The 461,373-nt window shown below is 40.6% G+C and carries 458 protein-coding genes, 1 other RNA gene, 4 pseudogenes, 1 CRISPR repeat array and 4 riboswitches (2 of these 468 running past the window's edge); of the genes and pseudogenes, 198 read left to right on the top strand and 265 right to left on the bottom strand.

Annotation, left to right across the window (positions count from 1 at the left end):
• Together AC3IPL_RS06240 and AC3IPL_RS06235 are read left to right on the top strand one after the other, a co-directional pair.
• On the top strand, positions 1-407 hold the 3' portion of the coding sequence (locus AC3IPL_RS06240) for a metal ABC transporter permease (RefSeq protein ID WP_489239860.1). It extends 439 nt beyond the left edge of the window; the window shows 407 of its 846 coding nt (coding positions 440-846); the start codon falls outside the window, past its left edge; the stop codon is at positions 405-407.
• Positions 397-804 (top strand): Fur family transcriptional regulator, encoded by a 408-nt coding sequence (locus tag AC3IPL_RS06235; protein WP_489239858.1) that lies wholly within the window; start codon positions 397-399, stop codon positions 802-804. Before AC3IPL_RS06240 ends, AC3IPL_RS06235 begins: the two co-directional genes overlap by 11 nt.
• A 25-nt stretch (positions 805-829) precedes the next feature.
• Here the strand turns inward: AC3IPL_RS06235 and AC3IPL_RS06230 are convergent, their stop codons facing one another.
• From AC3IPL_RS06230 to AC3IPL_RS06220, 3 genes are read right to left on the bottom strand one after another with little or no spacing between them, the layout of a single operon-like run.
• The gene (locus AC3IPL_RS06230) at positions 830-1,396 is read right to left on the bottom strand and encodes an LNS2 domain-containing protein (RefSeq protein ID WP_489239856.1); all 567 of its coding nucleotides are present in this window, start codon (positions 1,394-1,396) and stop codon (positions 830-832) included.
• Positions 1,383-2,510, bottom strand: a complete 1,128-nt coding sequence (gene ispG, locus AC3IPL_RS06225; RefSeq protein ID WP_489242296.1) for a flavodoxin-dependent (E)-4-hydroxy-3-methylbut-2-enyl-diphosphate synthase — start codon at positions 2,508-2,510, stop codon at positions 1,383-1,385. The genes AC3IPL_RS06230 and ispG overlap by 14 nt, the downstream gene beginning before the upstream one ends.
• 34 nt (positions 2,511-2,544) lie before the next feature.
• A complete protein-coding gene (locus tag AC3IPL_RS06220) occupies positions 2,545-3,279 on the bottom strand; it encodes a DUF1189 family protein (RefSeq protein ID WP_489239854.1) in 735 nt (244 codons plus the stop codon).
• 141 nt (positions 3,280-3,420) lie between these two features.
• On the opposite strand from AC3IPL_RS06220, the gene AC3IPL_RS06215 reads away from it, so the two are divergent.
• The 13 genes and pseudogenes from AC3IPL_RS06215 to AC3IPL_RS06155 all read left to right on the top strand — a co-directional run bounded on the left by AC3IPL_RS06215 (position 3,421) and on the right by AC3IPL_RS06155 (position 14,509).
• On the top strand, positions 3,421-4,023 hold the full coding sequence (locus AC3IPL_RS06215) for a superoxide dismutase (protein ID WP_489239852.1): 603 nt from the start codon (positions 3,421-3,423) through the stop codon (positions 4,021-4,023).
• A gap of 115 nt (positions 4,024-4,138) precedes the next feature.
• Positions 4,139-6,184, top strand: coding sequence for a peptidoglycan D,D-transpeptidase FtsI family protein (locus AC3IPL_RS06210; protein WP_489239850.1), 2,046 nt, complete (start codon positions 4,139-4,141; stop codon positions 6,182-6,184).
• 184 nt (positions 6,185-6,368) lie between these two features.
• Positions 6,369-7,340: a phosphate ABC transporter substrate-binding protein PstS family protein gene (locus AC3IPL_RS06205; RefSeq protein WP_489239848.1), complete on the top strand. Its 972-nt coding sequence runs from the start codon at positions 6,369-6,371 to the stop codon at positions 7,338-7,340.
• 91 nt (positions 7,341-7,431) lie between these two features.
• The gene (pstC, locus tag AC3IPL_RS06200) at positions 7,432-8,334 is read left to right on the top strand and encodes a phosphate ABC transporter permease subunit PstC (protein ID WP_489242294.1); all 903 of its coding nucleotides are present in this window, start codon (positions 7,432-7,434) and stop codon (positions 8,332-8,334) included.
• 1 nt (position 8,335) lies between these two features.
• Complete coding sequence (pstA, locus tag AC3IPL_RS06195; RefSeq protein ID WP_489239846.1) at positions 8,336-9,229, top strand: phosphate ABC transporter permease PstA; 894 nt, start codon at positions 8,336-8,338, stop codon at positions 9,227-9,229.
• 114 nt (positions 9,230-9,343) lie between these two features.
• Positions 9,344-10,108: pseudogene (pstB, locus tag AC3IPL_RS06190) on the top strand (phosphate ABC transporter ATP-binding protein PstB); the annotation flags it as partial.
• Positions 10,101-10,751 carry a phosphate signaling complex protein PhoU gene (gene phoU / locus AC3IPL_RS06185; protein WP_489239845.1) on the top strand — a complete coding sequence of 217 codons (651 nt, stop codon included), beginning with the start codon at positions 10,101-10,103 and terminating at the stop codon, positions 10,749-10,751. The pseudogene pstB and the gene phoU, both read left to right, overlap by 8 nt.
• Positions 10,752-10,823: 72 nt before the next feature.
• A complete protein-coding gene (gene rpmG / locus AC3IPL_RS06180) occupies positions 10,824-10,973 on the top strand; it encodes a 50S ribosomal protein L33 (RefSeq protein ID WP_133428994.1) in 150 nt (49 codons plus the stop codon).
• An 89-nt stretch (positions 10,974-11,062) separates the two neighbouring features.
• A complete protein-coding gene (locus AC3IPL_RS06175; protein WP_489239842.1) occupies positions 11,063-11,611 on the top strand; it encodes a 5-formyltetrahydrofolate cyclo-ligase in 549 nt (182 codons plus the stop codon).
• Positions 11,608-13,038, top strand: coding sequence for a rhomboid family intramembrane serine protease (locus tag AC3IPL_RS06170; RefSeq protein ID WP_489239840.1), 1,431 nt, complete (start codon positions 11,608-11,610; stop codon positions 13,036-13,038). Before AC3IPL_RS06175 ends, AC3IPL_RS06170 begins: the two co-directional genes overlap by 4 nt.
• Positions 13,028-13,231 carry a YqgQ family protein gene (locus tag AC3IPL_RS06165; RefSeq protein ID WP_489239838.1) on the top strand — a complete coding sequence of 68 codons (204 nt, stop codon included), beginning with the start codon at positions 13,028-13,030 and terminating at the stop codon, positions 13,229-13,231. The genes AC3IPL_RS06170 and AC3IPL_RS06165 overlap by 11 nt, the downstream gene beginning before the upstream one ends.
• Complete coding sequence (locus tag AC3IPL_RS06160; RefSeq protein ID WP_489239836.1) at positions 13,228-14,187, top strand: ROK family glucokinase; 960 nt, start codon at positions 13,228-13,230, stop codon at positions 14,185-14,187. The genes AC3IPL_RS06165 and AC3IPL_RS06160 overlap by 4 nt, the downstream gene beginning before the upstream one ends.
• Positions 14,188-14,197: 10 nt before the next feature.
• Positions 14,198-14,509 (top strand): MTH1187 family thiamine-binding protein, encoded by a 312-nt coding sequence (locus tag AC3IPL_RS06155; RefSeq protein ID WP_489239835.1) that lies wholly within the window; start codon positions 14,198-14,200, stop codon positions 14,507-14,509.
• A 25-nt stretch (positions 14,510-14,534) separates the two neighbouring features.
• Here AC3IPL_RS06155 and AC3IPL_RS06150 read toward each other — a convergent pair whose 3' ends face one another.
• Complete coding sequence (locus AC3IPL_RS06150) at positions 14,535-14,774, bottom strand: DUF2759 domain-containing protein (protein WP_489239833.1); 240 nt, start codon at positions 14,772-14,774, stop codon at positions 14,535-14,537.
• A gap of 94 nt (positions 14,775-14,868) precedes the next feature.
• Between AC3IPL_RS06150 and AC3IPL_RS06145 the strand changes: the two genes are divergently transcribed.
• Complete coding sequence (locus AC3IPL_RS06145; RefSeq protein WP_489239832.1) at positions 14,869-15,498, top strand: MBL fold metallo-hydrolase; 630 nt, start codon at positions 14,869-14,871, stop codon at positions 15,496-15,498.
• A gap of 45 nt (positions 15,499-15,543) precedes the next feature.
• Here the strand turns inward: AC3IPL_RS06145 and AC3IPL_RS06140 are convergent, their stop codons facing one another.
• From AC3IPL_RS06140 to AC3IPL_RS06130, 3 genes are read right to left on the bottom strand one after another with little or no spacing between them, the layout of a single operon-like run.
• A complete protein-coding gene (locus AC3IPL_RS06140; protein ID WP_489242292.1) occupies positions 15,544-16,407 on the bottom strand; it encodes an IS3 family transposase in 864 nt (287 codons plus the stop codon).
• 11 nt (positions 16,408-16,418) lie between these two features.
• Complete coding sequence (locus AC3IPL_RS06135) at positions 16,419-16,946, bottom strand: helix-turn-helix domain-containing protein (RefSeq protein ID WP_101042853.1); 528 nt, start codon at positions 16,944-16,946, stop codon at positions 16,419-16,421.
• Positions 16,947-17,006: 60 nt separating this feature from the next.
• Positions 17,007-17,258, bottom strand: a complete 252-nt coding sequence (locus tag AC3IPL_RS06130; protein WP_489239829.1) for a DUF2626 domain-containing protein — start codon at positions 17,256-17,258, stop codon at positions 17,007-17,009.
• A 198-nt stretch (positions 17,259-17,456) separates the two neighbouring features.
• Between AC3IPL_RS06130 and comGA the strand changes: the two genes are divergently transcribed.
• The 11 genes from comGA to gcvPB all read left to right on the top strand — a co-directional run bounded on the left by comGA (position 17,457) and on the right by gcvPB (position 25,563).
• Positions 17,457-18,434 carry a competence type IV pilus ATPase ComGA gene (gene comGA, locus AC3IPL_RS06125; protein WP_489239827.1) on the top strand — a complete coding sequence of 326 codons (978 nt, stop codon included), beginning with the start codon at positions 17,457-17,459 and terminating at the stop codon, positions 18,432-18,434.
• Positions 18,418-19,452, top strand: a complete 1,035-nt coding sequence (gene comGB / locus AC3IPL_RS06120; RefSeq protein ID WP_489239825.1) for a competence type IV pilus assembly protein ComGB — start codon at positions 18,418-18,420, stop codon at positions 19,450-19,452. The genes comGA and comGB overlap by 17 nt, the downstream gene beginning before the upstream one ends.
• Positions 19,453-19,468: 16 nt before the next feature.
• Positions 19,469-19,804: a competence type IV pilus major pilin ComGC gene (gene comGC / locus AC3IPL_RS06115; RefSeq protein WP_489239823.1), complete on the top strand. Its 336-nt coding sequence runs from the start codon at positions 19,469-19,471 to the stop codon at positions 19,802-19,804.
• The gene (locus AC3IPL_RS06110) at positions 19,755-20,225 is read left to right on the top strand and encodes a hypothetical protein (RefSeq protein ID WP_489239821.1); all 471 of its coding nucleotides are present in this window, start codon (positions 19,755-19,757) and stop codon (positions 20,223-20,225) included. The genes comGC and AC3IPL_RS06110 overlap by 50 nt, the downstream gene beginning before the upstream one ends.
• Positions 20,212-20,454 (top strand): hypothetical protein, encoded by a 243-nt coding sequence (locus AC3IPL_RS06105; protein WP_489239820.1) that lies wholly within the window; start codon positions 20,212-20,214, stop codon positions 20,452-20,454. The genes AC3IPL_RS06110 and AC3IPL_RS06105 overlap by 14 nt, the downstream gene beginning before the upstream one ends.
• Complete coding sequence (gene comGF / locus AC3IPL_RS06100) at positions 20,393-20,860, top strand: competence type IV pilus minor pilin ComGF (protein ID WP_489239818.1); 468 nt, start codon at positions 20,393-20,395, stop codon at positions 20,858-20,860. Before AC3IPL_RS06105 ends, comGF begins: the two co-directional genes overlap by 62 nt.
• Positions 20,838-21,014 (top strand): hypothetical protein, encoded by a 177-nt coding sequence (locus AC3IPL_RS06095; RefSeq protein ID WP_489239816.1) that lies wholly within the window; start codon positions 20,838-20,840, stop codon positions 21,012-21,014. Before comGF ends, AC3IPL_RS06095 begins: the two co-directional genes overlap by 23 nt.
• 1 nt (position 21,015) lies before the next feature.
• Complete coding sequence (locus tag AC3IPL_RS06090) at positions 21,016-21,516, top strand: shikimate kinase (protein ID WP_489239814.1); 501 nt, start codon at positions 21,016-21,018, stop codon at positions 21,514-21,516.
• Positions 21,509-21,596: riboswitch (glycine riboswitch) on the top strand. It overlaps the preceding gene by 8 nt.
• A 64-nt stretch (positions 21,597-21,660) precedes the next feature.
• Positions 21,661-22,746: a glycine cleavage system aminomethyltransferase GcvT gene (gene gcvT, locus AC3IPL_RS06085; RefSeq protein ID WP_489239812.1), complete on the top strand. Its 1,086-nt coding sequence runs from the start codon at positions 21,661-21,663 to the stop codon at positions 22,744-22,746.
• A gap of 11 nt (positions 22,747-22,757) precedes the next feature.
• Entirely contained in the window at positions 22,758-24,101 is a 1,344-nt protein-coding gene (gcvPA, locus tag AC3IPL_RS06080) for an aminomethyl-transferring glycine dehydrogenase subunit GcvPA (RefSeq protein WP_489239811.1), read from the top strand.
• Positions 24,094-25,563: an aminomethyl-transferring glycine dehydrogenase subunit GcvPB gene (gcvPB, locus tag AC3IPL_RS06075; RefSeq protein ID WP_489239810.1), complete on the top strand. Its 1,470-nt coding sequence runs from the start codon at positions 24,094-24,096 to the stop codon at positions 25,561-25,563. The genes gcvPA and gcvPB overlap by 8 nt, the downstream gene beginning before the upstream one ends.
• Before the next feature lie 39 nt (positions 25,564-25,602).
• On the opposite strand, the gene AC3IPL_RS06070 is transcribed toward gcvPB, so the two are convergent.
• Positions 25,603-25,986: a rhodanese-like domain-containing protein gene (locus tag AC3IPL_RS06070; protein WP_489239809.1), complete on the bottom strand. Its 384-nt coding sequence runs from the start codon at positions 25,984-25,986 to the stop codon at positions 25,603-25,605.
• 96 nt (positions 25,987-26,082) lie between these two features.
• On the opposite strand from AC3IPL_RS06070, the gene AC3IPL_RS06065 reads away from it, so the two are divergent.
• Positions 26,083-26,913, top strand: coding sequence for a lipoate--protein ligase family protein (locus tag AC3IPL_RS06065; protein WP_489239808.1), 831 nt, complete (start codon positions 26,083-26,085; stop codon positions 26,911-26,913).
• 54 nt (positions 26,914-26,967) lie between these two features.
• Here the strand turns inward: AC3IPL_RS06065 and AC3IPL_RS06060 are convergent, their stop codons facing one another.
• Positions 26,968-27,555: a hypothetical protein gene (locus AC3IPL_RS06060; RefSeq protein ID WP_489239806.1), complete on the bottom strand. Its 588-nt coding sequence runs from the start codon at positions 27,553-27,555 to the stop codon at positions 26,968-26,970.
• A gap of 83 nt (positions 27,556-27,638) precedes the next feature.
• On the opposite strand from AC3IPL_RS06060, the gene AC3IPL_RS06055 reads away from it, so the two are divergent.
• The 15 genes from AC3IPL_RS06055 to AC3IPL_RS05985 all read left to right on the top strand — a co-directional run bounded on the left by AC3IPL_RS06055 (position 27,639) and on the right by AC3IPL_RS05985 (position 40,905).
• Positions 27,639-28,691 carry a M24 family metallopeptidase gene (locus AC3IPL_RS06055; protein WP_489239805.1) on the top strand — a complete coding sequence of 351 codons (1,053 nt, stop codon included), beginning with the start codon at positions 27,639-27,641 and terminating at the stop codon, positions 28,689-28,691.
• 25 nt (positions 28,692-28,716) lie between these two features.
• Positions 28,717-29,274, top strand: a complete 558-nt coding sequence (gene efp / locus AC3IPL_RS06050; RefSeq protein ID WP_489239804.1) for an elongation factor P — start codon at positions 28,717-28,719, stop codon at positions 29,272-29,274.
• A 109-nt stretch (positions 29,275-29,383) separates the two neighbouring features.
• The gene (gene accB / locus AC3IPL_RS06045) at positions 29,384-29,806 is read left to right on the top strand and encodes an acetyl-CoA carboxylase biotin carboxyl carrier protein (protein WP_489239802.1); all 423 of its coding nucleotides are present in this window, start codon (positions 29,384-29,386) and stop codon (positions 29,804-29,806) included.
• A complete protein-coding gene (accC, locus tag AC3IPL_RS06040) occupies positions 29,806-31,155 on the top strand; it encodes an acetyl-CoA carboxylase biotin carboxylase subunit (RefSeq protein ID WP_489239800.1) in 1,350 nt (449 codons plus the stop codon). The genes accB and accC overlap by 1 nt, the downstream gene beginning before the upstream one ends.
• 195 nt (positions 31,156-31,350) lie before the next feature.
• Entirely contained in the window at positions 31,351-31,698 is a 348-nt protein-coding gene (locus AC3IPL_RS06035; protein ID WP_489239799.1) for an Asp23/Gls24 family envelope stress response protein, read from the top strand.
• Positions 31,699-31,739: 41 nt separating this feature from the next.
• Entirely contained in the window at positions 31,740-32,132 is a 393-nt protein-coding gene (nusB, locus tag AC3IPL_RS06030; protein WP_489239797.1) for a transcription antitermination factor NusB, read from the top strand.
• Positions 32,129-33,469 (top strand): exodeoxyribonuclease VII large subunit, encoded by a 1,341-nt coding sequence (gene xseA / locus AC3IPL_RS06025; protein WP_489239795.1) that lies wholly within the window; start codon positions 32,129-32,131, stop codon positions 33,467-33,469. Before nusB ends, xseA begins: the two co-directional genes overlap by 4 nt.
• Entirely contained in the window at positions 33,462-33,659 is a 198-nt protein-coding gene (gene xseB, locus AC3IPL_RS06020; protein ID WP_489239793.1) for an exodeoxyribonuclease VII small subunit, read from the top strand. Before xseA ends, xseB begins: the two co-directional genes overlap by 8 nt.
• Positions 33,649-34,509, top strand: coding sequence for a polyprenyl synthetase family protein (locus AC3IPL_RS06015; RefSeq protein WP_489239791.1), 861 nt, complete (start codon positions 33,649-33,651; stop codon positions 34,507-34,509). The genes xseB and AC3IPL_RS06015 overlap by 11 nt, the downstream gene beginning before the upstream one ends.
• Before the next feature lie 103 nt (positions 34,510-34,612).
• Entirely contained in the window at positions 34,613-36,505 is a 1,893-nt protein-coding gene (gene dxs, locus AC3IPL_RS06010) for a 1-deoxy-D-xylulose-5-phosphate synthase (protein WP_489239789.1), read from the top strand.
• A complete protein-coding gene (locus AC3IPL_RS06005) occupies positions 36,486-37,274 on the top strand; it encodes a TlyA family RNA methyltransferase (RefSeq protein ID WP_489239787.1) in 789 nt (262 codons plus the stop codon). Before dxs ends, AC3IPL_RS06005 begins: the two co-directional genes overlap by 20 nt.
• Positions 37,275-37,379: 105 nt before the next feature.
• Positions 37,380-37,832: a transcriptional regulator AhrC/ArgR gene (gene ahrC / locus AC3IPL_RS06000; protein WP_489239784.1), complete on the top strand. Its 453-nt coding sequence runs from the start codon at positions 37,380-37,382 to the stop codon at positions 37,830-37,832.
• A 13-nt stretch (positions 37,833-37,845) separates the two neighbouring features.
• Positions 37,846-39,516 carry a DNA repair protein RecN gene (recN, locus tag AC3IPL_RS05995; protein ID WP_489239782.1) on the top strand — a complete coding sequence of 557 codons (1,671 nt, stop codon included), beginning with the start codon at positions 37,846-37,848 and terminating at the stop codon, positions 39,514-39,516.
• Positions 39,517-39,531: 15 nt separating this feature from the next.
• On the top strand, positions 39,532-40,191 hold the full coding sequence (locus AC3IPL_RS05990) for a response regulator (RefSeq protein ID WP_489239780.1): 660 nt from the start codon (positions 39,532-39,534) through the stop codon (positions 40,189-40,191).
• Between the two features lie 3 nt (positions 40,192-40,194).
• The gene (locus AC3IPL_RS05985; RefSeq protein ID WP_489239778.1) at positions 40,195-40,905 is read left to right on the top strand and encodes a glycerophosphodiester phosphodiesterase; all 711 of its coding nucleotides are present in this window, start codon (positions 40,195-40,197) and stop codon (positions 40,903-40,905) included.
• Positions 40,906-40,911: 6 nt separating this feature from the next.
• Here AC3IPL_RS05985 and AC3IPL_RS05980 read toward each other — a convergent pair whose 3' ends face one another.
• On the bottom strand, positions 40,912-41,166 hold the full coding sequence (locus tag AC3IPL_RS05980) for a DUF2627 domain-containing protein (protein ID WP_489239777.1): 255 nt from the start codon (positions 41,164-41,166) through the stop codon (positions 40,912-40,914).
• A gap of 93 nt (positions 41,167-41,259) precedes the next feature.
• Between AC3IPL_RS05980 and AC3IPL_RS05975 the strand changes: the two genes are divergently transcribed.
• From AC3IPL_RS05975 to AC3IPL_RS05935, 9 genes are all read left to right on the top strand, one after another.
• Positions 41,260-42,150, top strand: a complete 891-nt coding sequence (locus tag AC3IPL_RS05975) for a bifunctional enoyl-CoA hydratase/phosphate acetyltransferase (protein WP_489239775.1) — start codon at positions 41,260-41,262, stop codon at positions 42,148-42,150.
• 237 nt (positions 42,151-42,387) lie between these two features.
• Positions 42,388-43,488 carry a Glu/Leu/Phe/Val dehydrogenase dimerization domain-containing protein gene (locus tag AC3IPL_RS05970; RefSeq protein ID WP_489239774.1) on the top strand — a complete coding sequence of 367 codons (1,101 nt, stop codon included), beginning with the start codon at positions 42,388-42,390 and terminating at the stop codon, positions 43,486-43,488.
• A complete protein-coding gene (buk, locus tag AC3IPL_RS05965; RefSeq protein WP_489239772.1) occupies positions 43,488-44,543 on the top strand; it encodes a butyrate kinase in 1,056 nt (351 codons plus the stop codon). Before AC3IPL_RS05970 ends, buk begins: the two co-directional genes overlap by 1 nt.
• Before the next feature lie 11 nt (positions 44,544-44,554).
• Positions 44,555-45,961 carry a dihydrolipoyl dehydrogenase gene (lpdA, locus tag AC3IPL_RS05960; protein ID WP_489239770.1) on the top strand — a complete coding sequence of 469 codons (1,407 nt, stop codon included), beginning with the start codon at positions 44,555-44,557 and terminating at the stop codon, positions 45,959-45,961.
• 11 nt (positions 45,962-45,972) lie between these two features.
• Positions 45,973-46,953, top strand: a complete 981-nt coding sequence (locus AC3IPL_RS05955; RefSeq protein ID WP_489239768.1) for a thiamine pyrophosphate-dependent dehydrogenase E1 component subunit alpha — start codon at positions 45,973-45,975, stop codon at positions 46,951-46,953.
• A gap of 2 nt (positions 46,954-46,955) precedes the next feature.
• Complete coding sequence (locus tag AC3IPL_RS05950) at positions 46,956-47,939, top strand: alpha-ketoacid dehydrogenase subunit beta (RefSeq protein WP_489239765.1); 984 nt, start codon at positions 46,956-46,958, stop codon at positions 47,937-47,939.
• A gap of 12 nt (positions 47,940-47,951) precedes the next feature.
• Positions 47,952-49,220 carry a dihydrolipoamide acetyltransferase family protein gene (locus AC3IPL_RS05945; protein WP_489239763.1) on the top strand — a complete coding sequence of 423 codons (1,269 nt, stop codon included), beginning with the start codon at positions 47,952-47,954 and terminating at the stop codon, positions 49,218-49,220.
• 73 nt (positions 49,221-49,293) lie between these two features.
• The gene (locus AC3IPL_RS05940; protein WP_489239762.1) at positions 49,294-49,731 is read left to right on the top strand and encodes a BrxA/BrxB family bacilliredoxin; all 438 of its coding nucleotides are present in this window, start codon (positions 49,294-49,296) and stop codon (positions 49,729-49,731) included.
• A gap of 33 nt (positions 49,732-49,764) precedes the next feature.
• On the top strand, positions 49,765-50,742 hold the full coding sequence (locus AC3IPL_RS05935; protein ID WP_489239760.1) for an aromatic acid exporter family protein: 978 nt from the start codon (positions 49,765-49,767) through the stop codon (positions 50,740-50,742).
• A 23-nt stretch (positions 50,743-50,765) separates the two neighbouring features.
• Here AC3IPL_RS05935 and prli42 read toward each other — a convergent pair whose 3' ends face one another.
• Complete coding sequence (gene prli42, locus AC3IPL_RS05930; protein ID WP_149458611.1) at positions 50,766-50,867, bottom strand: stressosome-associated protein Prli42; 102 nt, start codon at positions 50,865-50,867, stop codon at positions 50,766-50,768.
• A gap of 65 nt (positions 50,868-50,932) precedes the next feature.
• Between prli42 and AC3IPL_RS05925 the strand changes: the two genes are divergently transcribed.
• Together AC3IPL_RS05925 and gndA are read left to right on the top strand one after the other, a co-directional pair.
• The gene (locus AC3IPL_RS05925) at positions 50,933-52,042 is read left to right on the top strand and encodes a M20/M25/M40 family metallo-hydrolase (protein ID WP_489239757.1); all 1,110 of its coding nucleotides are present in this window, start codon (positions 50,933-50,935) and stop codon (positions 52,040-52,042) included.
• Positions 52,043-52,179: 137 nt separating this feature from the next.
• Positions 52,180-53,583 carry an NADP-dependent phosphogluconate dehydrogenase gene (gene gndA / locus AC3IPL_RS05920; protein ID WP_489239755.1) on the top strand — a complete coding sequence of 468 codons (1,404 nt, stop codon included), beginning with the start codon at positions 52,180-52,182 and terminating at the stop codon, positions 53,581-53,583.
• Between the two features lie 84 nt (positions 53,584-53,667).
• On the opposite strand, the gene AC3IPL_RS05915 is transcribed toward gndA, so the two are convergent.
• From AC3IPL_RS05915 to zwf, 3 genes are read right to left on the bottom strand one after another with little or no spacing between them, the layout of a single operon-like run.
• Positions 53,668-54,504 carry a helix-turn-helix domain-containing protein gene (locus tag AC3IPL_RS05915; RefSeq protein WP_489239753.1) on the bottom strand — a complete coding sequence of 279 codons (837 nt, stop codon included), beginning with the start codon at positions 54,502-54,504 and terminating at the stop codon, positions 53,668-53,670.
• 26 nt (positions 54,505-54,530) lie between these two features.
• Positions 54,531-55,124 (bottom strand): hypothetical protein, encoded by a 594-nt coding sequence (locus AC3IPL_RS05910; RefSeq protein ID WP_489239752.1) that lies wholly within the window; start codon positions 55,122-55,124, stop codon positions 54,531-54,533.
• 47 nt (positions 55,125-55,171) lie between these two features.
• Entirely contained in the window at positions 55,172-56,650 is a 1,479-nt protein-coding gene (gene zwf / locus AC3IPL_RS05905; protein WP_489239750.1) for a glucose-6-phosphate dehydrogenase, read from the bottom strand.
• Positions 56,651-56,757: 107 nt separating this feature from the next.
• Between zwf and rnz the strand changes: the two genes are divergently transcribed.
• Entirely contained in the window at positions 56,758-57,681 is a 924-nt protein-coding gene (gene rnz, locus AC3IPL_RS05900; protein ID WP_489239748.1) for a ribonuclease Z, read from the top strand.
• A gap of 43 nt (positions 57,682-57,724) precedes the next feature.
• On the opposite strand, the gene proC is transcribed toward rnz, so the two are convergent.
• On the bottom strand, positions 57,725-58,528 hold the full coding sequence (gene proC / locus AC3IPL_RS05895; RefSeq protein WP_489239746.1) for a pyrroline-5-carboxylate reductase: 804 nt from the start codon (positions 58,526-58,528) through the stop codon (positions 57,725-57,727).
• A gap of 76 nt (positions 58,529-58,604) precedes the next feature.
• Here proC and AC3IPL_RS05890 point away from each other — a divergent pair, with 76 nt between their 5' ends.
• Positions 58,605-59,378, top strand: a complete 774-nt coding sequence (locus tag AC3IPL_RS05890; protein ID WP_489239745.1) for an SDR family NAD(P)-dependent oxidoreductase — start codon at positions 58,605-58,607, stop codon at positions 59,376-59,378.
• A 40-nt stretch (positions 59,379-59,418) separates the two neighbouring features.
• On the opposite strand, the gene AC3IPL_RS05885 is transcribed toward AC3IPL_RS05890, so the two are convergent.
• Together AC3IPL_RS05885 and AC3IPL_RS05880 are read right to left on the bottom strand one after the other, a co-directional pair.
• The gene (locus AC3IPL_RS05885; RefSeq protein WP_489239742.1) at positions 59,419-60,345 is read right to left on the bottom strand and encodes an alpha/beta hydrolase; all 927 of its coding nucleotides are present in this window, start codon (positions 60,343-60,345) and stop codon (positions 59,419-59,421) included.
• The gene (locus AC3IPL_RS05880; RefSeq protein ID WP_489239741.1) at positions 60,342-61,241 is read right to left on the bottom strand and encodes an aldo/keto reductase; all 900 of its coding nucleotides are present in this window, start codon (positions 61,239-61,241) and stop codon (positions 60,342-60,344) included. The genes AC3IPL_RS05885 and AC3IPL_RS05880 overlap by 4 nt, the downstream gene beginning before the upstream one ends.
• A gap of 63 nt (positions 61,242-61,304) precedes the next feature.
• Between AC3IPL_RS05880 and AC3IPL_RS05875 the strand changes: the two genes are divergently transcribed.
• The 3 genes from AC3IPL_RS05875 to xerD all read left to right on the top strand — a co-directional run bounded on the left by AC3IPL_RS05875 (position 61,305) and on the right by xerD (position 63,324).
• Entirely contained in the window at positions 61,305-61,847 is a 543-nt protein-coding gene (locus AC3IPL_RS05875) for an NUDIX hydrolase (protein ID WP_489239739.1), read from the top strand.
• 78 nt (positions 61,848-61,925) lie between these two features.
• On the top strand, positions 61,926-62,363 hold the full coding sequence (gene fur, locus AC3IPL_RS05870) for a ferric iron uptake transcriptional regulator (protein ID WP_489239738.1): 438 nt from the start codon (positions 61,926-61,928) through the stop codon (positions 62,361-62,363).
• 73 nt (positions 62,364-62,436) lie between these two features.
• The gene (gene xerD / locus AC3IPL_RS05865; RefSeq protein WP_489239736.1) at positions 62,437-63,324 is read left to right on the top strand and encodes a site-specific tyrosine recombinase XerD; all 888 of its coding nucleotides are present in this window, start codon (positions 62,437-62,439) and stop codon (positions 63,322-63,324) included.
• Between the two features lie 37 nt (positions 63,325-63,361).
• Here the strand turns inward: xerD and AC3IPL_RS05860 are convergent, their stop codons facing one another.
• On the bottom strand, positions 63,362-63,892 hold the full coding sequence (locus AC3IPL_RS05860) for a DUF309 domain-containing protein (RefSeq protein ID WP_489239734.1): 531 nt from the start codon (positions 63,890-63,892) through the stop codon (positions 63,362-63,364).
• 30 nt (positions 63,893-63,922) lie between these two features.
• Between AC3IPL_RS05860 and AC3IPL_RS05855 the strand changes: the two genes are divergently transcribed.
• The 11 genes and pseudogenes from AC3IPL_RS05855 (at position 63,923) to AC3IPL_RS05805 (ending at position 74,061) form a co-directional block, all read left to right on the top strand.
• Positions 63,923-64,633 carry a segregation and condensation protein A gene (locus AC3IPL_RS05855; RefSeq protein ID WP_489239731.1) on the top strand — a complete coding sequence of 237 codons (711 nt, stop codon included), beginning with the start codon at positions 63,923-63,925 and terminating at the stop codon, positions 64,631-64,633.
• Positions 64,627-65,163: an SMC-Scp complex subunit ScpB gene (scpB, locus tag AC3IPL_RS05850; protein WP_489239729.1), complete on the top strand. Its 537-nt coding sequence runs from the start codon at positions 64,627-64,629 to the stop codon at positions 65,161-65,163. The genes AC3IPL_RS05855 and scpB overlap by 7 nt, the downstream gene beginning before the upstream one ends.
• A 1-nt stretch (position 65,164) precedes the next feature.
• A complete protein-coding gene (locus AC3IPL_RS05845) occupies positions 65,165-65,902 on the top strand; it encodes a pseudouridine synthase (RefSeq protein ID WP_489239727.1) in 738 nt (245 codons plus the stop codon).
• Between the two features lie 74 nt (positions 65,903-65,976).
• A complete protein-coding gene (gene resA / locus AC3IPL_RS05840) occupies positions 65,977-66,510 on the top strand; it encodes a thiol-disulfide oxidoreductase ResA (RefSeq protein WP_489239725.1) in 534 nt (177 codons plus the stop codon).
• Positions 66,511-66,524: 14 nt separating this feature from the next.
• A complete protein-coding gene (resB, locus tag AC3IPL_RS05835) occupies positions 66,525-68,156 on the top strand; it encodes a cytochrome c biogenesis protein ResB (protein ID WP_489239723.1) in 1,632 nt (543 codons plus the stop codon).
• Positions 68,153-69,355 (top strand): c-type cytochrome biogenesis protein CcsB, encoded by a 1,203-nt coding sequence (ccsB, locus tag AC3IPL_RS05830; RefSeq protein WP_489239721.1) that lies wholly within the window; start codon positions 68,153-68,155, stop codon positions 69,353-69,355. Before resB ends, ccsB begins: the two co-directional genes overlap by 4 nt.
• Positions 69,356-69,370: 15 nt before the next feature.
• Positions 69,371-70,094 (top strand): annotated as a pseudogene (locus AC3IPL_RS05825) (response regulator transcription factor).
• On the top strand, positions 70,078-71,802 hold the full coding sequence (locus tag AC3IPL_RS05820) for an ATP-binding protein (RefSeq protein ID WP_489239719.1): 1,725 nt from the start codon (positions 70,078-70,080) through the stop codon (positions 71,800-71,802). Before AC3IPL_RS05825 ends, AC3IPL_RS05820 begins: the two are co-directional and overlap by 17 nt.
• A 53-nt stretch (positions 71,803-71,855) precedes the next feature.
• Positions 71,856-71,984, top strand: a riboswitch (FMN riboswitch).
• A 73-nt stretch (positions 71,985-72,057) separates the two neighbouring features.
• Positions 72,058-72,612 (top strand): ECF transporter S component, encoded by a 555-nt coding sequence (locus AC3IPL_RS05815; protein WP_489239717.1) that lies wholly within the window; start codon positions 72,058-72,060, stop codon positions 72,610-72,612.
• Positions 72,613-72,753: 141 nt separating this feature from the next.
• Positions 72,754-73,818 (top strand): YeeE/YedE family protein, encoded by a 1,065-nt coding sequence (locus tag AC3IPL_RS05810; RefSeq protein WP_489239715.1) that lies wholly within the window; start codon positions 72,754-72,756, stop codon positions 73,816-73,818.
• Between the two features lie 18 nt (positions 73,819-73,836).
• Positions 73,837-74,061: a sulfurtransferase TusA family protein gene (locus tag AC3IPL_RS05805; RefSeq protein WP_489239713.1), complete on the top strand. Its 225-nt coding sequence runs from the start codon at positions 73,837-73,839 to the stop codon at positions 74,059-74,061.
• Between the two features lie 59 nt (positions 74,062-74,120).
• Here AC3IPL_RS05805 and AC3IPL_RS05800 read toward each other — a convergent pair whose 3' ends face one another.
• A complete protein-coding gene (locus AC3IPL_RS05800) occupies positions 74,121-74,345 on the bottom strand; it encodes a ferredoxin (RefSeq protein WP_133442917.1) in 225 nt (74 codons plus the stop codon).
• A gap of 125 nt (positions 74,346-74,470) precedes the next feature.
• Between AC3IPL_RS05800 and AC3IPL_RS05795 the strand changes: the two genes are divergently transcribed.
• From AC3IPL_RS05795 to AC3IPL_RS05775, 5 genes and pseudogenes are all read left to right on the top strand, one after another.
• Positions 74,471-75,397 (top strand): helix-turn-helix domain-containing protein, encoded by a 927-nt coding sequence (locus AC3IPL_RS05795; protein WP_489239711.1) that lies wholly within the window; start codon positions 74,471-74,473, stop codon positions 75,395-75,397.
• On the top strand, positions 75,384-76,748 hold the full coding sequence (locus tag AC3IPL_RS05790) for a RecQ family ATP-dependent DNA helicase (protein ID WP_489239709.1): 1,365 nt from the start codon (positions 75,384-75,386) through the stop codon (positions 76,746-76,748). The genes AC3IPL_RS05795 and AC3IPL_RS05790 overlap by 14 nt, the downstream gene beginning before the upstream one ends.
• Positions 76,749-77,662: 914 nt before the next feature.
• Positions 77,663-77,806: pseudogene (locus AC3IPL_RS05785) on the top strand (LysM peptidoglycan-binding domain-containing protein); the annotation flags it as partial.
• Positions 77,807-77,838: 32 nt separating this feature from the next.
• A complete protein-coding gene (locus AC3IPL_RS05780; RefSeq protein WP_489239707.1) occupies positions 77,839-78,477 on the top strand; it encodes a CBS domain-containing protein in 639 nt (212 codons plus the stop codon).
• 42 nt (positions 78,478-78,519) lie between these two features.
• On the top strand, positions 78,520-79,500 hold the full coding sequence (locus AC3IPL_RS05775) for a YpdA family putative bacillithiol disulfide reductase (RefSeq protein WP_489239705.1): 981 nt from the start codon (positions 78,520-78,522) through the stop codon (positions 79,498-79,500).
• Between the two features lie 26 nt (positions 79,501-79,526).
• Here AC3IPL_RS05775 and AC3IPL_RS05770 read toward each other — a convergent pair whose 3' ends face one another.
• Positions 79,527-80,492: an asparaginase gene (locus tag AC3IPL_RS05770; RefSeq protein ID WP_489239703.1), complete on the bottom strand. Its 966-nt coding sequence runs from the start codon at positions 80,490-80,492 to the stop codon at positions 79,527-79,529.
• A gap of 74 nt (positions 80,493-80,566) precedes the next feature.
• Between AC3IPL_RS05770 and cmk the strand changes: the two genes are divergently transcribed.
• The 22 genes from cmk (at position 80,567) to AC3IPL_RS05660 (ending at position 98,169) form a co-directional block, all read left to right on the top strand.
• On the top strand, positions 80,567-81,220 hold the full coding sequence (gene cmk / locus AC3IPL_RS05765; protein ID WP_489239701.1) for a (d)CMP kinase: 654 nt from the start codon (positions 80,567-80,569) through the stop codon (positions 81,218-81,220).
• Positions 81,221-81,295: 75 nt separating this feature from the next.
• Positions 81,296-82,453 carry a 30S ribosomal protein S1 gene (gene rpsA / locus AC3IPL_RS05760; RefSeq protein ID WP_489239699.1) on the top strand — a complete coding sequence of 386 codons (1,158 nt, stop codon included), beginning with the start codon at positions 81,296-81,298 and terminating at the stop codon, positions 82,451-82,453.
• Between the two features lie 106 nt (positions 82,454-82,559).
• Positions 82,560-83,870 carry a ribosome biogenesis GTPase Der gene (gene der / locus AC3IPL_RS05755; protein ID WP_489239697.1) on the top strand — a complete coding sequence of 437 codons (1,311 nt, stop codon included), beginning with the start codon at positions 82,560-82,562 and terminating at the stop codon, positions 83,868-83,870.
• Positions 83,871-83,883: 13 nt separating this feature from the next.
• Positions 83,884-84,882 (top strand): NAD(P)H-dependent glycerol-3-phosphate dehydrogenase, encoded by a 999-nt coding sequence (locus AC3IPL_RS05750; protein WP_489239695.1) that lies wholly within the window; start codon positions 83,884-83,886, stop codon positions 84,880-84,882.
• Positions 84,883-84,891: 9 nt separating this feature from the next.
• Positions 84,892-85,098: a DUF2768 domain-containing protein gene (locus tag AC3IPL_RS05745; protein ID WP_489239693.1), complete on the top strand. Its 207-nt coding sequence runs from the start codon at positions 84,892-84,894 to the stop codon at positions 85,096-85,098.
• The gene (locus AC3IPL_RS05740; protein WP_489239691.1) at positions 85,091-85,807 is read left to right on the top strand and encodes a hypothetical protein; all 717 of its coding nucleotides are present in this window, start codon (positions 85,091-85,093) and stop codon (positions 85,805-85,807) included. The genes AC3IPL_RS05745 and AC3IPL_RS05740 overlap by 8 nt, the downstream gene beginning before the upstream one ends.
• A 111-nt stretch (positions 85,808-85,918) precedes the next feature.
• Positions 85,919-86,191 carry an HU family DNA-binding protein gene (locus AC3IPL_RS05735; RefSeq protein WP_489239690.1) on the top strand — a complete coding sequence of 91 codons (273 nt, stop codon included), beginning with the start codon at positions 85,919-85,921 and terminating at the stop codon, positions 86,189-86,191.
• Between the two features lie 108 nt (positions 86,192-86,299).
• Positions 86,300-86,770, top strand: a complete 471-nt coding sequence (locus AC3IPL_RS05730) for a hypothetical protein (RefSeq protein ID WP_489239688.1) — start codon at positions 86,300-86,302, stop codon at positions 86,768-86,770.
• Positions 86,771-86,777: 7 nt separating this feature from the next.
• On the top strand, positions 86,778-87,488 hold the full coding sequence (locus tag AC3IPL_RS05725) for a demethylmenaquinone methyltransferase (protein ID WP_489242290.1): 711 nt from the start codon (positions 86,778-86,780) through the stop codon (positions 87,486-87,488).
• Between the two features lie 11 nt (positions 87,489-87,499).
• The gene (hexs-b, locus tag AC3IPL_RS05720) at positions 87,500-88,435 is read left to right on the top strand and encodes a hexaprenyl-diphosphate synthase large subunit (RefSeq protein WP_489239686.1); all 936 of its coding nucleotides are present in this window, start codon (positions 87,500-87,502) and stop codon (positions 88,433-88,435) included.
• A 69-nt stretch (positions 88,436-88,504) separates the two neighbouring features.
• Positions 88,505-88,951, top strand: coding sequence for a nucleoside-diphosphate kinase (gene ndk / locus AC3IPL_RS05715; protein ID WP_489242288.1), 447 nt, complete (start codon positions 88,505-88,507; stop codon positions 88,949-88,951).
• 85 nt (positions 88,952-89,036) lie between these two features.
• Complete coding sequence (aroC, locus tag AC3IPL_RS05710; RefSeq protein WP_489239684.1) at positions 89,037-90,203, top strand: chorismate synthase; 1,167 nt, start codon at positions 89,037-89,039, stop codon at positions 90,201-90,203.
• Complete coding sequence (locus AC3IPL_RS05705; RefSeq protein WP_489239683.1) at positions 90,203-91,246, top strand: 3-dehydroquinate synthase; 1,044 nt, start codon at positions 90,203-90,205, stop codon at positions 91,244-91,246. The genes aroC and AC3IPL_RS05705 overlap by 1 nt, the downstream gene beginning before the upstream one ends.
• Positions 91,233-92,522 (top strand): 3-phosphoshikimate 1-carboxyvinyltransferase, encoded by a 1,290-nt coding sequence (aroA, locus tag AC3IPL_RS05700; RefSeq protein WP_489239682.1) that lies wholly within the window; start codon positions 91,233-91,235, stop codon positions 92,520-92,522. Before AC3IPL_RS05705 ends, aroA begins: the two co-directional genes overlap by 14 nt.
• On the top strand, positions 92,519-93,733 hold the full coding sequence (locus AC3IPL_RS05695; RefSeq protein ID WP_489242286.1) for a tetratricopeptide repeat protein: 1,215 nt from the start codon (positions 92,519-92,521) through the stop codon (positions 93,731-93,733). The genes aroA and AC3IPL_RS05695 overlap by 4 nt, the downstream gene beginning before the upstream one ends.
• A complete protein-coding gene (locus AC3IPL_RS05690) occupies positions 93,723-94,235 on the top strand; it encodes a YpiB family protein (RefSeq protein WP_489239680.1) in 513 nt (170 codons plus the stop codon). Before AC3IPL_RS05695 ends, AC3IPL_RS05690 begins: the two co-directional genes overlap by 11 nt.
• Before the next feature lie 4 nt (positions 94,236-94,239).
• On the top strand, positions 94,240-94,668 hold the full coding sequence (locus AC3IPL_RS05685) for a DUF2487 family protein (RefSeq protein WP_489239678.1): 429 nt from the start codon (positions 94,240-94,242) through the stop codon (positions 94,666-94,668).
• A 116-nt stretch (positions 94,669-94,784) separates the two neighbouring features.
• Positions 94,785-95,288 carry a QcrA and Rieske domain-containing protein gene (locus tag AC3IPL_RS05680; protein WP_489239677.1) on the top strand — a complete coding sequence of 168 codons (504 nt, stop codon included), beginning with the start codon at positions 94,785-94,787 and terminating at the stop codon, positions 95,286-95,288.
• Between the two features lie 12 nt (positions 95,289-95,300).
• On the top strand, positions 95,301-95,975 hold the full coding sequence (gene qcrB / locus AC3IPL_RS05675; RefSeq protein WP_133442826.1) for a menaquinol-cytochrome c reductase cytochrome b subunit: 675 nt from the start codon (positions 95,301-95,303) through the stop codon (positions 95,973-95,975).
• A gap of 32 nt (positions 95,976-96,007) precedes the next feature.
• On the top strand, positions 96,008-96,796 hold the full coding sequence (locus tag AC3IPL_RS05670; RefSeq protein WP_489239676.1) for a c-type cytochrome: 789 nt from the start codon (positions 96,008-96,010) through the stop codon (positions 96,794-96,796).
• A gap of 50 nt (positions 96,797-96,846) precedes the next feature.
• A complete protein-coding gene (locus tag AC3IPL_RS05665) occupies positions 96,847-97,416 on the top strand; it encodes a DUF1405 domain-containing protein (RefSeq protein WP_489239675.1) in 570 nt (189 codons plus the stop codon).
• Positions 97,417-97,473: 57 nt separating this feature from the next.
• Positions 97,474-98,169 (top strand): zinc metallopeptidase, encoded by a 696-nt coding sequence (locus tag AC3IPL_RS05660; protein WP_489239674.1) that lies wholly within the window; start codon positions 97,474-97,476, stop codon positions 98,167-98,169.
• Between the two features lie 39 nt (positions 98,170-98,208).
• On the opposite strand, the gene AC3IPL_RS05655 is transcribed toward AC3IPL_RS05660, so the two are convergent.
• Positions 98,209-99,084, bottom strand: a complete 876-nt coding sequence (locus AC3IPL_RS05655) for a YitT family protein (protein WP_489239673.1) — start codon at positions 99,082-99,084, stop codon at positions 98,209-98,211.
• Between the two features lie 64 nt (positions 99,085-99,148).
• Here AC3IPL_RS05655 and AC3IPL_RS05650 point away from each other — a divergent pair, with 64 nt between their 5' ends.
• The 11 genes from AC3IPL_RS05650 to AC3IPL_RS05600 are packed head-to-tail and all read left to right on the top strand — an operon-like array spanning position 99,149 to position 109,934.
• Positions 99,149-99,472 (top strand): nucleotide pyrophosphohydrolase, encoded by a 324-nt coding sequence (locus tag AC3IPL_RS05650; protein ID WP_489239671.1) that lies wholly within the window; start codon positions 99,149-99,151, stop codon positions 99,470-99,472.
• Positions 99,469-99,843, top strand: a complete 375-nt coding sequence (gene mgsA, locus AC3IPL_RS05645; protein ID WP_489239670.1) for a methylglyoxal synthase — start codon at positions 99,469-99,471, stop codon at positions 99,841-99,843. The genes AC3IPL_RS05650 and mgsA overlap by 4 nt, the downstream gene beginning before the upstream one ends.
• A 1-nt stretch (position 99,844) precedes the next feature.
• Positions 99,845-100,975: an N-acetyl-alpha-D-glucosaminyl L-malate synthase BshA gene (gene bshA, locus AC3IPL_RS05640; RefSeq protein WP_489239668.1), complete on the top strand. Its 1,131-nt coding sequence runs from the start codon at positions 99,845-99,847 to the stop codon at positions 100,973-100,975.
• Entirely contained in the window at positions 100,959-102,131 is a 1,173-nt protein-coding gene (locus tag AC3IPL_RS05635) for a CCA tRNA nucleotidyltransferase (protein ID WP_489239666.1), read from the top strand. The genes bshA and AC3IPL_RS05635 overlap by 17 nt, the downstream gene beginning before the upstream one ends.
• Positions 102,118-103,098, top strand: coding sequence for a biotin--[acetyl-CoA-carboxylase] ligase (locus AC3IPL_RS05630; protein ID WP_489239664.1), 981 nt, complete (start codon positions 102,118-102,120; stop codon positions 103,096-103,098). Before AC3IPL_RS05635 ends, AC3IPL_RS05630 begins: the two co-directional genes overlap by 14 nt.
• A 1-nt stretch (position 103,099) precedes the next feature.
• Positions 103,100-105,697: a helicase C-terminal domain-containing protein gene (locus AC3IPL_RS05625; RefSeq protein ID WP_489239662.1), complete on the top strand. Its 2,598-nt coding sequence runs from the start codon at positions 103,100-103,102 to the stop codon at positions 105,695-105,697.
• A gap of 60 nt (positions 105,698-105,757) precedes the next feature.
• Positions 105,758-106,945: a pyridoxal phosphate-dependent aminotransferase gene (locus AC3IPL_RS05620; RefSeq protein WP_489239660.1), complete on the top strand. Its 1,188-nt coding sequence runs from the start codon at positions 105,758-105,760 to the stop codon at positions 106,943-106,945.
• Positions 106,942-108,234, top strand: coding sequence for an asparagine--tRNA ligase (gene asnS / locus AC3IPL_RS05615; RefSeq protein WP_489239658.1), 1,293 nt, complete (start codon positions 106,942-106,944; stop codon positions 108,232-108,234). The genes AC3IPL_RS05620 and asnS overlap by 4 nt, the downstream gene beginning before the upstream one ends.
• Before the next feature lie 54 nt (positions 108,235-108,288).
• Positions 108,289-108,966, top strand: coding sequence for a DnaD domain-containing protein (locus tag AC3IPL_RS05610; protein WP_489239656.1), 678 nt, complete (start codon positions 108,289-108,291; stop codon positions 108,964-108,966).
• On the top strand, positions 108,956-109,615 hold the full coding sequence (nth, locus tag AC3IPL_RS05605; RefSeq protein WP_489239654.1) for an endonuclease III: 660 nt from the start codon (positions 108,956-108,958) through the stop codon (positions 109,613-109,615). The genes AC3IPL_RS05610 and nth overlap by 11 nt, the downstream gene beginning before the upstream one ends.
• Positions 109,605-109,934 carry a YpoC family protein gene (locus tag AC3IPL_RS05600; protein WP_489239652.1) on the top strand — a complete coding sequence of 110 codons (330 nt, stop codon included), beginning with the start codon at positions 109,605-109,607 and terminating at the stop codon, positions 109,932-109,934. Before nth ends, AC3IPL_RS05600 begins: the two co-directional genes overlap by 11 nt.
• Positions 109,935-109,974: 40 nt before the next feature.
• On the opposite strand, the gene AC3IPL_RS05595 is transcribed toward AC3IPL_RS05600, so the two are convergent.
• Positions 109,975-112,410 carry a transglycosylase domain-containing protein gene (locus AC3IPL_RS05595; RefSeq protein ID WP_489239650.1) on the bottom strand — a complete coding sequence of 812 codons (2,436 nt, stop codon included), beginning with the start codon at positions 112,408-112,410 and terminating at the stop codon, positions 109,975-109,977.
• 3 nt (positions 112,411-112,413) lie between these two features.
• The gene (gene recU, locus AC3IPL_RS05590; RefSeq protein ID WP_489239648.1) at positions 112,414-113,022 is read right to left on the bottom strand and encodes a Holliday junction resolvase RecU; all 609 of its coding nucleotides are present in this window, start codon (positions 113,020-113,022) and stop codon (positions 112,414-112,416) included.
• Positions 113,023-113,096: 74 nt separating this feature from the next.
• Here recU and AC3IPL_RS05585 point away from each other — a divergent pair, with 74 nt between their 5' ends.
• The 8 genes from AC3IPL_RS05585 (at position 113,097) to AC3IPL_RS05550 (ending at position 121,056) form a co-directional block, all read left to right on the top strand.
• Positions 113,097-113,432 (top strand): DUF1798 family protein, encoded by a 336-nt coding sequence (locus AC3IPL_RS05585; RefSeq protein ID WP_489239646.1) that lies wholly within the window; start codon positions 113,097-113,099, stop codon positions 113,430-113,432.
• Complete coding sequence (locus AC3IPL_RS05580; protein ID WP_489239644.1) at positions 113,429-113,986, top strand: SLOG family protein; 558 nt, start codon at positions 113,429-113,431, stop codon at positions 113,984-113,986. Before AC3IPL_RS05585 ends, AC3IPL_RS05580 begins: the two co-directional genes overlap by 4 nt.
• 9 nt (positions 113,987-113,995) lie before the next feature.
• Complete coding sequence (locus AC3IPL_RS05575; RefSeq protein ID WP_489239643.1) at positions 113,996-114,307, top strand: DivIVA domain-containing protein; 312 nt, start codon at positions 113,996-113,998, stop codon at positions 114,305-114,307.
• 44 nt (positions 114,308-114,351) lie between these two features.
• An RNA gene (gene rnpB, locus AC3IPL_RS05570) (RNase P RNA component class B) lies at positions 114,352-114,725 on the top strand.
• 147 nt (positions 114,726-114,872) lie between these two features.
• Entirely contained in the window at positions 114,873-115,991 is a 1,119-nt protein-coding gene (locus AC3IPL_RS05565; RefSeq protein ID WP_489239641.1) for a THUMP domain-containing class I SAM-dependent RNA methyltransferase, read from the top strand.
• Positions 115,992-116,012: 21 nt separating this feature from the next.
• The gene (locus AC3IPL_RS05560; RefSeq protein WP_489239639.1) at positions 116,013-119,384 is read left to right on the top strand and encodes a dynamin family protein; all 3,372 of its coding nucleotides are present in this window, start codon (positions 116,013-116,015) and stop codon (positions 119,382-119,384) included.
• 4 nt (positions 119,385-119,388) lie between these two features.
• Complete coding sequence (locus AC3IPL_RS05555; protein ID WP_489239637.1) at positions 119,389-120,180, top strand: sulfurtransferase; 792 nt, start codon at positions 119,389-119,391, stop codon at positions 120,178-120,180.
• A gap of 3 nt (positions 120,181-120,183) precedes the next feature.
• Complete coding sequence (locus tag AC3IPL_RS05550; RefSeq protein WP_489239636.1) at positions 120,184-121,056, top strand: 5'-3' exonuclease; 873 nt, start codon at positions 120,184-120,186, stop codon at positions 121,054-121,056.
• Between the two features lie 36 nt (positions 121,057-121,092).
• Here the strand turns inward: AC3IPL_RS05550 and AC3IPL_RS05545 are convergent, their stop codons facing one another.
• Positions 121,093-121,476, bottom strand: coding sequence for a ribonuclease HI family protein (locus AC3IPL_RS05545; protein WP_489239634.1), 384 nt, complete (start codon positions 121,474-121,476; stop codon positions 121,093-121,095).
• Positions 121,457-122,158: a queuosine precursor transporter gene (locus AC3IPL_RS05540; protein WP_489239632.1), complete on the bottom strand. Its 702-nt coding sequence runs from the start codon at positions 122,156-122,158 to the stop codon at positions 121,457-121,459. The genes AC3IPL_RS05545 and AC3IPL_RS05540 overlap by 20 nt, the downstream gene beginning before the upstream one ends.
• 113 nt (positions 122,159-122,271) lie before the next feature.
• Between AC3IPL_RS05540 and AC3IPL_RS05535 the strand changes: the two genes are divergently transcribed.
• From AC3IPL_RS05535 to brnQ, 23 genes are all read left to right on the top strand, one after another.
• Positions 122,272-122,448: a zinc-finger domain-containing protein gene (locus AC3IPL_RS05535; RefSeq protein WP_489239630.1), complete on the top strand. Its 177-nt coding sequence runs from the start codon at positions 122,272-122,274 to the stop codon at positions 122,446-122,448.
• Between the two features lie 11 nt (positions 122,449-122,459).
• Entirely contained in the window at positions 122,460-123,569 is a 1,110-nt protein-coding gene (locus AC3IPL_RS05530; RefSeq protein ID WP_489239628.1) for a conserved virulence factor C family protein, read from the top strand.
• 4 nt (positions 123,570-123,573) lie between these two features.
• Positions 123,574-124,011 (top strand): BrxA/BrxB family bacilliredoxin, encoded by a 438-nt coding sequence (locus tag AC3IPL_RS05525; RefSeq protein WP_489239626.1) that lies wholly within the window; start codon positions 123,574-123,576, stop codon positions 124,009-124,011.
• Positions 123,995-124,783, top strand: a complete 789-nt coding sequence (locus AC3IPL_RS05520) for a class I SAM-dependent methyltransferase (RefSeq protein ID WP_489239625.1) — start codon at positions 123,995-123,997, stop codon at positions 124,781-124,783. Before AC3IPL_RS05525 ends, AC3IPL_RS05520 begins: the two co-directional genes overlap by 17 nt.
• Positions 124,784-125,010: 227 nt before the next feature.
• Positions 125,011-125,961: a thymidylate synthase gene (locus tag AC3IPL_RS05515; protein WP_489239623.1), complete on the top strand. Its 951-nt coding sequence runs from the start codon at positions 125,011-125,013 to the stop codon at positions 125,959-125,961.
• 11 nt (positions 125,962-125,972) lie between these two features.
• Positions 125,973-126,452 carry a dihydrofolate reductase gene (locus AC3IPL_RS05510; protein WP_489239621.1) on the top strand — a complete coding sequence of 160 codons (480 nt, stop codon included), beginning with the start codon at positions 125,973-125,975 and terminating at the stop codon, positions 126,450-126,452.
• Positions 126,445-127,176: a lysophospholipid acyltransferase family protein gene (locus AC3IPL_RS05505; protein ID WP_489239619.1), complete on the top strand. Its 732-nt coding sequence runs from the start codon at positions 126,445-126,447 to the stop codon at positions 127,174-127,176. The genes AC3IPL_RS05510 and AC3IPL_RS05505 overlap by 8 nt, the downstream gene beginning before the upstream one ends.
• Positions 127,160-127,714, top strand: coding sequence for a DUF2140 family protein (locus AC3IPL_RS05500; protein ID WP_489239617.1), 555 nt, complete (start codon positions 127,160-127,162; stop codon positions 127,712-127,714). The genes AC3IPL_RS05505 and AC3IPL_RS05500 overlap by 17 nt, the downstream gene beginning before the upstream one ends.
• Positions 127,715-127,719: 5 nt before the next feature.
• On the top strand, positions 127,720-128,247 hold the full coding sequence (msrA, locus tag AC3IPL_RS05495) for a peptide-methionine (S)-S-oxide reductase MsrA (protein WP_489239615.1): 528 nt from the start codon (positions 127,720-127,722) through the stop codon (positions 128,245-128,247).
• The gene (gene msrB / locus AC3IPL_RS05490; protein WP_489239613.1) at positions 128,240-128,668 is read left to right on the top strand and encodes a peptide-methionine (R)-S-oxide reductase MsrB; all 429 of its coding nucleotides are present in this window, start codon (positions 128,240-128,242) and stop codon (positions 128,666-128,668) included. Before msrA (AC3IPL_RS05495) ends, msrB begins: the two co-directional genes overlap by 8 nt.
• Positions 128,669-128,693: 25 nt before the next feature.
• Positions 128,694-129,194, top strand: a complete 501-nt coding sequence (locus AC3IPL_RS05485) for a PTS sugar transporter subunit IIA (protein ID WP_489239611.1) — start codon at positions 128,694-128,696, stop codon at positions 129,192-129,194.
• Complete coding sequence (locus AC3IPL_RS05480; protein WP_489239609.1) at positions 129,194-129,418, top strand: YozE family protein; 225 nt, start codon at positions 129,194-129,196, stop codon at positions 129,416-129,418. Before AC3IPL_RS05485 ends, AC3IPL_RS05480 begins: the two co-directional genes overlap by 1 nt.
• A gap of 126 nt (positions 129,419-129,544) precedes the next feature.
• Entirely contained in the window at positions 129,545-131,008 is a 1,464-nt protein-coding gene (locus tag AC3IPL_RS05475) for a S41 family peptidase (protein WP_489239608.1), read from the top strand.
• 13 nt (positions 131,009-131,021) lie between these two features.
• Entirely contained in the window at positions 131,022-132,086 is a 1,065-nt protein-coding gene (murG, locus tag AC3IPL_RS05470) for an undecaprenyldiphospho-muramoylpentapeptide beta-N-acetylglucosaminyltransferase (RefSeq protein WP_489239606.1), read from the top strand.
• Between the two features lie 11 nt (positions 132,087-132,097).
• Positions 132,098-132,721 carry a phosphatase PAP2 family protein gene (locus AC3IPL_RS05465; protein ID WP_489239604.1) on the top strand — a complete coding sequence of 208 codons (624 nt, stop codon included), beginning with the start codon at positions 132,098-132,100 and terminating at the stop codon, positions 132,719-132,721.
• 174 nt (positions 132,722-132,895) lie between these two features.
• The gene (locus AC3IPL_RS05460) at positions 132,896-133,558 is read left to right on the top strand and encodes a response regulator transcription factor (RefSeq protein WP_489242284.1); all 663 of its coding nucleotides are present in this window, start codon (positions 132,896-132,898) and stop codon (positions 133,556-133,558) included.
• The gene (locus tag AC3IPL_RS05455; protein WP_489239602.1) at positions 133,555-134,922 is read left to right on the top strand and encodes a HAMP domain-containing sensor histidine kinase; all 1,368 of its coding nucleotides are present in this window, start codon (positions 133,555-133,557) and stop codon (positions 134,920-134,922) included. Before AC3IPL_RS05460 ends, AC3IPL_RS05455 begins: the two co-directional genes overlap by 4 nt.
• 103 nt (positions 134,923-135,025) lie before the next feature.
• A complete protein-coding gene (locus AC3IPL_RS05450; RefSeq protein ID WP_489239600.1) occupies positions 135,026-137,785 on the top strand; it encodes a 2-oxoglutarate dehydrogenase E1 component in 2,760 nt (919 codons plus the stop codon).
• Between the two features lie 13 nt (positions 137,786-137,798).
• A complete protein-coding gene (odhB, locus tag AC3IPL_RS05445; protein WP_489239598.1) occupies positions 137,799-139,037 on the top strand; it encodes a 2-oxoglutarate dehydrogenase complex dihydrolipoyllysine-residue succinyltransferase in 1,239 nt (412 codons plus the stop codon).
• 138 nt (positions 139,038-139,175) lie between these two features.
• Entirely contained in the window at positions 139,176-139,379 is a 204-nt protein-coding gene (locus AC3IPL_RS05440) for a DUF6501 family protein (protein ID WP_489239596.1), read from the top strand.
• Positions 139,380-139,420: 41 nt separating this feature from the next.
• Positions 139,421-140,203 (top strand): AAA family ATPase, encoded by a 783-nt coding sequence (locus tag AC3IPL_RS05435; RefSeq protein ID WP_489239594.1) that lies wholly within the window; start codon positions 139,421-139,423, stop codon positions 140,201-140,203.
• Positions 140,203-142,041, top strand: coding sequence for a vWA domain-containing protein (locus AC3IPL_RS05430; RefSeq protein WP_489239592.1), 1,839 nt, complete (start codon positions 140,203-140,205; stop codon positions 142,039-142,041). Before AC3IPL_RS05435 ends, AC3IPL_RS05430 begins: the two co-directional genes overlap by 1 nt.
• Positions 142,042-142,149: 108 nt before the next feature.
• Positions 142,150-143,481, top strand: a complete 1,332-nt coding sequence (gene brnQ, locus AC3IPL_RS05425) for a branched-chain amino acid transport system II carrier protein (RefSeq protein WP_489239590.1) — start codon at positions 142,150-142,152, stop codon at positions 143,479-143,481.
• A gap of 14 nt (positions 143,482-143,495) precedes the next feature.
• On the opposite strand, the gene AC3IPL_RS05420 is transcribed toward brnQ, so the two are convergent.
• From AC3IPL_RS05420 to AC3IPL_RS05410, 3 genes are read right to left on the bottom strand one after another with little or no spacing between them, the layout of a single operon-like run.
• A complete protein-coding gene (locus tag AC3IPL_RS05420; protein WP_489239588.1) occupies positions 143,496-144,662 on the bottom strand; it encodes a toxic anion resistance protein in 1,167 nt (388 codons plus the stop codon).
• Between the two features lie 2 nt (positions 144,663-144,664).
• Entirely contained in the window at positions 144,665-145,351 is a 687-nt protein-coding gene (locus tag AC3IPL_RS05415; RefSeq protein ID WP_489239587.1) for a 5-bromo-4-chloroindolyl phosphate hydrolysis family protein, read from the bottom strand.
• A gap of 33 nt (positions 145,352-145,384) precedes the next feature.
• Positions 145,385-145,651: an acylphosphatase gene (locus tag AC3IPL_RS05410; RefSeq protein ID WP_489239585.1), complete on the bottom strand. Its 267-nt coding sequence runs from the start codon at positions 145,649-145,651 to the stop codon at positions 145,385-145,387.
• Positions 145,652-145,785: 134 nt separating this feature from the next.
• Here AC3IPL_RS05410 and AC3IPL_RS05405 point away from each other — a divergent pair, with 134 nt between their 5' ends.
• On the top strand, positions 145,786-146,103 hold the full coding sequence (locus AC3IPL_RS05405; RefSeq protein ID WP_489239583.1) for a DUF1033 family protein: 318 nt from the start codon (positions 145,786-145,788) through the stop codon (positions 146,101-146,103).
• A gap of 151 nt (positions 146,104-146,254) precedes the next feature.
• Positions 146,255-146,455, top strand: a complete 201-nt coding sequence (gene cspA, locus AC3IPL_RS05400) for a cold shock protein CspA (protein ID WP_016912585.1) — start codon at positions 146,255-146,257, stop codon at positions 146,453-146,455.
• A 169-nt stretch (positions 146,456-146,624) separates the two neighbouring features.
• Here cspA and lysA read toward each other — a convergent pair whose 3' ends face one another.
• The 9 genes from lysA to AC3IPL_RS05355 form a co-directional block, all read right to left on the bottom strand.
• Positions 146,625-147,890 carry a diaminopimelate decarboxylase gene (gene lysA / locus AC3IPL_RS05395; RefSeq protein ID WP_489239576.1) on the bottom strand — a complete coding sequence of 422 codons (1,266 nt, stop codon included), beginning with the start codon at positions 147,888-147,890 and terminating at the stop codon, positions 146,625-146,627.
• Entirely contained in the window at positions 147,887-148,954 is a 1,068-nt protein-coding gene (locus AC3IPL_RS05390; RefSeq protein ID WP_489239574.1) for an alanine racemase, read from the bottom strand. Before AC3IPL_RS05390 ends, lysA begins: the two co-directional genes overlap by 4 nt.
• A complete protein-coding gene (locus AC3IPL_RS05385) occupies positions 148,951-150,096 on the bottom strand; it encodes a M20 metallopeptidase family protein (RefSeq protein WP_489242282.1) in 1,146 nt (381 codons plus the stop codon). Before AC3IPL_RS05385 ends, AC3IPL_RS05390 begins: the two co-directional genes overlap by 4 nt.
• 60 nt (positions 150,097-150,156) lie before the next feature.
• Complete coding sequence (gene dapD, locus AC3IPL_RS05380) at positions 150,157-150,870, bottom strand: 2,3,4,5-tetrahydropyridine-2,6-dicarboxylate N-acetyltransferase (protein ID WP_489239572.1); 714 nt, start codon at positions 150,868-150,870, stop codon at positions 150,157-150,159.
• A 19-nt stretch (positions 150,871-150,889) separates the two neighbouring features.
• Positions 150,890-151,606: a 4-hydroxy-tetrahydrodipicolinate reductase gene (dapB, locus tag AC3IPL_RS05375; protein WP_489239570.1), complete on the bottom strand. Its 717-nt coding sequence runs from the start codon at positions 151,604-151,606 to the stop codon at positions 150,890-150,892.
• Positions 151,603-152,487, bottom strand: a complete 885-nt coding sequence (gene dapA / locus AC3IPL_RS05370; protein ID WP_489239568.1) for a 4-hydroxy-tetrahydrodipicolinate synthase — start codon at positions 152,485-152,487, stop codon at positions 151,603-151,605. Before dapA ends, dapB begins: the two co-directional genes overlap by 4 nt.
• Positions 152,480-153,475 (bottom strand): aspartate-semialdehyde dehydrogenase, encoded by a 996-nt coding sequence (locus tag AC3IPL_RS05365; protein ID WP_489239566.1) that lies wholly within the window; start codon positions 153,473-153,475, stop codon positions 152,480-152,482. The genes dapA and AC3IPL_RS05365 overlap by 8 nt, the downstream gene beginning before the upstream one ends.
• Before the next feature lie 11 nt (positions 153,476-153,486).
• Complete coding sequence (locus AC3IPL_RS05360; RefSeq protein WP_489242281.1) at positions 153,487-154,689, bottom strand: aspartate kinase; 1,203 nt, start codon at positions 154,687-154,689, stop codon at positions 153,487-153,489.
• Between the two features lie 72 nt (positions 154,690-154,761).
• A riboswitch (Lysine riboswitch) is annotated at positions 154,762-154,937 on the bottom strand.
• An 87-nt stretch (positions 154,938-155,024) separates the two neighbouring features.
• Positions 155,025-156,626 carry an ABC-F family ATP-binding cassette domain-containing protein gene (locus AC3IPL_RS05355; protein ID WP_489239564.1) on the bottom strand — a complete coding sequence of 534 codons (1,602 nt, stop codon included), beginning with the start codon at positions 156,624-156,626 and terminating at the stop codon, positions 155,025-155,027.
• Positions 156,627-156,741: 115 nt separating this feature from the next.
• Between AC3IPL_RS05355 and AC3IPL_RS05350 the strand changes: the two genes are divergently transcribed.
• The 10 genes from AC3IPL_RS05350 (at position 156,742) to AC3IPL_RS05305 (ending at position 166,406) form a co-directional block, all read left to right on the top strand.
• Entirely contained in the window at positions 156,742-157,611 is an 870-nt protein-coding gene (locus AC3IPL_RS05350; RefSeq protein ID WP_489239562.1) for a CvfB family protein, read from the top strand.
• A 138-nt stretch (positions 157,612-157,749) separates the two neighbouring features.
• The gene (locus AC3IPL_RS05345; RefSeq protein ID WP_489239560.1) at positions 157,750-158,328 is read left to right on the top strand and encodes a TetR/AcrR family transcriptional regulator; all 579 of its coding nucleotides are present in this window, start codon (positions 157,750-157,752) and stop codon (positions 158,326-158,328) included.
• Positions 158,329-158,402: 74 nt separating this feature from the next.
• Positions 158,403-159,545: an acyl-CoA dehydrogenase family protein gene (locus tag AC3IPL_RS05340; RefSeq protein WP_489239558.1), complete on the top strand. Its 1,143-nt coding sequence runs from the start codon at positions 158,403-158,405 to the stop codon at positions 159,543-159,545.
• Positions 159,546-159,563: 18 nt separating this feature from the next.
• Entirely contained in the window at positions 159,564-161,207 is a 1,644-nt protein-coding gene (locus AC3IPL_RS05335) for an AMP-binding protein (RefSeq protein WP_489242280.1), read from the top strand.
• Between the two features lies 1 nt (position 161,208).
• Positions 161,209-162,564, top strand: coding sequence for an acetyl-CoA carboxylase biotin carboxylase subunit (locus tag AC3IPL_RS05330; protein ID WP_489239556.1), 1,356 nt, complete (start codon positions 161,209-161,211; stop codon positions 162,562-162,564).
• Positions 162,565-162,622: 58 nt separating this feature from the next.
• Complete coding sequence (locus AC3IPL_RS05325; protein ID WP_489239554.1) at positions 162,623-162,832, top strand: acetyl-CoA carboxylase biotin carboxyl carrier protein subunit; 210 nt, start codon at positions 162,623-162,625, stop codon at positions 162,830-162,832.
• Between the two features lie 11 nt (positions 162,833-162,843).
• A complete protein-coding gene (locus AC3IPL_RS05320; protein WP_489239552.1) occupies positions 162,844-163,737 on the top strand; it encodes a hydroxymethylglutaryl-CoA lyase in 894 nt (297 codons plus the stop codon).
• Positions 163,734-164,492 (top strand): enoyl-CoA hydratase-related protein, encoded by a 759-nt coding sequence (locus AC3IPL_RS05315; RefSeq protein ID WP_489239550.1) that lies wholly within the window; start codon positions 163,734-163,736, stop codon positions 164,490-164,492. Before AC3IPL_RS05320 ends, AC3IPL_RS05315 begins: the two co-directional genes overlap by 4 nt.
• On the top strand, positions 164,479-166,017 hold the full coding sequence (locus tag AC3IPL_RS05310; RefSeq protein WP_489242279.1) for an acyl-CoA carboxylase subunit beta: 1,539 nt from the start codon (positions 164,479-164,481) through the stop codon (positions 166,015-166,017). Before AC3IPL_RS05315 ends, AC3IPL_RS05310 begins: the two co-directional genes overlap by 14 nt.
• Before the next feature lie 155 nt (positions 166,018-166,172).
• Positions 166,173-166,406 (top strand): hypothetical protein, encoded by a 234-nt coding sequence (locus AC3IPL_RS05305; RefSeq protein WP_489239549.1) that lies wholly within the window; start codon positions 166,173-166,175, stop codon positions 166,404-166,406.
• A gap of 36 nt (positions 166,407-166,442) precedes the next feature.
• Here the strand turns inward: AC3IPL_RS05305 and pepF are convergent, their stop codons facing one another.
• Positions 166,443-168,251, bottom strand: a complete 1,809-nt coding sequence (gene pepF / locus AC3IPL_RS05300) for an oligoendopeptidase F (RefSeq protein WP_489239547.1) — start codon at positions 168,249-168,251, stop codon at positions 166,443-166,445.
• 172 nt (positions 168,252-168,423) lie between these two features.
• Between pepF and AC3IPL_RS05295 the strand changes: the two genes are divergently transcribed.
• Together AC3IPL_RS05295 and AC3IPL_RS05290 are read left to right on the top strand one after the other, a co-directional pair.
• Positions 168,424-168,795, top strand: coding sequence for a DUF2651 family protein (locus AC3IPL_RS05295; RefSeq protein ID WP_489239545.1), 372 nt, complete (start codon positions 168,424-168,426; stop codon positions 168,793-168,795).
• Positions 168,796-168,940: 145 nt separating this feature from the next.
• Entirely contained in the window at positions 168,941-170,548 is a 1,608-nt protein-coding gene (locus AC3IPL_RS05290; RefSeq protein ID WP_489239543.1) for a choice-of-anchor I family protein, read from the top strand.
• A 167-nt stretch (positions 170,549-170,715) separates the two neighbouring features.
• Here AC3IPL_RS05290 and AC3IPL_RS05285 read toward each other — a convergent pair whose 3' ends face one another.
• Together AC3IPL_RS05285 and AC3IPL_RS05280 are read right to left on the bottom strand one after the other, a co-directional pair.
• Positions 170,716-171,996: an aminoacyltransferase gene (locus tag AC3IPL_RS05285; protein ID WP_489239541.1), complete on the bottom strand. Its 1,281-nt coding sequence runs from the start codon at positions 171,994-171,996 to the stop codon at positions 170,716-170,718.
• A 26-nt stretch (positions 171,997-172,022) separates the two neighbouring features.
• Entirely contained in the window at positions 172,023-173,273 is a 1,251-nt protein-coding gene (locus tag AC3IPL_RS05280) for an aminoacyltransferase (RefSeq protein ID WP_489239540.1), read from the bottom strand.
• A 160-nt stretch (positions 173,274-173,433) separates the two neighbouring features.
• Here AC3IPL_RS05280 and AC3IPL_RS05275 point away from each other — a divergent pair, with 160 nt between their 5' ends.
• On the top strand, positions 173,434-174,105 hold the full coding sequence (locus AC3IPL_RS05275; RefSeq protein ID WP_489239538.1) for a hypothetical protein: 672 nt from the start codon (positions 173,434-173,436) through the stop codon (positions 174,103-174,105).
• Entirely contained in the window at positions 174,102-174,470 is a 369-nt protein-coding gene (locus tag AC3IPL_RS05270) for a hypothetical protein (RefSeq protein WP_489239536.1), read from the top strand. The genes AC3IPL_RS05275 and AC3IPL_RS05270 overlap by 4 nt, the downstream gene beginning before the upstream one ends.
• Positions 174,471-174,506: 36 nt before the next feature.
• On the opposite strand, the gene AC3IPL_RS05265 is transcribed toward AC3IPL_RS05270, so the two are convergent.
• Positions 174,507-175,547: a M42 family metallopeptidase gene (locus tag AC3IPL_RS05265; protein ID WP_489239534.1), complete on the bottom strand. Its 1,041-nt coding sequence runs from the start codon at positions 175,545-175,547 to the stop codon at positions 174,507-174,509.
• 158 nt (positions 175,548-175,705) lie between these two features.
• The gene (locus AC3IPL_RS05260) at positions 175,706-176,083 is read right to left on the bottom strand and encodes a sporulation protein (protein ID WP_489239532.1); all 378 of its coding nucleotides are present in this window, start codon (positions 176,081-176,083) and stop codon (positions 175,706-175,708) included.
• An 88-nt stretch (positions 176,084-176,171) separates the two neighbouring features.
• Between AC3IPL_RS05260 and AC3IPL_RS05255 the strand changes: the two genes are divergently transcribed.
• Together AC3IPL_RS05255 and thmT are read left to right on the top strand one after the other, a co-directional pair.
• Entirely contained in the window at positions 176,172-177,185 is a 1,014-nt protein-coding gene (locus AC3IPL_RS05255; RefSeq protein WP_489239530.1) for a cation diffusion facilitator family transporter, read from the top strand.
• Positions 177,186-177,187: 2 nt separating this feature from the next.
• Entirely contained in the window at positions 177,188-177,343 is a 156-nt protein-coding gene (thmT, locus tag AC3IPL_RS05250) for a 2-hydroxymuconate tautomerase (protein WP_489239528.1), read from the top strand.
• Positions 177,344-177,388: 45 nt separating this feature from the next.
• On the opposite strand, the gene AC3IPL_RS05245 is transcribed toward thmT, so the two are convergent.
• Positions 177,389-178,330, bottom strand: a complete 942-nt coding sequence (locus AC3IPL_RS05245; protein ID WP_489239526.1) for an LCP family protein — start codon at positions 178,328-178,330, stop codon at positions 177,389-177,391.
• A gap of 132 nt (positions 178,331-178,462) precedes the next feature.
• Here AC3IPL_RS05245 and msrA (AC3IPL_RS05240) point away from each other — a divergent pair, with 132 nt between their 5' ends.
• The gene (gene msrA, locus AC3IPL_RS05240) at positions 178,463-178,972 is read left to right on the top strand and encodes a peptide-methionine (S)-S-oxide reductase MsrA (protein ID WP_489239524.1); all 510 of its coding nucleotides are present in this window, start codon (positions 178,463-178,465) and stop codon (positions 178,970-178,972) included.
• A 139-nt stretch (positions 178,973-179,111) separates the two neighbouring features.
• On the opposite strand, the gene ptsG is transcribed toward msrA (AC3IPL_RS05240), so the two are convergent.
• Together ptsG and glcT are read right to left on the bottom strand one after the other, a co-directional pair.
• Positions 179,112-181,205, bottom strand: a complete 2,094-nt coding sequence (ptsG, locus tag AC3IPL_RS05235; protein WP_489239522.1) for a glucose-specific PTS transporter subunit IIBC — start codon at positions 181,203-181,205, stop codon at positions 179,112-179,114.
• Positions 181,206-181,305: 100 nt separating this feature from the next.
• A complete protein-coding gene (gene glcT, locus AC3IPL_RS05230; protein WP_489239520.1) occupies positions 181,306-182,151 on the bottom strand; it encodes a glucose PTS transporter transcription antiterminator GlcT in 846 nt (281 codons plus the stop codon).
• Positions 182,152-182,271: 120 nt separating this feature from the next.
• On the opposite strand from glcT, the gene AC3IPL_RS05225 reads away from it, so the two are divergent.
• Complete coding sequence (locus AC3IPL_RS05225; protein ID WP_489239518.1) at positions 182,272-183,261, top strand: DUF1002 domain-containing protein; 990 nt, start codon at positions 182,272-182,274, stop codon at positions 183,259-183,261.
• 30 nt (positions 183,262-183,291) lie between these two features.
• On the opposite strand, the gene alsT is transcribed toward AC3IPL_RS05225, so the two are convergent.
• The 5 genes from alsT to AC3IPL_RS05200 form a co-directional block, all read right to left on the bottom strand.
• Complete coding sequence (gene alsT / locus AC3IPL_RS05220) at positions 183,292-184,770, bottom strand: glutamine transporter AlsT (protein WP_489239516.1); 1,479 nt, start codon at positions 184,768-184,770, stop codon at positions 183,292-183,294.
• A gap of 79 nt (positions 184,771-184,849) precedes the next feature.
• Positions 184,850-187,258: a DNA topoisomerase IV subunit A gene (parC, locus tag AC3IPL_RS05215; protein WP_489239515.1), complete on the bottom strand. Its 2,409-nt coding sequence runs from the start codon at positions 187,256-187,258 to the stop codon at positions 184,850-184,852.
• Complete coding sequence (parE, locus tag AC3IPL_RS05210; RefSeq protein WP_489239513.1) at positions 187,258-189,273, bottom strand: DNA topoisomerase IV subunit B; 2,016 nt, start codon at positions 189,271-189,273, stop codon at positions 187,258-187,260. Before parE ends, parC begins: the two co-directional genes overlap by 1 nt.
• Before the next feature lie 168 nt (positions 189,274-189,441).
• Positions 189,442-190,077, bottom strand: coding sequence for a 3-oxoacid CoA-transferase subunit B (locus tag AC3IPL_RS05205; RefSeq protein WP_489239511.1), 636 nt, complete (start codon positions 190,075-190,077; stop codon positions 189,442-189,444).
• Complete coding sequence (locus AC3IPL_RS05200; RefSeq protein WP_489239509.1) at positions 190,077-190,775, bottom strand: CoA transferase subunit A; 699 nt, start codon at positions 190,773-190,775, stop codon at positions 190,077-190,079. The genes AC3IPL_RS05205 and AC3IPL_RS05200 overlap by 1 nt, the downstream gene beginning before the upstream one ends.
• A gap of 190 nt (positions 190,776-190,965) precedes the next feature.
• Here AC3IPL_RS05200 and plsY point away from each other — a divergent pair, with 190 nt between their 5' ends.
• Both plsY and AC3IPL_RS05190 read left to right on the top strand, forming a co-directional pair.
• Positions 190,966-191,547 (top strand): glycerol-3-phosphate 1-O-acyltransferase PlsY, encoded by a 582-nt coding sequence (plsY, locus tag AC3IPL_RS05195; protein ID WP_489239507.1) that lies wholly within the window; start codon positions 190,966-190,968, stop codon positions 191,545-191,547.
• 8 nt (positions 191,548-191,555) lie between these two features.
• Complete coding sequence (locus AC3IPL_RS05190; protein WP_489239505.1) at positions 191,556-191,840, top strand: HesB/YadR/YfhF family protein; 285 nt, start codon at positions 191,556-191,558, stop codon at positions 191,838-191,840.
• Positions 191,841-191,873: 33 nt separating this feature from the next.
• Here the strand turns inward: AC3IPL_RS05190 and AC3IPL_RS05185 are convergent, their stop codons facing one another.
• From AC3IPL_RS05185 to AC3IPL_RS05170, 4 genes are all read right to left on the bottom strand, one after another.
• Complete coding sequence (locus AC3IPL_RS05185; protein ID WP_489239503.1) at positions 191,874-192,290, bottom strand: acyl-CoA thioesterase; 417 nt, start codon at positions 192,288-192,290, stop codon at positions 191,874-191,876.
• Positions 192,291-192,366: 76 nt separating this feature from the next.
• On the bottom strand, positions 192,367-195,075 hold the full coding sequence (gene acnA, locus AC3IPL_RS05180) for an aconitate hydratase AcnA (RefSeq protein ID WP_489242214.1): 2,709 nt from the start codon (positions 195,073-195,075) through the stop codon (positions 192,367-192,369).
• Positions 195,076-195,207: 132 nt separating this feature from the next.
• Entirely contained in the window at positions 195,208-196,524 is a 1,317-nt protein-coding gene (locus AC3IPL_RS05175) for a TrkH family potassium uptake protein (protein WP_489242278.1), read from the bottom strand.
• Between the two features lie 90 nt (positions 196,525-196,614).
• Positions 196,615-198,156: a glycine betaine uptake BCCT transporter gene (locus tag AC3IPL_RS05170; protein WP_489242212.1), complete on the bottom strand. Its 1,542-nt coding sequence runs from the start codon at positions 198,154-198,156 to the stop codon at positions 196,615-196,617.
• A 182-nt stretch (positions 198,157-198,338) separates the two neighbouring features.
• Between AC3IPL_RS05170 and mscL the strand changes: the two genes are divergently transcribed.
• Entirely contained in the window at positions 198,339-198,704 is a 366-nt protein-coding gene (gene mscL / locus AC3IPL_RS05165; protein ID WP_489242210.1) for a large conductance mechanosensitive channel protein MscL, read from the top strand.
• Positions 198,705-198,741: 37 nt separating this feature from the next.
• Here mscL and AC3IPL_RS05160 read toward each other — a convergent pair whose 3' ends face one another.
• From AC3IPL_RS05160 to AC3IPL_RS05140, 5 genes are all read right to left on the bottom strand, one after another.
• Positions 198,742-199,353 (bottom strand): SCO family protein, encoded by a 612-nt coding sequence (locus tag AC3IPL_RS05160; RefSeq protein ID WP_489242209.1) that lies wholly within the window; start codon positions 199,351-199,353, stop codon positions 198,742-198,744.
• Positions 199,354-199,442: 89 nt separating this feature from the next.
• Positions 199,443-202,352: an AAA family ATPase gene (locus AC3IPL_RS05155; protein WP_489242208.1), complete on the bottom strand. Its 2,910-nt coding sequence runs from the start codon at positions 202,350-202,352 to the stop codon at positions 199,443-199,445.
• On the bottom strand, positions 202,339-203,451 hold the full coding sequence (locus tag AC3IPL_RS05150; RefSeq protein ID WP_489242277.1) for an exonuclease SbcCD subunit D: 1,113 nt from the start codon (positions 203,449-203,451) through the stop codon (positions 202,339-202,341). Before AC3IPL_RS05150 ends, AC3IPL_RS05155 begins: the two co-directional genes overlap by 14 nt.
• A 109-nt stretch (positions 203,452-203,560) precedes the next feature.
• Positions 203,561-203,776, bottom strand: a complete 216-nt coding sequence (locus AC3IPL_RS05145) for a DUF2922 domain-containing protein (RefSeq protein ID WP_489242207.1) — start codon at positions 203,774-203,776, stop codon at positions 203,561-203,563.
• 30 nt (positions 203,777-203,806) lie between these two features.
• Complete coding sequence (locus AC3IPL_RS05140; RefSeq protein WP_489242205.1) at positions 203,807-204,007, bottom strand: DUF1659 domain-containing protein; 201 nt, start codon at positions 204,005-204,007, stop codon at positions 203,807-203,809.
• A 94-nt stretch (positions 204,008-204,101) separates the two neighbouring features.
• Here AC3IPL_RS05140 and AC3IPL_RS05135 point away from each other — a divergent pair, with 94 nt between their 5' ends.
• Positions 204,102-204,599: a DUF2621 family protein gene (locus AC3IPL_RS05135; RefSeq protein ID WP_489242204.1), complete on the top strand. Its 498-nt coding sequence runs from the start codon at positions 204,102-204,104 to the stop codon at positions 204,597-204,599.
• A 21-nt stretch (positions 204,600-204,620) separates the two neighbouring features.
• Here the strand turns inward: AC3IPL_RS05135 and AC3IPL_RS05130 are convergent, their stop codons facing one another.
• Together AC3IPL_RS05130 and AC3IPL_RS05125 are read right to left on the bottom strand one after the other, a co-directional pair.
• The gene (locus AC3IPL_RS05130; RefSeq protein WP_489242203.1) at positions 204,621-205,091 is read right to left on the bottom strand and encodes a CcdC family protein; all 471 of its coding nucleotides are present in this window, start codon (positions 205,089-205,091) and stop codon (positions 204,621-204,623) included.
• Between the two features lies 1 nt (position 205,092).
• Positions 205,093-205,776 carry a cytochrome c biogenesis CcdA family protein gene (locus AC3IPL_RS05125; protein ID WP_489242201.1) on the bottom strand — a complete coding sequence of 228 codons (684 nt, stop codon included), beginning with the start codon at positions 205,774-205,776 and terminating at the stop codon, positions 205,093-205,095.
• Between the two features lie 152 nt (positions 205,777-205,928).
• Here AC3IPL_RS05125 and AC3IPL_RS05120 point away from each other — a divergent pair, with 152 nt between their 5' ends.
• Positions 205,929-206,531 (top strand): hypothetical protein, encoded by a 603-nt coding sequence (locus AC3IPL_RS05120; RefSeq protein ID WP_489242200.1) that lies wholly within the window; start codon positions 205,929-205,931, stop codon positions 206,529-206,531.
• A 25-nt stretch (positions 206,532-206,556) separates the two neighbouring features.
• Here AC3IPL_RS05120 and AC3IPL_RS05115 read toward each other — a convergent pair whose 3' ends face one another.
• The 4 genes from AC3IPL_RS05115 to AC3IPL_RS05100 form a co-directional block, all read right to left on the bottom strand.
• A complete protein-coding gene (locus AC3IPL_RS05115) occupies positions 206,557-206,787 on the bottom strand; it encodes a YneF family protein (protein ID WP_489242199.1) in 231 nt (76 codons plus the stop codon).
• Positions 206,788-206,926: 139 nt separating this feature from the next.
• Positions 206,927-208,915 carry a transketolase gene (gene tkt, locus AC3IPL_RS05110; protein WP_489242198.1) on the bottom strand — a complete coding sequence of 663 codons (1,989 nt, stop codon included), beginning with the start codon at positions 208,913-208,915 and terminating at the stop codon, positions 206,927-206,929.
• Between the two features lie 62 nt (positions 208,916-208,977).
• Positions 208,978-209,214 (bottom strand): DUF896 domain-containing protein, encoded by a 237-nt coding sequence (locus AC3IPL_RS05105; RefSeq protein ID WP_489242197.1) that lies wholly within the window; start codon positions 209,212-209,214, stop codon positions 208,978-208,980.
• A 103-nt stretch (positions 209,215-209,317) separates the two neighbouring features.
• A complete protein-coding gene (locus AC3IPL_RS05100; RefSeq protein ID WP_489242195.1) occupies positions 209,318-209,548 on the bottom strand; it encodes a hypothetical protein in 231 nt (76 codons plus the stop codon).
• Between the two features lie 143 nt (positions 209,549-209,691).
• On the opposite strand from AC3IPL_RS05100, the gene lexA reads away from it, so the two are divergent.
• Together lexA and AC3IPL_RS05090 are read left to right on the top strand one after the other, a co-directional pair.
• Positions 209,692-210,312: a transcriptional repressor LexA gene (gene lexA / locus AC3IPL_RS05095; protein ID WP_489242194.1), complete on the top strand. Its 621-nt coding sequence runs from the start codon at positions 209,692-209,694 to the stop codon at positions 210,310-210,312.
• 333 nt (positions 210,313-210,645) lie between these two features.
• Positions 210,646-211,101 carry a hypothetical protein gene (locus AC3IPL_RS05090; RefSeq protein WP_489242192.1) on the top strand — a complete coding sequence of 152 codons (456 nt, stop codon included), beginning with the start codon at positions 210,646-210,648 and terminating at the stop codon, positions 211,099-211,101.
• 110 nt (positions 211,102-211,211) lie between these two features.
• On the opposite strand, the gene AC3IPL_RS05085 is transcribed toward AC3IPL_RS05090, so the two are convergent.
• The 6 genes from AC3IPL_RS05085 to AC3IPL_RS05060 all read right to left on the bottom strand — a co-directional run bounded on the left by AC3IPL_RS05085 (position 211,212) and on the right by AC3IPL_RS05060 (position 216,724).
• Positions 211,212-211,634 (bottom strand): hypothetical protein, encoded by a 423-nt coding sequence (locus AC3IPL_RS05085; RefSeq protein WP_489242191.1) that lies wholly within the window; start codon positions 211,632-211,634, stop codon positions 211,212-211,214.
• Positions 211,635-211,643: 9 nt separating this feature from the next.
• Positions 211,644-212,651: a CAP domain-containing protein gene (locus tag AC3IPL_RS05080; RefSeq protein WP_489242190.1), complete on the bottom strand. Its 1,008-nt coding sequence runs from the start codon at positions 212,649-212,651 to the stop codon at positions 211,644-211,646.
• Between the two features lie 128 nt (positions 212,652-212,779).
• Positions 212,780-213,763 (bottom strand): GMP reductase, encoded by a 984-nt coding sequence (guaC, locus tag AC3IPL_RS05075; protein WP_489242189.1) that lies wholly within the window; start codon positions 213,761-213,763, stop codon positions 212,780-212,782.
• 133 nt (positions 213,764-213,896) lie between these two features.
• Positions 213,897-214,166: a 30S ribosomal protein S14 gene (rpsN, locus tag AC3IPL_RS05070; RefSeq protein WP_489242187.1), complete on the bottom strand. Its 270-nt coding sequence runs from the start codon at positions 214,164-214,166 to the stop codon at positions 213,897-213,899.
• A 2-nt stretch (positions 214,167-214,168) separates the two neighbouring features.
• Positions 214,169-215,107, bottom strand: coding sequence for a metal ABC transporter solute-binding protein, Zn/Mn family (locus tag AC3IPL_RS05065; protein WP_489242185.1), 939 nt, complete (start codon positions 215,105-215,107; stop codon positions 214,169-214,171).
• A 135-nt stretch (positions 215,108-215,242) separates the two neighbouring features.
• Entirely contained in the window at positions 215,243-216,724 is a 1,482-nt protein-coding gene (locus tag AC3IPL_RS05060; protein WP_489242184.1) for a catalase, read from the bottom strand.
• Positions 216,725-216,954: 230 nt separating this feature from the next.
• Here AC3IPL_RS05060 and AC3IPL_RS05055 point away from each other — a divergent pair, with 230 nt between their 5' ends.
• Both AC3IPL_RS05055 and AC3IPL_RS05050 read left to right on the top strand, forming a co-directional pair.
• Positions 216,955-218,397 (top strand): amino acid permease, encoded by a 1,443-nt coding sequence (locus tag AC3IPL_RS05055; protein ID WP_489242183.1) that lies wholly within the window; start codon positions 216,955-216,957, stop codon positions 218,395-218,397.
• 77 nt (positions 218,398-218,474) lie between these two features.
• Complete coding sequence (locus tag AC3IPL_RS05050) at positions 218,475-218,795, top strand: hypothetical protein (RefSeq protein WP_489242181.1); 321 nt, start codon at positions 218,475-218,477, stop codon at positions 218,793-218,795.
• A gap of 59 nt (positions 218,796-218,854) precedes the next feature.
• Here AC3IPL_RS05050 and panD read toward each other — a convergent pair whose 3' ends face one another.
• From panD to panB, 3 genes are read right to left on the bottom strand one after another with little or no spacing between them, the layout of a single operon-like run.
• Positions 218,855-219,235 (bottom strand): aspartate 1-decarboxylase, encoded by a 381-nt coding sequence (panD, locus tag AC3IPL_RS05045; RefSeq protein ID WP_489242276.1) that lies wholly within the window; start codon positions 219,233-219,235, stop codon positions 218,855-218,857.
• Entirely contained in the window at positions 219,235-220,083 is an 849-nt protein-coding gene (gene panC, locus AC3IPL_RS05040) for a pantoate--beta-alanine ligase (protein WP_489242180.1), read from the bottom strand. The genes panD and panC overlap by 1 nt, the downstream gene beginning before the upstream one ends.
• Positions 220,076-220,891: a 3-methyl-2-oxobutanoate hydroxymethyltransferase gene (panB, locus tag AC3IPL_RS05035; RefSeq protein ID WP_489242178.1), complete on the bottom strand. Its 816-nt coding sequence runs from the start codon at positions 220,889-220,891 to the stop codon at positions 220,076-220,078. The genes panC and panB overlap by 8 nt, the downstream gene beginning before the upstream one ends.
• 83 nt (positions 220,892-220,974) lie before the next feature.
• On the opposite strand from panB, the gene AC3IPL_RS05030 reads away from it, so the two are divergent.
• Positions 220,975-221,829, top strand: coding sequence for an oxidoreductase (locus AC3IPL_RS05030; protein WP_489242177.1), 855 nt, complete (start codon positions 220,975-220,977; stop codon positions 221,827-221,829).
• 21 nt (positions 221,830-221,850) lie between these two features.
• Here AC3IPL_RS05030 and AC3IPL_RS05025 read toward each other — a convergent pair whose 3' ends face one another.
• From AC3IPL_RS05025 to AC3IPL_RS04915, 23 genes are all read right to left on the bottom strand, one after another.
• Complete coding sequence (locus tag AC3IPL_RS05025; protein WP_489242175.1) at positions 221,851-222,666, bottom strand: Cof-type HAD-IIB family hydrolase; 816 nt, start codon at positions 222,664-222,666, stop codon at positions 221,851-221,853.
• A 106-nt stretch (positions 222,667-222,772) separates the two neighbouring features.
• Positions 222,773-223,804 carry a DUF2332 family protein gene (locus AC3IPL_RS05020; RefSeq protein WP_489242173.1) on the bottom strand — a complete coding sequence of 344 codons (1,032 nt, stop codon included), beginning with the start codon at positions 223,802-223,804 and terminating at the stop codon, positions 222,773-222,775.
• Between the two features lie 89 nt (positions 223,805-223,893).
• Positions 223,894-224,316: a MarR family winged helix-turn-helix transcriptional regulator gene (locus tag AC3IPL_RS05015; RefSeq protein WP_489242172.1), complete on the bottom strand. Its 423-nt coding sequence runs from the start codon at positions 224,314-224,316 to the stop codon at positions 223,894-223,896.
• 150 nt (positions 224,317-224,466) lie between these two features.
• Positions 224,467-225,495, bottom strand: a complete 1,029-nt coding sequence (locus tag AC3IPL_RS05010) for a S66 family peptidase (protein ID WP_489242171.1) — start codon at positions 225,493-225,495, stop codon at positions 224,467-224,469.
• 75 nt (positions 225,496-225,570) lie between these two features.
• Positions 225,571-226,530: a family 20 glycosylhydrolase gene (locus AC3IPL_RS05005; protein ID WP_489242170.1), complete on the bottom strand. Its 960-nt coding sequence runs from the start codon at positions 226,528-226,530 to the stop codon at positions 225,571-225,573.
• Positions 226,531-226,937: 407 nt separating this feature from the next.
• The gene (gene glnA, locus AC3IPL_RS05000; RefSeq protein WP_489242169.1) at positions 226,938-228,275 is read right to left on the bottom strand and encodes a type I glutamate--ammonia ligase; all 1,338 of its coding nucleotides are present in this window, start codon (positions 228,273-228,275) and stop codon (positions 226,938-226,940) included.
• A 16-nt stretch (positions 228,276-228,291) separates the two neighbouring features.
• Entirely contained in the window at positions 228,292-228,657 is a 366-nt protein-coding gene (locus tag AC3IPL_RS04995) for a MerR family transcriptional regulator (RefSeq protein ID WP_489242167.1), read from the bottom strand.
• Positions 228,658-228,735: 78 nt separating this feature from the next.
• On the bottom strand, positions 228,736-229,995 hold the full coding sequence (locus AC3IPL_RS04990; RefSeq protein WP_489242165.1) for a methionine gamma-lyase family protein: 1,260 nt from the start codon (positions 229,993-229,995) through the stop codon (positions 228,736-228,738).
• Positions 229,988-231,268 (bottom strand): GTPase HflX, encoded by a 1,281-nt coding sequence (gene hflX, locus AC3IPL_RS04985; protein ID WP_489242163.1) that lies wholly within the window; start codon positions 231,266-231,268, stop codon positions 229,988-229,990. The genes AC3IPL_RS04990 and hflX overlap by 8 nt, the downstream gene beginning before the upstream one ends.
• Positions 231,269-231,363: 95 nt before the next feature.
• Positions 231,364-231,561 carry an RNA chaperone Hfq gene (gene hfq / locus AC3IPL_RS04980; protein WP_489242162.1) on the bottom strand — a complete coding sequence of 66 codons (198 nt, stop codon included), beginning with the start codon at positions 231,559-231,561 and terminating at the stop codon, positions 231,364-231,366.
• Positions 231,558-232,487, bottom strand: coding sequence for a tRNA (adenosine(37)-N6)-dimethylallyltransferase MiaA (miaA, locus tag AC3IPL_RS04975; protein WP_489242161.1), 930 nt, complete (start codon positions 232,485-232,487; stop codon positions 231,558-231,560). The genes hfq and miaA overlap by 4 nt, the downstream gene beginning before the upstream one ends.
• On the bottom strand, positions 232,477-233,382 hold the full coding sequence (locus AC3IPL_RS04970) for an alpha/beta fold hydrolase (protein WP_489242159.1): 906 nt from the start codon (positions 233,380-233,382) through the stop codon (positions 232,477-232,479). Before AC3IPL_RS04970 ends, miaA begins: the two co-directional genes overlap by 11 nt.
• An 84-nt stretch (positions 233,383-233,466) precedes the next feature.
• A complete protein-coding gene (locus tag AC3IPL_RS04965; protein WP_489242157.1) occupies positions 233,467-235,143 on the bottom strand; it encodes a glycerol-3-phosphate dehydrogenase/oxidase in 1,677 nt (558 codons plus the stop codon).
• A gap of 115 nt (positions 235,144-235,258) precedes the next feature.
• Positions 235,259-236,764: a glycerol kinase GlpK gene (gene glpK / locus AC3IPL_RS04960; RefSeq protein WP_489242156.1), complete on the bottom strand. Its 1,506-nt coding sequence runs from the start codon at positions 236,762-236,764 to the stop codon at positions 235,259-235,261.
• Between the two features lie 17 nt (positions 236,765-236,781).
• On the bottom strand, positions 236,782-237,600 hold the full coding sequence (locus AC3IPL_RS04955) for an MIP/aquaporin family protein (RefSeq protein ID WP_489242155.1): 819 nt from the start codon (positions 237,598-237,600) through the stop codon (positions 236,782-236,784).
• A gap of 136 nt (positions 237,601-237,736) precedes the next feature.
• Positions 237,737-238,291, bottom strand: a complete 555-nt coding sequence (locus AC3IPL_RS04950; protein WP_489242154.1) for a glycerol-3-phosphate responsive antiterminator — start codon at positions 238,289-238,291, stop codon at positions 237,737-237,739.
• Positions 238,291-240,111 carry a DNA mismatch repair endonuclease MutL gene (gene mutL / locus AC3IPL_RS04945; RefSeq protein WP_489242153.1) on the bottom strand — a complete coding sequence of 607 codons (1,821 nt, stop codon included), beginning with the start codon at positions 240,109-240,111 and terminating at the stop codon, positions 238,291-238,293. The genes AC3IPL_RS04950 and mutL overlap by 1 nt, the downstream gene beginning before the upstream one ends.
• Positions 240,112-240,120: 9 nt before the next feature.
• Positions 240,121-242,613, bottom strand: coding sequence for a DNA mismatch repair protein MutS (mutS, locus tag AC3IPL_RS04940; protein ID WP_489242152.1), 2,493 nt, complete (start codon positions 242,611-242,613; stop codon positions 240,121-240,123).
• A 16-nt stretch (positions 242,614-242,629) separates the two neighbouring features.
• A complete protein-coding gene (gene thiW / locus AC3IPL_RS04935) occupies positions 242,630-243,118 on the bottom strand; it encodes an energy coupling factor transporter S component ThiW (RefSeq protein ID WP_489242150.1) in 489 nt (162 codons plus the stop codon).
• Between the two features lie 51 nt (positions 243,119-243,169).
• Positions 243,170-243,595 (bottom strand): YlbF/YmcA family competence regulator, encoded by a 426-nt coding sequence (locus AC3IPL_RS04930; RefSeq protein WP_489242149.1) that lies wholly within the window; start codon positions 243,593-243,595, stop codon positions 243,170-243,172.
• Positions 243,595-245,130: a tRNA (N6-isopentenyl adenosine(37)-C2)-methylthiotransferase MiaB gene (gene miaB, locus AC3IPL_RS04925; RefSeq protein ID WP_489242147.1), complete on the bottom strand. Its 1,536-nt coding sequence runs from the start codon at positions 245,128-245,130 to the stop codon at positions 243,595-243,597. The genes AC3IPL_RS04930 and miaB overlap by 1 nt, the downstream gene beginning before the upstream one ends.
• A 75-nt stretch (positions 245,131-245,205) precedes the next feature.
• Positions 245,206-247,044 carry an ABC transporter ATP-binding protein gene (locus tag AC3IPL_RS04920; protein WP_489242146.1) on the bottom strand — a complete coding sequence of 613 codons (1,839 nt, stop codon included), beginning with the start codon at positions 247,042-247,044 and terminating at the stop codon, positions 245,206-245,208.
• Positions 247,037-248,806: an ABC transporter ATP-binding protein gene (locus AC3IPL_RS04915; RefSeq protein WP_489242145.1), complete on the bottom strand. Its 1,770-nt coding sequence runs from the start codon at positions 248,804-248,806 to the stop codon at positions 247,037-247,039. The genes AC3IPL_RS04920 and AC3IPL_RS04915 overlap by 8 nt, the downstream gene beginning before the upstream one ends.
• Before the next feature lie 94 nt (positions 248,807-248,900).
• Between AC3IPL_RS04915 and AC3IPL_RS04910 the strand changes: the two genes are divergently transcribed.
• A complete protein-coding gene (locus AC3IPL_RS04910; RefSeq protein WP_489242143.1) occupies positions 248,901-249,551 on the top strand; it encodes a VTT domain-containing protein in 651 nt (216 codons plus the stop codon).
• Between the two features lie 31 nt (positions 249,552-249,582).
• Here the strand turns inward: AC3IPL_RS04910 and AC3IPL_RS04905 are convergent, their stop codons facing one another.
• The 12 genes from AC3IPL_RS04905 to terL form a co-directional block, all read right to left on the bottom strand.
• Positions 249,583-250,287, bottom strand: coding sequence for an ABC transporter ATP-binding protein (locus AC3IPL_RS04905; RefSeq protein ID WP_489242141.1), 705 nt, complete (start codon positions 250,285-250,287; stop codon positions 249,583-249,585).
• Complete coding sequence (locus AC3IPL_RS04900; protein WP_489242139.1) at positions 250,280-251,020, bottom strand: ABC transporter permease; 741 nt, start codon at positions 251,018-251,020, stop codon at positions 250,280-250,282. Before AC3IPL_RS04900 ends, AC3IPL_RS04905 begins: the two co-directional genes overlap by 8 nt.
• Positions 251,017-251,304: a thiamine-binding protein gene (locus tag AC3IPL_RS04895; protein ID WP_489242137.1), complete on the bottom strand. Its 288-nt coding sequence runs from the start codon at positions 251,302-251,304 to the stop codon at positions 251,017-251,019. The genes AC3IPL_RS04900 and AC3IPL_RS04895 overlap by 4 nt, the downstream gene beginning before the upstream one ends.
• Before the next feature lies 1 nt (position 251,305).
• Positions 251,306-252,307, bottom strand: a complete 1,002-nt coding sequence (locus AC3IPL_RS04890) for an ABC transporter substrate-binding protein (RefSeq protein ID WP_489242135.1) — start codon at positions 252,305-252,307, stop codon at positions 251,306-251,308.
• 40 nt (positions 252,308-252,347) lie between these two features.
• Positions 252,348-252,451: riboswitch (TPP riboswitch) on the bottom strand.
• A gap of 20 nt (positions 252,452-252,471) precedes the next feature.
• A complete protein-coding gene (locus tag AC3IPL_RS04885) occupies positions 252,472-253,335 on the bottom strand; it encodes a 2-oxoacid:ferredoxin oxidoreductase subunit beta (RefSeq protein WP_489242133.1) in 864 nt (287 codons plus the stop codon).
• Positions 253,336-255,078 (bottom strand): 2-oxoacid:acceptor oxidoreductase subunit alpha, encoded by a 1,743-nt coding sequence (locus AC3IPL_RS04880; protein WP_489242131.1) that lies wholly within the window; start codon positions 255,076-255,078, stop codon positions 253,336-253,338.
• A 90-nt stretch (positions 255,079-255,168) separates the two neighbouring features.
• Entirely contained in the window at positions 255,169-255,966 is a 798-nt protein-coding gene (locus AC3IPL_RS04875; protein WP_489242130.1) for a TIGR00282 family metallophosphoesterase, read from the bottom strand.
• Positions 255,967-255,977: 11 nt separating this feature from the next.
• Entirely contained in the window at positions 255,978-256,301 is a 324-nt protein-coding gene (locus AC3IPL_RS04870; protein WP_489242129.1) for a DUF3139 domain-containing protein, read from the bottom strand.
• A gap of 378 nt (positions 256,302-256,679) precedes the next feature.
• Complete coding sequence (locus AC3IPL_RS04865) at positions 256,680-257,528, bottom strand: hypothetical protein (RefSeq protein WP_489242128.1); 849 nt, start codon at positions 257,526-257,528, stop codon at positions 256,680-256,682.
• Positions 257,529-257,599: 71 nt separating this feature from the next.
• Positions 257,600-257,800 carry a hypothetical protein gene (locus tag AC3IPL_RS04860; protein WP_489242127.1) on the bottom strand — a complete coding sequence of 67 codons (201 nt, stop codon included), beginning with the start codon at positions 257,798-257,800 and terminating at the stop codon, positions 257,600-257,602.
• A 147-nt stretch (positions 257,801-257,947) separates the two neighbouring features.
• Positions 257,948-258,781, bottom strand: coding sequence for a hypothetical protein (locus AC3IPL_RS04855; RefSeq protein ID WP_489242125.1), 834 nt, complete (start codon positions 258,779-258,781; stop codon positions 257,948-257,950).
• 117 nt (positions 258,782-258,898) lie between these two features.
• Entirely contained in the window at positions 258,899-260,230 is a 1,332-nt protein-coding gene (terL, locus tag AC3IPL_RS04850) for a phage terminase large subunit (RefSeq protein WP_489242124.1), read from the bottom strand.
• Between the two features lie 327 nt (positions 260,231-260,557).
• Between terL and AC3IPL_RS04845 the strand changes: the two genes are divergently transcribed.
• Positions 260,558-261,094, top strand: a complete 537-nt coding sequence (locus tag AC3IPL_RS04845; RefSeq protein WP_489242123.1) for a site-specific integrase — start codon at positions 260,558-260,560, stop codon at positions 261,092-261,094.
• Positions 261,016-261,324, top strand: coding sequence for a tyrosine-type recombinase/integrase (locus AC3IPL_RS04840; protein WP_489242122.1), 309 nt, complete (start codon positions 261,016-261,018; stop codon positions 261,322-261,324). The genes AC3IPL_RS04845 and AC3IPL_RS04840 overlap by 79 nt, the downstream gene beginning before the upstream one ends.
• Positions 261,325-261,461: 137 nt before the next feature.
• Here the strand turns inward: AC3IPL_RS04840 and rny are convergent, their stop codons facing one another.
• The 19 genes from rny to rbfA all read right to left on the bottom strand — a co-directional run bounded on the left by rny (position 261,462) and on the right by rbfA (position 281,804).
• Positions 261,462-263,015, bottom strand: a complete 1,554-nt coding sequence (rny, locus tag AC3IPL_RS04835; RefSeq protein ID WP_489242121.1) for a ribonuclease Y — start codon at positions 263,013-263,015, stop codon at positions 261,462-261,464.
• 177 nt (positions 263,016-263,192) lie between these two features.
• Entirely contained in the window at positions 263,193-264,221 is a 1,029-nt protein-coding gene (gene recA / locus AC3IPL_RS04830) for a recombinase RecA (protein ID WP_489242275.1), read from the bottom strand.
• 328 nt (positions 264,222-264,549) lie between these two features.
• Entirely contained in the window at positions 264,550-265,131 is a 582-nt protein-coding gene (gene pgsA, locus AC3IPL_RS04825; protein ID WP_489242120.1) for a CDP-diacylglycerol--glycerol-3-phosphate 3-phosphatidyltransferase, read from the bottom strand.
• A gap of 20 nt (positions 265,132-265,151) precedes the next feature.
• Entirely contained in the window at positions 265,152-266,012 is an 861-nt protein-coding gene (locus AC3IPL_RS04820) for a RodZ domain-containing protein (RefSeq protein ID WP_489242118.1), read from the bottom strand.
• Between the two features lie 12 nt (positions 266,013-266,024).
• Entirely contained in the window at positions 266,025-266,810 is a 786-nt protein-coding gene (locus tag AC3IPL_RS04815; protein WP_489242116.1) for a YmfK family protein, read from the bottom strand.
• A gap of 11 nt (positions 266,811-266,821) precedes the next feature.
• On the bottom strand, positions 266,822-267,523 hold the full coding sequence (ymfI, locus tag AC3IPL_RS04810; RefSeq protein ID WP_489242114.1) for an elongation factor P 5-aminopentanone reductase: 702 nt from the start codon (positions 267,521-267,523) through the stop codon (positions 266,822-266,824).
• Complete coding sequence (gene yfmH / locus AC3IPL_RS04805) at positions 267,516-268,784, bottom strand: EF-P 5-aminopentanol modification-associated protein YfmH (RefSeq protein ID WP_489242112.1); 1,269 nt, start codon at positions 268,782-268,784, stop codon at positions 267,516-267,518. The genes ymfI and yfmH overlap by 8 nt, the downstream gene beginning before the upstream one ends.
• Positions 268,781-270,019 carry an EF-P 5-aminopentanol modification-associated protein YfmF gene (yfmF, locus tag AC3IPL_RS04800; RefSeq protein WP_489242111.1) on the bottom strand — a complete coding sequence of 413 codons (1,239 nt, stop codon included), beginning with the start codon at positions 270,017-270,019 and terminating at the stop codon, positions 268,781-268,783. The genes yfmH and yfmF overlap by 4 nt, the downstream gene beginning before the upstream one ends.
• Before the next feature lie 4 nt (positions 270,020-270,023).
• Complete coding sequence (locus AC3IPL_RS04795; protein ID WP_489242110.1) at positions 270,024-270,740, bottom strand: GntR family transcriptional regulator; 717 nt, start codon at positions 270,738-270,740, stop codon at positions 270,024-270,026.
• Positions 270,741-270,751: 11 nt separating this feature from the next.
• Entirely contained in the window at positions 270,752-272,941 is a 2,190-nt protein-coding gene (locus AC3IPL_RS04790) for an FtsK/SpoIIIE family DNA translocase (RefSeq protein ID WP_489242274.1), read from the bottom strand.
• Positions 272,942-273,012: 71 nt separating this feature from the next.
• A complete protein-coding gene (gene rnjB, locus AC3IPL_RS04785) occupies positions 273,013-274,686 on the bottom strand; it encodes a ribonuclease J2 (protein ID WP_489242109.1) in 1,674 nt (557 codons plus the stop codon).
• Positions 274,687-274,866: 180 nt separating this feature from the next.
• Positions 274,867-275,139, bottom strand: coding sequence for a hypothetical protein (locus AC3IPL_RS04780; protein ID WP_489242107.1), 273 nt, complete (start codon positions 275,137-275,139; stop codon positions 274,867-274,869).
• A 50-nt stretch (positions 275,140-275,189) separates the two neighbouring features.
• Entirely contained in the window at positions 275,190-276,374 is a 1,185-nt protein-coding gene (locus tag AC3IPL_RS04775; RefSeq protein WP_489242106.1) for a M16 family metallopeptidase, read from the bottom strand.
• A 58-nt stretch (positions 276,375-276,432) separates the two neighbouring features.
• Positions 276,433-278,541 (bottom strand): polyribonucleotide nucleotidyltransferase, encoded by a 2,109-nt coding sequence (gene pnp, locus AC3IPL_RS04770; RefSeq protein ID WP_489242105.1) that lies wholly within the window; start codon positions 278,539-278,541, stop codon positions 276,433-276,435.
• A gap of 116 nt (positions 278,542-278,657) precedes the next feature.
• On the bottom strand, positions 278,658-278,927 hold the full coding sequence (gene rpsO, locus AC3IPL_RS04765) for a 30S ribosomal protein S15 (RefSeq protein WP_149459756.1): 270 nt from the start codon (positions 278,925-278,927) through the stop codon (positions 278,658-278,660).
• 108 nt (positions 278,928-279,035) lie between these two features.
• On the bottom strand, positions 279,036-279,989 hold the full coding sequence (ribF, locus tag AC3IPL_RS04760) for a riboflavin biosynthesis protein RibF (protein ID WP_489242272.1): 954 nt from the start codon (positions 279,987-279,989) through the stop codon (positions 279,036-279,038).
• A 105-nt stretch (positions 279,990-280,094) separates the two neighbouring features.
• Positions 280,095-280,400: a DUF3243 domain-containing protein gene (locus AC3IPL_RS04755; RefSeq protein WP_489242103.1), complete on the bottom strand. Its 306-nt coding sequence runs from the start codon at positions 280,398-280,400 to the stop codon at positions 280,095-280,097.
• Positions 280,401-280,526: 126 nt separating this feature from the next.
• Positions 280,527-281,420, bottom strand: coding sequence for a tRNA pseudouridine(55) synthase TruB (gene truB, locus AC3IPL_RS04750; protein ID WP_489242271.1), 894 nt, complete (start codon positions 281,418-281,420; stop codon positions 280,527-280,529).
• A gap of 42 nt (positions 281,421-281,462) precedes the next feature.
• Positions 281,463-281,804 (bottom strand): 30S ribosome-binding factor RbfA, encoded by a 342-nt coding sequence (gene rbfA / locus AC3IPL_RS04745; RefSeq protein WP_489242102.1) that lies wholly within the window; start codon positions 281,802-281,804, stop codon positions 281,463-281,465.
• A gap of 275 nt (positions 281,805-282,079) precedes the next feature.
• On the opposite strand from rbfA, the gene AC3IPL_RS04740 reads away from it, so the two are divergent.
• The 3 genes from AC3IPL_RS04740 to AC3IPL_RS04730 all read left to right on the top strand — a co-directional run bounded on the left by AC3IPL_RS04740 (position 282,080) and on the right by AC3IPL_RS04730 (position 283,904).
• Positions 282,080-282,607: a DUF421 domain-containing protein gene (locus tag AC3IPL_RS04740; protein WP_489242101.1), complete on the top strand. Its 528-nt coding sequence runs from the start codon at positions 282,080-282,082 to the stop codon at positions 282,605-282,607.
• Between the two features lie 36 nt (positions 282,608-282,643).
• Entirely contained in the window at positions 282,644-283,372 is a 729-nt protein-coding gene (locus AC3IPL_RS04735) for a multicopper oxidase family protein (RefSeq protein ID WP_489242100.1), read from the top strand.
• Between the two features lie 205 nt (positions 283,373-283,577).
• Positions 283,578-283,904: a four-helix bundle copper-binding protein gene (locus tag AC3IPL_RS04730; RefSeq protein WP_489242099.1), complete on the top strand. Its 327-nt coding sequence runs from the start codon at positions 283,578-283,580 to the stop codon at positions 283,902-283,904.
• Between the two features lie 495 nt (positions 283,905-284,399).
• Here the strand turns inward: AC3IPL_RS04730 and AC3IPL_RS04725 are convergent, their stop codons facing one another.
• Both AC3IPL_RS04725 and AC3IPL_RS04720 read right to left on the bottom strand, forming a co-directional pair.
• Complete coding sequence (locus AC3IPL_RS04725) at positions 284,400-285,071, bottom strand: response regulator transcription factor (RefSeq protein WP_489242098.1); 672 nt, start codon at positions 285,069-285,071, stop codon at positions 284,400-284,402.
• Positions 285,064-286,452, bottom strand: coding sequence for a sensor histidine kinase (locus tag AC3IPL_RS04720; RefSeq protein WP_489242097.1), 1,389 nt, complete (start codon positions 286,450-286,452; stop codon positions 285,064-285,066). The genes AC3IPL_RS04725 and AC3IPL_RS04720 overlap by 8 nt, the downstream gene beginning before the upstream one ends.
• Before the next feature lie 711 nt (positions 286,453-287,163).
• Between AC3IPL_RS04720 and AC3IPL_RS04715 the strand changes: the two genes are divergently transcribed.
• The gene (locus AC3IPL_RS04715; protein WP_489242096.1) at positions 287,164-287,781 is read left to right on the top strand and encodes a YdhK family protein; all 618 of its coding nucleotides are present in this window, start codon (positions 287,164-287,166) and stop codon (positions 287,779-287,781) included.
• 179 nt (positions 287,782-287,960) lie between these two features.
• Here AC3IPL_RS04715 and AC3IPL_RS04710 read toward each other — a convergent pair whose 3' ends face one another.
• From AC3IPL_RS04710 to ylqF, 36 genes are all read right to left on the bottom strand, one after another.
• On the bottom strand, positions 287,961-288,212 hold the full coding sequence (locus AC3IPL_RS04710; RefSeq protein WP_051239034.1) for a copper ion binding protein: 252 nt from the start codon (positions 288,210-288,212) through the stop codon (positions 287,961-287,963).
• 138 nt (positions 288,213-288,350) lie between these two features.
• Positions 288,351-288,782 carry a CopY/TcrY family copper transport repressor gene (locus AC3IPL_RS04705; protein ID WP_099482772.1) on the bottom strand — a complete coding sequence of 144 codons (432 nt, stop codon included), beginning with the start codon at positions 288,780-288,782 and terminating at the stop codon, positions 288,351-288,353.
• A gap of 108 nt (positions 288,783-288,890) precedes the next feature.
• Positions 288,891-290,939, bottom strand: a complete 2,049-nt coding sequence (locus tag AC3IPL_RS04700; RefSeq protein WP_489242094.1) for a copper-translocating P-type ATPase — start codon at positions 290,937-290,939, stop codon at positions 288,891-288,893.
• A 255-nt stretch (positions 290,940-291,194) separates the two neighbouring features.
• Complete coding sequence (locus AC3IPL_RS04695; protein WP_489242093.1) at positions 291,195-291,701, bottom strand: CueP family metal-binding protein; 507 nt, start codon at positions 291,699-291,701, stop codon at positions 291,195-291,197.
• Positions 291,702-291,898: 197 nt separating this feature from the next.
• On the bottom strand, positions 291,899-292,276 hold the full coding sequence (locus AC3IPL_RS04690; RefSeq protein WP_489242092.1) for a cytochrome c biogenesis CcdA family protein: 378 nt from the start codon (positions 292,274-292,276) through the stop codon (positions 291,899-291,901).
• The gene (locus AC3IPL_RS04685) at positions 292,273-292,788 is read right to left on the bottom strand and encodes a hypothetical protein (RefSeq protein ID WP_489242091.1); all 516 of its coding nucleotides are present in this window, start codon (positions 292,786-292,788) and stop codon (positions 292,273-292,275) included. Before AC3IPL_RS04685 ends, AC3IPL_RS04690 begins: the two co-directional genes overlap by 4 nt.
• A gap of 205 nt (positions 292,789-292,993) precedes the next feature.
• A complete protein-coding gene (locus AC3IPL_RS04680; protein WP_489242090.1) occupies positions 292,994-293,395 on the bottom strand; it encodes a hypothetical protein in 402 nt (133 codons plus the stop codon).
• Positions 293,370-293,639 (bottom strand): transposase, encoded by a 270-nt coding sequence (locus AC3IPL_RS04675; RefSeq protein WP_489242089.1) that lies wholly within the window; start codon positions 293,637-293,639, stop codon positions 293,370-293,372. The genes AC3IPL_RS04680 and AC3IPL_RS04675 overlap by 26 nt, the downstream gene beginning before the upstream one ends.
• A gap of 41 nt (positions 293,640-293,680) precedes the next feature.
• Positions 293,681-294,061, bottom strand: a complete 381-nt coding sequence (locus AC3IPL_RS04670) for a tyrosine-type recombinase/integrase (RefSeq protein WP_489242270.1) — start codon at positions 294,059-294,061, stop codon at positions 293,681-293,683.
• Between the two features lie 190 nt (positions 294,062-294,251).
• Entirely contained in the window at positions 294,252-294,476 is a 225-nt protein-coding gene (locus AC3IPL_RS04665) for a hypothetical protein (RefSeq protein ID WP_489242088.1), read from the bottom strand.
• A 201-nt stretch (positions 294,477-294,677) separates the two neighbouring features.
• Positions 294,678-296,912, bottom strand: coding sequence for a translation initiation factor IF-2 (gene infB, locus AC3IPL_RS04660; protein ID WP_489242086.1), 2,235 nt, complete (start codon positions 296,910-296,912; stop codon positions 294,678-294,680).
• The gene (locus AC3IPL_RS04655; RefSeq protein ID WP_489242085.1) at positions 296,905-297,234 is read right to left on the bottom strand and encodes a YlxQ family RNA-binding protein; all 330 of its coding nucleotides are present in this window, start codon (positions 297,232-297,234) and stop codon (positions 296,905-296,907) included. The genes infB and AC3IPL_RS04655 overlap by 8 nt, the downstream gene beginning before the upstream one ends.
• Complete coding sequence (rnpM, locus tag AC3IPL_RS04650; protein WP_489242084.1) at positions 297,231-297,518, bottom strand: RNase P modulator RnpM; 288 nt, start codon at positions 297,516-297,518, stop codon at positions 297,231-297,233. The genes AC3IPL_RS04655 and rnpM overlap by 4 nt, the downstream gene beginning before the upstream one ends.
• Positions 297,519-297,529: 11 nt before the next feature.
• Positions 297,530-298,591: a transcription termination factor NusA gene (gene nusA, locus AC3IPL_RS04645; RefSeq protein WP_489242083.1), complete on the bottom strand. Its 1,062-nt coding sequence runs from the start codon at positions 298,589-298,591 to the stop codon at positions 297,530-297,532.
• A 16-nt stretch (positions 298,592-298,607) separates the two neighbouring features.
• Positions 298,608-299,075, bottom strand: a complete 468-nt coding sequence (gene rimP / locus AC3IPL_RS04640) for a ribosome maturation factor RimP (protein ID WP_489242082.1) — start codon at positions 299,073-299,075, stop codon at positions 298,608-298,610.
• A 154-nt stretch (positions 299,076-299,229) separates the two neighbouring features.
• Positions 299,230-303,534 carry a PolC-type DNA polymerase III gene (locus tag AC3IPL_RS04635; RefSeq protein ID WP_489242081.1) on the bottom strand — a complete coding sequence of 1,435 codons (4,305 nt, stop codon included), beginning with the start codon at positions 303,532-303,534 and terminating at the stop codon, positions 299,230-299,232.
• Positions 303,535-303,613: 79 nt separating this feature from the next.
• Positions 303,614-305,317 (bottom strand): proline--tRNA ligase, encoded by a 1,704-nt coding sequence (locus tag AC3IPL_RS04630; RefSeq protein WP_489242079.1) that lies wholly within the window; start codon positions 305,315-305,317, stop codon positions 303,614-303,616.
• 19 nt (positions 305,318-305,336) lie between these two features.
• The gene (gene rseP / locus AC3IPL_RS04625) at positions 305,337-306,620 is read right to left on the bottom strand and encodes an RIP metalloprotease RseP (protein WP_489242078.1); all 1,284 of its coding nucleotides are present in this window, start codon (positions 306,618-306,620) and stop codon (positions 305,337-305,339) included.
• Position 306,621: 1 nt separating this feature from the next.
• Positions 306,622-307,752 carry a 1-deoxy-D-xylulose-5-phosphate reductoisomerase gene (gene dxr / locus AC3IPL_RS04620; protein ID WP_489242076.1) on the bottom strand — a complete coding sequence of 377 codons (1,131 nt, stop codon included), beginning with the start codon at positions 307,750-307,752 and terminating at the stop codon, positions 306,622-306,624.
• Between the two features lie 8 nt (positions 307,753-307,760).
• Positions 307,761-308,552, bottom strand: a complete 792-nt coding sequence (locus tag AC3IPL_RS04615; RefSeq protein WP_489242075.1) for a phosphatidate cytidylyltransferase — start codon at positions 308,550-308,552, stop codon at positions 307,761-307,763.
• Positions 308,553-308,563: 11 nt separating this feature from the next.
• The gene (uppS, locus tag AC3IPL_RS04610; RefSeq protein WP_489242074.1) at positions 308,564-309,310 is read right to left on the bottom strand and encodes an undecaprenyl pyrophosphate synthase; all 747 of its coding nucleotides are present in this window, start codon (positions 309,308-309,310) and stop codon (positions 308,564-308,566) included.
• Positions 309,311-309,476: 166 nt separating this feature from the next.
• Positions 309,477-310,034: a ribosome recycling factor gene (gene frr / locus AC3IPL_RS04605; RefSeq protein ID WP_489242073.1), complete on the bottom strand. Its 558-nt coding sequence runs from the start codon at positions 310,032-310,034 to the stop codon at positions 309,477-309,479.
• Between the two features lie 16 nt (positions 310,035-310,050).
• Entirely contained in the window at positions 310,051-310,773 is a 723-nt protein-coding gene (gene pyrH, locus AC3IPL_RS04600) for a UMP kinase (protein WP_489242072.1), read from the bottom strand.
• Between the two features lie 164 nt (positions 310,774-310,937).
• A complete protein-coding gene (tsf, locus tag AC3IPL_RS04595) occupies positions 310,938-311,822 on the bottom strand; it encodes a translation elongation factor Ts (RefSeq protein WP_489242071.1) in 885 nt (294 codons plus the stop codon).
• A gap of 137 nt (positions 311,823-311,959) precedes the next feature.
• Positions 311,960-312,730, bottom strand: a complete 771-nt coding sequence (gene rpsB / locus AC3IPL_RS04590; RefSeq protein ID WP_489242070.1) for a 30S ribosomal protein S2 — start codon at positions 312,728-312,730, stop codon at positions 311,960-311,962.
• Between the two features lie 166 nt (positions 312,731-312,896).
• Positions 312,897-313,670, bottom strand: a complete 774-nt coding sequence (gene codY / locus AC3IPL_RS04585) for a GTP-sensing pleiotropic transcriptional regulator CodY (RefSeq protein WP_489242069.1) — start codon at positions 313,668-313,670, stop codon at positions 312,897-312,899.
• 14 nt (positions 313,671-313,684) lie between these two features.
• On the bottom strand, positions 313,685-315,064 hold the full coding sequence (hslU, locus tag AC3IPL_RS04580; protein WP_489242068.1) for an ATP-dependent protease ATPase subunit HslU: 1,380 nt from the start codon (positions 315,062-315,064) through the stop codon (positions 313,685-313,687).
• A gap of 9 nt (positions 315,065-315,073) precedes the next feature.
• Positions 315,074-315,604, bottom strand: coding sequence for an ATP-dependent protease subunit HslV (gene hslV / locus AC3IPL_RS04575; RefSeq protein WP_489242269.1), 531 nt, complete (start codon positions 315,602-315,604; stop codon positions 315,074-315,076).
• Between the two features lie 20 nt (positions 315,605-315,624).
• Complete coding sequence (xerA, locus tag AC3IPL_RS04570; protein ID WP_489242066.1) at positions 315,625-316,497, bottom strand: site-specific tyrosine recombinase/integron integrase; 873 nt, start codon at positions 316,495-316,497, stop codon at positions 315,625-315,627.
• 58 nt (positions 316,498-316,555) lie between these two features.
• Positions 316,556-317,857 (bottom strand): FADH(2)-oxidizing methylenetetrahydrofolate--tRNA-(uracil(54)-C(5))-methyltransferase TrmFO, encoded by a 1,302-nt coding sequence (gene trmFO, locus AC3IPL_RS04565; RefSeq protein WP_489242065.1) that lies wholly within the window; start codon positions 317,855-317,857, stop codon positions 316,556-316,558.
• Between the two features lie 131 nt (positions 317,858-317,988).
• Positions 317,989-320,064: a type I DNA topoisomerase gene (gene topA / locus AC3IPL_RS04560; RefSeq protein ID WP_489242267.1), complete on the bottom strand. Its 2,076-nt coding sequence runs from the start codon at positions 320,062-320,064 to the stop codon at positions 317,989-317,991.
• A 90-nt stretch (positions 320,065-320,154) separates the two neighbouring features.
• On the bottom strand, positions 320,155-321,015 hold the full coding sequence (gene dprA / locus AC3IPL_RS04555; RefSeq protein ID WP_489242064.1) for a DNA-processing protein DprA: 861 nt from the start codon (positions 321,013-321,015) through the stop codon (positions 320,155-320,157).
• 206 nt (positions 321,016-321,221) lie between these two features.
• A complete protein-coding gene (sucD, locus tag AC3IPL_RS04550) occupies positions 321,222-322,133 on the bottom strand; it encodes a succinate--CoA ligase subunit alpha (RefSeq protein ID WP_489242063.1) in 912 nt (303 codons plus the stop codon).
• Between the two features lie 17 nt (positions 322,134-322,150).
• The gene (gene sucC, locus AC3IPL_RS04545) at positions 322,151-323,320 is read right to left on the bottom strand and encodes an ADP-forming succinate--CoA ligase subunit beta (RefSeq protein WP_489242061.1); all 1,170 of its coding nucleotides are present in this window, start codon (positions 323,318-323,320) and stop codon (positions 322,151-322,153) included.
• A 98-nt stretch (positions 323,321-323,418) separates the two neighbouring features.
• Positions 323,419-324,174: a ribonuclease HII gene (gene rnhB / locus AC3IPL_RS04540; RefSeq protein WP_489242060.1), complete on the bottom strand. Its 756-nt coding sequence runs from the start codon at positions 324,172-324,174 to the stop codon at positions 323,419-323,421.
• A complete protein-coding gene (ylqF, locus tag AC3IPL_RS04535; protein ID WP_489242059.1) occupies positions 324,164-325,048 on the bottom strand; it encodes a ribosome biogenesis GTPase YlqF in 885 nt (294 codons plus the stop codon). The genes rnhB and ylqF overlap by 11 nt, the downstream gene beginning before the upstream one ends.
• A 106-nt stretch (positions 325,049-325,154) precedes the next feature.
• On the opposite strand from ylqF, the gene AC3IPL_RS04530 reads away from it, so the two are divergent.
• The 4 genes from AC3IPL_RS04530 to AC3IPL_RS04515 are packed head-to-tail and all read left to right on the top strand — an operon-like array spanning position 325,155 to position 331,717.
• The gene (locus AC3IPL_RS04530; RefSeq protein WP_489242057.1) at positions 325,155-326,087 is read left to right on the top strand and encodes a glycosyltransferase family 2 protein; all 933 of its coding nucleotides are present in this window, start codon (positions 325,155-325,157) and stop codon (positions 326,085-326,087) included.
• Positions 326,084-326,458: a GtrA family protein gene (locus AC3IPL_RS04525; protein WP_489242055.1), complete on the top strand. Its 375-nt coding sequence runs from the start codon at positions 326,084-326,086 to the stop codon at positions 326,456-326,458. The genes AC3IPL_RS04530 and AC3IPL_RS04525 overlap by 4 nt, the downstream gene beginning before the upstream one ends.
• Positions 326,455-329,067 (top strand): YfhO family protein, encoded by a 2,613-nt coding sequence (locus tag AC3IPL_RS04520; protein WP_489242053.1) that lies wholly within the window; start codon positions 326,455-326,457, stop codon positions 329,065-329,067. The genes AC3IPL_RS04525 and AC3IPL_RS04520 overlap by 4 nt, the downstream gene beginning before the upstream one ends.
• Positions 329,051-331,717 (top strand): YfhO family protein, encoded by a 2,667-nt coding sequence (locus AC3IPL_RS04515; RefSeq protein WP_489242052.1) that lies wholly within the window; start codon positions 329,051-329,053, stop codon positions 331,715-331,717. The genes AC3IPL_RS04520 and AC3IPL_RS04515 overlap by 17 nt, the downstream gene beginning before the upstream one ends.
• An 88-nt stretch (positions 331,718-331,805) precedes the next feature.
• Here AC3IPL_RS04515 and rplS read toward each other — a convergent pair whose 3' ends face one another.
• From rplS to rpsP, 5 genes are all read right to left on the bottom strand, one after another.
• Positions 331,806-332,153 carry a 50S ribosomal protein L19 gene (gene rplS / locus AC3IPL_RS04510; protein WP_149459724.1) on the bottom strand — a complete coding sequence of 116 codons (348 nt, stop codon included), beginning with the start codon at positions 332,151-332,153 and terminating at the stop codon, positions 331,806-331,808.
• Between the two features lie 119 nt (positions 332,154-332,272).
• Positions 332,273-333,001, bottom strand: coding sequence for a tRNA (guanosine(37)-N1)-methyltransferase TrmD (gene trmD, locus AC3IPL_RS04505; RefSeq protein WP_489242050.1), 729 nt, complete (start codon positions 332,999-333,001; stop codon positions 332,273-332,275).
• The gene (gene rimM / locus AC3IPL_RS04500) at positions 332,998-333,498 is read right to left on the bottom strand and encodes a ribosome maturation factor RimM (protein WP_489242048.1); all 501 of its coding nucleotides are present in this window, start codon (positions 333,496-333,498) and stop codon (positions 332,998-333,000) included. Before rimM ends, trmD begins: the two co-directional genes overlap by 4 nt.
• A gap of 42 nt (positions 333,499-333,540) precedes the next feature.
• Positions 333,541-333,765, bottom strand: a complete 225-nt coding sequence (locus AC3IPL_RS04495) for a KH domain-containing protein (protein ID WP_489242046.1) — start codon at positions 333,763-333,765, stop codon at positions 333,541-333,543.
• 2 nt (positions 333,766-333,767) lie between these two features.
• Entirely contained in the window at positions 333,768-334,043 is a 276-nt protein-coding gene (gene rpsP, locus AC3IPL_RS04490; RefSeq protein WP_489242044.1) for a 30S ribosomal protein S16, read from the bottom strand.
• Between the two features lie 222 nt (positions 334,044-334,265).
• Here rpsP and AC3IPL_RS04485 point away from each other — a divergent pair, with 222 nt between their 5' ends.
• The gene (locus tag AC3IPL_RS04485) at positions 334,266-335,210 is read left to right on the top strand and encodes an alpha/beta hydrolase (protein WP_489242042.1); all 945 of its coding nucleotides are present in this window, start codon (positions 334,266-334,268) and stop codon (positions 335,208-335,210) included.
• 92 nt (positions 335,211-335,302) lie between these two features.
• Here AC3IPL_RS04485 and AC3IPL_RS04480 read toward each other — a convergent pair whose 3' ends face one another.
• From AC3IPL_RS04480 to AC3IPL_RS04460, 5 genes are all read right to left on the bottom strand, one after another.
• Positions 335,303-335,671: a YbaN family protein gene (locus AC3IPL_RS04480; protein ID WP_489242040.1), complete on the bottom strand. Its 369-nt coding sequence runs from the start codon at positions 335,669-335,671 to the stop codon at positions 335,303-335,305.
• 91 nt (positions 335,672-335,762) lie between these two features.
• Positions 335,763-336,812, bottom strand: coding sequence for an LLM class flavin-dependent oxidoreductase (locus tag AC3IPL_RS04475; protein ID WP_489242038.1), 1,050 nt, complete (start codon positions 336,810-336,812; stop codon positions 335,763-335,765).
• 257 nt (positions 336,813-337,069) lie between these two features.
• Positions 337,070-337,264, bottom strand: coding sequence for a hypothetical protein (locus tag AC3IPL_RS04470; RefSeq protein ID WP_489242036.1), 195 nt, complete (start codon positions 337,262-337,264; stop codon positions 337,070-337,072).
• Between the two features lie 864 nt (positions 337,265-338,128).
• The gene (locus AC3IPL_RS04465; protein WP_489242034.1) at positions 338,129-338,530 is read right to left on the bottom strand and encodes a hypothetical protein; all 402 of its coding nucleotides are present in this window, start codon (positions 338,528-338,530) and stop codon (positions 338,129-338,131) included.
• A complete protein-coding gene (locus AC3IPL_RS04460; RefSeq protein WP_489242032.1) occupies positions 338,527-345,540 on the bottom strand; it encodes a DNRLRE domain-containing protein in 7,014 nt (2,337 codons plus the stop codon). Before AC3IPL_RS04460 ends, AC3IPL_RS04465 begins: the two co-directional genes overlap by 4 nt.
• A gap of 161 nt (positions 345,541-345,701) precedes the next feature.
• Here AC3IPL_RS04460 and AC3IPL_RS04455 point away from each other — a divergent pair, with 161 nt between their 5' ends.
• A complete protein-coding gene (locus tag AC3IPL_RS04455) occupies positions 345,702-346,961 on the top strand; it encodes a Y-family DNA polymerase (RefSeq protein ID WP_489242030.1) in 1,260 nt (419 codons plus the stop codon).
• A 376-nt stretch (positions 346,962-347,337) separates the two neighbouring features.
• On the opposite strand, the gene AC3IPL_RS04450 is transcribed toward AC3IPL_RS04455, so the two are convergent.
• The 21 genes from AC3IPL_RS04450 to AC3IPL_RS04350 all read right to left on the bottom strand — a co-directional run bounded on the left by AC3IPL_RS04450 (position 347,338) and on the right by AC3IPL_RS04350 (position 375,530).
• Positions 347,338-348,482 (bottom strand): IS3 family transposase gene (locus AC3IPL_RS04450; protein WP_489242028.1). Its coding sequence is split into 2 segments (ribosomal slippage): positions 347,338-348,236 and positions 348,236-348,482, totalling 1,146 coding nucleotides; the frame shifts between segments, so codons are not numbered across the junction.
• A 100-nt stretch (positions 348,483-348,582) separates the two neighbouring features.
• Positions 348,583-352,437: a CRISPR direct-repeat array (repeat unit 36 nt; unit sequence ATCTCACTTATACCTAAAACTACAGAGTACTAAAAC).
• 25 nt (positions 352,438-352,462) lie between these two features.
• Positions 352,463-353,446: a hypothetical protein gene (locus AC3IPL_RS04445; RefSeq protein ID WP_489242026.1), complete on the bottom strand. Its 984-nt coding sequence runs from the start codon at positions 353,444-353,446 to the stop codon at positions 352,463-352,465.
• Positions 353,447-353,457: 11 nt separating this feature from the next.
• Positions 353,458-353,766, bottom strand: a complete 309-nt coding sequence (gene cas2, locus AC3IPL_RS04440; RefSeq protein WP_489242024.1) for a CRISPR-associated endonuclease Cas2 — start codon at positions 353,764-353,766, stop codon at positions 353,458-353,460.
• 4 nt (positions 353,767-353,770) lie between these two features.
• On the bottom strand, positions 353,771-354,673 hold the full coding sequence (gene cas1, locus AC3IPL_RS04435) for a type II CRISPR-associated endonuclease Cas1 (protein ID WP_489242022.1): 903 nt from the start codon (positions 354,671-354,673) through the stop codon (positions 353,771-353,773).
• A 5-nt stretch (positions 354,674-354,678) separates the two neighbouring features.
• Positions 354,679-357,834: a type II CRISPR RNA-guided endonuclease Cas9 gene (gene cas9 / locus AC3IPL_RS04430; RefSeq protein WP_489242021.1), complete on the bottom strand. Its 3,156-nt coding sequence runs from the start codon at positions 357,832-357,834 to the stop codon at positions 354,679-354,681.
• 308 nt (positions 357,835-358,142) lie between these two features.
• Entirely contained in the window at positions 358,143-359,495 is a 1,353-nt protein-coding gene (ffh, locus tag AC3IPL_RS04425; RefSeq protein WP_489242020.1) for a signal recognition particle protein, read from the bottom strand.
• A gap of 11 nt (positions 359,496-359,506) precedes the next feature.
• A complete protein-coding gene (locus AC3IPL_RS04420) occupies positions 359,507-359,839 on the bottom strand; it encodes a putative DNA-binding protein (protein ID WP_489242018.1) in 333 nt (110 codons plus the stop codon).
• The gene (ftsY, locus tag AC3IPL_RS04415) at positions 359,829-361,037 is read right to left on the bottom strand and encodes a signal recognition particle-docking protein FtsY (RefSeq protein WP_489242017.1); all 1,209 of its coding nucleotides are present in this window, start codon (positions 361,035-361,037) and stop codon (positions 359,829-359,831) included. Before ftsY ends, AC3IPL_RS04420 begins: the two co-directional genes overlap by 11 nt.
• Positions 361,034-364,585: a chromosome segregation protein SMC gene (gene smc, locus AC3IPL_RS04410; protein ID WP_489242015.1), complete on the bottom strand. Its 3,552-nt coding sequence runs from the start codon at positions 364,583-364,585 to the stop codon at positions 361,034-361,036. The genes ftsY and smc overlap by 4 nt, the downstream gene beginning before the upstream one ends.
• 1 nt (position 364,586) lies before the next feature.
• Positions 364,587-365,312 (bottom strand): ribonuclease III, encoded by a 726-nt coding sequence (gene rnc, locus AC3IPL_RS04405; RefSeq protein WP_489242013.1) that lies wholly within the window; start codon positions 365,310-365,312, stop codon positions 364,587-364,589.
• 166 nt (positions 365,313-365,478) lie between these two features.
• Entirely contained in the window at positions 365,479-365,712 is a 234-nt protein-coding gene (locus tag AC3IPL_RS04400) for an acyl carrier protein (protein WP_133444454.1), read from the bottom strand.
• 32 nt (positions 365,713-365,744) lie between these two features.
• Complete coding sequence (gene fabG / locus AC3IPL_RS04395) at positions 365,745-366,479, bottom strand: 3-oxoacyl-[acyl-carrier-protein] reductase (protein ID WP_489242012.1); 735 nt, start codon at positions 366,477-366,479, stop codon at positions 365,745-365,747.
• Complete coding sequence (fabD, locus tag AC3IPL_RS04390) at positions 366,476-367,393, bottom strand: ACP S-malonyltransferase (protein ID WP_489242011.1); 918 nt, start codon at positions 367,391-367,393, stop codon at positions 366,476-366,478. Before fabD ends, fabG begins: the two co-directional genes overlap by 4 nt.
• Entirely contained in the window at positions 367,386-368,369 is a 984-nt protein-coding gene (gene plsX / locus AC3IPL_RS04385; protein WP_489242010.1) for a phosphate acyltransferase PlsX, read from the bottom strand. Before plsX ends, fabD begins: the two co-directional genes overlap by 8 nt.
• A complete protein-coding gene (gene fapR / locus AC3IPL_RS04380) occupies positions 368,362-368,934 on the bottom strand; it encodes a transcription factor FapR (protein WP_489242008.1) in 573 nt (190 codons plus the stop codon). The genes plsX and fapR overlap by 8 nt, the downstream gene beginning before the upstream one ends.
• Before the next feature lie 126 nt (positions 368,935-369,060).
• Positions 369,061-369,690 carry a class A sortase gene (locus AC3IPL_RS04375; protein ID WP_489242007.1) on the bottom strand — a complete coding sequence of 210 codons (630 nt, stop codon included), beginning with the start codon at positions 369,688-369,690 and terminating at the stop codon, positions 369,061-369,063.
• Between the two features lie 50 nt (positions 369,691-369,740).
• Entirely contained in the window at positions 369,741-371,783 is a 2,043-nt protein-coding gene (gene recG, locus AC3IPL_RS04370; RefSeq protein WP_489242006.1) for an ATP-dependent DNA helicase RecG, read from the bottom strand.
• Entirely contained in the window at positions 371,761-372,651 is an 891-nt protein-coding gene (sdaAA, locus tag AC3IPL_RS04365) for an L-serine ammonia-lyase, iron-sulfur-dependent, subunit alpha (protein WP_489242005.1), read from the bottom strand. The genes recG and sdaAA overlap by 23 nt, the downstream gene beginning before the upstream one ends.
• 10 nt (positions 372,652-372,661) lie before the next feature.
• A complete protein-coding gene (gene sdaAB, locus AC3IPL_RS04360) occupies positions 372,662-373,327 on the bottom strand; it encodes an L-serine ammonia-lyase, iron-sulfur-dependent subunit beta (protein ID WP_489242004.1) in 666 nt (221 codons plus the stop codon).
• Positions 373,328-373,503: 176 nt separating this feature from the next.
• Complete coding sequence (locus tag AC3IPL_RS04355) at positions 373,504-375,141, bottom strand: DAK2 domain-containing protein (protein ID WP_489242003.1); 1,638 nt, start codon at positions 375,139-375,141, stop codon at positions 373,504-373,506.
• A 14-nt stretch (positions 375,142-375,155) separates the two neighbouring features.
• Positions 375,156-375,530, bottom strand: a complete 375-nt coding sequence (locus AC3IPL_RS04350; protein WP_489242002.1) for an Asp23/Gls24 family envelope stress response protein — start codon at positions 375,528-375,530, stop codon at positions 375,156-375,158.
• Between the two features lie 223 nt (positions 375,531-375,753).
• On the opposite strand from AC3IPL_RS04350, the gene AC3IPL_RS04345 reads away from it, so the two are divergent.
• The 4 genes from AC3IPL_RS04345 (at position 375,754) to rpmB (ending at position 379,071) form a co-directional block, all read left to right on the top strand.
• Entirely contained in the window at positions 375,754-376,665 is a 912-nt protein-coding gene (locus tag AC3IPL_RS04345; RefSeq protein ID WP_489242001.1) for an AAA family ATPase, read from the top strand.
• Positions 376,649-377,773 (top strand): DUF58 domain-containing protein, encoded by a 1,125-nt coding sequence (locus AC3IPL_RS04340; RefSeq protein ID WP_489242000.1) that lies wholly within the window; start codon positions 376,649-376,651, stop codon positions 377,771-377,773. Before AC3IPL_RS04345 ends, AC3IPL_RS04340 begins: the two co-directional genes overlap by 17 nt.
• Positions 377,770-378,795 carry a hypothetical protein gene (locus tag AC3IPL_RS04335; RefSeq protein WP_489241998.1) on the top strand — a complete coding sequence of 342 codons (1,026 nt, stop codon included), beginning with the start codon at positions 377,770-377,772 and terminating at the stop codon, positions 378,793-378,795. Before AC3IPL_RS04340 ends, AC3IPL_RS04335 begins: the two co-directional genes overlap by 4 nt.
• Before the next feature lie 87 nt (positions 378,796-378,882).
• Positions 378,883-379,071 carry a 50S ribosomal protein L28 gene (gene rpmB, locus AC3IPL_RS04330; protein ID WP_133444440.1) on the top strand — a complete coding sequence of 63 codons (189 nt, stop codon included), beginning with the start codon at positions 378,883-378,885 and terminating at the stop codon, positions 379,069-379,071.
• 56 nt (positions 379,072-379,127) lie between these two features.
• Here rpmB and AC3IPL_RS04325 read toward each other — a convergent pair whose 3' ends face one another.
• The 5 genes from AC3IPL_RS04325 to AC3IPL_RS04305 are packed head-to-tail and all read right to left on the bottom strand — an operon-like array spanning position 379,128 to position 383,377.
• A complete protein-coding gene (locus tag AC3IPL_RS04325) occupies positions 379,128-379,772 on the bottom strand; it encodes a thiamine diphosphokinase (RefSeq protein WP_489241997.1) in 645 nt (214 codons plus the stop codon).
• Between the two features lies 1 nt (position 379,773).
• The gene (rpe, locus tag AC3IPL_RS04320; protein ID WP_489241996.1) at positions 379,774-380,421 is read right to left on the bottom strand and encodes a ribulose-phosphate 3-epimerase; all 648 of its coding nucleotides are present in this window, start codon (positions 380,419-380,421) and stop codon (positions 379,774-379,776) included.
• A complete protein-coding gene (gene rsgA, locus AC3IPL_RS04315; RefSeq protein ID WP_489241995.1) occupies positions 380,421-381,296 on the bottom strand; it encodes a ribosome small subunit-dependent GTPase A in 876 nt (291 codons plus the stop codon). The genes rpe and rsgA overlap by 1 nt, the downstream gene beginning before the upstream one ends.
• Positions 381,297-381,351: 55 nt before the next feature.
• Entirely contained in the window at positions 381,352-382,719 is a 1,368-nt protein-coding gene (locus tag AC3IPL_RS04310) for a HAMP domain-containing sensor histidine kinase (RefSeq protein WP_489241994.1), read from the bottom strand.
• The gene (locus tag AC3IPL_RS04305; protein ID WP_489241993.1) at positions 382,712-383,377 is read right to left on the bottom strand and encodes a response regulator transcription factor; all 666 of its coding nucleotides are present in this window, start codon (positions 383,375-383,377) and stop codon (positions 382,712-382,714) included. Before AC3IPL_RS04305 ends, AC3IPL_RS04310 begins: the two co-directional genes overlap by 8 nt.
• 77 nt (positions 383,378-383,454) lie before the next feature.
• Between AC3IPL_RS04305 and AC3IPL_RS04300 the strand changes: the two genes are divergently transcribed.
• A complete protein-coding gene (locus AC3IPL_RS04300) occupies positions 383,455-384,504 on the top strand; it encodes an ABC transporter permease (protein ID WP_489241992.1) in 1,050 nt (349 codons plus the stop codon).
• A gap of 1 nt (position 384,505) precedes the next feature.
• Positions 384,506-385,183 (top strand): ABC transporter ATP-binding protein, encoded by a 678-nt coding sequence (locus AC3IPL_RS04295; RefSeq protein WP_489241991.1) that lies wholly within the window; start codon positions 384,506-384,508, stop codon positions 385,181-385,183.
• Positions 385,184-385,227: 44 nt separating this feature from the next.
• Here the strand turns inward: AC3IPL_RS04295 and AC3IPL_RS04290 are convergent, their stop codons facing one another.
• The 4 genes from AC3IPL_RS04290 to AC3IPL_RS04275 all read right to left on the bottom strand — a co-directional run bounded on the left by AC3IPL_RS04290 (position 385,228) and on the right by AC3IPL_RS04275 (position 388,683).
• A complete protein-coding gene (locus AC3IPL_RS04290) occupies positions 385,228-385,476 on the bottom strand; it encodes an IS3 family transposase (RefSeq protein ID WP_219503253.1) in 249 nt (82 codons plus the stop codon).
• Between the two features lie 36 nt (positions 385,477-385,512).
• Positions 385,513-386,091, bottom strand: a complete 579-nt coding sequence (locus AC3IPL_RS04285; RefSeq protein ID WP_489242266.1) for an IS3 family transposase — start codon at positions 386,089-386,091, stop codon at positions 385,513-385,515.
• Positions 386,092-386,102: 11 nt separating this feature from the next.
• Positions 386,103-386,630, bottom strand: coding sequence for a helix-turn-helix domain-containing protein (locus AC3IPL_RS04280; RefSeq protein ID WP_101042853.1), 528 nt, complete (start codon positions 386,628-386,630; stop codon positions 386,103-386,105).
• Positions 386,631-386,694: 64 nt separating this feature from the next.
• Positions 386,695-388,683 carry a KUP/HAK/KT family potassium transporter gene (locus tag AC3IPL_RS04275; RefSeq protein ID WP_489241990.1) on the bottom strand — a complete coding sequence of 663 codons (1,989 nt, stop codon included), beginning with the start codon at positions 388,681-388,683 and terminating at the stop codon, positions 386,695-386,697.
• Positions 388,684-388,840: 157 nt separating this feature from the next.
• On the opposite strand from AC3IPL_RS04275, the gene AC3IPL_RS04270 reads away from it, so the two are divergent.
• Positions 388,841-389,146 carry a rhodanese-like domain-containing protein gene (locus tag AC3IPL_RS04270; RefSeq protein WP_489241989.1) on the top strand — a complete coding sequence of 102 codons (306 nt, stop codon included), beginning with the start codon at positions 388,841-388,843 and terminating at the stop codon, positions 389,144-389,146.
• A gap of 34 nt (positions 389,147-389,180) precedes the next feature.
• Here AC3IPL_RS04270 and AC3IPL_RS04265 read toward each other — a convergent pair whose 3' ends face one another.
• The 13 genes from AC3IPL_RS04265 to gmk all read right to left on the bottom strand — a co-directional run bounded on the left by AC3IPL_RS04265 (position 389,181) and on the right by gmk (position 404,279).
• Positions 389,181-390,458, bottom strand: a complete 1,278-nt coding sequence (locus AC3IPL_RS04265) for a cytochrome P450 (protein WP_489241988.1) — start codon at positions 390,456-390,458, stop codon at positions 389,181-389,183.
• A 45-nt stretch (positions 390,459-390,503) separates the two neighbouring features.
• Positions 390,504-391,427 (bottom strand): hypothetical protein, encoded by a 924-nt coding sequence (locus AC3IPL_RS04260; protein ID WP_489241987.1) that lies wholly within the window; start codon positions 391,425-391,427, stop codon positions 390,504-390,506.
• A gap of 102 nt (positions 391,428-391,529) precedes the next feature.
• On the bottom strand, positions 391,530-392,870 hold the full coding sequence (gene sdrM / locus AC3IPL_RS04255) for a multidrug efflux MFS transporter SdrM (RefSeq protein ID WP_489241986.1): 1,341 nt from the start codon (positions 392,868-392,870) through the stop codon (positions 391,530-391,532).
• 87 nt (positions 392,871-392,957) lie between these two features.
• Positions 392,958-394,991, bottom strand: coding sequence for a Stk1 family PASTA domain-containing Ser/Thr kinase (gene pknB, locus AC3IPL_RS04250; RefSeq protein WP_489241984.1), 2,034 nt, complete (start codon positions 394,989-394,991; stop codon positions 392,958-392,960).
• Positions 394,991-395,731, bottom strand: a complete 741-nt coding sequence (locus AC3IPL_RS04245; RefSeq protein WP_489242264.1) for a Stp1/IreP family PP2C-type Ser/Thr phosphatase — start codon at positions 395,729-395,731, stop codon at positions 394,991-394,993. Before AC3IPL_RS04245 ends, pknB begins: the two co-directional genes overlap by 1 nt.
• A gap of 3 nt (positions 395,732-395,734) precedes the next feature.
• Positions 395,735-396,826 carry a dual-specificity RNA methyltransferase RlmN gene (gene rlmN, locus AC3IPL_RS04240; protein WP_489241983.1) on the bottom strand — a complete coding sequence of 364 codons (1,092 nt, stop codon included), beginning with the start codon at positions 396,824-396,826 and terminating at the stop codon, positions 395,735-395,737.
• On the bottom strand, positions 396,826-398,133 hold the full coding sequence (gene rsmB / locus AC3IPL_RS04235; RefSeq protein WP_489241982.1) for a 16S rRNA (cytosine(967)-C(5))-methyltransferase RsmB: 1,308 nt from the start codon (positions 398,131-398,133) through the stop codon (positions 396,826-396,828). Before rsmB ends, rlmN begins: the two co-directional genes overlap by 1 nt.
• The gene (gene fmt / locus AC3IPL_RS04230; protein WP_489241981.1) at positions 398,126-399,055 is read right to left on the bottom strand and encodes a methionyl-tRNA formyltransferase; all 930 of its coding nucleotides are present in this window, start codon (positions 399,053-399,055) and stop codon (positions 398,126-398,128) included. Before fmt ends, rsmB begins: the two co-directional genes overlap by 8 nt.
• A complete protein-coding gene (def, locus tag AC3IPL_RS04225) occupies positions 399,024-399,536 on the bottom strand; it encodes a peptide deformylase (RefSeq protein WP_489241980.1) in 513 nt (170 codons plus the stop codon). Before def ends, fmt begins: the two co-directional genes overlap by 32 nt.
• A 168-nt stretch (positions 399,537-399,704) precedes the next feature.
• Positions 399,705-402,083: a primosomal protein N' gene (gene priA / locus AC3IPL_RS04220; protein WP_489241979.1), complete on the bottom strand. Its 2,379-nt coding sequence runs from the start codon at positions 402,081-402,083 to the stop codon at positions 399,705-399,707.
• Positions 402,073-403,269, bottom strand: a complete 1,197-nt coding sequence (gene coaBC, locus AC3IPL_RS04215) for a bifunctional phosphopantothenoylcysteine decarboxylase/phosphopantothenate--cysteine ligase CoaBC (protein ID WP_489241978.1) — start codon at positions 403,267-403,269, stop codon at positions 402,073-402,075. Before coaBC ends, priA begins: the two co-directional genes overlap by 11 nt.
• A 189-nt stretch (positions 403,270-403,458) precedes the next feature.
• Positions 403,459-403,656, bottom strand: coding sequence for a DNA-directed RNA polymerase subunit omega (gene rpoZ, locus AC3IPL_RS04210; RefSeq protein ID WP_489241977.1), 198 nt, complete (start codon positions 403,654-403,656; stop codon positions 403,459-403,461).
• Complete coding sequence (gene gmk, locus AC3IPL_RS04205) at positions 403,656-404,279, bottom strand: guanylate kinase (RefSeq protein ID WP_489241975.1); 624 nt, start codon at positions 404,277-404,279, stop codon at positions 403,656-403,658. Before gmk ends, rpoZ begins: the two co-directional genes overlap by 1 nt.
• A 148-nt stretch (positions 404,280-404,427) precedes the next feature.
• Here gmk and AC3IPL_RS04200 point away from each other — a divergent pair, with 148 nt between their 5' ends.
• The gene (locus tag AC3IPL_RS04200; protein ID WP_489241974.1) at positions 404,428-406,098 is read left to right on the top strand and encodes an Rqc2 family fibronectin-binding protein; all 1,671 of its coding nucleotides are present in this window, start codon (positions 404,428-404,430) and stop codon (positions 406,096-406,098) included.
• 69 nt (positions 406,099-406,167) lie between these two features.
• On the opposite strand, the gene AC3IPL_RS04195 is transcribed toward AC3IPL_RS04200, so the two are convergent.
• From AC3IPL_RS04195 to glgB, 5 genes are read right to left on the bottom strand one after another with little or no spacing between them, the layout of a single operon-like run.
• Positions 406,168-408,546 (bottom strand): glycogen/starch/alpha-glucan phosphorylase, encoded by a 2,379-nt coding sequence (locus AC3IPL_RS04195; RefSeq protein ID WP_489241973.1) that lies wholly within the window; start codon positions 408,544-408,546, stop codon positions 406,168-406,170.
• A 12-nt stretch (positions 408,547-408,558) separates the two neighbouring features.
• Positions 408,559-409,959 (bottom strand): glycogen synthase, encoded by a 1,401-nt coding sequence (locus tag AC3IPL_RS04190; protein ID WP_489241972.1) that lies wholly within the window; start codon positions 409,957-409,959, stop codon positions 408,559-408,561.
• 16 nt (positions 409,960-409,975) lie between these two features.
• Complete coding sequence (glgD, locus tag AC3IPL_RS04185; protein WP_489241970.1) at positions 409,976-411,079, bottom strand: glucose-1-phosphate adenylyltransferase subunit GlgD; 1,104 nt, start codon at positions 411,077-411,079, stop codon at positions 409,976-409,978.
• Positions 411,079-412,230 (bottom strand): glucose-1-phosphate adenylyltransferase, encoded by a 1,152-nt coding sequence (locus AC3IPL_RS04180; RefSeq protein ID WP_489241969.1) that lies wholly within the window; start codon positions 412,228-412,230, stop codon positions 411,079-411,081. The genes glgD and AC3IPL_RS04180 overlap by 1 nt, the downstream gene beginning before the upstream one ends.
• A gap of 18 nt (positions 412,231-412,248) precedes the next feature.
• Positions 412,249-414,180: a 1,4-alpha-glucan branching protein GlgB gene (gene glgB / locus AC3IPL_RS04175; RefSeq protein WP_489241968.1), complete on the bottom strand. Its 1,932-nt coding sequence runs from the start codon at positions 414,178-414,180 to the stop codon at positions 412,249-412,251.
• Between the two features lie 235 nt (positions 414,181-414,415).
• Between glgB and pulA the strand changes: the two genes are divergently transcribed.
• Both pulA and AC3IPL_RS04165 read left to right on the top strand, forming a co-directional pair.
• Positions 414,416-416,482, top strand: a complete 2,067-nt coding sequence (pulA, locus tag AC3IPL_RS04170) for a type I pullulanase (RefSeq protein WP_489241967.1) — start codon at positions 414,416-414,418, stop codon at positions 416,480-416,482.
• A gap of 17 nt (positions 416,483-416,499) precedes the next feature.
• Positions 416,500-418,146 carry a phospho-sugar mutase gene (locus AC3IPL_RS04165; RefSeq protein WP_489241966.1) on the top strand — a complete coding sequence of 549 codons (1,647 nt, stop codon included), beginning with the start codon at positions 416,500-416,502 and terminating at the stop codon, positions 418,144-418,146.
• Positions 418,147-418,183: 37 nt separating this feature from the next.
• On the opposite strand, the gene AC3IPL_RS04160 is transcribed toward AC3IPL_RS04165, so the two are convergent.
• The 32 genes and pseudogenes from AC3IPL_RS04160 to AC3IPL_RS04005 form a co-directional block, all read right to left on the bottom strand.
• The gene (locus AC3IPL_RS04160; RefSeq protein WP_489241965.1) at positions 418,184-418,906 is read right to left on the bottom strand and encodes a hypothetical protein; all 723 of its coding nucleotides are present in this window, start codon (positions 418,904-418,906) and stop codon (positions 418,184-418,186) included.
• Positions 418,907-418,965: 59 nt separating this feature from the next.
• Positions 418,966-419,577, bottom strand: a complete 612-nt coding sequence (gene pyrE, locus AC3IPL_RS04155; RefSeq protein WP_489241964.1) for an orotate phosphoribosyltransferase — start codon at positions 419,575-419,577, stop codon at positions 418,966-418,968.
• Positions 419,571-420,266 carry an orotidine-5'-phosphate decarboxylase gene (gene pyrF, locus AC3IPL_RS04150; protein ID WP_489241962.1) on the bottom strand — a complete coding sequence of 232 codons (696 nt, stop codon included), beginning with the start codon at positions 420,264-420,266 and terminating at the stop codon, positions 419,571-419,573. The genes pyrE and pyrF overlap by 7 nt, the downstream gene beginning before the upstream one ends.
• Complete coding sequence (locus AC3IPL_RS04145) at positions 420,263-421,186, bottom strand: dihydroorotate dehydrogenase (RefSeq protein WP_489241960.1); 924 nt, start codon at positions 421,184-421,186, stop codon at positions 420,263-420,265. Before AC3IPL_RS04145 ends, pyrF begins: the two co-directional genes overlap by 4 nt.
• Positions 421,183-421,941 (bottom strand): dihydroorotate dehydrogenase electron transfer subunit, encoded by a 759-nt coding sequence (locus AC3IPL_RS04140; protein ID WP_489241958.1) that lies wholly within the window; start codon positions 421,939-421,941, stop codon positions 421,183-421,185. Before AC3IPL_RS04140 ends, AC3IPL_RS04145 begins: the two co-directional genes overlap by 4 nt.
• 11 nt (positions 421,942-421,952) lie before the next feature.
• A complete protein-coding gene (carB, locus tag AC3IPL_RS04135) occupies positions 421,953-425,126 on the bottom strand; it encodes a carbamoyl-phosphate synthase large subunit (RefSeq protein ID WP_489241957.1) in 3,174 nt (1,057 codons plus the stop codon).
• Positions 425,119-426,213, bottom strand: a complete 1,095-nt coding sequence (locus tag AC3IPL_RS04130) for a carbamoyl phosphate synthase small subunit (RefSeq protein WP_489241956.1) — start codon at positions 426,211-426,213, stop codon at positions 425,119-425,121. The genes carB and AC3IPL_RS04130 overlap by 8 nt, the downstream gene beginning before the upstream one ends.
• A complete protein-coding gene (gene pyrC / locus AC3IPL_RS04125; protein ID WP_489241954.1) occupies positions 426,206-427,486 on the bottom strand; it encodes a dihydroorotase in 1,281 nt (426 codons plus the stop codon). The genes AC3IPL_RS04130 and pyrC overlap by 8 nt, the downstream gene beginning before the upstream one ends.
• A 12-nt stretch (positions 427,487-427,498) precedes the next feature.
• Positions 427,499-428,368, bottom strand: coding sequence for an aspartate carbamoyltransferase catalytic subunit (locus AC3IPL_RS04120; RefSeq protein WP_489241952.1), 870 nt, complete (start codon positions 428,366-428,368; stop codon positions 427,499-427,501).
• Positions 428,369-428,378: 10 nt separating this feature from the next.
• Positions 428,379-429,686 (bottom strand): uracil-xanthine permease family protein, encoded by a 1,308-nt coding sequence (locus AC3IPL_RS04115; protein WP_489241951.1) that lies wholly within the window; start codon positions 429,684-429,686, stop codon positions 428,379-428,381.
• Positions 429,687-429,791: 105 nt separating this feature from the next.
• Positions 429,792-430,316, bottom strand: coding sequence for a bifunctional pyr operon transcriptional regulator/uracil phosphoribosyltransferase PyrR (gene pyrR / locus AC3IPL_RS04110; RefSeq protein ID WP_489242263.1), 525 nt, complete (start codon positions 430,314-430,316; stop codon positions 429,792-429,794).
• 147 nt (positions 430,317-430,463) lie between these two features.
• The gene (locus AC3IPL_RS04105) at positions 430,464-431,369 is read right to left on the bottom strand and encodes an RluA family pseudouridine synthase (RefSeq protein WP_489241949.1); all 906 of its coding nucleotides are present in this window, start codon (positions 431,367-431,369) and stop codon (positions 430,464-430,466) included.
• On the bottom strand, positions 431,350-431,847 hold the full coding sequence (lspA, locus tag AC3IPL_RS04100; RefSeq protein WP_489241948.1) for a signal peptidase II: 498 nt from the start codon (positions 431,845-431,847) through the stop codon (positions 431,350-431,352). The genes AC3IPL_RS04105 and lspA overlap by 20 nt, the downstream gene beginning before the upstream one ends.
• 137 nt (positions 431,848-431,984) lie before the next feature.
• Positions 431,985-434,714 carry an isoleucine--tRNA ligase gene (gene ileS / locus AC3IPL_RS04095; RefSeq protein WP_489241946.1) on the bottom strand — a complete coding sequence of 910 codons (2,730 nt, stop codon included), beginning with the start codon at positions 434,712-434,714 and terminating at the stop codon, positions 431,985-431,987.
• A gap of 224 nt (positions 434,715-434,938) precedes the next feature.
• Positions 434,939-435,457 (bottom strand): DivIVA domain-containing protein, encoded by a 519-nt coding sequence (locus AC3IPL_RS04090; RefSeq protein ID WP_489241944.1) that lies wholly within the window; start codon positions 435,455-435,457, stop codon positions 434,939-434,941.
• A 12-nt stretch (positions 435,458-435,469) separates the two neighbouring features.
• A complete protein-coding gene (locus AC3IPL_RS04085; RefSeq protein WP_489241942.1) occupies positions 435,470-436,243 on the bottom strand; it encodes a YlmH family RNA-binding protein in 774 nt (257 codons plus the stop codon).
• Between the two features lie 69 nt (positions 436,244-436,312).
• On the bottom strand, positions 436,313-436,606 hold the full coding sequence (locus AC3IPL_RS04080) for a YggT family protein (RefSeq protein WP_489241941.1): 294 nt from the start codon (positions 436,604-436,606) through the stop codon (positions 436,313-436,315).
• Positions 436,607-436,614: 8 nt separating this feature from the next.
• Positions 436,615-437,124, bottom strand: coding sequence for a cell division protein SepF (locus tag AC3IPL_RS04075; protein WP_489241940.1), 510 nt, complete (start codon positions 437,122-437,124; stop codon positions 436,615-436,617).
• Between the two features lie 9 nt (positions 437,125-437,133).
• Positions 437,134-437,790 carry a YggS family pyridoxal phosphate-dependent enzyme gene (locus AC3IPL_RS04070; protein ID WP_489241939.1) on the bottom strand — a complete coding sequence of 219 codons (657 nt, stop codon included), beginning with the start codon at positions 437,788-437,790 and terminating at the stop codon, positions 437,134-437,136.
• Positions 437,780-438,565 (bottom strand): peptidoglycan editing factor PgeF, encoded by a 786-nt coding sequence (gene pgeF / locus AC3IPL_RS04065; protein WP_489241937.1) that lies wholly within the window; start codon positions 438,563-438,565, stop codon positions 437,780-437,782. The genes AC3IPL_RS04070 and pgeF overlap by 11 nt, the downstream gene beginning before the upstream one ends.
• Before the next feature lie 93 nt (positions 438,566-438,658).
• On the bottom strand, positions 438,659-439,795 hold the full coding sequence (ftsZ, locus tag AC3IPL_RS04060; RefSeq protein ID WP_489241936.1) for a cell division protein FtsZ: 1,137 nt from the start codon (positions 439,793-439,795) through the stop codon (positions 438,659-438,661).
• A 251-nt stretch (positions 439,796-440,046) separates the two neighbouring features.
• Positions 440,047-441,192: pseudogene (gene ftsA, locus AC3IPL_RS04055) on the bottom strand (cell division protein FtsA); the annotation flags it as partial.
• A gap of 138 nt (positions 441,193-441,330) precedes the next feature.
• A complete protein-coding gene (locus AC3IPL_RS04050; RefSeq protein ID WP_489241934.1) occupies positions 441,331-442,227 on the bottom strand; it encodes a cell division protein FtsQ/DivIB in 897 nt (298 codons plus the stop codon).
• Positions 442,228-442,235: 8 nt separating this feature from the next.
• Positions 442,236-443,576 (bottom strand): UDP-N-acetylmuramoyl-L-alanine--D-glutamate ligase, encoded by a 1,341-nt coding sequence (gene murD, locus AC3IPL_RS04045; protein WP_489241932.1) that lies wholly within the window; start codon positions 443,574-443,576, stop codon positions 442,236-442,238.
• Between the two features lies 1 nt (position 443,577).
• A complete protein-coding gene (gene mraY / locus AC3IPL_RS04040; RefSeq protein ID WP_489242261.1) occupies positions 443,578-444,540 on the bottom strand; it encodes a phospho-N-acetylmuramoyl-pentapeptide-transferase in 963 nt (320 codons plus the stop codon).
• Between the two features lie 41 nt (positions 444,541-444,581).
• A complete protein-coding gene (locus AC3IPL_RS04035) occupies positions 444,582-446,822 on the bottom strand; it encodes a penicillin-binding transpeptidase domain-containing protein (RefSeq protein WP_489241931.1) in 2,241 nt (746 codons plus the stop codon).
• The gene (gene ftsL, locus AC3IPL_RS04030) at positions 446,809-447,183 is read right to left on the bottom strand and encodes a cell division protein FtsL (RefSeq protein ID WP_489241930.1); all 375 of its coding nucleotides are present in this window, start codon (positions 447,181-447,183) and stop codon (positions 446,809-446,811) included. The genes AC3IPL_RS04035 and ftsL overlap by 14 nt, the downstream gene beginning before the upstream one ends.
• A 12-nt stretch (positions 447,184-447,195) precedes the next feature.
• A complete protein-coding gene (gene rsmH / locus AC3IPL_RS04025) occupies positions 447,196-448,131 on the bottom strand; it encodes a 16S rRNA (cytosine(1402)-N(4))-methyltransferase RsmH (RefSeq protein ID WP_489241929.1) in 936 nt (311 codons plus the stop codon).
• A gap of 10 nt (positions 448,132-448,141) precedes the next feature.
• Entirely contained in the window at positions 448,142-448,573 is a 432-nt protein-coding gene (gene mraZ / locus AC3IPL_RS04020; RefSeq protein WP_489241927.1) for a division/cell wall cluster transcriptional repressor MraZ, read from the bottom strand.
• Between the two features lie 158 nt (positions 448,574-448,731).
• Positions 448,732-450,279: a bacillithiol biosynthesis cysteine-adding enzyme BshC gene (bshC, locus tag AC3IPL_RS04015; protein ID WP_489241926.1), complete on the bottom strand. Its 1,548-nt coding sequence runs from the start codon at positions 450,277-450,279 to the stop codon at positions 448,732-448,734.
• Between the two features lie 179 nt (positions 450,280-450,458).
• A complete protein-coding gene (rpmF, locus tag AC3IPL_RS04010; protein WP_149458253.1) occupies positions 450,459-450,632 on the bottom strand; it encodes a 50S ribosomal protein L32 in 174 nt (57 codons plus the stop codon).
• Between the two features lie 31 nt (positions 450,633-450,663).
• The gene (locus AC3IPL_RS04005; RefSeq protein ID WP_489241925.1) at positions 450,664-451,176 is read right to left on the bottom strand and encodes a YceD family protein; all 513 of its coding nucleotides are present in this window, start codon (positions 451,174-451,176) and stop codon (positions 450,664-450,666) included.
• Between the two features lie 123 nt (positions 451,177-451,299).
• Here AC3IPL_RS04005 and AC3IPL_RS04000 point away from each other — a divergent pair, with 123 nt between their 5' ends.
• Positions 451,300-452,394 (top strand): tRNA(Met) cytidine acetate ligase, encoded by a 1,095-nt coding sequence (locus AC3IPL_RS04000; protein WP_489241923.1) that lies wholly within the window; start codon positions 451,300-451,302, stop codon positions 452,392-452,394.
• Here AC3IPL_RS04000 and coaD read toward each other — a convergent pair.
• Both coaD and rsmD read right to left on the bottom strand, forming a co-directional pair.
• Positions 452,375-452,863: a pantetheine-phosphate adenylyltransferase gene (gene coaD, locus AC3IPL_RS03995; RefSeq protein WP_489241922.1), complete on the bottom strand. Its 489-nt coding sequence runs from the start codon at positions 452,861-452,863 to the stop codon at positions 452,375-452,377. The genes AC3IPL_RS04000 and coaD overlap by 20 nt on opposite strands.
• Positions 452,853-453,398, bottom strand: coding sequence for a 16S rRNA (guanine(966)-N(2))-methyltransferase RsmD (rsmD, locus tag AC3IPL_RS03990; protein WP_489241921.1), 546 nt, complete (start codon positions 453,396-453,398; stop codon positions 452,853-452,855). The genes coaD and rsmD overlap by 11 nt, the downstream gene beginning before the upstream one ends.
• 38 nt (positions 453,399-453,436) lie before the next feature.
• Here rsmD and AC3IPL_RS03985 point away from each other — a divergent pair, with 38 nt between their 5' ends.
• The gene (locus tag AC3IPL_RS03985) at positions 453,437-453,826 is read left to right on the top strand and encodes a DUF7147 family protein (protein WP_489241920.1); all 390 of its coding nucleotides are present in this window, start codon (positions 453,437-453,439) and stop codon (positions 453,824-453,826) included.
• Here the strand turns inward: AC3IPL_RS03985 and AC3IPL_RS03980 are convergent.
• Positions 453,809-454,054: a DUF2129 domain-containing protein gene (locus AC3IPL_RS03980; protein WP_489241918.1), complete on the bottom strand. Its 246-nt coding sequence runs from the start codon at positions 454,052-454,054 to the stop codon at positions 453,809-453,811. The genes AC3IPL_RS03985 and AC3IPL_RS03980 overlap by 18 nt on opposite strands.
• Positions 454,055-454,139: 85 nt before the next feature.
• Here AC3IPL_RS03980 and AC3IPL_RS03975 point away from each other — a divergent pair, with 85 nt between their 5' ends.
• The gene (locus AC3IPL_RS03975; RefSeq protein WP_489241917.1) at positions 454,140-455,057 is read left to right on the top strand and encodes a glycerophosphodiester phosphodiesterase family protein; all 918 of its coding nucleotides are present in this window, start codon (positions 454,140-454,142) and stop codon (positions 455,055-455,057) included.
• Positions 455,058-455,112: 55 nt separating this feature from the next.
• On the opposite strand, the gene AC3IPL_RS03970 is transcribed toward AC3IPL_RS03975, so the two are convergent.
• Positions 455,113-455,541 carry a YlbF/YmcA family competence regulator gene (locus tag AC3IPL_RS03970; RefSeq protein ID WP_489241915.1) on the bottom strand — a complete coding sequence of 143 codons (429 nt, stop codon included), beginning with the start codon at positions 455,539-455,541 and terminating at the stop codon, positions 455,113-455,115.
• Between the two features lie 58 nt (positions 455,542-455,599).
• Between AC3IPL_RS03970 and AC3IPL_RS03965 the strand changes: the two genes are divergently transcribed.
• Positions 455,600-456,091, top strand: a complete 492-nt coding sequence (locus tag AC3IPL_RS03965) for a PaaI family thioesterase (RefSeq protein ID WP_489241914.1) — start codon at positions 455,600-455,602, stop codon at positions 456,089-456,091.
• Here the strand turns inward: AC3IPL_RS03965 and AC3IPL_RS03960 are convergent.
• A complete protein-coding gene (locus AC3IPL_RS03960; protein WP_489241913.1) occupies positions 456,069-457,130 on the bottom strand; it encodes a CAP-associated domain-containing protein in 1,062 nt (353 codons plus the stop codon). The genes AC3IPL_RS03965 and AC3IPL_RS03960 overlap by 23 nt on opposite strands.
• Before the next feature lie 123 nt (positions 457,131-457,253).
• Here AC3IPL_RS03960 and AC3IPL_RS03955 point away from each other — a divergent pair, with 123 nt between their 5' ends.
• Complete coding sequence (locus tag AC3IPL_RS03955; RefSeq protein WP_489241911.1) at positions 457,254-457,613, top strand: YugN family protein; 360 nt, start codon at positions 457,254-457,256, stop codon at positions 457,611-457,613.
• A 45-nt stretch (positions 457,614-457,658) separates the two neighbouring features.
• Positions 457,659-458,708 (top strand): sporulation integral membrane protein YtvI, encoded by a 1,050-nt coding sequence (gene ytvI, locus AC3IPL_RS03950; RefSeq protein ID WP_489241910.1) that lies wholly within the window; start codon positions 457,659-457,661, stop codon positions 458,706-458,708.
• Positions 458,709-458,753: 45 nt separating this feature from the next.
• Here ytvI and AC3IPL_RS03945 read toward each other — a convergent pair whose 3' ends face one another.
• The 4 genes from AC3IPL_RS03945 to AC3IPL_RS03930 all read right to left on the bottom strand — a co-directional run.
• On the bottom strand, positions 458,754-459,215 hold the full coding sequence (locus AC3IPL_RS03945; RefSeq protein ID WP_489241909.1) for a DUF420 domain-containing protein: 462 nt from the start codon (positions 459,213-459,215) through the stop codon (positions 458,754-458,756).
• A gap of 9 nt (positions 459,216-459,224) precedes the next feature.
• Entirely contained in the window at positions 459,225-460,181 is a 957-nt protein-coding gene (gene ctaG / locus AC3IPL_RS03940; RefSeq protein WP_489241908.1) for a cytochrome c oxidase assembly factor CtaG, read from the bottom strand.
• A 122-nt stretch (positions 460,182-460,303) separates the two neighbouring features.
• Positions 460,304-460,747 (bottom strand): cytochrome C oxidase subunit IV family protein, encoded by a 444-nt coding sequence (locus AC3IPL_RS03935; RefSeq protein ID WP_489241907.1) that lies wholly within the window; start codon positions 460,745-460,747, stop codon positions 460,304-460,306.
• Positions 460,747-461,373: the 3' portion of a cytochrome (ubi)quinol oxidase subunit III gene (locus tag AC3IPL_RS03930; RefSeq protein ID WP_489241906.1), read on the bottom strand. The gene runs 3 nt beyond the window's last position; the window shows 627 of its 630 coding nt (coding positions 4-630); its start codon lies beyond the right edge, outside the window — the gene reads right to left on this strand; its stop codon occupies positions 460,747-460,749. Before AC3IPL_RS03930 ends, AC3IPL_RS03935 begins: the two co-directional genes overlap by 1 nt.

Below are 461,373 nucleotides of genomic sequence, written 5' to 3'. Positions count from 1 at the left end.
TTGTAATTGTCATAGCATTTGTTACTTTGCTGTATAAGGAACTATTTGTGCTGTCCTTTGATGAAGAATATGCAGGCATTATCGGTGTACCGAAGCTGCTGCATATTTTATTCATGCTTGTCGTTGCGCTTGTTATTTCTGCGTCAATGCGTGTAGTCGGCATTCTGCTGGTCAGCAGCTTGATTACGCTGCCGGTTGCCAGTGCGATGCGTTTTGCAAAAGGCTATAAATCATTGATGCTCTGGAGTGTCATTTTTGGAGAAGCGGCAGTGATAGCTGGGCTGATACTTGCATTTTATTTGAATATCTCACCGGGCGGCATCATTGTTCTGCTGCTGATTATCATATTACTCGGCAGTATTTATTATCAGCGAAGACAGGAAGGAGGGTTACTGAATGAAGATTGACGAAGCGATACAAGTTCTAAAAGATCAAGGGTATAAATATACTGATAAACGGAAAGCAATGGTTACGATTCTTAAGAAGGAAGAGAAATATTTAAGTGCTAAGCAGATTCAACTGGCGATGAATGAACAATATCCAGGTATTTCGTTTGATACAGTTTATCGTAACTTAAATACATTTCGGCAGTTAAACATTATAGAAACAACGGAATTTGACGGTGAAAAGAAATTTCGTCTCTCCTGTACGAATCACCATCACCATCACTTCATCTGTGAATCATGCGGTGATACGAAAGTCATCGAGCATTGTCCGATGGCAGTCTTTCAGGAAGAACTGCCTGATGTTGAAATTAACGGTCATAAAATTGAATTGTACGGCCTATGTGAAAAGTGCAAATAAAAACCCGGAGGAAATCCTCCGGGTTTTATGCTAGCTGCTGATTGAGAATAGCATCGACTTCCAGCCACGACTTTACTCGAAAGATACCATCCGGCAGTTCTGCCTGGTTATAAGGGGTATCAAATAAAATGACTGGAATATTGAGTTCATGATTTAATTCAAGCGCATTGTCAAGCTTGTCCTCTAGAAACATATTGACTTCGAGCTTTCTAGCGGCAGCTATTTTATCATGACTGCCAGTAAGCTCAATATGATGGAAAGGGATATTATGTTCAACAAACCATTGTTCAGTAATCTTGTCTAAATAATTGAAGCGGGCGCTAATGTAGTAGAGTTCATGCTGCTCTGACCAGCGTCTTAATACGTCAGCTGCTCCTTTTGCAATGGGAGAGTTGATATATATTTCTTCTTGGTGTTTGATGAACCACTGTTTCATCTCTTCCGGTGATCTGCCGAGAACTATCCCTAGATCATATGCCGTAATATCTTCATAGCGCAAATCTTTGTTGAATGACTGCTGTAAGTAGGGGACTAATGCTGTCGGACATGTGACGGTCCCATCAATATCAATCCCAAGTCTATAACGAGCCACTTTTAACCTCATCTGCTTGTGATTCAAGTTTCAATGCTTCCTGATTACGGAAATATTCTTCGGCAAGTTTATCGATTTCAATTTTTAATTCATCGACCATTGTTTCTTCAGGGACTTTTCGTACAGTTTTACCTTTCATGAACAAGAGCCCTTCACCACGAGCACCAGCGATACCGATATCGGCTTCTCGAGCTTCACCCGGTCCATTGACTGCACATCCTAAGACAGCGACTTTGAGCGGTGCTTTGATGGTTGAAATATACTCTTCAACTTCATTGGCAATCGATATTAAATCAATTTCAATTCGACCGCAAGTCGGGCAGGAAATAAGAGTGGCAGCATTGCTTGAAAGACCGAATGTTTTCAGTAGTTCACGCGCGACTTTTACTTCTTCAACCGGATCCGCTGACAATGAAATACGGAGCGTATTACCGATGCCAAGACTCATGATAGCACCAAGACCCGCCGCTGATTTCACCGTCCCCGCAAATAAAGTCCCGCTTTCAGTGATGCCGAGATGAAGCGGATAATCGAACGCTTGAGCCGCTTTTGTATATGCTTCTATAGCAAGATTGACGTCACTAGCTTTCATTGACACGATGATATCATGGAAATCAAGTTCTTCTAGAATTTTAATATGATGAAGTGCACTTTCGACCATGCCGTCAGCTGTTGGATAGCCATATTTTTTGATGATATGCTTCTCCAATGAACCTGCATTGACTCCGATTCGAATAGGAATACCTTTTGCTTTACAAGCTTTAACAACTTCTTCAACTTTTTCACGGCGGCCGATGTTCCCTGGATTAATCCGTATTTTATCTGCACCGCCTTCGATTGCAAGAAGGGCAAGTTTATAGTCGAAGTGAATATCTACTACTAACGGAATATTGATGCGTTTTTTGATTTCTGGAATTGCCAGTGCATCTTCTTCTTTCGGACAAGCAACACGAACCACTTGACAGCCCGCTTCTTCCAGTCTGAGAATCTCTGCAACCGTCGCTTCGACATCATGCGTTTTTGTCGTCGTCATACTCTGGATGATTAGTTCGTTACTACCTCCAATAGTCAAGTTTCCGACTTTTACCGGACGAGTTTTACTTCTATGTGTAATTTCTGGCATGAAATGATGGCTCCTTCTAAAGTAATTATTTGGCAGCCTTACGTAAAGGCATATACCAGCCTGCAGCACCTGCGAGTAAAATCATTATACACCAAGACAAAGGATTGAAGAAAGAATTCGGAACTAAAAGGTTGATATACTGTATGAATGTCGGTAATGTCAACAGAAAAGATATCATCTTGAACCAATTCATAAAACGCGATTTTCTATTGAATAATAAAGCAGTCCAATGGGCGATCAAACTGATGAAAGATGCCTTCAGCAGAATGATAGTAAATTGGAACAGGACAAGGACGAAAACAATGAGCATAAAGTAGAAATAAGATGACTGTGTATAGACCTTGACGAGTTCCAGCATGGATGCTTTATCCTCGAACATATTGAGATTGTGATAATCCACGGGATTCATCTGATTGATCAATAGCTGGTCTTTTGTGAAAGTCAGTATATCTGTCGGTTTACCATGAACGTCTTCAGTGAATGTTACCGTTCCATTATTCAACGCAATGGTTGTCTCCTCGTGACGTTGAAGATTGAGCTGTCCTTGATTAATTGTGAATTCAGGAATCTCGCTTTCTTTTTCTTCTATTAATTGTGTGAATGTTGCAATCGACTGATAGATGTGAGTGATTCCAGGTGAAGACATGATCAGCGCCAATAACAATATATGCAGGAAAACATATCTTAATGGCGTAATTCTATATAATGGATATTTTTTTGGTTTAAGCAACCGGCTTAACGCTGTGCGATATCTGTTCATTTTTTTCCCTCCATGAAGCACTTTATCATAATTCAATGGTGCTATCTATTTTTTAAATGATATAAAAGCAAAGTAGTTGAGTGACAGACAAAAGGTTGATAAGATAATGATGTAAACCAATTCAGAGGAGGATGAACAATTATGGCATTTGAATTACCAGAGTTACCATATGCTTATGATGCTTTAGAACCACATATTGACAAAGAAACGATGGAAATCCATCATACGAAGCATCATAATACTTACGTCACTAACTTGAACGCAGCAGTAGCTGGAACAGAATTTGAAAATCAATCAGTCGAAGAACTGATGACGAACATCAATTCAGTTCCTGAGGACAAACAGACTGCGGTACGTAATAATGGTGGTGGACACTACAACCACTCATTATTCTGGCAGCTGTTATCAAAAGACGGCGGTCAGCCGACTGGTGAAGTCGCTGAAGCGATTAACGCTAAATTCGGTTCTTTTGAAGCATTCCAGGAAGCTTTTGCTGAAGCAGCAACAAAACGTTTCGGTTCTGGCTGGGCATGGTTAGTCGTGAATAATGGTGAATTAGAAGTTGTATCTACTCCAAATCAGGACAACCCATTAATGGAAGGTAAAACACCTGTTTTAGGACTTGACGTCTGGGAACATGCTTATTACTTAAACTATCAGAACAAACGTCCTGACTACATTAAAGCATTCTGGAATGTAGTGAACTGGGAAAAAGTAAACGAATTATATCAAGCAGCAAAATAATTCTTTTTAAGAGGCTTCGGCCTCTTTTTTTTGTGTCTGTCAAAATACTCGTTCTAGAAATTACCGGTCTTTTCATATATGATAAAACAATAACAAGTGAAAAGAGGTTCAACGGTTGAGACGATTGAAACAGGAAACTAACGAACTGAAACAGAAACGGCTGACAGATCGCAGAATCAATGTTATTTTTATTGCTGTTATGGCACTGCTGACCGTTCTTGTATTAAGACTCGGATATCTACAGATTGCTAAAGGCGAATCCTACAAAAAAGCTGTAGACAGCAATGAAAACATTGAAGTCAATGAATCTGTACCACGCGGACGAATTTATGATAGAAACGGAAAGCTGTTGGTAGATAATACTTCTAAAAAATCCATTACCTATACACGTGGCAGAATGACAACAACAACTGAAATATCAGAGACAGCCGCTCAGCTTGCTAAATATATCAAGATGCCGACGGATGCTCTGACAAAACGTGATCAACAGGATTACTTTATATTGACCCATAACAACCAAGTTAAAAAGCTGATGGCTAAAGAATATGAGCTGTTTGAACAGGGACTGCTGACTCAGGAACAGTACGATGAAGCACTGTACAAAAAAATCTCTAAAAAATATACCGATCAGCTGAGTGCTGAACAACTTGAAATTGCGGCTATTTATAGAGAGATGTCTTCAGGGAGTCAGCTGAATCCTCAGACCATCAAAAATGATGCTGTGACAGAGCAGGAATATGCGCTAGTGTCACAAAATTTATCTAAATTACCAGGCGTAGATACATCGATGGACTGGGATAGGAAATATCTATATGGAAAGACATTAAAAACAATGTTCGGTAAAGTATCATCAAAAGAAGAAGGACTGCCAAAAGACTTAGCTGATTATTATCTTGCTAAAGGATACTCAAGAAATGATAGAGTGGGGCAGAGTTACCTGGAATATCAATATGAAAATGTATTGCGCGGTCAAAAGAAGAAGATGCGCTATATTACTGACAAATCAGGCAAAATTATTGATACTGAAGTGCTGGACGAAGGGTCAAGAGGCAATGATTTAATACTGACAATAGATATTGATCTGCAGAAAAAAGTGGAGTCATACGTGGATAAGCATATCGGTATCCTGCGATCTGAAGGTGCCAAAGATATGGACAAAGTACTTGTCGTAGTACAAGATCCTAATAACGGTGATATTCTCGCCCTTGCCGGCAGACAGATTGATAAGAATGGCAAAATCACAGATTATCATTATGGGACTTTTACTTCACAGTATGCTGTCGGCTCAACTGTAAAAGGAGCAACCTTGCTGACGGGTTATAGTAACAATGCGATTTCAGTAGGAGAAGAGATGATTGATGAACCACTGAAGTTTGAAGGTGGACTGACAAAGCGCTCTTACTTCAACCAGGACGGTAAAGTGGAAATTTCCGATAAAGAAGCGCTGATGCATTCTTCAAACGTCTATATGTTTAAGACGGCATTGAAAATGGCTGGAACAAATTACACGAATAATATGTCGCTGCCTGCTGATATTACTGAGGCAGGGTTAAAGATGAGAAAAGGGTTTAATCAGTTTGGATTAGGTGTGAAGACTGGAATTGATCTGCCGAATGAAGTCACAGGACAAACTGGTGTCCTTAAAAACAATCCAGGTAATTATCTCGATCTTGCTATCGGACAGTACGATACATACACACCGCTTCAGCTGTCACAATATATTTCTACGATTGCAAACGATGGCTATAGAATACAAACTCATCTTGTCAAAGAAATTAGAGAGCCTTCCAAAACAGACAGACTCGGACCAGTTAAAAAAGTGTTTACAGGAAAAGTGCTGAATCGGATTAATAATTCACAGACAGAAATCGATCAGGTCAAGGATGGATTTGACATGGTATTTAATCGTATTGAAGGAACCGGTTATTCCAGCTTCAATAAGACCAAAGTCAAATCGGCAGGTAAAACAGGAACTGCTGAGGTCATACAGGACGGAAAACCGCGAGTTAACTCGACCTATATCGGCTATGCTCCAGAAAAAAATCCAGAGCTGAGTTTCTCTATTATCTATACCAATCAGCCTGTGCCGCCGCCGTGGCTGCCCGGTGGTGATCTTGGACGGGATATTATCAATGCATATTTTGATGAAAAAGGCAGATAAGATCAAGTAGTGCGGGACTATCAAGAATCATTAAAATTCAAAGACGACTGATGATTAAGTCGTCTTTTTCTTTACGAAAAATTTACATTACATTCATTTGCAATTAACAATACTACTGTAAAGTAGGCAATGTAAGAAAACAAAGTCTTATATTTTCTGTCTACATACGGGAGGAAACTTGATAATGAAAAAATGGCAATTAGTAGGTTCAACAACTGTTTTAGGTACTGCATTATTTTTAGGTGCATGTGGTGGCGCTGCTCAAAATAATAATTCTGAAGATAAATCAGCAGACAAAGGTGATACATCTACTGAAACTAAAGACGTGTCAGGTGAAGTAAATGGTGATGGTTCAACAACCGTTGCACCGATCATTGAAAAGATCAACGAAGAATTCAATGCTAAATACCCAGATGTGACAGTATCAGTTGGTACTTCAGGTACTGGCGGCGGTTTTGAAAAATTCATTGCTGGTGAAACAGATTTCTCTAATGCATCACGTGATATTAAAGATGAAGAAAAAGACGCTCTTGAAAAAGAAGGCATCGATTATACAGAATTTAAACTTGCTTCTGATGGTTTGACAGTAGCGGTTAACAAAGATAATGATTTTGTAGATTACTTAACATTCGAAGAACTCGCTAAAATCTACAGTGGAGAAGCTAAAACATGGAAAGACGTTCGCAGTGATTTCCCTGATGAAGAGATCAAAGCGTTCTCTCCTGACCAGTCTCACGGCACTTACGACTTCTTCAGTGAAGAAGTATTAGACGAAGGTGAAATCAAAGCAGAGAAAAATGCAGATACTAACGTCATTGTTTCATCTGTTAAAGACAACAAAAATGGTGTCGGCTTCTTCGGATACAACTTCTATCAAGAGAACGAAGACAGCTTAAAAGCAGTTAAGATTCAAGAAGAAGGCGAAGGTGAAGGGGTAGAAGCGACTGCTGATACAGTTAAAGATGGTTCTTATCCATTAAGCCGTCCATTATACGTCTACGCAAAAAATGAATCTATTAAAGACAATGAAGCATTTCAGGAATTCATGAAGTTCACTTTAGAAAATGCGCCTGAAGCGGCTACTGATTCTGGTTATGTTCCACTAGAAGACGCTGACTATGAAGAAGATCTAAAGAAACTTGAAGAAGCAAAATAATTATTCATTAGATAATGAGGGGCGAAATCGTTCGTCCCTTTTTTAAAATGAAGGAGTCTAAATGATGAAAGACAAAATTTCAGTCCAACAAATGATTAAACAAAACCAAAGCAGTAATTCCAGAGGCTTTATTGAAAAGTTAATTCCAACTATTTTACTCATTATTGCATCTGTATCTATTTTAACGACTATCGGTATTTTGATAACGTTACTGACTGAGACTATCACATTCTTCTCTCGTGTTTCTTTTTCAGAATTCTTTTTAGAGAAAGAATGGAATGCGTTCGGTAAAGACCCTAAATTCGGGATATACTCTTTAATTTTAGGAACGTTGAAGGTGACGTTTATTGCTACATTATTTGCAGTACCAGTCGGATTAGGTGCAGCCCTTTATTTAAGTGAATATGCAAGTGACCGTACAAGAAGGATTGTAAAACCGATTCTTGAAATATTGGCCGGTATTCCGACTATCGTCTATGGTTTCTTCGCATTGACGTTTGTGACACCTATTCTTAGAACCGTATGGCCGGATCTGGGCAGCTTCAACTCAATCAGTCCAGGACTTGTTATAGGAATCATGGTCATTCCTATGATTGCAAGTTTAAGTGAAGATGCGATGAGTGCTGTTCCTCAGGCTATTAGAGAAGGAGCACTGGGCCTTGGATCAACTAAGCTTGAAGTCGCATTGAAGATTGTCTTCCCTGCAGCATTGTCTGGTATTCTGGCATCTATCGTTCTTGCGATATCTCGTGCGATTGGGGAAACAATGATTGTAGCATTAGCAGCAGGCAGCTCACCTGATTCAACATTAAGTTTAACGAGCTCAATTCAAACGATGACTGGATTTATCGTGCAAGTAGCGACCGGTGATGCGACTTACGGCACAGATATTTACTATAGTATTTATGCTGTTGGGTTTACTTTATTTGTATTCACACTCATTATGAACTTTATTTCTCAATGGGTAACACGCCGCTTCAGAGAGGAGTATTAATATGCAATTGATAGATCAGAAAAAAATTGAATCTCATCTCTCTGGCAGATTGACTAAGAACTCAATTATTAAAGGGATTTTCTTTATTTGTACGATGATCGGTCTGATTGTCCTGGCAATACTTCTGTTCGATATTATTCGCAAAGGAGCAGGCTGGCTGACACCTGCTTTCTTCCAGAATTTTTCATCGACTACTCCTGAAAAAGCTGGTATAAAAGGCGCTTTAATAGGAACATTGTGGTTGATGATGACAATAGCACCAATAGCTGTTGTATTAGGTGTAGGAACTGCACTTTACATGGAGGAGTATTCTAAAGATAACTGGTTCACAAGATTTGTCAGAATCAATATTTCTAACCTGGCTGGTGTACCATCAGTTGTATTTGGATTACTCGGTTTGACATTATTTGTCCGCGGGGCGGGTATCGAATCATTATCACTAGGTAAGTCAGTTATTGCCGCAGCCTTGACGATGTCATTAATGATTCTTCCAGTAATCATCGTATCAAGTCAAGAAGCGATCAGAGCTGTTCCTGGTTCTATTCGTGAAGCAAGTCTTGGTCTTGGTGGAACGAAGTGGCAGACTATAACGAATGTGGTTCTTCCAGCATCTATTCCTGGTATTTTAACAGGGACGATTCTTGCTTTATCACGTGCCATCGGCGAGACAGCACCACTGGTCGTTATTGGTATTCCAACTATCTTTATGAAAACGCCGGATGATATTATGGATAGATTTCAGGCGCTGCCGATGCAGATTTATACGTGGGCAAAACTTCCTAAAGAAGAATTCCAATATCTTTCATCAGCAGCTATTATCGTGCTGTTAATATTGCTTATTGCTATGAACTCTATTGCTATTTATATCCGAAATAAATATCAGAAAAAATATTAATCTCATTTTGAGAGGGGTCTTATTATGAACGAAACAATTGCTACAAAACGAAATCCGGAAGTCACAGTCACATCATCAGCGAAAGAAGGATTACAGCATACTGATCGTGCGGTTAATGATGATAAAAAGTTAGTCTATCAAACGAAAAATCTAGATTTATGGTATGGTGAAAATCATGCACTGCAAAATATTAATCTGGATATTATCGAAAATGAAGTGACAGCTATTATCGGACCATCAGGTTGTGGTAAATCAACATACATCAAAACTTTAAACCGTATGATTGAACTTGTGCCAGGAGTTAAAACATCAGGAGAAATTTTATACCGTGGTGATAACATCTTTGATCGCAACTACAAAGTAGAACATTTAAGAACACGTGTCGGAATGGTCTTCCAAAAGCCTAATCCATTTCCTAAATCTATTTATGACAATATTACTTACGGACCAAGAATTCATGGCATCACTGATAAGAAAATTCTCGATGAAATCGTCGAAAAATCATTACGAGGCGCAGCTATCTGGGAAGAAACTAAAGATCGTTTGAACCAGAACGCCTATGGTCTTTCAGGTGGACAACAGCAGCGTATTTGTATCGCGAGATGTCTGGCGATTGAACCAGACGTTATTCTTATGGATGAGCCGACTTCAGCACTAGATCCAATCTCCACATTAAAGGTCGAAGAACTTGTTCAAGAGATTAAAAAAGATTATTCAATTATTATCGTCACACATAATATGCAGCAGGCAGCTCGTATCTCTGATAAAACAGCATTCTTCCTGAATGGTTATGTCAATGAGTTCGATACTACTGATAAAATCTTCTCAAACCCAGCTGATGAACAGACAGAACGTTATATCTCTGGAAGATTTGGTTGATATGAGAGAAAAATACGAAGAGTCTTTAAATGAATTAATTGATTCTGTCATTAAGATGGCTGATGAAGTATATCATGTGATTGAACGGTCAATTGACGTATTAAGTAGTGAAGATGTTCAGGAAGCAAGAGAACTAATAAAACATGACAATGTCATTAATGATTTAGAGAATGAAATCAATGAACAGGTAATAAGTCTGATCACGAAACAGCAGCCTATTGCCACTGATTTAAGAATTATTATGGCAAGTATTAAAATAGCATCTGAATTGGAACGGATGGGTGACAATGCGGGTAATCTTGCGAAGATTCGCCGCCGTGTAAGATTTGAAGATACTGTGATTTTATCTAGATTAAAAACAATGGGTAAGTTGAGCATGTTAATGCTCTATGACTTAAAAGATGCTTACCGGAAGAAAGATGTTAACTTGACTAAGGAAATTATCGATAGAGATGAAGATATTGATGACCTTTACAAAGAAATTGTCAACACATCATATTTAATCGATAATGATCCATTTATTTCTGGGCAGGCTCACTTAGCAGCACGATATCTTGAGCGAATTGGTGATCATATTACTAATATTGCTGAGAATATTTATTACTTCATTACAGGTGACCGTTACGATAAATTTCTTAAATAACGCTGGAAATTGTCATCATTTGGTGTTATTATTAAAAGGTCGTATGGAAACAATGAGTAAGGAGGGAATAAAATGCGCGTTAATGTAACTTTAGCATGTACAGAATGTGGTGAAAGAAACTACATCACTAAGAAAAATAAACGTAATAACCCAGAACGTATTGAAATGAACAAATTCTGTTCACGTGATAACAAAAAAACTTTACACAGAGAAACAAAATAATGGATTAAGCAGACGCGTATGTGTCTGTTTTTTTTTTATTCTTTAAGCATTCCAGCGAAATAAGGTATAATATGACTGAGGTGATTAATGTGAATAAAAAGTTAATTAGACAGCAAAAAGTCGCCTTCTTAAAAGGTCATCGTAAATATCGTGATGAAGTTTTACTGTTAAGACAACTCTTCAAGTGTGAGGACTGGAAAAATGCATCGAGTGTCGGCATTACATTAAGTATGGCACATGAAATCAATACATTTGATATCATTAAATATGCTTTAATTGAAGGGAAATCAGTCTATGTGCCTCACTGTGATTATAGCAGTAAGCGTATGGACTTCGTGAAGTTTCAATCACCAGATGAATTAATTGAAGATGCAAAAGGGATATTGGCGGTTCAAGAGCCTCATGAAATTAACAATCATCTCGATTTGTTAATTGTACCCGGAGTCGCTTTTGATGAAAGAGGATACCGCATTGGTTACGGCGGTGGATTTTATGACAGATTTCTTGCCTGTTTTACCGGTAAGGCAGTGAGTCTTGCACTAGAAGGGCAGATAACAGCATTAGAACCGGAACCCTTTGATGAACCAGTTCATTTAGTGATTACGGAAGAACGACTATTGACAGGAGTACGCACATGATCAGTAATAAACAGTTATGGCAGTCAATTTATCATATTATCAAGTACTCAGATTATGAGCTTGCATATATTAATGAAGATGAAACGGATATCATTTTACAGAACAAATCCAAAAAAGAACTGATACGATTTGTCAGCGAGAAACAAAGCGTCCAGTCTCTCAATTTTCTGATTGATAAGATGAAAGATAACATGGATGTATTCAATCAGCAGCTGAACTATACACCGCAGAGAATACGGCTGCTGCTTGTCAATCAGGAAACGCATGGAGAGTTACATGATGAATTAGTGAAAGTGAACAGTATAGAGCGCAAAAAAGATTTAGATCAGCTGCCAATCTCCTTTCCTTACAAGATAGCGGCAGACCGTTTGAAACCAAAAGCAGAAAATACTTATCGTAACAAAGTCATTAAAAACAATTTTATCGATCGTGCGATGATAAAATTTGCACCGGCTACATTCACGTTAATTATTATGAATATCATTGTTTACTTAGTGACTATGCTATCAGGACATGGGGTCAGCGGCAGCCGGTTAGTGGATCAGGGAGGATTAACGCATTTTAATTTCATTCATGGCGATTACTTCAGGTTGGTCACGTCGATGTTTCTTCATTTTGATTTTTCTCACCTGCTGTTTAATATGATGGCACTTTATATATTCGGTAAAATCATCGAATATTTATATGGTTCATTCCGCTATTTGATCATCTATCTATCAGCAGGATTATTAGGTAATTTAATTTCGTTATCATTTGATACAACTTCATTGTCAGCAGGAGCGAGCGGTGCTATCAGTGGTTTGTTAGGGGCATTGATTGCCTACTTTATTTTCAGCGGCAAATTTGACCGGAAGTTCATTATACAATCTGTGCTGGGAATGATTATTTTTCTGTTGATCAGCAATGTATTTGCGCAAGTTAATAATTTGGCTCATTTCGGCGGTTTATTTGGTGGATTTTTAGCCGCTTTATTAACGTACAGTTATCAAATCAAAAGAAAGTACTTTTATCTGCTGCTGATCGGTACCGGCCTCATCCTCGTACTGTTACTGATGAATATTTTTTCTGTTGAGGAAAATCATATTTACAACAATCAGGCTGAACAGTCCATGGCCCAAGGTGACTTCAATGAGGCTGAAAACATATTAAAAAGTACGCTCGAGCACGGTTACGAAAATGATGAAACATATATTCTTTACGGTTTAGTAAAGGCGCATGACAGCAGTGTGTCGGATGCGATGGATATATGGAAGAAAGGGTTAAAGCAATTTCCTGAATCAGCACCACTGAATTATCAGATGGCTTTAGCAATGCGTGCAGCAGACAATTATAACAAGGCAGCGAGCTATCTTGACAAAGCGATGGCAATAGATGCCAGACCAGCGTATAAAAAGCTCCGTACAGAAATAGAGGTGTTTGAAAAGTAAGATGAATTCATTTTATGATGTCCAGCAGTTACTCAAGAAATTCGGACTGATTGTCTATTTCAAAGACGAACAGAACTCGATAGAGATGATGAGTCAGGAACTGAAAGCATTACATGATTCAATGCTGATCAGTAATGAGGAATATATTCAGGCAAGATTAATATTAAATCAGAGGAAGATGGGGAAACTATGATAATTTTAGCAGCGGATATCGGCGGTACCACTTGTAAACTTGGCGTGATGGATGAGGAACTTGAAATCCTTCACAAATGGGAGATTCCTACTAACAAAGATGACAATGGCAGCCAGATTTTACGCAATATCCATGAATCATTTGAGAAAAATGCGCATTTAAAAGGCTATGATATAGAAGATGTGAAGGGGATAGGACTTGGCGTACCAGGGCCGATTGATTTTGAAAATGGAATTGTCAACGGTGCTATCAATTTGAACTGGCACGGCAAAAAGAACATCCGGGAAGAATATGAACAGCTGAGTGGTAGACCTGTGTATGTTGATAATGATGCGAATGTGGCATCGCTCGGAGAGAAATTCAAAGGTGCAGGACGCGATGCAAGAGACGTTGTATGCATCACACTCGGTACTGGAGTGGGTGGCGGTATCATCAGTAACAATGAGCTTGTGCATGGTCATAACGGCTCAGGCGGTGAACTCGGACACTTCAAAGTAGATTTTAAAGAAAGATTTCAGTGTAACTGTGGTCACAAAGGATGCCTTGAAACAGTGGCGAGTGCCACAGGTGTGGTGAACCTGGCTTATCATTATTATCAGGAACTTCATTTCAGTACGGTAATTCAAGATGAGATTGAAAGTCAGTCACTGCAGGCGAAACAAGTGTTTGATGCCGCAAAAGCAGGAGATGAATTTGCACTGTATGTGATAGGTAAAGTATCTAACTATATTGCATATGCTTTGAGTGTAGTGAGCGTGATGTCCAATCCGGAGTATATTATTGTCGGCGGCGGTGTGTCTAAAGCAGGAGACTTCCTGATTGATCATATAGATGAAAAATTCAGGGAAATCACTTTTTCACCTGCTGTTGAAGGAACTAAAATTGTTACAGCGCAGCTCGGAAATGATGCAGGAATGATCGGTGCAGCAGGCTTAATCAAACAATATGTGAAATGAGGAATGAGCTATGGCGATAGTCGATGTAGTTGTTATACCGCTTGACGGGAAGTCTATCAGTGTCAGTACGTATATCGCGGATATTCAAAAGATTTTACAGGAGAAACAGCAGCAAGGCTTGATCGATTTTCAGCTGACACCAATGAGTACATTGATTGAAGGAGAACTGTCAGTGCTGCTTGAGGTGATCGGGGAAATACACGAGGCACCGTTTAACAAAGGCGTCCAGAGAGTATGTACTAACATTAGAATTGATGACAGAAGAGATAAATCACGTCAAATGATGGATAAAATAGAAGCAGTGAATCGACATCTAAAATAAAAAAAGACGATATTTATCGTCTTTTTTAATGGTGTAAAATAGGATAGCCGTAAGTGAAGATTGTCGCTAAAGCAAAGAATCCAAACGCTAAAGTTGCAAGTAATCCAAAAATCATACCTAGAATATTTTTTTCTTTGATAGCACCAATTAAACCCATAACGGATAATACAGCAACTGCCAGCATGAGAAGTGCAAAGATATTGACACCGATATGAATTTTAGTTCCGAATATTTCGAATAGTTCGCCAGTATTAATAAATGGCATAGTATAACCCCCAAGTTAGTACTTTTATTATCACTGATTATTGTATAATTAATAGAGACATTTGTCGAGGGTAATTTTATGAGGAGGACTGTAATTGAAAGTACATACAATGAGTTTAGGAATGCTTGAAACAAATTGCTATATCGTTGAGAATGACAGAGCAGTGCTTGTCATTGATCCTGGAGCAGAACCAGAACGTGTTATCGATCAAATCAGAGCAATCAATAAGCCAGTGACTGCGATATTATTGACCCATACGCATTTTGATCATATAGGCGCTGTTGATGAACTATGTCGTCAGTTTGACGTTCCCTTATATGCAGCTGATAAGGAGAAGTACTGGCTGACGAATTCAGAATTTAATGGTTCTCAAAAATACAGTGCCTATGGAATGCCGGAAATCATTGTGAGACAAATCCCAAAAGTGTTAGTAAAGGGTAGTCGAACTATAGGTACTTTTCAGTTTGATGTCTATGAGACTCCGGGTCATTCACCGGGCAGCTTAAGCTTTGTGTTTGATGACTTCGCTGTTGTCGGTGATACCTTATTCAAAGAAGGAATCGGTAGAACCGATCTGAAAGAAGGCAACCTGCAGTCACTGATGCATTCAATTACTGAAGTGTTGTTCCGACTAGATGAACAAATGATCATATACCCGGGCCATGGTCCAAAAACAACGATTGGCTATGAAATGAATCATAATCCATTTATTAACGGCTATTAAAAAACCTTCCTCAAATGTAGTGAACCCAAAAAGTTGAACTTTTTATTAAGCTACTTTCATTAAAGCAAGATTTCTGTATTCTACAGGAGTCTTGCTTTTTAATTTTCTCTTCTTTCTGACTAAATTATAATACTCCATATAGTCAATAATCTCCTCTTCTAGTTCATCATAAGAATCAAATGTTTCTCCATAAAACATTTCTTGTTTTAAAATACCAAAGAAATTCTCCATCGGAGAATTATCAAGACAATTACCTTTTCTAGACATGCTTTGAATAATTCTATTCTTTTTCAAAGATTGTACCCAAGATTTATGCTGATATTGCCACCCTTGATCGGAATGGATTGTAGTTCTATAGGGAAGGTCTGGAATTACATTAATTGCTTTTAACAATGATTCCACAACGAATTCCAATGTTGGACGCTTACTAATTGAATAAGAAATAATCTCTTTCGAACATACATCAAAAATTGTTGACAGATATAGCTTAGTTCCATTTTTAATGTTGAATTGTGTTACATCAGTAAGTAATTTTTGATATGGGCGATTAGTTACGAATCTACGATTCAATTTATTCTTAGCTGTTTTGCCAACTTTCCCTTTGTACGACTTATATGTTCTATTTCTATGCTTAAACTTTGTACAAAGTAAATTATTTTCTCTCATTATTCTAAGAACTTTTTTATGGTTAACTACAAAACCTAACTCTCTTAGTTCGTCGGTTACTGTACGATAACCTATCCTATTTTTATGTTTGTTAATGATTTCTTTAATCAAAGTAATTAAATAATTGTCTTTATGTTTAGTGACACTAAGTCGTAATTTCCAATAATGGTATACACTTTTCGCTATCATAGCTACTGATAATATTTCTTTTAACTTATAGTTAGATTCATTCCTTAACTCGATAATAGCAGCTACTATTTCTTTGTTTGATTTTTTCGAGCTAAGGATTGTAACTTTTTTTCGAGAGCAATTGCGATTTCTAATCTCCTGTTTTCCTCACGTAAGCGTATTAATTCTTGTCGTTCACTTTCGTTTAAACTAGTGTTATCAACCTTTTTATTTTTCATAGTTTTAGACGCACGACCCTTCGGTTTTGATTCTAAACCTAGGATACCATATTGATTGTATTTCATCTGCCACTGAGCTATTAAAGTAGGATTAGTAATCTCAAAGATTCTAGCAGTTTCTTTATATGAAAGTTGATTAGTAATTCTATACTGAATGATTCTTAATTTTTCATCTGTTGAATATTTCTTTCTGGTCATACTGGATATAAGGCCGTCAATACCGAAGGTATCAAATTGGTAAGTCCATGTTTTTAGTTGTGAAGGATCGATATCATATTTGTTACTTAATGAATCATAACCAATATTTCCTTCTTTATATTCTTTGATTAGTTTTAATTTAAAATCAAGATCATGCTTTTTATTCAAAATAAACACCCCTAAAGTTGAATTTTAAGGTTCAACTTTAGGGGTGCACTTCAAAATGAGGAAGGTTTTTTATTTGTGGTGTGCGCCGAAAGAAGGTTCTAATAAAAATGTTGAATAATAAGTAAAACCGACGAAACATACAACGAGATATGCTGCAAAAATGTACATGTACATTCTTTCAGTAAGGTTCATGTATCCTAATAGAACGAAGAAACCTGTTTGAGCTATAAACACAAATGCCATCATTTCCATATGGCCGACATAGAACATAACTGCAAAGATGGCAGTCCAGAATCCTAACGTTTTGTAGACTTTATCCATTTGATGTTCTCCTCTCCGAAAACTCTTAATATCAACTATTATTATAAAGATTCATCATAAAGATGTAAACCTAATTTTTATATCCAGTAATTTCAAATAACCTCGTTAAATACGAATAAATTATATTACTTTGATAGTTTTAGCACCGAAAAAAATAAAGACCCATAATTAGACGATTATATAAGTGAGGAGGGATATATGGAACAAATCGTCAATCAGCTGATTAAAGACAGCATCAATAAAAATGCATCTGATATTCATTTTATTCCATGTCGTAATCAAGTGCAATTAAAGCTGCGTGTTGATGGAGACATGCATTCGGTGGATTCATTGACTCATGATCATTATGAACGCATACTCGCATATTTAAAATTTGTTTCACGGCTGGACATTGCGGACAAAAAGAAAGCGCAAAGCGGTGTTGTTGTCATTGACCATGAAGCACATCTCTATCATATAAGAGTTTCAACTTTGCCGCAGTCAACCGGTACGGAGGCAGCAGTATTACGGATATTAAAAGCACAGTTTACAAGCCGTTTCATAGAAAATACAGAACTGCTCTATGACACGATGAAGTTGTCCCATGGTTTGGTGCTCATTACGGGTCCAACTGGCAGCGGGAAAAGTACGTTGATGTATAATCTGTTATCATATGCCCGTCAGACACTGAACAGACAGATTATAACGATTGAGGATCCTGTCGAACAAGTACTTGAAGATACTATTCAGATCAGTGTCAATGAGAAGGCTGATATCACTTATCAAAATTCATTCAAAGCGATTATGAGATGTGATCCCGATATCGTGATGATAGGTGAAATCAGAGATGAGCTGACTGCCAAGCAGGTTATCAATGCGAGTCTGAGCGGTCATCTCGTGTTGTCTACATTGCATGCAAGTGATACACCTGGTGCCGTCGAACGATTGCTTGAGATGGGGATTAAAGAATCCGAATTAAAGCAGGCGGTGATGCTGATTACGAGTCAACGTTTGATCAAATCGAAAAATGGCCGGCGACTGGTCATTGAGACATTGACTAGTTCGCAAATAAAAGAACTTCTTGCAGGCAAACAGTTATCTGCGTTTAACCCGTTCATAGAACAGATTAAAGCCATGTATGAACACGATCTTATTTCAACAGAAGAACTGGAGAAGTTCCATGTGGCCAAAAAATAAGCTGAAAGGATATCAGGAAGATTTCTTGATACGTATTGCAGAACTTACGAGAAGCGGCTTCACACAATACGAAGCGATAGAATTTCTGTTCAGTCAGTATGACGGCATACAGACTCAGATTAAAACAGAATGTCTTGAGTCCTTGAAACAAGGACATTCATTAAGTGATATTGTTACAACACTTCATTATCCACCGAATATCATTCTGCAAATTTATTTTGGAGAAAGATATGGCAATTTAGATGAGACATTGATGCAGTGTCATCAGTTCAGTGTATCAAAACGGCAGAGTCTGAAACACTTCATGAAAACCATTCAGTACCCTTCAATACTCCTCGCTATATTTTTTACATTGATTATCGTCGTGAACCAGACAGTACTCCCACAGTTCCAGAATATGTATGACTCGATGGGAATACAAATTTCTGCGGAGCTAAAATTCCTCACCTATCTGCTGTTCTTAATGCCTAGAATGCTGATGATACTCGCAGTGCTGTTCATGTTAACTGCTATCTTCTATTTCGTTCTCTTCAAACGTGCAGATATCAAGAGAAAGTTATGGTTGATTACAAAGGTACCGGTAGTCAATAGTCTATATCGAAAATATATTACCTACCGTGTCAGTGTTGAACTCTCTTTTTTTCTCGGTAACGGTATTTCAATGATTAAAATCATTGAAATTTTCAGAGAACAGGATAAAGATTTAGTGATGCAGTACATCGGCAGTCAAATTAATGAGTCACTGATGAGTGGACAATCTTTGCCGGAAGCCATTAGCAGTGTCGGTCTATTTGAACAGTCAATGATCAATTTTATCAGACACGGTGAAAAGAATTCTAAGCTGGATGTTGAACTTAAATATTATGCTGACTATATTTTCAAGAAGTTTGAAGCCCAGATTTTAAAATATATAAAGTGGATACAACCGATTATCTTTTCAGCTCTAGGGTTATTGATTATCACACTTTATCTCGTAATCATACTACCTATGCTGCAGATGATGAGCGGTATACAATAATAAGGAGATGAAACCATTGAAGAAAACATTGAAAAACGGATGGAAGAAAGTATTCAGAACAGACGAAGGATTTACGCTGATTGAAATGCTGCTCGTTCTGCTTGTAATCTCAGTGCTTATTATCATCATTATCCCTAATATAGCTAAACAGTCAGATAACGTCCAGAGTACCGGATGTACTGCTCAAGTGAAGATGGTCCAGGGACAAATCGAAGCTTACAAACTTCAAAACGGCACGGCACCGACCACTGTTCAGGATTTAGTTCCTGATTTTCTTAAGGAAAATCAAACGAAATGTAAAAATGGAAAAGGAATTAACATTATCGGCGGCGAAGCCATTGCTGAGACATAATCAGGCATTCAGCTATATAGAAACATTACTGGTCATTGCTATGATGCTCATCATGATTCATATGATGAGCTATCATACGTTTGACTATGAGCAGGCAGACATCGCTGAAGTGAATAATGAGCTGCTTGCCGTTGTCACTTACTACCAGACGCTTGCAATGGCTACAGGACAATCTGTGACTATCCAATTTTTTCCCGGCAGTCATGAAATTAAGATTTATTCATCAAAGCTAGCCATTAAGACTTCTTATCAATTGAGGAACGGCTCTATCTACACCGGCATTTCGAAAAATGCAACAGAAATTATATTCAGCGGCGATAGCATCAATCACGGAGCTACAGTCACCTACTTTATCAACGGCAAACGGTTTGAGTTGATTTTTCAGCTGGTCAGGGGGAGAGTAAGAATTGAAGAAGGATAGTGGTTTTCTACTGGTTGATGCCATGCTCAGTTTATCTATTATTGTATTGATCTGTACCGCTCTTATTCCTATGCTCCACCAGATGAATAAAACATATAGAGAGTCGCTTGACGATGTTGCAGAATACCGCTCGTTCTATGTCTATGTGAAGACAGGAGGGACTGTGATTGAACAAGACGGAATGCTGTGCAAGGCAGGTTCAGATCACTACTGTATTAAGAAGAGATAATGGATTTACCCTTATTGAGATGCTGTTGAACTTCAGTATAGCTGTTGTCATATTGACATTGTTCCCGCTGATCATTCAAAATATCATGGTGTTTAAATCGGTGTCATCAGATAACTACGATATTAATTATGAGCTCTGCTTAAGGGATATATTGAGTGAAATTAAAGGTAAGGAACTCAGTGTGTCAAATGGACAACTTCTTGCTAAAGATTCTAAATCCGGCAAAACGTACAGCTACTTGTACAATCAATCAAGAATCGTCAGGAAAGTGGACGGCTCAGGTTATGTGATTTTGCAGGAAAAAGTGAGACAGGCAGTGTTCACTAAAAATATAAATGGAATATTTTTAGATATCACCTGGCAGGATTCGAGGAGAGTACGACATGAAATTGTTCAGATCGACTGAAGCAATGATGGTTCCCTTTGCATTAATCTTATTGATGATTGTTATTTTTTACATCAGTAGTTATAGTGTAAGGTATATGATTAAAATTAATTCCATGGATAATATCAAAGATTATTATTATGTTCAGATTACTAATGAACTGAAGGAGCGTTAATGTGGCAGTAGTTTTGATTGGTTTTATGGGCGCAGGAAAATCTACTTTAGGCAAAAGACTGGCAGATGAATGCCATCTGCCTTTTGTTGACCTGGATATATACATAGAAGAACAAGAGCAGATGAGAATCAGTGACATATTTGCGGAGAAAGGAGAACGATACTTTAGGGCCCTTGAACATCAAGCATTAAATCAATTCATGAAACAGAATGTTGTCATTGCGACTGGCGGAGGAATTGTAGAAAATACGAACAATATTGATATTATAAATAAAAATAAATTAAATATTTGGGTAGATACGAATATTGATACAATATATAATAGAATTGTTGGCGATAAGTCGAGGCCGAATGCAGTTGACCGTTCATTTGATGATATTAAAGAGTTGTACAATTCACGCTGTTCACGATATAATGAAATCGCATACATTAAAGTAGACAGTGAAAACTCTGTTGAAGATTGTATTGATTATGTGATGAACATCTTAATAGCGGAAGAATAGTGATAGAGAGAATGATAACTATCATCGCCGAAGGGGCAAACTAACGTGAAACTCTCAGGCAAAAGGATGTCACTAGGACGCTTACCTGAAGAAATCGACAGGATAGTTAACAGCTATCCTGTTTTTTATATTGATATGGAGGTAATGATGATGGATTTAAAGAAAACACCGTTATATGAAACATATGTGGAAGCCGGAGCAAAAGTCATTGATTTTTCTGGCTGGGCATTACCTGTTCAGTTCTCATCCATTAAAGAAGAACATAAGGCAGTGAGAGAAAAAGTCGGCATGTTTGATGTCAGTCACATGGGTGAAATTATCGTTGAAGGTGAGCAGGCAGCGGAATTTCTTCAACAAGTGCTGACTAATGATATTAGTAAGCTCACTGAGGTCAAAGCACAGTACACAATGCTATGTAATGAAAACGGAGGAGTCATCGATGATCTTGTCGTTTATATGCTTGAGCAGAACAAGTATTTACTAGTCGTGAATGCAGGCAATACAGATATTGATTTTGACTGGCTGAAACAGCACGAAATAGAGGCGGTTAAAGTCACGAATGTCTCTCAAAATTATGGCCAGATTGCTATACAAGGGCCGGACGCTGAACGTATGATCTCGTCCCTCGTTTCAGAAGATGTCAGCGGACTTAAATTGTTTGAATTCAAACAGAATGTAGAAATATTCGGTGAAAAAGTCATTCTGTCACAGTCGGGTTATACTGGTGAGCACGGCTATGAAATTTATTGTGATGCAGCAGTAACAGAAAAAATCTGGAAAGGTCTGCTTGATGCTGGAGTGGCCCCTTGTGGATTAGGAGCGAGAGACACGCTGCGTCTTGAAGCAGCGCTGCCACTTCACGGGCAGGATTTATCAACTCAAATTTCACCTTACGAAGCAAAAATGGGATTCAGTGTCAAACTTGATAAAGGAGAATTCATTGGCAGGGAGGCACTTGCAGCACAAAAAGAACAAGGTGTTACAAGAAGATCTACTGGTCTTGAATTACAGGAACGCGGCATCGCCCGTACAGATTACGAAGTATTCAATAGTAACGATGAAAAAATTGGTTATGTGACGAGCGGCACACAATCGCCATCAACGGGTCGTTCAATCGCTCTGGCATTGCTGGACATCAATGAAACAGAAATCGGGAACGAAGTATACGTCCAAGTCAGAAAAAATAAAGTACCTGCTAAAGTCGTAAAAACACCATTCCATAAAAACTAAGGAGAGAGATTATGAGCCATCGTTATATTCCATTAACAGAAACTGATAAGAAGGAAATGCTGGAGACAATTGGCATTCAGTCAATCGACGAATTGTTTGCAGATATTCCTGAAAAAGTTCGTTTTGATCGTCCGCTTGATATCAAAGAGAGAAGATCGGAGACTGCTCTATTAAGAGAATTGTCTGCCCTTGCCAACAAAAATAAGACGAGTGAAACACATGCTTCATTCCTGGGCGCTGGTGTTTATGATCATTATATGCCGATTGTTGTTGACCATGTGATTTCTCGTTCAGAGTTCTATACAGCCTATACTCCTTACCAGCCAGAGATCTCTCAAGGTGAATTACAAGCCATCTTTGAATTCCAGACTATGATTGCTGAGCTGACAGGTATGGACGTAGCAAACTCTTCGATGTATGATGGCGGAACTTCTTTCGCTGAAGCGGCGATGCTTGCCTGCGGTCATACGCGTAAAAAGAAAATTGTTGTTTCTAAAGCGGTGAATGATGAGTCACGTGCTGTCCTTCAGACGTACGCTAAAGGTCAGAATTTGGAAGTTGTGGAAATCGACGTCAAAGATACGGTGACAGATTTAGACGCGCTTAAATCAGCTATCGATGAAGATACAGCATGTGTCATGGTTCAATATCCTAATTTCTTCGGCAGTATCGAGGATTTAGAGATCATTAAGTCCTACACAGAAGGCACTAAAGCGTTATTTATAGTATCTAGTAATCCTTTAGCACTTGGTTTATTAACCCCTCCAGGTGAATTTGGTGCTGATATCGTTGTCGGTGATGCACAGGTGTTCGGTATCCCTGCACAGTTAGGTGGACCTCACTGTGGTTACTTCGCTGCAACGAAAGCGTTAACTCGTAAAATGCCGGGACGTCTAGTCGGTCAGACGCATGATGACGAGGGTCAACGTGGTTTCGTTTTAACACTGCAGGCTCGTGAGCAACATATCCGCCGTGATAAAGCAACTTCCAATATCTGTTCTAACCAAGCACTGAATGCCCTGGCAGCTTCTGTAGCAATGAGTGCGTTAGGTAAAAATGGTGTCGTTGAAATGGCTGAACAGAACCTTTACAAAGCGAACTATATGAAAGACAGAATGATTGAAGCTGGATTCAATGTATTACCAGGTACTTCATTCAATGAGTTCGTCGTTAAATTCAATAAGCCGGTTCCTGAAATCAATGCCGAGCTCCTTGAAGAAGGATTTATCGGTGGTTATGATTTAGGTCGTATTGATGATAAATACGAAGGACACATGTTGATTGCTGTTACAGAGCTACGTACGAAAGAAGAAATCGATACATTCATTGAGAAAGTAGGTGCCTATAATGCTTAAGGGAGCAACTCCATTAATTTTCGAACGTTCTAAAGAAAATCGTTTCGCCTATTCATTACCCCCTCTTGAAGTAGAAGGAAAAAAAGTTGAAGATATACTGGACAGCAAGTTTATCCGTAAAGAAAAAGCGATGTTACCAGAAATTGCTGAACTTGACTTAATGCGCCACTACACAGAGCTTTCCAACAAGAACCACGGGGTTGATACAGGTTTTTATCCACTGGGTTCTTGTACAATGAAATACAATCCAAAAATCAACGAGCGTGTGGCTCGTATGGCTGGGTTCGCTCAGGCGCATCCTTTACAGGACGAAAAAACGATTCAAGGTTCCCTTGAAGTGATCTATGACTTACAGGAACACTTAAAAGAAATCACCGGGATGGATGAAGTGACACTGCAACCCGCTGCAGGTGCTCATGGTGAGTGGACAGCCCTGATGATGATCAGAGCTTATCACGAGGCAAATGGCGACCACGTACGGACAAAAGTCATCGTACCTGACTCTGCTCACGGTACCAATCCCGCTTCTGCTACAGTTGCAGGATTTGAGACAGTGACTGTTCAATCTAATGAACAAGGCTTAGTGGATATCGAAGACTTAAAACGCGTGGTAGGGCCTGATACAGCAGCTATTATGTTGACAAATCCGAACACATTAGGTCTTTTTGAAGAAGATATTCTAGAAATCCGTGAAATCGTACATGCGGCCGGCGGTAAATTATACTATGATGGTGCGAACTTAAATGCCATCATGAGTAAAGTACGTCCTGGTGATATGGGCTTTGATGCTGTACATTTAAACTTACACAAAACATTCACGGGTCCACACGGTGGCGGCGGCCCTGGTTCTGGTCCTGTCGGTGTAAAAGCAGATCTGATTCCATTCCTGCCGAAGCCACATATCGTTAAAGAAAATGATACATTTAAATTTGATTATGACCGTCCGCAATCTATCGGACGTGTTAAACCATTCTACGGTAACTTCGGTATCTACTTACGCGCCTACACTTATATCCGTACAATGGGCCCGGACGGCTTAAAAGAAGTATCAGAGACTGCTGTACTGAACGCAAACTACATGATGCGTCGCCTTCAGCCTTATTTCGAACTGCCGTATGACAGACATTGTAAACATGAATTCGTCATCAGCGGTGTCAGACAGAAGAAACTGGGCGTACGTACATTAGACATGGCGAAGAGACTGCTTGACTTTAACTTCCATCCACCAACCATTTACTTCCCACTTAACGTTGAGGAATGTATGATGATTGAACCGACTGAAACAGAATCTAAAGAAACACTCGATAAATTCTGTGACACAATGATTCAGATCGCTAAAGAAGCGGAAGAGAATCCGGATATCGTTTTAGAGGCGCCGCATCATACAGTTATCGGCCGCTTAGATGAAACGACAGCTGCTCGTAAGCCAATTCTTCGCTTTGAAGGAACAATCGAGAAGTAACAAAAAACTTCAATCCCTGAACCAGGGATTGAAGTTTTTTTAGTTCTTTGATTTAATTCGGCCGTTCCATTCTTTGTATCCGCCTTTTAGCATGAATAGATTGTTATAGCCCTTCTTTTTCAGCAATCTTGCTGCGCGGTAACATTGGATGCCGTTTTTATCAACGAAGTATATCGGTTGATCTTTACGCAGTCCAAGCATTCGTGTTCTGAAAATACTCATCGGGATGTTTCTTGCACCAACGATATGACCGTAGTCGTAGTCAGCTTTCTCTCTTAAATCAATCACTTGAGCACGTCGAAGTCCTGCTTGAAAGTCGTCTTGACTTAATTCAGTGACGGCTTTACGATTGATAGAGTAATTGACTGCGATGTAGACAATCAGCGCAAGAAGGATGAGACCAATGATAATCCAAGTATTCATTAACAATTCCTCCTATATTACATATTATTCATTATAAAGATTAAAAGTGTTGAATTCAAAGTAATTTTACCGAAACAACGCAGAAGGATGGTTGAAATGACAGAACAATGGTTATTTATAAACACTAAAAAGCAGAATCCGTACTTTAATATGGCACTCGATGAAGCTTTAATGAACTGGGTTTCCAGAGGAGAAATGAAACCGGTTGTCCGCTTTTATGGCTGGAGCCCTAAAACGTTATCAATCGGTTATTTTCAGAAGCTTGAAAAAGAGATTGATATTGATAAAGTGAAAGCCTCACATATTGGTCTTGTTCGCAGGGCTACTGGTGGGCGAGGGGTTTTGCATGATCATGAACTGACGTATTCAGTTATAGTGCCCGAGAGTCATCCCGCTATGCCGCAAACAGTCACTGAAGCGTATCGCGTGATTTCCACTGGGCTGCTGGAAGGATTTAAAAATTTAGGACTTGACGCTTATTTTGCAGTGCCGCGAACTGAGGAGCAGCGGGCAAAATTGAAAGACCCGAGAAGTTCAGTCTGTTTCGATGCACCTAGCTGGTATGAACTGGTCGTCGAAGGTCGTAAAATTGCAGGGAGCGCACAGACAAGGCAAAAAGGGGTGATATTGCAGCATGGCTCTATTCTACAGAAAATTGACGTAGATGAGTTGTTTGAATTGTTTAAGTACAAAAACGAACGGTTGATGATCAAGATGAAGCAGGCATTTCATGAAAAAGCAGTAGCGATCAATGATCTGACGGATCAAGAAGTGACAATTGAAGAGATGGAAGAAGCGTTTTACGAAGGGTTTCAGCAAGGATTAAACATCGAACTTCTTCCTTATGAATTGACGGATGAACAGTTGCAGGAAGTGCATGATATTTCGCAGAAGTATATGAGTGATGAGTGGACCTATCGAAGATAATTGATTGAAGATAGAACAAAACCGGGAACACGTCCCGGTAGTTCATTTGATCGGTCACTGGAATTGAATATGATCGATTTTATTGATGCCTTCATTTAATTCAGCACTACCTTCGTCAAATAATGGCTGGTCAGATTGAGTGTAAGCTTTGACGACTTTATTCATGCCAGATACAAATTCTTTGTCAGCAGAAGTGATTTGACTATGAATGTCCGAATATGATTGCGGAATAGTTTTGTCTTTCAGTTGTTCGTTAAATGTCTCTGAAGCATCTGTTACTTTCGTCTGTATCGCTTTCAGCTGTTCTTCAGTGACGGGATCTTCTTTGAGTTCTGCTGCCTTAGTGTCTATCGCTGAATATTCACTGAAAGCATCAGTCATAGCTTGAGTATAGGTATTGAAGTAATCAGCATAATTTTCGTTTGATACTGACGAGCTGTTACCATTATTCATCTCCAGTTCTTTATTTAATGCCGACAGTGTATTGTTGTTGGAGATGTTCTTCGTTTTTTCATCGCTGATTTTTTCATTGATTGTTTTGATTTCAGTCTGCAATTCTTTTTTCTGCTGCTGCAACTGCCCAGTTTCGTTGCTGCAGGCAGCGAGCAGCATTGTACTTATGATTAGTATTTTTTTGCACATAGGGGATCTCCTTATTCCGTATTTCTAAATCTATGGTAACATGAGTTTAAAGGAATTTAAAATACCAGGAAAAGAGGATTACAATGAAATTCGAAAAAGTCAAACAATTATTAGAAGATAAGAAACTTGATGCAGTGGTGATACTTTCACCTTACAATCGACGCTATTTATCTTTATTCACTGGATCAAGCGGTGCTCTTGTGTTGACGAAGGACCGCAGATTTCTTGTCACTGACTTCAGGTACACAGTCCAGGCAGGTGAACAGGCTGTGGATTTCGAAGTAGTGAAGCAGCAGGGGGCATTGCTGGATAGTATTGCTGAGTTAACAAATGAACTGGATATCAAGACGATTGGCTTTGAAGGGGATCTCATTACATATCAGCAGTATGCAGCGCTTTGCAGCATGATGGAACTTGTGGATATCAGCGGAGAAATCGAGAAGATCCGCATGATTAAAGAACCATTCGAATTGGAGCTGATTCAAAAAGCAGCTGACATTGCAGACCAGGCTTATGATCACATTCTTAAGTTTATCAGACCAGGCATGTCAGAGATGGAAGTGAACAATGAACTTGAAATGTTCATGAGAAAGAATGGTGCATCAGGCTCATCATTTGATACTATTGTTGCTTCTGGTCACCGCGGTGCTCTGCCCCATGGTGTTGCTTCTGAGAAAATCATCAATAAGGGTGAGATGGTGACTCTTGATTATGGTGCCATTTATCAAGGTTATATCTCAGATATCACACGTACATTTGCAGTTGGAGAACCGGTTGAAGAAATGAAAAGGATATATGATATTGTCTTGAAAGCACAAGTGACGGCCCTGGAAACAGTTAAGTCGGGGATGACCGGTGCACAAGCTGACGCCATCGCACGTGATATCATTGTGGACGCAGGATATGGAGACAACTTTGGCCATTCACTGGGACATGGTATCGGCCTTGAAGTTCATGAAGGTCCTGGGCTGTCCATGAAATCAGATATCACACTTGAAAAAAATATGTGTGTCACGCTTGAACCTGGTATCTATGTTGACGGTCTTGGCGGTGTGCGTATTGAAGATGATGTATTAGTCACTGAAGCAGGTCTAAAGCGCTTTACACATTCTACAAAAGACCTTATTATTTTATAGACAGCAAAATTAGGAGGATTATTAAATGATCTCAGTTAACGATTTTAAAACAGGATTGACTATTGAAGTGGATAATGGCATCTGGCGTGTCATCGAGTTCCAACATGTTAAACCGGGTAAAGGTGCAGCATTCGTCCGTTCAAAATTAAGAAACTTAAGAACAGGTGCTATCCAGGAAAAAACATTCCGTGCGGGTGAAAAAGTAGGACGCGCACAGATTGATAACCGTAAAATGCAGTATTTATATGCGAGCGGTGACGCTCACGTGTTTATGGACACTGAGACATATGATCAGACTGAAATTTCAGAATCAGCATTGACCCATGAATTGAAGTTCCTGAAAGAAAACATGGAAGTTCATATTCAGAGCTATGAAGGTGAAACACTTGGTGTTGAACTACCTAACACAGTAACGCTCGAAGTAACGGAAACAGAACCAGGAATCAAAGGAGATACAGCCCAAGGTGCGACTAAACAGGCGACAGTTGAGACTGGTTATTCATTGAACGTCCCATTGTTTGTCAACATCGGCGACAAACTGATCATCAATACAACAGATGGGTCCTATGTATCACGTGGATAATTTAAGACATGCTCAGAGCATGTCTTTTTTTTATACTTGAATTGGTCTGACCACTCAAGTAAAATGGGTTAAGTAGCTAGTACTAATATGAAGTATAAAGGAGAACATCATGAATTTTGAAGAACTAAAAGAAATGATAGCACTGCTCGATAATTCATCTTTGACGATGATTGAACTGGAAGAAGACAACCTTAAAATAAAACTTAAAAAAGAAACGATTGTTCAGAATACACCACCAGCACCACAAACTTCTGTTATACAGGAAGTACAGTCTCAAAAAGTAGAAGACGTTCCTGTGGGACGGACAATCAACGCGCCGATGGTAGGGACTTTTTATAAGTCACCGACTCCTGAAAGTGATGCCTACGTCAAAATAGGAGATAAAGTCACCGCTGAATCAATCGTATGTATTCTGGAAGCGATGAAGCTCTTCAACGAAATTCAGGCTGAACTCTCAGGAGAAATTGTTGAGATTCTTGTTGAAGATGGTCAAATGGTGGAATATGGTCAGCCTCTATTCCGGGTGAAGTAATGAAAAAAGTATTAATTGCTAATCGCGGTGAAATTGCTGTCCGTATCATTAGAGCATTAAAGGAATTAAATATCCATTCTGTAGCCATCTATTCAGAAGCAGACAAGGAGGCGCTTCATACTCAGCTTGCTGATGAAGCATATTGTGTCGGGCCGAAATATTCAAAGGATTCCTATTTGAACATTCCTAATATATTAGCGATAGCAAGTGCAACTGGCTGCGACGGCATACACCCGGGCTATGGTTTTCTTGCTGAGAATGCTGACTTCGCAGAAATGTGCGAAGCATGCAATATTAAATTTATCGGACCAAGTCATGAGTCCATTACAAAGATGGGCATTAAGGATTTAGCTAAGAAGGAAATGATTCAAGCCAATGTCCCGGTTGTTCCAGGAAGTGACGGACTTGTCGAAACGATAGAGATCGCTAAACAGGAAGCCGAAAAAATCGGCTACCCGATTATCATCAAAGCAACTGCAGGCGGTGGCGGCAAGGGGATTCGCATTGCTCGTAATGAAGAAGAGCTGATCAATGGTTACCGTATGACCGAGCAGGAAGCAGAAGTGGCATTCGGAAATAAAGGGCTCTATATCGAGAAGTTCATAGAGAATTTCCGGCATATAGAAATTCAAGTGCTGGCAGATGCCTATGGTCATGTCATTCATCTTGGTGAACGAGACTGTACCATTCAACGGCGTATGCAGAAACTAGTTGAAGAATCACCGAGCCCTGTGATCAGCGCAGAAACCCGAGAAGCGATGGGTCAGGCAGCTGTAAGAGCAGCTGAGACGGTGGATTATGAAGGCGCAGGGACTATTGAATTTATTTACGACCTGAATGAAGACCGCTATTACTTCATGGAAATGAATACGCGTATTCAAGTAGAGCATCCTGTCACTGAAATGGTAACGGGCATCGATCTGGTGAAATGGCAGATTCGCATTGCTTCAGGCGAAAAACTCGATATTCAGCAGGAGGATGTTGATTTTAAAGGACACGCGATGGAACTTAGAATCAATGCTGAAAATCCACTGAAGAACTTTATGCCGTCAGCTGGTCAGATCACTCAATATTTAGTTCCGGGCGGCTACGGGGTAAGAGTGGACTCTGCGTGTTATAATCAGTATACGATTCCTCCTTACTATGACTCGATGGTCGCGAAACTGATTGTCTTCCAGCCGACTCGTGAAGAAGCGATCAGCTGTGCCTTACGAGCGCTGGATGAATATATCATTCACGGTATCGATACAACGATTCCATTCCATCAGGCGCTGCTCAAGCATCCTGTATTTCTAAGTAAAGACTACAGTACTAATTTTCTTGAAGAGAATGAACTTCAATACGATTGATGTTGATAAAATAGGTTATATCAGCAGATAAAACGGAGATCCAGAAAAATCTGGATCTCCGTTTTTTATATGGCAGAATCCACTATCCATGAGATTTATAGATTTGTTATTTGATTCATCAATTCTATTCAATCTAGTTAATATTACAGCGGATTAATGGTATGATAGATGTACTATACGATGGGAGGCAATATCATGGTTGAAACGATGTCTAAACAGAACTTAGGTACAGTAGAAATTTCGCCTAACGTTATTGAAGTGATCGCTAACATCGCTGTCAGCGAAGTCAAAGGTGTAACACTGTTACAAAAAAATAAATCCCTCGATAAATTAGGTGTTAAAAATGCCCGAGGTGTCAATGTTGAAATAAAAGATGAAGATATCTATATAGATGCTTACTGTACGTTTGATTATGGAACTACTATATCAGCGACAGCAAAGCAGGTGCAGCAGAACATTAAGTATGCACTTGAAAACATGACTGCATTGAATCCAAAACAAATCAATGTCCATATCATCAATATTAAATTTAAAGACAACTAAGAGGATGCATGCATCCTCTCAATTTTTGAAGGAGAACAATTATGAGTCGTAGCGAATCAAGAGAACTAGCATTAAAAGTATTATTTCAGATGGAAACAAAAGAACCTATTACATTAACAGAGGCAAAATCATTTGTCCTGGAACCGAATGAACGTGATTCCTTTATGGAGAGTATTGCTGAAGGTGTGAAAGAGCATCAGCAAGCACTTGACGATGCGATTAGACCGCACTTGAAGCAGTGGACGTTAGAGCGTCTCAGCAAAGTTGACCGACTGATTCTTCGCATGTCAGTATTTGAAGTGCTCTACACGGATGTGCCTGAAAAAGTGGCAGTCAATGAAGCGGTCAATCTTGCCAAAACTTACGGGGATGATGACAGCTATAAATTCATCAATGGTGTATTAAGCGAAGTCATCAAACAGAAGTTGCAATGACCGAATATTTATCCATCAGTGCGCTCACTAAGTACATCAAGGCAAAATTTGACCGGGATCCTTATTTGGAGCATGTGTTTATCAAAGGTGAACTATCTAACGTCAAGCATCATTCAAGCGGCCATCTTTATTTCGCTCTGAAAGATGGTGGAGCCGTGATGAATGGCATGATGTTCAAAAGAGATGCCGCTAAAATCAGCTTCACGCCAAAAGAGGGAGACCAAGTTCTGATTACAGGTCGAGTCTCTGTATATGAAGGGCGGGGCAGCTATCAGCTCTACGTCAATGATATGTCGCTTGATGGGGTCGGTCAGCTCTACGAAAGGTTCGAGGCATTGAAAAAGGAACTTGAATCAAAAGGGTACTTTAACCCGGCGCATAAGAAAAAACTGCCTAAGTATCCCGCAAGTATTGCGGTTCTTACGGCTTCTACAGGTGCCGCTATACGCGATATAGAATCTACACTCAATAGACGGTACCCACTGGCAGACGTCCATTATATTTCAACGTTGGTGCAGGGTGCAGGCGCCGTTGACAACATCGTCAAAAACATCAAGCAGGCAGATTCAATGAATGTTGATGTCATTATTGTCGGTCGTGGTGGTGGCTCGATAGAAGATCTATGGGCATTTAATGAACGTGACGTCGTACAGGCCATCTACGAAGCGGACACTCCGATTATTTCAGCGGTCGGCCATGAAACGGATACGACGTTGAGTGATTTTGCTGCTGATTTAAGAGCCCCTACGCCTACAGGTGCTGCAGTCATGGCGGTCCCGGACCAGTTTGAGCTGATGAATCAGCTCAAATCGACTGATGTTTTTCTAAGGCAGCAGTTGACGCAGCGACTGAAATATGAAAATCAACGACTGCAGCGGCTCAGCGGGCATCCGATCTTCCGGAATCCGAATCTGCTGATTGAGCAGCAGGTGCAGCGTAAAGATGAAATTGAACAGAGAATGTTCTATTTACTTAAAGACAAGTTTGCTGAAAGCAGTGCGCGTTTTGTTCGTCTTGACAGCAGACTGTCTAAAGAACGACTTGCTTCGCAAATTGAAATGAACAGCCGGCGTTTGTCACAGCTTAACGTGCAGCTGGAACGCGCTGTTCATAGACAGCTGCAAAGCTTAACTCAGTCTCTTGAATTCCAGCATAAGCTGCTTGCAAGTCTCAATCCAGTGGGGATACTGGAGAGAGGCTATAGTATCGTCAGAACAGCCGAGGGAATTGTTAGTAGTATAGACGACGTGAAGCTTTCAGACGCAATAGAAATTCAAGTTTCCGATGGTCAAATTAGTGCCGTTGTGGAAGCATTGAAGGAGGATCGAAATGGCTAAAAACTTTGAATCAATGATGACAGAGCTTGAAGAAATTGTTAACAAGCTGGATAATGATAAAGTTTCTCTTGAGGAATCGATCAAACTGTACGAAGAAGGCATTAAGTTGTCCAAAGCATGTCAGACACAGTTGACTGAAGCTGAAAAGAAAATCAATCAAGTCAGTTCAGAGGTAAAAGATGAATCTTAAATTAATAGAGCTGGTCGATAACTATTTAAAGCAGATATATAACGAGCCACTGGACCATGTACTCGATGAATCCATACAGTATTCGTTGATGGCAGGCGGCAAGCGTATACGTCCCGTGCTTCTTCTGACCACGCTTGAAATGTTTGGACAAGAGACGCGGACTGGGCTGTCAACAGCGGCAGCTATAGAGATGATTCATACTTACTCATTGATTCACGATGACCTGCCGGCAATGGATGATGATGATTACCGGAGAGGTCAGCTGACGAATCACAAAGTATATGGTGAAGCAACAGCCATTCTTGCCGGTGACGGCTTACTGACTGACAGTTTCTTACAGCTGACGAATGATGATACGTTATCAGCTGATACTATAGTGCAGCTTGTTCGATTGATTGCAGAAGCAGCGGGCAGCCGTGGTATGGTCGGCGGGCAGATGCTCGATATGTCAGCAGAAAACAAGCAGTTATCTCTTGCTGAAATGGAAACCGTTCATGCGCATAAAACCGGCGACCTGATCAGATGCTGCTTTTTAAGCGCGGGAATCATTGCCGGACTTCATGCTGATGCCATGAAGAAACTGGATTCATTAGGCAGCAAGGTTGGATTACTGTTTCAGATCAAAGATGATATTCTCGATGTAGAAGGTAATCTCGAAGAAATGGGTAAAAGTGCAGGAAGTGATGCGCTGAACGATAAATCGACTTATGTCACTTTACTTGGGCTGGATGTGGCTAAACAGACGATGAATGAGGTTTACGAGCAGTCTGTCCGACTGGTTGACGAACTGACAGACAATGGTGCTGCTATGAAACAACTTCTTGATTATATTGTTACACGGACGAAGTAAATGGACGATGGATCAAAAAGCCCTAGTGGCTTTTTTTGTTCATATAGACGTGTAATGCTATAATGAAAATTAATTAATTATTTAGACTGTAGGTGGAACTCAAATGGATGTTTCGAAAATTAAAAATCCATCAGAAATTCAAAATCTCTCAGAACACGAACTTGTTCAGTTAAGTGAAGACATTAGAACGTTCTTAATTGAAAAGTGTGCAGTAACTGGTGGACATATCGGTGCCAACTTAGGAGTCGTTGAACTGACGATTGCGCTTCATAAACATTTTAACAGCCCTGAAGACAAATTGATTTTTGATGTCGGTCATCAGGCGTATATTCATAAGATTTTGACTGGCAGAGGAGAACAGTTCGATCAGCTGCGTCAACATAATGGTTTAAGTGGTTTTCCTAAAAGATCGGAAAGTGAGCATGACGTCTGGGAGGCGGGACATAGTTCGACGTCGTTGTCTGCAGCTATGGGGATGGCTAAAGCGCGGGATATTATGGGAGAACATTATCATGTAGTCCCTGTCATTGGTGACGGGGCATTGACAGGCGGTATGGCACTTGAAGCATTAAATCATATCGGACATGACCGCACGAATATGACGATTATTCTAAATGACAATGAAATGAGTATTGCGCCGAACGTTGGGGCGATGCATAATATGTTCGGTCGACTGCGGACGAATCAAAACTATAACCGCGCTAAAGTAGATATCGATGGCTTCTTAAGCAAACTACCGGGCGGACTGAAATTGAGAGATTCAGCAGATAGAATTAAAGACAGCTTGAAATATCTAGTGGTCTCAGGTGTATTTTTTGAGGAGCTCGGCATCAAATATGTCGGTCCCGTTGATGGTCATAACTTCAAAGAACTGGATGAAGCTATCGAAACATCTAAAAGAATCAACGGTCCGGTCATCATTCATGTCATCACTAAAAAAGGAAAAGGTTACAGGCCGGCAGAGAACGACAAAATTGGGACATGGCACGGTCTTGGACCTTATAAACTCGATACAGGTGAACAGCTTGGCGGTAAAGCAGCAGCACCTTCATGGAGTCAATTGATGAGTGACGCAGTGCTCGAACTTGCGAAACATGACAAACGCATCGTTGCCATCACGCCGGCGATGCCTGTCGGTAGTAAACTGACGAAGTTTCAGCAGCAACTTCCGCAGCAGTTCTTTGATGTCGGGATTGCTGAACAGCATGCTGTAACCATGGCAGGAGGACTTGCTGCCAATGGAATGAAGCCTTATGTGGCAATTTATTCTACGTTCTTACAGCGTGCGTATGACCAGTTGCTGCATGATATTGACCGTCAAAATCTTGATGTCGTATTTGGTATCGACCGTTCCGGCTTAGTCGGAGCTGACGGCGAAACCCATCAAGGGGTGTTTGATATTTCATTTCTGAGCCATCTGCCGAATATGACTGTGATGATGCCAAAAGATGAAGACGAGGCAGGTAAAATGGTCTATAGTGCCTTTCATTCATATTCTGGGCCGATTGCGATACGTTATCCAAGAGGAAACGGGGTCGGTGTAGAGGTTACGGACCCAACTGCCGGCATTCCTTACGGCAAATGGGAAGTACTGCGCGAAGGCAAGGATGCTGTTGTTCTGTCATTCGGACCGACACTACAGATGCTGCTGGAAGCTCAGGAGACACTTCTTAAAGAAGGCATTAATCTAGAAGTGGTCAATGCAAGATTTATCAAACCTATGGATACAGACTATCTCGATTCACTAGCAAAGAGAAATATTCCTGTTCTGACCGTAGAGGAGTCGATGCTTACTGGGGGATTCGGTTCAATGGTGGTCAGTTATTTTAACGATCACCAGCAATCCGTTGATGTCAAACGACTGGGTATCGACAACGAATATATCGAGCAGGGTGACGTCGATATGCTGTTGCAGGATATCGGATTGACTACCGCTCATATTGTAGATGAAGTGAAACAGCTGATAGGTAAAACGGATGAAGAAACAGCGAATTGACGAGTGGCTGGTCGATCATGAATATTTTGAAACGACAGACGAAGCGAAACGTTATATCATGGCGGGAAAAGTATTCAATGAACATGAACGCCTTCATTCGGCTGCTGAAAAAATTAATCCTGAGACCGTTAAAATTAGAGTCAAAGGGTTAAATAAGAAATATGTCAGCCGTGGAGGGTATAAGCTTGAAAAAGCGCTTCAGACGTTCGACCTCAATATAACCGGCAGCATCCATGTTGACATTGGTTCTTCTACTGGAGGATTCACTGATTGTGCACTGCAAAATGGTGCGGTGAAAAGTTATGCCATCGATGTAGGAACCAATCAACTGGCCTATGAACTACGAATTGATCCACGAGTGACTGTGATGGAGCAGACGAATTTCAGATATGTGACGATAGAGCAATTTAATCCACAGCCTGATTTTGCTACGATTGATGTCAGTTTCATCTCACTTGCGCTGATTTTTCCGACATTAAAAACAATCTTACGTGAACAGTCGAGAATTGTGGCATTAATTAAGCCGCAGTTTGAGGCAGAGCGCCATGAAGTAGGTGACAAAGGGATTGTCACGGACACTCATGTCCATCACAAAGTCATCCGAAAAGTCATTCATTACGCTCAGCAGCAGCAGTTGTCGCCGCTTGGTTTGACGACATCTCCCATCAAAGGGGCGACCGGTAATACGGAGTATTTAATTTATTTAACGAATGACGCAGCAGCTTCATCAATCAGTGATGATATGATTGCGCAAGTCGTTGCAGAATAAACAGTAGAAAGACCGTTTGATTGATCAATTAAACGGTTTTTTTGTTAGGCAAATATTTGTTTTTATGCTACGATTATTGTATAAATATACAATTGGGGGATGAACATGGCGAATAAGACGATGAGGCAGATCAAAATTCGAGAAATTATATCTAGCCAGCAGATTGAGACTCAGGAAGAACTGGTTGAAAAATTAAATGAATTTAATCTCAATGTGACTCAGGCGACGATTTCCAGAGACATTAAGGAACTGCAGTTGATAAAAGTACCAACGCCGAGCGGTCAATACATCTATAGTCTGCCGAGAGACCGAAAATATCATCCACTTGATAAGCTCGGCCGCTATTTAATGGATTCTTTCGTAAAGCTTGAAGGAACAGGGAATCTGCTTGTCTTAAAGACGCTCCCAGGAAATGCACAATCCATCGGTGCTATACTTGATCAGCTCGAATGGGAAGAGATTTTAGGGACCATCTGCGGCGACGATACTTGTCTGATCATTTGTAAAGATGAAGATTCAGGTAAATTGGTGACGGAACGCTTATTCAATATGCTTTAACTGGAGGCAGAATATGTTACAGACATTGTCAATAAGACAGTTTGCAATTATTGACCAGCTTGATATTGAACTGAAAGAAGGATTGACGGTTCTTTCCGGTGAGACAGGGGCAGGGAAATCGATTATCATAGATGCCATTTCGCAGCTGATCGGTGCACGTGCGAGTCAGAATCTTGTAAGACACGGGGAAGATAAAGCGATCGTCGAAGGTGTATTCGATATAGACAATAATCCCGCAGTTCAGCAGATGCTGGAAGATAAAGGAATTGAGCTTGATGACTTCATGATCGTCAAACGTGAAATCATGAAGACAGGTAAAAGTTTATGCCGCATCAATAATCAGACTGTGACGCTCAATGAATTAAGAACAATGATGCAGGAACTGCTGGATATTCATGGACAGCATGAAACTCAGCATTTATTAAAACCTAAATATCATTTAGCACTGCTCGATGATTATTCCAAAGGCCGTTACTCGAATATTAAGCAGAAATATGAAACATTATACCAGGAATACAAAGAGAAGCAGGATGAACTGAAAAAGCTTGAGCAAAAAGATGAATCACTGCTGCAGCGACTGGATCTGATTAAATTTCAGCATAACGAATTGTCAAAAGCAAAGCTGGTCAATGGTGAAAAGGACTCAATGACAGAAGATATCAATCGTTTAAGAAACTTTGAAAAGCTGAATTTTGAATTGACTAAAGCAGTCGGTTATCTTTCGGAAGAGGATAATATACTCGATAAGCTGTTTGATTTTACAGAGTCACTAAAAGAAATTGATGATATTCTGCCGGGGCAGTATACACAGCTCGTTGAAGAGACACAAAACACGTTCTATCTGCTGGAAGATGCAAAACATCGACTTCATGATGAAATGACGGGGAATGACTACGACGAACAGACATTGAATGAACTGGAAGAACGCATGAACTTAATTCAGCAGCTGGAACGTAAATATGGAATGGATCATAGTGAACTGATTCAGCATATTGAAAAACTTGAAACAGAAATCAATCAGATTGAAAATCTTGAAGAAAGTACGTCCCAGTTGAGAGCAGAAATCGATCAGCTTTACAAGCAGGTCATTAAAGTAGGGAATGACTTATCAAAAGAAAGAAGAAAAGATGCGCTTCAGTTACGTAATGACATACTTGATGAGATTCATCATTTAGAGATGAAAAGTGCCAACTTTGAATTTGCATTCACGAAAACGGAACCGACTGCAGATGGATTGGAAACAATGGAGTTCATGATCAGTCCCAACAAAGGTGAACCTTTAAAATCACTTTATAAGATTGCTTCTGGTGGAGAACTGTCAAGAATTATGCTGGCACTGAAAAGTATTTTTGCTGAGAATAAAGGACAGACAGCTATTTTATTTGATGAAGTCGATACCGGCGTTTCAGGACGGGTTGCACAGAAAATGGCTGAAAAGATGAAGATGATCGCTGAGCATATGCAGGTCATCTGTATCTCTCACTTGCCGCAAGTAGCTGCCATCAGCGATCATCATCTCTATATCGAGAAAAATGAACGCGATGAGCGTACTGTAACATCTGTCACTGAACTGACAGGTGATGCTAAAATCAATGAAGTAGCGCGTATGATTTCAGGTGTAGAAGTGACTCCGTTAACTCTGGAACATGCTGCTGAACTCATTGCCCAGAATAAAGCAAAATAATAAGGGGATGACTTGATGGCTGTGAAGGTTGCTATCGTCGAGGACTCAGAAGAACTAGCAATGACAGTTAAACAACATCTGTCTGGTCAAGGGATGATCATAACAGGCGTTGCGAACAATGGTATGGATGGCCGCAGACTCATTGAAGAAGCCAATTTTGATGTACTGCTGCTGGATTTGATTCTGCCAAATATCGATGGATTGACACTCGTCAAAAACTACATGCCGTTGGATAGAACATACAAGGTCATCTGTTTTTCAGCGTTCGGCAAAGAATCAGTGCTTGCAGAGGCGACGGCTCTTGGTGTAGATTATTTCTTGATTAAACCAGTGAATCTGGAAGTCATCCAGCAGACTATAGAACGATTATGTCAACCTGCATCATCAGCTGAGCCGATGATTGCTGAATGGTTTTCTACTAAACTTAAAGGAACTCATTATATTTATGATGCGTTGGTTATTCTCAATAAAGAGCCGGACAAAATTGAACATTTGACTGGAACACTTTATCCTGAAATAGCGGAAATTAACAGAGTTAATACGGCGAGTGTGGAACGCGCTATTCGTCATTCAATAGACAAAGCATGGAAACAAGGATTTGAGCAGAAATGGCAGTCAGAAGGGCGATATACTAAGCCGACTGTTGGAGAACTGCTTGAATTTCTCATGAGGTGACGTATGGTCAAAGTATTCGCGCATCGCGGCTATAAGAAAAAGTTTCCGGAGAATACGATGCTGGCGTTTCAAAAAGCAATTGAATACGGAGCAGATGGTATTGAGCTTGATGTGCATCTGTCAAAAGATCATCATCTTGTGGTCATTCATGATGAGACGCTTGACCGGACGACTCATCGGTCAGGTGTGGTAAGTCAATTAACACTGGCAGAAATCCGTCAGGCGAAAATCAGAGCGGGCTTTATGAAATATGAGCGCGTACCGCTTCTAAAAGAAGTGCTCGAGCTCATAAAGGATACAGCAGTTGAACTCAACATAGAAATTAAAGGTCGAACAGATGGGATTCTTGAAGCACAGTTGATGGCGCTGTTATCACAGTTTGACTTGAATGACCGTGTCATCATATCAAGCTTTGAACTCACATCTATTCAGAAGGTCAAACAGTTAAGTCCGGCGATAGAGACCGCTTATCTCTATTCAAAGTATAAAGATCAACCATGGCTGTTGACCGCTGACTATTTATTCGACGGTATACATACGAACACATACTACATCTCAAAGGATTTCACAAGTAAAATTGCTGCAGAAGGGCTGAATGTCCGCATGTATACGATCAATCGTGAGAACGATATTAAGTACTGGCTTGATTCTGGTATTGACGCCATTATTACAGACGATGTTGAACTGGCTTTAAAAACAAAAAAATTCATCTGACAGAGCTTATTTTCTGCTCTTGTCGATGAATTTTTTTTGTACACGTTCTGTTCGCTTTTCCATATGCAGGATATAACCACCAACGAACGCAATTCCGGCGACTGCCAGAATTAATCCAATTACGAACTGCAGCCAGATAAACTGTAGTTCAGGCACTAGGACGCCGAACACAGCATCTCTCATCCATTTGATTCCAAGTCCCGCTAAATAGATCGGGATGACTAATATAAGTAGAGCTATTATTTTTTGCAAGTTAATCACCTTGAATCATTATAGCCCAATCCGTAGTTTCTTTACAAATTAAATTGATAACTTGTACAAATTAGTTACAATATAAGAGAAAGGGTGAGATAAATGCAGTTTAACGATATTTTAAGGACAGGTAAGACAGTCAACAAAGTCGTTTCTGTCTGTCAGGCGGCAGATGTTGATGTCATAAAAGCCGTATGCAGAGCATTAGCAGAAACTGAAGCTACCTTTAGATTATACGGAGATGAAACACAGATTAGAGCACTGCTGGAACAGGAGCATCAAGTGATTGATCATCGAATTGATATTCGGCATACGCTGTCTGAACAGCAATCAGTTGAACGTTCTGTCAGATCTGTCGCACAGGGTGAAGCACATGTGTTAATGAAAGGTCTCGTAGCAACACCCGTGATCTTAAAAGAAGTGCTCAAAAAAGACTACCGGTTGACGACTGGAAGAAAACTCAGTCATCTTGCTTTCTTTAATATTCCGGCCTATCACAAAATGCTGATGGTTACGGATGCGGGTATGAATATCAGTCCAACACTTGATGAGAAGATAGATATCATCAATAATGCATTAATCACAGCTGCTCAACTCGGTTATGACCAGCCGAAAGTGGCATTGATTTCTGCCATCGAGCTCATCAACCCTAAAATGCAGTCGACTGTTGATGCAGCTTTGATTTCACACATGAATCAGAGAAAGCAGATTACTGGAGGTATCATTGATGGTCCGTTCGCTCTTGACAATGCAATCAACAAAGAAGCAGCCTTACATAAAGGGCTGACGTCAGAAGTAGCAGGTGACGCCGATATATTGATGATGCCTCAGATTGAAGCGGGAAATGTCTTGTATAAGTCACTGACTTATCTCGCTGGAGCAGACGTGGCGAGTATGGTAGTAGGTGCTAAAATTCCAATTATATTATCTTCCAGAGCAGATAAATCGAGCGATAAGTACCATTCAATAGCCCTTGCTTTGAGTACATTATAATTATTATTATAATATAATTTATATCATCTTAGAGAATAATATATTTTTTATGAGAATCAGTATTGAAAGCGCTTTATCGGTTAAAAGTGATAAAATATCACTTGATTATTAATAGTAATTTAACAATTAATTAATACATTTGACGTGCTTTAGTTGAATTTATATTTGATTAGTAAAGTTTTTAATGTAAAATCAGAAGAGTAATGCGTTAATATAATCATGAAAAGGGGAATATAAATGATTTTCGAAAGACTAGAACAATATGATTATGAGCAGGTAGTATTTTGTCATGACAAAGCCAGTGGGTTGAAAGCTATTATTGCGATTCACGATACGACGCTTGGACCGGCTCTCGGTGGCTGCAGAATGTGGCCGTATGCATCTGAAGAAGAAGCTATTGATGATGCACTGCGCCTGGCTCGCGGAATGACTTATAAAAATGCTGCTGCAGGCTTAAATCTCGGCGGCGGAAAAACTGTTATTATCGGTGATCCGAAAACCGATAAATCTGAAGCATTGTTTAGAGCGTTAGGACGCTATGTACAAAGTTTAAATGGTCGTTATATTACAGCTGAAGATGTCGGAACAACTGTTGCTGATATGGATACCATTCACGAGGAAACAGATTTCGTCGTCGGCTTATCGGAAAGCTTCGGCTCATCAGGCAATCCTAGTCCGATGACTGCTGTTGGTGTTTATAAAGCGATGAAACGGACAGCGAAAGAAGCATTCGGTTCTGATTCACTTGAAGGAAAAACAGTATCTGTTCAAGGCGTAGGTAACGTTTCATACAGCTTATGTGAATACCTGCATGAAGAAGGAGCGCATCTCATCGTCACAGATATCAACCAGGAATCCATTGACCGTGCAGTAAAAGCTTTTGACGCAAAAGCCGTTGCACCGGATGAAATTTATTCAGTGGAAGCGGACATCTTTGCACCTTGTGCACTGGGCGGCATATTAAATGATGATACAATCCCTCAGTTAAAAGTGAAAGCCGTGTGCGGTAGTTCTAATAACCAGTTGAGAGAAACTGAAAAACATGCGAGTATGCTTGCTGACAGAGGAATTATTTACGCTCCTGACTTCGTCGTCAATTCCGGCGGTGTGATCAATGTAGCTGACGAACTGCATGGTTATAACGAAGGCCGTGCTACTAAGAAAGTTGAAGAGATCTATGACCAGATGGATCAAGTATTTGAAATTGCTAAGAGAGATAATATTTCAACTGCACTGGCGGCAGACCGTATGGCTGAAGAAAGAATCGATCAAATGATGAGAGTCAGAAGTACGTTCAGTATAAATGAACATTCATTGATCTCAAGAAGAAATAAATAATGGCACGGATATTAACAATCAATCTTGGTAGTACTTCTTCCAAAATAGCTTTATTTGACAACGAGTCATGCATGATTTCAGAGATTTTGAGACATTCGGTTGGTGAGGTGAGTGGGACTGTAGATGAACAGACTGCATTTCGACTGCAGGTTGTCATTAACTTTCTTCAAAAACATGATATCTCATCTTTTGACGCCATCGCGGCACGCGGCGGACTGTTAAAACCTATCGCCGGTGGTACATATAGGATCAATGACGCTATGATTGCTGATTTAAGAGCATCCAAATACGGCAGTCATGCTTCAAATATCAGTACATTGCTCGGTGCTCAGCTCGCGAAGGAATATGGTAAACCTGCCTATATCGTTGATCCGGTAGTCGTTGATGAGATGGATCCTATCGCGAAAATGACAGGATTAAAGCAGTTGGAACGTAGAAGTATCTTCCATGCATTGAATCAGAAAGCTGTCGCTAGAAACTATGCTGAACAGATCGATCGATCATATGAGACATTGAATTTAATCGTTGCACATCTCGGAGGCGGTATATCAGTCGGCACACACTATAAAGGACGCGTCGTTGATGTCAATGATGGGCTGTCAGGTGAGGGACCATTCAGTCCTGAACGTGCTGGATCGCTGCCTGCCAATCAGATAGCCCGTTATGTCATTGAAGAACAGTTGACAATTGATGAGGTAGCAGCATTATTGTCGAAACAAGGTGGTTTCGTTTCACATTTCGGAACGACTGATGCTGTAGCAATTGAGCAGCGCGCTGAGGCAGGGGATGCCGAGGCATTACTTGCCTATCAAGCAATGGCTTATCAGATTGCTAAATCTATCGCTTCAGCAAGCATCTATTTCAACGGTCAAGTCGATCAAATCCTCATCACGGGTGGACTGGCTTATAGTGAGCTGCTGATTAATATGATCAGTGAACGCGTCAAGTTTATTTCAGGTATAACAGTGATGCCCGGAGAAAAAGAAATGGAAGCACTGGCTGCAGGCGTACGTCGTGTGTTGAATCAAGAAGAACAGTCAAAAGTATATGAATAAGGGAGAGAATTATGGCCAATGAATATGACTTAGTCGTACTTGGTGGAGGAACAGCAGGCTATGTGTCTGCTATTCGTGCCTCTCAATTAGGTATGAAAGTTGCAGTTGTCGAGAAGGAGAAGTTAGGCGGTACGTGTCTTCATAGAGGATGTATTCCGACTAAAAGTTTACTCAAGTCTGCTGAAGTCTACTCTTATATTAGACACGCTGAGCAGTATGGCATTCAGGCAGCGAGTGCCAGCTATGATTTCAAAGATATCAGAGCGCGGAAAGATGCCGTTGTGGCTCAAATGTATGGCGGCGTTCAGCATTTAATGAAAGCTAACAACATTGATATATATAACGGCACAGGTAGAATCCTTGGTCCTTCAATCTTTTCACCTCAAGCAGGAACTATATCTGTAGAGAATAATAACGGTGACTCTGAACTGCTGGTCAACAAACATGTGCTTATTTGTACAGGGAGTAAACCACGGGAACTTCCGTTTCTACCGTTCAATCATGAGACAGTATTATCAAGTGATGATATGATGACGCTTGAAACATTGCCGTCTTCGATGGTGATTATAGGTGGTGGTGTCATTGGGCTTGAGTTTGCTTCATTACTGGCTGATCTGGAAGTGAAAGTGACGGTCATTGAAGCAGGGACATCCATTATCCCAGCTGAAGAGAAGAAAATCAGCAGGGTTCTGCAGAAAGAACTGGAGAAAAAAGGGATTAATTTCTATATCGGAGAAAGCCTGTCAGCTGATAATATCGTTCATGACGATCAAGGAATCACGTTTAATTTGTCAGAAACGATACATGCTGAAAAAACACTCGTTGCAATCGGCAGACAACCGAACAGTGAGGATATCGGATTGAATAATACAAAAATTAAATTAAACAATGACTTTATTGAAGTCAATGAATATTATCAGACGAATGATTCCCATATTTATGCGGTAGGTGATGTCATCGGTAATCTGCAGCTCGCTCATGTAGCGACTAAAGAAGGGACGATAGCCGTTGAACATATGAACGATGCTGCACCGATTACGCTTGATTACAATACAGTCCCTAAATGTATCTATACCAGTCCGGAAGTCGCAAGTATCGGCATGACCGAAGCAGTCGCTAAAGAGGCGGGATATGACACGCTGACTAAAGCTGTTCCGTTTGCCGCAATCGGCAAAGCGGTGATCAGTGGAGACAGCAGTGGGCAGGCGGTACTCATAAAAGATAAAGAGACGGATGAAATACTAGGGTTATCGATGATTGGTCCGAATGTTACTGAAATCATCAATGAAGTAGCTCTGGCAAAATTCATGAATGCATCGACACTTGAACTCGGCTTGACGGTTCATGCACATCCATCAGTGTCAGAAATTCTGATGGAAATCGGGCTGGCAAGTGAAGATCGGGCCATTCATATATAGGAGGAATAGTTATGATGGATTATAAAGCGGCGGGGTTGACGACGGATGACTTAAAAGCTATGTACCGTTCGATGCTGCTCGGTAGAAAACTTGATGAACGGATGTGGTTGTTGAACCGTGCAGGAAAGCTGCCGTTCGTTATCAGCTGTCAAGGACAGGAAGCCACACAAGTTGGCGCTGCCTACGCACTCGAACAAGGAGATATCACTTCTCCGTACTACCGTGACCTTGCGCTCGTCACACATATGGGGATGACACCTGAAGAAACGATGCTGTCTGCTTTTGCAAAATCCGGTGATATTTCAAGCGGTGGCAAGCAGATGCCGTCACATTTCAGTAAAAAATCATGCGGCATTTTATCGCAGGGTTCATGTGTAGCCACACAAGTGCTGCATGCAGTCGGCGCAGCGCTTGCATTTAAAATGGATGATAAGAAGAAGGTTGCACTGACAACGCTTGGAGAAGGATCAAGTAACCAAGGTGATTTTCATGAAGGATTAAACTTTGCAGGGGTACATGATCTTCCTTTCATCTGTATCATTGAAAACAATAAATATGCAATCAGTGTGCCGCATACACTGCAATATGGTGCGGATAAATTATCGGACCGTGCACTCGGTTACGGCATGCACGGTGAACATATTGATGGGAATGATCCAGTAGCTGTCTACAAAGCTGTCAAAGAGGCAAGAGAACGTGCACTGAACGGTGAAGGTGCGACGTTGATCGAAGCGATGTCAACACGACTGACTGCGCATTCTTCTGACGACGATGACAGTTACCGTTCTAAAGAAGAGCGGGCGTCCAATAAAGAATTGGATTGTAACATCAGATTTAAAGCCTATATGATGGAACATAAGGCAGCTGACGAGGCGTGGTTTGAAGACATTGACAAAGAACTCACAGCAATCGTCAACGATGCAACGAAAAAAGCAGAGCAGGCCCCTTATCCGGCACCGGAAGAAGCACTGCTTCATGTTTATGGAGGTTAATCATGGCTAAAATATCTTATTTAGAAGCGATTCATCAGGCGATGGCTGAAGAAATGGAACGCGACAGCAATGTATTTGTCATCGGCGAAGATGTCGGTAAAAAAGGCGGTGTCTTCGGCGTTACGAAAGGACTCCAGGAGAAATACGGCGAGTATAGAAGCATTGACGCACCATTAGCAGAATCAAATATTGTCGGAGCATCTATCGGCGCTGCTATGGTGGGTAAGCGGCCTGTTGCAGAGATACAGTTTGCAGAATATATTTTACCAGCTACCAATCAGATTCTGAATGAGGCAGCAAAAATCAGATATCGTTCTAACAATGACTGGAATTGTCCACTCACGATTCGCGCACCTTTTGGCGGCGGTATTCACGGAGCGCTGTATCACTCACAGTCCATCGAGACGATTTTTGCATCAACACCAGGACTTAAAGTGGTGATTCCGTCCACTCCTTATGATGCAAAAGGACTATTAAAAGCTGCTATACGAGATGATGATCCTGTACTTTATTTTGAACACAAAAAAGCATATCGGTTATTGAAGCAGGAAATTCCTGAAGAAGATTACATCGTACCGATCGGCAAGGCAGACTCTAAACGTGAAGGTGATGACATCACAGTCATCACTTACGGTCTGTGCGTCAATTATGCACTACAGGCAGCTGAAAAGCTGGCAGCTGAAGGTATAGAAACTGAAGTGGTTGATTTGAGAACCGTCTATCCGATCGATAAAGAATATGTCATCAATGCCGCTAAGAAAACAGGAAAAGTGCTGCTCGTCACAGAAGATAATCTGGAAGGCAGCATTATGAGTGAAGTGTCAGCAATCATCGCTGAGAACTGTCTGTTTGACTTGGACGCGCCGATCAAACGACTGGCAGGTCCGGATGTACCAGCCATGCCTTATTCACCACCGATGGAAGATTTTTTCATGGTGAATCCTGAGAAAATAGAGACTGCAATGCGCGAGCTTGCAAACTTTTAATGGAGGTTAATCATGGATATTACAATGCCTAAATTAGGTGAAAGTGTACATGAAGGAACGATTGAAAACTGGCTCGTTAAAGTGGGCGATACAATCAATGAATATGAACCGCTTTGTGAAGTCATTACAGATAAAGTGACTGCTGAAGTGCCCTCTGTAGTGACTGGTACCATCAGTGAGATAGTTGTTGAAGCAGGAGAGACTGTCGATATCGGGACAGTCATCTGCCGTATTGCGACCGATGAGGAAGCGTCCGGCAGTGAAGCGCCGGCATCGGCTGAAACGAAAGCATCAACAGAAGTGAAAGAGTCAGTGAAGCCTGCCGCACAGCCTGCTGGGCAGAAGAACAACGGCAAGTTTTCGCCGGTCGTCTTCAAGCTTGCCAGTGAACATGGTATCGATCTTGCGCAAGTCACTGGAACAGGATTTGAAGGGCGCGTCACAAAGAAAGATATCATGAATGCGATAGAGAACAGTATGCCTGAAGCACCGATATCAAGTGAACAAAGCAAGGCGCCTGAACAAGCGGCAGCTGCTGTTTCTGCATCCTCATCCGTACCGGCTGCAAAACCGGCACCTACTGCAGGCGAAACCATTCCTGTCAACGGTGTGAGACGTGCGATTGCGAATAAAATGGTGCAAAGTGTCACAGAAATTCCTCATGCCTGGATGATGATTGAAGTCGATGTCACTGAGCTCGTTAAAACGCGCAACAAGCATAAAAACCAGTTCAAGCAGCAGGAAGGTTACAATCTGACATTCTTCAGCTTCTTCGCCAAGGCAGTGGCAGAAGCATTAAAAGAATTTCCGATGCTGAACAGTTCATGGCAAGATGATCAAATAGTTATCAATCAAGATATTAATTTATCGATTGCTGTCGCAAGTGACGATAAACTGTATGTTCCAGTCATTCATCATGCCGATGATCTGTCCATTAAAGGAATCGCGAAGCGGATCAGCGAACTCGCTGACAAAGGACGCAGCCATCAGCTCAGCAGTGCCGATATGCAGGGCGGAACATTCACACTGAACAATACCGGTTCTTTCGGTTCTGTTCAGTCAATGGGAATTATCAATCATCCACAGGCTGCTATCCTTCAAGTTGAGACCATTGTCAAACGTCCGGTCATCATTGACGGCATGATTGCGGTTCGTGATATGTGTAATCTCTGTCTGTCGATCGATCATAGAATTCTGGACGGGCTTGTGGCAGGGCAATTTCTGCAGCGCGTCAAAGCTAATCTTGAACAGATGACGGTTGACCATACTTCTATCTATTAATCAAACAACTCTCTAGATTATTCATGTTGAATTATGTAATATGATAATATGACTATATGAAGAGGTGTTAGTAATGGAAATGGATTTTAATCTGTATATGAATCAAGTTGTAGATACGGCACGTCAAGAAATCGAAAGTGCAGGATATCAACAGCTTCGTACAGCTGAAGAAGTAGAAGCAACGCTTGAACAGCCAGGAACAACGTTTGTCATGGTCAACTCGGTATGCGGGTGTGCCGGTGGTATTGCACGCCCTGCAGCGGCTCATGCATTGCATTATGATAAATTACCAGACCGCCTGGTCACTGTATTTGCAGGACAGGACAAAGAAGCAACGGCGAAAGCACGAGATTACTTTGAAGGTTATCCACCATCAAGTCCGTCGTTTGCTTTAGTCAAAGACGGCAAGATTGTGACAATGATTGAACGTCACGAAATCGAAGGACACGACCCGATGAGTGTGATAACTAATATCCAAGCCCTATTTGAAGAATACGGGGAGGAGAGATAAGCCTGGGGATTTCCCCCGGCTTTATTTTCATTTATGCTGAATTTTTCTTTAAAAACTTATCGCATCGGCTACAGAACGATAAAGACGGCAGTTGGAATGGCACTTGGTGTGTTGATTGCAAAGCTGCTTGGTCTTGAAAATTTTTCATCTGCAGCGATTATTGTTGTACTGTGTGTCAAAAATACAAAGATTAAATCCATGGAAGCCGCGATGTCGCGTGTTGTTTCATGTATGATTGCTATCTTGTTCTCATATGTCTTTTTCGAGTATCTTGGATATAACGCTGTGGTCCTTGGACTACTTGTACTGTTCTTTATTCCGGTCACGGTCATGATCGGCACACAAGAAGGTGTAGTGACCGCATGCGTCATTATGCTGCACTGCTTTAACTCAGGCCATGTAACGCCTGCTTTGATGCTGAACGAAATGATCTTGTTAGTAATCGGTGTCGGTATTGCTCTGCTGCTGAACAGTTATATGCCGAACCGGGAACAGGAGCTTGAACAGTACAAAAAAAGGATTGAAGGCGATTTTCAGCAAATACTCGGTCAATTCAGTGACGCGATTAAATATATCGATATTAAACTAGAACCAGACGTCCTTGATCTGTTGAACGAGACGATTGAAAAAGCTAAATCCATCGCCTTTATGGATGTAGAAAATCACTTTGTACGAAATGAAAATTCCTATTATCATTATTTTGATATGAGAGGTGAGCAGGTTGAACTGCTCTATCGTATGGCTGAATTGATCAATGAAATGAATCAGGCGGATAAAATCCATAATCGATGCAGTGATATACTAGCAGCTATGAGTCGCGGCGTTTCAAGCAATGACTATACAGCTATACGTCTCCATGATTTATATGAAATCAGTCTGGATATGGAAAATCACGATCTGCCTAGTAATTATGAACAGCTTAAGTCTAGAGCAGCAGCGATGCAGCTCATCAAGGAAATAGAATCATATTTGAACGTCAAATCCAAGTTTGGTTCTTTGAAAAAGTATTAAAAAAAGTCTACGATGAAGTAGACTTAGTTTGCGAGTAATGGGATTAAACTTGAGAGAATCAATGATGCGACAATAGCAATCAACATCAAATAGATAAATATTTGTCTGAAACGTTTGTTATTCAAGTCATGTCATCCTTTCTTGTTTTGTTACATTATAGCAAATTCAAATATAATTGAGGAGTGAACACATGATTAACCAGCAGCGATTAGTAGATACTTTTGTCGAACTTGTTAAGATTGATAGTGAAACCGGTCATGAAAGAGCCATTGCAGACCACTTAAAAGGATTATTTTCAGGTCTTGGACTTGAAGTGATAGAAGATGACAGTCAAGAGAAGACAGGATTCGGTGCAGGTAACTTGATTATCAATATGACAGGTAATATGGAGCAGACACCTATTTATTTCTCCTGCCATATGGATACAGTGACTCCAGGTCAGAACATTCAGCCTGTCATTAAAGACGGAATCATTTCAAGTGACGGGACAACTATTTTAGGGGCGGATGATAAAGCGGGTATAGCGACAATGATCGAAGCAATCCGGGTCATTCAAGAAGACGAATTATCACATGGTAATCTTCAATTTGTCATTTCCGTAGGTGAGGAAAGTCAGCTCGTCGGAGCTAAAGCATTCGACAAGAAATACTTAACGTCAGAATTCGGTTATGCGCTTGATTCAGGCAATACAGTGGGAACTATTGTCACTGCTGCACCCTCTCAGGCAAAAGTCGAAACAGTCATCAGCGGTGTCACTGCACACGCCGGGGTTGCTCCTGAAAAAGGAATCAGCGCGATCAATATTGCAGCAAAAGCTGTAAGTCGTATGACACTAGGTCGTATTGATGAAGAAACGACTGCCAATATTGGACGTTTTGAAGGTGGCACGGTCACTAACATCGTAGCGGATAGCTGCTATCTGCTTAGTGAAGCAAGAAGTATCAATCAGGAAAAGCTGGATAAGCAAGTGGCGCATATGAAGGAAACATTTGAACGGACAGCAGAAGAAATGGGCGGGAAAGCTGATGTCAATATCATTCCTGCTTATCCTTGTTTTAATGCTGCTGAAGATTCCAAAGTAGTACAAATTGCAAAACAGGCTGCTGAGAATATCGGAATTACACCTGAACTGATCCATAGTGGCGGGGGCAGTGATGCTAATATTTTCAATGGTCTAGGAGTGCCGACAATCGTCCTTGCTGTTGGCTACGAGGAAATTCATACTAAAAATGAAAGAATGCCGATTGACCAGCTTGAAAAACTGACTTCTCAAGTGCTGGAAATCATCAAGCTCGTTTAATGATCTGCTTTAAGAAGAATGGATGAACAGCCATTCTTTTTTTATTCAACAAAGGGTGCAGGCAGTCTTTCTTTTTAGTGACCGCCCTTCTACTATGTTATAATGATTGAGTAAATTACTAGGAAAGAGGTATGTACATGACTAAACAGCAAATCGGTGTCGTCGGTCTTGCCGTAATGGGTAAGAATCTGGCTTGGAATATTGAATCAAGAGGATATTCAGTAGCAGTTTTCAACCGTTCTCCTCAAAAAACAGATGAAATGGTTCAGGAATCTGAAGGTAAAAACATCTTCCCGACATATTCTCTTGAAGAGTTTGTAACGAGCCTCGAAGTGCCGAGAAGAATTTTGATGATGGTCAAAGCAGGTGAAGCAACTGATCATACGATTGAAAGCTTGATCCCACTTCTTGATGAAGGAGACATCTTAATCGACGGGGGTAATACGAATTACCTTGATACGATCCGTCGTAACAAATACTTGTCTGAAAAAGGTCTGAACTTCATCGGTACTGGTGTTTCTGGTGGTGAAGAAGGTGCTTTGCATGGTCCATCCATTATGCCTGGCGGGCAGAAGGAAGCTTATGAATTAGTGAAGCCGATATTAGAAGACATTTCAGCTAAAGCAACTGACGGTAAACCATGTGTGACTTATATTGGTCCTGATGGTGCGGGTCACTATGTAAAAATGGTCCATAACGGTATTGAGTATGCGGACATGCAGTTGATTGCAGAGAGCTATGACTTAATGAAAAATGTCCTTAAAATGGATCATCATGAAATTGCTGATACATTCGATGAATGGAATCAAGGGGAACTTGACTCTTACTTGATCGAGATTACAGCAGATATCTTCCGCAAGCTAGATGATGACGGTACACCGCTTGTTGAGAAAGTGATGGACAAAGCCGGTCAAAAAGGCACAGGAAAGTGGACATCTATCAATGCCCTTGAATTAGGTATTCCACTTACAATCATTACTGAATCAGTATTTGCACGTTTTATTTCAGCTCAAAAAGATGAACGTCAAATCGCTGCAAAAGAATTTGTTGGTCATGAATATTCGTTTCAAGGTGATAAAACAGAGTTTCTTGAGCAGATTCGTCAGGCATTATATATGAGTAAAATCTGCAGTTATGCACAAGGATTCAGTCAGATGAAAGTGGCGAGTGAGTCTAACAACTGGAATCTCCAGTTAGGTGATCTCGCTATGATCTGGCGTGAAGGCTGTATCATCCGTGCACAGTTCCTGCAAAAAATTAAAGATGCTTACGACAACAATGCTGACCTGCAGAACTTGCTGCTTGACCCTTACTTTAAAGACATCGTCTCTAAATACAACGGGTCTTTACGTAAAGTGACTGGGACTGCAATCGAAGCAGGATTCCCAGTTCCATCGTTTGCAGCTGCCATCTCTTACTTCGATAGCTATCGCGCTGAAGACCTGCCTGCTAACTTAATTCAAGCGCAGCGTGATTACTTCGGTGCCCATACTTATGAACGAAAAGATAAAGAAGGTATCTTCCATACTGATTGGAAGTAAAAAGAATTTTTAAAATTTTATCTATCAAACAAAAGGACTTAAATCACTCTGATTTAAGTCCTTTTGTCATGATGAAATTCATTGTCACTGAATAGGCAGCACAAAGGTCATCTTAGTATAATCACTGTCAAAATCAAGATTCAGCGGTAATAGGGAAAGGTAATAGTCATTTTTCTTATAATCCAGTGTCACAGCAATCTGCTGTTCAATGGACTGCCATACTTGATTATAGAGGAAATCAATGTGCCCTTGTTCGCGGAATACAGCTGCTTTTGAAGCCTTAATGTATTCAATCTCAAGCGTTGTACTCCCGTCAAAAGGAACGCCGTAAAATACTTCAATACCTTCATTCGATGGATGGACAGAAACATAGAACAGGTGAGCTGTAGTCAGTTTCTTCAGTTCATCCAACTGGCCTGTTTGGTCAGCATCATATAACAGGTCAGCGATTAAGAAATGGTTATAAAGTGCTTCATTAGGAATGAATACTCGGTAGCCGGCCAGTCTGGCTTCATGGAAATCCTGGATGCTGAATGACAGCGGCGGCTGATCTGTGACACCATATTTGACATATAGTCTGTTAAAGAGTTTCAAAGAATCTTTGCTGGTTCTTGCAAGTACGGGTGATATCCCATGATAATCACTGAAGTCAGCAGAAAAGCTATGGGCATCTTTGTAGCCGTAATCACTCGCTACATCAAGCAGTCTACGTTCACCATGTATAAGATCAAGCGCCGCTTCAGATAATCTTCTTCGGTGCACATATTCAGTCGTGTTCATGCCGCAGATCATAGTGAATGTCTGATTAAGATGATAGGCGGTGACACCGATATAATCTGCCATCTCATCTAAGTTAACTGTGTCCAGCAGATGGTCTTCAAGATAGACGATGACCTGCTGGACCATTTTTAATGCTTCCATTAAATCACACTTCCGTTAGTTATTCTTCATCCGAGCTGATAAATGATGATCATATCATTCTCATCATCTGGATACTGTGCTAGTGGTATCCGCTTAATTTCATTGAAGATATTCAGCTGATGGATGGCATCAATATATTCCACCTTTGCATAATATAATATCACTAAAACCCTATGTTTGTAAGAAGTGTGGGTAAGGAATTGATAGAGCACTGATTTGAATATATCAGCTGAAAAAGGATTGAAGAAAAAGAGTATCGATTCGCTGCCAGTGAACTGATAATCAGTGACATTGATATTTAATGACCGGATATCGTAATGACTTTGATGGTGCTGCTGATAGGATTCAACGTTTTTCATGCCGTCCATATACAACGCTTTGTTCAGTTCAATTCCAAGTGTATGGATAGGAAGCAGATAATTCATAAAAATAGGGACACGCATTAACCCGGAACCGAAATCGACGAGCTGTTCATTATGGTGAAGTAGCGGTCTGATGGCTTCAGCCAGCATCACAAGGTCGTTATAGGCTGTCGGTTCATATCTATGGTAATGCGTAATGACAGGAAATTGGTGATGCTCTTCTTCAGTACTGATATGCAGCAAATCATCATAATTCATAGCAATTCTCCTATAAAAAACCTCTTCCACTGTGGAAGAGGTTCATACTAAAAATCCCACCAGTGAAGGTTATCCTGGCTGAGTAACAGCTGGCTTTTGATAGGACCGTTTGAACCCGCTGGATAATTAGGGAACGGTGCAGGATTATCATTCCAATACTTATCCACTGTATCAACATAACTCCAAGTTGCTTTCAATTCTTCCCAGTGGGTGAAGTTAGTTGAATCGCCTCTTAAACAGTCGTAGATAAGACCTTCATAGGCATCTACTGTGTTCATTTTATCTTGAGTCGTCAGTGCATACGATAGCTTCACAGGTTCTGTATCGATACCTTCAATGTATTTTCTTGCATTCAGATGAAGTTCCAGACCTTCATTCGGTTGAATGTTGATGATGAGCAGGTTTGAATCCAGATGCTGGTCTTTCTTGTAGTAGAGGTTCATCGGTACTTCTTTGAATTCCACTACGACGCGGATTTCTTTTTCTTTCATCCGTTTACCCGTTCTAATGTAGAAAGGAACACCTGCCCAGCGGAAATTATCAATCATCACTTTAGCAGCAACGAATGTCGGTGTATTCGACATCGGGTTGACATGATCTTCATCACGATATTTCGGAACTTCTTCACCGTTAATGACACCTGTGTCATACTGGCCGCGGACAAAGTAATCTTTGACTTCCGATTCAGAGACGTGCCGGATGGAACGAAGTGCTTTAACTTTTTCATTCCGAATATCTTCAGATTGTAGAGAAATCGGTGGTTCCATCGCAAGTAATGATACGATTTGCAGCATGTGGTTTTGCACCATATCCTTTAAAGCGCCGGAGTTATCATAATAACCGCCGCGGTCTTCGACACCAAGAGTCTCTGAAGATGTAATCTGTATATTTGAGATGTACTTATTGTTCCAGAGAGGTTCGAACATCGCATTACTGAACCGGATGATTTCAATGTTCTGCACCATATCTTTGCCGAGATAATGGTCGATACGGAAAATTTCTTCTTCCTTGAAGGATTTCGTGATCTGCTTGTTCAAAGCTTCAGCAGTCTTTAAATCTGTACCGAACGGTTTTTCGATAATAAGTCGCTTGAATCCTTTAGTTTTGGTCAGACCACTTGATTTCAATGAATCTGTGACTATCCCGAAAAATTCAGGTGCCATAGCCAAGTAGAAGAGACGATTACCTTCCAGTGAGAATTTCTTGTCAAGTTCGTCAGACAGCGTGACGAGTTCATCATAACTTGCCAGATCATTGACATCATTAGATTGGTAGAAGACATGCGTCAAAAAGTCCTCGATGCGTGATGTATCTTTGACATGTTCAGTGATAGATGCCTGAATTTCGCTGCGGAACTTTTCATTTGTCCAGTCGCGGCGGCCGACACCGATAATTGCGACATGTTCATTAAGATTATTCTGTTGATAAAGATGGAACAGCGATGGAAACAGTTTCCTATGGCTCAAGTCACCTGTTGCACCAAAGATTGTGATTAAACATGGTATGTTTTGTATTTCAATATCCAACTGAGTAACCTCGATTCGTTAAAAGTCTTTTTCATTTTTTCATAGAATCTCTGAAAATACAAATAAAACATGCTATAATGACTTGATTAATTGAGCAGGTGAATGAAATGAAAATTACTTTTTTAGGAACAAGTGCAGGTCTGCCGACAAAAGAAAGAAATACACAGACGACTGTTCTTGACTTAAATCCCTTATATAATGAATACTGGTTGTTTGATGCAGGAGAAGCGGCGCAGCATCGAATTCTTAATACTTCTATCAAACTTGGAAAATTAACGACGATATTTATCACGCATCTCCACGGAGATCATATTTTCGGCTTGCCGGGATTATTAACATCACGCAGCTTTCAAGGGGGAGAAGGCAAACCGCTGATAGTCATTGGACCGAAGGGTATCAAACTATTTATTGAGACAACGCTGACAGTATCAGCATCTCATTTGAATTATCCTCTTGATGTGATAGAGATTGATGGTGATGACCAGTTGTCTGTCCATGATGTAACGATAACAGCCGGTGCTCTGAATCATGGTATCCCGTCTTTTGGTTATCGTCTACAGTTTCCCGATAAGGAAGGAAGTCTGTTGCAGCACAAACTGATAGCACTTGGCATTGAGCCGGGACCTATCTATAAGCAGTTTAAAGCAGCGGAGATCGTCGAATACGGTGGTCAGAAACTGCAGACGTCTCACTTCAAAGGGCCGTCTGAACCCGGCAAAGTTGTGACATTTTTTGGTGACACTATGCCTGCCTTCAATGAAAATGTACTTGCCCAGGACGCAGATGTGATCATCCATGAATCTACTTATCTTGATGGCGATCATGACTTAAGCCACAAATACTTTCACAGTCATATCGATGATCTGATTCAGCTTGCGGAATCAAGCGCCGTCAAAATGACTCTCATCAATCATGTCAGTAATCGATACACGAAAGAACAAATCGAAGTACTTACCGCAAAGATACGGAGTGAGCATCCGGACTTTAACTTTCAAATTACTGAAGATTATATGACTTATGATATCGAATAAGCAAAAACAGTAGACACGGCGTCGTGTCTACTGTTTTTGTGTATTAATTGGATAGTTCTTTACTTCGTTTCAATGCCTGCTGCAGGCAGTCCACAAAAATATCTTCGATAGGATGCTGTCTTAAAGCGTCAAGACCTGCTTTTGTAGTGCCACCTTTTGAGGTGACATTCTCACGTAGTTCTGCCATCGTTAAATCACTTTGTTCAAGCATCTGTCCAGTGCCTATAATTAAGTGTCGGACCGCTTCATCAACATCTTTTTCAGAAAGTCCGACCTTTTTTGCAGCACTTAAATACTGTTCATATACGTAGTATAGAAATGCCGGGCCACTGCCTGTGACTGCTGTGACCTGATGCTGCATCTCTTCTTCAACTTCCAGCGCGGAACCGAACGAATTCAGTATGTTATAGATTTCTTCTTTGTTCGCGTCATCAAAAGAATCGGAGAATGTAATGCCGGTCACTGAATGTTGCACTTGGGCGTTGGTATTCGGCATGATTCTGGCAATAGGATTTGATGTTTGAAGGATGGTCTTGATTTCATGGATAGACAGTCCTGCCATAATGGAGATCAGATGATTTTCAGGTCTGATTTTGCCTTTGATGCGATCTGCAAGAGCCGGAAAATCATACGGCTTCGTTGCAAGAAAGACGTAATCCGCCCCTTGTAATAGGTCATCATCATCATAACTATAGTTAACATTGTATTTTTCCTGATAGTATTTCAACAGTGATTCACTAGAATGGTTGGTCAGATAGATGTCATGACTGTGTAGCACGCTGCTCTCAATCAGGCCGGTAAAAATCGCACTCGCCATATGACCTGCGCCGTAAAATACAATTTTCATTCATTTACACCTCTGTCATTTTATTATTGTCTATACTAGTGTAACATAACCATATATCAGCATTGGAGATGAAATCATGATAGGAAAAAGGTATTTATTGACCGGCGGCACAAGTGGGCTGGGTGAAGCAATGGTTTTGGAACTGGTCAGCCGTGGTGCTTTTGTGACGGTCATCGGCCGAAGCGAGGAGAAACTAGCAGCATTACGGGCAGCTTATCCTGAACGACTCGATGTTATCAAAGCAGATTTGAATGAACCGCATGAAGTTGAGCGTATCCGGCACCTGCTGACAGTCAATCAACCGATATTTGATGGACTGATCAATAATGCGGGCTTCGGTTACTTTAAATCGTTCATGTCTCATACGCCTGAAGACATACACGATATTATCAATGTTAATTTGACACAGACACTGCAGCTCACACATATGGTCATTCCTTATTTGCGTGAGAATAGTTCAATCGTCAATATTTCCTCGCAGGCTGCGAGAGTGACAACGCCGTATAGTGCTATCTATGCTGCTTCAAAAGCAGGCTTATCGTCATTCAGCAACGCACTTCGTATGGAGCATCCTGATCTGCATGTGATGACAGTACAGACGGGACCTATTGCGACATCATTCTTTAGTCGTGCAGATGAGAGCGGTACATACGAAGGATTGACGAAAAAGCTTCAAATCGATAGGTATCAGTTAGCACAAGAGATCATCGATGGTATATTGACTAAGACATTAGAAATCAACCGGCCCCGATGGATGCATATGAGTTTGACGCTTTATAATCTCTTTCCAAGACTGATTGAACAGCAGCTTGAACGTGCTTTTATGTCGAAGAGCTTTGACTCTGAATGATGGAACGTGTCCGCTAAGGCTTTAGGCGGACACGATGCTGTTATTTGACAGGCAGCAGCTGATACGTATCCAGGAATTCAATGACTTTCTTGCGATACGTCACAGGATTGACATTGTAGCTTGCTGCATGACTTCCGTACTCAGGATACCATTTCATCTTCGGACCTTTTTTCTTATTGTAGAGATCAACCGAATGCGTGTAAGGAATGAATGTATCAGGCTTAGAATGAATAAACAGTACCGGTTGTTCAATGTTCTCAACGATTTTAATCGGTGAGACAGCATAGAGAGAGAACTTAGAGCGCAGTCTGAGGAAGATGTTGACGATTTTCAGCAGAAAGCCCGAACCGATTTTGAGCTTCATTCCAATAATATGAGTGAGCTCTTTTTCAAACGATGAGAACGAACAGTCGGAGATGTAAAACTGCGCTTCATTCGCAAGTTCTCCGGCATAGAGCAGCATCGTAGCAGCACCCATCGATTCTCCGTGTACCCCGAATTCTATATCAAACCCGTAATTCTCCTTTAAATGAAGAATGACTGCTTCAAGGTCATATTTCTCGTAATAACCATAAGTAGAATATACACCGCCGCTTGCACCGTGTCTTCTATGATCAAAAATAATCGTATTAAAACCGAGACTAAGAAATAGATTCATATATTTTATTGAGGAAATCTTATTTTCAGTGACACCATGACAGAAAATCATCCATTTTTTATGGGGATATTTTTTTACGACTTCAGCGTCAAGAAGATAGCCGTTTGTTGAAGCAATACTGACTTTCTTGGGATTTAACGCTTGATATGCCTGCTCGTCGAGACGCTTTGCCTTGATTTCTCTCTGTCTGATGACTTCTACATCCCGCAGTCTAAAATTCAGTATATGATGACTTGCGAGAATACCTGTCACTGCAAGAAGAGAAGAAGTGGCAGCAGCGGTTATTGTTACTGCTGTCTGCCATTTCATGATAGATGGTCCTCATAATTCATATCTTTAAAGAAATGTCGGGTAGTGGGACCGGCATTTTTAACAGCTTCATAATGCGCAAGATTGGTTTCGAGTTGTTCAGTGCGGCTGGCACCACAGATGATGGATGCCACGGGCTGGTCAAGCAGATAACGCATAGAGCTCTCAGTCAGTGGTGCATCTTTTGCGGCTTTAGCCAATGTTTCAGTTAATTCCTGCTTGCTGTAATCCATAATCCCATCGTTGAATTTCTTGTCTGCGACTTCAGAATATTTATCTGTCAGCAGTCCTTTCATGATTGGGCCGCGTGCCAGAATCTTGACATCATGCGCAGCGATTTTGTCCGTCAGCATTTCAGGACGATTATCAATCATATTGAACTGCATCATGATGACATCGATATCACTGTGTGTTAAGTAATAATCGATGACATTAGGACGGATGGAACTGATACCATAGGCTCTGATCAGACCGTCATGCTTTAAAGTATTGAATGCATCGATGGTTTCCTCCATATTATCTTCAATTGTTCCCCCGTGCAGCATATATAGATCGAGATAATCCACATTTAATCTTGTCAAACTATCTTTGACGCTTTTTAATATATGAGCTCTTGATGGATTCCATTTGACATCATCATCTTCATAATTGAATTCATTTCCGACTTTTGAGCCGATTAACACGTCGTCACGTCTACCTTCTTCTTTAAGAAATCTACCGATTAATTCTTCGTTTTTGCCTTTTTGATACAAGTCAGCGGTATCGAAGTAATTGATGCCCTGCTCAATCGCCGTAGTCATGATCTTTGATGCCGATGAGTAATCGTGAGGCAGATTCATGCAGCCAAGACCTATCTCAGAAAGTTTCAGTCCGCTTTTTGTCTGTCTAAAATTCACAAGCAATCCCTCCTAGTGGTATGATAGTTATAGTTTAACATGTAGTGAAAAGAGGACAAAACAATGACATTTGAAGAACGAACAATAAGCATGGAAGAAATTTATAACGGCAGAATCATCACTGTGCAAAAACATAACGTCACGCTGCCGAACGGACATACAACAACGCGGGAAGTCGTCAAACACCCTGGAGCAGTGGCGATACTTGCTATCCATGAGGACAAAGTACTGCTGATCAGACAGTTCCGAAAAGCAATGGAAGAAGTACTGATTGAAATTCCTGCAGGTAAAGTCGAACCTGGTGAACGACGTGATGACACTGCGCGCCGTGAATTAGAGGAAGAAACAGGTTATACAAGTGACCATTTGACTCATGTTTATGATTTCTATGTATCTCCTGGTTTCTGTGATGAGTTGATTTCACTCTACGTGACGGACCAGTTGATTCCATCAACTGAACTGACAGCAGATGAAGATGAATTTGTTGAAGAAATGTGGGTTCCTGTCGATGAAGTCAACCACCTGCTGCTTTCCGGTCAGGCGAAGGATGCGAAAACGATACTTGCCTTGCAGTACTTGCTGCTTAATTATAATAATTCTAAATAGATAATCATTAGTAGTTGCAAAGTGAGCTGTTTATTGCTATTTTATTAATATATATTAGGGTGCTAGGGAAGGTGACTCATGCAGGAACGAATTCAAAAAATTAAAGACCAGCTGCACGCAGCTTCCTACAAATTGACTCCACAAAGAGAAGCAACAGTAAGGGTACTGCTTGAAAATGAATCAGACCATCTCAGTGCTGAAGATGTCTATTTAAAAGTCAAGGAAAAATCTCCTGAAATCGGGCTTGCAACTGTATACCGGACATTAGAGCTTCTTGCTGAACTCAAAGTAGTCGACAAGATTAACTTCGGAGATGGTGTTGCTCGGTTTGACTTGAGAAAAGAAGGAGCAGTGCACTTCCATCATCATCTTGTATGTATGGAATGCGGTGCAGTAGATGAGATTGAAGAAGATCTTTTAGATGAAGTTGAACAAAAAGTTGAACGAGATTACAACTTTAAAATAATGGACCATCGTCTGACATTCCACGGAATATGTCATCGATGCCATCGTTAACCGCAGTCAACAGGCATGCGGTTTTTTCTTTGCTTATAAAAAGATTATGGTAAACTTAAGAAGAGGTGAGTATATGCGTGATATAGTAGAGGAATTTTTACATTTTATTATGATAGAAAAAGGTTTGAGTGAGAATACCATTGCCGCCTACAGACGAGATTTGACAGGTTATATTGAATTCCTTGAAAAAGAGAAAATAGGCCATCTCGATAATGTAGATAGATTTACCATTACATTGTATTTGGGACAATTGAAAGAGGAGAATAAATCTCAGAAGACGATTGCCCGCAATACTGCTTCTATTAGAGGATTCCATCAATTTGCATTACGAGAGAAATACGCAGTTAAAGATCCTACAGTGATGCTCGAACCCCCAAAAGTTGCTAAACATCTACCGGATGTGTTATCCATTGAAGAAGTGGATATTTTTCTGGATGCTCCTGATACATCTAAGCTGTTCGGTAGAAGGGATCAGGCGATGCTGGAACTCCTCTACGCAACAGGCATGAGGGTGAGTGAGCTGATCAATCTGAACCTTGATGACATCAACCTCATTATGGGATACGTCCGAGTCTTCGGTAAAGGCAGTAAAGAACGGATTATTCCGCTTGGTACAAAGTCTATGACTGTTCTTGATGATTATATTAAGAATACCCGTCCGAAAATGCTGAAAAAAGAAGTGACGAATAGTCTATTTCTGAACTTTCACGGTCGGCGGATGACAAGACAGGGCTTCTGGAAAATCATCAAGCAGCTGAAAGAAGAAGCAGGGATCAAAAAGAAATTGACACCCCATACGCTCCGGCATTCTTTTGCCACACATCTGCTTGAAAATGGCGCAGATTTACGCGCCGTTCAGGAAATGCTCGGCCATGCAGATATCAGCACAACACAGCTATACACACACATTTCGAAAAAACAAATTCGTGACGTCTATAAAAAGACGCACCCAAGGGCGTAAGGAGATTATGATGAACCAGAACAGTAAATATATCACATTAATCACATTGCTGATCGCCGCACTTTTGTGGGGGATCATCTACTGGGTCTTTATTGCTCATTAGCCGCTTGGTTCGTGCTGCAATAATATCAGAGCGGTCACGCGTCCGGTGAAAATCAATCCATTCACGGTTTGCTTCATTGAAACTATTAAACCCCGGGTAAGTCATCGTCAGCTGATTAAGGCACTGAGAGGTAAGAGGCAGCTGAAGCGGTAAGTAAGGTTCATGAATTTGATTGAAGCGCTGTTTGAGTAGCGGGATGATTGTCGTTTCGACCCCGTAATCATTCAATTGACTGTGATGACGTATGAACCCGTCTATTGCTTTTGTTAAACAGCGTGCGGCACCTGAAATATTACCGCGGCGCTGATGATATTGACTGGTCGCAAGCATGATAAATGCTACTTCAATATCCTGCTTAGTGAACAGCGGCTGAGCCTTCCAGGCATCTTCCAGCAGTTCATGACATTCAAAATAATGCCGTTCATGTAAAAACTGATAATAGTAATCAATCATGATTGCTTTCATTAAAAAAACTCCTGACTGTGAGGTAGATTTATGTACGAAGTAAAATTAGATGCTTTTCAAGGCCCACTTGATCTGCTGCTGCATCTGATTAAAAAATTTGAAATAGATATATATGATATTTCAATGAAGCATCTAACTGAACAATATTTTAATTATATCAATTCCATGGAAGAGTTGGATATCAATGTGCAAAGTGAATATTTAGTCATGGCATCAGAACTGCTCCGAATAAAGAGCAGAATGCTGCTTCCTGTACAACAGGAAGATTTTGATGAGGATCCACGTGAAGAGCTTGTGACGCAGTTGATAGAATATCAGAACTATAAATATTATGCTGAACTGCTCGATGAAAAAAGGCGGGAACGGGAACAGTTTTTTGTCAAAGCTCCTGCTGACTTGTCTCATTATGAGCGGTCGTCCAATATTGACATTGAACTGTCGGTGGTCGACTTAATGGCAGCCTACCAAAAAGCGAAATCAAGAAAAAAAATTCAAGTGCCGGAAGTAACCTATCAGAGGGAATCTTATACGATTCAGCAAGGTACAGATTTAATCAGAAATAAACTGACTGAAAAGTCATCCATTCACTTTACGGACCTGTTTGATTTCAATGAATCTAAACAGCGTCTCGTCACTATTTTCATGGCCATGCTGGAACTGATGAAGCATGGTGAAATCATAGTGATGCAAGAGCGGTTGTTCGGTGAAATTCAAATCAGACGAGGTAAGGCACTATGTTAACTAACCAGGATATTATGACAGGTCTACTCTATACAGTCGGCGACGAAGGGATAGAAGCAGAGACCTTATGTGAACTTTTGAATATGACGAAGAAAGAATTAGCTGAACTGGTGCAAACTTTTGAATCAGACGTGATGCGTATCAATCAATATGGCAGCCGTTACTTTTTAGGCGTCGTTGCTGAGCTTAATCCATATATCGAGCAGCTGGTCACTCATGAAGTCGGCCGTAAACTGACCCAGGCTTCTATGGAAACACTGGCAATCATCGCTTATAATCAACCCGTAACACGGAGTGATATAGAGGCAATCAGAGGTGTCAATTCAGATGGTCCTGTCAAAACTCTCGTCGAAAAAGGGCTGATTTTGACGAAACAGGAAGACTCCCGCAGCCAGCAGCTCTATACATCTGACTACTTTCTTCAAGTCTTCGGAATTGAATCGCTGGATGAACTTCCAGCTGACAGTACTTTAGATCAGGCGGATGAAATGGAACAGTTTTTCAAATCAATGAACGATAAAGGAGAATAACATGAACGAACAATATGAGAGATTACAAAAAGTCATTGCACAGAGCGGTGTTACTTCGCGCCGAAAAGCAGAAGTTCTAATTACTGAAGGTAAAGTGACAGTAAACGGTGAAGTGGTCAAAGTTCTAGGGACAAAAGTAAAACCTTCAGACAAAATCGAAGTAGAAGGAATTCCTTTAGAGAATCCGGATAAGCTCTATATTTTATTTCATAAACCGACGAAGGTCATCACCAGTGTATCTGATGACAAAGGGAGAACGGTGGTCACTGATTTCTTTCCACAGTTAAAAGAACGTATTTTCCCTGTCGGTAGATTGGATTATGAAACATCAGGCTTACTGCTGTTGACGAATGACGGAGAATTTGCGAACCATATGACGCATCCAAGATACAAAATCAAGAAAAAATATGTTGCTAAACTTAAAGGATATCTGCTGAGAGAAGAAGTTAAACAGCTTGAAAAAGGAATCATGCTGGAAGACGGTAAAACTGCACCGGCCATAGTCAAAGTAAAATCTCAGGATCGCGAGAAGAATACAACGCTTGTGGAAATCACCATATCAGAAGGTAGAAATCGTCAAGTCCGAAGAATGTTCAGCCATTTTGGTCATGAAGTAGTGAAATTATCTCGTATTGAATATGGTCATTTAACTTTGAAAAGTTTGAACGCTGGAGATGCTCGGGAACTCTCCCCGCATGAAGTCAAAATGCTGCGTCAAATGGCACAGTTCAAAGATTAAAATTCACATTGTTGCCACTCAATCAAAATGATGGAGTGCTATAATAGATGTAATCATGTTTAAAGGAGTATGTTATGTCGAAACAAGCAAAGAAAATCACTCAATATGTAGTGCTGCTGCTTATTATCGCTGCAATCGGTTTTATTGTCTTTGTCACTGTGACTAAGGATAAGAATGCCGGAGCGGAAGTAGGAAGCAAAGCGCCTGACTTCCAGCTGCAGACAACAGATGGCAGGACAGTCAGCCTGGATGATTACAAAGGCAAAGGATTAATTCTGAATTTCTGGGGGACTTGGTGTGAACCATGTCGTAAAGAGATGCCTGCATTAAGTGAAAATTATGATAAATACAAACAGCAGAATGTAGAAGTGCTCGGTATTCATATTAAGAATACACCGCAGCAGGTTGAGCAGTTCTTCAAAGGATTGAAAGACGAGGTCCATATTCCTATTGCGTTTGATAACAATAATGAAGTGACAGATGCATTCGGAATAGATCCTCTGCCTACTACTGTCGTCATTGATAAAGACGGTAAAATCACTGCCATTCACGAAGGCGAAATGACCAGTGAGATGATTGAAAATTATATGAAAAGTATTAAACCGTAAGTGAGGGACTATCAATGAAAGAACAAAAAATAGTCTGTATATGCGGCCACGTCAATCCTCCGGGAACGCAGCTGTGTCAAAAGTGCGGACGATTAATCAATGATGATTATGACAAGAAGAAAACGACAGATGTCATGCGTTACGATGGCTCTGCTGTACGCAGTAAAACGAAAAATAAAACATGGATCGATAAAATCTGGATTTTCTTCAGTTCGGTCAAGACGGGTGTCGTGCTGCTTGTTTTAACAGTTATCGGAGCAGCAATGGGCTCTCTGCTACCTCAGCGCTACTTTATTCCGTTAAATGCTGATCCGGAAACGTTCTATCAGGAGAAATACGGGTCTATCGGTTATCTGTATTATAAACTTGGATTTGATAATTTATATACATCTTGGTGGTTTTTAATTCTGCTGGTACTGGTGGCATTCTCTATCATTGCTGCAAGTATTGACCGCGGTGTGCCGCTCTACAAATCATTGAAAAATCAGTCTATCAAAAAACATCCGACATTTCTTAAGCGTCAACGACTGACGTTGACAGATGAATCGACACAGAACCTCGATGCCATCAAATCTTCTCTTGAGCAAAAACGCTATAAAGTGAAAATGGATGGCAATTCACTGCTGGCAGAAAAAGGACGTATTAGTCGGTATGGTCCTTATATCAACCATTTAGGTCTTATTATTTTACTGGCAGGTAGTATGCTTCGCTTCATTCCATCATTTTATTATGATGGTTCCGTCGCTGTGAAAGAAGGAGATACTAAAAGTATTCCGGGTACCGATAAGCAGTACTATATTAGAAATGATAAGTTTATCTTTGAGCAGTATGATGAAAAAGCACAGTTTAACACTGAATCGAAGAAAGCTGATGCTCCCAAAAATATGATCGCCAAAAATTATGAAACGCAGTTGACATTGTTTGAAAATAACAATGAAAATATACCTGGTGCTGAGGCAGATCTGACTGAGCTGAAAAAGGGAAGCATTCGGGTGAATCATCCATTCAAGTTTGATCATTTTGAGCTGTATCAGAACAGTTTTGACCAAAGTCAATTAAAGGATATGACCTTTAAAGTGATTGATAACGACACAGGTAAAGAAACAGGCAGGCAGTTTACCGTTAACCTTGATGCGCCTGACCCTGAATTCAAAATCAATGACAAGCTCAAGGTTCACTTAAGAAATTATGCACCGGATTTTGATAAGGTTGAAGCGAATGGTACACTGTCAACGAAGACACCTAACACCATTAATCCAGCATTTGTATTTGAAGTGGATCAGTCTGGGGAACAGCCTGAGTATAGTCTGCTCAAAATACGCTCATCGCAGGATATCACTGAAGGCAATGACTATTCCATTAAGTTTGTCAGCGCAACCAATCAGGTGATGACCTTCTTGACAGTGAAAAAAGATTTAACGCTGCCCATCCTGTTTACTGGTTTTACGATATTCCTGATTGGATTATTCCTAGGATCTTATATCAATCATCGTAGAATATGGATTAATCAAGATGAGATTTTCAAACTGGCAGCACATACCAACAAAAATTATTTCGGTCTTAAAAAGGAAATCAACGCTATGTTAAACACCTATCACTTACCGGAAGTAAAAGATAAAAATGATGAATCGGAGGCACAGTCATGAATCATGATACTTTATTGAATATAAGCAGTACGGCGTTATACGCTGCTTTTATTTTGTATTTAATAGCGATTCTTCCTTTCTCAGCAAGTATTAAAGCAAAGAGAAAAGGAAGTGAGCGAGTTGGTGTCACATTGACCGCTATTGGTTTTGTTATGCAGCTTGTATATTTCGTTACGCGGTGGATGGCAGCGGGTCATGCTCCTGTCAGTAATATGTATGAATTTTTAACGATGTTCGGTATTATGATGGTCGGAGGATTTCTTATCATTAATGCCATCTATCATACACCGATTCTTGCGTTATTCTCGCTGCCTATTGCAATGCTTGTCATTGTCTATGCCAGCATGTTCTCAAGAGATGTCTCGCCGCTGATTCCAGCTCTTCAAAGTAACTGGCTGGCTATTCATGTAATCACTGTGACATTATCATATGGAATATTATCAGTCAGTGCTGTCGCAGGGCTCATCTATTTGCTGCGTTATGTGGATAGTAATGAAAAATCAATAGATGCGTTCTGGCTTGAAGTTGTCATGTATTTCATTGTATTAGTGGTTGCTTTTATCATGACGACAATCGTGATGAAAAATATCGTTCACTATGAAGATAATTTTTTCTATATTGATAAGAATGGCAATGAAGCAGTAGCAACTTATCACCTGCCTGCATTGATTACATTTGAAGATTCTGTTCCAGTCGACCATAATGGTAATAACGAATGGAAAGAATCCGATCACTTTATGACAGGTATTGAAGTACCGCCAGTACTCAATGCACAAAAATTGACGACAGTTGTCTGGTCAATTATTATCGGCTCCATTCTCTTTGTCATCATCAGATTGATTGCAAGGAGAACTATCTTCTCGATGGTTAAGCCATTGACAAACAAAGTCTCTCTTCCACTGATGGATGAAATCGGCTATCGTTCTGTCATCATTGGATTCCCATTGTTTGCACTCGGCGGACTATTGTTTGCAAGTATTTGGGCACAGATTGCCTGGAGTAGATTCTGGGGCTGGGATCCAAAAGAAGTATGGGCACTGGTGACATTCCTGTTCTATGCGATCTTCCTGCATTTAAGACTGGGAAAAGGCTGGGAAGGAAAGAAATCTGCTTGGCTCGCTGTTGTAGGTATGGGCATCATCTTGTTTAATGTCATCGCTGTCAATCTCCTTATTGCTGGATTACATTCATACGCTTAGAAAAGGATGTGTCATATGAAAGAAAGAATACTCATAGTTGATGATGAAGATAGAATCAGAAAACTTGCCAAGATGTACCTTGAACGTGAAGGTTTTGAAACGGTTGAAGCAGCGGACGGAGAACAAGCACTCGATTTGGCACTCGGCAGTAACTTCCACTGCATTCTCCTGGATATTATGCTTCCCGGAATGGACGGCTTGACGGTCTGCCGCAAGATCCGTGAAAAAAAATCAACACCGATTATTATGTTGACTGCGAAAGGTGAAGAAAATAATCGGGTGGAAGGCTTTGAAATAGGGGCTGATGATTATATTGTCAAACCCTTCTCGCCAAGAGAAGTAGTTCTCCGAGTGAAAGCTATTTTAAGACGTTCACAAAGCACGCTGTTCTTTCAGCATGAAAATCATACAAAAGACTTGATTGTCTTCGATTCACTGGTCATTGACAATGACGCCCACCGTGTCAGTGCAGATAACAAAGAAGTGAACTTAACGCCGAAAGAATATGAGTTGCTGTTATTTCTGGCTAAATCTCCGGATAAAGTATTTGACCGTGAGCAGCTGCTGAAAGAAGTATGGCACTATGAATTTTACGGCGATCTTCGCACTGTTGATACACATGTTAAGCGGCTCCGTGAGAAGCTCAACAAAGTCTCTCCGCGTACGGCAGAGATGATTCATACGGTCTGGGGCGTCGGCTATAAGTTTGAGGTAAAAGAACAATGAACCAATTAAATAGTGTCGTCATTAAACTGTGGTTAACTATCATTTTGATAGTGACTACAGTTTTAATTATATTATCTATTGCGCTTGTCAGTTTTTTTAATTCTTATTTCATCGCCGAAACAGGCAAAAATTTGTATCAGAATGCTACTAAAATCGAAGAAGTGCTCATGAGTCATCATAACCAGAAGGATTCACTCAACTATGCAAAGGCGTTAATTGAAAACCCTGCCGGCCTGATGATAGTGAAAAGTGAAGATGAACTGAAGACGAGCCATGAAGATCCACTGAAGCAGATCATGGTGGATGAAGTAAGAACGAATCGGGATTACCGGCCTGTATTTGACCAGGACAAACACGTCACTAAAACGATAACGGTCGAGTATCAAGACACTCTTCACCGCTATATATTACTTGGATTTCCTTCCCAGGCATTTGACACGAATGGCGCTATCATATTGTATCAGGACATCAATTCAATTGTTGACACCATTCAATATATCTGTCTCATCATTTCAGGGGTAACACTACTGCTTATCCTTCTGACTACTATCTTTGCTTTCTTCCTGTCCACAAAAATTACTAAGCCGCTACTGCTGCTGAAAGATTCAGCTTTCAAAGTCGCTCGAGGTGAACAGACGGGAAGACTTGTCACGCACTCGAGAGACGAAATCGGAGAACTTACAGTGGCTTTTAACAAGATGGAGAAAGAAATACGTCATAACATCAGCTCTATAGAAGCAGAGCGTAATGTCAGAGACAAGCTGATTGATGCCATGGCTGATGGTGTACTGAGCTTTCAGCTGGATATTGAACATCAGCTGAGTAATCCGATGGCTGAAAAATTTCTGTCATTGATCAATGATCAGGAAAAGCAGGAAGTGATTTCAGTATTCAAATCAGTGACTGAACTAGAAGAGACCCAAACGATGACTCTTTCTCCTGAAAATCATCATTTTGTCGTGATCATTTCGCCGGTTAAGACTAACGGAAAAATAGGGGCGGTTGCGCTGATCCGTGATATGACGGAAGAATTTCAAAATGATGAAATGAAAAAGAGGTTTATCGCCAATGTCTCTCATGAACTGAGAACACCTATTCAGATGCTGCAAGGCTATACTGAGGCACTGCTTGATGGCATCGGAGAAACAAAAGAAGAGCGGGATGAATTTCTGTATATTATATTAGATGAGAGCAGACGTTTAAATCGAATGGTCAATGAACTGCTGAATATTGCAAGATATGACGCAGGTACGAATGACCTGGCTCTTGAACCTGTGCCTATTGAATCATTGTTCCAGAAAGTATCAAATAATTTCAAGCAGAGTATGTTTGATAACCGTATTGCACTGGACTATGATGCACCGCCGCAGTTGGACTGGCTTCTTGACTACGACAAGATGATTCAAGTATTGACGAACCTGATTGACAATGCCATCCGTTATACCGATGAAGGTGATTCTATTACACTCAGCGCACATGTTGTTGAGGAAGGTCTAGAACTGAAGGTGAGTGATACAGGCGTTGGAATTTCAGAGAAACATCTTCCGCATATCTTTGATAGATTTTATAAGGTGGATGCTGCGAGAACGAGAGGAAATCATGGCACAGGACTCGGGTTGTTCATCGTTCAGACCATCGTTCAGTCGCATGGTGGAACGATTGATGTAGAGAGTAAAATAGGAGAAGGCACGACGTTCATCATTGTAATACCAAATCATTGATTTTTGATTGATTTTTGTTATGATTAATGGTGGACTTAGTCCAAAATTTAATAATTCATCTTCGGGGACGGTGCAATTCCGTACCGGCGGTCATAGTCCGCGACCTGTCATTGTATGTTGATGATGGCTGATCTGGTGTAATTCCAGAACCGACAGTAAAGTCTGGATGGGAGAAGATGGAGGGAACACATGAATATGGTCATGTTTATTTGTGCTGTCACCTCCTCATTCTCGGATGAATGTAAGGAGTTTATCATGGCAAATATTCATAAGACGAAACGGCTGATATTAATCAGTCTATTAAGCGCGATTAGTTTTGTGCTGATGTTCATCAAGTTTCCGTTACCATTTTTACCACCTTATTTAACGATTGATTTCAGTGATCTGCCTGCCTTGCTTGCGTTATTTACAATAGGGCCGGTCGGTGCGATAGCAGTTGAAGTCATCAAAAATCTACTTAATTTTGTGGTCAATCCGGCTGATCCTATCGGTCCTGCTGCAAACTTGATGGCAGGTGTGTCCTTCTTAATAACGATTTATTTCATTTCAGGGAGACAGCTTAAATATCATCTCATCCCTGCTTTTGCTGCAGCGATTTTAGTAATGACAGTAGTCATGAGTATATTGAATTACTTCGTTCTGCTGCCGCTGTATGGCATGATTATGAATCTTGAAGATATTGCAGCTAATTTAAAAGTCATCGTGTCTGCAGGAATCATTCCCTTTAATATGATAAAAGGGCTGTTATTATCATTTGTATTTATGCTGATTGCACGCCCACTGCTACCGATACTCAATAATAGATTTTAATATAACCCCTTAACATGACATGAGATAGAGCCGATTGAATGCGGCTCTATCTTTTTTTGAATAAAGGGTTGCAATCACTTCACAGATTGATTAAAATAAATATCTTAGTAAATATATCGGAATAGTAGGAGGAAGAAGTTTTTGGTCTGGACAATTTTTAGTGGTTTAATAGTAGGATTATTACTTGGATTCGTTATGCAGCGTACACGTTTCTGTTTGACAGGTGGATTCCGGGATATGTACATACAAAAAAATAACAAAATGTTTTATGCGTTGTTAATTGCAATTACGATTCAAAGTATTGGACTTTTAATATTATCAGTAACCGGTGTTTATCAACTGAGTTACGAAGCATTTCCGATTGTGGGTACGATTGTTGGTTCATTTGTCTTCGGTATAGGGATTATTCTCGCTGGAGGTTGCGCGACAGGGACTTGGTATAGAGCAGGTGAAGGACTGATCGGCAGCTGGGCAGCGTTACTCATGTATGCCATCAGTGCCGCAGCAATGAAATTCGGTTTCTTGAAATCTTTGACTGAAGGTATTAACAGTAAAACATTAGCTAACTCGAACATGATGGAAACGACAGGTATTCCTTACTGGATGTTAGTACTGGTGCTCACTGCTGTGACATTATATTTGGTCAATAAAACATTACGCAAAAAGAAACCGATGGCAGTTCCTCAGCTTAAACAGCGTTATACAGGTATCAGACACTATTTGTTTGAAAAACGATATCACACTTTCGCTGCTGCTGTCGTGATCGGTTTGATTGCACTGCTCGCCTGGCCGATGAGTGTATCAACAGGAAGAGATGGCGGCCTTGGTATTACAACGCCATCAGCAAAATTAGTACAGTTTGTTACAACGGGTGATATGACGTTGCTTGACTGGAGCGTATTCCTTGTACTGGGTATTTTCTTTGGTTCATATATCGCTGCCAAAGGTTCCCGGGAATTCAAATGGAGACTACCGGACATCAAAACGATGCGTAACAGTGTTATCGGAGGCCTATGTATGGGATTCGGTGCATCTCTTGCGGGAGGATGTTCAATTGGTAACGGTCTTGTAGCTACAGCTACGATGTCATGGCAAGGTTGGATTTCATTGTTATTTATGATTTTGGGTGTCTGGTTTATGAGCTACTTTGTATTCATAAAACCGATACAGCAGTATAAGAAAGCAGCAGTTGTGCAGACTGCCTGATAATAGGAGGAATTAAATATGGTACATGAATTAGGAACCGTTGGAATGGTCTGTCCATTCCCATTGATTGAAGCACAGAAAAAAATGGACACGCTTGCTGTAGGCGAAGAACTTAAAATAGACTTTGACTGCACACAGGCAACAGAAGCCATTCCGAACTGGGCAGCGGATAATAATTATCCGGTGACTAATTACGAACAACTAGACGACGCATCATGGACAATTACAGTCCAAAAGGCTTAATTGCAGCGCGTCAAATCATAAAAAAGCAGCTGGAAATTATTTTTCCAGCTGCTTTTTTATTATTCGAATTTCAATGCGTCTCCATCGAAAGATTCATCGGCCACTTTAATTGAATCTGTTGGACATCCTTCAAATGCATCGATCATATCTTCTTCAAGTTCTTCCGGGACTTCCTGGATACCTTTGTTATCATCTAGAATTACGAATGCAATACCTTCGTCATCATAGTCATATATATCCGGCGCAGCGGCACCACAAGCGCCACATGCGATACATGTATCCATATCGACAATCGTATATTTACCTGCCAATTTATTCGCCTCCTTACATAAAAGTGCTACAATATCAGTACATACTTATTTTAGAGATTCATTTCTTATTTTTCAACCTATATTATTTGGAGGAACAGATGAATTCAATATTAGCGCTGGCAAGAAAACGGAAGTTCCAGGCTAAAACTGAAAAAAGTTTTACCAATATACTGACAGGATACAAATCACATCAAACGTATTTTGATGCCTTGATGCAGAATATGCTGCCGTTTTATAACAGTTTTAAGGCGGACTTTCAGTTCCCGGAACACGTTGATATATCTCAGGCAGATGATCCTTATTTTTATCCTTATTTTTATGATTCTTCTATGATGACTTTTCAGGCACTGAGGCTGGTGACTCAGTCGTTATCTGCTAAGTCGACGGGGCGCGCTACCTTTTATCCGGTAACGAATCATTTATACGTTCAGCAGCAGGCGAAATACTGTTACTCATTATTCAATGCATCACCGGATGATTTTCAGCAGAAACTACTCGCACTGTATAGGGCGGTTCATGAGCAGCTGCAATTCTGCTGCAGTTATCTGCTGCTGCCGAATGGAAGCGGCAGTCACTTTAGTAGAGAAGAGATCGGCAGGCAATTTCATCTGCAGCCGGATGAACTCGATACTGTTCTACTAAAAGAAATCAACTTCATCACTGAATGGGTGAGAAGAGATCCCGCACTTTCTATGCTTTATATTAGAATCCCGCTGCACAGCGCTACGGAAAAAACAGCCCAGTTATTAAAACAGCAGTTATCAATCGAACAGATAGCCGCCATGCGCCAAGTGAAACACCATACCATTGAAGATCATTTGATTGAAATGATGATAAAAGATTACGCACTCGACTGGCAGCAGTTTGTCTCTGAAGACGAAGTAGCTGAAATTAGAACGTTGTATCACGACTATTCATTTGAGAGATTAAAACCCTTCTATGAGCACTCAAGTATTGATGACTACTTTAAAGTGAAGCTGGCATTATGCGTTGTTATCAAGGAGGTTCATCATGGAGCAGAATAAACTATTAAGTGAGCTATATGGATTCACACAGCTGCGTAACGGTCAGCGGGAGATTATTGAAGCAGCCGACCGGGGGGAAGATATTCTTGCGCTGCTGCCGACCGGCGGAGGGAAATCGTTGTGTTACCAGTTACCTGTACTGATGAAAGGCGGCAGGGCACTGGTCATTACACCACTCGTGTCATTGATGGAAGATCAAGTGGCAGAACTGAAAAGACTCAAGATTAAAGCTGTCTGTATTCATAGTTTTTTAGACAGTCAGGAAAAGCGTATCATCTTTAATCAGCTCAATCAGTTTCAATTTATATTTTGTTCTCCCGAATGGCTCAGAACACCAAGAGCGAGAACATTCATTGCCAGCATGTCATTTTCTCATATTGTGATTGACGAAGCTCATTGTATATCAGAATGGGGCTATGATTTCAGACCGCATTATCTGCTGTTGAATGAGCTGATTGAATACTTTTCCAGTGCACAAGTCATGGCACTGACGGCTACAGCGAATGAAAAGACGATTGATGATATTCAGCGTCTTCTGAACCGGAAACTAAACGTCATTGATTATAGGACGATAAGAGAAAATATATTTCTCAAAGTTCTTCCAGCCGCTGAATCCAATAAAATGGAACTGCTTCAGCACATTCTTCCAGGTGCAGGACCAACCATCATTTATTTCTCATCGAAACGGCTATGTGATGATATTCATATTGAACTCATGGCTTCCGGTTTTAAAGGGATGACGTATCATTCTGATATGAATTATGAAGACCGGATGACTGTGCAGCTATCCTTTCACAATGATGCGATACAGTATGTCTGTGCGACAAGTGCCTTTGGAATGGGAATCAATAAAAAGAATATACGGACGGTCATCCATTACCATGTACCAAAATCTAAATTTCAATATGTGCAGGAAATAGGGCGTGCCGGCCGTGACGGTGCACCATCACAGGCTGTTCTTCTGTATCATCCTGACGATTTAAATATCGCCTATCATTTTTTGGAAGATAGCCGCTTGACTGAAAGAGAGCTGCAGTTTTATCTTGATGGAATACAGCTGGACGAGGAAAAACATGAATTACTGGCTATTTTAACAAGACGTTTCTCAGTCAATGAACTAAAGCGTATATTAAATGAAGAAAAGTACACCAAGTACGCGGCAATTGAAGAGATGAAGAACTATGGCAGCCGGATGACCTGTCTAACCGGACTGCTATATGATGTTAAAGGACCATGTCAACACTGCAGTGTTTGTATGGGGGACCAAACATTCGATTTTCAAACCTCAGTAAAGTTATTGCCGCAACAGGATTACAAAGATTATATTAATTCTTTGTTTATGTCTTCGTAGTGCTTTACTAATCAGCATTTCATTGTCTATAATAAATGATATATCCGAATAAATTAGAAGCAGGTGATGACATGTCAAAAGATGATTTTAGAGATGAATTTGAAAAGAGCAAGCAACCCATCGAAAGACAGGAGGATACAACTGAAGAAATTCCTGTAACAAACGATGAGGAAAGAACTGAAAATTTACAGGCAGAAGACAATCAGGAATTCCCGCCGCGTGGAGTATCCAGAAGAACCCGGTCAGCAGAGAGACGTCGTCGTTCTGAAGACCACGAAGAATCAGCTGATGTTGAAGAAGCGTCGTCTGACAAACGGCGTAAACGGTCAGTGACCGCTACAGCAGGTACTGGCGCTGCAGTTAACAGCGGACGACCACAAGACGATGACAAAGTCAGTCGTAAGACATTTGTTGCAGGTACCGGCGCAGCTGGCGCTGGAGCAGTGTCGAATGAAGCAGAGGCTGAATCAGTTGATAGAGAAGTTGAAGAAGAAGATCATAAATCAGGGAATAAATTAATTCCATTGCTTGCTGCACTTCTTGTTTTAATCCCAATTATTCTGTTGATTGGAATGTACATCAACAATCAAATCAATGGTCCTGACAAAAATAATGATGTTGTTGTCACTGCTGACAAAAAAGAGACTTCAACTGAAGAAAAAACAACAGAAAAAGCTGCTAAAGATAAAGACGATAAAGACAGTAAAACTGCTGCAGCTGATAAATCTACGGAAGAAGCGGCTGCAGAAGAAGCTGTTACAGAAGAAACAACAACAGAAGAAGTGACTACAGAAGAAGCTGTTACAGAAGAAACGACTACAGAAGAAACAACAACAGAACAGGCAACTACTGAAACGCCGTCTACAGAAGAAGCTGATGAAGACAGCAGTAATACAGTAGGAACAACTCATGTCGTCGGTTCTAATGAAAACTTATACCGTATCGCTATAAAATATTATGGTAGTGGATCGGCAGAAAACGTCGAAAAGATCAGAAGAGCAAATGGTCTGTCTGGTAACGAAATCGGTGCAGGTCAAACGTTAGTAATACCTAAATAGTTTTATTATATTGTTATTAAAGGGGGATGGTTATGTATTTAAAGACAATTATGATTCCAAAGGGCAAATGTTATGTTGCCAGTCCGGATGATTCTGTAAAATCTGTTATTGATAAATTAGAACATTACGGAATAGACGGGATGCCGGTTGTAGGTGCTGGAACTTATTACGGCACTGCTACTCAATTTGATATTTTCAGACATTTCTTCTTCATGAAGGAACGCAAAGAAAAAGAAGATTTTCTTGAAAATACAAAAATAAAAGATATCTTAACATTGGATAAGTATAGTGTGAAAGACGACTTCTTATTCGAAGAATCATTTCTATCACTGCAGGATTTTCCGATCTTGAGCATCATCAATGAGCGTAATGAGTTTTTAGGAATAGTAACACGTTTTGATGTAATGGAACAGTTCAAAAGTGCATTCGGTATGAATCGTCCGGGTGTTCGTATTGCCATCACTTCTATTGATGCTGAAGGTCGAATTAAACGTCTGGCACAAGCGATGCAGAAATTTAAACTGAATGCCATTTCATTTGTGACGTTTGATGAAACTGATAAAATGCATCGCCGAATGATCATCAAAGTAGAAAATGATAAAAATATCAAGAAATTTACAAAGTATTTAACAAATCATGGATTTAAGATTTTAGATATTCAAGAAAATTAAGGGGCTCGTTTTGAGCTTCTTTTTTTTAGGAAGGTGTAATCATTGAAAGTTATTGAAAGTATCGTTGTTGGTGCAGGACCGTGTGGACTCTCTGCAGCGATTGAACAGAAGAAGCTGGGAATTGACACATTGATTATTGAAAAAGGGAACGTGGTACAGGCCATCTATAACTATCCGACGCATCAGACGTTCTTTTCATCGAGCGAAAAACTAGGTATCGGCGATATTCCTTTTATCGTTGAAGAGCACAAACCGAGAAGAAATCAAGCACTGGTTTACTACCGTTCAGTTGTAAAACATTATCAATTGAACATTAATACAGATGAAACAGTACTTGAAGTGAAGTCTACAGCAGAGGGATTTGAACTTACGACGACAAAAGATAGCTATCGCTGCCGCTATTTGACGATTGCGACTGGTTATTACGGCCAACCGAATGTTCTGGATACAGTCGGAGCAGAGCTGCCGAAAGTGCATCATTATTTCAAGGAAGCGCATCCGTACTTCAATAAAAAAGTATTGATTATCGGTGGTAAGAATTCAGCAGTAGATGCGGCAATTGAACTTGAGAAGGCGGGAGCAGACGTTACGATGATTTATCGGGGTGACGTCTATTCTAAAAGTATAAAACCATGGATACTGCCCGTATTTGATTCGCTTGTCAGAAATGAGAAGGTCGATATGTACTTCAATGCTGTGGTTGATGAGATTACTGATGAGACTGTCACATTCACGACAGACGAAACAACGCATACTATAGATAATGACCATGTCTTTGCGATGATCGGTTATCATCCGGATTATGAATTTCTTGAAGCAGCTGGAATTCAGCTTGTCACTAATGATTACGGAACAGCGCCTTATTATAACAAAGAAACGATGGAAACTAATGTTCCTAATTTGTTTATTGCAGGAGTTATCGCAGCAGGCAATGATGCTAATACGATTTTTATTGAAAATGGAAAGTTTCATGGGGGGATGATTGCTGAAGCAATTAAACAACGAAAAGCAAGCAATCAATAAATCACGGCTATTTTGCCGTGATTTATTTATATACTGAAATATTGAGTCAGTGCATCACCTGTCAGACCGTTACTTAATGCTACGATAAGTTTGAGCCTTGCCTTTTGGCCATTCAGTCCATTGGAGAAAATAACTCCTTGCTGGTGAAGTTCATAGCCGCCGCCTTCATATTGATAATTGCTGCTTACAATACCATTGAAACAGCGGGAGACTAAAACAACAGGAATATCATTGGTCAACAACTGATGTAAGCCTGGCAGAGCGCTGGGCGGAAGGTTCCCTTGTCCTAATGCTTCAATAATGACACCGTTATAGTGAGCTTCATTGAAGAAATTAAGAAGTTCGGCATCTAAATCTGAATGAGCCTTGACTAAACCGACCTTAACAGCTTCATCGATTTTGACAAGTGGTTGATTGATGATCGGTAGATGATGGAAATAAATATGGTTTTTAGTGATGATACCCAGCGGTCCATAGTTCGGGCTTTGGAATGTACTTGTATTTGATGTATGTGTCTTTGTGACATTTTTTGCGCTGTGAATCTCATCGTTAAATACGACCAGTACGCCTTTACCTTTCGCATGGTCATCACAGGCCGTACGAATCGCAGCGATGTAATTATAGAGACCATCTGAACCGATTTCATTGGACGAACGCATAGCGCCCGTTAAAATGATCGGAATTGAGACATTCAACGTCAGGTCAAGAAAATAAGCTGTTTCTTCAAGCGTATCTGTGCCATGTGTAATGACGACCCCATGATAGTTGTCTTCATTGACATGTCTCACAATCGTTTTTCTTAGTTCGTTCATATGATGCAGTGACATGTGCGGTGAAGGAACCTGAAAAGGATTGATTTCCGTAATGTCTGCGAGGGCATGGACGCTGCCAATATCTGATACAGGGTTCTCTGTATTGGTTGTGACATAGCCTTCCTTGTTTTCCGACATACTGATGGTGCCACCTGTGTGGAGCACTAATAATTTCTTCATACCTGCCTCCTTATTACATTGCGTTTATTTCTATGATAAAATAAATAAGATTAAACAACAAGGTAGGTTACGTTATGAAAAAGATAAATATCGCAATAGATGGTCCGGCAGCAGCAGGTAAAAGTACAATCGCTAAGCGGGTAGCTGCTGAACTGAACATGGTATATGTTGATACCGGCGCTATGTATAGAGCCATCACACTGGCGCACTTGACTGAACAGAACATCCCTTTTAGTGAACTGGTCAATCAGCTGGAGATCAAATTGATCAATGATAACGGTCAGCGCGTCCTGTTAAATGGGGAGGACATCACGGAAAGAATACGGGAAAACGATGTCACTGAACAAGTTTCATTTGTAGCCAGTCAAGCAGAAGTTCGGGCCTATTTAGTGAAACTTCAACAGATGATGACGCTTGACAAAGGTGTCGTGATGGACGGACGGGATATCGGGACGACTGTTATACCGGATGCTGAACTGAAAATCTACATGGTCGCATCAGTTGACGAGCGGGCGAATAGACGTCTACTAGACAACAATGCACGAGGAATTGGCAGTTCTTTTGAACAGCTTAAGGCAGATATTGCTCATCGTGATCACCTTGATATGACACGGGACATTTCTCCGTTGACTAAAGCATTCGATGCAGTCGAAATAGATACAACAGGACTGTCGATTGAAGATGTCACGAATAGAATTATGACACTTGCTAAGGAACGTCTCCAGTAAAGGCGTATTCCTTGACTTTTGGCCCATATTATAAGAAGTTTAATATGGAAGATTTATTATTAGGAGGACGAAACGATGACTGAAGAATTTAATGAAAACATGATAAGTGAGATCAATGAAGGCGATAAAGTAAAAGGTACTGTTCAAAAAATCGAAGATAAGCACGTTGTAGTGCATATCGATGGTGCAAAATATGACGGTATCATTCCAATCAGCCAATTAACAAGTCTGCACATCGACAAAGCAGAGGAAGCAGTTTCTGAAGGAGACGAAATCGAAGCATTTGTCACTAAAATTGAAGATAAAGAAGAAGATGGCCATTATATTCTATCTAAACGTAAATTAGATGAAGTACAGTCATTTGACTCATTACGTGAGAAATTTGAGAATAATGAAACAATCGAAGCAGAAGTTAAAGAAGTAGTCAAAGGCGGCTTAGTTGTAGATGTCGGCTTACGTGGCTTCATTCCAGCATCTTTAATTTCAACTGAGTATATTGAAGATTTCTCTGATTATCAAGGCCGTCAATTGACACTTAAGATTGAAGAGCTTGATCAAGAGAAGAACCGTGTGATTTTAAATCACAGAGCGATTGAAGAAGAAGAGAACAAAGCAAAACGTACTGAATCATTGAAATCTCTTGAAACAGGTTCAATGGTCAAAGGTAAAGTCGCACGTATCACTAATTTTGGTGCATTTGTCAATATTGGTGATGTGGACGGCCTGGTTCACATTTCACAAATCACTCATGACCGTCTTGAAAAAGTAGAAGACGCACTTGAAATCGGTCAGGAAGTTCAAGTGAAAATTCTTAACGTGGATGAAGATTCTGAGCGTATTTCATTATCGATCAAAGATGCTTTACCTGGACCTTTTGAAACAATTGATGAGCAGTTCAAAGTGGGCGATATCGTCGATGGTAAAGTGATGAGACTTGCTGCGTTTGGCGCATTTGTTGAAATCGCAAAAGGTCTTCAAGGACTTGTGCATATTTCACAGATCAGCCATGACCACATTGCTAACCCATCAGATGTCCTTGAAGTCGGCCAGACAGTTCGAGTGAAAATTCTTGATATCAACAAGGAAGATCAGAGAATCGGCCTATCCATTAAAGCAACTGAAGAGCAGTCTGACGATTATGATACATCATATTTGAATGACAGTCGTCAAGACGATGATGCACCGACTTTAGGTGATATGTTCGGCGACAAATTCAAAGATTTAAAATTATAATAAGATCCATTATTAAAGTAACGTTTCGGCGTTACTTTTTTTAATTATGATAACAATTCAAGATATGATAAAATAGATGGGATATTAATTGAGAGGAAGAACAAGATTGACTAAACCAACAATAGCAATAGTCGGCCGTCCGAACGTCGGGAAATCAACTATATTTAACCGAATCATCGGCGAACGTGTCTCAATCGTCGAAGATACGCCAGGAGTGACACGTGACCGTATATATTCAAGCGGCGACTGGCTGACACACGAATTTAATATAATAGATACAGGAGGCATCGAGCTTGGAGATGAGCCGTTTCAAGAACAGATTCGTGCACAGGCTGAGATCGCAATAGATGAAGCAGATGTCATCATATTCATGACGAATGGTCGTGATGGTGTGACACGTGATGATGAATTCGTGGCTCAGCTGCTGTATAAATCCAGTAAACCTGTAGTCCTTGCCGTCAATAAAGTCGATAATCCTGAAATGAGAGCGGATATTTATGACTTTTATTCTTTAGGTTTTGGTGAGCCGTTTCCGATTTCCGGTTCTCATGGGCTTGGGCTCGGTGACCTGCTCGATGAAGCAAGTAAACATTTTCCTGAAGACAGCGATATTGAATATGATGATGATGTCATTAAATTCAGTTTGATTGGCCGTCCGAATGTCGGTAAATCGAGTATGATCAACAGCATTCTTGGTGAGGAGCGTGTCATTGTCTCTCCAATTGCGGGCACAACACGTGATGCCATCGATACGGTCTATACGTATGAAGATCAGGAATATGTGATGATCGATACGGCAGGAATGCGTAAAAAGGGAAAAGTCTATGAAGCAACAGAACGCTACTCTGTGCTGCGGGCACTCCGTGCCATTGAACGATCCAATGTAGTTCTTGTAGTCATTGATGCTGAAGAAGGTATCATTGAACAGGATAAAAAGATCGCAGGTTATGCTCATGAGGCAGGTAAAGCAGTTATCATCGTCGTCAATAAGTGGGATACCGTAGACAAAGATTCCAAAACAATGAAAAAATTTGAGGATAACATTCGAGCGCATTTTCAGTTTCTCGACTATGCACCGATCGCCTTTGTTTCAGCACTTCAAAGAAAGCGTTTGACTACTTTGTTCCCGCTGATCAACATGGCAAGTGAAAACCATAAAAAACGCGTCCAGAGCAGCACGCTTAACGAAGTGATTACAGATGCAGTGGCCATGAATCCGACGCCGACGGATAACGGCAGCAGACTGAACATCTTCTACAGTACGCAGGTCGCTATTGAGCCGCCGACATTTGTTATCTTTGTCAATGATGTAGAAATGATGCACTTCTCATATCAGCGCTTCTTAGAGAACAGAATTCGTGATGCCTTTGGATTTGAAGGGACACCGATTCATTTAATCGCAAGGAAACGTAATTAGGAGGAAATTTGATATGACAGCAATAACAGTACTTGGAACAGGAAGTTGGGGCACAGCACTGGCTAATGTTCTATTGGATAACGGACATGAAGTAATGATGTGGGGTAAAACTGAGCAGACTGTCGCTGAGTTAAATGATTCTCGTACCAATCACAAATATTTACCCGGTATCACGTTGAACGACGGTATGCGTGCTACTGCTGATTTGAAAGCAGCGATGGATTTTAGTGACATGATCATTGTAGCAGTTCCAACGAAGGCCATCAGAGGAGTATGTCAGCAGATTAATCAGCAGGCAGACCGACCAAAGCTATTCGTTCATGTGTCAAAAGGTATAGAACCTCATACATTCAGACGTATTTCAGAAATGATAGAAGAAGAAATAAGTCCTGAGTGGTTCGGCGGTGTGGGGGTACTCAGTGGACCTAGTCATGCTGAAGAAGTGGCTTTGAAACAACCGACAACGGTTGCTGTCGCATCAAATGATCAGGCCATTCGAACAGAAGTACAGGATTTATTCATGTGTGATTATTTCAGAGTATATACTAATGATGATCTGATTGGTGTAGAAATAGGGGGTGCCCTTAAAAATATTATTGCACTAGCGGCTGGAATTACTGATGGGCTGGGATATGGTGATAATGCGAAAGCGGCTCTAATGACAAGAGGGCTCGCGGAAATCACACGACTCGGTACAAAGATGGGTGCCGATCCTATGACTTTCCTAGGGCTTGCAGGCATCGGTGATTTGATTGTCACGTGTACATCTGTCCATTCTCGAAACTGGAAATGCGGCAACATGCTTGGCAGAGGAATATCGTTAGAGGATGCTTTAACTGAAATGGGCATGGTCGTTGAAGGTGTGCGTACGACGGAAGCGGCTTATGAACTGGCTCGTTCATACGATGTCGAGATGCCGATTACGGAATCTTTATACGGTGTGCTATTCAATGATGAACCATTGGAAGCCAATGTCAAAACTTTAATGAATCGCGAAAAAACAAATGAATAGGTGACTGTCATGTTTAATATTTCTAGAATGGATTTAATGTGGGTGTCTTTCTACTCATTAGGTTTAATGTTGTTAGCGATGACACTGATTTATTTAGCAAGGTTCAAGGTCAAGAACAAAGTGCTGTCAACTGTGTTCACCATTAGTGCTTATTTAAGTCTGATTATCAGCGGGTTGTTAATGGTTGTTGTATTAGGTGGTTCCAACCATGCTTAAACGTATAATGCTTCTTATTTTGCCTGTATTGTTATTGTCCGGCTGTCTCTACCCTGAAGAGCAGCGGGTTGAAAATCAAGTGGCACCGTCAGACCAGCTGAACATGGTTCAGACTGCTGTCGATCAGTATCAAAAGGATAATGATGGACTGCTTCCTATTAAAGACCGCGATGACAGTTACGACTTATATGTCAAACATCCGATTGATTTTGAGAAACTGTCACCGAAATATTTGTCTCAACTGCCAGGTTCTTCATTTGAAAAAGGGGGTTATTTCCAATATGTTCTGATGGATGTTGAAGATGATCCGACTGTAAAACTGGTTGATCTTCGTACGTCAGAAGTATTGAAAGATTTAAGAATACGCCTTAATGTTAAAAACAATGAGCTTCCTCTTAAAAAGAAAGTCGGACCGAATGTCTATGAAATCGATTATAAAAAATATGGACTTGATGAATATCCTACTGTCAACAGTCCTTACAGCGGAGAAGCATTACCGGTCTATATCAATGGCGGCAATGACTTCATCATCGATTACAAAGTTGATCTTGGTAAAAAAATAAAGGAAGACCATTTAAAACTGAAACAGGGATCAGACATCCGCCATATCCTTTACGATGATTCGGCAATATTGCCTGCCTATAGCGTGCCCTATACAGTGGACGATAAAAACGAACCTATTTTTAAATCGCATGCAATAACTAATTAAAAGTACGATTAAACTGACAATAAACGTTGCAGTGTCAACGTTTGTTATGTTAAAGTCATAACATAATGATAAACATTTATCATTACATAACCTTTGGGGAGGTGAATTGACGTGAATAAAACAGATTTAATCAATGCAGTTTCTGAAAATGCTAATTTAACTAAAAAAGAAGCAGGCTTAGCTGTAGATGCTGTTTTTGAATCAATTCAAAAATCATTAGCTAATGGTGAGAAGGTTCAATTAATCGGTTTTGGTAACTTTGAAGTTCGTGAGCGTGCTGCTCGTAAAGGGCGTAACCCACAAACTGGTAAAGAAATCGAAATTCCAGCAAGCAAAGTTCCAGGTTTTAAAGCTGGTAAAGCTTTGAAAGACGCAGTTAAATAATTGTGACTTTTAAAAAAGCCCGTTTACGGGCTTTTTTATTTTGAGTTTTTTTGTTTAACTATCTTATATTTAAGTTATAATATACAAGTAATGACTGGAGGAATAACGATGGATTTCATTGCACAATACAAACATGATAATCAATTGCTGGAACAGCGGTACTCATCATATACGTGCCCTGAAATCAATCCTTACATAGCAGCAATCGTTGAACGACTGGAAATCAGCAGTAATGTCAAAAAGGCAGTGATAGCAATTGATTCCAGTATGCGTTTTGCAGATTTAATCACCCATGACAATAAAGCGACCGCTTTACTGACGACCGATCTGTTAAGTGCATTATTTTACCGCTATATGGCTGAGCAGTTCAATCCTGAGCAATTTAAGCGATTAACTCAGACAGTAAAAGATCAGAATGTCTGGAAGTCACAGTACAAGGAGAGCGGCGATATAAATTTGATTGAAAAAATCGAAACCGCTTTTGTTGCTCCGTTCACCACATTGAGTCATGATGAGATTAATGCATTGCTGAATGAATCAACATATAATAAAAATAAAAGTAGGTGCAATATTGAGTAGACAGGAAATGCCGAAAACACAGGAAGAAAAGACAGAACTCGTTCACGGAGTGTTTGAGAATATCTCTACACGATATGATCGCTTGAATGATATCATCAGTTTTAATCAACATAAAAGCTGGCGTAAAAAAGTAATGAAACGCATGCAGGTAAAACGAGGTGCTAAAGCACTGGATGTCTGTTGCGGAACAGGAGACTGGACACTTCAATTATCTAAAGCAGTCGGTGACAAAGGTCATGTTACAGGACTTGACTTCAGTGCAAATATGCTGAAAGTTGCTGAAGAAAAATGTGCATTGATCAACAACATCGATTTAGTACAAGGCAATGCGATGGAACTTCCGTTTGACGATCATCAGTTTGACTATGTGACGATTGGATTTGGTCTCAGAAATGTACCTGATTATCTGCAGGCACTGAAAGAAATGTACCGTGTCGTCAAGCCCGGCGGTATGGTTGTCTGTCTTGAAACAAGCCAGCCGACGATGCCGTTATTCAAGCAGGGTTATCAAGTTTATTTCAAATTCATTATGCCGCTATTCGGTAAAGTTTTTGCTAAGTCTGAAAATGAATACAACTGGCTGCAGCAGTCGGCTTTCGAATTCCCCGGCAAGTTCGAACTGGCAAAATTATTCGCTGAATCAGGATTCGTCAATATTGAGTTCAAAGGATTTACTGGTGGCGTGAGCGCTATGCATATCGGTTACAAACCACATTAAGGATGGTCACTATGAACGAAAGTATCAAAGAAGTTGAATCTTTATTAAATGATGTCATCAATGATGACTATTCATTATTGAATGAGGCAGGGAAACATATACTGACATCAGGCGGTAAAAGAATTCGCCCTTATTTTGTACTGCTGTCAGGTACGTTTGGGAGTACTAATGACCAAACACTGATAAAAACAGCGACTGCGCTTGAGATCATACATATGGCAAGCCTTGTCCATGACGATTATATCGATAACAGTGCTAAGCGCCGGGGCGTGAATGCTGTTCATGAGGAATGGGATGCGCCTGTTGCGATTCAGACAGGGCATTATTTTCTGGCGGCTGCATTGAATTTAATTGCTGATATTGACAATGAACGCTATCACCAGTATTTTGCTGATGTCATTCTCGAAGTGAGCTATGGTGAATTCGCTCAGCTGGAAGACCAGTATCAAACTAACGTCACTTTCAGAAAATACTTGCGGCGAATCAACAGAAAGACGGCTATCCTACTTGAAGCAAGCTGTAAACTTGGTGGCATGAGTACCGGGGCTTCTGACAAACATATCTATCATTTAGGTAGATTCGGTCATTTTGTTGGAATGAGTTTTCAGATTATCGATGATGTGCTCGATTACACCAGCACAGAAGAGCAGCTTGGGAAACCCGTTGGCAGTGATATTAGAAATGGGCATGTGACCCTTCCACTGATGGTTGCTCTCAGTCATGATGCCCATTTAAAACAACTGATGACAGAGCTTCATCCCGATCAGACAGACCAGTATTTTGATCAGGTCATCCAGTCTGTCCGTCAGTACGGTATCAAAGAATCACTCGAAATCAGTGCCACTTATTCTCGTAAGGCTCATGAACATTTACTGCAGCTTCCAGAAACACCTGCCCGTGCAAAAATGATGAAACTTCTGACTAGGTTGACACAGCGGACTCATTAGACGTTGTAAGAAATCGTTTTCAATGGTAAACTATTTTTGGATTTATATTAAACAAAGGTAGGGATAATGATGGAAAGAACTTTTTTAATGATCAAACCCGACGGTGTCGGCCGCAATTTAATCGGTGAAATCGTCAAACGTATTGAAAATAAAGGCCTTAAAATTGTAGGCGCTAAACTGATGACAGTATCAGAAGAGTTAGCTGAAACACATTATGGTGAACATAGTGAACGACCATTCTTCGGAGAACTTGTTGACTTCATTACTTCGGGGCCAGTCTTTGCGATGGTACTTGAAGGAGATAATGTTGTTCAAGTGGGCCGTACATTAGTAGGTGTTACGAATCCTTCTGAGTCGCTGCCAGGCACAATTCGCGGTGACTTCGGTCTGACAGTAGGAAAAAATATCATTCATGGTTCTGATTCAGTGGAATCTGCCAATAAAGAAATTGCTTTATGGTTCAAAGAAGAAGAGTTAGTAGACTACAATTTAGTCAATGCCACTTGGGTATACTAATTAATATTTAATGTCGTGCTGAGGCACGACTTTTTTATTTTATGGTAAACTATGAGTACTTAAAAGTGTGAGAGGATGAGTAAATGTGAGATTTTTAACAGCGGGCGAATCACATGGCCCACAATTAACCGTCATCATTGAAGGAATTCCAGCTAATCTTCAGCTGACAGCAGAAGAAATTACTGAAGAACTCCTCAAGAGGCAGGGAGGCTATGGTCGCGGCCGACGCATGCAGATTGAAAAGGATACTGTTGAAATCATGTCTGGTGTCAGAAATGGTTATACACTAGGAAGTCCTATTACACTTGTTGTTACGAATGATGACCATAAACACTGGCTGAAAATTATGGGAACAGCGCCGATTGATGAATCAGCACAAGAGCAGATGAAGCGGGTCATCACAAAACCACGACCTGGCCATGCAGATTTGGTTGGCGGGATGAAATACAACCATCGTGATCTGAGAAATGTTCTTGAACGTTCAAGCGCCCGTGAAACAGCTGCAAGGGTTGCTGTCGGTGCGGTGTCGAAGATATTGCTTAAACAGCTGGATATTCAGATCATCAGTCGTGTCAAAGAAATTGGCGGCATTAAAGATGACGGACAGTATACTTGGGCCGAAATAGCAGCAGGAAATGATAGCAATGATGTCAGATGCTTGGATGCAGCTGTAGCGGAACAGATGCGGGAACGAATTGATGCCGCAAAAAAAGCGGGTGATTCAATTGGGGGAGAAGTGGAAGTCACTGTGATCAATTGTCCACCTGGACTCGGGAGCTATGTCCATTACGACCGGAAGCTTGACGGCCGCATTGCACAGAGTGTCGTCAGCATCAATGCATTCAAGGGCGTATCTTTTGGAGAAGGCTTCAAGTTGAGCAGTCTCCCTGGCAGTGAGGTCCAAGATCCTATTGCCTATGATGAGAGCGAAGGGTATTACCGCTTAAGTAATCATCTTGGTGGATTTGAAGGCGGAATGACTAATGGTATGCCTATTACAGTAAATGCTGTCATGAAACCCATCCCAACGCTGTATAAGCCGCTTCCATCTGTCGATATCGCTACGAAAGAAACCTATCAGGCAAGTATTGAACGGTCAGACAGCTGTGCTGTGCCTGCCGCTTCCATTGTTTGTGAACATGCCGTTGCCTTTGAAATTGCACGTGCAGTGCTCGAAGAGTTCCAGTCTAATCATATGGAACAGCTGATAGCGCAAGTGAATCGCTACCGAGATGAAGTGAGGGAGTTTTAATGGAACTGACGACCACTTATTCTGATCGCAATTATCCGATTGTCATCGGAGATATGGCGTTAGCAAAACTTAGTGAAATCAATCATTACCAGCATTATATATATATTATCGACAAACAAGTGAGTCATTATCACCACGAAAAAATTAAAAAATTGATTAAAGAGCCGGACCTTGTCTTTGAAGTAGATGGAGGAGAACGTCTGAAGACTATCGAGGAATATTCAGCTGTTATTGAGGCTATCCTTGCATCAGGTGTGTCTCGTCAATCGGTTGTTATTGCAGTTGGCGGTGGAAGCGTAGGAGACTTCGCAGGATTTATTGCAGCGACGTTACTGCGAGGTGTTGATTTTATACAAGTACCGACGACCATTCTCGCGCATGACTCGAGTGTCGGCGGAAAGACCGGAATCAACAGTCATGCAGGAAAGAACTTGATAGGTGCGTTTAAACGCCCGGCTGGTGTTTATTACGATCTGTCATTTTTGACCTCATTATCCTACAACGAAAAATTAAGCGGCTTTGCTGAAGTCATTAAACATGCGATGCTTGAATCTGAAGAAGTAAGACAGCAGCTTGAGCATGACATCCCGACTTCATTCGAACTCAATCAGCTCAATCGGATGGAACATTGGATAATGGCGGGCATTAAGAAGAAGCTCGATATAGTAGTGGCAGATGAATATGAACATGGAATGAGAAGCTATTTAAATTTAGGGCATACATTCGGCCATGCAGTAGAGTTTAAGCATAAGATTGCTCATGGTCATGCTGTGATGATCGGGCTTCTCTACATGGAGATACTGTCTGGGAGGCATCCATTGCAGCTGCTGAAGTGGTTTCACGCATTGCACCTCCCTCTACCGCGTTTTGATGATTTCTCCTGTTATTATGATTTGATGAAAAAAGATAAAAAAAATAAAGATGAATATATTCAATTTGTACTGCTTGAAGATAGGCCGTATATGAAAAGCTTCGGTTATCATGAGCTGTTGCTGGCCTTTCAGCAGTTAACGTCATTATTAGGAGGATATGATGACCATTAAATTAACTGGCCCATTACAAGGATCTACTTCTGTTCCGGGCGACAAATCAATCACACACCGCGCGATTATACTGAGTTCTCTAGCGCAAGGGACTTCTGCCATCAGACGGCCGCTGCTCGGTGAAGACTGTCTGTCGACTATTGATGTCTTCAGAAGGCTGGGTGTGGCTATTACAGTAAGCGATGAGCAGGTCACAGTGACGTCTGAAGGATTTAAGAATTTCAAAGAACCCGTCCAAGTGCTGTATACAGGTAATTCGGGTACGACTACCCGCCTGCTTGCAGGAGTCATGAGCGGCATGCCTTTTAGAACGATATTAGCTGGAGATGCATCTATCGGCAGACGTCCGATGGAACGTATCATTGATCCGCTGACGGCTATGGGTGTCAGAATAACAGGCAGCCACAATAACAGCAGAACACCGTTGCTGATTGAACCTTCTGTAGTCAGCGGGATTCATTATGAGATGCCTGTTGACAGCGCTCAAGTGAAATCTGCTATTCTATTTGCTGGATTATATGCCAAGCAGCCTGTCATCATTACTGAGCGGGTTAAAACACGAAATCATACAGAAACCATGTTTCCAGTCTATGGGATTGACATCTCAGTAGACGATCATACCATAACTCTGCCGCCTGGGGCTGTCGAACAGCTGAAGGCTGGTGATTTTACTGTGCCGGGTGATATATCGTCTGCCGCCTTTTTAATGGCAGCTGCTCTGATAACACCAGGTAGTGATGTGGTGCTTAACCATGTTGGCATCAATACCACGAGAGATGGAATGATAGACGTCATCAAAAGGATGGGGGGGTATATAGAAGTCACTGACGTCACATCTACCGGTGAACCGACAGCGACCATCAGAGTTCGTTATACTGAACATTTGCTTCCTATTACTATCGAAGGCGATCTAATACCAAGATTGATTGATGAACTGCCGATTATTGCATTATTGATGACACAGGCAGACGGCACGAGTATGATAAAGGATGCAGAAGAACTGAAAGTCAAAGAAACGAACCGAATTGATGCAGTTGTCGAAGAGCTTAGGAAGTTAGGATTTAAGTTGACTGCTACTCATGATGGTATGATAATTGAACCCGGTCGAACGGCTCGACAAGACGTGACGGACAGCCGGGGCGATCATAGAATCGGCATGATGCTTGCAACAGCCAGTCTGTTACTTGATGAACCCGTTACAATTAAAGGATTTGAAAGTATCGCAGTATCGTTTCCCGACTTTATGGAGACAATGAATAAGTTAGGAGCACAATAATGGATGTCTATCAGATTATAGATAAAGTACATTTACAGCACATTGAGTCCATTGATGAAGAGGTAAATGAAGTTTTAACCTCCGATGATCATGAAGGACTGTTTATTCTAGGAGAAACATTGTATCAATATGGTCTAGTGCCTCAAGGAATGAAGATTTTTGATGTCCTCTACCATCAATTTCCTGACGAAATTGAACTGTTGGTCTATTATATCGAAGGACTCATCGATGAAAACCAAGTTGACAAGGCACTAGAAGTACTTCATCATGCACCGCCTACAACAGAACGGTACTTACTGGAAGCGGATGTCTACCAGCAGCAAGGAATGGTAGAAGTAGCACTTGATAAGTTGAGGACTGCAGAAGAGATGGCACCGGATGAACTGATCATTACATTCGCACTTGCAGAACTGTTCTATTATGACGGTGAATATTTACAGGCAGCAAGAAGATATGAAACTTTGCTGAATCATGGTGAATCGGTCATTAACCAGGTCAATATCAACAGCCGCCTTGCTGATGCGATGCTGCAGAGCGGTAACTACGAAGAAGCTGAGCAGTACTACAGCAAGCTGGAAGAGAAAGAGATGACGAGTGATGATTTCTTTAAAAAGGCCATCGCTTTAGAAAAGAATGATCATCTGCCGGATGCCATCCAAGTTTTAACAACATTACTGGATAAAGACCCTGACTATATGCAGGCGTATTTACTGCTCGTCAATTTGTATGAAGCAGAGCGATTGTACGATGAAGCCATCATCGTCGGTAAACAAGGACTTGCACTGAATGAATTCTTCAAAGAGCTGCTCGTGGATACAGCGCGTGTAATGCTGCATGTAAAAAATCAGGAAGCTGAACCATATTTAATTCAAGCACTCACTATCGATCCCTCTTATACGGAGGCTGCGCTTCTTTTATCTGACTACTACAAAGAAAACGAGATGTTCGAAGAATCCGTAAGACTGTTTTCATTGATTGATGAGGATGATGTCGACCCTATCGTCAAATGGAATCTTGCTTATAGTTATCAGCAGCTTGAACGCGATACAGAAGCCAGACATTTTTATGAACAGGCTTACAGTGATCTGAATGAAAATATTGATTTTCTTCATGACTACTACAATTACCTGCTGGAAATCGGCCAGGACGCATCTCCTATCAGTGAGCAGCTTGTTAAATTAGACCCAGGTTTTGATCCTTATGACAGATAATTCTATGCTCAACGTCGTTGAACGGCGTCGAGGACTTCTGAAGTATGCACTCTATCATTACTTGATTGATCAGAAAGAAACCGTATGGGTGCTTAACTTTCTTAAGGATCACAGAGTGCTTGAGCACTTTGTATTTGTCAGTCCTGCAGGCGAACTGTCAGAAGGACTGACATTGACGCATTCACATCAGCTGTTGTTTCATTACAAAGGTAGAATTATTACAGAGGCCGATGTTATTTTTCATCTGTTAAATGAAATTGAAGGAGAGTTCTATTTTTATTTTGCTTTCCATGAACCTAAATTCAATGAATTGCAGTATTATGAACGATTGGTTGCGCTGATCGATAGACGACAGATGCCGGACAGCTTTGCGTATTTAAACCCATTAGAACGGCAGCGGCTGGCTGAGATAATCAGCGAAAAAGTAGATATGTCACTGTTACTTCATGATAAAGATGATTTTGACTATTTCAGTACTATTATTAAAAAACTAAAGGACTGACACGATGTTATTTAATTACAGAGATCTAAAAGAAATCAAACATCAGCTGGAATACATCGACACAGCGATTATTCCAGTTATCGATGTGGACTATAGAGGTCAGTTGATGACGATAGTCGACCAGTTCGAAATCATTCAATTGATGACGATGCAGGTTGAAAATCAATTCAAAGGTCGCGTGCTGCTGATTCCACCGGTACAAGTGCAGGAAGATTATACATTGACAACGGTCATCGCTGAACAGTTGAAAAGCTACGGCTTGAAAAATATTATGTTTGTTACAGCAATGTCCAGTAAACTGCAGACTACTGAACATCATTTTAAAGTTAATATATTCCCGCTGGAAACGATGCACGATGAATTCAAGGAAGACATGATAGATAATCAAGTGAAAGATCTGATGCGTGAAATTATTAAGATGTGGAATAAGTAACGTTATTTAATCGACTTATTTCCGCCATTATATTGACCATCATTAGTTATTAGGCTAAAATTGATATGTCCTAGTATATTTTTAAGAAAAAGAAGCGTTAGAGGGGGGAAATCTAAATGAGCCAACGTGTCACAAGACGCCAATTTTTAAACTATTCCCTGATGGGAGTTGGGTCATTTATGGCAGCAGGTATCGTTTTGCCGATGGGTCGATTTGCATTGGATCCAGTCTTCAAATCAGGTTCTGCAGGCGGTATGATAACAACAAGCGTCAAAATATCAGAACTTAAAGAAGAACCTACTAAAGTAGATTTTAAGTTCGAACAAAAAGACGCATGGTATACAAGCGAAGTGACTGCGTTTGCATGGGTTTACAAAGACGGCGATAACGTAGTCGCACTTTCACCGACATGTAAGCACTTGGGCTGTACAGTCAACTGGAACGGTGACAAAGAGAATCCGAATCAATTCTTCTGCCCATGTCATAATGGTCGTTACGAGAAGAATGGCAAAAACATTCCTGGTACACCACCACTTGCACCGCTTGACCAGTATGAAACTGGCGAAAAAGGCGGCATGCTGACAATCGGTAAAAAGCATCCAAATGAGTTAGCAAAATAAGGAGGGTAAATAATGATCGAGAAAATCTATGATTGGGTCGATGATAGACTTGATGTAACACCAATCTGGCGTGATATCGCGGATCATGAAGTGCCTGAGCATGTCAACCCTGCTTATCACTTTTCTGCTTTCGTCTATTGTTTTGGTGGTTTAACATTTTTCATTACTGTGATCCAAGTGCTGTCAGGAATGTTCCTGACTATGTACTATGTTCCTGATATTGTGAATGCATGGAAATCAGTTTATTACTTGCAGCATGATGTTGCAGCTGGTGTCATTGTCCGCGGTATGCACCACTGGGGTGCGAGTTTAGTTGTCGTGATGATGTTCCTGCATACACTTCGTGTGTTCTTTACAGGATCATACAAACAACCTCGTGAATTGAACTGGGTTGTCGGTGTGTTAATTTTCTTCGTGATGCTTGGTTTAAGTTTCACAGGGTACTTGTTACCATGGGATATGAAAGCATTGTTTGGAACAAAGGTAGGTCTGCAGATTGCAGAAGCCGTTCCATTCATTGGTGGATGGGTGAAAACATTGCTTGCTGGTGACCCGGAAATCGTCGGTGCTCAAACATTGACACGTTTCTTCGCTATCCACGTCTTCTTCCTGCCGGCATGTTTATTCGCGTTATTAGCGGCGCATTTTATCATGATCAGAAAACAAGGTATTTCAGGCCCACTATAAGACCGAATATACTATAAAGGAGGTAATGAGGAATGCATAAAGGTAAAGGTATGACATTTGTTGGTGACTCTCGTATTAAACAATACAAGAAAGCCAAATTAAATAGAGATTATTCAGAATTTCCTGGTAAAACCGAAAGTTTCTGGCCCGATTTCTTACTGAAGGAATGGATGACTGGTGCAGTATTCTTAGTGGCATTTCTATGCTTGACTGTAGCTCATCCTTCACCGTTGGAACGTGTAGCTGACGCTTCAGATACTGGTTATACACCACTTCCAGACTGGTACTTCCTGTTCTTGTACCAAATTCTGAAGTATACTTACGCATCTGGTCCATTCAATACATTCGGTGCTATCGTGCTGCCGGGTATTGCCTTTGGTGCTTTACTGCTTGCACCATGGTTAGACCGTGGTCGTGAACGTAAATGGTACAAACGTCCTATCGCTTCTGGATTAATGCTATCAGCAGTTGCTATTATTTTCTATACAACATGGGAATCTTCTGCTTACCATGACTGGGAGAAGCAGGAAGCGCAAGGTGCGATTTCATTTACGAACTTAGATAAAACGGATCCAACTTATGAAAACATCATTAAATCGAACTGTACAAGCTGTCATGGTGGTGAATTGACAGGCGGGGCTGGTCCAAACTTAGTTGAATCAAAACTTCCAGCAGCAGGTGTCAAAGGATTTGTAGAAAATGGTGCTGGTGCAATGCCATCATTCAAAGATACATTGACTGATAAACAAATTGACGAGGTTGCTAAATTCATCGAAGGTCTTCACGAAACAGATAAAGATGGCAATGAAATCAAAAAATAATTCATTAGGAGTCATCTGATAAGATGGCTCTTTTTTTATAGGGAGGCCACATGAAACAGCAGTATTACTTTTGGTTGATGAACAAATATTTCCTCATATTTTTAATGATTTGCAACCTTCTTGGAACTTTATACGGCTATTACTGGTACGGCGGACAGCTGTCACGGACAGAATGGTATTTCATGCCGTTTGTACCTGACAGCCCGACTGCTTCTTTATTTCTAGTGATTGCACTGACACTGATCGTATTAGGTAGACATTCAGGTCTTATGGAATCACTTGCCTTTGTGACACTCATTAAATATGGGGTCTGGGCTGTGGTTATGAATCTATTTACTTTTATTGAACTTGGCGAGGTGACTAGTATGGGATTGATGCTGTGTGTGTCCCATAGCATCATGGCAATAGAAGCGTTCATATTTCTGCCATTTTTCAAAATTAAGAAGTGGCATATACTTGCAACAATCATCTGGGTCTTTCATAATGATGTCATAGATTATGTCTATATGCAGTATCCAGTTTACAGCATGCTGGAACAATATATTCGTCATATCGGTTACTTTGCATTCTGGCTGTCGGTGATTCCTATAGTGATACTATGGAGAAAATTAATCAGATAATATCATTTGACTTAATCTGACCATCTTTATAAAATAACATTAAAGGAGAGTGTATGAATGGGTTATATTATATATTTTGTATTGATTATGTTAGTACCTATGTATTTTCAGGCTCGAGTAAAATCCACCTATAATAAGTACTCTAAGGTAAGATCAACTTCAGGTAAATCAGGTAAGCAGGTGGCAGAAGAAATACTTGCTGCTAATGGGATTCACGATGTAGAAGTTATTGAAGGTCAAGGCTTTTTGTCTGACCATTATGATCCAAGAAGCAAACGTGTCGTCTTAAGTCCATCTAACTTCAGACAACCAAGTGTGGCAGGCACTGCTATTGCTGCTCACGAAGTAGGGCATGCCATTCAGCACGCTACGGGCTATGGTTTCTTGAAATTCAGAACAAGCTTATTGCCGCTTGCTAACTTAGGAACATCTTTCAGTTATTTACTGATTATGATCGGTGCGGTATTAACAAGTATTTCAAGCACTGGTGGTGGTATCGGTTCAATGGCAATCTGGGCGGGTGTCGCATTGATGGCATTTGCAGTATTGTTCTCTATCGTAACGTTACCGGTTGAATTCGATGCAAGTAAACGTGCGATGAATCAAATTCAACAGCTTCAAATGGTCGATGCACAGGAATATCGTCATGCGAAGTCAGTCTTATCTGCCGCTGCGATGACTTATGTGGCAGCAACTGCTATTGCTGTTGCAGAGTTTGTCAGAATGTTTATGCTGGCAAGAAGCAGCGACTAATAACTAAAAAAGAACTCAACGATTACGTTGAGTTCTTTTTTAGTTTTGTTCGAGTAACTGTTTGTTCTCATCCAGCGTGAATCCTTCACCAAGGACGTCATGGACTTCAAGCAGTGAGACAAAAGCATGGGGATCAATCACATGAACCAGTTGTTTCAGTCGAGTGATTTCATTTTTAGGCACTACACAGTATAACATCGGACGGTTTGCTTTAGAATAATGTCCCTGCGCTGAAATTTGAGTGACCCCCCGTTCCAGCTGCTTATTGATTTCGTCTCCGAGCTGTTCATAATGTTCAGAAATGATTAACGCACCTCGAGCTGAATAGCCGGCATCTTGTATCGCATCGATGACTCTGGAACCGACGAAGACACAGACAAGTGTATATAACGTCAGTTTGTAATCACCGATTGTCAGTAACGTCAGAAGGATGACAAAACAATCAAAGATGAACATCGTTTTGCCCATAGCAACATCAAAATATTTCTTCATGAGACGTGCAACAATGTCTACGCCGCCAGTTGTCCCTCCAAAGCGGAAAATAATTCCGAGGCCGATACCAATCAGCACACCGCCGCATAATGCAACGAGCATCAAGTCATCCTTAAGATTGATATGAGCAGGAAACTGTCCGCACAAATAGAGGAAGACTGATACACTCAGAGTGCCGATCAGCGTGTAGATGAATGACGTCTTACCGAGCAGACGATAACCGACAAAGAACAACGGAATATTGAAAATTAGATTCAGTACAGCAGGACTCCAGTCAAATAAATGATATAATATAAGAGCGATACCAGTGAAGCCACCTTCAGTTAAATGGTGTGCCATATTAAAGTTGACAATGCCGAAACTAAAGATAAAACTTCCAAGTAGTATCATCAAAATGTTCAACGGCTTAATAGTAAAACGCAAATAGATACCCCCTTTACCATTTAATAATAAACGTGAACGGTATAGATAGGCAATAGGAGGATGTATGAAAAGTTTAGCAGACATGCAGCATGAAGTCGATCAGTATATCAATCAGTTTAAAGCAGGTTATTTTTCTCCGATGGAAAACATGGTACGGTTAACAGAAGAAGTCGGTGAATTAGCTCGCGAAATCAACCATGTCTATGGACCCAAACAAAAGAAACTATCTGAACAGGAAAAAGACATTGGCATGGAACTCGCCGATAATTTATTTGTTCTGATCTGCCTGGCTAACTCCATGGACATTGATTTGACGGATTACTTTCAACGCACAATGGATAAAGTCAATACAAGGGACAAAAACCGTTTTGAAAGGAGAACAGAATGAAATTTGCGATTATTGCACACGACCAGAAAAAAGAGGCGCTCGTCAATTTTATACTGCAGCATCTGGATGAATTTAAAAAACATGAGTTATTTGCGACCGGAACGACTGGTCAGCGTGTCTCTGACCAGACAGGATTGAATGTCCATCGTTTTAAATCAGGTCCGCTCGGAGGAGACCAGGAGATTGGAGCACTTGTCGCTAATCAGGACATTGATGCGATATTTTTCTTCAGAGATCCCCTCACTGCACAGCCGCATGAACCTGATGTCTCTGCACTGTTGCGATTGTCAGATGTCTATGATGTTCCGTTAGCAACGAATGAAGGCAGCGCCAGTGCGATTATTAGTTACTACGAAAGTTTAGGTGAATAGTATGAAGATAGGAATTACATGTTATCCAACGATGGGTGGATCAGGCATCATTGCAACAGAACTGGGATTAAAGATGGCTGAACGAGGCCACGATGTTCATTTTATTACATCGAATACTCCTTTTAGAATCCAGTTTCAGCGGCCTAATATTACGCTGCACCAAGTAGATGTCAACCAATATGCCGTCTTTCAATATCCGCCGTATGACATCACACTGGCAACAAAAATCGCTGAAGTCATCAATGCCTATGATCTTGATGTGCTCCATATGCACTATGCAGTCCCTCATGCCATCTGTGGTATACTGGCGCGTCAAATTGCCAGAAAAGATGTCAAAATCGTCACCACACTGCACGGGACGGATATCACAGTTCTTGGATATGATTCCACTCTGCGTGAAGCCATTAAGTACGGTATTGAAGAAAGTGATGTCGTGACGAGTGTCAGTCATGCATTGATTGAGGAAACAATGCAAGTCATCAATCCTGACAAAAATATTGTCACTGTGTACAACTTCATCAACGAAAAAGATTTTACAGTGAACACGAATGCCGAATTAAAACGAAATTATGCGATTCCTGATGATTATAAAGTCATCACACATGTCTCGAACTTCCGTAAAGTGAAACGAATTCAGGATATTATCCAAACCTTCAAAAAAGTACGAAGTCAACTCAAAGTGAAGTTGTTGCTGATCGGGGACGGTCCGGAACTGTCAAAAATGCGCCAGCTTGCGAAACGACTGGGTATAGCGGATGATGTGCTGTTCATCGGAAAACAGGAACAGGTAGCGCCGTTCTACCAATTGTCTGACTTATTCCTGCTGATGTCAGAAAAGGAAAGCTTCGGTCTTGTTCTTCTTGAAGCCATGTACTGTGGTGTCGTTTGTATCGGCACACGAGCTGGCGGCATCGGCGAAGTCATCCAGCATGACAAGACAGGTTTACTTGTAGACGTCGGAGACACAGAGGCAGCGAGCCGTTATGCGGTTAAATTACTGACAGATGATGTGTATTACAGAAAATTACAGGAAGAGATGCTGGTTGATATCAATGAACGATTTGCCTCTGACCATATTACCAATCAGTATGAGCAGCTATACCAGGAGTTAATCAATGGACAATCTCGCTAAATTGCAGACAGCAGTGCCGCTGATCGAACAGCTGGAAAGACATGGCCACCGTGCTTTCATTGTCGGTGGTGCAGTCAGAAATCACCTGCTCAATATACCCATCAATGATGTGGATATAGCAACGAGCGCCACTCCGGAAGAGGTTGAACATATTTTCAGCCGCACTATACCAGTAGGCAAGGAGCATGGCACGATGATGGTGCTTTACGAAGGTGACTCTTACGAAGTGACGACCTTTAGAGTGGAAGGTAGTTATGATGATTACAGGCGGCCGGACAACGTGTTTTTTGTGACTGAACTTAAGGATGATCTGTTGAGACGGGATTTCACCATCAATGCGATGGCTCTTGACAGGCAGTTTCAAGTGGTTGATTATGTCGGCGGTCAACAGGATCTTCAAAATAAATATATTCGTGCAGTGGGAAATGCTTATGACCGCTTTTCTGAGGATGCTCTTCGTATGCTTAGAGCCTGCCGCTTTCAAAGTGCTTTAGACTTTGCCATTGAACCACAAACGAAACAAGCAATGGTGACGCACAGTGCGCTGATGCGTCACGTGTCCATTGAACGTATCATCGTGGAAGTCAAGAAGCTGTTAGCAGGATTAAATCCTGCTTCAGCGATGACAACGATGGAACATACATATTTATACCAGTCCATACCAGTCTTCAGTCAGATGAAACAGCTGTACAAGCCGGTTCGTGCAGTGACTTTTGAATCCTATATGGGCTATTGCCTATACAAGGACATGATTGCTTGTCATGATATATCGCAGCTGAAGTTATCGAATCATGAAGTGAAGCGAATAAAAGCAGCGCGTGCTATTTATACAGAACTGTCGGAGAATCATCCACTGCCGCTTACGGTCTACCATTACGGCACATTGACGGGAGATTGTTTGAACATGCTTGCTGCACTAGGTGAACAAGTAAACGTGACTGTTGATGATGTGAATGCTATTTTAGTTCAACTCCCCATCAAGGAACGGTCAGATATGATGATTGATGGCCATGACTTGATGACACATCTCAATAGAAGAGGCGGAAGCTGGCTGAAAGAAATACTTCTTGAAATAGAAGAATTGATAGTGCTCGGCAGACTGCCGAATTGTCAGAAAGATATACTAAAGTGGGTAGATAACCATGTCAAAATATAAATATAAGATTCTGTCCTATCTCTATGACCATAAAGACAACTATGTGTCTGGTCAGAAGGCAGCCGAACAACTGAATATCAGCAGGACTGCTGTATGGAAAACTATCGAGAGTTTAAAACAGGAAGGATTTGTCATTGGATCTGTTCAGAACAAAGGGTATAAGCTCGTCTCTTTCCCTGACGTCTGGGACAATAATCTGATGAAACTGATGATCAGGACATCGACTGATTTTAACGCTATTCATGTTTATCAAGAAGTGACTTCCACACAGAAAATTGCACAGGAAAAATTGCTTGAAACTGATGAGCCGTTCATTGTCATCAGTGAAATACAGACAGAAGGCCGTGGTAGATTCAATCGCGTCTGGGATTCTCAAGGAAAGAAAGGACTATGGATGAGCGTCGTGTTCCATCCACAGATCTCATTTCAGAAGATCACGACCTTCAATTTGTTTATATCTCTTGCTATTGCAGAGACAATCCGCAGTGAATACGGGGTAAAAGCAGAGGTCAAATGGCCGAATGATATTTATATTCATGATCGAAAAGTATGTGGGTTTTTAACAGAGATCAATGGTGATTCAACAAGTGTGAAGCATATTATCTGCGGCATAGGCATCAACCTTAATCACGAGGCGAGTGATTTTCAGGATGATTTAACAGACAGGGCGACAAGTATTGCACTCGAGAGTGGCGCAGCAGTCAATCGCTATCAGTTTTTCGAGTCTTTATGTAGACGGCTTGCACATTACTATCAATTATTTCTCACTCATGACTTTAATGAAATTAAAGACCAGTACAAAAGCTATTCGAATATTTGGGGCAGGGTGCTCCGATACACTGAAGGGAATAAGCAGATAATGGGTGAAGCGATTGATATAATGGATGACGGGCGACTCATTGTTGTCGATGATACTGGTCATAGACATCAATTTATCAGCGCTGATATAGAAATGCAGGTGGATTAACATGCAGCTTGCAGTAGTAGATATTGAAACGACTGGTAATAATGCAGCAGTAGATGAAATTATTCAGATTGGCATTGTCATTGTGGACAATCATCAAATCATCCAGAAGTTTGACAGCTATATCTATACAGATGAAACGATTTCACCATTTATCGAATCACTGACAGGCATCAACAATGACATGGTGAGAGATGCCCCGTCATTTGATCAGATTGCCCCGCGCATTTTGGAGCTGCTGCAAAATAGAGTGTTTGTAGCACATAATATTAACTTTGATTTAAATTTTCTGATGCAGCTGTTCAATAAATATGAGATGCATTTTGATCCTAAATATACGATTGATACGGTAGATCTCTTCAAAATATTTTATCCAGACCAGTCGAGTTATCAGCTGGGTGTAATAGCAGCGGCGCTCGATGTCACGCTCGATGATGCACATTCCGCGATAGCTGATGCTCAGGCAACTGCTGAATTGTTGATCAAGTGTCTCGGCAAAGCGGCTTCACTTCCAAAGAAGACCCTTATTCAGCTCTATCATCTATCAAAGAAACTTAAAAATGATATCGATCATCTGCTCTTTCCGATCATTGAAAATCATCGAGGTCAGGATGTTCTGCCTGAAGCTTCAGGGTTGAAATATGTCGCTTCATCTAGAAATTACGTCCATTCTACACTGGACATGACACTGGCTCAGTTTTACCGGAAGATCATTAAAGATAACGGTTTGAACGACCGGAAGGAACAGCTCTATTTGACTGAGTTGATCTATGACAATATGGTGAATAACAAAGTAAAATTGATTGAAGCGGAAGTCGGCAGCGGCAAGACGCTTGCTTATTTAACAGCCGCTGTTTACTACGTTCTTACACATGAGGAAAACATACTGCTGTCGACTGCTACAAAAGCACTGCAGCAGCAATTGATTCATGCTGATGCCTTGAAGATTGAACAGACGCTGCAGAGTGAACTACCACTCGTACTGCTGAAAAGTAAACGCAATTATATTTCGGTTGAATTCGTCAAATTTATTGTTGAAGATAAAAAAGAAAATCATGATATTCTGCTTCTTAAAATGCAGCTCCTGGTGTTTTTATTGGAGGGCAGTGACGGTGATATCGAACGCATCAACTTGAATGGTGGAAGAAAAATCTACTTTGATTTAATGAGAAATTTATATAAAGCTAGACAGGACACTTATTTATATCAAGATGTCAAAACCATCAATGTACCGATGCTCGGCATTACCAACCATTCACATCTACTTCATTCCGGACATGAAGGGTTTCCTAAATATTTTAATCATCTGGTCATTGATGAAGGGCATCAATTGCAGGAAGTAGCTATCAATCATACGTATACGGAATGGAGTTATCAGATTGTCAAATACAACTTGTCACAGCTGTCAAAAGAAGACGGACTATTGTTCACTGAATATAACACGATGTCATATGATAAGATGACGATTGATTCGATAGGGACGTCTTATATTGAACTGAAAGATCAGCTCATGGAGATTGAACAATTGAATGATCAGTTTTTTGATGATTTAAGCAAGCAGGCGGAACCACATCATTTTCAGCGTCTGTCAGAAACTAGTCAGCTGCTGAGTCAACTGGTGGAGTGTCTGAAGTCATTTAATGAGACGATCGAACATCTCCCGTTCAGCCGCCTGGTCAAAAAACAGTCGAGGTATGTCTATCAAATCTTTCAGCAGATGAAAAGCGCTGTAGACAAGCAGAAGCTGGTTTTTTATTCAACGACTAATGCAAATAAAGCTACTTTATGCATCTATGTGAAAGATCGTAAAATTGATGACATCTTCAATCAGCAGTTGATCCAGCATTTTCATTCCTTGACATTATTGTCAGGGTCGCTGCTGCTGGATCAATCCGTCAAGCATTTAAATCCGCTGTTCGGTCAGCACGACAAAGATATCATCGCTTTTAATCCAGCGCATCGGAATCAAAAAGTAACGTTTTTTATTCCTGATGATGTGCCGCTATTTAATTTTCGATCAACTGATGCATTTATTCAGCAGGTCGTCCTCTACATTACTTCTTATTTGGCAACAGGCCATAAAAAGATGCTTGTCCTGTTCAATAACTATCAGCTGATTCAGGAAGTTGAACAGTACTTGGAGTCAGTGACAAGTCATGTCATGCTGGTGCAGACACCGCAGTCAAACCCGCATAAACTGCTGACTCAGTTCAACCAGCTGGATAGTGGTGTACTACTAGGGACACAGTCATTTTATGAAGGACTTGACTATCAGTCCACAGAATTTAAATGCGTCATGATTGTCAGTCTGCCGTTCATCCATCCGAATGATAAGCGTGTCATGCTCATGCAGGATGAAACAGCAGACAGTTTTGACAATTATCAGCTGCCCTATGCGGCGACAAAGGTGAGACAAGCAGCCGGGCGGTTGATCCGTCATGAAGATGATGACGGCATCATCATCTGTATGGACCGGAGAATAGTTGAAGCACATTATCACAAAGTGTTTGACAGTGTGCTGAAACAATATCAAATTGAACGAGGCAATCTTTCAGAGTTCATCTGCTGGATTGAGAAAAATAAGCCTGCTGTAAATAAATGATTTAAAGAATAGCGCTAACTTTGGTAAAATAAAACTATCATATGGTTAAGGAGCTGACCCATGGAACTATCTAACAGAGTCAAACAATTAACACCGTCATCGACATTAGCCATTACAGCCAAAGCTAATGAACTGAAGGCTAATGGTGAACCTGTCATCGGTCTTGCTGCAGGAGAGCCGGACTTTAATACCCCGGATCATATAATCGATGCTGCATTTAAGGCCGTTCAGGATGGTCAGACAAAATATACGCCGGCGGGGGGATTACCGGTATTAAAGAAAGCCATCCAGCAGAAACTGGCAAAAAATCATCTTGACTATGAGTTAAATGAAATCATGGTAGCATCGGGTGCTAAGCATGCCCTTTATAACTTGTTTCAGTCTATCTTGAATGAAGGTGATGAAGTCATTATTCCTATCCCGTATTGGGTGAGTTATCCTGAACAGGTCATTCTTGCCGGCGGTAAACCCGTCTACGTGTTTACTGATGAAACGACAGATTACAAAGTAACGAAAGAGATGCTTGAATCAATAGTGACGCCGCGGACAAAGGCGGTGATTGTGAATACTCCAAATAACCCATCCGGTGTCGTCTATGACCGGAAAGAACTTGAAGCTGTCGCTGAGTTTGCAGTGAAGAACAACATCATTGTTGTATCAGATGAGATCTATGAAACATTGATCTATGATGGCAGCCATGTGAGCATTGCAAGTTTAAACGATGATATCAAGCGGCTCACGGTCGTCATCAACGGTGTGTCAAAAAGTCATTCGATGACCGGCTGGCGTATTGGATATGCGGCAGGAGATGCTGCATTGATCAAAGCGATGACAGATCTTGCAAGCCATTCGACCAGTAATCCGACGACACCTTCTCAGTGGGCTGCGGTCGAGGCATATAATGGTGACGAGACATTCATCAATGAGATGAACAGTATCTTTAAAGAGCGACTGGAGACTATCTATCCGAAACTGATGGAAATACCAGGAATTCGATGTATTAAACCTAAAGGTGCATTCTACTTGTATCCGAACGTCAAAGAGACCGTTCGATTATGTGGCTATCAGTCAGCAGATGAATTTGTTGAACAGCTGCTCGAACAGGCCCTTGTAGCGGTAGTTCCAGGTTCAAGCTTCGGTTCACCTGACAATATTCGTCTGTCCTATGCGACAGATTTAGATTCAATGCTGGAAGCCATCAAAAGAACGAAACAATTTGTAGAGAAAAGAATGGAGAACAACTCATGAAAATAACGATTCATCAAGCCGGCAGTCATGTCGGTGATACAGTTACTATCGGTGCATGGATTTTGAACAAACGCTCGAGCGGCAAAATTGCATTCCTGCAGTTAAGAGACGGAACAGGATTTATGCAGGCTGTCGTCGTCAAGGAAAATATCGGTGAAGAACTATTCAAAACTGCAAAAGGTATCACGCAGGAGACCTCTTTGTATATTACAGGTGTCATTAAAGAAGACGACCGTTCTGATTTTGGTTATGAGATGGAAGTCACTGACCTTGAAGTGATTCATGAGGCAGTCGATTATCCTATCACACCGAAAGCACATGGTCCAGAATTCCTGCTCGATCACCGTCACTTATGGCTGCGTTCTAAACGCCAGCATGCGGTTATGAAAATCAGAAATGAAGTGATTCGTGCGACTTATGAATTCTTCAATCGTGAAGGTTTCACTAAAATCGATCCACCGATTTTAACAGGCAGTGCACCTGAAGGAACAAGTGAACTGTTCCATACGAAATACTTCGAGGAAGATGCCTTTCTATCACAAAGCGGACAGTTATATATGGAAGCGGCAGCGATGGCTCATGGTAAAGTCTTCTCATTCGGTCCGACATTCCGTGCTGAGAAATCTAAAACGAGACGTCATTTAATTGAATTCTGGATGATTGAGCCTGAGATGGCATTTTGTGACCATGAAGAGAGCCTGGTAGTACAAGAAAACTATGTCAGCTTTGTTGTGCAGTCCGTCCTTAAAAATTGTGAGCTCGATCTTAAAATTCTTGGTCGCGATACTGAAAAACTTTCAAAAGTGACGGCGCCATTCCCAAGAATCACCTATACAGAAGCTATCAAGCTGCTGAAAGAATGGAATTTTGATGATATTGAATGGGGAGACGACTTCGGTGCACCACACGAAACAGCTATCGCCAATCATTTTGATCTGCCGGTCTTCATCGTCAACTACCCGACGAAAATCAAGCCGTTCTACATGCAGCCGAACCCTGAGGAAGAAGGCACAGTGAAGTGTGCTGACTTGATTGCACCGGAAGGTTACGGTGAGATCATCGGAGGCTCTGAACGTATTAATGATCTGGAGCTCCTTGAGGCACGTATAAATGAGCATGGGCTTGATCCGGCTGCTTATACGTATTATACGGACCTTCGTAAATACGGCAGCGTGCCGCATTCAGGCTTCGGTCTTGGTCTAGAACGTACGGTTGCCTGGCTGTCCGGAGTAGAACATGTCAGAGAGACCAGCCCGTTCCCAAGATTACTGAACAGATTGTATCCATAATAATTCAAAGAGGCTGAGACGTAAGTCTCGACCTCTTTCTTGTAGGTGAAGACTATGCTCCAATTTATTAATCAGCAGCTGGCAGTACCAAAGAGTCTCATTAAAGATTATACAAAGTTGAATATCAATGAAACAGAACTTGTGATACTGCTCAAGCTGGTGCTGATCAGCAGTGAGACAAGTGAGATGCCTTCATTTGAAGCTATCGCACAAGAGACATCACTTGATGAAAATCAGGTTGCAGCTCTGATACAAGGGTTGATTCAAAAGGATATTTTGACAGTTACAGTCGGTCATTCAGACCAGCAGTACAGTGAGCATTTTTCGCTGACACCACTGGACGAACAACTATCAGAATTAGCGGACAAGATGTCTAATAACGACTCAATAGAGAAGCAGATGAATTTCACGCAGTTATTTGAACGTTTTGAAGTGCAGTTCGGCCGGCCGTTGACTCCGATTGAAATGCAGACATTGACCCACTGGATAGATACGGATCACCACTCAGTAGAATTGATTCATGCAGCAATGGACGAAGCAGTTGTTCATGATAAGATCAGTTTCAAATATATTGACCGAATTTTACTGAACTGGAAAAAACGAAATGTCAAAACAGTGGATGACTCTAGAACTGTCAGAAAAGATTATCAGCAGACAAAACAATTTACAAAAACAGTGGAAAACTTTCCGGTTTTCGACTGGGTGAATGGAGAAAATCCATATGATAAGTAAGAAGAAGGTCATGGAAATGCTGGATGTCATTGATGATATGTTCCCTGACGCAGAATGTGAACTCATTCATGACAATCCGTTTGAACTGACGATTGCTGTATTGATGTCAGCGCAGTGTACAGATGCAGCGGTCAATCGAGTGACCCGAACGTTATTTCAGAAATATAAGACGCCGGAAGATTATCTGGCTGTACCGGTTGAAGAGTTGATGGATGATATCCGCTCAATCGGACTATACCGCAACAAAGCAAAGAACATTCAGGCATTATGCCGGATGCTGATCGATCATTATGACGGCGAAATTCCAAGAGCGCATAGTGAACTCGTCAAACTACCGGGAGTAGGGAGAAAGACTGCGAATGTCGTTGTCTCTGTTGCATTCGGAACGCCAGCATTAGCTGTCGACACTCACGTTGAACGTGTTTCTAAACGACTTGGTATTTGTAAGTGGAAAGATAATGTGACTGAAGTTGAAGAGACGTTGTGCAGCAAGATTCCTCGCGAACGATGGAATAAGACACATCACCAGCTGATTTTCTTCGGTCGTTATCATTGCACGGCACGGCAGCCAAAGTGTCTCGAATGTCCATTACTTGAAGACTGCCGCGAAGGGCGTAAGCGGAAGAAGGTGATTACTGATGCAGAGTGAAGCATGGTTTTCAGCTAAGGAAAATAGGTTGGACGAGTTAGCGGAAATCAAGCAGCTTCATCATGATGAAGGTCTACAGCTGATATCAGACTACCGTTCAGCACTGCTTGACATGATGTTTGAAATCAACGACCGTGACAGAGTGGAGCTGTCCGAGCTTGAAGCGCTTGAATATAAACCATTGAATGTCGTGGAGCGGGTTGATTATTTCTCCCAGGATAAGTTTCATTTTATGAGATATCAGCAGATGAAGACGATGCGACAAGAACTGAAAAAACTCAAGGCAGTCATGGAAATAAGAAAAAATAGAAACAAATAAAAGAAAGCACATCGATTCGATGTGCTTTCTTTGTTTTCAGCTACTGTCCATTAGCCGCTTTTTCAGCTGCGGCCTTCAGCTCTGCCGCTGCTTTTTCATTGGCTGCCTTGAGTTCAGCTGCTGCTTTATCGCTCGCCGCTTTTAAATCTTTTGCTGCTTGTTCACTAGGAGTCAACTCGCTTGAAGCTGTCTCTGTCGTTGGTTTCTCTGTCGTTGGTTTCTCTGTCGTTGCTTTTTCGGTCGTCGGCTGTTCGGTCGTCGGTTTCTCTGTCGTTGCTTTTTCGGTCGTCGGTTTCTCTGTGGTTGCTTTCTCTGTGGTTGCTTTTTCCGTCGTCGGCTGTTCCGTTGTTGCTTTCTCTGTCGTCACTGGCTCATTTGCAGAAGAGGCTGCACGTTCATTGGTTGATCGTGCAGCTTCTGTCGTTGGTGTCGGATATTCAGTTGATGATTTATCTGTATCAGTTGTAATAGTGTTAGCAGGATTTGTTCCTGTTACTTTTAATTCTGAACCTACATCTGTCACGGAAGCAGGTTTCTCGAAATCTGTGCCGTCAATCGGGCTGATAGCAGTCATGACATTTTTGTATAGAATTTGCGGTAGTACTTGTTCATTATGGCCGATAAATGAATTTTCCCCGTTCTCAGCGAGCTTAGTGAAGCCCATCCAGACGGACATTGTATATTGTGGGGTATAGCCCGTAATCCAGACATCTTTTGCAGCATCTGTCGGCAGATTATATTCTTTATAAGTTTCATCGGCATAAGTTGAAGTACCTGTTTTAGCAGCCATATTGAGTCCTGGAATGCCAGTTCCATAAGCAGTGCCATAAGGCTCAAAAACATCTTTCAGCATATCAGTGATCATGTATGCGGTATAATCTTCCATTACTTTTTCAGACCGATGTGAAAATTTAATTGTTTCATCATCCTGTGTCACAATTTTTCTGATCGCATGAGCTTCATTGTACTGCCCACCGTTGCCAAAAGCAGAGAAGGCAGCCGCCATTTGTTTCGTTGAAAATTCTGATGCACCGCCGCCCAGTGCTTCAGCAGGGCCCAGTGTTTTAGAAGGGTACTTAAGACCGAGATCTTTCGCAAAGTTATAAGGCGCGTCACTGCCAGCTTCGTTTTTAGCTACTTCAAATGCTTTTAAGGCCGGGATATTATAACTTTTTCTCAGTGCATCACGCATCGTCACAATACCATGATTCTGTGTATCGTAGTTTTTGAACGTATTGCCGTTAATATCGTATTCACTCTCATCTTCGATTTTATGGTCAGTCGGCCATTGTTCTTTTTCAATGATAGGACCGTAGCTTAATATCGGTTTGATGGTTGAACCGACTGCGTGAGGATCGGTTGCCTGATTGCGGTCAACCACATCCTGATAATTACGTCCGCCGGAAATTGCGGCAAGACCACCGGTTTTTGTATCTAGAATAGTGACACCTGTTTGATTGTATTTATTTTTGTAGGCAGTCAAATTATCAACGTTATTCTGCAGCGTCTGCTGTGCATTCATATCCATATTGGTATAGATATCCAGTCCGCTCGTTAATATGTCATTGATTGACTCACCTTTGAATTCTTTATTGTTCTTAATTTCTTCTTTGATGATATTGACGTAAGATGCATACTGAGGGTCGTTCTGCTCAATATTTTGGCGATCAGCCGTCGTTCGTTCTACTAAATTAGCAGACAAATCTTCACTTTGTGCTTTTTCCATTTCTTCTTTTGTAATGCGGTTATGACGGTTCATCAAATAGAGAACCGTGTCTTTTCTTTTTTCAGCAGCTTCTGGATGATCGTAAATATTATAGCTGTTAGGAATCTGAGGAAGACCAGCTAAATAGGCTGATTCTGCAAGAGTCAAATCACTCAGATCTTTGTTGAAATAATACTGAGCTGCTGTTTTGACACCATAAATTCCGTCAGAATAATAAATTTTGTTCATGTACATTTCAAAAATATCATTCTTGCTGTATTCCTGCTCTAAGCGATAGGATAAGTATGCTTCCTGTGCTTTACGTTCGATGGACTTCTTATCCGTCAGAAATGACCGTTTAACCACTTGTTGCGTCAAAGTAGAAGCCCCTTGGGAGCCGAATCCTTTAGTGACGTTTTTAAATACAGCACCTGTCAGACGTTTGAAATCAAGTGCACCGTGTTCGTAGAAACGATTATCTTCAGTCGCCAGAACAGCGTCGCGCATCTCATCAGGGATATCTGCGAACTTGACACTTTCGCGTTTCTGACCCATATAGAGCACAGTCGCCAAGTTATCATTTTTATCATAGATTTTAGTAGGCAGCTGGTCTCTTAAACTGCTTTCGTTGAAGGAAGGGGCTTTCCACGCATAATAGATGAACATGCCGAGCCCAAGCATCAACATGAGGGCAGCTGCTATGACTAATCCTCCTATGATTTGAAGGATCAGCTTCTTTGTATTTCTTTTCTTCTTTTTGTTAGTTGCCATTAATTAATCCTCACTCTCACGTTTCAAGTTCAAGGCTGCCAAATAATCGAGCCTAGGTAGATACTCATACGGTATCAATATACCATCGTTCTTAATTTCAGTTAAAGTAATTGATTTTCTACCGCCTTTCATATAACGGTCCCAGTACACCATCAGCTGATTGAAAGGGAGTAGATAGACATCATCCCAATGAGAAAAATGAATCAGTAGGAAACAAATGCCTCCTTGAGCAGCCACTTGATTCATATGGTCAATTTGATGCGGATGCAGATTCTGAAGTGGAAAACTTGTCTTATTATGTGTTTCCTTTGCTTCAAAATCAATATGGTGACCGCTATAGATGCCATTATAGTCAGTAGTGGAAGGCGTTTTAAAGTAAGCTTCCTTTATCACTGCTTTGCTGCGCATCGGGTAATCGACTTTAACAATCTGTACAGGTGTCGGCTTCTTATGGATGACTGCGATTTGGTGAGTGATATAATATTGATTCGTTTTATCTATCGCTTCTTCAAACGACATACCGCGTTTACCATATTCAATCTTACTATTTTTCTGACGTGTTGTAACTAAGTCTTTAGTTGTATGTTTTTTTCCGTTCGGATAGTTTACCATTCCATATCATCCCGATTTTCTAGTATTATAGACATATAGTCGATTCTACCATATCTTAAGAGAGGTGACGCCTAATGTTACATGAATGTATTGTTTTTTTAATTAAAGATCTGGAAGAGATAGAGGAAGTATTTGTATCAGCAAAACAAGGGCAGTCATTTAATTTTGTTATTGATATTCAGCCGTTCACAGAACGGATCGATGCACATATTAACGATGTTCTGAAATATAAAGACGATATCATTGACATGAAGCTGATGAATCCTCTGAAGCTGGATTTAATGATATCTCACTTAAGAGAGTTGTCCGTCTCCTGTTTCTTCGAGAAGACGAGTAAAAAAGTATTTATTGATCAGTTCAAAGCAGTGCAGCATGATCTTCACTATATCGAAAGGCAGTCGGCTGGATGAAGACGCTCTATGTCACGGGCTATAAGCCCTTTGAGCTCAATATCTACAACAATGCACAGCCGGAAGTCAAATATTTAAAATTATTTCTTCAAGAAAGACTGAGGCAGTATGCTGAAGAAGGTCTAGAATGGGTTATTATCAGCGGTCAGTTAGGGATGGAACTGTGGGCCGGTGAAGCGGCGATCCGCTTAAAGAAGAACTACGGTTTGAAACTTGCAGTTATCACTCCGTTTTTAGACCATACATCTAAATGGAATGAAGACAATCAACGATACTATGATAAAATCATGAGTGGTGCTGACTTTGTTTCAACTGTATTCGAACAACCGTATCAAGGCGGCTATATGTTTAAGGCTGCTACAGATTTTATCTTGAATAACACGGAAGGTGCTGTGATTATTTATGATGATGACAGAGAGGGCAGCCCAAAGTATACGGTGAGAGCCGTCGTTGATTTTGCGGATGAAAATGACTATACTATGGATATCATTTCGCTTGATGATATTTCAGTGTTCATCAACGATTATTTAAGTAATCAATGGGAGAATGGATGAGGTGTAATTATGGATGATTTAACATTGAAATTATCTGCTAAAGATATTTACGAAAAAGAATTTGAAAGAACGATGATTCGTGGATTCAAACCTGAAGATGTCGACAGTTTTCTTGATGATATCATTGCAGACTATCAAAAAATGGGAGATTTAAACAACCAGTTGATCAAAGTGATGGACGAAAACAAAAAATTAAAACGAGAAGTAGAAGATTTGAGAGTACGAGTGGCTACTGGTAGACAGGATAGTGGGGGTCAACAGAACAACTATGATCTGCTGAAAAGAATTTCTAATCTTGAAAAAGCAGTCTTCGGGAAATAGTATTTTTTTAAATGTTGTGCTATAATAAGAAATAATTGTGAAGATATCTCGGATAATCGCTATATACGTTGTATATAGAGGAAAGTCCATGCTCACACAGACCTGAGATGGCTGTAGTGATCGTGCCTGGCGAAATCATAAGCCAGGGCATTAATTTGACGGCAACGAACAGACCTAAGTCTTTGGATATGGTTTAAGTAGTTTGAAAGTGCCACAGTGACGTAGCTTTTTTAGAAATAAAAAAGGTGGAACGCGGTAAACCCCTCGAGTGAGCAATCCAAATTTGGTAGGAGCACTTTTCTAGCGGAAATGAACGTATAGAAGAGGTATGGTTACATACAGACAGATGATTATCACCGGCGTACGAGAGTGACTAGACTCGCTAGCAGTACTAAGGAACAGAACATGGCTTACAGAGATATCTTTCTAGTAGCTCTCCCGTTAAGGAGAGCTTTTTTATTTGTCATCAGAATGGTCAAAAAATGATATGATGTAAAAGAATTATTTTTTTGATTTTATAATTATGATAATAATATTATGTAAACTTATAATAAAGGAGAAAATTATGTACCAATTATTAGCGACAACGCCGATGGGAATTGAATCAGTGGTTGCAAAAGAAGTTCAGGCACTCGGCTTTGACACAGAGACCGAGAACGGCCGTGTGTTATATCAAGGTGATGCGAGAGCAATCGTGCAGTCTAATTTATGGTTGAGAAGTGCAGATCGCGTGAAGATAGTGGTCGGACGGTTCAAGGCGACAACGTTTGATCAGTTGTTTGAAGGAACGCGTAAACTGCCGTGGGAAGATATTATTTCTGACAGCGGGAGCTTCCCGGTTTCAGGGAAAAGTGTGAAGTCAGTCCTGCACAGTGTGCCGGACTGTCAGGCGATTGTTAAAAAAGCGATTGTCGAACGTCTGAAAAAAGCTTATCACAAACAAGGCTGGCTTGATGAGAACGGCGCACTCTATAAAGTAGAAGTTTCCATATTGAAAGACGAAGTGCTGCTGACTATCGATACTTCGGGAGCTGGCCTGCATAAACGGGGCTATCGTCTTGCACAAGGTGAAGCGCCGATGAAAGAAACTCTTGCAGCAGCTTTAGTGCTGTTATCTAACTGGAAAGGGGATACGCCATTTATCGATCCGTTCTGCGGCTCAGGTACGATTGCTATTGAGGCGGCGATGATCGCGCAGAATATTGCACCGGGCTTCAATCGGGATTTCGCTAGTGAATCATGGGATATCATTCCTGATGGGATGTACGAGGAAGAACGGATCAAAGCTGAAAATGCAGCAGATTACGATAAAGAAATTTCAGTGCAGGCAAGTGACATTGATCCTAAAATGATTGAAATTGCCAAGAATAATGCAGCAGAAGTAGGGTTTGCAGATATTATCAACTTTAAGCAGTTGAATGTGCATGATTTAACTTTAGCTGCTGAAAAAGGTGTGATTGTCGGGAACCCGCCGTATGGTGAGCGTATCGGAGAACGTCATGAAGTAGAAGCGATGTATCGCTATTTAGGGGAACTTATCAAGCGCCATGACAAATGGTCATTGTATATCATGACCAGCTACAAAGACTTTGAAGTGCTCATCGGACAGAAAGCGACGAAACGACGAAAACTATTCAATGGGTATCTTGAATGTACTTATTATCAGTACTGGGGTAAAAGATAACAACAAAGTTAGGGGATTGACATGGACGTTAAACAGAAAATTGATTTACTCTACAAGCTCAAAAAAGAAGTGGAAAAATCAAGCAACGCGCTGCTCGTTGCTCAAATCAATGAAATCATTAAGAAAGTCTATGAAGATAAAAAAATCATCAGTTTTGTCGGACATTTCTCCTCTGGCAAATCGTCACTGATTAATAAATTACTCGATGAAGATATTCTGCCGAGTTCACCTGTTCCAACGACAAGTAACTCAGCGCAAATTACCATCAGTGAGGAAGAAGCAATTATTGTTAACCTCGAAAACCATGAATACGCGGTTGTCAGTGACTACGATACTGTCAAGAAAATCAATACCGTAAACCAGCGCATTGAATCTGTCGAAATCAAACATCGTGCACCGCAGCTCGTCAATGGATTGACGTTACAAGATACACCGGGAATCGATGCAACATATAGTAATCATGAAGAAAATACGATGAAGTATTTGTTGACGAGTGATCTCATTATCTACACGGTTGAATATAATCATGTGGAATCAGAGAAAAACTTCAAAGAAATGAAGCGATTGAATACGCTCGGAGTTCCGTTGATTCTAGTGGTCAATCAAATCGACAAGCACGATGAACAGGAAGTGACGATGGACCAGTTTAAGTCGGCCATTCGCTCCAATATTGAATTATGGAACATTCAGCTGGAAGCGCTCTATTTGACTTCAATATATGAACATCCACTGAATCAATTCGACCGGCTGAAACAGGAGCTCATGAACAATCAGACACTATTGGATAGAAGTGCAGCCGAGTTCTTTGAACGTATTGTTTCATATATTACGTCAGAGCAGCTGCGTTTTCTGCAATCTCAGCAACAAGATCTGCTGGAGCAATTTGATATTGAGGCAGACGCATATGACGCTTACAAAGCGAGAATGATTGAACAATCTCAGTTAAGTGCAGAGCAGGCCATATTTAAAGATGACGACTCGACGCGTCAAGCAATTGTTGAACAGATCAGAGAGATTTTAAAGAATGCCTATATCATTCCTTTCGAAATCAGAGAACTGATTCGTGGGCTGCTGGAAGTCTATGCACCAGATTATAAGGTGAGCGGATTATTCGGCAAAGAAAAAAAGAGAGAGCAGCTGAAACATGACAAAATGACTGCCGTGTTAACGGCGCTCAATGAGTCCATTGAAAAACAGGTGAACTTTCATATACGAACGTTGTATCAAAATTATGCTAAGTACACAAAAAACAGTGACTGGATCAACACATACAAAGGTTATACGTATCAAATCACTGAAGAAACTGTAATAGGACAGATGAAATCTCAAGCACTTGTGACTAATGATTATGTCCAGAATTATACTGACCAGCTGAAGAAATTCATTGAGCAGGATGTCATCCGTCGTAATAAATCCGTCATCGATGATTTCATCAGCCAGCTCGATGATACACGCATCCATTCATCTGATGATAGCGGTGAACTTCATCTGATTGACCAATACGAAAAGAATATTGATCTGATCGATTCATTGACGACTGAAAATTACCGTCATTATTATATTCATACTGATGAATCCATTGACCAGCTCATCGACCGGCATTTAGTCGAACTAACGCTGGATAGTCAGCCGGCGGCAGAGCAACAAACACTGCAGCACAAAGTGTCTCATCAAATCGCAATAGATGACTCGGTAGAGGTATTGAAGCAGTTTGAATCGATTGATTACTTCAAAGATACATATACCCGGCTGATGCAACAGCTCTCCCGTATTCATAATGATGTCACTCGTATCGTCGTGTTCGGTGCGTTCAGTGCCGGCAAGAGTTCATTGATCAATGCACTGCTTGGAGAAAAGAAACTTGTCTCATCTCCTAATCCAACAACTGCAGCGATTACAGAAATCAGCTATGGCCATCAGCATACCATGAAGTTCAAAACAGTTGATATGCTGCTTGGTGAACTCAACAAAATCGGTCGTACGGTGGGGATTTATGAAGAGACGATTGCAGGCTGGCTTAAAATATATGACAACGAACAGCCGGTTCTCGATCATCAATACAAAAAATTTATTCACGCACTGAAAGAAAATTATAATCAGTATTCACAGTATGTGATGACCGGTGATGTGATTGACATCAATGAAGACGACGTCGTGAAATTTACAGCTGTTGATGCGCATTCGGCATTTGTCGACAGAATATATCTGCAGTATGATAATGAGTTTCTCCGTGATAAGATCATCATTGACTCTCCAGGTATCGGTTCAACGAACATGCGTCATACGAATGAGACAACAGAAATTATTGCTGATAGCGATCTGCTGATTTATGTATCGTATTTCAATCATGTTTTTACGGAAAGTGATAAAGCATTTATTTCATATTTGAATGAACTTCAGATTTTGAGTGAGGATAGTGAGACGTTCTATGTCGTCAATGCTATTGACCTTGCCAGAAATGAACAGGAAATCGACCAAGTCGTCAATTATTTTAAGACGGAACTTGTGCAGCTGAATGTGCCGGCAACTTTATTCCAGCTGTCCAGCAGGCAGGCTTTAGAACAATCCGACCATCAGTTCTCACTATTCAAGCAGGCCGTGGATCGTTTTTCACAAGTCGACAGTAAGACACAGAAAATCGTTCAGTTTGAGCGCGGTGTCAGCAAGCTTCAAGCGCATGCGACATTTATCGTCGACAATTTTGAAAAGGCAAAAGCAGAAGAAGCAAATGATAAAGCTTACTACAAACAGCTTGAGCAGCAGCTGCCTTATCAAGTTGACGTCATCCATACGAGTATTGATCAAGTGAAGCAGGAGCTTTTGGAACAGCTTACTTATTTAATGGATCGTTTTAAAATTCAGCTGTATGATCTAATTAAAACTTATTACAACAGACGAACGATAGCTGATACTACGGGATATTTGAATCAGTTGTCCAACCAACTGGAAGAAGAGCTCTCAATGATCTCCCCACGACTCAATCATGCATTTCACCAGGCAGTGATGAATCATTCAAGCATGATAAGACAAAACTTGCTGGAACATCATTTGATTAGTGATATAGCTGAGATGAAGCTGATTCAACTCAATGAATCCTTCGTCGATGTCCGACTCGGCGTGATGAATATAAAAGCCAGTTCAAGAAATTACCGGACGAAAGAGGCAGCGAATGACCTCTATGAACAAATTCACGAGGCATCTCTTAAGCTATTATCGCGTAAATTATCAGAGTATCGTCTGGCAATGACTGATTACTTAATAGAGAGACAGCAGGAACTAGCTGTCGTCTGGACAGGCAATAATGAACAAGTTCTTGCAGATATCGCAAAACGACAATCACAGCAGCTGGATGATCGCGTTGTGACACAAATTCGTGCTGCGATACAGGGGTGATTCTATGGAAGTCTGGCTAAATAGTGAACATTATGACTGCAAGGAACACCAGTTGTTTGACTGCAGAAATGTGATGGACAATGTCGAGGACAGTCTTTATTTGTTTAACAAATCACATATAAGACATGCTGTATTTGTTTCTGGCTATCCACTCCTCTATGACAAAGATAGACCGGAAGAAGGCAGGCATCCATTACCTGACCTGACTCAGTTTTATAGCTTTGTTACAGAACAGAGTGAGGGAAAAACAGCGGTCTGTTATGATGACCATGAAGGATTTATGGCGGCCCGGTTTTTCTTTCTCTGTACACTTGTCGGTTTACCTTGTCTTATCATCAGAGAAGGATATGAACAGATGACCCTGCCAAAAGAGACAAGTTGTCTGAGTGCAGAGGACTATTTCTCAGCAATAGAGATGCTTGAGCACATTGAGCCTGAATCTATCAGATCAGAACTCATTGCGTCTCGAGCGGAAGTCAGAGAGGCGACTGGCATACTGATCGATGCGCGTGAAGAACAGAGGTATCTTGGTGAAATAGAGCCGATTGATCGTATTCCAGGGAGAATACCTGGAGCAGTGAACATCCATTATAAGAAGGTATTTCATTCTGAAGACGGCTTAGAAGAACTGGACAAAACAGTGCAAGGACACACAGCCATCGTCTACTGCGGCTCTGGATTGTCAGCATCACCGCTGTTTGCTGCACTGACATCACTCGGCCATCCGGTCAAGTTATATCCAGGGAGCTATTCAGAATGGATATTCCATCATGCTGATGACATTGAAAGAGGGTAAACTATGGAAAATTTATTAATTGTTGATGGCATGGCATTGTTGTTCCGACATTATTTTGCAACTGCAATGAATCATCATTTTATGCGAAATTCAGAAGACATTCCGACTAACGGTGTACAAGGATTCATCAGACATGTTGCCAGTGCCATTAAAGATACCGAGGCAGATCATGTCATCATCACGTGGGACATGGGGGCGACGACTTTTAGGAATGACATTGCAGCGCAGTACAAAGCACATCGACCTGCGCCTCCTGTTGAACTGAATCCACAGTTTGATATGGTTCAACGATTATCAGCAGAGCTCGGCTTCTTTAATATCGGTGTCAAAAATTATGAGGCTGATGATGTCATCGGTACGATAGCGAAACAGCTGAACGGACAGTTCAAAGTGACCGTAATCAGCGGGGACCGTGACCTGCTGCAGCTGCTGGATGATCATATTGATATATGGCTCATCAAAAAAGGATTCACAGAATATAATAAATATACAGCTGACCGCTTCCGTGAAGAATATGGGATTGAACCACCGCAGCTGATTGATGTCAAAGCCTTTATGGGAGACACCTCTGACGGCTATCCCGGCGTTAAGGGAATCGGTGAGAAGACCGCGCTTAAATTTATTCAGACATATGGTTCTGTTGAACAAACTATTGTGCATAAGGGACAGCTGCCAAAAGGACAGCAGAATAAAATCGATACATTTTATGAAGATCTGCTGATTAGTCAGCAACTGGCAGCAATACATACAGAAGTCCCGCTCGATCTTACACATATTATTGCTTCTATGCCCTATACGATGGACATCGATCAAATGTGTTCGATATGTGAGCAGTATGAATTAAAGGTGGCAGCTAACTTCCTCAGTAAGCTGTAGAATAAAACGAGGTACTATCTATGATAGTACCTCGTTTTATTGATTCAAATAGTAGCGTGCGATATGGTCTGCGTGCTTATTCTGCTCACGTGGAATCCAGTCAATCAGTATGAGCTCAAAGTGCTGCTCCAGTTGTTTGAACTGATCAAGATATGGTTTGAATTTTGGATTTTTAGTATATGACTTATTGACTGAATCGACAACCACTTTCGCATCACTTTTAATGATCAATGTCTGAATACGTAGCAGTTGGGCCTGCTTAATCCCTTCAATCAAACTTGTCCATTCTGCTTCGTGATTATCAACAGCCCCCAAATAACGACCGAATTCGAGAACTTGAGTGTCATCTTTAATCACGAAACCGATACTACTTTCGAACGGATTCTGCTTTGTGGCTGCATCAATGAAGAGTTGAGCCATGATCGTCGACATCTTTCGCGATAGATTTGGCCATATAACCAAATGGTACGTTACAGATGGTAGTGATTAATTTAAAGAGATAAGTCGTCAAAAATATTTCAAACAGAACAGCATTCGGCATCAAGCCATAAAAAGCAATCAATGTAAAAAGTGCTGTATCTATAATCGAACTGATAGCTGTACTCCCGTAGGCACGGACAATAAATGTTCTATCACTTGAAAAATACTTCTTGATGAAGTTGAAAATATAGACGTCAAAATACTGACCGATAATATAGGCAATAATAGAACCGAGCGCAATTCTTGGCACGACAGCAAATAATGTTTCCATGCTTTGTTGAGCAATATCCGATTCAGCAGGTTTGAACATCACTGAGATAGACATTAACAGCACCATGACGATGACAGAGACGAATCCCAGCCATACTGCTCGTTTCGCTGTCTTTCTTCCGTAAATATCATTCAAAATGTCTGTCGCGAGATAAATTGAGGCAAACAATATATTGCCGAGTGTGGCTGTTATACCGAATATTTCTATAGTTTTAGTCACTTGAATGTTTGCGATGACAGTACCGATGGCTACCCATACAAATAAACCACTTTTTCCAAAGAATCGATACATGATAATCAAGCTGATGAATGTTGCAAAAAACGCGAGTACTGCGATTAACTCATTGGACAAATGGATCCCTCCTTTTATAATTCAACTTTTCAATTATAGGGGAGCTTTTCAATTTAAGCAAGGTCAATTACAGTCCGGATGTTATCTGCTATAATCATGAGTGAGGTGGTCAAGTGAAAACGACAGCTGAGACTGTAAAAAAAATCAATCAACTTGAAGATCACTACTGCCATCACTGTTTAATCAAGAAAACGCTGCGCAAAGAAAGTAAGACGGCAGCTCATGCATATTGTATTTCTAAATGCTCTGTCGGCCTCCAGATTAAGCAGTGGGGCAATAATCTTCAATAAGGAGTTACAACATGAAAATATTAAAAATAGAACCTACACCAAGTCCCAATACATTAAAAATTGTTCTGGATTATCAGCGGGACGATAATAAAAGCAGAACATATCGAACAGTAGACGGCAGTAATCCTGCTTTCATCAATGAACTGCTGGCTATTGAAGACATTCAGTCCGTCTTTCATGTGATGGACTTCATTTCAGTAGATAAGGCTCCAAAAGCAAATTGGGAGCAGCTGCTGCCGCAGATCAAACAGCTCTTTGATGAAGAACTTTCAGTCGACCCTGAACTACAGATGGATACAGGGGAACATACAGTCGAACTGCTTACATTTAAGGATATTCCATACCAACTGAAAGTGACAAACGTCGAAGGTGAAAAGCGGAAACAGCTTGATCTGCGTTTCATTGATGCGATGCTTGAGTCACAGCTGGATGATGACAACGTTGTTTTCCTGAGAAAATGGGTTCATTTTGGCATACGTTACGGCAATGTTGATGAAATCATTCAGTCTGTAATAGAGGAAATCGACGCCTTGTTTCCTGAAGAGCGTCTGAGACAATTAGTTGAAGCAGCACAACACAAAGAGTATGTCATTAAAGAGAAAGAACTTAAAAGAACAGCCGTTGAAGATTATTTGAATGAACCTGACTGGCAGGAAAGATACCGGATGCTGGATCATTTCTCTGAACCGGATCCATCAGATATTCCGTTTCTAGAAGTCGTCATGCAGGATGACAAACCACAATTGCGCAGATTAGGGATTGTATTCCTCGGACTTATCGGCGGGGAAGCTGTGCTGCCGTTATTACACAAGGCTATGACGGACAAGAATTTGACCATCCGTCGTACGGCGGGTGACACGCTCAGCGATCTTGGATTTAAAGAGAGTCTGCCATTGATGCATGAGGCGCTGGATGACAAACATCCGACGGTAAGATGGCGTGCTGCAATGTTCATCTATGATGAGGGAGATGAATCAAGTCTGCCTTATCTTGAAAAACATCTGGATGATCCTGCGTTTGAAGTGAGACTGCAGTCACGAATGGCGGCGGAACGAATTAGCAAGGGTGAGGAAGCGGTCGGATCCGTATGGAAGCAGATGGCGAACAGAGAGAAGGAGTAATGAAATGAATGCATATGAAGAATATATGAAACAACTGGCAATGCCGATGAGAAGTGAACTGACGAATCAAGGGTTTCAATCACTTGAAACAGAGGAAGAAGTCGCTGCTTACTTCAACACATTAAGCGATGATACGACGACATTTGTTGTCGTCAATTCAGTATGTGGCTGTGCAGCGGGACTTGCACGACCCGCTGCAGTCACTGTAGCACAGCAGAATGACCATAAACCAGATGCGGCTGTCACTGTCTTTGCAGGACAGGATAGAGAAGCAACAGAGCTAATGCGTCAATATATCGGTCAAGTGCCATCAAGTCCGTCAATGGCATTATTCAAAGGTAAGGAACTGAAATATTTTATGCCGCGTGAGCATATTGAAGGACGACCGATTGAAGAAATCTGTATGGATATCAAGGACGCTTTCGATGAGCACTGTCAATAAAGTGAGGATCACATCACCGGTTAAGACCGATGATGTGATTTTTTTGAAGATGGAGGAGGCAGCAGCAGAACTCAGGATGCTGGAGTCTGAACTGTCGATAGAACTAGTCGAACGACGCAAAATGACGATTAAGGATTTTTTTAAAAACGACGATTCTCCTGTTATCGTTATAGGTCAAAAGCTTCCAGTGCTCTATTTTTCAGCAGATGACAAAATTGTCTATCATGAGAATACGATGAACTTCAAGCTGAAACGTTTTAATAAGTATCGTGAAGTGCCTCCGCTTATAGACATCATGCCGGTTTCACTCAATGAGCAGGCTGTGATTGTCGATGCAACGATGGGCATGGGTAATGATCTCATGCTCATGGTTCAGCTGATGAAACAAGCAGAATTTCATGCTTATGAAATCAATCCTTTGATTTATTTCGTCATTAAGCATGGGATACAACAATATTATGATATTGACTTAACAAAACGTATTCATTTTCATTACGGTTCAGCAGCGGATGAAGTCATCGCTAGTGCAGATGTAGTATATGTGGATCCGATGTTTGAGACGACAGTCAGTCAGCAGTCAGGAATGCAGGTATTAAGCAGATATACCGCTCGTCATGATCATGATCATTTAATGGATATTGTTCAACGTGCCCGGTGTGTCGTGTTAAAGGCCCATTTCAGAAGTCCTCTGTTCAAGCGATATGGATTTCAAGTCACTGTCAGAAGAAGTTCGAAAAGTCATTTTGGAATTTTAGTCAATAAAAAAATGTGAAGCCATCTGACGGCTACACATTTTTCAGTAGAGCGTTGAACTATTCAGTGATCATCATGCTGATCATGTATGCGAGTAATAAGAATAAACCTGATACAACCATAACTTCTTCCATTTGTTCTGCCTCCAATATAACGACAAACTTATAGGTGTAAATTTATCGTTTATTTATGATTCATCTAAATGTATTATAAAGTATAGTACAAAATTATGAAAGAGGTGGACGTATGAATTCATTTGATAAAGTGTATCATGAACTTTGTGAAGAGATACTGGCGACTGGTCGCGAAAAAGAGGACCGGACACAGACCGGGACATTATCAAAATTCGGTCATCAGATGCGTTTTGATCTGGCACAAGGATTTCCGCTGTTGACGACTAAGAAAGTTTCGTTCAAACTGATCGCTACTGAACTCATCTGGTTCATCAAAGGAGATACCAACATCCGTTATTTGCTGCAGTATAACAATAATATATGGAACGAATGGGCATTTAAAAAATGGGTGGAGAGTGACGATTACAAAGGTCCTGATATGACCGATTTCGGACATCGGTCACTTCAAGATCAAGCATTTAATGAACAGTATCAGCAGCAGCTTGAACAGTTCAAGCAGTTAATACTGACGGATGATGATTTTATGAAGACGTATGGAGATCTTGGCAACGTCTACGGCAAACAATGGCGTCATTTTGAAACGAAAGACCGGATGACTGACCAGCTGAAGGATGTCGTTGACAATATCAAATCCAATCCGTCATCAAGGCGGCATATTGTTTCTGCCTGGAATCCTGGTGAAATCGATACGATGGCTTTACCGCCCTGCCATACTTTGTTTCAATTTTATGTGCAGGACGGTAAACTGAGTTGTCAGCTTTATCAGCGCAGTGCTGATGTCTTTCTTGGTGTACCGTTCAATATCGCAAGTTACAGTCTGCTGACACACTTAGTGGCAAAAGAATGTCATCTTGAGGTCGGAGAATTTGTCCATACGATGGGCGACGCTCATATATACAGCAATCATATCGCAGCGGTTAGAGAGCAGCTGTCCCGCGAGTCATTTGCACCGCCGCAGCTCGAAATACTCTCTGATAAATCACTGTTCGATCTGGAATATGAAGATTTGTCAGTTAAAAATTACAAAGCACATCCCTCAATCAAGGCACCTATCGCCGTATAAAGGAGATCCATATGTTATCAACTATTGTATGTCACGACCAGAATTTAGTGATCGGCTATGACAACAAAATGCCATGGCACCTCCCCGACGACTTGAAACGAGTCAAACAGTTAACGACAAATCACACAATCGTCATGGGGCGACATACTTATCTTTCCCTCGGTAAACCATTACCTAATCGTCGTAATGTTGTACTGACCAGGGATCAATCGTTTAATGCCCCAGGAATTGAAGTCATTCATTCCCTTGATGACATTGCTGAACTTGAAGGTCACGTCTTCATATTTGGTGGGCAGAATCTATACGAACAGACCATGGATATGGTGGATGATATGTATATCACGGTAATTGAAGAAAAATATATGGGAGATGCGTTCTTTCCTCAGTATTCATTTAATGACTGGAATGTTCAGTCTATTGAAGAAGGATCGGTTGACAATAATCAGCCACCGCACAAATTCATGCATCTCGTTAGGAGAAATAATGTTTAGAATGATCAAAACCCTTGGTGTGATTGTCGGTTATGCGGCACTCGCAACTACTAAAGTCAATGAAATGGAACGCAATCAACAATTGCTGACTACCGTCAATGAAAAAGACCGCTATACAGCATTGATGGCTAAAAACTGGGCACGCCGTGTACTGAATAGTGCAGGAGTTACTGTGACAGTGACCGGCAATAATGTGGATAATGGTCAACCTGTGCTATTTGTCAGCAACCACGAAGGAAACTTTGACATTCCTGTACTGATTCATGCGATTGACAAGCCTTTTGGTTTTGTCTCAAAAATTGAAGTCAAAAAAATCCCGTTTCTTCATCGCTGGATGATGCTGCTTAACTGTATTTATCTTGACCGGTCAAATCGCCGGTCGTCACTGCAGATGATTAAAGACGGCGTTGCTTCGCTCAAGGAAGGACACAGCGTTATGATCTTCCCGGAAGGTAGTCGAAGTAAAGGCAACGGATTAGGCGAATTCAAATCAGGTTCGTTCAAGCTCGCAAAATCGGCACACGTTCCGATCATCCCAGTGGCGATCAGCGGTACGTCAAAGATAATGGAGCAGTACGACAGTAAACGCATGGTCCCTGGCCACGTCAATATTAATATATTTGAGCCGTTGTCACCTGACATTTTCAAAGAAAAATCGCTGCAGCAAGTCGCTGATGACGTCAAAAAACAAATTCAGGACTATTTGGATGACACAGCTGTTTAAGTTCAACCTATGGATGATACTATTTGCGGGCCTTCTGTTGTTCAATATCATTACCGGACTGTGGTTGAATCAGCTGTTGACTGAAACTCCTGAATCATTTCAAGTAGAAGAAGAGCGACCGCTTGAAAGTAGCAATACGGTGACGCTGAAGCCTGAGATAATCAATCACTTCATACAGCAGCAGAACACAACAACAACACAGCAGATCCTGTCGGGTGATCAGCTGAAAATCATACAGAACAGTGAATTTCTTGGACAACCGGTAAAAACAAATATTTTGACGACACCTGTTGTCATTGGTCATAATAAACTTAGACTGGATATAGACAAAGTCAAAGTAGCCAAGCTGCCATTGTCCAAAAAACAGACATTAAATGTCATTAAGCAGTTTGGTGATCTGCCGGATAATGTTTCATTAGATGTTAAAAATGAATGTTTTTATTATGAAATGCCACCTATTGAATTTCAGGCTGCTAGTTTGGAGCTTACTCATATTAATCAGGCAGGCTGGCACTTTAACATAACAATAAAGGAGTGATATTTATGGCAGTAGCAACATTAGCAGGAGGCTGTTTCTGGTGTCTTGTCAAACCGTTTCATCAGTATGACGGAGTAGAATCAGTAATCTCAGGTTACAGCGGAGGACATGTTGAGAATCCGACATACAAGGAAGTGTGCTCCAATACGACCGGTCACCGTGAAGCGGTGCAGATTACTTTTGATGAGACGGTCATCTCATATAAAGAAGTACTGGAAGTATTCTTCAAGACGTTTGATCCGACCGATGCGGCCGGACAATTCTATGACCGCGGGGAAAGCTATGAGCCCGCTATTTTCTATCATGACAGCGTGCAGCAGGAGACAGCCCATGCACTGATTGAAGAGCTGGATGCAAAACATATTTTCAGCAGTCCGATTGTGACACCGGTCATTCCTTACAAAAATTTCTATCCAGCAGAAGATTACCATCAGGATTACTACCAGAAAGATCCTGGCCATTATCAGAACTATCAGGAACGCTCTGGCAGAAAAGCGTTCATACAACAGCACTGGGGGAATTCAAATGCTTAAGAAGAATATAGATGACTTGAATGAACTGGAATATATCGTCACTCAGCAGAACGGCACAGAACCGCCTTTTCAAAACGAATATTGGAATCATTTTGAAAAAGGGATCTATGTTGATAAAATTAGTGGAAAGCCATTGTTTACTTCTGAAGAAAAATTTGAATCCAACTGCGGCTGGCCCAGCTTCTCCAAAGCCTTGTCAGATGATGAGATAATTGAACTCGTTGATAAATCCCATGGGATGGTGAGAACTGAAGTCAGAAGTGATTCAGCAAATAGTCACTTAGGTCATGTGTTCAATGATGGTCCTAAAGAAACCGGTGGACTACGCTACTGTATTAATTCAGCAGCCGTTCAGTTTATTCCGTACGATAAACTTGAAGAATTAGGGTATAGTGACCTTATAGGACATTTCAAATCATAACTATCATGTGAAGGAGACCTGGCATATGTTCAAAAAATTATTTGGTAAAGGTGAAGAAGCTCCAAAAACCATTGAAGTTAAAGCACCGATTTCTGGCAACTACGTTAAACTAGCAGATATTCCAGATCCAGTGTTTGCCCAAGAAATGATGGGTAAAGGATTTGGTATCGATCCTGCGGAAGGTAAATTAGTAGCACCGATTGAAGGTGAAGTCGTCAATGTCTTCCCGACAAAACATGCCATCGGACTAAAAGCAGCGAATGGACTTGAGTTGCTGCTGCATATCGGACTTGAAACTGTCGCCATGAATGGTGAAGGATTCACAACTAAAGTCAAAGCGGGAGATAAAGTCTCTGTCGGTGATGAACTTGTGGAATTTGATATTGAGCTGATCAAGCAGAAAGCTTCATCAGCTATTTCACCTGTTATTATCACGAACAGTGATGTGATCAAACAAATTGACATTGTTGATACTGCCCAGCTGATCAAAGGCACATCCACTGTCCTTAAAATAGAAGTCAACTAATGAGCAAATCATTTTCCTTTTATCAGTATATTCTTACGCTGAGAGGCGCTAAAGGGTCAAAAGGTGATTTTGCTGATGAAGTATTCAACGATTTGATGTTCCCTAAGGACGAAGCAGACTATCACAGTCTGTCAGATTACATTGAGACTTATGGCTCGGCTCAGATGCAGCTGTCGGTTTTTGATGACCTTTATGAACAGTACGAGGAATGGCGCAAGTTTTAACAGCTCATTTAAGACACTTCAAATGAATGGAAATTCCATTATTGAAGTGTCTTTTTATGTAGAAAACTTTCGTTTTAATCGTTATATTGATAAAATGACTTATAAATTAATTTGGATGTGAAAAATTTGAATAATGAGCATAAAGAGCATGAGGTAGAAGGCAAGGAAAAAAAAGTAACCATCAGTCTTTTCAGATTTATAATGCTGCTGTTGACAGCTATCATTGTCACTGCAGCTGTGACAGCTTTCGCAATGCTGGGCGGTATCGATAATGTATATAATCAACAGTCTCCAAAACGGGCGGAATTTATCAAGTTGTACCAGGTATACGATACGCTGAACTCTCAGTATTACAAAGAAGTGGACAAAGAAAAGTTAGTAGATAGTGCGATTAAGGGAATGGTTAATGGTCTTGATGATCCATACAGTGAATATATGACCAAATCCGAGCAGGAGGAATTTAGTGATTCCATGAGCGGCGATTTCCAAGGTATCGGTGCTGAAATGGGTGAAGAAGGTGATAAGATCATTATTACCAGCCCAATTAAAGGGGCACCGGCTGACAAGGCAGGTATTCAGGCTAACGATGAGATTGTGGAAATCAATGGTAAGAGCACTAAAGGTATGTCAAGTGTCGATGTCGTCAAAAAAATTCGTGGCAAAGAAGGAACGACAGTGACATTGACAATCAAGCGTGGAACAGATGATCCATTCGATGTCAAAATCAAAAGAGATACCATCCATTTGAATAGTGTTGAAACTAAAATGCTGAAAAATAAAGTGGCGCTTATTACCGTGACTAAATTCCAGGAAGGAACTGCGGCAGAATTCAACAAAGCACTGAAGAAAATGGATCAGGAAGGCATGAAGAAACTGATTCTTGATTTTCGTAATAATCCTGGCGGCTATCTTGAGGAAGCCAGTAAAATGGCCAATGAGTTCATCGACAAAGGAGATGTCCTCTTCTATACAGAGGCTAACGACAAGAAAGCGAAGTCATATGTAGCTGAGAATCCAGTAAATCCAATCACTGAAGATCTACCAACTGTCATCATTATGAATGAAGGATCTGCAAGTGCCTCTGAAGTATTTGCTGCTGCCTTAAATGATCACGACAAAGCAGATATCGTCGGTACAAAATCATTCGGCAAAGGGATTGTTCAAACAGCTGCGCCGTTTAAAGATGACTCTATGCTGAAGTATACTCAAATGAAATGGCTGACACCTGACAAAACGTGGATTCATAAAAAAGGAATAGCACCTGACAAGAAAATAGAACTGCCGGCATACGCCAACATCCATATTCTTGATCCTGAAGAAGTATACGTTGAAGGCGAATCTAACTCTCAAATTAAATCTCTCGAAACTGGCTTAAAAGCTCTAGGTTATGATCCTGGTAAGGTCGATAAGACGTTTGATGAGGAGACAACACTCAGCATCCAGCAGTTCCAGATAGATGAGGGATTAGCTGTGACGGGACAAATGACGGGAGATGCTACTGTCAAATTTACTGAATTATTAAGGGATGAGTTAAATGACAATGATACTCAGCTGAATGGCGCAGTGAAGTATATAAAAACAATGAAATAATTGAGGTGAAACTGTGAAGATTGCTTTTACAGGCGGAGGAACTATTGGCCATGTTGCTGTCAACATGGCTCTAATTCCGGAAGCTGTTGGACAACAAATTGACTGTATTTATATCGGTTCTAAAACAGGCATTGAAAAAGAAATGATAACGTCACAATTTCCAGAGGTTAAGTATTATGGGATATCCAGCGGCAAACTGCGCCGTTACTTTTCAGTGGAGAATGCTAAAGACATCATCAAAGTGCAAAAAGGTGTCGTTGATGCCTACAGAATACTACGCAAAGAAAAACCTGATATTGTTTTTTCAAAAGGTGGATTTGTCACGGTACCAGTCGTCATTGCTGCAAAGATGCTGAAGATCAAGACGATTATTCATGAATCAGACGTTACGCCTGGACTTGCCAATAAAATTTCTCTAAAATTTGCGACAAAATGCTATACAACATTCATAGAAACATTGAAGTATGTTCCAGAAGATAAATCGGATTATGTGGGCGGAATAGTCAGAAAAGAAATTTTTACCGGTAATAAGGATGAAGGATACAGGCTGACAGGTTTCAATGACGAAAAAAAAGTTCTTCTTGTAATGGGTGGATCACTTGGTTCTAAGCATATCAATGAGACCATTAGAACTCATTTAGCTGTACTGCTTGACTGTTATCAAATCATACATATCACAGGTAATGGATTGGAAGACAGCGCACTTAATCAACCTGGCTATAAGCAGTTTATGTTTGTCAAAGAAGAATTACCGCATTTATTTGCTGTCACGGATACCATTGTCTCTAGAGCAGGATCCAATGCTATCTTTGAATTTTTAAGTCTCCGAATACCGATGCTGCTTATTCCGCTTGGTCTTGATCAGAGCCGGGGGGATCAGATTGATAATGCGAAACTGTTTGAGCAGCAAGGTTATGCACGCGTCTTACAGGAAAGTGAGCTGACCAGTGAATCACTTATTGCTGAGCTGAATCAATTGGAAGAAGACCGATCAGCTGTCATTGCTGCGATGAACGAAGCTCAGATGACGTACACACCTGAAGAGCTGCTGCAAAAAATATTGGATGATGCCAGATAAGGAGTACGATTATGTCTAGAGTACAAAGGATTACTTTAATCATCATATTCACGATGATCTTCGGAATGATCGCATTTTTCCATGAATCCCGTCTAGGAAAATGGATTGATAAAGAAGTATACGAATTTATCTATTCTTCTGCGAGCTTTATCACGACATCCATTATGCTCGGGTTTACCAAAATTGGGGAAGTCTGGGCGATGGTGGTGATGTCTCTTATGGTGATCTGTTATTTAATGCTGAAACGGATGAAAATAGATGCCTTATTCTTTGCTCTAGCAATGATTATTTCAGGGACGCTTAATCCGCTGCTAAAAAATATTTTCGATAGAGAGAGACCAACGCTGCTGCGATTGATTGATATTACTGGATTTAGTTTTCCGAGTGGTCATGCGATGGGTTCGACGGCATTTTTCGGCAGTATTATCTACTTGCTGAATAAACATCACACAGGACCATTGAAACCCTATCTTATCGGCCTCTCGGTACTCTGTATTATGATGATTTCATCTTCAAGAGTTTATTTAGGTGTTCATTATCCGACAGATATCATTGCCGGAATTATCGGAGGAGTAATCAGTATATTATTGGCGCAAACTTTTTTACATAATTTAATTGACAATGATTCTCAATAAGATATAATTTAATTGACAATGATTCTCAATTAAAAGAGTTCCCCCTCTAATCGGGAGTCATTTTCTAGTAACCCCCTTTATGCCCATCAACCTGACGGTAACGTCAGGTTTTTTTGTTTTATTTAAAAAAATTTATTGTTATGATTTGATTAATAATTGAAGGAGAGACGGATGATGAAAAAGATATTGATAGTTGAAGATGAACAAAATTTAGCGCGGTTCATTGAATTAGAACTGATCCATGAAAATTACAAGGTTGATATCGTCAATGATGGAAATTCTGGTCTACAGAGTGCTCTGAATCAAGACTATGACTGCATATTACTTGATCTGATGCTGCCTGGTATGAATGGTCTTGAAGTATGCCGACGAGTCCGTAACGTTAAAAAAACACCGATTATCATGATCACAGCAAAAGGAGATACTTATGACAAAGTCATCGGTCTCGACTACGGAGCGGACGATTATATTGTCAAACCGTTTGATATCGAAGAATTGCTGGCACGGTTACGCGTCATTATGCGTCGTAATGAGTCGCATGAATCTAAGATTACTATCGACCGGCTGATGATCAATCTCGATGCATTCACTGTCAGTGTTGATGATGAGACGATTGAATTAACTAAGACAGAATTCGAACTGCTGAAACTGCTGGCAGAAAATCAGAAGCATGTACTGACACGCGAGCAGATATTATCACATGTATGGGGATATGACAGTGAAGTAGAAACGAACGTCGTGGATGTCTATATCCGTTATTTGAGAAACAAACTTAAACCTTATCATATGCAGTCCATCATTGAAACCGTTAGAGGGGTAGGCTATGTCATTCGATGAATAAATCTACATCACTGAAGACGAAGTGGACGCTGATTACAACAAGCATCACATTTATTATCTTCATGCTGTTCAGTTTCTTTATTATTTATTTCATCAGCATTTATTTGAAAGAACAGGAATTTGACAGTGCACGACGAAGTACGGTCGATGTCGGCAAACTTCTGGTGACTGGAAATCCAGGAGAAGTATCGACGGTTGATATTAGGGCGGCTATCACTGATCATCAGAAAGTGATCTTCTATGATACGGCAGGACAACCTTATACGAGTGTGTCAAGTGATCAATCCATCACCTTGACTCCCGCTTTTAAGCCAGTAACACGTGTTGAATTCTCAGAGGAACATCATCAGGATGAGGATTTTATCATCGTCAGGTCACCGATCAATACCGCACAGTCTTCTGGATTTGTCACTATTGTCCATCCGCTGTCTGTCTATCATTCAATCATTCAGTATATGTTTGTGCTCGCCAGTGTTTTTGGACTGACTGCATTATTCATTACAGCCATTATCAGCTACTTCTTCTCCAATCAAATCACGAAGCCGATTCGGAAGCTTTCGGAACAGATGAAGCAGATTCAGCGGGATGGTTTTCAGAACAAACTGACACTGCCTAAAAGCTATTATGAGACAGATGATATGATTGAAACATTCAACAATATGATGGCGCAGCTTGAAACATCATTCAATCAGCAGAAACAGTTTGTCGAAGATGCTTCGCATGAGTTAAGGACTCCGCTGCAGATTATTCAAGGTCATCTGAATCTTATTAACCGCTGGGGTAAAAATAAACCTGAGATTATGGACGAATCACTTGAGATCTCACTCGATGAAATGAACCGGATTACAAAGCTTGTGGAGGAGCTTCTGCTGCTCACTAAAGATAACCAAGGACAGTATAATAGAGAGCTGGACACGATTCTTATCAATGACGACATACAGTCCAGATTGAAGTCTCTCGCACAGTTGAATCCGGACTACCGCTTTGAATTCCATTCCACCCATAAATCTATTAAGCTGAAAATCAATCGACATCAGTTTGAACAGATGATGCTGATTTTCCTTGATAATGCGATGAAGTACGATAAAGAAGACCAGCATATCATTGTCCGTACTTCATTGAAAAATAAGATGGTCCAGCTGGAAATCATCGATCACGGCACAGGCATTCCTGAAGAAGACATTCCCTATATATTTGATAGATTTTACCGGGTTGATAAATCTCGTTCCAGAGAAATGGGTGGAAACGGTCTTGGACTGTCCATCGCGAAAAAAATTATTGAAAGCTACGGAGGAAACGTCAAAATCGACAGCGAGCTCAATCGATATACAAAAGTTATTATCCAATTACCTGAACAGTAGACATATTTTCATAAAAAAACAGAACAGCCTTTAAAATCAATATTTAGAGTGCTAAAATAGGGTATGTAAACGTTTTATATCAATTGTGGAGGGTGGAACTAAAATGAAAGGGAAAAACCTCGAAGAAGCGCCTGCTAGGTTCGGTGCGAATTTAGGTTATCTACTAGAGATGTTCGATCAATATGCTCAAGATCCAGCATCTGTGACAGGGGAACTACAAGAATTATTTTCAACGATATCAACTGGTCAAGTGGTCAGTGGCATCGATTCAGAAAAAGTAAAATCGGTGATGAGACTGGTTGATAATATTAGGCAGTACGGGCATCTTACGGCTGATATTTATCCACTCTATAAACCTAAACGTGAAAATCTGCCGAAATTAACTATAGAAGATTTTAACTTGACACAACAGGACCTTGAAAAGTTGCCGGCAAGTTTAGTGTCCGCTCATTTTGACGGGCAGGCTGCTCATGCCTATGAGGCAGTGACACAGCTGTCTGAAATTTATCAAGGAACAATCGCTTATGAAGTAAGCCATATCAACAACACCGAAGAACGTGACTGGCTGAAAAAAACGATCGAGTCAAACAATAAAAATTCATACACCAAAGAAGAAAAAATCACATTGCTCAAAAGTCTTGCTCAAGTTGAAGGGTTTGAAAAATATATTCATAAAAACTTCGTCGGAGCAAAACGCTTTTCAATTGAAGGGGTCGATGCTTTAGTGCCGATGCTTCAAAAAGTGCTGGCTATTTCGAGCGATAATAACATCAAGAATATCCAGATTGGTATGGCTCACCGCGGTCGCCTCAATGTATTGACACACATTCTTGAAAAACCATATGAAATGATGCTGTCTGAATTCATGCATACAGACCCGATGAAATTCCTGCCGGAAGACGGTAGTCTTCAAGTCACTAAAGGCTGGACCGGGGACGTTAAGTATCATTTAGGCGGCGTTAAAAAGACCACACGTTACGGCACTGAACAAATGATCACACTTGCCAATAATCCGAGTCATCTAGAGATTGTTGCTCCTGTCGTGTTAGGTAAGACGCGTGCTAATCAGGAAGAGACTACAGGTGTCACGAAGCCGGAAGTCGATTTCAATAAAGCACTTGCGATTTTAATTCACGGTGATGCTGCATTCCCGGGTCAAGGTATCAATTTTGAAAGCATGAACTTGAGCAATCTTCAAGGATATTCTACAGGCGGTTCACTCCATATCATCACGAACAACCGCGTCGGTTTCACTACTGAAAGCTATGATTCACGTTCTACAGTCTATGCGACTGATGTAGCGAAAGGCTATGACATACCGATCGTTCATGTCAATGCAGATGATGTAGAGGCATGTATTGACTCGGTGATTCTAGCGATGCAGTTCCGTCAGCAGTTCAACAAAGACTTTGTGATTGACTTAGTCGGCTACAGACGCTACGGCCATAACGAGATGGATGAGCCGTCAGTGACTAATCCGATGCTCTACAAAGAAGTGAAAGGCCACCCGAGCATTGAGATTAAATACGGCAAGGAACTTGTTGCTGAAGGAACGATCACTGAAGATGAAATGAATGAGATCTTCCGTCAGACAGAAGAAGCGATTCGCTCTGCGCATAATGCCATCGATAAGAACGAAAAAGTGCTTGATGCTGAGATGGCGATGCCGGAAGCTGTCAGCACAGGTCAACAGACCGTTGAAACAGGTGTCACTAAAGACAGACTGACAAAACTGAACGAAGAGATGCTGACTTATCCGGAAGGCTTTACACTGTTCGGCAAGCTTTCAAAAATACTAGACAGACGTCATGAGCCGTTCACTAAAGATGGATTGATTGACTGGGGGCATGCAGAACTGCTTGCATTCGGCACAATCATTGAAGACGGCCATCCAGTCCGTCTGACGGGCCAGGATTCTGAACGGGGAACATTCGCACAGCGTCATGCTGTATTGAGTGATGAGAACACAGGCGCTAAATATACACCACTTCAGCACATCACTGACAGTCAGGCATCGTTTGATATTCATAACTCACCGTTGTCAGAGGCGGCGGTTGTCGGATTTGAATACGGCTATAACGTGGAGAACAAAGAAGCGATGACGGTCTGGGAGGCCCAGTACGGCGACTTCTCAAACATGTCACAGATGATGTTTGATAACTTTATTTCCAGCGCGAACGCGAAATGGGGCGAAACGACAGGTCTGACATTGCTGCTGCCACATGCCTACGAAGGTCAAGGGCCGGAACATTCATCAGCTCGTCTAGAAAGATATTTACAGCTGGGCGCTGAAAATAACTGGACTGTAGCAAATTTAACAAGTACAGCTAATTACTTCCACTTACTTCGCAAACAGGCACATTTCTTGAACACTGACAAGATGAGACCATTAGTAGTCATGACGCCGAAGAGTCTGCTGCGCAACAACTTTGTATCTGACAAAGTAGACGCATTCACAACAGGTTCATTCAGACCGATTATTGTGGACAACTTCAAAAAGACAAAAGTGAAGAAATTACTGATTGCGAGCGGTAAAGTGGCGATTGATCTGTACACTGAACTGCAGAAATCACCGAACGAGGAGATTCTGCTAGTCAGACTTGAACAGCTGTATCCGCTGCCTGCTGAAGAAATCAAAGCAGTGATCAATGAGCTTAAAGGCATCAAGGAGATCGGTTTCGTTCAGGAAGAACCTAAAAACCAGGGCTCATGGAATTACATTTATCCTCAGCTGGAAGCATTAGCAGGCAATATCGCTGTCAACTACTACGGTAGAATCGAGCGTTCAAGCCCATCAGAAGGCGACAATGAAATTCATAAGCTTGTGCAGTCTCAAATTATTCAGAACGCGTTAACTATTTAAGGGGGAAATTAAAGTGGCAGAAATCAGAGTTCCAGAATTAGCAGAATCAATTACGGAAGGTACGATCTCAACATGGTTTAAGCAAGTGGGCGACCGTGTTGAGAAGGGTGAAAATATCGTTGAACTTGAAACCGATAAAGTCAACGTTGAAGTGATTTCTGAAGAAGCAGGAATTGTCACTGAATTGAAGGCTGCAGAGGGCGACACAGTCGAAGTAGGGTCAGTCATTGCAATCGTTGATGAAAACGGAAGTAATGCACAACCTGCGGAACAGAAATCAGAAGCACCAGCACCTGATAATAATAGAAATGCTGAAAAAACACCGACTGTCGAACAAGCAGTTGAAGATACAAACAAAGTAGAACGAATTGTGGCAACACCTTCTGCACGTAAACTAGCGCGTGAAAAAGGCATTGATTTAAGTGAAATCAATGCGAAAGACCCACGTGGTTTAATCCGGAGCCATGATGTTGAGAACAGCACGAAGCAGGAAGCACCGAGAGCAGCTGCACCTGCTGAGAAAGCGGCACCGAAAGAAAACCCTAATAAACCGGTCATCCGTGAGAAGATGTCACGCCGCCGTAAAACAATTGCTAATAAATTACTGGAAGTATCTCAAAATACAGCAATGCTGACGACATTCAACGAAGTGGATATGACGAATGTGATGGAACTTCGTAAACGTAAAAAAGACAAGTTCCAGGAAGATCATAATGGAACTCGTCTCGGTTTCATGTCGTTCTTCACGAAAGCAGTTGTAGCTGCACTGAAAAAATATCCTGCGGTTAACGCTGAAATCGACGGTGATGATTTAGTATTAAAACAGTTCTATGATATCGGTGTTGCAGTATCAACAGAAGAAGGGCTTGTTGTTCCAGTTGTACGTGATTGTGATAAAAAGAACTTTGCTGAAATTGAGGGCAGTATTTACGATCTTGCAGTGAAAGCACGCGACAAAAAACTTGGGCTGGACGATATGATGAATGGTTCATTCACCATTACTAATGGCGGCGTGTTCGGTTCATTGATGTCGACACCGATTATCAATGGAACGCAGGCAGCGATTCTAGGAATGCACTCAATTGTCACGCGCCCTATTGCTATTGATAAAGAGCGTATGGAAAATCGTCCGATGATGTACATCGCATTAAGCTATGACCATAGAATTATTGATGGTAAAGAAGCAGTCGGCTTCCTTAAAACAGTTAAAGAATTGATTGAAAATCCAGAAGATCTATTACTTGAAAGCTGATTTACAACAACGTCCTGACATATCATTAAGTCAGGACGTTGTTTTGCTGGTCATCATAAATTTTCATTAAATCTCTTTATTTCATAGTCAAAAGTAGTGTATTATTTGTTATAGTAATTGAATTTACGGAGGATTGTTATGTTACATGAAGAATGGCTGATTAAAGAGCCGATTAAACAAGTGAAAGTCGTACAGACTCAAGCAAAAAAATACAAAGTAAGTGATATGCTGACGATAGGCGAGACATATGATGTTGTCAATGAAACGGAAGAGTACTATCATATAAGAGATAACAGCGGTAAAGTCGGCGGTTACTACAAGGAATATTTTGAAGAAATCTAAAGGGCGAAAGCCCTTTTTATTATTGAAGGAGACGGTTCGTGATGAATTTATATCAAAATGAAGATACTACGATATTAAACGATGCCATAAACATGATTAAGCTCAAAAAAAATATTTTGCTGAAAGGGCCGACGGGATCAGGCAAGACTAAACTTGCTGAAACATTGAAGCTGCAGTTAAAACAAGAGATGAATAGTATTAATTGTTCTGTTGATCTCGATGCGGAAAGTCTGCTCGGTTTTAAGACGATTGAAGTAGTGAACGGTGAAACTCAAATTACGTTTGTCGAAGGACCCGTGATTCAGGCGATGAAAGAAGGACGGCTGCTCTACATCGATGAAATCAATATGGCGAAGCCTGAGACACTGCCGATTTTAAATGGTGTGCTGGACTTCAGACGTACGATCACCAATCCATTTACTGGAGAAGTAGTGACTGCTCATGATGATTTTGCAGTCATTGCTGCAATCAATGTCGGTTACATTGGTACATTACCGATGAATGAAGCATTGAAAAATCGTTTTGTCGTCATTGATATGCATTATATTTCAGGAGAAATATTAAAGCAGGTTATCATGGAACAGACTCAACTGACAGATGAGAGATTAATCGGTCAACTGATTCAGTTCAACAAAGATTTAGTGATGATGGCTGAGCAGGGACAGATCAGCGAAGAAGCAAGCTCTATTAGGGCACTTCTTGATTTATGTGATCTGACAACTATTATGCCGGTTGAACGGGCAATCAAAAGAGCTGTCATTGACAAACTGGAAGATGAAAGAGAACAGCAGGCAATTATCAATGCGATGGAACTGACATTTTAATGGCAGATAAATTTATACTGTTCAATGATGAAAAGATTGATCCGTCACAGTTGATGATGCTCACTGATCTAGCACAGCTTGTCATGGAAGATAATGAAGTGAAAGTCGGCTATCAAAAATTCGGCTACTACAATCCGCTTGAGAAACAGCTCAATGTTAGTTTTAAATGGCGGCATCGTGAGGCGCATGATGAAATATATGCTTTGAAAAGCGACTGTCTGCTATATGGGATGGGCTATAGTGCTCAAGATCAGGACGTTATTCTTACGATGCTTGAAGAAGATTTTCTCTACAGAAAGTTTTTCATGCAGCTCTTTGTCATGCTGGAAGAACAGCGCTTAACACAGTTCATCATTAAAAAACGCCCTGCTGCAAAAAAATATTTTACTACAAGACGATTATTAAAACGTCAGGATAATGCCAGTCAGCTGACAGTCTATCGTACGAAAAAGATGCCGACCGACCTACTGTTTCTTCAAATTGAGGAGGCAGTATTGACCGATAATATTTTGGGCCTTGAAACCGCCTATGATGAAACAATCAATGGACGACTGCGTGAGCTGCTGAGCCGTTTATTTACATTGAATTCTACTGAAGACAGCGCTGATCTTGCTGTTGCGATGATGTATATCATCGATGAACTGCTGACCCGTGATATGTTAAATGATTATTATTATCTGCCTGTTAAATTGCTCGAAGATATTAAAAGATTCAAAGAAATCAAAGGAGTTGAACTTGCCGGAAACGATTCAACAGAAGGTGATATTGACACTGAAGAAGTGATGGCTAAGAGCCGTTCAGCTGAAGGACAGTCTGACAGCTATCTTCAAACAGAAGTGTCTGAAGGACAGAACAGTGGTGCGAAAACAGCGGAAGGCAGAGAAGGACATTCCTCCGATGAACCTACTGAGATCATGGCAGGTCGAGGTAAAAGTGAATCAAAAAAAGACGGTGAAGGCGTTGATATTTCTGAGCAGCTGGGTGAAGAAAACAGCAACGTCATGATTGAATGGAAAACACCCGTCATTACTGGAGAAACAGTACAAAATTATTCCTTAATTCAGAAAGAAGTTCTGCCTGAAGTAAGAAAACTCACTTCGATTATTCAGAAGACGATTGCACATCGCAATGAAAATTCAAGAACGCATCTGACAAAAGGGCGGCTTGATAAAAAACTTGTCAATTGGTTTTTGGACGATCAAAAACGATTATTTTACAAAAACGATATGCAGTCAAAAGAACTGGATGCCACATTCACTCTCTTGGTTGATGCTTCATACAGTATGGAAGATAAAATCGAAGAAACTAAAAAAGGGATTACACTGTTTCATGAAACGTTAAAGAAGCTGTCCATCCGCCACGAGATCATGGCATTCAATGAAGACACATTTAGCTCGGACGAGCAGTCTCAGCGTAATATTTTTGATTATCTTGTCAACTATCAGGAATCACTGAACGTTTACGCGGGTCATGGTATTGCAACCATTAAGGCACAAGATGATAATAGAGACGGACTTGCCATTAGAGTGGCAGGGGAGATGATCAGTAGACGCAGCGAACTGCAGAAATTCATCATTGTTTTCTCTGACGGGGAACCGTCGGCATTCGGCTATGAATCAAATGGAATCATTGATACTCATGAAGCAGTGATGAATTTGAGACGACGTGGAATATATGTAATCAACGTATTTTTAAGTCAGTCGCCTATTGAAGCCCATGTAGAATCAACTATTAAAAATATCTATAATGATTACTGTGTATTTGTGGAAGGTGTAGAAAATTTACCGTTTGTCATTTCACCACTCCTAAAAAAGTTACTGTTGCAATCTATACATTAGTCGTTTAATATTTAATTATATTTTTTAAATATTCAGAAAGTGTTGGACTTCAACGCGGCACAGTGTTATGATTTTTCTGTTATCATTTTATTGTTTAGGAGGAGTTTTATGAAAAAAAATACTTGGGTTATTGGTTTTATGCTATTTGCCATCTTCTTCGGAGCTGGTAATTTGATTTTTCCACCTAAACTTGGTTTTGCAAGTGGTGAATTTTTCTGGCCTGCTATTTTAGGATTTATTTTTACAGGCGTAGGGCTGCCGCTTTTAGGAATTATTGTCGGCTCTCTTGATGAGGGCGGGTACAAAGCAGCACTTCGTAAAATCAATCCAATATTTGGTGTCATTTTCTTAATGGCTATTTACTTAACGATTGGTCCATTGTTTGCCATTCCGCGTACAGGTGCAACATCATACGAAATGGCTATTGTACCATTTCTCAATTCACCTTCGGCTTTGTCTTTATTTATTTTCACACTCATCTATTTTGGCATTTCTTTCTTTTTGGCAGTTAATCCTTCTAAAATGGTAGATAGAGTGGGTTCTGTGTTAACACCCGTCTTACTTGTATCTATTGTCTTACTAGTGATCCGAGGGATATATATTTTATTCAACGAACCTGCAACACCGTCTGACACTGAATCCTATGTATCTGGAGGAAGTAGTTTCTTCAAAGGATTCACTGAAGGTTACTTAACGATGGATGCAATTGCGGCAATTGCATTCTCAGTTATTGTGCTCAATGCTATTAAAGCGAAAGGTATCACTAAGGAAACAGGGCTGTTCAAACAGACTGTACTAGCAGGAACAATTGCTGCAGTTGCTTTAGGATTTATCTACTTGACTCTCGGCTGGATCGGGAATCATTACAGCATTTCCGCAGCTGAAATGGCAAAGATTGATAAAAATCAACTGGATCTGGGTACTTATATTTTGACACATGTAGCAGATGATACGTTTGGTAGTTTTGGTAAGCTGCTGATCGGTATTATTGTCACATTAGCTTGTTTGACGACTTCTGTTGGATTGATTGTTGCTGTCAGTGAGTATTTCCATGAAATTTTCCCGAAAGTTTCATACAAAGTCTATGTCATCATTTTTACTTTGTTCAGTTTCATCCTTGCAAACCAGGGGCTGTCCGCAGTTATTTCAAAATCAGTGCCAGTATTGCTTGTGTTGTATCCTATTGCGATGACACTTGTTCTAGTGATGCTGCTTGCTAAATTTATTCCGACACCACCGCTTGCACAGCAGGTTGCTCTAGGATTAGTGACGGTTGTATCGCTGTTATCAGTGATGCATGCTTATCAAGTAATCAACTTGTCGTTTATCGACAACCTGCCTTTAAAAGCGGAGTCTATGGAATGGTTGCTGTTTGCAGTTGTCGGATATATCATCGGTTATCTGCTTGGTGCACGCCAGGAAAAAATTCAATACAACTAAAAAAATCAATCGAACTAATAGTTCGATTGATTTTTTTCATTTTGCAGCTGCAGCAGCTGATTTTTAAGATCGTTTTCCATTTTGGAGAGTTCTGCTTCAGCAGCACGACGTCTTGAAGCACCTTCCTGCTGAATAGTAAGTGTTTCGCGAATAGTTTCAACAATGTTATTCTGTGTTGTTTTCAATGTTTCAATTTCCACAATACCTCGTTCATTTTCTTGAGCGGTCAATATTGTATTGGTTTTCAGCATTTCAGAATTTTTAAGTAGTAGTTCATTCGTTGTATTCGTCACCTGCTGCTGCGCTTTAGATGCTTTTTGTTGATGCAGCAGTGACAACGCAATCGCCATTTGATTTTTCCATAATGGAATACTCGTCAATATGGAACTCTGTATTTTCTCAGCCAGCGTCTGGTTGACATCTTGAATCATCCGAATTTGTGGAGCTGACTGCAATGTAATCTGACGGGATAATTTTAAATCATAGACACGTTTATCGAGTCTGTTGATATAATGACGCATATCATTGACTTCCTGTACCATCAACTGATCATTTGAAGCTGCTGCTTTTTGTTGAAGCATCGGAAGTTCAGCATTCAATTCATCTCGTTTTTCCTCTGCAGCCATAATGAACATATCCAGTGCTTCAAAATAAGAACGGTTCTCTTCATAGAGTCGATCGAGAAGTGCAACATCCTTCATCAACACATCTTTAGAATGAGATAGTTCAACAGAGATACGGTCAATCTGCCCTGAAACAGACTGGTATCTCGACAGCAGTTCGTTAATGCTCGAAGAGACCTTTTTAAACAGTCGTTTAAATCGGGAACGTTCCTGCTGATTGAGTTCGTCCGGATCGATTTCTTTGAGCTTGTTCATCAAATGATCTAAATTGTCACCAATGGGACCGATATCTTTTCGTTGTACTTCATCTAGAATTTGATGAGAGAACTGTGACAGTTTCATCTGAGCATTCGCACCGTACATCAATAGATTTTCATTGTCCAGCGGTTTAATCTGGTTTTTAATCTGGTTGATTTTTTCTCTCTTTTCAGGGGAGAGTTCAGCAGTCTGCGTCGTAATATCCGGTCGGATAACGGGTTGAGCTTGTAATTCAGCTTGTAATTCAGTTGAAGCAAATGGATTTGCAGTCAAGTCATCTAACAATTCATCTTTTGGCATAATTAGCGTTCAATCCTTTCTTTTTGCTGCGAACGTTTTAGTACAGGAACTTCTACTTGTTCTTGATGTTCAAGAGATTTTGGCTGATTGATTTTGGCAAGATCCACTTCAACAGACATCTGCTGATAATCTTCAGCATTTAACGCTCTTAAATCAGCCTGTAATGTCCGCTTTAATTCTTCTAATGTAATTTTAGCTGCATTGAGCTGTTTCATTTCATCGTCATTTTTGTGAGGCATTCTTGCTAAGTAAACGTATTGATTAATTAAATTGACAGTGTTATCAAGATGTGAAAAAAAGAAACTATCTACTTTAAAAAATTTCTTAGGATTTTTTTGAACGGTTTTGTAGATGGTTCTTACGATCCGGTTAATTTCATTGATCGTCTTAAAATCTGTATAGCTGCGGATTTTTGTGTATTGACTGAGCAATGTTTTGACTTTAGGGTTAGCCTCAGTCAAATGCTTTCTCACATATTTGTATTCCCGGCGAGATAAACCCATTTCATTCAAGTATTGATTAGACGTTGTCATTTGAATAGGGATGTATGCTCCGATATAGCTGCCGATCATAAGCAGCCAATCTATCCATTGATCAACAACAAAGAAGTTGATACTGATGAAACCGACAATCAACGCCACTGGAACGGCTAATATGGCACCAATAAAATGTGAGACACTATACTTCATAAGTCATCATTTCCTTTTTGTAAATAACTGAGGTTAAATTTGCTTGAATTGATTATAATCTTGATAAGGAACTTCCTGAACTTCATAAGATTTCACTCTAGAAAAAGAGGCAGGGCCTTTAATCACTTTTTCAGAAAACCGTTGAACTTCATTCCGTTCGCCTGACACATAGACTTCGACGTAATCATCGACATTTTGAACGGTACCCGTCACATCGAATTTTTTTGCCAGGGTTATAGTTGCATTTCTGAAACCGACGCCTTGTACGCGACCATAGACTTTAATTTGTTGAGTTATCATGGGTTTCACCTCTTAACATAATTATATGGATTTTTACATGAAATTCCTAATAAATAGCATTATCAAGTGTATTACTTGAAATCTGATCATATAGCTTACATAATATAGATTGGATTGGAAAGAAGGCGAATCATATGTTTCAAATAAAAATCATGAGGGCTGACTATGAAGGCTGGTGGTTGTTTGATGGCTGGCAGGAAAAAGTCATCACGAGCAGTTCATATCAGACAGAAGAAGCATTTAAAGAAGGATATAAAGCACAGCTGGAAGAAATGAGAAAGCAATACCCTAATGAAATTATCGGCAAACATCATATACATGCATTTTATCGAAATTGTGAATTAGAATTTTGTGAAGAGTGCGATGAAGATGTACAGATTTACCATAGTGTGATACCGCTTAGAGATGATGTTGTATTACAGGATGGTAAACTATGTAAATGTATAAATTAACACAAAATAGTATTGATTATTATACCTCCTTATTTTATAATAAATACAAGCAATAAGCGTTATTCCATATTACAAAGTGAATAACAAACGTATTTATTTTGTAATATGTGAATAATTGCATATTGAATTTTTAGTCTTGGAGGTTTCAAACATGAAACAAGGTACAGTAAAATGGTTTAACGCAGAAAAAGGTTTCGGATTCATCGAAATCGAAGGAGAAAATGACGTATTCGTTCATTTTTCAGCAATTAACCAAGAAGGTTACAAATCTTTAGAAGAAGGCCAAGCAGTGGAATTCGAAGTCGTTGAAGGCGATCGTGGACCGCAGGCGGCTAACGTTGTTAAATTATAATTTATAATTATACTGTAACGTTAATAAGGCACCCTAACATAATTGGTTAGGGTGCCTTATTTTATATCTATAAAAAATTTTATCATTTTATAAATTATAATTATGTTATGTAAACTTAATAATACGATTATAAAAAAAATAACAATAAAAAACTCCTAAAGATAGGAGTTTAATCTAACACTTCATTTTGAATCAATTGTTCAAGTGTTTGACGACGGATGACTTCACGGACACCTGATTCACTGACAAATACAACAGCAGGTTTTAACATTTGATTATAATTTGAACTCATGCTGTAATGGTAGGCACCTGTGGACAAGACAGCTAAATAATCTCCGGACTGGATGCTTGATGGTAATTTGATATCACGGCGAATGATATCACCTGACTCACATAACTTTCCGGCAATCGTCATCAATTTGTCGTGTGGTTCATCGCGATTCACAAGCTTCAGTTCGTACTGAGCATCGTACAGTGCTGTTCTGATATGATCGCTCATGCCACCATCAATAGAGACATAATAATTGACGTCAGGAATTTCTTTGATTGTACCGACTTCATATAAGGTAATACCAGCAGCTCCAACAATCGAACGGCCAGGTTCCAGTGAAATCTCTGGGAGCGGATAATCTTTTCTCTGACAAGCATCTTTGAGAGCATCAGTAATAGCCTGAATGCCTTCTTCAATAGGGTAGCTGACATCATCGTCAGTATATTTGATGCTGAATCCGCCGCCGATATTCAGTACTTCAATCGGAATATTATTTTCGGATAACCAGTCAATCACTAAATGGATGGTTGCGATTGTTCCTGTTGATTCAAATATTTGTGACCCTATATGAAAATGGACTCCCATGAATTCAATATGACTTGATGACTGAATTTTTTTAATGCCTTCGAGGGCAAGTCCTTTTTTGATACTGAGTCCGAATTTACTGTTCTCTTGACCGGTTTGAATGAATTCATGAGTATGAGCTTCAACACCTGGATTAATTCTCAGTACAGCTTTGACAGGACGGTCTGCTAATGCATCTAGACGGTCGATTTCGCTTAAACTATCAATCACAAAATAGTCTACCCCTGATGTTATAGCATATTTAATTTCCTGGTTAGTTTTGTTGTTGCCATGGAAATGAATCCGGTTCTCTGGCACTGTTGACTGCAGTGCCGTAAATAATTCACCTTCACTGACGACATCAAGACCCATGTTTTCTTCAGCCATCAAATTGAACAGCTGGATAGATGAGAATGCTTTTGAAGCGTAAGAAATCGTATAGTTCAGTTCAGATTTTGTGAGTGCTTGATGGAATCTTCTGCACTGCTCACGGATCAATGTCTCATCATACACAAAGAGAGGGGTACCATATTTTTTGGCAATATCACTTAGTCGATGTCCGTGCAATGTAAGTTCATTTTGAACATATTGTAATGTCATAATTTAATCTCCTTTAATAATGAATGGTGGTTGAGCGCACTCAACTGTTCAGAATTAGCACCGACACCTTTAAATGTATATTCATCGATACGAATGTCATTACTATAGAGTATGACTTCATCTCCTGCGGCAACATTGCTGTCAACCTCGACAAACATATGGCTCATCATCAATGCCTTGATCGGATAGCGGCGACCATTGATCAAGCATTCATGTTTGCTTCGGGTCCTTAAAATTCCATCACCATAACCTAGATCGACAACTGCGAGACGTGTCGAATGCTCTGCAGTAAAAGCAAAACTGTAGCCGGCTGATTGACCTTTCTCAAGCTGGCGTACTTGTATGACATTTGCACTAATGGTCAGTGACTGGCGTGTGAGCGATTCGGGTAATGATGAATAAGGACGAGAGCCATATAAAATGATACCGAGCCTCGCATGACTATGTCCTGTGAACAAACCATCCCGGACAAAACTCGCACTGTTCTGAGCATGTATGAATTCAAAGTCATGATAGGTCTTTATCTTCTCTAGACCAGTTAACCATGCCTGCTTTTCGTCCAAATACTCGTCACCATCAAACTCATCCGCGTATCCGAAGTGAGTCCATATGCCGACGATCGACATCTGTTCACTTTTCGGCAGCTCACGATTCGTCTGTATGACTGGAATCATGTCGTCAAACGTTCTGAAGCCTGAACGGTGGAGAAAGTTCTCGTATTCTAGATGCACATTAATACCCGCCAGGTCACTTTGATGCTGATGATAAAATTCGGGCGAAGGAAGTGTCATATGAATACGCTGCTCTCTTATAATATGGAATTCTGTGCTGGGGTTCATCAGGAAGATAACTGCCTCTGGCGCAAGTTCTCTGATTCTCACTGCTTCTCTTAAAACAGTAGTACTGAAAGTTGTAATGCCTTGTTTTAAAAATGCATTCACCGCAAAATCAAGACCATAATGATAGGCATTATTTTTCATTACAGCCATCACAGGCTGGTTTTGAATGACATGGGCAACATTATCATGAAATAGTTGAGCATCCAGTGTCCATCTTGCCGTCATATAGTAGCCTCATAGCGCTGTAGAATAGCCTCAAAGACATCGATGCCCTTAACGAGTACTGATTCATCAAAATTAAATGTCGACGTATGAAGTCCTGTTGTATAGCCTTTATCCTCATTACGGCAGCCAAGAAAAGCAAAGGCTGTAGGCGCAATAGTGCTGTAAAAAGCAAAGTCTTCTCCGAATAAATAAGGATCAACCTTTTCAATCCAGACAAGATCAGTGGTTGCTGCTGCCTGACGCATGACTTCATAGCAATCGTCATCTACTATCGTGGGAGGGTAGCCCTCAGCAAATTTCAATTCAACGGATACAGTTGAAATCACTTCACAAGCCTTTCGGATTTGTTCCATCTGCTGTTTCACAGCTGCCAGATCATCCATATTGAACGTGCGTATAGTACCTTCCAGATAACCGGTAGAAGGGACAGTATTAATTGCTTCGCCTGCGTGGAATTTGCCGATATGAACGATATTCTGTCTTAAACCGGGAAGGTGATAATGCTGAAGCTGACTCAGTTGAGAAAGGATGAATGTCAGAGCTTCACCTGCAGAATGTCCTTGTTCTTTGTTGGCTACATGAGCAGAAGTACCGTTAATAAAAAAACGGTATTCCGTAGCACTTGCTGTCAATGGTCCTGGTTTCGATAAAATAATCCCTTCATCATTATCGGGCATTAAATGAAGGCCGTATATTCCTTTAAGTTGACTGAATGGATAGGCTTGTATCAATTGATTGGCGCCGGCCATTGTTTCTTCAGATGGCTGAAAGATAAAATAGACAGTTGTTTTTAATTGGCCGCTATCTGCCAGTCTCTTAACACGTCTGACGAATCCTAACAGCATCGTTGTATGACCATCATGACCGCATGCATGCATGACATTATCAACCGTTGACCTGAATGAACAATCATTGTCCTCATGTATCGGAAGTGCATCAATATCTGCTCTAAAACCAACAGCCTGCTGACTGCTGCCAATGATTTTTGCGATGACACCCGTCTGAAGAGGCGACTCGTAGCTGACGCCCATATCATCCAGCTGTTCTTTGATAAATGCTGTCGTCTGATATTCCTCCATACTGAGTTCAGGATGCTGATGAAGATGACGTCTTGTTTCAGTTAAATAATGTAGTTCCATTATCATTCTCCTAATAAGAATAAAGCGAGACCGATAATCAGCCCCGTCCTTATTCATAATGTATTATTTTAAATGACGTAAAGCCTGGACAATCTCTATTTTAGAGCCTTCTACCTCAGACACTTGCTTAATCACACGGGCAGGGGTCCCAGCAACAACAGTTCCAGCAGCCACATCTTCAGTGACGATGGCGCCGGCAGCTACTACAGCACCTTTGCCGACACGTACACCTTCTAATACGACAGCGTTTGCACCGATCAAAACATCATCTTCAATTACAACAGGCTGCGCACTTGGCGGCTCAATGACACCAGCTAAGACAGCGCCGGCACCTACATGGACATTTTTACCTGTTGTAGCACGACCACCTAAAGTCGCATTCATATCAATCATAGTACCTTCACCGACAATCGCACCGATATTAATTGTAGCGCCCATCATAATGACCGCATTGTCTCCAATCACTGCATGTTCACGAATAAAGGCACCCGGTTCAATGCGTGCGTTGATACGTGTCTGATCAATCAGCGGAATAGCAGAATTTCTGCGGTCATATTCCACTTCAAATTCAGCGATAATTGATGCATTCTCTTCATAGAATGCGGACCAGTCACTGTAATCCGTAAAAATAGTTTTTGATGACTCTGAACCAAATACTTTGAAGCTATCTGGAAAAGTCACACTATCAAAATTCCCGTTGACATAGACCTTCACTGGTGTTTGTTTCTTAGACTCACTGATGTACTGGATGATTTCCTGTGCTGTAAATTCTTTCATTTGTATTCCTCTTTTCATTTTATAATGTTTCAAAAGTATAAAAACCGGGTTCTTTATCAATCAATCGTTCAGCGACATCGATGCTGCCATTCGCAAAGATATCCTTACTTTGCGCCCGGTGGATGATTTGTATCGTCTCGTCATGGCCGGCAAACAGAACTTCGTGTTCGCCGACAATCGTACCACCGCGCACAACGTTGATTCCGATTTCTTCAGTTGTACGAGGGGAATGACTGTCGCTGCGATCGTATACCGGTACTGATTGCGCCCGTTGTTCTTTAATCGCATCATAGAGTTTGACTAACGTACCACTCGGGGCATCGATTTTTTTGCGGTGATGTTTTTCAGTCAGTTCAATATCAAAATCTTTGAGCAGGGGAACACTGTACTTAATGATCTCTGTCAATATGTGGACGCCATAGCTCATATTCGCACTGAAGAATACAGGAAGTTCTGAACATCTTTGTTCAAGTGACTGAATAATCGCTTCCTTCTGACCAGTCGTCGCCATGACGATAGGAATTTTTGATTGAGCGATTAACGGCAGTGACAGCTCTGGATGAGAGAAGTCGATGATAACATCTGCTTTCGGCCAGTCACTATCCAACGAGAAGCTCAGATAAGGATAATCGCCTTGTCGGTTCGTCAATATCCCTTCTATGGAATGACCGCGTTCTTCAGCAAACTTTGCGACACGTTTGTTCATGGCACCGTAACCAGCGAGTAGAATTTTCATAGTATCCCGTCCTTGATCTGTTCATAGACATGGATAATTGCTTTTGTTTCGTGTGGTGTCAGAGGGACAAGCGGCAATCTTAAGCTCCCATCTGCAAAACCTAAGTAAGTGATCAAAGCTTTGATTGGCATCGGGTTGATATCTACACTTAATGCTTCAATCAATGGACTGACTTCAGCAAATAAATCGCCTGCATCATCAGGATTAGATTGATAAGCCGTATAGATTTCCTGAAATTCTTTTGGAATGGCATTTGCAATGACTGAGATGACACCATCACCTCCGTGATTTAAAAACTCGATGAATGAATCGTCATTGCCGCTGTACAGGCCGAAATGTTCAGGAACTAAAGATTTGACCGCTTCCAAATACTGCATATCGCCTGTTGCATCTTTCAGAGCAACGATATAAGGATTGTCAGACAGTATTTTGACAGTCTCAGGTTCAATCGTTACATTTGTTCTTGAAGGGACGTTGTAGAGAATAACCGGTAATTCTACGGCATCAGCAATGGCATTGAAGTGAGCAATTAAGCCGCGCTGATTGGTTTTGTTGTAATAAGGCGTAATCAGCATGATCCCGTCTGCGCCGGCTTTCTTTACGTTAAGAGAGTGCTGGATGGATGCTGCCGTATCGTTTGTCCCGCTGCCTGCATAGACAGGGACGCGTTTGTCTGCGATTCTGACAGCTGTTTCTACTAGTTTGATTTGTTCATCCTTTGTCAACGTAGAGCCTTCACCTGTCGTACCATTGACGAATAGTGACTGGATTTGATTGCTGATAAGAAATTCAATATGCTGTTCAAATGTTTCATAGTCTACAGCTCCGTCTTTAAATGGGGTCGTTATTGCTACACCTGTCCCTTGAAATAACTTAGTCATGTGACTCACTCCTTGTATGATGAATTTGTTCCAATATTTGCACAGCATTCAATGCTGCCCCTTTTAACAAGTTATCAGCTGTACACCAAATATGGAAAGATTGAGGCATTGATTCATCGACACGAATACGGCCGACAAACACTTCATCCTTATTTGTTGACTGGATGGCCATCGGATACTTGTTTTGTGTGACATCATCTACGACAACGATGCCCGGTGCCTTGTCAAGTACAGCTCGAATGTCGTCTGCAGTCGCTGGTGTAGTCAACGTCACATTGATGGCAACGCTGTGGCTGTCCTGTACCGGTACTCTGACGCATGTAGCTGTGACACGTAATTCCGGCAGTTCTAGAATCTTTCTCGTTTCATCAATCATTTTCTGTTCTTCTTTAGTATAGCCGTCGTCTTGAAAGACATCGATATGAGGAAGGACATTGTTATAAATAGGGTGAGGATAGTTCGTTGGCGGTAGTCCTTGTTCACCATTTTTAAGATCGTTTTTTCCGGCTATTCCTGATCCTGATACTGCCTGGTAAGTTGTGTAGCTGACCCGTTCCAGACCAAAGCGGTCAGCTAATGGTTTTAACGGGACAACTGACTGGATTGTGGAGCAGTTCGGATTAGCAATGATAGTTCGGTTAGATTTAGGACTGTTCACTTCTGGCACAATTAAATCAATATCTTCATCCATTCTGAAAGCACTGGAATTATCAATGACTATTGCACCGCTCTGTTCGAATAGAGGGGAGAACTTAAGCGAAGTACTACCACCTGCACTCATCAAGACGAAGTCAAAATGTTCTTCTGCTGCATCTTCTGTCAATTCACGAACCACATAAGTCTGCCCTTTAAACTCTATTTCGTTACCTGCAGATTTCTTTGAAGAAAATAAGATAAGGTCATCAACAGGTATATTCTTTCTAGCTAATACTTCGAGCATCTTAGATCCGACAAGTCCTGTCGCACCAACTACGGCTATACGGTACATGGGATTTCCTCCTATAAGTTGAATGTGCTGCATAAGTGTTCTACTGCAGGTTGTCCGTTGTCACGGTCAACTACATATGAAATGCTGATTTCAGATGTAGTGACCTGATAGAAATTGATATCATTTTTCAGCAGCGTCATAAATACTTTGGAAGCGACACCTGACATATCTCTCATACCAGAACCGATAACAGACACTTTGACATAATTTTCTTCCACGTTGTAGACAAGAGAAGGGAACGTTGAAATTAATGTGCTGAAGATTTCATTGATTTGATGAACATCTGTATCCTTCATCGTGAAGGACAGCTGAAGACTTTCGCTGTTGACTGTCTGAGAGATCATATCTACATTGATCTCTTCACGTTCGAACAATTGAAACAACTGCTCTAATAAATTTTTATCATACATCGGATAGCTGAGTGTTACATAGTTCATGTCTTTGTCCAGTGCAACTCCAGTGACTGCTTTTTTCTCAAGAATATCTTCTTTGTCCATAATCCAAGTTCCTTTCTCATCTGATAACGTTTTTCCTAGATAAATAGGGATGTTATAGTTTTTAGCGATTTCTACACTTCTTGTTTCAAGGACGCCCGCTCCAAGAGCACTCATCTCCATCATTTCTTCGAAGCTCACCACGTCAAGCCGCTTCGCCGTCGGATAAAGCCGCGGGTCTGTGCTATAGACGCCGGAAACATCAGTATAAATTTCACATGGTGCGTTGATGGCTGAGGCAATGGCCACTGCTGTTGTATCACTGCCGCCGCGCCCAAGCGTTGTAATCTCACCAAATTCATTGATCCCTTGGAAGCCGGCTACAACTAAGACATCATTGGATTCAAAGTTTTTATCAATAACAGCAGCTTCAATATCTTGAATCTTACTCTTCATATGATGACCCATTGTCTTAATACCTGCCTGAAATCCTGTCAGTGCCTTTACTTTGACATCCAGCTCATGCAGTACAATGGCAAGATATGATATGGTCTGCTGTTCACCTGTAGTGAGCAGCAGGGCAAGGTTCTCTTCATTGGGTCTCGATGACAGCTGGTTGACATTTTCAATCAATGCATCTGTTGTCTTACCCATAGCTGAGACAACAACGACTAATTGTTCACCTTGAACAATGCGATTTTTAAGATAATTCCCGATATTTTTGATCTTTTCGAAATCAGCGACTGACGTACCGCCGAATTTCAATACACTGCGTTTTATTACCACAAGTTTGCCTCCTATGGCATCTATAAATAAAAAAACAAGTCCGCGTGCGGACTTGTTTTATCTATTTACAAGTGATGCACTCCATTATTATCAAATAATGACAGATTCCTAGCTCTTAACCTGTGAATCCAACCGGAGCACTGCTGCAACAACGACTCCGATTTCGGCATCTCACCCTTTCAATAAAGTACTTGCAGATCTACACTTTATTTACTAATGATTGATGCGCCTCATCTCTACCTATTCAATTGATGGTTCTCATTATATCGAAACATACTTTATTTGTATAGTACATTTATCATAATTATTAAATTAATCAGTCAATATTACTATTTCAATACACCTTGTTCTTTTAAATACTCTTCATAGGTGATTTCTTTTGATAACGCACCAGGTACATTCAAATCAATGACCCGGTTTGCGATAGTGTTGATGAATTCAAAGTCATAAGATGTGAAGATAATCGATCCTTTGAATGCCTTTAAACCATCATTGACAGCTGTGATACTTTCGAGATCCAAGTGGTTAGTCGGCTCATCTAACAGCAGGACGTTAGCAGAAGATAACATCATTTTGCTTAACATACAGCGAACTTTTTCTCCACCGGATAAAACTTTTGCTTTTTTACGTACTTCTTCACCTGAGAACAGCATACGTCCTAAAAATCCGCGCAGGAATGTTTCAGTCTGTTCTTCCGGCGGGGCATATTGACGCAGCCACTCAACAAGATCGATATTTTTACCTTCAAAGAATTCGGAATTATCTTTTGGCAGGTAAGACTGAGAAGTAGTGACTCCCCATTTATAGCTGCCTTCATCCGGCTCCATTTCACCTGCAAGGATTTTAAGGAGCGTGGATTTCGCGATCTCTGAATCACCGACAAGAACTGCTTTGTCGTTCGGGTTCATAGTGAATGACAAGTTATCAAGAACTTTCACACCATCAATGGATTTAGACAGTCCTTGAACCTGCAGCAGTTCATTACCGATTTCACGCTCTGGCTTAAAGTTGACGAATGGATACTTACGTGAAGACGGTTGAATATCATCCAGTTCAATTTTTTCAAGCATCTTTTTACGACTTGTGGCCTGTTTTGATTTGGATGCATTCGCAGAGAAGCGGGCAACGAAATCTTGAAGTTCTTTAATTTTCTCTTCTTTTTTCTTGTTTGAATCCTGCAGCATCTGCTGGGCTAGTTGGCTGGATTGATACCAGAAATCGTAGTTGCCGACATAAATTTTGATTTTGCCGTAATCAAGGTCAGCGATATGAGTACAGACATTATTCAAGAAGTGACGGTCATGAGAAACGACGATGACTGTGTTATTGAAATTGATCAGAAAATCTTCAAGCCAGCTGATTGCCGGGATATCAAGACCATTGGTAGGCTCATCCAGCAATAACACGTCAGGTTCACCGAACAGTGCTTGTGCAAGAAGGACTTTGATTTTTTGATTGTTCTCAAGTTCTGACATGGTTTTATCATGAAATTCATCTTTAATCCCAACACCTGAGAGCAACACTTGCGCATCACTTTCAGCAGTCCATCCACCCATTTCACCGAACTCACCTTCAAGTTCTGCAGCACGCATCCCATCTTCGTCATTGAAGTCAGGTTTCATGTAGATGGCATCTTTCTCCTGCATGACTGACCATAATTTTTCATTGCCACGTAGAACAACATCTAGTACGCGCTCATCTTCATAAGCGAAGTGGTCCTGTTTTAATACTGATAGTCGTTCATCTTTCCCTAACGACACATGACCTGTCTGTGAATCAAGTTCACCGGATAGGATTTTCAGAAAAGTCGATTTTCCAGCGCCGTTCGCTCCGATTAAGCCATAACAGTTGCCGGGTGTAAATTTAATATTAACGTCTTCAAATAATTTGCGGTCACCGAAACGAAGACTGACATTAGATACTTGTAACATAACATTCTCCTTAATATTTGTTTTCCGCTCAAAATTATAACATATTTCATCATACGCTTATACTTTAATTATACTGAGGTGTTATAATATGAAAAAAGGCAATAAAGGAGTACGTATGGAAAATAACGAAAAACGCTTGTCAGGAAGTATCGATTTCTTGAAGGTCATCGGACTAGAAGGGTCTACATACCAACTGGCAGGACCCAATAACGAAAGTGTCAAATTGAATGCATCAGAGATAGAAGAGGGCGATGAGCTTGAAATTGGAGAAGATTACAGTTTCTTCGTCTATCCAGGGCGGACCGGTGAGTTGTTCGCTACGCAAAATATGCCGGTCATTACGACCAATAAATATGACTGGGTCAAAGTCATCAAAAAAGACCGTGATGGGGTTACGGTAGATGCCGGCTTGCCGAGAGAGATCATCATTCCATGGGAAGACCTGCCGAAAGTGAAAGAGGTCTGGCCGGAGAATGGCGATGAGTTGTTCTGTACGCTGCGCGTTGACAAAAATGATCAAATCTATGCACGCCTCGCAAGTGAAACGATTGTAACAAGCCTCTATACACCTGCTGAGGAATCAGTGCTTCATTCGACCATTGAAGCTTATCCTTATCGTCTCTTGAGAATCGGGACATTTCTATTATCAAAAGAAGGCTATAAAATATTCGTCCATGAGTCTGAAAGGAAAGAAGAGCCGAGACTTGGTGAGTGTGTATCAGTACGCATTATCGGTCATAAAGATAACGGTGAGTTGAATGGGTCCTTCTTACCTCTGGCACATGTTCGAATGGATGATGACAGCGAACTGATATTGAGCATGCTGGATGAGTACGGCGGCGAGCTGCCATTCTCGGATAAATCTGATCCTGATGCTATAAGGGAAGTCTTCAAGATGAGTAAAGGCAGCTTCAAACGAGCTCTAGGCAAATTGTACAAAGAAAAGAAAATTGTCATTGAGCAGGACAAAATCAAGAAATTATAATCACAACGGAACCATCAAGTTGATGGTTCCGTCTTTATGTTGAAATCGATTACAAAAAATGAATCGCTATTCAATTTTTGTTTGAATTTTCTAATTTCTTTGATATGATTAATTTATAAAGGTAATGAGGTGTTCAATGTGCAAGATGATTTACAGAGCAGACTTGTCCAATCTGCATTGATTTTGTTTGAGGAAAACGGCTTTAAGAATACTACAGTCAACAGCATTGTGATCCATAGCGGTTCTTCCAAAGGAGGATTCTATCATCACTTCAAGTCTAAGGATGAATTACTTTATCGTATTCACGAGAGTTTTATCAATCATGTGAATCGTTTAGTCGATGAACTCGAGGATAAGGATTTGACTCCGGCTGACAAACTTGACTATGTGTTAACACATTTTATTTTCGTTTATGACCGCTATAAAGCTCATATCACTGTATTCAATGATGAAAACAAGTACCTTGCTGATGAGTATAAGTCTGAGATTGTCGCTTCGAGGCGCAAGTTCAAGTCAGCAGTAGAAGCTATCATTATTGAAGGGCAGCAGGATGGTTCATTTACAGATGATATCAACCCGACAGTCATTACAATGTCTATCCTCGGTATGGTCAATTGGATGTACACCTGGTACAAGCCTGATGGCAGGAAGTCATTGCAGGAAATTGCTGAAGATATGAAGCGGTTCGTATTTAACGCTTTAAGAAGTCATTCTTAAAGTTTTTCCTTGCGGCATTAAAGACCGAATGGTCGGTTTTTAATAGATAACAATCATTTAAGGGGTGCTAGACAATGAATTTTGATTTATCAAAAGAACAGCAGATGATTAAGAAAATGACGAGAGATTTCGCAGAAGAAGTGATTCGCCCGCGCGCAGTTGAAATCGATCAAACCGCACAGATGGATCTGGAAATTTTCAAGCAGATGGGCGAGCTTGGATTGTTTGGTATTCCATTCTCTGAAGAATACGGGGGCTCAGACGGTGGAACATTGAGTTATTGTCTGGCAGTCGAAGAAATTGGACGTGTCTGCGGGGGTACGGGATTAAGTTATGCTGCGAATGTCAGCCTTGGCGCGACACCTATTTACCAATTCGGAACTGAAGAACAGAAGCAGAAGTTTCTAGTGCCTATTATTGAAGGCAAGGCATTCGGGTCATTCGGTTTAACAGAGCCTAACGCCGGCAGTGACGCAGGTGGAACGCGCACCACTGCTAAAGAAGTCGATGGCAATTTTGTCATTAACGGTGAGAAATGCTGGATTACAAATGCACAGTACGCAAACGTTATTACGACGACTGCTGTTACAGGAAAGCGTGAAGATGGCAGGAATATTATTTCAGCAGTATTAGTACCGACCGATTCAGCCGGATTAAAAATCACGTCTCCTTATGAAAAGATGGGTGTACGAGGCTCAAATACATGTGAAATAGTCTATGATGATGTGACAGTGCCGACTGAAAATCTGTTGGGTGATCCTGAAGCAGGTTTCAAACAATTCTTGAAGACACTTGACGGTGGCCGTATATCCATCGGCGCACTTGCAGTCGGAATTGCACAGGGAGCACTTGAAAAAGCAGTTAACTACTCCAAGCAGCGCAAACAATTCGGGCAATCTATTTCAAATTTCCAGGCCATTCAATTTAAATTAGCAGACATGGCTATGGAAGTAGAACTGGCACGGACGATGGTTCATAAGGCAGCGTGGCTGAAAGATAACGGTAGACCCTTTACGAAAGAAGCGGCAATGGCAAAACTTTACGCATCTGAAACGGCGTTCCGAACAGCGAATCAGGCCATTCAAATACACGGCGGCTACGGCTACATGCGTGAATATGAGGTGGAACGCTATTTAAGAGATGCCAAGCTGCTAGAAATCGGTGAAGGTACTTCTGAAATCCAGCGCATGGTGATTTCGCGTCAAGTGTTGAAATAGGGGGAACAACAAATGGAGATGGGACTTAAGGAACAAACAATCGGCCAGCTGTTGACAGAAAAAGCAGAGCTTCATCCCGCACACACTGCATATATTTATCCTGAACGTCAAGTGACGAAATCTTATCAAATGTTCGATGAAGAGACGGATCAGCTCGGTAGGTCACTGATGGCCTATGGGCTGGAAAAAGGGGATCATGTTGCTGTATGGAGTGATAATAAAGAGGAATGGCTGCAGTTGATGTTTGCACTGGCCAAAATAGGTGCAGTCCTTGTGACGATCAATACGAGTTACCAGAAGTCAGAGCTTGAATATATTCTCAGCCAATCAGATGCAAAAATGCTGATTTTGACTGAACAAGTGTCGAGAACAAATTACAGAGATATTGTCATTAATTTGATTCCGGAACTCGCTGACGGCAATGGTCATGATATCCAATCAAGCATGCTGCCAAGATTGAAGACCGTTGTATCGATGCGTGATTTTGAAGATGACCGCTTCGTCAGCTGGAATCAGTTACTTGAAAGAAGTCATGAGGTGACAGACGATGCATTTCAGCAGAGAATGGCGCAGATAGACTTCAATGATGTCATCAACATTCAATATACTTCAGGGACGACTGGATTTCCGAAAGGTGTCATGCTGACGCATTATAATATCGTCAACAATGGAAATATCATCGGGGGAAGAATGGATTATACAAGTGAAGATGTGGTCTGCATACCAGTCCCTTTCTTCCATTGTTTTGGCTGTGTTCTCGGTGTGCTTGCTGCAGTCAACCACGGGTCATCCATGGTTATCATTGAGAGTTTTAAGCCGGATACTGTACTACAGGCGATCCAGGACTATCGATGTACGAGCCTGCTCGGCGTTCCGACCATGTTCATTGCAGAACTGAATTCACCGAACTTCGGTCGCTATAACACTCAGACATTGCGAACAGGTATTATGGCGGGCTCTATCTGTCCAATTGAAGTGATGAAGAAAGTGATGTCTGAAATGGGTGCTAATGAAATTACCATCTGCTATGGTCAGACGGAATCATCACCAGTCATCACACAAACAACGACAGACGATCCTATTGAACTCAAAGTCTCATCAGTTGGAAAAGTTCATCCGAACGTTGAAGCTAAAGTCATTAATCCGGAAACAGGTGAGGAAGTGCCGGCGAATACACCTGGGGAACTGGTGACACGAGGCTATCTTGTTATGAAGGGGTATTATAAGAATCCTGAAGCAACTGCTATTGCTATCGACGAGGACGGCTGGCTTCATACGGGTGATATTGCTGTCATGGATGACAATGGATACTTCTCTATTACGGGTCGTATTAAAGATATGGTCATCCGAGGCGGAGAAAATATTTATCCGCGTGAGATTGAAGAGTATCTATATGAGCATCCCGCCATTCAAGATGCTCAAGTAGTCGGCGTTCCTGATGAAACGTATGGAGAAGAACTTGTCGCATACATTATTCTGAAAGATAATCATGAATTAACTGTTGAAGATGTCAAAGCTTATTACAAAGGGAAAATCGCTCATTACAAAATACCGAGATATATTCATTTTGTTCCCGAGTACCCTATGACCGCTTCCGGCAAGATTCAGAAGTTCAAATTAAGAGAACTGGCACAAGAAGATGTTCACAAAGGAGATGAGTAATGTGTTCAAAACGGTATTGATTGCAAACAGAGGAGAAATTGCCCGGCGAATCATCAGAGGCTGCAAAGATCAGAATATCAAGACTGTTGCCATATATACAGAAGCTGATGAGCAGATGCCTTTTGTCAAAGAAGCAGATGCTGCTGAACTTATTGGTAAGGATCAAGTAAAAGACAGCTACTTAAATATCAATAAAGTCATAGAAGCTGCAAAAAAACATGGGGTTGATGCCATTCATCCTGGATATGGACTGCTGAGCGAGAATACCGCGTTTGTCACTGCCTGCCAGGAACAGGGGATTGTTTTTATCGGTCCAAATGCATCAGCCATTGAGCAGATGGGAGATAAGATAGCTTCCCGTCAACTGATGGCACAGCATGGTATTCCGCTCGTTCCCGGTAAGAATGATATTGAAGATGCCGAAGCGGCGAAGCAATTTGCTGAAGAAATCGGCTATCCGATCATGCTAAAAGCAAGTGCTGGCGGCGGGGGTATCGGTATGCAGCGAATTGATGACCCTTCTAAACTTGAAAAAGCATTTGAAAGCAACAAACGACGTGCTGAAAACTTTTTTGGCAATGGCACGATGTTCATCGAAAAATTCATAGAAGAGCCGAGACATATTGAGATTCAAGTGCTTGCAGATCAGCATGGCCATACGATTCACCTTTATGAACGTGAATGCTCCGTTCAACGACGCCATCAAAAAGTCATCGAAGAATCTCCAAGCGCCAATCTCTCCCAAGAAACACGAGAAGAGATGGGCAGAACAGCAGTGAAGATTGCAGAGGCAATCGGTTACTCCAATGCCGGAACAGTGGAATTTTTAGTTGATAAAGATGAAAATTTTTATTTTCTTGAGATGAATACGCGGCTGCAGGTTGAGCATCCTGTAACTGAGGAGACCACTGGCATAGACCTTGTCTACTGGCAGCTGAAAATTGCGAACGATGAACCACTAGAGATTAAGCAGCAGGATGTCAAACAGCGCGGTCACTCCATTGAAGTGAGGTTATATGCAGAAGACCCGAAAACGTTCTTCCCGTCACCCGGCGATATTACACATGTCAATTGGCCGCAGTCACATATTAGATTAGACGCAGCCATTGATGGTCCAATTAAGATTACACCGTTTTACGATCCGATGATTGCCAAGATTATCAGTCATCAAGACACGCGTGATGAAGCGATACATTCATTACTTGATTATCTTGAAGCCGTTGAAATTGAAGGAATTAAAACGAATCGGACGATGCTAATCGAATGCTTGAATAATGATGTATTCCGTTTAGGCAAATACACTACGAACTTTGTAGATGAACAAATTGCTCAAAAAAAGGCTGGTCAGCCTAAGTAAACTATTTCATAATCAACTGTAAGCGCTTCACTCAATTTATAGGAAAAGGATGATTTCAATGGAAGTATTAGCAACGATGTCAGGAAGCGTATGGAAAATTGTCAAAGCGGTCGGTGATAACGTAGAGATGGATGAAGATATTATGATTCTTGAATCTATGAAGATGGAAATCCCGATTATGGCTGAAGATGAAGGGACCATCAAAGAAATCAAAGTAGCAGAAGGCGATTTCGTCAATGAAGGAGATATTGTCGCGATTATTGAATAAGGGGGAGTCTTATGTTACCAGCTGAAGTGGTTATTAAGGAAGTCGGTCCACGAGACGGACTTCAAAATGAAACCCAGAAGGTACCTACAGAAATCAAACTGAAATTAATCGAGATGTTAGAAGCAAGTGGCCTATCTTATATAGAAGCCACTTCTTTTGTACATCCGAAATGGATTCCGCAGCTGAGTGATGCAGACGAACTGCTCAAGCAGCTGTCAGGGTCAGCGCAATATAGTGCGTTAGTACCTAATATAAAAGGGTTGGAACGTGCTGCTCAGACGAACCTCAATGAAATTGCGGTGTTTATCTCCGCTTCTGAAGTTCACAATCAGAAAAATTTGAACAAATCTGTACAACAAGCAATGGCTGATATTAAGCATGTTATTGAGAACAGTTGTGACCGCTACAACATCAGGGCATATATTTCAATGGTCTTTGGATCGCCTTTTGGAGATAAGATTGAATTGGAGCAGGTGAAGCAGCTGATGACTGAGCTCTATGCTCTAGGTGTGTACGAAATCTCGCTGGGCGATACGACCGGGATGGCTGATCCCCGCCAAGTAGATGAAGTGCTGACAGAACTGCTCACTGATTTTGATGCATCTAAGATTGCTCTGCATTTTCATGATACCAATGGTTTAGCGCTCGCCAATATTTATGTCAGTCTTCAACATGGTATCTCTGTTTTTGACACATCCGTCGGTGGATTAGGAGGGTGTCCTTATGCTGAAGGTGCATCAGGCAATGTAGCAACAGAAGACGTCGTCTACTTAATGGATCAGCTCAACATAACGACTGGAATTGATAGCGGGCAACTGCTTAAGACAGCAGATTTTATTACAACTACATTAAATATCACACCAGTCAGCAGTCAGCTGAGAAAATATAAGGGGGGCAGTCGATGACACTATTAACCGTGGAGCATTATAACGATAGTATTGTAATAGTGAGACTGAACCGTCCGGATAGTAAAAATGCACTTAATAGAGCACTGCTTAACGAGCTTCAGGAAGCTCTTGATAAACTGTCAACACGTGTTCTGATTATCACAGGTAATGGAAATGTATTCTGTGCGGGAGCAGATTTAAAGGAACGACACGGTATGACGCCTGAAGAAGCTAACGAGACGAGTCTTAACATCGGTTCAAAAATTAAATTACTGGAAGATGTGCCTTTTGTGACGATTGCAGCAATGAACGGCGGAGCTTATGGTGGAGGACTGGAACTTGCGCTAGCATGCGATTTCAGAATGGCAGTCCCTTCTGCTAAGATCGGTCTGACAGAGACGTCGCTCGGTATTATACCGGGTGCAGGAGGAACGCAGCGCCTCACACGGTTGATCGGTCCGGCAAAAGCAAAACAGCTGATTTTCACAGCAGAACCTATTTCAGCAGAAGAAGCACTGAAGCTTGGAATCATTGAAGAGGTGGCAGCTGATGTCTTATCAGCAGCTATTCAATTGGCTCTACGGATGGCCAAAAACGCGCCACTTGCATTAAAGGCGGCTAAACAGGCAGTTAATAAAGCGGTAGACTTATCGATTGATGAAGGGTTGATTTATGAACGTGAATGCTATAATATCGTCCTCAATTCAGAGGACCGCATTGAAGGACTTCAGGCATTCAAAGAGAAACGGCAACCAAACTATAAGGGGAAGTAGGGATAACGTGAAATTAAACGAAAGAATCGAAAAGATATATGCAGGTGGAAAAGAGAAATATCATGAAGCAAATCGTGCGAAAGGCAAGTTGTTTGTCAGAAAAAGACTGGGATTATTATTTGATGAAGCAGAATTCATAGAAGACGCGCGCTTTGCCAATCATATGGCTGAAGACCTGCCGGCTGATGGAGTGGTCACAGGAATCGGTAAAATTCATGGTCGTCCAGTTGCTTTTCTGGCAAATGATTCAACTATTAAGGCAGGTTCATGGGGGAAACGTACCGTTGAGAAGATGATTCGTATCCAGGAGAAAGCGATGACATTAAATATTCCGATGCTATATCTGGTAGATTCCGCTGGTGCAAGAATTACTGATCAGATTGAAATGTTTCCAGGCCGTCGCGGTGCGGGACGCATTTTCTATAATCAGATCGAGATGAGCGGCAAAGTACCACAACTTTGTCTGTTGTTTGGACCGTCAGCAGCCGGTGGAGCATACATACCCGCTTTTTGTGACGTTGTAGTCATGGTTGAAGGGAATGCATCGATGTATTTAGGTTCACCGCGTATGGCAGAGAAAGTCATCGGCGAGAAAGTGACACTGGAAGAAATGGGTGGCGCTAAAATGCACTGTTCAGTCTCAGGATGTGGTGATGTACTCGTGAAATCTGAAGAAGAGGCATTGCAGTTTGCAAGAGATTATATGGCTTTTTTCCCGCAGAACTTCAATGAGCTGCCTGCCACTGTCGAATCAAAGGCTGTTAAAGCGGCTGACAAGACACTCGCTTCCCTTATTCCGGACAATCAGAATGCACCGCTTAACATGATGGATGTCATCAACCAGCTGATTGACGAAGGCTCATTTCTGGAAATCAAGAAGCTGTTTGCCCGCGAATTGATCACCGGGCTTGCAAGAATTGACGGTAAACCAGTCGGCATCATTGCCAATCAGCCGCGAATGAAAGGCGGCGTCCTGTTCCCGGATTCAGCGGATAAGGCGGCGAAGTTCATCAATCTGTGCGATGCATTTAATATTCCGCTGTTATTCCTGATGGATATCCCGGGCTTTATGATCGGCACACAAGTAGAACGTGCAGGAATCATCAGGCACGGCGCGAAGATGCTTTTTGCGATGAGCAGCGCAACTGTTCCGAAAATATCTGTTGTTATCCGTAAAGCATACGGTGCAGGGCTCTATGCGATGGCAGGACCGGCTTTTGAGCCGGATTACAGCATCGCACTGCCGACTGCGTCCATCGCCGTCATGGGACCGGAAGCAGCGGTAAATGCGGTATATGCCAACAAGATTGCTGAGCTGTCTGAAGAAGAGCGTCCGGCGTTCATCAAGCAGAAGCAGGATGAGTACAAGGATGATATTGATATTTACCGGCTGGCAAGTGAGATGGTGATTGACGACATCGTTGATCCTGATCATCTGAGGGAAACATTGATTGACCAGTATGCATCACTCGACAGTAAATTCCAGAAGACAGCCCGTAAAAAACATGGGGTCTATCCAGTATAATATAATCGCCCGACTCAATCATTTAACTATAAATGGATAATTCGGGCTCATTATATTTAACGATTATCTCAGGTTTTAAAGTATGATAATAAACGGAATATATTAATAATTTTAAGTATTTATATTATAAGTATTTATACTAAAAGGAGGATGTAATGAAGCAGGATGACAAGATTTTCGTTCTTTTTCTCAGTTTAATGTGGATGCTGTTCTTTTTTCTGCTCGTGCGTTTTAACGGGCTGATGAATTCTCCTGATTTAATAGGGCTGCCTTTATTAGGGGTCTGTGCATTACTCATTTTCTATGTCTTCAGAAGACAGACTGCGATTGGCAGAGAAGAAGATGCAAAACGGCTTAAGGCTGAAGAAGAACTGAAGAAGAAGGACTAAAAAAATCCCTCCATCACTGATGATGGAGGGATTCAACTATTCTGCTGCTTCGATTTCATCTGTCAGTCGTTCAAGTTCATCGATGAGAGAACCGATGTAGGCAATAGTTTCTTTTAACGGCTGGTCAGTTGATAAGTCTATGCCGACCATTTTTGCTAATTCTACCGGCGGTTTGCTGCCGCCTGCCTTCAGTACTTCAATCCATTCATTGACTGCAGGTTCGCCTTCTTCAAGAATACGCTTCGCCATCAGTGTAGAGATTGTGAGACCAGCTGAATACGTATAAGGATATAATCCCATATAGTAATGCGGCTGTCTCATCCATGTCAGTTCAGCACCTTCAGTGATTTCAACGGCATCCCCCCAAAATTGAGAGATCACTTCTTTTTTTATGCCATTTAACTCAGGTGCTGTCATACTTTCGCCAGCATCGACACGGTTGTATACTTCCTGTTGATAGGCCGCTTCCAGCAGGTGAGTGACAAAGTTGTGATAATACGTTCTAGAGATAATAGTCGAAATAACCCAGCGCTTAAATTTAGGGTCATCTGATTCGCTTAATAGATAATTTGCCATCAGCATTTCATTCGCTGTACTCGGAGCTTCAACGAAATACATAGAGCTGCTTGCATCAAAGACATTCTGATGTTTGTTAGCTAAGTTGAAATGACCTGCATGACCCAGTTCATGTGCCAGCACAAATACTTCAGTCATTTTAGATGTCCATGATATAAGAATGAACGGGTTAGTTGAGTAAGGACTTGCGCAAAATGCGCCTGTTGATTTACCTTTGTTCTGTGCAAAGTCTATATAACGATTATCATAAGCCGCTTCAACAAGTTTCATATAATCTTCGCCCATGACTGAGAGACCTTTTCTAATATAATCTCTAGATTCTTCGACCGTGATTTCAGGTTCATAACTTTCATCCAGTGAAATCTTCAAGTCTTCGAATCTCATTTCTTCAAGCCCATTGGTACGCTGTAATAGTTTTGCATAGCGCTGCATATGGGGGGAAAGATCAGTAGTAATGAGATCGATTTGACGGTTATACAAATCGCGGGAAACTTCCTGTCTCTGAAGCAGGAAGTCAATCACTGATTCAAAACCGCGAAGTTTGGATTCAGTTTTTTCCTGCTGAATCGCCATATCATATGTTTTAGCAGTGGTATTTTCATATTTTTTCAGTGTATCTGAGAATTTTCTGAAGGCATTTCTTCTCACTTCCGTGTCAGAATCGACTTCCAGCTCTCCTTCAAAAGAAACATAACTGAGTGGGATGTCTTTTCCGTGAGCTTCAAAAGTACCGAAATCAATATCCAGCAGCTTTGTTGTATCATAGAGATTATAGGGTGCATTAAATGTAGATGAAAATGCAGCGAGCACTTTTTCTACTTCGGGATGAAGTTGATAAGGTTTCTTCTGTAGGAGTTTTTCGATGTATCGCTCATAGGACTGAGTCGTATTTTTTACTTCCTCAAGCAATAATTCATCGAGTTGAAGCAGTTCCGAATCAACAAACGACAGCAGACTGGCGATTTCTCCGAATGAAGAATCAAACTTGCTGTAGAGCTTCTGTGCATCTGCATTGGATTGATCTGTACTTAAATTTAGAGAAGCATAATTTCCTAACCGGTCGATGTTAACTTCGATATCTACTAGTTGATCGAGCATCTCTTCAATGACCTGTGCATCAGTCAGTTTTCCTTGATAATCAGCATTGAAGGCTCTGACTGATTCAATGGTATGATTCAAACTACGATAGAACTCATCCTCACTGCTGTACAGGGGACTTAAATCCCATGTTTCTTCAACATTTACATCTTGCCTAGATGGTAAACTCATTTATACCTCTCCTCTCTTATATAATCCAATTATACCTATCGGATTCCGATAAATCATTAGAAAAATGGCTGAAACCTCAGAATTATCTTAACATTTAATGATTGTTATATTTATTACAACATTTTAGGGTACAATAATGAGGAATCAATTTTTGAGAAAGGAGGCTGTAAAGATGTTTCTTCTAGGGGATATCAGTTATACAGAGATACCTAACTTTTTACTGATCTCTATTATTGGCATGCTGCTTTTATCTTTAGTATTCGGATTATTTATGAACAAGTTTATAATCGCACCACTCTTAACGTTTTTAATTCTTGCAGTATGTGCGTTCATCTTACCGAATTTCTTTGACATCAAATATCCGGCATTGCTCGGGTATGCCATATTCCTGACGGTCATTTCGCTTATTTTAAGCGCGATTTTCTGGTATGTCACGAAAGATAGCCGTGAACGTAAGAAAAGAGAACGACGAACGGCTCATGAAAAACAGGAATTTGAAGACAAAGCGAATAGAGAGCGTTATGACGATCATAATGAGCGTTAAGGAAGAATGCCGCTTAAGGCGTTCTTTTTTATTTAAAAATAATGATTATGAAACAGAGAATTCACCTGCCATTTACAATGTTCATTGTTAATTTACATCAGTCTTCTACAATCAAAGTATCATGCAATACGGAGGAGATTGTCAAATGAATAAAGCAGTTAAATGGTTAACAGCAGCTTCTTTATCAACGCTCTTATTATCACCTGTCGCAGAAGCTGCTTCTGTGTCGTCTTATGGTTCGAATAGCCACGTAAAAGTATCACAGTTAGCCCGTTATGATTCTCAGGCAAAATTCGGAGAAAGTGGGACAGAAATAGTTGCTTATGACAAGAAATTCAAGCGTGCATACTCTGTAAACGGTGAAGCGAATGCGCTGGATATTTTAGATCTTTCTCATTTGAAATCTGGAAAATTCCCGTTGTATAAGCGCGTGCTTCTGAAAGACTTAAAAGCAGAAGGTTCGGATATTACAAGTGTTGCTGTTCATCCAAAACATCGTTATATAGCGGTTACTGTACCTGCTGCTAACAAAACTGATAATGGTCATGTCGTCTTCATGTCCATGGAAGGTGAATTTTTAAGCCAGGTTGAAGTAGGGGCGCTGCCGGATATGCTGACGTTTACGACTGACGGCAGACAATTGGTAGTGGCGAACGAAGGTGAACCTAATGATGACTATACAGTCAACCCTGAAGGTTCAGTATCAATCATCAAAACAAATAAAACAGGTCTGATCAAACAAAAACATGCCGACACACGTTATTTTAATCGTCAAATGGTGCCTAAGAATATTCGAGCATTAGGTAGAACTTCTGAAGAAAGCTTTTTGAATATTGAACCTGAATATGTCACAATCGATAGCAAAAATGAATATGCATATGTATCTATTCAAGAGCGTAATGCCATCGCTAAGGTAGATCTTCAAAGCAAAGCCATTGTATCAGTCAAAGGACTGGGATATAAGAGTTATCATCATAAAGCAGCAATGGATGCCTCGGACAAGGATAAGAAAATCAACCTCAAAAATTATCCAGTGTACGGTATGCTTCAACCAGATGGCATCAGTCATGTCGATTACAAAGGTAAAACTTATTTACTGACAGCTAATGAAGGGGATACACAGGATTATAAGGGATTTAGTGAAGAGACACGTGTCGGTGATATTGCGGCTCAATACAATACGTCATCTGCTTATTTTAAGGGATTTAAATCAAGCATTCTGAAAGATAAAAATGCATTAGGACGTCTAAAAACATCTATCAACAATCCTTTGACGGGCAAAGACGGCCTGTATAACGCCGTTGTTACATTCGGAGGGCGTTCATTCTCTGTCTTTGAAGCGGCTTCTATGAAACGCGTTTATGACAGCAGAGATGATTTTGAAACCATTACAGCAAACGCATGGCCGGATGCATTTAACAGCAGCCAGGAAGAACCCGGTCAAATTGAATTTGATTCAAGAAGTGATGACAAAGGACCTGAACCTGAATCAGTGACCGTAGGAAAAATTGACGGTCATCAATATGCATTTATTGGTCTGGAACGAACTAACGGCATTATAGTGTATAATATCGATAATCCGACAAAACCAAAATTCGAGGCTTATTTTAAAGCAGCTGATAATGGTGATGTGTCGCCGGAAGGTTTAACGTTTATCCCTAAAGAAGATTCACCGGTCCATCGACCTTTGTTGTTAGCAAGCCATGAGATGTCAGGAACTATTGCTGCTTATGAACTAAGCTATATTAAATAATATTTGATTGAAGTTAAGAGAGGTAATATCATCAGCAGTTTACTTCTCTTATACATATCTTCCTATAATATATATTATGTAAACTAGAATATCGAAAAAACTAGGCTGCTCATATCATTCACTGACACAGCAAAATCCGGACACATTTATGTGGTCCGGATTTTATGTTATTTACGGATGATTTTTCGGCCGATGGTCTTAACACCGCGGCCAGCTTTGCCAGCTGTCTGATACAAAGTATATTTAGGTTTGTTGATCACTTTAGTGAAATCTCCGACAAGTTCTTCGATCTGAGCATTAAAACCACGTTTAAACCGGTAGACACCATAATCTTCGCCGGTTTCAGAGAAATCTCCAGAAATACCATAAAAATTATATCTGCTGTATCCATGTTCAAAACAATAATTGATCATATACCAATGCATGGCATATGGTCCCATGAACTGACTATATTTATTGCTTGAACCACCAGAGAAATAATTGATTTCAAAGTGATTTTCGAAATACATGCCTGCAGCAAGATTCAGTATTCGTCCATCTGTTTTTTTCAGTTCATTGGCATCCAGTAAGTTTTGCTGCAGCTGATTAATTTGTTTGTCTAAATCCGCTATTTTTTTTATGAGCTTATCGCTTTTATTATCGTGCGTCATCATCTGATCACGCTTCGTTTCAGCGGTATTTAGTTCTTCTGTTAAGCTGCCGATATGTTCATCAAGGTCGATATATGCAAGCGGCATAATGACTTTATTGTCATAGTTTTCAGCAAACTGACGGAAATAATCATCGTCACGACCAAGCATTCCCGTACGTTCTTCTGTTTCCTTATAGAGTTCCAGGAATACATTCAGCTCTTCTGGTGCCAGCATTCTGATTTTGACACCATATTTTTGTGATTTTTTCACATTCCTTTTACGTTGACTGTCAAACTGCTTCATAATCATCGCAGGTGTTTGATTATCCAAATACAGAACACTCATCCATCTTACTTGTGTATCCGTCGTATAACCTCTCGTAAAACCACCATGACTGTAGCCTAACGATTCCAGCAGGTCGACGATTGCTTGGTTAGTACCGTTCTCAGCCTTATAATTAACATCTTTATCATATGTTTTATAAATCCAATACGGGTCCACTTTGACCAATAGACATTGGTTACGTTTCAAGTATTGATCCAAGGATTTAAAGTAGTAAGTGACGAGTTCTTTGTTATGAAAATCAAGGACAGGACCTCTATTGGAATAATACATGTAGCTGCCGAACATCGGTATTTTTGAGAACAGACTGGCTGCGATGACCTCGTTCCCCTGCTTTACGCCGAGCAGCACAACAGTTGATTCCTCTTGTTCTCTATTTTTAATGTTCTCTTTGACCTGGAAATAATGACTCATCAATGGAGTTGTTGACATAAAGGTGCTGTATTCCTTAACGGTCAGTTCTGTAAATTGCATGTTCATACCTCTCTTTCTAGCTTTAACTATCCTTTGATGCGTTTGAGTGCGCTGTAAGCTCGATAGACCGGCTTATTAATAGGTGCTACAAAATCACCGATATATTCTATTACGTCTGCCCCGAAGCCTTTTTTGAATTTAATAACCCCTGCATCTTCTGCCTCGTCGCTGAAATCACCACTGATACCGTAAAAATTATAGCGATTGATGCCGTGTTCCAGCGCATAGTTGATCATTTTCCACTGGATGGCGTAAGAGCCTGCAAAATGGCGGAATTCATTAGATGATCCTCCTGCCAGATAGACCACTTCATACGGATTGATCAGAAAATAAGAGGCTGCTATCGGCAGTGTTTCACCATGGATAGCTTGAAGTTCTTCTGCCTCCTTCAGCTTTTCTGCTACAGAAGTCATCTGCTGTTCGGCTGCTGATTTTTTATTCAATGCTTTTTTATTATCTGGTTTTTTAATGAGATCCTGTTCGGCTTTAGTGATTTCTTTGTCCAATTTATCACGTTCAGCTTCCAGTTCAGGAATATAAGTATTGAAATCAATATATGCCAGTGGTACGAGTACTCTATCACCAAAGTATTTCATCCGGTCACTATAAAATTGATCATCTCTATCGAGAAATGCTTTTTTTCCACTTGTATCTTTCATGAACTGACGGAAAAGATGTATTTCATCTTCTTTAAGGAATCTGACTTTAACTCCATTTTTTAAAACTTTTTTAGTGTTTCTTTTACGAAGACTGTCCATATTCTGTAGTACATCTTTGTCATCTTTGTCTGTTAAGTCGAGAATAGAATGCCAGCGTATTTGGTGTATCGGATCAAATCCGGTCGTAAATCCTTGATGTTGATAGCCGAGTTTCGGCATTGTTTCAAGCAGTGAAGCGGCAGGATACGTTCCCAGCTTGTCGCCATCGTGATTCCAGCGTTGATAAGGTACGTACGGATCGACTCTGACCATAAGTGCTCTATGATTTTTCGCGTAGCGTTTCAGCTCAGTGAAAAAGAATTGAACGAGCTTTGTATCGCTGTAATCCATGACCGGTCCTCTATTGGAATAGAAGTATTTGAAAACTTTCAGCACAGGAACTGCAGTCAGCAAACAAGCAGCGATGAGTTTGTCACCTTCTGTTACACCCACTAAATGAGTTTCTGTTCCTTCAGAGGATTTTAAATCGTAATTGACTGCCATCTGTGTGAAGTGGCTGTACGGCTGTTGATCACAAAACTCGCCGAATTGTGCTCTTGTTAAAGTTGTAAATTTCATTGTTAACTCCTTGTTAGTCGGTTGATTTAATTAATTATACACGAGTGTCTCACCATATATTAACCTATTACTTCGCTCTTACTATAAAACATGCTATAATTCGTTTATATAGAGGAATTTCTGATAATTCGCTTATTTAAACGAATATAGGAGGGGTATAATGCTTGGAATTTTCATTATGGATGTAACGCATAGCACGTCTTATCATAACACCGAAGAAATCAGTGATTTTCTCATCAAACTCGAAAAGAATATTACAGAATGGACAGCTGTTCTTCCCCGCTCCTATGTAAATTTCCGCATGGGTGATGAACTATTCTTTGTGAGCGATTCACCTAGCAGCACACTTGTACTTGCTTATTATATCAAATTATTATGGCCTTTTAACAATCAACCGATAAAATTCGGAATAGCTATCGGAGATGCCGTGATGCCGGACAATCAATTTGAACATTGGAACGATCCGCTTATCAAACGGGCAAGAGTTGCACTTGACGATATCAAGACCCATGACCAAGTGGATTTCAAACTGGTGGCACCTGACGACAGTTCACTCTATAATCATATCCTCTTTTATTATTTGACTGATATTATGCAGATGCAGACTGACATTCAACGACAAGTGTATCTACACAGTCTGACGACAAGCACTCAAAAAGAACTGGCCCGACTGTGCAGTAAAAGTGTGTCTACTATCTCTACACATTTAAAGAAAGGACGCTCTCGTCAGCTTATGCTGATTCAGCAGTCACTGAAAGATTATGATGAGACCTTTGAACCACGTATGGAGCAGTTAATTCATCATTACATTAAGCAGGAGGCGAGCCTATGAATTCAATGAATTTGACTCTGTACAGTCTGTGCCTCATTTTGTTTATATACAGTGGTCCGTTGATTAAGTGGGTGCTCATAAAGATGAGTGCCACCCGGTTTCCTAAGTCTGATCATGTCGGGCTGTTAATCGGTTACTTGGAGCGTCTGTTGATCATTATTTTTATTCTGCTGAAAGAATACACGGCTATCGGTCTGATTATTGCCAGTAAATCTATATTGCGCTTCAATGATATGAAGGAGGATCATGCGGATGATATACCCGAAAAGGTCGATAAGCGGTCAGAGTATATTCTATTAGGGACGATGCTGTCACTTACAGCAGGCATACTCATCGGTCTTCTCGCTTCCATTGATTTCAGCTGATATAGAAGACGAAAAAACACGGACTCAATGTCCGTGTTAAAACATCTCACTGAGTACATAGGCATAGATCAGCCGTTCAGTGTGATTGATAGACTCTTTGTGCGTCCGTTCCATCGCATGAGACGACTCGATGCCTGCACCGAATAGTCCGTGGCGGACATCGTGTCCTGCATGCATAGCCGCACTTGCATCTGAACTATAATAAGGATAGACATCTATTTTATAGTTGATGTTATTTGACTGGCATAGTTTGACCAGCTGTTGACGCAGTTCATAATGATAAGGTCCTGAGCCGTCTTTTGCGCAGATAGACACTGTATATTCATCTGAAGACTGACCATCTCCGAGCGCCCCCATATCTACCGCAATATATTCGATCACTTCATCCGGGATATTTGAATTACCGCCGTAGCCGATTTCTTCGTTGTTAGAGAAGTAGAAGTGCGTGGTATTCGGCAGTTGGACTTGTTCCTGCTTTAGATGGCGTAATAACTCCAGTAGCATAGCTGCACTTGCTTTGTCATCTAGATGTCGTGATTTCACAAAACCACTGTCTGTCACTTGGAATCTCGGATTGAAAGTAATAAAGTCTCCAACATTGATACCTAATGCAGATGTTTCTTCAGCAGAAGTCGTCTTTTCATCAATTCTGACCTCCATATGCTGATCATCTCGTTTAATGTCGGTTGCCCCTCTATAAACATGTACACTCGTTTCGTGCATGCAGATAGTGCCAGTAAATACTTTATCCGTACTATGAATTTCACAGTACTCCCCTTCTACTGCATTCCAGTTGAATCCTCCAATCATCGTCATACGAAGGCGGCCGTCCGGTAATATTTGTTTGACCATTGCCCCTAACGTATCGACATGAGCCGTCATGAAGCGGTGTCGCTCGTTATCTTTCCCTTCTACAGTTACCCGGATGCCCCCTTTGTTCGTATCCATAACAGTATAGCCGAATGACTGCAGTAATTCTCTGCAGTAGTTGATTGTCTGGTGGGCAAATCCTGATGGTCCTGGAATATTGACGAGCTGTTCAATCTGTCTTATTGTTGCCTCTACATCTGGGTACATTCTATCCCTGCTTTCTCATAATGTCTGCCTGTTAATAGTATCTAATTTACAGATTAGTGACAAGTCTATGTCTTACGTCCTGCCGTAAGATTGCTGCGTTTCAGTTTTAATTTTGATTGATTTATATTTTAAACCGAAAAAAAGATGGCTGACATGCCTTAAACGAATTGAATGTAATCCTCATCGTGGGCATCGATGGAACCTTCAATAAAGGCTTGAGTCACAATAACAAACTGATGATCGAGAGATTTAATGTGATCAGGAACAGAAAATTTAAAAGGAATGCGGTCACTGCCATCATCAGTGAGAATAACTTTTTCAAGAATGTGATCAAAGGTTGCGAAATCACTTGAATCGTCATCATTAGCAATTCTCTCAATCAGTGTCAGTTCGATGCGATTCACACGATGATCATCTCGTTTAAGATGAATCACTCCTTCAATCGGCTCATTTCTATCATATTGAGTGCGGTTAACCAGTGTATCGACAGTCATTCCATCGATTCCGATAGATGATAATAAGTGTTTGAACATCATTAACCTCCAAAAAAAATTTTATTTATGACTATTTTCGCATATAATAGGGAACAGAACAAACAAATCTAATATATAAAGGAGTTATGGTATGAAGAAATTATTTAACTTGTTAAAAAAAGGGAGTAAATCATCTCTTATAGCAGCAATCGTCAATTTCTTATTAGGAAGTTTGAAATTTTTAGCGTATTTATTTACAGGTAACGTTGCTATGTTCGCAGAAATGATGCACTCATTCGGCGATGCTGCCAATCAGCTCTTTGTCTGGGTAGGTTCCGCGGTCTCAAGAAAAGCACCGAATGAAAAATTCCCGTTCGGTTATGGACGACTTGTCAATATTGTCTGTTTGTTTGCTGTTATCATTGTTGCTATTTTAGCATATGAGACCATTCTAGAAGGTATCCATCACATTCAGCACCCTTCCAGCGGCGATCAGAACTTCAATCATTTCTTGATTAATGCTGGTGTGTTATTGATAGGTATCATCATGGAAACCTTCGTACTTTACAAAGCAGGTAAAGAAGTACTCGAAGAAGCACATCTTCCGACAACAGGCCTTCATCCATTAACAACAAGCTTTGCAAATATGAACAAAGCAAAGCCTGCAACAAAACTTGTATTCCTCGAAGATACAGTAGCTACATCAGGGGGCGTGATTGCACTAATAGCAATCATTATCTCACGATTGACAGGATTTGGTCAGATTGAAGGGATTGTCTCTGTCATTATCGGTTTGATGATGTTCTATGTCGTTGCACGCGTATTCCTTGAGAATGCCGCTGGTGCCATTGGTGTATCTGATGATGAAATGGAATTAAAAGCTTCACGTATCATTCTTGAAAATCAATATATTTCTGATATTAAACGTTTGATTGTCGTTAAAGAAGGTGTGGATCTTCATTTAGAAGCAATCGTTGAAACGCCGCACCATGATTACTCGTTAAGACAATTGGCAGAAATCAAGAAAGACATTGCGACTCGTCTCCTTCAGGAACCACATGTCGTCGATGTTAACATCGAATTTATGGAAGAAGACACTACGCAGGACTGGGTAGACGGAAAAGGTTCATCAATCTACAAACCATATGATACTAAAGGAGTATAAACATGCCATTTATAACTATCGAATTATTAGAAGGTCGCTCACAGGAACAGCTTAAATCTATGGTTCAAGAAGTGACAGAAGTTATCAGCGTATTCATCGAAGAGTTAAAGAAAGATCGATATGCGGTCGGCGGGACATTGAAGTCTGACGAAAACTAAAAAAAGAATCATACGGAATGAAACACTTTCCGTATGATTCTTTTTTTAATCTTTTAGGAAGTCCTGTATGGCTTTTTTATTCATCTCTTTGTCAATATCCAGTACACTTCCTGCACCATATATATCAACCATCTGATAGCTGTCTTTCACTGGGACAATCATTGTCTGGATATCCTTATCACCTCTGATCATAAACGAGGCACCTGTTTTAAAGATATCAGCATCGGTCATATTAGTATCAACATAACCTCTTGCTATACCTGCAAGTTTCGGTGCTTTGACTACAGCAGACATAGAGACCATTTCTTTCTCAAGTGCTTTGATGACCTGCTGCTGACGTCTCACTCGGCCGAAGTCCCCTTCTTCATCATTACGGAAGCGCGCATAACCGAGTACTTCTTTACCGGACAAATGCTGCTGCCCTTTTTTTAATGATACTCCAATCTTTGCTGACATATCTTTTTCGACGTTAATCGGTAAACCATCAGGAGACAGTTCATCTACCATCTGTTCAAATCCTTTGAAATCAATGATGGCATAGTATTCCAGATCAATTCCTAAATTGTGCTTAATAGTCTTTCTCAGCAGTTCTGGTCCACCAAGTGTATAGGCAGTATTAATTTTATAGTTTTGATAACCACCAGGTATTTCAGCGTAAATATCACGCATAATCGAAATAACTTTCATCTTCTTATTCAAATAATCGTATTGAGCGACCATGATGGAATCAGTACGAGCAGCTCCGTCCACTACTCTATCTTGACCGAGAATCAGGACATTACTCTTTGCATCTTTAGTGATTGGACCATTAAATGTGTAGTCCTTCTGTGATTTACCATGCTCTTTAGCAAGCTGTAGTCCTGAATCATAGCTCCACTTCATCCAGACAAATATAACAACGACTAATAATAATAAGACAAGAATGACAATCGGTAATTTTTTTAGACGATGTTTTTTTCTACGTACGTACCGTTGATCAGCTGACATACAAACCCTCTTTCATATATATGCAATAATATAATTAACTTATACAAATTAATATTAAAAATCAAGCGATTCCTGTCATAATGACTGAAAGAATGTAGTAAAATAAAAATATTAAAGAAGAAGGTGATAAATTTGAAAATTAATAAAGCTTATTTTGCAGGCGGCTGTTTTTGGTGTATGGTCAAACCGTTTGATCAATATGAAGGTATTGAGAGCGTCATCAGTGGTTACATGGGTGGACATGTAGAAAATCCTACTTACGAACAAGTTAAAACTGGAACATCTGGACATTACGAAGCAGTGGAAATTGAATATGATCAGGCACTGTTTCCATACGATAAGTTGCTTGATATATTCTTTAAGTTGATTGACCCAACTGACGCTGAAGGACAGTTTCATGACCGCGGACAGCAATACCGTACGGCCATCTTCTATGTCAATGAAGCTCAAAAAGAAGCAGCAGAGAATTATATAGCAGCTATTCAACCGGCATTTGACAAGCCTATTGTTACTGAAATACTACCTTACCAAACATTTTATGCTGCTGAAGACTATCATCAGGATTATTACAAGAAAGATCCTGAGAATTATGCTAAAGAACAGCTGTTAAGACAGCAATATATCGATAAAACATCACAATAAGTGGTGTTTTTTTCTGCTCTTGTATTCTCTTTTTCTTACTAAGATTTTTTATTAATATAAATATATTAGTTTACATAACAAAATTATATTGTTTTATTGTTAAAAAAAGAAACAGCCTCGATGATTCGAGGCTGCATCATTATTTAACTTCTGTAATTTTATCGCCTTGCTTGACATGGCCGTAATGTGTTCCTACTAATGACTGATTGTTCAAATTAGTAAATACAATCGGCGTAATATCGCTCTTAGCATTCGCTCTAATGTAGGCAAGATCTACACGTAACAAAGGCTGTCCAATCACAATTGTATCGCCTGGTTTAACGAGAACTTCAAACCCTTGCCCTTTTAATGCGACTGTTTCTAGTCCGAAGTGAATTAAAATCTCAACACCTTCTTCAGATTCTAATCCTAGTGCATGTTTTGTCGGGAAATCCATTTTAACGACTCCATCAAATGGAGATACTACTTCTCCGCTTTCAGGGATAATAGCAAATCCCTCACCCATCATTTTGCCTGCAAATACTTCATCAGGTACTTTAGTGATATCGACTACTTCTCCTGTAATAGGGGCAAAGATTTCAGTGACTCCTGCCGTCGCTCCATTATCACGTCGTGCAGCTGCTGTCTGCTCGATTATCACATCGTCGTTATCATCGGATGTGATGGTTTGATCAGGACGTGTAATTTCACCGGACATGATACGCGCCATATCATGTTTAATCTGGTCTGATTTAGGTCCAAAGATAGCCTGCATATTGTTACCGACTTCCATTACACCGGCTGCGCCTAATGCTTTCAGTTCATTAGTGTCTACTTTGGATTTGTCTCTCACTTCCACACGAAGTCGTGTAATACAAGCATCCAGATGTTTGATGTTGTCCTGCCCACCCATAGCGTCTAACACTGCAAATGGAAGCTCTCCCGCAGTTGAAGCCTTAGTCGTTGTTTCTTCATCTTCACGACCCGGTGTTTTCAAGTTGAATTTCTTGATGGCAAATGAGAATAAGAAGTAATAAACAACTGCGTAAACAAGTCCTACAGGAATCACTAATAATGCATTCGAACGATCCCAGTTCAATAGACCGAACAATGTATAGTCGATGAATCCACCTGAGAACGTCATACCGATCTTCACATCAAGTAAATGCATAACCAAGAATGATGTTCCCGCTAAAAATACGTGAATGACATAAAGAATTGGAGCTACAAATAAGAATGAGAACTCTAAAGGTTCAGTGATACCTGTCAGGAATGACGTTAAGGCTGCTGACAACATCAAACCTCCGACGACTTTCTTACGTTCAGGACGCGCCTGACGGTATATAGCAAATGCTGCTGCCGGAAGACCAAACATCATGAATGGATATTTACCTGTTGTAAACATCCCTGCAGTGAATGGCACACCGTCTTTCATCTGTGACATCCAGATTTTTTGGTCACCACGCACTAAGTTGCCTGCAGCATCAGTGTACTGGCCAAATTCAAACCAGAACGGTGCATAGAAAATATGGTGAAGACCGAAAGGAATCAAGGCACGTTCAATAATACCAAAAATAAATGTCGTCAATACTAAGTTTTTATTCAATAGAAATTCAGAAAGACCATTCAGTCCACCCTGAATTGTCGGCCAGATCAAAGCAAGGGCGAAACCTGCGATGATTGCCATTAACGATGTAATGATAGGTACAAATCGTTTTCCTGCAAAGAATCCTAAAAACGCAGGTAATGTAATGTTATAAAACTTATTGTAGCACCAGGCAGCAATGGCCCCCATGATGATACCACCGAAGACACCAGTCTGCAACGTAGGAATACCAAGCACTAAAGCATTCCCTGGATCTTTAGCGGCTTGACCAAGAGTATCAGCACCATCTGCATAGCTGAAGATGTCATCAATAGTGATTCCTAAGAACTTACCCATTGTGGCATTCATAATTAAGTAACCGACTAATGCTGCAAGTCCTGCAACACCATCTCCTCCGGCTAGACCAAGCGCAGTCCCTATCGCAAATAACAACGGCAGATTGTCAAATATGACTTGCCCGGCTGACTCCATAATACCTGACAACATGACAAAGAATTGACTATCTAACCACGGTGCATACTGCATTAACTGCTCATTATGCATCGCATTACCAAATGCCAGCAGAATACCTGCGGCTGGCAGAATCGCTACTGGAAGCATCAATGCTTTACCAATACGCTGCAACTGCCCGAATGATGATTTTAACATATGTATTCCTCCTTTTTTGTTTAAGTGAAAAATGATACAAAAAAAGCATGAGTATAGACTGGTCCCTTGTACCAGTCGTCAACTCATGCCTGCATATCAGTTACACGTCTTCGACTTCAGTATTAAACTGCTGTATATGCATCGTTAAATAAACAAGTTCTGATTCATAGACCGGTCTATTCAACTGCTGCTGCATCATTTTTACTATCTTAACAGCAATATTGTAACATGCAGGATATTGAAGTTTCAATAGTTTTTCTAAATTTCTTTGCTCAGGGGCACGGTCATTGACCATGACCCGCTGGACAGCAAAACTGATATGGCGGACAAAACGGGCATAAATCAGTGAATCTTTGTCGACCTGAATTTTCAGATCGTGTTCGATAATTTGAACGGCCTTAGCAATAACCTCTGTCATCATATTCATTTCCCGCATCGTATGGTTGTTGATCGAAGAATGAATATGAAGTGCTATAAATCCAATTTCTGTGTGTGGAAAATGCACATCAAGTTTTTCGTTAAGCATATCAACAGCTTTTGAAGCGATGTCAAATTCCTGAGGATATAACGCTTCGGTCTCCTTGATAAAAGGATTGGAAATAACAATTCCATCTTCCAATCGTTTCAGCGCAAATATAATATGATCAGTCAACGATAATAATATGGAATCACTGACTTCACCATATGCTCTTTCTTTTATAGTATCTACAATTTCAATGACTGTTTTAATGACCCTGTCATCAGTCATTTCAATCAGTGTTTTATAGCGCTCTTGTTCATGATAACCTTTGAGCTCATAAATTTTTTCAATTTTGTCTGTTTCGATCAGCTGACCATGTTTTTTTCCGAAACCAATACCTTTGCCGATCAATATCACTTCTTCATCGTAATAATTGGCGATGAGAACATTATTGTTCAATGCTTTCTCGATAATATATTCTCCCATACATTCCCTCATTCTTAAGCCCTATGTCAGATTTCTGAGTGCATGATATAATCTAATTAAGACTTATATTTAATATAAATATATCAAATATAAGCAATTAAACAAGAAAGGAATGTTCGAATGAATATTATAAAATATGGATTACTCACGTTCATCACAGTGATCGTAACGGCTCTGCTGTTCGCTCGACCAGTCAGTGCTGTCACAGAGGAAGCATGGGAAGAAGCAGTCACAGTTTACGGGGCAGCTCTTGAATCAAATGCCGAGCTGCAAAATACAACGATGCAGCTGCTCGGCACAAAAGCGTCAGATAAAACGACTTATGTATATGCTGAAGATTTAAACAAGTACTTAAATCTTCAATCTTCAAACGACGTATTAAAATCAAGCATCCGTATTAAGAAATTAAGCAAAGGATCTGGATTAACGCTCACCATTGATGAGTCTAAAGGACAAATTACAAAAATCAGCGAAGATACTTATAAAAATGCACTGCTGACAGCTGGTGTAACAGATGCTGATGTTAAAATCGCCGCAGCCGAAGATGTGACTGGCGAAAGCGCACTGGCAGGCGTATACAAAGCGTTTGAAGCACAAGGCGAGCCGATAGACCAGAAACAGACGCAAGCAGCACAGGAAGAACTGGATACTATCACAACCATTAACGAAGAAAATGAGAATAAAGATGATTATTCACAAGAACAATTAAATAAAGCTGTGGCAGAAGCTAAAGCAGAAGTTGCACAGCAGGACGGCAAACTGTCAACAGACGAGATTAGAAATGTTGTCATTGAAAAAATCAATAACAATGGATTAAACAGCGTACTCAACAACAATCAGATCAATCTCATTGTTAACTTCATCAACAATGCACAAAATCAAGGAGTATTCACTGGTACGAATGCTGATAAATTTGTCGACAGCGCCACTCAGTACGTAAACGACATTAAAAATTCAGATGCTTTTAAAAAGGCAGCTGATAAAGCTAAAGATGCAGGAAAAAATTTAAAGGACTCTCTTGAAGAACAAGGCGTATGGGAAAAATTCACCTCAGCTGTTCAGTCCTTCTTCAATGCTATTGTCAATTTCTTTAAATCATTGACCGCATAATAGAAAACGGAAATCCATAAAGGATTTCCGTTATTTTTTTACATATGGTGTACTTTGGAACTCATCATCCCACGTCTCGACATTAGATAAATCTGTGGTGATGTTCGATTTTCTGAATACAGGATTTAAGCCACGTTTTCTTTGAGCAGCATAATCTTTGGCTACTTCAAAGACTACATGTGCCAGCCCGATAATAGCAGTAATATTCAGGATTGCCATCAGACCCATAAATAAATCCGCTGTTGCCCATACGGTCTCTACTTTAATGACGGCTCCTAAAAATACCATGATGACAACAAGTGCTCTAAAAATGGTCATAACGACTTTGTTTTTAGTCAAATATTCGACATTGGATTGACCGTAGTAATAGTTACCAATGACAGAAGAATAAGCAAACAAAAAGACAGCAATCGTCAAGAATATACCGCCGAAGGAACCGACGTGATTATTCAATGCAGCCTGTGTCACTGCGACACCCTGTACTTTGTCTTCGCCGAACTCAAGACCTGAGTATAGAAGAATCATAATCGCTGTTGCTGTACAGACAAGCATTGTGTCGAAGAATACTCCCAGTGACTGAATCAAACCTTGTTTGACCGGATGTGTCACAGCAGCAGTAGCTGCAGCGTTCGGTGCTGACCCCATACCTGCCTCATTTGAGAACAGACCCCGTTTAATCCCCTGCATAATTGTGAAGCCTAATGCACCGCCAAATGCTGGTTCAAGACCGAACGCGCCTTTGAAGATACTAACAATCATCGGAATGACATCTCCGATATGCATCACTAAAACAAATAATACGATTAAAATATAGAAAATCGCCATAATCGGTACTATAGCAGAAGAAACATTAGCAATCCAGCGCACGCCACCGAAAATAACAATCGCTGTAATGACCGCAAGAATCAGACCAGTCAACCATGAAGGAGTTTCATACTGTGTATTTAAACTCTCCGCAATCGTGTTTGACTGCACTGTGTTGAATACAAAGGCAAATGTCACAGTAATCAACACAGCAAATGTTGTGCCCAGCCACTTCTGTCCTAGTCCCTGCTCCATATAATAAGCAGGGCCGCCGCGGAAGCCGCCTTGTTCATCCTTTACTTTATAGACTTGCGCTAATGTTGCTTCGAAAAAGGCACTGGCCGCACCAAAAAAGGCAATGACCCACATCCAGAACACCGCTCCTGGACCGCCGAGGACGATAGCAGTTGCTACGCCGGCAATGTTACCTGTTCCTACACGGCTGGCCGCACTAATAGCAAATGCCTGGAAAGAAGAAATTCCTTTCTTACCATCTTCTAACGTTTCCGGCTGCTCACCAATCACTCGGAACATCTCAGGCAGCCATCTCAGCTGAACAAATCTAGAACTTAAGCTGAAAAATAATCCTGCTAATAACAGTAACCCGATTAAAAACTGGGTCCAGATAAGATCATTACCTGTTGAAACTACTGTTTTGAACCATTCAGGTATTAAAGCATCAAAGTTAATATCATCGAAATTCAAATAAAAATCCTCCCGTGTAAAAAAATACTTACTTCAGTATTTTATCATACAAGGGAGGATAAAGATTCATATTTTTTTATTATGACTCTACAACTAACAGCGCTTCAGGCGTTCCGAAATCAGCTGTATCAACGACAAAACTGCCATTCGTATACCGTTCAGTCCATCTGATGCTCTTCACTGTCCCTCTTTCAACTGCCCCTGTTTCAGACAGCAGGACATAATGTTTATCATTATCAGTGACTGCTGCACCAATAACTCGATGTGGGTTTGATTTAATATCTTTCAGTACAACCACACCTCGGTTCGCACGTTTACTTATTTCCACTGTCTCGAGCTTCATGCGCTTCAATGATCCACGCTGTGTTGCAATGACAATGCTGTTATCGGGATAAAGTAATTGTGTCGTCACAACTGTATCATCAGCTTTCAGATTAATGGATTTCACCCCAGCCGCTTTAATACCTGTATCAGAAACTTCTGTCAAGGCGTAGCGAAGCGCCATCCCTTGAGTTGTAATCACTAGAACCTCTTCATCACCTGTCACAGCAACTACTTGGATGACTTCATCATCTGCTTTCAGCTTCATAGACACGATCGGTCTTGAGAACCGCTTCGTATTAAATTCAGCAAGCTTTGTCTTCTTGATCATACCGTTTTTAGTCGCTGTCATAATTGACATATCCTGCTTAAAATCAGCTACTGAAATCAACTGGACGACGCGCTCGTTTTCTTTAAGGGGCACCAGCTGAGAAATATGAATACCCAGCTCCTTCCACTTGTAATCCGGCAGATTGACAACTGGTATATATAAGTAGTTGCCAAGTGATGTGAAGACAAGAGCGACATGCTGTAAATTTGTAGTCACATGTTCAAGCAGGAAGTCACCTTCCTTCAGTCCGATTTCATCGAGTCCGCTCGCCCCAAAGCTGCGAGGTGAAGTACGTTTAATATAACCTTCCCGCGTCAAGCTGACGATCGCTTCTTCACTCGGTACAATAATATCTTTAGATATTTTAATTTCAGAAACTTCTTCTTCAATTTTGCTGAGGCGGTCATTAGCGTATGCTTTTTTGACGTCTTTCAGTTCCTTTTTGATCACCTGCATTAACTTTTTAGGATTATCAAGGATCTCATTAAGTTGTTTGAGCTTATTGCTCAGTTCCTGATGTTCTTCTTCAAGCGCGACAATATCAGTGTTCGTCAGACGGTACAACTGCAGCATTACAATAGCTTCAGCCTGTTCGTTCGTGAAATCAAAACGAGCAACTAGATTTTCTTTGGCATCCTGCTTGTTTTTGGACGCGCGTATCGTCTCGATGACTTCTTCCATAATGGACAAAGCCTTGATCAAACCTTCGACGATATGCATGCGTTTCTTCGCCTGCCGAAGTTCGTACGCGCTGCGTCGCGTAACCACTTCCTGTTGATGGCTGATATAGCTGGAAAGTATCTCTTTGATTCCTAATAATTTCGGTCTTCTATCACTTATAGCAACCATATTGAAGTTATAAGTAATCTGTAGATCTGTATTCTTGTACAGGAAATTCAAAATACCTTCTGCATTCGCATCCTTTTTAAGTTCAATGGCAATCCGGAGACCATCTCTATCTGTTTCATCACGAACTTCGATGATTCCCTCAACTTTTTTATCAGCTCTCAGCTCATCTATTCGTTTCACTAAAGTACTTTTGTTAACTTCGTACGGGATCTCAGTAATCACAATCTCAGTTCTGCCGCCGCGCAATTTTTCAAAATCCACTTTACCTCGAACGACTGCTTTCCCTTTACCCGTCTCATACGCCTGTTTAATACCGGCACGCCCTTGAATAATACCACCTGTCGGAAAATCTGGTCCGGGCATCAAAGTCATCAGTTCATCTACAGAGATAGAGGGTTTATCGATGACTGCAAGTGCTGCATCAATCACTTCACCTAGATTGTGCGTCGGTATATCTGTTGCATACCCTGCCGATATACCTGTAGAGCCATTGACCAGAAGATTCGGATATTTAGCAGGAAGCACCATTGGTTCCATCACTGTATCATCAAAGTTCTGGATAAAATCAACGGTATCATGCTGAATATCCTCAAGCAGAACACTGGCGAGCTTCGACAACTTGGCTTCTGTATAACGCATTGCAGCCGGTGGATCATTGTCGATACTCCCGTTGTTACCATGCATTTCAATTAACACATGACGCAGCTTCCAGTCCTGGCTCATCCGCACCATAGCATCGTATACAGAAGTATCGCCGTGAGGATGATAATTACCGATCACATTACCGACTGTTTTAGCACTCTTTCTGAAATTCCGGTCAAATATATTACCGTCCTGATGCATCGCAAATAATATACGGCGCTGTACGGGCTTCAATCCATCTCGAACATCAGGCAGTGCTCTATCTTGAATAATATACTTACTATAACGGCCGAAACGATCGCCTATGACATCTTCTAGAGGTAGTGTCTGTATTTGTTCTGCCATTATGCTTCATCTCCAATCGTCACATCATGAATTTCTTCTACATCAGGTTGTTCCTCAAGCAGTGCCACTTCATCATTTTCTAGAATACTTGCATCTTCATGCATACCGAACTCTACATGGCGTTCAATCCAGTCACGTCTAGGTTCTACTTTGTCACCCATCAATGTCGTGACGCGCTTAGCACTGCGTAATTCATCATCTATTTGGACACGAATTAACGTCCTAGTCTCCGGATTCATCGTTGTGTCCCATAATTGATCGGCATTCATTTCACCGAGACCTTTATAGCGCTGCAGTGTAAATCCTTTGCCGACTTTCTTCTGAACATCTTTTAGTTCTTCATCTGTCCATGCATATTCAATCACTTCGTTCTTACCTCTACCTTTAGATACTTTGTAGAGCGGAGGTAACGCAATATACACTCTACCGTCCTCAAGCAGAGGTCTCATATATTTAAAGAAGAATGTCAAGAGCAGCACTTGAATATGAGCACCATCTGTATCTGCATCTGTCATAATGATAACTTTCTTATAGTTGCTGTCTTTCAATATGAAATCATTACCGACCCCTGCTCCGATCGTATGAATAATCGTATTGATTTCTTCATTTTTGAAAATGTCCTCAAGCTTCGCTTTTTCAGTATTGATGACCTTTCCGCGCAGTGGTAATATCGCCTGAAATTTACGGTCACGCCCAAGTTTTGCAGAACCGCCGGCAGAATCACCCTCCACTAAATACAGTTCGTTCTTCTCTGTGTTCTTGCTCTGTGCTGGTGTCAGCTTGCCGGACAGCAGTGTTTCCTTCCGTTTGTTCTTTTTGCCGTTACGTGCTTCCTCCCGCGCTTTACGGGCTGCTTCACGGGCCTGTGATGCTTTGACAGCTTTTTTCACTAATGTTTGAGAAAGCTGCCCATTTTCTCCAAGGAAGTAAGGCAGCTGCTCACTGATAATGTTATCTACAGCACTTCTCGCTTCACTTGTTCCCAGTTTGGATTTCGTCTGACCTTCAAACTGCAGCAGTTCTTCAGGAATTTTAACAGAAATGATTGCGGTCATTCCTTCTCGGATATCGTTTCCATCTAAATTTTTATCTTTCTGCTTCAGTTCATTGATTTTTCTCGCATATTCATTGAACACACGTGTCACTGCTGTTTTCATACCTACTTCATGTGTGCCGCCGTCTTTCGTACGAACGTTATTGACGAATGACAAGATGGTTTCTGAATACTGATCATTATATTGAAAGGCAATTTCTGCCTCTATGCCATTGGACTGCCCTGAAAATAATGCCACTTCGTGCAGCACATCTTTTCCTTCATTAACAAAAGACACAAATGCCTTTAAGCCTTCCTCGAAATGAAAGACTTCTTCTACAGCAGGATCTGCACGTTTGTCAGTCAATGTAATCTTCAGATCTTTAAGCAGGAAAGCAGATTCTCTCAGCCGTTCAGCAAGTGTATTATAATTATAAGTCGTTGTCGTCTTAAAGATTTTTGGATCGGGCTTAAAGGTCACAGTCGTACCTGTGCGCTTCGTACTGCCTTTTTCGATAAGTGTTGTAACAGGAACACCCCCATCTTCAAAACGCTGTTCAAAGATTTTTCCGTTGTTATAAATCGTAACTTCAAGCCACTCACTGAGTGCATTGACAACCGAAGCACCTACGCCGTGCAGCCCGCCACTCGTTTTGTAGCCGCCCTGACCAAATTTTCCACCAGCGTGCAGTACAGTAAAGATAACTTCCGGTGTTGGTTTTCCTGTCTTATGCAACCCAGTCGGCATCCCGCGTCCATTATCCTGTACAGTTACACTGCCATCTTTATTTAACACCACATGAATCTCTGAACCATGTCCATTCAATGCTTCATCGATAGAATTATCGAGAATCTCATAGACTAAATGGTGCAGCCCGCGGCTATCTGTTGAACCGATATACATACCAGGACGTTTTCTTACGGCTTCTAAACCTTCTAATACCTGGATGGATTCGTCATTATACTGTGTCGTTTTAGCCAAATTACTTCCTCCCGCAAACATATGTTCGTCATTTTATTCACAATACTTATTTTTATATACTTTAGTGAAAAAATCAAGTAAATTATAGTTTACATAATATGATTATAAAATTTTAAGGCTAACCCTCTATGCTGAGAGTTAGCCTTAAAATTTTATTGCCCTTCATAATTAGAGTGCTGATTCAAAAGCAGCTTCTGTCTTCTCGGTTACTTCTTCCAGCGTCGCATCACCTAGAAGCTCTATTAACGTCATTTTCCCATGATTAAATTCAAAGACAGCAAGATCTGTAATCAATTTGTTAACAACGCCTCGACCTGTGAGTGGCAGTGAACATTCTTCCTTGATTTTAGACTCGCCATGTTTATTGACATGTTCCATAATGACTATGACTTCTTTAGCTCCATTGACTAAATCCATTGCACCACCCATGCCTTTGACCATTTTACCGGGTATCATCCAGTTCGCAAGGTCGCCTTTACTCGATACTTCCATACCTCCAAGAATAGCTAGATCAATATGCCCTCCTCTAATCATTCCAAAACTTTCGGCAGAATCAAAGAATGCTGCACCTTTAGCAGCAGTCACTGTTTCTTTGCCGGCATTGATCAAATCTGCATCCACTTCATCTGACGTAGGATATGCGCCGATGCCCAGCAGACCATTTTCAGATTGATAGAACACATTTTCCACTTCATCGTTGGCTTCATTAGCAACAAGAGTGGGAAGGCCGATACCTAGATTGATATACATGTTGCTTTTTATTTCCTTAGCGGCTCTCATAATAATCAGTTGACGGTCTGCCATTATTTGTCCTCCTTCAGCACGCGACGCTCTATGCGTTTTTCGTAATCTTCACCGAGATAGACATGTTGTACATAAATGCCTGGTGTATGAATTTCATCAGGATCCAGTTCCCCTACCTCTACAATTTCTTCAACTTCAGCAATGGTCACTTTTCCTGCGGCCGCACAAAGCGGATTAAAGTTTCGTGCTGTTTTACGGTAGACCAGATTGCCAAGCTTGTCTGCTTTCCATGCTTTGACCAATCCATAATCGCCAGTAATCCCGTGCTCAAGTATATAATCAGTACCATCAAAAGACTTGACTTCCTTACCTTCTGCTATAGGCGTCCCTACACCAGTTCTTGTGTAAAATCCAGGAATACCGGCACCACCAGCACGCAGCCGTTCTGCAAGAGTTCCTTGAGGCACGAGCTCAACTTCAAGCTCGCCGCTTAAATATTGACGCTCAAATGTTTTATTTTCTCCTACATAGGAACTGATCATTTTTTTGACTTGACGTTCTTGTAACAAGATTCCGAGACCAAAGTCATCTACGCCGCAGTTATTACTCACTACCGTTAAATCAGCTGTCCCTTTTTCTTTAATCACTTCAATGGCTTTCTCTGGTATACCACACAGCCCGAATCCTCCGACTACTATAGTCATACCGTCTTCAAGAGCAGCGAGCACTTCATTCAGATCCGATGTTACTTTAGACATATTATTCCCCCTTAAAAATGAATCACTATTCATTAACATTATGACATATTATCTGAATATTTAAAACATAATTAATAAAGCGTTTTCAATTAATATTTGAGATGATTTGGTGTATACTCATTAAGATTTCTTTCGTAAATGTTTTTATGGTAAACTATTAGTACCAGCTATTAAAGGAGTGCAAGGCTATATGACAATCATTTTAATGTTCCTGCTTGCTTATTTGATCGGTTGTTTTCCTTCAGGTCTCATTATCGGAAAAGTATTTTACAATAAAGATATTAGAAAGTATGGCAGCGGAAACCTTGGAACAACTAACACGTTTCGTATTTTAGGTAAAAAAGCTGGAATTATAGTGATGATACTGGATATTTTAAAAGGCTTTATAGTTGTCTTTTTACCCATCTATTTTAATATCGATATTCATGGGGTTATTATTGGTCTTTTCGCCATTTTAGGACATGTCTATCCCGTATTCTTGAAATTTAAAGGTGGAAAAGCAGTAGCAACATCTGCCGGAGTCATTATGGGAGTCAACCCGCTGCTCTTCATCGCTGTTACCATTACCTTTTTCCTCATCCTCTATCTGTTCAAATATGTATCTCTTGCAAGCATCATTGCAAGTATCGTTAACTTTGTTTTATCGATTGTTTTCATTGACTGGATTCTCATTGTCATATCTTTTGTCATCATGCTGATTGTTATTATTAGACATTGGTCAAATATCATACGTATAATCAATAAGGAAGAGCCTAAAATTTCCTGGATGTGAGGTGTACAATGAAAATTACTTTAGATGACAAAGCAGTTGCATGGTTCAAAGAAGAACTGGATATTCCGCACGATAAGGCGCTGAGATTTTATGTGCGTTATGGCGGGGATGTCGAACTTAAACAAGGTTTCAGCCCAGCTTTTACAGTCGATACAGTAGACCTTGAAGGTTACTCTGAAACCCAGGACGGCTTGACTTACTATGTCGATGAAAAAGATTTATGGTATTTTGAAGACCATGAACTCACTGTGACTGCTGAGAACGACGAGATTATTTATTCCATCAGCAAGTAAAAAGAAGCATAACCGTTAAGGTTATGCTTCTTTTTAGTTATACAGTGCTAAGTAGCGTTCATGCCATTCCGGAAAATGCCGATCAAGTCTAATAGGTCTTGTTGACCCGCGTTTCATTAAAATGTGAGTCGTCGTTCCTGTTGCTGCAATTGAACCGTCTTCTTTTACGACTTTATAGGCATATACAGTTTTCAATTTTGAGTACGATTCTATCCAAGTCACTATAGTCACTTTTTCTGGATAAGTCACAGAATTTTTATAAGATAACTGCACATCAATTACTGGAGAAATAATTCCTGCTTCTTCCATTTCAGCATAGCTGAAGCCTGCTTGTTCAATAAAATCTGTTCTAGCCACTTCAAACCAGATTAAATAATTGGCATGATATACCACACCCATTTTATCTGTTTCTGCATATCTGACTGGAATTTCAATTTCTGTTGTATACATAGTCACACTCCTTATAGTCATTATATCAGACACAATAAAAACCGACTACATATGTAATCGGTTTCAATACGTATGATTATTGAGCTAATTTGTCACGCAATACCATACGTAGAATACCACCGTGACGGTAGTAATCAATCTCAACTTCTGAATCGAAACGCGCAAGTGCTTCAAACTGAACCGTTGAACCGTCTTCTTTTACTGCAGTGACTTTGACATTATCACGCGGTTTAACACCTTCAGCAATATCCACTGAGAATGTTTCTTTACCTGTCAGTCCAAGAGATTCAGCTGAATCTCCTTTCAGGAATTGAAGCGGTAAAACACCCATCATTACTAAGTTAGAACGGTGAATACGTTCATAGCTCTGAGCGATAACAGTTTTAACACCTAAAAGGTTTGTTCCTTTAGCAGCCCAGTCACGAGACGAACCCATACCATAATCGTTGCCGGCAAGTACTACTAGTCCTGTGCCATCTTGTTGATATTTCATACATGCATCAAAGATCGGCATTACTTCTCCGGTCGGCCAGTACGTTGTGAAACCGCCTTCTGTTCCAGGAGCAATCTGGTTTTTAATACGGATGTTAGCGAATGTACCACGCATCATGACTTCGTGATTACCACGACGTGATCCATATGAGTTGAAATCTCGGATTTCTACGCCATTATCGATCAAGTATTTACCTGCTGGAGTATCTTTACCGATAGCACCTGCTGGTGAAATATGGTCAGTTGTTACGGAATCTCCGAATTTACCCATAACACGTAGACCGTTTAATCCTTCAATTTTACCTGGTTCAGGAGTCAGTCCTTCAAAGAACGTCGGATTCTGAATGTAAGTAGAAGAAGAATCAAAGTCATACAGTGGTTGGTCAGTTGATTCAATTTGATTCCATAATTCGTTTGAATCGAATACTGATTCGTATTCTTTACGGAATAAGTCAGGAGTGACAACAGATTTAACTACCTCTTTAACTTCTTCAATAGATGGCCAGATATCTTTCAAGTAGACGTCCTGACCGTCAGCACCTTTACCTAGTGAATCTTTTTGTAAGTCAATGTTGACTGTACCTGCTAACGCATAAGCAACGACCAGCTGAGGAGATGCTAAGTAGTTGGCTTTAACAAGTGGATGAATACGTCCTTCAAAGTTACGGTTACCAGATAATACTGATGTGACAAGCAGATCATCGCGTGAGATAGCCTCCTCGATTTCAGGTAACAATGGACCTGAGTTACCGATACATGTCGTACAGCCGTATCCAACAAGATTAAATCCTAATTGATCCAAATATTGTTGTAAGCCCGCCTGCTCAAGATAGCCTGTGACAACTTTTGAACCTGGAGCCAGTGATGTCTTAACGAACTCTGGTACTTTCAAACCTAATTTAACAGCATTTCTTGCGACAAGTCCTGCCCCGAGCATCACATATGGATTTGATGTATTTGTACAAGAAGTGATCGCCGCAATAGCGATGTCTCCTGTAGACATTAAACCGTTATGACCATCATTGAAGTTAATCACTGATTTTTTATCAAACTCAGATTTATCTAGTCCGTGCCCTTGGTTACCAGCAGGTGCAGTAACAGATTTAACAAATTCTTTCTGCATTTTGCTGAGTGGAATTAGATCCTGTGGACGTTTAGGACCCGCAAGAGATGCTTCAACTGTAGATAAATCAAGCTTAACGATATCAGTATAAGTAGGTTCAGGTTGGTCAACAGTGAAGAACATGTTGTTGTTCACTAAGTATTCTTTGACTACTTGAATATGTTCTTCATCACGACCTGTTAAGCGCATATAATCAAGCGCTTCTTCGTCTACTGGGAAGAAACCACAAGTCGCACCGTATTCAGGAGCCATGTTAGCTATTGTCGCACGGTCAGCAAGCGGTAAATTAACAACACCTGGTCCGAAGAATTCGACAAATTTACCGACTACCCCTTTTTTGCGAAGCTCCTGCGTGACACGCAGTGCTAAGTCAGTCGCAGTAGCACCTTCAGGTAATTCATTCGTCAGTTTAACTCCGACAACTTCTGGAATCGGGAAGTAAGATGGCTGTCCAAGCATACCTGCTTCGGCTTCGATACCACCGACTCCCCAGCCAAGAACACCAATACCATTGATCATTGTTGTATGTGAGTCTGTACCCACTAGAGTATCAGGGAATGCAACGTTTTCGCCGTCAAATTCTCTTACATGAACAACGTTTGCTAAATACTCAAGGTTGACCTGGTGGACGATACCTGTTGCAGGTGGGACTGCCCGGTAATTGTCAAAGGCTTTCGTTGCCCAGTTTAAGAACTGGTAGCGCTCTTTATTCCTTGCAAATTCAAGTTCAACGTTGCGCTGTAACGCTGTTTCGTTACCGTAAGCATCAACTTGTACTGAGTGATCAATGACTAAGTCCACTGGCACTTCAGGGTTAATTTTTGTCACGTCGCCGCCGACATCATCCATTGCTTTACGCAGTGAAGCTAAGTCTACAACAGCTGGTACCCCAGTGAAATCCTGCAGGATAACTCGAGATGGTTTAAAAGGAACTTCAGCGTTAGCATCGTTCTTTTTGCCCCATTTCACAAGATGTTTAATGTGTTCCTCTGTGATGATACGGCCATCAAATTGTCTTAATACAGATTCAAGCAGTACGCGGATTGAATACGGTAATTTGCTGATTTCACCTAAGCCAGCTTCTTCTAAAGATTTCAAGCTGTAAAAAGTGTATGTTTTACCATTCAATTCGAATGTCTGCTTAGAAGCATTCTGAAGATTTGAATTCATTCTCGTTCCCCCTATTTAATTAGTCCTTTACTTCTTTATTTTAATCAAATTGAAACGAGAAGTAAATGTTATCAAATTTCAAAATTCAAATACTTTGTCATAAGTTTAACTTATCACATACTCTACCATTGGTTATCCAGTCAAAATATCTTCTTTCGGATAATAATAAACTTGCTTTCTCGGTCTTGAGAAAGTAAATACAATTGTCAAAACACCGATTTTGCCAATCATCATCATCACTATAATTAATAACTTACCGGCAATAGATAAATCATCTGTAATTCCCATGGTCAATCCTACTGTTCCAAAAGCAGATACCGTCTCAAAAAATAGCTGTAAAAAAGGAATTTTCGGCTCTACAAGTACTAATAGAAATGTGATTAAGAAAATAAACGTAGAACTTAATACAACTATAGCAAAGCTGCGCAGCAAAAACTTGAAATCAACGGCCCGTTTGAATATATTGATTTGTTCTTGTTGTTTGATAAAACTAATGGTTCCGAACAAGATGACAGCTGCAGTAGTCAGCTTAATTCCTCCAGCAGTAGATGTAGAACCACCGCCTATAAACATCATTAACATTATCACTAATATGGAACTGGTGTTCATTGATCCTATATCAATCGTATTAAATCCAGCAGTCCTTGTCGTAACAGTCTGAAAGTAAGCCATTTGAAGCTGTTCATACCAGGCATATGAACCTAACGTTAAAGGATTGTCCATCTCCAATAGAAATATAACGACTGTCCCCACCATATTAATCATTATTGTTCCAATCAGCATCAACTTTGTATGTACGCGTAATCTATGAAAAGCATTCTTATTATAAAGATCCAGCAAAACCGTAAATCCAATTCCTCCTAATAGAATCAATGTCGTAATGACGAAATTGATAACAGGATTAGTCCGATAACCTATTAAGTTATCACTATGAAGAGCAAATCCAGCATTATTAAATGCACTTACAGCGGTAAAGAAACTGCGGTACAATCCATTAATGATGCCAAATTCCGGTATCCATTCCATGGCAAGAAATAAAGTACCACATAATTCAATAGTGAGACTGACGAATAATAAATACATGACGAGACGCAAAATACCGCCCATGCTTCCTTGATTTAATGCCTCACTTGCAAGAAATCTATTTTTGATACCAACTTTTTTGCCAATCATAATAAAGATGATCATTGCTAAAGTGACTAGTCCTAAACCACCTATTTGAATTAGAATCAGTAATATGGTCAAACCAAAGTAATTAAACTGCTCTGTAATATCTACCGGAGAAAGCCCTGTCACAGTGAATGCACTCGTGGCAAGAAAGAAGCAATCAATAAAACTAGTCGGCTTAAGCTGTGACACAGGTAAATAGAGCATCATTGTCCCGCACAGTAAAACTATTAGAAATGAAGATAAAATAATGAAGTATGGGTTTGATTTTCTACGTTTTATTATAATCCCCCTAGCTTTCTATATTTTACAACTATCATGTTATAATGCAATACAAAAAAAGCCGCAGACATCTTGTCTACGGCTTTCAAATTAATCTTGTTTATGTTGTACCGGCTTTCTGAATCGTTTATCTGGTTTTAATGTCAGGCCGATTCGCATCCGTTCTCTATTACCCTCTTTATACAATGAAAACATCATCATGATGAGGACCAATGAAAATGGAAATGCAACGATGATAGCGGCACTTTGTAATGCATTCAATCCACCTGCATAAATCAGAACAAGTGCAATCAATGATTGTGCAATACCCCAGATGATTTTGATTCTGTTTGAAGGTTCTAATGAGCCGTGTGTAGACAACATCCCTAATACAAAGGTAGCAGAGTCAGCTGAAGTGATGAAGAATGTTGCAATCAATGCCAGAGCAATTAATGATAACCCGAATCCCATCGGCATTTCCTGGAAGACAGCAAACAACTTTAGTTCTACTGCTAAATCACCGATAACCGGTACTTTCTTAAATATTTCAATGGCTGTTGTACCAAAGACGCTGAACCAGAAGAAACTGACCATCGCGGGCACAAGTAATACACCCATTAAAAACTCACGAATGGTACGTCCTTTAGAAACGCGGGCAATAAAGACTCCAACGAATGGACTCCAGCTAATCCACCAGCCCCAGTAATAAAGCGTCCATGAAGACATCCATTCTTTTTTCTGTTCATTGAGTGGTGCTACCTCAAAACTAGAAGAAAGAAAAGTTTGAAGCAGGGTGCCGATAGAAGTTGAGAACATATTTAAAATCAACACTGTCGGACCTAAGAACAATACTCCAAACAGTAATATCGCAGCAATGACAATATTTGCATTACTTAAATATTGAATCCCTTTTGATAAACCGGTCCATGCACTCATCAGGAATAATATGGTCACAACGATAACGATAATCACTTTAACCCAGAATGTGTTTGGTACATCGAAAAGATAATGCAACCCACCATTGATCTGCTGAGCACCCATCCCTAAGGATACTGCAACCCCTACTACAGTCGCAAATACTGCAAGTACATCAATGATAATTCCGAACCAACCTTCTACTTTGTTACCAAAAATCGGTCTTAGTGTACGTGACAATAATCCTGGTTCACCTTTTCTAAATTGAAAATAAGCTAATGCTAGTGCGACAACCCCATAGATTGCCCATGCATGAAAACCCCAGTGGAAAAATGTTGAACGCATCGCTTCTTTGAAAGCTGCATTTGTTTCGGGTTCAGCTGTCGGCGGTGACATAAAATGGCTGAGGGGTTCTGCAGCTCCCCAGAATACGAGCCCGATACCCATACCTGCACTAAATAACATAGCGAACCACGAAATGGTATTGAACTCAGGCTTATCTCCCGGCTTACCCAGCTTTAATTTTCCGATGGGACTTACAATTAAAAACAAACAGAAGAAAACCATGACAGTGGACAAAATGACATAATACCAGCCAAAATCAGCAGTGATCCATGCATTTATATTTCCTGTGATCTCTTCAAATCCTTCAGGGAAAAATGCGCCGAGCAATACCGTCAGCATCACAATGACTAAGGAAATGTAAAATACATTTGTAACTTTTGATTCATTTTTCATCAAAAAACTCCTTTCAAAATTTTATAAAAAACAGTTTCTACTATAACGTATATCCTCTTTAATAGCAAACGAACCATTTTATCACCCCCATTCAAAACTATTAAAAAAGTGAAAAAAGTTAAAAACCCCCTTTTATAAAATTGATTTTTATTGTAAGCTATATAAACGGGAGGTGACTATACATGTCATTATGGCAAGAATTTAAAGAGTTCGCTATTAAAGGTAACGTCCTTGAACTAGCAGTAGCAGTCGTTATCGGTGCTGCATTTGGTAAAATTGTCTCAGCTTTAGTTGAAAGTGTGATTATGCCTTTAATCGCATTGATTTTCGGCAATACAGATTTCGCTTCTGAGTGGGCTTACAAAGGAGTTAAATATGGTGTCTTCATTCAATCAATCATCGACTTCTTAATCGTTGCCGGAGCCATCTTCTTATTCGTCAAATTACTTAACAAATTGACTAAAGCACAGCCAACAGAGGAAACAGTCGAAGAAAATACAGCATTACTTACTGAAATTCGTGACTTACTTCGCAGTAAAAATATTTAAAAAAATTCATCCCATGATTAATATGGGATGAATTTTTTTATTTTTCATAGGGTCCTTCTTTGACCAGCTTTTTAACATCTTTAACAATGTCCTCTTTTGGAAACTTCTGATCGCCTGTATCTTTACCAATATAATCTTTGATCACCGTTCCATTTTGGTCAATCAAATAAAAAGAAGTACCATGTGTCGCTTGATCATTCGTTTTTGTCGGCGGTACTACAATGGTTTTAAAACTTTCTTCAGCAAATTGACGAATGAACGTTTCATCATAGTTTGTAACCAGCTTCCAGTGGGAGGTATCAGAATCATATTTTTCAACGTACTGTTTCATAATCTCTGGTTGATCACGCTTCGGATCGACACTGAAACTAAGAATGCCATAATCTTTGATGTTCTGCTTCTCGAGTTCATCTACGACTGTACTCATATTATAAGTCATCGGTGGACAGACCGTTTTACAGTTCGTAAACATAAAGTCTGCAACCCAGACTTTCCCTTTTAAATCTTTATTAGTGAATGGCTTACCCTCTTCATCCGTTGCTTCAAACTCTCCAACTGTATTGCCGTAACTGCTTTTTGGTTCGATACCTTGATGGCCGCAGGCAGTGAGTATCCAGGTTAACATAAGTAAAACAATATATTTCTTCATAATTCCCTCCTGTTTATGATTTAAATATATCAAATCAACGAGTCAGGATAAATACAAATGACGCATAATATTTGACTAAACTATTACAATTATTTGATCACAAATCTTGTATGGCTCTTATAACCGGTGCTTTCGACTAACAACAATGCTGTTATTCTATTTTTAAGTTCCTGAACATGTGAAATCAATCCTACCACTTTTCCGCTCTGTTCAAGCTCCACTAATGACTCTATCGCTGTTTCAAGTGTCTCGCTGTCCAATGTTCCAAATCCTTCATCGATAAAGACCGATTCTAGATTGATCCCGCCAGAAACTTGTGTCACATAATCGCTCAAGCCAAGTGCTAGAGCGAGAGACGCCAGAAAGGTTTCTCCGCCTGATAATGTAGAGATGTCTCTCACTCTATTGCTGTAATTATCGACTACTTCGATTTCAAGGCCGCTATAGCCTTGAGTGACTTGAGTTTTACGTTGAAATTGATAGCGATAGTTTGTCATTTGATTGAGCCGTTTGTTAGATAACTTTAAAGTCTGCTCCAAATAGTAAGTGAGCACATAGTTTTCCAATGTCAATTTCTGTGGATTGCGACCGCCGAACAACTGTGCAAGTGTCATAATTTCCTGATGTCTGCCGATGGTCTCTTTATAGCTCTGATTTAACAGTGACAGCCGTTCCATCAACTGGCTGTTATGCTCAAAATTATATTTATTTTTTGTATATTGTTCTTCATGCTGTTGATATACCGCCCTACTTCTTTCCACTTCTTTTTGCAGCGGCGTTAACTCTACAACGACTTGCTCTCCAATCAGATGATTGAATTCATCAATCTGGTGCTTCAGAGTCATTTCCTGCTCTTTATAATTCTGTATCCATCCCGCCAGTTCTTCAATGACATGATGATCATACTCATCCGGCAGCTGCTCCTCTGTCAGATGGTGGTGACTTAACAGGTCGCGGTACTGAGTAACGGTCTGGCGGAGCAGCTGCTCCCAGTCCTGCAGTTCGACCGTTATTCTATCACGCAGTTGTTGTTGATAGTTAATCTGCTGATTTAACTGTATGAGCTCGGTACGTGCCGTTTCCATCTGCTGATGATGCTGTGCTATTTGTTGTTGTTTCAACTGATAACTGTTATAAAAATCATCGTAAGATTCAAATTGTGTCTGCTCATGGAAATCACGTTTAGCTTTTAACTGATGATTGATGGTTACTTTGAGCTCAGTTAATTCCTTCTGTGCATTGTCGTAGTTCATCTGTGCAGCTTGAGTCAGTTGACTGATCGATTCCATTTCTTCTGACAAAGTAGCTTGTTCTGCCATGCGTTCAGTCATGTTCTGTTCCAGTGCTGATAGAAGATTCTGTAATTCGCTGTTATCCACCGCTTCAACATGCTGCAGCAATTCGAGTTTGGCATTCAATTTGATTTGTTGTTCTTTTAACGTTTTATAAGCATAATGTTGACTGATGATCTGTTCATCCGCATCAGGCAGATGAGTGACCTGCTGTTCACAGACAGTACAACGGCTGCCTTCATGCAGATGCTGTCTCATTAAGTTCATAGCAACGTCCAGTTCATTGTCAGACATTTGCTCAAGCTGCTGCTGGATGTTTCTTTCATCAGTCATCAAAGCTAATTTATGTTCATATTCCTTGTTTATACGTGTTGTTTCAGTTAATTGAGCAGCATATTCATACTGCTGCGTCTTGTATTGCTGCCATTCATTACTATTTGCATTGTATCGTTCAGTTAATTGAGCAGCCTTCTCAGACAGCTTAGTTAACTGTTTGGATAATGTACTAACAGTGCCTTCAATTTTTTGCTGGCGTGTTAAGTTATCAGCAAGCTGCCTATCTAATTGATGGTAGTCATGGTGATTGTAATAGAAGTGCTGGACTTGAGTCAGCTCCTGACCTATGGCAGTGACATGCTCAGTTTCTTTATTATAACGGCTCATCGCCTCTTCCAAGGTGTTCAGTTGTTTCATTAACTGATTCATATTCTGATCCTGCTCATCAACCTCTAACTGCAGCCCATTGATTTTATTCTGCTGCTTATCCATCTGAGCCTGTATTTCAGCAATTTGTTCCATCGCCTGCATGATCTGATACTGCTGTTCTTTGTCATGCAGGACCGGTAACTGCTGCTCCAGCTCTAAAAGGCGTTCAGCCAATGTCTGTTTTTCTGAAATAGCCTGATTGATGGAAGCTGCCTGATTCAGTCGTTCTACAGCTGTCTGTTTCGATTCCTCATCAATGGTCAGCTGCTGCTTCATCTGCTCAATCTGCTCTTCCTGTTCTGACAGCTCAGCTTGACGACTGATGATTAACTGTTCAACGGACCCTTCTATGTCACTGTTTGACTTAAACTGGCTGAGCAGCACTTCCATTTCTTGTTCTGTCTGCTGAACCTGCTGCTGCAGTTCTTTAGTTTCATCCATGAGCTGCATTTCGAGATGCTTAAACCGAGTCGAATTAAAGAGCGTTCTTAATACTTTTTGTTTGTCACTGCTGCCTGCTATAAGAAATTTTTTGAATTCCCCCTGCGGTAGAATTAAGATCTGCCGGAATTGATTGGCATCCATTTTAATCAGTTCTTTAATTTTCTGATTGCCATCTTTAACACTTTTAGCGATCAATTTTTTTTCATCACTTAATAATTCTATGACTTCAAGCTTTGGGAGTGTCTTTGTTTTATTCCCAGGTTTAACAAAGGGGAGAGAACGAGAAATTTCATATATCCGCTGATTCAGTGCAAACTTAAATCTGACCGACGTTGGTTGTACAGCTTCGGCAAAATGACTGCGCAGTTCAGATTCATCTCTTGCCGCAGTAGATGCCTCACCATACAATGCATACGTCATCGCATCAAACAGCATGGTTTTTCCGGCACCTGTTTTACCACTAATTAAAAATAAATGATTGTCTCCCAGTTCAGTGAAATCAATCGTTTCATTGATGAAAGGGCCAAAGTTACGCATTTCAAGTTCAATCGGTCTCACTGAAGTCCCCTCCTTGATGTAATCGGTCTATCGTTGTTACTTGAACGTCAGACAACTCTTCACCTGTTAGTTCGACGGCAAACATATTCATAATATCCATATCACTCTGCTCGATAATTTGAGCTGCTGATGTTTCATCAACTGCAATATCATCCAGATGTCTTAGTTCAAGCAAGTTCGGATAAATCTGTTTCAGCTTCGTCATGGGATCGTTGATGGGTCGCATGTCAGACAGAATCATCTTTAAATAGTCATCTTTAAATTCAATCGCACTGTTCTCCTCATAGACGTCACTAAACGTCCCTTCAATGACTTTGACATCTCGTGCTGGAATCAGCGGTATAAATGTATTTTTTATACATTCACTGACTTCGATGAGACGATAACCCTTTGGCTGATTGACTTCAGAGAATGAATATTTGAGGGGGCTGCCGCTATAGCTGATATGGTCAGACTTAATAGCAAATGGATGATGAAGATGGCCGAGAGCAACGTAGTCAAATGACTGAAATAAAGCTGGCGGGACATATTCTACTGCACCGAGCGATAGCAGACGTTCTGAATCGCTTTCGTCTCCTCCCTGGATAAATAGATGACTGACGACGATATTCTTCTTCCTTCGGTCTAACTGTGGTTCAATGTGATTGATAATAGCTTCGTACGCTGCTGCATGGCTGTTAATACTGTCATCTTTGAAATAAAATCTTGCATCAATGGGTTCAATGTATGGAATTAAATAAAAATGAATATCATGGTAAACAATCGGTTGAAAACTGTCTTCAATGGAAGTACTGATATGAAAATCATGCGTTTTGAACCAGTCCTTACCATAGCCCAGCCGTTCAGCGCCATCATGATTGCCACTGACCGCAAGAACGGGTATTTTTCTTTCTATATTTACGGCTTTTATAAACTGTTCAAATAGCTGCACTGCTTCTTTTGACGGCAGAGACCGATCATAAATGTCACCTGCAATAATCAATAGATCGATATGCTGTTTATCTATTTGGTCGATCAACTGATCAAGCATCAGCTGCTGGTCTTCATGCAGACTATGCTGATTAATGGTTCTGCCGATGTGCAGGTCAGCAATATGCATTAATTTCAAATGAATCACCTCTATTGCATTATACACAAAAAGGCATGCCTGATTAATCGGACATACCTTTTGCGATAAATAATTTATAATGAAAGCACCTGATGAGTACTTATAATTTAAATAATGGTGTTTCGATACGTTCAACCACTTTTGCTTCTTTCACGGCAACGGGACGTCCACTTGTCGATTCAAGGTAATTTCCTGCAACAATCGATTCCATGACATCGCGAACTTCCTCTGATGTCAGCTGTTCTTTTGGATTGGTAAGGTTGAACTGATAGCTCTTACCGAAATCCGTTGCAAAGATCATCTGTAAAGTTTTCATTGGATCACCTCCTTCGTTAAATGTATTCGATTACACTGCTTTTGTATCAATTTTCTCAACTGAAACATAATCTTCACCAGTCAATGAAGCGATTAAATCTTTGAAACGATTAGCTTCTACATCTGTCAAATCAAGTCTGACTTGATTGAAGCGGCGTGTTTTACGAATATCTTTTCCGCTGTCAGATATACCGCTAATGTATGCAAGACTTACTACAACTTCTTTCAACATGTCATCACCTCCTTTACGCTCTATATATCGAACGAAGAACGAGGAATAGACACATTGAATTTTTTTTCTTATAATGAGCAATGAGGTGACCATATTGAACGATATATTTATCACACTGATTTTCATCTGGACTGTTGTTTTTATGGGGCTGTTGACCATCGGCGGTTATTTTATGTTCCGCAAATTTTTAAAGAGAATGCCAAAGGAAGATGGTAAAAGTGAGTTGGATTGGCAGGATTTTTATATCAATAAAGCACTTCCACTCTGGCATGAAGATAGTAGATCTCTGCTTAATGAGCTGGTGTCTCCAGTACCAGAGTTATTTAGAAATGTCGCAAAAGAACGAATTGCAGGAAGAATCTCCAAAATTGCGCTTGATGAAGGTGCACAGAAAATTGAACTTGATCATATTATGCGCGGCTATATCATTGCGACACCGAAACGTGACCACGGATTTATGAAGAAGAAATTAACAGAACTTGGCATTGACTATACACCGTACAACGAATATTTTAAATATGCGGACGATGAAAAGAACAAATTTTCTATTTTTGATCATTCAGAACTCATCGCTAAAGAAGCACAAAAATAAAGCGCAGCGTGCAGCTGCGCTTTATTCTTTTATATGAAGAGATTCAGCAAGTCTTCTATATTTATAGTACATCGCAATCCTCCAAGGTACGATCATACAGAATGCCAGCAGAAAAAACATACCTGCCAGTTCACCTGGATGAAGTGAGCTGCTTAAATAGAATTTCAGCACTGAGCGAATGATCAGCAGTGATATTAAAATCACTGGAAATAATTTTGAACGCTTCATGTAAATCTGACCGTCTATCACTTGAAAATTAGAGGTGAAGATTAAGAACAACGAAAAAAACATACCTACAAGCAGTGCTTCCAATATCTCCATTGGGGTCAATCTGAAATAAGGGATGACATACATCAATGCTCCAGTGGCCATAAAGAATGGCGGCAAAATAATTTTCTTTGCGTTCGTCGGATATTTTTGTGCTTTCATACGAACGGCGATAACAATCATTCCCATACATACTGCAACAATCATCGAAAGAATGACATACATGCTAAATCCCCCAGCTGAATAATCTTGTGATTTCTGTCAGTAAATCAAAGAATAACAGTAATCCCATAACAATCATAATCAGACCGCCGACTTTCATCAGCAGCTGACTATATCTTCGTATCCATTTAAGCTTCGTCAAGAAGAACGTCAATAAAAAGAATGGAATACAAAAACCTAGTACATAAAGAATCATATAAAATAACGCCAATGATTGGTTCGTCAGTGCCAGAGAAATAATAGTGCCGACAATCGGCCCCATGCATGGTGTCCATCCTGCTGCAAAAGCAATACCGATGATGAGTGAGCCGAAATAACCACCAGGTTTGTTCTTGAAGTTGAACTTCTTATCAGACATTAAAAATTGAGGTGTAAAAATACCGAGAGTCATCAGTCCAAATATCATCATCAACAGACCGCCTACCATGCGAATGGTATCGTCATAATGATTCAAAAAATCACTGACGAAGCCGATACCGATACCGAAAGATATATAGACGAGTGAAAAACCTATCAAAAACAAAAGTGTATGAAGAATAGCTTTTGTATTAAGCTGACCTTCACTTAAGTCATTGAATGATATTCCTGTAATGTATGATAAAAAGGCCGGGTAGATCGGCAGAACACATGGCGATATGAAACTTAGTAGACCTGCACCAAAGGCAAGTGCCATTGTTACATCTCCCATATTAATCACTCCATTCCAAACTATTTTACCAAAACTATAGGACAAATCATCATTCTTTTTTGAAAAATTCGTGACAACACGATGCCGCTGAATTACCGTCGTATACTCATGATCCTTGAAAAATGATATATTATTGATAAGGAGGTCATGTAATGAAACATATATTCGTATTAATATCGTGCCTTTTCATATTAAGCGGCTGCTCTGAAAAGAAGCAAACGGATGCAGAGAACAGTGCTGACCCTAAAGTAGACGAGTCAGAGAACGTAGAAGCCGCTAAAAAGGATAATAGCAAGACCAAGTCCTCAAAAGAGGCACTAAAAAAAATTAAAGCAGCAAAACAACGGGCAGAAGCTAAGAAATCTACTGCCGTACCTGAACCGGAAGAACGTGTTAACAGCACTGAATCAACGACTGAGACCCCTACAACTGTAGAAAGAGAGGTCGACAACAGTACAGAGACAAACATTGACCTGCCATCATTCGAAGCCGCTGCTCCAATGGATCAACCTATCGACAATGCTCAGGAAATATATCCGCTTGAGGAACCTGCACAGCCAACAGCTGAGCAGGTTCCTCAAGAGGATCTTAACCAGACCGTCCCAACTACTGAAGTACCAGCCACTGAAATTCCTGAGACTGAAAGACCGGCCACTAGCGAAACACCTTCCACGACAACAGAGCTGCCAGAAACAGAATTTCTCATTGACACTGAATCACCCGCTCTACCTGTTGATGAATCAGTGACAGAATAAAAAAAGGATGCCGCAGCATCCTTTTTTACTTGACGTTTTGATTCATATTTTTATTCATCATCGCCATCATTTGATTAATTTTCTTTTGTGATGGTTTCTGACCCATCTGCATCATCATCATTCTTAACATATCTTCATTGATGGGTGGGTTCTTTTTCAAGTAATCCATCATATATTTACGTGCCAAGTAGAACCCAAGTGCTGCACCTGCCACTGCTGCTAAAATAATCAGTAAAATCCATATCCATGTCTCCATTATTTCACCCACTTTCTCATTCTTATAAATTTTACTAAATAACTCCTCGTTTTTCAACAATTATTAAATCAAAAAGCCCTTACCGGTAGTATGACAAAGCAACTTCCAGTAAGGACTGAATCATATGCAAGATGACAGCTTATGATAATTCTAATGCTGTTTTAACGACATTTTCTTTAGTGAATCCGTATTTCTCCATAACGATTTCGCCTGGCGCACTTGCACCGAAACGATCGATTCCGATGACAGCCCCATTTAATCCAACATACTTATACCAGCCATCTGTAGCACCCATTTCAATGGCAACACGTTTTGTCACAGATGATGGCAGTACTGCCTCTTTGTAACTTGAATCCTGCTGATCGAATAATTTCAAGTTAGGAAGTGATACTACTTGTACCCCTTTCCCTTGCGCCTCAAGCTGTTTACCTGCTTCGACTGCGAGTGACACTTCTGAGCCAGTTGCAATCAGTAAATATTCAGGATTTTCAGTTTGATATACAACATATCCGCCGCGTCGAACACCTTCTTCTACCGCTTCTTCACTGACATCGAGTGCCGGAAGATCTTGACGTGTCAGTACTAAAGCGGTTGGATCTTTTTTAGATTCCATCGCCACTTTCCATGCAACACGTGTTTCGTTTCCGTCTGCCGGTCGGAACAAGTTCAAGTAAGGCATCGCACGAAGACCCGCCAGCTGTTCAATCGGCTCATGAGTCGGACCATCTTCACCCACTGCAATCGAATCATGGGTAAATACATAAGTTGATGGAACACCCATTAATGCTGCAAGACGTAATGCTGGTTTCAAATAATCACTGAAAACGAAGAATGTAGCACCATAAGGCTTAACACCGCCATGGGCTGCCATACCATTGATCATAGCACCCATTGCAAATTCACGGACGCCAAACCAAATATTACGGCCTTCTGGTGTTTCAACAGAGAAATCAGCTGCTTTTTTGACATTTGATTTGTTGGAAGATGCTAAGTCAGCTGAACCACCGAATAACTGAGGAACAGATTCAGATAACGCTTGAATCATTTCACCTGAAGTCGCACGTGTTGCTGCTGCACTGCCTACTTCATATTTTGGTAATTGATCAGCGTAGTCGTCAGCAAGTGTATTATCAATCGCTGCCTGAAGATTTCTGCCGAGTTCCGGATACTTCGCTTTATAAGCTTCAAGTTGTTGATGCCACGCCTCTTCTTTGTCATTTCCACGTTTCAGCATAGTCGTCTGGAAAATCTCATAGACTTCTTCTGGTACATTGAATTTAAGTTCTGGATCAAGACCATAGCTTTCAAGTGCCAGCTTGCGTTCCTCTGCACCTAACGGCGAACCGTGAACACCATTTGTTCCTTGTTTATTCGGTGAACCGTAGCCTATGACTGTTTTGACTTCAATCATCGTCGGACGGTCAGATTGTTTCGCTCTTTCAATCGCTTCATTGATAGCTTCCATATCATTGCCATCTTTGACCAGAATGTGCTGCCAGCCATATGACTCAAAGCGGCCTTTGACATTTTCTGAGAAGGCTTTGTCCAGGTCACCATCCAGTGAAATGTCATTTGAATCATACAATGCAATCAATTTATTTAATTTCAGATGGCCGGCAAATGATGCCGCTTCATGTGAAATACCTTCCATTAAATCACCATCTGACACTAATACATAAGTAAAGTGATCAATAATGTTTGAATCATCTTGATTGTATGTCGCTGCTAGATGTCTTTCAGCAGCAGCCATGCCGACACTCATCGCGAACCCTTGACCTAGTGGTCCTGTTGTAATATCAATTCCATCTGTATGATTAAATTCAGGATGACCCGGCGTTTTAGAACCCCATTGACGGAATTTTTTCAGCTCATCCATTTCCAATGCTCCCGATACATGAAGCAATGAATATAGAAGTGCTGAACCATGACCTGCAGATAATACAAAGCGGTCGCGGTCAAAGAAATACTTTGAGCTCGGATTAAATCTCAAATGTCTTGTCCATAATGTATAAGCCATTGGCGCTGCCCCCATCGGTAAACCTGGATGGCCGGAATTCGCCTGTTCGATCTGATCGATACTCAAGGCACGGATCGTGTCTACTGCTAATTGATCTTTCTCATTAAACATTATAAAAATCTCCTTTATAATAAAAGTATTGATTCCATCATAGTATAGCTTAAAATAAACTATCAATCCCGAATGTTGTTCTGACGCTGAATTTCTTTAATTTTCTCCGGGGTCACATCTGTTCCTTCCGGGTCAATCACTTTCGTATTTTCAATAGTTTTTTTGAAGCTCGTTCTGAAACTTTGAAGATACTCTGAACGGAGCTTACTTTGCTCGCGTCCTTCTTCTTCTGTTAATCCTTTTGACTTTTTTTTGTTTGCTAAATGATTAATACGGTTCATTTTGTGTTCCTCTAGCATCTTCATCATTCCTTTCATAATAAAGATAGCAAAAAAGTGTCTGAAAACCAACTCGAGTGTATCTCCAACCAAAAAAAGCCTGCTTAAATCAGCAGACTAAAAATTATTTTACGATACCAAGGACTTCGCCGTTTTGAGTAGATTGATGGGTGGTCGGATTTTCAGAACGAATGTTCGTTCCTTTGCTCGGATGATTTACTTGTTCTTCAGTTGCGATGGTCTGTTTTTCTTCATAGATTGCCTTAGATTGAGCCATATATAGAGATCCGAATGTCGTTATCATCAGAAAAAAGATAGAATACATTAAAAAACCTTTAGAAATTCTGATTGTCATAATTAATTCCCTCCAGAACATTTGTTTGTATCTCTACAATAACAGAACGTCTGTTCTCTGTCAATAAAAATACGAACAAATGTTTGTTCGACCCGAACAGATATGTTATAATGGCGTTAGAACAAACACTAAGGAGTGTTCGCATGAAAGAATTAACTAAAAGACAACAAGAAATATATGAATATTTAAAACAAGTCGTGTCAGCAAAAGGATATCCACCGAGTGTCAGAGAGATCGGCGAAGCAGTTGGACTTGCATCAAGTTCGACAGTTCACGGTCACTTATCTCGTCTTGAGGAGAAAGGTTACATCAAACGTGATCCTACGAAACCAAGAGCTATTGAGATTGTCTCAGATACATCACAAGCAGCCTTTCACGAGGAAACGATACATGTTCCTGTCATCGGTAAAGTCACAGCTGGTCTTCCTATTACAGCGGTTGAAAATGTGGAAGAATACTTCCCTTTACCTGCCCATTTCACATCCAGCCACAATAGCGATATCTTCATTCTGGAAGTCGTCGGTGAAAGTATGATAGAAGCAGGTATTTTAGATGGTGACAAAGTGATTGTCAGACGTCAGTCTATTGCAGAAAATGGTGATATCATTGTTGCGATGACAGAAGAAGATGAAGCGACAGTCAAACGCTTCTACAAAGAAAACAACCGTTACAGACTACAGCCAGAAAATAGCACCATGGAACCGATTTACCTCGATAAAGTAACTGTTCTTGGTAAAGTAGTCGGATTGTTCCGGGAATTTTAGCACCGCTTCTTAATATGAAGTGGTGTTTTTTTATCCAAATAAATACCGGCTCAGCGGCCGGTACGAGTTATTGTGGAATTTTATCGTGCGATTATCTGGAATTTCGATTATTTACGACCAAGTATCTCTTTCACTTGTTCAAGAATGTCTTTTTCTTTTGGTTTATTTATCTTCATCTTTCTATCCCCTTAATATCTAAGTACAAAATATATGTACCCGGATAATTATTTCACAAACACAGAATTGAAATATTATAACTTTTCTACTTTATTGAGTATGATTTGTGCGTGAGGGTATAGTTAATCATCAATCTAATTCAAAGGAGAATGAGATATGGCGAATGAATACCAATGGGTAAAAGGTGAAAGAGAACAACTACTCGCGAAACTTCAGTATTTAAGTGACTCTGAGTTGAATTATAATTTTGGGTTTGGACATGGCACTATTAAAGCAACATTACTTGCTGTCGCCAATGAATACCATGAATCATTTGGACGTAATGACAATCATAACTTACACGATTCCAGCTTGAGTGACTATCAAAATCATTTGAGTACATTGAATTTTAATGATGTTGTCCAATACTTTAAACATGTTGATTCTCTGGCAGAGAATCAACAGACTCACTATGAAGACATGCAAAAGTGTATCAGCAATGAGTTTCGTCATATCGGACAGATCGATATGATGCTTCACCTCATCGAGAATTCTGATCGTCCCCTTGCCGAACGAACAGGCATACGTGAAAAAGTGACAGAACGTCAGAACATGAGAATTACAAGATTATAATCTTTGTGGACCACCTGTTATTTCACAGGTGGTTTTTATTATGGATCATTCGACAGATGTCACTGACATTTAATCAAAAAAACCGGAGCTGATTAGGCTCCGGGCCAAAATTATTCTTTGTTTAAGTTGATGAGCGGCACACTTGATTTAATGACTTGATTAGAAACTATCAATTGCTTCAACTCATCAGCAATATCCAGCTGATTTAAATATTCAAATGGGAGCCAGTAATAAGGACGTTTTACTTTAAATTCTTCTTTGTTACGCACATTAAACACAAATGATGTCTCGTTCGCTATAGTATTAAAGAAAAATCCTTGATGCTCAGCTCTCTCTTCTACGACGAATAAAATCCCGCCGACTTTGAGCTCTTTTTTCAGTCTGCCGGCAAATTCCTGAGCACTTTGCTGAATAGATTGATTCCCTTTTTTAACGATATAAGGAAGCTTCATTTTTTTATGACCGATATCCTGAACGAGTATTTTCTCCTCGGTAGTGATTAAAAGTGATGATACGACAATTTCTTTAGCCATGATATTCTCCTAATTCTCTGTTATATAGTTTTCTGTATAGTAAGGTATATTTTCAGGGTTAAAGGCAACCCCGATTCCCACCTGTTCAAAGTCTTTATTCAAAATATTTTTGCGATGGCCCAGTGAATTCATCAATCCGTGATGTGCTTCTATCGGAGATATTTGTCCGTAAGCTAGATTTTCGCCCGCCAGTCGATAATGAAGAGCATCTCGCTGCATCCTATCGAATGGATCAAGACCTTCCAAATTAATATGATTGAAAAAATCATGGTCCGCCATATCCTGTGAATGTTTCAGAGCAGTATTACTTATTTTATCATGATATCTGAGTGGCGGTAAACCGTGCTTCACTCTATCGGCGTTGATCAAATAATAATCCAATGTTTCATAAGCGGTTTTCAGTTCATTGGAAGGGTTGGCATACAGTCTTGTTTTTTTATTTTCGAGTGCCTCTGTTACTACCTTCATACCAACCAGCTGATGGTCTTCATGCTGATCAAAGTAATAAGTATAATATATACCATCGATAAGATAGAATAAGGCATGCGGTTCATCAATCCTTAAATGATACGCCGGACCACTAAAGATTTCCAGCGGCTCTCCCAGCTGTTGTTGAACTTGAGACTTGGTCATGCCATACTTTACATTTTCTATTGAATGAAATGGGCTTGCAACTATGTATATACCATTAACCGTTGACTCTATATAATCGACAAGGATGAAGTTTCTGTATTGATGATGATAAACATACCACGTATCGTTGTATTGATTAATTAACTGGTCTTTAGGTTTGCCGAGCAGCTGATCGACACGCTCTTTTGACATCCCAAGCTTGATATCATTGATGTAGCTTGTCGGTACTTCTTGAGTCACCGCACTGTCGTTCTGCTGACCGTCAATATAGTCACGAGCATTATCTTTAACATACAATGTCCATTCATCGGGCAGCGACAATAGACGCAGCGGAAATATGAACATTCCTGCGAGCAGTAACAAAAAAATTAATAATTTCTTCATAGTTCTCCTTCTCAGCTTAATTAGGAGTATATTATATCAGAAACTAATGAAACTATACATGAGAGACTATAACACAGTAAAAAACATACTAGATTACTTTGAAGTAATTTTAGTATGTTTTTTATTGACTAACGGTCCATATCACCGTTAAATATTGAGTTTTTAACCACTACATAGTCAACTTTGCGAATAGACTCTAAATCATTACCACCGGCATATGAAATCGATGACTGCAAGTCCTGCTGCATTTCAATCAATGTATCATGAAGACTGCCTTTATGTTCAACAAACATTTTCTTGCCTTCTACATTTTTCTTCTCACCCTTTTGGAACTCTGAAGCACTACCGAAATATTCTTTATACAGCTTGCCGTCAAGTTCAACAGTCTCGCCCGGGGATTCTTCGTGAGCCGCAAATAGTGAACCGATCATGACCATGTCAGCGCCGAAACGAATGGATTTCGCGATATCTCCATGTGTCCGAATACCGCCATCAGCTATGATAGGTTTACGCGCTGCTTTTGCGCACAGTTTAATGGCTGCCAGCTGCCAGCCGCCTGTGCCAAAACCTGTCTTAATTTTTGTAATGCACACTCGGCCTGGTCCGATACCCACTTTTGTTGCATCCGCACCAGCATTTTCAAGTTCTCTGACAGCTTCGGGTGTTCCTACATTCCCTGCAATCAGAAATGTTTCAGGAAGATGATGCTTAATATGTTTGATCATATTGATGACTTGATCAGAATGTCCATGAGCAATGTCAATCGTCATATATTCTGGAACTACATTTTTATTTTTAAGTTCTTCAACAAATTCATATTCATTATCTTTTACACCGACAGATATTGAAGCAAATAAACCTTTGTCTTGCATCTTCTTAATGAAAGGCAGTCTCGCCGCTTCATCGAAACGGTGCATAATATAGAAATAATCGTTCGCTGCAAACCATTCTGCTAATTCCTCGTTCATTACAGTCTGCATATTCGCTGGTACAACAGGAATTTTGAATGTTCTTGGTCCAAATTGAATGGAAGTATCACATTCACTTCTACTTTTAACGATACATTTATTCGGGACTAACTGAATATCTTCATAATCGAATACATCTAACATATTTATACCACCCTTAAATACGAACTATTTTTATAACAAACAATTAATTATTCGTCCATAGGGTAATTTACAGGTTTTTTTTGGATTTGTAAAGAGAAAACTCAGTTTTTTTCTAAAAAGTCCGTTTATTTCATTACCAGCTGGCTTTTTTTACTCCTGGTATTTGCCCGGCATGTGCGAGTTCACGAAATGTGATACGCGACAGTTCAAACTGACGGATGACCCCTCGAGGACGACCAGTGACCTGACAGCGATTCGTCAGACGCACAGGAGATGAATCACGCGGGAGTTTTGCAAGTGCCCGGTAATCACCTTGTGCTTTTAACAGACGTCGTTTTTCAGCATAGCGTTCTACTAGCTGATCCCGCTGTCTCTCTTTTGCGATTTTTGATTGTTTTGCCATTTTTAGTCCTCCTTATCGTTTAATGCTTTGTCCAATGTTTCAATGTTCTGTTTCATCATCGATTGATAGGTGGCAGACTTATCTTCATCAGTCAGAACAGCCATATTATGAAATTTCAAAGACTCCACGTTAGTATCTTCAGCAATAATATCAGTAATTTTAGAAGAAACATTCTGCTCGTATATGATATAAGGTGTATTTGAATCATTGATATCATTGATCATCCCGACAATTTCACTTTGTGACGGTTCATTATTATTCATGCCGGAGACCCCTACTTCTTTAAAATGATATCTATCAGCGAGGTAACCAAGAGACTCATGTGAAATGTAGACAGTGTCCCTTTTAGGCTGAGCTGTAATGTCTCTCAGCTGCTGATCAATTGCTTTAATGTCCTTTACTAGCTGACGATAGTTTTCGTTGTAGTCTTTCTTGTGTTCCGGATCTTTAGCAATCAATTCATCTTTGATTTGCTCTGCAAAAGATTCATTGAGCACTGGATCGAGCCAGACATGGGGATCTAATGATGATTCATGGTCGTGCTCATGGTCATGGTCGTGAACTTCCCCTGAGTCATTATGGTGATCAAGCAGCTGGCTGTCATTGATATCCTCCGCCACAGCAAGAAGCTTTTGTTCATCTTTTACTACCGATGCTATTTTGCCTGCTACTGGGTCCAGTTCATCACTTGAATAGACAAATAAATCTCCTTTAGCAATTTTGAGCGTATCTTTCTGTGTTGGTTCATAAGTATGAATGTCAGTGCCGTTAGGATAAATACTTTGAACTTGAACATGATCTCCGCCGATTTGTTCCATAAAAGATTTAAATGGGAACACGGTAGTGTAGACATTGAGCCTGCCATTAGATTCTTCCTCTGCCTGCCCACAGCCGGATATTACAAGAAGTACTGCTATCAATAAAAATATAATGCGTGTCATCGTTCCATCTCCTAATCGTAATCATTTCGATATAAATTCTATTACGAATGATTATCAAAAGCAAGAACTTTTTTGTAAATCGTAATAATAATTATTTACAAAATAAAAACCAGCCACTGTGTGGCTGGTTTTACATTAGTCCTGTTCTAAATTGACTGTATCGATATCGATGTTCAATGCAGTGGCAATTCCTTGTCCATAAGCTGGATCAGCAAGATAGCAGTTTCTAATATGACGATGTTTTACTTCATCAGTAACACTATGCATTTCATTAGCTGTATTGATAAACAGACGGTGCTGTTCTTCAGATGACAATAGATTGAATAATTTCCCAGGCTGCTCATAATAGTTTGTGTCATCTTCACGGAAATCATGCTCATAAACACTGCCCTGTAGAGGTAATGCCGGTTTTTTATATTGCGGCTGATCCATGTTATGACCGTAGCTGTTTGGATAATAATTCGTCTGAGATCCTAAGTTACCATCGACACGCATTTGACCGTCACGTGAAAACGGACATAAATTAGCAACTGCTCTTGGATAGTTGACTGGAATCTGCCAGTGATTGACACCAAGACGGTAACGCTGAGTATCGCCATATGAGAACAAACGACCTTGCAGCATTTTGTCAGGTGAGAAATCAAGTCCTGGTATAATGTTAGTAGGTGCAAAAGCAGCCTGTTCGACATCAGCAAAATAGTTTTCAGGATTACGGTTCAATTCAAATTCACCGACAGGAATTAATGGATAATCGCCTTTGTACCAAACTTTTGTTAAATCAAATGGATTATCTTTATGATTTCTTGCTTGTTCTTCAGTCATGACTTGAATATACATTTTCCATTTAGGGAAATTGCCTTCTTCAATTGCATTAAATAAATCCCGTTGACTTGATTCACGGTCATTTGCGATAATGCTATTTGCTTCTTGGCTCGTTAAATTCTCAATTCCCTGTTGTGTTCTAAAGTGGAATTTCACCCACACACGCTCACCTTCCGCATTATACATGCTGTATGTATGAGAACCAAAGCCATGCATATGACGGAAACCATTAGGTATCCCACGGTCACTCATCAAAATAGTCACTTGATGAAGTGCTTCCGGTAAACTCGTCCAGAAATCCCAGTTGGATTGTGGATTGTGCATATTTGTTTTAGGGTCACGTTTAACTACGTGGTTTAAACTTGCGAATAATTTTGGGTCTCGGAAAAAGAAGACAGGGGTATTATTACCGACTAAATCCCAGTTTCCTTCTTCAGTATAAAATTTTAAAGCAAATCCGCGAATATCACGTTCGGCATCAGCTGCCCCGCGCTCACCTGCTACAGTTGAGAATCGCGCGAACATTTCTGTTTGTTTACCGATCTCTGAAAAGATTTTTGCTGAAGTATATTGTGTGATGTCATGTGTTACAGTAAAAGTACCAAATGCTCCTGAACCTTTAGCATGCATCCGACGTTCCGGGATCACTTCACGGTCAAAGTGTGCCATCTGTTCGATGAAGAAGATGTCCTGCATCACTACCGGCCCTCTTGGACCTGCAGTCATCGTATTCTCACGGTCACTTACAGGAGCTCCGAACAAACCTGTTAACTTCTGTTTATTATTTTCACTCATTTAATTACCTCCATTTTATCTGTCAGTTGTTGAAGTGTTTCTTATTTATAATCATTATTATATCACATTCATTCTAATCTGAATATGAAAATTATGTTTTATGCCGATATTTTTTTGCATCCACTGACTTTAACACTTTAAAGGTTTTATGCATTAAAACTTTTTCTTGCTTATTTATTACTTTAATTCTACAATAAATGACATCAATAATTTAAGGTAAGGTGAATGAAATGACAAACAATCAGATGGATAGAGATTTAAAGACACGACATATTTCGATGATAGCGATCGGCGGCTCTATAGGTACCGGCTTATTTATGGCTAGTGGAGCTGTCATCAATCAGGCCGGTCCAGGGGGTGCTATCATTGCTTACGCTTTGATTGGTATTATGGTCTACTTTCTTATGACAGCACTTGGAGAACTGGCCACATTTTATCCGGTGTCAGGTTCTTTCAGCGCTTATGCCTATCGCTTTATTGATCCTGCAGCTGGCTTTATGGTCGGTTGGTTATACTGGGTGATCTGGTCACTCGTAGCAAGTGTCGATATTATAACCGCAGCAAAAGTGTTATCCTACTGGGATACTTTCAATGGAATTAATTCATTTGTCTGGTGTCTTATTTTCTTAGCGTTATTATTTATATTGAATGCATTCTCAGTTAAATCATTTGGAGAAGCGGAATATTGGTTTTCATTTATCAAAGTAGGAACTATCATTATTTTCCTAGTCATGGGTCTATTAATGATATTCGGGATTCTTGGCGATCAAGGACCTGTCGGCATTAAAAATTTCACTGTCGGTGACGCGCCGTTTGTCAATGGTTTCTTAGGTTTACTCGGGGTGCTTATTGTAGCAGGATTCTCATTCGGCGGGACTGAAGTTGTTGCCGTGACAGCGGGAGAATCAGAAGATCCGAAAGAATCAATGCCAAAAGCTATCAAACAAGTGTTTTGGCGAATCTTACTGTTCTATATCGGCTCCATTTTTGTGATTGCTGCATTGATTCCGTACACTGATTCGAGACTACTCAATGAAAATTCAGATGTAGCGATGAGCCCATTCACTATCATTTTCGATAATCTTGGTATTTTATTTGCTGCGTCTATTATGAATACAGTGATATTGACAGCTGTATTATCCGCTGGTAATTCAGGATTATATGCTACCAGTCGTCTCCTCTATTCACTTAGCAACGACCGACAGGCACCTCAGTTTCTCGGACGACTCAACAAACGCAATATGCCTTTCAATGCTTTAATCACGACAACTGTACTGATCATCTTGAGTATTATTTATGCGCACTTGAATATGGGTGGTTACGGAAAACTATTAAATATGCTTGGAACGTTAGTATTGATCGTCTGGTTCATCAGTATCATTAGTCATTACCGCCTGCGACGCGCCATAAAAGTTCAGAACTTAGATGAAGACGAACTGCTAACCTATAAAGCACCGTTCTTCCCTATAGGTGTCTTCTTAGTAAGCGGCGCGATTCTTTTTCTACTGATCGGTCAGTCATTTGCAGATATTACTTCATTGAACTGGTCATCATTGACTGACTCTATTCTACCGATCATACTGGCACTCGCTGCCTATTTCGGCTATAAAGGGGTCAAGAAAACAAAAGTCGTCAAGCTTCAAGATATTGATTTAACTAAACATGAACTATAATCAGAGATTTGCATACGCAAATCTCTTTTTTTATGTATAATATAATTTATAAAGCGGTTGCATAAGGAGGCAGACAGATGTCAAACGGACAGTTCAATATATTCGATGATGTACTGAAGACAGACGAGAAGTTCGTCATTGTAGTACAAGGTGTCTACAATAAGAATGGCAGTCTTATCAAGAAAATTTTAAGAGAATATCCAAGTCTGGATCAGCAGGCGATGCAGCGCTTGTTTGTTCATCTTAAAGATGTTTATTTAGCTGAACCATTTGACCGTGATATGGCATTTTATGATATTACTGTTTACACTAACGAGGATTATGCAGCTGACAATATTTATGCACACACAAAAAGACATCGCCATCCAGGTGATCAGTGGACGGCGACGAGCAAGTAAGATTGAGTGGCTGACATATAATGAACCCCCGTGTAAAATGAATCTACACGGGGGTTTCATTATATAATCGTAGCTTCTGTTTCTGTAATAAGCTGAACGATTTGATTATGTTCATCCATCACTGCAACTTTCGGTGAATGTATCAATGCTTCTTCATTCGTCAGCTGTACATAGTTCATAATAATGACAATATCATCTACTTGTACAAGTCTAGCGGCTGCTCCGTTCAAACAGATAACGCCTGACCCACGTTCACCTGCAATGACATAAGTCTCTAGTCGCGCGCCATTGTTATTGTTCACGATAGCCACTTTTTCATCAGGCAGAATATCGACAGCATCTAGAATATCCTGGTCAATAGTAATGCTGCCGACATAATTTAAATTAGCTTCTGTTACTCTCGCACGGTGAATTTTTCCGTGCATCATTGTTCTTATCATCATAGTCCTCCAATAATCATATTGTCGATGAGCCGTGCTTTTGAAAACTTCACTGCAAGAGAAATAAAGCACTGGCCTTCGAGCTTGTCTACTTTAATCAATTCTGGATATTGATAGATAGCAACCTCATCAACAGTCCCAGATGAATAAGACGTAATGTATCGTATTATCTCTTCTTCAATGACTGCTGTCTGTGTCTCTCCGCCGTCTATCAACTCTTTGGCGAGCAGCAGACTGTTATATAGCGCTACTGCTTCCAGGCGTTCCTCATCAGTCAGATAGACATTTCTCGAGCTCTTAGCAAGCCCATCTTCTTCGCGAACAATATCAATCCCTATAATTTCTATATCATGATTGAAATCATCGACCATAGCCTCGATAATGGCAAGTTGCTGCGCATCTTTTTTACCAAAGTAGGCACGGTCCGGTTTGATGATATTAAAGAGTTTGTTAACAACGGTCACTACACCATCAAAATGACCAGGACGCTTCGCACCTTCCAGCACTGCTGCAAGTCTGCCGACAGTAAGAGTGATATCCTGCTTCGGATACATTTCTTCAGAAGTCGGATGGAACAAGTAATCAATATCGATACGAGCTACAAGTGATTGATCGGCATCTATATCTCTTGGATATGCATCGAAATCCTCATCAGGTCCAAATTGTAATGGATTAACAAACACACTTACGACTGTAATATCATTTTCTTTTTTTGCCTCTCTAAGAAGCATCATGTGACCGTCATGAAGTGCCCCCATTGTCGGAACAAAGCCGATAGACTGTCCTGCTGCTCTATGCTCATTAATGATTGTCGTCATTTCTGAAATGGTCGTGATTCGTCTAGTCATGATTTACCTCATTCATAATTCTTGCTTTATAAGTATAGTCTTCCGTTGGAAATTCACCATTTTTAACTTCGTGATGATAGCGGCTGAGCGCTTCCACTCCTGTAGAAAAATCTCCATATTGTTTGACAAACTTCGGCTTGCGATCAGTCGCATAGTTAAGGACATCGTGATACACAAGCACTTGACCGTCAGTCTTTTGACCGGCACCAATTCCAATGACTGGTATAGCCAGTAACTCAGTAATATGAGCTGCTAAATCGCTCGGCACCGCTTCTAATACAAGCATGACGGCACCCGCCGCTGCTGCTGCTTGTGCATCAGCAATCAACTGCTCAGCTTCATTTTTAGTCCTGGCTTGAACTGAATAGCCTGTAATGGCTGCACTTTGAGGCGTTAAACCTAGATGAGCAACGATTGGAATTCCCATTTGAGTACAGCGGGAAATAAACGATGTCAAATGTCCACCTTCCGCTTTGACGGCATGTGCACCGGATTCCTGGAAAAGTCTTATCGCCTGATTCACATCAACTTCGTCACTCACCCCTGCAGTACCAAAAGGCATATCGATGATAGTAAACGTCTCTGGTGCCCCGCGTCTTACCGCTTTCGTATGATGAATCATATCCTCTATTGTGACATAAATAGTACTATCATAACCCAGCACTGTCATCCCTAAACTGTCTCCGACTAAAATCATATCGATACCAGCCGCTTCAACTTGTTTGGCACTTGGATAATCATAAGCAGTCATCATTGTCAGTTTCACTTGATCTCTTTTCATCTGATGGAGGTCTTTTAGTAATTTCATCTTTACACTTCCTTGTTTATCAATGAATACATTATAATAGACACATTCCCATGTGTATAGAAATAAATTCGAAGGAGGCGCCTATGACTAAATACGCCGTTATCGGCCCAGGTGCAGTAGGTACAGTGATTGCTCATGAAATCAGTCGTGTTCATGACGTTACTTTGTTCGGCCGTCAAGAGCAGCAGGTGCTGTTACAGACAGTAGATGGTGAATACAAGATGAATGTATCTTCATTAGTACTGAATGATGCAACATTCGATGTCATCTTTGTCGCTGTCAAAGCAACAAAGCTTAAGTCGATTTTGCCGGCACTACAGAACATGTGCCATTCAAAGAGTCAAGTGATCCTCTGTCAGAACGGTATCGGGCAGCTGGAATTGATGGATGGTTTCAATGCCGTGCAGGCAGTGGTCTATATCAGCGGTCAGAAAACAGCAGATCGTGTCCGACATTTTCAGGATAAGAAGCTGATCGTTCCGAATACTACAGCCATGCACCAAATGAGGAGCGATCTCCACATGACTGAGCTGGAGCTGATACCAGACACTGACTATGACAGACAATTATGGTTTAAACTGCTCGTAAACTTAGGAATTAACAGCGTCACTGCTCTGACAAAAAATACTGCTCAAGTTGTTGAATTGCCGGTTGTCAAATCACTCACTGAACAATTGCTCGTTGAAGGGATTGCAGTTGCAGAAGCGGCTGGACATTCTTTCAACTCCGACACAGTCAATGATATTATGGCTATCTATTCAACGTATGATCCACTGATGGGAACCAGCATGTATTATGACACACTAGCCGGCGTTCCTATAGAATATGACTTTATTCAGGGCACAGTTAAGCAAATAGCAGTACGGCACCATGTCCAAACACCAGTTCTTGATGTCTGCTGTGCCCTTTTGGAAGGTTATCAGTACGAGCGACTCTGAGCTGCACAAAAAAAGAAGCAGTTACGACTGCTTCTTTAATATAAATTGTTCAAGTATGTCCGCAATCCCATCACTGTTATGATCACCGGTAATCATATCTGCGGCATTTTTTATGTTGTCGTTGGCATTACCCATGGCTACACCAAGGCCGGCATACTCAATCATATCTTTATCATTATTGCTGTCGCCGAACGCGATAATCGCCTCTCTACTAATGCCGAGTTCTGTCACCAGTTCATGCAGTGCACGCCCTTTTGACACCCCTTCAGCCATGAATTCCAGGAAAAACGGCTTAGATGTGGTGACATGAATATCTTGTCCGTAATTACCACCCAGCTCGTTGTTGGCTTCTGAGATTTTCTCTTCAAAATCTACTCCCATCAATTTAGGGACATTCCCTTGAACATAGTCTTTCAATGATTCCACCTGTTTCATCGGCAGTCCTGTCAGTTCATGTTCAACGTTCATATAAGGGTGATCACCTTCGTAAACAATAGTCTCATCAATATAAGTTAATACAAAAAATCCTTTTGATTTACAGTAGTCATAACATAAATCAAACTGTTCTTTTGTCAGAGATGTCTCTTTGACCATTGATAAATCGCTCATTTCAAAAATGCGTGCACCATTATAACTCAATATATGTGAGTGATGCTTATCAAGTTCAAGTTCACGCGCGGTGTTAACCATACCGTTAGTTGGACGACCGGAAGCAAGTATGACACTTACACCTTGTTTCTGTACTGCGAGCAATGCCTCTTTTGTCCGTTCAGACATGACGTTCTCACTGGTCATCAATGTATCATCCATATCTAGTACTACTAATTTGTAATCCATGTTTTCACTCCATCGTTTGTTAGTCACTTTACTATATCATAGACTAGATAAAATCTGCTCAATAAACGATGACTATCCCACTTTAAATGTTCCACATGAAATCACGTTAAATTTTAAGCGGCTGATTAACCAGCCATTCTAATTTAAGTTTATCCAAATCAAAATTCACTAGTTTCTCACGTTTTAAATAACCTTCGTTGAAGTGATCAACGAATATATCTGGACCGAATAACTGATGATGTACATGATAGATCACTTTATCGGCTGCTTTTCTGCTGATTAAATTTAAAAAAGCACTTTTTTTGTCATCAGACCAGTTCTTCGCATGGTGAACATGGAAAATAATGATCGGCTCATCTGCTGGAAGGCCATCTATCACTTGTTCCAGCAGTTTAAGCTCATCACCTTCCAGCATCGTCACCGGATGCTCTTGAAAGATGCGGCGTGCTTTGTATAGATTCTTACGGCGTTTAACTTCCTCAGGGTAAAGCAGACTCAACATCCAGTGAAAATCATGATCATCCTCAATATGAGTCACTGCTTCTGAAATACCGAATTTCCGAAGCGGATGTTTAATCGGTGTTAACAAAGAATGATTATACCCTTTGATTTTTACTTTGATATTAATATCATCAACGTTACCCACAGTAACAGATTTATTATAAGTGTAACCATACCAATCATAATTTAATAACAGTCCTGCTTTAGACCCTATTTCTATGACATTGAATGAATCAGTTGATGACTGCTGTAAAATTTTATGAAATATTGGGACAAGTAAAGATGATCGTTCAACGATATTCTTCTTTAAGTCACCATGATGAATATAATATAGAATGGAATCCTGATGACGTGATACAAATGCTTTGAATCGTTCGAAACCATCATCATCAAGTGGTTTTGCATAGTCATTAAAATTAAGATAATAATTGCGTAGTTCATCATCGTCATTATATAAATGAAAGAGGACACTGCTCATCAATAAAGGAACTGATTGAGCGGTGATGATCATCGGACTGAGAAGTGCCTTCAGCTCTTTGTCATCGGCCATATGTTTCGCCAATTGACTATATAATGGACTTCTGTCGAGTACAGCTGCACTATAGGACAGCATTACATTTCGATATTTAACTGACATTTAATCGCTCCTAGACTCATTACAGTCGGTCTTTTAAGACGCTTAATATACTACACATAGCTGACCATGTATAGCCTTGTTACATAAACTTAACATTCATCCTCAAGGGTCAACACTCTCAGCAGCTCATCACCGTTTTCATGCATTTCGCAGAAGAACATTTCTGCAGCTGTTTCCATAGATGGTGTGATTTCTTCCATTAAGGATAACCCAATAGCAGTAATATAAACATTTTTGGCGCGTGTGTCTGATCGAGATTCCATCCGTTGAATCAACTTTCTCGCTTCGAGATTTCTAATGATTGTTGATAACGTCATCGCATCTATACCGATCCGTTCACTTAAATGAGACTGTGATATCCTTTTGTTGTCATTGTTTGCATCAACCAAACCTTTTAATACTCGAAACTGAGGGTATGTTATATCATAAGCTTTTAAAAATCGTCGTGCAGAACTTTGCCATAGTTGATGTAATTTTAGAAGTTTTTCTGTGGCATATATATAATCATTCATTATCAATCTCCTCTATATACTATTAATACTTATATTATAAATACTTATCTTATATGAGTAAATAACTAATTTATCAATGTTTATATCAAGTTTCATCTTGAAGAGAGTAAAGAAGGAATTCACTTAAAAGCAGTTAATTCCTTCTTTACATTATATAGTGGCACTTTCTAAAATAGTGAATGTTTTTTCGTCAGCATTAATCTCAGCCTGGACACCATAAGGCATAACAAACTTAGGTTCATTGTGCCCAAAACTTGCATTGTATAGAATCGGTAAGTCCTCACAGTGATATTCTTTCATGATCATGCGGTAGACTTCCTTGTATTCTTCATAATAAACACCCTTCTGTGGTCTTCCAACGATTATTCCGTTAATTCTATTCATAATGCCCATCACTGCAAAAGCTCTCAAATAAGATTCAAGTGTAATCGTCGGGATATATTCTTCACATGTTTCTAAGAACAATATAGCACCGTCAAAGTGATGCAGGTCCGGAAATAATGATGTCCCTCTTAAATCAGACAACGATTCAAGACAGCCTCCGATGAGATGTCCCTGCACCGTTCCTCGTCCATTAATCACTTCATAACCGCTGTTATCCAGCTGATTTCTCGCCGTCTGCTGATTGCTTTTGTCCCAAGTTAATCCGACTTCACGCACGGTGTCAGACGTTTTAATTTCTCCGATTATGTCATTTGAGAACCATGTCTTTTCGATACTCGCTATCGTATAGTCATCCATGTCGATATTCTCCGCGAAATCTGTCAGCAACGCAGGGCCATAACTTGAAGAAACACCGTTCAAATAGAACATCAAGTGACCAACAGTACTATCTGAATAACCGGTGAAAATCTTTGGATTGGATTGAATGGCCCGATTATCGACAAACGGCAATGTCCGAATTGAATCATTACCACCGATGGCACAAATAATCCCCCTAACTTCAGGATCCTTTAATGCTTGATTCAGGTCCTCAGCCCGCTTTTCAGGATGTTCATAGATGTAATCAGAGCCTTTTAATGCGTGCGGCATCACTTTCACTTTTAATCCAAACACATCTTCCAGACGCTTAATCCCTTGTTCAGTTCTCCAGATCATATCCTGATCACCGGCAATTCCACTGGATAATGAAACAATCGCAACTGTATCTCCACGCTTTAACTTTTCAGGTTTAATCATCTCTTTTCCCCCTATGTTTACTTAATGCTCTCCTTTAATCATACAATACTATAAGGTTAAATCAACCACTGCACCCTACTCACTGAAAAATGCACGTACTAACGGCAGCACTTGTTTGAGCCATGCTTCATCTGTTAAAGAAGCTGCTTCTTCATTCCAGAATGTCATCGCATCTCCTATTATTTCTGTCGTGATGATTTTCGTATATGGGTTATTGTGATAGCAGAACACATCTAATTGATGATGTGTTGTCATATACGCTGTCTGTTCTTTAATAGCGTCATCATCATAGCCATAACGCGGAAGAAATGTTGCGGTATAGAAATTATAGTTATAGACAGCTCTTCCTCGCTTAGTAAATGCCTCAACTTCTATTCCACCTTCCGGCTGCTGCCAGTACAATATATCAATACTATCATTCAACATGTCAATCCCTTCACTTGTAACCCCATCATTCCAGATAGCGGGCCGGAATCCTTGACGTTGAACATAGTCTGCCGTTCGGTTGATGAAACTAATATACGCTTCTTGATTTGTCCTGCTCCCAGGGACTTCATCTGCTCCGATGACCATTCTCTGTTTGAATTGAGGCTGCCTAAAGAATGATGCAATCTCATCAATCATTTGCTGAACGGCCTGTCCAGCAGACTCACTGCCGAAGTAATCGACGACAGTCTCATCAAAATCTGTTTGAATCGTCTCTTCTGGATAGCATTGCTGATACCGCTCTATCCAGTATTTAGAATGCGCCGGAACATCAAAGTCCGGTATCACTTGGATCATTCTGTCAGACGCATAATCTATGAGCTCTCTTAATTCATGACGTGTTAAGTAAGATACATTCGGTTCATCTTCAGTTAATCCAATCACTTGAGAAGCAATCCCATATCCTTCGTTATCAGAAAAATGCAGCTGCAAAAAATTGCCTGAATGGTGCGGTATTTCATCTATAACGGCTTTCAATGACGATAGCGAACAGTAACGTCTCGCACAGTCAATCACGATGCCCCGTTGAATTTGATTAATAGTCATCATTTCACTTCCTTTTCTTAAACTATACACGTTATTGAATCAAACAAACAAATGAAGCGGAAAACCGCTTCTTAATTGTTTTGTTGCTGATTGATAATGCTGAAATATATTCGTGACGTCAAAAGATACAGATGATTTACCCTCTTGGCAATAGTGTCAGTAATATAATTCAAATCTTTATTAGTTGACATAACATTATTAAAATATTCTGTCATGTCCGATTCATCCATCTGCTTCATTCACAGACAAATTCCTTGCTATATTTTCATCGTCTTCAATAATTAACAGTCTTATTACAGCATCTCGTAACACAAGTCTGTTGTTAAAATGTAAAAAAAGAGTTAAAAAAATCTGCTAAAAAACGACATAATAAAAACCCCGAAACATTGTAGTTACGGGGTTATACTATATTAATACTGCTTCATGTACTGATCCCGCTCCCATTCAGACACTTGGGTGCGGTACATATCCCACTCAATCGATTTAGAGTTGATGAACTGGCGATAAATATGTTCACCTAATGCATCTTTCATAATTGGGTTTTCGCGCATTGCTTTAATGGCAGTATAGAGCGTTGACGGTAAGTCTTGAACTCCTACTGATTCACGTTGCTCGCGGTTCATTTCATAAATATTCTCATTAACTGGTGCCGGCACTTCTAGTTTATTTTTAATGCCGTCCAATCCTGCTTGAAGAATGGTTGCAAGTGCCATGTAAGGGTTCGCTGCTGGATCTACTGAACGCACTTCAACACGAGTTGATAACCCACGTGATGCCGGAATACGGACTAACGGCGAACGGTTTTGACCACTCCATGCCACATAACATGGTGCTTCGTAACCAGGTACGAGTCGCTTATAAGAATTGACTAATGGATTACATACAGCAGTAAATCCACGCGCATTTTTCACGATACCCGCAATAAAATGACGCGCATCATCAGACAGCTGCATGTCACCATCTGCATCAAAAAATGCATTTTCTTTTGGCCCTTTGAATAACGATACGTTAAAGTGCATCCCTGAGCCATTGACACCGAACAATGGTTTCGGCATAAATGTTGCATGCAGATTGTGCTTACGAGCAATGGTTTTAACGACTAATTTGAATGTCTGAATGTTATCACACGCTGTCACTGCATCAGCATATTTAAAATCGATTTCGTGTTGTCCTGGTGCTACTTCATGGTGGGAAGCTTCAATTTCAAAGCCCATGTCTTCAAGTTCAAGTACGATATCACGACGACAGTTTTCACCTAAATCAGTCGGTGCTAAGTCAAAGTAACCGCCGTTATCATTTAATTCCAGTGTCGGCTCACCGTGCTGATCCAATTTGAACAAGAAGAATTCCGGCTCCGGTCCTAAGTTGAAATCAGTGAATCCTAGTTCTCTCATTTCAGCAAGGACACGTTTTAAGTTCGCACGCGGATCTCCGTCAAATGGTGTTCCGTCTGGTTTGTATATGTCACAGATTAAGCGTGCCACTTTACCTTTGTCAGATGTCCAAGGGAAGATGACCCATGTATCTAGATCGGGATATAGTTTCATATCTGATTCTTCAATTCGTACAAATCCTTCGATTGATGAACCATCAAACATCATTTCATTGTCCAAAGCTTTATTAAGCTGGCTGATTGGAATTTCGACGTTCTTAATCGTTCCTAAAATATCTGTGAACTGTAAACGTAAATAGCGTACATTCTCTTCCTCTGCAAATCTGACAATATCTTCTCTCGTAAATTTAGCCATGTGAGCCTCCAAAGTTTTATTTATAGAATCTTGATAAATCTCCACGGTTTAATGGGACGTCTGTCGTGTTCGGTTTGATGATGATGTCTTTGTACAACCGTTCTCTGAGGCGTTGTTCCTCCGACGACTGATTGGCCTGCTTGTCTGAAGTGAACTGCTTGATTCCTTTAATTGTGAATCCTTTTTCAAGCATCACTTTAATTTCAAGAAGCAGATCCAGATCATTCATTGAAAACAGCCGTTGATTTCCGGCTGTCCGCTCCGGCGCAATCAGCTGCTGTTCTTCATAGTAGCGAATTTGTCTGGCTGACAGCTCAGTCAACTTCATTACCACACTCATCGGAAATACGGGCATATTGCGCCTTACCGCGTCTGACGTCATATGACCATCTCCTCTACTAAGAACTTAGTGATAATTTATCATAGTTTTTTCAATAAAACAAATCCATGTAAGGAAACCTTACATGGATTTACTTAGTTGAACAACATCTTTTGCAATCATCGTTTCAACCGCTTGGATAATGGCCAATTTAACATGCTCATACGTCAATCCACCTTGGACATACGCCTCGTATGGTGCACGCAGCGGTCCATCTGCAGTCAATTCAATGGAGGCCCCTTGTATAAATGTTCCTGCCGCCATGATGACATCGTCTTCGTAGCCCGGCATATAGGCAGGCATCGGCGCAAACTGTGAATTGATAGGTGATGCCGCTTGAATAGCCTGACAGAAAGTAATCATGGCCTCAGCATCGTTAAAGGTCACCGCCTGAATTAAGTCAGTTCGTTCAGCATCGAATGCAGGTGTCGTCTGCATTCCTAGCCGCTCCAGCAGTCCAGCTGTAAAAACAGCTCCTTTTAAACTCTGGCTAACGACATGAGGACTCAAGAAAAATCCTTGATACATTTCATGCAGACTGTAAAGTGATGCTCCCGCTTCTTTGCCGATACCTGGTGCAGTCAGGCGGTAGCCGATCCGTTCAATCAATTCTCTCCTTCCTGCAATATAGCCGCCGATTTTACAAATTCCACCGCCGGGATTTTTGATGAGTGAACCTGCAATTAAATCAGCCCCTGCTTCAATCGGTTCACGCGTTTCAACGAATTCTCCGTAACAGTTATCAACAAAAATAATCTTATCCGGGAATTGTTTTTTTATCACTCGGCATACCTTTTCTATTTCAGCAATCATCAATGATGGTCGACTGGCATATCCTTTTGAGCGCTGTATTGCTATCACTTTAGTTTCCTGCTTAATGCTCGACAACACTGTCTGAATATCTATTGCTCCGTCTACTAGTGGTACATTGCGATAGCTGACTCCGTTATCCATCAATGACCCTACTCCGTTACCGTTAACACCAATGACCTCAAGCAATGTGTCATAAGGTTCACCTGTAATGTAAAGCAGCTCATCACCATGCTTTAAGTGACTGGACAACGCGAGTGTAATGGCGTGCGTCCCTGAGATGACCTGCGGCCGGACGATAGCATCTTCTGCTTTGAATACTTTAGCATACAGTGCCTCCAGCTGATCGCGACCTGTATCATCATAACCATAGCCAAAAGTACCAACTAAATCGCTTTCTGAGATTCGTTGTTCACGAAAAGCATCCAGTACTTTTTTTTGGTTCAATAACGCTGTTCTTTCAATCTGAGCATGAATCGGTCTGATCTGCTCATCTGTTGCTGCAATTAATTGCTCTAATTGTTCATTCATCAGTTTGTTCGCTCTTTTCTATCTTTAATATTCTGTTTACAGTGCCACTCTCCGGTCGTTCGACACCAACTATGTGATACAAGTCCTGTTCCTCGTCATATTCGATACTAGTTACCATTGTATCTTCTCTCAATCGATTGATGATCCGACCTTCATGCGGCTGAACATCAATATGATAAGGAGTCATCAGAGTTTCCACAAACCCGGCAATTAACGTCTTCACCCGTTGCACATCGTCGTGATCTCTTGAAGAAACAACTAGTGTGTTATGTGAATCTTCCTGAATTGAATCTATAAGGTCACTTTTATTAAGCAGTGTGAGAGTCGGAATGCTTCCCATTTGAAGTGACTCGAGCAGCTCATTGACTGTTTGCATATGACTATCGTAATTCGGATGACTCCGGTCAACGACATGTATCAAGACATCCGCATATTTCGCTTCTTCAAGTGTCGAACTGAATGCTTCGATTAAATGTGTCGGCAGGTGTTGAATGAATCCGACAGTATCTGACACGATTACTTTGAATCCCTCATTAATCTGCATCACTTTTGATTTCGGATCGAGCGTGGCAAATAACAGATCCTGTTCGAACGTTTCGCTTTGTGTCAGCTGGTTAAACCATGAGGATTTGCCTGCATTCGTATAACCCACCAGTGCGATTTGGAAAATCTGACTTTTTTTCCGCTGTTCCCGGTAGCGTTTTCGGTGCGCTTTGATTTCTTCCAGCTGCACTTTGATATCATGGATTCTTGAACGGATGTGACGTCGATTCGTCTCAAGCTTAGTTTCACCAGGTCCTCTAGTGCCAATACCACCACCGAGCCTTGATAAGCTGATTCCATGTCCTGATAGTCTGGGCAGCATGTATTCATTTTGTGCCAGTTCTACCTGCAGCTGACCTTCTCGTGACTTAGCCCGCTGTGCAAATATATCCAGAATCAACTGCGTTCTATCGATAATCTTGACGGCAAAAATATCAGCCAGGTGTCTCGACTGGCTCGTGGTCAATTCATCATTGACAATGATGACGTCAAATGAGATATCTTCACGTGACACTTCCTCTGTAATCTCTTCTATGCGACCTTTGCCGAGGTAAGTCTTTGTATCAGCACGTTCTCTGTTCTGCATGTATTGACCTACTACATCAAGACCTGCTGTTTCACATAATGACTGCGTTTCATTCAATGTTTCCTGGAATTGAAAGTCATCCTGTGATTTCTGATGAACAGCAAAAATGACCACTCGTTCCTTTTCTCTTTTTGTCTCATTCATGACATTCACGTCCTTTGTATCAGTTTAACGGATAACGCACAAAAAAAACAGATGCAGCTGCATCTGTCTTTTTTATATCAATGTCACATCATCACTTATTCAACAAACGTACTAATCGCATGTTTGTAGATCAAGTTTTGTTTATCCCCGACTTTGATGAGTATGACATACTTATCAAAATCAAGAACAATACCTTTCATCTGAAATCCATTAAGCAAAAAAACAGTCAGCTCTGTACCTTCATTCTTGTATTTGTCTAAGAATGCATCCTGCAGATTGTGTTGTTGTGTCATAATGATTCCCCTTTTAATTTAGTCGTCAATATGTCAACCATGTCAGCCATGGATATTGCCGTCAAATCATACCAATCTAATGACATCTGGTTTCTAAACCAAGTCAACTGCCGTTTGGCGAATCGTCTGGAATTCTGCTTCAACTGTGTTACTGCCTCTTCTTCTGTTAGTTCACCTTCAATATAAGGCATAAGCTCCTTATACCCAATCGCCCGCATGCTCCGGGCATCGCTGTAACCTGCCGTCATTAATGCTTTCACTTCATCGACAAGATCGCTCGACATCATCATGTCTACCCGGCGATTAATCCGTTCGTAAAGCAGTTCACGGGGCATATTCAATCCTATCAACAACGTATCATATTTGCTGCTGATTGTCTGATTTTTCGATTGAGTTGTAATCGATTGATTATGTAATTGCTTAAATATTAAAGCACGCAGTAACCGTTGTCTATTATTACGATGAATCGTCTGACTGGCAGCCGCATCCACCCTTTCCAGCTCATGAAAGAGTACATCTGTCGACAGTTGCTCATAATGATTCAAAAGACGCCGACTTTCGTCACTATCTTCATCTTGATACTGATAATCATAGAGGACTGACTGAATATATAGTCCGGTACCACCGACAATCATCGGAACACGGCCCCGTGAATGAATCTGTTCGATAAGCGGTACTGCCATCTCCTTGAAGTGCGCAGCTGAATACTGTTCATCCGGATTCATTATATCTATTAAGTGATGAGGAACCCCGTCCATTTCTTCGTGTGTAATTTTAGCGGAACCTATATCCATTCCACGATATACTTGGACGGCATCACCACTAATAATCTCTCCGCCAACAGCCTTTGCGAGCTCAATACTAAGCGCTGTCTTACCTACTGCTGTCGGACCGGCAATAACAATGAGTTTAATCTTATCTGTCATGTTTGACAATTCCTTTTAACCAAATTAACAGTCTATCAAGCACTTCTTCTTGATTGGATTCAAACAATACCTCATGCCGTGAATGTTTGTAGAGCTGCACTCTCACATGTGTCATCCCGGCCTGTTTATAGGCACGGCCCAGTTTTTCAATGCCTTTACCATAATTTGAAAAGGCATCTTCCTGTCCAGAAACAAGTAGAATAGGCATATCCGGATTCATTTTTTTAATTTCCTGCTTCTTCTGGGTGTGCTTCATCGCCCGTAATATTTCAGCCAGTGCATTGAGCGACATATCAAATCCAGAATATGGATCATCAATAAAGCTTCTCACATTATCTTCATTTCTGCTCAGCCAGTCACTTTCAGTTTTAAGAGGCTTAATCTTTTTGTTGAATTGTTTAATGACCGCTTGATTAACTGAATGCAATTTAGCTTTTTTGCCGAAAACAAGCATCAGAGAATTCAATGTCTGCAATGAGAGTCTATGACTTCCTTCATAGAAACTTGTACCGCTTAAGATTAACGCGTCGAATCGATCCGGGAACATAATGACGTATTGTCTTGCTATTATAGAGCCCATTGAGTGGCCGATGAGAATCACGGGTTTATCTTTTATGACAAATGACTCTAGAACTTCTTCAGCTTGACGTGCCAATGTCTCAATCTGATCGAAATGCCCTCTATCATCATCTGATCCAGATTTACCATGCCCCATATGATTATTCATGACCACTTTATAGCCGAGTGATTCAAAATATTCCCCGATTTTGTAATAACGTCCCATATGCTCTGCCATACCATGCAGCACTTGAATGGTACCAATCGGATTTTCTGGTTCAAAGACGGCTACTTCTACTTGGTGATTGTCGTGTAATGTCATTGTCAGTTCTTTCATGCTGATCCCCATCCTTTACTCGATTATACTACAAAAAAACACCTCAAACATCCAAATCAATGGAAGTTTGAGACGCTGTTATTATTAATTTTCAACTGATACTTGAACAGATGGTTCAACTGCTTCTTTGATCAGTTGATCGAGTTCATGTGTATATTGTTCTTTCTCAGCATCAGAGTAATTGAGTAGTTTAGCCATCGCATCAATTACAGCCTCTTTATAGTTATATACCGTTGCGATATCAAAGTACAATGCACCGGTTCTACGGACGAAGAAGTCAGCTGGTTTGTAAACCATTTCGTTTTGAATGCTGTAGACGAGTTCACTGTATAACGCCAGAGGAAGACCTTTAATTTCTTCATCTAGACTTGCATGAGCAATGCTTAACACCTGTGGTGCATTTGAGCCATAGCGGTTAATGATCGCAAGCTGTTCATCGACTGACAAACCGATAGCCGGGTTATTGTTCATCATATCTGCTTTGTATTCTTCAAAGCCTTTAGAACCACCGACATCTCCACCAGAAATTGGTGTTGATTTTGTTTTTGATGCAGGGAATTTCAGGCCGTACTGCTCTTTAAGGCGTTTAGCTACTAAATCAACAATCCCTTCAGCCATATGACGATATCCAGTCAATTTACCACCGGCAATGGTCAACAAGCCTGAGTCGCTTTCCCAGATTTCATCTTTACGAGAAATTTCAGAAGGATCTTTACCTTCTTCAAGAATTAATGGACGTACCCCTGCCCATGTTGATTCGATATCTTTGTCTGTGACATCGACTGTCGGGAACATGTAGTTGATTGCATCGATAATGTAATCTCTATCTTCCTGTGTGACTTTCGGTGATGATTTTTCATTATTGTAGAACGTATCAGTCGTACCGACATAAGTTTTACCGTCACGTGGTATCGCAAAGATCATTCGTTTGTCTTGTTCTGTATCGAAGTATACTGCTTGTTTCAACGGGAATACACTGTTGTCGAATACTAAGTGAATCCCTTTAGTCAAACGCAGTTGCTTATTGTTTTTAGAGTAGTCACCACCGCGGACTTCATCTACCCATGGTCCAGAAGCATTGACCACTTTTTTAGCTAAAACTTCGAATTTGTTGCCATCAATTAAGTCGTCAGCATTAATACCGATGACTTGTTCGTTAGTATCATAGACAAATCCTGATGCTTTTGTATAGTTGATAATATCTGCACCGAACTCTGCAGCACGTTTCATGACTTCAATAGTCATACGTGCATCATCTGTGCGATATTCAACATAATAACCGCCGCCGCGTAGTCCGCTTTGTTTAACAAGTGGTTCACGGTTAATCGTTTCATCGACAGATAACATTTTTCTTGTTTCTTCTTTTTTGACTCCTGCTAAAAAATCGTAAACTTTCAAGGCAATAGATGTTGTGAAAGGACCAAAAGTACCGCCTTTATGCATAGGCAGCAACATAAATTCAGGTGTCGTCACGTGGGGGCCGTTTTCATAGACAATGGCACGTTCTTTACCAGTTTCTGCAACCACCCCTACTTGAAGCTGTTTTAAATACCGTAATCCGCCGTGTACCAGTTTCGTAGAGCGTGAGCTTGTTCCTGATGCGAAATCCTGCATTTCTACTAACGCCACTTTCATACCGCGCTGGGCAGCATCCAATGCAATACCAGCACCAGTGATTCCGCCGCCGATAACTACTAAATCATATTCTGTACGGTTCATTTTTGAAATAATCTGTTGACGATTTAAACTAGAAAACAACATGAACGATTCCTCCTAAAAAAATTGAGACTCCTCCTACATAAATGTATTCAAAGTCTCGATTCTCTGCTTATTATTAACTTATCTATACTGTATCATAATGACATGGTACATTCTATTATTTTGCCTGATTCGGTTTAAATACTTGAGTCGCTTGGACAGCCTGCTGCCATCCTGCATATAAACCATCACGATCTTCTTCAGACATATTCGGTGTAAATTCCTGTTCAAGTTTCCAGCGGTTCTCGATTTCGTCTTTTGATTCCCAGAACCCTACAGCAAGACCTGCAAGGTAAGCTGCTCCAAGAGCAGTTGTTTCATTGACCACTGGACGTTCAACTGGCACATTTAGAATATCAGATTGGAACTGCATTAAGAAGTTGTTTTTAACAGCTCCGCCGTCCACTCTTAAGTTCTGCAGCTGAATACCTGAATCTTTTTCCATCGCATCCAGTACATCTCTTGTCTGATAAGCAAGTGATTCAAGAGTCGCACGAACAAAATGTTCTTTTTCAGTACCACGAGTTAAGCCGAATACTGCACCACGAGCTTCTGAATCCCAGTAAGGCGTTCCAAGACCAACGAACGCTGGTACGACATAGACACCCTCTGTTGAATCGACGCGTGAAGCATATTCTTCAGATTTAGCAGAATCATTGAACATTCTCATACCGTCACGCAGCCATTGAATCGCACTACCTGCGACAAAGATTGAGCCTTCTAGAGCATAGAATACTTTGCCGTCAATCCCACACGCAAGAGTCGTCAATAGACCACTTTCGGATTTAACCGCTTGTTCACCTGTATGCATCAGCATAAAGCAGCCTGTACCATAAGTATTCTTAGCTTGGCCTTCCTCAAAACATGCTTGACCGAATAATGCTGCCTGCTGGTCACCAGCGATACCGGCAACAGGAACTTCCTGACCGAAGAAATGATGCTGCACAGTTGTGCCATATACTTCACTTGAAGGTTTAACTTCAGGCAGCATTGACGCTGGGACAGTTAAATAGTCAAGCAGCTGTTCGTCCCATTTAAGGTCATAAATATTATACATCAATGTACGGCTCGCATTCGTATAGTCAGTAACGTGCACTGAACCACCTGTTAATTTCCAAACTAACCAGGAGTCAATCGTACCGAATAATAAATCTCCGTTTTCAGCTTTTTCTCTCGCTCCTTCTACATTGTCTAAAATCCATTTGACTTTAGTACCTGAGAAATAAGGGTCGAGTAATAATCCTGTTTTATCACGGAATTCTTGTTCAAGACCTTGTTCTTTTAAGTCGTTACAAATTTCTTGAGTTTGACGGGACTGCCAGACAATCGCGTTATACACTGGACGATCTGTTGTTTTATCCCAGACGACAGCAGTTTCACGCTGATTGGTAATTCCGATACTTGCAATTTGGCTGGCACTGATATTAGCTTCAGTCAACACTGAAGCCATTACAGCGAGTGTAGTAGACCAGATTTCATTCGCATCATGCTCAACCCAGCCGGATTGAGGAAAGTACTGTTTAAATTCACGTTGTGACACGCCGACCACTTGTCCATCTTTGTCAAAAATCATCGCACGTGTACTTGTTGTCCCCTGGTCAATCGATAAAATATATTTCTCCATCAAATATCTCCTCTTTCCTACATTAATTTAGCTTCTTCACCTTTAAGAACTGATTTGTTCATAACGACGCCTAGTACTAACGTCAGAACGACGACTAATAATGAAACCCAGCCGATCATATTGATTTGGCCTTTGAAAAATAGATGGTATAGCGTCGCACCAAGCATACCGCCGGCAATCGGTCCTAAAACAGGGACGATCGCATATTTCCAGTTTGAACCACCTTTATTTGGAATCGGCAGGAACGCATGCGCAATACGCGGACCAAGGTCACGTGCCGGATTAATCGCATAACCTGTTGTACCACCTAAACTTAAACCAATCGCAATAATCAATGCACCAACAATGATAGGATTCAGTCCATCAGTAAATTTGTTGGCACCAATAAATAATAACCCCATCACTAAAATCATTGTACCAATAATCTCAGAGATAAAGTTAGCCACAAAGTTTGGATAGACAGGACCAGTTGCAAATACGCCTAACTTAGCTCCTTGATCTTCTTCATCAGCAAAATGCGGCATGTAATGAATCCATACTAAAACAGCACCAACTATTGCACCAATCATTTGTGCAAGGATATACATTGGTACTTTCGCCCAGTCAAATGAACCATCGACAGCAAGTCCAATAGTCACCGCTGGATTTAAATGCGCTCCTGTAATCTGGCCTACTGCGTAGACACCCATTACTACTGCCAGCCCCCAGCCAACAGCTACAACGATCCAGTCACTGCCTTTACCTAGAGCCCCTTTTAAACTGACGTTTGCTACAACGCCGCCACCAAACAAAATAAGAATGGCTGTACCGATTAACTCAGCTAAAAACTCACTCACATAATCCACTCCTCTTTAAAATTGTGCCAATAAACAGGAAAAACCATTATTAATAATCACATGATTAAAAATAATGGTCTCAAATCTCGTCCGATTTATTAACTTAATAATATGTTAACCGTTATTGTAAACGCTGTCAAATAAATTTTTTGGATTGCTCGTAATGTTTCCATAAATCCTTATTACTTGTCGTAATAAGCTCAGCTCCGTGCGCTATCGCTGCCTCTACTTCTGCTACGGTTTCAATCAATCCGCCAGCAATAATCGGCTTATGAGAGTTGGCTTTCACTTCATTGATGACTTTTGAGGCAATACCTGGCAGAACTTCAACATAGTCGGGATCTGCCTGCTGAATTAAAGTGAAGCTGCGTTTAAGTGCCATTGTATCTAATATAAAGACACGTAGAATGGTCTTAACTCCTAGCTGACTGCCTCTTTTTATCAGTTTCGGCTTAGTGGAGACGATGCCTTCTGGTTTGTACTTCTGAACGATGAATTCTACTGCTGCTTCATCACCTGATAATCCTTTAATCAGATCAATATGAATATAAGCTTTTTTCCCCGATGCCTTTAATAAATCAAGAATATTCGTCAAGTGTCCGATATGTGTATCAAGCACTACACATGTCGAATAATCGAGTTTATTAAAACGTTCAATATCTTTGAATTCGCGTATGGCCGGTAAAATCATTACATCACCCGCTTAAATAGTTTTTCTAGATCATAGCTGGTCAGTTGAATGGTAATCGGTCTGCCATGTGGACATGTATAAGGTTCAGACGTCTGACTTAATTCTTTAATAAGTCGTGTCATATCTTCATGTCTTAAATAATGATTGGCTTTAATAGACTTTTTGCAGCTCATCATGATCGCTGTTTCTTCTCTGAATTTATTCAAATCAATGGATTGATGGGTCAAACAGTAATTAATAATATCTTTAATTGTTTCTTCTGCATCTTTTGGAAACCATGTAGGAACTTCCTGAACGATATAATCATTGCCTCCAAAGTTTTCCAACGTGAGACCGACTGCATTCAGTTCATCGAGATGACGATTAATGCGCAGCACTTCATCATTAGTGAAGCTCAAAGTCAATGGAAACAATAAGGGCTGATTATCATGTGAGACGTTTCCAATCCGCTTCTTGAAAAATTCATATTTAATGCGTTCCTGAGCCGCATGCTGATCAATCATAAACATGCCTTCTTCATTTTGAGCCACAATATAAGTACCGTGTACTTGTCCGACTACTTCCATATAGGGCAGACGTTCAATGGTCTCTGTCTCAACTCTACTCTCTGTCGTTAATGAATCAGATTGCGCTGAATAATGAGCAGTATCCTGTAACAGCTCATCCAGTGGTACTTCCCTTATAACAGGAGGGATGTCTTTTTGTCCGTCGCTTACTCTGTCTGGCACCGAGTGGTCATCGATCGCGGAAGTTAACTGCTGCTGGTCATAATTAAATTTCTGCTGTTCGAATGTTTCAAGTACTTTACTTTTCTTCGTTTCAATCTTCGGAATTAACGACTCTCCTAGCAGGGCCTGCTTAATCAACTGTTCAATCAATGCCATTAAGTCAGCCTCTTTGGATAATCTGACTTCCTGCTTCGTCGGATGTACATTGACGTCAACTAGTGCAGGATCCATGGTCATATGGATGGCCGCTATTGGATAGCGCCCGATAGGAAGCAGCGTATGATAAGCAGCCATCACCGCTTTTGTCAGCATGAAATTACGGATATAGCGCCCGTTGATAAAAAGTGACATGTAATGACGATTGGCTCTTGTATGTTCTGGTTTTGCGACGAGACCTGTCACTTCATAATCGCCGGTTTGACCTGCTATTTGAACGAGATCCTTTGCGATTTTCATACCGTACACTGATGCCATCACTTCAGCCAATCTTCCACTCCCGGTGGTCTGCAACAGCATCTTGTCATCAGAATAGAGCGAAAATCTAATATGAGGATGGCTCAAGGCAAAGCGGTTCATAATATCGATGATTTTCCCTAATTCTGTATGAAGGCTTTTGACATACTTCAGCCGGGCTGGAGTATTATAAAATAGTTCGCTGACCGTAATTTCTGTGCCTTGTCTTGCCCGGGTCAACGTTTGCTCCATTTGACTACCTTCAACAGTCAGCATATGTCCTATTACGCCGTCTGCACATGTTTTCAGTATCACTTTGCTGACTGCAGCAATACTTGCTAGAGCTTCACCGCGAAAGCCAAGCGTTCGAATATGAAACAAATCATGATGGTCCTTGATTTTACTTGTCGCATGTCTGCCGAATGCCAGCGGCAGATCATCTTCCACTATACCTGTGCCGTTATCTGTCACCGTAATGCTTTGAAGTCCTGCTTCTATCACTTTCACAGTAATCTGACTGCTGTCAGCGTCTATTGCATTTTCTACCAGTTCTTTGACAACTGATGCCGGCCGCTCCACCACTTCACCTGCCGCGATTTTGTTAGCCAGTTGAATATCAAGTTCCTGTATTACACCCATTTAATTCACCTACTTCACTTGATTCTGTAATTCCTGCAATTTAACGATGGCTTCAATCGGTGTCATCTGAGCAATATCGAGCTTTTTAAGTTGTTCTTCAACAGCCGAACCAAACAAATTAAAAGAGGTCTGTTCATAAGCTGGTGCCGAGTCGTTCAGAATCGGTTGATGTTCCGCCTGTTCGAACGCGTGAAGAATATCGCGAGCTCGGTCAATCACTGTGACCGGCAGCTCTGCCAGTTGAGCGACATGAATACCATAGCTGTTTTCTACGGCACCGTTCATCACTTTGTGAAGGAAAATAAGTTCACCGTTATATTCTTTTGCTGCTACATGAATATTATTCAGCCCTGACAATGTCTGATCAAGCTGCACCAGTTCATGGTAATGCGTTGAAAACAATGTTTTCGCTTGAATGTGATCATGGACGTATTCGATCATCGCCTGTGCAAGACTTAATCCGTCATAAGTTGAAGTGCCCCGCCCAATCTCATCAAATATAATCAAGCTGTTGTTCGTCGCGTGATTCAGTGCATTTTTTGCTTCCAGCATTTCCACCATAAACGTACTCTGACCAGACACTAAATCATCCGCTGCTCCGATACGTGTAAAGATTTGATCGAATATTGGTAGTTCTGCTCTACTGCAAGGTACAAATGATCCCATCTGAGCCATGATACTGATTAATGCCACTTGACGCATATATGTACTCTTCCCTGACATATTCGGCCCGGTAATCAAATAAATAAATGCATCATCATTCAGTGCACAGTCATTAGGAACATAGTCTTCTCTGTTCATGACCTGTTCAACGACAGGATGTCTTGCATCGCTTAAGTCAAGGACGCGGTCATCTGAGAATATCGGCTGGACATAATCATTTTTTTGAGCCACTTGGCTAAAATTCTGCAGTACATCCAAAACAGCGATCCGCTTTGCTGCAGACTTAAGTACTGCTAAATAAGATTTCAACGTATCACGTAATGCTAAAAATAAGTCATATTCAAGGTCGATCGCTTTTTCTTCTGCTCCTAAAATCAGCGCTTCTTTCTCTTTCAATGGTTCAGTGATAAATCGTTCAGCATTAGATAATGTCTGTTTTCTTGTATAACCAAACTGTTCAGCATCAAACTGATGAAGATTAGCCTTTGAAATTTCAATGTAGTAGCCGAATACTTTGTTATAAGCCACTTTCAGTGACCGTATGCCGGTTCTTGTCCGTTCCTGCTGCTGCAGATCATTCAGCCAGAGCTTGCCATCCTTCGTCGCGGCACGGTATTGATCTAGTTCTTCGTTGAAACCTGTTTTGAAGATATGCCCTTCTTTGATGGATTGCGGTGGTTCATCATTCAATCCATCAAGCAACTCAACAAGGTGACACAATTCTTCATCTGGTATCGGCATGATATCAATGCTTGTCAATATTTGGTTAAGTACCGGCAGCTGCTCCAATGAATATTTCAACTGTACTAAGTCTTTTGCGTTCGCATTACCAAAACTGATACGACCCACAAGCCGCTCAATATCGTACACTTCATTAAGTGCCTGACGCAGCTCATCCCGTTCTATAAAATGGTCATTAAACAAAGCGACGTGAGACAACCGTTGTTCAATCTCCCACTTGTTGATCAGCGGACGTTCTATCCATTCTTTTAACAGCCGGTGGCCCATCGGTGTTTTTGTTTCATTGAATATAGATAATAATGTTCCTTTTCGTGTTTTCAGACGGATGCTTTCAGTTAATTCCAGATTGCGCTTCGCGTACAAATCAAGTCGCATAAAATCCACAGCATTATAATAAAGTGCTGTTTCAATATGTGATAAATCACGCTTTTGAGTCTCTGTCACATAATTGAATAACAACTGCACTGCCGGCTGCAGCTCCTGGGCCAGCAACACCGCCTGTTCAGGCAGATCATTATGCGGCATATCATGAACTGATAAGACAGGAACAATGGTCTTAATTTTTGTTTCCAGTTGATGACTGAATGCTTCTGAAGTAATCATTTCACTAGGTTTGATGGATGCCAGTTCATTGATGAATGTTTCTTCGTCACATAACGTTACTTTGAGTTCACCTGTTGAGATATCACAGTATGCGAGATTGAACTGCTCGGTCTTATGAACAGCCATTAAATAATTATTGCTGCTTTCATCTAGTGATGTGTCCATGACAGTACCCGGTGTAATGATTTGGACAACTTCGCGTTTCACCATACCTTTTACTTCTTTTGGATTTTCCATCTGCTCACAGATGGCGACTTTGTACCCTTTATCGATCAATCGTTCAATATAGCCTCTGGCAGAATGATGTGGCACACCACACATCGGTATCGGATTTTTCTTGTCACGCCGCGTCAATGTAATCTCAAGTTCGCGTGCAGCGGTGACCGCATCATCATAAAACATCTCATAAAAATCGCCAAGTCTAAAAAATAAAATACTGTCCTGATGCTGTTCTTTCATTGATAAATATTGAGCCATCATCGGCGTTGGTTTCATACACTTCAATCCTTTATCACTTAATAATACCTCGCTTTGAAATGACTATCATTAGAACACCGGCAATGATACTTCCTGTTACACTGCTCACAATAAATGCCGGCATGGTAACTTTAAGCACAGCAATGTCAAGATTCATCATCCATATGAGTGGTAGACACATCAAACTCCCCACTAAACCTGTACCAACTGCCTCGCCGATTACTGCAAGGCTAATTTTTTTATAACGTTGATATAATAATCCTGCAAGCAATGCACCTATTATGCTACCTGGAAATGCAAAAAGCGTACCTGTGCCTGCCATGTTGCGAATCAATGAACTCATTAAAGCTTGAACAAAACTAAACCAAGGCCCCACAATTACAGCACAGATGACATTAATCAAATGCTGTATTGGAAAAGCTTTGACTGGACCAAGCGGAATGTAAATCAATTGACTAAGTAAAACATTCATTGCAGTCAAAATAGCAGTGAGTGTCATCTTTCTCGTATGAACTCTATCCATATGCCCTCCTGATGTAAAAAATAGCCGATTCATTAAGAACCGGCTAATGATTTAATTTTCGCAACCTGGAGCTGAATGGGCACGTTGTGCTCCTGTTTCTCCAGCAAGATAGTCTCCACCAGTTGAAATAACAATTTCATCTGTGACTGTCTGACTGATGGCGTGAGACACCATTTGCAGCAGTGAATTCACTTCTCCCTGTGCATCTTTGAACTGATCGACAAGCGGCATTTCGTCTAATTCTTTTTCAACATTCTCGATTTTTGTTTCTACCATAGCTAATGCTTTTTCTTTGCCGTAGTTTTCAAAGTTGACAGCTTGTTTCTGTAATGACTTCAGTGATGCCATCTTTTCTCTCACTGTTTGATTTTCATGAATTTGTGCTTCTGCTCGCTTGAAGAATTCAACTGCTTCTGTATTTGCCATCATATGGCCAAGTTCTTTAGCTTTCGCTAATATTTCATCATTAGTATACATTAATTTGCCACCTCTATTGGTTGTAATATTTCAAGTAATTCACCGTTCATTGAATAGCGTTTTGTTTCTGTTACGCGCACTCTGACAATTTTGCCGATTGCTTCAGCAGGCCCAGCAAAGTTAATCAGCTTACTCTTGTCAGTGTAGCCTGCAAGAATCTCTTCATTCTTTTTGGAAGGCCCTTCACAGAGTACAAGAACTTCCTGGCCTAAATAACCCGCTAATTTGTGCTCAGTATGGTGTTCTACCACTTTGTTCAACCGCTGAAGCCGGTCTTTCTTATCACGCATCGGTACATTGTCCTGCATTTTGGCCGCTGGTGTTCCTTCGCGCGGAGAATACAAATACGTATAAGCATGTTCAAAGCCCACTCGCTCATACAAATCGATAGTATCTAAAAACTGTTCTTCGGTTTCGTTCGGATATCCGACAATGATATCAGTCGTTAGTGCGACATCTGGAATGGCCTGACGGATATCATCGACCAGTTGAAGATAGCTTTCACGCGTATATTTACGTCCCATAATTTTTAATACATCATTATTTCCGGACTGTACCGGCAGATGAATATGCGGCATAATATTGCCCCCGCGGGCAATCACTTCAATCAATCGTGCATCAAAGTCCCACGGGTGACTTGTCATAAATCTTACGCGGGGAATATCGATCTTCTGTATGTCTGCAAGCAGGTCACCAAGACCATAATCGAGGCCTTCAATATCTTTGCCGTAAGCATTGACATTCTGTCCGAGCAGTGTAATTTCCTGATAGCCTTGACGTGCCAGATCTCTCACTTCGTTGATAATTTCCTGCGGCATTCTACTGCGTTCTTTTCCGCGGGTAAACGGCACAATGCAGTATGTACAGAATTTGTCACAACCATACATAATATTAACCCAGGCTTTAATTTGTCCGTGACGAACTTTTGGCAGGTTTTCGATGACGTCGCCTTCTTTAGACCATACTTCGACAACCATCGCTTTAGACATATAGGCTTCTTCAAGAATGGCAGGTAGTCGGTGAATGTTATGTGTACCGAAGATCATATCGACATTTTGGTACGACTTCATTATTTTATTGACGACAGATTCTTCCTGACTCATACAGCCGCATACACCAATGAGTACATCCGGTCTTTCAAGCTTCAAATGTTTCAAATGCCCGATTTCACCGAACACTTTGTTCTCTGCATTTTCACGGATAGCACACGTATTGAGGAGAATGACATCTGCTTCATTGACATCATTTGTCGCCGTGTATTCAAGTGCCTCGAGTATCCCAGCCATCACTTCTGTATCGTGTTCGTTCATCTGACAGCCGTATGTTCTGATAAAGAATTTACGTCCTCTTCCGAGTCCTTGATACTTTTCTTCTATTGTAAAGTCATGATGATACTGTATATTTTCCTTACCACGCTTTTTTGCTTCTTTTAAGTTTGGTGGCTGATAGACATGTTCAAAATATTTACTGTAATCTTTTTCCGGTTGTTTTTGCGCTGTGACTTTTGCCCCGTCTAATCTACTTTCTTCATTCATTGTAAACCCTCATTCCGCTTGTTAATCATCTCTATAGTATAGTATGAAATATAGCATTTATCAAAGGTTTTCGGACTAATCGAGCAGTTCATCAAAGTCAGCATGTGAACTGTTGACCATTTTATAATAAATGCCTCGCTGCTCAAGCAGTTCATCTTGATAACCTTGCTCAATTATTTCACCTTGCTGCAGGACGATGACTTTATCGGCTTTTTTCACTGTATTCAGTCGGTGAGCAATGACGATACTTGTCCGACCTTCCATCAGACGGTCAATGGCTTCTTGCAACTTCATTTCAGTGACAGTATCAATCGAACTCGTTGCCTCGTCAAGTAATAAAATAGCAGGATCGAGCACTAAAGCCCGTGCAATCGCAAGCAGTTGTTTTTCTCCTTGAGATAGACTTGAATCTTCACCTGAAATAATCGTGTCAAATCCATCGTCAAGACGCATTATAAAATCATAAGCATTGGCATCTTTAGCTGCTTGAATCACTTCGTCATCTGTCGCATCGAGCTTACCATATTTAATGTTCTCAGTTATACTGCCGTCAAACAAAAAAGGGTCCTGCAGGACGTATGCAATTTGACCACGCAGTGTTTTCCGCGGAATATCACGTACTGAAACATCGTCAATCCATATATCGCCACCGTTAATATCATAAAAGCGATTGAGCAGCTGAACAATTGTTGTCTTACCTGCTCCTGTCGCACCGACCAGTGCCACTGTTTCGCCTGGTTGGACGTCAAATGTCACATGATTGATAATATTTTTCTGCTGTTCCTCCGTATATTTGAAGGTCACATCCCGGAAATTGATCTTCCCTTGAATCTTCATATCACGGTGATCATTATCAATATCGGGTTCACTGTCTTCATCAATAATTGAGAAGACTCGTTCTGCCCCTGCCAGTGCAGACAATACTTCATTGAATTGGTTCGCAAGATCAGATAATGGTCTTGTGAATTGTCTTGCATATTCAGCAAATATGACGATAGTGCCGACAGTGACGCCGTAACCATTCAATGCTAATAATCCACCGATACCCGCAACAATCGCAAATGAAATATTATTCAACATATTCATCACTTTAGGAATGGATCCAGAATAAGTCAATGACCAGAAACTATTTTCTCTGACACTTCGATTCTTTTCTTCAAAACCATTGATCACTGTCTCTTCCTGAGAGAAGACTTTGACGACCTGCTGACCTGAGACAATCTCTTCTATATAGGCGTTCATTTCCCCAAGAGCATGCTGCCGCTTCTTATAGAGAGGTCCAGTCCGCTTAGTCAGCCAGCGCGTCGCCATAAACATCAATGGAATAATCAACATAGTCAATAAGGTCAGCAATGGGCTCAGCATCAGCATGACAATGACTGTCCCCACAAGAGTAACGATACTTGATGTAAATTGAATAAATGATGAATTCAATACTTTTGATATATTTTCAATATCATTGGTCATTCGACTCATGAGGTCACCGTGCTGACGTTTATCAAAGAACGGAATGCCAAGTGACTGCATATGGCTGAATAAATTCATTCTTAATCGATAGATGGCTTTTTGAGCGATATCAACCATAAAATAAGCTGCAATATAAGTGAATACTGATAACGCAGCATAGACAGTGATTAATAATAACAGTTGATTCAATAAGCCATCAAAATCTTTAGGAATAATTTTCTGGTCGATGATTTGACCGATAACAAAAGGGCCGACAAGTCCTAGTAACGACGTCAGAATTACTAAGGAAATAACGAGCACTAACAGCCATTTACGGTCTTCCATCAGTTCCCATAATCTTAATAATGTCTGCTTCCAGTCTTCAGCACGCTTCACTTCTTTTTTTGGTTTCCGTTTTAAATCTGCTTTAGTCAGTATACGCTCATGTGAGAAAACATCTTTAATCATGGTCCGCCCCCTCCTGACTTTCTACAATTTCCTGATAGAGCCTGGACTGCTGAAGCAGCTCTTCATGCGTGCCAAGTCCTTGAATTTCACCGTGATCCAGCAGCAGTATTTGATCGGCGGTCTTAGCGGTATGTATTTTCTGAGTGACAATAATTCGCGTCATCTCAAGTTCTTTGAGTGCATCGAACAATTGGTTTTCCGTATGAATATCTAATGCTGATGTACTGTCATCGAGTATCAATATACCCGGCTTTCTAATAAGCGCGCGGGCAATCGCAAGCCGCTGCTTCTGACCCCCAGATAAATTGACCCCCTGCTGGCCGACGCGTGTTTCGTACTGCTTATCAAAATTCATGATGGACTCATGAATTTGTGCCAGCTGAGCGGCATTGGCGATTTCTTCGGTTGATGCATCGTTATCCCCCCAGCGCACGTTGTCATTGACACTTCCTGTGAATAACACTGTCTTCTGAGGCACGTAACCGATATAATCACGTAACGTATTGATGTTCCAATCCGAGACATTCTTTCCTGCGACAATGACTTCGCCTGACGTGGCCTGATACATTTTTGGAATCAGACTGAGTAATGCTGATTTACCTGACCCTGTCTGACCCATAATGACAAATTTCTCACCGGCATCCACCGTAAAAGAAATATTCTTCAGGACGTAATCATTGGAAGATGGGTATCTGAAGGAAACATTGTCAAAAATCACACTTCCTGCTGTCTGTTCTTCATTGCTTTTGATATCTTCAAACATTTCATCAGCAGGAGTATTCAATATTTCACCCATCCGGTCAGCACTTGCTTTTGCACGTGAATAGCTGATAATGATAAACGCAAACATTGAGAAACCACTCTGCATTCTTAGCGCGTAGTTGATGATTGCAACTAAATTACCGACTTCAATCTCATTTGCACTAATGGCATCAGCACCGAACCAGATAACTGCCAGTAGTGACAAGTTCATAACGATTAACAAAACGGGCATAATACTTTCCATGAGACGCATCGCTTTGATGGTATCTTTTTTTAGAGGTGTAGCAATGTCATCGAATTTTTCAGTTTCGTACGGTCCGTTCAAACTTGATTTAATGAGACGGACACCTTCCAGATTTTGCTGAATAAAGCGGTTCATTCCGTCCATACGCTGCTGTATACGCATAAAAATTTTCATCCCTGCTCGTGCAGTGACAAACAAAAATAATGCAAGCAGTGGTGTACCGATTACTAAATAAATCGCAATGTCAGGTGCAACAATATAACTCATGATAATACTACCGATAACAGTTAAAGGTGCTTTCAACATAATCCTTAGACTCATGAACAAGACCATTTCAGTAGCAATGACATCACTTGTCAACCGTGTGATGATACTTGATGTTCTAAAGCGATTCAAAGTTTTAATGGAGAAGTTCTGAATTCTTCTGAAGATAGCATTCCGCAGATCATATGAGAACATCTGACTGACATGTGCCGCGATAAATGAATTAAAAATTCCTGACACAAAGGCAAATAAACTGATACCGATCATAATCATCAAATATTTGACGACATACGCTGTGTCATTCTTTAAAATCCCGTTATCAATGATGTTACTCATCAACACCGGTGCGTACAAATCGACCGCCAGTTCAATAAACATCAGCAGTAACGCTAATACGATCAGCCCCACATAAGGTTTTGTGAACTTCAGTATTACTTTCATTCCATCACCATTCTTTCGTTTTCCGATATATTTATAAATATTATGCCACAATCTTGCCTTCTGTGGTAATGATAAATCTGTTGATTAAGAAATCACTCATCATTATAATGAGATAGACTGAAATAATTCGAAACGGAGCCGTTATATGAACCTTCTTGCTACTTTAATTGATTTTATTCTTCATATTGATGAACATCTTATCAATATCGTCAAAGATTACGGAACGGCCACTTATGCGATATTGTTTTTAATTATTTTTGTTGAGACAGGTCTCGTCATCATGCCATTTCTGCCGGGAGATTCCCTGCTCTTTGCTGCTGGGGCACTCGCGCCTCAAGGTGCACTGAACATTTGGCTGCTCTTTATAGTCTGTGCGGTCGCTGCAGTGATCGGTGATACAGTGAACTATCATATTGGTAAAGTGACGGGTCTCGGTGTGACCAATCATCAAACATTCGGCCGTTTGATAAAAACAGAACATCTGGCTAAAGCGACTGATTTTTTTAATCAGTACGGCGGAAAAACAATTGTTTTTGCACGTTTCATGCCATTTATTCGAACGTTTATTCCTTTTGTCGCAGGTGCCAGTCGCATGAATTACAGCTATTTCATTATCTATAACATCATCGGCGCTGTCCTCTGGGTCGCGATCTGTCTCGGACTTGGTTATTTCTTCGGCAACATCCCTATCGTCAAAGATAACTTCGAAATTGTATTGATAGTGATTATTTTAGTTTCTATATTACCTGCAGTGATCAGTGGTCTAAAAGGATTAACAGACAGACGAAAAAAATAACCACTTCTCACTTGAGAAGTGGTTTTATGTTTTATGTTCTTAATAATTCCAGCAGTTCTTGACGAAGTGCCTCATGACTCGTCATGTGAGACGTATCGTATATTTGCTTGATCGTGGCCGGCTTACCTTCTAACACTGCAATTTTGTCGGACAGCTTAATCGCTTCTTCAATGCTATGGGTAATCATCAGCACTGTTCGCTTCTCCAGTGCTAATATTTCTTTCAGCCATTGCTGCATATCAATGCGTGTCACTTCATCCAGTGCACTGAACGGCTCATCAAGCAGCATTAAATCTCCCGCACTATTCAATGCTCGGATAAAAGAGACACGCTGACGCATGCCGCCCGATAATGTACTAGGCATTGCCTCTTTGATGTCATCAAAGCCACAGCGTTTAAGCAGCTGCATCGTCCGTTCACGGTTAACATGACCTTGAACCTCCTGACCTAATTCTACATTTTCGAGTACGGTACGCCACGGCATAAGTGAAGGTGTCTGAGGCATGTAGGAAACATGACCGGTCTGCCCAATGATGGACTGTCCATTTAATAGAACCTCTCCAGAGCCAGGTTTCAATAACCCTCCGGTAATATTAAAAAGTGTTGACTTACCGCTTCCGGAAGGTCCAATCAATGTCACAAATTCCCCTTCTCTGACATTCAATGACAGCTCCTTTAAAACATCGTGAGTGCCAAAGTTGTGAGAGATTTGATGTATCTCCAATAAATTAGTCACGATGCCATTTCACCACCTTTCGTTCAAGCAGCTGAATGACACTATAGATGATCAACGCAAACAATATGATCCAGACAATGGCTACAAATACTTTGTCCACCTGAAACGCACGCTGGGAAATAATCATATATTTACCGAGCCCTTTATCACTGCCAAGCCACTCAGAAATAATAGCTCCCATGACCGAATATGTACCAGCAATTCTAAGTCCGTTGAACAAATACGGCATAGCATTCGGCCACTCCAACTTAGTAAACAGCTGCATTTTAGTGGCACCGCTAATCTTCATATACTTGATGAGATCTTCATCTGCAGCCTTAAACCCTTCAAGCAGACTAACTGTAATCGGGAAAAAACAGATCAGTGTAATGACAAGCAGCTTCGGCAGCAGACCAAAACCAAACCAAATGACAAGCAGCGGCGCAATCACAATGACCGGGATATTCTGACTCATAATGAGCAGCGGATAGATAAATGGTTCAAGCACAGTCACTAAATGGAGCAGCACAGCCACCAGCACACCTACAACTACTGAAATGATAATACCTGCAAGTACGAGTAAAATGGTAGGTATGAGATGCACACGGTAGTCATTGAAGCCTGTGAAGAACTCATGAAAAATAGCGCTCGGTGCTGGTAACGTATAAGCGTCGACATGAAGCCCTCTGACAAGCAATTCCCAGATGACCAGCAGCACAATCATGAAGAGGCTGAATTTAATGTAATATTTCATCGATATTTTTTTACCAGTTCAGCCATCGACACGTCATGCCCATGATAAAATTTCACTTGAGAAATAATGCTCGTACAATTCATATCCATCAAACGACGATTCATCTGATCAATCAACGGCAGGAGTTCACTCATAGTGCCTTCGATGGTCGTTTCGAGCGGTGATACAATGTAAGGTAGTCCAGAACGGTCGATTATATCAATCGCTTCATCCACATAAGGAATTACGTCCTCGCCGTTCGGTGTTTTCGGGATAATCTGAATACTCATCAATGTATTAGCCATATTAATCCTCCACAAATTCGTTTGTAAATGCTTCTTCGGCATTGAAATCATTATGAATGACTTGATTCTTCTTCATGAAGTCCGCATAGTTTTTCCAGACAGCAGCATCCTGCATACCCCAGCTTGCGGCATCGTCCTGATATTTATCTTTTAAGTAGTTCTGACTTTTTTCTACAAGTTCACGCTTGTCTTTTAGTTCAGGCGCTTCTTTAATCAATATATCCGCACTTTTCTCTGGTTGCTGAATGGCATACTCATAGCCTTCTTTCACTGACTGCATAAATGCTTTGACCGTCTCACTGTCTGACTTGATATATCTTTCATTGGCAATGAACACTGGAGTATAGTAGTCGAGATTTTTATCGTAATCCACTAAGTACTGCATGTTGACCTGTTCCCCTCGGGTCTGTGCTTCAATCCCCGTCCATCCATAAAATACCCATGCAAAATCGATATTTTTCTTTGAGGCGGTAAAAAAGTCGGTGTTACCCATATTGACCATCTTCACTTTTTTTACGTCGGCATCTTCTTTGTCCATCACAGCTTCAATGACCGGTTCTTCAATCGGTGCACCAAATCCCCCGTATGTTTTTCCTTCAAAATCTTTCGGCGATTCGATGTTTTTAGATTTAAGACTCATGAAGCCGCTCGTATTATGTTGGATAATGGCACCGATTGACTTGACAGGAATTCCCTCATCTCTCGATTGCGTCACCAGCTCCTGTGAGCTAATACCGAACTGCACTTTGTTGGCAGCGACGAGCTGATCCGACGTCACGTCACCAGGTGTTTTAATCGTTACATCAAGTCCATGCGCCTTAAAGTAGCCGTTCGCTTTTGCAACAAATATTCCTGTATGATTCGTATTCGTTGTCCAGTCAAGCATTAATGTTACTTTTTTTAAGTCTTTGGAATCCGTACTTTTCTCGTTGTTTTTTACAGCATCATTACCACATGCAGCAAGAATGACACAAGACATTCCTACCATCAAAACCTTCTTCACGACAGTTCCTCCTATAAAAAAACACACAACCACAGAAGGGTTGTGTGCAAGGACACTTCCCTCCGCTAGCATTAACTAGATCAGGTCGATAAGGGTTTAGGAAATATCCAGTCTCAGCACTATTGTGCTCCCCTAGTGTTTTTCATTAATTTCACAAGATGTGATTATTTAAATTGTAACATAAGTTCGTTGAAATCTTCTTCTTTTATTTCAATATTTTCTTTGGCAAGTGATGGGCTGTATGACTCAATCTGTTCAGCATAACTTTTTGTCTCTGTATCCTGGTACACTATCCCTGTCACTAAGCCGTCATGTTCAGCAACTGTTGATAATGCTAATCCTTTATTTGAAGGATCATAATTTTCAATCGTGCTGAGCTTTGTAATGTTTTCTTTAAACCAGTCATACGTATTCACTTTATTATAAGTGACGCATGGTGAAAAGACATTGATGAAAGAGAATCCTTTATGCTGGATACCCGCTTCAATAATGGCTGTCAGTTCTTTAATATCAGAAGAAAAACTTTGAGCAATAAATGTAGCACCACTTGTCAATGCAAGCTGCAAGGGTGATACGTTGTGCTCGATAGCCCCGTGCGGCGTTGTTTTCGTCACAAATCCAGGAGCAGAACTTGGTGAAGTCTGCCCTTTAGTCAAACCGTAAATTTGATTGTCCATCACAATATAAGTGATATCTATATTGCGACGAAGTGCATGGACGGTATGTCCCATCCCGATAGCAAAACCATCACCATCGCCGCCTGACGCGATGACAGTCAGCTCCTGATTAGCCATTTTCACGCCTTGTGCAAGCGGTAGTGCTCTGCCGTGGATGGAGTGAAATCCATATGAATTGACATAGCCGGATAGACGTCCTGAACATCCGATACCCGTGATCAGCGCTAAATTCTCAGGTTCGAGACCGACGCCGGCAGCTGCTTTTTGAATGGCAGCCTGCACTGAGAAATCACCACAGCCAGGACACCAGTTTGGTTTAACGTCATTTCTGAAATCTTTAAATGTAGCCATTTATAATAACTCCTTTGCAGTCACAACAGAATTGATTTCTTCTTCAATTTCATGTGGCAAAATAGGTGTCCCATCGTACTTCACAAAGTTATGAATTTTATTCTGATGGTTCACATTCATTTTGATGATCTGTGCCAGTTGTCCCTGATAGTTGTTTTCAGCAACAATGACTTTGTTCGCTTTGTCGAATGCAGCCTGTACTTCTGCTGTCGGAAATGGATGAAGCTGCTTGATATGCAGATGATTCACTGAGGCATCAACACGATCCATCGCTTCTTCAATGGCTCCGTAAGTAGAAATAAATCCAATGACGAGAACATCTGCTTCGTCAAATCCGCCTGTTTCAACGACAGGTTGTGAAATTTTTAAGTCAGCGATTTTTTCCATCCGTTTTTTCATCTGTTTAATACGGTTGACCGGGCTCTCAGATGGCTTGCCGTCTTCACCGTGTTCCACCCCTGTGACGTGATGGATACCATTTTTAGTGCCGGGAATCGTCCGCGGAGAAATCCCTGACTCTGTTACTTCGTAGCGGTTGAAGTAAGATTTATCATCTCTTTCGGGAACGTCTGTCACTAAGCTACCACGTTCAATTTTGATTCGGCTGTAATCCAATTGCGGGACTGTCTGTTTACCGAGTGATAACTGGAGGTCACTTAAAATAATGACTGGACATTGGTACTGCTCAGCTAAATTAAAAGCTTCCACCGTTGTATAGAAAGCATCTTCTGCTGTTGTCGGTGCTACGACGATTTTTGGAATATCGCCGTGGGTGCCGTAGATCATCTGCATTAAATCAGACTGCTCCTGCTTAGTCGGTAATCCTGTTGATGGGCCGCCGCGCATCGTATTGATGACAACAAATGGCTGTTCCGTCATACCACTGAGACCGATAGCCTCCATCATCAATGATAACCCCGGTCCAGCAGATGCTGTAAATGCTCTGACACCGGCGTAGTTGACACCGATCGCCATGACCGCCGCTGCAATCTCATCTTCCGTCTGGATGACTGTACCGTTGAATTGCGGTAATTTATCAATCATGTATTCCATGATCTCCGACGCAGGAGTAATAGGATAAGCCGCCATAAAACGTGCACCACCAGCGATGGCTCCCATTGAGATCGCTTCATTGCCGATCATAAATAGATGACCATCCTCGTTGCTATGCTCGAGATTAAAAGTATCACCGATTTCGCTGCCGTACTTAACCATCTCTTCTACACCAAGCTGCAAGGCCTGTTTATTCAATTCCACAATTTTGTCGCCTTTTTTCTTGAACAGCGATTCAACCAGCTGCTCAAATGGCGCTAATGAAATCCCTAGTAACTGTGCAGTTGCACCAACAGCCACCATGTTTTTCATCAATGCTGTACCAAGCGTCTTAGCAATTTCAGTGAAATTAATTTCAACAAATAAACCCTTATAATCTCCTGGTTTTTCAGGCGTGAATTTACCGTCTGCTAAAATAATACCGTTCTCATTTAATTCGTGATAGTTTAAATCAATCGTCTCCTGATCGAATGCCACCAATATATCTAAGTCATCGCTGATTGCGTAGACCGGTGTCGTAGAGACACGAATTTTATTATTTGTATGGCCGCCTTTAATACGGCTCGAAAAATGTCTATATCCATAAAGGTAGTATCCTTGTCTATTTAATGCTGTTGAAAAGATCTCACCTGTTGATTCAATCCCTTCACCTTGCTGTCCGCCAACTTTCCACGAAATTTGTGATCTCACATCACTAACCTCCTCGAATTCTCTTCATCTAATATAACAGAAAACCTCCGCCAGAACATGTCTGGTGAAGGTTTTCACATGAAAATCATACTAATGGCCGATATACGGATGATCGTCATTGATTAAAATCCGCTCAATCTTTTTCGTGCGGCCTGCTTTATCAAGCTCGATGAATACACCGGATAGCACGCCGCGGCCGGTATCATGCAGCACGTGTTTGACCGGCAGTGCCGTCAGGAAGCGGTGGATGACCTCGTCCTTATTAATACCCAGTATACCGTCGTAATGGCCCGTCATCCCGACATCTGTAATAAACCCTGTGCCGCCCGGCAGCACCCGCTCATCAGCCGTCTGAATATGCGTATGCGTGCCGACAACCGCACTGACACGGCCGTCCAGATAATAACCCATCGCACCTTTCTCAGACGTCGTCTCCGCATGGAAGTCAACGAATATATAAGGCGTCTCTTTCCGCGCTTCAGCGATCAGTTCGTCCGCCTTCTTGAACGGACAGTCAATCGCCGGCATAAACGCCCGGCCCTGCAGATTGATCACCGCAAGCTTGTCCTGATTGAAACGCACCATCTTCATGCCGACACCAGGTGCCTCGGCTGGATAGTTCGCAGGCCGGATCATCTTGATGTCCTGATCCAGAAAGTCATAGACCTCACGCTGACCATACGTATGATTGCCGAGCGTCACCATATCCACGCCCTGCGTCATCATTGACTTGTAGATTTTCTCTGTGATGCCGCGGCCGTGAGCTGCATTCTCGCCGTTCACGATTGTTACGTTCGGTCTATATTGACTCTTCAGCTGCGGTAAATACGTCTCCAGCATATCGCGGCCGATTGCACCGACAATATCACCGATAAATAATAGTCTCATGATTTACTCCTTTATTCCTTAAAATGCTGCTTATTATTTTCATCCAAGTAAAAATCAAGTTTCACTTGGTCTTTATTAGTCCGGTAGTAGTAATAGTAGTTCGGATCATCTTTTACTTTCACTTCCACCATGTAGTTTTTGTCACCGCTTCTGTTGGCCATAAATCCTTTTGCCTTGAAGTCCTCTTTCTTCACGTGCTGTTCTTTCACCATGTATTCAGCAACGCGCTCCTGCACAGTGCTCACTTTGTACTGAATGAAGCCGTATATACCGGCAAACAGCATCGTGACAACAAGAACAATGCCTATTATCCATCTCATCATTTTATTCATCATACCGTCGTTCCTTTCCTAGTACTCTCAATTACTGTAACATAAAAATTGACCAGCTGACGCGATAATGAAATCACTTTTTTAAGAACATTATTGATTAACAGACAGAAACTAGCAAAATTAAATCTAATATCATCATTGGTTCTATAGGCATATAATCATTTCCTTAGTCAGTAATTTACAAAAATAACCCTTAAAGGCATTCGTCTCCAAGAGTTATCTGATTGTGTATCGATTATTTCGCATATTCTGTGCAATGATTTTTATAAATGATTCATCCATTTCAAAACCTTATGTATCAAAGGTTTAAGGACTATTACTTAAAATATTTTGTTTCTATCCTTTGCCCATTTTATCATAAGTCTGCCCATTTTTTGCCCATTATGGTTTAGGTAAATCTTTAAATAATTCTTCGAGTTCATCAGTCGGAGGAATTTCATGCAAAACTTTTGTTAAACGCAAAACTTCTTTATATGAATCACTAATTTCATTTATCATAATCTTATCTAATATTGTTAATAATTCGTTTATGGCTACAGGTAACCTCTTTATTATTTTATCTAAACTATTATCTCTTTCATTATAAATTGGTGCCTCAATGACCTCCTTAGCATTGTTCAATAAATATGAACCATCTGCATTTTCATTTTGTGATGATAATAATTTCAGTAAATCTTGGATATCAAATTTAAATACCTCTGTTACTTTTGGATTTTCTCCAACACTTACATTTCCACTATGTTTGATATAATTATTTTCTGTTCTTAAAAATTTATTTATGTTTTTATAGAAATTTTGTAACAATGAATAATAATTTTCAGTGCATTTTTGAGGTGTATATGTTTTTAAATTTAATTCTTTTTCAAAATTCATCCTTTTTTTCATGTCAGTTAATAATATGATAGCCTTATTGTCATTTAATTCAATAATTCTAAGTAATTGATAACATAGATCACTGCTAACTTGTAAAAAATTATTTGAACTTTGCTGAAAAATCAACTTTAATTCTTCTATATTAGTTTGATTCATCATATTATACATAGTTATTGATGCATATAAGTTGAACGTGATAGCATCATATTTTAATGAAATTAGTTCTTGTTTTGGAGTAAAGTTAAAACCGTTTGAAAAGATTGTTCTTGATGTTGCTGTCATATTTCTATCTAGAGTGTACTTATTTAACATCTCAAATTCTGGAAATATATTATTTATTTTCTCATAATATCTCATTTTTATCCCCTTATATATATATATTAATTAACTTACAAAAAAGCACCCACCGAAGCAGGTGCAAAACATAATTAATATACAAATTTTATTGATTTTACATCCCTACCATTAATAATTTGCTCTCGACCATCATTATCTTTAACTTGAATGCTACCACCATTTTGTTTTAACAATAAAAGATTCTCTAAAGCTTTTGAATTATAGATTTCAGCATGATTTAAACGTGATAATGAAATAATTTCACCATCTACCTTTTCAACTTCAACTATCATTTAGATAACCTCGCTTCCAGTTTTGTATTTTCACTACACTTTAACTATACAAAAACCATCTAGAATAATCTAGATGGTAAATTTACATTGATTAGTTAAGTAATATTAAGATGGCTATTTATCGTTTTTACCGCATAATGACATGCACTATTTATTAATTAACCTATCATAAACATCTTTGGCCATATCTTTGTGTAACCCTACTAAAATTAGATAATTTACACACATTTCAAACGCATGAATATTATTAGCTGAATCTCTCAATAAATGAAAGAATTCTACAAAGCTAATGACATCAATTTTTATACCCTGGGACAATATATGAACCTCCGATTTGTCGATATTAATCGAATAACTTATATGTGAAAATGCGTTTCTCATCTCGCGATTTACACCCAATAACATAAAGTTGAGTGCTTTTATTTTTTCTACATAAAGTATTCTTTTGTTTAATGTAGTATGATTATTGACAACTTTCTTTATATTACTATCTGTAATTTTTTCAGTAATGATAATAAAAAGCATTAATATTTCACTTATAACCTCTATCCCCTCGGCATATATATTCTTTGCCGATAACATAAACTCGGTTTTATCAGAATAAGAGAGTTCATGTTTTCTTGTTACTAGTCCCGTCTGTTTCGTTTTAAATGTTGCGAAATTAATAGCATAAGTAGATACTTTCATATTGAATAAACATTCATAAATATCATTGTCTTTCAAAATAAAGTCATCCAAACACTTATAAATGTCTATCTTTTTTGATAAATTCAAAAATAAATTAATATATCTTAATAATTGTTGTTTTTGGTCTATATCCATTCTTTCTACTTCGTTGAATAAAGAATAATAATGCTGATCTAATTCAATACCATTATCTAGCTTACTGAATATCACTTTCATTTCATCACCGAATACGTCGCCATTTACGGCATTTTGCAATAATTCATCGACTTCATTCAATACATCTTTTTTACTCATTTATATCCTCCCCCATGCATTTGTAGTAATAACTCTTGCGCTTCTCTTTTGACCAAATCTATTGAGCGCTTGTGTCATACAATCAGTCATATCGTCATGTCTGCCATTTGGAAATGCTTAACATTCTTCTACTAAATCTCCTGTAAATGAAGCTTTAATCGGTAAATGAACGTTTCCCGCTTCAATCATCGGGGTTACCGCCTGCGCCCTGGCTATTTTGCTTCCCTGTGGGTTAATGGGTATTATACCGGATATTTCACGTTTAAGCGTTGAATTAACAGCCGGCCCGTTTGCTTTATCTTCAACTAATATTGCTCTTGCTTTGGTGTGTTTTCTTGAAAAAGAGCGTACTGCTTGAACAGTAGTCGGAAAGTCCATTTTAGCCCTTACCTGGTCTATCAGATACATGTTAGAACCACTTTTGGCCCAACATTGCCCTACAACATAATCATTATCACTATTATCTTTAAATGTTAAATCCCAAGATATTAAATACTCATCTATTTTAGATGGTAATGTATCATAATATTGCCACCATGAACGATTAAATAGCGTGCCCTCGCTCGGTGCGGGTCTTTGTTGAAATAGAGCGTTCCACTCATAACTCCCCACGGTCAACTTAATTTTATATAACTCTTCTAAAGGGTATTTATCTGGCCACAACGCTTCCCCCTCTTTTCGAGGATCATCAGAATGTAATTCGCCCTCTGCTATAGCGGGAAACTCCAATACAGTCCATTGGTCTGCTGATGGATCATTTTCAGCGATTCGTAATAATTTACCTGCCAAATCATCCTCATGCCATCTTGTAAGTGTAATTAATATCTTACCGCCTTTTTCAAGACGTGTATAGAACGTCGATACATACCAATCCCATATTCCGTTTCGTATCGTTTCTGAATTTGCGTCTTGTCTGTTTTTGTACGGGTCATCTATAATTCCGTACTTCATACCCATACCAGTAATTGCGCCTCCAACCTCCGATGACTTATAAACACCTTTATGATTTACTATTTCAAAAATATCTGAATTTCGTAAATATGAACCCTTAGCGGTAGTCCTAACATTTGATCCGTTTAGTGTGGTATTCGGGAATAAATCATAATATTCAGGACTATCAATTATCCTTTGTACATCCCTGTTCATTCTACTAGCAAGGTCAGAACCATAAGAATACGCAATAATACTTGCATCAGGCTCTTTGCCGAATAAATAAGCCGGCAATCGTCTTGATACTAATTCAGATTTACCATTACGAGGTGGCATAAATACCATTAATCTATTAATGTCACCAAATGCCCATCTTTCGAGATATTCACATAACTTTAAATGATGCCAGTTTGCTTGATAATCACTATAAGTATATGACGTGAAGCGGGCAAGATTACGTTTTGCCCGTTCTACTTCAATTTGTTTCAGATTCGGAAGATTTTGAAATGATTTTTTCAAGCTGATCCAACTCCTCATCACTTAACTTTTGTAAATCTAAGAATTGTCTACACTTGATTTAACAATAACCTCCCTTATAGGAGTTGTCCAATCAAGTGTAGACGATTCAAAGAATGGCAGGAACATCATAAGACACATAGCGGTAATAAAGCTTCAACTATCAGAACATATATACCTAAGTCAAATAAGCTATTAAAGTTATTTAAAGATGATATATTAATTGCTAACATCACCCTACCTTATGCACAATCCAAGTTTGATGATCTGACTAAAGAAAAGTTATCATCGCAATACAATCGTGATGTATTGATGATATTCAAGAATGTAATGAAACATATATCAAATACTTATGGTGTTGAATTTGAATACCTGGATAAGTTAATCGTTGGTAAAAAGGCTAAAACCGTTGATGATGTTAAAGCAAAGAAAGAGAATTACCTCGAAACAAGTGAGGTTAAAAGCGTTGTTGAGGAGATACAATTATTCGGCAACCGTAAACAATCAAAGCATAATCATAGATATTATAATTATATTGCTGATTTGATTGAGTTCATGGCTTTAAATGGTATGCGTGTCGGTGAAGCTTTAGCAATCCAACCGCATAATATTGACCTTGAAAATCAGACATTAACGATAGATGGTACTATTTTATGGACTTCAAATAAAAAAGGTGAGTTCGGTATTAAAGAGACTACTAAAAACGATTCAAGCTACAGGACTATCAGTATCAATAAAAGAAGTTGCGATATACTAAGAAAGTTAATACTTAAAAATAAAAGTCCACTATGTGGGAAGATTCTTACAACGATAGAGGCTTTGTGTTTACTAATCATACTGGCAAGCCTATTTACTTCGGTAGAATAAATGACACATTAAAATTAGCTTATGAGAATTGCGGTATAAAGAAACATGTCACAACTCACACATTAAGACATACACATATATCTATCTTGACACAAAACAACGTACCTCTTAAATCTATTATGCAACGTGTAGGACATTCAGATCACCGAACAACTTTGCAAATATATAATCATGTAACTGATAAGATGAACCAGGAATTAAAAGAGCAATTAGAAGCGGTTATATTATAAGATACCGCTTCTTTTTTTTGTGCTTAATTATCAAGTTTTTTCACAGTATGCCCATTTTCTGCCCATTTTTTACATGTACAAAAAGAAAAACAACTCTCAAAGCCTTATGGCTCTAAGAGTTATCTGATTTGTATCAATTATTTTGCATATTCGACTGCACGCATTTCTCTCACGACAGTGACTTTTATGTGTCCTGGATACTGCAGTTCTTCTTCAATCTGATTCTTGATATCCCGTGCAAGACGGTGTGCTTTCAAGTCATCCACTTCTTCCGGTGTGACGATGATGCGGATTTCTCGGCCCGCCTGGATGGCGAATGACTTCTCAACACCATCATAGCTTTCAGCGATCTCTTCAAGGCGTGAGAGACGTCTTACGTAGTTCTCAAGCGTCTCCCGTCTTGCGCCCGGTCTTGCAGCGCTCAGTGCGTCTGCAGCCGCGACAAGAATAGAGATGACAGACGTCGGTTCCACATCACCATGGTGCGAATGAATCGCGTTGATCACGACAGGATGCTCCTTGTATTTCTTCGCAAGGTCTACCCCGATCTCAACGTGACTGCCTTCTACTTCATGGTCAATTGCTTTACCGATATCGTGAAGTAAGCCTGCACGTTTTGCGAGCGTGACATCTTCACCGAGCTCTGCTGCCATCATCCCTGCTAAGTGAGCCACTTCTACAGAGTGCTTCAGCACGTTCTGACCATAGCTCGTCCGGTACTTCATACGGCCGAGTATTTTCACTAAGTCAGGATGCAGATTGTGGATGCCAAGTTCAAACGTCGCCGCTTCCCCTGCTTCTCTGATGACTTCATCGACAGAGCGGCGGGCTTTTTCAACCATTTCTTCAATACGGCCTGGATGGATACGACCGTCTGAGACAAGGTTTTCAAGCGCAATCTTCGCGATTTCGCGTCTAATCGGGTCAAACCCAGACAGAATGACTGCTTCCGGTGTATCATCGATGATTAAATCGATTCCTGTCAGGGTCTCAAGCGTCCGGATGTTTCGTCCTTCACGGCCGATGATCCGTCCTTTCATCTCATCATTCGGTAAATTGATGACAGATACCGTTGATTCTGATGTATGGTCTGCTGCTAAACGCTGTACAGTCGTTGCAAGAAGCATCTTCGCCTTCTTGTCGACCGTATCTTTTGCTTCTTGTTCTTTCTCTTTAACTAATACTGCTATGTCATGAGAGAGTTCTTCTTCGACCTGGTCAATAATTTCCTGCTTCGCTTCATCTTGAGTCAGTCCGGAGATGCGTATCAGTTCTTGTTCATGTTTCACTATAATATCTTGAACACTTTGCTCTAACGCATCAACTTGATGTTGTTTTGCTTCAATTTTAGATTCCTTTTGTTCTAAAAGCTCATCCTTCTTGTCCAGAAGGTCGCTTTTTCGATCTAAATTCTCTTCTTTTTGAAGTAGCCTTGCTTCATGTCTTGATAAGTCTGATCGTCTATCCCGATATTCTTCTTCTAAACGATCGCTCCGAAGCTGATATTCTTCCTTCGCTTCAAGCAGCTTTTCCTTTTTCAGACTTTCAGCTTCTTTTCTAGCTTCTTTAACAATATGATCACCAGTTTGTCTCGCTTGAATCTGCTGGTTCGTCAAATTCGTCTTTGCTAGATAATAACCGGCAGCAACTCCTAGAATGATGCCAAGCAAAATGCATAAGGTGTATAGCATAACATAAACACCTCCTTTTGCTTAATTATCTAGTTATCCATTGAGAGTTAACAATATATAATTTTATAATTATATAACTTAATTGTACTTTTTGCCGTGTAGTAAAGTCAAGGTGCTCATCATATTTATTAACAGACAAAAACTGAAGTCGCACGGACTTCAGTTTTATCGTGAAAATTATACCAATTCATCCTCGAACAGATCATCCATTTTGTTTTCAGGAGCCTCTGTTTCAGTATCAGCTGTTTCTTTATCGTCCTTAGGAATAATTCCCAGCTCCTGACGAATCTTCAAATCGATTTCTTTGAGCACTTCAGGGTTTTCTTTCAAGTATAATTTAACATTCTCTTTACCTTGACCCATTCGTTCGCCGTTATATGAATACCAAGCACCAGACTTCTGGATGATTTCGTGTTCTGAACCTAAATCAATGATTTCACCTTCACGTGATATCCCCTGCCCGTACATAATATCGACTTCTGCCACACGGAATGGCGGTGCTACTTTATTTTTGACTACTTTGATTTTAGTGCGGTTACCGACAACTTCCACACCTTGTTTCAACTGTTCAGCACGTCTAACTTCCAGACGGACAGAACTGTAGAATTTAAGGGCACGGCCACCTGGTGTTGTTTCAGGGTTACCGAACATGACACCAATCTTTTCGCGGACCTGGTTGATGAAAATAGCGATTGTATTGGATTTTGAAATGGCACCTGACAACTTACGTAACGCCTGTGACATTAAACGCGCTTGAAGACCCATGTGTGAGTCACCCATTTCGCCTTCAATCTCAGCTTTCGGTGTTAGGGCAGCAACTGAATCGACAACGATAATATCTACAGCACCACTTCGTACGAATGCTTCTGCTATCTCAAGTCCTTGTTCACCGTGGTCCGGCTGTGAGAGATACAGCTCATCGATATCTACACCTAATTTTTGAGCATAAGCAGGATCAAGCGCATGCTCAGCATCAATAAATGCAGCGACACCGCCCTGTGCCTGAACTTCAGCAATCGCATGAAGTGCTACCGTCGTTTTACCTGAACTTTCAGGGCCATAGATTTCAATGATTCTTCCTTTTGGATAACCCCCTACACCTAATGCACCGTCCAATGTAATAGAGCCGCTTGAAACAGTAGAAATACTGCGGTTTGCGCTTTCTCCAAGTTTCATGACTGCCCCTTTACCAAAGGATTTTTCCATACTTTTAATCACTGTATCTAATGCTTTTTGACGTTCGTTCAAATGTATATCCTCCTTAATAACACTCGTGTTATTAGCTGATTTGTGTCGTTCCTATATGTATTACTATACTGATTTATCGACCAAATAGCAAGCAAAAAGCAAACGTTTGTTCGTATTTTTTCGTGCTGAATTTAATGGAATAAAGACAGCATTTGAAGTAATCTGCTATCGATACCCCTATTATTTGATGGAAAAACTTAAGCTTATTAAATTTCATCAAATAAAAATATCCCGAAAGTTAGAGGTCTTTTCAGCTTTCGGGATATTCTGTATTCGATATGATTGGTTATTTTGAATTTTTGAAGACATCGCGGCCATGATAGAAATATTCGATTCCTGATAGAATGGTAAAGAATACCGCCACGTACATCAACCAGTAACCAGTGCTGAAGCCGACCCAGTTAACCAGTGGTTCATTCAACAGCATCAATGTCATGGCCACCATCGTTACAGCTGTTTTGATTTTGCCGAGTTTCCCTGCTGCAGACACAAAGCCCTGCTCCACTTGAAGGAGTCTTAGCCCTGTCACCGCAAACTCACGGGCAACAATAATGATCACCATCCATGAAGGAAGTACATTGAGTTCAACTAGAGCGATCAACCCGGATGATACAAGCAGTTTATCTGCCAGTGGATCAAGGAATTTCCCCATGTTGGTCACTAATTGCCATTTTCTCGCAAGATAGCCGTCCACCCAATCAGTCAAAGATGCAAAAATAAATATCAGTGCTCCGATGAATTGCTCAATACGCATGTCATAACTGCCAAGTATACTAATGTCACCCATATCAAAATCCGCTAGTAAAAAAATTAAAAAGATAGGAATCAACAGTACACGAGCGACTGTAATTTGATTCGGAATGTTCATTCTACAACCTACTTCCCCTGTTAATCTGTTTGTTCTATTGAGAACTGATACGTTCTCGTAATAATGTTTTCTGCCGTCTTCGGCACATCAACCTTCTGATTATTAATGAAGACTTCAAGCGCTGTAGAATTACCGGAAATTAAAGTCACTGTCTTCACATTCTTATCGATAGTCATCGTCTTATTCTTCACTTCCTGATAGGCATACCGCTTATTTTGATCATCATACACTTGAATCCAAGTCGATACATCTGACTTCACTTTGAGGTCAATCTGGTCGTTAGTAGATACGTCATAACTTAATGCAGCACCGTCAAATGATTTATATTTAACAGATGTTTGCACTGCTGTTTTTTGTTTTTCAAGCTTTTTAGGCTGCTCTTTCTTCTTGTCTTCAGCAGCCGCTTTCGATTTTTCTTCTTTTGCTTCGACTTTGACATTGCGGCTTTCGTTAATGTCTCCAGCCACCCAGCCGTCATCTGTCGACTTAAACAGCAATTTTGAACTGATCAACCAGATCACGCTGATGGCAAGCGCTAATCCTAGCAGCGAAATAATTAACGGTCTAATCAACTGGTCATCTTTTTTGACATTGACTGGAGACTCATTTTTCAACTGTTTTCTGGCATCAACAGCAGATAACCGCTCTTGAGGCAGTTCATCAGCATGCTCTTTAAGCAGGGCATCAGCGTTTAAATTCACACTTTTAGCATATTTCTCAATGAATCCAGCGGTATATCCCGGATTAGGAAGCGATTCAAAGTCATTGCGCTCAATCATTTCGATGTATTTCCGCTGGATTTTAATCTTGTTTTCAAGGTCAACCAGTGTCATACCGAGCGATTCACGTTTTTGTTTCAGTTTACGTCCTATTTGCTGCATATCATGACCTCCTTACTCAAAAAATCCGAAGCCCTCATTACTGAATAAATTATTTTTGCTGACCTGCTCATACGTTATCTGCTGGTCTTCAGTCTCTCTGAGTTCAATAATGTAATCAAAGTCATCCAGAGTGAAATTGCTGTTCTCAACAAATAAATCCGGGTGCTCTATCACCTTTACAGCGGGTAATGTCATCACTTCATTGATGAGCTGCATATGCTTCATATCCGTCTGCTTCGCGCTGACTGCTCCGTCAATAATGTAAATATAATTACCATCGTATTCACCTTTGAACAACGAATTACGAACAGTCTGTTTAATCATCGTCGACGAAATAAACAGCCATTTCTTATGGGCACAGACACTAGCTGCCACGATGGATTCTGTCTTGCCTACACGAGGCATTCCACGGATACCGACCAGACAATGGCCTTCTTCCTTGAATAGTTCTGCCATAAAATCAACTAGTATCCCGAGTTCTTTTCTGACAAATCGAAATGTTTTTCTGTCATCCAGATCCCGTTTGATATAACGACCATGTCTAACGGCCAGACGGTCTCTCAGCTGCGGGGTACGCAGCTTAGTGATTTCAATTTCTTCAAGTGATTTCACGATATTTTCAAAACGCGACACTTTTTCCATATCGTCTGTTTTCAGCAGTAATCCCCGGCGTCCTTGATCGACACCATTAATAGTGATGATGCTGATGCCTAATGTACCAAGCAGGCTGGATACATCTCCTAACAATCCTGGTCTGTTTAATTTTATTTCGTACTCGAGATACCATTCTTTATGCATTGCTAGTCCCCCTATATCAGCCACCCGGCATTAATTCTCAGTACTTGTCCTGTCACATGTCTCGACCGCTCATCCAGCAGGTAACTGACCATATGAGCGATCTCGTGAGGAAGTACAAGTTCACCTTGAGGAATATCTTCAAGAATCATTTTCAGCTCTTCTTCAGGAAAGATATCGGTCATTTTCCCTTGAACAAGCCCTGGTGTTACCGCGTTAACTGTAATATGACTGGGTGCCAGTTCTTTTGCCATTGCCTTAGTGAACCCTAACTGTCCGGATTTCATTGTTGAATAGATGGATTCCATAGCGGCTCCCGTTTCTCCCCAGATCGAACTGATTATCACTATATTACCACATTGTTTAGAGACAAGCGCAGGAACTATCCACTGTACAAGCTTGATCAGATTTTTGAGATGGATCGCATATTGTTTATCAATCGCCTCAGATGACATATCCTGCAGCAGTTCGTAGTGTGCCGTCCCAGCGGCATAGATCAGACCATCTATATCGTTACAGAAATCAGGCTGGTTGACCAGCTCTACTGTTAAATCTGCCTGCCAGAATGTGACTGGCTTACTGTGCCAGCGTTCTTTCAGCAGTGTTACATCAGCAGCAAAGTAGTGACAGATGACACGATGCCCTTCATCGAGCAATCTATCAACTACTGCACGGCCAATATCACCACTTCCCCCTGTCACAAGATAGTCAGCCATTAGGGATTAACCGGCTGTCTGTCATATTTGTCACATCAATGGTCTCAAAAGTTTTCAAGCTGTCAGCCAAAGTGAGCGTTTCCAGTAACGGTAGAATGTCGAATAGCACTGCATCATTGAAATAATAACGTGTAAACTGATTCGCGATATATTCAGGTGAATTTAAACTTGAAATATATTCTCCGATGGTCTGTTTGACAAGCCTGTTGAAATCATCTTCTTTAAACGCCTTGGCAGATAGGCGTTCCATAATGCGTTCTTTCAGCGCATCCGGCTGCTTTGTAGAACCTGCAATAAAGATATGGGAAAACGTAGGTTCCAATGTAAAATTATAACCGAATGTATCATCGATTAAGTCATCAGCCAGCAGTTCCTGATAGAATTCTGTCTGCTCACCAAACAATAAGTCAAGTATAAATGACACTTCTAATTCCGTTTTAATCAATGACTGCTCCCGTTGATGCAGCTCTGTTTTGATAGCAAGCATCATTTTAGGCTGCTGTACGTCTGCTGACTGTATCAATGTCGCTTCATGAATAGAAGACGGCTCATTGATGACTGCTGTTTCAGGAAAGTAAGTAGTGTCATCTGTCGTGTACTGATTGTCTTCTACAATCTGTGCAATCTCTTCAGGATTAATATTCCCTACAATAAACATCACCATGTTTTCAGGACGGTAGAACGTGTGATAGCAGCTGTAAAGTTTGTCTGCAGTAATTTCATTAATGGACGCGATGCTGCCGGCGATATCTTCTTTCACAGGATGATGATGGTATAATCCCTGCAGCGTTTGATAGTACAGCCGGTAGTTCGGTTGATCTTGATACATTTGAATTTCTTCAGCAATAATGCCGATTTCCTTCTCAACCGACTCTTTTGAGAAATACGGCTCCTGCACCATCTTGAGAAGGAGTTTAATGTTCTCTTCAACGTGATCAATAGCCGTAAACAAATAGCTCGTCCGATCGTATGATGTGAATGCATTAGCAGAGGCACCGTTCACTGAGAATGAATTGAACATATCGCCGTCTTCTTTTTCGAACATCTTATGTTCAAGAAAATGTGCAATTCCTTCAGGCATTTTAATCATTTGTGTCTCATTGAACGGTACGAACTGGTTATGCAGCGAGCCGTACCGTGTGGTCAATGTCACATACGTTTTCTGGAATCCTTTTTTAGGAATGAGAAACAGTTTCAATCCATTAGTCAATGTCGTTTCGTATAACGCTTCATCAATCTGCTCATAAATGATTTCTCTCATGATTGCACCTCATTTGCTAGACAATATATCGTATGGACATGGATATGCTGTGCCACATCGATCACATCTTGAGCTGTCACCCGGCCGATTCCTTGGATCCACTCTTGTGTGGTCAGCTCAATATCATCAAATCCTTTAGCATAGGTTGTTTCTATCCATCCTTTTGGACGGTCAAATGTTTCTTTTTTATGTGTAATGAGCATTGTTTTAGCTGTATGTATTAATGCTTCATCAAACTCACCCTCTTTAATGAGCGCAAGCTGATCTAGAATAGTTTTCACAGTGAGTTCTTTTGTTTCTTTGTTGACGCCTGCAATCACATAGATATAGCCAAGTCTTGCATCGATCTGTGAATGAATCTGATAAGCGAGACTCATTTTTTCTCTGACATTCATGAATAATAGACTAGTAACATCGCCGCCGAAAATTTGATTGAATACGATGAGAGCGAAGTAGGATGTTGTTCCGTAGTTGACATCTGCTGTCATCCCGATATTGATCTTGGCCTGCGTCGTATCTGTCTGCTCAGTAATATAGACAGGTTCTGCCGGTTGTTCGAGCTGAAAAGTATCAAGGACAGCAGTCCCCTGCGGCAGTGCTAAATAATGTTTGATGTTATCCTTCACATCAGCGGCTTCAATATCTCCGATCACAAAGATTTCTTTCTCGTCTTCATTGATCATTGAACGATACGCATGATAGAGTGACTGCGGTGTCACCTCATTTAATTTCTCTTCAATCCCATAGCTGGGGTACCGGTAATCATGTCCTTTGAACATTTCTTTCATAAGCTGCTGATAGCCGTACTGCGTTTTATTATCTTTGATAGCTTCAAATCGTGCCTGCAGTAATTTTTTCTCTATTGAAACTTTATGTGCGTTGAACTGATTATTTTCAATGACGGGCCGTTGAATCACTTCTGATAATATTTCAAGTCCACGCTTGAACAAATTTTCTGGATGGCTCAAATATTTGTCATTGATCATATCTATACCAATGGTCACGACGTGAGCTGTTTTTTGTTTAGTGACATAACTATAGACATTTGCTCCATAACAATCAGCCAGTGCATCGTGAAGGAGTTGTTCTGTCGGATATTTGGCTGTTGATTTCGTGAGTATTTTACTGAGCAGTGCACGCTCTGTTACAGTTTCTTTGTTGATAGGTGTCTTGAACTTAACAACAACAGAAATCGTTTTGAATTTGCGTTCTTCATTAATATGAATAGGTATCATGTGATCACTTCATTTCCCGTTTAATTTGGAATTTCATCTGATTAGATTTGAAATAGTTCATTGAGTAAAGAACTGGAACATCCTCTGCATTATAATGAACCTGCTTAAAGAGCAGCAGACTTTCTTCAGGTGCACAATCAAGTGCATTAGAAATATAAGGTTCATAGCTGATAGCTTCTATTTCAGAATTGGCATAGGCTACTTTATATTTTGGATCTTCCTGAAGTATCTGCAGTAACGACAGGTTATTATTTAAATGCATATAATCAAAATCAGTCATGTTAATTTTATCAAGACAATAGGCGACCGGTCGACCATCAGCCGTTCTGATTCTTTCGATGACAGTGATCATCTGATCATCCGTAATATCAAGTATTTTCTTGTCATCAAGAGAAGGGACTTCAGGGTCCTGACTGATGATAATAGTGCCGGCCTTACAGCCGACTTCTTCAATCATTCGAGTAATACTCCGCAGTTCATTGACCGGATAGAAAAAATCAGGTTCTGGTTTGACGCAATAACCTTCTTCGAATTTTTCCGTCAAAATCTGCTCAGTAATGAGCTCTCTTATAGCCTGCTCCACATCGTCCTGTGACACATCAAGTGTTCGTGAAATTTCATACAGGCTTGGAATCGGCATGTTAGGTTTAAATTCCTGTTGATTGATCTTCATGATAATCCAGTCTTTAGCAATTAAAATCGTTCTTTGAACGGACATCATTCATTCCTCCATCATTCTTCTGTTTCGTTGATTAATACTTGTCTCGGCTTACTGCCAGAAGCAGGTCCGATGACTTGATTCATCTCCAGCTCATCGATTAATCGCGCAGCTCTATTATATCCTATTCTAAACTGTCTCTGTAGTAATGAGGCGCTAGCCTTCTGATTCGTTACTACGAATTGCAGCGCATCAAAATACAAGGCGTCCTCTGATGGTGATTCCTGCGTCACTATGTCATCGGGTTCCAGTTCTTTGACATAATTCGCTGACTGCTGCTTTGTCACATAGTTGACTACGGATTCTACTTCTTTGTCAGACAGGAACGCGCCCTGAATTCTTGTTGGTTTTGATTGTCCTGACGGTAAGAACAGCATGTCCCCGCGACCGAGCAATTTTTCAGCACCTTGCGAATCCAGTATGGTACGTGAATCTATTTGCGAACTGACAGCAAATGCGATTCTAGACGGAATATTAGCTTTGATTAATCCTGTGATGACATCTACAGAAGGACGTTGGGTTGCGATGATTAAATGAATGCCTGCTGCCCGGGCCATCTGTGCAATCCGCATAATCGCACTTTCGACGTCTTTACTGGCAACCATCATCAAGTCAGCCAGCTCATCGACAATCACGACAATATAAGGGAGCTTTGCATTTTTCTCTTCAAGTTCGTTATTTTGCCGCATCAAATATTGATTGTATCCTTCAATATTTCTTGTACCTGTATGACTGAATAAGTCATAACGTCGTTCCATTTCGCCGACAATTTTTTGCAGCGCCTGCGCTGCTTTCTGTGGATTGGTGACAACAGGTGTCAGCAGATGAGGAATCCCATTATAGACATTCAATTCTACCATCTTAGGGTCAATCATCATCAGTTTGACTTCATGCGGCTTGGCGTTCATCAATATACTTGTAATAATGCCATTGATACAGACAGATTTACCGCTGCCGGTTGAGCCGGCTACAAGCAGATGCGGCATTTTGTTCAGTTCTGCTGTAATTGCATCACCTGATATATTGCGGCCGAGCACTACTTTTAACTTGTTTTCGGCTGCCGGCTCTTCTTCCAGTACTTCTCTTAATGTCACCATTGACACAGAGTTGTTCGGCACTTCAATACCGACAGCTGATTTACCAGGGATCGGCGCTTCAATACGAATATCTTTTGCTGCGAGTGCCAGTGCGATATCATTCGACAGATTAACAATTCGACTGACTTTGACACCCATCGCCGGCTGGACTTCGTACTGTGTCACAGCAGGTCCAATTCTGATCTGACTCACTTTGGCATTGACACCAAAGTTTTTTAATGTGGACTCAAGCAGCTGTCCCCGCTGCTTGATGGTCTTCATATCTGACTTCACACCACTGACAGGAGGATTCAGCAGCTCTAGCGGCGGCAGCTGGTAATCAGGATTTTCATCATCAATCACAGGCACCTGCTGCTCTTTTTTTGGCCGTGCGTCGTGATGCATCAGTGGTATATCAACCGGTTCGTCCTGTCGTTCTTCAGATGGTAGTTGAACTGGTTCAGGCTCAACCGTAACTTCCTGAAGTTCCGAGACATCAACAGGTCTTTCAGCCAGTCGAGCCTTCATATTGAAAAGTTTCATCTGACTTGCGTGAACCCATTTAATCAGCTGATCAAATATTACTTTGGACTCTGCTCTAATCGACCGTCCTGCAATCAATATGCCGGCGATACCAAGGACAAGTAGTGAGAATATCAGCGCACCGACTGAACTGATCAGCTGACTCAGAGACCACTCAAGCGCATAACCTATAAGTCCGCCTCCTTGAAAATGAAACTCATGATCAGATTCTATTTCAAAGATGCTATTGAATGTCGGTTTCCTTTGAATCGAGGTCAGATGACGCACCGACTCAAACAAAATCGTCAAGCCGACCTGCAGAGTGATCCACCCGACAAACCTTCTATTCAACGGAACAAATCGCTTGTTGACTGTATAATATATAGTCAGCATTGCAATAAATAAATAAGTGAAGTAACGGACACTGCCTGTCAATAAGATCATCAGACAATCGATGGCTAGACCTACAAGACCGAATTGCAGTACACCGATGGCAAGAAGTGCCAGCACTACTAGAGCAAATAAATAAATAACAGGTGTATCCCGCTTCTTTGTCCGCTTCTTTTTTGCTGCCGGCTTACGTTTTTTACCGCTTGTTTTTTTTATAACCAATTAAGGCACCTCTCATAATAAATAAATAAACAAGCCTAAGCTTGTTTATTTATTATTATCAAATTCTAGATTTCTGAAATCACTGGAATAATCATCGGTCTTCTCTTAGTTGAATCATAGAGAAACTTACCTAATTTGTCGCGCATATCTTGTTTGATTTCAGCCCACTCTATACGATTTTGCATTAATCCTTCTTCAACGATGGCACGTACTTTGTCTTCTGCTTCTTTCAGCAGTTCTTCACTTTCTCTGACATAGACAAATCCTCGCGACTGAATCTGAGGTCCAGCAACAATGCGTCTATTTTTAGGATCCAGTGTCACGACTGCAATGAATATACCATCTTCAGCAAGCAGACGACGATCACGAAGGACGATATTACCGACATCACCGACACCGATACCGTCGATCAGCACATTACCGGCAGTAACTTTCTCGTTCGCAAGCATCTTTTCACCGTCGAAGTTAATGACATCCCCTTTTTCCAATAAGAAGATATGTTCAGGTTGAACACCTGTTTCTGCTGCTAACTTCGCATGAGCAATCTGCATTTTAAATTCCCCTTGTACAGGGATGAAGTATTTCGGCTGCATTAAGTTCAGCATCATTTTCAGTTCCTCCATACAGCCGTGACCAGATGCATGGATTTTTTTATTAGTTGGAATGACATGCGCACCCGCTTTTACGAGATGGTTGATAGTAGAGCCTAATATCACTTCCATACCAGACGAAGGTGTCGTCGTGATGAACACTGTATCTCCTTCATCGATATTCATAATGCTGTGTTTTTGTAATGCCATATGTCCTAATGCTTCAATCGGTTCACCTTGTGAACCTGTAGATATGATGACCATTTCGTTTTTAGGATACTTAGAAATATCTTTGATTGGAATCAGTAATTGATCTGGAATATCGAAGTAGCCGAGTTTACGAGCTGTATTGAATGAACTCTCCAGTGACTTTCCGAGGAAGCTCACTTTACGGTTCGTATTCGCTGCAGCAGTCAGTACTTGTTGAATCCGGATGAAGTTTGAAGCATAGCACGATACAATGATACGTCCACGAGCTTTGGCAAATTCATCATTAATATGACTCTCAATGACATTTTCAGGTGTATTATAGCCCGGTTTTTCCGCTTCAGTTGAATCACTGATTAAAGCCAGTACGCCGTTCTCACCAATCATGCTCATTTTTGAGATGTCCGGACGATATGGTCCTTTGACGCTCTGATCAAACTTGAACTCACCTGTGTAGACAATCGCACCATGTGAAGTATGAATGCAGACACCTAATGAGTCTGGAATACTGTGCGTTGTATTAAAGAATGTAATATTAACACCTTTGAACCGCATGACAGATTCATTGTTGACTGTATAATATTTTAATTTTTTATCGACTTTTGCTTCCCTCATATGGTCTTTCACTAATGCAAGAGTGAGACGTGACCCATAGATCGGCGCGTCTACTTTGTCGATAATATAGCGCAGTGCACCGATGGCATCTTCATGTCCGTGTGACAGGAAGATCCCTTTTAAACGATGCTTGTTTTCAACGACGTACTGAATATCGGGAATGACGACATCGATTCCGAGCATTTCATCTTCCGGAAACATCAGTCCTGCATCCAGCATGAACATTTCATCGTCTACTTCGACAATATACATGTTCTTAGCTATTTCCCCTACACCACCAAGTGGTATTATTCTAATATGATGATTTTCTTTCTTCACTAAATTCAAAATAGTTCCTCCTAAAATTCTTTCCCGTACAAAACATATTGTCTTTATTATAAGCTATTTGAATCTTATAACACAATAAAAAATAGCCATACGGTGGATAACTAGAAGAAATATGACCTATAGACAAAACAAATCGGAAATCTCATCAAATATGATGAAGGATTTCCGATAATTAAAAGACTAATTCACTTGATGGGTTTCTTCAAGTTCAATACGATAATTCCCACCGACCAATGTCAACTTGCTGATTTGAATACTGGATGATGCGTAACGCTCTTCTTCCCCTTTGAACAATGCGATGGATTCGATAGACTGCTGACTTGTTTCCAGCTGGTTGAAGTATTGACCGACTTCACCATCTGTCGTCGTAATTTTAATGAGCGGCTGATCAACAGTCAGCTGCCCTTCTGCCAGCAATGTCTGATTGTTTACAATTATTCGATCAAATACCATTGTAATGCCTCCTTTATAGTCAACTATATTTTAATACCAACTACTAGAAATTACAAAGATTTAGTAAATACCAGTGTAGAGGCAGGCTTATTCAGAATATCGAGCACAGTCATAATATCAGCGAAAGAAATCGCATTGATTCGCTGTTCAAACGCTTCAAGCGTCACGACTTTACCGTAATACAAATAACTCATGCCGCTGCGCATTATCATCTGACCTTCATAGTCATTATTCATATACGCATTCGTGATTAAATAAGTCTTCGCTCTTTCAAGTTGATCAGCAGTCACTGTATCTCTAAATGAGTTCAGCAGCTTGTTTATTTCAGCTGTTGCTTCGTCAATAGCAGTATGGTCGCAAGCAATATAGATTGAAAATAGGCCGCCCTCATCAAATGATTCAAGTGAAGAGTACACGTTATAACATAAGCCAAGTTCCTCACGCAGCCTTCTAAATAGTGGAGATGATACCGATTCACCGAACATCGAGCTGAACAAACTGAAGGCATCGTATAACGGGTGATGATAGCTTACGGCATTATAGCCTATCAATAAGTGGGCCTGCTCATAATCATACAGCCGGCTGTCATTAAACGGTGTCCACCGATAATGAGCTGCAACCTGTTCAAAGTCACTGCTTTGCATTCTGCTGAACATATCAATCACTCCGTTCGGATTATCTCCTGAGTAGGAAATAATGATTCGGTCAGCACTGTAAAACGTCTGATAGAAAGAAATCAGAACGTTCCGGTCAATAGCGGCGAGCGATTCCTTAGTTCCTAAAATCGGTTGCGAAAATGAACTGTTTTGAAATGACTGCTTCTGGAAAGATTCATAGATTAAGTCTTCCGGGTCATCTTCTGTCATTTTGATTTCTTCAAGAATCACCTGCTGTTCACGCTTGATCTCTTCTTCTGGAAAGGTAGCACGATTCAGCATCTCGTCAAGAAGCTGTATAGCCCGAGCTTCGTATCGCTTTAGTGTTTTAATCGTATAACAAGTGTATTCTTTCGTCGTATAAGCATTGACTTCGCCTCCGATCGCATCCATTTCTTCTGCCATCTGCATGGCGGTGAACGCACGAGTTCCTTTGAAGAGCATATGCTCAATAAAGTGAGCTGTCCCTGCCGGGAATGAAGATTCGTGCTTTGTTCCTACTTTGACGAATGCAGCTATATGTACGATTTGATGTGCATTGCTATGTTCAAGAAAAACAAGTCCATTTTGTAACTTCAACGATTAACCTCTTTTCAAGAAAAAACTGGATCCATCAATGATCCAGTTTTTCTATTTACTATTCTTTTGATTCTGCCTGTTTATTTTCTGCAAGGAGGTCCTTACGAGATGCATTGACACGACCTTGACGGTCAATTTCAGTGACTTTAACAAGGAACTGGTCACCCATCTTCACGACATCTTCAACTTTGTTGACTCTTTCCTGAGTCAGCTGAGAAATGTGTACCAGCGCATCTTTTCCCGGGAAGATTTCTACGAATGCACCGAATTTTTCGATGCGTTTAACAGTCGCCATATACACTTCGCCGACTTTCGCTTCGCGTACAATATCTTCAATCAAGCCTTTTGCTTTTTCAATCATGCTTGCGTCACTAGATCCGATAAAGACAGTGCCGTCTTGTTCAATATCCAGCTTAACGCCTGTTGCATCGATAATTTCATTGATTTTCTTACCACCAGGTCCAATGACGTCACGAATTTTGTCAGGATTGATGTGGATGATTTCAATCTTTGGAGCATAAGCACTCAGCGTCTCACGCGGTGCATTGATAGTCTGCATCATGTGTTCCATAATGTGCATACGACCGATTCTTGCCTGCTCAAGTGCCTCCTTCAAGATTTCTTCTGACAGTCCATCAATCTTGATGTCCATTTGAATCGCTGTGATGCCCTCTTTTGTACCTGCAACTTTAAAGTCCATATCGCCGAGAGCATCTTCCATCCCTTGGATATCTGATAATATGGTATAATCTTCACCTTTCTTAACAAGTCCCATCGCAATACCCGCTACAGGGGCTTTAATAGGTACACCAGCATCCATCAATGCTAATGTTGAGCCGCATATTGATGCCTGTGAACTTGAACCATTGGATTCAAGCACTTCTGAAACAACGCGTATCGTGTAAGGAAATTCTTTTTCATCAGGGATTACTTGCAGCAATGCACGTTCGCCGAGTGCACCGTGACCGATTTCACGACGTCCTGGCGCACGAATCGGACCTGTTTCACCTACTGAGAAGTTCGGGAAATTATAGTGGTGCATATAACGCTTCTGCTCCTCAACACCTAAACCGTCAATAATCTGATGTTCTCCTAGCGCACCTAATGTTGCTACAGATAATGCTTGAGTCTGTCCTCTTGTAAATAGACCTGAACCGTGTGCTCGCGGCAGCAGCCCGACTTCACTATCAAGCGGTCTGATTTCATCCGGACGACGCCCGTCCGGACGAATCTTGTCTTCTGTAATTTGACGACGGACTTCTTCTTTGATTAAACCATCAAATGTCTTATTGACCACAGTCATTGTCTCTTCATCTTGACCGATATATTGATCGATGATCTGCAGCTTAACTGCAGTGATATTTTCTTCACGCTCCAGCTTGTCTTTAGTTTGAATCGCTTGAGCAAGTCCTAATTCCTCTGCATAGCGCTTAACTTCATTTTCAACCTGCTCGTTCGGAGGTGCAGGAACAAATTCTTTTTTCACTGGTGCGATTTCATTGACGATGCTCTCCTGGAACGCGACCAGTTCTTTGATGGCTGCATGGCCAAACATAATCGCTTCAAGCATTTTGTCTTCTGGTACTTCTTTGGCACCTGCTTCAACCATGTTAACCGCGTCTTTATGGCCAGCTACTTGCAGATCTAACAGCGACTGCTCCCGCTGGGCAACCGTTGGATTGATAACCAGTTCACCGTCGATAAGACCGACATTGACACCTGCAATAGGGCCTTGGAAAGGAATATCTGACACTGCTAATGCTACCGAAGAGCCGAGCATCGCTGCCATTTCTGGTGTATTATCTGCGTCCACACTCATCACGATGGAGATGACTTGAATATCATTGCGGTAACCTTTCGGGAACAGTGGACGGATCGGACGGTCAATTAAACGGGCAGTCAATGTCGCGTCTTCACCCGGGCGTCCTTCACGTTTGTTGAAGCCGCCTGGAATCTTTCCGGCAGCATATAATTTCTCCTCGTAGTTGACCATGAGCGGGAAGAAATCAACGTCCCGTGGTTCCTTGCTTGCAGTTGCAGTCGATAACACCACTGTGTCGCCGTAGCGGACAAGTGCCGCACCGTTCGCCTGTTTTGCCAGCTGGCCGACTTCAACTGTTAACGGGCGTCCTGCCCATTCTGTTGTAAATACTTTTTTCTGAGACATTAAAAATGCTCCTCTCCAATATATATCATCCATCATATCATTTATCCGTTGTTTGAGGTATATTTAGACATAAAAAAATCGAAAGAAACAACTGTCTCTTTCGACTAGAATTAAGATTAACGACGTAATCCTAAAGATTTAATTAATTCACGGTAACGTTGAACGTCATTTTCACGTAAGTAAGTCAGTAAGTTTTTACGACGACCAACCATTTTAAGTAAACCACGACGTGAATGGTGATCTTTTTTATGAGTACGTAAGTGCTCGTTTAATGCATTGATTTCTGCAGTTAAAACAGCAATCTGTACTTCTGGTGATCCTGTGTCTGTTTCGTGCACACGGTATTGTGCGATTAATTCGTTTTTACGTTCTTGTGAAATTGCCATAATTAAATGACCTCCTATTATATAATTGACACCATGACCTGAGCAGATCGTCGGAGTGATCGATAAGCCAAGGAAAGGTACTTGACCTATTATAGCACCATCGCTGAATTAATCAAGTGAAATATCAGCTAAAAGTTGTTCAGCCCACTGCTTATCCTGCTTGATCTGGGCGATAAGTGCGTCTATGCCGTTGAACTTCTGTTCTGGTCTGATGAATTCATGCCAGAACACTTCGACACGTTCGCCGTAAATAGATTCCGTGAAATCAAAAATATGAACTTCTATGGAGACAGCAGAAACTGCCGGATCATGAAATGTCGGCTTATAACCGATATTACAGACACCTTTTAACATTTGATCTGAATCTGTCCGTTTCAGCGTCACGGCATAAACACCGAGCTTCGGCAGCACATAGGCTTCATCAGGTGCCACATTAGCAGTAGGAAAACCAATCGTCCGTCCGCGCTTCTCTCCCTGCACGACGAGCCCGGAAATTTTGTAGGGACGACCAAGCTGCGCGTTCGCTTCCTTAACATGTCCTTCTTTCAGTGCATTTCTGATATGCGTCGTCGCAATCTTGTCTGCATTCAGCTCCTGTTTCGCAACAGCCGTGACATTGAATCCCTGCTTATCAGCTTCAAGCTTCATCATATTCCCTTTACCGAACTTACCGTATGTAAAATCAAACCCGGCGATTACTTCTTTAACATGGTTGTTCGTCAAATAGTCACGGATGAAATCCTGTTCCGCCATCTGTGCAAACTTCGATGTGAAAGATACGACAAATAAATAATCAATCCCGATGGCTTCCAGCAGGCGCTGCTTTTCATCAAGCGGCGTCAAATAGTCCGTTCGCTTTTTCTCCGGATTGAGGACGACTGACGGATGCGGATCAAACGTCATCACCGCTTTAGCCAGCTGCTTCTCTTCAGCAATCTCCTTCATCGTATTGATGACTGACATATGACCGAGGTGCAGCCCGTCAAAAAATCCGATTGCGAGGGCGACATCCGGATGATTGTACATGTCTGTCAAATTATGATTGGTATGTATCGTCTTCATCATTATCACGTTCTCTTTCCCATATACTTTATGCTTAGTGTATCAGAAAATGACGTCATGAAGCCAAAAAAAGATTCCACCTATAGATGGAATCTTTTTAAGAACTCAGCCTTCCTGCTGAACCATTCTCACTAATGCGCTTGCGATAGCGTTTTTCTCTTCACCTTGAGCATTGTTCCATAATTCATTAAGAACTTTTTCCTCACGGTTTTTAGGCTCTTCGTTTTTTGCTAAGTGGTCTGCAACTTTTTCTGCTGCTTTGACAATCGCGTCATCGCTCATGCCTAATTTTTCAGCTCTGCCGACTTGTTTGTTTAAGTAAGATTTGAAGTTGTTGAAGCTCTCCAAGATTTGGTCTCTATCTTCCTGTGATAAGTTGTTTAGTTGTTCTTCTGGATTTACATTTGCCATTGTTAGGACAGTGTCCTTTGAATGAGTATGAAACTATCAATATCATTATAAATGATGATCGATAGTGTATATTTAGCCACTTATCATCATTCTAAACACACATCAATGAAATTTACATATAGTTTTCTAATTAAATACTTTTACTGCTTTGACCTGTCCTGGCTTTTCCGGATGCGGCGCATAGATGGCAAGCGCCTTATCGTCATAAGTAATAACAGTCGGCTCACATACAGGAAGCTCGTCATCACTGAACTTCTGGCCGTTGTTCACACGTAGTTTCAGCGCCTCGTCCACTGCGAGATGCGGCAGTTCTTTCAGTCCTTCTTCTATCGGCCTCAGTAACGGCTGGACATCCACTGTATCCGCAATCTGATCGAGCGTATAACAGTCATTTAAAGTGAATCCGCCGCTTTCCAGCCGGGTCAGTCGCGACATATGCCCGACTGTATTTAGTTGTTCAGCGATTTGAGTGGCGAGCGTCCGGATATAAGTACCTTTACCGCATGCCACATCAATTGTAAATGTCAGCCGGCCGTCTTGATAAGTCAGTCTTGACGTCCGCGTGATGTCCTTGATATGGACGATGCGGAACGGCCGTTCAATTACTTTCCCTTCCCGGGCATATTCATACAGTTTGCGGCCGTTGACTTTAACAGCAGAGTACATGGGCGGTGTCTGCTCGATATGTCCTATGAGCTGCGTCAAGGCATTATCCACCTGTGCTTCAGAATAGCAGTCCGGCTGAATGAGAACTGTGGAAATCACGTCCCCGGTCTGATCTTCTGTCGTCGTCTGGCTGCCGAGCGTAATCTCTGCCGCATAGCGCTTCCCGCTGTCCATAATGTAATCACTAATTCTTGTCGCAGGACCGATGCAGACAGGCAGCACACCATCCACTGCAGGATCGAGTGTCCCTGTATGGCCGACTTTTTTTGTCTTTAACAGTTTTCTCAGTTTGAAGACCACGTCATGACTCGTCATGCCCCGTGGTTTATTGATAGCAAGTACGCCGTTCAGCATCATCATTCCTCCATTAAAAAAGCAGATAGTAGGCACTATCTGCTATCCTTTATTAAGATCAGCAATCATACGTTCAATCTTGTTACCGTAATCAATCGATTCATCATAGACGAATTTCAGTTCAGGCACAATACGCAGTTTCATACGCTGACCGACTTCTGTCTTCATGAAACCTTTTGCTTTTTCAAGACCTGCAAGTGTCTCACGGCGTTCCTTGTCATTGCCGAGAACTGTCACATAGACTGTCGCAAGAGATAGATCTCCTGTCACTTCTACTTCTGTGACTGTCACAAAGCCGACACGCGGATCTTTAATCTTCTGGCTGATGATTTCACTCAGTTCCTTTTTGAGCTGTTCACCGACACGTTCACTTCTCATACTCATGTTATCACCTCGCTGTTAACATACCCTGTGAGCAGGAAAATATGTCTATTCATTATAAGATGCGAGTGTGGTCCTGTCAAACAGAGGGATATCGTGCTGTTTATTAAGGAGAAGGTCGATCAAACGCGTTCAGCTGATACGTTCTGCTCGACTCGCCTACTTCCTATAATCACTATATTTGAAACTCATTGAGCGATTAAAAAATCATCATCAGGGAATCAGTTGTACTATGAGCGGTTCTGCCGCAGGTTATATCATTTAAAGGAGACTCTGCTATGTTTGAGAAAATGTTTTTTGATGGCTTTGATGTCATCTTCCGCACGCTTTTCATTGGTATCATGGCCTACTTATCGCTGATTGTGATCTTAAGAGTGAGTGGTAAGCGAACATTGAGCAAAATGAATGCGTTTGACCTGATCGTCACCGTTGCGTTAGGATCTATTCTTGCCAGCATCATCACAAGCAAAGATATCAGTATATCTCAAGGACTTACCGCGTTCATCACTTTAGTCGGCCTGCAGTTCATCATGACGAAGCTGTCCTTTATCAGCCCATCTTTCAGTGATGTCATCAAGTCGAATCCGACCCTGCTCTATTATCAAGGTCAGTTCGTGCACAGACAGATGAAAAAAGAACGTATACTGCAGATAGAGATTCTGCAGGCCATCCGCTCAGCGGGCCACAACTCACTCGACGATATACAGGCGGTCATTCTGGAAACAGACGGGACTTTATCGATAATCAGTCACAGCACAGATTCAAATATCAAGGACAGCCAGCTCTTTGCTAAAGTACAGGAATAACTTGGCAAACTGAATAACTTCAACCTTAATACAACAGTGAATCCAAAATTAACTGTAGATAAAGAAAAAGTAAGGCTTCGACTTTTAAATGGATCAAATGCAAGAAATTACACCTTTAAACTAAATACAGGGGATTCTTTTGTACAAGTCGCAACGGACGGCGGGTTTTTAAATGAACCGGTCTCAATGGAAGAAATCACACTCACGCCTTCAGAGAGGGCCGAAATAATCATTGATTTTTCTAAAGTCGATGGTAATGAAAATATAGCGTTAATGAATGAAGATGATGCCACGCTCTTACCTTTTGAAATTACAGATCAAACAGGTAAGAACATGGATATACCTGATGAAATGAATGACTTTTCAGTTACGGAAGAAGAAAAGAACCTGCCAGTGACAAAAGAAATTGAACTTTTCGGCATGATGGATCAGGTAACGATAAACGGAAAAAAATTTGATCCTGAAAGAATTGATTTTACGCAGGAACAAGGTGTTACAGAAATATGGGAAATCTATAATAAACCTGACATGATGGGCGGCATGATTCATCCGTTCCACATCCATGGTGCTCAGTTTAAGATCCTTTCCAGGAATGGAGAAGCACCACCTGAGAACGAAAGAGGCTGGAAAGATAGTTTTTCCGTTGCCCCGGATGAGACTGTAAAAATTGCCATTCAGTTTAAAAATAAAGGCATATATATGTTCCACTGTCACATACTTGAACATGAGGACAATGGGATGATGGGACAGGTTAAAGTAGAGTAAGCTCCAAAGCTTCAATCTAATAACAAAAAAGGAACTATTTCTTGATTCTTTCTAGACGAATTACAATATTGAGTAAGTTGGAGAAGGACAATCATCATTAAAATTATGTGCAGTTTCTATGGAGTTTTACCATATCGGTTTATATGCGAAATGGATGGGTATTCAATTAATGTAAGTGCATTCAATTCTATAGGAGGGATTTATAATGGTTCATGAACAACATCAACAACTGATTCAGACGTTACATGAATGTATGGAAACCTGTAACCACTGTTACGATGCCTGTCTGAGGGAAGAAGACGTAAAAATGATGGCGGAGTGTATCCGATTGGATCGTGAATGTGCAGATATCTGTGCATTTTTAGAACAGGCTCTGACAAGAAATTCACCATTTTCTTCTGATCTGGCGGCAGTATGTGCCAAGGTCTGCGAAGCATGCGGCAACGAGTGTCAAAAACATGACCACGATCACTGCCAGAAATGTGCAGATGCGTGCTTCAAATGTGCAGAGGCTTGTAAAGAAATCGCCTAAGCACAACACTTAGAAAGAAGTGGTATGTCGGAATTTATTCTGGACATACCACTTCTTTTATTTCCGGTTAAGATTGTACCCAGCATTTTAACGAAAATATACATTAAGGTGTATTTGCATTATTAATTAAGAGTGCCCTTGATTTTGACAATACTTATAAGAGACGCCTTAGTTTAGACAAGTTTATAAAAAACAGTTGAGTTCGCTTAGAACCATCGTTGCAAGGAGGAGTAAACCGAATTCCCTTCAAAACAGTCATTAATGTATCTGTTAATTCATATAATAAAAAGAGCTTATCCATGCAGATTATCCATTTGAGATAGATAATCCAGTAAAGATAAGCTGTCTTTTTTATATTCGCTCATTAGCATCACCTCAGAAATAATAGTCTCTAAAACATATGCCCATGGTTTGTGCAGTTTTTAAAATGTTTCAAATTAATTTTAGCAATGTGCTCAAAATCTACATTTTTAAGCAATCGATAATATGAGAAAGCTACTTTCTAATCCACTTGTAGCCCACGCCCCATACTGTGTGAAAATAATCATCGATGGGAAAACCCACTTTCCTGATTTTTTCTCGCATGTTTCTAACATGTGAATCCACAGTCCGGCCTTCAGTTTCTGAATGCATACCCCACACTAAATCAATCAATTGATTTCTAGAAAATACCCTTCCTGGATTTTTCATGAGTAATCCAATGATTGCAAATTCTTTTGGTGTTAATTTTACAAGCTGTTTTTTATAGGATAGTTCAAATTGATCTTCGTCCCATAACAGTCTTTCGACTTCAATCCGGTTGACAGGTCTTGTTCTTCTTAGTAATGCATCCATTCTTGCAACCAATTCTTCTTCATTAAAAGGTTTTGTTATATAGTCATCTGCACCCAGCTTGAGTCCTTTTACAATATCTTCTTTCTGCTCACGTGCAGTCACCATGATAATAGGTACATCTGAGTATTGCCGTATTTCTCTGCATACTTCCCATCCATCCATTTCAGGCATCATGATATCCAGTAGAATAAGATCAAACTTCTCTTCTTTAACAAACTTAAGCCCTGCTTTTGCACCTACTGCTTTTCGACAAAAATAAGGGTAAGGTTTCAAGTATAATGTCAACAGTTCGAGCATTCTCTCTTCATCATCGATTAACAGCACTTTATTCATTTACATTCTCCTTCTTTAAAGATATGACGAAAACAGTCCCCTTGCCGAGTGTACTTTCTACTCCAATCTCGCCACCATGCAACTCCACAATTTCTTTAGCGATTGTCAGCCCGAGACCAGACCCTCCGCTTACCCGGGATCTAGACTTTTCAGAACGATACAGTCGATCGAATATAAAGGGTATATCTTCTTCTGGGATTCCTTCTCCTGTATCTGAAATAGTTGTTAAAATTTCATTTTTATTTTGAATAACTTCCATTGTGATATGGCCTTTCTCGGGAGTATACTTTATTGCATTATCTAATATATTCAATATAACTTGTTGAATTCTTTCGGGATCTGCCAGAACAACCAAGTTGTCCGGACAATGAAAGAAAAGCTCTATCTTTTTTTCATTGAGCGCTGGACGGATTCGTGCTAAAATCGTCTCAATCAAAGCGCTAAATACTACCCTCTCTTTTGTGATGGCAAATTCATTATGATCGATTTTAGCTAATTCAAACAGATTTTTTATCAGGTCTGCTAAATGCTCTGTTTCTTCCTGAATGATTTTAATGTATCTATTCCTGTCCGTTGTGGATATTTCTTTTCTGCTAATAATATCCGTATACCCTTTCATATAGGTTAAAGGTGTTCGTAGCTCATGCGATATACTCCCTAAAAATTCATTTCTCTCGTTTTTTAAACGTTCCAGATCTTGCGACAGCAAAGTAATCGAAGTCGCCAAATCTCCAAGCTCATCTTTTCGATGTGTATACAATTCCACGTTATGATTGCCTCTACTTAATTGTTCTGTCGCTTTTTTCATCCTCAATACCGGTTGGGTAATAACTCTGGAAAGAATAAACACCGTTATAACAGTCAGAAGTAAAGTCAATAGACCCACAAGCAAAAACTTATGGCTGAGATGATCAATAATCCGTTCGATGCTATCACTTTCAGCAAACATAAAAACATGCCCGCTATGAGTTTCGTTAAAAGTTAGGGGGCTGTCTGTAGAGACATATTTTTCTTCTGACCAATTTGATTTCAGAATGGCTCCTTCTTGTGGTATTTCATCATAATCAGTATGTTCAATGACAGTTTTCATTTCTGGTTCAACTGGATCAGAACTGATGATTACTTTTCCATTCTCATCTGTTATCACCACAATAAAATCTGATTCTGACTCCATAATCGCAACATGTTCCAATGTCGTGGTTGTATAGTTTTCTTCCAATACGTCTCTGTGTGTATTCCCCCGGGCCAATAAATCCCCCATCACTTCCTCCACACGATCAGCGACCAGATTTGTATATAGGATATAGAATAATATGATTTCAATAATAAGAATCACCAGAAAAAACAAAAGTCCGATTTTTAAAGCTAATTTATTGAACATAAAAGCCTCCTCAGTTTTCTGCAACAGTATAAATCGTGATATATCATCTTATCATTTTGTTTATTAGTCATATTATATAGAAAAGTAGTATTTTTATTATGAATAATTCAGCTTATTTTACTTTTCCCACAACTAAAATTTTCTTCCACTATTCTTATGAGCCGTCATTAGACACATAACTATTTCTGTTTATAGTCTAGATTGCTAACTCATCTTCGTTCTGTGGATTGATTGCAACATACAAAATACCATCATCTTTCATTTCCACTATCTTTCGATAAAATAATCTAACAGAAGTAGCAGCTGCAACGAAGTTTTAGTCTGAAAAATGTATGACTAAGTATAACACCTGACCGTCAAGACTTTTTAAATTTAAAGGGTAACTCGAAGTTACATGAGTGATTTTACCACATCCCGCTAAAAATATAGATGATAATATTATATTATTAATTATTAATTTTCTTGGTATCATGATTATATTCGCTACTCTCTTTATAGATATTATTATTTAAATATCGATTTTTCGTGCAGATTTGAAGGAAGCGCTGAGATATCATCCACGGTTAATAAATCTTTAAATTGAAATCCAATATGTCGAGTCGGTAATATTATTCTTGATTAAATACATTTATTTTTCATTGAATCTGCACGTAAACTGCAAAATTTATTGGTAAAGTTCTCAGTAGAACTAATAAAATGGAGGGTATATACATGGTAAAAAACAAAATATTATTAGGACTTCTTTCCATATTCGCTGTATTTTTAATGGCTGCCTGTGGTAATGGGGAAACTCAGCCTAATGAAGAAAGCCAAAGCACTGAAACAGAGTCTAGATCTGAGGAGGAAATGGACATGGAATCAGATTCCGAAGGTCAAATGGAACATTCAGCCGATGAGATGTCCAGTTCGGGTGAAGTGCCTGAAGATTTGAAAGAAGCAGAAAATCCAACTTATGAAGTTGGAAGTCGGACAATTATTGAAGCAGAGCACATGCAAGGTATGGATGGTGCTGAAGCAACAATTTCCGGTGCTTTTGACACGACTGTCTATACTGTCTCATACACACCTACGAATGGTGGAGATCCTGTCGAAGATCATAAATGGGTCATCCATGAAGAATTGGAAGGTCCAGGAGAAGCACCACTGGAGCCCGGCACTGAAGTGACCTTGGATGCGGATCACATGAAAGGCATGGATGGTGCAACAGCCACGATTGACTCAGCTGAAGAAACGACTGTCTATATGGTAGATTTTGTTACAACAGATACTGAAGAAGAAGTGCAGAATCATAAGTGGGTTACAGAAAGTGAACTGGCACCTGTGGAATAAATTAGTGAATAGTAATATAGGATAAAAGCATGAATTCCTGATTACAAAGAAAAAATCCGGCAAATCTTGAATTAAGATTTGCCGGATTTTTTATCTTGGTCTCTTTCTACAATTATTATATAGAATCAATATGACATAAAAAGATGATACTCTAAATTCTTAAAATCTTTTGTCATTAACTAGCTGCAGCATGAACACGCAGAACCATCTTCTTTATCAATATCCTCTTTAATCTCGTAGCCGGTATTTTGAATAGCACCTTTGATGTCTGCCAAATTAATTGTACTGTCATTAAATGTTACATCTACTTTACCTTCAGGAATTTGAGCTTTGACTGATTCAACGCCATTTAATTGACTGACACTTCCCTCAACTTTATTAACGCAAGCCCCACATGACATTCCTTCTACATTAAGTGTTACTTTTGACATATAAATTCCTCCTTAAAATTTAATTAGATTACGCTATACAATAATTTTATCATACCCCAGGCAGGTATTTTATATCTTCTCTATTTTTTTTATTTAACCAATCAATTATCTTACTTAATTCATTGTATCTACTGCTGATTAACAGTTACATTGACCTGGAACACAATTACATTGCACTTCGTCAACTGCATTCTTTTTTTTCATTTCTAATACTTCTTCTAATTCTTCTATGTCTCTAAAACTTAATGTTGATTTTGAAATTAAATCTGCAATTATTTTTCCAACGTCTTTACTACATATATTATTGAAAGTTTGTTCAAGCGTACTTTTAAGAAAATCACTTTCCTTTAAATCAGTTGAATAAATGTATTTATTGCCGTCCTTTTCTGTGTTTAATACACCTTTATCAACAAGTCTGCCAATAAGTGTTTTGGTCGTGGCCGGTTTCCAATTCTTTTTATTTTCTATAATATCTCTAATATCTTTACTCGTAGTTTTGTTTTGTGCCCAAACGACCCGCATCACTTCCCATTCGGAATCTGTGATATTTGAATCAATTGCTTTGGTCATATTTTCACCTCTAATTTTTTCAAGTATTTTTAAGATGTCTTTCATATTTCATACAGTAAAGAATTAAAATACCGACTATCCTTAAGTAAGGATTTGTCGGCATTTATTTTATTCTACTTCAAATCTATGAAGTAACTGCGCATTGATTGCAACGATGATTGTACTGAGACTCATCAAAATCGCACCTACAGCCGGACTGAGTATTATCCCCCAAGGCGCCAGCACTCCTGCTGCCAATGGGAGGGCAATCACGTTATATCCGGTTGCCCAGATCAGATTCTGTACCAATTTATTATATGTTCTTTTAGACAGGCTGAATATTGCAAGAATATCTTTCGGATTACTGTCAACGAGAACGATGTCTGCACTATCCATCGCGATATCTGTGCCTGCACCCACTGCGATACCAACATCTGCTTTAGTCAATGCCGGTGCGTCATTGATTCCGTCACCTGTCATTGCAACAACCAAACCACGTTCTTGGATTTCTGTCACTTTATCTGCTTTCTCATTGGGCATTACTTCAGCATAGACTTCATCAATCCCAATTTGTTCTGCGACATAATTTGCGACTTTTTGGTTATCTCCGGTCAACATTATAGCTTTAATATTTCTCTTATGCAGCTGTTCTATTGTCTGCTTAGAACTTTCCTTAATCTTATCTGCCAGTGCAATGGCACCTGCTAATTCTTCGTTTACCAAAAGAAAAACTACCGTCTTACCTTGTTCTGACCATTTATTAAAGTTCTTATCGTCAAAATCTATTTTTTGTTTACGTACATATCCCGGACTCACTACTTTGACTTGTTTATCATCAATCGTCCCTTCAATTCCTACACCAGTAATTGAATTGAAATTTGACATTTCAAGCAATTCAAGTTCTTTTAACTTGGCTTCATTGAGTATACCTCTCGCAATAGGGTGTTCCGAGTCATTTTCTATTGTTGCTGCATAACTTAAAAGGGTATTTTCGTCAATATTATTGAAAGTCTGTATATCTGTAACACCAAATTTACCCTCAGTCAAAGTACCCGTCTTATCGAAGATCACAGCGTTAATTTTACGAGCCTTTTCAAACTGTGGACGTTTTCGAATTAACAAACCGTGCTTTGCAGCAAGTGATGTAGATACTGAAATAACCAACGGTGCTGCCAGACCTAAAGCATGAGGACAAGCAATAACCAAAACTGTTACCAATCTCATGATAGCAGTATCTATAGTTGCTCCAATACTTATCCAAACGATAAATGTGATAATACCGGCAGCTAAAGCGATATAGAATAACCATTTAGCTGCTTTATTAGTTACATCCTGAGTTTTCGATTTAGTACGTTGTGATTCTCTAACCATATCTATAACTTGTGTCAGATAAGATTCATTCATCAGTTTCTCTACTTCAATAGTGAGAGAACCTTCTCTGTTTATTGAACCTCCAATGACCTCGTCATCAACGGATTTTCCAACTGGAACAGATTCACCCGTTAACATTGATTCATCAACTTGCGACTTTCCTTTAACGATTTTACCATCCAGCGGCATTTTTTCTCCGGGTTTTACTAATAGTAAATCACCCACTTTAATATCATCAATCTGAACTTCTTCTGTTTCACCATTTTCAGTGATACGGTTTGCCGTATCAGGCATTAATGATGCGAGGGATTCCAGAGCCTTGGAAGCATTGTTAATAGCTCGCATTTCAATCCAATGTCCCAGAAGCATGATTAATACAAGAGTTGCCAGCTCCCAGAACATTTCTTCCCCATTGAATCCAAAAACAACTGCCATACTATAGAAGTAAGCGACAGAAATCGCCATTGCTATTAATGTCATCATGCCTGGTTCTTTGTTTTTCAATTCATCGTAAGCGCCCTTAATGAATGGCCAACCCCCGTAGAAATAAACGAACGTGGCCAACGCTGCCACAATATAACTATCTCCAGTAAATTGCCAATCCACACCTATGAAATTTTGAATCATCGGAGATAGAAGTACAATTGGAATTGTGAATATCAGGATAATGAAGAATTTATTACGAAAATCTGTCACCATATGCGCATGATGATCGTGTCCGCTATGATTATGGGATTCGTGGCTCTCCTCATGGTTATGATGATTTTCTTCATGCTCAGCATGATTATGATTACCTTCTTTATTCATTTTTTTCCCTCCTATATTATAATAAGACTACAACTGTAATCGATTTATTAATTTAAGTTTACATATGTAGTCGTTATTTGTCAAGCTATTAATTTACTAAGTTTATTATAAAAAATATATGTGCAGAAACTATCCACTACATGTATTTAAAAACTAAGTAAAAATAAATTAACTGCTACTCTGAGATTTAACATTGAATTAAAAATGCAGATTCCACAACACTAAATAGCATTGGGTAATCTGCATTCAATAATATTATTTAAGCTGTAAATCTGTCAGACAGGTGCTGTCATTCTCAAAAGTTGAAAAATTAGATTCAACTTTTTTTCCATCATAATTAATTTCTAAAGAGTAATTTTTATCTCTTGGCAGCCAAAAATCCAAAAAACCATTCTTAAGGGTAGTCAACTTCTCATCAACGTGAACTTCTCCATCTTCATCTGTAATTTTTACATCCATCTCTTCATTCATCAGCTCTCCCTGACAACCTGTTAAGCTATGAAATTCACAAGGATGTGTATCTGAGATGTATGGTGCAATAGATACAAAAAATTCATCGTCTGGCAAAGTATAGACATTCTCATCTCCACTATCTTTAACAATAAGTGTTTTATCATTTATAGATGCTGATTCTACAATATTACTAGCGCTTAATTCCGAAACCATTTCTTTAATATTTGATTCGTTCGATGCTGAGTCATCACTACAACCTGCTAAAATAAAGATTATGCCCATCAAAACCGGCATTAAATATTTTTTCATCCAGATTCCTCCTTGATATTTAATTTTAACAAAATTTTTAAAAAAATTTTATAATAATATATCATTTTTATGAAAGTTATATGAACAAGTCATTTAATGTATTCATAATTAGAAGCCTTGAAAATCTCCAAAGTACGGCTGCAGCCAAATGATAATCTGAGTCAATCCATCAAAATACAGAAGTACACCCATTAATATCAGATGACCCCACCAACTTTCATAATCGTATTCGAGTATTTCAGCATCCAGCGTGTACGAGATACGAAAAAGCTCAATATAAAGAATGGAATTGCAAAGCCCAGACAGTAAATAACCATTAACATTAAAGCATCGTTTGGTGCACTGGCACTCATTGCGAAAATAGCTCCGATAATCGGTCCATTGCACGGCGTCCATCCGGCACCAAAAGCCATACCTATTAAAGTTGAACCTAAAAATCCTGACGGTCTGTTTTGAAATTTTAATTTCCTCTCTTTCATCAAGAAATTAAAATTAAGCATGCCGGTAATGATAAGCCCGAAGAAAATAATCAAGATTGAACCCAGTTGTCTGATCAGATTCGCATGTTCAATCAATATTCCGCATACTTGCCGACTTCTTGACCAATACCTAAATTATCTTTTGACACATAATATACGCCAATTTCATGTTCAATATTTCCATCAATTGTCCTATAACCCGTTACACCTATAGATATTACATTTGTATAACTCGTATAATGAAGTATTGCGTTAGCATAATGTACAGCTCCATTGACAGCGTAACCGTTAATATTAATGTAATTTGGTGTACTGTCTATTTTAACATTATCTACTCTACCGTCTTTATCTAATTTAACCAATTTATTTTTATAACCTTTATATTCAATTAGTACTGGGTAATAGTTTAAACTTTTATCTTGTAATAATAGCTTAGCGTCAGGTCTATTACCGCCTTTCCCTCCATTTTTAGAAGCATATTCATTTAATGCTTTATCTATTTCATAATTTATACTTTCTTGCTCTAACTTGTAATCTAAATTATATTGTTTTAACCAGCCATTAACTAAGTCTGCAATATTTGGTTCTACAGATTGATTCTTTGTCATATGTATTTCTTCTTTTGTATATCATTTTTATATCCATTGTATCATTATATGTTTTAATTGACGTTGTCAGATAAAAATATATAATGAATATTTATATAAAAATATGCCTTTTAAATCTTCATTTGTATAACGCTTGTTTTATACATTTTATGTAGAATAAAAAGCACTTACTTAAAGTTAAGTGCTTTTCATCTCTATCACTCTTTTATATAAAGAGAGATGTTTTACTTATATTTTTCTTCTTTAAATATTCTTCAGGTGACTTTTCAAACAGATAAAGTTCTTTAGTTAACATTTCTAATGTTAATCCTAAAGATACTAGCGTAAGATTATTAGTTATATATTTATGGCTTTCATTTAAGACAAACAATTTATATACATCATCTTTGTTATTATAATTTTGATACCATCTTTCAAAAATATTTGTTTCTACATTCTTATTTAAATAAAATTCAATAACTGATTTTATAGTCTCATACCAACTAATTACCCAAAACGGATCATTAGTTGACCCTTTATTTATACTCTCTATAAATAGTAAATAATTTTCTCGACTTGATAATATATATGAGTATGCTTGTTTAATTAATGTAATCTCTTTTGTCATTATCATTTTTCATCTTTAATTGTTGATTTTCTTTACGCAATTTTCTTAGCTCTTTTTCTTCATCAGTTAGATTATCAACAACATTATATGAACCACTATTTTGATGATTCTTAATCCATTTATCCAACGCCGAAGGTGTTAAATCATATTCTCTAACAATATCAGATTTAGATTTTCCATTTTCAAATAATCGCACCATTTGAAGTTTAAATTCTGGTGTAAATGTTCTTCTAGTTCTAGTCATAAATAAATCGCCTACTTTCTTTGATTTAACAATACATCCCCTCAGGGGAGTTGTCCAATTAAGTGTAGACGATTCATACCATACTTCATTAATGAATTTCTAAAGGCTTCTTCTTGCCATCTATTCCCGTTAACATCAACAAATAGATATTCTGAATTCATTTCTCTAAATTCATCTGTAAAATTAATAATTAGTTGCTTAGTTTGTTTGCTATATAGCACATATCTAAAATTATTATTCTTAGTTATAGGAAAGAATATTGTTCTATTGTAGAAATCAATATCACTTATTTTAATGTTCAATACTTCCCCTATTCTACCAAAGGTATCTAATAAAACGTTAATAGCAACGTACATTCTATAATCTGCAAAGTATTGATTATCAAAGCTTTTCAATAATTTAGTTAAATCTTCTTTAGTAATAACTTTAATTTTTCATTCTAACGTTTAAAACATCTTATATTACTAAAAGGGTTAATTTCAATGCAATTCATTTCATATAGCGTTTGATAAAATGTTTTACATAGCTTTATATAAGTGTTAATAGTTGATGGTTTTAACTTTCTTACTTCACCACATTTCTTAATTTATCACGATAATGCACCTTAACATTTCAAAGATACCTAACAAACTCCTCAGCTTGTTGTGCAGTTAAATCAAATTGACTGACTTTATTATTAAAATAATCATTCAAAGCATTAAATACTTTGTTATAGTTCTTTAAAGTATTCCTACTTAAATTTAATAGTTGCTTCTCATTAACTACAATTTCCTTAAATCTCTCAAATTCATTATTTAAATTTACTTCCCTACTTCTTCTTGTCTTAATTCTCGACATAATAAAACCCCCAACATTTAATTTAATAAACATTGAGGGTTAATATATCAGTTTTGAAGTTTACCATTTCAGCTTTCTTTCATTACTTAGGGACTTGTGATTCCTATAAGGTTAGAAGTAGCTAAAATAACTAATTGGAAAATTCTAGTTGGTGAAGTCTCCGCTTCTTTCATAACTCAAGAATGGCTTAATTAAACCTTCTTAAGCTCTCTTAATCTCTTCCATCACGAACGCTTCGAAGATATCGCCTTCTTTGATGTCGTTGAAGTTCTCAATGGTGATACCACATTCATATCCTGCTGATACTTCTTTCACGTCATCTTTGAAACGACGAAGCGCATCGACTGCGCCTTCGTAGACGACGATGCCGTCACGGATAATGCGGACGCTTGCATTACGTGTGATCTTACCTTCTGTGACATAGCTTCCTGCAACTGTACCGACTTTAGAGATATTGATCGTCTGACGAACTTCCGCCTGACCGATGACTTTCTCTTCGAATTCAGGATCAAGCATCCCTTTCATCGCATGTTCAATCTCTTCGATGACTTTATAGATGATACGGTGCAGACGCATGTCTACTTTCTCTGCTTCTGCCGCACGTTTCGCGTTCACATCAGGACGGACATTAAATCCGATGATGATACCGTTTGATGCAGATGCTAATGTAACGTCTGACTCGTTGATTGCCCCAACTGCTGTATGGATAATACGGACGTTGACACCTTCAACATCAATTTTCATCAGAGACGCTGCCAGCGCTTCAACAGAACCTTGGACGTCCCCTTTAATGATGACGTTCAAGTCTTTCATCTCACCTTGTTTCATCTGTTCGAACAGGTTGTCGAGTGACACTTTCTGACTTTCCTGGCGCTGCGCCATAATGTTCTGCTGCTGACGGGCTTCACCGATGCGGCGTGCTTTCTTCTCATCTTTGAAGACGACGAAGCGGTCACCGGCAAGCGGCACGTCCTGCAGACCTGTGATTTCAACTGGTGTAGATGGTGATGCCGTCTTAATGCGTTTACCCAGGTCATTGACCATCGCACGGACACGGCCGTATGTGTTACCGACAACGATAGAATCACCGACTTCAAGCGTACCGTCCTGAACAAGTAATGACGCTGCTGGTCCACGTGACTTATCAAGCTCCGCTTCGATAACTGTACCAATCGCTGAGCGTTTCGGATTCGCTTTCAGTTCTTCTACTTCTGTAATCAGTAGAATCATTTCCAGTAAGTCATCGATACCTTCACCGTTAATCGCTGACAGCTGAACGAAAATAGTATCGCCGCCCCAATCTTCCGGATAGAGGCCGTACTCGCCTAATTCCTGCATCACGCGGTCCGGGTTAGCAGTGGGTTTATCGATTTTGTTGACTGCTACGATAATCGGTACTTCTGCTGCTTTCGCATGGTTGATCGCTTCGATTGTCTGCGGCATCACGCCATCATCTGCAGCAACAACTAGAATAGTAATATCTGTGACCTGGGCACCACGTGCGCGCATCGTTGTGAACGCTGCGTGACCCGGTGTATCAAGGAATGTGATTTTCTTACCGTTTGTTTCAATCTGATAAGCACCGATATGCTGGGTAATTCCTCCCGCTTCTCCTGCTGTTACTCGTGTATTACGAATGGAGTCAAGCAATGTCGTTTTACCATGGTCAACGTGACCCATGATAGTAACTACTGGTGGTCGTTCCTGCTTGTCACTTTCAGTTCCTGCTTCGTCCTCAAAGTAAGTTTCAAGGTCTGTCGCATCAATGATGACTTCCAGTTCCGCCTCAACTTCGTATTCCGCACAGATCAGTTCGATGGCATCTTCATTCAGCGCCTGGTTGATGTTCGCCATAATGCCGACCATAAACAGCGTTTTAACGATTTCAGAAGCATCTTTGTTCAGTTTATCTGCCAGTTCACCAACTGTGATTCCTTCGTGATACGTAATTTTAGAAGGTGTTTCTTTCACGACCGGTGCCTGCTGTACCGCAGGTTTGTTCGCTTTACCTTTACCTTTTTTGTTCTGGCCAGGACGCTGGTTATTACGGTTCTGATTGTTCGGACGGTTTCCCGGTTTCTGGGCATTATTGTTCGGACGCTGACCGTTCTGTGCTGGTTTCTGACCGGTGTTATTGGCAGGTTTCTGACTATTGTTCGGGCGCTGAGCGTTTTGTGCCGGCTTCTGACCATTGGTTGGACGCTGGTTGTTCTGCGCCGGTTTCTGACCGTTATTCGGACGTGCATTGTTCTGTGCCGGACGCTGCTCTTGTGCAGCATTCTTTTTGAACACTTTGTCGAGTGCCGCGATTTCATTAGGCTCCAACGTCTGCATATGACTTGTCACTTCGACATCAATCTTCTTCAGTTCGTCGATGATATCTTTTGATCTTAAACTTACTTCTTTTGCATATTCGTATACTCTTTTTTTACTCATAGGTTCTCTCCTCATTGCACTCACGAATCATCGTCTCAAGTTTTTTGGCAAAACCTGTATCAGTGACACCGATGATGACGCGTTCATCCTTACCGATGGCATAACCGAGTTCATATCGGGTGCCAAACTCTACACATTTGACGCGATATGAATGACATTTATTCGTGATGTTTTTTTTAGTATTCGCTGATGCATCTGATGATACAATGACCAGTCGGACTTTATTCTTACGTATTTCATTGATAACCAATTCTTCACCTGTTGTCAGCTTTCTCGCACGCATTGCAAGACCGATAAAATTAAAGATTTTGTCTTTAGTCATCGTTTCGGTATCATTTCCCGGTAGATTAATCGGATGACTTCATCATATATGGGTGTCATCTCTTCAGTACTCGCATCAAAAAATTGCTCAAGACGTTTTTTGCCGCGTGCCGCTTCAACAATTTGCAGGTCTTTGGAAACATAAGCACCGCGGCCATTCGCTTTTCCGGTCGGGTCGACAGACATATCGCCTTCTTTAGAACGGACTACACGGATCATGTCCTTCTTCGGTTTCATTTCCTGGCTCAATATACATTTTCGCATGGGAATCTTTTTCTGCTTCATTGAAATCCCCCTTATTCTACTGGATAGATACCCGCTTCTTTGGCATCTGTCTCACTTTTAATATCAATCTTCCATCCTGTCAGTTTTGCAGCAAGACGCGCATTCTGCCCTTTTTTACCGATAGCAAGAGACAATTGATAATCAGGCACGATGACTGTTGTTGATTGATTTTCTTCATTGACGAGAACGTCCACTACTTGAGACGGACTCAAAGCATTTTTGACAAATGTTTTAGGGTCTGCACTCCATTCTACGATATCAATCTTTTCGCCGCCGAGCTCATCGACGACAGCACCGACACGGGCACCTTTGGCACCGACACACGCACCGACAGCATCGATGTCAGGATTTTCTGAGTAGACACTGATTTTAGAACGGTCGCCTGCTTCACGGGCTACGGATTTGACAATGACTGTGCCGTCAAAAATTTCTGGTACTTCCTGCTCAAAGAGACGTTTCAATAATCCAGGGTGACTTCTTGAGACGAAGATCTGCGGCCCTTTAGTCGTCTGTTCGACTTTGTTGACGTATACTTTGATACGCTCTGTCGGACGGTAAACGTCGTTCGGGCTGCGCTCAGCTTCAGACAATACTGCTTCTGTTTTGCCTAATGTGACATATACATAGCGGTGATCGACACGGTCGATCACACCAGTCATGATGTCATCTTCTTTATCGATGAATTCATTGTATAAAATGCCGCGTTCAGCATCACGCAGACGCTGCATGACAGCTTGTTTCGCTGCCTGTGCACTGACACGTCCGAAGTCTTTAGGTGTTACATTCTCTTCGAAGATATCGCCCACTTCATAGGCAGGATTTGTTTGTAGGGCTTGTTCTAATGATACTTGGTCTCTAGGGTTTTCCACTTCTTCTACCACATCTTTACGAGAGTAGACGGCATAAGTCCCGTTGTCCATATTCAATTCCACACGGACATTATTAGCAGAATTGTAATTCTTTTTGTAAGCCGTGATCAATGCCGCTTCAATTGTTTCAATCAAAACTTCTCTTGGAATACTTTTTTCTTTCTCAAGAAAATCAATGGCATTTAACAATTCATTATTTTTCACTTCAGTTCCTCCATTACTAGAAAATGACTGCACGACGGATTTTAGCAATTTTTTTTCTAGGTAATTCGATTTCTTTTGTTCTTGTTTTAATTTTTACAGACATTTTGATGACGTCTTCATCATAGCTGAGCAGTTCACCCAGCCATTCTTTGTCGCCGTCGATTTCTTCGTACAGCTTGACATAGATCGGATGACCGACAGCCGCTTCGTAGTCTTTCTCTTTTTTCAGTGGACGTTCTGCACCAGGTGATGATACATCCATGAAGTAAGCGTCTTTAATAGGATCTTCCTTGTCCATCATGTCGCTGATCTTTTCGCTGGCAAGTGCGCAGTCCGATATATCGATGCCACCCGGCTTGTCGATCGCAATACGCAGATAATAGTCAGGGCCTTCTTTGACATATTCAACATCGACAAGTTCAAAGCCGAGGTCAGTAACAATTGGGCTGACAAGTGCTTCAACACGTTCTGTGATTTTGCTCATATAGTCCTCCTTCAAGATACAAGAAGAAAAGAGCGGGATATCCCACTCTTTCCGTCGTTAGAGTATTTTTTTAAGCATACCCATTATAACACATTGATAGTCATCAAACAAATCAAGAATTTACAAATCCATTCAACGGGCCGGTTCGACCGAGTTACAGATCAAAAATACTCAGCTGTGCCTTGTCAGGCATATCATTCAATGTCCCAAGGTCCGTTAAATAATCGATAATTTTTTGAGAGACGCCTGCTTTTTTGTTCAGTTCCTCTTTAGAGAGAAACGGGCCTTCCTCACGTGCCGCAACAATTCTCCGCGCCACGTTTTCACCGAGGCCGGGCACAGCAATGAACGGCGGAATAAGCGTATCGTCTTCAATGATGAAGTCAAATGCATGACTTTTCTCAAGGGAGACCGGCTGCATTTTAAAGCCCCGCTGCGCCATTTCGTTGGCTAGTTCCAGGACAGTCAATACGTCTTTTTCCTTCTTCACCAGATCATGATAACGGCTGTAATAATCCTTGACCGTTGCTTTGATCGTATGTTTATCTTTTGTCATCGTCATCAGATCAAAGTCAGAAGCTCTTACTGTGAAGTAACTTGCATAATAATACAATGGATGATGCACTTTGAAGTAGGCAATGCGGACAGCCATCAGAACATAGGCTGCAGCATGGGCCTTAGGAAACATATATTTAATCTTCTTACATGAGTCGAGATACCATTCTGGAACGTTGTTCTCCCGCATTGCTTCTTCAAATTCTTCAGACAGTCCTTTACCTTTACGAACAGACTCCATAATCTTAAAGGCGAGTGATGGCTCTAATCCTGCATACATCAAATATACCATGATGTCATCACGACATCCGATAACCCCTGACAAGTCACATGTTCCTGTACGGATCAATTCCTGTGCGTTACCAAGCCAGACGTCTGTACCATGAGATAATCCGGAAATCTGGACAAGTTCAGAGAAGGTGCTCGGTTTCGTATCTTCAAGCATCTGCCTTACAAAGCCCGTTCCGAATTCCGGTACACCGAACGTCCCTGTCTTACATAGAATATCTTCTTCAGTCACACCAAGACTTGCAGGGCTGGAGAAAATTTTCATCGTTTCCTTGTCATCGACTGGAATTGTCTTAGGATCGATGCCAGACAAATCCTGCAGCATGCGGATCATCGTCGGATCATCGTGTCCAAGAATATCCAGCTTCAGCAAGTTATCATGTATCGAATGGAAATCAAAGTGTGTCGTCTTCCAGGCTGAGTTTTGATCATCTGCTGGAAACTGAATCGGTGTGAAATCATATATATCCATATGTTCAGGCACAACGATGATGCCCCCTGGATGCTGTCCTGTTGTCCGCTTGACACCTGTACATGCTTTGACCAGTCTGTCGATTTCTGCACCGCGCTTATGCATGCTGTTATCGTTCAAATAGCCTTTGACGTAACCGAATGCGGTTTTTTCTGCAACTGTACCGATAGTCCCTGCACGGAACACTTTATCTTCACCGAACAGCTCTTTCGTGTAATTATGGGCAATCGGCTGATATTCACCACTGAAATTCAAATCGATATCAGGAACTTTGTCTCCTTTAAACCCTAGAAACGTCTCAAACGGGATATCCTGTCCTTCTTTGATGAACGGAACATTACATGTCTCACACTTTTTGTCAGGTAAGTCAAAGCCGCTTGAGACAGAGCCATCATCAAAGAAATGACTGGCATTGCACTCGGGACATATATAATGCGGTGGCAGCGGGTTGACTTCTGTGATTTCAGTCATGGTCGCAACAAAACTCGAACCGACAGAACCCCGCGATCCGACGAGGTAGCCGTCATCCAACGATTTCTTCACTAATTTCTGTGAAATCAAATAGATCACTGCAAAACCGTTACCTATAATACTTGCCAGCTCTTTTTCAAGTCGTGCCGTGACAATATCCGGAAGTTCCTCACCGTATAGTTTCCGGGCATTCGCATAGGACATTTCACGTATTTCTTCATTGGCCCCTTCAATGGACGGCGTATAGAGTTCATCACGAATCGGTACGACCCGCTCAATTGAATCAGCGAGGGCATTCGTATTTTTAATGACTATCTCATGCGCTTTGTCTTCACCAAGGAACATGAAGTCATCCATCATCTCATCAGTTGTTCTGAAATGAGCATCAGGGAAACCACTTTTATTAAGCGGGTTGCCCGGCTGAGAGGCGATCAGAATTTCGCGTGCAATTTTGTCATATTCATATAAGTAATGGACGTTACCTGTCGCTATAACAGGCTTATTCAGTTTCTCGCCGACCGCAATGATTCGCTGGTATATTTCTTCCAGTGTCTTATTATCGCGGATTAAATCACGCGTCAACAGATGCTGATACAATGCTTTCGGCTGCACTTCAATAAAATCATAGAAATCTGCAATCTTTTCAACTTCAGATTGATCTTTGTTCATGACAGCCGTGAAGACTTCACCGTTATCACACGCGCTGCCGACCAGTAGTCCTTCCCGGTTGGCATTGAGCAAGGAACGCGGAATACGCGGTGTCCGGTAGAAGTAGCTCACTAATGATTCACTGACAATTTTAAATAGGTTTTTAAGTCCTGTCTGGTTCTGTACAATCAGTGTGACGTGAACAGGACGTGCGCGTTTGTAGGCATCTTTATTAGATAACTTCTGGTCAATGTCATGATGATGGGTGACACCTAAATCTTCCATCTGTTTCATCATCTTGATGAAAATATGGGCAGTTGTCTCTGCATCATAGATAGCCCGGTGATGCTGTGTCAGTTCCACACCGTATTTCTTGGCAAGGAAATTCAAACCGTGCTTGCCTAGATCTGTATTAATCGTTCGGGACAATTCAAGTGTATCAATGACGCCGTTCGTACTTGCACCTAGCTTCAAACGTTCGTATCCTGTATCGATGAATCCCATATCAAAGCTCGCATTGTGCGCTATATATATCGCATCTCCGACCCACTCCTTAAATTCCGGCAGCACCTCCTCAATCGGCGGTGCACCGACGAGCATATCGTCTGTAATACCAGTCAGGCGTTTAATTGTCTCATTCAACCGTTCCCCCGGATTGCTGAACCGTTCAAACTTATCGATGATTTCACCGTTCTTGACCTTGACTGCAGCGAGTTCAATGATTTTGTCATACTGTGAACTTAAACCAGTCGTCTCAACGTCAAAGACCACGTAAGTGCTCTCTTTAAGCAGGCGGTCTGTTGGATGATAAGTAATTGGTACACCGTCGTCGACCAGCATTCCTTCTAATCCATAGATCATCTTGATACCGTGCTTCTCTGCCGCTGCATGTGCATCAGGATATGCCTGCACGACGTTATGGTCTGTCACAGCAATGGCTTGATGACCCCACTGAGCTGCTTGTTCAACATATTTACCGATATGAGTAATACCGTCCATCTGACTCATACTGGAATGAAGATGAAACTCAACCCGCTTCTCCTCAGATTTGTCCTTTTTCGGTGATTTCTTGATTTCATGGATGTCATTCATCATCATCACTAAATCACGGATGAATGTATCTTCTTCGATGCGCCCCTGCGCTCGTACCCATTTACCTGGTTTCAATGCTTTGAAATGCTCCAGATCATTTTTACCTTTTCGTGTGAACATCTTCAAAGTTAAGGAATCTGTATAATCCGTGATCTTCAGCTGAACGATATGACGACCACTTTTAAGTTCTTTAATTTCAATATCAAAGATGACGCCTTCAATGGCCGCTTTAAACTCTTCTTCGATAATGGATGAAATCGGTCGGATCGTCTCCACATTGATTTCTTTACCAATGGAACAGGTGCCTACTTCATCACTGTCTTCTTCAGCCCGCTGACGCTGCATTTCTGCCACACGTTCACGAGCTTCAATGGCACTTGTTGTATCTTCCTCCTGAATATGGGCTTCAAGTGATTCCCATTCTTTAAGCTGATTTTCTTCTGATACTTCAAAGATGATTTGATCAAGCTCAAAACCCGCCTGTTTGAATGCTTTCAGTAAAGAACCATTACATCCTTTTTCAAGATGTTTTTTTTCAACTTCATTATTTACTTGAAATTTCAGCACATTGCCTGAAAATGAATAGGTCTTATGTTTCAGCTGCATCTTTAAACTAGGGCTGACGGATGTCTGCTCTATACAATGATGGAGATAACCCGGCAGTTTGTCTGTCATGTCCGATTGGTCAAGTACTTTAATAGACACGCTGACATCAGCGATATGGCTGAATGCTGTTGTCAATTCATTGCAGAACTGAAAGTAAAGATCACTCGGCAGGATGACGGGACTTGTGATGTATAGATGCCACTGTCTATCTTTCCTTGATATATCCAGTCGCTCAAGTGAACATGCTGAAATGATATCTTCAGGAAAAACATTTGTCATTTTCAGCTGTGTCAAAAGGATTTTAAATTTTTCATATTTATCTGCCACGCAAGAACCACCTTCTCAAAATAAAAAGTAACACGCGTCAGTGCGTATTACTTTTTGCTTCATTCATTATATCAAATTTTTATTCCAGCGTACCATATAACGAATCAATTTTAGCCTGCAGTTCGTCGACCGCTACATCAAATGATTCACCTGTTTTTCTCAGCTTTACTTCAACCATGCCGTCTGAAGCATTTTTGCCGACTACAATTCGAAGAGGGACGCCGATTAAATCTGCATCATTAAATTTAACACCTGCGCGTTCGTTTCTATCATCGTACAGGACGTCGTAGTGTTGTCTGAACTTGTCATACAACTGGTCTGCAAGGTTGCGCTGCACTTCCTGCTTAGGATTCACCGAAATGATATGAACGTCATAAGGTGCGATCGCTTTCGGCCAGATGATACCGTTGTCGTCATGATGCTGTTCAATGACAGCTGATAACGTCCGTGACACACCGATACCGTAACAGCCCATGATCATAGGACGGGCTTTGCCCTGCTCGTCAAGGAATGTCGCTTTCATCGCTTCAGAATATTTTGTTCCCAGCTTGAAGACTTGACCGACTTCAATTCCTTCAGCGAACTTCACGGGTCCACTGCCGTCTGCAGCCGGCTCGCCTTCCAGGATAAAGCGGAAGTCTCCGAATGCCTCAACGTTAAAGTCACGGCCTAGGTTCGCATTGATATAGTGATAGTCTATCTCATTAGCACCGACCGCAAGATTATTGATATCCTGTACAGCGTTATCTGCATAGATTTCTATCTTATCAACACCCACTGGTCCGAGTGATCCTGGCTTAGCACCCATTATGCCTTCAATTTCCGCCTCTGTCGCCAGCTCGACTAATTCCGTACCAAAATATGATTTTACTTTGACGTCATTCAGCTCATGATGTCCTCGGATTAAAAACATCACGTAGCGGTCATCCACTTTGAGGATCATCGATTTCACAATCTCATCCAGTCGTTTACTAAGTGAATCTGCCAGCTGCTGCGCTGTTTTCAAACCCGGCGTATGAACTTTCTCCAGTGGTTGTTCTTCCGTATGCTGAATGTTCGGTACGTAGATGACTTCTGCTTTTTCGATGTTCGCTGCATAATCACTTCCATCTGTATAGGCGATTGTATCTTCACCGATCTCTGCAAGTGCCATGAACTCATGAGTGTGACTTCCACCGATGGCACCGCTGTCTGCGATCACAGGACGAAACGCCAGATTAACACGCGTGAAAATATTTGAATAGGCTCGGTACATATCTTGATAGGTTTCATCCAGCGATTCTTCAGATGCATGAAAACTATACGCATCCTTCATAATAAATTCACGGCCGCGAAGCAAGCCGAAGCGCGGTCTTTTTTCGTCACGGAATTTATTTTGAATCTGGAATAAAGTGACTGGCAGCTTCTTATAGGATTTAAGTTCATCACGAACGATTGACGTGATGATTTCTTCATGTGTTGGTCCAAGTGCAAACTCACGCCCGTGACGGTCAGTCATACGCATCAGTTCTGCCCCGTAACTCGGCCAGCGCCCGCTCTCCTGCCATAGTTCTGCCGGCTGCAGTGCAGGCATCAATATTTCGATACCATCGACTGCCTCCATCTCTTCGCGGACAATCGCTTCAATCTTATTGAGTACCCGTTTTGAGATAGGGAGATAGCTGTAAATACCACTCGCTATCTGCTTGATCATTCCTGCCTTCAACAGCAGCTGATGACTTTTTGAATCCGCATCATTCGGGACTTCCCGTAACGTCGGAATAAACATTTTTGACTGCTTCATTTAATATCCTCCTGTTCAATTAAAAGAAATAACGCTGTATATCATTCCACGTCACCATAATCATCACAAAGAACAAAAAGACTGCGCCGATTGAGATGATGACAATTTCTGCTTTCTTGTTGACTGGACGTCTGAAGATCGCCTCATAGATGACAAACAAGATTCTTCCGCCGTCCAGTGCCGGAATAGGCAGCAAATTCATGATACCTAAGTTCACTGATAGTGTCGCTGTAAAACCGACAAGCGGCAGAAGACCTAATGACGCAATTTTCTCCGTGTTCTTATAAATACCGACCGGCCCGTTCAACATGTCAAATGAGAAGGTGCCGGTAAAGATACTTGCGAACAATGCACCGACTAAGTTGAAAATCAATAGACCGGTACTGAAAGTAGTCTTGACCCCGTAAATCAAAGGGTCAATCAAATTCTCATGTGTCGTCAATGCATTGACACCAATGACAGCTTTGTCTACTTCTTCTGAACCATCCTGAACTTTCTGAATAACCGGAGTGATAGTTTTTGTCATCGTCTTACCATCACGTTCAATGACAACATCATGAGCCTTGATATCTTCGTTATTGAAATAGGACGTCATATCTTCCCATTGATCGATGGATTCACCGTCGATGCTGACAATTCTATCCTTAGTGACAAGACCTGCCTTGTCTGCCGGGCTGTCTTCCAGCACCCCACCGATGATTGCCTTGTCTGTCGGTGTTCCTGACGCATAGAAATAGCCGATGAATAACAGTAACGCCAATATAAAGTTAAATAATGGACCGGCAAACAAGGTCAAAAATTTCGGCCACGGTTTTTTGTTTTTAAACTGACGGTCTACCGGTGCTATTTGAATCAAGTCGCCTTCACGAACAAAATACGCTTCTTCAGCAATCGGATAAGTCACTGTTTCGTTAGTATACTGGTCAACGCCAGAGACAAATAGACGATCTTCAAAGTCACTGTCTGTCACTTCAAGCTGTTCAATCTGTCTGAACTGATGCTGGTCATCTAATATGACATGTGTCACTTCGTTATTTTCATTTTTTTTGATGCTGATGGTCATCCCTGCGGTTACAGGGTTCTGATCCATTCCACTGCCAGCCATCATGACATAGCCGCCGACCGGCAGCATACGAATCGTATACAGCGTTTCATCTTTCTTGTATGAAAATATTTTGGGACCCATCCCGATGGCAAACTCCGGGCACATTATCCCTGCTCGTTTTGCAAAATATAGGTGTCCGAATTCATGAACAGTGACAAGAAGACCAAAGACAATAATAAATGAAATAATTCCTAGCATATTACACCTCGTAATGACGCAACTTATAATGAGCGTCGATTTCTAGTATAGTCTCAAGGTCCGGATTTAATATCACATGATGGGCAGCCATTTCGCGTTCAATCAATCGCTCAATATCCAAGAAACTGATTTCTCCGTTCAGAAACTTTGCCACCGCCACTTCATTCACTGCATTCATAACGACTGGCATTGTTCCGCCTATCTGAATGGCATCATAAGCAAATTTCAAGCACTTGAACCGTTCCAGATCCATCGGTTTGAAATTCAATTGACCAATCGCTGCCAGATTTAGACGCTCTGCCTTTCTTGGTATTCTGTCCGGATAACTGAACGCGTATTGAATAGGCATCCGCATATCCGGTGTACCTAGTTGCGCGATAACACTTGTATCGTTAAATTCTACCATAGAATGAATGATACTTTCCTTATGAAGCACTGTCTCAATATGTTCGACCGGAATATCAAACAGCCACCTGGCTTCAATCACTTCCAGTCCTTTGTTCATCATCGTCGCAGAATCAATCGTAATTTTCTGACCCATCGACCAGTTCGGATGATTCAATGCATCTTCCAGAGTAACATGTTCAAGGTCTGCTCGCGACAAATCTCTAAATGATCCCCCGCTTGCTGTGATGATCAATCTGTTGACTGACTTGGCATCTTCCCCGTTCATGCACTGGTATATAGCCGAATGCTCTGAATCAACGGGAAGAATGTGAACACCATGCTCTTTTGCGGCCTTCATAACTAGTTCACCTGCGACAACAAGTGTTTCTTTATTAGCAAGCGCAATATCAATTCCTTGTTCAATTGCATGCAGCGTCGGTTTTAATCCGACACTTCCCAATATGGAATTCAGCAGCATATCATTCTTATAGTATCCCGCAACTTTTAATAGACCTTCATCACCAGATACTACTTCAATGTCATAACCTTCAAGCGCGGCTGCATCCAGTTCATTCTGCACACAGACGATATCCGGCTGAAATTCTTCAATGACAGCCTTGGCTATATCTATACTTCTACCGACTGAAAAGCTCACGAGACGGTAGGCATCAGCGTGTTCTCTAATGACATCCAGTCCTTGCCTCCCTACAGAACCACTGGCCCCTAATATTCCTATATTCTTCATATCTTCACCTAACCTTGAAAGTTAATAAGTAAAATATTCATCAATGGCAGCACAAAGATGAAGCTATCAAAACGATCCAATATTCCGCCGTGGCCTGGCAGCAATGTGCCGGAATCCTTGACGTCAAAATGACGTTTCAAAGCTGACTCAACAAGGTCACCTAATTGACCAAACAAACTGAGCAGCCATGTTACCAGCAATAACGGAAACAAACTAAGCGGCATATCATAATATATGCTGAAGACGACAGCTACAATCGTACTGCACAATATACCACCGACAAAGCCTTCAACTGTTTTGTTCGGACTGATTTCCGGCCATAGTTTACGCTTGCCGAATAAACGACCGAAAATATAAGCGCCTGTATCGGTCAACCAGACAATCAATAAAGCAAACAAAAGAAAATGAAGTCCGGCATTGTGTCTTGTTTCATAGAAGTACATGAATCCTATTCCGACATAAGCGACTGCAAGCATACAGAATGCCGCATCTACAAATGTAAATCTATTTTTAGAAAATACAGTATGACTTAACAGAATTAAACTCATGATAATGAGAAAAGGGACTTGATACTGCATCTGGACGAGATCGCTCCGTTGTGGTGACAAGATCAGACACAATGCAATTAAGCTGATGATGCCCGGTAATGAATAGAGCTTGATCTTCTTCATATTCAATACTTCTTTTAGTGCGACAATGGCGAGCAAAAATGCAAGAATCAGCACCGGCCAGCCGCCGTATATAACAATCGGCAGAAAAATAGCCATAGCAATAATGGCTGTCATTGTTCTTGTTTTCATAGATGTACTCCTTAAAGTCCCCCAAATCGACGTTGACGGTTATTATAAATTTCGATGGCATGGTCCAGATCTGCTTCAGCAAAATCCGGCCACAACTTGTCCTCAAAGACAAATTCACTGTATGAAGTCTGCCATATTAAAAAGTTGCTGAGTCTTTCCTCACCCGAAGTTCTAATCAACAGTTCTGGGTCCGGAAAATGCTTGGTAAACAAATACGTACTGAACAATTCTTCATCAATGTCACTCAATTCCAAATTGTTCTCTTTATATTCAGAGGCGATGAGCTGAACAGCTGATATAATTTCCTTTCGTCCCCCATAATTCATCGCAAAGATTAATTTAAGCCCTGTATTATGCTTTGTTTGTTCTTTCGCTTCAAACAATGCCTGCTTCGTATGATCAGGCAGCTGATCGATAAAGCCGATCGATTCAACCTTCACATTCTTTTCTATCAATTCAGGTAAAAATGATGACAAGAAGTCACCCGGCAATTTCATTAAATAATTGACTTCATCTTCTGGACGAGACCAGTTTTCAGTTGAGAACGCATAGAGTGTTAAATACTTAACACCGATTTGACTGGCATGCCGAGTAATTTTTTTGACTGTCTGCATTCCTTCAAAATGACCTTTGACACGCGGCATTCTGCGTTGTTTTGCCCATCGTCCATTACCATCCATGATAATGGCAATATGCTCGGGTACGGATTGATGAACGTGTTTCTCTGACAAAGAACTTTTCTTGAATAAATTAAACATACGTTCCTCCAGCTATTCATATTACTATTCCTTTATTCTATCACAAGCCATAATTGAAGTCGTCAATTTTATTGATTGTCCCTTATAACAAAAAAAGAAGTCGGCACCTACTCCTCACTTCGAATAATATTCGAAGAAAAGAGTATTCCAACTTCTAAGCCGTCAACTAGACCGCCATAATATCTTTTTCTTTGTCTTCAGTCAAAGAATCGATTTTTTTAATGTTGTCATTCGTCAGATTTTGAACATCTTCACTGAATCCTTTTAAATCATCTTCAGTCAGTTCACCTGATTTTTCAGCTTTTTTCAAAGCATCATTCGCATCACGACGAATATTACGGATAGCAACTTTAGCATTTTCAGCTTCTTTTTTTGCTTCTTTCACTAAATCTTTACGACGTTCTTCAGTCAGCGCAGGAACTGTGATTCTGATGACATTGCCATCAGATGTTGGATTGACACCGAGATTTGCCTGATTGATTGCTTTTAAAATATCGTTGATAGATGTTTTGTCGTATGGTGATACGACTAACATTCTTGCTTCCGGTACAGAAATTCCTGCAAGCTGCTGGACTGGTGTGTCCGCACCGTAATAGTTAACAGTGACACGATCAAGTAAATTAGCGCTGGCGTTACCTGCACGAATACCTGCAAACTCACGCGTTAAACTATCAATACTTTTTGACATTTTGTCTTTTGCTTCATTTAAAATTGCTGTTGTCATTATTAGTCTCCTATCATTACTTAGTAATCGTAGTTCCGATAACATCGCCTCTTACGGCACGTTTGATGTTACCTTCCTCCATAATTGAGAATACCACGAGAGGAATATCATTGTCCATACAGAACGAACTCGCTGTTGAGTCCATCACTTGCAGACCTTCCTGCAGCATTTGTATATAAGTTAGTGACTCATATTTTTTAGCCGTTGGATCTAATTTTGGATCGGCTGAGTAGACACCATCTACATTATTTTTACCCATCAAAATAACATCTGCTTCCATTTCAGCTGCACGAAGTGCGGCTGTTGTATCTGTAGAAAAATACGGATTGCCGATACCTGCTGCAAAGATAACGACACGACCTTTTTCAAGGTGTCTGATGGCACGTCTTCTAATGTATGGTTCTGCTACTTGCTGCATCGCAATGGAAGTAAGAACACGCGTATCACAGTCAAGCTGCTCCAGACTATCCTGCAGTGCGAGAGAATTCATTACTGTGGCAAGCATTCCCATATAGTCCGCTGTCCCACGGTCCATTCCTAAATCACTGCCTGTTTTACCGCGCCAGATATTCCCGCCGCCGACGATAACTGCAATCTCACAGTCCATTTGAGCGACTTCTGCCACTTGTTTTGCAATATTTTTAATAATGACAGGATTGATTCCGAATCCTGCTTCTCCGGCTAGTGCTTCTCCGCTTAATTTCAGTACGACTCGTTTATATTTAGATGATTCGCTCAATTGTAATCGCCCTTTCAGAAATTATTATTTACCTCTTTACTAGTGAAAGAAGCGCACAAAACTATATGTATTATAACAATAAACGATTGAAAAGTTAATCTGTTTCTATCATTCTGTTCAATGAATATGTAAAAAAAGGACACGAGTGAACGTGTCCTGTATGATTAGTTACCTTTAATTTGACCCATAACTTCATCAGCAAAGTTATCTGAACGTTTTTCAATTCCTTCACCTAATTCGTAGCGAACGAATGATTTCAATGAACCACCTTTAGATTTTAAGAATTCAGCTACAGTTTGATCCGGATTTTTAACGAACGGCTGATCGACAGCACAGATTTCTTCAAGATATTTACGAAGACGACCTTCTACCATTTTTTCAACGATATTTTCAGGTTTACCTTCATTTAACGCTTGTTGTTTTAAAATATCTTTTTCATGTGCTAACTCTTCAGCTGATACTTGTTCGCGTGAAACGAATTTAGGGTTAAGTGCAGCGATGTGCATAGCAACATCTTTCGCAGCTGATGCATCAGTAGAATTTTCAACTACTGCAAGAACACCGATACGGCCGCCCATGTGTAAGTACTCACCAAATGAATCAGCATCTGTTTTAGTTGCTAATACGAAACGACGAAGTGTTAATTTTTCACCGATTGTAGAAATGGCTTCATTAATTTTGTTTTCAACAGTTTTTCCTTCTGCCATTTCAGAAGTTAATAATGTATCGACATCTGCTGGTTTAACAGCAAGAATGTGATCTGCTACTTCTTTTACAAGCGCTTGGAACCCTTCGTTACGGGCAACGAAATCAGTTTCAGAGTTTAATTCAAGAAGAACAGCATCATTACCTTTAGAAGCAACATAAGTTGTTCCTTCTGCTGCGATACGGTCTGCTTTTTTAGCTGCTTTTGCGATACCTTTTTCACGAAGGTAGTCTACTGCTGCATCGATGTCACCATCAGTTTCAGTCAATGCTTTTTTGCAGTCCATCATACCTGCACCAGTTCTTTCACGTAATTGTTTTACTAATTGTGCTGAAATAGCCATGAATAAATTCCTCCAGATTATAGTGATGTATCCACGCTTTAATCATACAAGATTGCAGGATAAAAGGCGATTATTTTAATAAATTCTTTTTAAAAAAAGGTGATAAGACATTCAACTTATCACCTGGTTGTTTATAATTAAGCTTCAGTTGTTTCTTCAGTTGTTTCAGCAGCTGGAGCTTCTGTTAAATCAATGTTCTGCTCTGCAGCAACTTCTTCATCAGAAACGCCTTGTTTCGCTTCTAAGATAGCGTCAGCCATTTTACCAGTTAATAATTTAACGGCACGAATTGCATCGTCGTTTGCAGGGATAACATAGTCGATTTCGTCTGGATCACAGTTAGTGTCGACGATTCCTACGATAGGAATGTGTAATTTTTTCGCTTCAGCGATTGCGTTACGTTCTTTACGTGGGTCAACAACAAAGATTGCAGATGGCATAGATTTCATATCGCGAATACCGCCTAAGAATTTGATCAGACGATCGTATTCTTTTTTAAGTTCTACAACTTCTTTTTTAGGAAGAACGTCAAAAGTACCGTCCGCTTCCATTTTTTCGATTTCAGCAATACGTTTCACACGTTTGTTGATTGTTTTGTAGTTAGTCAATGTTCCACCTAACCAACGTTGGTTGATGTAGAATTGACCTGAGCGTTCTGCTTCTTCTTTGATTGCTTCCTGCGCTTGTTTTTTAGTACCGACGAATAATACAGTACCGCCTTCTTCAGCAACAGATTTCATGAAGTTGTACGCTTCTTCAACTTTCTTCACTGTTTTTTGAAGGTCGATGATGTAAATACCATTTCTTTCAGTGAAGATATATTTCTTCATTTTTGGGTTCCAGCGGCGTGTTTGATGACCGAAGTGAACACCAGCTTCTAACAATTGTTTCATTGAGATAACTGCCATTTTAATTTTCCTCCTAGTGGTTTATTCCGCCATTACAGGCAATTTTGACAACAACTTAAGCTGCACCAATCAAAATACTTATCTGTAATGTGTGAATTAGCTTTTTGAAAGCCGTCTATTAATATAACATACTGTTCCCGCTAAAACAAGTTTTTTAAGCTGCAAATTAATGACTGTTAGCGAGCTCATCCAGGAACTGTTCTTTTTTAATTTTAATGAACGTTCCTTTCATACCTAATGAACGGGATTCGATCACTCCGGCACTTTCTAATTTACGAAGCGCATTGACAATGACTGAACGCGTAATTCCTACACGGTCTGCTACTTTAGAAGCAACGAGCAGTCCTTCTGTCGCATTCAATTCTTCAAAAATATGTTCAATCGCTTCTTTTTCAGAATAAGATAAAGAGTTGATAGCCATCGTAATGGCTGCTTTATCGCGGGCAATCTGTTCTATTTCTGTATGTTTTTCACGCAGAATTTCCATTCCGACAACTGTGGCTGCGTACTCCCCTAATACAAGATCGTTATCATCATAGTTTTTGTCGATACGACCTAGTACAAGCGTCCCAAGTCGCTCACCGCCCCCTTTAATCGGGATGATGGTTGTCTGACTGTCTTTAAACAACTCATCATTTTCAGTTGGGAACACAGTCAATCGATTGGATAACGGAATGTCAGATACTGTTTCTTCGACATCAAGCAGCCAGTCTGTGTATTCCATCGGTAGCTGCCTATCTTCCAGCATTTTAATAAGACGTTCATTCTTCAGCAGTTCATTGACCCCAAACCCCAAAATCTTCCCTTTTCTTGAGAGGATAAAAACATTTGACTGCATCACGCTGCCCAGATGGTCCGCCATTTCCTTAAAGTCAACAGCAAGCCCTTTATGTTCCTGTAATAATTTGTTGATCTCACGTGTTCTCGTTAATAAGTTCATTTTAATTCTCCTTTTTATAAGATAAATTCACTTAAGTTTTTATTTTTCGAAATCGAACCTAGTTTTGATTCGACGTATTGCTTCGTAATATCCACACGCGCATGAGGCATTTCAGATGCTTCATATGAAAGGTCTTCAAGCATTTTGTCAATGACTGTATGAAGGCGTCTTGCGCCGATATTATCAGTCTCCTGATTGACTTCATAAGCAATCTCAGCAAGCCTTGTAATCGCATCATCTGTGAAATTGATCGCCACATCTTCTGTAGCGAGCAGACTTTCGTATTGTTTTAACAGCGACTGTTTCGGCTCACGAAGAATCTTCTCAAAATCTTCGACCGTCAATTTATCCAGCTCCACTCTAATCGGAAAACGTCCTTGCAGCTCCGGAATTAAATCACTCGGTTTTGACACATGGAAAGCACCTGCACCAATGAAGAGAATATGCTCGGTGTTCACTGCGCCGTATTTAGTCTGGACGACACTTCCTTCGACAATCGGCAGTATATCTCGCTGTACGCCTTGACGGGAAACATCCTGGCCACTATTGGATGAACCGGCAATTTTATCGATTTCATCGATAAATACGATTCCCATCTGTTCAGTCAATTGTACGGCTTCCTGATTGACTGACACTTGATCGATCAGTTTTGATGCTTCTTCATCAATGAGAATAGGTCGTGCTTTGGCGACTGTTAATCGGCGTTCAATTTTCTTTTTAGGCATCATCTGGCTCAGCATGTCCTGCATATGATTGTCCATACCGGGCATAAGCATCGGTTGTTCCTGCTCCACTTTGATGACAACTTCCTCTTGTTCAAGTTGGTGTGCTGACAACTTCATACGGATATCACGGCGTTTAGAACTGATCTCTGCCGTCACTTCTTCTGCATCACTTTGTTCAGCAAACGGAAATTGCCCGCCGAACAGCGATTCAAACGGATTATTTTGTGCCTGCTGTTTCTTTTTCATGGCTGGCACCAGCAGCTTCACAAGTCTTTCTTCTGCTCGTTTCTCCGCTTCTGCGAGAACTTCTTTCTTTTTCTCCGCTTGAATCAACCGGACACCATTCTCCATCAGGTCGCGGATCATACTTTCGACATCGCGACCGACGTATCCAACTTCTGTATACTTTGTCGCCTCCACTTTGACAAACGGCGCGCCGACAAGCTTTGCCATCCGTCTCGCAATCTCTGTCTTCCCGACACCAGTCGGTCCAATCATCAGTATATTCTTCGGGATGATTTCCTGTTGCAGATGAGCGTCCAGCAGTGAGCGCCGGTACCGGTTACGAAGGCTGATTGCCACTTTTTTCTTCGCTTCTTCCTGACCGATAATATGCTGGTTGAGTTCATTGACAATTTCTTTCGGCGTCATTTTCATTTGATTGTTCATGATGCCTCCTTATAATTCTTCAACAATAATATTGTGATTTGTAAAGACACAGATGTCTGCAGCGGTCTCAAGACTTGCTTCTGCTATTTCCCTTGCCGTGAGTTGGGGCGCATGCTTCTTCAAGGCACGACCGGCACTGAGAGCATAGTTACCGCCTGACCCGATAGCAATAATATCGTCATCTGGTTGAATGACCTCTCCTGTACCACTGACAAGCAGCAGCTCTTTGTCATTCATCACAATCAGCATGGCTTCCAGCTGTCTCAACATTTTATCACCGCGCCATTCTTTAGCGAGTTCAACTGCAGCTCGTGATAAATTACCGTCGTATTCATACAGTTTTGCTTCGAACTTTTCAAATAGTGTGAACGCATCTGCAACGCTGCCGGCAAACCCGGCGACGACTTGATTATCAAACAGGCGTCTTACTTTCTTTGCTGTTGCTTTCATGATGACTTGTTCACCTAATGTCACTTGTCCATCACCGCTCATCGCAGACTGTCCGTTATGTTTAATCGCAAAAATAGTTGTTGCATGCATTGCCAAAATGATTCTCTCCTTTATGCACGTGGATGTGCATTCAAATAAGTTTGTCTAAGATGTTCTTTCGTTACATGCGTGTAACGTCCTGTTGTCGATAAGTTCACGTGTCCTAGTAGACCCTGTACCGTTCTGAGATCTGCACCTTCGTTCAATAGATGGGTGGCAAATGTATGACGCATTTTGTGTGGATGTATCTCAGACACATTACCGGCGCGTTTGATGATCTGATCAAGAATATATCTGACGCCTCTTGCTGTCAGCGGCTCTCCTAGATGATTGACGAACAGGAAATCATGGTCATGCGCAAGCTGCTGCCTCACCGGAAAATAATCCCGTAAACTTTTTAAGGCGAATGTGCCGAAAGGAACCATACGCTCTTTGCTGCCTTTTCCAAGTACTTTTATCATCATCAACTCTTCATCGATATCAGTCAGTTTCAGGTTAACAAGTTCTGATACCCGTATTCCAGTGGCATAGAGCAGTTCCATAATGAGCTGGTCACGCTTATGAAGCGGCTTACCTTGATCTATCTCTGCAAACAGCTGTGTCATTTCTTCTTCATAGAAAAAGGAAGGTAAGTACTGCTCCTTTTTAGGGTGAACCAGTGCATCAAATGGATTAACTGCCTCTTTATCCAACTGGATGAATCGATAGAACGTTTTTAAGCTGGATATTTTACGGGATACAGACGACCGTGTCAGTTTTTGTTCATATAAATAGACTAAATAACCCCGCGCATGTTGATAGCTGAACGTTTCAAGATTCAATCCTTCACGGTTTAGATAGTCTATAAATGATCGGACATCATGGTCATATGCGATAAGCGTATGGACAGAAAAATTCTTTTCGTTCTTTAAGTAATCAGCGAACGCGTTTAATTGACTTTCCACTACGCCACCTCCAGTTATCTGAATTGTATCACAATTCAGATTTCTTTAACAATCGAAACTATAACGTCACTTTAAATTGTTCAAGACTCTCAAGTGCACGAGCAGCAAGAGCCTCGTATCGTTCTTTTTTATCTTTAATACGGCTGTCGAGCGGTGGTAATAAACCGAAATTCGCATTCATCGGCTGGAAGTTCTTGCTATTGGTATGCGTAATGTAATAAGCCATTGCACCGATCATTGTTTTCTCAGGGAATGTAATAGGCTTCACCCCTGATAATAGTTTTGCCGCATTAATTCCTACAATCAAACCGCTCGCTGCACTTTCAACGTAGCCTTCAACTCCGGTCATCTGTCCCGCCAGGAACAAATCTTCCTTCCCTTTGAACTGATAGGTCTGTTCAAGATTCGTCGGAGAGTTGATGAAAGTATTGCGGTGCATGACACCGTATCTGACAATATCCACATTTTCCAGGCCAGGAATGAGCTGCAGTACTTCTTTTTGCGCGCCCCACTTCAGATGTGTCTGGAAGCCGACGATATTATATAATGTACCTGCTGCATCATCTTGGCGCAGCTGAACGACAGCATACGGCCGTTTTCCGGTTTTTGGATCCTCCAGCCCTACTGGTTTCATCGGGCCGAACAATAATGTTTTCTTACCGCGACGTGCCATCTCTTCAAACGGCATACAGCCTTCAAAGTAAATTTCTTTCTCAAATTCTTTTAACGGGACGACATCTGCTGCCAGTAATGCCTCATAAAAACGATCGAACTCTTCTTCCGTCATCGGACAATTTAAATAAGCGGCTTCACCTTTGTCATAACGTGACTTCAAATACACTTTGTCCATATCGATGGATTCTTTTTCAACGATAGGGGCTGCTGCATCATAGAAGTACAAATGACTCTGACCTGTCATCTCCTGGATGCTCTTAGATAGATGTTCAGTTGTCAGCGGTCCTGTCGCTATAATGGTAGGACCGTCAGGGACTTCATTGATTTCTTCGTTGATCACCGTAATATTCTCGTGATTTCTCAAAGTATCCGTAATATAGCCGCTGAACTCATGACGGTCAACTGCTAAAGCACCTCCAGCAGGAACGCTTGCACTGTCTGCAGCCTTGATGATCAATGAATCAAGACGACGCATCTCTTCTTTCAGGACACCGACACCATTCGTCAGCGCATTACCACGCAATGAATTCGAGCAGACAAGCTCTGCAAACTTATCCGTATGGTGGGCAGGTGTTTGTTTCACCGGACGCATTTCATATAAATCGACTTTGATACCACGCTTTGCAAGTTGATAAGCTGCCTCTGAACCAGCCAGCCCGGCACCAATCACATTAATTTTAGACATTGTAATTCCTCCTTGTATCCTCAATGATTGTAATATATTCTGACAATTAAATAAACCTTTAAATCCTATGAAGTCAAATTGATGACGACATAATGAAACCCTCCAGGGAAATTTCCTGAAGGGCCTATTGATTATTGTGCTTTTTCCTCATATTCACAATTAGGACAAGCGACCTGCATCGTCTTACCTTTTTTGCGTTCTACAAGCTGTGTATCACATTTCGGACATTGGCGTGCGACAGGTTTATCCCATGAAATGAAATCACATTCCGGAAAGTTCGTACAGCCATAGAAGATTCTATTCTTTTTAGACTTACGTTCTACCACTTCACCGTCTTTACATTTCGGACATGGGACACCGATAGATTTGACAATTGCTTTCGTATTACGACAGTCAGGAAAATTGGAGCACGCCATGAATTTCCCGTAGCGGCCCATTTTAATGACCATCGGCGATCCACATTTCTCACAATCTTCTCCTGCCGGTTCATCTTTGATTTCAATCTTTTCCATCTCAGCTTCTGCCCGGTCGACATGCAGCTTGAAATCACCATAGAATGTTTCAATGACTTTCTTCCAGGAGATCTCCCCGTTAGCCACTCTATCAAGCAGTGCTTCCATATTGGCTGTAAAATCAACATCAATAATTTCAGGAAAATATTCTTTCACTGATTCATTGACAATGATACCCAGTTCGGTCGGGAAAAATTTCTTCTGATCGATTTTGACATAATTCCGTTTCGTAATTGTATCAATCGTCGGCGCATAAGTAGATGGCCGACCGATTCCTTTTTCCTCAAGTGTCTTTACAAGTCTTGCTTCTGTATAGCGGGGCGGCGGTTGAGTGAAATGCTGATTTTCATCGATGTTAACTGCTTTGACCTGATCGCCGACTGTTAGTTCCGGCAGTCTGTTCTCGCCTTCTTCTTCGGCGTCATCTTGACCTTCTACATAGACACTCATAAATCCTTTAAATTTAATCGTCTGACCGTTCGCTCTGAATTTAATAGGTCCTTGCACTAAATCCACTGCGACTGTATCAATCACTGCTGCTGCCATTTGACTTGCCATAAAGCGCTCCCAGATTAACTTGTACAATCTTAACTGGTCTCTTGATAAGTAAGCTTTCATCTCTGTCGGTGTCCGAAGTGCAGACGTTGGACGAATGGCTTCATGGGCATCCTGTGCTCCAGCTTTCTGTCCTGCTGACTTTCGTTTTGACAAGTACTGCTCACCGAACTTTTCTTTGATGTAACCTGCTGCTTCAGTTTTTGCCGTATCAGAAATTCGGGTGGAGTCTGTTCTCATGTAAGTAATCAGACCCACTGTTCCTTGTTTCTTCAAATCGATACCTTCGTACAGCTGTTGCGCAAGCATCATCGTTTTGCGAGCTTTAAAGTTCAGCTTGCGCGCTGCTTCCTGCTGCAGACTGGATGTCGTAAATGGATTCGCAGGATTTCTCAGCTTCTCTTTTTTAGTGACGTCTGTCACATTAAACTGATCAGAAGACAACTGCTTGACAATCGCTTTGACATCCTGTTTGTTATGAAGTTTTGTCGGCTTATTGTTTTCGTGTAGAAACTTCGCTTTGAACGTCACACCTTGATGTTCAAACTGACCATCAATAGTCCAGTATTCTTCAGGCTTAAACGCACTGATTTCTTCTTCACGGTCAATAATCAGCTTCAGTGCGACAGATTGTACGCGACCGGCTGACAGACCTTTTTTGACTTTCTTCCATAGTACAGGCGAAATGTTATAGCCTACAAGGCGGTCTAATGCTCGTCTTGCCTGCTGTGCATCCACGAGCTCGTGTTGAATGGCACGCGGCGACTTAAAACTTTCTTTGACTGCGTCTTTCGTAATTTCATTAAATACAACACGTGACTTTGCGTTTTCATCGATATCCAGTAAATGTGCTAAATGCCAGGCAATCGCTTCACCTTCGCGGTCCGGGTCACTTGCCAGGTAAACATGCTTTGCTTTTTTAGCATGTTTTTTCAGTTCCTGAACAACAGGCCCTTTTCCGCGAATTGTAATATATCTTGGCTCAAAATCATTTTCAACGTCAATGCCCATCTGACTGCGCGGTAAATCCCGAACATGTCCCATAGAGGCAATGACCTTATATTTTTTTCCCAAATATTTTTCAATGGTTTTTGCTTTTGCAGGCGATTCAACAATGACAAGATTCTCTGCCAATTGTATCTCCCCTTTGCTTATGACTGTTTCGTTATTCAAGTGTAAATGATAACGGTACTTACAAATAGTTGTCAATTATTAAATGTTATAACTGCTCTAAGACTGATAATCTTCTAGTATGTCGACGACCGACAGACAAGGCTTTGCACCTTCTGAAATTCTTAAATTACAACCTTCTGAATAGACGCTTGTTATCGGCCCTGGAAGGCAGTAGACGTTTCTATTCTGATCGAGCGCCTGATCGCATGTGATCAGGCTGCCGCTCCGTTTCTTCGCCTCCGTTATGAAAGTCCCTCTGCAGAGTCCACTGATAATTCGGTTGCGTTCAGGAAACTGCCATGCGCGTGATGTGATGTGCGGCGGATATTCACTGATGACCAGTTGATGCTGCTCCATATATTTCCTGAGCAGCCGCGTCTCCTCCGGATAATGAAAGTCATGACCAAATCCAAGCACTCCAATAGTTTTCCCGTGGTGATGAACGGCGAGAATGTGAGCATCAGAGTCTGTTCCTTTAGCGAGTCCACTGACGATGACAACTTGGTGCCGGACCAGCTCAGGTATAAACTGATCCAGCACTGTCCTCGTATACGACGTACGCTCTCTTCCTCCGACGACTGCAAGGCAATGAGGTTCAGTCAAATAGTTTAGATGACCTTTGCAGAACAGCAGTAAAGGATAATCATAGAGTTCTAGCAGCAGCTGTGGATATCCAGGATCACTATAGAAGAGCGGAACAATTCCTTTCCGCTGTAAATCCTCTCTGATCTGACCGGCATCCAGCAAATTCATACGACTGAGCTTAGCATGCATTTTGGCATCTGCAAATTCTGACAGCAGCATTTCATATTTTAACTGAATATAATTAAAACAACCGAATCGCTCTTTAAATCTGTGGAGCTGACCGGTTGTAAATCCGGCATAGATTAATTTTAAGATCATATCTTGTTCCATCATATTTATCACCTCATTCTTATCATAAGACCGATAAGTTGAGAAAGTGTAAATTCGTCGATAAGAATAGTAAATTATCCATTGAAATCGAAAAAAATAGTCGCTGTTTTATCAACTGTCCACTAAAATTTGGTACATAAAAAAACTTTTCATCGCTGACATAACAAGTGTCTGCGATGAAAAGTGCTATGAGAAGTCTTTTCCTGAAATTATTGTGTCACTGTCAGACATTTTTCGTAAAGACCATCTTCTTCTTTGATGCGTTCTACTAATGTAGAACCAATGTCTGATGGAGTGGCAGCTGTCTTAATGCCTGCTGCATTCATTGCTTTAATTTTTTCTGAAGCTGTTCCTTTACCGCCAGAAATGATGGCACCTGCATGGCCCATACGTTTTCCAGGAGGTGCTGTTTGTCCACCGATGAAGCCGACAACAGGTTTTGTCATGTTCGCTTTCACCCATTCTGCTGCTTCTTCTTCTGCAGTACCACCGATTTCACCAATCATGACGACCGCGAGTGTTTCAGGATCGTTATTGAATGCTTCTAAGCAGTCGATGAAGTCAGTACCGTTGACTGGGTCGCCACCGATACCTACTGCTGTTGTCTGACCGATACCTAATTGTGTCAACTGGTGAACCGCTTCATAAGTCAGTGTTCCAGAACGTGATACAACGCCGACATGACCTTTTTTGTGAATATAGCCCGGCATAATACCGATCTTACATTCATCAGCAGTGATCACACCTGGACAGTTAGGACCGACTAAGCGTGTAGATTTGCCTTTCATATAACGTTTCACCTTGACCATGTCAAGAACCGGAATATGTTCAGTGATACAAATAGCAAGCTCAAGTTCTGCATCGACACATTCTACAATCGCATCTGCTGCAAATGGTGCCGGCACATAGATAACAGATACAGTTGCACCTGTTGCTTCCACTGCTTCTTCAACCGTATTGAAGACAGGTACGCCTTCAACTTCCATGCCGCCTTTACCAGGAGTCACTCCTGCAACGATCTGTGTACCGTATTCAAGCATTTGTTTTGTATGGAAAAGCGCAGTTGCGCCAGTAATCCCTTGTACTAATACTTTCGTATTTTTATCAATAAATACTCCCACAAATTTCTCCCCGCTTCCTATTCAGCTTCTTTTACTAATTCAACGATTTTTTGAGCGCCTTCAGCCATTGTCCCTGCAGGTGTAATCGCTAAACCGGAATTGCTAAGAATTTCTTTACCTTGATCGACGTTCGTACCTTCAAGACGAACAACCAGCGGAATTGTCAGTTCTAATTCTTTCGCTGCTGCAACGACACCTTCAGCAATGACATCACATTTCATGATACCGCCGAAAATGTTGACGAAAATACCTTCTACTTTTTCATCACCTAAAATGATTTTGAAAGCTTCTGTTACTTTCTCTTTCGTTGCGCCGCCCCCTACATCCAGGAAGTTCGCGGGATTACCGCCGAAGTGATTGATCGTATCCATCGTTGCCATCGCAAGACCTGCCCCGTTAACCATACAGCCGATGTTGCCATCCAATGCAATGTATGCAAGGTCATATTTAGACGCTTCGATTTCTTTTGGATCTTCTTCTTCAAGGTCACGTAATTCAACGATATCTTTGTGACGGTATAATGCGTTCGCATCGAAGTTGATTTTTGCATCCAGTGCCAGAACGTCACCTGAACCCGTAGTTACAAGAGGATTGATTTCGATGATTGATGCATCTTTTTTGATGAAGACATCATATAAACCGAGCATGATTTTAACTGCTTTGTTTACAGATTCTTTCGGAATATTGATATTGAAAGCAAGTCTTCTTGCCTGGTACGGCATTAAGCCTGTCACAGGATCAATGACTTCCTTGAAGATTTTTTCTGGGTTTGTTTCTGCAACTTCCTCAATTTCAGTACCGCCTTCTTCTGACCCCATTAACACGACTGAGTCAGTCGCACGGTCAAGGACGAAACCTAAGTAGTATTCCTTTTTAATATCGCAGCCTTCTTCAACAAGTAAACGTTTTACTTCTTTACCTTCTGGACCCGTCTGGTGTGTTACCAGCACTTTACCAAGAAGCTCTTTCGCGTATGCCTTCACTTCATCAAGATTTTTAGCAATTTTAACTCCGCCCGCTTTGCCGCGACCCCCGGCATGAATCTGTGCTTTAACAACATAGACACCAGGATTTAATTCTTTTGCTACTTTGACAGCTTCTTCAGGTGTATAAGCCACTGAACCGTTTGGCACAGCTACACCCATTGAGCGAAAAATTTCTTTTCCTTGATACTCATGGATATTCATTTTCCATCCTCCTAAAATACGGGTTAAATTCTGCTTACGTAGCAATTATAGAAAATGAAAGCGTTATTGTAAACCGTATCGAGCGATAAATTCTGATTTTAATGGTGTATTATCATACTCTTGACCGGTTCGAATGTCTGACGATGAATCGGTGTAATTCCGAGTTTCCGGAGACCTTCCAAATGTTTCTTTGTGCCATAACCTGCATTGTTTTTGAAATCATATCCGCTGTACTCTCTGTCATATGACGCCATCAACCGGTCACGATATTCTTTCGCAATGATGCTCGCGGCTCCGATGGATACACTCTTCTCATCACCTTTAATGATCGATTCTTCAACAAGACCTGTCTCAAGCTTCATGGCATCAATCAGCAGCACAGTCGGTTGAATTGACAAACCTTGAACAGCTCTTCTCATCGCAAGTTTACTCGCTTCGTATATGTTGATGGCATCAATCTCTTCCACTGAAGCCATACCAATGGCATAATCACGAACAGATTCCAGCAGCTGCTGCTCGATGTCCTGACGTTTCTCTCGGGATAGTTTTTTGGAATCCGTCAAGCCTGGGTAATAATGACCTTCTTCAAGTATCACTGCACACGCAACGACCGGACCAGCAAGCGGTCCACGCCCTACTTCATCAATCCCACAGATAATATGCCCGGCATACTGATCTTCATAGGCACTGGCTGTCTGATAGTTCAGCCGCTCCAAACGGTCGCGCTCCAGTTGTTTCAGTCGTTGACCGATCAATTTTTTGGCACCTATCCGTGCCTCTGTCTTATACATATCACGGATAACGTATTCGTCTGTTAATTCTGATAGATATATTTTAAAGTCACTAAGCTTCATCGGACAGCTCTGCATTCTGGTTCAACTCATCAACTCGGTCAAACGTGTAGCGTCCGAACTTGGCATTTCTGATTTCTCTGATGACCAATTCAATCACAGACTCGTAATCCACTTCGCCGCCTTTATTTTTCATGCCGCGACTTTTGCCGATTGCATCAAATAATTCGATATAAGGTGCATCCGCGGTCACTTCGATATTATAGTGCTTATTCAGTGTGGCAAGATCATACGTCTGAACAAACTCCAGGCCGTAGATAGCCACTTCGTCCAGATGGACAATATTGTCTTTAATGGCTCCTGTCAAACTCAGCTTTTTGCCAACGAGCTGGTCTTCAAATTTTGGCCAGAGTATCCCTGGTGTGTCGAGCAGTTCCAGTACTTTCCCTACTTTGATCCATTGCTGCTTTTTCGTTACGCCCGGCGTATTTCCGGTTTTAGCAATAGACTTTTTGGCGAGTCGATTAATAAGCGTCGATTTTCCGACGTTTGGAATACCGACAATCATCGCTCTGATGGCACGAGGACGGAGTCCTTTTGCAGCAAGACGGTCAAATTTTTCTTTTGTGACATGTTCTGCTGCCTTGACGACTTTGTCTAGATTTTTACCATTTTTAGCATCGAGCATCACCGGATAGATGCCCTGTTTCTCAAAGTGACTCATCCATTTCTGTGTCTCGCGCGGATCAGCCATATCCATCTTGTTCAGCAGCACTACTCTCGGCTTATCCTTAATGACTTCATCAATCATTGGATTTCTCGATGAATAAGGAATACGTGCATCCAGAAGTTCGAACACGCAGTCGACCATTTTGAGTTGTTCAGTTACTTCCCGTCTTGCTTTGGCCATATGTCCCGGGAACCATTGTATTGTCATATAACGACCTCTTTTCTTTATATATTCTCATTATCATTTATACTTAAAATGTACTATAATTAATTATTCGTTTCATCTAAAATTCACGGAGTCATAAGGAGTCATTATGAAACTTTCACTCATCGTACCAATATATAATGAAGAAAAAAATATTGAACGACTCTACTATACTATCATAAAAATAGCTGAACAAAATGACTATTGCTATGAAATAATTCTAGTTAATGATGGCTCACGCGATCATTCACTTCTTGTCATTGAAAACCTCGCTCTAAAAGACCACCATGTGAAGTACATATCGTTTACGCGGAATTTCGGCAAAGAATCAGCAATGCTTGCCGGCCTGGAAGCAGCAAGCGGCGATGCTGCCATCATCATGGATGCTGATCTGCAGCACCCCCCTGAACTCATCCCTGATTTTGTCAGAGAATATCAAGCAGGCTATGATCAAGTCGTTGCCAGACGGAACAGAACCGGTGAATCCTTAGTACGCCGACTCCCGACGACACTCTACTATTCACTGATCAATCGTGCAGTCGATGTTAAACTGACAGACGGTGAAGGTGATTTCAGACTGCTGTCACGACCAGTGATAGATGCCATTTTGTCGCTGGACGAATACAATCGATTTTCTAAAGGCATTTTCGACTGGGTAGGGTTTTCCAAGCAGACGATCAGTTTCGATAATGTCGCACGCGAAAACGGTACGTCGTCCTTTTCACTGTTTAAATTACTGGACTATGCTATTGACGGCATTTTAAGCTATAACAATAAACCACTGCGCATCTGTTTTTATTTTGGCGCGTTTACACTTGCGTTATCATTAGCTTATATCATAGTGACGCTTGTTCAGATTATGCGGTCTGGTATTGATGAACCGGGCTATTTCACTATTATATCCGCTATACTATTTCTAGGCGGCGTCCAGTTGTTCAGCCTCGGTATTATTGGTGAATACATCGGCAAGATATATTACGAAACTAAAAGGCGCCCTCATTATTTGATTGAGCAGACTAATATAGACGAGGATCAGACATGATCAAACATGCTTTTGTCAGATTCGTTATTGTTGGTCTTATCAATACGTTGAATTATTATATCGTTTATGTCGGGCTGCTGAACTTCGGTCTGCCCTATATGGTCAGCCATATTGCAGCGTTTCTTTCAGCATTCATTGTCTCTTATTTGCTGAACTGTCACTATGTCTATCAAGTGAAACCGACATTACAAACATTACTTCAGTTTCCGTTAACACAAATTGTAAATGTCGGGCTTCAAAGTATCCTGCTCTATTTATTGGTCACCGTCCTGAATCTCAAAGCTGTATATGCGCCGTTTCCTGCACTCGTTGTTACTGTGCCCATCACTTACTGGCTGTCAAAAAAAATACTGACTAAGGAGACCTCATGAAATTATATAAATGCGCCCCCCAGTTATTCAATGTACTGATTTTTATCGGATTAGCTGTTATCGGTCATAGTTTCTATATCTATCGTTTTCTTCAGGATGGCACGATCTTTACGGGTCCTAATGACGGTCTTGAACAAATGCTGCCGATGCAGCTTTATTTGTATCAAAAAATAACATCCGGAAAATGGTTCTATGATATGGATTTTGGTCTTGGTGGTGATTTTTATACGGACCTCGCCTATTACTATTCTACTTCTGTTGTCTTTTTCATCAATGTCATCTGCGTCAAATATCTTGATATCTTCTTGAATTTAAAAACCGATACGATTCAGTTCTGGGCAGTCAATGCCTTCTATATTTCTATTGCTAAGTCAGCTGCAGCGATGTATGTCACTTACGCTTATTTAAGATATATCAAAGTCAATCATTTATCTGCTATACTCGGCGCATTTTTATTTTTGACATCAGCTATTTATTTCCGCTTCACATTGTACTGGTCGTTCTTTTCGGATGTCTTCATCTTCCTTCCGATGCTGCTGCTCGGCATTGAACGATATATCCAGCAAGGCAAAAAAGGGGTATTCATTACAGCCGCTGCTCTGACTTTTATCAATAATTTCTATTTTTCTTATTATCAAGTATTGTTTGGCGTTGTTTACTTTTTAATTCGTCATATTTTCAGGGCACCCGACGATCAAACATCGCGTCTTCATCAGTGGACTGGATTCATTGTCATGTCCGTGCTCGGTCTCGGCATTTCCATGTTCAGTTTTTTCTACGGGGTCAAAGGGTTCTTACAGAACGACCGCGCCCCTTTTGACGATCCGATTCAACTATTCAGCAAGATGGATCAGCATGCCAATATTTTCTATGACAATTATCTCGTCATTGTTTTATACATCACGATACAGTCACTGCTGACATTTAAATTCTACAAACATTATTTCTATCGTCTGTTCGCTTTAATGACTCTCGCATTGATTTATTTAAGCTTCATGCCGTTTATCGATTCAGTGTTCAATGGTTTTTCAGCGCCTCAAAAACGCTGGCATTATTTATTGACCTTTTTCTCAAGCGGACTGATCGCACTTTATATCGCCCGTTTTAAAACCATTTCACTGCAGAATTATATATACTCGGTAATACCTGGACTGATCATTGTCATACTCAGCTATATGTATATCGACAAAAAAGTCGATTGGATCTGGTTTTTGCCGGTCACTACGTTGTTAGGGCTGCTAGTATTACTGGCAAAGGAGCAGTCACTGAAACAGGCAGCTTATATCGGTTTGATACTCTCCGTAGTATGTCTGGACCTCGTTGTCGTGAAAGATCACAATATATACGATAATTATAATCCCGGCATCAATGACCGGGCGAAGATGTCTTATATCGAGTCAAGTGTCTACAATTCCGCACAACAGCAGCACATTATCGATGATTTAAGAACACAGCTGAAACCCGGGGAACGGATTGACTGGCGGGTGCTTGAGCAGGATAATACACCGATGTATCAGAGCTTCAACGGGGTCAGTCTATATTCCAGTATATTCGACGGAAATATCATTGATTTTTATTATAATCAGCTGAAGATCAATATAAAGGAAGAATCCATCAGCCGCTATGCAGCCTTTCAGGAAAGAAGCAATCTTGAATCTCTTTTCAATGTGCGCTTTTTAGTTCGTAAAGATTATCAAAAACAAATTCCTGAAAATTTTAAACTGATTAAAACAGAAGGAAGCTACAAAGTCTATGAGAATATGCTGATGATGCCTGTAGTCAGAATCACTAATAATATTACTCAGGCCGGGACATTGAATGAACCCATTGACCGTGAGCATGCGATGCTTGAGGGGATTGTCTTAAACGATACAGCGACTAATTATCAGCTGCCCGCTTCAGCCAATCTGCTCAGTCAGTCGCGGGTCGTTCCGAGCGGTGCCAGCTGGCTGAAAGAAAATAGTGAGCTGAAAGTCGATCCACCAAGCGGCGGTATCGTTGTCACTTTGCCGAAAGAGGCAGTCAAGCAGTATAAAGACTTCTATATTGATATGGACGTCACGTTGATTTCTGATGAGAGCAATATCCAGATCAACGTGAACGGCTATGCTAATAACCGCCTGTTCAGAACAAGTAAATACCGGACGCACCAAGACAATCTGCTCTATCGCGTCAAGCCGAAGAACGGAAAAATCCTCATCGGAATGACGCACGGCACTTATCGATTTAAGATCAACGGGATATACGGTGAGGACTACAGCACATTGACAAAAGCAGCGGGCAGTAACAATCACCTCTTCAGCGAAGACGGGAATCAGATGACTGTCACACTGAACAATCCTAAGGACGGCTACTTGCTGACACCGATTGTCTATCGAGACGGCTTAACAGCAACTGTCGACGGCAGACGTGTGCCTGTTGAGCGGGCCAATTACTTGATGAGTGCTGTCAAAGTAGCCAGCGACAATCATGAAGTCACATTTAAGTATACGCCGCCTTATTTTTACTGGATGCTACTGCTGTCGCTGATTTCTCTGTTGTTGAGTATCGTCTATAGCTATTCTGACAAATGGTTGAACAAAAGGAAGGCACATGATGAGGTATCTTAAAAGAATTCCAGTCAAATTACTGTTAATATGTCTGCTATTGTCACTGCTGTCACATAGTGTTGTTATCTATCGTTTTTTTGCTGATGGCACTCTTTTCACTGGTAAAGGGGACGGACTTGCTCAAATGATTCCCTTTCAGATGTATTTGTATGAACAATTTTCACAGTTCAATTTTTTTTATGATATGGGATTTGGTATCGGTGGTGACTTTTTCAGAAGTCTTGCCTATTATTATGCCACTTCTCCTATCTCATATATTTATTTCATCATTGTTTATGTGCTAGATCTGTTTTTACCGCTGAAAACACAGTCAGTAGATTTCTGGGCGGTGAATCAACTGACTGTCTCCATCGTCAAATTGACTGCCATCATCTATGTCATGTATCGGATGCTGCGCTACTTCGGGATTAACCGTTATGCCAGTATGACTGGAGCTATGCTGTACAGTTATTCAACAGTCTATTTTTTCTTCACGTTCACATGGAGCTTTTTCAGTGATGTCATGCTCTATTTACCGCTCACTATTTTAGGAATGGAACGTTTTTTCCATGAGAAGAAAATCGGGCTGTTTATCGTCGGCATTGCCCTCACACTGCACTCTAATTTTTACTTCAGTTATTATGAATTTATCTTTGTGTCATTCTATTTCTTTTACCGGATAATCTATCAAAAGCGTACTGATATCGTCCCTACTATGACCAAAGTCTATGTGCTGGTGTCAGCGGCTGTCATTGCACTCATGATTGCGGCAGTCGGTTTTTCAACAGGTGTAACCAGTTATTTGATGAACGACCGGACACTGCCTCCCCTTTCAATCAAGCCATTCATAGATTTTATCATTCATTACAATCTGTTCTATGATGGTTATTATGTCGTCATCCCGCTGCTCACTGTGATGGCGTTAACTACGTTCAAGCTGTACCGGAATTATACATTCAGATTGTTTGCGGTCATTTCATGCATTTTCTTAGCAGGTTCATTATCACCGCTGTTTGACAGTCTCTTCAATGGATTTTCAATCGATCAGCGCCGCTGGGTATATTTACTCGTCTTCTCAGCAGCAGCTGTCTCTGCTGTATACTTGCAGCATGTGATGACTCTGACTAAGAAAGACCTGTTGATTTCATTAATACCAGTCGCTTTGATTTATCCGTTGTCCATTATTGGAACAGGTAAGTGGCTGACGTGGCTCGTATTCATCCCTGTCATTATCATTTTATTGTTTATCGTCAGGCGTCTTCAAACTAATCTTGCTTATGTGTTGCTGATAGGCGTCATCATATACAGTAACTTCTTCTTTGTTCACGACTATATCACGGAGCAGATGGATACACTCCATCCCGCAAACATCAGAAATATGGACTTTATACAGTCACATAACTATAACAGTGATGTCCAGCAGAAGATGATTGAAGCAGTGACAAAAGAATACTCGTCTGAACGGCTTGACTGGCAGACTTCTGCCACTCACAATACACCGATGTATCAGCACTTTAACGGTATTAAGCTGTACTCAAGTATTTTTGATAAAGACATCTATCAGTTTTACGACAAAGAATTGAATATCACTATGAGTACTGATAGCAATAGTATTTATTACCAGCTCGGAGAACGTGCCAATCTGTATGCGTTATTCAACGTCAATCATTCTCTGCGTACTACCAATCTTGCGACGCTGCCTTATGGCTTCACTGTGAAAGACCAGCAGACAGATGGAGACCATACATTGACGATGTACGAAAACAGCAATAAGCTGCCCGTCGTCAGAGTAACCAACGAAATATATTCACCTGATGCCCTTCATACTCCTATTGACCGTGAACATGCCATGCTGTCTGGTGTTGTACTGGAAGATGTACAGCCGACATCTCAGCTGACGCATCAACCTAACTTATTGGATCGTGCACATGTTCAGTATAACCATGCGACGATGAACGGCACGGAACTAGTCGTTGAGCAGGATCAAGGCGGGCTGACGATGACGCTTGATACTGAAACGGTGAAACGCTACCGTGACTTCTATATAGATGCTAGTATTGAGCTGCTCAGTCCAAGTAAATACCATTATGTCTGGTTCAATGAAATGTATCAGTCAAGAAAGCCGCTGGATGATGATTACCGGCGATTCAATCCAAGAATTACAATGAAAGTCAAAGCGGATAGTGCGATTCAATTAAAGCTGATGCAGGGTCAATACCGTGTGACTATTAACGGGATATACGGTGAGGACTACAGCACACTCGAGCGTGCAGCCGCAGAACCGTCAAATCACCAGCTGAAGCAGCAAAGAAACAAGCTGATTGTCAATCTGGATGACCATGACAGCGGTTATGCTGTCATACCTACTCCTTATTTGACAGGGATGCGTGCTAAAGTAGATGGCAAATCAGCTGATGTCATGGAAGGTAACTATTTGATGACTGCGGTCAAAGTACCCGCTAGTGCAGAGGAAATCAGCCTCCAGTATACGCCGCCGTGGTTCCATGTCATGCAGCTGATCAGTATTATCGGAATGATCTTAGCTGTATGGTTTTCAAGAAAACTGTTCTTGAGACAATGGTTCAAACATGAGCAGCAAGCAGTGTCCATGCGAAATGATATTGATTATCTTGAACCTGAGCAGATGCTTGACGAAACTCATCAAAATTAACAGAACCAGCACTGCTGGTTCTTTATCTTTCAACAAAAAAGACAGCCCTTGATTTAACAAGGGCTGTCTTTTGCACCATATGCTTTTATTAGCGAATTTCTTTAATACGAGCCGCTTTACCGCGAAGGCTGCGTAAGTAGTAAAGTTTCGCACGACGTACTTTACCACGACGTAATACTTCTAACTTCTCGATTTTTGGAGTGTGTACTGGGAAAGTACGTTCTACACCCACACCGTAAGAGATCTTACGAACCGTGAAAGTTTCAGAGATACCGCCGCCACGACGTTTGATAACAACACCTTCGTATAACTGAACACGTTCGCGAGTTCCCTCTACGATACGTACGTGTACACGTACTGTGTCACCAGGACGGAATGATGGTAGGTCTGTACGCAATTGGTCTTTAGTAATTGCATCGATTAATTGGTTATTCATATTTTCTTCTCCTTCTGCCTATGTTCTTAAATCGTTTAATTCAGCGGACCATAGTGATTGTTGTGTTTTCACACTTTTAATATCATACCACATTATATATTGGCTATCAACATATAATATTAACTTTCTTCATAACCTAATGTCATTAAAAATTTGAGATCTTTTTCAGTGAGCGGATAGTCCTCCAGCAGATCCGGCCGGCGTTCCCATGTCCGTTTCAGCGACTGTTCATGACGCCACTGTTCGATGCGCTGATGATTTCCACTCATCAGAACGTCCGGCACCGTCATCCCTTCGTAGTCGAACGGTCTAGTATAGTGCGGGTGTTCGAGCAGTCCTGATGAAAATGAATCTTCTTCATGTGACACCTGGTTGCCAAGGACATCTGGAATCAGTCTGACAATCGCATCAGTCATCGTCATCGCAGCAAGTTCACCACCGGTCAGCACGAAGTCACCCAGCGAAATCTCGTCAGTCACCAGCTCTGTACGAATGCGTTCATCGTAACCTTCGTAATGCCCGCAGATGAATACGATATGTTCTGCTTGTGCCAGTTCTTCTGCCTTCTGCTGATTGAACGGTCTGCCTTGCGGGCACATGAGGACGACGCGTGTCTGTTCGGTCGTCTCTAGTGCCTTCATCGCATTGAAGATAGGTTCCGGCTTCAGCACCATCCCCTGTCCGCCGCCGTATGGATAGTCATCCACCTGTGCGTGTTTATTAAAGGCATAGTCCCGAAAATTCACAGTGTTCAACGTAACAATACCTTTATCTTGAGACCGCTTCATAATGGAATGGTTCAATGTGTCAAACATCTCAGGAAACAGCGTCAAATAATCAATTCTCACGATAACAAGCCGTCCATCGCTTCGATTTCAATCGTCTTGTTGTCGATATCCACTGTTTTTACGACATCTTCAATGTAAGGGATCAAATGTTCCTTACTACCTTTGACGACCCATACATCGTTGGCACCTGTTTCAATAATATCAGTGACGCGGCCGATGGGCTCACCGTCATTGAATACCGTGCAGCCGATAATATCATGATAGTAGTATTCATGTTCAGCAAGTTCAATCTCCACCTGCTCAATCTCCTGGAAGACATCTGCCCCTTTGTACTTCTCGACTAAATTGATATTTTCAAGCCCCTCAAACTGCAGCAGATGAAAGTTCTTATGGACGCGGTACGTTTTGATCTTCACTATATTTTCTTCCGTGCCGGACTGAATCAACAGTTCATTTCCCGGCTGAAAGCGTTCAGCAGTAAAATCTGATTGTGATAATACTTTGACTTCCCCTTTGATGCCATGCATATTGACGATTTTGCCGACATTGACTTTCATCCTATAACCTCCTATTAAAAAAAGGGCACCGCACGGGCACCCTTAATCAATTTCTACAAACACTCTTTTGCCATTCTCGCTGCGATTGGCTGCCAGAGTCCGAATCGCTTTCGCAATACGTCCCTGCCTGCCGATCACCTTGCCTGTATCATCAGGGTTTACACTCAAATAATACGTCACACTATTAGGATGTTCTTCCTTTGAAATGTGAATTTCTTCAGGAAAATCGACGAGTGGTTCAATGATAGTTTGTAATAATTTTTCCATTATTACTTCGCGATTTTAGAGTTATGGAATTTCTCCATAATTCCTTGCGTAGATAAAATGTTACGTACAGTATCAGTTGGTTTTGCACCATCAGCCAACCATTTTAAAGCTAATTCTTCATCAACTTTGATTTCTGCTGCCGGTTTCGCAACTGGATTGTAAGTTCCGATTGCTTCGATGATACGTCCGTCACGAGGCGCGCGAGCGTCTGCAACTACGATACGGTAGAACGGGTTTCTTTTTGAACCCATACGTGTTAAACGAATTTTAACTGCCATAATAATATCTCTCCATTTCATTTCTTAATCTCAAGTACATACTATAACAGGATATTTAATGTCTGTAAAGTGTTTTTTCTTTACATCTTAACCGTTAAAGAAATGTGACAGAAATTCAAACGTTATCACCCGCCATGCAACCCATTAGAAAAACGACCCTAATCCTGTTATCTTAAAAATAACAGGAATTGATTTATTTTGACAGCGAAGGAGGAATGATACTTGGACAAACCGCTGAAATGGAAAGGATGGGTGATAACATGTTTGACGCTCGTCATTATTCTCATGATCTCTTCAGTCACTGTCATCGGCTACCGGGTAAGCAGTGTCTATACACATCTGACCGATCCAGCTCAGACAGTGGCAGCTGATCAGACTTATCTGAACAGTGTCGGCTTCGATAAGGAAGAATTTTTAAGCCGCTATGACAATAGGACAGTGACATTGAACTCCTCTGAATATGACCATACCTTTGACGGTCACTTATTCTCACCGAAAACCAGCTCTAAAGGAACCGTTGTCATGGCACATGGTCTAGGCGGATCAAAGCAATCTGTCTATCCAGTGGCAGCCTTGTTTCTTGATATGGGTTACGCCGTTTTTGCTATTGACCTGCCGAATGCCGAATCAAGCACTAGTAGGTTGAATACATTTGGTGTACGAGAGAGCTATGACGTTCTTGATGCTGTTCGTTATATATCAGAAAAGAGCGATAAGGCGCTTATATTATGGGGAATGTCTTATGGCGGTGCAGCGGCGGCCATTGCCGCAGGAAGAGACGATAGTGACATTGACTACCTTATTCTTGATTCTCCGCTCGGTGACCCTGAATACATGATTGACAAAGGACTCGACTTTATTGAGCAGTCCTCTCCTGTCTCACCGGAACTACTGAAACGTGCAAGTGATTTGTATACAACAGGGCGCTACGGATTTTCCATTAAATCGATGAATGCAGCAGCATGGCTCAGCCAATCTTCAATACCTGTGCTCGTTTTATCATCAGATAGTGATGAGGTCACACCACTGTTCATGGCTGAAGCATTGTATAATGCTTCCCATCATCAAGACAGCAGACTTATCAAATTTCATGACGTCTCACATGCCATGATGTATTATGAAGAGCCAAAACAGTATACCCAAGCCATCAATCAATTTCTGAACTAAAATAAGCGCCCGAGAATTCGGCGCTTATTATTCGTTCGGATGGTTCTCTCAATCCGATATTTTCTATGAACGGTTTCTTTCCTTAACATGATTCAAGAAGAAGCCGGCAGTGTTTTGATAAAGAAAAGCAGCACCACTGTCTGTAGAAACAGCATGACACAAAGCCCTATCCGCACATATAAATGATCAACCATGTAGATTGAAAATCCGACGACGATGTAGACACTGATCAACAGTTCTATTTTCTTTCGCATCGTATAACCGCGGTACAATCTGAAGTCTTCCACATAAGACTGGTAGGCCTTCGTCTGAATAAGCCAGTCATGAAACCGGGTGGAGCTTCTGGCAAAACACAAAGCAGCCAGCAGAAGAAAAGGCGTGGTCGGCAATAGCGGCATGACAACGCCGATAAACCCGAGAACAGTGCTGATAGTCCCTATGATCAATAGAATCATCCTCATCTCCTGCATTCCTCCTTTTTCTTCATTTTAACATGTCATTATGCGGGAAGCCTTAAAAAAATACACCTAATACTTTAGGTGTACTTAAAAATTATTTCTGACGGAAGTAATCATCTACAATCGGTTTGACCTGCTCGCCGTATAATTTAATGGCTTTCATCGTTTTGTGATGCGGCATTGACCCCATCGGCAGATGAATCATGAAGCGGTCTAGTCCCAATCCTTCTACAGTCGCGATGATTTTTTGTGCAACACGTTCTGGCCCCCCGATATAAAGCGCCCCGCGTTCAATTTCATGCATATAAGCTTCCTCTGAATAAGGAGCCCAGCCGCGTTCTTTCGCAAGAATGTTATGACTCGCAGCCGTCGGTGGATAATATTCACGGAATGCTTCTTCATCTGTTTCAGCGATGTAACCCCATGAATGCGTTGCAATCTTCAGTGCACTCTTATCGACACCACTACTCTCTGCAGCTGCTTTGTAGACCGCAATATTTTGACGGAAACGAAGCGGGCTGCCACCAATGATGGCATAAGTAATCGGTAATCCAAGTGCACCCGCTCGGTAAGACGATTCAGGCGTCCCACCTGTTGCGAGATATATCGGCAGCTTCTCTTGCACTGCTCTCGGATAAATCCCTTTGTTGTCTATCGGCTGACGCGTAGAACCAGACCAGCTTACGGTCTCATGGTCGTTGATTTCCATCAATAGATTCAATTTTTCTTCATATAATAATTCGTAATCATTGAGGTCATACCCGAACAATGGAAACGACTCAATAAACGAGCCGCGACCCGCCATAATCTCTGCGCGGCCGTTGGATAACGCATCGAGCGTCGCGAACCTTTGATACACACGGACCGGGTCATCAGAAGACAATACCGTCACAGCAGAAGACAGCCGGATGTGATTGGTCTGAGTCGCAGCAGCCGCAAGTACAGTCACAGGATCTGATACAGCATAGTCTGCACGGTGATGTTCTCCTAAACCATATATATCAAGACCTACTTCGTCAGCCAGTTTAATCTCTTCAACGATATTTCTAATCCGTTCATCAGCAGAAATCTTCTCCTGAATCCCGTCCGGTGTATGAATCGCGTTATTATCTCCGAATGATGTAATCCCTAGTTCAATTTTCAATAGAATACCTCTTTCTAGTATAATTAATATATATAATATAAATTATATACTAAAAAGATAAGATATCAACTGAAATGTGCAGAGTGAGACGGACATGTTACTTTTGTTATCTTAACTATTCTTCTAAATAGTAAATTAATGATGTATCCTACTGAAATTTTAGATATATATTATTTTAATCAGTGATCTATTATTTTATCATCCCAAAATAAAAAGTCGCTGATGATCATACTCAGTGACTTTAGTAGGACTATGAATTAACGACGGGTAGTATCATCTGATTGAACTTCTGACTTATGTTCTTTTCCAGCCGCTTTTGCAGCAGCCTTCTTCATATTCTTTCTTGCTGTATCAAACTTACTTTCATTACTACCTTTAGACGCAGCATCTTTTGTCGGCCACGGCGTCTGATTCTTTTTCAAGTCAGTATACTGATTGAATAGATTTGCCATCGTTATCACTCATTTCATATTTAATAATTCATTATAAACGAAAAGCTGGTATTCGTATAGTCAGCGATGGAGAAAGTAAAAACCACCGAAGCCGTTAGTTCCGTGGCTATACTTACATGAAGTATGGCAAAGAATAATGAAAGCCTACTTTCTTAGATTAACAATATCTATTCACATAGAAATTGTCCAACTAAGTGTAGACGATTCAAAGTGTAGACGATTCAAATTGAAAAAAAATGCATATAGTAAAATCTCTAAAATCTCTAATCAATTATATTAGGGAACAATACATGCTATAACTGTATTTAATTTATCTAACATAAATCTACAAGATAAAATTTATAATTTTAACGATAAAGTTACTATTAAATATTATGTGGGCACTATAGAGAAAGAAATTCTAGAAGCAAAAAGATATGGTAATAAAGTTATACCTGGAAATCCGACAGCAGATACCAATACTCTTTTAGATTTTAAGCAAAATAAGATTAAATTCAAAAAGTATGGACAAAATACTATTTTCAATATAGAAACATTATTTTTTGATGAAGATAATAATGATATATCTAGTTTTAAGAAATATTATCGAGAATATACACTATAGGTTTATTTTGAGATCTATAGAATTTCAGGATATTTTTACAAACAGTAACATTAATAAAAATACTTTTATTAATGTTACTGTTTTATTTATATATTTTTTTATTTTAAATTTTTAGTTTACATAAGATATCTTATCGGAAGTTATACCTGTTGATATAATTTTTGAATTATGTAATTTTAAAAAAGATGATGCAATTATTGCATCATCTTTTTTAATTAAGAAATTATTAAAAGTTTTATACCTTGTAAATCCGTTGCTAACTAATTTTTATTATTTGTTAGTGCATAAATTTTATCTCTGACAAAATCTATACTATTGTCTTCTATCATGTCATAGTCAGGTTCATCGATGATAGAAATAAATTCTTTTAACTCTTCTAAGTTATTAAAATTATCTAATTCTAATATTCTCCAATAATGAAAGTAAGAGAGATAATAACTATTTTTAATCCAGTTAAAGTGAAAATGATAAATAGTACCAGCCATATGATGTAGTTCTTTAGTATCTGCAATTGATGCAATTAATGATAACGTAGATGCGTATTCAATTTCTTCAATAGAATTCTCTAAAAAATAAAATAGAATATCATCATAATTTTTACTTTGAAACAGACTTTGAATTCCGTCTGGAAGAGTCTTTAAAAGAATATTAATAGAATTCATTTTGGAACCACCCATCCATTTCCAACATATATTCTTCCGTTTTTTCTGGCGTAAGTTACTACAACAGTTCTACCATATCTAGTATATACTTTTTTAAAGCCTGTTTTTTGATACCTAGACTCTTTTCCATACCTCATTACTGCTGACATAATCCTTTCCACATCGCTCCATTTTCCAGAAGATATTTCATTCCATCTGTGTTTAGGAGCCAGAATATGTTTTAATGTATTAGGTTGTTTCCCTAAAGCGGCAATATAAGATAATGGTTTATTAGATTTAAGGATTAGGGGAAATCCACCACCACCTGCATTATTTGTTCCACCTCCAGAAGAACCATCATCTCCTTTAGCCACTAATCTTCCATTAATATCAGTGTATGATATAGGATTATTATTTGCATAGTTGTAGCCGTTGGACATTGTTACAGTATTTTCAATATTAATATCTGGATCAATAGATAAAAATGATGTATTTTGTGGATTATAGTACCGTGCATTTAAATAATATTGATTTGTTTCTTCATCATAGAAGTAGGATGCATATTTAAAGGGTTGATTTTTTAATGCTGTGTCTTTAACATCTGATTTTGTAATATTGCCCCAACTATCATATTCATAGGTTGCTTGAATATTACCATCTTGATCAGAAAGACCAATGACATCGCCGCGTGAGTTAGTATGATAGTTATACACTTTATCTCCGATTTTTAATGCAAGTAACTTTCCATTCTGATCACGGATATAAGTTCGTATGATTTGTCCGTTTTGACTTTCACCAATAAGATATATGCTGTCACCGTCATAGTGGTAATTTGTTTTCTCACTATTATGAGTTTTAGTAATTCTTCTACCCAGTTCATCATACTGATAATTCCATGTATCGTTATCAGATTTCTTAACTACTTTTACTAATTGGCCCAGACTATTCCATGAATAATCATACTTATCGTCACTAGTACGGTTACCATCCTTATCATATGAAACAGTTTTCCCATCATATGATACGAGTTGATTCATACTGTTAAACGTAGCTTTGATACTGCCATTTTCAATTCTGTTTCCACGCTTGTCGTAGCTGTAAGTTGTGATCTTATCATCGGTTTTTTCCTCAATTAATTGGTTCATATTATCATATTTATAAGTTGTCGTTTTGTCTTTAGATGTTTTTTTGATGATATTATCGTATTGGTCATATTCATACTGTTCATCAATGACATTACCATTTGTCGCATCTGAGGTAATACTTTCTGTCAAATCATTATCGCCAATCGATCGTGTTGCTTCACCACCAGGCATCTTGGTCTGAACTACTCTTCCATCTTCATAGTGACGGAACGTCCATCCTAAACCATTGAAATCAATCTTATCATTGCGATTAACTTTATCGTAATGATACACAGATTTAAGGTTATTGAAAGTCATGCTAGATGGAAGGTCAGTCTTAATTCCATCTGTTTCCGTGAGGTATTCGTAGGATTGTATAACTCCGAAGTAATCTGTTGTTTTCAGCAATCTACCTGCGCCGTTACCTGCATTGGTATCATTTGTGAATATGCCATCATAGCTATTGTCATATTCATAGGTCTTTTTGAGGTTATTTTTATTGTCGTTTATCTGGCTGACATTACCTGTCTTTTCATAGGTATAGGTGAAAAGATCATCTGTGCCATCATTGATAGCAGTCAGATTACCTTCACCATCAAATTTACTTACAATTGATTTACCAGATGGCAGAAGAATCTTCGTGAGATTACCCGTATTGGGATTATAGCTGTATTCGGTTTTCTCACCATCAGCAGTTGTAATTGAAGTGATTCGGTTGTTTGTATAGCTATACTTTGTGTCTTGTCCTTCAAAGTGTTGTGCGGACAGCTGGTTTTTGGCATTGTATTCATAACTGATGATTGCACCGTTTTCAGTTGTTGTCTTGGTAAGGTTATCATTATTATCATAACTGTTCGTTACTGTATGTGTTCCTTGTTTAGTACTCAGCATGTTACCGAAGCCATCAAATATTTTAGAAACGGGAGTTTTACTATATCCGATTAAGTCAGTCACCTGGTTATTTTGTTTGTCATACTGACTTTCCTGAGTTGAAATCCCTTCAGATACACGTACACCATCAAATATTGTTTCCCCTGAGCCATTAACAAGTTGGACTGATAAGGTAGCGAGTGTAGATTTATCTTTGGCATTGAGCTGAACGGTCTGTCTCTGCCACAAGTCTTTATTTTGATCAAGTGTCTGGAAAGAACTTTCTTTTGATGTCTGTGTTCCGACTCGATCTGTTGCTGTTACTTTGATTTTATCATCACTTGATGCATTTTTAGCGAGTACAGTGACATAAAGTCCCTTTCCAGAAGACTGAATGACGTTAAGTGTCTGAGAGGCAGACCCATTCGCTGAAAGCACCAATGCATCACTGCTTTCAAAACCATCTGTCCCTGTCTTCCCGTTCGTCAATGTCCATCGGCTAGTGCTGTCGAACCCACCCTGGTCGATGAAGTTAAACGGTGAAATCGATGTAGAATGTCCAGCTTTTGCTGATTCCAGTTGGATCTCATCGAAATAAACTGTTCCAGAAGTAGCAGTCAACTCAACTCGACCTTTCACGGTTCCCGTCGGTGCAACCACTTCTTCATACTTTCTGATCCATTTATCTTTGACTTTAGGAGAAGAAATCTTTGTCGTAGAAATGTCCTTTCCGCTTGAATCCACAAATACAAGATTTATCGTAGCTGAAGCTGTATCTGTTAATTTAAACGAACCTGATATATTGTAAGGATCTCCAGCTTTCATCGTCACATCCTGAGTAGCAGTTTCACTTGTCAGTTTAAGCGACTGACCATGTACACCATTATTAGTCAAAGTGCCTTTGGAGAACTTGTTACCTGAATTATCGAATCCGCCGCCTAACACATAATTAGCCCCAGACGTGACTGATTTAGATGTTCGGGCCAGATTTCCATATTTATTATATTCAGTGAATCCAGTCAGTTGATCTCCTGCTGAATAATCAGTGATAGCTTCTCGATCGCTATTTAAGGCATCCTGATTAGTGATACCAAATGTATCAGTCGTTTTAATGATGTCATCTTTATTTGCTGCATATTCATAAGTAGTCTGGGATGTGGAGTCTTTTTCTTTAGTGATTTGTCCATCCAGTTCAGTACCGGTACTATTAGCTGCCTGCCGGTCAGAATAACTTGTCTCCTGGACTGTTCCATCAGGATTAATAGTTTTTGTAATACGGTGGTCTTTCCATTCATATTTTGTTGTTTTATCTTTATCAGCATCAACAAATTCTTCTGTAAGATGTCCTACCTTATCAAATGTATATTTTTCAGATGTTCGCTCACTACCGGTCAGTGTTGCTGTTGAACCGTCATCTTCTTTGTCGATGTTAAAGTTAGTCGTAATTCCTGTCTCATCTTTGATTGATTTTAAAGTATCATCATCGTAAGTTGCTGAAATCTGATGACTTCCTTCAGTATTGTCAGGCATGCCGTAGACATCTATTTCTGTTGGATATGATACATCAGTTGGTTGTACTTCTCCTGCAGCCTCATCAACGGCATATTTCTCTCTATAACTATAGGTATAATCACCACTTGGCGTTTTGACACTGATTAGACGTTTATATTTGTCATACTGGTAAGTATATTCTCTCGTCCCTGTATTATCATTGGAGCTTCCGATTAAACTCATCTTTGAAACTAAGTTCTGAGCATTATATTCAAAAGTAATTCTATTTTTTTCAGACGCAGTGGCATTATCACCAGCATCCGATGCACTATAGATAGAGATGAGTCGTTTATCTTCATTATCATCTGTCTTGTAGTTGAACTTGATACTATTCTTTTTATCTGCCTGGGTGGCATCATATTCAATGTGGTCAAGTAGTCCTTCTTTACTGTAGACTTCTCTGACTCCTGCATCGTCTTGTATGACGAAGTTTGTATCTTCAATTAGGAAGTCATAGTCTATCCCGGTCGGAGGAAGTAGTTTGCCGTTATTATTTAAGAATAGATGTTCAGATCCGTCTGCTTCTATATACTTTGCAACTTTTGGAACAGTTGTTGAATCACCTACGCTGAGCTTGCGCTCAAAAGAACTCTGCCAGCCTAATCCGAACATACCCACTTTATTTGATTTCGAATTGAATGTTCTTTCTGCATCGACATCTGGTCCTCTACCTGGTAAATTACCGTCAGTTTCAGTGAAAGTCTGGTTATTATTGAATGTGTTATATGAACCCAATTCTGTATCGATTGTGGGATAGAAGTCTTCATCTCCTAATAGAGTAGAAGAGTCTCCTTTGATCTCTACAAGTTTTTCTTCGGCATCATCAATAGCACTTTCTCCGAAGTAGTTATTGATAATCTTATCAGTGACTGCACCTTTATTTCGGAACGATGTAATCTTTACCTTATAGTTCTTATCATTTTCACCACCAGCTGTGATATATGTCGGTGAAGGATCTAGCGGTAGTTCTCTTCCACCGCCAACGACTCCATCTTTATTCAACTGATATTGACCGGAGACAGGCCATAATTTTTTATCTCTTGTATGCCATGTTGTCACATCTTTTCCTAGGACATCGACAAGCTCATAGTCCTTACCATTGAATAGATATATGCCATAGCCGTCAGCACCTAGGACTTTGTTCCAACTTGCCATAAGGAAGCCGGAATTCTCATTTCTATTATCAGGATATCCATCGACAGTGGCGCTGACATTCTGTGTCGGGACATATACCTTTAAGGTAGAAGACTGTGCACTTTCTCCCTTTGTCGATGCTGCTGTAATTCGGAATGAGTAATTTTTTGCTGTTTTTGTGCCGTTAAGATTGAATAACGTAAGAGGATTACCTGGAAGTTGAACCCCATCATTATTTAAACGATATATGTTAGTTGAGGTCGCTGTAATACTTTTCATCTGTTCAGCAGTAGGATATATTTTTTTGTCCTTAGATGACCATGATGTTCCTGTCACTGTATCAATCTTTTCATAGGCATTGCCATTATAAAGAAAAACGTTATATTTGGTCGCACCAGCAACACCCGGCCAGCTGATGTTGATTTCTGCATTATCATTGGCATCAGATGTAACTGATTTAATAGACGGTAATGCAGGTGTCGCAGGAATCAGCTCAGCAAGAGATTGTTGATCGACATCAGAAGGCGTTCCACTACCTAATGCGTAATCGGTAATCACACGGAATTGGAAGGTCTTATCTGTACTTGTTGCACCTGTGCTTTTTGTATAGAAACTAGATGGATCGATTGGTAGATCAGTTCCATCACCTGCTCTAAATTTGATACCTTGGGTTGTTGTATCTTTAGTTGTATATTGTGCTGTCGTCGGCCAGATGCCTTTACCTTTTGTAGAGAATGACGTTGAAGTGCCGGTATAAATCGTCTGCCAACCCTTGCCATCATACATTTGAAGACGGTATCCCTTTGCGCCTTGGATTGCTGGCCATGTAGCTGTGATAGAACCTGTAGAAGTGCCAGTTATGATAGAAGGTTCTGTTTTGATCGCCTGCATCTTTGGATAGCTATAAGTTACAGAGATCTTAGATTTATTTGCAGCATTTTCGGAGGCAGTCAACTGTTTCCAGTAAGTCATACCGTTCCCGTTGGCGTGCAGTTTCAGTCCGTAATCTTTTGAACCTGTAGCAATACCTTTGACATATGTGAGGACATTGAAGCTGAGCCACTCATTAACTGCAGCAGCATCTTTAGTGATGTTAGTGCTGGTTGGTTTCGTATCCCAGGTGACGCCGGTTTCAGACCACGTAGCATTTGCTTTATCTGCCCAGACATCCATCGGGGTTGCACCGTTATAATTCCATTTGACATAGGACTGCATTTTCGCTGCACTGACACTAGCTCCTAGGAGTTGAGTCATGGAAGGAAATTTGAGGAATGCATAGTTAGTACCAGTTGCTGTATCATATTTACCTATACGTAGGACATATTCACCTAGCGTCGAGTTCCAGAACTGATTTAAATTGCTGGTAGGCAATGCGCTTGAAACAAAAGTGTCTAGCGTAGCATCCTTGGCAAAACTAGGATCGATATACACCGGATAGCGTCTTTCCTTATCATCTAACCATTTTTGGTCAGGTACTACCTTTACAAGATAGCCGTCTTTTTCCTTATAGACTTCATACTTGATATCATAGGATTTTGTAGAAAGTCCACTTTTTTCGTCTATCTTGCTATCAGACATTTCAGGACGAGGCATAGTGAATGCGACTTCACCTTTTTTATTAGTGAATTCAACAGTGCCTTCTGTAGTTGGATGGGCTTCCATTGTTGTTTTGATTTTGTATTGAATGGCTTGCAGCCCTTTTTGATTATTATTCAAAACAATATCTTCTTTGACTTCGTTATTAAGCACGACATGACGTACATCAATATTTGGGAAAATGCCTTTATACCAAATAGTATTATCTTTGATATCTGATTTACGCGTTTTCGGTGCTCTTACTTTATTGTCATATTCCATTCCCCTTAACGTGACTGATATTTGTTCATCGGCTTCATTTAAATTGATGAAAGAGGAATTATCACTTAAAGTATCGTTGAATTTCACATTGATATCAGTATTTTTCGTTGATATTTTACCATCTTTTAAAGATAAAGATGGATCTATTTTTGCCCATTTGCCCTTTTCATCTTTTTTCATGACCTGATTATCAAAAATATTGGCTTGATAAACTCCAGCCTTATCAGTTTTCTGTACACTGATATTTTCTTGTTGAAGGTCATCTGGAGATAATAAATCTTCCTCTTCAATTGTGTTCTTTGCTAGATTACTATCAGTTTCATTTTTGGATGAAGTTGACACTGGATCATCTTCATTGCTTGTTTCTTTTTTTATGTCTTCTTTTGTTTCGCCTGTTTCTGCATGAGCAATGAAAAGATCATAGGGCATTAAAGACAATACCAATGAGAAACTCATTAACCATACAAATATTTTAGTGAAAATTCCTTTATTCATAAATACCTCCTTAATTTGTAATACCATTTCATAATAATTCAGAAATTTCTGTATAACAATATAAATTTGCATATGATACTATTTTTTCGTATTAATATGCATATAAGGATAATTTGCGAACATATGTTCTATATGTTATAAATGATTTAAGGAGGTATCACATGTACGATTACGGTCAATGTACTTCAAGATGGATAATTTGTGTTGATTTAAAAAGTTTTTTTGCCTCTGTATCGTGCTTATCTAAAGGATTGAACCCGATGAAGACCAAGCTTGCGGTTGTTGCTGATACTAAACGTCAGGAATCTGTTGTACTGGCGGCAACTCCCCCACTGAAAGCTTTAGGTATCAAAACAGGTTCACGACTCTATGAGATTCCGATGAGAAATGACATCTTCATTATCAATCCTTCCATGATGAGGTATATTCAAGTGTCTAATCGAATATCTTCTATTGCACTTCAGTATGTTGCACCCGAAGATTTTCATCAATACAGCATTGATGAATTTTTCATGGATATGACTGCCTCTCTTCACCTTTTCGCAGACAGTATATATGAGTTTTCCAGTCAGCTGCAGAAGGAAATTATGAGTGCGACAGGTATCATAAATACGATTGGGATTGGACCGAATCCCCTACTCGCTAAACTATCGATGGATTTTGAAGCTAAGAAGAGACAACAAGGTATTGCTGAATGGCACTACTATGATGTCCCTGAAAAATTATGGGATGTCTCTCCCCTATCAAAGATGTGGGGAATCAATCGTAGGACAGAGGCAAAGCTCAATAAAAAGGGAATATTCACGATCGGGGATCTTGCCCACTATCCTGTCCCTTATCTTAAAAGAGATTTTGGTATCATTGGTGTTGATCTTCATCTTCATGCGAATGGAACAGATGAAAGTCTCATAAGCGAGAAATATTCGATCAAGGATAAGTCCCTGGGTAAATCACAGATATTGATGAGAGACTATCAAAAAAATGAACTGAAAGTCATCCTCTCAGAACAGATAGATGAGGTATTCTTTCGAGTGAGAGAACAGGATAAATATCCTAAAACCGTCTCTGTGACCGTAGGATATGCAGATGCAGGTGGAATCAGAAAACAGTTCACCCATCCATCAGGTTATATGAGTACGCTGCAGATTATCCAGGAGATGTGGAATTATCTTTATGACCGTCTCGAAGATGATAGGCTCTATCGGACAATCGGCATTTCATTCACCAAGCTTGTCTCTAATCAGATTAAACAGCTGAACTTATTTGAAGACCCAAAAGAAATTAAGAGTGAAATCATCGACCATCATTTAGATGATATAAGACGCAAATACGGTAAAGATACAGTCTTAAGAGCAAGCAGTCTGACGGCCAGTGGTTCAGTGCTGCAGAGAAAGAACCTGGTCGCAGGACACAAGGGATAAAAAGCATATAAGGCATGGAAGCAATCGAATATGAAAGTAAAAACAACTGCGTAGGTAGATCATTACGCAGTTGTTTTTATTTTCAGGACTATTCCATTGCTTTAAGAGACATTTTTCAAAACACTCCGTGTTTTCAAGACGCTGTGTGCAGTTTTTTCACTTCTTAGAATAGCATCAAAGTTTCACTGGCCGGCAAGCCGACCGTTCAACTAGCCAGAAGATGCAAGGCATCACTCCGTTCAGCAAGCTGTCCTTGCATCCCCTACCCTTGATACTGTATCTAATCCGTAAAAAACTTAATACACACAGCTGAAAACACAGGAGCGTGTGTTTGAAAAAAGGAGAGGAAGCAAGTGAAAGATACAAAGTTGGTCTGTCAACATAATATTGGACAGTTTTTATAGAATATTTCTTTATATTCTTTTGGGGTTATATCATTCAAAGCACCGTGCGGTCTAATATTGTTGTACCAGTTCACATAATCAAAAAGTTCAATATTCAAATGATTGAGAGAAAGAAAATGAAATTGATTAATAAATTCGGTCTTCATCGCTTTAAAGGTTGCTTCAGCGACCGCATTATCATACGGACACCCTTTCATACTCAACGATCTCTGAATACCGAAGGTATTAAGCACTTCATCTATGAGATGATTATCAAACTCTTTTCCCCGGTCGGTATGAAACATCTGTACTTCTCTCAGATCATGTCTGATGGTGCTGAGAGCTGCTGAAACGAGATGACTGTCTTTGCGGGGTCCTGCACTGTAACCAACAATTTCACGGTTAAAGAGATCGATAAACAAGCATATATAATGCCATTTTCCAGCCACCTTTACATATGTCAGATCACTCACCAGCACCTCCATCGGTCTTTCTCTATAGAATGCTCTACCCAGACCATTGGTGATATCACGTTCGTTTGGTCGAGCCGGAAAGGCCCTGTAACGCTGGGATGTGTAGGTGGAGACAAGATTCTGTTTTTTCATGATGCGGCCAATCCTTCTCCTGGAAACCTTAATTCCCTGTTTATCTAAATGGATTTTGATTCTTCTCGTGCCAAAACAACGCCGGTTTGTATTGAAAATCTCAACGACCTTCTCAGTGACACCTCCATCGTGATGATTTTTTCCTGTGTCATTCAGTTTATTCACTTCATAATAGTAGGTGCTTCTGGGAATCTGCAGGACTTTACACATTGCTGATACTGAATATTTCTCGGCATTCTCACGAATGACGGCTATCTTCGTCCCATGATCAGCGCTGCTTGCTTTAAAATGTCATTCTCCATCTTCAGCTGCTGATTCTCTTTACGTAATCTTTTCATTTCCTTCTCTTCATCACTCATATTGTCATTGTGCAGAAATGATCCTGTGGACTGATGTTGTTTAATCCATTTTTCTAATGCCGAAGGCGTCAGGTCATATTCACGTACAATTTCATTTCTAGGTTTACCGTTCTCATAAAGTTTGACCATCTGTAGTTTAAACTCAGGACTGAAACTTCTTCTTTCTCGTGACATAAATAAATCGCCTACTTTCTTAGATTAACAATATCTATTCACATAGAAATTGTCCAACTAAGTGTAGACGATTCAACACTGTTAACAACTGGCGTGTCCAATCTCACTTATACCTAAAACTACAGAGTACTAAAACTCACACACTGGCCCTTAAAGGTGAAGTATATCTCACTTATACCTAAAACTACAGAGTACTAAAACTATATACTGCCATATCATTCACTTCCTTGAATCTCACTTATACCTAAAACTACAGAGTACTAAAACTGTAGGCGTTTAGTTTTGATCGTGTGGCGTATCTCACTTATACCTAAAACTACAGAGTACTAAAACTGATAGGTTAGAAGAACTCAAGTCAGAAAAATCTCACTTATACCTAAAACTACAGAGTACTAAAACTGATAGCACAATGACAGATGAAAAAAAATATCTCACTTATACCTAAAACTACAGAGTACTAAAACCTGACTGTTTGCACTGAATGCAGTGAATAAATCTCACTTATACCTAAAACTACAGAGTACTAAAACCCATATAAGTGAGTAACGTATAAGCGTAGAATCTCACTTATACCTAAAACTACAGAGTACTAAAACAACTGATATGAGTATTCGTTACAAAGATGAATCTCACTTATACCTAAAACTACAGAGTACTAAAACTATACCCGCTATTATTATAATTATGATCTAATCTCACTTATACCTAAAACTACAGAGTACTAAAACCGTCAGACGAAACATCCCCATAGACAATTGATCTCACTTATACCTAAAACTACAGAGTACTAAAACGCAGTCAATGTTAATAGTTTTAGCTCCATAATCTCACTTATACCTAAAACTACAGAGTACTAAAACCCGCCAGATTGAACAGCAGTCAGGGATATTATCTCACTTATACCTAAAACTACAGAGTACTAAAACAAACAATTAATAGAGCAATAGACAAAGTTTATCTCACTTATACCTAAAACTACAGAGTACTAAAACTCACTTTGGAAAGGCGAAGAGCAGCAGTTATCTCACTTATACCTAAAACTACAGAGTACTAAAACTATTGCTTGATGATGAAATTACACCACTAATCTCACTTATACCTAAAACTACAGAGTACTAAAACCAGTTCCATCATCAGTGGTGTCGTAGCAATATCTCACTTATACCTAAAACTACAGAGTACTAAAACTATGCACCCCTCACGCTCTCTAACTTAATCTCACTTATACCTAAAACTACAGAGTACTAAAACCTGTGGTATCTGCCAGTTGCTGATAAACTCATCTCACTTATACCTAAAACTACAGAGTACTAAAACTAGTTCTTTGTTCTCAAGGTCAACTACAACATCTCACTTATACCTAAAACTACAGAGTACTAAAACGCTTTAAGTTCCAACCGATGACTGACTGCGATCTCACTTATACCTAAAACTACAGAGTACTAAAACATAATTGTAGATCGTGTCCTGCAATGTGTTATCTCACTTATACCTAAAACTACAGAGTACTAAAACATTGAGGGTGTTCCGAATCGTTACAGCACAATCTCACTTATACCTAAAACTACAGAGTACTAAAACTCTTCGCGATGAAAACGTATTAGAACTCTAATCTCACTTATACCTAAAACTACAGAGTACTAAAACCACTGCCAATTACTGTTCCGCCTGTTAACAATCTCACTTATACCTAAAACTACAGAGTACTAAAACCTGCAAACACACAATCTTTTGCGTAAAACTATCTCACTTATACCTAAAACTACAGAGTACTAAAACCACCTGTAACTTTTATATCCGTTGCAATATATCTCACTTATACCTAAAACTACAGAGTACTAAAACTGTGATAGGCAGTGCAATGAACACCTTAGATCTCACTTATACCTAAAACTACAGAGTACTAAAACCGAAAGCAAACCTCACATTAAATTGATGTTATCTCACTTATACCTAAAACTACAGAGTACTAAAACATTTGAGACGAAGCAACTCGCATTGAAAGAATCTCACTTATACCTAAAACTACAGAGTACTAAAACCGGAACAGTTTGGCGCTTATACGTTGTAAAATCTCACTTATACCTAAAACTACAGAGTACTAAAACTATTAATTCGTAACACTACTGATGAGATTAATCTCACTTATACCTAAAACTACAGAGTACTAAAACAAGAGAAGCGACCAACCTAAAATATTTAGAATCTCACTTATACCTAAAACTACAGAGTACTAAAACGCTGGCAGACGAACGATTTAACATCTTAGGATCTCACTTATACCTAAAACTACAGAGTACTAAAACTATTCAGGTCATCGAGATTATCATCTTCATATCTCACTTATACCTAAAACTACAGAGTACTAAAACACGGCACTCAGTCGCTTCAGGAGACAGTCAATCTCACTTATACCTAAAACTACAGAGTACTAAAACCAATAATAGTTCCATCTGTGTCTACCGTCTATCTCACTTATACCTAAAACTACAGAGTACTAAAACAGCAGAATATGCAGACAAGCGAATCATGTAATCTCACTTATACCTAAAACTACAGAGTACTAAAACGCCATCAAGCGTACTGCACTGTTCAGACGTATCTCACTTATACCTAAAACTACAGAGTACTAAAACTAGTCCACTGTATTGCTTCAATCACAACTGATCTCACTTATACCTAAAACTACAGAGTACTAAAACAGGCTTCAAATTTGAAAGAAAAGTGGAGTTATCTCACTTATACCTAAAACTACAGAGTACTAAAACAGACGATGACGCGGAAGAAGTCTGCTTCAGATCTCACTTATACCTAAAACTACAGAGTACTAAAACAGCTGCGTGATTGTAATCTCCCGTCAACCCATCTCACTTATACCTAAAACTACAGAGTACTAAAACACGTATCACCCAATACGTTGAAGCGGTCTGATCTCACTTATACCTAAAACTACAGAGTACTAAAACCTTTCGTCATCATGCTCTTTGTCGTGCTTTATCTCACTTATACCTAAAACTACAGAGTACTAAAACTAAGACGATGACAGACAGCCTGGGTAATCCATCTCACTTATACCTAAAACTACAGAGTACTAAAACCGTACATAGAAGCGGGCAATGTTTATCTGCATCTCACTTATACCTAAAACTACAGAGTACTAAAACTCTTGATTTTTACTGTACTGCCCTCTCTGATCTCACTTATACCTAAAACTACAGAGTACTAAAACGAGGTGTTGTGCCGTGATAATACACTGATCATCTCACTTATACCTAAAACTACAGAGTACTAAAACCGTCGTTTCCACCCAATCGTTTACCTGCCCATCTCACTTATACCTAAAACTACAGAGTACTAAAACTGAACTGGTATTTAAAAAGTACCGTAAATCATCTCACTTATACCTAAAACTACAGAGTACTAAAACACCGTACATAATCGAATAACAGACGCATTGATCTCACTTATACCTAAAACTACAGAGTACTAAAACAACAACTTCGCTTTCAGTAACGCCGTTTCAATCTCACTTATACCTAAAACTACAGAGTACTAAAACGCCTGCTTAATTCAGTAACTAACATTGAGTATCTCACTTATACCTAAAACTACAGAGTACTAAAACTGATAATGGTCGGAGTGGTCAGCTCAATTTATCTCACTTATACCTAAAACTACAGAGTACTAAAACTGTTTTTGCCGGAGGGGAATGGCGTATTTTATCTCACTTATACCTAAAACTACAGAGTACTAAAACAGTTCTCAATCTGATAGGCTTCCTCGAACCATCTCACTTATACCTAAAACTACAGAGTACTAAAACGGAGGATTCGCGGAAGCTGAAGGCATTCAGATCTCACTTATACCTAAAACTACAGAGTACTAAAACAGGTACATGCGTGCGGTCAATACAGCAGCTATCTCACTTATACCTAAAACTACAGAGTACTAAAACCGCTAATGAAAATCATATATTATTTTCATAGCATTTTATTCACAAAAGTAGATATAGCGCTTGGCAGCTTACCAAGTTCTATATCGATTGTATAATTATGTTTACAATGTTTCAACCAACTCAATACTACATATATATCTATCGAATCAAATACGACAATATCTGCTAGTCTGTAATTAGAGATAATAGGTTGAATCTCCAAGTCATTACAATAATTTTTGAAAATAACATCTAATCGTTCCATTAATTCTTCTTCTTTGTAGTCTAACGGTGCTTCCCATTCCAAAGAATTATAGAATTCATCAGACAACATTTGTTTTCCATTTCTAAAATAGTTATTATACTTCAGTTCATCTGCCAGAAAATATTTTGATTGTGTTAAAACTAATATATGTGCATCAAGTTCTTTTAACATACTTGCAAAAGATTGCTGCTCAACTGGACTTAAATTTGCTTCTGGATATAGATAAATAATCAACGTTTTATTTAACGACTGTGCATTCATTTCTGTGACCAATATCGGCAAGAGTTGAACCAGTTTATTGATAAGTTTTGAATAATCCACACTGTAATCGTATTCAAAGCTTAATTGTTTGATAAGTTGCTTTACATCAAATTTTTTTAATTCCAGTGGCAGACTTTGATTTATATCGATTAACATATCTTCCATTAAAGCATTAATAGAATTAATATATCCATCAGTTTCAATATGCATCGTGTAATCTCTGACTAACTTTTTATACATCAAACTCGATGCACTAAGACAATGTTCCTCTTCAATTACACTTTGAGAAAGAATAAAACTTTTAAAGCTTTTATTTGAAATGTGTTCATTATTATCAAGATCAATAATCAAAACTTCTTCTTTATTTTTAGCTCTAGGCTGAAAATACTCATATATATCATTTAAAAACTCTTCTTCATGTGTATCGTTTTCATTATAGATTGCTGAGTACTTCCCTATATTTAAATGTACTGCTCTAGTCTTACTTCTGATTTCCCACAGCATCCTCATTCCACCTAAAAAATGATTGTCCTATTATCACCAAGCAAAGCAATATTTTTATCTTCTTCTCCTAATAATATTTTCATTTTTTCGTATTGCTTTTCTGTTATAATCAATGCTCTTACATGGCCATCTTCAGGGAGTAATTTTTTAACAGTGTTCACACTTAAATCTGCTGCATCTTTGTTAATGCAACTTTTAATATAGATTGAATACTGCATCATCAAAAACCCTTCTTTGATAAGCGATTTTCTAAACTTATTGTACGTTCTCACTTGCTTTTTCGTTTCCACCGGCAGGTCAAACATTATAAATACTCTCATAAATCTATAACTCATAAAATTCATAGCGTTTCAGACTTGGGAACTTCAGCACCTTTTCGTCACTGGTTCTAAAGTAATCTATAATAGATTGAATCATCACTTCTATAGCTCTAATAACAGTCTGCATTTTGCCGTCAATTTCAACACGAGCATGCATTAAGTTGATTAAATTCAATCTGTATTCTCTTGTCATAAATTCTTCAGGCGGATTTTTAAGCAAGTATAAATCAACAAGTGATCTAAAAGGTTCAATCAAATCTGAAGCGAGATTAAAGTGATTACGCGCCCCAATGTGATGTATACCTATCGCTGGCAATAATCCCTTAGCAACAATCGTGCGGGCAATAGCAGCGTTGAGAATAGTGTAACCATAGTTAAGTACTCCATTCTCAACTAGCATGTCATTATCCCTATTAAAATCTTCAAAAAATGTATTGAAAAAATACCGGGCTGCTTGAGCTTCAATATTTTTTTCATCATTAAGCTCAATTACATCTGCAAGTGTCAGCATTTTACTTATTCTATGACGGTCCGCCTGCATTTTGTTCATACATTCAGCTTGATTTATTATTTTTTGTTTTACTATCCTTCTCCACAAATTAGCTTTAGCATCAGTCGTCCATTGAAGCTGTTCTTTCATTTGAGCATATTGATTAAAGTGTCCGCTAATTGGTTGTAAAACACATTCAGGAAGATGCTTCTGATTACATAATACGACAAGCACATTATATTCTGACAGTTCAACAAGTAACCTTGTACTTAAAGTGACGGTTAAATCCTCAATGACTAAAGCAAATATATCGCCCAAAGGAATCTTTACTTCGTGGTCTCCTTTAGTCACTTTCAAACTATTAAGATTTAAAGACAAATGATTTACTTCAGTTACATAAACAATTCGCCAGGACATTTATATCATCCTTTCTTAATAATCATTTGAGGTTTTTCAGAGGAAAATGCGTTATAGGTATTTCCTAATAAATCGCTACTTACTTTCGATAACGATTTAGTTTTGTTTGTAATAGTTTTATATAGACGTGGTGTTGCAATATTATTAATTTTGCAAAAGTCAGGATATCTTATATCTATTAAATCTACTTCAATCCTATTTAACCGTTCACTATTAACACCAATTACTTTAAAAATTTCATTATCAATTTTTATCAAATCATTATTATAAAAACTGCCTATAAATTTTGAACCATCTTTAATGCTTCTTTTCATCATACTTTTTTTATATTTTTTATTATCAATTATAAAATAGGATTCTTTTTTAATAACATCTATATATTTAACAGTTACAAATTTATAACCTTCATCATCTTTAAAAACATCAAATCTATATGGTTTTTGAGATAACTTTATCACTTTATTTCTGGCATCTTTATAATCATTCGTAATATCCAAGTGGGTTCCCACTTTTTTACCTATATATTTTAAAGATTTAACTGTTGGTCCATTACCTTTTTTACTATACTTAGTCAACATTTCTCCAGTTTCTTCAAGATGCTTAAATAATGGGTTTTTTTCATTTGAATACTGTTTCATTATCAGCTGAAGTTTTTCAAATGTTCTTGGATCATTTTTAAACATTAATAGTTTCTCTGGAGATTTATCCATAATCTTTTTGATTGTATCATTATCTTTCGCATAAATATTTTTGATTGTTTGGACCGTATAAAGTTCCTCATCAACTTCTCTTGTTGAATAGATTGTATCGTTAATTAATTGTCTATTTGGTTTTTTATCTACTCGATGTGAGTATTTGAAATCCTTAAAGTCTTTAATGCCCTGAATTTGATGAGGAATAATGAACATTTCCTCATACTCTTCTTCTCCTGCTACTTTCACTTCAACTTCCGGTTCATCTACTGATGGTTTCTCCATCACTTTCATCTGATTTTTAAGCTTGTTATGCGACTTAAATATAAAATCAACATTTGCAATAATTAATGCATCTTCCGCATGGTGCTTATAACCTTTGTTACGCTCTTTATCAAATTTCCATCTCGTTCGCAAAAAGCTTGTAAAACCACCATTAATTGACTTTACTTTAACATCCAGATGATTCGCTTCAAAATACGCTTTCAACAATGTCATTAGTTCACGAGTCGCATATCTTGTATCAACTAAATTCCGGTTAATAAACTCTTTTTGTACGCTGAATTTATTAATATCTCGTTCCTCAAGCAAGTATTCTCTTTTCTTTTTAGTCATTCGATCTTTTGATTTACTTAAATTTAATACGTGATGTTTAAACTGAGGATAAGTTATTTTAGCATCTGCTGAATTTAAATATTGATAAGGCGTTCTGTTACCTTTTTTACTGTTTTCTGTTTGTTTTACCAACACTTTATTATTGAATGAATTATCAAATGCAACTGATCTTGGAATAATGTGATCTACTTCATAATGCAGCGGATTTCTCAAAAGGTCTTCTAGAGGAATATCTTCTAAAGAGTATAAACATTTCCCTTCCTGCATATCATGAAGTTTAATTTTTTCAACTAGGTACTTGGCATTTTGAAGTCCGTACTTTCTGATTACTTCATTGATTCTTTTGTTAGTTGCTTCAAAATTCTTCTGACGATTGGTAATGGCTTTACGTGCATCTGCAGAGTTTGATTCTCTTGCCAGTTCAATAATAATATCCTTCGGCAGTCCGTACTTCTTAATAACGGCATTTACAACATTGATAGATTGAATGAAGGATCTCTTTACAACTGGCGATAAAATAAAGTCTTCAACAAAATCCACCGGTATTTTATTCTGGTTGCTTAGTTTGAACTTTGTCGGTTTAATGTTAAGCCTTGTGAAAATTGCCATTTGATTATCACTAGTATGCCATAGTTCATCTAATACTAATTTCATACATTTTTTAGAAAGACTATGTGTTCCAGTATATCCAGATAACAATGATATTTGCTCCGCTTCATCTTCACTCAGTGGAATATGCAATTCTAATAGCTGTTTTTTGATATCCCCAGATGTCTGATACATTGTAAGTATTTCTGCAATTTTATCCATGAGATCAACATTGCTTAGCAAGGCACTATCTTTCACTATACCGTTTAAATCATGGAATAATTTAAGCGTTGTAAACTCTGGTTTACCGGCTTTTGTAATTCGATAACCTGATATTTCTGTTTCTGCGATGTCCAGTTCTTTCGCAATTTGTTTAAGTGTCGGTGTTTTTTTCACTCTAAACACATTGTTAATGATATTTAGTTTTTCCTGGTGAGTCAGTTTTATATTTTCATCCCTATTGATATTTAAATTGTTTAAATCATTCAACACATTGAATAACGTAGCTGTCTGTGAATATTTGACACTACGCAGTTCTTCAGGAAAATAAGTACAGCGGCCCATTAACAGTTCATACCACTTCTTTAGGTCGCCCTCCCATCCATACGGACTACCTTTGCCCGGGCCTTCAAAATATTCACGTCTTTTTTCAATCAGCTTAATATATTCTTCAACAAAACTGTCATCAAGTCGATGAAACGGCTGCTGTATTTTTAACAATTGACGTGCTTCTTTTACAAAATCTGATGTCTTAAAACGATTACGTTCTCCGCGTACTTTCCCGTTTTCATAACGCTCTAATTGAACTTCACAAACATATTTGTCTTCTAGCTCTTTTTGGTTCTGCATCAACTGCTCTTTTGTAGATAATTCATTTCCTTCATCATCATTTTCTATAGCTGCTTCCACGTTATGAATCCCTCTTCTTTTTGCTAAATGCAGTAATGCGATAACAAGTTCATCCTTTGTCAGTTCGTGTGATAATCCTTTTACTCTGATGGCATATGGATTTGTGTCTGTCGGAATGTGATCCATATCAAGTAAATCGTGATTGACCATTAATTGTTGAATTCTATGTATTCTGTGTCTTCTTCTGCGCTGTAATCTTCTTGAACCACGCTTTGTACGTCTTCCTTCGTTATTCTCTACATCTGCTTCCTTAAACAGCCTTACTCCAGCAGTTATAACTTCACGAGTTTCATAATCTATCAGACCATACCCTACAGATGTGATGCCTATATCCAACCCAAGAATATATTCTTTCAACTTTGCTCCCCCTTTTATTAACTGTTACATTTATTTTACATAATAATTGATATTTTTGGTAATTAATTTTTCTAATTTTCTAATTATTAATCTATAAAAAAAATCCTGCCAACAAGTTGACAGGATAAACACGGCATATAGCCTTGTTTTAGTAGATTCTATAGTTTTAGGTATAAGTACAGTTAGCTAAACTGTACTTATATTTTAAGTAATCAAATAAAAATAGTCAATATATTTTGAATAATTAATTAAATTTTTTTATTTGTTATAAATACAAATACCACCGAAGCCGACTTCGGTGGTTGCTGTTAGAACGGCAGGTTCATTCCCTGGAATGGATTTCTGCCTTTTTTGCCTTTTTTCATGCCTGAGAACTGCTTCATCATCTTCTTCATCTCATCGAACTGCTTGATCAGACGGTTCACTTCGCTCATGCTTCTGCCTGAGCCGGCCGCAATTCTGCGCTTTCTTGAGACGTTGATGAGCGCCGGGTTCTCACGCTCTGCTTTCGTCATTGAACGGATGATCGCCTGTACATGATCGATCTGCTTCGGATTCATGTTCAGCTGATTGACGCCTTTCATCTTGTTCGCGCCGGGTATCATCTTCAGCAGGTCATCCAGCGGTCCAAGCGCTTTGACCTGATCCAGCTGCTCCAGGAAGTCATCGAACGTGAATGATGACGTCTTCATCTTCTGTTCCAGTTCCTTCGCTTTTGATTCATCCACTGACGCCTGAGCTTTTTCGATGAAGCTTAAGACATCACCCATGCCGAGTATACGGGACGCCATGCGCTCTGGATGGAATGGTTCAAGCCCGTCCATCTTCTCGCTCATCCCGACGAATTTAATTGGTTTCTGTGTCACACTTCGGATGGATAGTGCGGCACCCCCACGTGTGTCACCGTCAAGTTTTGTCAGCGTGACTCCTGTCACGTCCAGCTGGTTGTCAAAGCTTTCTGCGACGTTCACTGCATCCTGACCAGTCATGGCATCGACAACCAGCATGATTTCATCCGGTTTTGAGACTTCTTTCACGTCAACCAGTTCATTCATCAGTGCTTCATCGATATGCAGTCGGCCTGCGGTATCGATGATGACGAAGTCATAATGTTCTTCTCTTGCGTGCTGCAGTGCCTGACGTGTAATTTCGTCAGGTTTCACCTGATCTCCTAATGTGAACACCGGGATGTCGATCTGCTTACCGACTGTCTGCAGCTGCTGAATCGCTGCGGGACGATATATATCACATGCGACAAGCAGTGGTCTTTTGTTGAATTTCTTACGCATTAACAACGCCAGTTTTCCGGCAGTCGTTGTTTTACCTGCCCCTTGCAGACCGACCATCATGACGACAGTCGGTGGCTTTTTGCTCATGTTGATGGCTGTGTTCTCTCCGCCCATGAGCTGTGTTAATTCATCCTGTACAATCTTGATGACCTGCTGGCCCGGCGTCAATGATGTCATGACATCACTGCCGAGCGCACGTTCTGATACAGTCGCGACGAACTGCTTAACCACTTTGAAGTTAACATCGGCTTCAAGCAGTGCCAGTCTGACTTCACGCATCATCACTTTAATATCTGCCTCTGTCACTTTACCTTTACCTTTGATTTTCTGCATCGTTGCCTGCAGTCTATCGGATAATCCTTCAAATGCCATTTAACACACCTCTATTCAATCGATTCTATTTGTTCTATCAGCTTCAGCAGCGCTGTGTCCTGCTGTGTTAAGCTTGCTTTCATCTCATCCAGCAGCACTTTGCGTTCTTCAAATTTCTTCAGTAAGCCGAGCTTCTGCTCATAATCCTCAAGCAGTTCGTCAGTCCGTCTTATATTATCATAAACCGCCTGGCGGGACACTTGAAAGGTCTCTGCGATTTCTGACAGTGACTCATCTTCCAGATAATAGCGCTCTAAATAGTTGCGCTGCTTATCGGTCAGCAGCCCCTGGTAGAAATCAAACAGATAATTCATCCGCATCGTCTTAGTCAGATCATCCTGCATGAGGATCAGTCGTTTCTGAATCTACTTGCTCTTCACTTTCAACACCGCTCGCTTCAATCATATCAGCGAATAAGCCGTATACATAGCTTTCTGCGTCAAACGGCTGCAGGTCATCCAGCTTCTCACCAAGTCCGACGAATTTAACAGGAATATGCAGTTCGTTACGGATCGCAAGAACGATCCCCCCTTTAGCTGTCCCGTCAAGCTTCGTCAATACAATCCCAGTGACATCAGTCACTTCTTTGAATGCTTTCGCTTGAACTAAGGCGTTCTGACCAGTCGTCGCATCAAGAGCAAGCAGTACTTCATGCGGTGCATTCGGTACTGATTTTGAGATGACTTTCTTCACTTTCTGCAGCTCATTCATTAAGTTCGCTTTATTTTGGAGACGTCCTGCTGTGTCACAGATCAAAATATCGACTTTCTTTGCTTTCGCTGCATTGACTGCATCGAACATGACAGCAGCAGGATCTGAGCCTTCATTTTGTTTGACGACTTCAACGCCGACGCGGTCACCCCATACTTGCAGCTGCTCGATTGCTCCGGCACGGAACGTATCTCCTGCTGCCAGCATCACTGTTTTACCCTGCTGTCTGTAGCGGTGTGCCAGCTTACCGATAGTAGTCGTTTTGCCGACACCGTTGACGCCGACCATCAAGATGACTGTCAGATCGTCTTCCTGAATATTCATCGCCTGCAGTTCATCGTCTTCCTGCTCATAGATTTCCACGATTTTCTCAACAATGACTTCGCGGAGGTCAGCTGTTTCAGTAATATTTTGACGTTTCGCTTCAAAGCGCAGTGATTCAACCAGCTCCATCACTGTATTGAATCCAACGTCAGCCTGTATCAGCATTTCTTCCAGTGCCTCAAAGAAATCTTCATCCACTGTCCGGTAATGTGCAAGCAGGTCATTCAATTTGTTCTGGAAGTTTTCACGTGATTTCTCAAGTCCTTGACGGAACTTCGCACCGATCTGCTGTGCTTCCAGTTCTTCGAATTCTTCGATTGACATTAAATCATCATCGTCAAAACTAAAGTCCCATTCATCCGCTTTTTTTGCCGGCTGTTCTTGAACACGTTCCGGGATTGCAGGGGCCGGCTTATCATTAGTCTGTTCGTCTTCTGTTGAGAGCGGTTCTAACGTCTGTTCGTCGTCTGGAACAAATCGCTCTTTTAATCGTTTAAAAAAACTCATTGTGTTAGCTCCTTTACTTTTTCGTTGTTCAATTCACTTAGATTGACACTGACCAGCTGTGTGATACCGGAATTCTGCATCGTCACACCATATAATCGATCTGCTGCTTCCATTGTACCTTTTCTGTGCGTAATCACAATGAATTGTGTGTCGTCGCTCAATGTCTGCAAGTAATTACCGAATCTGACGACATTGGCTTCATCCAGTGCTGCTTCCACTTCATCCAGTATAACAAACGGCGCACTTCTGACTTTTAGAATGGAGAACAATAATGCCACTGCCGTCAATGCCCGTTCTCCTCCAGACAATAGTGTTAAATGCTGACGTTTCTTACCTGGCGGCTCAATAGTAATATCAACCCCTGCTGTCAACAGATCATCACTCGTTAAGCTCAGTTCTCCTGTCCCTCCGCCGAATAGTTCACTGAAGACCGTCTGAAAGTTAGTTTGGACTTGCTTAAAAGTATCGGTAAAACGAGTGGTCACTTCGCTGTCCATCTCATGAATAATCGTCGTCAATGTTTCTTTAGCAGACATCAGGTCACTTTCCTGTGCTGTCAGGAAGTCATAGCGCGCCTTCACTTCATCATATTGTTTGATGGCTCCAAGATTAACTGGACCGAGTTCTTCTATCGCTGCTTTAGTCAACTTGACTCGTTTTCTTAACGTATCGATATCAGTGAAATCAGTGTAATCCATCGTCGCCGCTTCAAAGGTGATATGATAATCTTCCAGAAGATGATAGATTAAATTTTCGAGCTGGACATCAATTCTCGAATAGCGTGATTTCATTTCGCCGATACCATTTTGAAGACCGCTGATCTGCCTCATCCCTTCATTATAGGCTGTACGGGCATCAGTAAGAATCTCCTCCTGCTGCTGCACTGTTTCCTTCAATGATTCCAGTTGCTGCTGGACATACTGGCGTTCGTCCTGCATTTGAGACAGCTGCTGCGTTAACTGTTCAAGTGTTCTCATAATGTCTTCTATTGTTGTCAGCTGACTTTGAGCTGACAGTTCTGTCATTTGATCGGTCAATTGATCGATCCGATGAACAGTTTGTCGTTGCTGCTGTTGTTGATATTTCAGACGTTCTTCCTCAACAATTCTACGATTTCTGACCGCATTCAATGATGTATTTACTTCTTTTTCCAGATTTTTGCTGTCTTGACGATACGTATTGTATTCTTCCAGCTTCTGTTCAATCGTCGAGAGCTGCTGCTGTTGATCTGCAATAGACTGCTTGAGTCTCTTTGAAGTATTCATCAGCTGCTGCTGTTCCTCACGTCGCTCTGTCAGTTCGTGCAATGCATCGTTCGCACGTTTCAGCTGTGCGAGCTGCTGCTCTGTCTGCGTCAGCTCAAGCACCAGCTCCTGACGTTGATCAGAAAGCATTTCTCCGTTCATTCTAAGCTGATGCACTTCTTCTTCGTACTGACTCAACTGTTCTTTCAGATGAGATACTTGATGTTCCAATGTCGTCGTTGATATTTTATAGGTCGTAATTTTTTCTTCTAATTCCCGTGCTTCTTCTTTTTGTTTTAACAGGATTGACGGCTGACTGCTGCCCCCTGCCATGGAACCACCTGGATTCACGACATTGCCGTCAAGCGTCACAATTCTATATTTATAGTTGATATGTTTCGCAAGCTGATTAGCAATCGGCAATGATTCAGCAATAATGACAAGACCTGTTAAGTTTTGAACTACTGCTCTGTAACGATCATCTGTCGTAATTAAATCAGCAAGTATCCCGACAAAGCCGGGCTGAGAGGTGAGTGTCTGCTTGACAGTGTCCGGCAGTTCACGTTTTCTAATGGTTGTCAGCGGTAGAAACGTCGCTCTTCCTGCTTTTTTCTTTTGAAGTGCTGAAATAGCTTGTCTAGCACTTTGTTCATCCTCAGTGATGATACTTTGCAGCTGACCCCCTAACGCGATGTCCAGTGCCGTCTGATACTCTGACGCCACATCAATCAGTGCTGCGACCGCTCCATGAATGCCTGTCAGACTATCATCCTTTAAGATAGTACGGACGCCTTGAAAATAACCTTGATATTCAGCCTGCATAGCGATGATGCTCTGATGTTTTGATTTCAGCTGTTCGATATAGCGGTATGCTTTCAGTAAATTATCTTCTTCTGTTTTATACTGCTGATGAAGTGATGTCACTTTGACCGTCTGCTGTTTGTAATCATGACGTGCAGTTGACAGCTGCTGTTCAAGGGCTGTGAGCTGCTGCTGCTTCGCCTCATAAATCTTTACAGCATCCTCGTAGTTCTCACTGACTGAATCATCCACTGAATGAGAGGCTAAATAAGCCGCCGCCTGGTCAAGCTGCCGCTCAATCAATTTAAGTTCATTCTTATTTGCAGTCTGTTCACTCAAAATTTCGTAGTAACTGTCGCGCGTTTCTTCCACCAGCTGCTCAACATCACTGTTCAGCTCTGTCAACTTCTGTTCGAGTATCCGTTCCTCTGTACGCAGCTGTTTAAGTTCCTGTTGAGCTTCCTTGATCTGATGGGTATGATTGGCCTTCCGCTGTTCTTCAGCGGTGATGTCTTCTGATAACTTGGAGCGTTCTTGCTGCAGTCGGTCAGACGATGCAGCATGATTATCCTTCTTTTCAGCTAATAAATGAAACTGACCTTGCGTACGTTCAATCTGTTCAGTCAGTTCAAGAAGTCTGCTGTTTAATTGTTCTAACTTAGTCGTCGCAGTCAGCTTGTCATCAGCTGCACGGTTGATTTTTTGTTCCAGACGTCCCACTTTGTCTTGTTTAAGGAGAACCATCTCTTCATATTCTTTAATGTCTTCTTCAAGTTTGCTGTAATCTGTCTTCAGCTGTGTGATGTCATAGACCGTCACTTGTATATCAGCATCTTTCATTTCCTGAGTCAATTCCTGATATTCTGAAGCAATCACTGCTTCTCTCTTCAAAGGCTCAACGCGGGATTCCAGATCAAAGATGATATCATTCACGCGGTCAAGATTGGCCACTGTTTCATCTAATTTCGCTTCTGTTTCTTTTTTGCGCTTCTTATATTTCAGTACACCTGCTGCTTCTTCTATCAAGTGACGTCTCTCTTCTGATTTGGCATTCAATATTTCATCGACTTTACCTTGTGAAATAATACTGAAAGCTTCCTTACCGAGTCCTGTATCAAGGAACAGCTCAGTAATATCCTTCAAGCGAACTTTGTTCTGATTCAAGAAGTACTCACTTTCACCGGAACGATAGAGACGACGTGTCACTTTGATTTCCTCTGTACTTGCAATCAGCTGCTGGTCATTATTCAGAGTTAATGTCACTTCTGCAAAATTTAACGGCTGGCGGTTTTCAGCTCCAGAAAAAATGACATCTTCCATTTTGGCTCCACGTAAATTTTTGGCGGACTGCTCCCCAAGTACCCACCTGATGGCATCCGTAATATTGCTCTTGCCTGAACCATTCGGCCCGACAATCGCTGTCAGACCTTGGTCAAATGTCACATTGGTCTTATCAGCAAATGACTTAAAGCCATATGCTGTGACCTTTTTCAAATAAACCATATTATTCCCCTAACTGAATGCTTTCGAGCGCAATGCGTGCTGCTTGCTGCTCTGACTCTTTCTTTGTACGGCCGGTGCCTCTGCCGATTGCTGTGGAATCAAGCACCGCTTCCGAAGTAAATGCTTTGTGGTGTGCAGGCCCGCTTTCTTCTACAAGACGATAGACAATCTGACCATGACCATGCTGGTGCAGATATTCCTGTAAGAATGTTTTATGATCTAATATCCCTGTCATTAAATCATCGTTGATAAAAGGAATGATGGCTGTTTCAGCAAAAGTCACTGCAGCATCAAAGCCTTGATCGAGGAACAATGCACCGATAAATGCTTCAAAGACGTCAGCAATCAATGATGGTCTTGTTCTCCCGCCAGTTTTCTCTTCTCCTTTTCCGAGCAGAATCAACTCAGCGAAGTTCTGTTTGTTCGCGAATGTCACAAGTGATGGCTCACAGACAATTGCCGCTCTTAACTTCGTCAACTTACCCTCTGGCATATCGCTATGCTCGCGGAATAAATATTGAGAAACCACCAATTCTAACACCGCATCGCCTAAAAATTCCAGACGTTCATTATCCATTAATTTTTCCATCTTGAAGTCATTGATGAAACTTGAATGCGAGAACGCTTGTTCATAGAGCTTCAGATTGCGCGGTTTAATATTAAGTTCATCCATTTTAACTGCAAGACGTTCGTGAAAATCTTTAAGTACAACTTGTTTTTTACTCATCTGTTACCTCCATTGTTCATGACTTCATTTTACGTCATCCAGCTGTGAAAAAAAAGCAAAAATGATGAATGACCGCATGATTTCCTGCTGTTCAGTGTGCAGCATTAAAAAAACACCTTGCTGCCTCCATCTGGAAGCTCTCAAGGCGTAAAAATCGGCGGTCCGATTATTTATTTAATGACTCGATGTATGATACAGCGTCACCAACTGTGTTGATTTTCTCTGCTTCCTCATCAGGAATTTCCATACCGAATTCATCTTCTAATTCCATTACTAATTCAGCGATATCCAATGAATCAGCACCTAAATCATCTTTGAAAGAAGCTTCAGGAGTTACTTTTTCAGCATCAACACCTAAACGGTCGACGATGATTTCTTTAACTTTATCGAAGTTTGCCATGATCTCACCTCCTTCAAATGAATGACCGGCCATCAGTTCATAACCATGCCGCCATTGACATGTAATGTCTGCCCCGTTATATATTTTGCCTTATCAGACGCTAAAAAGCTAGCAGCATATGCCACATCTTCCACAGTACCGAAAGTTCCAAGTGGAATCTGTGTCTTCATCGCTGATTGAATGTCATCATTCAGCTGATCAGTCATATCTGAGACAATAAATCCTGGCGCGATGGCATTGACAGTAATATGACGAGACGCAAGTTCTCGAGCAAATGTCTTCGTCAAACCTTCAACCCCTGCTTTTGCAGCTACATAGTTTGCCTGTCCAGCATTTCCGATTGTACCGACGACACTGCTGATGTTGATAATTGTACCACTACGCTGCTTTAAGAGCTGTCGCGTCACGCCTTGAACGACATTGAATACGCCGGTTAAGTTCGTATCGATGACGTCACTCCACTCGTCCTGCTTCATGCGCATCATTAAGTTGTCACGTGTTATCCCTGCATTGTTGACGACGCAGTCAATAGTTCCAAATCTCTCAATCGTTGTCTTGACCATGTTGGTCACTTCGTCTTTGACCGCGACATTAGCTTGAATGGCAACTGCTTCCCGCCCAAGTGATTTGATTTCATTCACTACTTCTTCTGCCTTATCTTTACTGCCGGCATAATTAACGACAATATCGAACCCATCCTCTGCCAGCTGCAGTGCGATGGCACGACCGATTCCTCTGGACGCTCCTGTAACTAGTGCTGTTGTCATTGTTTATTCCACTCCTTGATTTCATCTACCGTTCCGATAGCAGTGATGGTGACATCACGATTAATTTTTTTGATGAGTCCTGACAATACTTTGTTCGGCCCTAATTCAATGAATTCTGTTACACCTTGGTCCAGCAAGAAGCGAATAGACTCTTCAAAACGGACGGGTGAATACAACTGTCTGATCAGCTGCTGTTTAATCTCATCCTTGTTTGTCACTGCCTGTGCTGTTGTGTTCTGCACGACCGGAACTTTTGCATCGTTAAATTCAAACTGATCAAGAAATGCTGAAAATTCATCGCTGATCACCTGCATCATTGATGAGTGGAACGGCCCTGATACATTGAGCGGCAGTACGCGTTTTGCGCCTAATGTCTTTCCGTCACGGACAAGCTCATCAATTTTCTCTTGATGACCTGAAACAACTATCTGCCCCGGACAGTTTAAGTTGGCAGGTTCGACTGTCAATTCATCGGTTGAGATCTGTTTGCAGATGGCTGACACTTCATCGACAGTCATGCCGAGTACAGCAGCCATGGACCCCGTGCCTCTAGGAAAAGCTGTTGCCATCAATTCTCCCCGCTTCGCGACAATCTTTACTGCGTCATCAGCTGAAATCACGTGACTTGCCGCAAGCGCCGCATATTCACCTAAGCTGTGTCCGATTGTATAATCATAATCTATAGACAGTTCATTCAATACAGCAGTACTGTGACTGACTATTGCCGGCTGCGTATACTGAGTCAACCCAAGCTGCTCCTCGTCATTGAACATCAAGTGCAGCATGTCAAATGGAAGTGCTGCGTTCAGTGTATCCAAATAGTCATGTGCTGATGGGAGCTCTTCATACAAATCTTGAGCCATTCCTAGTTTTTGAGCCCCTTGTCCAGGGAATAATAACGCACGTTTAGTCATTATGGCCAACCTCTCGTTTCATCGTTTCTAGTACATTCATTTCAACTGTTTCCTTCGCCTGACGCAGTGCATTGAAAAATGCTCTGCCGTTGGACGAGCCGTGTGCTTTAATGACAATACCATTTAATCCGAAGAGGATAGCACCTCCGTACTCAGAATAGTCCATTTTGTCTTTGACGATACCCATATCTTTTTTCAGCACACCGGCTGCCAGTTTATTTTTGAGATTTTTCGTCATCTGCTGCTTCAGCATTTTGAAAATACTGTTTGCAGTCCCTTCGAGTGATTTGAGCACCATATTACCAGTGAAACCATCTGTGACGACTACATCGGCTGTTGAAAACAACAGATCTTTCGCTTCAACATTACCTATGAAATTCAACTGCTCAGTCTCTGTTAATAACTGGTAAGTATGTCGAGTTAAACTATTCCCTTTTTTGTCTTCCGTACCGATATTCAATAGACCGACTGTCGGCTGTTCTATCTTACGGATAATCTGTGCATATATATTACCCATCAAGGCATACTGCTCAAGATGTTCAGGCTTCGCATCTGCGTTAGCCCCCATATCAAGTAAAATAAACCCTTTGTCATCGACTGTAGGAAGCGTCAATGCAAGCGCCGGTCTATCGACGCCAGGTAAACGGCCGACAATGAATAGTCCCGTTGACATCAGTGCCCCTGTATTGCCAGCAGACACACAGGCATCCGCTTCACCATATTTCACCGCTTCTGCCATTCGTACCATTGAAGCATCTTTCTTCCGGCGGATGGCACGTACCGGTTCATCATCCATTTCAATCTTTTCAGTACAGTGATGGAATTGAATACGATCATGATTCAATGTAAACAGCTGCTCATCACCAAAGAGTAGAATCTCTACATCATCATATTCATCCAGAACCATCTGAATTCCTTCTAATACGATATCAGGTGCATTGTCTCCACCCATCATATCAACAGCAATCTTAACCATTATTTTCACCTTCACTCACATAATACATTTCAAATAGGCCTGTAAACACAATCCGCTGCTTCACTGTGCTGACGACTTCGATGACCGCTCTATTATTTTTCTTATCGACCATTGTCGCTTTAGTGATGACTCTATCACTCAACTTTACAGGTTTAACGAATGTCACTTCACTTTTTGCGGTCAAAGCAAATTCATCATCCATCAATGCCACACATAACGAATTCGCCTGAGCAAACAAGAAGTGTCCTCTGGCGATTTTGTTGCGATGAAACACATGCTCTTCCTGAATATCCATTATAGAGATGGCTATTTTATCAAGCTGCAGCTCAATGATTTCTCCAATGACTTCATCAATCGGAAGCGCCTTTACTTCATCCCGATTTTGATAAGCTACGTCCTTTATGCGTTCCCGCAGTTCAGGAATATTTCTTTCGAGTCTATCCAGCCGTATCGTCTGGATGCTGACATTGAATGTCTGACTCAATGCTTCATCCGTCAAAAAAGGATTATCGTTCAATATTGCCTGAAGACGCTGCTGACGTTCTGTTTTTGTAAGTTTTGTCATCTTTTCAAATCCTGTCTTAGTAGTTGGTACTAATACTTGTACTTAGTATAAACAACTTCGATATATTGTGCAAACAATATTAGGTTGAAGTTCTACACTAAAAACCGCTGAAGAGATTCGTTCACTTCAGCGGTTTGATGATGAACCTTTGATCATTCTTGCTTTGACGATCATCCGTTTGTCAAATAACAACGTATTCGGATTGTATGACTCACAAGTAATCAGTGTTAATTCCTTCGGCTTACCTGGATGTTCATCCAGCACTTCGACTTCAGATGGATTGACATTGAATATATCATAGATCTGATAAACCTTCTGACCGTCACGCGTCACAATGATGATATGATCGCCTTTTTTAGCACGGTCCAAGTAATTGAATCGAATACCGGCACCTTCTACCCGATGGCCGGCAATCGCCACGTTCTGTTCCGTCAGTTTCTCCCCTTGTTCCACGAGTGTGACCCCGTTTCTTAAATTAGTCTGAGAAGCTGGACCTTTAAGCAGCGGCTCATTAATATCAGCTGCGGGTATTTTCAAATAACCAAGCATATTTTTCTGCAATTTCAATTTTTCAGGCTCCGTTTTTGTGATCCACTTTTCGATGTGGCTCACTTGAGGAGTTTCATCCTGCTCATAAGCAGAGATGATTTTATCGTTCACTTGATCAGTAAAGTAAGCCCGTATATCCTGCCAGAAAATCAAAACGAGTGCTCCCGCAATTAAAATAACGCCGAGAAATCTTAACAATTTCCTCATCTGCCCGTTCCTCCTGTTCAGTCCAAAATTACATGGCTTACTTTTATTTGTCAATCAATTTCCATATCATTCAATTCCAACTGAACACGGTTTTTAAGTCCGGCATTCTCAGGTCTATCGATGTCACCGCTCAGTATCATGGCAGCCGCTTCATCACGTGCCACTTCCAGCATGCGGTAATCCTCCACTATATCTGCTACTTTGAAATCCGGCAGACCGCTCTGCTTGACACCGAAGAAATCACCCGGTCCCCGCATCTCGAGATCCTTTTCACTTAGCACAAAGCCATCGGTCGTCTGGCACATGATCTGCATCCGTTCAATTCCCGTTTCTGTTGATGGATTACTGACTAATACGCAGAAGCTCTGTTGGTCACTCCGACCAACACGGCCGCGCAGCTGGTGCAGTGTAGATAATCCAAATCGTTCCGCATCGATAATGATCATCATCGTTGCATTTGGTACATTGACACCTACTTCGACGACAGTTGTCGACACTAAGACCGATAGCTCATGTCTGCTGAAACGGTCCATCACGTCATCTTTCTCCTCGGAAGTCATTCTACCGTGCAGCAGCCCCACCTGCTCGAAACCAAACTGCTGGCAGAACTGTTCATATACCGCCACCGTATTTTGAACATCAAGCTTTTCAGATGCTTCAATGAGTGGACAGATGACATAAGCCTGACGCCCTTTTGCCAGTTCTTCTCTCGTCTGTTGATAGATAATCGGCATTTCTTCATGTTTCGCCCATGATGTGATAATCGGTTTACGGCCTTTAGGCATTTCTCGTATCGTTGTCACATCCATCTCGCCAAATACTGAGATGGCAAGCGTCCGGGGAATCGGTGTCGCTGTCATGAACAGCACATTCGTTTCCTCGCCTTTTTCCCGAAGACGTTTTCGCTGGTTTACGCCGAACCTGTGCTGCTCATCGGTTATGACAAGACCAAGACGGTCAAACACCACTTCATCTTGAATGAGGGCATGTGTACCGACGATCACATCAATCTCACCGGCAGCGAGCTGCTCAAGTAGCAGTCTTCTTTTCTTTCCCTTGACAGAACTTGTCAATAAAGCAATTTTGACGTCATTCTGATAGAGTTCAGCTAAGCTTTCAGCATGCTGCTCTGCTAATATTTCTGTTGGTACCATCAGCGCACTCTGGTAACCTGCTGTCATCATTGCATACATAGCGATCGCTGCCACCACTGTTTTACCTGACCCGACATCTCCCTGCAGCAGTCGGTTCATCCGGATCGGCAGCTTCATATCCCGGAATATTTCATTGACACTCGTTTTCTGTGCATCCGTCAGTTCAAACGGCAGAGTACTGATGAATGTTCTGACAGCGTCTATATCATAATCAATACCGACTGTTAAGCCCGCCTCGTGTTCTTTCATATTCAGCATTCTCATCTTGAGCTGGAATAAAAACAACTCACAGAAAGCAAACGTCCGCTTCGCCTGCTTCAGACCCGAATATTCTGAAGGAAAGTGGAGCGTTTCAATCGCCTGCTTTAAATCCCAGAGCTTATATTTCGTCGATAAATATGCTGGAATCATCGGCGAAATCTCTGTTAATTCAAGCGCTTGAGCAACCATTTTCTGAAACTGCTTCGGTTTAATCTGGCCTTTCAGGCTGTACTGAGGAACTAACGCTTTTTCACCGGATTCATGCACTGTTTTAGAAAACTTGCTGCCTTGTATTATCTGCTTTGAACGCTGCCATTTACCTGTGATCGACACTGTTTCACCGATGACGACCTGATGCTTCAAATAAGGTTGATTAAAAAATTCAACTCTGACCGCTACTTGGTTGATCAGCATATGAAAAGCAATTTTCGATCGATTTCTGCCAAAATAACTCAGTTGCGGAGAGCTGTATACTTCTCCCGCAACTGTTATTTTCTCACCATCTGCTGCCATGTTGATATCGATGACAGATTCATCTTCATATCGATAAGGCAGATGGAGCAGGATGTCAGTCAAAGAATGGATGCCAAGGTCATTCAACTTGAGAACAGTCTGCGAACCGACTCCTTTTAATTCTGTTAATGGAAATTCAGACTCAATTAAATGTTGGTTGTGCATTAGAGCCGAAAATTCTTTCTTTCATTTCTTGACCCGTCTTAGTGCCTGCCAGACCACCGCGACCGGTTTCACGCAGTGCACTTGGCATTGTCTGACCAATCTTATACATCGCTTCTATTACTTCATCAGTCGGGATACGACTTTCAATACCCGCAAGCGCCATGTCTGCAGAAACGATGGCATTTGACGCACCTGCTGCATTCCGTTTCACACAAGGGACTTCAACAAGCCCTGCGACAGGATCACATACAAGACCAAGCATATTTTTCATACAGATGGCAAATGCATGGGCAGATTGTTTCGGTGTGCCGCCCGCCATTTCAACGATGGCCGCTGCTGCCATCGCAGCGGCAGATCCTACTTCCGCTTGACAGCCGCCTGCTGCGCCTGAAATTGAAGCATTGTTCGCTACAACGAAACCGAATGCTCCTGTTGTGAACAGAAAATTCACCATATCTTCCCGTGAGGCATTCAATTTATTTTTAACAGCGAATAATGTTCCCGGCACTACACCTGCTGAGCCTGCAGTCGGCGTCGCACAGATCAGTCCCATAGCAGCATTGACCTCGTTCGTTGCGACCGCTTTGGCTACAGCATCCAGCAATAGTTCACCGCTCAGCATATTTCCTTTGTTGATATACTCCCGCATTTTGACAGCGTCCATCCCAGTTAAGCCAGTCGGACTCTGCACACCGTTTAGACCTCGCTCAACCGCTTGTTCCATCACTTCTAAATTACGTTCCATCCCTTGAAATATCTCTTCATATGACCGTTTTGACACAGCCATTTCCTGTTCAATCATCACTTCGTATATTTTTTTATTTTGAGTTTCGCATCGTTCAACAAGTTCTGCTACACTTTTAAACATATTTTCCTCCTTACGATTCTTCCATCAAAGTCACAGTTTGTATCCCTTGACAGGCTCTAATTTCTTCCAGTACCTCTTCTGTAATATCTTCATCCAGTTCACAAGTCATCAACGCAATGTCACCTTTTTCTTTGCGGGACACCTGCATCTGACCGACATTGATCTGATGTTTACCTAGAATTTGTGTCACACTTGCAATGGAACCGAACGTATCCTGATGGAAGACGAGAAGAGTCGGATAGTTTCCCGATATCGCGATCGGGAAGCCGTTCAATGCAACGATTTCGATTTTTCCGCCACCGATTGAAATCCCTTCGATCGTCAGCTCCTTATCTCCATTCGACATATGAATAATCGCTGTATTCGGATGACTTTTGTCTTCTGTCATTTCTATGAACGACACGACCATTCCTTGTTCTTTAGCGATATTAAGCGCCTGAGGAATACGCGCGTCATCTGTATCAAATCCCATCAATCCTCCTACCAGCGCTACATCTGTCCCATGCCCTTTATATGTTTCCATAAAGGAACCATACAAATATATATCCGCATGTTTCGGTGTCTCACCGAATAAGTCACGGGCAACGAGTCCAATTCTCACTGCCCCTGCTGTATGAGATGATGACGGTCCGACCATGACAGGACCAATAATATCAAATACACTTCTATACTTCATCGCTTATCTACCCCTTTAAACCATCTAATGATTTGATTATAACACCATTTCAGCTCTATTTGCTGACCAGCCGTTTCAAAAAATAGCGTTTTCATAACGATCTGACTATTGCAGTCGATGTTCTGTCATCCATCATAAAGAACGCCCTGACAGTGCTGTCCAGGGCGTTCCAATAATTATTCGACTGCGAACATAAAGCTGTAAATCGGTTGTTTACCGTCCTGAACTTCTACTTCTATGTCTTCATATTGGTTTTCAAGAAAGTCAACGAGTGCATCCACTTCATCATCAGAAGCGTCTTCTCCTTTGAAAATCGTTACGATTTCACTGTCTTCATCAATCATAGCTGCAAGTAGTTCAGTACATACTTTCTGTTGACTGGAATCAGAAACTTTAATTTTGCTTTCAAAGAGCCCCATATAAGCCCCTTTTTTGATGTCGACTCCATCAATGGATGTATCACGGACAGCATAAGTCACAGAACCTGATTTAACATGAGAAAGCGCCTCAGTCATCTGTTCCTTATTATCTTCAAGAGCCGCATCAGGCATGAATGATAACATCGCTGTTACACCTTGAGGTACCGTCTTAGAAGGAATAACGGCAACAGGTACAGACACGACAGATGCTGCCTGTTCTGCTGCCATGATAATATTTTTATTGTTCGGCAGGATGATTGCTTCTTTACATTTAGAAGCTTCAATGACTTTGACAATATCTTCTGTTGAAGGGTTCATTGTCTGGCCGCCGCTGATGACATGTGTCGCTCCGATTGATTCAAAGAGTTCAGTAATACCATCACCCATAGAGATAGTGATGACTGCTTTGTCCACTTCTTTAGCCGCTGCCGGCTTGATACCCCGTTTACGAAGTACTTCTCTATGCTGTTCACGCATATTATCGACTTTGATTTTTATGATTTCTCCATATTGACTCCCATAAGTCAGTGCCTCACCCGGCGTTTCCGAATGGACATGTGTCTTAACAATTTCATCATCTGAAATTACAAGCAGTGAATCACCGAATTCAGCCATGTCATTTCTGAACGTATCTTCATCAAATGCCTTCTTGCCTGGCGTAAATCGAACCATGAACTCTGTACAGAAACCAGGCACGATATCCTCTGTCTTCACTACATCGCCGAAATCATGATCATCATTGACAAAAGAATCATCCAGCTTCGCTTGAGGAGGCGCAATAGCTTCACCTTTCATGACTGCAAGGAAGCCTTCGTAAACATACATCAGTCCTTGACCGCCACTGTCAACAACACCTACTTCTTTAAGTACAGGTAACAGTTCAGGTGTATTTTGAAGAGAATCATTTCCCGCTTCTACGATTGCTGTCATAATGTCAATGACATCATCTGTTGACTCAGCGACTTCCATACCGCGAGCACTTGCTTCACGAGCGACGGTAAGAATCGTTCCTTCAACAGGTTTCATGACTGCTTTGTATGCTGTTTTGACACCAGCATCAAACGCCTTGGCGAATTTCTTCGCATCGATATCAGCGTATTCCTCCACTGATTTGGAGAACCCTCTGAATAATTGGGACAGAATAACTCCTGAATTCCCTCTTGCACCCATCAGCAGTCCTTTTGAGAATGCTTTTCCGACATTTCCAATATGTGCTTCAATATGTGCTTCTGTTTCTTTTGCACCTGAAGTCATCGATAAGTTCATATTGGTCCCTGTATCACCGTCTGGGACCGGGAATACGTTAAGAGAATCTACGTACTCTGCGTTCTGAGATAAGTTATTTGCTCCAGCTAATATCATCTCAGCAAATAACCTGCCGTCAATCTTGTTCATTCAAATGATCCTCCTTATTCTTCCTCGTCCAATTTAATCACACGTACACCCTGTATATATATATTGACTGAATTGACTTTTAAGTTTAATCCTTTTTCAAGCGTATATTTAACAGCTGACTGTACATTGTTTGCAATTTCAGAAATCTTTGTGCCGTAAGCCACAATGATGTACATATCGACATCAAGTTTATCATCTTTCTGAGAGACAATAACACCTTTAGAATAGTTGTCGCGGCGTAAAATATCAGCAATACCATCTCTGACTTGATGTTTGCTGGCCATTCCAATAATACCGTAACATTCTACCGCAGCACCGCCGGCAATGGTTGCAATGACATCATTAGAAATATCAATGCTGCCGAACTCGTTCGTAATTTCTAAAGTCATAAGACCCCTCCTAATTTTTCATTCATCAAGTTATTATACGCAATATTTATAATAAAGTACAAGAAAACTCTAAAATTTGCACGTGTTAAACGTCCTTTTCAAGAGATTATAGACTATAGAAGTACTTGACTGGAAATAACTTGGCTTTAGCTCTCGAATCGACACATAATTTAATGTATAATTTTTTATAGAATTCAAAATTTTCTATTATTAAGGAGACGCTATGATTCAACAGTTGATTGCAGAACAACAAAAAGGCTATATCAGTGACATTGATGACTTGAAGCTGATTATGTGCGCCATTTTAAATGGCGGTCATGTGCTATTAGAAGGACCCCCTGGACTCGGCAAAACAAAACTTGCTCATACAATCAGTGAGACGCTCGGAGGGTCATTCAACCGGATACAGTTCACTCCTGACATTTTACCGAGTGATGTGACTGGTATTAAATTCTATCATCCCGGCACGCAGCAGTTCGAAATCAAGAAAGGTCCGATATTCACAAATATATTACTTGCTGATGAGATTAACCGTGCCACACCAAAGACACAGAGCAGCCTGCTTGAAGCGATGCAGGAGCAGACCGTAACTATCGACGACACGACATTCCCGCTGCCGGAACCATTCGTTGTTCTCGCTACTCAAAATCCAATGGAGCATGCTCAAGGAACTTTCCTGCTGCCACAAGCACAGATGGACCGTTTTATGGTTAGATTATATTTTGATTATCCGACGATCGATCAGGAACTGAAAATTATAAGCGGACAATATGATAATCATGTGGCTCAGATCATCAGTTCGAGCGATGAGCTGGCTCAGCTGAAGAAGGACAAAGATCAAGTTTTCTGTCATGACGATATTTATAAGTACATTACTTACATTGTTCACCATACGCGTACTGATCATGAACTCATTCAAGGTCTTAGTCCTCGTGCCGGCATACATATCGCAGAAATGGCAAAAGCACAGGCATTCATTAACAGTCGGAATTATGTCATACCGGATGATGTCAAATTCGTTCTGCCTGCCATCGCCTGCCACCGTGTGACGTTCCGTCATACGCAGCTTGCTGAACAAGACAAAGTAAATATCATCAATCGATTGGTCGGAGAAATTGATGTTCCGACGCTCTGACAAACGTATAGTCAACGGTCAAGTCTATATCGATCAGAATAAACAGTTCAGAATTCGGGCGCTGCTGCTCTTCTTCATACTCGCTGTCCTAGTCTTGCTGGCATCCAGTCACTTCATAGTGGCTGCTGTCCTCATGGTCATCATACTCATGATTGTGTTGGAAAATCGAGAGACGCTGTTAATCATTCAATCCATGCAGATAGAAGATAGACGTGATCATATCTATCCTGTTGTTGGGCAGTGGTTTAACTATGAACTATTCATCCGAACGAAAGACCATGTTCATACAAAGATGACGCTTCACCTCACACTTTCAAACGGCGCTCATACGTTCGAAAATCATTCAGGAAGTATGACTTATGACATAGAGACAAATGGTACAGCGAGACTGGATATTCCCATCTATATAAAAGAACGCGGGTCATTTCATGTAACGGTGGACAATGTAAAAGTACAAGGATTGTTTAATATACAATCAGTCAACATTGTCCCTATAACCTTTGTCAGCAGACTCTATGCATCTTATGGTGCATTTGAAGAACGGTCATTTCATTTCACGACAGAAGGTGAAGCGAACAAGACGATAGAAGGTGTCAGTATGGAGAAATATTCGACGATTCTTTATGATTACAGTCAGCCCTTCAATCAGATCGACTGGTCCGCTTCATTAAAAGCTCAGGAGATGCTGGTGAAGCAGACTGAAATACCTGTCACTAAAACAGTCGTATTAAGTTTAAACGTCGGCAGCTTTCACGACATCCATACGACTATTGAACAGCAGCTGCAGGAAATCTCTCATATGGCACTGACCTTATATGACCACGGGCAGCCATTTCTTATAGGAATCAATACAACAGCAACGGTGACGGAACAACACGCACCCATGCTATACGTCGATAGTGCACTGAAAAAAGACCATCTCCACCGGCTGATTGCGACATTTTCACAGGACAGCTATATTATGCCTTACAGTTCATTACTTCATATGATGGCTGCACAAGCTGATAGTACCGCAAAATGGTATCACTTCGGTCCAATAAACAACACGATTGCCTCCACTTTTGAGGAGCTGCACATTGTCCCTGTCATTATGGAGGTGAAGCTATGAAACGTCTCATACCTTATATTGCTATCATCCATATGACAGTGATATTGGTTCCGCTGCTGTTCATCGACTGGCGAAGCGCTGCTTTAATCTGTCTCGTTCCGCTCTGTCTCTATATCATGACTATAAAACAGCAGCGTTATCCTATCGGCCTGATTGCTGCATGTATTGTAATATTGTCACTCATCATACATGACATGTCACTGATTTACTTAATACTGCTGTCACTGCTTGTCATCATTTATTTTATGACGACAGATGTACCTCTGCTGTTATATATTCAGCTGCTCTACGGGGTGCATGTGATCTTCAACGACCACTTGAACCTACTCGCTGTCGCCTATGTCTGTCACATGGTGACGATGATTGTGCTGAGCTTCATCGGGCGTTCGATGAAGGATTTCATCTACAAGCTGCAGTACTTCGGTCTCCCAGTTGTAATATTACTGCTCGCATTTGCAGCTGTCAGAATCATCTATCCTTTCGTCATCGAACAAATTCCAGTTGATTTCATCAGAGAGTTTAAGTTCGATATTAAACCTATTGATGATCCAGAAAAAGTCGAAAAAATTGAAAAGATGCGTGGTGAACAACGTGAGATGCAACTGCCGGAGAGCGAACCGACTGTCAATCATTCACTCTATTACTTAGTTGCTTTCGGCTTGTTAACTGCAGCACTCATCGTCTGGAAGTTACGCGGAAACGAGATGCCGCGTATAGAATTCAGACCTGCCCCCCAAGTCATCACCCATGAATTCAAGCAGACTGAATTTCAGTTTGAGTCATCCTTACCAAAAAACTATATGAGACAGTTCAAAAAACTTGAGCGAACGGGAAGACGGTATGACATACATTTTTCAGCAGACGATACATTCAATGATTATTTGTCACGCTATCCTGATTCGGCTCAACTGATGTCATTATTCAATGAAATCCGCTATGCAGACCACGCCCCTGACAATAGTCAGTCAGTCAAACAAGAAGTCACTAAAACCATTCTGTTATTAAAACAAAGTGACGAATAAAGTTGCACTGAGCTGTAATATGTGATACATTACTATGGTATGTAAAAGATAAGTGTATCTCTATATATCATTAAAGGAGGAAATCACATGGCTAAAGTATGTCACGTTACAGGCCGTAAAGCCGTAACAGGTAACAATCGTTCTCACGCTATGAATGCGAACAAACGTCGCTGGAATGCTAACTTACAAAAAGTTAGAATCCTTGTCGATGGTAAACCTAAACGTGTATGGGTTTCTACTCGTGCATTAAAATCAGGTAAAGTGACTCGCGTTTAATGACTATATAGATACAGAAAAAAAAGACCTTTGTGTGGAAGGTCTTTTTTTTATGTCTATTTAACTGAATCTCTGCTTTGAACCATGTATACCATGCCATTCTCCACGGTCACTTCTGCACGTTCCGCAATGAATTCATTGGACACTGTCCTCGTCCTGCCCATTTCAAGCGGTGTACGAGGTAGTTCATATTTTAATCCTTCTATTGTCAATATCACTTGTTCACCGAGCGGAATGAACGACACATAAGTCATCGTTTCAGCATGTGTAATAATATGAGTTCCCGCAGCCAGTACTTGAATCATGTTTTGTTCATCAATAATATAGAACTCGCTCTTTGACAGTATGACATCAGGATGTGTCAATGCCTGCAGGTTACCGAGGAAATGATCCATCCGCCCACCCGTCGCTCCGTGAATGAACACACGGTCATAATCAAGCGTCAACGCATAACGGATGCCGACTTCAAGATCGGTCTCATCTTTTTCAGATGGCAGTACTTCCACCTGAATATGCTGGGTGATAAGTTCCCGTTCTTGTGGTGTAGTTGAATCAAAATCGCCGAATGCCGCAATCGGAGTGATTTGATGCTGGAGCAGTACGACTGTCCCGTAGTCAATACCGATCCAATCTTCGTGTGCCAGCTGAGTCAACGTATCTTCAGTGACACCTGTGTATGTACAAAGTAGATGTAAGTCCATATCATTCACCTCTAAGCTTCTGTACGGATTGATGATAGTCAGCATTGCTGAAGAAGTATGAGCCTGCCACTAGTACATCGGCACCCTGTTCTCTGCACAAGGCTGCTGTTTCTTCGTTGATACCGCCGTCCACTTCAATTTCATATGATAAGCCGTGTGTCTTACGATATTGATCCAAATAACTGATTTTCTCAAGCATGCTGTCTATGAATGACTGACCGCCGAATCCTGGGTTGACAGTCATCACCAGTACTAAGTCAACCTCTTTAAGCACTGGATTGAGCAATGTCACATTCGTACCTGGATTGATAGTGACACCTGCCTTCTTACCCTTCTGCCTGATCATCTGCAGTGCACGATGAATATGAGGGGTCGCCTCCAGATGAACCGTGATAATATCACTGCCGGCATCTGCAAAATCATGAATGTACTGCTCTGGATTTGCAATCATCAGATGACTATCAATAGTCAGCTCGGTAATTTGACGCAGTTGTGATAAAATCGGTAGTCCAAATGAAATATTCGGCACAAACTGACCATCCATAACGTCAAAGTGCAGATAATCCGCACCGCTCTCCTCCAATTTCTTGACTTCTTCATAGAGTTTTGTAAAATCACATGATAATAAACTTGGGGCTATTTTGACCATTAATACCTCACCTTCCTTGTTTCTATCTCATTCATCAGCTGCAAATAGTTATCATATCTTGACTGCATGATTTCACCCGTTTCTACCGCATCTTTAACTGCACATGATGGTTCGTTGACGTGCAGACATTCACGATACTTACATAGTTCTTCCCTTGCAGCAAACTCAGGGAAGCAGTTTTTAAGAATATATTTATCGATATGTGCAATATCAAGGGCACTGAATCCTGGTGTATCAGCAAGATACTGATCATTAATTTTAATCAGTTCTACATGACGTGTCGTATGTTTCCCGCGGTTCAATGCATTCGAGATGACTCCAGTCTCTAGATTGCTGTCAGGTTTGACAGCATTGATCAGTGACGATTTACCGACGCCGGACTGGCCGCTCAGAACATTGATACCGTCCACCAGTATGTGAGTGAGCGCAGACTGATCTTCCAAATTTGATACGAAGTAAGTCCTATAGCCGATCGCTTCATATTTTTTCAGCTGATTGTCAATCCAAGATATTTCATCCATGCTCAGCAAATCTTTCTTCGTCACTATAAGACACGGTTCAATATCGTAACTCTCAACAATGACTAGAAATTTATCGATTAAATTTTTGCTGAACTCTGGTTCTTTGGCACTCATGACGACCAGTACTTGATCAATATTTGCAACTGGTGGTCGTTTCAGTTCATTACGACGAGGTTTGAGTTCTGTAATATAACCATCTGTTTGGTTTTCAATTTGAAATACTACTTCATCACCGACAAGCGGCGATAATCCTTTTTTGCGGAATACACCGCGGGCACGGCACTGGAAGCTTTCACCTTCGCTATCCACGTAATAAAAACCGCTTAATGCCTTATAAATCAATCCTTCTCTCACTGACTCACCTCATTTATCAAAATTTAAATGCATAATTGTCACTAGTTTAACATATTTAATCATGGAGGACATGTTGTGTCTCTGGAAAGGTAACAGTAATGACGGTTCCACGGTTCAATTCACTATCGACCATCAATTCGGCATTGTGAAGCAGAGCAATTTCATGCACAATGGCCATGCCAAGACCATTAGAAGGAATCGTGTCCTCATTAGTATTAGTTTTGTAGAACCGTTCGAATAGATGTCGCCGCGTTTCGTCATCCATGCCTTGTCCGTTATCACTGATTTGAAACACTGCCCTACCGTCTTTTAATTTCAATGACAATCTTATTTCTGTTTCAACCGGTGAATATTTGATGGCATTGGATAACAGATTGGTAAGCAGCTGATAGATTAAATCTTGATGCCCGACTATCATAATATCATCCAAGTCCGCAATGATCAGTTGTTCTTTGCTGTCCAGTTGAAATAACATCGATTGAATGACATCCTGTGCTATTGTTTTACCGTTGAATGGCTGCTTGTTCAACTGCACGCCTTCGTTCTCAATAGCGGCTAGCATCAGTAACTGTTGAGTCAGCTTGCTGAGCCGGTTGGATTGATGTTCGATAGCTGCAATGATATCGCTGTCTTGAGATTCTTTTAATTGTTGAGTCAGTCCAAGCAGGTTAGTAATTGGTGATTGAATCTCATGGCTGACGTTCGCTACAAAACGTTCATTCATTTCTTGGTGACTTTTAATTGCCTCACTCATCTCTTCCATTTCTCGAGCAAGTACCCCAATTTCATCAGGTCGATCGACTGCGGAAACATCACTATAATCTCCTCGTCGAATACGTTCAGCAAATGATTGAAGTTGAATCACCGGACTCACGATGCTGTTTGAGCTGATCAGTACAAATATGATTGAAAATAAAACAATCAAAGTAAGCAGTATCGCTAGAAAGATACGAAATTCGCCCATACTTTGTCCCACATCTGGTCGCATATAGACATCATATATACGACCATCCACTTTCATTTGAACACCGACTGTATTTTTAGTTTCATTATCAAAAAATCCAGTGATAAATAAATTGAACGGCCGATTTTTAATCCCGTGATAGATCGTATCACCGAGAGGTTCGATGTTTAAGTTTTGCAGTCGAAACGGTGTACCGAAATATTGTGCTTGTCCGTTGTTGACTGCAACGACCTGAAAATTCAAATCAGCCACCTGATTAAAATAATCATCGCTCGAAATATTTGGATGTCGTTCTATAAACTGTTTCTGCTCTAGCAAAGTATGAGTGATCCGTGCATCATTCTTAGGTTTTAAATATATATGATAGCAGACATTGGTCAACAAAAAAGCAATGAGACTGCTTACAATCATCACTACTAATGTATAGAAAATAAACTGGGTCGATAATCGTTTAAACATGCTGCACCTTATAGCCTATACCGCGCACTGTCATGATTTCAACAGAAGCATCCACTGCAGCCAATCGTTTTCTCAGCCGCTTAATATGCACATCAATCGTCCGCTCATCACCTTCATAATCATATCCCCATACTTGAGAGATCAGTTCATCGCGTGGTGCGACTCTCGGGTGCTGCTGAATTAATGTACGCAGCAGTTCGAATTCTTTTCTCGGTAGATATAATGACTGTCCGTTAATATCAACCGTATAGCTTTCTGGATTAACCACCACATTGCCAAGTTTCATGAGCTCTGACGTGACATGATAACGGCTGAGTACAGCCTTTATTCTAAATTGAAGTTCTTCTGTACTGAAAGGTTTCGTCACATAATCATCAGACCCCGCTTCAAATGCCTGGCGTTTGTCATTTAATTCACTTCTCGCTGTTAACATGATGACAGGTTTCTGATAGAAGTTTTTAATATCATCACATAGTAAAAAGCCATTAGTTCCAGGCATCATTACATCAACCACACATAAATCGATATCACCGGCATCGAGCAATGTCATGGCTTCACCTGCATCTCTTGCACCTATCACAGTGAAGTCAGACAGACCGTGTATGACCATCTCTCTAATATTCTTCTCATCATCAACTATCAAAATTGTAGGTTTCATTTTTTCTCCTGTTCATATTGCGTTCATATTAATATTTTAAACTCGTTATATCATAAGTTAAGGAAAGGAAGATCATCATGAAATTAGCGTTAAAAGAACTCTCTTATTATAAACTGAAATACTTACTCATTACAGCGATTTTATTCCTGCTTGCATTTCTCGTATTATTTGTTTCTAGTTTAGCACAAGGATTAGGACAAGATAACGTTTCAATGATTGATCATATGAATGCCAAGTATTATATCGTTGATGAAGAAGCTGACCATCAGCTGACACAATCTGCCCTTAGCGACAAAGACAGAAAAGTACTTGAAGCTCATGATATAGGGATGTTATCAATGCAGCTACTTCCTATGACGAATAATCTCACTGTAGCGGCCATCTATTCAGACAATCTACCGGCGCGCACTCTCGTTGCTGGACGTATGCCTGAAGCGGCCGACGAAATGGCTGTCGACGAGTCACTAAAAGGCGACTTAAAATTGAACGATACACTCACAGTAAAAAATAAAGAGGATGGACAGCAGACCATTCGCTATAAAGTGACTGGTTTCATTGAAAAAGAAATGTATGCCCATACATCTGCTGCCATTGTTACAAAGTCTGGATTCAAATTATTTAATCCTGATGTTACGCCTAATGCTGGACTGATAAACTCTGAACTGGACAAAGATATTAAAGATGACCTAAAAAATTCTGACATTATTACAGCTGACGAATTGAAAAAAGGAATCCCAAGCTATGAGGCAGAGCAGATGCCATTACAGCTCATGGTGATATTCTTATTCGTTATCTCAGCCATTGTAATCTCTGCGTTCTTTTATGTAATTACCATTCAAAAGACGAATGAATATGGAATATTAAAAGCGATTGGAATGAAAAACCGTAAAATTGCGCTCGTTATTCTAATCGAAATTATGTTGATAACTTTTATCGGTGTCACAACAGCGATTATACTGACTATTGTTATCGCTATGTTTCTGCCAGTGACTATGCCGTTCTATTTGAACGAAAGTCTCGCATTGATTCTTACCGGTTTGTTCTTTGTTGTGTCATTGATTGGAGCGATGATGTCACTCATTAAAGTTATAAAAATAGACCCACAAGTGGCCTTAGGAGGAGAATAGTATGTTATCCATTGAAAATATTTCTAAAACTTACGGCAGTGGTGAACAGGCCGCTCACGTATTAAAAGATATTAATCTTCAGATTGAAGCAGGTGAAATTATTGCATTATACGGGCCATCAGGATCAGGAAAAAGTACCCTTTTGTCTATTGTAGGAGCACTTCTCACACCTACAGGTGGTGATATTAAATTAAATGGTCGCACATGGCGTCAATTGTCCGATAATGAAAGAACAGAAATGAGACTAAAAGATATCGGATTTATCTTTCAGTCGTCTCACTTAATTCCTTATTTGAATGTTACAGACCAGCTGGTTACTGTCGGTACTGAAGCAGGACAAACAAAAAAACAAGCAGCACTACGTGCTGAAGAGTTATTGACTTCTTTCGGGTTAGGTCATCGTCTCAACGCTTTCCCAAAAGAATTATCCGGAGGAGAAAAACAAAGAACAGCAATTGCCCGCGCATTTATGAATGATCCAAAATTAATTCTCGCTGATGAACCAACGGCAAGCCTTGACAAAGAGCGTGCTTCTGAAGTGGTTGAAATGTTAAAACAACGTGTCAAACAATCAGGTGCTGCCTGTATCATGATCACTCATGATCAGCGACTCTTCAACTATACAGATCAAACGTATTATCTAGAAGATGGTGATTTAATCACAGAAAGCCATTCATAGAAAAAACCCGCTGTTGTAGTGAACCCAAAAAGTTGAACTTTTTATTAAGCTACTTTCATTAAAGCAAGATTTCTGTATTCTACAGGAGTCTTGCTTTTTAATTTTCTCTTCTTTCTGACTAAATTATAATACTCCATATAGTCAATAATCTCCTCTTCTAGTTCATCATAAGAATCAAATGTTTCTCCATAAAACATTTCTTGTTTTAAAATACCAAAGAAATTCTCCATCGGAGAATTATCAAGACAATTACCTTTTCTAGACATGCTTTGAATAATTCTATTCTTTTTCAAAGATTGTACCCAAGATTTATGCTGATATTGCCACCCTTAATCGGAATGGATTGTAGTTCTATAGGGAAGGTCTGGAATTACATTAATTGCTTTTAACAATGATTCCACAACGAATTCCAATGTTGGACGCTTACTAATTGAATAAGAAATAATCTCTTTCGAACATACATCAAAAATTGTTGACAGATATAGCTTAGTTCCATTTTTAATGTTGAATTGTGTTACATCAGTAAGTAATTTTTGATATGGGCGATTAGTTACGAATCTACGATTCAATTTATTCTTAGCTGTTTTGCCAACTTTCCCTTTGTACGACTTATATGTTCTATTTCTATGCTTAAACTTTGTACAAAGTAAATTATTTTCTCTCATTATTCTAAGAACTTTTTTATGGTTAACTACAAAACCTAACTCTCTTAGTTCGTCGGTTACTGTACGATAACCTATCCTATTTTTATGTTTGTTAATGATTTCTTTAATCAAAGTAATTAAATAATTGTCTTTATGTTTAGTGACACTAAGTCGTAATTTCCAATAATGGTATACACTTTTCGCTATCATAGCTACTGATAATATTTCTTTTAACTTATAGTTAGATTCATTCCTTAACTCGATAATAGCAGCTACTATTTCTTTGTTTGATTTTTTCGAGCTAAGGATTGTAACTTTTTTTCGAGAGCAATTGCGATTTCTAATCTCCTGTTTTCCTCACGTAAGCGTATTAATTCTTGTCGTTCACTTTCGTTTAAACTAGTGTTATCAACCTTTTTATTTTTCATAGTTTTAGACGCACGACCCTTCGGTTTTGATTCTAAACCTAGGATACCATATTGATTGTATTTCATCTGCCACTGAGCTATTAAAGTAGGATTAGTAATCTCAAAGATTCTAGCAGTTTCTTTATATGAAAGTTGATTAGTAATTCTATACTGAATGATTCTTAATTTTTCATCTGTTGAATATTTCTTTCTGGTCATACTGGATATAAGGCCGTCAATACCGAAGGTATCAAATTGGTAAGTCCATGTTTTTAGTTGTGAAGGATCGATATCATATTTGTTACTTAATGAATCATAACCAATATTTCCTTCTTTATATTCTTTGATTAGTTTTAATTTAAAATCAAGATCATGCTTTTTATTCAAAATAAACACCCCTAAAGTTGAATTTTAAGGTTCAACTTTAGGGGTGCACTTCATGTCCGGACAGCGGGTTTTTTTAACTATCGATACGTTTAATCGGTGGCGCCTTATATGACGGCAGTGAAATGGGAATCGATTCATAGACCACTTCATTTGCCGGCAGTTCAAACCACTTTGTCGGTGAAGCAGTATATTTTTTCAGCATGATTTTCAACTGCATGATCAGTCGATCAAACCATGAAATATTAGCATCAATCGGCAGTTCATCCATCAGCAGTATGTAAGCGAAGTCGCCGATGATTCTTGTAGGGTTTGTTCCGTATACACGTGTCTGTTCGTCAATACAGCCTTCTTTCAGCATATGGGCCGCAATCTGCTTGATGTACAGATTGATATTCTGATGAATTCTGAAGCCAAGTATCAACTGAACCTTAAAGATGTTTTTTGTTCCGAAGCTCTCTATTTGATAATTGACTTGAAATGGTTTGTCAGACACTTTGACATTGACGAACCAGTAGACGTCTGCCCGCTTCGGTCTTCCATCCAGGATTGATTTCAATGCCTGCTTCTCTATCATCTTCATCTCATCCGTTGTAGATAAATAGACCAAGTTGGTTGCATATTTTGGAACGCTGTCATCTGCTGCCAGCGCCTTCAGCTGATTGACGTAAAGGTCAATATATACATCAAACGTACGCTTATTTTTAATTTGATAGCCTTTGTACCAGATGACCATCAATCCGATGACAGCTACTGAAATCAATACTGCGATATAACCACCGTGCAGGAATTTAGCAAGACTTGAGAAGAAGAATGCACTCTCAAGCATCATAAAAAATCCAGTGATTATTATAATCAGACCTCTGTCGACATTCTTCATCGATAGATAATGATAGATTAATATTGTCGACATCAACATCGTCACTGTAATACTTAAACCATAGGCAGCCTCCATATTGACTGATGTCTTGAAATACAGGACGACTAAAATACATAGTAACCATATACTTAATGTGACAGCCGGGATATACATCTGCCCTTTCATCGTTGATGGATATTTTATATCGAGTTTCGGCAGCAGCCTTAAGTGAATCGCTTCTGACACTAATGTAAAGCTGCCTGAGATTAAGGCTTGAGAAGCGATAATCGCAGCCCCCGTCGCGATGATCACACCAAAGACGATAAAAGAATCCGGCATCACTTGAAAGAATGGATTCAAGTCTTGATGATCCAGCATATCCTGTTTTTTAATATGGTCGATAATCCATGCTGACTGTCCAAAATAACTGAGTAGCAGCATTAATTTGACAAACGGCCATGTGCGAAAGATAGAATGCTTCCCAACATGCCCCATATCTGAATACAATGCCTCAGCACCGGTCGTCGACAGAAAGACTGTTCCGAGAATGAGCAGCCCCATCTTATTACTGTCGTCGAACAAGACGCGTATCCCATATAACGGATTGAACGCTCGCAGCACAGACAAATCTGTTGATAATTGAATAATACCGAACAGTCCCATCATAGAAAACCATATCAGCATAAAAGGACCGAATATTTTACCGATGCTGCCGGTTCCAAACCGCTGAGCAAAAAATATGAGTGAGATAATCACAATGACGATTATGACGATATTTGTTCGGTCGGTAACGAGACTGTTTTTCAAGGCAGGAATCTCCTGCATCCCTTCTATAGCAGCTGTCACTGTGACTGCAGGCGTCAATACACCATCAGCCAGCAATGCAGCGCCTCCGATGATCGCAGGAACTATCAACCAGCGTCTCCGCTTTCGCACTAATGTATAGAGGCTGAAGATGCCACCTTCGCCGTGGTTATCAGCCTGCATCGCAATGAGTACATATTTGACCGTTGTGAGTAATGTAATCGTCCAAATGACCAGGGACAGACAGCCGATGATATAATCTTCAGTCATTGCTCTCATGCCACCGTTCGTTTCAACAATCGCTTTCATCACATATAAAGGAGATGTTCCGATATCTCCGTAGACAATTCCAAGGGCCACTAACATTAATCCTAATTGGACCTGTCTATTATTTCGCGGCATAACTATACCTTCTTCTCTTAAATTATTGAGCTTACAATGGTATATCATACAGCGGCTTATCCAATATAGCAATCCTTATTTGATTAAAATATCACCCCTGTTATCTACGTCCATGTTATACTAAACACGTAATCAATTATTGCTGTGAGGTGCTAAAATGACAATTAAATCTGTAACTACTGAAGCATTGCAGGATGCACTGCAATCTGCAACTGACGATATTGTTCTAGACGTGAGAGAAGTTGACGAATTCACTAACGGGCATATTCATGATGCGGTCAATATGCCGTTATCCTCTCTTGATGAACATGCGATGGAACTAGACAATCATAAAGCTTATTATGTCATCTGCAAACGCGGCGGTCGTTCTCAACAAGCAGCCGATTATTTACATGAATTAGGTTATGATGTGACGAATGTTGAAGGCGGCATGGATGACTGGCATGGAGAAATAACCTATTAAAAAAAGATTCTGTCAATGACAGAATCTTTTTTTGTTATACTGTACGGTCAAAGTTTAAACGTACATTTTCAATGTCCATCCCACTCTTCACACGACCTGGCAATTTAGTTCGGTCAACTGTGAAGTCCTGTGCCGGAACATCATATGTGATTTCACTTGCAAAGTATTTCATTGTTTCTTCCATGATGATGATGGTCATCCATTCACCAGCACAACGGTGATTTGTATAGTAATCGCCGCCACCTTGAGGAATTAAGTCAAATGGTGAACCATCCCAGTTTTCGAAACGTTCTGGATAGAAACGTTCTGGATCTTCCCATAAGTCTTCACGGTGCAATGTACCGAAGATATCTAGTACAATCATTGTATCTTTCGGAATGATATGGCCTTGGAAATCGATATCTACTTTAGCTTTTGCAGGAAGGAAAGGAACAAATGGGAAGTATCTTCTCAATTCCTGAGTGAATTTGTAAGCATAGTTATTTTCGTTTGCTGCGACTCTTTCGCGTTCACCTGGAAACTCATGGAGTGCAAGAACACCATAAGCAATAAAACGGTTGATCGCTACTAACGGACGAATAACATTCATCAAATCAACGGCTGCAATTCTTGAATCCATATGGTTCCCCTGGAAGTCTTTCCAGTGACTGAATGAATGAAGTGCCGTTCCTTCTTCAGGATGAAGCTTACCTTTACGTGTATCGATAATTTGCTTTTCAAGGAAATCTTCTACACGCGCACGTGCTTTCTTCGCTTCACGGTAACCTTTATAAGCAGTACCGATAGAACCAAATGAATCGATCATTTTGTCCATATCCATTGCATGCTGCTCAATTTTTTCAGGTTTGTCAGTCACCCCTGCCCAGCGGAAGCCGACTTTAGTCAACAGAATAATAGATTCTTTGTAGACATTCACTTTGCCCATCAGCTGCATGCGTTCTGTGTTTTGATACCAGAAATTACGCGTTAATTTTCTCAAATATTCAAGATTGTTTTCAGTCATTAAAGACATGAATAATGATTTTCTGTCAATGTGAACTTTATCCGTTGTTGTATGAATCGCACCTTTACCAAACAGTGTTTTTACAACACGTGGCGGCAATGTATTTTTACGTTCAATTTTATCATTGTCATAAAATAACTCTGCTGCTTCTTTGCCGCTGATAACCATAGCGCGTGTGCCGCCAAGGACACGTGTCTCGAAGATATCAGAATTGAATTTTTTAGTACGGTTAGAAACGTATTCATATCCTTCTTTCATGACAGTTAATGTTTTGTCTATTCCCTTATCCTTTGGAATGGGCTTGCTCATCAGAATTCCTCCTATGTACTTATACTAATGTTCTTCATCTTTATACTACTGCTGAATATTAAGCCGGGCCAATAACTCTTGTATACCCGCCTCTCTGATATCATCATGCAAATATGAAGACTCATTTAATTCTACCATAACATCCGGAAGAACTGTTCTATCTTTATCTGTAGAGTAAATAAAAAAATGATCCCCGAGCGCTATTTTCTCAAGCCGCCCGGCCTGACCGTATGTTTCTCGTCCCACTAGCCTTCCTTGACCCTCAAAATAGGATGCGAGCCGCTCCGCACTGCCTTTAGTGAATGAATCGATGAGCAGCACAAATTGTTTTGACGCCAACTGCTCGACCATCCAGATAATCTGATTTTCAGGGACAACACCGTACGACTGTCTTAAATCAATGAGGACCGGCCCGATGTCATGATGCAAATATTGATGCAATGCTTTGATTTCATAGATAATGACTTCAGAAAACCCACGATGCTCCGTTTCTGATATTCTTATATCATCTTCATAGACATGAAGATCAAACTCATAGGACTGATTGCCACGCTTGACTTGTGCACGATTCTGTTTTCTTAAAATAGGATGCCAGTCCTGTCTTTCAGGAGGTTCATTAAATAGCAGTTTCTTGTAACGCTCTGCTAGTTCAGCGATAGTGTCTCCTGACAGTGCCGTAATCTCATCTCCTACAACAAACTGAAGCGCGTTTTCAACATCAGTCACAATCAATGCATCATGATGTCTTCTGACACGTATGCCATTTGTCCAGTCATGCTGATCAATATAATCCATTGATTTGACATTGAATTCTCCTAAATATTCAACCATCAACTGCTGGAAAGTAAGACTGTTCGGTGACAACTTACGAAAAATCTCTTCATAGTTGCTGCTCACTTCATCGTCTCTATAACCTAGTGTTTCCAGACGTTGTTTGACCTCCAGAAAAATCGCCAAGTAATTATCCATGATTGTCCTCCTTCTAATGACGTTTATCACGATGATTATAAAACATTGTACCCTGTTTATCATATGAATAGACTATTAATTTAACAAATTACCTTCACGCTGCTAGCTTTCCTGGACAACAGGTTCCCGGGCTGAATATAAAGATGACCAAATGATGATCAGTATCATACTAATGATGACAGCTGTCAGCATCACATTATGGATCGTCCCGCCTATCATTAGTGGAAGTGCATAAATATAACCCATCACGGTTGAACCAATTGAGTTACCAAAACTCTTTGTCAGCGTATATAACGACATCATCCGCTTCATGTGCTCAGGGGAGGATTCTTCCTGTACAGTCACACTATTTTTAGTATAGACCGTACCGAAACTTGCACCCGCAAGCAGAAGGCTCACTGCAACAAGTAACGGTGCCTCGCTGCCGAACAATAAAATCACGCTGCAGATAATCAAACTTGTGAAGGCGGTTAAATACAATGTTTTCTTCGTTCGACCTGCCTCAAATCTTGCAAGAGAAAAGTTAATGGAAATCCAGGCAAGCGACAACGGAAAAATCGTCAGACCACTCTGCAGCGGTGACAGTCCGACCTGCTCCTGCAAGTACAGCGGCATATATAAGTTATAACCCATCAATATGATTCCAAATAGAAATTCAGTAATAAAGACAATGACGGTATGCCGGTTGAATTCATTCACCGGAATGAAAGGCAGCGGCTCTTTTTTCTCGATTTTTAACAGTACATAACCCGCAGCGACTGCAATCACTACTGCAAGAATATTAATCGTCATATGAGATTTGTTCATGACTGCAGTCAAGATCGCAGCAATCAATAGGTAAAACATCGTCATTCCTTTGTAATCCAGGCGCTGATTGATGAGCACCTCATCTTCGAAATGGAACGTCATAAGAACGAGAATGCCTGCGATAATGGCAATCGGAATATTGACAAAGAACAACCAGTGCCAAGTAGCAATTTCTAGAATGGCACCACCGAGCAGCGGACCGAGCAGACTAGCGACACCCCAGACACTACCGACCATTCCCATCACTTTGTAACGGAATGGAATAGGAAATGCAAGCTTCGGAACAATTTGGCTGAGCGCCATCAAAATACCCGACCCGAGCCCTTGAATGAAACGGGATGCCACAAGAAAAGTGAATGTCTCACTTAACCCTGAAAATAGACTTCCTGCTGTGAATAACAGCAATCCAGCAATTGTTAAATAAATGATTTTGAATCTAGATAATAACTCCCCGACAATTGGATTAGCAATGACAATCGCAATGAAATACACTGCAAAAACGAGAGATATTGAACTTGTGACATTTAAATCTTCTTTGATTGTTGGCAGCGCCAGAGAAATAATAGATGTCTCAATAGCAGACATAAACATAATCAAAATTAAAGCGATAATGATAATGGTTGATTTATAATTCATAATTGACCTCTCTTCCCGCTAAAATCATAACATAGTTGCGGACTATATTTGATAGATAACATAAAAGCACCAGTCCAATGACTGGTGCTATATTTCGTCGTAATCAATCACTTCTTTTTGAAAAATTTCACCATCAATTTTGATGATGTAAGTTGCCTGTTGATCAGGCTCGATAGTCATCATTATTTTTTTAGTGGTTTCCTTATCCATTTCGAATGATTCAAATACTTCATCCTGACTATTGTTTTTATCATTGATATAGATTTCTACAATCTGTTTAGGCGTTTCTTCAGGCTGACCTTCTTCAGTGGAAGTGTTCTCACTTTTTTTATATGGAATGGTCACTGACTCTGTGTACTTTTTATCCGGTTGATTGGGTTCTTCAGTCGTTGGTTTCTCTGTCGTTGGTTCCTCTGTTTCGGGTTCTTCAGTCCTAGGCGCTTCAGTTGTCGGCTTATCTTCAGTCGGCTCTTTCCCTTTTGAAACTTCGAAATTAATCGTAGAACCAAACGCAAATTTCATATTTTTAGCATTTTGTGAGATAATACTGCCTTTTTTCACATCATCGCTGTAATTTTCAGCAATGACATTTACGACAAAGCCTAGCGCTTCCAGTTCTGATCGTGCCAAGTCCATCGATTGACCCGTATAATCATCTACATAGATCTGCTGAGGACCTTTAGAAACCTTGAATGTAATAGTTGACTGACTAGGTATAACCTGGCGACCTGGATTTAAGCTCTGTGACAAGATAATATCTTCTTCTTCCGCATTATACACTTCTTTGACTGTTACTTTCTTAAACCCTGCTTTTTCAAGTGTTGTTCTTACTCCGTCAATTTTTTTGCCTTTATAATTTTTGACAGTATATTTCTTAAGACCTTTTGAAACGAGCAGATTGACTTTTGTCATTTCCTTTAGTTTAGTGCCTGATTTTGGAGAAGCACTGATGATTTGACCATCATCATAATCAGCGGAATACTCATAACTCACGGTCCCTTTTCTTAAATTCTCCTGTTCGAGCAATGCAACCGCTTCAGCCAGGCTCTTATTGTCAAAGTCAGGGACATCACTGTATTTCGGCAAAAACATATACCAGATAATTCCACTGAGCAGCAGTAACATGAATAATAACGGAACTAGTAAGAGCAGAAGCTTATTTTTTGCCGGCTGCTGTTCATGTTCTGTATCACTATCAACAGCAGTTGCCGTCACAGGGCTGACCGTCTTCGTCTGTTCATCGATGACGGGAATCATCATCGTCTTATCATCCATGATTTTAAAGGGCTCTTCCTTCTCTCTCGCTGTATCAAGTACAGTAGACAGATCTTCATACATATTTTCAGTCGACCGGTACCTGCTGTACTTATCTTTCATCGTTGCCTTGATGACAACATTTTCAAGACTTTGAGGGACATCTGTCCGGACAGATGAAATTTCAGGAAGGGGGTCCTGGATATGCTTAATAGCAATACTCACTGGCGAATCACCTTCAAACGGTGGATGACCAGTCAACATCTCAAACAAGACAATACCGATAGAATAAATATCCGCAGATTCGTCTGCTGCTTTTCCTTTCGCCTGCTCAGGCGGCAGGTAGTGGACAGATCCCATCACATGATTCGTCTGTGTCATCGCCGTTTCACTCAAAGCGCGGGCAATTCCGAAATCAGTGATCTTAACTTCCTTGTTGTCGGTCAGCAATATATTTTGAGGCTTGATATCTCTATGAATGATCATATGGTGATGGGCATCACCGATTCCACGGAGAATCTGCTTTGTGAAGAGAATTGCTTCATCAACAGACAACGGCCCGTGTTCACGAATATATTCCGATAATGTCGGCCCTTCTATATACTCCATAATTAAATAGTAATGATGATCATCTTCGTCAACATCAATCACTTTAACGATGTTAGGATGAGATAATGTTGTTGCATTCTGAACTTCGCGCTCAAACCTCTGTACGACCCGCTCTTTGTCATTCGGAGGAATATTGATAATTTTTACCGCTGCTTTTCTGTTGAGAATAATATCCTCAGCAAGATAAACATTGCTCATTCCACCGCCGCCGATATAGCGGATCAGTCTATAGCGTTCACTGATGATGGTCCCAAGCATTAGCGGGCACCCCCTAAGTGACAGAGGACGAATGATACATTGTCCTGCACATTACTTTTCAGTGCCAAGTCAATCAATGCTGCCCCGATTTGCTCAAGATGACCTTCTTCATTGAAGACTTCATGAATGTGCTGTTCAGGTACATAATCGGTCAAACCATCTGACGACAGCATGATCGTATCGTAATGCTTCGTTTCGTAGAAAAATATATCTGGATGTACCCGTTTGTCTGTCCCAAGTACTTTCGTAATGATATTGCGCTGAGGATGGCGTGCCGCCTCTTCTTTTGTCAGTTCACCTGCCATGACCAAATGATTGACGAAGCTGTGGTCATGAGTCAATTGTCTGAACTCACGCTCATTGATGAAATAAGCTCTTGAATCACCAACATTGGCAATGACCACTTTTCCTTCAAATATCATGGCGGCCACCAATGTGGTCCCCATGCCATGATTGACATCATGTTGATGAGCGAGACTATATAGCTGGCGGTTAATATCTGAAATATTGGACTTCAACCAGCTTTCGGCCTGCTGATATTCAATATAGTTTTCTTCCTCAAAACGTTCCTTAATCCGTGTGGCAACAAAGCTGCTGGCTACATCCCCTGCATTATGTCCGCCCATTCCGTCACAAATCAGTAATAGGACTTGACCGGTATGGTTTCTAAAGACACCACCCGCATCTTCATTGCGTGTACGCGTCCCACCTATATCTGTAAAAAAATGTGCATCCATCAGCTGCTACCTCGTTTCTTCCTGTCTTTCTTTGGCTCTTAGCTGTCCACAGGCAGCGTCGATATCAGAACCATGTTCACGTCTAATTGTAGCATTAATCCCATTTCTTTTTAATTCTTTTTCGAACTTAAAGATATCTTCTTTTGGTGTACGAACATAATCACGTTCTGGTACGTGGTTCACTGGAATCAAATTGACATGACAGTTGAGATGCTTAATTAACTGAGCAAGCTCTCTCGCATGAGGCACTTGATCGTTAACGCCACCGAATAACCCATATTCAAAAGTGATCCGACGTCCTGTTTTAGCCGTGTAGTATTCAATTGCTTCCATCAGTTTATCAAGATCATATGCACGGTTAATCGGCATCAAGCGTGAACGGATGTCGTTGTTAGGTCCATGCAGGCTGAGGGCAAAGTTGATCTGAAGCTCCTCATCAGCAAAATCATAGATTCTAGGAATGATACCAGAAGTTGATACAGTAATATGTCGTGCCCCGATATTCAGGCCGTCATCATGATTGATGATCTTCAGGAAATCCATCATCTCATCGTAATTTTCAAACGGTTCACCGATCCCCATGATGACGACATGACTGACACGTTCACCCGTTAAATCCAGTGCCTGTTGAACGTTTAATACTTGCGCGACGATTTCGCCGGCCTCCAGATTCCTTTTGAGTCCGCCTAGTGTACTGGCACAGAATGTACAGCCGATTCGGCAGCCTACTTGAGTCGTGACACATACGGAATTACCATAGTCATGGCGCATCAATACAGTCTCAATCGTATAACCATCCTGCAGTTCATAAAGAAATTTAATGGTTCCGTCTTTACTTTCCTGTTTGACGACTGTTTTTAACGTTGTGATTGAGAAATTATCTTCCAGCAGCTGACGAAGTTCTTTAGATAAATTGCTCATGTCATCAAATGATGTAATGCGTTTGATATACAGCCAGTCAAAAATCTGTTTCGCGCGGAATCCTTGGTGCTCATGATCGGCCAGCCAGTCTTTCAGTTCATTCAACTGCAATGAATAGATTGACGGTTTTTCAAAATTGGGCATGAATTGATTTTTCTTCTTTTCTAATAATGCCATTATGACACATCCTTTTTTCTTAACTTCGCAATAAAGAAACCGTCTGCATTGAAGTCATGCGGCAGAATCTGTAGCGTTTTATGGGTTTCATCACCGATTTCAATCGGTTCAATTTCAAAGTCTTTGTTCTGTTTAATAAATGAATAGACGACATTTTCATTTTCCATCTGCTCAATCGTGCATGTCGAGTAAATCAATACGCCGCCAGGTTTGACGCTTTGTGCAGCATTCGATAGTATTTCGAGCTGCAGCGGCCACAGCTGGTCGATGTCTTTTTGTGTTTTGTCATACTTGATTTCCGGTTTCCGCTTGGCAACACCAAGTCCACTGCACGGTGCATCGACCAGTACTTTGTCATACTGCTTATCAAACGGTGCCCTTGCATCGTGAATCCCAGTCGTCACATTGGTCAGGCGCAATTTGCGTAAATTGAAGTCAATCAATTCAAGTTTATGGTCATGAATATCAAAGGCGTCGATCTGGCCGGATTGATTCAGCCGCTCTGCCATATGACATGTCTTCCCGCCTGGTGCGCTGCAGGTGTCTAATATGATATCGCCTGGCTTAGGATCCATAATATGAGCGACAAGCATGGACGATGCATCTTGTATGCTTACTAAACCATCTTTGAAGAGTCGTGTCTGTACGATCGGCGGCCCTTCAATGAATAAACACTCAGGTACAATAGCCGACTGCTTGACTTGGTAACCATCCGCTTCAAGTTTTAAAATGGCTTCGTCTACTGACAGACGTGTGGTGTTGATGCGAATACTTGTATCGGGCCGTTCAAGCAAATTGTGACAAATTGCTCGAGTCACTTCAAGCCCGAAATGGGTCTTCCAGTGTTTGACGAGCCAGAGCGGTGTGCTGGTTTCGATGCTGAGACGTTTCAAATCGTCCTTAATAGTATTGAAGTCCCTCAGCGGTGTCCTCTGAAAATTGCGGAGTATCGCATTCACTGTATTAGCTCCGGCTGTTGAACCTCGGCGTTTTGTAATTTCGACTGCTTCGTTGATGATGGCGTGATCCGGTATTTTATTCAAGTATACCGCCTGATAGACACTCATCATCAGCAGGCGTCTCATCCAGCCTTTTATCGTTGTTTTAATAAAAGGTTCAAGATAAAATTCAAGTGTCAATTTACGTTGAAGTGTTCCGTAGACGATTTCTGTCAGCAACGCCCGGTCTTGTAATTCGACAGCCCCTGACTTAATGGCTTCATTAATCAATAAATTGCTGTAGCCGCCTTCAGTCAACACTTTATCAAGTATATTAAGTGCGGTTAATCTGACATTAGTATCATTCATTAAATGTTATCCCCGTTATATCTTTCTGCTGACCTGCTGCAAAGCTTGCAGCTGCCATGCGTTTCTTGCCTGAAGGCTGTATTTCCTTCAGACGAACTGCACCGTCTTTAGTCGCTACAACGATTCCTTCTTTATCGGTATGAATAATGGCACCTGGCGCTCCATGACCATCCGCAAGTTCAGCCCGCCATAATTTCATCGGTTTGCCTTCATAATCAGCATATGCAACCGGCCATGGCGATAACCCTCTGATCTGATTGTGTACTTCCATAGCAGGACGATTAAAGTCAACCCACTCATCTTGACGAGTAATATTAGAGGCAAATGACACCCGCGTCTCATCCTGCTTAGTTCGTTCATTGGTTCCTGCAATGATAGATGGCAGTGTTTCCATCAACAGATCGACACCAAGCACTGATAATCGATCATGAACTGTTCCAACGGTGTCATTTAATTGTATCGGCAGCGCACGCTGACTAATCACATCACCTGCATCAAGTTTTTTAGCCATATACATAATAGAGACACCTGTCTGCTGCTCACCGTTGATGACCGCGTAATGAATCGGTGCACCTCCTCTATATTGAGGCAGTAGACTTGCGTGGACATTGATACAGCCGAGTCTCGGTGTTTCCAGCAGGCGCTCAGGCAATAATTGCCCATAGGCTGCTGTAACAATTAAGTCCGGCGCCAGCTGAATGATTTGGTCCAGTTCTTCTGAGCTGGTTAATTTTATCGGCTGATAGACTGGAATGTTCAGTTCTTCGGCAGCAACTTTGACCGGCGGCGGCGTCATCACTTTTTTGCGTCCCACAGGTTTATCTGGTTGTGTGACTACAGCAATGACGTCGTAAGACTCAGCCAATTTTTTTAGTATCGGTGTTGAGAAATCAGGCGTTCCCATGAATATGATCTTCGTCATCGCTAAACATCTCCTCCAGTTCTTCAAGGCTGACAGCTCTCGTCATCTTTTCAGTGAACAATGTACCATATAGATGATCGACTTCATGTTGAATCGCCCGTGCGACATCATCAAAAGCCGTCATCTCTACTGCTCGTCCTGATAGATCATGGCCTTTCAGTTCAATTTTAATACTCCGAGCTACTTCACCGTATATATCAGGTAAACTTAAACAGCCTTCTACATCTACTTCTGTTTCTTCAGAATAGTATGTAATGACCGGGTTAATCAGCTGCAGAATGCCGTCTTCTTCCATGTCAACCAGCGCCACTTTTAAGTCCACACCAATCTGAGGTGCAGCAATACCTACACCATCTGAATCAAACATCGTATCTTCCAAATCTAGAATCAGTTCACGCAGTGAATCGTCAAATTGGGTGACGTCCTTCACTTCTCGGTGCAGTATAGCATTACTTTCATTAATCAATGGTTTGATGGCCATCTTCATTCCTCGTTTCATGTCGTTCTATGATCTTTGTTCATATATACAATCATAATAGTATAAATGATAATTAGACTGAATAGCAAATAATAATAGCTGCTTGCAGGCATGCGAGCAGCTCATTGTTTCTTTATCATACATTATCATATATCGTGTATTTTATCACTATTACATCATTGTCTGCGGATTAATATCAATGCTGAGTGAAAATTTATCTTTGACGAACTTTTCGTAATAGTGGTCATCAAGATAAGTAAGTGCCTTCAACAGTTCCGGCTCTGACTTGAATTTGATGATGATCTGGAAGCGGTACTGATTATTAATCCTCCCGATGGCACAAGGGGCTGGACCGAGGACAAAGCTTCCTGGTGTCAGATGCTGCAGAAGTACTTCATGAATATGTCTACTTTCCAGCAATACTTTCTTCATATCCTCTTGACTGAATACAAGATTGACGAGATAGAAGTAAGGCGGATACTTACCCACTTTTCGGAACTGCATTTCCTGTTTGTAGAAACCGAGAAAATCATTGTTTTTAGCATGCTCTATCGCATAGTGGTCAGGATTGTATGTCTGAATAATGACATGTCCTTCTTTTTCAGCCCTACCGGCCCTCCCTGCGACTTGTGTCAGTAATTGATAAGTTCGTTCTGCCGATCTGAAGTCCGGCAGATTCAGCATTGTATCTGCGTTCAGGACACCGACAAGCGTGATATTCGGGAAATCAAGCCCTTTGGCAATCATCTGCGTACCGAGCAGAATATTTGCCTCACCATTTTTAAACTGAGTCAACAGTCGTTCATGCGCACCTTTTTTGGACGTTGTATCATTGTCCATGCGAATCACTTGAGCCCCGTCAAAATGTTTGTAGATCAACTCTTCTACTTTCTGTGTTCCGACGCCCATTTCACGGATGTGCTCACCAGTGCAGTTTGGACAGTTTAATACTTTGGGTTCTTTGTAGCCGCAGTAATGGCATTTAAGCTCATCTGTGACTCTATGATAGGTCAAACTGATATCACAGTTCGGACACTGCGGCACGTAACCGCAGTCACGGCACAGCATAAACTGAGCATGACCACGCCGGTTTAAAAACAGCACGATTTGCTCACCTTTTTGAATACGATCTTTAATGGCATGTGTCAATGCTTCTGAGAACATCGAGCGATTGCCGGCAGACAGTTCGTCACGCATATTGACCACCTGAACGGACGGCACAGGAAATTGATTCGCCCGCTCTTTAATAGTTAATAGCGTATAGACTCCTTTTTCAGCGCGCGCATAACTTTCAAGTGATGGTGTTGCGCTGCCGAGAATCACTGGACAGTGGTTGTATTCCGCACGCCACATGGCTACGTCACGCGCGTGATAACGAGGATAATCAGCCTGCTTATAGCTCGCTTCATGCTCTTCGTCGATAATAATCAGACCGAGATTTTTAAACGGCGCAAACACACTGGAGCGGGCTCCGACTGATACACGTGCCTCTCCACTTCTGATTTTCCGCCATTCATCGTATCGTTCACCTGCACTGAGTCCGGAATGAAGCACTGCCACCTCATCACCAAACCGTGCTTTGAAGCGTTCGACCATCTGTGGTGTCAATGCAATTTCAGGTACGAGCATTAATGCAGTCATTCCTTGCTCGAGAACGTCAGATATCGCCTGTAGGTAAACTTCAGTCTTCCCGCTTCCAGTAATGCCGTGCATCAGAAAGACTTCACTCTGTTTTTCATCGACGGCCTTTTTAACTGCCTCGTAAGCTATCCGCTGCTCTTCTCGCAGTACCTTCTTGTCATCTGAGAAGAACAGACGGTCTTTGTAAGGATCTCGTGTCTCTTCAATGTCAATTTTCTCCAATATCCCTTTACTGACCACCCCATTGATGACAGCTGCAGAATAATCCATTTCTTTTAGGTCTCTCAAAGTCATCGGCTGATGATCTGCTACTAATTCAACAAGTGCTTTCTGTTTCGCTGTCCGGAGTGTTAAAAGTGCTGTATCGATGTCGATATTTGACAGTCTCACAGCTTTCTGCGTTTTGATCCGGTGCTTCTGGCTGACATCTATATCTTCAATCACTTGTCCTGAGGCTATATAGCTCTGCAGCTTTAATAACTCATCGACTGTGCAGTCTGAAATTTTTTTGATGCCTTGTTTGTTAAACAACTGTGTGATAGTTGAAGGAATAGTATCATCCATTAAACGATAGACTTTCTGATATTTCCCTTTGACAGCATTAGGAAGCATAATATCGAGCAGTGCGATACGTTTAGCGATATGCGTCTTCTGCATCCATTCACTCAGTTCAATCAGTTCTTCATTGAGTTCAGGTGTTGTATCTTGAATGCTGTAGATCGGCTTTAACGTTTGATTTGAATCGCCGTCCAGCAGTTCAATGATATAGCCTTGAATTTTTCTCGGTCCGAACGGTACAATGACACGCATTCCAATCGTTATCATCGACTTAAGTTCTTCTGGTACTGCATAATCAAATAGTTTGTCGACTCGCTTGGCGTTGACGTCAACTACAACTTTAGCGTACATTTTGACCCTTCTTTATCGCTGTTAATATTTCATGTGCCACATCAATCTTAGGCATCTTCTTGATATTTTTTGTAGTGCCGTCTTTAAAGAACATCTCGACTTCATTATCAGTCGACTGGAATCCGATGGATCGATCGCCTACATTGTTAGCGATAATCACATCAGCATTTTTCTTCTCTAGTTTATCTTTGGCATACATGGCCACCTGCTCAGTTTCAGCAGCAAAACCGACAAGATATTGATGCGTTTTATGTTCTCCTAGATATTTCAATATATCAGTCGTCCGTTTGAAAGACAGATTCAAATCGCCTTCTTGTTTCTTCATCTTGCCCTCGATAAATTTCTCCGGCGTGTAATCAGCAACTGCTGCTGCTTTGATGATAATATCCTGGTCATCCATTCTGTCGGTCACTGCCTGAAACATATCTGTCGCGCTGTTCACACTGATCAGATTGACCCCTTTAGGAGGAGAGAGATGAACTGGACCACTGACAAGTGTAACTTCTGCCCCACGTAATACCGCTGCTTCTGCTAAGGCATAGCCCATTCTACCGGTAGAGTGATTAGTCATGTATCTGACTGCGTCAATGGGTTCGATTGTCGGCCCTGCTGTCACCAAAATTCGCTGTCCCGCATAATCATTATGATATTTGCGGCGCGTCATAAACGTTTCTATCGCTTCTTTGATTTCCAGCGGTTCCGCCATACGACCTTGTGCCACGTAGCCGCATGCTAAAAAGCCGCTGTTCGGTTCGATAAAGTGATAATTCATTTCACGCAGCAGCTGCATATTACGCACCACTGCAGGATTAGCATACATATTACTGTTCATAGCCGGCGCAATAAGCGTAGGTTTTGTCGAGGCAATCAATGTCGTTGTCACCATATTGTCTGCAATACCATTTGCAAGTTTACCGATTGTAGCAGCTGTTGCAGGTGCTATTACATTCAGATCGGCCCAGTCTGCAAGGTCTATATGTTTGACGACTTCAGGATTTGTTTCATCGAATAAATCAGTATGGACTTCATGGCGACTCAATGCTTGAAATGGCAGTGGCGTGACAAACTTCTGAGCTGATTCAGTCATCAGCACTTTTACGTCGTGCCCCGCCTGTACGAGTTTACTCGTTAAATCAATAGCCTTATAAGCAGCGATGCCTCCTGTTACACAGAGAAGTATTTTCATGTTTTCCTCCTATAAAAAATCTGACAAAGGAATTTGTCAGATTGACGTTTCACATCATTTTTCTAATTCTATTATAATACGACAAGATTGATGACGCCACTCGTGAGAATTCGCGGGTTGACTTCAGCCAAATAAAAACGCCTTAGTCTATTGAGACTATGGCGCTTAATTTATCAGTTCTTCATATCATTATTCTTCAATGATATGAATTTTGCCTTTGGCGATTTCTTCAAGTGATTTACCGACTGGTTTGTAGGATGTATAACGTTCCAACAAATTAGAATCCGGATTGTCCTGTAGTTCTCGAGCCCGTTTCGCAGCCAGCGTGACTACTAAATATTTAGAATTGACGTTCTCTTTAATTTGATCAAGTGGTGGATATAACATTATTTTTTAGCCTCCAATAACATTTTTCTGAATCTTGCTTCGATACGTTCGCGCTTTAAATGCTCTGCTTCTACAATCGTTTGAATTTTACGTTTGGCTTCCAGCACTTCATCATTAACGACGACATAATCATAGAGATTCATCATTTCAACTTCTTTTCTCGCTTCTGAAATTCTATAGGCGATGATATCTTTTGACTCGGTTCCGCGCCCAATCAGACGTTCTTCAAGATGAGCAAGCGACGGCGGTGCAAGAAAGATAAACAATGCCTCAGGAAATTTCCTGCGGACTTGTTTAGCCCCTTCAACTTCTATTTCTAAAAATACATCTTTGCCCGCATTCATTGTCTCTCTTACATATTGTACGGGAGTCCCATAGTAATTACCAACATACTCAGCATATTCAATGAACTCATCTTGTTCAATCAGCGCTTCAAACGCTTCTCTTGATTTGAAGAAATAATCCACACCGTCTGTTTCCCCAACCCTCATCTTACGGGTGGTCATAGAGATAGAATATTCAAAATCCGTAGTAGGATCATCAAATATTGCTTTGCGAACTGTACCCTTTCCTACACCTGAAGGACCGGATAAAACAATGAGCAATCCTTTTTCATTATCCATTGTGACGACCTTTCTGCTTAAAAATTCGTTATAACTTAATTTATCACATCTCATGCCAAAAATACATGGTTCAATAAATTATTCATCTTTAATGTGAAGAGAATTAAATCATGATACACTATAATAATGATAAATGAGGTGAAAAATAATGGCTTTTGATGGATTATTTACAGGAAAAATGATTGTGGAACTCGACTATTTAAAGAGCGGCAGAATCAACCGTATCACACAGCCCGACCATCAGACAATCATTCTGACGGTAAGAGCTGACAGAAAGAATCAACAATTAATCATATCAGCGCACCCTAATTTCGCGCGTTTTCATATGACTGCCAAGAAATATACCAACCCATTTGATCCACCCATGTTTCTGAGAGTTCTCAGAAAACATTTAGACGGGGCTATCATCAAAAACATCACACAGCAGGGGAACGACAGAATCATTACAATGGATTTTGATAATACCGATGAGATCGGAGACCCTGTCAAACGAAAACTGATCATCGAACTGATGGGTAAGCACAGCAATGTCATACTGACAGATGGTCAATTTAAGATTCTAGAGAGCATGAAGCATTTGACTCCGAATACGAATGCGGCAAGAACAATCATGCCAGGGTTCACTTATGAAGAACCACCGACTCAAAAAAAGCATAATCCTTATGAGTTGACTGACATAACGCCGCTTTTGAATGGCGAACAGCCATTAAGAAAACAGCTGCTCAATCAGCTGGAAGGCTTCAGCCCACTCGCTATTGATGAATTGCTGTCATTGAATGATGATGTAGATGCGGCTTTCAAACAGTTTATGTCACAGTCAGAGCAGATTCAACCGGTGTATTATCAGCATGACTCAAAGGAATATTTTTATTTCATGCCACTGAATACAATGGGTGAGCCTGCAAAAACATTTGAGACATTATCGCTCCTGCTGGATGATTATTACAATGAACGCGGTGAACGTGAACGCATTAAATCAAGAAGCGTTGATTTGAGCAGACACATTACCCAGCTGCTGCAAAAAGATGAGAAAAAACTCGCGAAATTGGTCAATGAACTGGCAGAAGCAGAACATACTGATGAGATACAACTTTATGGTGAGCTCATCACAGCGAACATGTACCAGCTAAAGCAAGGTATGACTGAGTTTGAAACATTGAATTACTATACTAATGAGCCAGTCACTATTCCGCTCAATCCAAGAAAGTCCCCTGCTGAAAATGCACAGTACTACTATAAGCAGTACAATAAAATGAAGACGAGAAAAGTACATGCACTTGAGCAGATTGAAGAGACTAAGCAGGAAATTGCTTATTTAGAAACATTGATTGCACAGCTTGCCTATATTGCTTACGAAGATATTGAAGGCATACGCGAAGAACTGCAGGAACAAGGACTCATGAAAAAACGTCAGAAGTCCAAAACAACTAAGAAACAGAAGATTCAACTTGAAAAATACCGCTCAACAGACGGTACGGATATACTGGTCGGGAAAAATAATATTCAAAATGATTACTTAACAAACAAAGTCGCGAGAAAAGACCATACATGGCTTCATACTAAAGATATTCCAGGATCCCATGTAGTCATTCAGACGAAAGAGCCATCGGAAGAGACCATTAAAGAGGCAGCTATCATAGCAAGCTATTATTCTAAAGCCAGTCAGTCCGCGCAAGTTCCTGTCGACTTTACATTGATCAGACATGTTCATAAACCAAGCGGTGCCAAACCCGGTTTTGTCACTTATACTGATCAAGCCACCATCTATGCTACGCCCGACAAACATAAAGTGGATGCGCTAAGAGTCAAAGACCATTAAAACAAGGCCTCATGATTATCTCATGAGGCCTTGTTTTTGGTACAATCACTTGTCACACCTACACTTGAATTATTTTAACTTCCATATATCTCTATTATAATCATTGATGGTTCTGTCACTTGAGAAATGTCCCGATTTGGCAATGTTCACAAGGCTCATCTGGTTCCATCTTCTTTGATCGCGATACAGCGCGACTGCGCGTTCCTGTGCATCCACGTAAGAATCAAAGTCTTTTAAAATAAAGTAAGGATCATTATCTTTCAGCAGATGATAATACAGATCATTAAACGACTTACCATTCGTATATGTATCGTCATTCAACTGATCCATCACTTTCTTAATCCGCACATCTGACTGATAAATTTCTCTTGCCTGGTAGCCGCCATTATTTTGATAGTCAATGACTTCATCAGATGACAGACCGAAAATAATCGTGTGATCACGACCCACCAGTTCATCTATCTCGACATTAGCTCCGTCCAGTGTTCCAAGTGTGACTGCACCGTTCATCATCATTTTCATATTACCAGTACCAGAGGCTTCCATAGATGCAGTAGAGATCTGTTCAGATATTTCAGCTGCCGGAATAATGTCTTCTGCAAGACTAACATTGTAGTTTTCAAGGAAGACGACTTTTATCCGATCATTAACATCTTCGTCATGATTGATCACATTAGCTACGGCATGAATTAAACGAATGATTTCCTTGGCCCGTTTGTATCCTGGAGCTGCTTTCGCACCAAATATAAATGTTCTTTTCTGTATGTCTGCCGATGGGTTCTGTTTGATGGCGTGATACAGATAAATGATGTGGAATACATTCAACAATTGACGCTTGTACTCATGAAGTCGTTTGATCTGCACATCAAAGATGGAGTTTTCATCGACTTCTATCCCTGTTTTATGATAAATTACCTCTTTTAGATGTTTCTTATTTTTAACTTTAACGTCATGAAGCTCATTTAAAAATGCATCATCATCAATAAATGCCATAAGCTGCTCAAGCTGTTCTGGATGTTTAATCCATCCGTCACCTATTTTGTCAGTGATAATCCGGCTCAACCCTGGATTTGCATTCAACAGCCAGCGTCGATGCGTAATACCATTCGTTTTATTGTTGAATTTCTCCGGCGTCAGTTCATAGAATGGACGGAACGTGTGCTTTTTGATGATATCACTATGGAGTTTCGCAACACCATTGACGCTGAAGCTGCCGACAATCGCAAGTTTACTCATATGCACCATACCGTCACTGATGATAGCCAGTTCGTGGTTATCGTGACCTTCTGTAAATCTTCTGTTGATCTCTTCAATAATCATCAAAATTCTTGGATTTAATCGCTTCACAAGATCATAAGACCATTTTTCAAGGGCCTCCTGCATAATGGTATGATTCGTATAGGCGAATGTCTGAGTGGTCACTTTCCATGCTTCATCCCAGCTTAGACCTTCTTCATCCATAAGAATCCTCAGCAATTCCGGAATACCAAGTGTCGGGTGCGTGTCATTGATTTGAATGATATTCTTTTCATGAAACTGCTGAAGCGGTAGTTCATGAATAGTTTTGAATTTTTGAACTAGTGTCTGAAGAGAAGCTGACACAAGGAAATACTGCTGTTTTAAGCGCAGCAGTTTACCATCATCACTCTCATCATCAGGGTACAGCACACCCGAGATACGTTCAACATTATTCATATAATCCAGGCGATTATTATACGTATGACCATCCTCAGCACTGTTTAACGCTTCCGCTTTCCATAGTCTTAAGTTATTGACGACATCATTGTGATAGCCGACGATACTGACATCATAAGGAACAGCCTGTACTTTTTCCTGATCCGCATAAGTAAATTGATAATTCCCCTGTTCATCTGTCGTATATTGAGCAGTTCCACCAAAATTGACAATGACTGTTTCTTCAAACTTTCTTGTTTCCCACGGGTAAGGTTCTTTCAACCAGTTATCAGGTAGTTCCACTTGATTGCCGGATACAATTCGCTGCTCAAACAATCCGTATTCATATCTAATTCCAAATCCATTGCCAAGTAGACCGAGGCTTGCAATAGAATCTAGAAAACAGGCAGCAAGTCGACCTAAACCACCATTGCCGAGTGCTGCATCTTCTTCTTCATGATAGACCAGCCGCGGATCTGCTCCTAAATCTTGAAGCACTTCATCACATACCGCTTTAAAGCCGGTATTGATTAAATTACTCTCTATAAGACGACCAATCAAAAACTCAAGCGACAAATAAGACACTTGACGCTCTTTATTCTGATGATGTCTTTTCACAGTTTCAAGTCCAGTTTGATGAACTTCATCATTAATGATTGCTGCTATCGCATAGAACAAATCAGTAGAGCTCGCCTCTGTCGTCGTTGTCATGCGCAGCTTACGGAGCTTATCTTCAAGCAGATTATGGAATTCATATTTTGTAAATGTCCTCATCTTTATCGCTCCTTAATAAATGTCCAAGTATCGATCAGCTGATTTTGCCCAGCTGTTATTGACCTTTGAAATATTCTTGATCAACGCTTTATAGTGGTCAGGATCCTGATAAATACGTACCGCTTCATTTAATTTATCCAGTAATTCATGCGCATTATAATTCGCAAATGTCAATCCTGTCCCTACACCATTGTAAATATCAAACGGAATGACTGTATCTTTTAAGCCCCCTGTTTCTCTCACAATCGGTACAGCTTTGTACTGCAGAGCAATCAACTGGGATAATCCGCACGGTTCGAACAATGAAGGCATTACAAAGAAATCACTGGCAGCATATATTCTGCGTGAGAATCCTTCGTCAAAACCAATCGTCACATGGACTTTATCAGGATACTTATTCGCCAGATAATTGAAGAAAGATTCAAATTCATACAATCCATTGCCGAGTACAACGACTTGAACATTCTGCTGAACAAATTCTTCTAGTATCGCCATGACAAGATGCAGCCCTTTTTGTTCGACCATCCGCGTAATAATTGAAAACATCGGAATATGAGCATCTACTGGTAATCCCATTTCCTGCTGAAGCGCTTTTTTGTTTTCTCGTTTCTTCGGAATAGATGTCTTGAAGTTGACAGGCAGATGAGTATCTTTCATCGGATTATAGTCATCCACATCAATACCATTGACAATACCAAGCACATCAGGATTCCGTAGGTTTAACATCCACTGCAGACCTTCACCGTAGTAATCCGTCTTAATCTCTTCTGCGTATGTCGGTGACACTGTTGTTATTTTATCAGCATGGAAGATTCCTGCTTTCATTAAATTAAGCATGCCGCCCCATTCAAATCCTGCAAAATGAATTCTATCCAGATTGAATAATTCTTCAAAGGCACTGTGCATGAGCCAGCCTTGATATAAAATGTTATGGATGGTAAAAACTGTTTTGATTCCTTCAACAGGCTTTTTAATGTTACAGATAGCCACTGCAGCAGCTGCCTGCCAGTCATGTCCATGGAGAACATCCGGTTTGAAGTCACCACGGTAAATGAATTCGATGACGGCATTAGAGAAGTAGATGAATCGTTCACCATCATCGATATAGCCATAGAGACTTTCTCTGTTGAAATAATATTCATTATCGACAAAGTAATAATGAACCCCTTCGTAGTCCATTTCATATATTCCAGTATATTGTCTGCGCCAGCCCACTTCAGTATCATAAATCATGACTTCTTTCAGCTGCTCTCGATATTGTTCTTTTAACTGCTTGTATAACGGTAGGATGACACGTACTTCACACTTCTTAGTGTTGTTTAAATACTGCGGAAGGCTGCCGATTACATCAGCAAGCCCTCCTGATTTAAAAAATGGTGTACATTCAGATGCCACATATAATATTTTTTTCATAATTGTTTACCTCATGTTAGATGGTTTGTCGTTTGGCGATGACGTACGGTTTATCCGATGAACCTATTAACCGCTGATCTTTATTAACAGTAACGTCTTTATCAAGGATTACATTTTCGATCACTGTTCCTTCACCGATACAGCAATTTGTCATAATAATGGAGTTTCTGACGACTGCACCTTTCGCTACTTTGACACCACGATAAAGAATACTGTTTTCTACATTGCCTTCAATGACACAGCCATTGGCAAGCGTAGAGTTTTTGACCACGCAGTCATTCAAATATTTCGTCGGTGGTTGACTTGATGTTTTAGTACGGACGCGACGTCCTTCTTTGAATATTTCCTTATAGATATGCGGGTCAAGAATAGACATATTATTATGATAGAAGCTCTTCAGCGAATTAATATACATCGTTCTTTCATTAACATCAAAGTATCTGACGTTAAGCTCAGCTAAACGTTCCTGAATACCTTGGATAAAGAAATTATCTTTGTAATTTTGAATACAGAAGTCAACAATTTCAAGCATCTTACTCTTCTTGATAATATAAGTGCCAGTAAATATATGCTTGTTGTCTGAATCATGATTTAAAAATCCAACTCTTCCTTCTTCATCATTAATTCTCAGCAGTGGATGATGCATTTCTTCTAACGTTTCTTTCTGTTCAGAAATTAACGTTACATCTGCTCCGCTGTCTACATGCTGCTCCAATGCCTCTTTAAAGTCTGCATTAACGATGAATTGTGAGCCTGCGATGATGACATCCGTTGCATTAGAACGATTGAAGTAATCTCTATTGTTATGGAAGTGTCTTAAATCTCCGCGTGAAATATCTGTTGGATCATGCCAGTCAGGAGGAAGTACAAATAGTCTTGAATTTTTGTCATCCAATCCGAAGTTATCACCATTTTCCAGATGATCCATGAGTGCGCGATATTTCTGATTAGTAAAAATACCGATTTCATTGGCACCAGTGCTGACCATATTTGAAATAGTGAAGTCAATGAGACGGTATCTGCCGGCGAATGGAACACTCGCCCCGTTTCTGAAATACGTTAATTCTTCAAGATAATCATGTTCATTTGCTAAGTTAATCAATCCCATTAAAGAGCGCATTATTGTCTACCTCCATCAATATAATCATTAATATTTTCTTTACCTAGTACGATAGGTTCATCTTCTGTTGATCCATTAATGACAGCACCTTCAGGAATTTCCATGTCTTCCATGATAATAGCTTTATTGATTACTGCATTTTTCCCAATGACTACTCTTGGATGGATGATAGATTCAGTGACTTTAGCTCCTTCTTCGACAGTGACTTCACTGAACAGGACTGAACGCGTCACTTCACCAAAGATAAAAGAACCCGGACAGATGAGTGAATTAGTAATATCAGCTGTTTCCCCGATGAACTGAGGAGCCAGATTGGATTCATGAGAATAGGTCGGCCATGATTTACTGTTTAACAATTGAGCTAAATCTTCTTCCAGCAAATCCATATTGGCTTCCCAATAGGATTGAATCGTTCCGACATCTTTCCAGTAGCCGTCGAAGCGATACGCATAGAGCCGTTTATTGTCATTCAGCATTTTAGGGATAATGTCATTCCCGAAATCATGCTCTGAAGCGCTGTCTTTTTCATCTTGAAGCAGATATTCCCGAAGCACTTTCCAGTTAAAGATATAGATTCCCATCGATGCAAGGTTATTTTTTGGCACTTTCGGTTTTTCATCAAATTCATAAATCTTTAAATCTTCTTCTGTATTTAAAATACCGAATCTTGATGCTTCCTCAATAGGTACTTCAATGACTGAAATAGTCGCATCTGACTGCTGCTCCTTATGAAAATCGAGCATCGCCTGATAATCCATCTGATAAATATGGTCCCCTGAGAGAATCAATAAGTATTCAGGGTCATACTGATCGATGAAATGAATATTTTTCGTGATGGCATCTGCAGTCCCTTCAAACCATGAAGCACCTGTCTGGTTCGCGAATGGTGCAAGTACTGATATACCGCCTTCCTGCTTATCTAATCCCCACGGTTTCCCCATTCCGATATGTCTGTTCAGCATTAACGGTGCATATTGCACAAGAACACCTACTGTACTAATATCTGAATTCGACAAGTTGCTGAGAGTAAAATCAATGATACGATATTTTCCGCCGAAAGGAACTGCCGGCTTTGCAATTTCTTTAGTTAACTGACCTAATCGTGTTCCTTTACCACCTGCTAATAGCATTCCAACTACTTCTGTACTCATCTTAATTCCTCCAGAAATTTACTTTGTTTTTTTATTTTGATTGATTTTTTTATAGACAGCCATACCTAATGGTGGCAGTTTCGTTCTCACGCTGAACGGATAACCATTGATTTCATCTGGACGTGCTTGTAATCTGTCATCTACTACTTGACCAGAGCCGCCAAAATCTTCGGCATCAGAATTGAATATTTCTTGATAATCCCCTTTAAGCGGTACACCGAGCGGATAATCATAATAAACCTGCCCTGAAAAATTGAGCGCTATAATCAGCTGTTCCCCGGCTTTATTTGTACGGACATAGCTGATGACTGACTGTTCGTTATTATCAACATCTATCCAGTCAAAGCCTTCAGGACTATAATCCAGATCGAAAAGTTCTGAATGCAGGCTGTAAAAATGATTCAATGCTTTGACATACTTCTGCATGCCGTGATGATAAGGGTATTTGAGCAGAAACCAGTCAATCTCTTCTTTATCTTTCCATTCTGAATAAAGACCGAGCTCACTACCCATAAACAATAACTTCTTCCCGGGATACGTCATCGTATAGCCGTATAACGCTCTTAAGTTAGCAAACTTCTGCCACTGGTCACCAGGCATCTTATCCAGCATTGATAATTTGCCGTGAACGACTTCATCATGTGAAAAAGGAAGGACGAAGTTCTCGTTATACCGGTACATCATCGGAAACGTCAAATATTGATGATTATGAGGTCTAGCCCCCTGCTCAAGTTCGAAATAATCAAGAGTATCATGCATGAAGCCTAAGTCCCACTTGAAATTAAATCCTAATCCTCCTTGATTGACAGGCGCTGTTACCATCGGCATATCCGATGAATCTTCAGCCATCATCAATGTATAAGGATGCGCCTCGAAAATGACTGTATTGAGTTTTTTGATAAATGCAATAGCTTCTTTATGGTCGCTTGTTCCTTCATCGTTATAAATTTTTTCTTCCGGTGTATGGTTTTCAAAGTTCAAGTCCGTCATACTATGAACAGCATCCACTCTCAATCCATCTAGATGGTACTCCTTTAGCCAGAAGTTAGCATTTGAAATAAGAAAACTTTGGACTTCATTGCGCCCAAAATCAAATGTCAATGTCCCCCACCCGCGTTTATCTGCACGTTTAGGGTCGTCATATTCATAAAGTGGACGACCATCAAATTGTCTTAAGCCATGTTCATCTTTACAGAAATGTGCTGGAACCCAGTCCATGATGACTCCTATTCCAGCCTGATGACAACAATCAACTAAATATTTGAAATCATCTGGTGAGCCGAATCTCGAGGTCGGGGCATAATATCCTGTTACTTGGTACCCCCATGATAAATCAAAAGGATGTTCAGTCAGCGGCAGAAATTCGACGTGAGTATAACCCATTTCTTTGACGTAAGGCACAAGTTCTGCTGCCATTTCCCTATAACTTAAATAAGTGGCATCTGTATAGCTGTCGATAGTCATATCGTCTGTCCGTTCGACTTTATGTTTCTTCCACGTACCAAGATGTACTTCGTAAATATTGATAGGACTCTCATAGTTGTTGACCGATGGCTTATTCTTCAGCCACTCAGCATCTTTCCATTCATAATCGGATGGTGCCGTAACAATCGAGGCAGTCCTAGGTCTCACTTCAGCAAATCTGGCATATGGATCAGCTTTCAGTATCATTCCTTCATCGGTTTCCATAGCATATTTATAAGTTGTTTGAGGCAAAACATCGTACGTGCCTGTCCAGAGCCCTTCATCTGACACTTTAGTCAACTCATATCCAGTACCTGTCCAATTGTTACAATCCATGGCTACGGCAGCTGAATGTGCGTGAGGCGCCCATACAGTGAAAGTGGTCTGCTGACTCTCAGGGTTATAGTGAGCACCTAGAAATTGGTAACTTTCATAATGTGTACCTTGGTGATATAAATACCGATCTAAATCAGATATTTCCTGCATAAAATCATTCCTTTCATCGCGCTGTCATATCTGTTATATGTATAGATACCCTATAATATTATTGATGAAAACACATTTCAAAACCTACTTTATATATATTGTACTTGTAATTTACAATGAAGTATAACAATAAATAGATGAAATCTTCAAATTATTTCGCAATTTTTCTTCATACTAATAGTATTGCAGTGTTTGTTGCGTTTATAATAGAGTTAGTTCAATGAGGAGGAAGCATATGACTTATGTAGGCTATATAGACAGTTTCCATGAGATTAATCTGTCTTATCATTCACTAGAAAATCCTGCTCACTATTTCAAGCATGCTGTCATCCGCTGTGACCATGCGACCATTCCTCTTTTCTACAGCTGTCAGCATGATAATTATTATACGTTCAAAACAGACGTCTCTATCGAACTGCATCATCGCTGGTTCATAGAGTTTAATAATGAAACGTACCCTGTACATACGGGCAGCGTCGTCAGAACGACAGCATTTGACGAGAAGTTTCAACAGCAGGGTACTGAATATGGTTCTATTTACCATCCTGACAGCACTCAGTTTACTCTATGGTCACCAGTAGCGAGTATGGCAGAAGTAGTCATGGACGACGTGGTACATACTATGCATTATGAAGATGGCAACTGGACAGTCACCATCCCAGGTGACCATTACTTGAAACCTTATCTTCTCGGTGTCGAGACGAATCATGACTATCATTTAATCATCGACCCCTATACAAAAGGACTGACGTTAAATGCCGCTAAAGGAGTGGTAATCGATCCAGCCATTGAACCTGCGGGTTTCAGCTCTCATCAAGTCCCACCTGTGAAGCCTGAAGAAAGCATTATTTACGAAGTTCACGTACGTGATTTCTCAATGCATCAAAACAGCGGAATCGCTAAGCAGCATCAAGGTAAATTCAGCGGCATGATTCAGCCGGGTACTTCTACTCCTTCCGGCTGTACGACCGGTATTGATTATATTGCATCACTAGGTATCACTCATGTCGAGTTGTTACCTATCAACGATTTTGCCAAAGTCGATGATATTAAATTTCATGAGAGTTATAACTGGGGATATGATCCGATGTATTTTCAGACACCGGACGGCAGCTTCTCGGAACGCCCTGACCATCCTGAAGTCAGACTGCTGGAGTTAAAAGAACTGATCATGACTTATCACGAACGTGGCATCGGAATTATTCTCGATGTTGTATTCAATCATGTCTTTGACAGACAGACGTCATCATTCGAAAAGCTGGTTCCAGGATACTTCTTCAGATATTTTGATGACTTGTCGCTCAGTAACGGCACGGGCGTCGGAAATGACTTTGCTACTGAACGTCTGATGGCCAGAAAATTCATTGTCGATTCTTTGCTCTACTACGCAGATTATTTCAAAGTAGATGGCTTCAGATTTGATCTGATGGGTGCTATTGATATTGCAACGATGAAAATGATAGACGCGGCACTGTACGAGCGTAATCCTAATATTTTATTGCTCGGTGAAGGATGGAACTTACAAACTGCTCTTCCAAACAGCCATAAAACAGTGCCTTCCAATGGACATCTTGTTCCACATATTCATTTTTTCAACGATTTCTTCAGAGATACATTAAAGGGCAATAACTTTGATATATCAGATACTGGTTATATGAATGGTTACGGTAAATATCATGACCGGATGTTCAATCTATTCACGGGACAGTATTATGATATGCATGTCAGACAGACCATCAACTATTGTGAAGTTCATGATAATCATACACTGTTCGATCGGATATTTTATTCATCCAAACAGTCAAGTGATGAGATGCTGCTCATTCATCAGATGGCCACGATATTCACTATATTAAGTCAAGGTGTCCCGTTTATTCATGCGGGTCAAGAATTTTTCAGAACAAAATACGGCCATGGAAACACGTATAATCTTGGAGACTATATCAACCGGTTGAACTGGAACAAAAGACAAATGTATAACAGTGAAATTGAATTGTTTAAGAAAGCAGTTGCATTGAAACGAACTTACGAAGTGTTCCGACTGACCGATTATCAGGATATCACCTCAAGAATCATGGGGTTTGACTGCCCGGCTCCTGTTTTTGGTGCATTGTTGTTTGATACAGAAGTTGAATTCATACTGCTTCTTAACCCGACAGCAGAATTACAGACGATTGAAATCCCCCGGTTAGGGGTATTTGAAATAGTATTAAGTACCACGCGTTCATCAGGCCGAGCTTCTGGTCAATACATACTCAAACCCTTTGAGACGACTGTATTAACTAAACGGACATCATATTAATTAAGGAGATGCTTTAAATGCCAACAAGAGAACAATGGGAAGCGAAATTACATGAAAGCTTAATTTCGCAGGAACAATATGATCAGTTAACAGAAGAACAAAAAGAAGAAAGTTTCGGTTCCACTTTAGCATTTGGTACAGCTGGAATAAGAGGGAAAATCGGACTGGGACCTAATCGTCTGAATCGATTCACTGTTCAAAAAGTAGCATTGGGTCTAGCACAGTATTTAAATGAAGTGACTGAACAGGCCAAAGTAGTGATTGCTTATGACACACGTCATTTTTCTAAGGAGTTCTGTGATGAAATTGCTGTAGTGCTGGCTTCAAATGGTATTACCACTTATATTTATGACCGCTATCACACCACACCAGAACTGTCCTATTCAGTCCGTTATCTACAAGCGGATGCCGGCGTAATGATTACGGCGAGCCACAATCCTCCTGAATATAACGGGATTAAAATCTATGGCTCTGACGGCGGCCAGATGGCTCTTGAAGGCTCTCAAAAAGTCAGCAGCTATATTGATAACATTGAAGATGAGTTGAATATCGCTGTTAAGCCGTTAGATCAATTAAAAGCAGATGGATGGGTGCAAGAAGCACATGCTGACATCATCGAAAGCTACAAACAGCAGGTCATCGATCTGATTCAAGATATTCCATCATCAGACCTTAAAGTAGTCTTCTCAAGTCTGCACGGTACTAGTGTCCCAATCATCCCAGAACTTCTTGAGGCATTGAATTTCAATAACTTCAAGCTCGTTGATGCACAATGTATACCTGATCCAGATTTTTCTAGTGTGGCTTCAGCTAATCCTGAAGATCAAGCCGCATTTGATATGGCAGTCGAACTTGCTAAAAGTGAAGATGCTGATTTGTTGATTGCTACAGACCCAGATGCTGACAGAATGGGCGTTGTTGCAAAAGTAGGTCAAGATTTCCATTACTTTAACGGCAATCAGCTCGGTAGTCTGCTGCTTCTCTATCGTATCGAACAGACAGCAGGCATTGACAACCGTGCAGCTGTTAAATCCATTGTAACGAGTGAACTCGGCAAAGTGATTGCTGAAAAAAATAACGTTAAAATGTTTGATGTGTTGACCGGTTTTAAATTTATCGCTGAAAAAATTGCTGAGTTTGAAGAAAACAATGATTATCATTATATATTCGGCTATGAAGAAAGTTACGGTTACATGGCAAGTCCATTTGTCAGAGACAAAGATGCTGTTCAAATTGTCCCTCTCATCATTAAACTTGCAAGTGAACTGAAAAATCAAGGTCAGACGATCGTCGATAAAATGAACGACATATACGATACGTATGGCCGCTATCAAGAAAAACTATTTGCCCATACATTTGAAGGTCAGAGCGGCAAGCAAAAAATTGAAGGTATTATGGATCGTGCGCGTCGTGATACACCGACAGAACTAGCTGGATTAGAAATCATTGCTGTTGAAGATTATCTGTCTCAAGTTCGTAAAGATAAAAACGGGGAATCTCCTATCAATCTCCCTAAAGCAGATGTATTGAAGTTTTATTTTAAAGATGGCTGGATTGCCCTTCGACCTTCTGGTACAGAACCAAAAATTAAACTCTATGTTTCACTTGTCGCTGACAATATGGAAGAGACAGCCGAAAAAATCAATGCAGAGTTTTTCAATTAAATATAAATAAGGAGCTGTGGATGATTTCCACAGCTCCTTATTCTTTGATATTCAATGAACTGATGGCTTCTAAAAAGTGGTTCCACGGAATATATTGTGACACAGCCATGTAAATCACAATCAGTACGATAAATATCAAATTTAATTTAAAGACATCAATCGCAAATTTAAGATCTTCGTTATAAGTCATAAACAATCTGATGGGTATACTGATGATGATCAGAAAAGAAACAATATCCAGTTCATTGACATAGGGTGCGCTGAATATATTCAATAGAATCTGCACGATCCCTACAAAGCTGACTATTGTGAGATAACTGACCATATCTACAAAAACTTTGTAAATCGTATTCATCCGGTTAATCGACAGCAATTGAATAAAAAAAGTAAATAAGATGACGACAACTGTAAAAGTCCCTCGGACCAATAAATTTCTCAGTCCGTTTTCCCAGTTGAACTGCGAATGCAGCGTACTTCCTACAAAGAACAATATAATGCTGTAAATGAAGAAGTTCAATGCAGCAAATATAAAATAACGGCTGCTTCGTTCATCACTGACAATGATGTCTGGTTTAGAAATCGTATAGAATACATAGTTAATAAAAGTTTCTATCTTATAATCAAATTGTTTTACCGGTTTGACTACTTGTGCGTGAAGAGTAATCCGTCCATCACTTTTAGATTGAATCTGTCTTTTTACAGTAGGTATTTCATTTCTATTTTTAATAAAAGAATTAATATGATCCCATCTGTTGCCCATCCTATCACCTCAAACATTTAACCCATTTATTGTAGTATACAATAAATGGGCGCTTATGATTAGAGATTATTTCTGAAGTCTGTCACTATATGAATATCTTCGTCGTTCAATATATTCTTTTCTGCTGCCACTTGAACTAAAGTGTCAAAATCCGTCAATGTGCAGCATGAATAACCCGCCTGCTGAAGTCTGTCCTTACCTTTTTGCAGCTGGTAGCTGAAAATTGCGACGATACCGAGCACTTCAGCACCATGTGCCGTCAATGCATCACATGCATCGATGGCAGAACCTCCGGTAGAGATTAAATCTTCGACAACTACTACTTTTTGTCCGGCAGTTACATGACCTTCAATCTGATTACCTTTACCATGTTTTTTGCTGGAAGAACGCACATAACTCATCGGAAGATTCATCCTTTCTGAAACAAAGGCTGCATGGGGAATACCAGCTGTCGCTGTTCCAGCTATCACTTCGACTTCAGAATAATGGGTTTTAATCAGTTCTGTCAGACCATCTGCCACGGCTTTTCGGACTTCCGGATAAGACATAGTCAATCGATTATCACAGTATATGGGGCTCTTTATTCCGGAAGCCCATGTATAAGGCTCATCCGGGCTGAATGCTACAGCTCCGATATTCAATAAATGTCCTGCTATCTCTTCTTTTAACATATTGACTCCCACGCTTTCCTGATTGTTTTGTATTTCTTTACAGGTGCTGTATCTTGAGTAATAGAGCGGCCGACGACGATATGTGTAGAACCATTCTGACGGGCAAATTCAGGGGTGGCAATCCGTACTTGATCTCCGACTGCATCAGTCCCCATCCGTATACCTGGTGTCACTTTCAAAAATGATTCTCCTAACTGCTCTGTAATCAAACTACTTTCATTCGCTGAGCACACCACACCATCAAGTCCAGCTTCATGCGCAAGCGCTGCATAGTTCAATATGCTGTGATTAATAGTGGTCTGAATAAGCTGCTCTTTCTGCATCATGATTTCTGATGTACTTGTCAGCTGAGTCACAGCAATCAGTGATGCCTTACTACCTGACGCACGGAGTCCTTCCAACGCTGCAGTCATCATTGTACTTCCACCAGCAGCATGGACATTGGTCATCTGAATATCAAGTTGACCAAGACCATACATCGCCTGTTTCACTGTGTTAGGAATATCATGGAGCTTAAGATCAAGAAAAATATCATGCCCCATTGCTCTAATTTTTTTGATCAAATCAGGACCATTTTGTAAATATAGCTCCATTCCTACTTTGACGAACAATGTTTCATCAAATGGCTTTAAGAAATCTGTTACTTCCGTCATGTGCTTGAAATCAAGTGCAATAATGGGTTTCGTCATTTCTTCAAACCTACCGCACGAAGTGTACGCCCTTTCAATTCATGAATATGGTTGACACCTAACGATTCAAGTTGTGCAGGGAGTGCTTGTATAATTTCCTGGCATACTACTGGATTTTGAAAATTCGCTGTACCTACCGCTACTGCATCGGCACCCACTGAGATATAATCGATAACATCACCTACGTTTGTTACACCGCCCATTGCGATTATTGGTATATCCAGATGCTGTCTGACTTCATACACCATCCGCATTGCGACTGGTTTGATAGCCGGACCACTTAAACCACCGACAATATTCGCAACAATGGGACGGCCTGTTCGTTGATCTACCTGCAGTCCAACGAGCGTATTGATCATCGTCAAGCCGTCACAGTATGGTGCGACTGCTTTTGCCATATCAACGATATTCGTCACGTTCGGTGAGAGTTTTACATATACTGGTACTTGTGAAACTTGCTGCACCAGACTTGTGAGTCGGGCTGCAGTATCCGGATCCGTGCCGAATTGAATACCGCCTTCTTTGACGTTAGGACAGGAAATATTAAGTTCTAATGCGTGAACATTGGGAGCAGTCGATATTTGAGCGGCAACTTCTGCATAATCTTCTACCGTTGTGCCTGCAACATTGGCGATGATAGGAACATCATATTGCTCCAGCCACTTCAGTTCGTGTGCCATGATATGGTCAACCCCAGGATTCTGCAGACCGATAGCGTTGAGCATGCCGCTGGATGTTTCTGCGACACGCGGCGTCGGATTTCCAAATCGCTGTTCTTTAGTCGCTGCTTTGATCATTATGGCACCGAGCTGATTCAGATCCATAAACTGAGCATATTCCTGACCGAACGCAAAACATCCTGATGCCGGCATGACAGGATTTTTAAGATGAAGTCCTGGTAACTGTACGTCTAAGCTCATAATACGAGTGCCCCCTTCTCGAACACGGGTCCATCCGAACAGATTTTCACATATCCTTTCTCATTGTCAGCCTGGCAGACACATGCATAGCAGGCACCGATACCGCAGCCCATCCGCTCTTCAAGCGAGACATATCCCGGTGTATCAGGCAGAGCCGTTTCAATGGCTTTGATCATAACTATTGGCCCGCAGCTATAGAACGTGTCGTAAGTTTCCGGCAGCTGTTGAATGACATCAGTTACAAATCCAGTCGTTCCAAATGTACCATCGACAGTCGCTACATGTGTCTGACCAAGTTCACTGAACTGTTCGATATAGAACATATCCGCTGCTGATTGAAAACCGAGTACGTGGATTGTTTCGATACCTCTATGATTGAGCTGTTTCGATAATTCATAGAGTGGAGGGACGCCGATACCTCCTCCAATTAACAATGCACGTTTTTTCGCTGCACTGACTGGAAAGCCGTTACCTAACGGTGCAATAACATCGACATAATCACCTGGACGCGCTTCAGAAAGTGTCTTCGTCCCTTTCCCTTCAGCCCGGTACAGGCAGGTCAATGTTTCCTCTTCACGATTGACATTGCAAATAGATATCGGACGTCTTAACATAAATTCATTAGAATGGCCGATACGGATATGGACAAACTGCCCCGGCATTGTCATTGTTTTAGTCAACGGCCCTTGAAGTACCAGCTCGAATATATTTCTTGCTATAGACTGTTGACTGACGACTGTCATTTGTTCCTGCATGCTGATTCCTCCTACATTTGATTCATACTAAATGTCATGCTCTCAATCACGTCGATCAATGCTCTTGCTGTATCCAATGATGTCAAACAAGGAACGCCGTTATCGACGGATTCACGTCTGATCTGGAATCCATCACGTTCGAACTGCTTACCTTTTGTCATCGTGTTGATTACAATCTGAACATGCCCATCCTTAATGACATCAAGCAGATTCATTTCACTGCCGATTTTGCTGACTTCGACGACTGGAATATTATTTTCCTGCAGCAGAGCAGCAGTGCCAGTGGTAGCCATCATTCTATAACCTACATTATGCAGGCGTTTAGCAAGTTCAAGAGCTTCTTGTTTATCTTTATCGGCGACGGTTATCAGCGCTGTGCCGTGATCTTTAACCTGCAGCCCGCTCGCTACTAATCCTTTATACAATGCTTTTTCGAGTGTCGTGTCTTTCCCCATCACTTCACCCGTTGATTTCATTTCAGGCCCTAATGTAATATCAACATTTTTCAGCTTACTGAAACTGAAGACTGGTGCTTTGACGTAAACACCTTCTTTAAATGGGACTAATCCTTCATCATAGCCTTTTGCAGTCAGCTTCTCACCCAGAATGGCTTTCATGGCAAGATTCGCCATCGGTACTTCTGTAATCTTGCTCAAGAACGGGACCGTCCGACTTGACCGCGGATTGACTTCAAGTACGTAGACTTCATTATCGGCAATGACGAACTGGATGTTCAACAGACCGATGATTTCAAGTCCATGTGCAAGACGTGTCGTATAGTCAGCAAGCGTTGCAATCTGTTCTTCTGTCAGACTTTGAGGAGGATAGACCGCAATAGAGTCACCGGAATGGACACCCGCCCGTTCAATATGTTCCATAATGCCTGGGATGACGACTGTTTCACCGTCACAGATCGCATCAACTTCAATTTCTTTACCCGTCAAATATCTGTCAATCAATACAGGATGTTCAGGACTTGCTTTCACTGCCTGCGTCATGTAATTGATCAGTTCCTGCTCATCGTATACGATCTCCATCGCACGGCCACCGAGTACATATGACGGTCTGACTAGAACAGGATAACCGATATAATCAGCATTAGAAACCGCTTCTTCTACAGACGTTGCTGTTTTACCTAATGGCTGCGGAATGTCAATCTGCTGCATCAATGCTTCAAATTCTTTCCGGTCTTCAGCTTTATCCAGATTTTCAAGTGATGTTCCAAGGACTTTGACACCATATTTAGTTAATTTTTCAGCTAAATTAATCGCTGTCTGTCCACCGAACTGAACAACCACTCCTTCCGGCTGTTCAAGATTGATGATGTTCATCACATCTTCTTCTGTCAGTGGTTCAAAGTATAACTTGTCTGAGATTGAGAAGTCTGTCGAAACGGTCTCCGGGTTATTGTTAATAATGATTGCTTCATAACCCATCTCACGAATGGCCCATACAGCATGGACTGTCGCATAGTCAAACTCAACACCTTGGCCGATACGGATCGGACCGGAACCAAGTACAATGATTTTCTTTTTATCAGAAACGATAGATTCATTTTCTGTTTCATAAGTACCATAGAAATAAGGCGTAGAGGATTCAAATTCTGACGCACATGTATCAACCATCTTATAAACCGGTAGAATCTGATGCTGATGACGCAGGTCGTAAATGTCTCTTTCTTTCATCTGCCATCTATGCGCAATAACTCGGTCACTGAAGCCGTATTTTTTAGCCCAGATTAATCGGTCGATATCACCCGGATGCTCTTTTAAGTCGTGCTCAATATCGATGATATGCTGCATTTTGTTGAGGAAGAACAAGTCAATCTTCGTTAAATCATGAATCTGCTGCGGCGTAACGCCACGTCTCAATGCTTCACCGATGAAGAACAGCCGCTCATCATCCTGTGATTTAATTCGTTCTTCAATAAACTCAAGTTCAAATGCTTCACCATTTGGTAATCCTAAATGATGAACACCATATTCCAGTGAGCGAATCGCTTTCAGCAGCGATTCTTCGTATGTTCGACCGATAGCCATCACTTCTCCAGTTGCTTTCATTTGAGTTCCAAGGACGCGCTCTCCTTTCTCGAATTTATCAAACGGGAAACGTGGAATTTTTGAGACGACATAGTCAAGTGCAGGTTCAAAAGCAGCATAGCTTGTACCTGTTACCGGATTAAGCATTTCGTCAAGAGTCAGTCCCACCGCAATTTTAGCAGCCAGCTTCGCAATCGGATAACCGGTTGCCTTTGAAGCAAGGGCAGATGACCGTGATACGCGCGGATTGACTTCAATGATGTAATAGTTGAATGAATGCGGGTCAAGAGCAAGCTGGACGTTACATCCTCCTTCAATTTGGAGCGCTCTAATAATCTTCAGTGATACATCTCTCAGCATATGGTATTCCCGGTCTGACAGCGTCTGACTCGGGGCGACAACGATAGAGTCTCCTGTATGAATACCGACTGGATCGATATTTTCCATGTTGCACACGACAATGGCATTATCATTTGAATCACGCATGACTTCATATTCGATTTCCTTAAAGCCGGCTATTGATTTTTCAATCAGACATTGCGTCACGGGTGAGTATTTTAAGCCGTTAGTCACAATTTCAATCAGTTCTTTTCTGTTATGACATATACCGCCGCCAGTGCCTCCCATTGTGAATGCCGGACGGACAATAACGGGATAGCCGATGGATTCAGCAAAGTCAAGAGCTCCTTGAACATCCGTAACAATATCACTTTCAGGAACTGGTTCACCGAGCTCATTCATCAGACTGCGGAATAAGTCGCGGTCTTCAGCCTGTTCGATTGACGATAACTTTGTACCGAGTAGTGTCACATGATTTTCTTCGAGAATACCAGCTTCGTGCAGCTGAACAGCCATGTTCAGACCAGTTTGTCCACCGAGCGTCGGCAGCAGTGCGTCCGGCTGCTCTTTACGGATAATGCGTGCTACAAAATCCAGTGTCAGCGGTTCGATATATACTTTGTCAGCGATTTCAGTATCTGTCATGATGGTCGCTGGATTTGAATTGACAAGAATGACGCGATACCCCTCTTCTCTCAGTGCAAGACAGGCTTGAGTCCCTGCATAGTCAAATTCAGCTGCCTGACCTATGATGATCGGACCTGAGCCGATCACTAAAATGGTGTTAATATCGTCACGTTTAGGCATTTAAGACACTCCCTTTTTGTTCTTTCATCAATGCGATGAAGTCGTCAAATAAATAGTTTGGATCGTGTGGTCCTGGTGATGCTTCTGGGTGATACTGTACGGAAAAAGCAGGAAGGTGTGAATGTCTCAAGCCTTCGACTGTTCCATCATTCAACGCTGTATGAGTAATGACTAGTTCTGTAGCTTTGACGGATTCAGGATCAACGGCATAGCCATGGTTTTGAGAGGTAATTTCAATTTTGCCGGTAGCCAGATTTTTCACCGGATGATTAGCACCGCGATGACCGAACTTCATCTTGAATGTTTCAGCACCACATGCCAACGCAAACAGCTGGTGGCCGAGACAAATTCCGAAAAACGGTACTTTGCCAAGAATCCCTTTGATCATATTGATACCTGATTGGACATCTTCTGGATTACCTGGACCGTTCGACAGCATGACACCATCAGGACGTAGACGAATAATTTCTTCAGCAGTCGTATTGTAAGGCATGACTGTGACATCACAGCCGCGAAGATTAAGTTCTCGTACAATATTTTCCTTCTTGCCGAAGTCGATCAGTACGACTCTTAAATCATGGCCGGTTGAGACATAGGCCGTCTTAGTTGACACTTGCACCACTTCATCAGTAGGAAACACTTCCGTCTTCAATGATTCAATGATCGCAGGAATAGCCGCCTCCTCATTGACAAACGCTGCTTTCAACACACCATGTTCACGAATTTTTCTTGTCAGCTGACGTGTATCTACACCATCTATTCCAGGAATATCATAAGATGTCAATGTTTCGTCAAGCGATGCCATGTTTCTGAAGTTACTCGGCTGTTCGCACGCTTCTCTGACAACCATTCCTTTCAATGTCGGATTCAGAGTTTCAAAGTCATCTCTATTGATTCCGTAGTTTCCAATTAACGGATAAGTGAACGTAATGATCTGACCGGTATAAGAAGGATCTGACAACGTTTCCTGATAGCCGGTCATCGCCGTGTTAAAAACAATTTCACCTGTTATCTCTTTGTCGCTGCCAAATCTGTAACCTTTGAAAATAGTCCCGTCTTCTAAAACAAGAAATCTTTGTTTACGCATGTTGGTCCTCCTGATAAGCAATTTTTCCTTCTACTAAAGTCAATGTGATATTACCGTATACACGTTCACCGATAAATGGTGTATTTGAACTTTTGGACAAGAAATCTTCTGCTTTTATGACATATTCCTGCTCCAGATCAATCACTGTAATATCCGCAGGTTCTCCGACTTCTAGTCTACCGTACGGGAGATTGAACACATCACTCGGTTGAGTCGTCATATAGCCGATCAACTGCTCAAGAGTCCAGTCACCGTTTTTGACGAATCGTGTATAGAGCAATGGGAACGCTGTTTCACTCCCTACAATACCGAACGGTGCCTTCGTCATCGGCTGCGCCTTTTCATCCGCTGCATGAGGGGCATGGTCTGTGGCGATGAAGTCTATCGTGCCATCAAGCAATGCTGCTAGTAGCGCAGTCTGATCATCTTCACCTCTGAGGGGGGGATTCATTTTTAAGATTGCATCTTCTTCAGTGATAGCTGTTTCGTTGAGCAGCAGGTGGTGCGGTGTCACTTCAGCAGTCACTTTGATGCCCGCACGTTTCGCATCACGAATGACACGGACACTTTCTTTAGATGACACATGGCAGACATGGTAATGACAGCCTGTAGCTTCAGCAAGCAGTACATCGCGGGCAATCTGCACCGCTTCACAGACAGAAGGAATGCCTGGTATCCCTAACGATCTTGACACTTCACCTTCATGCATGGCACCGCCGTAGATCAGTGAATTATCCTCACAATGCGCAACGATGGCCATATCGAGCTGCGCTGCATGCTGCATCGCTTCGTACATGGTGCCCGCTGTCTGAACACCTACACCGTCATCAGTAAATGCAAATGCACCGTGGTTTTTCAATGATTTGAAGTCTACGAGCTGCTCTCCCAGCTGTCGTTCTGTAATAGAAGCATAGGGCAGTACGCGTACGACCGCATGATTGTTAATTGTGTCATTCAGACGGTCCAGATTCTCCACCGTATCAGGTACAGGTCTTGTATTCGGCATCGCGCATATAGTTGTAAATCCACCGCGCGCCGCTGCTTTTGTTCCTGTCTCAATCGTTTCTTTATGTTCACCACCTGGTTCTCTTAAATGAACATGGACATCGATGAAACCTGCAGAGACAAACTGCCCGTTCAAGTCGATGATGTCATCATTGAAAACGTTCAATCGTTCACCGATTTCAGTGATCTGACCATCTTCAATTCTAATGTCTTTTGTCACTAGTTCACCATTTTCCAGTACTTTACCGTTTCTTAGTAATGTCGCCATTATATCCACTCCTCAGTTATCAAGAATATGACTTAAAATACTCATCCGCGTATAGACACCGTTCTCCATCTGTCTAAAAATTCGAGACTGCTCTCTTTCTACCAGCTCACTAGCAATCTCTACACCGCGATTGACAGGTGCAGGATGCATGACAATGGCCTGTTCCTTCAAGTGGTGATAACGTTCAATCGTCAGCCCGTAGTTATTATGGTAGTCCGCCGGGTCAAATGATAATCCATCCTCGTGCCGTTCATGCTGTACACGCAACAGCATGCAGACATCGATCTCCTGAATGACATCATCGATTGACACGTAGTTACCTTGTAGTGATGGATCCTGCCAGCTGTCCGGAGCTGCAAACGATACATCAGCGCCGAGCTTCGTCAGTGCCATATAATTGCTCCGAGCAACACGAGAATTGAGTATATCACCTGAAATGAGCACCTTTAATCCGTTAAAAGTACCGTATTCCTCGTATATCGTCATTAAATCAAGCAGGCACTGCGAAGGATGCTGTCCACTGCCATCTCCACCGTTCACTACAGAGATATTCAGACCTTCCAGCTGCTTATAATAGTCATTAACTGGATGTCTGATAACCAGTACATCGACTCCTATACTTTCAAGCGTCTTACAAGTGTCATACAAACTTTCACCTTTAGTGACCGATGACGTCATCGTTTCAAATGGAATGACATCAAGACCTAATTGTCGTTCGGCCATTTCGAAGGAGCATTTTGTTCTAGTTGAGTTTTCAAAGAATAAATTAGCTGCATATCCCTTATACCGCATTTGTCTGCCTTGTTTGAATTCCAGTGCGCGTTCAATAATCGCCATTATGTCATGAGTTGATAAGTCACTCATAGAATGTAGATGATTCATCGTTATCTCCTTATTCATGAACTTTTGCTTCAGGTAGAATTAAGTTGAGGAGTATACCCGCAACTGCAGCGAGTGCCATCCCTTCAATATTCAGATGAATATTCTGGATAGTCAGATCTAAGTGCGCCTTACCAATTCCCAGCACTAAGATGACTGAAGCAATAATCAAATTTCTCTTGTCCCCAAAGTCAACTTTGGATTCAACAAGCATGCGCAGACCACTAGCAGCAATAATACCGAACAATAGAATTGATACTCCACCCATCACTGGTGTCGGGATACTTGAAACGAGTGCTGTAAATTTACCGACAAATCCTAGTATTAAAGCGAGGACAGCGGCACCGCCTATCACCCATACACTGTATATTCTAGTAATAGCGAGGACTCCGATGTTTTCACCGTATGTCGTACTTGGTGGTCCACCGATGATAGACGCAACCATCGTAGATACTCCATCACCGATTAAGCTGCGGTGTAGACCAGGATTTTTAAAGAAGTTACGGCCGACAATCTTATTGATAACGACTTGGTGACCGATATGTTCACTGACTGTCACTAACACGATAGGGAGCATGATTAAGATCAGCATCCAGTCGAATGTCGGCTCATAATCTTTGAAAGGCATATAAATGTCAGGCAGCTGCAGCCATTGTGCTTTGTTAATCCCACTGAAATCGACGACACCGAGCACTACAGCAGTCATATAACCGACGACGATTCCCATCAATACAGGAATTATCGAAAAGAATCCTTTGGCGAATACGTTAAAAGCAACAACAGTCAGCATGGTGACAGCAGCGATCAATAAATATTCCCCGCTGTAGCCGGTCATTGCAGAACTATCTTTGTACATTGCCATATTGACAGCGACCGGTGCAAGACCAAGTCCGATAACCATGATGATTGGCCCGACGACTACAGGAGGCAGAAGTTTAAGCAGCCAGTCTGTACCAGTCATCTTAATGACTATCCCAATCAAGACATAGAATAATCCGGACATAAAGAGTGCCATCAGCATTTCGCCTAAGTCATGAGTTTTCAGGCCGACAATAATCGGTGTAATAAAGGCAAAGCTTGATCCAAGATAGGCAGGTATCATTCCTTTAGTAATCAATAAATAGAGCAAGGTGCCAAGTCCTGATGCGATCAAAGCAGCTGATACTGGTAGACCTGTCAAATATGGCACAAGGACAGTGGCACCGAACATAGCGAATAAATGCTGAGAACTCAGTAGAAACCATTCACGCGCTTTCGGTTTATCATTGACATCGTAGACAGGTTCAACTGTCCGTTCATAGATTTCTTCATTTGTTGTCATTTTCTCTTCTCCTCATCAAAAAAAGTCTCTTTGCATACACAAAGAGACTTAAGTAGTTTTTACTTAATGACCCTTTGCCGGTATCTCGTACCGATTTAAAAGGATTTATTTAATATAGACTTGGGTTTTGTCATCTACTTCATCAAGCATGACGACGATTTCTTCAGTCAGTGCTGTCGGAATATTTTTACCGATGAAGTCCGCACGAATCGGCAGTTCACGATGGCCGCGGTCAACAAGTGTCGCAAGACTGATGCGCTTCGGTCGAACTTGATCAAGAATTGCATCAAGAGAAGCACGCACTGTGCGACCGGTGTACAGTACATCATCAACGATGACCACATGCTTATCATTCAAATCTGCAGCGATGTCGTAAGCAGGTACATTGAATGCGTCTTTGTCTACAATATCATCGCGATATGCTGTAACATCGAGTATGCCTGTCGGTATAACATCGCCTTCTATCTTAGCAATCTTCTGTTGAATGCGATTGGCAAGATAGACACCGCGTGTCCGAATACCTAGTAATACAAGATCTGTAGTGCCTTTGTTGTTTTCAAGTATTTCATGGGCAATTCGCGTCAGTGTTCTGTCAATTGCTTTGTCATCCAGAATCACTCTTTTTTCCATCATAACCTCCTAAAAAACCTCACGCCGAATAGACGTGAGGTTTCCCGCTCAACGCCTTTTAAGCCTCTCTGGACTTAGTTAAAAGCACGTGATTAAGTTATTCATATCGTACCATACCGCAAAGATTTGTCAATCATTTACCGATAATTACTTGCGAAGTTTTCGGATGAGTTCTTCAAACTCATCTGGAAGAGGTGCTGTGCGCTCGATATATTCACCGGTAACAGGATGCTCAAATCCGATGACACCTGCGTGCAGTGCCTGACCTCCGATGTCGAGCGTCTTTTTAGGGCCGTATTTAGGGTCTCCCACTAAAGGAAATCCAATGTGCTTCATATGCACGCGTATTTGATGCGTACGTCCGGTTTCCAGCTGACATTCCACAAGAGAATACTTATCAAATGTTTCTAATACATTGAAATGAGTCACTGCTTCTTTTCCGTTATCCTGCACAGCCATTTCCTGACGGTCTCTCGGATTACGGCCGATCGGTGCATCGATCGTACCGAATTCGTGAGGAATCACACCATGAACCAATGCTGTATATTTACGCGTCACGGTTTTATCAACCAGCTGATCGACTAACCCACGATGTGCAATATCATTTTTGGCGATCATCAATAAACCGGAAGTGTCTTTGTCAATCCGGTGGACAATTCCTGGACGAATTTCACCATTAATTCCTGATAAATCGTTGATCGCATACATTAATCCATTGACTAAAGTACCATTGGGATGGCCCGGTGCCGGATGGACAACCATGCCTTTTGGTTTATAGACGATCGCTACATCTTTGTCTTCGTAGTATATGTCAATGCCGAGATCTTCTGCTGCTAAATCAATTTCCTCCACAGGTTTCTCTGTTACAATAATTTCATCATTCAATCTTAATTTATAATTCGCTTTAACGACCTTACCGTTCACCTGGACAAGGTCATTTTTAATCCAGTCCTGAATCTGGTTACGCGACCAGTCAGTATTCATGTCAGTCAAATATTTATCAATACGCTGGCCGACCTCTTCTTCTAATATTTCAAATTGATATGTCTGCATTCTTTTTCTCCTTATTCTCATTCACTAAAATTTCATAGAGCAGTATAATGACACCTATCGTCAGACATGAGTCAGCGATATTAAAAATTGGAAAGTCATAGTTAATAATCTTTGTATCGATGAAATCAACGACACTTCCTCTGAACAGACGGTCAATAAAATTGCCTACTGCACCTGCGAAGACGAATGTCAGACCAAGCTGCATCACTGGTTTATGCGCCGCATCCTGCTTGTAGAAATATACAATCATGATTAACACTAACAGCGTAATGATATAGAACAATACCATCTGATTCTGCAGCATTCCCCACGCAGCACCATAGTTACGATGCGAGGTGATTTCCAGAAACTCTCCTATCACTGAAAAAGAGTCACCGATGGACATCGTTTTTACAATAATCCATTTTGACAGCTGATCCATTGCGATCAATATCATACTGAGCGGAATCATCAGTGTCAAATTGTACTTTTTATTCATGTTCTCACTCCAATCTCACCTATTTTATCATATTTCTTAATAACCGTCTTAATTTTTAAGTTAACATAATATTATTACTTTATATAAGTGCTAATTAAAAATGCTGGAACAACATAGTTCCAGCATTTTTGATCTATCTATTCAGCTGTTAATACACTTTGACAGCGCGGGCACAGTTTATCATCATTGATTGCTGTTGAGTAATTCCAGCAGCGTTCACATTTTTCACCATCTGCTTTTGTCACTGCAACATTCGTCAGTTCGTAGTCTTTACCGGCTTTTGACGTCACTACTTCAGCCTGCGACGTAATGAACAGCTGGTTCAAGTTTTCAAACGATTCAAGCAATGCTTGATCTTCCGCATTGTCAGTGAAAATCTGAACTTTTGCCTCCAATGATTTACCGATTACTTTTGCATGACGAGCTTCTTCAAGTGCTTTCAGGACGTCATCACGTAACGTAAGGAACCTCTCCCATTTATCCAGCAGCACTGTATCGACTTCTGTCACTTCAGGCATGTCTGTCAAATGAACACTATCTTCTTTGACGTGTGGTGTATGAGCCCATACTTCATCAGCTGTATGCGGGATAATTGGGGCCAATACTTTATTCAATGATGTCAACACTTCATATAGTACCGTCTGCATGCTGCGACGGACATGTGAATTCTGTGCTTCAATGTATAAAATATCTTTACCGTAATCCAGGTAGAAATTGCTGAGTTCTACATTGATGAAGTTCTGCAGTTCCTGGTAGATAAACAAGTAATCATTGTTGTCGTAATAGTGATGCGCCTGATTGATGAATGTATGCAGACGGTTCAGCATATATTGATCGACTTCTGCTAATTCTTCGTAAGGCACTGTATCTGTCTCAGGGTTGAAATCAGTCACATTTCCTAACAGGAATCGGAAGGTATTACGGATTTTACGATATACTTCTGACACTTGTTTCAAAATATCGTCAGAGATACGGACGTCAGCCAGATAATCGACTGACATGACCCACAGACGGATAATATCTGCGCCCATTTGTTTGACTACTTTGTCAGGCAGAACAGTGTTACCTAATGATTTACTCATCTTACGACCTTCACCATCCATCACAAATCCATGGGAGAGCAGTTTTTTGTACGGTGATTGGCCGCGTGTTGCTACTGCTGTTGTAATAGATGAATTGAACCAGCCGCGATACTGGTCAGAGCCTTCAAAATAAAGGTCTGCCGGGAATGACAGTTCAGGACGGGTCTCTAATACCCCGCGGTGTGATGAACCAGAGTCGAACCAGACATCCATAATATCTGTTTCTTTCGTAAATTCACCGTTTGGACTGCTTGGATGTGTGTATCCTTCTGGCAGCAGTTCTTTAGCTTCTCTTTCATACCATACATTGGAACCGAATTCTTCAAATAGCTGAGCGACATGTTCAATAGTTTCTTCTTCCATGATGATGTCACCATTCTCTGCATAGAAGACCGGCAATGGAACACCCCATGCCCGTTGACGGGAGATCACCCAGTCACCACGGTCACGAATCATATTGTAAATACGTGTTTTACCCCAGTCAACTTTGAACTCAGTCTGTTCAATTGCTTCAAGTATATCTTGACGTACTTGATTGATAGATGCGAACCACTGCGGGGTTGCACGGAAAATCACTGGTTTTTTCGTACGCCAGTCATGTGGATAAGAATGACTAAAGAATTCCAGTTTCAGCAGTGCACCTACTGATTCAAGTTTCTCTGTGATCACTTTATTGGCTTTATCATAGAATAAGCCTTCGAATTCTCCTGCTTCTTCTGTAAATACCCCTTTGTCGTCCAGTGGAGAAATCACTGGAAGATCATATTTCTGTCCGACGATAAAGTCATCTTCACCATGTCCAGGGGCAGTATGGACACATCCCGTACCAGCGTCTGTTGTTACATGATCACCGAGAATGACTAATGAGTCACGTTCAAGGAAAGGATGCTGTGTCGTTATGTGTTCAAGTTCAGCACCCTTGAATGATTTCTGAAGGGTTACACTGTCTTTATTCCAGCCCACTGCTTCACAGACATCGTCTAATAATGCCTGTGCGACAATGAATGAGCCACCATCAACCGCTACTTGAACATATTCAAGGTCAGCGTTAACAGCAATCGCTACGTTAGCCGGCAGTGTCCATGGTGTTGTCGTCCAGATGACAAACTTAACATCATCATCTACAAGCCCTTTACCATCTTTTGTTTTAAAAGCAACATAGATGGAAGGAGACACTTTGTCTTGATATTCAATTTCTGCTTCTGCTAATGATGATTCACTAGAAGGAGACCAGTACACAGGTTTCTTCCCTTTATAGATATACCCTTTTTTCGCCATATCTCCGAACAGACGAATTTGCTGAGCCTCAAACGACTCGTTTAAAGTGATGTATGGATTTTTCCAGTCTCCATTGACACCAAGACGCTTGAAATCTGCTTTTTGCATGTCAATCTGCTGGAGTGCAAACTGTTTGCATAGTTCACGGAATTCAGCGACACTCATCTCTTTACGGTTGACCCCTTTTTTAGTGAGTGCCTGTTCAATCGGCAGACCGTGTGTATCCCAGCCCGGAACATACGGTGTATAGTAACCAGTCATTGCCTTATGGCGGTTAATAAAATCTTTGATGACTTTGTTAAGTGCATGTCCCATATGAATCTGACCGTTTGCATACGGAGGGCCATCATGAAGAATATAAGAAGGTTTCCCTTCATTTTTTTTTAGTATTCGGTCGTATAAGTCCTGCTTTTCCCATTCTGCTTGAATTTGAGGTTCTTTGTTCGGCAGACCGCCGCGCATCGGGAAAGCAGTTTTCGGCATTAATAACGTGTCTTTGTAGTCCATAATTTCATCTCCATTGATTTTTTTGATATAAAAAAACTCCAAACTAATAGACAAGGACGAATCGCTCCGCGGTACCACCTTGTTTAACTCAGCTTAGAGTTCACTTCATTCATTATTGAATTGAACAGCAGATTGATGCATTTATAGATCTGTATGCTGAACTCACACTATCTTCAGCTCGCTTTAATACCATTCATCTATAAAACGGTTCTGCTATTTAACTATTACTCTGATTCTACATCATTTGACGGTGCTTGTTCAATAGGTTTTGTTTCAAGATCGTAATTTAATAAGTAATCCCAGTCTTCATTTTTCAGTAAATCCAGCTGTGCTTCAACCAGCATGCTGAACCGTGCTCTGAAAATCTTGGATTGGCGTTTCATGTCTTCGGTCTGAAAACTAATTTCACGAGCTTTCTGCATCGCATCATTGACGATTTGATCAGCATGGTTCTGGGCATCTTTGATAATGACATCCGCCTGCATACCAGCCGCTGCTTTAATTTCATCTCCAGCGCGCTGTGCTACGACCAGCGCCTCACCGATTGTATTCTCAACAGCACGGAAACGATTGATATTTTCATCCTTATCATCGATCATACGCTGCAGCATCGCTTTTTCTTCGCGTTGCTTCTCCAGTTCATTGCTTAATTCACGCAAATAATCTCTTACTTCATTTTCATTGAGTCCTTTGTGGACAATATTGAACTGCTTTAATTCAATATCTCGTGGAGAATACTCCATAAGGTTCACCTCTTATTTGAATAATGTATCTATCGTGATTCTGATTTTATCTTTTTTCGTTCGATCACCGATCTGCGTGATCTTGGCACGTCCATACCCTTTAATTGATAATAAGTCATGTTCTTCTATAGTAAAACTTGTTTTAGTGATGACTGTATGATTCACCTTCACATGGTCAGCCCCTATCATTTTTTGAGCCGCTGCTCGTGAGGATTTAGTGATTTGCTGAACGATGTTATCAAGTCTTAAGCTGGAGACAGTCGTTTGAATCTGCTTATAATCTTCTTCAGATGGAATCAGTTCATTGAATGGAACGGCGTGTAAGCTGACAGTCGCATTCTTGATACGTGTCAATTCTAATATCATAAAAGATTCCATTGTTTTTGTCAAAACAAACTGTATTTTATTTCCAGTCCTAATATCACCGAGCTGCTCCCTTGTAATTCCAGTCTGCATGAGTGAACCCAGTAAGTTGCGATGCGTCAATGTGACAAATTTATCTGGATAATTGAGTTCGAGCACCCCTATCTCATAATCTTCCTCACTGGGTTCATAATAATCAGGAGCGACGATGGCACGGCATCGTTCTGCTTGATCATCACCACCGAAAATGTGGACGGTAAGGCCGGCAAACTGTTTTGCTGTAACTGTGAGTATATATTGTTCACGCGGGTCCAGGAAATGTGTCAATATAGGTGAATATGTGGCGTCTGCCCGTTCACAGAACTGCATCATTTCCTTAACTGTTTCTTTTTCTTCATGCCTGAAATGCTGTAATAAATTCATTTGATTCTCCTCAGCTTTCTATAAAAAAATAATCTCAATAAATTGAGATTATTCATCATCAGCTTAGTATCAGTAAAGTAACGGTACGATGAACTGGTTAAAAAGAGCAATTAATCCGTTCTGGAAAAAATTAAAAACAATTAATGCCACGATTGAAGATAAATCAAATATTCCGATAGGTGGTATAAATCTTCTAAAGAACTCTAAATAAGGTTCAACAATTTTCGCGAGCCATCTGCCTACAGACGATTCTCTAGCTCCTGGAACCCATGACATGAATATATAGACTATCATCGCATAAAAGTAAATCTGCAGTAAAATTAATATAAACCTAAAAATAGGTATGACGATTTCTTGGGGCATATTTTCTCCTATCCTTCTTCTCTATTATCTGGTGCTTCCAGCATTTCTGTTATACTTCCAGCCACTTCTACATTATCTGGTGTACAAAGGAATATATCTTGACCGATCCGCTGAATGTCACCGCCGATCGCATAGACAGTTCCACTTAAGAAATCAATGATTCGCTTAGCAGAGATTTTATCGATCCGCTGTAAGTTCACTAGTGTCGCACGACGATTTTTCAATTCATCCGCAATATCCTGTGTATCAGAAAATACACGGGGTTCAAACAGACAAACTTTTGAATTCGCTTGTACTTCCTGTCTCATATTGACTACATTAGGTTTAGTCACGACTTTTTTCTCCGTTGGTTTAAATTGTCTTTTAGGTTCGGTTCTCGCTACTTTTTCCTGAACCACTTTTTTCTCTTCTCTAAGACGGGCATCACGCGTATCTTCACTGCTGTAGATTTCATTATCATTATCATTATCTTCATCTTCAACTACAAAGAATCCTTTAAACACATCTTTAATCGCCATAGTATCCTCCTACCCAACTAACTTAGTCCCAATTCTAACAAATGTTGCACCTTCTGCAGCTGCAATCGCAAAATCATTACTCATCCCCATAGACAGCTCAGTGCACGGTGCATTGGAAAGATTTAATGCTGCCACTTCTTGTTTCAATTCTCTTAAAGACGCAAAATATATTCTGAGCTGCTGTTCATCTTCAATTAAAGGTGCCATCGTCATCAGACCAACGATTTGAATCCGTTGAAATCCACTCAATGACTGAACGAATGGAATCACCTCATCAGGCGATAGGCCATGTTTAGATGCTTCACCAGATATATTCACTTGAATAAAACATTTGACTGGGTGATCGGCTCGTTTTTCAATTTCTTCAGCGAGCGACATTCTGTCCAGTGAATGAAGATAATCAATATCGTTGATTACTTCTCTGACTTTGCGTGTTTGAAGTGAGCCGATGAAATGAAATATTCCATCCGGCAGAGCCAGTTTTTTTTCTTTGAATCCTTCAATTCTATTTTCACCGAAATGTTGAATTCCTGCATCAAGCGCTTCCTTAGCTCGATTAATTGTAACATATTTTGTTACTGCAATTACAGTAGGACGACTATTGCTCTTTTGCAGACTATTATCCAGCTCGGCATTAATCTGTTGTAAATTTTCTTTAACTGTCATTGTTATTCCTCATTCCTATAAATGCAAGCATTCTCCCTGTATTTCCCTGCTCTCTCCGGTAAGAGAATAAATCATCATGTTCCGCCGTACATATAGGTGAAATATATATATTTTCTGACTTTACACCATGATACAATGCGATTTCACGATTCAATGCTTTTAAATCGACATTATATAGGCCATCATCGTTTCGTTGGAAAAACGGTTCAACATTAAATGGCAGCTGGTCAAACTGGCGTTTAATGTCATCATTGACTTCATAGCACGCTTGACAGATGGATGGCCCTATGATGCATACCAGTTGTTCAGGGGAACGGTACGCATTGATTAATTCCCCGGTTACCATTCCAAGAGTTCCTCTCCATCCTGCATGACCTAATGCGATATAGCTGTCAACAGAAGAATATAGATACACGGGGACACAGTCTGCGTAACACATTGTCAGCAGAATATTTTTGTCCAGTGTCCATAAGCCATCGTATCCGTAAAGCTTCTCTGTCATACCATCGATATTGATTCCGCGATGTGATGGCGTCACTTCAGTAATACGATTGCCATGTGTCTGCACAGGAAATACCCAGTCCTCCCTCGGAAACAATATTGCATCTGCCAGCTGCTGCTGATTATTGATGACATTTGATGGACGGTCATCAATATAATGCGCCATATTCATTGCATCTTCAGGATAAGGACTAAAGCCGCCTGTTCGAACCGTTATGCCGATTGTTCTGTCATTATCAACTGCCAAATAGAGCGGTCTTTGTTCAAACTTCATCACAAGAACCTCCTAAAAAAAGAAGCTGAGACACAAACCGTCATCTTTCTCAAAGAAGAAATCTGACGTTGGTCCCAGCTTCAATCATAATTATTATCTTCTTGAACGGCGTGAACGCGTACGATCACGTAAGAAGCTTGGTACATCAAGATCCCCGTCGTTAGAAGATGGCGTCTGCTGTTGTTGTACAGATGTATCCTGGCGCTCTTCTTTCATTTCTCTTACAGGGTTTTGATTGAATGATGACGTTTGAGGTTTTACTGAACGTGCACTTGTTTTTTCGTTGAAACCTGTAGCAATCACCGTGACTACAATTTCATCCTGAAGTTCAGGGTTAATGACTGTACCGAAAATCATGTTCACATCTTCGTCAGCCGCATCTTGTACAATGTTTGCTGCTTCCTGTGCTTCAAACAGTGAAAGTGATTCGCCGCCTGTAATATTCATCAGGACACCTTGAGCACCGACAATTGATGTTTCAAGTAATGGAGATGAGATGGCTTTTTTAGCTGCTTCCATCGCTCTGTTTTCTCCAGAGGCAACACCTATCCCCATCAATGCAGAACCTTGGTTAGACATGATTGTTTTAACATCTGCGAAGTCAAGGTTGACTTCACCGGATACTGCGATCAAGTCAGAGATACCTTGAACCCCTTGACGTAATACATTGTCCGCCTCTTTGAATGCTTCCATCATCGGAGTAGATTTATCGACAATATCAAGCAGACGGTCATTAGGAATGACAATCAATGTATCGACAGCTGCTTTCATTGCTTCAACGCCAGCTGCTGCTTGTGTTTGACGTTTACGTCCTTCAAATGAGAATGGGCGAGTGACAACACCTACAGTCAGTGCGCCCATCTCTTTCGCAATTTTAGCTACAACTGGTGCTGCGCCAGTACCAGTACCACCGCCCATACCAGCAGTGACGAATACCATGTCAGCACCTTGAATGGCGTCTTCAATCTGTTCTCTGGACTCTTCAGCAGCTTTTTTCCCGATTTCAGGATTAGCACCTGCACCAAGACCACGAGTCAGCTTTTCACCAATTTGAATTTTTGATGAAGCTTTTGATAAATTTAGTGCCTGGCCATCAGTATTAATTGCAATGAATTCTACATTATTCATCCCATGCTCGATCATTCGGTTGACCGCGTTATTCCCGCCGCCTCCGACACCGATGACTTTGAGTGTTGCTAAATGATTAAAGCCTTGTTCAAATTCCAACATTAATATTTCCTCCTATACTATATGGCCGATTATTCAAATAATGATTTCATAATTTTTTTCATCATACTCGGTTGATCTTCCTGCTGATTTAAATCATCTGTGTTATCATGTTTATCATTTTTTACAGTAACAGTTTCTCCAGGCTTAACATCTACCTGTTTTTTTCTCTTGAAGAAACCGTCTAGTGGATTTTGTTTTGGTTTAATATCCTGGTCGATAGTCAGTTCTTCACTATGAGTTTCATGATTATTAATTGTAACATAATCGAGGAGCTCATCAAAGCTAATGCCACTTGAAATTGTAGAGATACATGATGAAAACTCTGGTTTTCTGATACCCATCTGAGAAGGTACATGTACTCTGACTTTCTCATTGACCATGTCCATCAACAATTCCTTAATTCCTAGAAGGTTAGCTGAACCACCAGTAATGATAAAGCCGCCATTAATTTTATCAATTCCCATTTCCTGAAGCAGCTCAAAAACCTCAAGGAAAATCTCTTCGACACGTGCTTCAATAAAATCACTCAGCTCTTTCTGATTGAATGCCACTTCCTCATTGCTGTCATTTTGTACAACATGGAAGACATCCTGTTCAGAAGCAAGGTCGAAAAATGCATGACCATACTGCTCTTTAATCTTCTCTGCTTTGTCATAAGAGGTGTTCAATGCTTGAGCGATGTCTGCAGTAATATGTGCTCCTGCCACCGGAATACTGTCTGCATCAAACAATGTTCCACGTTCATAAAAAGCAACTTGTGTCAGCTGATCACCGATGTCAATCACACAAGCACCGAGTTCAAGTTCAGTAGGTGTCAAGATATTCTGATAATTATAGGCATCAGAATAAACATCAAGTACTTCTACACCGCATGATTCGACACATTTCAATGTGTTGATCAGCAGTGAACGATTGGTCGTAATTACACCGGCCTCAACCGCAAGACTCTGAGTCGCAACCATTTCTTTCGGATCGCTGACTTCATGAATATCATCTACTCTAAATAATTTAGGATAGACGCCAATAATTTCCACATCATTAGAAGTATTTTTATCGCGGATTTTTTCAATGACCTCTTCAATATGCTGGCCTTTAATTTCTGTTGATTCCCCATTAAAAGTGATTTCATTTGTCACGTCATGAATTTCTGTATGGATAACAGGCATCTTCACAAATACTTCCTTAATATCAACACCAGAAGCAATCTGCGCCTTTTTGATAGTATCTTTTATCGCATGCTGCGCTACGTCAAAATCATCGATGACTCCGCGTCTGATTCCATCCGTGAAAGTTTGTCCTGTGCCTATCACATTAATTCCGTTATGAAATTTCTCACCGACAATTACTTTCACGCTTGCTGAGCCAATATCTATGGCTACATAATAATGCTCTTCCATTTAATAGGCACCTCCAAAACACAATTTATACTATTTTACACTAACCTTAGTTTACATGATAGCTTTCTTTATGTGAACTATAAACTGATATAATGACAATATTAATTATATAGCAAACTAATTTTACACAATATGTCATTATGACTCATTATTCTTCGTTCTAATTTTTTCCAGTTGTTTCTTTAATTCATTGACCGATTTCTCTAATTTTTTGTCTTCTTGTTCTTTTTTTGCAGCAACTTCGCTTTCCATTTCAAGTCGTCTTGTCTCAGCTTTTTTAGATTCATATGGTATAAATACTGAGCCGACTTCAAGATCAATGATACCCGGCTTTACAAGATCACCATTTTGATTTCTAGGAACATTTTTAGCCATGCTGGGATAATAGTTAAGTTTATCTCCCAAAGTTCTCAAATCTCCAATGACTTCCAGACCATCATTCATAAATATCTGTATCCGTCTCGACGCTTCCTTATTAGGTACAAAATTGATTTCAGAAATCGCATTGAGAATAGCAGGATTGGTCTCATTCAAAATGGAGACCAGCTGCTGTCGTTCTTTTCTTGCGAAGTCAGATACAACAGGAGCGTTACTGCCATCGACATGAGTCACTGAAGTTAAGATTTGTCCATTTTCAAGCAGTGGATTGAAGTCACTGCCATCTGGAACTACTCCAACTATATCATATTCTTCAATATCAACTGTTACTTTGTTCGGAAAATGTCTAGAGATTTTTACATTTTTTACGCCATCCTGCAGCTTGATATTTTGTTCCATTTTATTGACAGGTAATGTGTATAATCGATCTTGACGAGAAATATCAAGAATTTCCTTGACCTTTTTTTCGGTAATCAACTGAACATCGTTGACTTTAACCTCCTTGACATAGCTGATACTTGTAAACATGTACAGCAGAATCAAAGTGACTATTATGACGACACTAAGAAAGATACCAAGCTGTATCCGGTGACGATTTCTTCTATTCAATGATTTTCTCTTAAATTCAGCGGATTTCACTATTGTTCTATCAGCCATCCTATCACCTATCCCATCAGCTTGACTTGCTGAATAAAATCTTCGCCGCGTACTTCATAAGTCGGATATTGATCCCAGCTCGCACAGGCCGGGCTCAGCAGGACGACTTCGCCAGGTTGTACATAGGGCGCCGTCTTGACCACGGCATCTTTGACATCATGACATACCTCATACTCGATGTCGTGTAATTTGGCGAACGCGATTAATTTTGAAGTGGTCTGTCCAAATATATACATCCGCTTCACTTGACTGACATGGTTATCCAGATCTTCAAATCCATTTCCCCGGTCCAGGCCCCCACATAACCAATGGATCGGTGTATGAAAGGAATCTAATGCAAATGTCGTAGCAAGTGTATTAGTCGCTTTGGAGTCATTATAATATTTTACATCGTTAATCGTTGCAACGTACTGAGTACGATGCTTTATCCCTTCAAAACTGCTCAATGTCGCAATGATGGCATCATTAGGGATTCCTGACAATTTACATGCAGCAATGCTGGCAAGAATATTTTCAAGATTATGTCTCCCTGGCAGTACAACGGTATCCACCGGACATATAGCCTCATCCTGAAAATAAATCATGCCATTATCAACATATGCACCATTCGTTCGTTGATTAACCGAAAAATAAATAATCTGACTGTTGACCGTAAAGGAATTAAGAAGTTCGCGCTGGGCGTCATTGAATATTAAATAGTCTTCGGCAGTCTGATTTTTGAATATATTCATTTTCGCTTCGACATAGTCTTCCTGTGTCCCATGATAATCTAAATGAGCGGAGTATATGTTTGTAATGACAGCAATATGAGGTTTGTAAGTTCTCGTACCCATGAGCTGAAATGATGACAGCTCTGTAATCAATGTATCTTCCGGTTTTGTCAGCTGAGCGACTTTTGAAGCGACAAAGCCGATGTTTCCACTCAACAGCCCTTTTTTAGATGAATGGCTGAACATATCTCCAATCAATGAAGTGACAGTTGTCTTTCCATTCGTTCCCGTAATTGCTATGATCGTCCCTTCATTAATTTGAAAAGACAGTTCTATTTCAGTAATGATTGGAATATCACGCTTGAGCGCTTCCTGTAGTAAAGGAACATGATAAGGAATACCTGGGTTCTTTACAATCAGTTCATGCTGATCAAGGAGCGACAGCGGATGACCCTTATCAACGATTGTCACTCCATCTGTTTTCAGTTCGAGTGCATCATCATTATTTGATAGATCTTTACCATCATTCACTGTGACGACAGCGCCTAATTGATTCAGCAGCTTTGCTGTTTCATAGCCACTTTTTGCAAGTCCAAGAACTAGTACATGCTTGCCTGCATATTCTGAAATGTGTTTCATGTTAGTTCACTCCTAAATAGATTCCGATAGCACCTGTCATCAATCCTGCCAGCCAAAAGACAGTGACAATCTTCCATTCACTCCATCCACCTAATTCGAAATGATGATGAAGCGGACTCATACGGAAAATTCTTTTGCCGGTTAACTTGAAAGAAGCCACCTGTATCATGACTGATAATGTTTCAATGACGAATACCATACCAATGAACAATAGTGTCAATTCCTGGTTCAGCATAATTGACACAGTGGCAATAACACCACCTAATGCAAGTGATCCTGTGTCACCCATGAAGAGCTTTGCTTTGTATTTGTTGTATATAAGAAATCCACATAGACTTCCTACTAGAATCATCGTAAATACACTGATGCCAAGTGCATCTTGATACATCGCCAAAACACCATAGCAGCTAAACGCAATGATGGATAATCCTGTTGCCAGACCATCCAGGCCATCTGTCAGATTGACTGCATTAGAGAAGCCTACCTGCCAGAATATAATGAAAAGGATATAGAATATGCCAAGAGGTAGTCCGGCGTCTGTAAATGGTATATTGACAGTCGTATTTAACTCAAGCAGTCCTAACGCCTTACTGATTGTATAGAACAGCACTGCAATCAATATTTGAAATAGAAATTTCTGCTTTGAAGTGAGCCCTTGATTGTTCTTCTTCACGACAATGATGTAATCATCGACAAAGCCGATGAGACCGAATCCTAATGTGACAAGAATCAATAAAATAATCGGTCCTCTATCTTCTACAAATATGAGCGCAATTAAGCTGATGATGAGCGTGCTAATCAGAAAAGTGAGACCACCCATAGTAGGGGTCCCGCTCTTTTGCATATGGCTCTGTGGTCCTTCTGTCCTTATAGACTGACCAAATTTAAGTCGTTTAAGCAAAGGGATAAATAAAGGTACAAGTAGTGCTGTTAATAAGAACGCTGCAAGCGCATAAGGAAACATCTCCATGATTGTTGTCGCGACTCAATGGTCGCATTCTCCTTTTAATTTTGTTTAGCTTTTTCTTCTTCAAGCTGTTTTCTTAACATTTTTTCTTCGTCTTTTCGGTTTGCATCTATTATATCATCATAAGCAGGAGACTGTTTTAACGGGTCAAGCGAATCCATGCTGACCATCACTTTGTCACCCGCCTGGATGCTTTCTCCTGCATCAACAGATTGTTTGACGACATAACCCGAGCCATCAAACTGAACGTCTACGTCCGTCATTTGCTCAAACTGCAGCAGCTCGCGTTTTGACCAGCCTGACGTGTCAGGCATCGTCAACTCGCCATCAGTGACGATAAATACTTTATCACCAATCAGTATTGACTTACCGGCTGATGGACTTGTAGCTTTCACCGTTTCACCAGAACCGATGATGACTGGAACTGCTGATTTACTTTCTACAGCAGCCCGGATTTTTTCTATCGACTGGCCGTTCGTCTTTGGAACTTCAGTCGTCAGAGGTTCACCTTTTTCTTTGCCGTTTTCAACATCCAAATATTTAAGCGTATTCTCCATCAGCGGTTTATAACCTTTTGATACACCAAGATTATAGGCTTCCGCTGCATTCTTCTGCGCAAGCGACATAGCCATGTAGACAATCACTTCAGGTTTATCGGCTGGTGCGTAACCCATAAAGCTCACCATATAAGGATTATCTCCTTGTACATATCCACCATTCTCAGTATCAGGAACTTGAGCAGTACCTGTTTTACCGGCAATCTGATAATCATCTATCCGGTAATTGTAAGCATGCATCTCAGAGCCATAGACTACACTTTTCACTTGTTTCATCGTCTCTTTTGCGGTCTCTTTGGAAATCGGCTGACCGATTACCTTTTTTTCGCCTTCATACAGCACTTTGTTTTGCTGATCAGTAATGGACTTGACGTAAAATGGTTTTAACATTTGGCCCTCATTTAAGATAGCTGTTTCTGCCTGAATCATCTGCACAGGTGTTACAGTAGTCGACTGGCCGAATGCTGAGACTTTTCGGCTGAGGGGATCCGCCCATGATATATGCCCAGATGCCTCACTATCAAACAATGACTGAGTGGACTTACCGAATCCGAATTTCTCGTAGTATTCTTTTGCTTTAGGAATCCCTACTTTGTCCTGCAAGTTCATCATTAATACGTTGGATGACAACTGGAACCCTTTATTTTCAGAAATATTGCCCCAGCCTGTTTTGTTCCAGTCATAGATGGTCTGTCCTTCTATCTTTCTGCTGCCCGACTTGTATTTCTTATTAGGATTGAATTTTCCTTCTTCAATTGCTGCAGCTAAACCAAACGTTTTAAATGTTGACCCAGGTTCATAGGTGTTCTGGAATAAATCATTCTGCCATTTAGTGCCGAAGTTTTCCCGCGTTTCCGGATTGAATGTAGGGCGCTGGCTGTAGCCGAGAACTTCTCCTGTTTTTGCATCAGCAACGACAGCAAATAAATCTTTCGGTTCATAGCGCTTAACCATGGAATCGAGGGCATCCTCTACAAAGATCTGAATGTTCTTATCAATGGTCAGATGTACATCATCCCCGTCAACAGCAGGTGTGACGTCTCCTGAATTAGGAAGAACATACTGCCATATATCTTGTTTGTATGAAGTTTTACCCGCTTTACCGGCAAGATAAGAATCAAATACTTTCTCAGTACCCAGCATGCCTTGTATTTTATTTGTATCTGGATTTTTTTCAGCAAAGCCAATCAAGTGTGAAGCAAAATTACCGTTAGGATAAAACCGCTTCTTCTCCGAGAAAAATGTCAATCCAGGTAAATTTAATTTTTCTATTTCTTTCTTCTGGTCATAAGTCAGATCTTTACCTGCTTTACCAAATTCCACTTGAAACACTTTTTTAGTCATAAGACGATTGTATATTTCCTTTTTCGGCATATCGATGATTTCACTTAACTTGCTGGCTGTTTTTTTCTTATCAACGACGTAAGCGGGTGACTTATCTGTGTTCGTCATGCGCTTATCAAGTACAGCAACGAGTTTATAGGAGCTGATGTCCTGAGCAAGCACTTCGCCGTTCCTGTCATAGATTACGCCGCGCTTCGGCTGATTAATAATATTTCTTGCGTACTTCTCACTCGCTTTTATTGACAAATCCTCTCCGGAAGAATGACCTGTCAGCATGATATAGGAATATTTAAAAATCAATAGAAAAAAGAGCAGTCCGAATAACAATACTAAGAGGACTGCTCCTATTTTGTTTTTTTTAATTTTAATTGCTGCCATCTTTTTGCACTACCTTTACGTTATCATTGTTCAAGCTCAGCCCGTATGCTTTTGCTTTACTATAGATACGCTCATAAGATGATTGTTTCATTGCTTCAGAATTCAATTCTCCGTTAACACTTTGCTGATGAATTATTTTACTATCTGTTGCTGCAATTTTTACATTCATTTCATACGCATCGTACTTTAAAGATAGCATATAAACGCTTGCTAAAGCAATCATTGCTACAAGTGTTAAATAGACCATCTTTTCAACTTTTGACAACGACACAACATGGGTTTTTGTTGTCGCTTTAGTGCTGCTCTCATATGTCTCATAAGGCATTTCATATACGTTATTGCCTATGTATTCAGCTGCCATGTTGTCACTCCCCTATTTTAATACTTCTGCGACGCGTAACTTCGCACTTCTTGCTCTGTTGTTTTCAGCCAGTTCTTCTGGTGTTGATTCAATGGCTTTACGGTTCACTCTTTTGATTTTAGGTTGATACTCTTCGGGGATAACAGGCAGGCCTCTTGGAATGTCCGGGCCTTTTTCATATTCTAGAAAAATTTGTTTACATATACGGTCTTCCAATGAATGAAAGGTGATCACTGAAATTCTGCCGCCCTTATTTACTGACTGGATGGCTTGCTCTATAGAAGACTCAAATGCACCTAATTCATCATTTACCGCAATACGTATGGCCTGAAAAACTCTTTTCGCCGGATGCCCACCTTTGCGCCTTGCGGGTGCAGGGATGCTATCTTTAATAATATCAACAAGTTCAGTAGTGGTTTCAATAGGTTTCAATTCTCTTGATTTTTCAATGTTTCTTGCAATGTTCTTAGAAAATTTCTCTTCCCCGTACCGATAAAAGATACTGACCAATTTTTCATACGGCCATTCATTGACGACCTCGTAGGCTGATAATTCCTGCTGCTGATCCATCCGCATATCGAGTCTTGCTTCATTATGGTAACTGAAACCTCTCTCTGCATCATCCAGCTGCGGGCTTGAGACGCCCAGGTCATACAATATACCATCCACTTTATCAATGTTCAGTGAATCAAGTACTTCTCGTAAATTTCTAAAATTATTTTTGACAAGTGTCACTTTATGCATATGATCTTTCAGTACTTCAGACGCATTATTCAATGCTTGATCGTCTTGATCGATGGCAATCAGCCGTCCTTTGTCAGATAACTGCTTGACGAGATACAAGCTATGGCCCGCACCACCTAATGTACAATCGACATAAATGCCGTCTTCTTTAATATCCAGCATATCGACTGTCTCACGCAATAATACGGTGATGTGATGGAACATAATTTACCTCCTAAAAATCTAGATCAATCAATTCTTCTGCAATGTCTTCGTAATGTTCTTCAGTTTCATCATAAAATTTCTGCCACTGTGCTTTGTCCCATATTTCTATACGGGAAGCAACACCGATGACAATACATTCTTTGGATAACTCTGCATATTCTCGTAAATGTGACGGAATGTTGATTCTACCTTGTTTATCAAGATCAACTTCAACAGCTCCTGAGAAAAACAATCTCATGAATTTACGTGCATCTTTTTTAGTGATGGGAAGTGTTTTTAGCTTCTCTTCGATTTTCTGCCATTCGGAAAGCGTATAACCAAATAGACATTTGTCCAGGCCGCGGGTTATAACAAAATGTTCTGATAATTCATCACGGAACTTCACGGGTACAATGATGCGCCCTTTAGTATCCAGTTGATGCTGATATTCACCCATGAACATGCTCATCACCCTGCCTTAAATATAATTTACCACATCCCCCCACTTTGTACCACCGAAATAATAAAATTTTCACAATATATTATTTATTTAATATTAAATTCAAAAAAAACCATCATGACTTTTGTCATAATGGTTTAAAAACTACTGACTCATAAGGGTTACAGAGCTATAACGACTTGATTTTTAGTATACATTAACTGCTCAATAATATCATTAAATATGCAGAAATCTGTATCATTGATTAATTGTATCGGATGCCACGTTCTTTCCTGCAGACCATTTCGTGGATTTAAGTTCAATTCAATCTCCTTGAAATGACGCAGCACAATGTCATTCTTTATTTTTATTTCACGATGATAGGCTCTTTTTAAGTACTCAACCTGTTCACGATGATGTTCAAGATTTGAATTGACAATCGCTGTGACTTGTTTAGACTCAGCAAGCTCACTCAGCTCATTGAACTTCAAGTCAATCAGCTGCTCTAAGTTCTGTATCCCTTCCAGCAGCTGCTGATTTTCTTCGTTCTTTAAAAACTGCTGCTCTAAAGGCTTCATACCTGTGGTCAAAATATCCTCTAGCTGCAGCTCATAGCGACCGATCAATTTTTGAATTCTTGGAGTCAAATAAGTGATTCTCATTCTAGGAACAAGTATCGGCATCGGCCGCTTCATATAACTGAATATGTCAGTCAGTTCATTCCAGTATTTGATTTCAGAAGGACCACCTATAAAACATAGTGTATTGAACATCATTTCCTGCATGACAGGGCGGGTAACGACATTGTTAGAGAACAATTCCGGCTCTGCCTCCAGAAGATTCAGCAGCTCATCACCCGTAAATGTCACTGCTGATTTATTCAAGGTAAATCTGCCATCCGCAAAATTCAGCAGCTGCCGCTGTTCTTCATATGTCATGAAGAGATGAACATTAGAACTTGTTTCAATCATTTTCTGCTGACCTGAGTCAACAGATTTTTGTTGACCTGTTAAAAAGGCTTCATTGATTGCCTGATGATTCTTCAGTAAATATTTGAAAGTTTCTTTCTCCAGCTGTCTAAACGGCTGATAATGGCTGTCTATCAGCAGCAGTCCTGTTTGTTTGAACAGCTCATGAATTAACTGTTTAAATTGATCTGTCCATTCATTAGGCAGTTCAGCCAGTTTGTTATAAATAGCTTCCGTCCGATCTGTTTCATCAAGTTCTTTAATAAAGCTTCTGATGGTCTCCAACTTCTCATCATCAGTCAGTACGAAGTCCGATACTGATGTTTCGACTTGGCGTTTTGTCGCTACTTTCACTTTGTTCAGCTTGACATGCGTTCCGTCATATAAATAAGCATGATTGACTTCGCTGAAATCATGATCCTCACCGGCAATCCAGAAAACCGGTACAATCGTTTGAGCGAGTTGTTCTGATTGTTCTTTTGCCAGAACAATGATAGATATTATTTTATGTATCGTATACAAAGGGCTGACGAATAACCCTGCCTGCTGTCCACCGATGACAACCGGCGCCCCTGCTGCTAATTCAGTTAATTGATGACGCTGTTCATCAGAGATACCGAGTGGGTTCATATACTCAGTAACAATATCAGCTAACTGCTGTGTATGTTTATGGGGGGTGAGTGCTGCACGTTCTTTAAATAGATGTGGCACATACTCCTCATGGTAACTTTTCTGCTGGTCCTTGACCGTTAGAATCTCCATAGTGATGCTCCTTCACGTTATTCTTACAATAGTATAATGACTTTAAAGGAATTATACCATCTTCCCGCTTAAGATGATTGATTTGAGGTCATTATAACTGTGCTGGATGATATATTTATAGCGCTGATAGCGTCCAATAAAAAATCTCCTGTTCCAGAGCGGAACAAGAGACCGTGTTATTATTTAGCAACTACTTCTTTGCCGTTATATGATCCACATGATGGACATACGCGGTGAGATAATTTCATTTCGCCACAGCTTGAACATTCAACCATGCCTGGTACTGAAATTTTGAAGTGTGTACGACGTTTTCTTTTAGCTGTTTTAGACGTTCTTCTTTTAGGTACTGCCATTTTTTTCTCCTCCTCTACTTGAGACTGTTCGTTAAGACTTGCTATCAAGTAAATCTTGCAGTTTCGCAAATCTCGGATCAACTTTAGGTGTATCTTCCTGGATTAACTGATCCTCATCAACAACTTCCCAGCCATTGCCTTGTGTTAATGACATTTCAACGTCATCTTTAACGACACGGGCCGGTTTATTCAATACAACCAGTTCTTCAACGACAGGCTTGATATCGATCACGTCATTAATCATTTCATGTCGATTTAATTCCTCATCAAGATCAAACTCATTCATGTCAAAGATTTCAAGGGATTCAATATGAATCGGCACTTCAACTGGTTCCAATGTGCGGGCGCAGCTCATCGTATAGCTGCCGGTGATGATAAGATCAGCATAAACTTCACTTGTTTTCGGTGTTAACTGCCCGTCTACATGAATAGTGGATAAATCAATTAACTGAAGGTTTTTGATAAGATTTGGAAACTCCATATCAGTTTCAAAACTTAACGGCGCATCCTGGTGTTTCCGAAGTTGTGTCATTGACCATTTCATAGGTTTCACCTCTTACAAACACAAAATTTATTTTAACTTTAAATATAGACTTTTGTCAAGATTTTTTCTTAACACTTAATTTTGATACAATCAATATTATAAACTTAAAAGGCGGGAATTTCAATGAAGTCAGTCGCTATCATTTCTGAATACAATCCCTTTCATAACGGTCATGCTTATCAGGCTGCTTTAGCGAGAACAGAGACTCAGTCAGATGTTGTCATCGCTATTATGAGCGGTCAATTTACGCAGCGAGGGGAGCCTGCTGTGATCAATAAATTCAGACGTGCTGAAATGGCACTAGAATCATGTGATCTTATCGTCGAACTTCCTCAGTTCTACGCACTCAGCTATGCCAATGATTTTGCTGAAGGCGGCATTGCCGTTGCTAAGCTGATGCAAGCTGATGCGCTATCTTTTGGGGCAGAGACGCCTGACTTCCATTCTTTACATGCAGCAGCCAATCGTCTCTTTGAACCTGCTGTGATCGATTCAGGCAAGAGTTTTGCCAGGATGATGGGTGAAAACAACAGAGATTACTTTTCTCCAAATAATATTTTGGCCATGCAGTATATCAGGGCAGCCGAAATACATTACCCTGAAATCACCATCGTCCCTGTTCAGCGGATCAACAATTCATATCACGATACAGAAATCACAAGCCATATTGCCAGTGCCACTGCCATAAGAAAGGCTGCTTTAGAGTACGCTGCATTTGATCATAGCGTTCCCCCGCGTACAATGCAGCTTCTGGCTGAAGAACGGTTGACACAGTGGGAAGATTTTTTCCCGCTGCTGAAGTACAAGCTCATCACATCGTCATCACAAGAGCTGAGAGGGATCTATATGATGACTGAAGGAATAGAGCACCGCCTACAAAAAATGGTGATGGAAGCAGATACGTTCACTGAATTCATGAAATTGATAAAGACAAAGCGATATACTTATACTAGACTACAGCGTCTCATGTCCTATGTACTGCTCAATATGACACAACAAGACAGCTATCCACCCATTTCAGGCGTCAGAGTGCTGGCGATGAACGATAAAGGCCGGCAGTATTTAAGAGAATTGCCGCATGACCAGTGTTATACAGTGACTAATAAAAAAAACGCAGCGCTGTTTCAACTTGAAACGAAAGCCACACGTCTTCATAATTTAATCAGTGGTAGTCTGCAGACAGAGTTTAACACCCCGGTTATTTATCCTGGTACTTAGTCTGCAGTGCCACAGCTACTTCACTCGGGACAATGTCTGTCACATTGCCGCCGAACTTGGCAACTTCTTTTGCGATGCTTGAGCTGATGAATGAATATTTGTTATTGGTCATCATATAAAGTGTTTCGATGTTATCATTTAATTTTTTGTTCATACTCGTCAACTGCATCTCGTATTCGAAATCGCTGACTGCTCTCAGTCCTCTGACGATAGTGTCAGCACCGATTTTTTCACAGTAATCAATCAGCAGACCTTCGAAGTAACCGACGTGAACATTCGGCAGTTCTTTAGTCACCTCTTCGATCAGTTGAACGCGTTCCTGAATTGAAAAAAAACCAGTCTTACTAGTGTTATGAAGCACTGAAACATGTATTTCATCAAACAGTTTGGAACTACGTGTGATGATATCCAGATGTCCTAGTGTAATGGGATCAAAACTACCGGGTACAACTGCTTTTCTAATTGTCATCTGTTCTACCTCTTAAAATTGTGATTTTTATGGAACCGTAAATTTCTTCTTTGACCCATTCAAATACGAGCGGGTCGATCGTTTCTTCTTTGTCGCATTCGCACATAATCAATCCATCAGGTGACAATAGATTGTAGGATGCTATCAGACTCAAAGACTTACTGATCAAATCTTTTCGGTAAGGAGGATCCAGGAAGATGATATCGAACTGCATCTCGCGCTTATTTAATGCTTTTAATGCTCTCAGCGCGTCATTACGGTATACTTCTGTATGTTCGCTAATAGTTTCAAGATTCTGTTTAATGGCTCTGACAGCATCGTTACTACCATCAACGAAAATAACCGAATCAAGCCCTCGACTGATGGCTTCAATACCAAGACCACCGCTTCCAGCAAATAAATCAAGGCCCTTCCCTGAAAGCGGCCCTAAAATATTGAAGATATTTTCTTTTACTTTATCAGTTGTTGGCCGCGAGGTCATACCTCTCGCAGCCGTAAGTTGTTTTTTCTTATATTTTCCAGCGATGACTCGCATTGTTTCACCCACTTAAATTATTAATAAAGGAGATTACTATGTCACAATCATTTATCGAACTTGGGCAAGGCTATAGTGATTTCTTCGAACTTGAGGAAATCATCGCATACAATCACGAAAGGATCCATCATATAGTCTGTCTGCATACGACGCTTGAAAAGCAGCCGAAGACAAGTGTACTCATCATTATGAAACCTTCCCGGCAAGGAAATTTCCAAGCCATCTATTCCATTTTCGAAGCAATACCCTATCCATATCCTGTCAGCAATAAGCGATTCGATTTCATCAAAATCTGGGCGGCTGAGCAGTCACTGACAATCCGTGAGCTGGAAGTCAAATCAAAAGAACACTTCTATGAAAATGATCTTTATTATAATTATTTGATCGGTGTCCTTAGATTACAGCGCCTGCTACCCCCGATGCACTGAATCATACGTACGTTCCAGTAAGTGATAAGGTGATACTTGAACATCCAGAACATATTTCAGCTTTAATAGCTGGTCCATTATGTCCGGTGTCTTATCTCTGTCAATATAGAGAGACAGCCATTTGCCTTTTTTGTTTGAATAGACTATATGACCAAACTTTCTTATTTGGCGTTCATATTTAGTACTTTTTAAATAGATGATCAAATGATCTCTTTGAACTATATTCATCTTTGAACCTCGTCTCACTGTTTCTTTAATAGTATCATTAACTTTGGTAAAATATAAAGTAGTAAAATATTAAGGAGGCACTTTATTGAATAAAAGAAGAACAATGACGGTTTTAGCCGCAATTACCGCCTATGTTGGAGCGGTCATGATCACAAAAGCAGTCACATCCACCGAAAGAAGAACAATTAAACCTTATTTTAACGGACGCTCTCCTTATGTGCTGGCACACCGCGGTGGCATGAAGCTGGCACCAGAAAATACTATGGCAGCGTTCAAAGAAGCCCATGCATTTCAAGTGGATGGCTTTGAAATTGATGTTCGTCTGACTAAGGATGAAGAGATTGTTGTTTTCCACGATGCGTATGTCGACCGGGTGTCCAACGGGAACGGCAAAGTCATTAATCACACATTGGCAGAGCTGCGCACACTTGATTTTGGTTATCATTTCAAGGACGTACACGGTAATTACACGTTCCGCGGTCATCAAGATGCTAAAATTGTAACATTAAAAGAGCTGATTGAAGCCTTTCCGAAAATGAGAATTAATATCGATATTAAAGATGATTCGGATACGGCAGCAGGTAAAATAGTTCCTTCACTGCTATACCGGCTGATCCATGATTTAGATGCGTTTGACCGCGTTCTTGTGACAAGTTTTTGTGATGAGCAAGTACAGCGTTTCAAAATATACGGGGATGAACGAATTGCAACTGGCGCAAGTCGTCAAGAAGTAACGAAAGCATTTCTGCTGTTCAATACAGGTTTTGGTCATCTGTACAAACCGTCAGTTGATACTTTCCAAATTCCGGTTCAATTCAAAGGTATTCGTCTTGACACAGAAAAATTCATCAATTATCTGCAGACTTTTAATCTACCAGTCGGTTACTGGGTCATCAATACGATTGATGAAATGGATGAACTGCTGATTAAAGGAGCGCATACTATTGTCACTGACCGTCCAGACCTTGCCTACCATTTAATCAATGAAAAATATCGAAAATGATCTTCATGAAAAAAGACAGACATCAGTGTCTGTCTTTTTTTCATGTTCGATGGTCTTATGCTGAACATGAACATCCACCGCCGCACTGGTGGTCAGTTGTAAAGAATGGATTTCCTCTCTCTACTTTGATGTCGCTTGAAATTGAACCTGATATAATAACGATGACTTCATCAAGGAGCGCCTGCAGCGATGTTTCAGATTGTTTTGCCGCTGCTACAGCGGGATGCATATCGTACGCTTTTTTTGCGCGTCTTGTCTTCAGCATGACATCCATATAATCAGGGTGATAACGACCGAAACGCATGACTTCATCATACCGGTCTTTCAGTTTCAGAAAATTCTTCTGCAGCATCGTTACTTCTGGATCCCTTTGCATTTGGAGCGTATTGTTTTTATAATTAATATAACTTTCACTGTTGAGAATCATGCGATTAATTTCATCTGCCTGTTCCATCAGTTCAAAGATAGCATCATCATAAATCATATGTCACAACCTTTCTCTATTACAGCAAGCATTATACCACAAAGTTAAGGAGCATCCTATGAACGATTTACAATCTGCAATAGATACAAAACTCAAAGAAATCATCGAACGAAATGACGCCGTTGAACTGGCTGCCATTCAACAGCTGTTGACTCACTTTGACGGCCGGCCGACTGATACATGGATGAAAAAAATATATCCTTTTGAGATGACTTTTTCAGGAGACAGCGGTTACCTTCAAGTTCAGCGGACACAGCTGATGAACAACAGCATCGGTATTTTACATGGCGGTATACTGATGATGATTGCGGACACTTTGATGGGAACACTATGCAATGAAGTGCTTCCTGTTACACAACGTGTAGTGACCCACGAAATGAACACTTACTTCACGAAAAAAGGTACCGGTGATTTAATTACAGCGACAGCCGAAATTCTAAAGAAAGGCGCAATGACTTATCTAGTTTCGTGCCATGTTTATAGTGACGATGAAATGATCGGCTACGCTACCGGCAGTTTCTTTATTATCAATCATCCGCCCGCTCAATAAAAACGAGCGACGTATAGCCGCCGGATATTCCACCGCCCATTTCATTGAATTTTTGATTGAGCAGATGTTCTCGATGTTCATCTGAGTTCAGCCAGCTGTTGATTAAACTTGGCACATCTTCGAAATTATAAGCGATATTTTGAGCAAAATCTTTGTATTTGATATCCTCTGACTTCAGTTGTCTGCCGATATCATTCTCAACTTCAGTCACTACTTTTTCGGTTTTTTTATTGAGTTTAGCCACTTGAAACTGGGCCGTATGATTGATAAGTTCATTCGTTGCAAGCGGCTTTCTACCGTTGATTTCGCGCATGATGTTAGTTAGTTCAAACATCGTCAGCACATTATTGGAATTGATAGATACTTCATCAATGGTATGATCGAGTTGTTCAGGCGTACGTTCTATGATGTCACCATTATAACTCATGGCATAAGGCTGCATTTCAACCAATGCAGGTCCAGTCATATATTTGACAGCCATCACTTTGTTGGACAATCGATCGATAAAGACTTGAGAATAAGTCGTACCATATTGCAGCAGCAGCTGTGTCTTAATGTCTACTTCAGACAGTTCAAACCTATACTTACCTTTTGATGTTTTAATAACAGGTTCTGTATTGATAGAAATGCCGGAGAATATTTGAGCAGCATCTTCAGTGACTTTAAATGGATATGTATCTGCTGATTTTCCTGTCGCATATACCATAACAATGGTCTTATCTTTGACACCAAGAATATAATATTTATTTTTAGATTGATAAACATAGTTTTCGTGGCTGTATTTAGAAGGATAAATACGATTAGGATAGCCATATTTTTTCGTAAAGGTATCGATTGATTTACCCACGTATGTTCCAATACCTTTTGTTAATTCAGGATTAGCAGGCTGTGAATTGCTGTCTTCAATTTGTTCGGTCGGTTTGGATTCTTTTTTCGGGTTCTCCAGTACATCAAATTTCAATGAGGGAGAATAGAATAAGTAGAAAAGAAAAATACCGGCAAACAGGACGGCTAGTAATTTTATCAGAATATTTTTCATAGAACCCTCCCTGCCTTTTTATCATTATATTATACAATATCTGCACCGAAAAAAATATCTGATTGCAAGCCACGTCATTTTGTCATAAAATGAGAAGTGAGCATAACGAGGGAGGACTATTCAATGGTATTTGAAAATTCAGGAATTGAAAATATAGTTGCCGATCAGACATTGATTCAACATGTGATGAATAAACATGGTTTGAATCTAGGAGGTCATTGGGATTATGAGCGTGTCACATACGATTTAAAATATCAGATCGAAGAAGGTGTCTTTTATCTTCGCATTCCAGGATACGCAGTTGAAGGTGATGTCGGTGCTAGAAACGCCAAACTTCAAATGATGGACCCATATTTAGGTAAACATTATTATCCGACTGGTATTGAATATGGTGAGGATGAATACTTCCCTGAAGCAATGGTTGAACATTGTAAACGCACAGTGATGAACGTTTGTAACGATCTTCGTGAATTACTTGCTTAAGACGTGGCTACCACGTCTTTTTTATTATTCTTTTTGAGGTGCTGCATGTTTAAAAAATGGATAACAAGACGTACATTAACAATTACCACCATTACGATACTTGCACTTTTATTTATTTACTTCATCCTGCCTATTTCAATCCCGTTGATCGGTGCATTGCTCTTGGCATTGATGATTGAACCATTGATCAGAAGACTGGAACTTAAATTTAACAGCCGTAAATGGAGTGTCACAGCCATTTATTCACTGATAATCGGTGTGCTGCTGCTCTTCAGCTATTTCTTCATGACCAAACTAATTGAAAACATCATTCAGTTTGCTATTGATTTACCGGGTAAGATGAACGGTCTCATCAAAGCATGGGATAAGATAGAAGAAAGAATTAATATGGTGCTTCCGGACAGTGTGACGACAACAATCAATGATGAAGTTCAAAATTTCTTATTGTCTATGAGAGATGGTATCGTCAACTATTTCAATGTAGAGAATATTACATTGTTCATTGCTTCACTTCCAGAACTGCTGATTTCGAGCTTAGTCTTTTTAGTGGCGTTGTTTTTATTCATGCTTGAAATACCGAAGATCAAATTATTTTTCAGAAATCATATGTATGACCGAACTTATGAAAAATCATTATTTGTATGGCAGAGAATATCCGGCTCAATATTCGGGATGATCCGTGCCGCCTTCATATTATCTTTCATAACATGGGTCTTTACCTTTATCGGCCTGCTCTTTATTACACCTGAGAATGCAATGATTATGAGTCTGATTATCTGTGTCGTTGATTTACTGCCAATTCTTGGTGCCACAGGAATTACGATTCCGTGGGCTCTCTATGAATATATAACAGGTGATCACATCATGGCATTGAAACTGATTTTACTCTCTTTATTCCTGTTAGTTCAACGCAAAGTACTGGAACCCAAAATTATGGGCAATGGTGTTGGTCTTAGTCCACTCCCTACATTAATAGCTATGTATATCGGCCTAAAACTGATGGGCTTCATCGGCTTCTTTGTCGGACCAATTGTGTTGATACTTATACTGACATTGGTTGAGTCAGGTGCTATCAAAACCAATTTTAAGATTTAAATTAAAAAGACTTTGAATGGAAAAGTAATCCATTCAAAGTCTTTTTTAATGTCCTAATATCGCTTTTATGACTGATGTCGTTTCTCCGCCGTGATAGAACACATAGAGCAGAAGATATACTGCCACCCCTGTAATTGCTGTACAGAACCAGATCACCGATGTAATCGGCCCTATCTTTCTATGGAGCTTGAGCTTTCTTTTATAACCTGTCCAAAAATTGATCAGTCCCATCACTCCGCCTGTCGTCGCTAAAGTGATATGGAAGATAAGAAAAATGGTATAGTACAGCTTGATATTGTCAGGACCGCCAAACGACGTATTTCCGATAAAAACAGTTCTTGAAGCATAGATGATAAAGAAAGTGAGCGCACATACACCAGCAATAAACATCACTTTCCGGTGATTATCAATGTTTCCTTTTGAAATCTGATACCAGCCAATAGCTACAAAAATTGCGCTGAGTACAATAAAAGTCGTACTGATTGTCGGTAAAATTGGTAAATTCATAACGTACTCCTATCTGAATTGATTAAAATATGCCTGTTCCTGGCGTCGAAGTTCTAAACTTCTCTGGGTTGTCGCTTCTTCATCTGTTCCTTCACTTTGTTTCCAGCTGAAGAAAATGTAGAACAGCATGAAAGCAAAGAAAATCTCCTGCAGTACTTTCATGATAACTCCGCCCGTCTGTTGATCTTCAAGCGATGACATATTCGTGAAGTATTCCGGACCAGATATACCGCTTGATGCGAGTATTGAATTCAAAGTTTCTGTCGGTACACATAGACTCATCGCATTGACCCAGGCTTTCGGATTAGTATACGTGTCATACATCGGATGCTGTGCAAAGATGATGAGACCACAAGATGGGGTCAGCAACACACCGATCATAAATACGAATAATAATTTCTGAAGTCCCGAAATCTGATTCACAGGGAGGCTCGTACGATTAAACACAGGGAACCACATTGCAAAGGCTGTAATTGATAATATGATTGTAAATAATCCATGTAAAATTGCATCTGTCTTTAAGAAGTCAAGCACGACTGGCAAGTGATATATACTGAACAATCCATTAAATAAAATCAGCGCAATAATAGGGCTGGATATTAATTTAAATATTGGTCTGACAACTGGCAACGAAATTATATAGTCAATAAAATATGCAGGAACTGCAAAATACAGCAGCGGCACGATAAGTAAATAAAGACACGCCATCTGCAGCATATGGAAACTGAAAACGATATGACTTAATAGATCGATCGGTCCACCTTTTAATAAATAGATGGATATCATTGCAATGATAAATAATACGATTTCATATGTTTTAAGTGGCCGGTTATCTGGTATCGCATGGCGCCACTTTGTGACCATAAGGAAATAAACAGTTGAGATTAAAACAACAGCAAGAAGAAAGTAAGGACTCCAGTTCGCCTGAAAACCAAATATAGAAATTGAGCTGATACTACTCATCATTCACCACTCCATAGAATATTCTCATTCCATTATAAACTATTGCTCACTGCAGACAAGCTCACAATAACGAAATTTCTATGTCAATTTAAAAAACACCACTGACTGCTCAGTGGTGTTTCAGATTATTTAAGCGGTGAACCTAGCCACATTAAGTACAATGCAGTAACGACAAATGTCAGTGCAAGGAACATCCCAAACAACATGAATAATTTTGCTAAATCATGTCCTTTGTGATTCATATGCATGAAATAGAAGAACTGCAGTATCACTTGGATTAATGCGAGCAGCGAGATGACAGGAATAACAAAATCACGGTGCAGCCCAGAAGCTACCATTGCAAACGCGATAAAAGTCAGGAAAATCATCACTGCAAAAGTAGTGACCTGCATTCTCATCTCTTTAGTTCTGACTTGTTTCTCATAATCAAATCTCGCTTGGTTAAAAGCGGGAGCATGTGCATGAGAGATGGCTTCGTGATGTGTCTCAATAGAGTCGACATCTCTAACGGTAACATGTTCAGTAACTTGTTGTTCATTGATTACTCGTTTGTTTTCATGATTTGACATTATCCTAACACCCCTAACAAGTAAACTACTGTAAAGATGAATACCCAAACAACGTCGATGAAATGCCAGTATAATGCAACTGTATTAAACTTAGCTGCGTTATATACTGAAAGTCCACGAGAATTATTTCTGACAAGCAGTAATATCATCCATACAAGACCGACAATAACGTGGGCTCCGTGTGTTCCTACTAAGAAATAGAATGAACTACCAAATGCACTTGATCGGAATGTATGACCTTGATGAACGTATTCAACAAACTCATATATTTCAAGCGCCAGGAATCCGAATCCTAACAGAATAGTGATGATTAACCATAATCTCATTTTGTTGAAATTATAGTTTTTCATATGATAGATGGCGTAGACACTCGTCAAAGAAGATGTTAAGAGCAGCATCGTCATTACAAATGCAAGCGGCAAATGAAATAATTCTTTCGCTAATAAATGGTCTTCACTCGGTACATGGTCTTTCAATGTTAAGTATGTTGCAAATAATGATGCGAACAAAGCTGTTTCTCCCCCAAGGAATACCCAGAATCCAATCAGCTTGTTCTTACCTTCCATAGATGCAGTTTCAGGATGGCTGGGCCATCTTTCAACTGTCATTTTTTCTTCTACATGAGC

The organism is Macrococcus sp. GL_134, assembly GCF_057834705.1.
The sequence above is the reverse complement of the archived record's forward strand: the minus strand, read 5'-3'. Positions and strand labels throughout refer to the sequence as shown.

What these genes read in the sequence shown, in the direction of transcription:
- AC3IPL_RS06235 (WP_489239858.1), top strand. Translation starts at nt 397, where the DNA reads ATGAAGATTGACGAAGCGATACAAGTTCTAAAAGATCAAGGGTATAAA.
- AC3IPL_RS06220 (WP_489239854.1), bottom strand. Translation starts at nt 3,279, where the DNA reads ATGAACAGATATCGCACAGCGTTAAGCCGGTTGCTTAAACCAAAAAAA.
- AC3IPL_RS06215 (WP_489239852.1), top strand. Translation starts at nt 3,421, where the DNA reads ATGGCATTTGAATTACCAGAGTTACCATATGCTTATGATGCTTTAGAA.
- AC3IPL_RS06205 (WP_489239848.1), top strand. Translation starts at nt 6,369, where the DNA reads ATGAAAAAATGGCAATTAGTAGGTTCAACAACTGTTTTAGGTACTGCA.
- pstC (WP_489242294.1), top strand. Translation starts at nt 7,432, where the DNA reads ATGATTAAACAAAACCAAAGCAGTAATTCCAGAGGCTTTATTGAAAAG.
- pstA (WP_489239846.1), top strand. Translation starts at nt 8,336, where the DNA reads ATGCAATTGATAGATCAGAAAAAAATTGAATCTCATCTCTCTGGCAGA.
- rpmG (WP_133428994.1), top strand. Translation starts at nt 10,824, where the DNA reads ATGCGCGTTAATGTAACTTTAGCATGTACAGAATGTGGTGAAAGAAAC.
- AC3IPL_RS06170 (WP_489239840.1), top strand. Translation starts at nt 11,608, where the DNA reads ATGATCAGTAATAAACAGTTATGGCAGTCAATTTATCATATTATCAAG.
- AC3IPL_RS06160 (WP_489239836.1), top strand. Translation starts at nt 13,228, where the DNA reads ATGATAATTTTAGCAGCGGATATCGGCGGTACCACTTGTAAACTTGGC.
- AC3IPL_RS06155 (WP_489239835.1), top strand. Translation starts at nt 14,198, where the DNA reads ATGGCGATAGTCGATGTAGTTGTTATACCGCTTGACGGGAAGTCTATC.
- AC3IPL_RS06150 (WP_489239833.1), bottom strand. Translation starts at nt 14,774, where the DNA reads ATGCCATTTATTAATACTGGCGAACTATTCGAAATATTCGGAACTAAA.
- AC3IPL_RS06130 (WP_489239829.1), bottom strand. Translation starts at nt 17,258, where the DNA reads ATGGATAAAGTCTACAAAACGTTAGGATTCTGGACTGCCATCTTTGCA.
- comGA (WP_489239827.1), top strand. Translation starts at nt 17,457, where the DNA reads ATGGAACAAATCGTCAATCAGCTGATTAAAGACAGCATCAATAAAAAT.
- comGB (WP_489239825.1), top strand. Translation starts at nt 18,418, where the DNA reads ATGTGGCCAAAAAATAAGCTGAAAGGATATCAGGAAGATTTCTTGATA.
- AC3IPL_RS06110 (WP_489239821.1), top strand. Translation starts at nt 19,755, where the DNA reads ATGGAAAAGGAATTAACATTATCGGCGGCGAAGCCATTGCTGAGACAT.
- AC3IPL_RS06095 (WP_489239816.1), top strand. Translation starts at nt 20,838, where the DNA reads ATGAAATTGTTCAGATCGACTGAAGCAATGATGGTTCCCTTTGCATTA.
- gcvT (WP_489239812.1), top strand. Translation starts at nt 21,661, where the DNA reads ATGATGATGGATTTAAAGAAAACACCGTTATATGAAACATATGTGGAA.
- gcvPA (WP_489239811.1), top strand. Translation starts at nt 22,758, where the DNA reads ATGAGCCATCGTTATATTCCATTAACAGAAACTGATAAGAAGGAAATG.
- gcvPB (WP_489239810.1), top strand. Translation starts at nt 24,094, where the DNA reads ATGCTTAAGGGAGCAACTCCATTAATTTTCGAACGTTCTAAAGAAAAT.
- AC3IPL_RS06070 (WP_489239809.1), bottom strand. Translation starts at nt 25,986, where the DNA reads ATGAATACTTGGATTATCATTGGTCTCATCCTTCTTGCGCTGATTGTC.
- AC3IPL_RS06065 (WP_489239808.1), top strand. Translation starts at nt 26,083, where the DNA reads ATGACAGAACAATGGTTATTTATAAACACTAAAAAGCAGAATCCGTAC.
- AC3IPL_RS06060 (WP_489239806.1), bottom strand. Translation starts at nt 27,555, where the DNA reads ATGTGCAAAAAAATACTAATCATAAGTACAATGCTGCTCGCTGCCTGC.
- AC3IPL_RS06055 (WP_489239805.1), top strand. Translation starts at nt 27,639, where the DNA reads ATGAAATTCGAAAAAGTCAAACAATTATTAGAAGATAAGAAACTTGAT.
- efp (WP_489239804.1), top strand. Translation starts at nt 28,717, where the DNA reads ATGATCTCAGTTAACGATTTTAAAACAGGATTGACTATTGAAGTGGAT.
- accB (WP_489239802.1), top strand. Translation starts at nt 29,384, where the DNA reads ATGAATTTTGAAGAACTAAAAGAAATGATAGCACTGCTCGATAATTCA.
- accC (WP_489239800.1), top strand. Translation starts at nt 29,806, where the DNA reads ATGAAAAAAGTATTAATTGCTAATCGCGGTGAAATTGCTGTCCGTATC.
- AC3IPL_RS06035 (WP_489239799.1), top strand. Translation starts at nt 31,351, where the DNA reads ATGGTTGAAACGATGTCTAAACAGAACTTAGGTACAGTAGAAATTTCG.
- nusB (WP_489239797.1), top strand. Translation starts at nt 31,740, where the DNA reads ATGAGTCGTAGCGAATCAAGAGAACTAGCATTAAAAGTATTATTTCAG.
- xseA (WP_489239795.1), top strand. Translation starts at nt 32,129, where the DNA reads ATGACCGAATATTTATCCATCAGTGCGCTCACTAAGTACATCAAGGCA.
- xseB (WP_489239793.1), top strand. Translation starts at nt 33,462, where the DNA reads ATGGCTAAAAACTTTGAATCAATGATGACAGAGCTTGAAGAAATTGTT.
- AC3IPL_RS06015 (WP_489239791.1), top strand. Translation starts at nt 33,649, where the DNA reads ATGAATCTTAAATTAATAGAGCTGGTCGATAACTATTTAAAGCAGATA.
- dxs (WP_489239789.1), top strand. Translation starts at nt 34,613, where the DNA reads ATGGATGTTTCGAAAATTAAAAATCCATCAGAAATTCAAAATCTCTCA.
- AC3IPL_RS06005 (WP_489239787.1), top strand. Translation starts at nt 36,486, where the DNA reads ATGAAGAAACAGCGAATTGACGAGTGGCTGGTCGATCATGAATATTTT.
- ahrC (WP_489239784.1), top strand. Translation starts at nt 37,380, where the DNA reads ATGGCGAATAAGACGATGAGGCAGATCAAAATTCGAGAAATTATATCT.
- recN (WP_489239782.1), top strand. Translation starts at nt 37,846, where the DNA reads ATGTTACAGACATTGTCAATAAGACAGTTTGCAATTATTGACCAGCTT.
- AC3IPL_RS05990 (WP_489239780.1), top strand. Translation starts at nt 39,532, where the DNA reads ATGGCTGTGAAGGTTGCTATCGTCGAGGACTCAGAAGAACTAGCAATG.
- AC3IPL_RS05985 (WP_489239778.1), top strand. Translation starts at nt 40,195, where the DNA reads ATGGTCAAAGTATTCGCGCATCGCGGCTATAAGAAAAAGTTTCCGGAG.
- AC3IPL_RS05975 (WP_489239775.1), top strand. Translation starts at nt 41,260, where the DNA reads ATGCAGTTTAACGATATTTTAAGGACAGGTAAGACAGTCAACAAAGTC.
- AC3IPL_RS05970 (WP_489239774.1), top strand. Translation starts at nt 42,388, where the DNA reads ATGATTTTCGAAAGACTAGAACAATATGATTATGAGCAGGTAGTATTT.
- buk (WP_489239772.1), top strand. Translation starts at nt 43,488, where the DNA reads ATGGCACGGATATTAACAATCAATCTTGGTAGTACTTCTTCCAAAATA.
- lpdA (WP_489239770.1), top strand. Translation starts at nt 44,555, where the DNA reads ATGGCCAATGAATATGACTTAGTCGTACTTGGTGGAGGAACAGCAGGC.
- AC3IPL_RS05955 (WP_489239768.1), top strand. Translation starts at nt 45,973, where the DNA reads ATGATGGATTATAAAGCGGCGGGGTTGACGACGGATGACTTAAAAGCT.
- AC3IPL_RS05950 (WP_489239765.1), top strand. Translation starts at nt 46,956, where the DNA reads ATGGCTAAAATATCTTATTTAGAAGCGATTCATCAGGCGATGGCTGAA.
- AC3IPL_RS05945 (WP_489239763.1), top strand. Translation starts at nt 47,952, where the DNA reads ATGGATATTACAATGCCTAAATTAGGTGAAAGTGTACATGAAGGAACG.
- AC3IPL_RS05940 (WP_489239762.1), top strand. Translation starts at nt 49,294, where the DNA reads ATGGAAATGGATTTTAATCTGTATATGAATCAAGTTGTAGATACGGCA.
- AC3IPL_RS05935 (WP_489239760.1), top strand. Translation starts at nt 49,765, where the DNA reads ATGCTGAATTTTTCTTTAAAAACTTATCGCATCGGCTACAGAACGATA.
- AC3IPL_RS05925 (WP_489239757.1), top strand. Translation starts at nt 50,933, where the DNA reads ATGATTAACCAGCAGCGATTAGTAGATACTTTTGTCGAACTTGTTAAG.
- gndA (WP_489239755.1), top strand. Translation starts at nt 52,180, where the DNA reads ATGACTAAACAGCAAATCGGTGTCGTCGGTCTTGCCGTAATGGGTAAG.
- AC3IPL_RS05915 (WP_489239753.1), bottom strand. Translation starts at nt 54,504, where the DNA reads ATGGAAGCATTAAAAATGGTCCAGCAGGTCATCGTCTATCTTGAAGAC.
- AC3IPL_RS05910 (WP_489239752.1), bottom strand. Translation starts at nt 55,124, where the DNA reads ATGAATTATGATGATTTGCTGCATATCAGTACTGAAGAAGAGCATCAC.
- rnz (WP_489239748.1), top strand. Translation starts at nt 56,758, where the DNA reads ATGAAAATTACTTTTTTAGGAACAAGTGCAGGTCTGCCGACAAAAGAA.
- proC (WP_489239746.1), bottom strand. Translation starts at nt 58,528, where the DNA reads ATGAAAATTGTATTTTACGGCGCAGGTCATATGGCGAGTGCGATTTTT.
- AC3IPL_RS05890 (WP_489239745.1), top strand. Translation starts at nt 58,605, where the DNA reads ATGATAGGAAAAAGGTATTTATTGACCGGCGGCACAAGTGGGCTGGGT.
- AC3IPL_RS05885 (WP_489239742.1), bottom strand. Translation starts at nt 60,345, where the DNA reads ATGAAATGGCAGACAGCAGTAACAATAACCGCTGCTGCCACTTCTTCT.
- AC3IPL_RS05875 (WP_489239739.1), top strand. Translation starts at nt 61,305, where the DNA reads ATGACATTTGAAGAACGAACAATAAGCATGGAAGAAATTTATAACGGC.
- fur (WP_489239738.1), top strand. Translation starts at nt 61,926, where the DNA reads ATGCAGGAACGAATTCAAAAAATTAAAGACCAGCTGCACGCAGCTTCC.
- xerD (WP_489239736.1), top strand. Translation starts at nt 62,437, where the DNA reads ATGCGTGATATAGTAGAGGAATTTTTACATTTTATTATGATAGAAAAA.
- AC3IPL_RS05860 (WP_489239734.1), bottom strand. Translation starts at nt 63,892, where the DNA reads ATGAAAGCAATCATGATTGATTACTATTATCAGTTTTTACATGAACGG.
- AC3IPL_RS05855 (WP_489239731.1), top strand. Translation starts at nt 63,923, where the DNA reads ATGTACGAAGTAAAATTAGATGCTTTTCAAGGCCCACTTGATCTGCTG.
- scpB (WP_489239729.1), top strand. Translation starts at nt 64,627, where the DNA reads ATGTTAACTAACCAGGATATTATGACAGGTCTACTCTATACAGTCGGC.
- AC3IPL_RS05845 (WP_489239727.1), top strand. Translation starts at nt 65,165, where the DNA reads ATGAACGAACAATATGAGAGATTACAAAAAGTCATTGCACAGAGCGGT.
- resA (WP_489239725.1), top strand. Translation starts at nt 65,977, where the DNA reads ATGTCGAAACAAGCAAAGAAAATCACTCAATATGTAGTGCTGCTGCTT.
- resB (WP_489239723.1), top strand. Translation starts at nt 66,525, where the DNA reads ATGAAAGAACAAAAAATAGTCTGTATATGCGGCCACGTCAATCCTCCG.
- ccsB (WP_489239721.1), top strand. Translation starts at nt 68,153, where the DNA reads ATGAATCATGATACTTTATTGAATATAAGCAGTACGGCGTTATACGCT.
- AC3IPL_RS05820 (WP_489239719.1), top strand. Translation starts at nt 70,078, where the DNA reads ATGAACCAATTAAATAGTGTCGTCATTAAACTGTGGTTAACTATCATT.
- AC3IPL_RS05815 (WP_489239717.1), top strand. Translation starts at nt 72,058, where the DNA reads ATGGCAAATATTCATAAGACGAAACGGCTGATATTAATCAGTCTATTA.
- AC3IPL_RS05805 (WP_489239713.1), top strand. Translation starts at nt 73,837, where the DNA reads ATGGTACATGAATTAGGAACCGTTGGAATGGTCTGTCCATTCCCATTG.
- AC3IPL_RS05800 (WP_133442917.1), bottom strand. Translation starts at nt 74,345, where the DNA reads ATGGATACATGTATCGCATGTGGCGCTTGTGGTGCCGCTGCGCCGGAT.
- AC3IPL_RS05795 (WP_489239711.1), top strand. Translation starts at nt 74,471, where the DNA reads ATGAATTCAATATTAGCGCTGGCAAGAAAACGGAAGTTCCAGGCTAAA.
- AC3IPL_RS05790 (WP_489239709.1), top strand. Translation starts at nt 75,384, where the DNA reads ATGGAGCAGAATAAACTATTAAGTGAGCTATATGGATTCACACAGCTG.
- AC3IPL_RS05780 (WP_489239707.1), top strand. Translation starts at nt 77,839, where the DNA reads ATGTATTTAAAGACAATTATGATTCCAAAGGGCAAATGTTATGTTGCC.
- AC3IPL_RS05770 (WP_489239703.1), bottom strand. Translation starts at nt 80,492, where the DNA reads ATGAAGAAATTATTAGTGCTCCACACAGGTGGCACCATCAGTATGTCG.
- cmk (WP_489239701.1), top strand. Translation starts at nt 80,567, where the DNA reads ATGAAAAAGATAAATATCGCAATAGATGGTCCGGCAGCAGCAGGTAAA.
- rpsA (WP_489239699.1), top strand. Translation starts at nt 81,296, where the DNA reads ATGACTGAAGAATTTAATGAAAACATGATAAGTGAGATCAATGAAGGC.
- AC3IPL_RS05750 (WP_489239695.1), top strand. Translation starts at nt 83,884, where the DNA reads ATGACAGCAATAACAGTACTTGGAACAGGAAGTTGGGGCACAGCACTG.
- AC3IPL_RS05745 (WP_489239693.1), top strand. Translation starts at nt 84,892, where the DNA reads ATGTTTAATATTTCTAGAATGGATTTAATGTGGGTGTCTTTCTACTCA.
- AC3IPL_RS05740 (WP_489239691.1), top strand. Translation starts at nt 85,091, where the DNA reads ATGCTTAAACGTATAATGCTTCTTATTTTGCCTGTATTGTTATTGTCC.
- AC3IPL_RS05730 (WP_489239688.1), top strand. Translation starts at nt 86,300, where the DNA reads ATGGATTTCATTGCACAATACAAACATGATAATCAATTGCTGGAACAG.
- AC3IPL_RS05725 (WP_489242290.1), top strand. Translation starts at nt 86,778, where the DNA reads ATGCCGAAAACACAGGAAGAAAAGACAGAACTCGTTCACGGAGTGTTT.
- hexs-b (WP_489239686.1), top strand. Translation starts at nt 87,500, where the DNA reads ATGAACGAAAGTATCAAAGAAGTTGAATCTTTATTAAATGATGTCATC.
- ndk (WP_489242288.1), top strand. Translation starts at nt 88,505, where the DNA reads ATGGAAAGAACTTTTTTAATGATCAAACCCGACGGTGTCGGCCGCAAT.
- AC3IPL_RS05705 (WP_489239683.1), top strand. Translation starts at nt 90,203, where the DNA reads ATGGAACTGACGACCACTTATTCTGATCGCAATTATCCGATTGTCATC.
- aroA (WP_489239682.1), top strand. Translation starts at nt 91,233, where the DNA reads ATGATGACCATTAAATTAACTGGCCCATTACAAGGATCTACTTCTGTT.
- AC3IPL_RS05690 (WP_489239680.1), top strand. Translation starts at nt 93,723, where the DNA reads ATGACAGATAATTCTATGCTCAACGTCGTTGAACGGCGTCGAGGACTT.
- AC3IPL_RS05685 (WP_489239678.1), top strand. Translation starts at nt 94,240, where the DNA reads ATGTTATTTAATTACAGAGATCTAAAAGAAATCAAACATCAGCTGGAA.
- AC3IPL_RS05680 (WP_489239677.1), top strand. Translation starts at nt 94,785, where the DNA reads ATGAGCCAACGTGTCACAAGACGCCAATTTTTAAACTATTCCCTGATG.
- qcrB (WP_133442826.1), top strand. Translation starts at nt 95,301, where the DNA reads ATGATCGAGAAAATCTATGATTGGGTCGATGATAGACTTGATGTAACA.
- AC3IPL_RS05670 (WP_489239676.1), top strand. Translation starts at nt 96,008, where the DNA reads ATGCATAAAGGTAAAGGTATGACATTTGTTGGTGACTCTCGTATTAAA.
- AC3IPL_RS05665 (WP_489239675.1), top strand. Translation starts at nt 96,847, where the DNA reads ATGAAACAGCAGTATTACTTTTGGTTGATGAACAAATATTTCCTCATA.
- AC3IPL_RS05660 (WP_489239674.1), top strand. Translation starts at nt 97,474, where the DNA reads ATGGGTTATATTATATATTTTGTATTGATTATGTTAGTACCTATGTAT.
- AC3IPL_RS05650 (WP_489239671.1), top strand. Translation starts at nt 99,149, where the DNA reads ATGAAAAGTTTAGCAGACATGCAGCATGAAGTCGATCAGTATATCAAT.
- mgsA (WP_489239670.1), top strand. Translation starts at nt 99,469, where the DNA reads ATGAAATTTGCGATTATTGCACACGACCAGAAAAAAGAGGCGCTCGTC.
- bshA (WP_489239668.1), top strand. Translation starts at nt 99,845, where the DNA reads ATGAAGATAGGAATTACATGTTATCCAACGATGGGTGGATCAGGCATC.
- AC3IPL_RS05635 (WP_489239666.1), top strand. Translation starts at nt 100,959, where the DNA reads ATGGACAATCTCGCTAAATTGCAGACAGCAGTGCCGCTGATCGAACAG.
- AC3IPL_RS05630 (WP_489239664.1), top strand. Translation starts at nt 102,118, where the DNA reads ATGTCAAAATATAAATATAAGATTCTGTCCTATCTCTATGACCATAAA.
- AC3IPL_RS05625 (WP_489239662.1), top strand. Translation starts at nt 103,100, where the DNA reads ATGCAGCTTGCAGTAGTAGATATTGAAACGACTGGTAATAATGCAGCA.
- AC3IPL_RS05620 (WP_489239660.1), top strand. Translation starts at nt 105,758, where the DNA reads ATGGAACTATCTAACAGAGTCAAACAATTAACACCGTCATCGACATTA.
- asnS (WP_489239658.1), top strand. Translation starts at nt 106,942, where the DNA reads ATGAAAATAACGATTCATCAAGCCGGCAGTCATGTCGGTGATACAGTT.
- AC3IPL_RS05610 (WP_489239656.1), top strand. Translation starts at nt 108,289, where the DNA reads ATGCTCCAATTTATTAATCAGCAGCTGGCAGTACCAAAGAGTCTCATT.
- nth (WP_489239654.1), top strand. Translation starts at nt 108,956, where the DNA reads ATGATAAGTAAGAAGAAGGTCATGGAAATGCTGGATGTCATTGATGAT.
- AC3IPL_RS05600 (WP_489239652.1), top strand. Translation starts at nt 109,605, where the DNA reads ATGCAGAGTGAAGCATGGTTTTCAGCTAAGGAAAATAGGTTGGACGAG.
- AC3IPL_RS05595 (WP_489239650.1), bottom strand. Translation starts at nt 112,410, where the DNA reads ATGGCAACTAACAAAAAGAAGAAAAGAAATACAAAGAAGCTGATCCTT.
- recU (WP_489239648.1), bottom strand. Translation starts at nt 113,022, where the DNA reads ATGGTAAACTATCCGAACGGAAAAAAACATACAACTAAAGACTTAGTT.
- AC3IPL_RS05585 (WP_489239646.1), top strand. Translation starts at nt 113,097, where the DNA reads ATGTTACATGAATGTATTGTTTTTTTAATTAAAGATCTGGAAGAGATA.
- AC3IPL_RS05580 (WP_489239644.1), top strand. Translation starts at nt 113,429, where the DNA reads ATGAAGACGCTCTATGTCACGGGCTATAAGCCCTTTGAGCTCAATATC.
- AC3IPL_RS05575 (WP_489239643.1), top strand. Translation starts at nt 113,996, where the DNA reads ATGGATGATTTAACATTGAAATTATCTGCTAAAGATATTTACGAAAAA.
- AC3IPL_RS05565 (WP_489239641.1), top strand. Translation starts at nt 114,873, where the DNA reads ATGTACCAATTATTAGCGACAACGCCGATGGGAATTGAATCAGTGGTT.
- AC3IPL_RS05560 (WP_489239639.1), top strand. Translation starts at nt 116,013, where the DNA reads ATGGACGTTAAACAGAAAATTGATTTACTCTACAAGCTCAAAAAAGAA.
- AC3IPL_RS05555 (WP_489239637.1), top strand. Translation starts at nt 119,389, where the DNA reads ATGGAAGTCTGGCTAAATAGTGAACATTATGACTGCAAGGAACACCAG.
- AC3IPL_RS05550 (WP_489239636.1), top strand. Translation starts at nt 120,184, where the DNA reads ATGGAAAATTTATTAATTGTTGATGGCATGGCATTGTTGTTCCGACAT.
- AC3IPL_RS05545 (WP_489239634.1), bottom strand. Translation starts at nt 121,476, where the DNA reads ATGGCTCAACTCTTCATTGATGCAGCCACAAAGCAGAATCCGTTCGAA.
- AC3IPL_RS05530 (WP_489239628.1), top strand. Translation starts at nt 122,460, where the DNA reads ATGAAAATATTAAAAATAGAACCTACACCAAGTCCCAATACATTAAAA.
- AC3IPL_RS05525 (WP_489239626.1), top strand. Translation starts at nt 123,574, where the DNA reads ATGAATGCATATGAAGAATATATGAAACAACTGGCAATGCCGATGAGA.
- AC3IPL_RS05520 (WP_489239625.1), top strand. Translation starts at nt 123,995, where the DNA reads ATGAGCACTGTCAATAAAGTGAGGATCACATCACCGGTTAAGACCGAT.
- AC3IPL_RS05515 (WP_489239623.1), top strand. Translation starts at nt 125,011, where the DNA reads ATGAATTCATTTGATAAAGTGTATCATGAACTTTGTGAAGAGATACTG.
- AC3IPL_RS05510 (WP_489239621.1), top strand. Translation starts at nt 125,973, where the DNA reads ATGTTATCAACTATTGTATGTCACGACCAGAATTTAGTGATCGGCTAT.
- AC3IPL_RS05505 (WP_489239619.1), top strand. Translation starts at nt 126,445, where the DNA reads ATGTTTAGAATGATCAAAACCCTTGGTGTGATTGTCGGTTATGCGGCA.
- AC3IPL_RS05500 (WP_489239617.1), top strand. Translation starts at nt 127,160, where the DNA reads ATGACACAGCTGTTTAAGTTCAACCTATGGATGATACTATTTGCGGGC.
- msrA (WP_489239615.1), top strand. Translation starts at nt 127,720, where the DNA reads ATGGCAGTAGCAACATTAGCAGGAGGCTGTTTCTGGTGTCTTGTCAAA.
- msrB (WP_489239613.1), top strand. Translation starts at nt 128,240, where the DNA reads ATGCTTAAGAAGAATATAGATGACTTGAATGAACTGGAATATATCGTC.
- AC3IPL_RS05485 (WP_489239611.1), top strand. Translation starts at nt 128,694, where the DNA reads ATGTTCAAAAAATTATTTGGTAAAGGTGAAGAAGCTCCAAAAACCATT.
- AC3IPL_RS05480 (WP_489239609.1), top strand. Translation starts at nt 129,194, where the DNA reads ATGAGCAAATCATTTTCCTTTTATCAGTATATTCTTACGCTGAGAGGC.
- AC3IPL_RS05465 (WP_489239604.1), top strand. Translation starts at nt 132,098, where the DNA reads ATGTCTAGAGTACAAAGGATTACTTTAATCATCATATTCACGATGATC.
- AC3IPL_RS05460 (WP_489242284.1), top strand. Translation starts at nt 132,896, where the DNA reads ATGAAAAAGATATTGATAGTTGAAGATGAACAAAATTTAGCGCGGTTC.
- AC3IPL_RS05455 (WP_489239602.1), top strand. Translation starts at nt 133,555, where the DNA reads ATGAATAAATCTACATCACTGAAGACGAAGTGGACGCTGATTACAACA.
- AC3IPL_RS05450 (WP_489239600.1), top strand. Translation starts at nt 135,026, where the DNA reads ATGAAAGGGAAAAACCTCGAAGAAGCGCCTGCTAGGTTCGGTGCGAAT.
- AC3IPL_RS05440 (WP_489239596.1), top strand. Translation starts at nt 139,176, where the DNA reads ATGTTACATGAAGAATGGCTGATTAAAGAGCCGATTAAACAAGTGAAA.
- AC3IPL_RS05435 (WP_489239594.1), top strand. Translation starts at nt 139,421, where the DNA reads ATGAATTTATATCAAAATGAAGATACTACGATATTAAACGATGCCATA.
- AC3IPL_RS05430 (WP_489239592.1), top strand. Translation starts at nt 140,203, where the DNA reads ATGGCAGATAAATTTATACTGTTCAATGATGAAAAGATTGATCCGTCA.
- brnQ (WP_489239590.1), top strand. Translation starts at nt 142,150, where the DNA reads ATGAAAAAAAATACTTGGGTTATTGGTTTTATGCTATTTGCCATCTTC.
- AC3IPL_RS05420 (WP_489239588.1), bottom strand. Translation starts at nt 144,662, where the DNA reads ATGCCAAAAGATGAATTGTTAGATGACTTGACTGCAAATCCATTTGCT.
- AC3IPL_RS05415 (WP_489239587.1), bottom strand. Translation starts at nt 145,351, where the DNA reads ATGAAGTATAGTGTCTCACATTTTATTGGTGCCATATTAGCCGTTCCA.
- AC3IPL_RS05410 (WP_489239585.1), bottom strand. Translation starts at nt 145,651, where the DNA reads ATGATAACTCAACAAATTAAAGTCTATGGTCGCGTACAAGGCGTCGGT.
- AC3IPL_RS05405 (WP_489239583.1), top strand. Translation starts at nt 145,786, where the DNA reads ATGTTTCAAATAAAAATCATGAGGGCTGACTATGAAGGCTGGTGGTTG.
- cspA (WP_016912585.1), top strand. Translation starts at nt 146,255, where the DNA reads ATGAAACAAGGTACAGTAAAATGGTTTAACGCAGAAAAAGGTTTCGGA.
- lysA (WP_489239576.1), bottom strand. Translation starts at nt 147,890, where the DNA reads ATGACATTACAATATGTTCAAAATGAACTTACATTGCACGGACATCGA.
- AC3IPL_RS05390 (WP_489239574.1), bottom strand. Translation starts at nt 148,954, where the DNA reads ATGACGGCAAGATGGACACTGGATGCTCAACTATTTCATGATAATGTT.
- dapD (WP_489239572.1), bottom strand. Translation starts at nt 150,870, where the DNA reads ATGAAAGAATTTACAGCACAGGAAATCATCCAGTACATCAGTGAGTCT.
- dapB (WP_489239570.1), bottom strand. Translation starts at nt 151,606, where the DNA reads ATGAAAATTCTACTCGCTGGTTACGGTGCCATGAACAAACGTGTCGCA.
- dapA (WP_489239568.1), bottom strand. Translation starts at nt 152,487, where the DNA reads ATGACTAAGTTATTTCAAGGGACAGGTGTAGCAATAACGACCCCATTT.
- AC3IPL_RS05365 (WP_489239566.1), bottom strand. Translation starts at nt 153,475, where the DNA reads ATGTACCGTATAGCCGTAGTTGGTGCGACAGGACTTGTCGGATCTAAG.
- AC3IPL_RS05355 (WP_489239564.1), bottom strand. Translation starts at nt 156,626, where the DNA reads ATGTTACAAGTATCTAATGTCAGTCTTCGTTTCGGTGACCGCAAATTA.
- AC3IPL_RS05350 (WP_489239562.1), top strand. Translation starts at nt 156,742, where the DNA reads ATGGAAAATAACGAAAAACGCTTGTCAGGAAGTATCGATTTCTTGAAG.
- AC3IPL_RS05340 (WP_489239558.1), top strand. Translation starts at nt 158,403, where the DNA reads ATGAATTTTGATTTATCAAAAGAACAGCAGATGATTAAGAAAATGACG.
- AC3IPL_RS05335 (WP_489242280.1), top strand. Translation starts at nt 159,564, where the DNA reads ATGGGACTTAAGGAACAAACAATCGGCCAGCTGTTGACAGAAAAAGCA.
- AC3IPL_RS05325 (WP_489239554.1), top strand. Translation starts at nt 162,623, where the DNA reads ATGGAAGTATTAGCAACGATGTCAGGAAGCGTATGGAAAATTGTCAAA.
- AC3IPL_RS05320 (WP_489239552.1), top strand. Translation starts at nt 162,844, where the DNA reads ATGTTACCAGCTGAAGTGGTTATTAAGGAAGTCGGTCCACGAGACGGA.
- AC3IPL_RS05315 (WP_489239550.1), top strand. Translation starts at nt 163,734, where the DNA reads ATGACACTATTAACCGTGGAGCATTATAACGATAGTATTGTAATAGTG.
- AC3IPL_RS05305 (WP_489239549.1), top strand. Translation starts at nt 166,173, where the DNA reads ATGAAGCAGGATGACAAGATTTTCGTTCTTTTTCTCAGTTTAATGTGG.
- pepF (WP_489239547.1), bottom strand. Translation starts at nt 168,251, where the DNA reads ATGAGTTTACCATCTAGGCAAGATGTAAATGTTGAAGAAACATGGGAT.
- AC3IPL_RS05295 (WP_489239545.1), top strand. Translation starts at nt 168,424, where the DNA reads ATGTTTCTTCTAGGGGATATCAGTTATACAGAGATACCTAACTTTTTA.
- AC3IPL_RS05290 (WP_489239543.1), top strand. Translation starts at nt 168,941, where the DNA reads ATGAATAAAGCAGTTAAATGGTTAACAGCAGCTTCTTTATCAACGCTC.
- AC3IPL_RS05285 (WP_489239541.1), bottom strand. Translation starts at nt 171,996, where the DNA reads ATGCAATTTACAGAACTGACCGTTAAGGAATACAGCACCTTTATGTCA.
- AC3IPL_RS05280 (WP_489239540.1), bottom strand. Translation starts at nt 173,273, where the DNA reads ATGAAATTTACAACTTTAACAAGAGCACAATTCGGCGAGTTTTGTGAT.
- AC3IPL_RS05275 (WP_489239538.1), top strand. Translation starts at nt 173,434, where the DNA reads ATGCTTGGAATTTTCATTATGGATGTAACGCATAGCACGTCTTATCAT.
- AC3IPL_RS05270 (WP_489239536.1), top strand. Translation starts at nt 174,102, where the DNA reads ATGAATTCAATGAATTTGACTCTGTACAGTCTGTGCCTCATTTTGTTT.
- AC3IPL_RS05265 (WP_489239534.1), bottom strand. Translation starts at nt 175,547, where the DNA reads ATGTACCCAGATGTAGAGGCAACAATAAGACAGATTGAACAGCTCGTC.
- AC3IPL_RS05260 (WP_489239532.1), bottom strand. Translation starts at nt 176,083, where the DNA reads ATGATGTTCAAACACTTATTATCATCTATCGGAATCGATGGAATGACT.
- AC3IPL_RS05255 (WP_489239530.1), top strand. Translation starts at nt 176,172, where the DNA reads ATGAAGAAATTATTTAACTTGTTAAAAAAAGGGAGTAAATCATCTCTT.
- thmT (WP_489239528.1), top strand. Translation starts at nt 177,188, where the DNA reads ATGCCATTTATAACTATCGAATTATTAGAAGGTCGCTCACAGGAACAG.
- AC3IPL_RS05245 (WP_489239526.1), bottom strand. Translation starts at nt 178,330, where the DNA reads ATGTCAGCTGATCAACGGTACGTACGTAGAAAAAAACATCGTCTAAAA.
- ptsG (WP_489239522.1), bottom strand. Translation starts at nt 181,205, where the DNA reads ATGTTAAAATCATCATTCGGGCAGTTGCAGCGTATTGGTAAAGCATTG.
- glcT (WP_489239520.1), bottom strand. Translation starts at nt 182,151, where the DNA reads ATGGGAGAATATATTATCGAGAAAGCATTGAACAATAATGTTCTCATC.
- AC3IPL_RS05225 (WP_489239518.1), top strand. Translation starts at nt 182,272, where the DNA reads ATGAATATTATAAAATATGGATTACTCACGTTCATCACAGTGATCGTA.
- parC (WP_489239515.1), bottom strand. Translation starts at nt 187,258, where the DNA reads ATGGCAGAACAAATACAGACACTACCTCTAGAAGATGTCATAGGCGAT.
- AC3IPL_RS05205 (WP_489239511.1), bottom strand. Translation starts at nt 190,077, where the DNA reads ATGGCAGACCGTCAACTGATTATTATGAGAGCCGCTAAGGAAATAAAA.
- AC3IPL_RS05200 (WP_489239509.1), bottom strand. Translation starts at nt 190,775, where the DNA reads ATGTCTAAAGTAACATCGGATCTGAATGAAGTGCTCGCTGCTCTTGAA.
- plsY (WP_489239507.1), top strand. Translation starts at nt 190,966, where the DNA reads ATGACAATCATTTTAATGTTCCTGCTTGCTTATTTGATCGGTTGTTTT.
- AC3IPL_RS05190 (WP_489239505.1), top strand. Translation starts at nt 191,556, where the DNA reads ATGAAAATTACTTTAGATGACAAAGCAGTTGCATGGTTCAAAGAAGAA.
- AC3IPL_RS05185 (WP_489239503.1), bottom strand. Translation starts at nt 192,290, where the DNA reads ATGTATACAACAGAAATTGAAATTCCAGTCAGATATGCAGAAACAGAT.
- acnA (WP_489242214.1), bottom strand. Translation starts at nt 195,075, where the DNA reads ATGAATTCAAATCTTCAGAATGCTTCTAAGCAGACATTCGAATTGAAT.
- AC3IPL_RS05170 (WP_489242212.1), bottom strand. Translation starts at nt 198,156, where the DNA reads ATGAAAAATGAATCAAAAGTTACAAATGTATTTTACATTTCCTTAGTC.
- mscL (WP_489242210.1), top strand. Translation starts at nt 198,339, where the DNA reads ATGTCATTATGGCAAGAATTTAAAGAGTTCGCTATTAAAGGTAACGTC.
- AC3IPL_RS05160 (WP_489242209.1), bottom strand. Translation starts at nt 199,353, where the DNA reads ATGAAGAAATATATTGTTTTACTTATGTTAACCTGGATACTCACTGCC.
- AC3IPL_RS05150 (WP_489242277.1), bottom strand. Translation starts at nt 203,451, where the DNA reads ATGCATATTGCTGACCTGCACATCGGCAGAACCATTAATCAGCATAGT.
- AC3IPL_RS05145 (WP_489242207.1), bottom strand. Translation starts at nt 203,776, where the DNA reads ATGAAAACTTTACAGATGATCTTTGCAACGGATTTCGGTAAGAGCTAT.
- AC3IPL_RS05140 (WP_489242205.1), bottom strand. Translation starts at nt 204,007, where the DNA reads ATGTTGAAAGAAGTTGTAGTAAGTCTTGCATACATTAGCGGTATATCT.
- AC3IPL_RS05130 (WP_489242203.1), bottom strand. Translation starts at nt 205,091, where the DNA reads ATGTATGTCATTCTTTCGATGATTGTTGCAGTATGTATGGGAATGATT.
- AC3IPL_RS05125 (WP_489242201.1), bottom strand. Translation starts at nt 205,776, where the DNA reads ATGGGAGATGTAACAATGGCACTTGCCTTTGGTGCAGGTCTACTAAGT.
- AC3IPL_RS05120 (WP_489242200.1), top strand. Translation starts at nt 205,929, where the DNA reads ATGAAACATATATTCGTATTAATATCGTGCCTTTTCATATTAAGCGGC.
- AC3IPL_RS05115 (WP_489242199.1), bottom strand. Translation starts at nt 206,787, where the DNA reads ATGGAGACATGGATATGGATTTTACTGATTATTTTAGCAGCAGTGGCA.
- tkt (WP_489242198.1), bottom strand. Translation starts at nt 208,915, where the DNA reads ATGTTTAATGAGAAAGATCAATTAGCAGTAGACACGATCCGTGCCTTG.
- AC3IPL_RS05105 (WP_489242197.1), bottom strand. Translation starts at nt 209,214, where the DNA reads ATGCTAGAGGAACACAAAATGAACCGTATTAATCATTTAGCAAACAAA.
- AC3IPL_RS05100 (WP_489242195.1), bottom strand. Translation starts at nt 209,548, where the DNA reads ATGACAATCAGAATTTCTAAAGGTTTTTTAATGTATTCTATCTTTTTT.
- lexA (WP_489242194.1), top strand. Translation starts at nt 209,692, where the DNA reads ATGAAAGAATTAACTAAAAGACAACAAGAAATATATGAATATTTAAAA.
- AC3IPL_RS05090 (WP_489242192.1), top strand. Translation starts at nt 210,646, where the DNA reads ATGGCGAATGAATACCAATGGGTAAAAGGTGAAAGAGAACAACTACTC.
- AC3IPL_RS05085 (WP_489242191.1), bottom strand. Translation starts at nt 211,634, where the DNA reads ATGGCTAAAGAAATTGTCGTATCATCACTTTTAATCACTACCGAGGAG.
- AC3IPL_RS05080 (WP_489242190.1), bottom strand. Translation starts at nt 212,651, where the DNA reads ATGAAGAAATTATTAATTTTTTTGTTACTGCTCGCAGGAATGTTCATA.
- guaC (WP_489242189.1), bottom strand. Translation starts at nt 213,763, where the DNA reads ATGTTAGATGTATTCGATTATGAAGATATTCAGTTAGTCCCGAATAAA.
- rpsN (WP_489242187.1), bottom strand. Translation starts at nt 214,166, where the DNA reads ATGGCAAAACAATCAAAAATCGCAAAAGAGAGACAGCGGGATCAGCTA.
- AC3IPL_RS05065 (WP_489242185.1), bottom strand. Translation starts at nt 215,107, where the DNA reads ATGACACGCATTATATTTTTATTGATAGCAGTACTTCTTGTAATATCC.
- AC3IPL_RS05060 (WP_489242184.1), bottom strand. Translation starts at nt 216,724, where the DNA reads ATGAGTGAAAATAATAAACAGAAGTTAACAGGTTTGTTCGGAGCTCCT.
- AC3IPL_RS05055 (WP_489242183.1), top strand. Translation starts at nt 216,955, where the DNA reads ATGACAAACAATCAGATGGATAGAGATTTAAAGACACGACATATTTCG.
- AC3IPL_RS05050 (WP_489242181.1), top strand. Translation starts at nt 218,475, where the DNA reads ATGTCAAACGGACAGTTCAATATATTCGATGATGTACTGAAGACAGAC.
- panD (WP_489242276.1), bottom strand. Translation starts at nt 219,235, where the DNA reads ATGATAAGAACAATGATGCACGGAAAAATTCACCGTGCGAGAGTAACA.
- panC (WP_489242180.1), bottom strand. Translation starts at nt 220,083, where the DNA reads ATGACTAGACGAATCACGACCATTTCAGAAATGACGACAATCATTAAT.
- panB (WP_489242178.1), bottom strand. Translation starts at nt 220,891, where the DNA reads ATGAAATTACTAAAAGACCTCCATCAGATGAAAAGAGATCAAGTGAAA.
- AC3IPL_RS05030 (WP_489242177.1), top strand. Translation starts at nt 220,975, where the DNA reads ATGACTAAATACGCCGTTATCGGCCCAGGTGCAGTAGGTACAGTGATT.
- AC3IPL_RS05025 (WP_489242175.1), bottom strand. Translation starts at nt 222,666, where the DNA reads ATGGATTACAAATTAGTAGTACTAGATATGGATGATACATTGATGACC.
- AC3IPL_RS05020 (WP_489242173.1), bottom strand. Translation starts at nt 223,804, where the DNA reads ATGTCAGTTAAATATCGAAATGTAATGCTGTCCTATAGTGCAGCTGTA.
- AC3IPL_RS05015 (WP_489242172.1), bottom strand. Translation starts at nt 224,316, where the DNA reads ATGAATGATTATATATATGCCACAGAAAAACTTCTAAAATTACATCAA.
- AC3IPL_RS05010 (WP_489242171.1), bottom strand. Translation starts at nt 225,495, where the DNA reads ATGATTAAACCTGAAAAGTTAAAGCGTGGAGATACAGTTGCGATTGTT.
- AC3IPL_RS05005 (WP_489242170.1), bottom strand. Translation starts at nt 226,530, where the DNA reads ATGATGACTATTAATCAAATTCAACGGGGCATCGTGATTGACTGTGCG.
- glnA (WP_489242169.1), bottom strand. Translation starts at nt 228,275, where the DNA reads ATGGCTAAATTTACGAGAGAAGATATTGTCAGATTTGCAGAGGAAGAG.
- AC3IPL_RS04995 (WP_489242167.1), bottom strand. Translation starts at nt 228,657, where the DNA reads ATGACGTCAGACGCGGTAAGGCGCAATATGCCCGTATTTCCGATGAGT.
- AC3IPL_RS04990 (WP_489242165.1), bottom strand. Translation starts at nt 229,995, where the DNA reads ATGAATGAACAATTAGAGCAATTAATTGCAGCAACAGATGAGCAGATC.
- hflX (WP_489242163.1), bottom strand. Translation starts at nt 231,268, where the DNA reads ATGAATGAGACAAAAAGAGAAAAGGAACGAGTGGTCATTTTTGCTGTT.
- hfq (WP_489242162.1), bottom strand. Translation starts at nt 231,561, where the DNA reads ATGACACAACAACACAATCTGCAGGATGCATTCTTAGACAAATACAAG.
- miaA (WP_489242161.1), bottom strand. Translation starts at nt 232,487, where the DNA reads ATGACAGATAAGATTAAACTCATTGTTATTGCCGGTCCGACAGCAGTA.
- AC3IPL_RS04970 (WP_489242159.1), bottom strand. Translation starts at nt 233,382, where the DNA reads ATGAAAGAACTGACAATGACATTACACGACAATCACCAAGTAGAAGTA.
- AC3IPL_RS04965 (WP_489242157.1), bottom strand. Translation starts at nt 235,143, where the DNA reads ATGTTGTTTTCTAGTTTAAATCGTCAACAGATTATTTCAAAAATGAAC.
- glpK (WP_489242156.1), bottom strand. Translation starts at nt 236,764, where the DNA reads ATGGAGAAATATATTTTATCGATTGACCAGGGGACAACAAGTACACGT.
- AC3IPL_RS04950 (WP_489242154.1), bottom strand. Translation starts at nt 238,291, where the DNA reads ATGATTTTACCGGCCATACGCGAATTCAAAGATATTGAACGTTTTAAT.
- mutL (WP_489242153.1), bottom strand. Translation starts at nt 240,111, where the DNA reads ATGGGTGTAATACAGGAACTTGATATTCAACTGGCTAACAAAATCGCG.
- mutS (WP_489242152.1), bottom strand. Translation starts at nt 242,613, where the DNA reads ATGAAACCAACGCCGATGATGGCTCAATATTTATCAATGAAAGAACAG.
- thiW (WP_489242150.1), bottom strand. Translation starts at nt 243,118, where the DNA reads ATGGATAGAGTTCATACGAGAAAGATGACACTCACTGCTATTTTGACT.
- AC3IPL_RS04930 (WP_489242149.1), bottom strand. Translation starts at nt 243,595, where the DNA reads ATGTATACTAATGATGAAATATTAGCGAAAGCTAAAGAACTTGGCCAT.
- miaB (WP_489242147.1), bottom strand. Translation starts at nt 245,130, where the DNA reads ATGAATGAAGAAAGTAGATTAGACGGGGCAAAAGTCACAGCGCAAAAA.
- AC3IPL_RS04920 (WP_489242146.1), bottom strand. Translation starts at nt 247,044, where the DNA reads ATGATTAAAGATGTTTTCTCACATGAGCGTATACTGACTAAAGCAGAT.
- AC3IPL_RS04910 (WP_489242143.1), top strand. Translation starts at nt 248,901, where the DNA reads ATGAACCTTCTTGCTACTTTAATTGATTTTATTCTTCATATTGATGAA.
- AC3IPL_RS04900 (WP_489242139.1), bottom strand. Translation starts at nt 251,020, where the DNA reads ATGAAATATTACATTAAATTCAGCCTCTTCATGATTGTGCTGCTGGTC.
- AC3IPL_RS04895 (WP_489242137.1), bottom strand. Translation starts at nt 251,304, where the DNA reads ATGGCTAATACATTGATGAGTATTCAGATTATCCCGAAAACACCGAAC.
- AC3IPL_RS04885 (WP_489242133.1), bottom strand. Translation starts at nt 253,335, where the DNA reads ATGGCTACATTTAAAGATTTCAGAAATGACGTTAAACCAAACTGGTGT.
- AC3IPL_RS04875 (WP_489242130.1), bottom strand. Translation starts at nt 255,966, where the DNA reads ATGAGACTATTATTTATCGGTGATATTGTCGGTGCAATCGGCCGCGAT.
- AC3IPL_RS04870 (WP_489242129.1), bottom strand. Translation starts at nt 256,301, where the DNA reads ATGATGAATAAAATGATGAGATGGATAATAGGCATTGTTCTTGTTGTC.
- AC3IPL_RS04865 (WP_489242128.1), bottom strand. Translation starts at nt 257,528, where the DNA reads ATGAGATATTATGAGAAAATAAATAATATATTTCCAGAATTTGAGATG.
- AC3IPL_RS04860 (WP_489242127.1), bottom strand. Translation starts at nt 257,800, where the DNA reads ATGATAGTTGAAGTTGAAAAGGTAGATGGTGAAATTATTTCATTATCA.
- AC3IPL_RS04855 (WP_489242125.1), bottom strand. Translation starts at nt 258,781, where the DNA reads ATGAGTAAAAAAGATGTATTGAATGAAGTCGATGAATTATTGCAAAAT.
- AC3IPL_RS04845 (WP_489242123.1), top strand. Translation starts at nt 260,558, where the DNA reads ATGAAACATATATCAAATACTTATGGTGTTGAATTTGAATACCTGGAT.
- AC3IPL_RS04840 (WP_489242122.1), top strand. Translation starts at nt 261,016, where the DNA reads ATGTGGGAAGATTCTTACAACGATAGAGGCTTTGTGTTTACTAATCAT.
- rny (WP_489242121.1), bottom strand. Translation starts at nt 263,015, where the DNA reads ATGCTATACACCTTATGCATTTTGCTTGGCATCATTCTAGGAGTTGCT.
- recA (WP_489242275.1), bottom strand. Translation starts at nt 264,221, where the DNA reads ATGGAAAAATCCTTTGGTAAAGGGGCAGTCATGAAACTTGGAGAAAGC.
- pgsA (WP_489242120.1), bottom strand. Translation starts at nt 265,131, where the DNA reads ATGAACATTCCGAATCAAATTACAGTCGCTCGTGTACTGTTGATTCCT.
- AC3IPL_RS04820 (WP_489242118.1), bottom strand. Translation starts at nt 266,012, where the DNA reads ATGCAGCAAATAGGACGTAAACTGAAACAAAAACGTGAATCGCTCGGT.
- AC3IPL_RS04815 (WP_489242116.1), bottom strand. Translation starts at nt 266,810, where the DNA reads ATGCATAAAGAATGGTATCTCGAGTACGAAATAAAATTAAACAGACCA.
- ymfI (WP_489242114.1), bottom strand. Translation starts at nt 267,523, where the DNA reads ATGGCTGACTATCTTGTGACAGGGGGAAGTGGTGATATTGGCCGTGCA.
- yfmH (WP_489242112.1), bottom strand. Translation starts at nt 268,784, where the DNA reads ATGAGAGAAATCATTTATGAGCAGATTGATGAAGCGTTATACGAAACG.
- yfmF (WP_489242111.1), bottom strand. Translation starts at nt 270,019, where the DNA reads ATGATACCTATTCATATTAATGAAGAACGCAAATTCAAAACGATTTCT.
- AC3IPL_RS04795 (WP_489242110.1), bottom strand. Translation starts at nt 270,740, where the DNA reads ATGATGTCCGTTCAAAGAACGATTTTAATTGCTAAAGACTGGATTATC.
- AC3IPL_RS04780 (WP_489242107.1), bottom strand. Translation starts at nt 275,139, where the DNA reads ATGGTATTTGATCGAATAATTGTAAACAATCAGACATTGCTGGCAGAA.
- pnp (WP_489242105.1), bottom strand. Translation starts at nt 278,541, where the DNA reads ATGTCTCAGAAAAAAGTATTTACAACAGAATGGGCAGGACGCCCGTTA.
- rpsO (WP_149459756.1), bottom strand. Translation starts at nt 278,927, where the DNA reads ATGGCAATTTCACAAGAACGTAAAAACGAATTAATCGCACAATACCGT.
- ribF (WP_489242272.1), bottom strand. Translation starts at nt 279,989, where the DNA reads ATGAAGACGATACATACCAATCATAATTTGACAGACATGTACAATCAT.
- AC3IPL_RS04755 (WP_489242103.1), bottom strand. Translation starts at nt 280,400, where the DNA reads ATGGCAAATGTAAATCCAGAAGAACAACTAAACAACTTATCACAGGAA.
- truB (WP_489242271.1), bottom strand. Translation starts at nt 281,420, where the DNA reads ATGCTGAACGGCGTACTTGCTATCAATAAACCACGGGGCATGACGAGT.
- rbfA (WP_489242102.1), bottom strand. Translation starts at nt 281,804, where the DNA reads ATGAGTATGAGAAGTGAACGTGTCGGTGAACAGCTCAAAAAGGAACTG.
- AC3IPL_RS04740 (WP_489242101.1), top strand. Translation starts at nt 282,080, where the DNA reads ATGTTTGAGAAAATGTTTTTTGATGGCTTTGATGTCATCTTCCGCACG.
- AC3IPL_RS04730 (WP_489242099.1), top strand. Translation starts at nt 283,578, where the DNA reads ATGGTTCATGAACAACATCAACAACTGATTCAGACGTTACATGAATGT.
- AC3IPL_RS04725 (WP_489242098.1), bottom strand. Translation starts at nt 285,071, where the DNA reads ATGAATAAAGTGCTGTTAATCGATGATGAAGAGAGAATGCTCGAACTG.
- AC3IPL_RS04720 (WP_489242097.1), bottom strand. Translation starts at nt 286,452, where the DNA reads ATGTTCAATAAATTAGCTTTAAAAATCGGACTTTTGTTTTTTCTGGTG.
- AC3IPL_RS04715 (WP_489242096.1), top strand. Translation starts at nt 287,164, where the DNA reads ATGGTAAAAAACAAAATATTATTAGGACTTCTTTCCATATTCGCTGTA.
- AC3IPL_RS04710 (WP_051239034.1), bottom strand. Translation starts at nt 288,212, where the DNA reads ATGTCAAAAGTAACACTTAATGTAGAAGGAATGTCATGTGGGGCTTGC.
- AC3IPL_RS04705 (WP_099482772.1), bottom strand. Translation starts at nt 288,782, where the DNA reads ATGACCAAAGCAATTGATTCAAATATCACAGATTCCGAATGGGAAGTG.
- AC3IPL_RS04700 (WP_489242094.1), bottom strand. Translation starts at nt 290,939, where the DNA reads ATGAATAAAGAAGGTAATCATAATCATGCTGAGCATGAAGAAAATCAT.
- AC3IPL_RS04695 (WP_489242093.1), bottom strand. Translation starts at nt 291,701, where the DNA reads ATGAAAAAATATTTAATGCCGGTTTTGATGGGCATAATCTTTATTTTA.
- AC3IPL_RS04685 (WP_489242091.1), bottom strand. Translation starts at nt 292,788, where the DNA reads ATGACAAAGAATCAATCTGTAGAACCAAATATTGCAGACTTAGTTAAT.
- AC3IPL_RS04680 (WP_489242090.1), bottom strand. Translation starts at nt 293,395, where the DNA reads ATGACAAAAGAGATTACATTAATTAAACAAGCATACTCATATATATTA.
- AC3IPL_RS04675 (WP_489242089.1), bottom strand. Translation starts at nt 293,639, where the DNA reads ATGACTAGAACTAGAAGAACATTTACACCAGAATTTAAACTTCAAATG.
- AC3IPL_RS04665 (WP_489242088.1), bottom strand. Translation starts at nt 294,476, where the DNA reads ATGTCGAGAATTAAGACAAGAAGAAGTAGGGAAGTAAATTTAAATAAT.
- infB (WP_489242086.1), bottom strand. Translation starts at nt 296,912, where the DNA reads ATGAGTAAAAAAAGAGTATACGAATATGCAAAAGAAGTAAGTTTAAGA.
- AC3IPL_RS04655 (WP_489242085.1), bottom strand. Translation starts at nt 297,234, where the DNA reads ATGACTAAAGACAAAATCTTTAATTTTATCGGTCTTGCAATGCGTGCG.
- rnpM (WP_489242084.1), bottom strand. Translation starts at nt 297,518, where the DNA reads ATGAAGCAGAAAAAGATTCCCATGCGAAAATGTATATTGAGCCAGGAA.
- rimP (WP_489242082.1), bottom strand. Translation starts at nt 299,075, where the DNA reads ATGAGCAAAATCACAGAACGTGTTGAAGCACTTGTCAGCCCAATTGTT.
- AC3IPL_RS04630 (WP_489242079.1), bottom strand. Translation starts at nt 305,317, where the DNA reads ATGAAGCAGTCAAAAATGTTTATTCCGACGTTACGGGAAGTCCCGAAT.
- rseP (WP_489242078.1), bottom strand. Translation starts at nt 306,620, where the DNA reads ATGCTAGGAATTATTTCATTTATTATTGTCTTTGGTCTTCTTGTCACT.
- dxr (WP_489242076.1), bottom strand. Translation starts at nt 307,752, where the DNA reads ATGAAGAATATAGGAATATTAGGGGCCAGTGGTTCTGTAGGGAGGCAA.
- AC3IPL_RS04615 (WP_489242075.1), bottom strand. Translation starts at nt 308,552, where the DNA reads ATGAAAACAAGAACAATGACAGCCATTATTGCTATGGCTATTTTTCTG.
- uppS (WP_489242074.1), bottom strand. Translation starts at nt 309,310, where the DNA reads ATGTTTAATTTATTCAAGAAAAGTTCTTTGTCAGAGAAACACGTTCAT.
- frr (WP_489242073.1), bottom strand. Translation starts at nt 310,034, where the DNA reads ATGACAACAGCAATTTTAAATGAAGCAAAAGACAAAATGTCAAAAAGT.
- tsf (WP_489242071.1), bottom strand. Translation starts at nt 311,822, where the DNA reads ATGGCTATTTCAGCACAATTAGTAAAACAATTACGTGAAAGAACTGGT.
- rpsB (WP_489242070.1), bottom strand. Translation starts at nt 312,730, where the DNA reads ATGGCAGTTATCTCAATGAAACAATTGTTAGAAGCTGGTGTTCACTTC.
- codY (WP_489242069.1), bottom strand. Translation starts at nt 313,670, where the DNA reads ATGAACTTATTAACGAGAACACGTGAGATCAACAAATTATTACAGGAA.
- hslU (WP_489242068.1), bottom strand. Translation starts at nt 315,064, where the DNA reads ATGAACAATCAAATGAAAATGACGCCGAAAGAAATTGTCAATGAACTC.
- hslV (WP_489242269.1), bottom strand. Translation starts at nt 315,604, where the DNA reads ATGCATGCAACAACTATTTTTGCGATTAAACATAACGGACAGTCTGCG.
- trmFO (WP_489242065.1), bottom strand. Translation starts at nt 317,857, where the DNA reads ATGTCTAAAATTAATGTGATTGGTGCCGGGCTGGCTGGTTCAGAGGCA.
- dprA (WP_489242064.1), bottom strand. Translation starts at nt 321,015, where the DNA reads ATGATGGAACAAGATATGATCTTAAAATTAATCTATGCCGGATTTACA.
- sucC (WP_489242061.1), bottom strand. Translation starts at nt 323,320, where the DNA reads ATGAATATCCATGAGTATCAAGGAAAAGAAATTTTTCGCTCAATGGGT.
- rnhB (WP_489242060.1), bottom strand. Translation starts at nt 324,174, where the DNA reads ATGAAGCTTAGTGACTTTAAAATATATCTATCAGAATTAACAGACGAA.
- ylqF (WP_489242059.1), bottom strand. Translation starts at nt 325,048, where the DNA reads ATGACAATACAATGGTTCCCGGGACATATGGCCAAAGCAAGACGGGAA.
- AC3IPL_RS04530 (WP_489242057.1), top strand. Translation starts at nt 325,155, where the DNA reads ATGAAACTTTCACTCATCGTACCAATATATAATGAAGAAAAAAATATT.
- AC3IPL_RS04525 (WP_489242055.1), top strand. Translation starts at nt 326,084, where the DNA reads ATGATCAAACATGCTTTTGTCAGATTCGTTATTGTTGGTCTTATCAAT.
- AC3IPL_RS04520 (WP_489242053.1), top strand. Translation starts at nt 326,455, where the DNA reads ATGAAATTATATAAATGCGCCCCCCAGTTATTCAATGTACTGATTTTT.
- AC3IPL_RS04515 (WP_489242052.1), top strand. Translation starts at nt 329,051, where the DNA reads ATGATGAGGTATCTTAAAAGAATTCCAGTCAAATTACTGTTAATATGT.
- rplS (WP_149459724.1), bottom strand. Translation starts at nt 332,153, where the DNA reads ATGAATAACCAATTAATCGATGCAATTACTAAAGACCAATTGCGTACA.
- rimM (WP_489242048.1), bottom strand. Translation starts at nt 333,498, where the DNA reads ATGAAAGTCAATGTCGGCAAAATCGTCAATATGCATGGCATCAAAGGG.
- AC3IPL_RS04495 (WP_489242046.1), bottom strand. Translation starts at nt 333,765, where the DNA reads ATGGAAAAATTATTACAAACTATCATTGAACCACTCGTCGATTTTCCT.
- rpsP (WP_489242044.1), bottom strand. Translation starts at nt 334,043, where the DNA reads ATGGCAGTTAAAATTCGTTTAACACGTATGGGTTCAAAAAGAAACCCG.
- AC3IPL_RS04480 (WP_489242040.1), bottom strand. Translation starts at nt 335,671, where the DNA reads ATGAGGATGATTCTATTGATCATAGGGACTATCAGCACTGTTCTCGGG.
- AC3IPL_RS04470 (WP_489242036.1), bottom strand. Translation starts at nt 337,264, where the DNA reads ATGGCAAATCTATTCAATCAGTATACTGACTTGAAAAAGAATCAGACG.
- AC3IPL_RS04465 (WP_489242034.1), bottom strand. Translation starts at nt 338,530, where the DNA reads ATGAATTCTATTAATATTCTTTTAAAGACTCTTCCAGACGGAATTCAA.
- AC3IPL_RS04460 (WP_489242032.1), bottom strand. Translation starts at nt 345,540, where the DNA reads ATGAATAAAGGAATTTTCACTAAAATATTTGTATGGTTAATGAGTTTC.
- AC3IPL_RS04455 (WP_489242030.1), top strand. Translation starts at nt 345,702, where the DNA reads ATGTACGATTACGGTCAATGTACTTCAAGATGGATAATTTGTGTTGAT.
- AC3IPL_RS04445 (WP_489242026.1), bottom strand. Translation starts at nt 353,446, where the DNA reads ATGCTGTGGGAAATCAGAAGTAAGACTAGAGCAGTACATTTAAATATA.
- cas2 (WP_489242024.1), bottom strand. Translation starts at nt 353,766, where the DNA reads ATGAGAGTATTTATAATGTTTGACCTGCCGGTGGAAACGAAAAAGCAA.
- cas1 (WP_489242022.1), bottom strand. Translation starts at nt 354,673, where the DNA reads ATGTCCTGGCGAATTGTTTATGTAACTGAAGTAAATCATTTGTCTTTA.
- ffh (WP_489242020.1), bottom strand. Translation starts at nt 359,495, where the DNA reads ATGGCATTTGAAGGATTATCCGATAGACTGCAGGCAACGATGCAGAAA.
- AC3IPL_RS04420 (WP_489242018.1), bottom strand. Translation starts at nt 359,839, where the DNA reads ATGCAGGATGATCTGACTAAGACGATGCGGATGAATTATCTGTTTGAT.
- ftsY (WP_489242017.1), bottom strand. Translation starts at nt 361,037, where the DNA reads ATGAGTTTTTTTAAACGATTAAAAGAGCGATTTGTTCCAGACGACGAA.
- smc (WP_489242015.1), bottom strand. Translation starts at nt 364,585, where the DNA reads ATGGTTTATTTGAAAAAGGTCACAGCATATGGCTTTAAGTCATTTGCT.
- rnc (WP_489242013.1), bottom strand. Translation starts at nt 365,312, where the DNA reads ATGAGTAAAAAACAAGTTGTACTTAAAGATTTTCACGAACGTCTTGCA.
- AC3IPL_RS04400 (WP_133444454.1), bottom strand. Translation starts at nt 365,712, where the DNA reads ATGGCAAACTTCGATAAAGTTAAAGAAATCATCGTCGACCGTTTAGGT.
- fabG (WP_489242012.1), bottom strand. Translation starts at nt 366,479, where the DNA reads ATGACAACAGCACTAGTTACAGGAGCGTCCAGAGGAATCGGTCGTGCC.
- fabD (WP_489242011.1), bottom strand. Translation starts at nt 367,393, where the DNA reads ATGACTAAACGTGCGTTATTATTCCCTGGACAAGGGGCTCAAAAACTA.
- plsX (WP_489242010.1), bottom strand. Translation starts at nt 368,369, where the DNA reads ATGGTTAAGATTGCTGTTGATATGATGGGTGGAGACAATGCACCTGAT.
- fapR (WP_489242008.1), bottom strand. Translation starts at nt 368,934, where the DNA reads ATGACAAAACTTACAAAAACAGAACGTCAGCAGCGTCTTCAGGCAATA.
- AC3IPL_RS04375 (WP_489242007.1), bottom strand. Translation starts at nt 369,690, where the DNA reads ATGAGGAAATTGTTAAGATTTCTCGGCGTTATTTTAATTGCGGGAGCA.
- recG (WP_489242006.1), bottom strand. Translation starts at nt 371,783, where the DNA reads ATGCACAACCAACATTTAATTGAGTCTGAATTTCCATTAACAGAATTA.
- sdaAA (WP_489242005.1), bottom strand. Translation starts at nt 372,651, where the DNA reads ATGTTTAAAAGTGTAGCAGAACTTGTTGAACGATGCGAAACTCAAAAT.
- sdaAB (WP_489242004.1), bottom strand. Translation starts at nt 373,327, where the DNA reads ATGAAGTATAGAAGTGTATTTGATATTATTGGTCCTGTCATGGTCGGA.
- AC3IPL_RS04355 (WP_489242003.1), bottom strand. Translation starts at nt 375,141, where the DNA reads ATGAACAAGATTGACGGCAGGTTATTTGCTGAGATGATATTAGCTGGA.
- AC3IPL_RS04350 (WP_489242002.1), bottom strand. Translation starts at nt 375,530, where the DNA reads ATGACTTTAGAAATTACGAACGAGTTCGGCAGCATTGATATTTCTAAT.
- AC3IPL_RS04345 (WP_489242001.1), top strand. Translation starts at nt 375,754, where the DNA reads ATGATTCAACAGTTGATTGCAGAACAACAAAAAGGCTATATCAGTGAC.
- AC3IPL_RS04340 (WP_489242000.1), top strand. Translation starts at nt 376,649, where the DNA reads ATGTTCCGACGCTCTGACAAACGTATAGTCAACGGTCAAGTCTATATC.
- AC3IPL_RS04335 (WP_489241998.1), top strand. Translation starts at nt 377,770, where the DNA reads ATGAAACGTCTCATACCTTATATTGCTATCATCCATATGACAGTGATA.
- rpmB (WP_133444440.1), top strand. Translation starts at nt 378,883, where the DNA reads ATGGCTAAAGTATGTCACGTTACAGGCCGTAAAGCCGTAACAGGTAAC.
- AC3IPL_RS04325 (WP_489241997.1), bottom strand. Translation starts at nt 379,772, where the DNA reads ATGGACTTACATCTACTTTGTACATACACAGGTGTCACTGAAGATACG.
- rpe (WP_489241996.1), bottom strand. Translation starts at nt 380,421, where the DNA reads ATGGTCAAAATAGCCCCAAGTTTATTATCATGTGATTTTACAAAACTC.
- AC3IPL_RS04310 (WP_489241994.1), bottom strand. Translation starts at nt 382,719, where the DNA reads ATGTTTAAACGATTATCGACCCAGTTTATTTTCTATACATTAGTAGTG.
- AC3IPL_RS04305 (WP_489241993.1), bottom strand. Translation starts at nt 383,377, where the DNA reads ATGAAACCTACAATTTTGATAGTTGATGATGAGAAGAATATTAGAGAG.
- AC3IPL_RS04300 (WP_489241992.1), top strand. Translation starts at nt 383,455, where the DNA reads ATGAAATTAGCGTTAAAAGAACTCTCTTATTATAAACTGAAATACTTA.
- AC3IPL_RS04295 (WP_489241991.1), top strand. Translation starts at nt 384,506, where the DNA reads ATGTTATCCATTGAAAATATTTCTAAAACTTACGGCAGTGGTGAACAG.
- AC3IPL_RS04275 (WP_489241990.1), bottom strand. Translation starts at nt 388,683, where the DNA reads ATGCCGCGAAATAATAGACAGGTCCAATTAGGATTAATGTTAGTGGCC.
- AC3IPL_RS04270 (WP_489241989.1), top strand. Translation starts at nt 388,841, where the DNA reads ATGACAATTAAATCTGTAACTACTGAAGCATTGCAGGATGCACTGCAA.
- AC3IPL_RS04265 (WP_489241988.1), bottom strand. Translation starts at nt 390,458, where the DNA reads ATGAGCAAGCCCATTCCAAAGGATAAGGGAATAGACAAAACATTAACT.
- AC3IPL_RS04260 (WP_489241987.1), bottom strand. Translation starts at nt 391,427, where the DNA reads ATGGATAATTACTTGGCGATTTTTCTGGAGGTCAAACAACGTCTGGAA.
- sdrM (WP_489241986.1), bottom strand. Translation starts at nt 392,870, where the DNA reads ATGAATTATAAATCAACCATTATCATTATCGCTTTAATTTTGATTATG.
- pknB (WP_489241984.1), bottom strand. Translation starts at nt 394,991, where the DNA reads ATGCTTGGGACCATCATCAGTGAACGCTATAGACTGATCCGCTATATC.
- rlmN (WP_489241983.1), bottom strand. Translation starts at nt 396,826, where the DNA reads ATGGCATTATTAGAAAAGAAGAAAAATCAATTCATGCCCAATTTTGAA.
- rsmB (WP_489241982.1), bottom strand. Translation starts at nt 398,133, where the DNA reads ATGAATGATACTAATGTCAGATTAACCGCACTTAATATACTTGATAAA.
- fmt (WP_489241981.1), bottom strand. Translation starts at nt 399,055, where the DNA reads ATGACGAAGATCATATTCATGGGAACGCCTGATTTCTCAACACCGATA.
- def (WP_489241980.1), bottom strand. Translation starts at nt 399,536, where the DNA reads ATGGCCATCAAACCATTGATTAATGAAAGTAATGCTATACTGCACCGA.
- priA (WP_489241979.1), bottom strand. Translation starts at nt 402,083, where the DNA reads ATGTACGCTAAAGTTGTAGTTGACGTCAACGCCAAGCGAGTCGACAAA.
- coaBC (WP_489241978.1), bottom strand. Translation starts at nt 403,269, where the DNA reads ATGAAAATACTTCTCTGTGTAACAGGAGGCATCGCTGCTTATAAGGCT.
- rpoZ (WP_489241977.1), bottom strand. Translation starts at nt 403,656, where the DNA reads ATGTTATATCCACCACTTGATCAAATTAAAGAGAACGTCAATTCTAAA.
- gmk (WP_489241975.1), bottom strand. Translation starts at nt 404,279, where the DNA reads ATGGATAATGAAAAAGGATTGCTCATTGTTTTATCCGGTCCTTCAGGT.
- AC3IPL_RS04200 (WP_489241974.1), top strand. Translation starts at nt 404,428, where the DNA reads ATGGCTTTTGATGGATTATTTACAGGAAAAATGATTGTGGAACTCGAC.
- AC3IPL_RS04195 (WP_489241973.1), bottom strand. Translation starts at nt 408,546, where the DNA reads ATGAGGACATTTACAAAATATGAATTCCATAATCTGCTTGAAGATAAG.
- AC3IPL_RS04190 (WP_489241972.1), bottom strand. Translation starts at nt 409,959, where the DNA reads ATGAAAAAAATATTATATGTGGCATCTGAATGTACACCATTTTTTAAA.
- glgD (WP_489241970.1), bottom strand. Translation starts at nt 411,079, where the DNA reads ATGCGCTCTTTAATGGGATTGATTAACTTAGCAAATGAACATGATTAT.
- AC3IPL_RS04180 (WP_489241969.1), bottom strand. Translation starts at nt 412,230, where the DNA reads ATGAGTACAGAAGTAGTTGGAATGCTATTAGCAGGTGGTAAAGGAACA.
- glgB (WP_489241968.1), bottom strand. Translation starts at nt 414,180, where the DNA reads ATGCAGGAAATATCTGATTTAGATCGGTATTTATATCACCAAGGTACA.
- pulA (WP_489241967.1), top strand. Translation starts at nt 414,416, where the DNA reads ATGACTTATGTAGGCTATATAGACAGTTTCCATGAGATTAATCTGTCT.
- AC3IPL_RS04165 (WP_489241966.1), top strand. Translation starts at nt 416,500, where the DNA reads ATGCCAACAAGAGAACAATGGGAAGCGAAATTACATGAAAGCTTAATT.
- AC3IPL_RS04160 (WP_489241965.1), bottom strand. Translation starts at nt 418,906, where the DNA reads ATGGGCAACAGATGGGATCATATTAATTCTTTTATTAAAAATAGAAAT.
- pyrE (WP_489241964.1), bottom strand. Translation starts at nt 419,577, where the DNA reads ATGTTAAAAGAAGAGATAGCAGGACATTTATTGAATATCGGAGCTGTA.
- pyrF (WP_489241962.1), bottom strand. Translation starts at nt 420,266, where the DNA reads ATGACGAAACCCATTATTGCACTTGATTTCAAGCACATGACGGAAGTA.
- AC3IPL_RS04145 (WP_489241960.1), bottom strand. Translation starts at nt 421,186, where the DNA reads ATGAGCTTAGACGTACAGTTACCAGGACTTCATCTTAAAAATCCTGTC.
- AC3IPL_RS04140 (WP_489241958.1), bottom strand. Translation starts at nt 421,941, where the DNA reads ATGCAGGAACAAATGACAGTCGTCAGTCAACAGTCTATAGCAAGAAAT.
- carB (WP_489241957.1), bottom strand. Translation starts at nt 425,126, where the DNA reads ATGCCTAAACGTGACGATATTAACACCATTTTAGTGATCGGCTCAGGT.
- AC3IPL_RS04130 (WP_489241956.1), bottom strand. Translation starts at nt 426,213, where the DNA reads ATGCGTAAACAAAGATTTCTTGTTTTAGAAGACGGGACTATTTTCAAA.
- pyrC (WP_489241954.1), bottom strand. Translation starts at nt 427,486, where the DNA reads ATGGCGACATTACTAAGAAACGGTAAAGTACTGGAAAATGGTGAACTA.
- AC3IPL_RS04120 (WP_489241952.1), bottom strand. Translation starts at nt 428,368, where the DNA reads ATGAATCATCTACATTCTATGAGTGACTTATCAACTCATGACATAATG.
- AC3IPL_RS04115 (WP_489241951.1), bottom strand. Translation starts at nt 429,686, where the DNA reads ATGACAACAAATGAAGAAATCTATGAACGGACAGTTGAACCTGTCTAC.
- pyrR (WP_489242263.1), bottom strand. Translation starts at nt 430,316, where the DNA reads ATGGAAAAAAGAGTGATTCTGGATGACAAAGCAATTGACAGAACACTG.
- AC3IPL_RS04105 (WP_489241949.1), bottom strand. Translation starts at nt 431,369, where the DNA reads ATGCAGACATATCAATTTGAAATATTAGAAGAAGAGGTCGGCCAGCGT.
- lspA (WP_489241948.1), bottom strand. Translation starts at nt 431,847, where the DNA reads ATGAATAAAAAGTACAATTTGACACTGATGATTCCGCTCAGTATGATA.
- ileS (WP_489241946.1), bottom strand. Translation starts at nt 434,714, where the DNA reads ATGGACTACAAAGACACGTTATTAATGCCGAAAACTGCTTTCCCGATG.
- AC3IPL_RS04090 (WP_489241944.1), bottom strand. Translation starts at nt 435,457, where the DNA reads ATGGAGTATTCTCCACGAGATATTGAATTAAAGCAGTTCAATATTGTC.
- AC3IPL_RS04085 (WP_489241942.1), bottom strand. Translation starts at nt 436,243, where the DNA reads ATGAATTTATTACAGCATTTCAGGCATGAAGAAAAAGAAACAGTTAAG.
- AC3IPL_RS04080 (WP_489241941.1), bottom strand. Translation starts at nt 436,606, where the DNA reads ATGCCCCAAGAAATCGTCATACCTATTTTTAGGTTTATATTAATTTTA.
- AC3IPL_RS04075 (WP_489241940.1), bottom strand. Translation starts at nt 437,124, where the DNA reads ATGGCGATTAAAGATGTGTTTAAAGGATTCTTTGTAGTTGAAGATGAA.
- AC3IPL_RS04070 (WP_489241939.1), bottom strand. Translation starts at nt 437,790, where the DNA reads ATGACAGTTAAAGAAAATTTACAACAGATTAATGCCGAGCTGGATAAT.
- pgeF (WP_489241937.1), bottom strand. Translation starts at nt 438,565, where the DNA reads ATGAAGTTTGAACAAAGACCGCTCTATTTGGCAGTTGATAATGACAGA.
- ftsZ (WP_489241936.1), bottom strand. Translation starts at nt 439,795, where the DNA reads ATGTTGGAATTTGAACAAGGCTTTAATCATTTAGCAACACTCAAAGTC.
- AC3IPL_RS04050 (WP_489241934.1), bottom strand. Translation starts at nt 442,227, where the DNA reads ATGGCTGATAGAACAATAGTGAAATCCGCTGAATTTAAGAGAAAATCA.
- murD (WP_489241932.1), bottom strand. Translation starts at nt 443,576, where the DNA reads ATGAAACACATTTCAGAATATGCAGGCAAGCATGTACTAGTTCTTGGA.
- mraY (WP_489242261.1), bottom strand. Translation starts at nt 444,540, where the DNA reads ATGTTTCCTTATGCGCTTGCAGCGTTCTTATTAACAGCACTACTTGTA.
- AC3IPL_RS04035 (WP_489241931.1), bottom strand. Translation starts at nt 446,822, where the DNA reads ATGGCAGCAATTAAAATTAAAAAAAACAAAATAGGAGCAGTCCTCTTA.
- ftsL (WP_489241930.1), bottom strand. Translation starts at nt 447,183, where the DNA reads ATGGCAGCTGAATACATAGGCAATAACGTATATGAAATGCCTTATGAG.
- rsmH (WP_489241929.1), bottom strand. Translation starts at nt 448,131, where the DNA reads ATGTTCCATCACATCACCGTATTATTGCGTGAGACAGTCGATATGCTG.
- mraZ (WP_489241927.1), bottom strand. Translation starts at nt 448,573, where the DNA reads ATGTTCATGGGTGAATATCAGCATCAACTGGATACTAAAGGGCGCATC.
- bshC (WP_489241926.1), bottom strand. Translation starts at nt 450,279, where the DNA reads ATGGAGATTCTAACGGTCAAGGACCAGCAGAAAAGTTACCATGAGGAG.
- rpmF (WP_149458253.1), bottom strand. Translation starts at nt 450,632, where the DNA reads ATGGCAGTACCTAAAAGAAGAACGTCTAAAACAGCTAAAAGAAAACGT.
- AC3IPL_RS04005 (WP_489241925.1), bottom strand. Translation starts at nt 451,176, where the DNA reads ATGAAATGGTCAATGACACAACTTCGGAAACACCAGGATGCGCCGTTA.
- AC3IPL_RS04000 (WP_489241923.1), top strand. Translation starts at nt 451,300, where the DNA reads ATGAAGTCAGTCGCTATCATTTCTGAATACAATCCCTTTCATAACGGT.
- coaD (WP_489241922.1), bottom strand. Translation starts at nt 452,863, where the DNA reads ATGACAATTAGAAAAGCAGTTGTACCCGGTAGTTTTGATCCCATTACA.
- rsmD (WP_489241921.1), bottom strand. Translation starts at nt 453,398, where the DNA reads ATGCGAGTCATCGCTGGAAAATATAAGAAAAAACAACTTACGGCTGCG.
- AC3IPL_RS03985 (WP_489241920.1), top strand. Translation starts at nt 453,437, where the DNA reads ATGTCACAATCATTTATCGAACTTGGGCAAGGCTATAGTGATTTCTTC.
- AC3IPL_RS03980 (WP_489241918.1), bottom strand. Translation starts at nt 454,054, where the DNA reads ATGAATATAGTTCAAAGAGATCATTTGATCATCTATTTAAAAAGTACT.
- AC3IPL_RS03970 (WP_489241915.1), bottom strand. Translation starts at nt 455,541, where the DNA reads ATGATTTATGATGATGCTATCTTTGAACTGATGGAACAGGCAGATGAA.
- AC3IPL_RS03965 (WP_489241914.1), top strand. Translation starts at nt 455,600, where the DNA reads ATGAACGATTTACAATCTGCAATAGATACAAAACTCAAAGAAATCATC.
- AC3IPL_RS03960 (WP_489241913.1), bottom strand. Translation starts at nt 457,130, where the DNA reads ATGAAAAATATTCTGATAAAATTACTAGCCGTCCTGTTTGCCGGTATT.
- AC3IPL_RS03955 (WP_489241911.1), top strand. Translation starts at nt 457,254, where the DNA reads ATGGTATTTGAAAATTCAGGAATTGAAAATATAGTTGCCGATCAGACA.
- ytvI (WP_489241910.1), top strand. Translation starts at nt 457,659, where the DNA reads ATGTTTAAAAAATGGATAACAAGACGTACATTAACAATTACCACCATT.
- AC3IPL_RS03945 (WP_489241909.1), bottom strand. Translation starts at nt 459,215, where the DNA reads ATGAATTTACCAATTTTACCGACAATCAGTACGACTTTTATTGTACTC.
- ctaG (WP_489241908.1), bottom strand. Translation starts at nt 460,181, where the DNA reads ATGATGAGTAGTATCAGCTCAATTTCTATATTTGGTTTTCAGGCGAAC.
- AC3IPL_RS03935 (WP_489241907.1), bottom strand. Translation starts at nt 460,747, where the DNA reads ATGTCAAATCATGAAAACAAACGAGTAATCAATGAACAACAAGTTACT.